This window comes from Aeromonas sp. MR7 (assembly GCF_963899385.1).
Taxonomy (GTDB): Bacteria; Pseudomonadota; Gammaproteobacteria; order Enterobacterales; family Aeromonadaceae; genus Aeromonas; species Aeromonas bestiarum.
This window is the reverse complement of sequence record NZ_CAWQXH010000011.1, coordinates 682,250-1,143,622: the sequence shown is the minus strand read 5'-3', so window position 1 is coordinate 1,143,622 and position 461,373 is coordinate 682,250. Positions and strand designations below refer to the sequence as shown.

Sequence of the window (461,373 nt, the reverse complement as noted above, 5' to 3'; positions counted from 1 at the left end):
AGCGATTCGCGCATGCCCTGCTTGATGGCCACCGGCTTGCCGCTGGCGTCCAGGGCCTCGGCCTGCTGCACCGGCAGCACTATGAGGCTGGCTGCCCCTTGCGGCGTCACGCTGGCGGGTCGGTAGATGAGACCCACGGTAATGGCATCTGTGCCTATGGGCTGACCATCCGGCGAGGCAATCCAGCGGTAGTGATCCGCCTCATCCGGCTGGGCGGCGTTGAGGGCTGCCACCAGGTTGGCGATGGCGGAGTTGTCGCCGTAGCCGTTGTTCTCTATCTCCATCAGCCCCACCACGTCGGCGTTGAGGCGGGTGATGGCGCTGACGATCTTGGTGCGCTGTTTCTCGAACTCCGCCACTGTCAGGGCGCCACGGTTGCTGCCGGTGGGGTTGGCATCCCCGCCCACCACAGTGGTGAAGAAGTTGAGCACGTTGAAGCTGGCGACCCGCAGATCCCCCGCCTCGGCGAGTTCTGGGGTCTCAACCCTGTCCCAGCCGCTGTGATCTATGTCGCCGCTGTCGATGCGGTTGTTCGCCACCAGCCGGAACAGGTTGTAGGAGTAGCCGAGCGCTCCCTCCAGCCCATTGAGCTTGTCGCCGATGCGCAGGTAGCCATCTTCGGCATTGAAGGCGGGATACCAGGGCAGCACCCCATCCGGCGTCTTGGCGTCCGTCTCCACCACCAGCTGATTTTGCTGGTTGCGCAGGGCCCACTGGCTCGCCTCCTCGCTCATGGCGGCAAACTTCTGGGTCGACTTGATGAGGGGCGAGCCATAAGCCAGCACCAGGTTGTTGCGCTTGCCGTCGTAATCGAAGCTGAAGTTGCGGGTCACCACCAGGCTGGACTCGGGCACCAGCCGCACCCGCATCCCCTCGTGGCGCTCCAGCAACTGGTTCAGGGTCTCGCCCGCCACCGGCACCAGATCCACCGCCGGCAACAGGGCCACCATGGGCTGGGTCACCACCAGCTGGTCGGCATTGAGCTGGGTCTGATTGAAGTACTCTTTCACCTTGCCCGAGACGCACACCTCGGCTCCCGGCACTATGGCGCCGTTGGCCTGGGTGCTGTAGACGAACAAACCGTCCGAACTGGCCGGATCCCCGTCCCCTTGCGGATCCTGGATGAAGAAGCCCTTGTAGAGACCGGTCACCACCTGGGTGACGATGCCACGGGTGGCATAGGCCTGCTCGGATTCAAACTTGCCGGCCGGCACCAGCGGGCTGCTGCTGCCGGGGCCCTGAATGGCGGGCACGGGCACCAGCTGATCGACCGGGCAGACGAAGGCCGGTGGCAGAGTGCCATCGCAGGGACCATCGCCACTGCAACCCAGGCCGCTGGCGTCATCCCTGGCGGCGGCCACGTATTCAAGCGCCGGATCGAAGGGACCGGTCGCATCAGTCCGGCCCGTGGTGACTGTGGCCTTGCGGCGCAGCGTCATGTCCAGGGTCGAGACGCTGCCGGACACCCAGGCAGTGCCCGGATCCACCCCCACCTGGCCGAAGCTGTCGACTATCTCACTGCCGCGATAGAGCACCAGAGCGTCGTCACCGTTGAACACCAGATTGCCGCTGGTCTGATTGGCCTTGGCCAGGATCTCGCCGTTCGCGGAGGGGTTGGCCAGCACCAGGCTGGCGCCCGGGGCCAGGGTGCCTTGCAGCGCCAGGCTGTTGGTGGGGGTATCGGTAAGAGGTTTGCCGTTGGCATAGAGCGCCAGCCGGTATTGGGAGAGATCGACGGGCGTCGCGCCCAGATTGCTCAGCTCCACCGCCTTGTTGTTGCTGGATCCTTCCAGGTATTCGCTGATCAGCAGTTGTGCCTGTGCCTGTCCTGACAGCGCCAACCCGACCGCGAGCGCCACCAGAGAGTGTCTTCCTGACATAGCCAATGTTCCTTTTCTTATTAGCAGATATGTTATTGGCGCCCCGCGTTAGGCGGGCCGCAGCACCTTGTTACAGCTATCAAAACCGTCGATACGGGCCCATGGCCAAATATCGCGCCTACTCTGCCCGTTTGGCCCCGGGGCCGCCGCGAGCTGGCTAACAATTACAGAAAATTGTTGCGAGCAGGTGACGAAAAATAATGTTTTTCAGCTGACATCTCTGCCACAAGATGAGCGGCGCACCACCATTGGCATTTGCTACCGCCAATATCCGGCAACGGCGCACAAGATGGCGACACAAGCTGACATAGGGAGAAAAAACAGCAGCTTGAGAAAGGATCCCGCCAGCGATAGCCAGGGTGAATCGCGAGTGGCCATTCACGGGACAATTAGCTGGAAATAGCAACGACGGCAGAGGATACCCGGCCATATGGCGTCACTGTGTCGCCGGGCGAAAATACCACTCACCCTCCCATGGATAAATATCACGCCATTAATATGAGATGACCAAAATAAGGTTTTCCAGGCCCCCGTCTGTTGTTTGCATGGCCGTCAGATGTCGCCTTGCCGGCAGCTATATCGGAAGCAGGCATGCCCCCACCATAGCCGCCCCGCACATGGCGTTAGGGGCGGCAGCCTCACCCTAGCCCTTGCAGCATTTTTTCACCGCCCGCACCACGTTCTGGTAGCCGGTGCAGCGGCAGAGATTGCCGGAGAGGCCACGGCGGATCTCCTCGTTTGTCAGCGGGCGGCGATCTGTCTTGTCGAGCAGGGCGGCGCTCGCCATCACCAGGCCCGGGGTACAAAAACCACACTGCACTGCCCCCTCGTCGATGAAGGCCTGCTGCACATCGGAGAGCTGATTCCCCTTACGCTCCCCCTCCACGGTGCGAATGGATTTGCCATCGGCCCATACCGCCAGATAGAGGCAGCTGTCGATGGCGGTGCCATCCACCCGCACGGTACAGGCGCCGCATTCGCCGACGCTGCACCCCTCTTTCACGCTGATCAGCCCCTGGCCGCGCAGGAAGTGGAGCAGCGACATATTGGGGGACACAGCGTAGCAGTAAGGCTTGCCGTTGATTTCGCACTGGATTTCCACGGCGGGACAGGTTTGCGGTTGCATCATAGAATTTTGCCTCCGGCACGTTCGACGGCGCAGGTGATCACCCGCTGCGCCAGGGTCTTGATCAGGTGCAGGCGAAAGGCTTTCTCCGCCCGCCAGGAGGAGCGCGGCGCCACATCGGCCACCACAGCCTCGGCAATGGCCGCGAGCGTCACCCGGGTCAGGGGTTGTCCCTCGGCCGCGGCTTCTGCGTGAGGGGTACGCACCGGCGTCGGCGCCGCCACCCCGTAGGCCAGACGCAGGCGCTTGAAGCGGCCATCTTCAATCTGGCAATAGGCGGCGCAGCCTATGGTGGCTATGTCCATGGCCCCGCGCATGGCGTATTTGAAGTAGTGGGAGCCCACCTGGGGATGGGGGTCGGGGGCAAAGTGAAACGCCACCAGGATCTCTGCCGGTTGCAACGCCACCTTGCCGGGGCCGGTGTGAAAACCGGCGATGGGGATGCGGCGCGTGCCGCCCGGGCCCGCAATTTCCAGTTCAGCCTCCAGCGCCACCGTCGGCGCCGCCGAGTCGGCACTGGTGGCACCATTGCAAATGTTGCCGCCATAGGTGGCGACGTTGCGGATCTGCGGACCGGCTATGGTGGCGGCCGCCTCGGCCAGCATCGGCAGGCGGCGCTGTACCAGTTCGTTTTCGATGATCTCGGTAAAGGTGGTGCCAGAGCCGATGCGAACTGACCCATCAGCCAACTCGCTCACCCCCTTCAATTCGGGCAAGTCGTGAATATCGACGATATGGCGATAGGCGGCGTTGAGATGATGCAGCTGGATCATCACATCGGTGCCACCGGCCAGCAGGCGCGCTTGCGGGTCGGCCTGACGCAGAGCGACCGCCTCGGCCACGCTGCGGGCCTTGTAATAACGGGCAATATCAAACATGGCGTTGCTCCTCGCTTGACCCCTCGGTGATAAGACCCGCCTGCACAAACTCCCGAAACAGGGTCTTGGGGGTGATGGGCAGCTCGTTGATGGCAACCCCGGTGGCCATGCGAATGGCGTTACGAATCGCCGGGCCGGGGGAGATGATGGGCGGTTCCCCCAGGGATTTGTGGCCATAGACAGACTGGGGCTCGTAGGTCTGCACGAAGTCGCATTCAAGCTCGGGCAGATCCAGCATGGTGGGGAACTTGTAGTCGAGCAGGTTGGGGTTGCGCACCACGCCGGTCTTGGGGTCTATGATCATCTCCTCGAACAGGGACCAGCCGATCCCCATCCCCATGCCGCCGTGCACCTGCCCCTCCGCCAACTGCGGATTGAGGATCTTACCCGCATCGTGCAGGTTCATGATGCGATTGATGGTCACCTTGCAGAGATCGATGTCGACGCTGAGATCGACAAAGGTGCAGCCGAAACTCGGCGGGTTGGTGGTGGTCTTGTGAGAAACCTCGGCGGTGATCTGGCCGCCTATGGTGAGGTGGTAGTAGGCGTTGATTGACACCTCGGCCACGCTGATCAGCACCTTGTCCGGCGCACCGGCCAGCACCACGTAACCGTCGATCAGGGTCAGCGACCCCACATCCTGATGGCAGAGCTGGGCCGCCAGCGACAGAATGCGCGCCCTCAGTTGCAGCGCCGCCTGATGGATGGCGGGGGCCGCCACATAGCTCTGGCGCGAGGCGAACGAGCCCGGATCATAGGCGGTGATGTCGGTATCCTGGGTCGAGATGACCCGGATCTGCTCAAACGGAATCCCCAGGGTCTGGGCCGCCATCTGGGCAAAGACGGTGTCCGACCCCTGCCCTATCTCGGTGGCGCCGATCTGCAGATTGACGGTGCCATCCTGATTGAGCAGCATGCGGGCCCCGGCGATTTCGACCCCCACCGGATAGGTGTTGGAGCCGTAGCTGAAGCAAGCTACGCCGATGCCACGCCGCATCCGGCTCGCCGGATCCTGCCCCAGACACTCGGCCTTGAGCCGTTCCCACTCGAACTGTTCGCCGCCCCGGCGCAGACACTCGGGCAAGCCGGCACTGTAGATGGTCTTCTGGTTGACCTGATTGACATCGCCTTCGCGGGCCACGTTGGCGATACGCACGGCGAGCGGATCCAGATCCAGCTCGGCGCAGGCGTCATCCAGCATGCACTCGAGGGCAAAAATCACCTGGGGCGCGCCGTAACCGCGCATGGCGCCAGCGGTGGGCAGGTTGCTGTAGAAGGTTTTGGCGTCATAACCGAAGGCACTGCGCGGATAGAGGTAGCTGATTTTGTTGCCACCGGCGCTGGCGATGGAGTGGCCGTGGGAGGCATAACCGCCGGTGTTCGAGAGCACGTCGAGCTGATAGCCCTTGAGGGTACCGTCACGGTTGAGCCCTATCTTGCCGTCGATGCCAAAGCCGTGGCGGGTGCGGGAGGCAAAGAAGCACTCCTCCCGGCTGAGCGTCACCTTGACCGGCACACCACCCAGCTGGTGGCTCAGAAACGCCGCCATCGGCTCTTCCAGCACATCCTGCTTGTTGCCAAAACCGCCGCCCATGTAGGGCTTGATCACCCGCACGCTGGACCAGGGCAGGCCGAGGGATTTGGCCACCCGGCTGCGCACTATCTGGGGGATCTGGGTGCTGGAGACCACTATGATGTGGTCCGGCTGATCCATGTAGGCGTAGCAGGTTACCGTCTCCAGATGGCAGTGCTGCACCACGGGGGTCTGGTAGTGGCCGGTGAATTGAAAGTCGGCCGCGGCGATGGCCTGCTCTGGGTCGCTGGCGCGGATCTGGCTTTGCCGCAGCAGGTTGCCGGTCGGGTGTATGGGATAGGCGCCCTCGGCCAGCGCACTCTGGGCATCCGTCATCACTGGCAGGGGCTCGTAGGTGACCTTGACCAGAGCGGCCGCCTTCTCGGCGACCAGGGGATCGCGGGCCACGACGATGGCGACGCCATCGCCGAAGTGGCGCACATGGTCGGTGAGCAGGCGCCGGTCTTTCACATCCCGTTTGGTCTCATCGAGGGACCAGGCGTGACCGGCGGTGCGAAAACAGGTGGTGGGCACATCCTCATGGGTGAACACGGCTTCGACCCCGTGCAGGGCCAGCGCCTCGCTGGCATCGATGGCGATCACCTTGCCGTGGGCAATATTGCTGCGCACGTACTTGGCGTGACGCATCCCGAGCATGATGTTGTCATCGGTATAGCGGGCGCTGCCGGTCACCTTGGCCTCGGCATCCACCCGCTTGAGCGGTAATCCTATGGACATATGCAAGTCCTTGCTTCAGGTAAGAAAATCCAGAACCAAGATAAAAAACAGCAAGATATGCGCCTGTTTCCCCTATGCCTGCCAGCGATGGGGATAAGTGTGAAGAAGATCCCATCCGGCACCCCGACCTGGCTCAGGGCGCAGCCGATTAGCCGATTTTTCATGCGCATCCAACCGCTGGTATGCGCCCCGTTATCAATCTGGTAATCCCCATTATCAAAATGGTACCTGCCACGCTGGAAACACATCGGGGGCCACTTGTTGGTGGCCCCCGATAAGACGCTCGCAATGACACAGGCCCCTGGACTAGATGGCCCAGCCACCGGCGTAAAAGAGCACCAGCGCCAGGGCAATGATGACGGTGCCCGGATTGAGCTTGCGCCACTCGTTGGAGCAGATGCGGCCGATCACCAGGGCGCTGAAACCCAGCATGATGCCGGTGACTATGTTGCAGGTGAGCACGATGAAGACGGCGCACAGCAGGCCGGACATGGCCCCGACGAAGTCATCGAAGTCGAGCCGGGCGACGTTGCTCAGCATCAGGAGTCCCACGTACATCAGGGCCGGCGCCGTGGCATAGGCCGGCACCAGGTAGGAGAGCGGCGAGAGGAACAGCATCAGCAGGAACAAGGCTCCCACCACGGTCGCCGTCAGTCCCGTCTTGCCGCCTGCTGCCGTGCCCGCCGCCGATTCGATATAGACGGCGGCAGGTGCGGCCCCCACCAGGCCGGAGAAGATGCTGCTGAGGGAGTCGGCACTGAGCGCCTTGCCGCTGTTGATGATGTGGCCATCCTTGTCCAGCAGGTTGGCCTGCCCCGCCACCGCCCGTATGGTGCCGGTGGCATCGAACACCGCCGTCATCACCAGCGCCAGCACGCTTGGCAGCACCAGCGGCGAGAGCGCCCCCATGATGTCCAGACTGAAGATGAGGGACTTGCCCTGTTCATCGGCCAGACTCGGCATGGCAAACAGCCCCTGGTATTTGACCGCCGGATCGAAGATGAGGCCGAAGAGGGAGATGGCGATGATCACCAATAAAATCCCGCCCGGCACTTTCAGCTTCTCCAGCCCGACGATCACCGCCAGGCCGATGAGGGACATGATGACCGGCATGGAGGTAAAGGCCCCCAGCGCCACCGGCAGCCCCTCCAGCGGGTTCTTGATGACCAGTCCCACCCCGTTGGCGGCGATCAGCAGCAAGAAGAGCCCTATGCCGATGCCGGTGCCGTGAGCTATCCCCATCGGCAGGTTGTCGAGGATCCAGCTGCGCACTCCGGTCACCGAGATGGCGGTAAACAGCACCCCCATCAGGAAGACGGCGCCGAGCGCCACCGGAATGGAGATGTGCTGCCCCAGCACCAGGCTGAAGGCGGTAAAGGCGGTGAGCGAAATGGCGCAGCCGATGGCCATCGGCAACTTGGCCCAGAGCCCCATCAGCAGCGAACCAAAGCCCGCCACCAGACAGGTGGCCACGAACACTGCGCCGGGGGGAAAGCCCGCCTTGCCGAGCATGCCGGGTACCACGATGACCGAGTAGACCATGGCGAGGAAGGTGGTGAGCCCGGCCAGCACCTCCTGGCGCACATTGCTGCCCCGCTCGCTGATCATGAAGTAGCGATCCAGCACACCGATTGAGGGCGACTGTCGCCCCGATGCCTCACCCTGGCCACTGGCCGCCTCTTTCACACTGTCTGTCCTGCTTGCCTGGGTCATAACCCACTCCTTCCAGCATCCCTGAATATGTGTGACGAAATGGCGGCCTGTGCCGTGGGTCTGTCATGCCACGGTCGCAGGCGATATGGGGTTCGCAAGATCAGCAAACGTTTGCCTCACTGATCACAAAACCGGGCCATTTCACCTTCTGTTGCGGGGAAACCTTCCCCGTTCTTGCTTGAGCGCCGGCCTCCCTGTGGGCTCGCCAGCAACCGCATCCTGCGGGGCTACGCCCAGGCAGCCCCGTCCATCCTTACCCCCGTTCATGTACCAGCTGGCCATCCACATAGGTGCGGTAGATGGACCTGTCATCCCCCAGGGTCAGCAGTACGAACAGCTTGTCCCGCAGGGTGGTGGAGTTGTCATAACGCAGCTGCTGCAGCGGGGTGGCGACCGGGTCGAGCACCACGAAATCCGCCTCCTTGCCCACCGCAAAGCTGCCGATCTTCTCGTCCAGCCCCAACGAATGGGCGCCGCCCAGCGTCGCCAGATAGAAGGCCTGATAGGCGGAGAGCCGCTCCCCTTGCAACTGCATCACCTTGTAGGCCTCGTTGAGGGTCTGCAGCATGTTGAAGGTGGTACCGGCGCCGATGTCGGTGCCTATCCCCACCTTCACTTGCTTGCGCCACGCTTTGTGCAGCTTGAAGAGACCACTGCCGAGATAGAGGTTGGAAGTGGGGCAGAAGGCGATGGTGGAGCCGGTCTCCTTCAGGCAATCCCACTCCTGCTCTTCCAGATGGACGCAGTGGGCAAAGACGCAGTTGTGGCCAGTCAGCCCGTGCTGATGATAGACATCGAGATAGCCCTGGTGCGCCGGGAAGAGGGATTTCACCCAGGCTATCTCCTCCTTGTTCTCGCACAGATGGGTGTGCAGATAGGTGGTCGGGTACTCTTCGCGCAGCCGTCTGGCCATGGCCAGCTGCTCGGGGGTCGAGGTGGGGGCAAAGCGCGGCGTGATGGCGTAAAGCAAACGGCCATTGCCGTGCCAGCGCTCGATAAGCGCCTTGCTCTGTTCATAACTGCTCTGCGCGGTATCGAGCAGATAATCTGGCGCGTTGCGATCCATCATCACTTTGCCCGCGATCATCCGCATGTTGATGCGGCTCGCCGCCTCGAACAGGGCATCCACCGACTCGGGGTGCACTGTGCCGAACACCAGCGCCGTTGTGGTGCCGTTTCGCAGCAGCTGCTTGATGAAGAAGGTGGACATCTCGCGGGCGTACTCGAGGTCGTTGTAGCGCCGCTCGGCCGGGAAGGTGTGGCGGTTGAGCCACTCCAGCAGCTGCTCGCCATAGGCCCCCACCATCTCGCTCTGGGGATAGTGGATGTGGGTATCGACGAAGCCCGGCACTATCATCTTGCCGCGATAGTCCCGCACCCGCACCTCGGCCGGAATGCGATCCTTGCCCTCCTCCCACTGACCGAACCAGTCGATGCAGCCGTTGCGAATGATCAGCAGGCCGTCTTCGATGAGGCGGGCATTGGGCTCAATCTCCTCGGGCTGGTCCACCACCCGGCTGATGTCGAAGAAACTGCCGCGCACCGCTTTGACGGAGTTGTCGTTTTTCATCTCTCAATTCCCTCTTGTTGTTCGTTAGCCGCGATCCACTTGCGGGGCGCGCACCTGTGCCTCGTCCGTCGCCAGCCCCTGTTGGCGGGCAGTGGCCGACGGGGCGGGCCGGGTAGCAAAACGGGTGTCGGCTTTGTCGCTCAGCTGGATCAGCTCCACCGCCTCGGCATCCCTGGCAGCCGCCTTGCGTTTGCGACTCCGGGGCAGCACCAGGTTCATGATGATGGCGGTGATGCCGCCGGCACAGATGGGGTTCTCCACCAGCATGTAGAGCCCGGCCGGCAGCACCTTGAAGACGTTCGGGTCGTAAGATACGCCGAGCCCCAAGCCGAGCGAGGTGGCGACTATCAGGGTCTCTCGCCGATCGAAGCCGTGGCTGATGATGATGCGCCCGCCGGCGATGGCAATCATGGAGAACATGATGACCATGGCGCCCCCCATCACCGGCGAAGGAATGGTGGTGAAGAAGCGACCCACCACGGGGAAGAGGCCCAGCAGCACCAGGATCACGGCGATGAATTTGCCCACGTGGCGCGACGCCACCCCCGTCATCTGGATGACGCCATTGTTCTGGGCGAAGGTGGTGAGCGGCAGGGAGCCGAGCGCCGAGGCGATCACCGACACCAGGCCGTCCGCCAGCACGCCGCCACTGAGGCGTTTTTGAAACTCGGGGCCCTGGATATCCCGGTGTGAAACCATGGCGGTGGCCGTGATGTCCCCCACCGCCTCCAGCACGCTCAACAGATAGATGGTGCCGGCCAGCACGAAGGCGTGAAAATCGAAGGCAAAGCCGTATTTGAACGGAATGGGAACCGTGATAAGCGGCAGGTTCTCCAGCGCGGAGAAGTCCACCATGCCGAGCATCAGGGCCACCACATAGCCCACCAGCAGACCGATGGCGATGCCGCTCATGCGAAGCAGCGGGCTCCTGCTGCAGTTGAAGGCGACGATGACGCAGAGCACCAAGAGCCCCAGCCCTATGTTCTCGTATTTGCCGAAGGTGCCGCTGCTCATGGCGGAGAAGCCGCCGCCAAAATCTATGATGCCGACCTTGATGAGGCTCAGGCCAATCATCAGCACCACGACCCCGCTCACGGTCGGGGTGATCACCCGCTTGAGGTAGGGCAGCACGAAGGAGGAGCCCACCACCAGGAAGGCCCCGACGAAGGAGACCCCCAGCAGGGTCGAGACGATCAGTTCCTCGTGCAGGCCATCCTTTTTCATGGCGCTGCCGAGCGCGATCATCACGGTGACGAAGGAGAAGTTGACCGACTGGATGGAGAGCAGGCCCGATCCTATGGGGCCGTAGCGGTTCACCTGCAGCCAGGTGCCGATGCCGGAAGCGATCATCGCCATGGAGACCAGATAGGCGGTGGTTTCGGTGGAGAGCCCGAGGGCCCCGCCAACGATCAGCGCCGGGGTCACCATGGGCACGAAGATGGCCAGCAGGTGGGTCACGGCGCCCATCAGGGTTTGATAGAAGGGGGGCTTGTCTTCCAGCGCGTAAATCAGATCCGAGTGCTTGCGTGTTGTTTTAGACATCATGTTTGTCCCATCACACAGAATGTGGGCGGAGTACTCATTCCGCCGTCAGGTGCTGGGGGCGAGCCTGTGCCCGCCCCTCACCTTTTCTTTTGTTATGCCGACTCTTTCTGCTCCAGCTTGCCCAGTTCGCGCAGGATCTGCTCCGGCGTGAAGTGCCACTTGCGCAGCCAGACACCGCAGGCGTCATGGATGGCGGTGGCGATGGCGGGCGCGGCCCCGTTCACCCCTATCTCCGAGATGGACTTGGCGCCGTAGGGGCCGACCTTGTCATCACTCGGCACCAGGAAGGCCCGAAAATCGCGCGGAATGTCGCCAATCTTGGGGGCGCCATAGCTTTTGAGATCCCGGGTGAGCGGAATGCCCCTGCCGTCGTAGCAGATCTCCTCCGTCATGGTGTGGCCGATTGCCCGCATGGTGGCGCCATAGATCTGGCCGAGTGCCAGTTCCGGGTTGATGGGGGTGCCGCAGTCGAGCAGGGCGTAGAACTTGTCGAGCCGGATCTGGCCCGTTCTGAGGTTGACCGCCACCTCGGCGAAGTTGGCCCCGTACGGGAAGGCGAGCTCGGAGGTGATGTAGCTGGCGGTGCCCACCAGAATGCCGAAGCCTGTTCCTGTCTCCGACTTGTGGGCAATCTTGGCAAAGGAGACCTCCCCCAGCTTGCCACGCACCAGGCCAGGGAACTCCAGCGCCACCTCCTCTACCGGTTCCCCCAGCATGGCGGCGCCGTGGTACAGGATCTTCGCTTTAAGGTTCTCGGCCGCCATCTTGGCCGCGTTGCCTGAGAAGCAGGTACCGGACGAGGCGTAGGCCCCCTTGTCGAACAGGGCGTGATCCGTGTCGCCGGAGATCACATGCACATCCCCGAGCGGGCAACCCAGCACCTCGGCGGTCAGCTTGGCCACCACGGTATCGAGCCCGGTGCCAATATCGGCGCCACCTGAGTGGACGATAAAGGTGCCGTCCGATTCCAGCTTGACCATGCAGTTGGCCTGATCGATATCGGGGATCCCCGATTTTTGCATGATGATGGCGACGCCACGACCGATGCGCCAATCCCCGTCGGCGGGTTTGGGGCTGTCCCAGGCGATAAGCTCCCGCCCCTGTTTGAGGATGGGTTCGAGGGCGCAGCTGGCCGCGTGGGGCACAGAGGTGGGCATCTTGCCCTCGCCGATGGCCCCCAGCACCTTGAGGATGTCCCCCTCATGGACCCGGTTGTGCTCCACCATGTCGAGCTGGTCAATCCCCAGTTTCTCAGCCAGTTCGGCGATGGCCATGGTCAGGGCGAAGTTGCCCTTGGGCGCACCGTAACCCTGATAGGCCCCGGTCGGGCAGATGTTGCTGTAGTAGGTGTTGACGGTAAAGCGCACGTTGTCGCACGGATAGAGCGGCAGGGAGAGCGCCGGGCCGTTGCTCGGCACCGTCAACGAGTGGTTGCCGTAAGGGCCGGTGTTGGCACGAAAATCCATGTCGATGGCGGTGATGGTGCCATCTTTTTTGGCCCCCACTTTCACCTTCACCTTGGCCACGTGGCGGGAGGTGTTGCTGATGAACTCCTCTTCACGGGTGTAGCGGAAAGTGACCGGACGACCGGTGACCCTGGTCGCCCAGGCGCACACCTCTTCCAGCAGGATATCCTGCTTGGAGCCAAAGCCGCCCCCTACCCGCTCCTTGATCACATGCACCTGGTGCTGCTTCATGCCGACAATGCGCGCCACCTGACGGCGCACGTGCCAGGGCACCTGGGTGGAGGCGTGGATCACCAGACGATCGCCATCCATGTAGGTGAAGCAGATGTGCGGCTCGGTCGGGCACTGCTGGGCCTGGGTCGATTCGTAGGTGCGCTCGACGATCTCGTCCGCCTCGGCAAAGCCCTTGGCCACGTCGCCAATCTGGCCATGGACGCTGGCTGCCAGGTTCTCGTGCGGGCGGGAACCTATGGGGAAATTGATGATCATGTGCTCGTCGCCGCGCCGCACCGAGCAGGCGTTCTGCTGCTCGAGATCCGCAGGTGCCCCGGCCATGTAGATGATGGGTTCGTCGTGCACCAGGGGTGCATTGGGGGCCATCGCCTGGTCTATGTTCATGACCGCAGGCAGCACCTGATACTCCACCTCGATGAGCTTCAGCGCAGCCAGCGCGACTGCTTCACTCTCGGCCACCACGGCGGCGACCCTGTCCCCTACGTGGCGCAGCTTGCGGCTGAACATGCGGCGATCCAGCGGTGACGGCTCGGGGGCACTCTGGCCACCCGGGGTGTAAAACACATCCGGGCAGTTGAGATGGGTAATGACGTGCACCACACCCGGCAGCGCTTGCGCGCGGCTCACATCGAGTCGGGTGATCACCGCATGGGGATGGGGGCTGCGCAGCATCTTGATGATCAGCGCATCCTCGGTGACCCGATCCTCCACGTAGCAGGGCTTGGCCTGCACCATCTTGGCGGCGTCCACTTTCGGGCAGCTCTTGCCGATATGGCGCAGATCACCCCGAAACTCCGGGGCTATCTGGCACAGGTAATCGGGATCCTTCATCCGCGAGCAGGCGAGATCTATGGCCTGATAGAACTGCTGGTAGCCGCCGTCCCGGTGAAACAGGCCCGAAAGCGCATCGTCGATTTGATCACGGCTGGGCTCGGGATGGCGATCAAGCAGGTCGGTGACAATCAGCGCGGCGGCCGGATCGTTGTAGCCCGACTGCACCACGCCCACGTCCACCATCGCCTGTTGCACCAGACTGAGCTGGTTCCAGCTGCCGAGCGACTCGGCGGTGCGCACCTGAGCCCCCTCCAGCTGCGCGGCGATCAGCAGGGAGGCGTTGATCACCTTGCCGTTGAACAAGATGGCGTCGGAGCCGGCAAAGCCGAAACCGTCGTCGCTGTTGCGCACCGAATGCATCCGGCACTGGTTGAACAGCACCCGCTGGGCATTCTCGCCAGCCGGGGCGATGACGGTGCGCAAGGCACCGTTCAGGGTGAAGTTGAGTTCCATCATGCTTGCATCTCCTGCTGCTGGCAGTCCACCAGCAGATCTGCCACCACCACGCCGCTGATATAGCGTTTGTAGGCCACGCTGCCCGTCAGATCGGCGCGCGGGATCAATATCTTGCTGACGGCCGCTTCCAGCGCCCCGTCATGGAGATCGTGGCGCTCCACATCCCGCAGTCGCATCGGCTGCGGCGTGACGCCGGCCAGGGCCACCCGCATCTCGCCAATGCTGTCGAGGGCCACGGCGGCCGTCATCACCGCCAAGCCATCGGCGTTGCGGCTGATGCGGCGGGTGGCGCAGCGCAGTTCAGGCTCCGGCAGCACAATCCCCAGAATGAGCGCATTGCGCTGCCCCGCCAGATAGGCGTCTATGGGTTGCAGCTGGTTGTTCTCCAGCACCACCACGGCTTCGAGCACCAGCAGCACCGCCAACACTGGGGAGTCCTGCTGCTGGCAGGCAATTTCGCCACCGACGGTGGCCTGATTGCGCAGATGGCGGGAGTAGACAAAGCCCAGCGCCTCGCACAGGGCGGCCGGAGTACGGGGGTCATCTTTCAAGGTCTGCAGGGTGACGGTGGCGCCGATATGGAGCTGACCGTGCTGCTGTTCAATCTGGTCAAGTCCCAGCCGGGCCAGCGAGATGGCGACCTTCTTGTCGGTGCGGGTCGGGGCGGCGTTGAGCTTGCTGCCGCCCCCCATGTAGACGGCGTCGCTGCCAAAGCGGGCCTTGAGTTCCAACGCCTGACCCAGTTGCTCGGGTCGGAAGAATTGCTCAATCATGTGTCGTCCTCACTCTTGCTGCCCGCCGCCGGGGCAATCCACTTGGCGGGCAATCCGGTCCAAAACCGTGGAAAGTGGCCTTAGGCCAGCTGATCCATCCGTTGCCACAGGCGGCTCGCCACCTTGCTGGCCTGCTCATAAAGGGGCGCGACATCGAACGGGAACTCGCGGTCCTGATAGACCATACGCCCCTCCACCATCACGCTGTTGACGCTGTTTGATCCCATGCCGAAAGCGAGATGGCCGCCGAGGTTGCGCGGGGCCAGCGGGGTCGGTGCGTCATAGTCAAAGAGGGTGAGGTCGGCCTTGTAGCCCGGCTCCAGGCGGCCAAACTTGGCGCCGAAGTTGCGCTCCAGCAAGGTGTTGCCGTTCCACAGGAAGCGGGCAAAGCTGTCTGGCCACAGTGCCCCGCCGGCATCCTTGTGCTTGAAGTAGGCAAACTTGAGCTCTTCGAGCATGTCGGAGCCGATACCGTCGGTGCCAAGCGCCAGATTGCGAAACTGTGGCAGGTGCATGTTGTAGCCCACATGGTTGTTCATGTTGGAGCGGGCGTTGTGCACCAGGAAGGCATCGCGGCTGTTGAGCAGCTCGATGTCGGCCGGGCTCAGGTAAATGCCGTGGGCGATCAGGGATTTGCTGTCGATAAGGCCAAACTCGTCCAGCCGGGCGATGGGCTCCTTGCCATGGTGGTGGTGGCCGTGGGCCATGTCGTATCTGTCTTCCGCCACATGGATATGCAGCCCGCGACCGGTGACCTGCACAGCTTCGCGCAGCATGGCCAGCCCCTCGTCGGGCACGGTGAAGGGGGCGTGGGCACCGATATGAGCCTCCACCAGATAGGGTTCGCTCCCCTTGGCCTTGGCGGCATCAATGGCTTGCGCGAACAGGATGTTCTCCTCCACCCCGGCCTGCAGTTCGGCGAGGCCGCCGTTGCGATCCGTGGTCTCGAAGCAGGTCATGCCACGCAGACCCGCCTCCACAAACCCTTTGCGCAGCACGTTGAGGGAACCCTTGATGTAGTTGGGCGACGCGTGGTGGTCGATCACAGCGCTGCAGCCGCTCTTGATCGCCTCCAGCGAGCAGATAAGGCCGCTGTAGTAGAGGGACTCCTCATCGAGCGCCCGATCGAGCCTCCACCAGAGGTTTTTCAGGGTAGAGATAAAATCCGGGCAGGGGGCTATGTTGGCCATGATCCCCCGCGACAGACCGGAGTAGAAGTGGTTGTGGGCACAGACGATGCCCGGCATCACCAGCTTGCCGCCCATCTCCCGATAATTCGCCTCCGGGTAGAGGGCCCGCAGATTGGGTCCCACCGCCTTGATAAGCGTGCCCTCGATGGCAATATCCACCCCTTCCAGCACCCTGGTCGGCTCCAGCTGGACGGCGGTGACGTTTTTCAGAATAAACATGGTTTGCTCCTTCGCTTATTCGTTATTCGCTCAGGCCGCGACGGCCCCCAGCAGGTAGTGGTGATGGGCGTGGACATGGCTGATGATGCGGCACATGTCGGCAAGGGCCGCTGGGGCATCCTGGATCCGGCTCTGGGCATCGATGGTCAGGCGATAGATCTCGCCACCCTGACGGATCCTCAGTTCACCACCATCCGCCAGATAGAAACCGGGGTTGCGGCTGTTGTCGAAATCCTCGGGCAGGCTGAAGATGGTGACCTTGTCCTGATAGGGCTTGCCCTGCCAGGGGCAAAACTGGACGCAGTTGCCGCACTCGTTGCAGTAGGCATCCAGGTGCAGGGTCTGGAACTGATCCTTGAAGCCCGGCACGGCGATGGCGACGTTGGCCCGGTTGGGGCAGACATCCACGCACTTGCTGCAGAGGTAGTTGCACTCGAGGCAGCGGTGCGCCTCCTGCGCCACGAAGGCCTCCCGCTCGCCCTTGTCGACCAGGGTGACGGCTATGTTCCCTTTGCGACGGTAGATCTCATCCTTGCCCGACGGCTGGATTGACACCTCGGTCTGGCTTCCGGCGATATACTCGCGGGCCAGCACCAGATCCGCGGCGCGGCGGGCACCACCGATGGCACCAACGATGGAGGATGGGCCGCTCTGCACGTCACCGATGAGGAAGACGTTGCGACGGCTGGTCTCGCCCTGGCTATCCACCTCGGGCCAGCCATCGCTGCCAAGGGGAATCCCCATCGCCTCGAGCACGTCACAATCGGGCTGCTCGCCGATGGCGGTGATCAGCGCATCCATCTGCATCACTTCGGTCTGATCTGTGGGCACAGGACGGCGGCGGCCCTGCTCGTCAGGTTCCCCCAGCGCCATCATCCGCACGACAAGCTTGCCATCTTTGTCAAAGCGCTCCGGATTGGTGAGGAAGCAAAAACGCACCCCATCCTCCACCGCTTCCAGAACCTCCTCGCGATAGGCGGGCATCTCTTTCTCGCTGCGGCGGTAGATCACGGTCACATCGCTGACACCGGGCACCTTGAGGACGGCGCGGGCGCAGTCCATGGCGGTGTTGCCCGCGCCGACCACAGCCACATGGCGGCCGAGCGGCAGCGGTTTGCCCTGATTGAAGCTGCGCAGGAAATGGAAGGATTTGTAGACCCGTTCATGGCCCCCTTCGAGGCGCATGCCGCCATTCTTGTCGGCACCTATGCCGACGAAGACATAGGCAAAGCCCTGGGCGTGCAGCTTGTCGACAGTCAGGGCCATATCGCAGCCAAACTCGAACTTGACCCCGTGGGCGGCGACAAAGTCGATGTCATGCGCGATAAGCTCGGCCGGGATGCGGAACTCGGGGATGATGTGTTTCACCACGCCACCGGCATCGGCTTCGCGCTCGAAGATGGTGACCGGATGGCCGGCACGGGCCAGGAAGTAACCGGCGGAGAGGCCGGCCGGGCCGGCGCCAATCACGGCCACCGGGTGCTTGTCACCGCTGCCTGCCGGTTTGTGCCAGCGCGCCTTGTACCCTTCCCAGCCGCGCTCCAGCGCGACCTTCTTGAGTTCGCGGATATTGAGCGGGCTGTCGTAATCCAGACGCGTGCAGTTGTACTGGCACTGGTGATCGCAGATATGGCCTGTGATGGCGGGCAGGGCGTTGCGCTGATAAATCAGCTCGAGGGCGGCCACATACTCCCCCTCGCCCATCAGGCGAATGTACTCGGGGATGTCCTGATGCACGGCGCAGGCGGTGACGCAGGGCGCCACGTAGCAGTCGGTCAGCGGCAGGCCGCCACCCACTTCGATGCGATCCGCGGACTTCCACTCCTTCTGGGTGTAATCCATGGTGAGCGCCTTGGCGGCAAGCCGCTCCAGCTTGGCCACATCCACCTGACTCATGCCCCAGCACTCTGAAGCGTCTATCTCTTTGAGGCACTCAATCTGGCGCAGGTAACCACCCGGTTTCAGCAGGTCAGTCGCCATTGTGATGGGACGAATGCCGGTCTCGAAGATCTCCGCGATGTTGAACTTGCTGGCGCCGCCCGAGTAGGAGATGGGCAGCTTGCCGTCAAAGGCGCGTGACAGCACGGCGGCCACGTTGATGGAGAGCGGGAACAGCGCCCGGCCGGACATGTACATCTCATCACCCGGCAGCGCCCCCTTGCGGTTGATGGTGCCGAGCGTGTTGGTGAGCTTGACCCCGAAGGTGAGCCCCTTCTCGGCACCCAGCGCCATCAATCGGGTCAGCATGGCCTTGGCCTGATCCAGCTTGAGGTCGTGCTCGAACGACGCTTCGCTCAGACCTATGTAATCAAAGCCGCAGGTATCGAGGATCTCGCGCACCCGCGGGTAGCCCAGCAGGGTCGGGTTCAATTTGACGAAGGTGTTGAGCCCCTTCTCCTCCAGCATGTAACGGCAGATGGCCTCAATCTCGTTGGGCGGGCAACCGTGCATGGTGGAGAGGGTGACCCCGTGCACCAGCTCGGCCGGGATGCAGTCCGCCAGCTGTTGCAGGCGGTCACGGCGGTCTCCCAGTCCCAGCTCGGCGATAAACTGCTCGTCGGCCACAAGGTCTCGCACCACCTGCTGGTATTCGGCAAATTTTGAATTGCTGCCGGCATCCATCAGGCTGTGGATGAACTGCTGCATCGGCGGCTGTTTGATGCCATCGAGGTTGTAGCCCACGCTCATGTTGAAGATGAAGGATTTGGCCTCCCCGTCGAGACGGGGGTCGAACACCTCTTCCAGCAGATAGAGGGCGAACCAGGCTTTGAGGTACTCGTCGAACGCCTTGGGCAGGGTGAACTCGGTGGACCACTCGGTATTGAAGCACTCATCCTCGGCATCGATGCAGGGCTTTGCCAGTTCGAGACGGTCCAGGATCTGCACCGTCTTGAGCTCGATAAAGCGCCCGCCGGTCAGCCAGGAGGTGATGATATTCTGGGCCAGCTGGGTATGGGGGCCGGCCGCCGGACCGATAGGGGTTTCGCAGGTTTCACCGAACACCTTGATCTTGCGCTCGTCCTGCTTGCTATAGAATTGCGCGGCGGGAATACCGAAAATGCTCTGACTCTCTTTATATTCCGCAAAAATGCGGGTCAGCAGGTTCTTGAACGGAAGGGGTCGCATAATATCGCCCATGATGATCTCCTTGCAGCGGCTCTGCTCATTGACTGGGTGAATAAATGGGGCACATTCACGAGACAGCCCCTTGAAACAGACAAGAGCAACAATCAGGCCAGTGCTGGAAAATTTAATTATGTGAGCGTAAAAGCGTGAGGCACCTCGAATTAATGAAATATCGACATACAATACCTGTTTCGGGGATGAGAGCGGCTATCAATAACGCACATTCATCACGTTGAAATAGCGATAGATGCTGAAAAAGTCTCACATTGGCGGGATCGAATATCAGTTTGATAATCTCGTTTCGCCTGCCTTTATCAGGCCACGCAGGGTGATAATGTCGGCCACCACAGCGGCCACAATGCCGTGTTCGACCTGGCTTTACCCTTCATAATTATGCACTGACATGCATTTGATAATAGCCAGGCTCAGCCAGCGTCGTCTGCCCGCAGCAGCGCCTGATAACGCTCAGGGGTGTCCACATCCAGCAGAATGGCGTCACTGTGCACCTCGACGAAGCGATGGGGATGCGCCATCAGCCAGCGGCGGATCGAGCCTTGTACCGGCGCCTCGGCCAGCGCTTTGCCAAGGGATGATGGCAGCAACACAGGATGCCCTGACTCGCCCAGATAACGGGGGAAAAGTGTGTGGGGGCCCCGTGCCTGCCAGAGCGTCTGGTAGACATCGGGGGGAATGCAGGGCAGATCGCCGTGGGAGATGAAGAGGTAGTCGCTGCTGCTGGCCGCCAGCGCCAGCCGGATGGAGCTGCCAAGCCCCTGTGCATAATCATGGTTTTCCACCAGCAGGATCTCGGGTCTGTCTGCATAGCGCGCCATCAGCTCGTCACCGCGATGTCCCACCACCAGAATAATCCGGTCACAGAAAGCGAGGGCATTTTTGAGACTCTCATCAAGAATCGTGCTCTGGCGATACGGTAGCATCAGTTTCCACGCGCCCATTCGCGACGAGAGGCCGGCCGCCGTTATTATGCAGTCGCATCTCGCTCTGGAATGACAGTGCTGTTCACTGTCTGCGCCCTTATTTGAATCGGTCGTTTCCATGCCCATCCCCTCACCTGTTCAGCGTGCCTTTCCCGATATTGAGACACTATTAAGCCCGCTCACCGAAAATATAGATAGCCGTACCACCTTAATTAGCCTCTGCGGCGCAGGCGGCAAAACCAGCACCCTGTTCTGGCTGGCGGAATATTTTTATCGGCAGGGCAAAAGGGTGCTGATTACCACCAGCACCCGGATGTTTCTGCCAGCCCAGTCACACTATCGGGAATTGATCCTGGAAGCCGATCCCGTCCGCCAGCTCACCCGCTGTCAGCACCTGCCCGATGGCCCCACCCTGGTCGCCCTGTTCAGCCATCTCGATCGGACCAGCGGCAAGGCGGTGGGGCCCACGCCCCAGCAGATCGATCTCATCAAGGGGCAGCAGCGCTTCGATCTCATCCTGGTGGAGGCGGACGGCGCCCATCACAAGTTATTGAAAGTGCCCGCTTTGCACGAACCTTGCATTCCACACCAGAGTGACTGGGTGATAGCCCTGGTGGGCGGCGCCATGGTGGGGGCCAAGGCCGACCCCCAGCAGATCCATCGCTGGGCCGAACTCCAGTCCCTGTGCGGGATAGAGGCCGGTGAGCCGCTGGATTGGGCGCTGTTTGACCGGCTGCTAGCCCACCCCCAGGGGGTGTTCAAGGGCACCCCGGCCAGGGCCCGCCGGATCTGGTTTATCAATGGCGATTATCAAAATGAGGCGTCATGGCAGCCGCAGTTGATAACGCTGCTGGCCCGTCACCCCGAGCTCCACGCCATCTGGCAGGGAGCGGTACGCGAGCCCATCGCCATTCGTCATGTGGTGAGCCAGGCCCTCTGGATGGCGAACCGGTGGCGTCACCGCGCGCATGACCCGTTAAGGATGAAATGAGGTACCTTATGAATCTTTTTTCACACGCAGCCCGACTGGAACAAGCCAACACCCCGTTCGCCATGGCCCAGATCATCGAGAGCCGCGGCTCTACCCCGCGCCATCAGGCCCAGATGCTGGTAATGGCCGATGGCCAGATCCTCGGCACCATAGGCGGCGGCATGATAGAGCGGCTGGTGATAGAGGAAGCCGTGGCGGCCATTGGTGAGCGCAAGCCGCGCATCTTCCACGGCCGCATGGCCCGCAACGGCGAGCATGCGGTGGGCTCGGATTGCGGCGGCGCCATGTCGGTCTATATCGATGTCTACGGCCTGCGCCCCCGTCTGGTATTGATCGGCGCCGGTCATGTCAACCGGGCGCTGGCCCATGCCGCTGCCCCCTTGGGCTTTGATATCCATGTCGGCGACTGTTTTGAAGGGAGCCTCAACCCCGAGCTCTTCCCCGCCGGTACCCATCTCAAGCAGGCCGAGACCATGAGCGCCGTGATCGAGGCGCTGGCCATAGAGCCCGCCAACTTCGTCATCATAGCCACCAACCACCAGGACAAGGAGGCGCTGGAGCGGCTCATCACCCGTCCCCTCACCTATCTGGGGCTGCTCGCCAGCAAGCGCAAGGTGCAGACCTTCACCCAGGCCCTGCGCCAGCAAGGCATCAGCCAGGAGCAGTTGCAGCGCTTGCATGCCCCCATCGGCTACAACATAGGCGCCGAGACCCCGGAGGAGATCGCCATCAGCATACTCGCCGAGCTGCTGCAGGTGAAAAACGGCAAAGCGGGCGGCCTGATGCAGGATGACGTGCGCCTCAAGCGGGATAGGCTGGTGGTGATGCGCGGCTCCGGCGACATCGCCACCGGGGTGGCGCTGCGGCTGCACAATGCAGGCTTCAAGGTGGTGATGCTGGATCTCGACAAGCCCACCGTGATCCGCCGCACCGTGGCCTTCGCCCAGGGGATGTTTGACGGCGAAACCAGCGTCGAAGGGGTGCGTGCCAAGCGGGTCGAGAGCGTCGAGCAGGCGTTCGAGCAGCTGGATCTTGGCATAATCCCGCTGCTGGTTGACCCCGACTGCGCCACCCTCACCGAACTCAAGCCCCGCTATCTGGTGGATGCCATCCTCGCCAAGCAAAACCTCGGCACCCACAAAGAGATGGCCCCCATCACGGTCGCCCTCGGCCCGGGCTTCGAGGCGGGGCGCGACTGCGATGCGGTGATCGAGACCAACCGCGGCCACCATCTGGGGCGGGTCATCTATCAGGGCCCCGCCCAGCCCAATACCGGCATTCCCGGGGTGATCGAGGGGCACTCCGCCCGCCGGGTGGTCCGCACCCCCGCCGCCGGGATGATGAAGAGCCTGATCAAGCTCGGCGATCTGGTGCAGGAGGGGGATGTGATCGCCCACGTGGGGGACGCCCCCATCATCGCGCCGCTCTCTGGCATGGTGCGGGGACTGCTGAGCGATGGCATCGAGGTGACCGTCGGCTTCAAGATCGGTGACATAGACCCGCGCGGCGAGCGCGCCGATCCCACTACCGTCTCTGACAAGGCCCGGGCGATCGGTGGCGCGGTATTGGAAGCCATGATGCATCTGGCTCGGCGCAGATAAGGGCAAACGCCATTGCCCTATCGGCAAGGCCCGCGTTATCGATTGGTGGCGCCGTGCTGGAGTCTATGATGCACCTGGCCCAGTGCAGATAAGCCAGCACAGAGGCAAAAAAGGGCCCGCCATGATGGCGGGCCCTTTTTATCTCTTTGCCGGCAATCGGCTTAGCCCTGCTTGACCCGGGTCTCCCCCGCCACAGTCACCACGGAACGCTTGCCCTTGCGGCTGATGACGACAAGCGCCAGCACGATAAGCAGGATGCCGCTTCCCTCCACCGGCCCCGGATCCTCGCCGAGCAGCCACCAGGATAGCAGCACGCCTGTGACCGGCACAGCCAGTGTGCTGAGCCCGGCGATCCCCGCCGGCAATTTTTTCAGCACGAACAGCCAGAGGCTCCAGGCCAGCGCGGTGGCGAAGATGGCGCTGTAGGCGAGTGCGCCAAACACATAGGGCTGCCAGTCGATGGGTCTCTCCGGCACCAGGGCCGCCACCAGTGCCATCACCAGGGTGGCGTAGATCATCTGCCAGGTGGTGAGGGACATGAGATCCACCCCGGGGTGGCGGGCATACATCCGCTTGGCGATGATGGCGCTGATCCCCCAGCAGATGCCGGAGGCTATGCCGAGCAGTGCGCTCTTTATGGAATCCAGGTGCAGCTGCCAGGGCTCTATCACCAGCAGCAGGCCGCAGGCGGCCACCCCGACCGCCAGATAGTGCAGCCTGCGCATCCGCTCACCGAGAAAGAGGGCCGCGAAGATCACCACCCAGAACGGCATGGTGTAACTCAGAATGGCCACCTTGCCCGCTCCGCCGCTGATAAGCGCCCACTGGGCCAGCCCCACCATGCCGCAGGTCTGAAACAGACCTATGGCCAGGGTGTAGCGAAACGGGGTGGGTGTGAGGTATTGGCGACCACGCAGGCACTGCACCAGCAGCAGCACCAGGGATCCACACAGGCAGCGCAGGGCGGTGAATTCGAAGGCCCCCGCGTAGAGCATCACCTGCTTCATCACTATCCAGCTGTAACTCCAGATGGCGGTGAGCAGGACCAAGCCCCCCAGCGCCGCCATATTGATCTTTGTGCTCATTGTCTGCCTTGTCGCCTCTGCTGCTGGCCCATCTTATGCCAAGGGGGGCCATCTTACGCCTCTCCTTTCGCCCTGCCCATCGTCGGGTAACGGGTCTGTCTGCCAACACAAAGGGGGCCTTGGGCCCCCTGTTTGCAACCATCAAAGGCGAGGCTACAGGCTGATCAGGGTGCCGGTTTTGCCGGCGATCCCCTCTGCGGCCTTCTCCAGCAAGGTGATCAGGGATTTGCGCCCCGGCAAGGATGTGGCGAACGAGAGCGCCGCCTCCACCTTGGGCAGCATGGAGCCCTTGGCAAACTGCCCCTGGGCGATAAAGCCGTTGGCATCGGCCACGCTCAGGGTATCGAGCCACTGCACCTCGGGCTTGCCGAAGTTGATGGCCACCTTCTCTACCGCGGTGAGGATGATCAGCATGTCGGCATCGATCAGCTCCGCCAGCTTGGCGCTGGCCCAATCCTTGTCGATCACCGCGCTGGCACCGCGCAGATGATTGCCTTCGCGCAGCACAGGGATGCCGCCACCACCGACGGTGATCACCACTTGCCCGGCGGCCAGCATGGCAGAGACTGTCTCCTTCTCTATGATGTCGACGGGTTTGGGGGATGCCACCACCCGGCGATAACCTCGGCCGGCATCCTCTTTGAGACGCTCGCCCTTGGCCATCAACGCCTCGGCCTCCTCCTTGCTGAAGAAGCCGCCGATGGGTTTGCTTGGGTCGAGAAAGGCGGGATCGTTTTTATCCACCTCAACTTGCGTCACCAGAGTGGCGACCGGCTTGTGAATGCCGCGCTCAAGCAGGGCCTCGCGCAGGGCGTTTTGCAGGTCATACCCGATGTAGCCCTGGCTCAGGGCCACGCAGACCGACATGGGCAGATGGGGCGCTTTTGCGTCGTGGCGGGCCGCCACCTCGAATGCCTGCTGGATCATCCCCACCTGGGGGCCGTTGCCGTGGGTCACCACCACTTCATGCCCCTGAGCAATCAGGTCGGCTATGGTGTGCGCCGTGCTCTGCACCGCCTTCATCTGCTCGGGCAGGTTGTTGCCAAGGGCATTGCCACCCAGAGCCAGTACGATTCGCTGTTTCATCTTGTTCTCTCCAATGAGGGGATGGGCCGATGTCATACCGACCCCTTGTCCTTGTTCGGGAAGGGCGCAAACCGCGCCGTCCGCTGGCGCTCGCCCTAGCGGGTTGCCAAATGAGTGGTTGAAGGGGGTGGCGCACTGACAGCCGCGCCGAGCAGCGGATCAAACGGCGCTCTGGCCAAAAACCGGCCATGGCCCCGTTGCCCGGTGAACTCGCCGTCGCGGGCCACTGTCTCGCCACGGCTCAGGGTCATCCTGATCCGGCCGGGGCAGCGCATCCCCTCGTAGGGGCTGTAGTCGCCGTTGTCGTGCAGCAGTGGGTGAGAAATCAGGGTGTCACCGCGGGGATCCATGATCACCAGATCGGCGTCAGACCCAAGTTGCAGGTTGCCCTTGCGCGGCCAGAGGCCAAAGAGGCGCGCCGGGTTGGCGCTGGTAAGCGCCACCAAGCGCGACGGCGAGATGCGCCCCCCCAGCACCCCGTGGGCAAACAGCAGCAACATCCTGTTCTCGACCCCGGGCAAGCCGTTGGGGCAGAGGCTGAAATCGCCGCCTGATAGGGTCATGCGCTGGGCGTGGGAGAAGTTGCAGTGATCGGTCGCCACCGTATCGATATCGCCGGCACTGATACCGACCCACAACTTGTCCTGCTCGCAGCGCCCGCGCAGTGGCGGGCTGAGCAGGTAGTCGACCCCGTTCTCCTTGTAGTAGCAGCTGTCATCGAGCAGCAGATATTGCGGGCAGGTCTCGACCCAGACCGGTTGCCCCTGGCGGCGCGCCAGTTTCAGGTACTCTAGCCCCAGCCCGTTGGAGAGGTGGACGATATAGAGCGGCGCATTGCCCGCCAGCGCCGCCAGATTGATCATCCGGGCCACCGCCTCCGCCTCGCACTCGAGCGGGCGGCTCTGGGGGTGATACCAGGGTTCATGGTGGCCCGCGGCCAGCAGGGCTTTGCGCCGCTCGGCTATGGCGGCATCGTTCTCGGGATGGACGGTGGCGAGCGCCCCCACCTCTTTCAGGCGGGCCAGGGCGCGCAGCACGTCGTGGTCCCCCAGTTTGTACTGGTAGGTGAGATAGAGCTTGAAGCTGCTGATCCCCTCCTCCTGCACCATGGCGGCCATCTCGTGGAGGATGGCGTCATCCACATGCTGAACAACGCCATGAAAGCTGTAATCGATCACAGCCTGCTCGGCGGCGTAATCGTGATAACGGGCCAGCTGGTGATGCAGCTTGCACCCCGCCGGGCCAAATCCCATGTGATCGACGATGGTGGTGGTGCCACCACAGGCGGCGGCACGGGTACCGCTGAAAAAGTCATCGCAACTGCGGGCAATCCCCACATCTATGTTGAAGTGGGTGTGAACGTCGATGCCGCCCGGCATCACGTAGCAGCCGTTGGCATTGATCACCTCGGTCTCGCCATCGGGCTGGATATCGGCTGCGCGCTCACGGATCACCCCGTTTTCGATCAGCAGATCCTGACGATATTCCCCTTGTGCATCGACCAGCACACCGTTTTTGATCAGCCGTTTCATCCCCACCACCTCGAACATCAGATCGCGTCAAACACCAAGGCCCCGCCTCAATGGAGACGGGGCACTGGCGACAGAGGGGCGGCGATAGCGCTCGCCGCCCGGCAGATCCCTCATTCGTCCAGCTCGGCCAGATAGAGCATGGGGATCACGGCATACATGGCGGCGCACTTGACCAGATGCTCCTTCCAGGTCTTCTCGTTCGGCGCGTGGGCTTCCGGCTCCTTGCCCGGGCCAAAGCCGATCACCGGAATGCCGTGGCGACCCATGATGGAGACGCCGTTGGTCGAGAAGGTCCACTTGTCGACCACAGGCGCCTTGTTGAACAGCTGGGTGTAAGCCTTGGAGAGGGTCCGGACCGTGATGTGATCCTCTTCCACCTTCCAGGTCGGGAAGTAGCACTCGGTCGGGTAGACCAGCCCTGTGTAAGCCGGGCGATCGTACTGGTACATGGAGACCTCGGCCCCGGCGGCTTGCACCGCAGGCAGGGCACGGATCTCGTCCAGCGCACCTTGCCAGCTCTCGCCCCAGGTCAGACGGCGGTCGATGGAGACGGCGCAGCTGTCCGCCACGGCGCAGCGGCTTGGGGAAGTGAAGAAGATCTCGGAGACGGTCAATGTGCCCTTGCCGAGGAAGTCGTCATGGCCGAGGTTGTGGCTCAGCTCCTGCAGCTCACCCAGGATGGGGCCCATCTTGAAGATGGCGTTGTCACCGCGCTCCGGCGCCGAGCCGTGGCAGCTCACCCCCTGCACCTCGACGCGGATCTCCATGCGGCCACGGTGGCCACGGTAGATCTGGCAGTCGGTCGGCTCGGTACTGACCACGAATTCGGGGCGGATCTTGCTCTGCTCTATGATGTACTGCCAGCAGAGACCGTCGCAGTCCTCCTCCTGCACTGTGCCGGTCACCAGCAGGGTATATTGATCTTCCAGCCCCATCTCCTTGATGAGCTTACCGGCATAGACCATGGAAGCCATGCCCCCTTCCTGATCGGAGGCGCCGCGACCACCTATGATCTCGTGATCCTCCATCCCTTCATAGGGATCGAAGGTCCAGTTGGCTCGGTTGCCGACCCCGACGGTATCTATGTGGGCATCCATGGCGATCAGATGCGGGCCCTGGCCGATATAGCCGAGAATGTTGCCCATGGGATCTATCTCGACCCTGTCGAAGCCGACCTTCTCCATCTCCTGCTTGATGCGCAGCACCACCCGCTTCTCGTCACAGCTTTCGCTCGGGATGGCTATCATGTCGCGCAGGAACTGACTCATCTCGGCCTTGTACTGATGGGCCTTCTCCAACACCATTTCAAATGGAATCTGCTTGCTCATTGTGATTTCTCCAAACATTCGAGAGTGTGCTGCCTGTTCGTCGGCAGCGCCCTGTGCCCGTTACCGTGCCCCGTTGGCGAGGCGCGATCTGTTCTTTAATTCGCAGTTCTTCAATTCGTGTTTCTTACTCGCAGGCGGGATGCTTGCCTTCCCACACCACTTCCCGGTAGTGGGCCACGTCGGTGTCCCCTTCGGTGTTGATCAGCAGCACCACAGAGTCGCTGTCCAGCCCGAGACGGGCCATCAGCGCCGCGCGATCCGGGTGGTGGCGCACCGCCGCCAGCACGCCGGTGCCGACCGAACCGGATTCGCCGGAGATGATGCGGGGATCGTCGCCAAGGGGGTTGCCGAGCACCCGCATGCCGAGCGCCGAAACCTTGTCGTGACAGGAGATGAACTGGGTGGTGCAGCCGCGCAGCACCGGCCAGCCGAGGGGGTTGGGTTCACCGCAGGCGAGACCGGCCATGATGGTGCGCATGTCGCCCCCCACGTTGACCATCTCCCCCGCCACACCGGAGCGGTAGATGCAGTCGGCCTGCTCCGGCTCGACCACTATGCTGTGCAGGTTTTTCGCCCCGAAGCAGTCCACCAGATAGCCGAGCACACCGCCCGCCAGCGCCCCGACCCCGGCCTGTAGCAGCACGTGGGTGGGCTGCCTGATGCCCATGGCCTGCATCTGCTCGACCGCTTCATCGGCCAGGGTGGCGTAGCCCTGCATGATCCAGGTCGGGATCTGGGTGTAACCCTCCCAGGCGGTGTCCTGGACTATGTGCCAGCCGCGCTCCTCGGCCATCTTCATGGTCAGGCGCACTGTATCGTCATAGTTCATGTCGGTGACTATGCACTCGGCCCCCAGCGCCAGAATGTGCTCCACCCGCTCCTGGGCCGAGCCCTTGGGCATGTAGACCACCGCATGCTGACCCACCTGCTTGGCGGCCCAGGCGACACCGCGACCATGGTTGCCATCTGTGGTGGTGGCGAAGGTCATCGGCTCCTTGATGGTGCGTTTGATGAGATCGAAGGTGAAATCCTCCACCGCCACCCCGTATTTTTCGCAGAGCAAATTGGCGATGGCGTAGACGCCCCCCAGCATCTTGAAGGCGTTGAGGCCAAAGCGCTTGGACTCGTCCTTGACCAATATTTTTTTCACCCCGACATAGGCGGCCAGCGCGTTCAGATCGCACAGGGGGGTGGGTTCATAACCGGCCAGTTTCTTGTGAAAGGCGCGGGCCTTTTGCGCCTCTGCCCGGGAAAACAGAGACAGGGATTCACCGGTAAAGAAACGGTTATCGGCAATATCCATCTTCAGGGAGAATTGGGACATGAATACCTCACAGAGAGTCATCTCGCCGGGAAACATTGATTAAAAAGCGCCCTGGGGAGAGAACCCGTGATAATGATTGCGCCATGATGGCCGGGCGGGAAATATTCCCGGCCCGGCCCAACCATTATTTGACGCGTTTTTGCGCCTCTTTGATTAACCCCTCGAGCGCGGCGCCCGGTGCCGAGAATTTACGGGCAACTATCATGGCGGCGATAATATAGGGCTTCCAGCTCGCCTCTTTATAAGTGGCGATGCGGTATTTCTCGAACACCCCTTCGCTCACCTCGCCCGCCTGACAGGAGACGCCGGTAATATCGGCAGGCAGGCAGTGCATATAGAGCGCCTCGCCCCCCTTGGTGAGGGCCATCATCTCCTCGGTGCAGTGCCAATCCTGGTGCTTGGCGTTCTGCGCCAGACACTGCTTCTCCAGCTCCTTGAGGCCGGCGTGATCGTTGGCCCGCAGCAGCTCGGTGCGCTGCTCCATCACCTGGTAGGGCGCCCAGGACTTGGGATAGACGATGTCGGCATCCTTGAACGCCTCCTCCATGGAGGTGACCTGACGGAAGCTGCCGCCGGAGGCCTTGGCGTTCTCATGGGCCACCGCGATCACGTCCGGGATCAGGTCATACCCTTCGGGGTGCGCCAGGGTCACCTCCATGCCGAAGCGGGTCATCAGCCCTATGATGCCCTGGGGCACGGAGAGCGGCTTGCCGTAGCTCGGGGAGTAAGCCCAGGTCATGGCGATCTTCTTGCCCTTGAGGCTCTCCAGGCTGCCGAAGTGCTCCTGCAGCCAGGCGAGATCAGCCATGGACTGGGTCGGGTGATCAATGTCGCACTGCAGGTTGACCAGGGCCGGGCGCTGGGGCAGCACCCCCTTCTCGAACCCTTCGTCCAGTGCCGCGCCCACTTCACGCATGTAGGCGTTGCCCGCCCCCAGATACATGTCGTCGCGAATACCGATGGCATCGGCGCAAAAGGAGATCATGTTGGCGGTTTCGCGCACCGTCTCGCCGTGAGCAATCTGGGACTTGCCCTCGTCCAGATCCTGCTGGGTGAGGCCGAGCAGGTTGAGAGCGGAGGCATAGGAGAAACGGGTGCGGGTGGAGTTGTCACGAAACACAGAGATGCCAAGGCCGGTATTGAACAGCCTGGTGGCTATGTTCTCGGCCCGCAGTCCCTTGAGTGCCTCGGCCAGCTTGAGGACCAGCGCCAGCTCCTGGGGGGTCTGCTCCCAGGTCAGCAGGAAGTCCTTTTCATGCAGGTTGGATTTGAGCTCATTGATCTCTTTGATTAACTGGTTCACTGCTTTCATCGTTAGCCCCAATCTGTTGATGAGATATGGATTGCTCCCCTTCCACTCACAAGGTCACCGAAAATAGGGCCATTGGGTGAGTTCATCGGTCAGCGTCAAACAAGAGCAATCAATAAGCGTGCCAATGCGGTATTTAAGGGGGAATAACGAGAAACAGGAAAATAGATGTGAGCCAGCGCACATGACAACGCCATTCAGGCATATGGCGTGGCACTTTCACGATAAATGCCGGCACGCCAAAGCCGTATTTAAAATAGTGCCAAGATGCGCACTGATAATTATCACCCTGGCTATCAGATGCGGGCCGTTAATTGATAGGCGATGCGGGGGAATTATCATAATGATAATGGCCTTGCCCCAGGCGCAGCCATTATCTGTGAACAGGTCGCCGCTTGCGGCGCGCGGCGAAGTGACGATCAGGCCTGCACGGCGATCTCGTACTTCTTTATCTTGCGATAGAGGGTCGCAATCCCAATCCCCAACGCCTGAGCGGCCAGCTTCTTGTTGCCAAGACGCTGCAAGGTTTCCTCTATCACCTGCTTCTCCATGCTCTCCAGCCCGTTTTCCCCGAGGGGCAGCTCCAGGCTTCGCTCGGCCTGGCCTGCTCCCCGCACCGCTGCGTGGCCTTGCAGGCTCCCCTCTCCCGGCAAGGGCCAGGGAACCCCGGCCGCACCCTGCGTACCAGGTGCAGGGCTGGCAACTGCATTATGGCCAAAGGAGGGATCGGAGGCCGCTGCATGGGCGTAGGGCTCGGGCGCGAGCGGCACCCGCGCGATGTGCGCCGCACTCCGAGGCTGCTCATCCGCCGCGCCGCGCTGGTTGCGCAGGATATTGGGGGGCAACAGTATGCTCTCGATCACCTCCCCCGCCTGCACCACGTTGACCAGGTATTCGATGAGGTTGCTGAGTTCGCGCACGTTGCCGGGCCAGCGATACCCCTCGAGCAGGCCCATCACCTCAGGGCTCAGTCCCGGATAGATGAGGCCGATGCGGCTGGTGTGCAGGTTGAGGAAGTAGTGGGTCAGCAGCGCCACGTCCCCTTCCCGCTCGCGCAGCGGCGGCAGGTGGATGGGGATGACGTTGAGGCGATAGAAGAGGTCTTCGCGAAACTTGCCCTCGGCAATGTACTGCTCCAGATGCTGGTGGGTCGCGGCTATGATGCGAATGTCCACCGGCACGGGCCGGCTGGCACCTATGGGCGTCACCTCCCGCAGCTCCAGCACCCGCAGCAGCTTGGCCTGCATGGTGAGCGGCATGTCTCCTATCTCGTCGAGAAACAGGGTGCCCTGATGGGCGGCCTGGATCAGCCCCTGCTTGCCGCCGCTGGAGGCGCCGGTGAAGGCCCCCTTCACGTAGCCAAACAGCTCGCTCTCCAGCAACTGCTCCGGAATGGCGGCGCAGTTGATGGCGATGAAGGGCTTGTCATGACGCGGGCTGAGGCGGTGAATGGCGCGGGCCACCACCTCCTTGCCGGTGCCGCTCTCGCCGCAGACCAGCACGCTGGAGGGGCTCAGGGCGATGCGATGGAGCAGTTTTTTCAGCGCCCGCATCGGCTTGCTTTCGCCGATCAGCAGCGCCATGCCCTCGTCCGGCTCCAGCGGCTGGCTCAGGGCCGAGTGGGACTGGTGAAATGCCATCAGAAACAGCTGCTGGCCCTGCACATGGTGCAGCTGGCCTATGATGAGCTCCTGGCGATCTGCCAGTGTGATGATGTGCTGCATGTGCCCGGTCAGCCCCTGCTGGGCGAAGGTGAGCGGACGCAGGCCAATCTCGCGCCCCAGCAACTGCTCCTGCTGGCAGTTGAGCTGCTTGAGCGCCACCTCGTTGGCATAGCGCACCTGGCTCTTCTCGTCGAGCAGCAGGCAGCCCTGATCCATGTGGCTCATCAGGTTCAGGAACACCTTGTTGACCCCGTCCGACAAGCCGCGGGAATCGAGCAGCTTGGCCACGAAGATGCTGGAGATGTGCTGCACATAGTCGCACACCTCCTGCAGATTGCTGTTGAGGCGCGCCTGCTGCTCGGCGTTGAAGGCCACCAGGCTGATGACCCCGATGCAGGTCTCCTCCACCATGATGGGCACCCCGAGGAAGGCGCGTTCCCGGCAGCTCTCCTTGCAGCTGCACCCCTCACAGACAGGATCCTCGCTGGTGTGGGTGACTATCTTCTCGCTCTGGTGTTCGATCACGTAGCGCAACAGGCGGGAGTCTCCCTCCAGCTGGCGGCCGAAAAACTTGCCGTAAGGCCCGGTTCCCGCCACCCGCACCATGTTGGCGTCGACGATTTCCACTTCCAGTTGCAGCACGCTGGCCAGCATCTTGGCAAAGCGCAAGATGGTGGGCTGGATCTGCATCAACAAACATTGGTTACTGACGGACATCATGTTGTTAATCCCTTGGCTCCCACCCTGGGTGGGATTCATGCTGGCCAGATACTATGCCAATTCGACGGCAGCGACTTCGCCGAGGATCACGAAAAGGGAACTTGTATCCACCCCGCTGCCGGGAGTGGGAGCTGGCGCAGACTGAGGAAGATAAGCGCGAAGGAGCAAGCCGTGGACGCCAGCAGGCGTCCACGAAAACTGCGGAAAAAGCCGGCTCAGCCGTTGATGTGCAGGGCCAGCCAGACCGCCAGCGGGATCACCAGGACCGAGAGCGCATTGCCGCCGAGCACGATACTGGCCACCTTCTCGGGCTGGCACTGGTACTGCTCGCACAGCATGTAGTTGAGCACAGCCGGGGGCAGCGCCACCGACAGCATCAGGAGCGGGATCCAGGCCGGCTGCAGCGGCAGCAGCCAGACCGCCAGACCAAGGGAGATCCCGCCCGCCAGCAGGTAGAGCAGGTTGCACTTGAGGGCGAGCCCCAGGTGATCCAGCTCCCCTTCCATCAGCCGGATGCCGAGGGCAAACAGCATCAAGGGCACCGAGATCTGGCCGAGCAGGGAGGCGCTGGTCACCAGGTATTCCGGCAGAGCAATGTGCAGGTTGGCCACCAGCAAGCCGGCGAAGGCGGCCCACAGCACAGGGCTGCGCAGCCAGAGCCAGCGGGAGGTGTTGGCCGAGAGGATTAACATGCCCACCGAGAAGTGGAGCAGGTTGGAGAGCACGAACAGTATGACGATGGCGCCCAGCTGCTGCTCGCCAAAGGCCAGCACCATCAGCGGAATGCCGAGGTTGCCCGTGTTGCGAAACATGGCGGGCAGGATCAGCGCAGGTCTGCTGATGCTTTTCAGCCTGAGCAGGGAGAGCAGCAATCCCGGCAACAGGATCACCAAGGCCCCCGCCGCGATGAGCGGTAAATGGGCCATCAGCGCCAGCGGATATTTGACCAGTGCCGAGAACACCAGCGCCGGGGTAAACAGCTCGATATTGGCCCGGTTGACATAGCCCAGCGCCCCGCCCGGCCGCAGCCGGCCATAGAGGGCACCCAGGCCCACCACGGCAAACACCGGGATGACGATATTGAGCAGTGCGCTGAACATGGGCGAGCCTCTTTACAGTTCGCGGGCGGGTGGCCCCATCAGCAAGACGGGATCCAGCGTCACTTCCAGCGTACCGTTGCTGACCCAGAGCTGACCGTCGGAGATGGTGCAGGTGAGGTGCATGGTGCGCGCCACCATGGCGGTCAGCGGCAGGGTCTGGCTGTCGGAGAGCTCGATCACCGTGAGGTTGTCGTGCTGGCTGAGCTTGCCCTGATTCTGCTTCCACCAGACGTTGGTACCACGGCCACCGTAGAGGTAGAGCACCACATGACGGGAGCGGTTGCACGCCTTCTTCAGACGGCGCTCGTCGGGCTGGCCCAGCTCGATCCAGAGCTCGATTTCATCGGAATAGTTCTTGCGCCACAGCTCGGGCTCGTCGTCGGCGGAGAGCCCCTTGGTGAACTCCAGCCGCTCGGCGGCGTGCCAGGCGAAGGCTGCCAGCCGGATCATCATGCGCTCATCGGTCTCGGAAGGGTGACGAGCCAGGGTCAGTGAGACGTCCTGATATTGGTGGCGGTCCATGTCGGACAGGCTGAGTTGAGCCTTGAATACGGTTGCCTTGAGAGCCATAGAAACCTTGAATACCTTGAGTGGTCAATCCGGGGTGGAAAAACTGCGCGCCAGTGTAATCAAAATCGGCGATCGGTTCGACCACCTTGGCCAAACATTTGCCCTGAGCGGCGCGGATAAGTGCCGAAAAAGGCTCAAAAAACAAATGCCAGTCCGAAGACTGGCATTTGGCGGTATGAACGAAAGAAGCGGATCACTTCTCGGCGGACTTGACCCCGAAGGCATTGAGCAGCAAGCAGCAGGTCACTGCCACCGCCACAAACCCACTCAGGAAGATAAAGGGCATGGCCCCGTATCCCAATACAGTCCAGATGGTTTGTTCAAGCAGACTCATTATGTGTCCTTCATCCAGTGAAATGGGTGTCCCTTTCGTGACGGGGTTATCCCCCCGTTCCTGATGATGCTATTTGACCCCAACCAGCGCCTGAGTCCTATGCCACCAAAGTAATAAATAGGGGGCTACTTTGCGCTGGATCAACAATTTAGCCCTTGGCCAGGACAAATATGGACGCAATTCAGCCAGTTGTCAGCCGACTGTGCCTGCCGCCCACGGCATGGATCGCACAAAACGAAGGAGGCGACCCCGGGGTCGCCTCCTTGACATCAGCCCTGCCGTCACCGGCAAGGTGCGATGCTTAGTAGAAGCTCAGCTGCTCCGCCGCCATCGCCTTGAGGCGCTCACAGGGTGCAAAGCGGTCGCCGTAGCGTTTCTGGTAGTGCTCGAGACGCCCCACCAGGTGCTCAATGCCGAGGCTGTCCATGTAGCGGAAGGGGCCCCCGAGGAAGGGCGGGAAGCCGATGCCGAAGATGGCGCCTATGTCGCCGTCACGGGCCGAGGCCACCACGCCGCTGTCCAGCGCCATGGCCGCTTCGTTGAGCATCATCAGCACGCAGCGTTCGGCAATCTCCATCCGGGATTGCTTGGGCACAGGCTTGACGCCCAGCACGGCGTAGACACTCTCGTCCACCTTCTTCTTGCCTTTGGCCGCCTTGCCATAGAGGTAGAAGCCCTTGCCGTTCTTGCGCCCCTTGCGATCGTTTTGCAGCAGCTTGTCAAACGCCGCCGGCGCCTGGAAGCGCTCACCACCCAGCTCTTTCTCCAGGATGGGCGAGATCTTGGCGCCCACGTCTATCCCCACCTCGTCGAGCAGGGTGATGGGACCGACCGGGAAGCCGAAATCGAGCAGGGCGCCGTCCAGCACCTCCACCGGCTCCCCTTCCAGTACCAGCCGCGCCGCCTCGTTCATGTAGGGCGCCAGGATGCGGTTGACGTAGAAACCGGCCTCGTCTTTCACCACGATCGGGGTCTTGCCCTGGGCACGGGCAAACGCCAGCGTGGTGGCCACCGTCTCGGCGCTGGTACCGGCGTGGGGAATGATCTCGGCCAGCGGCATCTTGTCCACCGGGCTGAAGTAGTGCAGCCCCACGATCCGCTCCGGGTGCGCCGCCCCGGCCGCTATCTGGTGGATGGGCAGGGAGGAGGTGTTGGAGGCAAACACTGTGTGCTCACCGCACTCGCGCTCCACCTCCTTCACCATCTGATGCTTGAGGGCGAGATCTTCAAACACCGCCTCCACCACCATGTCGACCCGGTGAAAACCCGAATAGTCCAGCGTGCCTGACAGCAGGCTCATCTGTTTCTCCAGCTCGCTGCGCAGAATGTGGCGACGCTTGAGCTTCTTGGCCAGGATCTCGTAGCTGTAGCGCATGGCATTGCCGATGCCGGCACTCGCCACGTCCTTGATCCGCACCGGCACCCCCGCCTTGGTGGCGGTGACGAAGGCGATGCCGCCCCCCATCAGGCCCCCGCCCAGCACGGCGGCGTGGGTGACCTTGCGCGGTTCAGCCCCCTGATAGGTGACCTCCTTCTTCATCTCTGTGGTGGCGAAGAAAATGGAGCGCAGGGCGGCGGATTCCGCCGTCATCACCAGCTCGCCGAAGTGGCGGGATTCGGCGGCGAGGCCGGCCTGCATCCCCTCTTCCACCCCGATGCGTACCACCTCGAGGATCCGCTCCGGCGCCGGGTAGTTGCCGCGGGTCTTGGCTTTGACCCCCTTGCGGGCCTGGTCGAACAGCACCTTGCGGCCCAGCGCATTGGTCTCCAGCAGCTTGCCCTGCAGATCCCGCTTCAGCTCGTGGCGGGGTTTGCCCTTCTTGGCCAGCTTGATAGCTGCTTCCAGCAGAATGGAGGGCGGCACCACATCGTCCACCAGCCCCAGTTTTTTGGCCTGCTTGGCCCGCACCTGCTTGCCGGTCAGCATCAGATCCAGCGCCTTGGCCACCCCGATGAGACGCGGCAGCCGCTGGGTCCCGCCGGAGCCCGGCAGCAAACCCAGTTGTACTTCCGGCAGCCCCAGCACCGTCTTACCGTGATCTGTCACCACCCGGCCATGACAGGCCAGCGCCAGCTCCAGCCCGCCGCCGAGGCAGGGGCCGTGAATGGCGGCGATCACCGGGATGGCCAGCGACTCGATCTCGGCAAAAATCACCTGCCCTTCCCGCGACAGCGTCTGGGCATCCTGGGCACTGGTGCAGGCCGCCAGCATGCTGATGTCGGCACCTGCGATGAAGGAGTCCTTCTTGCCGGAGGCCACCACCAGACCGATCAGCTCCTTGTTGGCCTTCACCTCGGCCAACACGGTGCGGATCTCGTCCACAAAGGCGGCCTTCAGGGTATTCATGCTCTCGCCCGGCACATCCATGGTGAGGATACCGATGCCATCCTGGCGCACCGCCAGGGAAAAAGTCTTCTCGCTCATCACTCTACCTCCAACACCATGGCCACACCGAGCCCACCCGCCGCACAGGCGGTGTTAAGCCCCAATCCCCCACCCCGACGACGCAGCTCGTGCAGCGTCTGGGTGATCATGCGCGCACCGGTCGCGGCAAAGGGGTGGCCATAGGCCAGGGAGCCACCGAGCACGTTGAACTTGTCCATGTCCACCTCGCCGATGGCTTGATCCCGGCCCAATTTGCTGCGGGCAAACTCCAGGCTTGAAAACATCTTGAGGTTGGCCAGGGTCTGGGCGGCAAAGGCCTCGTGCATGTCGATCAGGGTGAGATCGCTGAGCGTGATGCCGGCGCGGTCCAGCGCCAGCGGCGTGGCATAGGAGGGGCCCATCAGCATGTCCTGCCACACATCGATGGCAGAGAAGGCGAAGCTGCGGATATAGCCAAGCGGCTCGAGCCCCAGCTCTTTGGCCCGCCCTTCGCGCATCAGCAGCACGGCGGCGGCACCGTCGGTGAGCGGGGTGGCGTTGGCGGCGGTGACAGTGCCATGCACCCGGTCAAACACGGGTTTGAGCTTGGCGTAGCTCGCCAGATCGGACGCTTCGCGGATGTTGTTGTCCCGCTCCAGCGGCGACTTGTAGGGGGGCACGTGGGCGGTAAACACCTCGCTGCTCAGCTTGCCATCGGCCCAGGCTTGCGCCGCCAGGCTGTGGGAGCGGTGGGCCAGCGCATCTTGCGCCTCGCGGCTGATCTGGTGGCTCTTGGCCATCTGCTCGGCGGTCTGCCCCATGGAGAGACCGGTGGAATACTCGGCCACGGCGGGCGGCACCGGCATCAGATCCTTGATCCTCAATGCCCGCAGAATATTGAAACGCTGCTGCAGGTTGCGAGCCTTGTTGAGATCCACCAGGGCGCGGGCCAGCGTCTTGCTGACGCCGATGGGCAGCACGGAGGAGGAATCGGCCCCGCCGGCGATGGCGATGTCGACCGTGCCGGCCATGATGGATTCGGTGACGTTGGCCACCGCCTGGAAACTGGTGGCGCAGGCGCGCGACACGCTATAGGCATCCGTGGTGACGCTCATGCCGGTGCCGAGCACGATTTCACGGGCTATGTTGGGCGCTTCCGGCATCTGTACCACCTGGCCGAACACCAGCTGGTCGATGAGTGCGGGATCGAGATCGGTACGGGCGAGCAGTTCACTCACCACCAGCTTGCCGAGATCCACCGCGGGCACGCCGTGAAAGGCGGTGGCCTGCTTGGCAAAAGGGGTACGCAGACCCGCCACGACGGCAATCCGTTCGCCCTGGCGAGTCGTCAGTTTCAATGGCTGTTTCATCCTGGCTCCTTGGGTTAAAAGGCAGAGGTCTGACCTCATTGGGCCACATCTTAACAATCCACTCACAAATTTCATACGGCTGATTGAAACTAAATTGCCCCCATCTTTGCCCCCTCCCTCGCCCTCGGGGGCCAACTGGAGTATAAAAAGATCAACCTCCATAAAAACAACGGGTTCATCACATGGCAGCGGCCGAGTTCAGAGCGCTTGGGGACTATCTTGGCAGTCAGATTCTGGGACAGGGAGCACTGATAGAGGGGCTGCTTATCGCCCTGCTATGTGAAGGACATGTGTTAATCGAAGGGGCCCCCGGTCTTGCCAAGACCCGCGCCGTCAAGGCGCTGGCCGGTGCCGTGGAAGGGCGCTTCGCCCGCATCCAGTTTACCCCCGACCTCTTGCCTGCCGATCTCACCGGCAGCGAGGTGTTCCATCCCCAGGATGCGAGCTTCGTGTTTCAGCCCGGTCCATTGTTCAACCACCTGGTGCTGGCGGACGAGATCAACCGAGCCCCCGCCAAGGTGCAATCCGCGCTGCTGGAGGCCATGGCCGAGCACCAGATCACGGTGGGCAAGAAGAGCTGGCGCCTGCCACCGCTGTTTATGGTGGCGGCCACGCAAAATCCGATAGAACAGGAGGGGACCTACCCGCTGCCGGAGGCCCAACTCGACCGTTTCCTGCTCAAGCTGCTGGTGGATTACCCCAGCCCCGCCATGGAGCTGGCCATCTTGCAGCTCAACGCCCTGGGCGAGCAGCTGACGCCACCGCCGGTCACCCTGAGCCAGGCCGACCTGCTGGTGGCCCGCTCGGCGGTACAGGCAGTCCAGATGCAGGGGCGGCTCGAACACTATCTGGTGCAACTGGTGTGCGCCACCCGCCCGGGCAGCGGCCTGTGCCCCGAGCTTGAACCCCTCATCGCCGTGGGTGCCAGCCCCAGGGCCAGCATAGGCCTGGCCCGCGCCGCCCGTGCCCAGGCCTGGCTCGCCGGACGGGACTTCGTGCTGCCGGAGGACATACAACAGCTGGCGCCGGCCATACTGCGCCACCGACTCATTCCCAGCTATCAGGCGCTGGCAGACAACCTGGACAACGACACCCTGATCGCCCGGCTGCTGGACGCGATACCGTGCCCTTGACTCCCCAGCCGGATCCCCGCGCGCATCCCGCTATTGCCCTCACCCTGCCCCAGTTGCTGGCCATCCGGTTGTGGGCGAGACAGGGGCCGAGGGCGCGTATCCAACCGGCCCAGCAGGGCAGGCTTGGCCGCATGCCGGGGCTCACCTTTCGCGAGCTGCGCGCCTATCAGGCGGGGGATGAGGTGCGCCACATCGACTGGCGAGTCACAGCCCGGCTCGGTCGCCCCTACACCAGGCTCTACAGCGAGGAGCAGGATCAGGCCCACTGGCTGCTGCTCGATCTCTCCCCCGCCATGTACTTTGGCTCACAGGTGCAACTCAAAGCCCGCCTGGGCTGCGAGCTGGCAGCCGCCCTCTTGTGGCAGGGTGAGAAACAGGCCAACACCCTGATCTGCCACGGCGTTGAGTGCCATGTCCAGCCCCAGCGCGGCTCCCTGGTACCCTTGCTGGAGACCCTTTGCCACCACTACGACAAGGGGCTGGATCGCACGTCCCTGCCGCACTCGCTGGCGCGGACCCTGGCTCGGCTCACCCTGCCCCACGGCGCCAGATTGACGATCATCACGGATCACCAGCCCTGCGATGAGGCCCTCCGCCAGCAGTTGCAACTGCTCGGTCGCCGCCACGACATCCACTGCTGGCAGATCCGGGATCCGCTGGAGGCAGGCCTGCCCGCGCAGGGACAACTGGCGGTGCAGGCGGGCAGACAGCGCGGCTGGCTCGATGCCACTCAGCCCGGCTTTGCCCACCGCTACCAGCGGGCGGCCGAGCGGCTGGCCAGGCAGTGCCATCAGCAACTGCTGCCGCTGGTGCAGCGTCTCTACCGGCTCGACAACGGCCAGCCGCTGCAACGCCAGTGGCAGGAGGGTGCATGTCGCCAGTTCTGAGCCTGCTCGCCGCCGTCTCAAGCGCGCCACCCATGTCTGCGCTGGCGGCGCAGCTGCGCGACATCCATCCTGGCCCCATGTTGACCCAGGCAGCGGATCCCCGCCTTCAGGGCTGGTGGGCGCTGCTGATCATCCTGTTGCTGGGGGCGCTGATCGGCGCAGCCCTGCTCAGCCTGCTGCGCTATCGCCGCTGGCAGCGACAAATCGACTGGGAGGCGCCCGAGCTGGTGCCCAGATTGCAGGCAGTGCTGCGCGAGGCCGCCCTTGGCCGCTGGCCCGAGGCGCGCACCTTGCAAGGAGAAGCCTGGCTCGCGTTTCTGGACAGGCAGGGCGGCAGCCAGTTTCGTGAATTTGCGGCCCTCTGGCCACACTGGCTCTACGGCCAGGGGATACCGGATGCCCGCCAGTGCGAGGCGCTGCGCCGCGCCTACCTCAGCTGGGGGCGAGCCTGCTGCTGCCTGCCACCTGGGCTGATCGCATTCAGACGCCGCTGGCAACAGGGCCTGACGCGCCTGCGCATCAGGAGCTCGTCATGATCCTCGCCTGGCCCTGGTTTGCGCTGGCCCTGGCGCTGCCACTCCTGGTGCGCTTCGGCCTACCGCCACGTTCAACCGACCCGCACAGCGGCACTGCGCTGGCACACGACGGCTTTCCTCTGTTGCGTGCCCACGCCGGCCAGCCACTGTGGCGCATGGCCCTGTGCTGGTGCGCCCTGGTGCTGGCCCTCTGCCGCCCCCAATGGCAGGAGCCGCCCCTCGTCAGTTACCAGAGCAGCCGGGATCTGATCCTGGCGGTGGATCTCTCCGACAGCATGCGCACCCAGGACATGCTGGATGAGGGGGAGCAGCGGGACAGGCTCAGTGCGGTGCGCCAGCAGATAAGTCAGCTGATCCAGGCCCGCCCCGGCGATCGTATCGCCCTCATCGTCTTCGCCGATCACGCCTACCTGCTCTCGCCCCTGACTCAGGAGACCCAGGCCCTGCTCACTCTGGCCCGCGAGCTGGACTTCGATCTGGTGGGCCGCACCACGGCACTGGGGGAAGCCATACTGCTGGCCCGCCAGCACGCCGACCCCAAGCGTCCCACCGCCCTGCTGCTTGTCACCGACGGTCGCAACACCGCGGGCAGCGCCGATCCCCTGAGCGAGGCCAAACGGGCCGCCACCAGCGGCATGACCCTCTATACCCTGGGGGTGGGGGCCGATCCCGATACCTTTGCCGAGGCAATGGCCCCGGCACTGGCTCCGGCGCAGAGCGATCCCAGCGCCGAGCTGGACGAGGCCCTGCTGCAACAGCTGGCCAAGGTGGGCCATGGCCGCTATTTCCGCGCCCGCACCCAAAGCGATCTCGCTGCCATCAACCAGACCCTGGATACCCTGGAGCCCATCGCCACGCCCCACACCCGCTATCGGCCAAACGTGGAGCTCTACCCCTGGCCGCTGGCACTGGCCTGGCTGCTGCTGATCTGGCCCGCCCGGCTGCGCTGGCCCCGCTCCTTGCGTCTGCGCTTGCGACCGCCACGAGGCCGGGCTCATGATTAAGCCCCTCTGCCAGGCATGGCCGTCATGGAGCTGATCCTGTTGCGCCCGCTCTGGCTGCTGGCCCTGCTGCCCTGGCTGTGGCAGGGCTGGCGTCGCCGCCGCCAGCCACAGCTGCTCGCCCCCGCCATGCAGGCCTACCTGCTGCCGGGCCGGCGACGTACCCTGCCCTGGCTCTGGCTGGCGGGCCTGCCCGTCATACTGGCTCTCAGCGGCCCCGCCCTGCGCCAACAGAGCCAGGCCATACCAACACCGGCCCTCGACATCTGGTTGCTGGATCTCTCCCGCTCCATGCTGGCCACCGATCTGCTGCCGGACAGGGCCACCCGGGTGCGAGTGCTGCTGCAGGATATGCTGGCCGAGGCCCGTCCGAGCCAGGAGGGACGCCCCATCGCCCTCATACTGTTTGCCGGCGATGCCTACCTCGCCATGCCCGCCACCCGGGATCACCAGGCCATGGCGCTGCTGTTGCCCGACCTGCGCCCGGCCATCATGCCCAAACAAGGGAGTGCGCCCGAGCGCGCCGTGGCGCTGGCGCTCGGCCAGATCCCCCCGGGCCAGCAGGCACGCCTGCTGCTGGTCACCGATGGTATCTCGGCGAGGCAGGCGGACCGGATCCGAGCGCTCTGGCCCTGTCAGGGCAGCCTGTTTTGTCATGAACAGGCGGCACCTCGCCTCGACATATTGCTCGCCAACGGTGGCAAGAGCAGCAGGCTGCCGCCCGCCACCAGCGAGGTGCAAGGCGTTGGCACCCCCTTCGGCCGCGAGCTGCCCGCCCCCGATGTGGCGACCATGCAACAACTTGCCAACGAACTTGGCGGTCAGTTGCAATGGTTGCAGGCCGGGCTGCCACGCTTTGCGCCCCTGCCCATGAGCCAGACGCTGACCGCCCATCAGTCGCGGGATCTCGGCCCCTGGTTGCTGCTGCCCCTGCTGCCGCTGGCCCTGCTGGCCCGCGTCGGCACGCTCTGGCTGCTTCTGCTGGTCGCAGGCGCGGGTCTTTTCACCCCACCTCCCTCGCAGGCCAGCCCAGCCGCCGTGTTATCCGCACAGGAGAGCCAGGCCTGGCAAGCGTTCCAGCAGGGGCACTATCTGGCGGCGGCTCGCCACTTCCAGGACCCCGTCTGGCAGGGGAATGCCTGGTACAGAGCCGGTGACTACGCCCGGGCCGTCGCCGCCTACGCCAGTACGAGCAGTGCCACCGCCCACTACAACCGGGGCAATGCGCTGGTGCAGCTCGGGGATCTGGTCGCCGCCGAGCAAGCCTATCTGGCGGCGCTGGCGTTGGAGCCGGGCCACCAGGATGCGCTCTACAACCTCGCCCTGCTGCGGGCCCAGCCGCCCCAAGCCAGCCCGGCAGCGCAGGATCCCAAGCCCATCGACGCCCCCGAGCAGGCCGCCACCCCGGACGCGCCGCTGCCGCCAGCCCCCCCAGTGGTGCTGCTGGAGCAGCGGCTGCGCAAGGAGGCCCAGCGTCGCCAGCAGCTCAAGGAAGAGCTAAAAGGCGCCTGGCCTTCAGCGCTGAAAGGGGATGACACCTGGTGAAGAGCAATCCTCTGCTGCCTTGGCTGTCTTGCTGGCTGCTGCTCTGCCTGCTGTCAACCTCGGCCCTGGCCGCGCCGCCCAGGGCCGAGTTGTTGCCGGGGGCCGACAGCCGTGACTGGCTGCTGATCATAGAGGCGGACGGGGAGCGCCAGAGCAACGAACTCGCCATTGCCCCCCTGCTGCGCCAGTTCGCGGTGGGCAAGGTGACCATGAGCCGGGTCACCACTCCCGTGCACAGCCTGACCCGCTGGCAGATCCCGCTGCACACTCTGGATACGGGCCCCGGGGTCGTGCCCTCCCTGTCACTTGGGCCGGAGCAGACCCCGGCCTTGCCCCTGCCAAAGCGCAGCCAGGCGGGCACGCTGGCAGCGCAACCCCGCCAGCCCATCTCCCCCATAGAGCTGCAGGCCAGGGTGCTGCATCAGGGGCCGCTCTATCCGGGCCAGCCCTTCATCTATCAGCTCAGCCTCTGGCTGCCCGCCAACATGGAGGCCCCCAACCTCACAGAGCCGGCCAGCGACGCCTTCACCATTCGCCGCCTGGGAAACGATCAGTGGCAGGCTCCGGCGGGGGCGGGATTGCCGGGTCGGCTGACCCGCAACTGGCTGCTGCAGGCTAGGGAGCCCGGGCTGCATCCGCTGGTGTCGCCGCGCTTTCAGGGCCGTCTTCCCCAGGATAACGGCACCAGTGACCCCCTCTCGGCCAGAGCGGCCACCCTGTTTGTGAAAATCGATCAGGCGCCGCAGCAACCCGTGGCCAGCCAGCTGACTCTGAGCCAGCAGTTGAGCCCGGCCTCGGGCGCCAGGGAGGGCGAGCCTGTGATCCGCACCCTGACGCTGGTGATGGAGGGCGGCGATGGCAACCGGCTCACCCTGCCCGGGCTCACCGGGCCCGCGGCCCTGCCCGCCGGCATGCAGGCAAGACCGGATGGGGAACAGCAGCAGGAGCGCTTTCTCGCCAAGGGGGCGCTGCGCTTCGAGCGCCAGTGGCGCCAGGCCCTGACGGCCACGGCGCCAGGCGACTACCTGCTGCCGGCCATCACCCTGCCCTGGTTCAACGCCCGGAGTGGGCGCATCGAATACGCCCGCCTGCCCGCCACCCCGCTGCGCATAGAGGCGGGCGCACAGGCACAGGAAGCCTTCACCGACCCAAGCCATGAGAGCCTTCACTGGGCGATCTGGGCCCTGCTGCTGCGGGCCCTCTGGCAAGGGTGGCCACGCTGGCACGCCTTCTATCGCTTGCAGCGGGCACTGCGGCGCGAGGATGCGAACCACGCCAGAGCGGCCCTGCTGGCATGGGCCAGCCTGCGCTGGCCACGGCGCCATACGCACCTCAGCGGCTTGCCCTGTCGTCATGCCCCCGCGCTTGCCGCCGGGCTCGCCGCGCTGGATCGCGCCTGTTTTGCCACCCAGACCACCCCCGCCGACCGTCAGCGCCCATGGCAAGGCCTCGCCGGCCCGCTATGCGCGTATGAAACTTTTGCGATAGCCTATGGCCTCAGGCAACTGGCCCGCCTGGGTCACTGACCCTTGAGGACCCTCATATAAAAAGGAAGCCCAGCGATGGCGTTAGGTTTTTTCAGAAAGAAAGGTGCCACGGTCGGAAAGGATCCCACGGCTTCCCCGGTCTATGGAGACATGGCAGACAAACAGACCAAATACGAAGCCCTGGTGCATGCCCTGCACGGGGACATTTATCGCTACGCCTACTGGCTGTGCCGGGATCCGCAGGTGGCGGAAGATCTGGTGCAGGAGACCTTTCTGCGCGCCTGGAAGGGCATAGACTCGCTGCTCGATGACAAGGCCGCCAAGGCCTGGCTCATCACCATATTGAGACGGGAAAATGCCCGCAGGTTCGAGCGCAAGCAGTTCGCTCTCATCGATCTCGACGAGCATCCCCAAAGCGATCCGGATGCCTTGCACAACGAGCAGGAGATGGAGAACGAGTGGCTCAGACGCCACATAGCCCGCCTGCCCGCCGAATATCAGGAGCCCCTGCTGTTGCAGGTGCTGGGGGGCTTCAGCGGTGACGAGATAGCGGCGCAACTGGGATTGAACAAGAACACCGTCATGACTCGCCTGTTTCGGGCCCGCAACCAGATCAAAGAGGCCATGGAGTCAGCGACACAACAGAGAGGACACACCAATGGATGAGCTGGAATTTCGCCGTCGGGCCATCGCCCATCCGCTGGAGCATGACCCCGCCTTTGTCGACGCGGCGCAGGCCTCCCCCGCCAATCGCAAGCATCTGGACGAGATGAAGCAACTGGATCGTCGCCTGCATCAGGCGCTGGAGGTCGAGGTACCGGCCGGGCTGGCCGAGCGCATCCTGCTCAGACAGGCGCTGGAAGCCGAACAGGAAAGCCGGGTTCCCCTGCCGGTGCGCCCGCGCAGCCAATGGCGTCCGCTGGCCATGGCCGCTTCGGTCGCCTTCCTGCTCGGCATGAGCACCCGCTGGCTCAGCTGGCCGCAGACACCGCCCGCTGAACTCTCCCTCGCCCAGGTCGCCATGGCCCACGTCTACGGTGAGGAACCCTTCATCAAGGATGTGGATGAGAAGGTGAGCCTGCGCACCATCAACGCCAAGATGGAGAAATACGGCGCCACCCTGATGGGCATGCAGGGCCTGAAGGTCACCTACGTCAATCACTGTGCCTTCTACCAGGGACCGGCGCTGCACATGGTGTTCCAGGGCAAGATGGGGCCCGTGACCCTGTTCCTGGTGCCCAAGCATGTGCCGCTCACCCTGCAGCCCACTTTCGAAGATGGCCAGCTCAAAGGGGAGATAGTGCAACTCAAGGGGGCCAACATGGTGTTGATCGGCGACATGCAGGAGCCGCTGGATCCGGTGGCGCAGGCGCTGGAATCCCGTCTGCACTGGTCGATTTAACAGGGGTTAACCCAATCCTGACTCACACCGCATAGAGTCAACTGCACGGGCAGACAATCCGGTTGTCTGCCCGTTCCTCTCCATTCCCACCACAATCCTCACTCATTTGCCGCCCAATCACCGCAAATGGTCAAAATTATTTTTGTGACGCAGATCATCCTTAACGCTCAGATTTCACTCAATAAGTGGCAAAAGAGACTATTTAAACGCCAAGTTAAAACAAATGATTAACACAATAGACACTTTTATGTATTCTGCTGTCACTGGTCTGATTTCTTACCTCCTACCAGATCCATAGAATCACGCCAGAATTGAATGGGAAGAAGCTGAAATAACAACAGATCTTGTCGTATACGGTGGCAAAAAAGCCCTGATGCTGACAGAAAATCTGCCTACAAGAGAGAACACTATGACAACTGCCTTTTTCAAAAAGAGCCTGATCGCTGCCGCCGTCACCCTGGCCAGTACCCAAACCTTCGCCGCCGCGTTCCAGTTGAACGAACACTCAGCCTCCGGTCTGGGTCGCGCGTATGCAGGGGAAGCCGCCGTGGCGGACAACGCCTCCGTGTTGTCCCGCAACCCGGCAGCCATGACCCAGTTTGACAAGATGGCGTTCTCTGTCTCCGGGACCTATATCAAGCCGGACGTGGATGTAAATGGTGATATCTATGCCGGTTCCGTAAATAGAGGAAGTGCCAGTGAGAGCGGTATCGCGCCGAGCGCCTTCGTGCCTGCCACCTACTTCATCCAGCCGCTGAACGATCAATGGGCCTGGGGTATCGGCCTGTTCTCCAACTACGGTCTGGCCACCGAGTACACCGAGAATTTCAACGCTGGTTCCATTGCTGGCAACACAGAACTGCTGACCTTCAACATCAACCCGAACATCGCCTACCGCGTCAACCAGCACTTCAGCTTCGGTGCCGGTCTGAACCTAGTGTATGCCAAGGCTGAGTTGAACCGCCGCGCCGGCGTGCTGGTCTCCGTTCCACCGCTCAAAGATGTACCGGGTATCGGCAAGGACACCATCGTCAGCCACCTGAAAGGAGATGACTGGGGTTACGGCTGGAACGTGGGCACCATGTATGAGGTGAACGAGAACAACCGTTTCGCGCTGACCTATCGCTCCCAGGTAGATCTGAAGTTCAAGGGTGACTATCAAGGCACCTCCTCCGGCTTCAAGACCGTCAGTGGCGAACTGCCGCTGGATCTGCCAGCCCAGGCCGAGTTTGCCGGTTACCACCGTCTGAACCAGCAATTTGCCGTTCACTACTCCGTCAACTGGACCGACTGGAGCGCCTTCCAGGAGCTCAAGGCCACCAGCGACCAGTGCAAGAGCGCCGACGGTGCTGGCGTCTGCCTGTACAAGCCGGAGAAGTTCAAGGACTCCACCCGTTACTCCCTGGGCGGTACCTGGTACGTCAACCCATCATGGGAAGCGCGTATCGGCTTCGCCTACGACAAGACCCCGATCGAGCCGGAATATCGCAGCCTGAGCATCCCGGATTCCGACCGCGTATGGTACAGCGCCGGTGCCACCTACCACATCGACAAGGACATGAGCGTCGATTTCGGTATGGCCTATCTGGACGGCAAGAAAGTTGACGTCAACGAGAAGCTGGTCGAAAGCAATGAAGCGCTGCGCTGGAAGGGTACCTCCCACGGCAACGCCTTCCTCGCCTCCGCTCAGTTCAACATGAAATTCTGATCATCTGCCTATCGACAAGAGCGCCTGCGGGCGCTCTTTTTTTATGCAAAATTCCATTTTCAGCGTACATCTGTAGCAAACAACTGTACGCTTTTCCTTTTTTATCAAGCTATTAGCGCCCTATCTCTCAGCATTTAATCTTGTTTTTCTCCCCACGGCTCCCCTGCCGTTGCCTTACTGGTCATACCATATAAAATCCTGCACCCAACCATAAGACAGATTGAACGCCGAGTTCACTTTCAAGGACCATTCAATGCACTCCATCATGAAGCCGTCTCTCATCGCCCTGCTGGTGCTGTCAAGCCAGGCCCAGGCGGCAGGTTTCCAGCTGGCTGAACAATCCGCCACCGGCATGGGCCGCGCCTTCGCAGGCGAGGCCGCCATCGCCGACAATGCCAGCGTGCTCTCCCGCAACGCCGCCGCCATGACCCGTTTCGATCGCATGGCCTTCTCCGGCGGCTTCATCTATGTGCGCCCCGACGTCAACATCGAAGGGATCACCCGGGTGCCCACCGCCATGGGACCCGTCACGCTGGATGCGAGTGCCCACGACATTGCCGATGATGCCTGGGTACCGAATGCCTATCTGATAGTGCCGCTCAACGACCAGTGGCGACTGGGGCTGGCGGCAACCTCCTACTACGGCCTCGGCGTCGAGATGCCGGACAATTACAATGCCGGTCACTTCGGCAATGTCTCCGACATCAAGACCCTGGATCTGGGGGCCTCGCTGGCCTATCGTATCAACCGTGCCTGGTCCGTCGGTGCCGGCCTCTCCGCCATTCAGGGGGAAGGAGAAGTGGGCGGTACCTTCCCCTCCAACAACAAGATCGCCAAGCACCTGAAGGGAGATGGCTGGGCCATTGGCTGGAACCTGGGCACCCTGCTGGAGCTGTCTGATGCGACGCGTATCGGCCTCTCCTACCGCCACGACGTGACCCTGAAGCTTTCTGGCGATGCCATCGGCATCGATCAAAATGGTCAGCCCTTTACCGATACCGGCAGCCTGGAACTGCCCCTGCCCGCCACCGCCGAACTGGCGCTGTTTCACCAGCTGACACCCAGCCTGGCGCTGCATTCAAGCATCAACTGGACCAACTGGAGCAAGTTCGTTCAGCTCGAATCCGAGCTCGACCACCACGGCGTCATGCACATCAAGGACGAGCACTGGGAAGACAGCTGGCGCTACGCCCTGGGCCTGACCTATCAGCTGGCGCCGCAATGGCAACTGCGCTCCGGCCTGGCCTATGACCGCAGTCCGGTGCCGGCGGATCGCCGCACCATCTCCATCCCTGACTCTGATCGGGTCTGGTACAGCGCCGGAGTGGGTTACCAGATCGACCGCAACCTCTCGCTGGATCTGGGCCTGACCCTGATCGATGGCAAGAAGGTGGATGTGACCGAAACCATGCAGCTGAAACCCGGGATCCCGCAGACTACCTCCACCTTCCAGGGTACCTCGGAAGGGGATGCCTGGCTGGCCGGCCTGCAGTTGAATTACCTCTTCTAGTCCAAGCCGGGGCAGATCCTCCTCCCATACAAGCACTATGCCAGTTATTGACCGTTTCCGGCCCGGCAGCACTGGCATAGTGCGCATCTTCACAATAAAATCAATCCAGTACCCACACTGGAGAGATGCATGTATTCATACGTAGCAAGGCAGCCCATCCTGGATCGGGAGTTGAATACCCACGCCTATGAGCTGCTGTTTCGCGACAGTCTGAATAATGTCTTTCCGGTGATCTCCTCCCAACAAGCCACAGCCAGACTGGTGGTCGAGCAGTTCCTGCAACAGAACATAGATCAGCTGCTCGGTGGCCGTCCCTGCTTCATCAACTTCCCCCACTCCCTGTTGCTGGAGGGGCTGGCCGAGTGCCTGCCACAAGAAAAGGTGGTGATCGAGATCCTGGAGGATGCCGATCCCGATGACGCCCTGCTGGCCAAGGTGCAGCAGCTGCATGAGCTGGGTTATCAGCTGGCGCTGGACGATTTCACCATGTCGGACGAGTGGGAGCGCTTCCTGCCCTATATCCACATCATCAAGTTCGATCTGCGCGCCACCTCACTGTTGCGGATCAAGATGTTCATCCAGCAGCATAAACATCTGAAGCTCACCTATCTGGCGGAGAAGGTGGAAGACAAGGCGGAGTTCGAGCGGGCGAAACGGCTCGGTATCGATCTGTTCCAGGGCTTCTTCTTCAGCCGGCCCGAGATGGTGAAACAGGCCACCATGGAGCCCGCCCAGGTGGTGGTGATGCAACTGCTCAACGTGGTCAATCAGGAGGAACCCGACCTCAATCGCATCGAGCAACTGCTGAGTCAGGACATCTCCCTGTCGCTCAAGCTGCTGCGTTACGTCAACCACCTGAAGAGTCATGCCAATCCCATCTCCTCCTTTCGCCAGGCCGCCGTCTATCTTGGCCACGCCCAGCTCAAACGCTTCGTGACCCTGGTTGCCGCCACCAGTGCCGGCCATGGCAAGAGCGCCGAGCTCTATCAGATGTCCATGATCCGGGCCCGTTTCTGCGAGCTGCTGGCCCACGCCCATGCCCCTACCCAGCAGGCACAGCAAGCCTTCATCACGGGCTTGTTCTCGCTGCTGGATGTGCTGATGGAACAGCCGATGGACAAGCTGCTCGGCACCATTCCCCTGATCGAGGAGATCCGGGTCGCCCTGCTGGAACGCAAGGGCAACCTGGGGTTTTATCTCTCGTTCTGTGAGGATTATGAGAGTGCGAACTGGCAGCGCATCACCGCCAGAACGGCCCGGCTCGGGCTCAATGAAGAGAAGGTCAGCCAGCTCTATCTGGCCGCCACGGCCTGGGTCAACCAGCAACTCCAGGCCATGGCGGACACGGATTAGCCCAGCTCGAGGGCAACCGCCGTCGCCTCTCCCCCACCGATACACAGACTAGCCACTCCCCGCTTCAGGCCGCGCGCGCGCAACGCATGAATCAGGGTGACCAGGATCCGGGCGCCGCTCGCCCCCAGGGGATGACCCAGCGCGCAGGCCCCGCCGTTCACGTTCACCTTGTCATGGGGCAACTTGCAGCCCGCCATCGCCAGCAGGCTGACCATGGCAAACGCCTCATTGATCTCGAACAGGTCCACCTCTTCCACTCGCCAGCCCACCTTGGCCAGCAGGCTGTGGATGGCACCGACCGGGGCGCTGGTGAATTCGGCAGGCGCGGCGGCATGGCTCTGATAACCCACCAGATGGGCCAGCACCGGCAGGCCCAGTTGCGCCGCCGTCTCGGCCCGCATAAGGATCAACGCCGCCGCCCCATCCGAGATGGAGCTGGCGTTGGCCGCCGTGATGGTGCCGGTCTTGCTGAATGCCGGTTTCAGATGGGGGATCTTCTCGGGCCTGGCCTTTGCAGGCTGTTCATCCTCGGCGAGCAGCAGGGCATCCCCGGCCATCACAGCTGCCAGCTCGGCCTTGAAGGCACCGCTCTGTTGCGCCGCCAGGGCCCGCTCCAGCGAGGCGATGGCAAAGGCATCCATGTCGGCGCGGGTCAGCCCGGCGCGATCGGCGCTCAGCTGGGCATAGTGGCCCATCAGCTGGCCTTCATAGGCATCCTGCAAGCCATCGAGGAACATGTGATCCAGCACGCTCTGATGCCCCATCCGAAAACCGCTGCGCGCCTTGTCGAGCAGATAGGGCGCGCGACTCATGCTCTCCATTCCTCCGGCGATCACTATGTTAGTGTCACCGAGGCGCAAGCCGTCTGCCGCCAGCATCACCGCCTTCATGCCGGAGCCACACACCTTGTTGACCGTGGTGCAGGGCACGCTGTCCGGCAAGCCGGCCTTCAGAACGGCCTGACGGGCGGGCGCCTGCCCCACTCCGGCGCTGAGTACATTGCCCAGATAGGCTTCATCGATTTGATCGCCTCTGAGCCCGGCCTGCGCCATGGCGGCGGCGATGGCACAAGCCCCCAGCTCGGGGGCAGTCTGGTTGGCCAGGGCCCCCTGAAAGGCCCCCATGGGGGTACGTTTGGCCGCAACAATCACTATATCCATCAATTGCACTCTCCTTGTTACATAGACATAACATATGCTGCCACCGCAGCAGGAACAAGACTTGCGGGGCAGTTGACGTTTGGGTAAGGTGCCAGCCTGCATTGACAACCAAGATGGCAGCCAAGACAGCCGTATGACCAAATCCAAGGATGACACGCGGACCTACAGCATCAGCGAACTGGCCCGTGAATTTGATGTTACGACCCGAAGTATTCGTTTTTATGAAGATCAGGGACTTTTGAATCCGGCCCGTCAGGGACAGACCCGGATCTACAGTCGTCAGGACAGGGTGCGGCTCAAGCTGACCCTGCGCGGCAAGCGCCTCGGCTTCAGCCTGGCGGATATCCGTGATCTGTTCGATCTCTACGATGCGGACAAGAGCAGCCGAACCCAGCTGCAGACCATGCTGGGACTGGTGGCCGACAAGCGGGAGATGCTGGAGCAGCAGCTGGAAGACATCAAGATGGTGCTGCTGGAACTCGATGCCGCCGAGCAACGCTGCCAGCTGGCACTGACCCAACTGCGATGAGTCCCTCTCAGCCGTCGTGCCGTTATAAAGAGAGGGGCCCACAGGCCCCGCTGAAACTCGACGCCGCCGAGCAGCGCTGTCAGCAGGCACTGACCCAACTGCGATGAGTCCCTCTCAGCCGTCATAAAGAGAGGGGCCCGCAGGCCCCGCTGAAACTCGATGCCGCCGAGCAGCGTTGCCAGCAGGCACTGACCCAACTGTGATGAGTCCCTCTCAGCCGTCATAAAGAGAGGGGCCCGCAGGCCCCGCTGAAACTCGATGCCGCCGAGCAGCGCTGCCAGCTGGCGCTGGGCCAGCTGACTCCCTGAGTCGGTAAGAAAGGGGCGACAATCCCGGCCCGAGGAAAATAAAAAGAGGGAGGCTTGCGCCTCCCTCTTGTCATTCATGGCAGTGAGCCTGCTCTCAGGCTTCCTTGCTCCAGCGATCCGGATCGTAATCCGGGCTGTAGCGGTCGACGATAATGGCGCAGGCCGCATCCCCCGTGATGTTCAGGGCGGTGCGGATCATGTCGAACAGGCGATCCAGTGCAAACAGCAGCGGCAAGCCCTCGATGGGGATCCCGGCGGCCAGCAGCACGGCCACCACCAGGAAGCTCGGGCCCGGCACACCGGCCTGACCAATGGCTCCCAGGGTCGCGGTCACTATGATGGCGGCCCAGGCACCCATGGAGAGATCTATGTTGTAGACCTGGGCGAAGAAGATGGCGACCAGACCGTAATAGATGGCGTTGCCGCTCATGTTGATGGTGGCACCGAGCGGCAGCACGAAGGACGCCGTGGCGTTGGTCACCTTCAGATCCTGCTCGCAGGTTTCCATGTTGACCGGCAGGGTCGCCATGGAAGAGGCGGTGGAAAAGGCGACGATCTGCGGCTTCTTCATCGCCGACAGGTACTTGCGCACCGGGGTGTTGGAGAAGATCGCGATCAGCAGTGGATAGACCACGAAGGCGAAGATCAGGATGGCGGCCAGATAGACCAGGAACAGCTTGAGCACCAGGGTCAGCACGTCGAAGCCGTAGGTACCTATGGCCTCGGCCATCAGACCGAACACCCCGAGCGGTGCTATCAACATCACCTTGTTGATCATCCAGACGAAGGCATCCACCAGGGTGTTGAGCCCGTCCACCAGCGGCTTGGCGCGCTCACGAGGCTGCTTGGCCAGCGCGATGCCGAGGAACATGCAGAACACCAGGATCTGCAAAATGTTGGCCTCGTTCAGTGCCTGGAACACGTTGGTCGGGATCATGCCGAGCAGGGTCGACACCGCATCCGGCAAGGCGCCCTTGTCGGCGTAGTCACCGGAGAACATGGAGGCCATGGAGCCAAACTCGACCCCGACGCCCGGTTTGAAGATTTGCCCCATGACCAGCGCCAGCAGCACGGCCAGCGCAGAGGTACCGAGGAAGAAGATCAGGGTGGTGACCCCTATCTTGCCCGCCGCCGGGCTGGCGCCCAGGTTGGCCGCACCCGACAGTATGGCGACGGCCACCAGCGGGATCACCAGCATCTTGATCAGCTGGATAAAGAGGGTGCCGAGCGGCGCAAAGACGGTGGCTTGTTCACCCATGAACGCCCCCACCAGTGCTCCCAGCACCATGGCTACCACCACTTGGAAGCCAACGTTCTTGATGAGTCCTTTTGTTAACACAGAATGTTCCTTTAATTAGCAGATATTCACACTTTCCCAGTGCAATTAACCAAACAGGGGAAGAACCTCTGTTCATTCCCCTGAGCGCGCGCTTTATCTCATATTTATCTGCTGTTTTAAATCGCCGGATCGTTAACGGGAGTTATTGATAAGTTTGCAACAAAGTGTTGATTCAAAAGGGTCATGGCGATTTTTGCCGCTTTGTTCATGACAACTGACAAAACATTGTGCTACTTTTGCTGTGCAAACATGCATACAGGGATGAAAACATGCTGAAAGTTAACGAATATTTTGACGGAAATGTAAAATCCATCGCTTTCGAGCAAAAAGGCGACAAAGCCACAGTCGGTGTGATGGATGCGGGCGACTACCAGTTCAATACCGCCGCCCCCGAGCGAATGACTGTGGTCAAGGGAGCCCTCACCATACAGCTGGCCGATGAAGATGAATGGCACACCTACAGCCAGGGCCAATCCTTCGACGTGGCGGGCCACTCTTCCTTCAAGCTGGAGGTGAAAACCCCCACCGCCTATCTGTGCGAGTTCCTCGACTGAGCGACCGAACACAGATGAGTGGCTGAACAGTGCCGGGGAGCGAGCCCAAGTCTCGCTCCTTCTCTTTGATGTCCGCGCTCATTCCAACCTTTATTGCCCGCTGCCAGCCACTCATTTGTATGCCGCCATCACACGCCTCAGCTTCCCCGCTTTCCATCGACTACAAAAAAATTACAATGTTTAGACAAAACCCATAATCGGAGTGGTGTCATGATCAGTGTCTTCGACCTGTTTTCCATCGGGATCGGCCCTTCTTCTTCCCACACAGTGGGGCCGATGCGGGCCTCCTGCGCCTTTGTCAAAGAGCTCAAGCGGCAGGATCTGCTACCCAGGATCGAACGGGTAGAAGTGGAGTGCTACGGCTCCCTCGGTCAGACCGGCAAGGGCCACGGTACCGGCAAGGCCATCATTCTGGGGCTGGCCGGTTTTGAACCGGAATCGGTGGACATAGAGGCCATTCCCGCCTTCCTCGGCGAGGTGGATCGCAACCAGTCGCTGCTGCTGGCCGGCGAGCAGCCATGCCAGTTCGCCCGCAGCGGCGCCATCATCTTCAATCGCCGCAAGACACTGCCCGCCCACTCCAACGGCATGACGCTGCGGGCCTTCGCCAGCGGCGCCCTGCTGTTCGAGCAGACCTACTACTCGGTCGGCGGCGGCTTCATCATAGAAGAGAGCCATTTTGCCAACGCCAAGGAAGAGGCGGCCCGCTTCGATGCCGCCCACCCCATTCCCTACCCGTTCGAGAGCGGCGCCCAGCTGCTGGCCCACTGCCAGGAGAGCGGTCTCTCCATCTCGGGGCTGATGCTGGCCAACGAGAAGGTGTTTCGCAGTGAACAGGAGATAAAAGCGGGACTGCGCAAGATCTGGCAGGCGATGCAGGCCTGTGTCGAGCGCGGCTGTCGCAGTGAAGGTGTGCTGCCCGGCGGCCTCAAGGTGAAACGCCGGGCCCCGGCCCTCCACCGTCAGCTCAGTTGCGAGACCAACTTCAACAAGGATCCCCTGATGGTGATCGAGTGGGTGGACCTGTTTGCGCTGGCCGTCAACGAAGAGAACGCCGCCGGAGGCCGGGTGGTGACCGCCCCCACCAACGGCGCCGCCGGCATCATTCCCGCCGTGCTGCACTACTATGATCGCTTCGTGCGCAAGGTGGATGATGAGCTGCTGCTGAGCTACTTTCTCACCGCCGCCGCCATCGGCATCCTATATAAGAAGAACGCCTCGCTGTCGGGGGCCGAAGTGGGCTGCCAAGGGGAAGTGGGTGTCGCCTGCTCCATGGCCGCCGGCGCCCTGACCGAGATCCTGGGGGGCAGCCCCGCCATCGTCGAGAATGCCGCCGAGATAGGCATGGAGCACAACCTGGGCCTCACCTGCGATCCTGTGGGCGGGCTGGTGCAGGTGCCCTGCATAGAGCGCAACGCCATGGGCGCGGTCAAGGCCATCAATGCCGCCCGCCTGGCCCTGCGCGGCACGGGCGAGCACAAGGTATCCCTGGACAAGGTGATCAAGACCATGTGGGAAACCGGCAACGACATGAAGACCAAGTACAAGGAAACCGCCCGCGGCGGCCTGGCGGTTAACATTACAGAATGTTAAAAACAGCCAATTGACTCCACTTTGTCCCCCTATACCCGGCCTGGCCGGGTATTTTTATGGGCAAACGCTTAACAAAATGGATAAGCATCAAAATAAATTTTATACTCGCGCCTCTGATTCAACAAAAATAGATCTATTTCAACTTTTTTTAGGCTTTGAACCGTTACACTGCGGTTATCTGGTTCATTGACCTCGGCGACGACGCCCTCGTCCCATGGATCACCCCGTTTCTGCGAGTGGGCATGGCGCCCCCTTCTATCCTGAGGTAATTGTTACATGATCAGCGTTTTTGATATCTTCAAAATCGGTGTTGGCCCCTCCTCTTCCCACACTGTCGGCCCGATGAAGGCTGCCAAACAGTTCGTGGATGAACTGCGTGCAGGCGGCAAGATCCGTGACATCACCCGGATCCAGGTCGATGTCTATGGCTCACTCTCCTGGACCGGTAAAGGTCATCACACCGATACCGCTATCATCATGGGTCTGGCGGGTAACCTGCCGGAAAACGTCGATATCGACGCCATCCCTGAATTCATCTCCCGCGTAGAGCAGACCGGCCGCCTGCCGATCGGCCTGCACTGCCACACCGTCAGCTTCCCGCGCGATGCCATGGTATTCCATGACGAAGCCCTGCCGCTGCACGAGAACGGCATGAAGCTGACCGCGCTGGTCGAAGATCAGGCCGTCTACAGCAAGACCTACTACTCCATCGGTGGTGGCTTCATCGTCGACGAAGAGAACTTCGGCAAGGCCGACAGCGGCGACATGTCCGTCAGCTACCCGTTCAAGAGCGCGGCTGAGCTGATCGCCCACTGCAGCCAGACCGGCCTCTCCATCTCCACCCTGATGCTGGAGAACGAGAAGTGCTTCAACACCCCGGAAGAGATCTACAAGAAGCTCGGCAAGATCTGGAACACAATGCGCGAAGGGATCGAGCGTGGCTGCCGCACCGAAGGTGTGCTGGCCGGCCCGCTGCGTGTGCCCCGTCGTGCGGCGCCCCTCTACCGTCAGCTGACCACCAACGAGAACCTCTCCAACGATCCGATGAACATCATCGACTGGGTGAACATGTTTGCCCTGGCGGTGAGTGAAGAGAACGCCGCCGGTGGCCGCGTGGTAACCGCCCCGACCAACGGCGCCGCCGGCATCATCCCGGCCGTGCTGGCCTACTACGACAAGTTCATCCAGCCGGTGGGTCGCGACGAGTACACCCGTTTCTATCTGGCCGCCGGTGCCGTGGGCATGCTCTACAAGATGAATGCCTCCATCTCGGGTGCCGAAGTGGGTTGCCAGGGTGAAGTGGGTGTCTCCTGCTCCATGGCCGCCGCGGGTCTGACCGAGCTGATGGGCGGCAGCCCGGAGCACGTGTGTGAAGCCGCCGAGATCGGCATGGAGCACAACCTGGGTCTGACCTGTGACCCGGTTGCCGGTCAGGTGCAGGTGCCCTGCATCGAGCGCAATGCCATCGCGGCCATGAAGGCGGTCAACGCCTCCCGCATGGCCCTGCGTCGCACCTCCAAGCCGCGCGTCTCCCTGGACAAGGTCATCGAGACCATGTACATCACCGGCAAGGACATGGACTCCAAGTACCGTGAAACCTCCCGTGGTGGCCTGGCCATCAAGGTGATGCAGGTTGCCTGCGAATAAGCAGCATTTGCCAGAAATACAAAAAGGCGGGAATTCCCGCCTTTTTGTTGCCCGTTATTTCGATTGTCCCGCCTGACTCATCACCCCTGCTCATCCCATATTCCCGCGCCCCATGCGCCTCTCCAGATAAACACAGCGTTCAACGCGTCACCCGAGCCGCCCGGCGCTGCGCCGGTTATTCCACGATGCGATCGGCCAGGGTGCCCACCGCCACCACGAAATAGTGGGAGCGATTCCAGTGGCGCAATACCAGATAGTTGGGATAAGCCAGATAGGCACGCCCCTTGGCATCATCGGGGCGCACCAAGGAGGCCTGCATCTCGACCCTGGGCAAGGGTGAACCGTCGAGCTGACGTACGCCGAGAGCCTGCCACGCCGACAGCTGTCGGGTCTGCTCCAGCCCGAGCAGGGCGGGATCCAGCCCCTCGGGCACCTTGACCTGGCGCCCCCAGGTTTCATCCCCGTGCCAGCCATTCTGCTGCAGATAATTGGCTGCCGAACCAAACACATCCGCCAGATTGCCCCACAAGTCCTTCTTGCCATCCCCATCCTGATCGACCGCGTATTTGAGGAAGGAAGAGGGCATGAACTGCACCTGCCCCATGGCGCCGGCCCAGGAGCCCTTGAAGGCGGCGGGAGTCACATGCCCCTGCTCTATGATGCGCAGGGCATCCAGCAGCTGACCCTTGAAAAAGTCCTCCCGCCGACCATCCCAGGCCAGGGTCGCCAGCGAGGAGATCAGCGGATATGTGCCGGTCAATTTACCGAAATTGGTTTCTATGCCCCACAAGGCGACAATAAATCGGGGTTGCACGTCATATTCCGCCCCTATTTTTGTGAGCAGCGGCAAATGCTGACGATATAAGGCCTTGGCCTGATTGACTTTCCATTGCGGAACCGCGCGGGGAATATAGCTGTCCAGCGTCAGTTTAAATTCCGGCTGGTTTTTATCGTGCTTGATGGCGGGCTCTATGACCCTAATATCGGCAAAGGCGGCCGCCACGGTTTCGGGCTTGATCCCGGCGGCCAGGGCCTGCTGTTTGAGTCCAGTGACATAGGTGTCAAAATCGGGGCTGGCCTGCAAGGGGGCACTTAACAGCCCGCTCAATAATAACAGTGCCAGCCGACCCCTCATCAGCCCGAGGCCTTTAATTGTGCCTTGTGCTGCTCCAGCAGATTTTCCGGCGGCGGTGGCACCTGCAGATAGAAGCCCTGGCTTTTCAGCGCCTCCATCACCCGGCTGGTCGAGGCGATCCCCAAGGGCCTGGCTGGGTCCAGCTTGGTCATCAATACCAGCTCGGGGCGACCAAATGTACTCATCAGCACCTCGGGTACACGGGAAAAATCCTCTCTTCTTTCAACAAAAAGATAGGTCTCGGCTTTTTTGCGACTTTTATAGACTGCACATAACATGGAAATTGATATAATCCGACGGGTTTATTGCCTCTGATGGTGGCAAACTATAACATCAGGAATTGAATAACAATAACGGATTACCGTCTCTGTCTCGGGGAAGATTCATGGTTGAGCGCGATAACGAATTGAAAGGGACCACCTTCACTATTTCTGTGTTGCATATCAGCGATGGCAAGCCTGAGCGGATCCGCCAGTTGCTGGCGGCAAAGGTCGCCCAGGCACCCCAGTTTTTTAATTGTGCCCCCCTCGTCATCAATGTGGAACGACTGACGGATATTCCTGACTTCGAACAGCTCAAGGAGCTGGTGGAGTCGGAGGATTTCGTGCTGGTCGGGATCACGGGGACACAAAACGAGGCGATGAAGACGGCCGCCAAGGCGGCGGGTCTGGCGGTGATGGCGTCCGGTAAGAGCCGCAAGGCCGAGCTTCCGCCGGAAAAAGCGCCAATCCCGGCGCCCGTGGTCGAGGTCAAAGCCGCCCCGACGCCTCTGGTGCCGAGCAAGGTACACGTGGGCCCGGTGCGATCCGGTCAGCAGCTCTATGCCGCCGGCACCTCGCTGGTGATACTGGGCTCGGTGAGCCCGGGCGCCGAAGTCATCGCCGACGACAGCATTCATATCTATGGCACCCTGCGCGGCAGGGCCATAGCCGGTGCCAAGGGCAACACCCAGGCACGGATCTATTGCCAGCAATTACAGGCCGAGCTGCTATCCATCGCAGGCACGTTCCAACTGAGCGATGCGCTGCCGGCCGGCCTGATACAACAGCCGGTACATGTCCGGCTGGATAACGAACAACTCCGAATAGACCATATCAAATAGAGTTACAAGGAAGCGAGAATGGCGCGAATCATAGTCGTTACATCGGGTAAAGGTGGCGTTGGCAAGACCACAACCAGCGCGGCCCTGAGCACAGGTTTGGCTCAGCGTGGCCACAAGACTGTGGTCATCGATTTTGACATTGGCCTGAGGAATCTGGATCTCATCATGGGCTGCGAGCGGCGCGTGGTGTATGACTTCGTCAATGTGATCAACGGTGAGGCCAACCTCAATCAGGCCCTCATCAAGGACAAGCGCAGCGAGAATCTGTTCATCCTGCCGGCCTCCCAGACCCGGGACAAAGATGCTCTGACCCGTGAAGGGGTCGAGAAGATCCTGGATCAGCTGGCGGAGATGAAGTTCGACTACATCGTCTGCGACTCGCCGGCCGGGATCGAAGCGGGTGCCCTGATGGCGCTCTACTTTGCCGACGAGGCCATCGTCACCACCAACCCGGAAGTCTCTTCCGTGCGTGACTCGGATCGCATCCTCGGCATCCTGGCCTCCAAGTCCCGTCGTGCCGAGCGCGGCGAAGACCCGATCAAGGAGCACCTGCTGCTCACTCGCTACTGCCCGACCCGCGTCAGCCGTGGCGACATGCTGAGCGTGCAGGATGTGCAGGAGATCCTGGCCATCAAGCTGCTCGGGGTGATCCCGGAGTCCCAGGCTGTGCTGCGCGCCTCCAACTCGGGGGAGCCGGTCATTCTGGACAAGGAGTCCGATGCCGGTCAGGCCTATGAGGATGCCGTTGCCCGTCTGCTGGGCGACACCAAGGATTTTCGTTTTCTGGAAGAAGAAAAGAAGGGCTTCTTTAGCCGACTGTTCGGGAGTTAAACATGTCATTATTGGATTATTTTCGTTCCAACAAGAAACAAAACACCGCACAACTGGCCAAAGAGCGGTTGCAGATCATAGTCGCGCACGAGCGTTCATCCAGAGGGGGGCCGGATTACCTGCCCCAGCTCAAACAGGACCTGCTCGACGTGATCCGCAAATATGTGCAGATAGACCCTGACAAGATCACGGTCCAGCTGGACAAGAAGAGTGATGAGCTGTCGGTGCTGGAGCTCAATATCACCTTCGCCGACGACAAGAAGGGATGAGCTGACGCCCCATGCGTGACCCTTTCCCTCAATGAAGACCGGATCCTGTAGCAGGATCCGGTTTTTTATTGTCACAAACGGGGCCGACTCGCGGAGCCGGATCTCGCCAAGGGAGCGGGGGCCAGCTAGAATACCGCGCGCCACCGTCCGGCATCGCCGGCGGGGCTTCTCTTTTTATTATCTGGAACAGACCCATGTCTTTGAACGACGAAATGCACAGCGTCGAGGAACTGCTCGACACCGCCCTCGAACTCTTCATGGAGCTGGCCTCCGACAACCTGCCGGAGCAGGAGATAGCCCTGTTCAACCAGGCGTTCAACGATCGCGGTCTGCTGGCGGAAACCGATCCGGCCGATGACTGGGAAGCGGACGTGGGTTTTGCCGTGAGCGATGCCGAGTACGCCGAGATCTGGGTCGGGCTTGGCAATGCCGAGCAAGAGTATGAGCACCTGTTTGCCCGCATGTTGCTCTCCCGCCGTGTTGACGAGAAGTTCTGCCACATCGAATGGCTGCCCCAATAATTCCGGATCCCGATGATCCTGGCCAGTATGTCTGGGAACCCGAGCCCGACCCCGTGCGACCGGCCCTGAAACGCCGCCTGCTGGGCTGGCTCGGCAAGCTGCTGCTGGCAGCGCTGGTCAGCTCCATCGTCTCGGTGGCGCTGCTGCGCTTCATCGATCCTCCCATGTGGACCTGGCGCATCGAGCGGGCCCTGTTTCCGCCCGCCAAGGTGGCGGAGGTCAAGCACGACTGGGTGCCGCTCGAGCGCATTTCGCGGGAGCTGCAGTTGGCGGTGATCGCCGCCGAGGATCAGCGCTTCCCCGATCATAACGGCTTCGACATGAATGCCATCAGCTCGGCGCTCAAGCACAACCAGCAAAGCCGGCGGGTGCGGGGTGCCAGCACCCTCAGCCAGCAGACGGCCAAGAACCTCTTCATGTGGAGCGATCGCAGCTTCTTGCGCAAGGGGATCGAGGCCTGGTTCACCCTGCTGATGGAGCTGGGCTGGGACAAGTCCCGCATCCTCGAGGTCTATCTCAATATCGTGGAGTTCGGGCCCGGCATCTATGGCGCCGAAGCCGCCGCGAGGCACTACTTTGGCAAACCGGCCGCCCGCCTGACCCGCTACGAAGCCTCTCTGCTGGCCGCTGCCCTGCCCAATCCCTGGCGCTATCGGGTCAAGCCGCCCTCCCCTTATGTGCAGCAGCGCTCGGCCTGGATCCGCCGCCAGATGGGGCAGCTGGGTCAGGTCACCCTCAACAGGGTGCATCAGGCCGACTAAGGCATTCGGGCTCGGTGGGCGATGCTCGAGCCTGTGGGCTCGAGGCCCTCCCTCCCCCAGATCACAGCAGATCAATCAGAGTCCGGTGGAAAGGTTTCGGCCGGCGGGCCCGGAAGATCAATCAGAGTCCGGTGAAGAGGTCTCGGCCGGCGGGCCTAGATGACCGCCTACCGTGCCCTGGTGCAGCGGCAGATAGTGCCACCACCAGGTCTCCCGCCGTCGCTTGATCTGCTGTCGCCGCACCCGCCGCTTCATGGCCTCACTCCTGTGAACAGGGCCCGGGCTCAGCCAGCCCGGGTTAACCGCCTCTTCAACCATACCTCCTGCCCGCTTCGTTGGACAGGCAGCAAATGGCCATCCGCACTGGTCTGGCCGCCACCGTCAATACTTGCTACAGTAGCGAACCTCGATGTATCTGGAGTGATTTCATGGAACAGCGTACCCCGGATCAGCTGGTCGAATGGGCCTATGATCAGTTTCTTGAGCAGGCCGCAGACATGCTGGCCCCCGAACAAATCGTCGACATCACCCTGGAATTTGAACAGCGTGGCGCCGTCGAGGCGACCCTGCCCAACGGAGACTGGTCAACCGAACTCGGTGTGCCGGTCGACATGGAGCGCTGGGTCGAAGTGTGGGTCGGCTTGCTGAACCATCAGGATGAGTTTGAGGTGATCTATGCCACCTTCCTGCTGCCCCGTTATCTGAACGAGCACCATGTCCATGTGCGCTGGCACCGCCAGCAACAGGCATAAAAAAGGCGCCCTTGGCGCCTTTCTTGTTTTTGTTCTCTGCTAAGCCTGCGCCGCTATGGCCTTGGCCAGACAGCGACGACACCAGCAGGCGCTCGCCTCGCTCATGGGCAAGACGGGCAGCTGGCTGCACCAGCACTGATCTATGGTCTGACCGGCGGAGACGGCGCAAAACGCCGGCTCACCACAGCCCGGGCACGCATGGGTGCTTGTTGACCCATCCAGCTCGGCCATCACCGCCAGCTGGGCATCGCTCTCCATGGCCGACCAGTGCCCGATCTCGGTCAGGGTACGGCCACAGCCGAGGCAGAGCCCATCCCGGGCCTGACACAGGCCGATACAGGGACTCGGCACTTATTCGCCGTCCGGCGCGCTATCGGCAGCAACGAGCGTGATGCAGTTGTCTTCGATGACAATCTTGCCCTGCTTGTAGAGGCCGCCGATGGCCTTCTTGAAGGTGCCCTTGCTCATGTTGAACATCTTGTAGATGAGCTCGGGTTCGCTCTTGTCGCCCACCGCCAGACTGCCACCCTGCTTCATCAGCCGGGTCAGGATCCGGCCACCGGCGTCGTCCATCCGATCCATGCCCGGTTTTTGCAGGGTCAAGTCCAGCTTGCCGTCGTCACGTACCTGCTTGACCCAGGCGGTCAGCGGTCGACCCGTCATCACCCGGCCAAATACCTCGTTCTTGAACAGCATGCCGGAGTATTCACCGTTGACGATCGCCTTGATGCCAAGCGGCGTGTGTTCGCCCGGCAGCGCCGTCACCTCGTCACCGGCCTTGAAGGGAGGCTTGTCGGTGCGCAGGAAACGTTCCAGCCGGCTGGTGCCCACCATGCGACCCTCGTTGTCGAGCATCAGGTGCACCAGATAGACGTGGCCCACCTGCATGGGTTTGTTCTGCTCGCGGGTCGGCACGAACAGATCCTTTTTCATGCCCCAGTCGAGGAAGGCCCCGATCTTGTTGGCATTGACCACCTTGAGGCCGACTATGTCACCCACCATGGCGAACGGCTTGTCGGTGGTGATCACCGGCTCGCAGTCGGCATCCAGATAGAGAAAGACTTCCACACCGTCATCCTCGGCCACGCCTTCCGGCAGCTGGCGCTTGGGCAGCAACAGCTCGCCATATTCGTCGGCCGCAAGCCAGGCGCCCCTCTCTTCGAGCTCGATTACGGTGAGGGTGTTCATCTTGCCAATCTGTAACATGGTGATCTCTTCTTTCATTATCCGGATGGTCAATTTTTCATTGCCCGTATGGGCGCGCATGTTACCTCAAGAGCGGTAACCGGGCCTAGTCCCTTGCCCTTCTCTCACACGATTTTCGGGGCGGCCAGCCCGGTTGGTGGCGATATAATCGTCAGTCAGCCAGGGCTTTGCTGCAAATAACCCCACTTTTGGGTAGACTGCGCCGCTGTTCAAATCCAGAGGAACTGTCGATGAATCCATCCACTCGTACCCGTCATCTCAATCAATGGATCCAGACCCACAGTGGGCAGGACATGACCTACCCGGCGCTGCACGGTTTTCTGTGCGCCCGTCTGGTGGGACCGGATGCCCCTGACTGGCAGGCCCCGCTGGCCGGTCTGTTGCCACATGACGCCGAGCTGGATGAGAAGAGCGCAGAGGCGCTGCACCATCTGATCGCCGAACTGGAAACCCAGGCGGACGAGGCCCAGCTCGCCTTGCCAAGTCAGTGCCGTCTCTCCACCGAGACCCCGGAGCAGGTGTTCGCGCAGAGCCACCCCCTCGGCCAGTGGTGTTACGGCTTCAGCCAGGGGTTTGCCAGCTGGCCCAAGCCGAAGGATCTGAACGATCCCACCACCCAGTACCGCTTCAGTCTGGCCGCCGAGCTCAGCCTGTTTCGCGACAAGCCCATGGCCCAGATGCTGCACGCGGCCGCCGGCAGCGAGCTGCCCTTCATGGAATTTTGCAAACGCCAGCGTCAGAACATGAAGACGGCGCTCAACCAGCTGCTGCAGCTGGATGAGTATCAGGCGGTGCCCGGCGCTCAGGCGGCCCTCGATAGCGAGCAGGCCGAGCAGTGGCAGCAGTGGTTCGAACTGGCCGATGCCTGCCGCGATCCCCATGCTCGCCTCGGCTGGTTTGACAAGGTGATTGACGATGCCGAGCCTCTGTTCGATACCGCCTTCTGGCAGCAGATGGCCGGCCACGGCTGGAGTGCCCACGAGGCTCGCCCCCTGCTCGCCGCCAGGGCCGGCCGGGCCGACTGCCTGCTGCGCCTCGGTCAGCTGGAACAGGCGCGCAGCGAATATCTGGCCCTGCTCGAGCTGTGCATCGCCGATGAGCTGGGTTGCCGTTATCCCCTCTCCAGCCTCTATGCCCTGCAAGGGGATTGGGCCGCCCTGCGCGCCTTGCTGGTCCGCTTCGACGAGGCCTCCAGCTGGCTGCTCTACAACAGGGCACTGATGGCGTTTGTCTGTGACGGCCCCGAGGTGGCGCAGCCACGGCTGGAGGCGGCCATCAAGGCCAATGCCCATGTGCCGGCCTGTCTGCTGGGTCAGCGCAAGCTGCCCAAGCAGGAGCCACAGAGCTGGCAGGCGGGCAGTCGCGATGAGGCGGCGCTCTACACATTGCAGAGCCGCGAAGCCTGGCTCAAGCACAACGCCTTGATCTGGTTGCGTAAAGGCTGAGCAACCCGAGGCAAAAATCAGCGTCAAACAGACCCGGTTGCGGCGGATGACGTGCGCAACCGCACATTTCTCTGGTGCATGTTCAGACAAATGTCCTTGTGTTACGTATCATCAAGGTCAAAGTATCAAGAGAAACTGCACCCGATGCAGCCGTCACAGCAGGATGTCATATGTCAAAGATCATAGAGCTGCTTGCGCACTATCCCCCCTATCAGCTGGTTCACGCCGCCGAGATGGTGCGTGACACTTTTGAGCAGTTTTACCAGCAGCGCTATCAGCTGACGGTGCCCCAGTGGCGCCTGATGATGGTGCTCGGCCCCAACTACCCCATCAGCCAGAAAGAGCTGGTAGAGGCGAGCGGGATGGACAAGGTGCGGATCTCCCGCGAAATCCACCGCCTGGTGGAGAAGGGGATCCTGTTTACCGAGAGCAGCGAACAGGACAAGCGGGTCAGTCTGGTGTCACTCACCCAGGCCGGGCTCACCCTGTTCCAGCAACTCAAGAGCGAAGCGGGCAGCTGGCAGCATACCCTCACCGACTATCTGCCCAGCGAGGCGCGCCAGACCATTCGTCTGCACCTGCAAAGCGTCAGCGACGCCATCGAACAGCTCCATCTGCTGGATAACGAGCACACCTCATGAACCTGAACAACTTCGCCACCATGGACGTCAACATGCTGCTGAGCCTGATCAACATGCAGCTGCGTGATCGTTACGATGATCTGGATGATCTCTGCAAGGCGCAGGATCTCGACCAGGCGGCCCTGATCGCCAGGCTTGCCAGCGGCGACTTCCACTACCGACCGGATCAGAAACAGTTCAGATAGGGATCCGGATCACAACCCGACCCATGTCGCTGGCTCCGGCCGCAAAAACTGCTATGGTGATGGCTACCCCGGTCGACTGACCTTCGGCAAGAAGTATGGATACATCTTGCTGTCACAGACCGCGGTTAGCCTTTCACTCACCACCGCAGCCAAGGACGACCCATGATGATCCTGACCCGACAGACCAGCCTGATCACCCTCTGTGCCCTTCTCATGATCAGCCTGTTCTCCCCCCGCCTGCCCGACAGCGCCGAACAGTGGCTCAGCACCCTGTTGCTGGGCTCTCTGGTCGCCGTGTGCCTGATGGTGGGCAGCGGCTGTCGCCGCTTCATTCGGGATTGACTCGCCCCCTCTGCCCCTGTTAATCCCGTCTTCGCCCGCACAGAAACAACAACGCAGCCCTTGGGCTGCGTTGTTTCGTTTGGTACGACACGGCACTGCGTTATGCCGCACCCGCCATGGCCTGTCTCTTGATCAGATGATCAGAGTGCCAGGGTTTCCAGCTGGCCTTTGGCCTGCTCTATGCCCTTGGCCTGGGCGTCCGGGCCCATGCCCATGCCCTCGGCGTAGATGAAGTCCACGTCCTTGATGCCGATGAAGCCCAGCACGGTACGCATGTAGGGGGTCACCAGATCGGTGGCGCTGCCGACGTGCATGCCGCCGCGGGGGCTGATCACCAGGGCGCGGGTGTTCTCCACCAGACCGACCGGACCGGTTTCGGTGTAACGGAAGGTCACGCCGGCACGGGCCACCAGATCGATCCAGTTTTTCAGCTGGGTCGGGATGTTGAAGTTGTACATGGGGGCGGCAATCACCACCAGGTCGCTCGCCTTCAATTCGGCGACCAGCTCGTCGGACTGGGCCATGACGGTCAGCTGACGTTCATTGAGGTTGTCACCACCGCGCAAACCCGAGGCCAGCTCGCCATCCAGTACCGGCAGGTTGAGGGCCGCCAGATCACGCACTGTGACGGTATCGGACTGATGGTCGGCCAGGAAACCGTCGATCAGGGCGTTGGATTGGGAATACTGGCCCAGGATGCTGGACTTGAGAACGAGGATGTTAGCCATGGTGAAACTCCATTAGGTGGTCGGTTGAACAGCGGTGCTGTCGATGGAGGTCACTCTAAACGCTGAGCTTATATGCGGATAGCGAAAATAGATGCTCAACTTGTTCAAAAATTTTGACCTTAGTTCATTCTCTCGCCAACGGACCGCAGCCAGCCGCCCAAGGCTTGGCAGAACAAACGATTGCCGTTATGATCCGCCGCACTTTTTTCAGTGACCCGGATCCCATGGCACACTCGCGCAGGCACTCTCCTTTTGCCGGTGCAGTCTGGATGATGGTGGCAGGCCTCTGCTTCGCCGCCGTCAACAGCCTGAGCCAGTACGTCAGCTTCAAACTTGGCCTCCCCTCGACCCAGGTCGCCTTTCATCAATACCTGATCGCCCTGATCTGTCTGCTGCCCTGGCTGGTCCGCCACGGCTTGCGCCAGTCCCTGATGACCAACCAGCTGAGACTGCACCTGCTGCGGGTACTGCTGGCCGTGATCGGCATCCAATTCTGGCTGTGGGCACTGGCGGTGCCTGTGCCCATCTGGCAGGGGATAGCCCTGTTGATGACCTCCCCGCTGTTTGCCACTCTGGGATCGGCCCTGCTGCTCAAGGAGCAGGTAAGCCGGGCGCGCATCCTGGCGACCCTGGCGGGCTTTGTCGGCGCCATGGTGATCCTGGCCCCCTGGACCGATGATTTCAGCTGGGCCTCCCTGCTACCAGTGGCGGCCGCCCTGTTCTGGGCCGGTTACTCCCTGCTGGTGCGCTATCAGGCGGCGAGCGAATCGTCCCACACCATAGTGGTCTACCTGCTCATCTTCAGCACCCCGTTCAACGCCATGCTGGCCCTGCCTGAGTGGCAGTGGCCGAGCGAAACCCAGTGGCTGCTGGTAGCCGTGTCAGGGGTGCTGTCTGCGCTGGCCCAGATGTCCATCGCCCGCGCCTACAGCGTGGCCGAGGCTTCGTTCGTGCAACCCTTTGATTTTGCCAAGCTGCCCATGAACGTGCTGGCCGGCTGGCTGGTGTTTGGCTGGGCACCGCCCGGCCGATTGTGGCTCGGTGCTGCCATCATCATTGGCGCCATCACGCTGCTCACCCATCTGGAGCAGCGCGCCCACAAATCCGTTTCCTGAGGTACGCCATGCGTGCCTCTTTTTTTGCCCGCTATTCCCGCAATAGCGGCCATCAACTGTGACCAACGACATCAGGAGAGATCACATGTTTGGAACCGCCACCCGCCCCGGCGCCACCCGCGCCCTGCTGCTTGGCTCGGGGGAACTCGGCAAGGAAGTCGCCATCGAGTTGCAACGGCTCGGGATCGAGGTGATCGCCGCCGACCGCTACCCCAATGCTCCCGCCATGCAGGTGGCGCACAAAGCCCACGTGCTGGACATGCTCGACGGTAACGCCCTGCGTGCCCTGGTGGCCGAGGTCAAGCCGGACCTTATCATCCCCGAGATCGAGGCCATCGCCACCGATACCCTGGCCTTGCTTGAGCAGGAGGGGGTCAAGGTGGTGCCGAACGCCCGCGCCACCCAGCTCACCATGAACCGGGAGGGGATCCGCCGGCTCGCCGCCGAAGAGTTGGGCTTGCCCACCTCCCCCTATCGCTTCGCCCAGAGCAAGGAAGAGTTCATCGCCGCCATCGAGGCGATCGGCCTGCCCTGCGTGGTGAAACCCGTGATGAGCTCGTCCGGCAAGGGGCAGAGCGTGCTGCGCGATCTCGCCAAACTGGACGACAGCTGGACCTATGCCCAGGAGGGTGGCCGCGCCGGTCGCGGCAAGGTGATCGTCGAGGGCTTCGTGCCTTTTGAGTACGAGATCACCCTGCTCACGGTGCGCGCCGTGGATGGCATCCACTTCTGCGAGCCCATAGGCCATCGCCAGGAAGAGGGTGACTACCGCGAATCCTGGCAGCCGCAAGCGATGAGTGAGCTGGCACTGGCCCGCTCCAAAGCCGTGGCGGCCAAGGTGGTCGAGGCGCTGGGCGGTTACGGCCTGTTCGGGGTCGAGCTCTTCATCAAGGGCGACGAGGTGTGGTTCAGCGAAGTCTCGCCCCGCCCGCACGACACCGGCATGGTGACCCTGATCTCTCAGGATCTCTCCGAGTTTGCGCTGCACGTGCGCGCCATCCTGGGGCTGCCGGTCGGCACCATCACCCAGTACGGGCCGAGCGCCTCCGCCGTGGTGCTGCGCGAGGGGCACAGTCAGGACATCCGCTATCAGGGGATTGGCGAGGCGCTGGCCCTGGTGCCGGGTGCCCAGCTGCGGCTGTTTGGCAAGCCGGAGATAGCCGGTCGCCGCCGTCTCGGCGTGGCGCTGGCCCGCGCCCAGGATTGCCCGGATGCGGTGGAAAAGGCCAAGGCGGTCGCCGCCAAGGTAGAAGTGATTTTCTAACCCTCATTTTTTGCCACAGCAAAATAAACGTTTGCCGATGTGATCGGGCGCAAGGGGCATGGCAATGCCCCTTTTGCATTTGCCCGTCGGGCTTATAATCCCCCTTCAAATTTGTCAGGAGTACAAGATGTTAGCTGCCGTGATCTTCGATATGGATGGTGTTCTGATCGACTCGGAACCCTTTTGGCAACGGGCCCAGATGGCTGTCTTCTCCGAGCTGGGTCACCCCCACAGCGAGGAAGATTGCAACTCCACCATAGGCGTGCGCATCGATCAGCTGGTGGCGCACTGGTATCGGCTGCGCCCCTGGGTAGGCCCCAGTCAGGAAGAGGTGGTGCAGCGCATTCTGGATCGGGTCAACGCCCTCATCCTGAGCGAAGGCGAGGCCAAGGCCGGCGTGCTGGACGCGCTGACCCTGATGGAAGCACAGGGGCTTAAAGTAGGTCTGGCGACTTCCTCCCCCTTCGCCATGGTGGAGGCTGTGCTCGGCAAGCTCGGTATCCGCGATCGCTTCCTGGCGGTGCACTCCGCCGAGGTGGAGCGCTTCGGCAAGCCGCACCCGGATGTCTATATCCACGCCGCCGAGAAGCTCGGCACCCTGCCGGTGCATTGTCTGGCCATAGAGGACAGTTTCACCGGCCTGCTGGCGGCCAAGGCGGCCTCCATGAAAGCGCTCATAGTGCCGGATCCCGCTCTGGTAGGCGATCCGCGTCTGGCCATCGCCGATCACCAGCTGCGTTCGCTCGCCGAACTGGATGCCGACATGCTGGCCAGCTGGGTGGCGTGAACGCGCGCAGGAACCAGGGGCGCATAGGGCCAGAAAACCTGACACAGCGGCGCCCTTGATCTCTGTCATAAACGTGCGCTTGCTCGCGGTCAACCCCCTCCCGGCCGACTAGAATCAGGGAAGATAGGCGGCCCACGGGCCCGAGGAGGTCACCATGATCGAGTACACCAGCAAGCGTATCGTCTGCCCCCACTGTGGCCATCACACCCGTGTCGAGCTGGATGCCAGCCAGGGGGATCAGGAGTTCTACGAGGATTGCATGGCCTGCTGCAACCCCATCCACCTGCGGCTGCACCGGGACGAAGCCCGCGACTGCCTGCAACTCTTTGTGGATGCAGACGACGAGCAGATGTTTTGACTGCGAGTCACAAAAAGCCGAGCAGATGTTCTGACTGCGAGTCACAAAAAGCCGAGCAGATGTTTTAACTGCGAGTCACAAAAAGCCGAGCAGCTGTTCTGACTGCGAGTCACAGAAAGCCGAGCAGCTGTTTTGACTGCGAGTCACAGAAAGCCGAGCAACTGTTGTGGCGGCGAGCGAAAGCGATCAAGAGATCACAAAGGGCCTGCAGGATGCAGGCCCTTTTCTATGGCAAATCGCCAGGGGGGAGTTGAGCCAGGCAGATCACCCCGGCTGGCGCGCCGCCAGCACCCGCTCCACCGTGTCGACGATGGCCTGGGTCTGGGGATCTATCTCGATGTTGGTGTGCCAGCCGGCTTTGACCCAGCCGAGGTTGGTACGGGCCAGGGTCTCCGGGATCAGGTTGACGCAAAAGGTGTTCTCACGCACTTCCCCCACGGTCAGGCTGATGCCGTCGATGCCGATGTAACCCTTGGTCAGCACATATTTCATCAACTCGGGGGCGAGGCGATACCACACCTGGCGATTGTTGGGGGTGTCGATGACGGAGATCACCTCAGCCGTGCCCATGATGTGGCCGGACATGGCATGCCCGCCGATCTCGTCGCCAAAGCGGGCCGCCCGCTCCACGTTGACCTTGTCCCCCGGCTGCAACTGGCCGAGGTTGGTCAGACGCAGTGTCTCCTGCATCAGATCGAAGCTGACCAGATCCCCTTCCACCCGGGTGACGGTCAGGCAGCAGCCGTTGTGGGCCACGGAGGCGCCGAGCGCCAGACCCTGACCCCATGCCTGGCTGGGCATGCGGATCAGGTGGGTGCGAAAGTTGGGCTGCTCTTCGATGGCCACCAGTTCGGCGGTCCCCTGCACTATGCCGGTGAACATGTCTCGTCTCCTGCTACGAAAAAAGGCAGGTTAACCCCGCGTCGCGGCACTGACAAGCGCGCCAGCTGACAAGCCAGCCCTCGATCGCTATAGTGACGGCGTTCACATTCGGGTTAACGAGGAAAAAGAAATGCAGGTATATCAATGTTGTGAGGCCATTCGCATCGCCTATAACCAGATAGGCTCAGGTGATCAGGGCTATGTGCCGCAGGCCATAGCCGCGGCCATACGGGCGCTCAACGCCGTGGCCTCTGACGAGCGGGTGCCGGCCGATCTGCGCGAGCAGGCCGCCTATGCCGCCGCCAATCTGCTGATCAGCGATCACGAAGACGCCTGATCCCGCCACAAAGCCGCCCCTCAACCGTTTCACGATGGTTGATTTTCAGGCTAGAATGACACCCCCGCATGTTGTCTCCCCACAGTGGGGAGACAAAAGCCCATCCGTTATCCGTTCTTTCTCATTTATCTGATCCACTCGGAGGTGTCAGTGCAACGTTATTGGTCCGAGGCGAGGCAGCTCGTTCGTTTAGCCAGCCCCATTCTGGTGGCCCAGGTCGCCCAGGTCGCCATGAGCTTCGTCGATACCGTGATGGCGGGCCAGGTCAGCGCCGTGGATCTCGCGGCTGTGTCGGTCGCCTCCAGCTTCTGGCTGCCGATCATCTTGCTGACCCAGGGCATCATAATGGCGCTCACCCCCATAGTTTCCCAGCTCAATGGCGCCCGCAAACGGGATGAAGTACGCCCCGCCGTGCACCAGGGCTTCTGGCTGGCGCTGATGGTGATCCCCTTCGCCATGCTGGCGCTCTATTTCAGCCCGCTGGCACTGCATCTGATGGATGTGGATCCTGTCATGGCGGACAAGACCACCGGCTTCCTGCACGCCATCATGTGGGGCCTGCCCGCCTTCGTGCTGTTCCAGGTGCTGCGCAACTTCAGTGAGGGACTCTCCCATACCATGCCCACCATGGTGATAGGTTTCGTGGGGCTGGCGGTCAATATTCCCGCGAACTACGTCTTCATCCACGGTCACTTCGGCATGCCCAAGCTCGGCGGTGTCGGCTGTGGCGTCGCCACCGCCATAGTGCTCTGGGCCATGCTGCTGGCGATGATCCTCTACGTGAAGTTATCCTCCCACTTCAAGAAGATTGACCTGTTCGCTCAACTCGCCCGCCCCAATGGCAGCCGGATCTGGCGCCTGTTCCGGCTCGGCTTCCCCATCGCCATGGCCATCTTCTGCGAGGTGACCCTGTTTACCGTGGTGGCCCTGATGCTGGCCCCCTTCGGCGCCGAGACGGTGGCGAGTCACCAGATAGCCCTGAATTTCTCCAGCCTGGTGTTCATGCTGCCGCTCTCCATCGGGGTGGGCGTGACCATCCGGGTCGGCCACAGCATAGGCGAAGGCCAGCCTGCTCACGCCAGGGTCGCCGCCCGTACCGGCCTGATGCTGGGCATGGCGGTCGCCGCCGGCACCGCCGCCCTGACTGTGCTGCTGCGCGAGCATATCGCGGGGATCTACACCGACGACATGCAGGTGATCACGCTGGCGGCCACCTTGCTGTTCTTTGCCGCCATCTACCAGATCTCCGACTCGGTGCAGGTGGTGGCGGCCGCGGCGCTGCGCGGTTACAAGGACACCAAGGCTATCTTCTACGTCACCATAGTCGCCTACTGGGGTCTCGGGCTGCCCACCGGCATGATCCTGGGGCTGACCGACTGGCTGGTGCCACGCATGGGGCCGCAAGGCTTCTGGGTCGGCTTCATCGTCGGCCTGACCGGCGCCGCCCTGATGCTGGGCGCCCGCCTGCGCCTCATCTATGGCCGCTTCGCCAGTCCAGAGGCCTGTACCGCCCTCTCCCGGGCCCAGTAAATGTGTGCTCGGCGAGCCGCTCACGAGAGTGGCTCGCCTGCAAAATCAACAGGCTGCGCAAGAACTGGGCAAACAGTCTCCTTTGTGTGTGCGGCCTGTTGACAGCCTTGGGGGGCATGGGTAGTATGCCGACCACGCCAGCGACGTCGTGTTCGCTTGCGTGCTGAAAAGCGGGTTTATAGCTCAGTTGGTTAGAGCACTACCTTGACATGGTAGGGGTCGTTGGTTCGAATCCAATTAAACCCACCACTTTTCGTGATGCGTCCTTAGCTCAGCTGGTTAGAGCACCACCTTGACATGGTGGGGGTCGGTGGTTCGAATCCACTAGGACGCACCATCACGACACTGTTATGCGTCCTTAGCTCAGCTGGTTAGAGCATCACCTTGACATGGTGGGGGTCGGTGGTTCGAATCCACTAGGACGCACCATAACAGTTAATAGTTTGATGAAATTGCAGATGTGGGTTTATAGCTCAGTTGGTTAGAACAGTACTTTGACATGGCGTAGGCGATGTCGTTGGTTCGAATCCAATTGAATGCAGATGTGGGTTTATAGCTCAGTTGGTTAGAGCACTACCTTGACATGGTAGGGGTCGTTGGTTCGAATCCAATTAAACCCACCACTCCCCTGCAACACAAAGTCGCCTTGCGCACCCTGCGTCCTTAGCTCAGCTGGTTAGAGCATCACCTTGACATGGTGGGGGTCGGTGGTTCGAATCCACTAGGACGCACCAGATTAAAGAAGCCCGCTTAACAGCGGGCTTTTTGCATTTCGGCTCACAACCAATTGGGAGCAGAGGTCAGCTTGCCCCCGCCTGAGCTCGTCTCCCCGCGTCCTTTCCCTCCACGCCTTGCACGCCTTCGGGCTAGAAGAGATCCAGCTGCTGGCCGCAGATCCGGTCGAATGACTCCCCGATGAAGGGCAGTATGGCGTCGGCGATGGGCCTCAGCTGCTTATCGATGTAGTGCTCGTAATCGATGGCGCTGCGCCTGTATTCCAGCGGTTCCGGGCCGCCCAGCGTCATCAGATAGGCGATGGTACCCCTGTGCTGATAGCGCTGGGGTTGACCGCGGCGCAGATTCTCCTCGTCGGCCAGACGCGCCGCCCGCACGTGGGGTGGCACGTTCTTCTGGTACTCCTCCAGTTTCTGGCGCAGCCGCTTGCGGTAGATGAGCAAGTCATCGTGCAGGCCGGCCCGGGTCTCATCCACTATGGTGCGCACGTAGCCGCTGGGGTCCTGGTCGTGAAACACCAGCTCATAGAGCCGGGTCTGGAACTGCTTGGCCAGCATGGTCCAGTCGGTGCGCACCGATTCCAGCCCCTTGAACACCAGATATTCTTCCTCCCCTCGCCCCTCTTCCTGTTTTCCAACCAGGCCGGCGTAACGCTTCTTGCTGCCTTTCTCCAGCCCGCGGATGGTGGGCATCAGGAAACGGCGGTAATGGGTCTCGTACTGGATCTCCAGATGGCTCGGCAGGTCGAACTCGCGCCTGATCAGCGCACTCCAGTTGTCGTTGATCATCCGGGCCAGCTCATGGCCAATCTCGTCCGCCGCCTCGGGGCTGGTGTCCCGATTAAGGTGGACGAAGGTGGAGTCGGTGTCGCCGTAGATCACCTCGAACCCCTGCGCCTCGATCCACTCCCGGGTCTGCTGCATGATGCTGTGGCCGCGCAAGGTGATGGAAGAGGCAAGCCTGGGATCGTAGAAGCGACAGCCCCCCGAGCCCAGCACCCCGTAGAAGGAGTTCATGATGATCTTGATGGCCTGGGAAAGCGCCTTGTTGCTGGCCGCCTTGGCCCTGTCTCGCGCCGCCCACAGGGTGGCGATGAGATCCGGCAAAAAGTGGCGAGTACGGGAGAACAGGGCGCCGCGAAAGCCGGGAATCGCCTCGTCCGGGTGCTGCAACCCCTCCACCAGCCCCATGGGATCGATGCAGAAGGTGCGGATGATGCTGGGATAGAGGCTCTTGAAATCGAGCACCAGCACGTGGCGATAGAGGCCGGGTTTGGAGTCCATCACATAGCCGCCCGGGCTCGCCAGCCCGCCATCGGCAGGCAGATTGGGGGCAACATAGCCGCCGCGATGGAGCCGCGGCAGGTAGAGGTTGGTGAAGGCAGCCACCGAGCCCCCCACCCGATCGAGCTCGAGACCGGTGAGGGAGGCGCGCTCGATGGCAAAGGGAATGAGGTGGCAGTAGTCGAAGATCTCCCACACCAGCCTGCAATCTTCCAGGTTGTAGCGGGCGAGCGCCTCCTTGTCGGAGTGGAACAGTTCGGTGATCTTCTCTCCCCGGTTCGCCACATCCTCGATATCCTTGCCGCGACCGAGCAGCTCGCTTGCCACCGCATCCAGGCTGTAGCTGGCAAACTGCCAGGTGGCGCTTTTCAGGGTATCTATGCCGTCGAGCACCATGCGGCCCGGGATGATGACGTTGCCGGTCTGGGGATCGTTGCGTGACGAGCGCCAGAAGCAGAGTTCGCGCCCCCGCCCGAAGCGCAGCCGCCGCTTGTTGAGTTCGGCGCGGCGCAGCAGCAGGCGAAAATCGAAATTGACCACGTTCCAGCCGATCACCAGATCGGGATCGTGCTGGCTGAACCAGGTTTCCAGCGCGCTCAGCAGGGCATTTTCATCCGCCACCCACTCGATGCGGGTCTCCCACGCCTCGGCACCGGCTTCGGGGGCGCCTATCATGATGACCCGTGCATCCTCACGGCTGTAGAGCCCCACGGAGAAGAGGGCCCCGTCCATGGCACACTCCACGTCCAGCGACACCCAGGAGAGGCTCGGCGTCACCGCCTGCGGGGCGCAGCGCGCCTCGTTCACCTCCCAGTAGCCACGCTTGCCCCCCTTCTGCCGTGCATGGCCGCCGAAACGGACCCCGGCCGTGATGAAGCGTTCCATCAGAAAGCGCTCCGGCAGCCGGATATCCGCCTCGAAGTGCTCCAGCCCGCGGATCAGCAGCAGCTCGATGGCCCGGTGAAAGGCGCTCAGGGTGGAGAAATAGCAGCCCACCACGGCACGCCCGTCGAAGGTGTGCATGGGCAGACGGCGAAATCGCCCGCTCACGCCGGCCCCCTTGAACAGCTCGGCCGCCTCCTGCATGTGGCTTTGCGGCAGGAAGAACACGGGCTCCTGCCCCGGCACCACCAGCCGCACCGGCCCCTGCTCGCTCCAGAGCCACATCACTATCTCGGTGCGTCCCCCTTCCCCCGCCCGGCCACGCACGTCCCGGCCATGACGGGTCAGGATGAAACCGTCGCGAGGCGGCGTGGCAGGAGAAGTGGTCGTCACTGTGGGCTGGGTCGCAGTCATTCAGGATAAAGGGGTCGGCCTTGGGATGAGACTATTGTACGTTCATACAGTACCTGGCCGCAATTGCCACGCCAAGCTGCGCGGCAGAAGCCAAGCTGCTAAGCTCGACTCTCTGCCCATGCGCCGGGAGCCCAGTCATCGCCGCCCATTCCCTGCGCCTGTTCACCCAACACGAGGGGCCCTGGTGACACTCTATTCCCTGCTGGACCGGCTGGCCATTTCCTATCAGCGCATCGACCATGCCCCCGTCTTCACCTGTGAGGAGGCGAGCAAGCTGCTGCCCGACCTGCCCGCCGCCAGGACCAAGAACCTGTTTTTGCGCGACCCCAAAAGCGAGCGGCTGTTTCTGGTGGTGACACCTGAAGAAAGCCGGGTCGATCTCAAGGCGCTGGCCAGGGCGCTCGGGGTCAAGCGGCTGAGCTTTGGCTCCCCCGAACGGCTGGCTGCCGTGCTCGGCCTTACCCCGGGCGCCGTGACCCTGCTCGCCATGGTGCGCGACACAGAGCGGGCGGTGACCCTGGTGGTGGACCACACCATCTGGCAAGCCGAACGGGTGCAGTGCCACCCGCTGGTCAACACAGCCACCCTCATCATCACGCTGGACGATGTGCGCCGCCTGCTGGCCCATCTCGGCCGGGAGGCCACCGTCATGGCGCTGCCGGTGCAGCCAACCTGACACTCCCCAGACGGGTGGCGCGATCGACAAACCCCGTTTCGAACCCTTGATGAATCGCGTCAGCTGCCGCCATCGATCCGGTTATGGCCAGGATCGGGATCCAGCAGCTCAAGCCATTGATAATGGGTCGGATTCATGTTGTGATCCGGCACTGTCATGGCGACCCTCCGGGTCGAGACACAGTGACCGGCAGGACGAGCCCAGAGAGCCCCCTAGATGCAAAATCTGTTTTCCTCAGCGCAATTGTTGAGCCTGGTGCTGTTCGTCACGCTGTCGCACGTCGGGGTCGCGGCCATTTTCGCCTATGTATGGCATACCCAGCGCCACATCCGGGCCCTGCTCTACTGGTCGGCCAGCGAGCTGGCCATCGCCGCCGCCTTCGGCTGCCTGCTGATCCGCCCGCTCGCGGGGGAGACCTCCCTCGCCAATATTCTGCTGACCAACCTGCTGCTGATCGCCACCCCCTTGCTCTATGAGCGGGGCCTGCGTCATTTCTTTCGGCGCGAGGCGGACCGGCTGGGCTGGCTCTGTCCCGCCATCGCCCTCACCGGCTTCGCGCTGTTTGCCCTGACCGCCAGCCTGCGGCCGCTGTCCGATGTGCACAGCCGGATCATAGTGCTCTCCGCCGTGCTCTCGCTGCAGATGGCCGTGCTGATCTGGCAGCTCTGGCGTTATCAACGGCTGGCCCCCGGCTATCGGGTGCTGCGCTTTGCCGTCCTGCTGCTCGGCCTGCAGCTGCTGTTGCAACTGCTGCGGATCGCCAAGCACCTCTGGCTGCCCGAGTTCGCGGCCACGACTTTTACCGATCCCCTGCTCGGGCCCGTGATCCTGCTCAGCCTGCTCTTCACCATAGCCCGCAGCTATCTGTTGCTCAGCCTGGTGCACACCCGCCAGCAGCAGGCGCTGCTGGCAACCCAGCGCGAGCTGGAACGGCGCGCCAATCTGGACGCCCTGACCGGACTGGACAGCCGCCACCATTTCGAGCTGCAGCTGGCGGCGCGCGCATGCCGACACGCCCGTCCATGCCAGCTGCTGCTGATCGATCTGGACAACTTCAAGCTGATCAACGACCGGCACGGTCATCCCGCCGGTGATGCCATGCTGCGGGTGGTTGGCCGGGTGATCCGGGAGAACCTGCCCCCGGCGGGGCTGGCCGGGCGCCTCGGTGGCGACGAACTGGCCTTGCTGGTGATGGAGACGCCGCAGACGTTGCCCGGCTACTGCCACGCCCTGCAGCAAGAGGTCACGGAGGCGACCCGCTGGCTGGCGGGCGGCCCCATCAGCCTCAGCATGGGCCTCACCTCGCTGCAGCCGGGAGAGCGCTTCGAGCAGGCCTATCTGCGGGCGGATCAGGCGCTCTACGCCGCCAAGCAGACGGGACGGCAGCGGGCCTGCGTGCAGGAGCCCCACCACAGCGCGCCCCAGCCACTGCAGACGGCAGAGCAGCGCCCATGACGGCCGCCATAGAGTGCCGGGCCGCACAGCTTTGCGATGCGCCCGCCTATCGCCGTTATGTGGCCGAATGTGGCGCCGCCGGGTTGCCGCTCTATCAGGTGGCGCAATTTGACCCGGATCAGTGGCTGCAGGATCTGCTCGCCCATGCCGATGGACGGCATCTGCCGCCGGACTACCCGCCCACCACCACCTACTTTGCCCTTGAGAGGGGGGAGATCCTCGGAGCCTTGCGCCTGCGCCACGGCGACAATCCGGCCACCCTGGCCTGGCTTGGCCACATAGGCTACGAGACCCGCCCCTCCCGCCGGGGTGAAGGGGTGGCCCGTACCCTGCTGCGCTGGTTGCAGCAAGCTGTGCTGACCGAGCCCCTGCTCATCAGCTGCGACGAAGCCAACGGCGCCTCCCTCAGGGTCATAGCGGCCGCCAACGGACAATGTCTGGATCGCCGCTACCATGCAGGGGATGACTGCTGGGTGCGGTTTTACCGGCTCTCTCCCCCACTATGACCACCTGCCTGACTCGGCACGGGTGCAGGTCGCGGCCATAAAAAGAGCGCCGCTAGGGCGCTCATGGTGTGACTGATGAGGTGATGATGGCGGGGCTCAGTAGCTGTCTTCCTGCTCGGCCTTCATCCGCGCCTGACGGGCCAGCGCCTCCTCTTCGGCGCTCTCTATCTCGTGCAGCACGGCATCGATGTCGATGGCCTCGGTGCTCTCCTCGAACAGGCCGGTCAGCTCGCTCTCGGGAGTGAGCTTGCCATCTTCGAACAGCGCCCACATCTCCTTGGCGTAGCGGGTCTTGAGCAGCTCGGGGGCATACATGCCGTAGTAGTTGCGCATGTTGTTGACGTCCCGCTCCAGCATGGCCTTGGCCTGGTTGTTGGCGGCGGCATCCACCACCTGGGGCAGGTCTATGATGACGGGCCCCTGGGCATCCACCAGCACGTTGAATTCGGAAAGGTCGCCGTGGATGAGGCCGGCACAGAGCATGCGCACCACGTAGCGGATCACCTTGGCGTGATCGGCGATGGCCTGCTCGGGCGAGAGCGCCACGTCGTTGAGACGGGGGGCCACGTTGCCCTCCTCGTCGGTGATGAGCTCCATCAGCAGCACGCCGTCGAGGCAGACATAGGGCTGCGGCACCCGCACCCCGGCCGCCGCCAGCTTGAACAGGGCGTCGACTTCTGTGTTCTGCCACACCTCTTCGTGCTGCTTGCGACCGTACTTGGAGCCCTTCTCCATGGCGCGGGCGCTGCGGCTGTTGCGTACCTTGCGCCCTTCCTGATAGACCACGGCCTGCTTGAAGCTGCGCTTGGACGCCTCTTTATAGACCTTGGCGCAGCGGATCTCGTCACCGCAGCGCACCACATAGACGTCGGCCTCTTTGCCGCTCATCAGCCGGCTGATGACGTCATCGACCAGGCCGTCATCAACCAGAGGTTGGATTCGATTTGGAATTTTCATGGCCGCCCTTTTACCCTATTTGCGCATCAGAAGATAGCCCCTGCGGGGCCAGCTTGCATATCCCTGTTATCTGGCGCCCCGCGGCGCCCTGATTGCCGACTTTTTGCCCACCAAACTGCCTGAAGGACAAGCAGTTGTCACCCGCCTGTGCTCAACACGCCAGCCGGTGTATTTCCCTTCAGGGTTCGGGGGGCAGACCGCTGCGGATCCGCTTAATGCCCTCTTCGTAGAGACCATCCGGCCCCGCCTGATGCTCCTGGGTTTCGAAGATCTTGAGAAACCACATGTACTGCTCGGGATGACGGCGCAGCTGCCGCTCCACCATGCGGTTCATGGCGTTGACATCGGCATTCAGGTCCCCGCTGGGATAAGGATCGAACGGCGGTTCAATCTCCAGCCGGTAGCAGCCCTCCTCCTCGTCGTAGCAGGCGAGGATGGGCACGGCCCTGGCACCGGTCAGCTTCACCAGCTTGGGCAGCGCCGGCAGGGTCGCCTTGGGGTGGCCGAAGAAGGGGATGAACAGGCTGGCCTCGCGGCCATGATCCTGATCCGGCAGGTAGAAGAAGCTGGCGCCGCTGCGAATGGCCTTGATGGCCGGCTTGATGCCGACGCTGCGCTCGTACACCTTGCCCCCCTTGGCCCGCTCGCGGTTGATGTACCAGTCAAATACCTGATCTTTCGGGCTCTTCATCATGGTGCACAGCACAAGCCCCTCGTCGGTCAGGTAGCGGCCTATCATGTCCACCGCCCAGGTGTGGGGCACCACCAGTATCATGGGACGCCCGGCGGCCTGCTCCGCCGCTATATGTTCCCAGCCCCGCACCTTGATGCGGCGCTTGAGGTGGGCGGCGCTGCGCAGGGTCAGCTCGCCAAAGCCCATGAAGGTCTTGAGGCCGGTGCGGATCGCCTTGAGCAGCAGGGTGCGGCGCCCGGCCGCATCCAGCTCGGGAAAGCAGATCTTGAGGTTGGTCTCGGCGATATAGGCCTGTTTCCTGGAAAAGCGCAGCAAGGCAGGTGCCATGACATTGGCAAAACGATCGCGCAGCCCGTGGGGAACCAGCGCCAGCAGGCACAACAGACCGAGCGCCAGCCAGCTGCCCCACCAGCGCGGGTGAAGCAGGTGGGCATGAAATGAGGTGTCAAAAACCGGATCGTGTGAGGACATGGCCGCCATCAAGTCATAGAAAAGAAACGGTTATTTTAATTATCCTGATATTTTTTTCCACTTTGGGGTGCAAGGGAGTGCGCCATCCCGGGTGCGGCGCCCACAAAAATGGCCCCGAAGGGCCATGACAAACAGCGCTGACACCCCCTCAGGGGCGAGGGGGAAGATCTCCCCGGATCCGTTTAATGCCCTCCTCGTAGAGGCCATCCGGCCCCTCCTGATCCTCACGAGTATCAAAGATCTTGAGGAACCACATGTACTGGCCGGGATGACGGGTCAGCTGCTGCTGCACCATGTCATTCATGCGGCAGGTGTCCGCCATCAGATCGGCGCTGGGATAATCCGTAAACGGCGCCTCTATCTCCAGACGGTAGCAGTAGTGCGCCTCGTCATAGCAGGCCAGCAGGGGCACGGCCCGTGCACCGCTGACCTGCACCAGACGTGGCAGGGCCGGCAGGGTCGCCTTGGGGTAGCCGAAGAAGGGGGCAAAGATGCTCTTCTCGCGGCCATGATCCTGATCCGGCAGATAGAAGAAGCTGTGTCCCCCCTTGATGGTCCGGATCACCGCCTTGATGCCGGCGCTGCGCTCGTAGACGCGGCAACCATTCTTGGCCCGGGCCCGGTTGAGGTGCCAGTCAAAGACCGGATTGCGGGAGCTCTTCATCATGGTGCACATGGGCACACCACGCTGGGTGAAGTAGTAGCCGGCGGCATCGACCGGCCAGCTGTGGGGCACCACCAGGATCACGGGGCGGCCAGCGGCCTGTTCGGCCTCGATATGTTCCCAGCCGCTCACCTGGATGCGGCTCATCAGGTAGGCGGGGCTGCGCACCGTGAACTCACCGAAGCCGAGCAGGGTCTTGAGACCGATGCGAATGGAGGTCATCAGGATGGCATCGCGCTCGGCGTCGCTCTTGTCGGCAAAGCAGATATCCAGGTTGGTCCTGGCGATATAAATCTGCTTCTTGGACACCTTGACGATCAGCGGCGCCAGCCATTCTGCCAGCTTGTCACGCCAGCGGGGCGGCACGAAGGCGAGCAGACAAAGCGCACCGAGCGCCAGCCAGCTCGGCCAGTAACGCGGGCGCAGCAAACGGGTCTGAAAAGAGGAGTCAAACACAGGATCTTGGGCAGACATGAATGAGGTCAAACGAAGAAAATGGGGTTGCATTGTATTCGTCCTGACAGGTAATACCAGTGAAATTCATCGTGAGCCCCCCACGGTGAGCGCTGGTTCAAAAAATGGATCCGCCAGGGACTGACATCCCCGCGTTCGACCCGCAAGAAGAGACAAAAAAGCGCTCCCCCCATGGTGGAGCGCTGTCGCTGCTATCTGGTCAGCGGAGCATGTCATCACGCATGCCCTTCTCGTTGACTGACCCCTTATCCCCTTGCTCTCCAGCAGAGTCTTTGCCTAGCGGCGGGCACCGTGCCGGGCCATGCCGGGCGCCATGCCGCTATCACCCAGCGGCAGGAAGAACATCAGATAACGCAGGGCCACGTAGCCGACAATCAGGGTGGCGGCGCCCAGCTCGAAGTGGGCAAGCAGATTGATCTGCGCCACATAGTGGGCCGCTTGCGGCCACTGCTCCAGCAGGTGCCCCACCTTGAACAGGGCGGTGGCGCCTATCACCAGCGGGAAGGTAAAAGCGGCATAGCCCGGTGAGAACGGCAGACGCAGCAGCTTGATGAAGGCCAGGTAGATGATGCCGGTCATCAGGATGGCGATCCCCAGCAGCACGGCCACCAGCAGCAGGGAAGGATCCTCGGTCACCGTCAGGTAGCCGGCCAGTGACAGGCTGGCAGGGGCCGCCAGAATGGCGATGGTCGGCTTGGCAGCATCCGGCACCTCATGGCTGAAGATGAGACGGTAGAGCATCAGCGGCAGCATCAGAGCGTAGCAGAGCATGCCGAACCAGAGCAGACCGTCGGCCAGCGCGGCAAACTGGCCGCCGGGAAAGGCGACGTCAGCCACGATAATACCCACAGGCGGTACGAACCAGCTCGGCACCATGTGATGGATCTCGAACTGCCTGGCCCTGTGCCAGAGGAAGGTCGCCAGGAAGAGAAGGTGCAGCACCACGGCAAACAACCAGAGCCCCTCGCCAAGGCCCGGGCTCAGCATGCCGATCGCCTTGGAAACCACCATGGTGCCCATGGCATAGGTGGGGACCACGCTGCCCACCACGGGGTGAGCCAGATCCTGCCACAGCAGGCGCGGATGGAGCAGAAACTTGAAGGTGAGGATCACCAGCAGCACGGCGGCGACGGCGGCGCCCAGCAGCTGCAGGCGGCCATCGAACTGACCGGCATTTTCCCAGCACCAACCCAAACTGGCGATCCCGAGTGCCAGGCCCGCCATGGGGGTCGGGGCTTTGCCCAAGGATTGACGGGTTCTTGCGATCATGTCTGAAACCTCTTGTGAGAGACGATGTGCATAGGATAAAGAGCGGCTATCGTTTACGATATCTAAATGAATTGAATCAATCGTTCAGGTTAACCAAACATGAAATTGACCCTGCAACAACTCAAGGTCTTTGCCACCATAGCCCGCTACGGCAATCTGGGACTGGCCGCCAACGAGCTCTGCCTGAGCAAGGGCGCCGTCTCCCAGTCGTTGCAGGAGCTGGAGCGCCAGCTCGCCACCCCCTTGTTCGACCGCATCCACCCCAGATTGCAGCTCAACAACGAGGGGCGCCTGCTGCAACCGGCCGCCGAAGAGTTGCTGACCCGGATGCAGGATATCGAGACCCTGTTCAGCCCGGATGCGGAGCCGAGCGGCCAGCTGCGCCTCGGCGCCAGCCAGACCATAGGCAACTACCTGCTCCCTACCCTGCTGGCCAGCAGCAAGCAGGAGCTGGGCTTGCCCCCCAGGGTCACCATCACCAACACCCACAAGCTCTGCCATCTGCTGGCCAACTTCGAGCTGGATCTGGCATTGATAGAGGGGCAGAACCACCACCCGGATCTGGTCAGCGAACCCTGGCTCAATGACGAGATGCTGATCGTGGCGCACCCCGACCACCCCCTCGCCCGGCGCAATCGCCTGTCGCTCAGCCAGCTGAGCGATGAGACCTGGGTGCTGCGCGAACCCCAGTCGGGCAGTCGCGAGCAATTCGAGCTGCAGATCCAGCCCGAGTTGCCTCGCTGGCAGGCGGGGCTGGAGCTCAACACCCTGGAGGCCGTGATGCTGGCGGTTGAAAAAGGGCTGGGGATCTCCTTCATCTCCCGCCTGGCGGTGTCGGATCGGTTGCAGGCCGGTCGGCTGGTGGCCTTCTCCCTTGCCCGGCGCTTCCCCCGCCAGCTCTCCCTCATCTGGCATCGGCAGAAATACCACTCGGCCACCCTGCGCCGCTTTCTGCAGTTTTGCCGCGCGCAGGAGGGAGCCCTGCCTCAGCCCCAGCCGGGTCGCCAACGAGCAGATAGGGTGAGCGTCTGAGGCATGACGGCTCGCCGCTCAAGCAGGCAAGAGATCAGACAAACAGAGAGGGCGCCCCGGCGCCCTCTCTGCACATCATGATCACGAGCCGGCTTGCAAGCCGCGCTCGACCCACCCCAGCACTTGTCTGGTCAGGGCCTGCGGCACCCAGGGGGAATCGCTCAATCCCTGCCTGACACAGGCGGCGAAATGATCCGCCTCGTGCTGCATGCCACCACCCGCCACCGGCTCCGCTATGTCTCCCGGCCAGGCAGGCAAGGGATCGCCCGTGACCCAGCATACCTGCTGGGGGTTCCACCACTTGCCGACCAGTTGCAGGGCCCAGCCCTCGCCGCCAAGATACGCCGCCTTGTCGAGATCCTGGACGATGGAAACATCCAGCTCGGCCACGAGGGGGCCGGCAAAGCGGAAGCTGGCGGCCTCGTCCACCTCGCCAGCCTGGCGGGAAAGAGCGACCTGCGGCTCACCCGCAGCCAGCCCCAGCTGGTGACAGATGGCGGCGTAGAGCCAGAGCGGATAGACACCCACATCCCAGGCGGCGCCGCCGGCCAATGCGGGATCAAACAGCTTGCCATCTCGCTCCTGCACCGAGCCGAAGGCCGCCCGCAACCGGTTGGGGGCAGGCAGGGCGCCGAACCGCCGCATCAATTCGCGCATGGCGGGGAAGCACATCACCTTCATCGCCTCCATCAGCAGCAGGCCGCGCGTCCGGGCGAGCTGCACCAGTGCATCCCAATCTGCTACCTGAGTCACCGCCGGCTTTTCCACCAGCACGTGCTTGCCCGCCAGCAACATCTGCCTGATCAGGCCGGCGTGCTCAGGGTGGATCACCGCCACGTAGACGGCCTCCACCTCGGTGCTGGCCGCCAGCGCCTGATAGCTGTCATAGGCAAGGGACAGCCCCTGTTCATCGGCAAAGGCCCGGGCCCGCGTCTGATCACGAGCAGCGATCGCCACCACCCGGCTGCCACTGGCGTGATCATTCACGTCCCGGCAGAAACGATGGGCGATGGCCCCCGCCCCGGCAATGCCCCAGCGCAGTGGCGCCGCGCTCAGTTCCTCTGTTTGCATCCGTTCTTTCTCCTGCACGGGTTATGCCTTGGCCAGACTGCGCAGCCAGCGGATCTCGTCGCCCCAGATGGACTCGTCTATGGTCTCCAGGATCAGCGGAATGCCGTCGAAACGCTCATCATTCATGATGTGGTGGAATACCGCCTCCCCCAGATTGCCCTGCTGCAGGCTGTGGTGGCGATCGACCCGGCTGCCGAAGGTGCACTTGGCGCCGTTGATGTGCATCCCCTTGAGGTACTGGAAACCGACGATGCGGTCGAAGTCGGCGAACACCTGGGCACAGGACTCGGGCGTGCGCAGATCGTAACCGGCGGCGAAGGCGTGGCAGGTATCGAAACAGACGCCGACCCGGCTCTTGTCTTCCACCCCGTCGATGAGGGTGGCCAGGTGTTCAAACGACCAGCCGAGGTTGCTGCCCTGCCCGGCTGTGTTCTCGATCACCGCCGTCACCCCCTGGCTGCGCTCCAGCGCCCAGTTGATGGATTCACTCACCAGTTTCAGGCTGGCCGCTTCCGGGATCTGTTTCAAGTGGCTGCCGGGGTGGAAGTTGAGGTAGCAAAGCCCCAGCTGCTCGCAGCGCTTGAGCTCATCGAGGAAGGCATCGCGGGATTTGGCGAGGCCGTCGGGATCCGGATGCCCCAGATTGATGAGGTAGCTGTCGTGGGGCAGGATCTGCTCGGGGCGAAAACCGGCTTTCTCGCAGGCCTGCTTGAAGGCGCGGATGCTGGCCTCGGAGAGCGGCGCCGCCTGCCACTGGCGCTGATTCTTGGTAAACAGGGCGAAGGCGTTGGCGCCGATGGCTTCTGCGCGGGCTATGGTGTTCTCCACCCCGCCGGCGGCACTGACGTGGGCTCCGATATATTTCATGAGATCTCCTCTGCTCTGTGAGAGCGCCATTATGCCGATCTCCCCCGCCCACGCCAAACCGGGATCCTCGATGGCCGTCATAGAGGTTCTGATCACAGGCTCCCCGCATGACGAATGGAGGCCATCCGTTACCGACCCCGCATCAGGTGACGACCGCCGAGTCAGCAGCCAGCGCCTCATCCAGCACCTCGCTCAGCCAGTGGATAAAGGCCCGCACCCGGGGCGAGAGCTGGCGACGATGGGCATAAAGGGCATGGATCGGCAAGGGCGGCGCCTGCCACTGGGGCAGTATGGCCACCAGCTCGCCACTGGCGAGCAGCGGCTCGACCCCGACTCCTGGCAGCTGGATGATCCCCAGCCCCGCCTGCGCCGCCGCCAGATAGGCTTCGCTGTCGCTCACAGTGAGGGTCCCCGCCATCGCCAGCACGGTGCGAGTGCCATCGGCCTGCACATACTCGAAACCGGCCTCGCGACTCCCGGGCCCGGCCCCATAGTGCACCAGCCTGTGCTGTGCCAGATCCGCCAGCGTCTGCGGTGTGCCGTGGCGAGCCAGATAGGTGGCGCTGGCGCAGTTGATCTGGCGGTAGTGACCCAGGGGGCGCGCCACCAGGCTGGAGGACTCCAGCGCCCCCACCCGCACCACGCAGTCGAAGCCCTCACGCACCAGATCGACCCGTCGATCCGTGCTGCTCAGCATCAGCTGCAGATCTGGATGGGCCGCCAGAAAGGCGGGCAGCGCCGGGATGACCAGATGGCGCGCCATCCGGCTTGGCATGTCCACCCGCAGCTGGCCGCTGAGTTGCCCCCCCTGCCGGAACAGCCCGTTGAACTCCTCCATGTCGGCCAGCAGCTCCTGGCTGCGGGCATAGCAGAGCTGACCATCCGTGGTCAGCTGCACCCGCCTGGTGGTGCGATGGAGCAAGCGGGTGCCCAGCTGTTCTTCCAGCCGGCGGATGGCCGCGGAGAGCGTTGCCTTGGGCATGCCCAGCTGCTCGGCGCTGCGGGTGAAGCTCTCAAGTTCGGCCACCCGCATGAACATTCTCATCGCATCCAGTTGATCCATGGCATCATTGTCACTTTGAACGGAACAGTGCATCTATTATTACCATCTTTATCCATGGTGCACGCACCAATAGAGTGGCACTAGCGGCTCGTCCCGAGCCCGCCTCCACCCCATTGACAGGAGTCGTACCATGACCCGTTCCATCGCCCTCATCACAGGCGCCAGCCGCGGCCTCGGCAAACACTCGGCCCTGGCCCTCGCCGCCAAAGGCGTCGATCTCATCATCACCTATCGCAGCCAGGCCGAAGAGGCGGCCACAGTGGTGGCGCAGGCCAATGCGCTCGGCGTCAAGGCCCACGCCTTGCCACTCGATGTGGCCGACAGCGCCTCCTTCGCCACCTTCGCGGCCGAGGTGCGCCAGTTGCTGCAACGGGAGTGGCAACGCGAGCGGTTCGACTTTCTGGTCAACAATGCCGGCATCGGCATCCACGCCAGCTTCGAGCAGACCACTGAGCAGCAGTTCGATACCCTCATGAACATTCACCTCAAGGGGACCTTCTTCCTGACCCAGCAGTTGCTGCCCCTGATCCGCGATGGCGGGCGCATCATCAATCTCTCGACCGGCCTCACCCGTTTCGCGCTGCCCGGTTACGCTGCCTACGCCGCCATGAAGGGGGGAATAGAGGTGTTGACCCGCTATCTGGCCAAGGAGCTGGGCCCGCGCGGGATCGCCGTCAACGTGGTGGCACCCGGTGCCATCGAGACTGATTTTGGCGGGGGTGTGGTGCGGGACAACCAGGCCGTCAACGACTTCATCGCCAGCCAGACCGCGCTCGGGCGAGTCGGCCAGCCGGACGACATAGGCGGCGTGATAGCGGCTCTGCTCTCGGATGACAGTCGCTGGGTCAATGCCCAGCGCATCGAGGCCTCGGGCGGCATGTTTATCTAGCGCCCATCGCAGCATGCTCCTGCATCGCACAAGAGGTCGGCGGCAAAACGAAAGGCCTCCTCACACGAGGGGGCCTTTTCCGTAGCAGAGCCTGTTGTACCAACGCAATCCGAACCGAGTGATTTACAGCGTCTTGCCGCCGCTTGCGATCACCGATTGATACCAGTGGAAACTCTCTTTCTTGATGCGACGCAAGGTGCCGCCCTGCTCATCGCGATCCACATAGACGAAGCCGTAACGCTTCTGGTAGCCGTTGAGCCAGCTCAGGATATCGGTGAAGGACCAGGCGCAATAACCAATCAGCTCGACCCCGTCCTGCAGTGCCTGCTGACAGGCAACGAGATGACTCTTGAGGTAGGCGATGCGGTAATCATCGTGCACCTTGTCATCCGCCCCCAGCTGATCAAACTCGCCGAGACCGTTCTCGGTGATCATCAGCGGCAGACCGTAGCGGGAGGAGAGGCGGCGCAGGGCGATGCGCATCCCGGTCGGGTCTATGGCCCAGTCCCAGTTGCTGGTTTCCAGATGGGGGTTGGGCGCCGTCTTGTAGAGGCCCGGAATGCCGCTCGAGGGGGTGGTGCCCTTCTGCCCCGTGGTATTGATGCGCTGCAGGGTCTGGCCGCCGAGGGGGTTGTCGGTGAAGGTCAGGGTGTAGTAGTAGTTGACGCCTATGTAATCCGGCGTGCCTTCGCGCAGCAGCTCAAGATCTCCCGGCAGTATTTCCGGTGCCTCGCCATTTTCTTTCAGGTAGGCGAGCGCCGCCTGGGGGTAGCGGCCGAAGCAGTAAGCATCCAGCCACCAGTAGTTGGTGAACTCCTCGGCATTTTCGAACGCCAGCATGTCTTTGGGGTCACAGGAGGCCGGATAGGCGGGCGAATAGGCGAAGCTAGGGCCTATCAGGCCGTTCGGTACATGCTGGCGGAACGCCTTGATCACCCGGGCATTGGCCAGGAAGGCGATGTGGTTGGCGGCGAAGAAGCGCTTGCGGTCCTGCACTGCCGGGGGATGGGTGCCGAGCTGATAGGCGTTGGTCAGGTTGTAGTTCTGCTCATTGAGCGACACCCAGTACTTCACCTTGCCGGCGAAGCGCTGATACAGGGTCACGCAGTAGCGCTCGAAGTCGTCGATGATGCGTCTGTCTTCCCAGCCGCCGTACTCATCCTGCAGCGCCTGGGGCAAGTCCCAGTGATAGAGGGTCAGCACGGGTTCGATCTGATGGGCCAGCAGGGTGTCGATGAGTTTTTCGTAGAAGGCGAGACCCGCCTCGTTCACCTCGCCCCGGCCGGTCGGGTAGATGCGCGGCCAGCTCACCGAGAAGCGGTAGGCCTTGAGCCCCATCTCGGCCATCAACGCCACATCTTCTTCCATGCGGTGATAGTGATCGACCGCCACATCGCCGTTGCTGCCCTCAAAGGTCTTGCCCGGCAACTTGGTGAACAGATCCCACACCGAGGGGCCCTTGCCGTCGGCATTCCAGGCCCCTTCCACTTGATAGGCGGCGGAAGCGGCGCCCCACAGAAAATCTTTCGGGAAGTCGTTGAACATATGGTGATGCATCTGGTGTTGCTCCTTCTGCGCGGATGGTGTCAGCCATCTCTGATGAGTCGGCGCCCCATTCAAGGCGTCCCAAATAAATTGGCATAAGCATCGAACAGTTCTAAAATTCCGTCCAATGACAAATGTGGCCATTCAACATTCCCAACAGGAATGAAAGGAGCTGTGGTGGAGCTACGGGATCTGAAAGCCTTCGTGACCCTGGGGGAGGTGCTGCACTTCGGTCAGGCGGCGGTGCGTCAGCATGTCACCCAGTCGGCCCTGAGCAAGCAGATAAGGCGGCTGGAGGAAGAGTTCGGCGGTGAGCTGTTCGAGCGCAACGCCAGCAGCACCCGCCTGACCGTGCTGGGACGGGCGCTCTATGCGGATGCCAGCGCCCTGGTGGCCCAGAGCGAACAGCTAGGGCGCACCGCCCGCGATGTGCTGGCAGGCAACAGCGGCACTCTGCGCATCGGCTTCGGCGTAGCCACCAAGATACTGGTGCCCGCCGCCATCGCCCGCTTTCGCGCCGAGCGGCCGCAGGTGACCATAGAGCTCAACGACCTCTCCACCCATCACCAATTGCTGGCCCTGAGCGAAGGCAGGTTGGATCTCGGCTTTTGCCGCCTGCCCGCCCCCAAGGGGTGGCACTGCCTGCCTGTGGTGCAGGCGCACTTTGTCGCCGTACTGCCAGCCAGCTACAGCGGCATAAATGAACTCGCGGATCTGGTGGACAAGCCGCTGGCCATACTGCGCCGGGACAAGGCACCCTCGTTTTACGACAACCTGATGCACTACCTGGCCCAGAGCGGCGTGCGCTTTCGCGATATCCAGTACGTCAACGACTTCGCCGCCGGCGTTGCCACCGCGGCGGCGGATATCGCCTGGACCCTGGTGCCCTCCTCCACCACCATAGAGCACCCGGATGTGCTTACCCTGCCCCTGCGTGAAGCCGAGGCAAGCTGGACCATAGGCCTCCTTCGCCCGCCCCACAGCAAGGGCCCGCTCATCGATGCCTTCTGGCAGATTGTCGCTGCCATGACGCAGCCAGCGGGCGAGCCGGATTGACCTTTGCCGCGCGCACTCGCCACCTCACCCGCCCAGGAAGAGGTTCCTGTCAGGGATGACGGCCCCACGACTGCCTTTATTGCGTGATCCCTGCCTGCCAAGGATGGGGAATAGAGAAGATCATCTTTTCGATCAAGGCATTGAGATGGGTGGGCCAGGCCGGATAGTAGTAGCTTTTCGGCAGTTGGCTCCATTAGAATCAGCCGGCTCATTTCCACTACCGCACCTTGATACCGGACGCCTTCCTGCTCATGCTACTTCCTCGGTTCCTGAAAATTGACCTGCGCAGCCTCATACTCGCACTGGCCGTCATCAGCGTCATGGCGACCCTGAGCAACAGTTTTTATGCCACCTACGAGGCGCAGCGAGCACTGCTGATCAGCAACACCCTGGATGCCAATCGCGTCTACGCGGCCAAGCTGGCCGAGATGACCAACACCATGCTCCAGTCCAGTCAGAGCCAGCTGGCCTATAGCGCCACCCTGCTCGCCCCCGCCATGAAGGATGACAGCACCCTCTTGAGTGAAATGCAGCGACTGCAACAGCAGACGGCGACCTTCAACTCGGTGGCCGTCGTGAATGCCGATGCCGTGGTCGTGGCCGTCTATCCCGATACGCTGCAGGTAAAGGGGGCCAGACTCACCTCCCAGAGCGCCAAGCTATCCATCACGACCCGCCAGCCGGTGATCACGGATCCGTTCGTTTCGCTCTCGGGCAACTATCTCATCAGCATCTCCTACCCCATCTTCGACAAGGAGAAGCGCTATCTCGGCTATGTGGCGGGCACCATCTACCTCCAGTCACACAACATGCTCTCCGGCATACTGGGCCAGCACTACTATCAGGATGGCTCCTCCCTCTATGTGGTGGATCGCAACAGAACCCGCATCTATCACCCGGACAGTGCCAGGGTCGGTGAAAAAATCCGTGACAACGGGGTGGTCGACAAGGTGCTAAGCGGCGAAGAGGGGGCACTCGCACTGACTGACGAGACGGGCACAGAGATGCTGGCCGGCTTTGCCCCCATCCCGCAGACCCACTGGGGAGTGGTGGCGCAGCGTCCCCGCGCCGCCACCCTGGCCGGGCTGGATCAGCAGATGATGCACGTGCTGCTCAAGATCATTCCCATCAACCTGCTGATCCTGCTGTTCATCTGGATTTCCGCCATCTTCATCTCCAGGCCGCTGTGGCAGCTGGCCCACAAGGCCAAGCTGATGGATCAACAAGAGTCGCTGAAGAACATCGCCAGGATCCGGGTCTGGTACTTCGAGGCCGCCCAGCTCAAGCAGGCCATGCTCAAGGGGCTGGGGCTGCTCAATACCAGGATCACCCAGCTGCACAATGACAGCCATACCGATGCCATGACGGGCCTGTTCAACCGCCGGGGCATGCAGCAGGTGCTCGACAGCTATCAGGCGCTGGGCCAGCCACTCGCCGTGATAGCGCTGGATATAGATCACTTCAAGCAGATCAATGACGGCTTCGGCCATGATGTCGGGGACCAGGTGCTGGCCGCCCTCGCGGCCTTGATGCAGCAAGGCGCCAGACAGGCGGATGCCGTGTGTCGCAGCGGCGGTGAAGAGTTTCTGGTCTTGCTGCCCGGCCTGCCGCTCCCCCTCGCCTTCGAAATCGCCGAGCGGTTGCGCCAGCGGGTCGCCGCACATCCGATGCCCGGCGCCGGCCATATCACCATCTCGCTCGGGGTCGCCCATTGGCCCGGCAGCGATGGCGATCTCAACGCCGTGTTGAAACAGGCCGACAAGGCACTTTATGAAGCCAAGCGACGGGGCCGCAATCGCACCGTGCTGGCCAGTCGCGATCAGCAACCCGTCCATGACGATGGATCGCAACCCCTGTCACCGCCAGAGGATCCCCCAAAGCGCGGACATCCCGGCTAGGCCGGTGTCATCCGGGCCAGTCGTCTGGTTCCCCTGCTACCCAAACACATGAGGGCATGCACAGCCTGCTATCTATTACGGCAGCCGCACCTTGCCCACCGCCGGGGCATCAAGGATGTCATACCAGAATAGAGAAAACGGTGGGCCACCTTGCAGCAGGATCGGAAAACGTACGAAGAGGGTTATTGATTTACTTGAAAGAGGTCTTGGTCATCCACATAAAATGGATGACCAAGACGACGGAAAGAGTATTAGAGACTGATTAATTGGATTGGTCGCCTTTACCAGGCTGCCACATAGTGGGTTATAACAGTATATCCTTTTCCCAAGAATGGTGATGGAACAGTCAAGGTGTCGCACTCTATTAGTGATTCGCTATTTAGCGAGCATGTCTTCCAGTTTTAACTCAGCAGCCAATAAACAACGCAATCTTATTATTGAGCACCTCTGGACATGGTATCACCTAAAAAAGATGACCCGGAGGATTCGACAACGACATCTCATGCATCTCATATTCGAGTTTATGCCTTAGCTAGCCTGCTAGGTATTTTACTACGATCAGCCACATATTTTGATTAGGCATGATAAATCAGTTTAATACGCTCCTGGCCTGTGATGCCGGCATAACTATCCATTGTTCGATATCGAGTCAGATAGCATTGATGCCAATCATTGCAGTAGATATAGAAGCAAAGTGACGCAAGTATCCATTTGGCCAGTTCACTTTGATAGTGCAGCGTGCACGCAGCATTTCAACGCCTACATTCAACGGTATAGCGTGCGGATGGGATACAGGTTGAAGGATAGATGCTGGTTACAGCATGGTATTTTTCTACGATTTTACGCTAAGTCACTTCAGTGCTTTTTATGGAAATAGATGTTGAGTAAATACATCAACTATTCGAGGTTCGTAGCAAGCGCAATTAAACATTAAAAAATGCACTTGCCAAATGAATCCAAACCTGTCTATTGTCTACAAGCGCTTGCTACTCTCCTGCGGTAAATGGATTTGGCGCCATTATCTTGTTCAAGGAGAAAAGAACATGGATCCCTTTCTTGGTGAAATTCGCCTGTTCCCCTGGGGCTGGGCACCTGAAGGCTGGCTCCCGTGCGAGGGGCAGATTCTGCCATTCAACAGCAATGTCGCGCTGGCCTCCCTGCTGGGCAAAAACTTTGGCGGCAACGGCACCACCACCTTCGGCCTGCCGGATCTGCGCGGCCGGGTTGCCCTGGGGCAGAACTTTCAGGCTTCGACTCTCCCTCCGATCATGGATGTGCACGCACTGGGTAGCGTTGGCGGTAGCGAGACTGTAGCGCTGCCGCAAAGCTCGGTGGCCCTGCATAACCACGCCACACATGTCTCCACCGACCCAGGTAACGATGACCCGGGCGGCAACATTCCCGCCGTCAGCTCGAACTCCAAAGGCGTCGTGGCAAAACCAACCTACACACCGGCCACGGGCACCCTGACTGCCCTCAACAATGCGACCGTTACCCCAACGCCTGGCACACCCATGCCGAACATGCAGCCCTCCATTGTCGGCTGTTTCTGCATCGCTACGACGGGCATCTACCCGCCGCGCCAGTAATGGCTGTCTACAGACCCTCAAGCAAGGAAACTGACATGTCTGAAGCCTTCGTCGGAGAAATTCGCATGTTTGCCGGTAACTATGCGCCTGAAGGTTGGGCGTTGTGTGACGGTAGAACCCTGTCGATCAGCAATTACCAGGCCCTGTATTCATTACTGGGCACCCTGTATGGCGGCAACGGCAGCACCACATTCGGCCTGCCTGACTACCGGGGTCGCCTGCTGGTGGGCCAGGGCAGCGGAACGGGCCTGTCCCCGAGGACGCTGACCCAGACCTTTGGTACGGAAACCGTGACCATGCAGCCGGAAAACACAGCGCCCCATAGCCATGCCTTTTGGGTGAGCACCAACGATGCCGAATCGGCCAGTCCGTCCCCCAGCACAACACCGAACGGCATGACCTTCGGTAAATTCACGGGTGCGGGGATCATCACCGGGCTGTACAGCGCAGGAACCGGAACCTCCGCCACCGTCAGGATGAATCCGCAGTTTCTCGACTCGGCACTGATCCCGGCCGGTGGTGCTGCAACCCCCCATAGCAACCTGATGGGGTCATTGGCCGTCAACTACATCATTTGCTTGGTCGGCCTCTATCCGACCCGACACCAGTGACCCTCTCTACTCAATCTGGAATGAACGATCATGGATGCTTTTATCGGTGAAATCAGACTGTTCCCCTACAACTTCGTCCCGCAAAACTGGGCGTACTGCGATGGCTCGCTCATCACCGTCCAGCAGAATCCTGCGCTCTATTCGGTGATTGGCACGCTTTATGGCGGCACGCTAGGGCAGAACTTCAAACTGCCCAATCTCAACGGGCGCGTGGCCATGGGGGCCGGGGCCGGCCCCGGGCTGACCGACAGGCCCGTTGGCACGGCCATGGGAGCCGACCGGATAACCATGGTGGCCAGCAACTTCGCCCCGCATACCCATCAGGTGTTGGCCAAGGACGGCAGCGAATCGGCGGCTGCTCTGGATATTCCCAACAATACCGCCTACCTGGCGCAACCCCGCAACATACGCCTGTACAACAACACCGCACCGACGGCGGCAAACCAGACACTGGCTGCCACCACGGTGAGCAACGCCGGTAGTGGCGCAACGTCGACGGCCTTGCGTAACACCCTGCAACCCTTCCAAACGCTGTCCTACTGTATATGCTTGGATGGCGAGTACCCGATCAAATCCTCATGACTCACAGCACCCCTCTCCCTTTGCCAGCAGGCAACGTGGCCGTACTGCGCAAGCAGAACGGCCACGACCTGGGATTTCTTCAGAAGCTGTACGCCTCACGCCGCTGGGCCGAAGTCAGCGCGGTACCTGGCTGGAATGATGCCCAGCGCCGGGCGTTCCTGTATTCACAGGCCGAACTGCAACGCCAGCATTATGAAAATCACTTTCCCGCCGCGGACTTTTTGATCGTTGAGCAGGCCGGCAGCCCGATCGGGCGCCTGTGCGTGCAGTACGCGGCCGACGATGTGCGCATAGTCGATATTGCCCTGCTCCCCGCCTGGCACGGCCGGGGCATAGGTACTCAGTTGCTGCGCACCCTGCTCGCCGAGGCGGATGCCGATCGTCAGTCCTGCAGCCTGAGCGTCGAACAAGGCAGCCCGGCCCGCAGACTCTATGAACGACTTGGCTTCCAGCCCGGTGCCGATAGCGGCCTTTATACCCAGATGCAGCGACCTGCTAGGCCTGCTGTCAAACAGAACCTAAACAACCCTTGAACGCCATGCAATACCAGTGGATTGGACTAGCTGTAACCATGCCGTAACCGTAGGACCTTTATCAACATTCACGTTGGATACGACCCACGAACCGGTCGCAAGGCAGGAAGCCCTCATGAGAACACTACTTACCGCACCAGGTACCAGAGTAAAACGCCCGCTGATTTCACTGTTTATGTTGCTGGTCATGTTGGCACTGCCCACCCAGGCAATGGCCGCGGCTCCCGTGATCACCAGCCCTGCTTCGGGCAGTACCTTACCCAGCGTGGCGGTAGGTCAGTCCATGAGTATCCCCATCAGCTCGACCGGCGGCGCCTTGCCGCTGGACCAATGGGTAGAGTGCGATGCCAACGACCCGGACTACGATGGCGTGACGCCCTGCCTGCCCCCCGGCCTGATCCTAGACCCGTCGCCGGGCAGCCCGACCACCACGCTCCACGGCGCGCCAACTACGGCCGGCACCTACACATTCAGCATCACCCTGAATGACGGCCTGAATCAGGGCGGTGTCGCAACCTATACCCTGGTGGTCACCAGCTCCGCAGTACCGACCCTGACTTCCGCTGCACCGAACAGTGGTTCCACCGCTGGCGCCACCTCAGTCACCCTGACCGGCACCAATCTGACTGGCGCTACCGCCGTAAGCTTTGGCGGAACAGCGGCCACCGGCTACACAGTCAACAATGCCACCACCATCACCGCGACCACTCCGGCCCACGCCGCCGGCGCGGTGAACGTGGTAGTCACCACACCTGGTGGCAGCGCAACCCTGACCAACGGTTATACATACACAGTACCCGCACCGATCGCAGGCCCGGTCAGCGCTACGGTTGCCGCCAACAGCAGTGCCAACCCGATCACCCTGGCCCTCAGTGGCGGCGCTGCCACCAGCGTCGCCGTGGCCAGCGCCGCCAGCCATGGCACTGCCACCGCCAGCGGCACCAGCATCACCTACACCCCGACCGCCGGGTTCTCCGGTTCAGACAGCTTCACCTACACAGCCACCAACGCCAGCGGCACCTCCAGCCCGGCTACGGTGACCATCACCGTCAGCCCGCCGAGCATCAGCCTGAGCCCCACCACGTTGAGCAACGGCACTGTCGGCACCAGCTACAGTGCGACGCTCACCGCCTCCGGCGGCACCGCGCCCTACACCTATGCAATCACCGCCGGTAGTCTGCCGGCCGGCCTCAGCCTGAATACCGGCACAGGTGCCATCAGTGGCACGCCGAGCGCCAGCGGCGCAAGCAACCTGACCGTGACCGCCACCGATGCCAACAGCGCGACCGGCTCTCAGGCCTACACCCTCACCATCGATGCCCAGGCCCCAGTCGCCGGTGCCGTCAGCGCCACTGTCGCCGCCAACAGCAGTGCCAACCCGATCACCCTGGCCCTCAGTGGCGGCGCTGCCACCAGTGTCGCCGTGGCCAGCGCCGCCAGCCATGGCACTGCCACCGCCAGCGGCACCAGCATCACCTACACCCCGACCGCCGGGTTCTCCGGTTCAGACAGTTTCACCTACACCGCCACCAACGCCGGCGGCACCTCCAGCCCGGCTACGGTGACCATCACCGTCAGCCCGCCGAGCATCAGCCTGAGCCCCACCACGTTGAGCAACGGAACTGTCGGCACCAGCTATAGCGCGACGCTCACCGCCTCCGGCGGCACCGCGCCCTACACCTATGCGATCACCGCCGGTAGTCTGCCGGCCGGCCTCAGCCTGAATACCGGCACAGGTGCCATCAGTGGCACGCCAAGCGCCAGCGGCGCAAGCAACCTGACCGTGACCGCCACCGATGCCAACAGCGCGACCGGCTCCCAGGCCTACACTCTCACCATCGATGCTCAAGCCCCAGTCGCCGGTGCCGTCAGCGCCACTGTCGCCGCCAACAGCAGTGCCAACCCGATCACCCTGGCCCTCAGTGGCGGCGCTGCCACCAGTGTCGCCGTGGCCAGCGCCGCCAGCCATGGCACTGCCACCGCCAGCGGCACCAGCATCACCTACACCCCGACCGCCGGGTTCTCCGGTTCAGACAGCTTCACCTACACCGCCACCAACGCCAGCGGCACCTCCAGCCCGGCTACGGTGACCATCACCGTCAGCCCGCCGAGCATCAGCCTGAGCCCCACCACGTTGAGCAACGGCACTGTCGGCACCAGCTACAGTGCGACGCTCACCGCCTCCGGCGGCACCGCGCCCTACACCTATGCGATCACCGCCGGTAGTCTGCCGGCCGGCCTCAGCCTGAATACCGGCACAGGTGCCATCAGTGGCACGCCAAGCGCCAGCGGCGCAAGCAACCTGACCGTGACCGCCACCGATGCCAACAGCGCGACCGGCTCCCAGGCCTATACCCTCACCATCGATGCCCAGGCCCCAGTCGCCGGTGCCGTCAGCGCCACTGTCGCCGCCAACAGCAGTGCCAACCCGATCACCCTGGCCCTCAGTGGCGGCGCTGCCACCAGTGTCACCGTGGCCAGCGCCGCCAGTCATGGCACTGCCACCGCCAGCGGCACCAGCATCACCTACACCCCGACCGCCGGGTTCTCCGGTGCCGACAGCTTCACCTACACCGCCACCAACGCCAGCGGCACCTCCAGTCCGGCCACGGTGACCATCACCGTCAGTCCGCCGAGCATCAGCCTGAGCCCCACCACGTTGAGCAACGGCACTATCGGCACCAGCTATAGCGCGACGCTCACCGCCTCCGGCGGCACAGCGCCCTATACCTATGCGATCACCGCCGGTAGTCTGCCGGTCGGCCTGAGCCTGAATACCGGCACAGGTGCCATCAGTGGCACGCCGAGCGCCAGCGGCGCAAGCAACCTGACCGTGACCGCCACCGATGCCAACAGCGCGACCGGCTCCCAGGCCTACACCCTCACCATCGATGCCCAGGCCCCAGTCGCCGGTGCCGTCAGCGCCACTGTCGCCGCCAACAGCAGTGCCAACCCGATCACCCTGGCCCTCAGTGGCGGCGCTGCCACCAGCGTCGCCGTGGCCAGCGCCGCCAGCCATGGCACTGCCACCGCCAGCGGCACCAGCATCACCTACACCCCGACCGCCGGGTTCTCCGGTGCCGACAGCTTCACCTACACAGCCACCAACGCCAGCGGCACCTCCGGCCCGGCTACGGTGGCCATCACCGTCAGCCCGCCGAGCATCAGCCTGATCACCACAACGTTGAGCAACGGCACTGTCGGCACCAGCTACAGTGCGACGCTCACCGCCTCCGGCGGCACCGCGCCCTACACCTATGCGATCACCGACGGCGCCCTGCCTGAGGGCCTAAGCCTGAATGCCACCAGAGGCCTCATCAGCGGTACGCCAAGCACCGCCAGCACTACCGACCTGACCATCACAGTCACTGATGCCAAAGGTGCCAGCAGCTTGCAAAACTTCTCGATCACCATCTCTGCCATGGAGATCTCCGTGCCAGCATCCAGCCAGATCCTGGCCGTGGGGCAGTCTGCCACAGTCGACCTGACCCAAGGTGCCACCGGTGGTCCGTTCACCCAGGCAACTCTGGGTTCGGTCACCCCTGCCTCCGCCGGGCGAGTAACGATGATGGGCCGCTTCTCGATGCGTTTCGTACCGTCGGTCGCCTTCGCTGGGACGGCAATCGTCAGCTTCAGCCTGCGGAACGGTAGCGGTGCCAGCTCAGCCAGCACCGTCAGCTTCATCATTAAGGAACGTCCAGACCCGACCAAGGATGCCGAAGTTATCGGCCTGCTTAACGCTCAAACCCGAACAGCAGAGCGCTTCGCCGGCACTCAGATGGACAACTTCAACCGACGTCTTGAGCAGTTGCATCAAACAAATTGCGACCGTAATTCGTTCAATGCCAGTTTACGCAAGGATGACAGTGCCATGCCTCTGGGCGAGATCGCCAAAGCTATCCAGAGTCAGCAAGGAGATTCCGCCAACCAGGCACAACTGGAAAAAGGCAAGGCCGCAACCTCGGTGCAGAACGGCTGCAAACAGGACGCCTTGGCATTCTGGAGCGACGGCTTCGTCAACATCGGCTCTACCCATGCGCAGGGCGCGCAAGACAACAGCTTCACTACGCTGGGCCTGAGCGCCGGTGCAGACTATCGCCTATCACCAACTGCCATCGTCGGTGTCGGTATCGGCTACGGCAACGACCGCAGTGATATCGGCAAGAACAACACTCGCAGTGATGGGAAGGCCATCGGTATCGCCACTTATCTAAGCCTGAACCAGGCGCCGCAGGTATATGTCGACGGCCTGCTGGGCTACAACCGTATCAGTTTTGATTCACGCCGTTACATCACCGACAGCGCAGATGACTATGCCAGTGGCTCGCGGGATGCAGATCAATTGTTCGCATCCCTGACTGCCAGCTATGAATACCGCAAGGGGCCGTTGTCGCTGGCGCCTTACGGCCGCTTGAACGCCAGCACAACCCTCATGGAGGCTTACCGTGAAAGTGGTGGCGGCATTTACGGTCTGTCCTATGAAGAGCAACGCCAAGAGAATTTCACATCCTACCTCGGTGTGCGTACTAGCTATGACCTGATGGCTCCGCTTGGTGTGGTGACACCCAAGGTTGGCCTGGCTTGGGGCCACAACTTCAGTCGTAGTAGCGACTACAAGATGCGCTATACCGATCAGGGCGACGAAGGCATGCTTTACAGCCTCAAGCCCGATGCTCAGGACAGCGATTTAGCCGGCCTGGATATGGGTATCGACTTCAACCTGGGACACGCCTGGCAGCTAGGGGTTTCATACAAAATCAATCTTGGATCAAATGAACGCAACGACACTTTCCGAGTGGGCTTAAATGGCAGGTTCTGAACCCAGGTCTGGGAGATAGCAACAAAACAACACTCCGCCATACTCCGGCGGAGTGTTGAGCATTCACCGTGATGAAGTAACCGCTCTAGTTCTTCTGGTTGCTGAGCGCTTTTGGTGCCCAGGAAAGTGCCCTCTCTTTCAGGGTGCGCTCACTGAGTTCTGAGAGTACAGGGGATGAAATAGCAGAAGGAGCCATCAGGGCTGACTGAGGGGCAGGATTGGCCGCAGATTGCATCTGTTGTTGTGGCTGCTGAGGTTACGATAGGGAGTTTGACTGAGGTTCTGGCTGGGCAGCTACTTGAATCGCCCCTGATTTTCTAGACACTCTGTTGTTGAACATTGAATTGCCTTTCAAACTCTACCGGCGACAGCCCATCATTGGAACCATGGCGCCTGATTGGGTTGTAAAACATCTCGATATAATCAAATACGTCGCTGCGGGCTTCGTCTCTTGTCGCGTAAATCCTGCGCTTGATCCGCTCCCGTTTGAGCAACTGGAAGAAGCTCTCGGCGACAGCATTGTCGTGACAGTTGCCACGTCGGCTCATGCTGCAACTCAGGTTGTGAGCCTTCAGAAAGTCCTGCCATTCACCACCGGTAAACTGGCTGCCCTGATCCGAATGCACCAGTACCGGCTGCTTGGGCTTGCGCCGCCAGACGGCCATCAATAACGCATCAACCGCCAAGTCTGCCGTCATGCGTGATTTCATCGCCCAGCCGACGATCTGGCGAGAGAACAGGTCGAGCACCACCGCCAGGTACAGCCACCCTTCTTGAGTGCGGATGTAGGTAATGTCAGTCACCCAGGAGATGTTGGGGGCTGGCACCTTAAACTGACGTGCCAGCGTGTTTGGGGCTGCCTGTGGGCTCTTGCCCCCATAATGCCCTTGCGGCGTTGATAGCCCGTTTGCGAACACAGTCCTTCCCGCCTCATTAATTTGGCCACTCGGTGCTTGCCGCAGGCTTCCCCCAAGTCACGAAGGTCGCGATGGATCTTGCGATAACCGTATACAGCACCACTTTCCAGCCAGGATTGCTTGACCAGCCCCGTTAGTCGTTCGTCCTCCTGCTGTCGTGGCGATGTAGGCTGTTTCAGCCACACGTAGAAGCCACTTCGGTGAACCCCCTGGGGCTGGCACAGGGTAACGACACTGTACCGGTCGAGTCGGGAGGTTATGAACGCGTACCTTTCCTTGACTCGCTGGCAAAGTACGCGGCGGCCTCCTTTAGGATATTGCGCTCCTCGGTGACCTGGCGCAGTTCGGCTTTCAGGCAGCGGATCTCGGCTTGCAAGACAGACTCTTCGAGCTGCTGGTCAGCAGGCTTACCGTACTGCTTGAGCCAGGCATACAGACTGTGGCTGGATACCCCGAGGACTCGTGCAACGTCAGCCACCGGTCGCCCGCGCTCGGTGATTTGCTTAACCGCTTCGATTTTGAATGTTTCTGGATAACGCTGACGGGTCATAACACCTCCAATAGTTGCCTCATTTTAAGGCTGTGAGGTGCCTAGGAAAGTAGGGGCGATTCAGACGTCGTCAAGGGGATGTGAGTGCCTCGTCCATCTTACTCTCCACCTGAGGCAGGGGGCTCGCAACGGGATCAAAGATGGCATCCAGATGGCCACGCAATTCTTCAATAGCGCCTGCAACATCCGGCTGCTTCATCACATCGAAGCACGAGAAGGAGGGCAACACCTCTACGCCACAGAACCTGTAGTTGGCCGTGTTGCTGACGAAGACGTCATCCACCGTTTTGCCCTCGAACAACATCTGCCCAGCATCGCCAAATGCCGCCCTCGGTGCATTCCAAGTCAGCGACAGCATGTACTGCTTGCCATGCATCTTGCCGCCAGAGCCATATTGCTTGCGCGGATCCTCGCGCGTCCTGCCATCACCCGACAGAAAGCGCTGCTGGAACATGCCCGCGGTAAATACCTCATCGACATACTTCTTGTAGATCCACGGCATGCCGAACCAGAAGACCGGCGATTGCAGGATGATGATGTCTGCCCACAGATGCTTGTCGACCTCGCCCTGAACGTCGTAGCCCTGCTCTATGTATGTCTCCTTCACCGCATAGCCGTGCGCTGCCATCTCTTGCTTGATGACGCCTGCCAGGGTGCTGTTCAGTTTGCCGCCGGAGATGCCTTCAAAAAACTGATGTGCGTTGATGATCAATACGTTTTTCATCGTCTTCTTTTCCTCAATAATCAATGGTCTGATGAGCCTTCTCACTTGCCTGTTGGTTTCGGCGTCGTGGGGTCCATCACGCTGACCAGGACGTCACGACACCTGAGGGAAAGAGGCCCGAGGGCATGGCAATCTTGCGGATTGGTTTTCATGGGTTCCTCCTTCACGGTGAAGGCAACTATAGGCGCCGCATTAGCGCAGAAAAATAGCTTAATCCTGCACACCATATGAAGTTATGCTTCAAGATATGAAACTCAATCAACTCGACGGCCTGATGGCCTTTTGGAAAGTCGCGGAGCATCGCGGCTTCACTGCCGCGTCTGCCGAACTGGAGGTATCGCCTTCTGCGCTGAGCCAGGCGATCAGGCAGCTGGAAGCGCGTCTCGGCGTACGCCTGCTCAATCGCACTACACGCAGCGTGAGCCTGACGGAAGCTGGGGAGGACTACCTTGCCCGCATCGGCCCGGCACTCGGTCAGGTCATTGTGGCGGGTGAAGAGCTGAACGTCCTGCAAGGTGGGCCCACCGGCACATTACGCATCAATGCCGCACGCATTTCGACCTCAATGGTGTTGCAACCGCTGTTGGCAGGTTTCCTTCGTGAGCATCCGAACGTGAAACTTGAACTGACGAATGACGAAGGCTTCGTCGACATCGTCGAGCGGGGTTTCGATGCGGGCATTCGCATGGGAGAAGATCTGCACAAGGACATGGTCGCCCTTCCCCTTGGCGGCCCCATCACAGTCGCCATCGTCGCCTCTCCTGATTATCTCGCGCGCTTCCCCACGCCCAGCCATCCGGACGACCTCGTGCAGCACAACTGCATCCGCTTCCGCTTCGCCGGAACAGGCGCGATCCACAAATGGGAGTTCAAGGTGAATGAGGAAATCGTCGAGTACGAGGTCAAGGGCAACCTGACCATTACGGACACCCTGTTCAGTACGGAGGCGGCACTGGAAGGCGTCGGGATCGCCTACACCTTTGAGCAGCTGGCCCTGCCACACATCAAGGCAAAGCGCCTGACGCGAGTCCTTGCACCGTTCTCGCCGACCTTTCCAGGCTTCTCTCTGTACTACCCCAGCCGGCATGATCAACCGTCCAAGTTGAAGGCATTCATCGAGTACGCGCGGCGGGCTGTCATCTGAGCAAGCCTGCTTTCAGCTGTTGCTGAAGGTGCTCAACAGCGCTCGTTCGCCCTTGTTGCTCCTGCATAGTCGCTTGGGCCGGGATACGCATGTCACCGAACCGGCAGATACCAGAGAGGATCGGCCGCTTGCTCACAACAATCCAAACGCTCCCATCATAGGGGGCGGAGGCTGGAACCATGGCAGAGATGACGGCTGGGTTTTACGCGAGCACGCGCACAGACAAATAACTGGGCGAGCTTGTTTTGGACTGCCAGCCTATCCCGTGTGCCGAGCGGTTTATGGATGTCCGTCGGCAACGACAGCAGGGGTGCCGACCTTCCGAGAGTCGCAAATGTCTTAGGGACTGATGTATCGGGAACTGAGCCAGAAACGCATTGCAGATGCTATCAGTCATCCACACAAAGTGGATGACCAAGAGGTCTGAGGGGAATTGGAAGGTAACTTATTGAAGTTCAGAAACAGGTGGTGGCCCCACCAGCCACATAATGGAAACTTTATTCTTTAATATCAATTGCTTGAGTGACCAACCAGCAATCTTGCACACACCAAGTGGATGACCTTTATTGGGTCAATCTGATGAACTTATGGTTAAGCAAACACGGCATTTGGTACTTTCGCAAGGTGACTATCCTCCCCTGCGGGAGTCGTAAAGAAATCAAGAAGTCACTGGCAACAAGGGACAAGCGAGCAGCACAAGCCAAGGTAATTGACTTGTTGGCCTGCAAGGGTTCTCGGGCAGCGGCTATCAGGCTAGAGGTCTCGCCCAAGCCTAAGACCACACCAGCGACAACAAAGCCCATCAAAGCTGACCAGCAAGTAAAGCGGCTGTCTCTCCTGATTGATTCTTACCTTCGGGAAAAGGCCCTATCTTGGGCACCCAAAGAGGTCAAGAATCAGCGCTCCTATATCCAGCACTTTATAGAAAAGTCTGGTGATAAAGTCATCACAAGGTACACCAAGCAAGATGCTGTCGGGTTTAAGGATTATCTTCTCGGCTCAGGTAAAAGCCCTGCAACGATTAACAAGTATCTCGCCAAGCTGGCGCTCCTCTTCAAGTGGTTAGCCGGACACACCGAGAACCTATCAAACCCATTTGATGGCCTGAAACTGCAACGGGTGAGAGAGGTTAACTCTCGGAGCAGTTACACGGATTCGGAGTTGTCCAAATACATTGCCTGGGCAAACCAACAACAGGATTTCCGGAAATGGATTCTGTTGCTTGGTGCCTACTCAGGGGCAAGGGCAAATGAAATCTGCCAGCTATACGCCAGCGACATACGACAAGAGCAAGGGGTTTGGTGCTTGCATGTCAGGGCTACTCATGATGACCAAAAGCTGAAAACTGCTAGCAGTGAAAGATTGATCCCCATCCATTCAAAGTTAATCGAATCAGGTTTCCTCAAGTTCGCGGAGTCCCATAGTGGTGGGAGGCTGTTCCCTGAACTGAAGTTCAGACAGGACAGTTACAGCCATTTGTTTGGGCAATGGTTCAGCAGGCACAGACCGCTTGATAAGGACTTTCACAGCTTACGGCACACGGTAGCAAGCAAGCTCAAGGCTGTGGGAACTCCCCTTCAGTTTGCTGCTGCTATCTTGGGCCATACCAACGGAGCCATAAGCTATGACCGCTATGGTGGCGGCATCCCAGTTCAAGCATTGTTTGATGCAATAAATAACGCCCTGTAGGATAGCTTCAAATGAACAAGGAGATTATATGAGTAAACGTCAACGCAAATGGGTCTTTCTGTCTGTTCTTTGGTTGTTCTCTGTTGTCGTGTTTCTTCTAATGAGAAGCAGATACGATGAATACTGGTTTGGTGAGAACCTTGTTGAGCTGCTTGTAGTTGGTATAGCTCCCCTTCTGCTTGGGTGGGGTATTGCTTGGGTCAGGGGTGCAGAAGAGCCGACTTTAAAATAGTCCGGACTTCTCCGAGGTGTTCCGTCCCGTCCCGATTCGAGTTTCCCCCATAGGGCCTAGGTGGCTTGTAGATGCCTGACTCAAGTGAGAGGAACTGAGCAGATGCACTCGGAAAGAGCAGGCATCAGGAGGGCTATCAAGGTGCTAGGTGAGTGGGCTAGCTAGTGTCATCAAACATCCGTATGTTGATACCAGACGGCTAGCATCACTGACGGTATCAACTAAATAGCAATGCCGAGTTGTTGACACCAATCAAGTTAATGATACCATTAGATGACACTACATCTTTTGGAGCTTAACTATGTCCCGCATCTTTGCTTACTGTCGCGTATCTACTATCGAGCAGACTGTAGAGAACCAAATAATTGAGATTGCCAAGCGTGGCTACACTGTAGAACCTCACAGGATTTCCTCTGAGACCATATCAGGCTCAACCCAAGCCAGCACTCGCCCAGAGTTCAAGAAGCTGCTGGAGAAGATGGAGAAGGGTGACACCTTGGTTGTGCTGAAGCTAGACCGACTGGGCAGGGATAATATTGATGTCCAGACAACTATCAGCAACCTGACCGAGCAGGGGATAAAGGTTGTGTCCCTTGACTTGCCAGTGTCTGACCTGACATCCCCAGAGGGAAAGCTCATGCTGCAACTAATGGGCGCCTTTGCCGAGTTCGAGCGCAACCGCATCAGAGAGCGCACTCAGGAGGGCTTACAGCGAGCCAAGGCCGAGGGCAAGCAGCTAGGCCGCCCAGTTGCTACGGACACCACTGATGAAGTTCAGCGAGCCAAGGCGGATGGCCTGAGCCAGAGCAAAGCTGCCGAACGCTTGGGGCTATCCCTTGCAACCGTAAAGCGTCACTGGAACAAGTAAGCAGGAGATGCAGAGGGAAGCGCCGCCAGAGGTCGCTATCAGGCCATAGACAGCTTGAGGCGACCAGCCCCTTATCAGTGCATCAGGAACAGAAAAAGTGCAGAGAGGGCCGCAGGCTGCTCTTGAATGAGGCACATCATTGACGTGCAACACTGGGTATCTGTCTGCCTGTTTCCACTCCCTCCCCTATTCCAGAGCAACCCTATCGAGCCTCCCGCTACTCCCTGAGCCCTTCCGTTCTTCGGCTATGCAATGACATGCCCAGCCACCCAGGCGAACCCTGAGCGCTCCCTGTCTCCTCCAGTAGACCTCTCGATTAAACACAACCAATAGATAGAACCGCTAATGACCACCTGAATAATGAGCAATAAATATGCTTAATTGATGCATAAATGATTAAACACACACAATAGAAGGACACTAGAAATAGACTGCATGGGCGAGCGCCTGCTAGTCAGGTGGCCCCTTCAGCTGAAAGGCCTTCTGGACAACCAGATGAGCTACCGCAAGGTAGGCTTTCTCCATAAGCGCAATGGAGCAGCACAGAGACTTGAGCAAACCGTCTGTAACAAGATGGAGTGCTCAGGCTGCAAGGAGTAGATAGCAGACGGCATACCCAACTTGATTGGATTGCTTGAGAGGAATGAACCGCCTCTCGCTTGACTGAACTTGCAGCACCTGAAAGATGCTACCCATGCTACAGCAAACCGCTGTTAGTAAACTGGGTAACAGCTTGGATGAAGACTAGGACTTGAGGCCCCCTAGAACACTCTCCAAGACTGGGCACTTTCAGGAGGCTCTGATACAGAAATAATAAAGAAGAGTAAGTAGAATTAAACTCTTATACTCTTCTTCTTTATATTCCTTTTCTTTTCCCATCGTTAGATGGAAAGCTATAACAATCTTTAGTAACTACTATAAGTTTATATCGCACACCTGTCATGTGACATGGAATAGCTAACAGCTTACCATTCTCAAGAATGGTAACTCTCCATGCAAGCATGGGAAAAGAAAAGAGATATTACGATGCAAGAGAAAAGACCATAACATTAATTAGCCCTATCGACTGACTCTGGCTGGGAGGCTATATGACTTACACACTTACCGAACTACCATCGATATATGACTTGCTCGCCAGCATCGAGAAATTAGAGAAGGAGCTGGCAAATGTATCAAACAACTAAAATCCCCAGATACAGGGCAATCTGGAACAGCATCTGGATGAAAACAAATCCAATTACCAGCAATGCTGATACCTTTCATGGATTCACAGTATGTGATGAATGGAGGGAAGCTGATGGATTTAAAGCTTGGTATGATTTAAATAACGTAGATGATTATGAGCTGGCTTGTGACATTTACGATAAAGACAACAAGCACTATTCACCATCTACAGCTTTGTTTGTTCCACCGCAACTAGCCAACCTACTTAGGAATAGGGGCGCCGGATTCCCTGTTGGTGTTTGGAAACATGGGGATGATTACCATGCAACTTACTGGTTTGGGCAACTTCATTCCCTAGTTGACTGTGCGGATGAGCCAAGCGCATGGAAAGCCTATGGCCTGCACAAGCTTACACAATTTCGTGGGAAGATAGCTGATGAGCTATATGACCACATAGAGAGTCAAATTAAATTAGGTATTCGATAAGAATCCGCAACTTATAAGGAGCCCAATATGGCTATTAAAATCACATCCCCAGAAGCTGCTATTGCAGAGAAAACTGCCGCATCCAGCAAACCTGCAATTCCTGCCCGTATGACCAAGGATGTTTATCAAGAGATGATGACGCACCCTGCATATAAGGCCAATGCTAACTTTGCTGAAAAGATTGATGCCGTTCGCCGTAACTCCATCAGCATGGAACAGCGTGAATATCAAATTCAACTTCAGAACACTGCTCTCGGTCAACATAACCTGCGAGGTGGCAAGTAATGGGCGTCACGGGCGATAAAATTGGCAAGAGCGTCCAGCTCTATTCCGTTTCTGGTGCAGCTACTGCCCTCGTTACCGAGGCTAACCTCAAGAGTGCCACGCACCCTATCAATATCAAGCACCTGTCTGGCAAGTACCCTGGCTGTTATGTGGCTGTGAAGTTGGCCTCCGGCAAGATTTCAATGGCGGTAGCTCAGGGTGAAGCACCTACCGATGCATGGTCAATTCTCGACCTAGTAGCTACAGATGCCGTCCCAGTATGACAGAGTGCGCCAGTGGCTCTACAGGGTCAAGGAGTGGCTGGCCCGTGCCTTCGCATGGTCGAGGTTTCCAATGCTCGCATACACCCTCTGGTGGGCTATCCAGCGCATTGCTGACAGAGGCTGTTAGCCGCCCAACGATGGGAGCCAAACGCTATTAAATACACACAATAGAACAAGCATCAGAAAGTCCACCCGTGGCTGCTTTACCTCTGGCTGCTTGTTCACCTACAGACCCCGCAAGGTCTATCAACCTCAGCCTTCTTAAGTCGTGGCTTTCTCTGCTCCCCAGTTAACCGTTTCATAGTCGGTGGTTGAGGGCTGAGGGAGATGCGGCTTTGAAAGCTACTACTTAAGAGATGACTATGAATACCAATACAAAGATGAGCAAGACAGAGATGCTGGCAGCAATTAACCAGCAGCATGGCACATTGCTTGAGCTGGGCCTTGATGGCAAAGATGCCGTTATCAGTCTGGTGAAGATTGCAGAGATTACCGGTCGCCGTCATGACCACATGATGGAGCGTGCTCGTTCATTCATTGATGAACAGGAGTTAGGACATCTCCCAAAAAATTGGGAGATCTATTTCAGCTATGAACCTACCACTTACCTCGATGGGTATGGTAGGGAGATGCCAACCTATAACTTGAACAGAGCAGCATTCTTTGATTTCGTCCTGTCGATGACCGGAAAGAAAGTAGATGCAATCCGTAAGACTTATATCCAAGCCTTTGATGCATTTGAGCAACTTGCCTTGCATGAAGCTCACCATGAAGTTGCTGACCTTCGATTGAAATTGGCCCAGAAACTGGACACTGAGCAATTAAAAGCAATTGCTAGGGAGATGGTATGGCGCAAGGTAATTCCAAGTCGATGCTCTAGGGCGGATGCCTATCGTTGGCTCAAGGCTAACAGTGAAGACTTTCAGGGTTATTTCCGCACCATGAAAGAGTTTAATGAAGCTCTGCATCATGCTTGTTTTATCTACTCTGAAAAGGGAACTGCTTGGCATGAGACTTGTGGAGAAGATGCACTCAATAAAGGGTTAGTAATTGAATCATCATTAACTAAGCAAGGCCATAAAGGCTCACCTCACCTAACTGCGTATGGCATCTTGTATATACAAAAGAGAGCCAACCAGTTGCATTCTCACTATCTCAAGTATCGCCAATAATTTCTTAACTCATCTAGAGGATTCATAATGTTCAATAGTAAATATGTAGCCATTGTCAGTCTGCCATCAAAAGAAGAAGATGAAATTGATTATGACATCTTCGAGGCGGATAACTGTGACATTAGAATTGATGGCTCACTTATTATTACTCTGCACGGCAAGCAAACATGCTTGCTAGATTCTGGCTGCTGGTCTGATGTTTCCCTTGTTCCCGCATCTTCAATCAATTGCAATAAACCGCAAGGTGATTCCTTCCTAAGCAAAGACTTTCAGGAGGGCTGATGGATACCGGCAAGCTATTTCAGGCAGAAGAAGAATTTCCAGAAGACTTAGCCTTGCCAGTGTCTATAGTCAAGATGGCAGAAATACCCAGCACCCGATGGGGAGTCCGAGGCAAACAGCTTTTGCCAGATACCCGTTTGGGGCTGAGGAACCTATACCTTATTGCAGCACAACAATATCTTGAATACTGCAAGGCCCAGGCATAACAAAGCTAACCAATATCATTTCCCTGCAACTCAGGTGCTCTCATTGCGTCTGAGTTTCTTATCTTATTTATTCAAGGAGACCGCACATGTCCTTTATCAATCTCGACCACACTACCCAGACCCAAGTAATCATCAGCACCCTGAATGCTAACCGAGCAGATATTAAATCTGGCTGCCTTGGCACAGATTCTCTGTCTATCGCTACTTCTCTTTCTCCTATTGAGCATCGTCATGATGGCGTTAACTACGAGCGCAACAATGTAGTAGCAAAGCTGGATTTTGAAATCCGATGCCTGCAAGTGACTGGCAAGTACAGCCATGATTCTGGGTTCCTCCCGAGCACCGAGGGCAAGACCCCTACCCAGTGGCTGCTAGAGCTGGTGACCCTTCGCCGTAAGGTTGATGGCTTTGCCAAGCCTGCTCGCACAATTGAGGAATGCGACCAGCCAGCAGATAAGCGATTCGTTGAGCAGTTTGCTGGATGGCGAGCACCGTTGCTTGTCTCCCTGCATCCCACTTGGGCATCTTCCATCTACAAGTGGCTTGCTGATGGCTCAGAAGCTGACTATGCAAAGGTGCTCCGCTTCGATGTAGAGACTCCCAAGCAGGCGCTAGATGACCTGAAGAAAGCGGCGGAAGCCAAGAACCCTGTCGCCGCTCATCGTCTGGTGACTACTGCTATGCACTCTGTGCGCCTGAGCCCTGCTGAGATTGAGGTGAACTATGCGACCATCAAGGCAGCCAACATCACCCAGCCTGTCTACATGGAAGTTGAAAGCCAACTGTTCGGCATTGTAGGCACTCAGAATCTACAAGTGTCCCTTTCCAAATATCTGGGCATCGACACCGAGAGCAAGCTGGGCCATCTGAAAGAGACTGTCTTTGCACAGAACAAAGCAGACTTTGATGCGCTGATGCAGCGGGAGCTTGATGAGGAGCGTAAGGCAGCCGAGACAGCAGCACGACAATCCGAGATTGCACAGGCGCTAGCCCAAGCTGATGGCCTAGAGAAGGCCCGAGCCTCTGTCGCTGCTGGAACAGCAACCAAGGAAGAACTGGCCCTGTTCATGGCGAATGCCTGATTATGGTAGCTGTAACCCAAATCAAGGGGGCGCTGTCACTGGCGCCCCAGTTTGCTGACAGCGGTTCCGGCTTGGTCTGGCTAGTTGGCCCACGATGCGGACAGATGGCTGGAACAAGAATGAACCACGGTTACTATCAGGTTACGTTCAAGGGTGAGCGCCTATATGCTCATCAGCTGGTTGCCATGCTAGCTGACATCAAGGACTGGCGATTACCAAGACGGGAGCCACTGAGATTTTGCATTGACCACCTAAACGGTAAACGAGACGACAACCGACCCAACAATCTGAGGGTTGTTACATATCGTCAGAATGCAGCAAACCAGAAGTGCTACCGAGAGGGAAAGCTAATAGGTGCATGGTTCGAGAAACGAACTGGTAAATGGCGGTCACAGATAAGGGTGAAGGGTAGCCGGATTTGTTTAGGGACTTTCCCAACAGAGGAAGCTGCACACGGTGCTTATGTGAAGAAGTTAGGGGAACTTGGCATGACCTTAGCGAGCTGATAATCTTTGCAGGTCATCCACATAAGTTGGATCACCTAGCAGATATACATGCTAAGTAATTGATGCATAAAGAAAGGTGGTGACCCCACCAGCCACATCCCGGCACTCGAGTCCCCCGCCTTGGCTGCTACCTTCCGGTCCTGACCAGGTTGACGAGTTATCAATGCGAGAGGACCAATGGGACCACCGGCGAGGAGAATAGCAAAGTCCCGTTTCATTGCAATGGCTTTCTGCCGAGGGACGAACCGTTCGCCTTATTTTTCAACAATCTGCCGAATGAATCAGCTAAACAGCATGAACTTGGCCCCCACCAGCAGCATCAGCAGGGCGAACGCCTGCTTGAGCCGTTGCGGGGAAAGTTTATGGGCCAGCTTTGCCCCCACCCGGGCGAACTGGGTGCTGGTGAGCACTATGCCGAGCAGGGCGGGCAGGTAGATGAAGCCCAGGCTCCATTCTGGCAGGGAGGCATTGCCCCAGCCGGCGTAGAGGTAGCTCAGGCTGCCCGCCAGCGCGATGGGCATGCTGCAGGCGGCGGAGGCCGCCACGGCGTTGCGCATCGGCACGCTGTTCCAGCTGAGATAAGGCACAGTGAGCGAGCCGCCGCCTATGCCAAACAGCGCCGACATCCAGCCGATGACGGTGCCCGCGATGCCGGTGCCGACAGGTCCCGGCAGGTGCCGCTCCGCCTTGGGCTTGAGGTTGAGCCCCATCTGCAGCGCCATGGTCCAGGCGAAGCAGCCGATGATGATGTTGAGGGTGCTGGCGCTGAGCAGGTTGGCTGTCATGCCGCCAAGCCAGGCGCCGATCAGCATGCCGGCGCCGAGACGGCGGATCACCACCCAGTCGACCGCGCCGGCCTCCTGATGTGCCCGCAATGAGCTGAAACCGGTGAAGATCATGGTGGGCAACGAAGTACCAAGAGCCAGATGGGTAATGATATCGGGGGCCACCCCCTGAGCGTGGAAGCTGAGAACCAGCACGGGCACTATGATGAGACCGCCACCGATCCCAAACAGCCCCGCCAGCATGCCCGCAAAAGCACCCAGCAGTAGATAACCCATAAACAGCATAAAAATTCCTTCCGAGGCGGCGCCTGACCATCCAGGCCAGAGCGCGCATAAAAAAAGAGATGGCCCTTGGGCCATCTCTTCATTGTGCCGGTTAACTCAAGGGAATGGTACCGTCCATCACCTTGTAGAAGGCCAGCACGGCGCAACCGAGCAGGGCCGCCGTCATCCCCTGCTCCAGCCGGTTGAGGCCGCGCAGCCCGTGGTGCTGGCGCGCCTTCCAGTAGATGAAGATGCCGGGGCTGTAGAGCAGCGCCACCAGCAGCAGGTATTCCACCCCGGCGGCATAGACCAGCCAGCAGCCATAGAGGGTGGCCACCAGCGCCAGCAGCAGATCACGCTTGCGCTGATGAGGCTGACCCTCGTAGGTCTCCCCTTTCAGCGCCAGCTTGAGACCATAGGCACCGGAGAAGACATAGGGCACCAGCGCCGCCGAGGTGGCGATGTTGACCAGCGCCAGATAGGTGCTGCTCTGGAAGTAGATGATGATGAGGAAGATCTGCACCAGGCAGGTGGAGCACCAGAGCGACACCTTGGGCGAGCCGTTCTTGTTCTCCTTGGCAAACCAGCCCGGGAAGACCCCTGTCTTGCCCGCGATATAGGGCACTTCCGCCGCCAGCACTGTCCAGCTCAGCAGGGCCCCCATCACGGAGATCACCAGACCTATGTTGATGAGCCAGGCGCCCCAGGGGCCCACCACGGCTTCCAGGATCATGGCGGTGGACGGGTTCTTGAGGGCGGCCAGCTGCGGCTGACTCATGACGCCGAGGGAGAACAGGGTCACCATGACGTAGAGCGCCAGCGCACCGAGCAGCGCCAGCACGGTGGCACGCCCCACGTCCTTGCGATGACGGGCGCGGGCGGAGACCACCACGGCCCCTTCGATGCCGATGAAGACCCAGAGCGTCACCTTCATGGTGGACTTGACCTGATCCATCACGGAACCCAGCTCCACGTTGTCGTGGCCCCAGATATCCAGAGTGAAGGTCTGCATGTTGAAGGCAAGCAGTATGGCCACGCAGAACACGATGAGCGGCACCATCTTGGCGATGGTGGTAACTATGTTCACCAGGGCCGCGACCTGGATCCCGCGCAGCACCAGGGCGTGCACCGACCAGATGAGCAGGGAGGCGAGCGTGATGGCCACGGGCGTGTTGCCGTCGCCGAAGATGACATTGTCCGGCGTGTCGAAGAAGTAGCTCAGGGCGCTGAACACCACGATGGCGTAGGAGACGTTGGCCAGCAGCTGACAGAGCCAGTAACCCCAGGCGGCGTTGAAGCCGATGAAATCGCCGAAACCGGCCTTGGCATAACTGAAGATACCGCCATCGAGATCCGGGCGGCGCATGGAGAGATTCTGGTAAACCAGCGCGAGACAGATCATGCCAAGACCTGTGATGGCCCACCCCAGGGCGACGGCCCCGGCGCTGGCATGAGCGGCAATATTTTGTGGCAGACTGAAGACCCCGGCGCCGACCATGGAGCCGATCACCAGCGAGATGAGGGCGCCAAGCCCTAGTTTCTTGTCCATCTCAATCCTGTTTGATTAGGCGGCGGTAGAGCATCCGTATTCATACTGCGCGCAATATGGGAGGGGCGAAAAATCCGTACCCCGTGAAAAAGGCGGCAACTATATTGCATGACTATTCCGACCGCAATCCCTCGTACCGTCAATCATGCACCGTCTTGACCGCGCGCAATTCTACAGCACTGACCTCAAGCGCCTGTGAGCTGGCTCAAATTAAGAAAGACCCGTTGATATTTCACATTTTTCCATGACTTCGCCCCCGTTTTTCGGAGCAGACCTGCATGAGCATGCAGCTTGCAGCCTGGGTCGGCAGCATCGACTGCTGACAAACGTTTCAATAAAAATGCCCCTGTACCAGGGGCCAGGGGCATCTGCAAAAGGCAGCCGGAATTTAGAGTCGCAAGCCGCCGTCGAGCTCTATCATGCGCCCGGACAGATAGTCATTGGCGAGAATAAAATGCACGGTTTCGGCCAGCTGGTGCGCCTGCCCCAGGCTGCCGACCGGAATGGCCTGCTGCATGCGCGCCATCGCCTCCGGTTTCATCGCCGCCGTCATGTCGGTGGCAAACACCCCGGGGGCTATGCCCATGACCCGAATGCCGTGGCGGGCCAGCTCCCGCGCCCAGGTCACCACCAGGGAGGCCACCCCCGCCTTGCTGGCGGCATAGTTGCTCTGGCCGATATTGCCCGCACGGGCGATGGAGGAGATGTTGACGATGACGCCCCCCTGCCCGCCTTTGGCCATCAGGGCCGCCCCTTCGCGACCACAGAGGAAGGTGCCGGTGAGGTTGACGTCGATGACGGCCTGCCACTGGGCCAGACTCATCTTCTCCACCAGCTCGCCCTCTTTCACCTTGATGAGCATGCCGTCCCGCAGTATGCCGGCGCAGTTGACGAGGCCATGCAGGGCGCCACATTGCTCTTTAATCGCGGCAAAGGTCGCCTCCACCTCGGCTTCACTCGCCACGTTGCAGACGAACAGGACGCACTGGCCATCGCGACTGCGCAGCTCGGCTTCGGTCACCTCCAGATCGGTGCGATTGACATCGATCAACGCCAGCACGGCGCCTTGACTGGCCAGGCTCAGGGCGATGGCGCGACCGAGCCCCCTGCCCGCCCCCGTGATGGCGATGACTTTCTGCTTGATATCCATGGGTACTCCTTGTTGTTAACTGAGTTGCCGCCCGCTTGATGAGGTGATGAGCAAACTGCCGCAGACTAACCGGCCTGTGACGGGTCCCGCGTTTTATCCAGATAGAGCTCGACGATACTGGAAAAATCCTTGCTCTCCTGGCCCTGACTTGCGTGCAGGTTGAACAGGTTGCGGGCCAGGGCCCCCATGGGTACGGCGCTGTGGGCATGTTCGGCCAGGGCCATGGCCAGCCCCAAGTCTTTGACCATCAGCCGGGTCATAAAGCCCCCCTGATAGTGGCGGGAGGCCGGTACGTTCTCCATCACGCCAGGCCAGGGGTTGTAACGCTCCAGGCTCCAGTTGTTGCCCGAGCTCTTGCCCATGATGGTGGAGAGCACGCTCGGGTCCAGCCCCTCCTTCACCCCGAGCGCCAGCGCCTCGGCGGTGCCCGCCATGTGGATGGCGAGCAGCATGTTGTTGCACATCTTGGCGATCTGGCCCGCCCCGAGCGCCCCGGCATGAAACAGGTTCTGCCCCATGCAGGCGAGCACGGGTTTGGCTGCCTCGAAATCCGCCAGTTCGCCGCCGACGATAAAGGTGAGGGTCCCCGCCGCCGCCCCGGCGACGCCACCCGAGACGGGGGCATCGATAAAGCGGATCCCCCGGGCTCGTGCCGCTTCCCCCACCTGGCGGGCCGAAGCCACGTCTATGGTGGAGCAGTCGATCACCAGGGCTCCCGTTGGCAAGGCCGCCAGCAGATCCTGTCCGCCATTGCCTGCGAGCCAAAGTGCCCGTACATGCTCACCGGCGGGCAGCATGCTGATGACCACCTCGCAATCGGCCACCGCCTCGCGGGCATTCCCGGCGGCGATACAACCGGCGGCGATCGCCTTGGCGATACTCTCCGGCATCAAGTCAAATACCCGGACCCCGTGCCCCGCCCTGGCCAGATTGGCGGCCATGGGGCCCCCCATGTTGCCCAGCCCGATAAATCCAATCCTTGTCATCTCGTTTGCTCCTTGCCGTGCTGGCTCTCCAGCAACCTGTGTCCGTTCATCCGCTTTGATGCCTTCCCGTCGAAGGCTCAAGGCGCCAGGGGGTTTTTCCCTTCGGGCCAGCGATAGAAAGCATCCAGCCACTCAGTGCCGGCTTGAGGCGCCTGCCAACGGGGGGACTTGTCCTTGTCGATGAGCAGTGCCCGCACCCCTTCCACAAAATCCCCCCTCAGCACGCAGTTGACCGAGAGTGCCAGCTCATCGGCAAACACCTCGGCCAGCGACTGGCGGCGCGCCTGCCAGTACTGGCGCCACAGAATGGCGCGGCTGATGGGGCTGCCGCTGCGGCATGTGTCGCGAGCCGGCGCCAGGCTCCCTTCGCCAAGCTCGGGATCGAAGGCGGCATCGTATAGCCGATCCAGTACCCCTTGCAGGGTACGCCCGGCCAGCAGGGCATCGATCTTGACCTGATGGGGCAAGATCACAGGCGCTGGCAGCGGCTGGTCCGCCTCTGCCTGCAAGTCGCTCAGCAACCGTTCGATCTGCTCGCGCGGCGCGGCCTTTGCCCCCCACTCCAGCGCGGCCAGTCGCGGCAACAAGGCAGCACGCTCACTGCTGGCGATGGCGTGATCCGCCAGCCCCAGGCCAATGGCATCCGCGCCGTTGAAACGGGCGCCGGTCAGACCGAGCCAGAGCCCGAGTCGCCCCGGCATACGGCTCAAAAACCAGCTGGCCCCCACGTCCGGATAGAGACCGATAGTGACCTCCGGCATGGCGAACAGGCTCTTCTCGGTCACCACCCGAAAGTCGGCGCCGGCGAACAGGCCTATTCCACCCCCCATGCAGATGCCATCCGCCACACAGATGAGGGGCTTGCCGTAGCGGTGGATATGGTGATCAAGCCGATACTCCTGCTCAAAAAAATCCCGCGCATAGCCAAACAGCGCCTGCTCGCTCTCCTCCTGTTCGCGGTAATAGAAGGAGCGGATGTCACCGCCGGCGCAAAATGCCTTCTCGCCGGCCCCTTGCAACAGCACGCAGACCACGCCGGGATCCTGCTCCCAGCGCGTGAGCTCGCGCTGCAGAGCCTGGATCATCGGCAGGCTCAGGGCATTGAGAGACGCAGGGCTGTCTAGGGTCAAGACGCCGATATGATGGCCGTCCGCCGTGGGATGGGTCTCTATACGTACCGATTCACTCATTCATCACTCCATTGGATTTTTCATACTGCCAGCGGGGCGGGCGCTTCTCCAGAAAGGCCGCCACCCCTTCACGCTGGTTGGCGTCTGCAAACAGCTCGAGAAACAGGCTGCGCTCCAGCGGCAAGGCGGCATCACGAGGGCCGCTGCGCCCCTGATTGATAAGGGTCTTGCAGGCGCGCAGGGCGCTCGGGCTCTGACGCTCCACCAGCTGGGCCATCTGGTGTGCCGCGTCCCAGGCGTGCCCTTCTTTGACCACCTCCTCCACCAGCCCCATCTCGTAGGCCAGGGTGGCGTTGACCTTCTCGCCGCAGAGGATCATCCGCTTGGCCCAGCCAGGCCCCACCAGCTCTGTGAGCCGCTGGGTGCCACCGGCGCAGGGCAGCAAGCCCACGGACGCTTCCGGCAACCCAAGCTTGGCTTGCAGCTCGGCGATGCGGATGTCGCAGGCCAGCGCCACTTCCAGCCCGCCCCCCATGGCGTAACCATTGATGGCGGCTATGCTGACGCCATGAAAACGCGCCAGCGCCTCGAAGGCATGACCAAAGGCCTCGGCTACCTCGCGAGCATGGTCCAGATCGCCATCGGCAAACATCTTGAGATCGGCGCCGGCGCAGAAGAACTTGTCCCCCGCCCCGCGGATCACCAGGGCCACCACATCGGGGCGGCTGTCGAGCTCCACCATCATCCGCAAGAAGGCCTGCAGGCTGGCCAGGGTCCAGGTGTTGGCGGGCGGATGGTCGAGGGTGATATAGGCCACGTGACCGTGATATTCGAGCCTGATCCTTGTCATTGCATTGTCCTTGTGAATGAGACTGCCCCATGATGACAGGGTTGAATGGAGCCAACCTTCGGCTGGCTCACAAAGCCTGATGACGTCTCGGAGGCAGATAATATGTTACGCCAGCAAGCGGCAGACGATGTGCCATCCCCAGCCCTGACATCGTCCTGGCAATGGTGCCTGTCCCCTTACTCCAGCGACAGACCAGCGTCTGCCAGCAGGCGACGGGCGATGATCAGCCGCATCACCTGCCTTGGCGCTCTCCAGGAAAAGCGGCGCCCCCCTTACTCCAGTGACAGACAGGGATCCGCCAGCAGGCGGCGGGCGATGATCAACCGCATCACCTCGTTGGTGCCTTCCAGAATGCGATGTACCCGGGTATCGCGCAGGTAGCGCTCAAGCGGATACTCGCGGATATAACCATAGCCGCCAAAGAGTTGCAGAGCCTCGTCACAGACGCGATAACCCACGTCGGTGGCAAAACGCTTGGCCATGGCACACCAGGCGCTCTTGTCCGGGCTGCCTCTGTCCAGCTTGTCGGCGGCCTGGCGTACCATCAGGCGTGCTGCCGCCAGCTCGGTGGCCATGTCGGCGAGACGAAACTGCACGCTCTGAAATTCGCTGATGGGGTGGCCAAACTGCTGGCGCTGCTGCACATGGGCCAGCGCATCGTCCAGCGCCTGCTGGGCGGTACCCACAGAACAGGTGGCGATGTTGATACGCCCGCCATCCAGCGCCTGCATGGCGAACTTGAAGCCTTCCCCCTCCTGCCCCAGTCGATAGCTGGCGGGAATGCGCACCCCGTTGAAGGCCACCTCCCGGGTCGGCTGACTGTTCCAGCCCATCTTCTCCTCCGCCTTGCCGTAGACAATCCCCTCACTACCGGCGGGCACCATGAAGGCGGAGATCCCCTTGGCCCCGTCACCTCCGGTGCGAGCCATCACCACCAGCACATCCGTGCTGCCCGCCCCCGAGATGAACACCTTGCTGCCGTCGATGAGGTAGTCCTCGCCGTCACGCACCGCACGAGTCTTGAGGGCCGCCGCATCTGAGCCAGCACCCGGCTCGGTCAGGCAATAAGAGCCCAGCAGTTCGCCGCTGGCGAGCCTGGGCACCCACTCCTCGGCAACAGCGGCAGGCAGCCAGCTGCCCAGCATCCAGCTCACCATGTTGTGGATGGTCAGATAAGCCGTGGTGGAGGTGCAGCCCATGGCGAGACGCTCAAAAATCAGGCTGGCATCGAGCCGGGGCAGACCGAGCCCGCCGTACTGTTCCGGGGTATAGAGGCCGCAAAAGCCGAGCGCCGCCGCCTGCTTGATGGTAGGGATGGGAAACTCGTGATCTCTGTCCCAGCGGGCAGCATGGGGTTTGAGCGCCTCATTGGCAAAGGCGGTGGCCGCCTCGACATAAGCCTGTTGATCCTCGGTCAGGGTAAAATCCATCTTGTCCGCTTCCTTGTATCCTTTGTCTGTTGTCTCTGTAGCCCACGCTCAACGCAGGCTGATGGTCAGGTTCGCGCCGGTCGGCATTGCCAAGTCCTGTGTCTTTTCGCCCCCCTTAACGCAGGCTGATGGTCATATTGGGGCCTGTGGGGATATCCTCGTCGAACCAGCGCTCAGTCACCGTTTTGGTCTCGGTATAGAAGCGCACCGCCTGCTTGCCGTAGGCGTGCAGATCCCCGTAAAAAGAGCCACGCCAGCCGGTGAAGGAGAAAAATGGCAGCGGCACCGGAATGGGCACGTTGATCCCCACCTGACCCACGGCCACCTCGTGGCGAAACTTGCGGGCCGCAGCGCCGCAGCCAGTGAAGATGGCGGTACCGTTACCGTAGGGGTTGGTGTTGATGAGGGTCAGCGCTTCGTCCAGGCTTTCCACCTCCAGACAGGCGAGCACGGGGCCGAAGATCTCCTCTTTATAAATCCGCATCTCTGGGGTCACACCGCGAAACAGGGTCGGCCCCACCCAGTTGCCGACCGGATAGCCGGGCACATCGCAGAAGCGACCATCGAGCAGGCACTCGGCCCCCTCCTTGATCCCCGCCTCGATGAGGCCCTCTACCCTGACTTTCGCCTCCGGACTGATGAGGGGACCATAGGCTGCCTCGGGATCGTGCCAGACCCCGGGTTTCACCTTGGCAAACTCGGCGGCAAGCTCGGGGATCCAGTCGCGGGCGGAGCCCACAAACACAGCCACGCTGATGGCCATGCAGCGTTGCCCTGCCGCGCCGACGCCGGCCCCCACCAGGTTGCTCAGCACCTGCCCCTTGTTGGCGTCCGGCATGATCACCATGTGATTCTTGGCACCGACGAAACACTGGGCCCGCTTGAGGTGTTCGGTGGCGGTGCGATAGACGTGAGCCCCGACCCGGGCCGAGCCAACGAAGCTGACCGCCTTCACATCCGGATGACACAACAGCGCATCCACCTGCTCGGCGCCGCCGTGTACAACGGAGAGTATGCCCTTGGGGGCCCCCGCCTCGGTGAACAGCTCGGCCAGCCGCATGGGGGTGAGCGGATCCTGCTCGGAAGGCTTGAGCACGAAGCCGTTGCCGCAGGCCACCGCCAGCGGGAACATCCACAGGGGTATCATGGCGGGGAAGTTGAACGGCGTGATGCCGACACAGACCCCCAGCGGCTGCACCCAGGAGTGGCCATCGACCCGGCGCGCCACGTTGCCCATGGTCTCCCCCATGGTCTGGCTGGCGATGCCGCAGGCCTGCTCCACCACCTCGATGCCGCGCCACACATCCCCCCTGGCATCCGCCAGATTCTTGCCGGTCTCCCGGGCCAGCAGGGAGGCCAGCTCATCGTGATGGGCCTTGAGCAGATGCTGGTAGTTGAACATGACCCGTGCCCGCTCGGGGGCCGGCACATCCCGCCACAACAGATAGGCGTCGTGGGCGCTGCGCACCGCGCGCGCCACCTCGGCCGGGGTAGCTTTGGGCACGCGTGCCAGCAGGCTCTGATCCGCCGGGTTGGTCACCTCGATCCATGCCTCGCTCGTGGAAGCGCAGGCCTCGCCACCGATATAAAGCGGCACATCGCCGTACTGGGTCTGATGGTTGCTCATGCCCTGCTCTCCTTGCTGGCAGACTGCAATGGGTACTGGCTGGTCATGCCGCTCACTCCTTGAGTTCGGTTGGTGGGGGGAGACGAGCCACCTTGCAGCCGCCACCCGACAAATTTACCTTAGACTAACAATCAATTTACGTTTACGCTAACGTAAACTTAACGCACAGATGGACTGACCAGTTTGCCCCCCCTATTTCGGCTCGTCGGGGCAACCAGACAGGTGAGCACCCGTCATTCAAAGGAGAGCAAGGATGCACGCAGTGATGGATGAGACCCTCCGCGCCCTGACCGAGCAGGTCGAGGCCTTCTGCCAGAAAGTGATAGCGCCGCGCGCCGCCGAGATCGATCAGAGCAACGCCTTCCCGCGCGATCTCTGGCCGCAAATGGGCGAACTCGGGCTGCACGGCATTACGGTGGCGGAGGAGTATGACGGCGTGAGCCTCGGCTATCTGGCCCACGTGCTGGTGATGGAGCAGGTGAGCCGCGCCAGCGCCTCGGTCGGCCTCTCCTACGGTGCCCACTCCAACCTCTGCATCAACCAGATCCACCGCCACGGCACCCCTGATCAGAAGGCGCGCTATCTGCCCGCCCTCGTCAGCGGCAAACACGTGGGCGCCCTGGCCATGAGCGAGCCGGGCGCCGGGTCCGACGTGGTCAGCATGCGGCTGACCGCAGATAAAGAGGGCGATCACTTCGTGCTGAACGGCACCAAGATGTGGATCACCAATGGCCCTGACGCCGACACCTTCGTCATCTATGCCAAGACGGATGCCAAGGCCGGCGCTAGGGGGATATCGGCCTTTATCGTCGAGGCGGGCACCCCCGGTTTCAGCACGGCCCAGAAGCTCGACAAGCTCGGCATGCGCGGCTCCAGCACCTGCGAGCTGGTGTTTGACAACTGCCGCGTCCCGCAACAGAACCTGCTCGGCACCCTGCACGGCGGGGTCAAGGTGCTGATGAGCGGCCTGGATTACGAGCGGGTGGTGCTGGCGGCGGGGCCGCTCGGCATCATGCAGGCCTGTATGGACGTGGTGCTGCCCTATGTGCGCGAGCGCAAACAGTTCGGTCAGGCCATCGGCGAGTTCCAGCTGGTACAGGGCAAGCTGGCGGACATGTACACCCGTCTGGCCAGCAGCCGCGCCCTGGTCTACTCGGTGGCCGCGGCCTGCGATCAGGGTCATGACAGTCACCTAATTCGCAAGGATTGCGCCGCCGCCATCCTGTTTGCCGCCGAGAATGCCACCCAGATGGCGCTGGATGCCATTCAGCTGTTGGGGGGCAACGGCTACATCAACGAATACCCCACAGGCCGCCTGCTGCGGGACGCCAAGCTCTACGAGATAGGCGCCGGCACCTCGGAAATCCGTCGCTGGCTCATCGGCCGCGAGCTGATGGGAGAGAATGCATGAAGCCTCTCCTATTACTCCCTGATATCGGTAGCAGCGCACTGACGGGGGAAGACGCATGAGCCGGATCCACTCCCGCCTCGACACGGCGAGCCCCGAATTTGCCGAGAGCCGCTCGGCCATGCTGGCACTGGTCGAGGATCTCAATGCCCGTCTCGACGAGATAGCCCAGGGCGGCGGCGAGGCCAACAACGCCCGCCATCAGGCCCGTGGCAAGCTGCTGCCCCGCGAGCGCATCAACCAGCTGCTTGACCCGGGCTCCCCCTTTCTCGAACTCTCTGCACTGGCCGCCTGGCAGGTCTATGACGAGCCTGTGCCCGCCGCCGGCATCATCACTGGGCTCGGCCAGATTGCGGGCCGGCTCTGCCTGCTGGTGGTGAACGATGCCACCGTCAAGGGGGGCACCTACTACCCGCTCACGGTGAAAAAGCACCTGCGCGCCCAGGCCATCGCCGAGCGGCTGCGCCTGCCCTGCCTCTATCTGGTGGATTCCGGCGGCGCCTTCCTGCCCATGCAGGATGAGGTGTTTCCCGACCGGGAGCACTTCGGTCGCATCTTCTACAACCAGGCCCGCATGTCGGCCCGGAACATCCCCCAGCTGGCGGTGGTGATGGGGCTGTGCACCGCAGGCGGCGCCTATGTGCCCGCCATGGCGGACGAATCCATCATGGTCAAGAACCAGGCCACCATCTTTCTGGCGGGGCCGCCGCTGGTCAAGGCGGCCACGGGCGAGGAGATCAGCGCCGAGGCCCTCGGCGGCGGCGAGGTGCACTGCGCCCATTCAGGCGTGGCGGATCACCTGGCCAAGGACGATGCCCATGCACTGGCCATAGCCCGCACGTTAGTTGGCAACCTGGGAGACCACACCACTTCATCCACTTCAGCCTACGAAGCCCCCTGTTATCCGATAGAAGATCTCTATGGTCTGGTGGGCACCAGCCTCAAGCGCGCCTATGATGCCCGCGAGCTCATCGCCCGCCTGGTGGACGGCTCCGCGTTTGACGAATTCAAGGCACTGTTTGGCACCACGCTGGTCACCGGTTTCGCCCGGATCGAGGGCATGCAGGTGGGGATCCTCGCCAACAATGGTGTGCTGCACAGCGACAGCGCCCAGAAAGGCGCCCACTTCATCCAGCTCTGCAACAGGCGCGGGATCCCCCTGCTGTTCCTGCAAAACATCACCGGCTTTATGGTAGGCAGTGCCGCCGAGCGAGAAGGCATCGCCAAGCATGGCGCCAAGCTGGTCACCGCCGTGGCCTGCAGCCGGGTGCCCAAAATCACCCTCATCGTCGGCGGCAGCTTCGGTGCCGGCAACTACGGCATGTGCGGCCGCGCCTATGAGCCCGACTTTCTGTTCAGCTGGCCCAACAGCCGCATCTCTGTGATGGGGGGCGAGCAGGCGGCCGGCGTGCTGGTGCAGGTGCGCCGCGACAAGCTGGCCGCCGAGGGCAAGCCATTGAGCGAGCAGGAAGCCGACGCCATCCGAGCGCCCGTGATCGCCCAGTATGAACGGCAGGGTCATCCCTACTACGCCAGCGCCAGGCTGTGGGACGATGGCGTCATAGATCCAGCCCAGAGCCGCACCGTACTGGCGCTGGCACTGGCCGCTTGTCAGGGGGCCGAGACAGGCCCGGAACAGTACGGCATCTTCCGGATGTAAGGAGTTCGACATGTCCGATCCACTTTTCAGCGGCGCCCAGCAAGGATTTCGCCTGGAGCGTCACGGTCCGCTGGCCGAGCTGGTGCTCTCGCGCCCCGCCTGCCACAACGCCTTCGATGCCGACCTCATGCTGGGGCTGCTCGATTGCCTCGACGATCTGGCCCATCTCCACGGTCACTCCCTCGCCGAGCGGCCTCATGCCCTCTTGCTGCGGGCTGAGGGCAGGCACTTTTGCGCCGGCGCCGATCTCAACTGGATGCGCAACCTGGCCCACGCCGATTTCGAGCACAACCGGGAAGATGCCCGGGTGCTGGCGCGGCTGATGCAAACCCTGGACGAGCTGCCCTTCCCCACGGTGGCGCTGGTGCAGGGCGCGGCCTATGGCGGGGCGCTCGGCCTTGTCTGCGCCTGCGATCTGGTGCTGGCGAGCGAGGATGCCCGCTTCTGCCTCTCCGAGGTGAGTCTGGGGCTGGTGCCTGCGGTGATCAGCCCCTATGTGGTGCGTGCCATGGGCATGCGCCAGGCGCGCCGCTACATGCTGAGCGCCGAGCCCTTCGATGCCATCACCGCCTGTCGGCTCAATGTGGCGCACCAGCTGGCCAAGCCGGAGCAGTTGCTGGTCGAAGGGCGCGCGCTGGCCCTGCGCCTGTGTCGCAACGGCCCGGAGGCGATGAAGGAGACCAAGCGGCTGCTGGCCGCCATCGAGAGCCACACCGCCAGCCTGCACGAAGAGAAAACCGTCGAGACCATAGCCCGGGTGCGGGTCGGACTCGAGGCCCAGGAGGGCATGCAGGCCTTCTTCGATAAACGTCCCCCCGCCTGGCGCCCCCGTTTCAAGGATGAAGCATGACCCAAGATCACCCCATCAAGCACCGGCTGATCGCCCACAGTGGCGAGGATAGCCGCGGTGCGGATCAACACATCAGGCCCCTGTGTACCTTTATCAGCGAGGCGAAAAAATGACCCATCAGGCTCCCATCAAGCGCCTGCTGATTGCCAATAGAGGCGAAATCGCCGTGCGCATCATCAAGACGGCCCGGCGCCTCGGCATCCACACCATAGCCCTCTACTCGGACGCCGATGCCTGCGCCATGCATGTGCGGGAAGCCGACGAAGCCTGGCATCTGGGGCCGGCTCCCGCCCGGGAGAGCTACCTCGACGCCGCCAAGGTGCTGCGCATCGCCCAGCAGGCCAAGGCCGACGCCATCCACCCCGGTTACGGCTTCTTGTCGGAGAACAGCGACTTTGCCACCGCCTGCGAACAGCGTGGCCTGCGTTTCATAGGCCCGAGCGGCGCCGCCATTCTCGCCATGGGCGACAAGTCGGGGGCCAAGGCGTTGATGCTGGCGGCTGGCGTGCCCGTGCTGCCCGGCTATCACGACGCGGATCAGCGCCCCGAGTGGCTGCGCGAGCAGGCCTTGTTGACCGGCTTCCCGCTCCTTATCAAGGCCGCCAGCGGCGGCGGTGGCAAGGGGATGCGCCGGGTCGATCGGATAGATGAATTCGACGCGGCGCTGGCGGCGGTGAAACGCGAGGCGCAGGCCGCCTTCGGGGATGATCATGTGCTGCTCGAACGCTATCTGGCCCGCGCCCGCCACGTGGAGGTGCAGGTGTTTGCCGATAGCCTCGGCAACGCCATCTATCTGGGGGACAGGGACTGCTCCTTGCAGCGCCGCCACCAGAAGGTGATCGAAGAGGCCCCCGCGCCGAACATAGCGCCTGGCCTGCGCCGCGCCATGGGCGAGGCGGCCGTCGCGGCGGCCAGGGCCATAGACTATCGGGGGGCCGGCACCATAGAGTTTCTGCTGTGCGGGGATGAGTTCTTCTTCATGGAGATGAACACCCGTCTGCAGGTGGAGCACCCGGTCACCGAGGCCGTCACCGGCCAGGATCTGGTGGCCTGGCAGTTGGCGGTGGCCGAAGGCAAGCCGCTGCCGCTCACCCAGGATGAGGTGGTGCTGCGCGGCCACGCGGTGGAGGCGCGCCTCTACGCCGAGGACGTAGCGGCCGGTTTCCTGCCCGCCAGCGGCCCCATCGCCTGGCTCAGCTGGCCCAAGGGGGTGCGCGTCGATACCGGCGTCGCCACCGGCGACGACGTCAGTCCCTATTACGATCCCATGATCGCCAAGCTCATCGCCCACGGCCAGAGCCGCGCCGAGGCCTTTGCCAGCCTGGCCGATGCGCTGGCGGCGCTGGAGCTTGGCCCCCTGGTACACAACGGGGCGCTGCTGCTGCGCCTGTGTCAGGAGCCGGACGTGCTGGCCATGGACCATCACACCCAGTGGCCCATCCCCACCGAGCCGCAAGCCATCCCTGAGCTCGCCTGGCCGCTGGCCACCCTCTGGCTCGCCAGCCGCAGTGCCGACGCCTCCCCCTGGCAACAGGCGCGCGGCTTTCGCTTGGGGGCCGGCAGGCACTGGACGGCGGCGGTGCGCATCGGCGAGGAGGCCCGGGTGCTGACCCTGTCCGAGCGCGCCGGCACGCTGACGTGGCAGGGGGGATCACTCCCCTGTGAGCTGGGCGCCGATCATATCCGCCTGCAGCAGGCAGGGCGCTGGCAGCGCTACCCCGTCAAGACGCTGACCGCCACCGAGTGCGTGTTGCTGCTCGATGGCCAGCGCATCCGCTTCTGCGTCGATGATCAACACCATCAGCTGCATCATGATCAGGACACAGGCGCCGCACAGGGCGCAACGGCCCCCATGCACGGCATAGTCGTGGCGCTGCTGGTCGAGACCGGCCAGCGCGTCAGCAAGGGCCAACCCCTGCTGGTGCTGGAAGCGATGAAGATGGAGCACGTCTTGAAAGCCGACCGGGATGGGGTGATCGAGACCCTGCAATGCAAACAGGGGGAACAGGTAAGTCAGGGGGCCATACTGGTGCGCTTTGCCGATGCCGTGGATCAACAAGAGAGCGGGTCATGAAGAGAGAATCAGGAATGCAGGATGACAAGGTGAGCCTGGTGGAGATGGGCCCGCGCGACGGCCTGCAAAACGAGGCCAGTACCCTGCCGCTCGTCCAGCGGCTGGAGCTTGTTCAGCGCCTCGCCGAGAGCGGCCTGCAGCGCATCGAGGTGGGGGCCTTCGTCTCCCCCAAAAAAGTGCCGCAGATGGCGGACTCCGCCGAACTTTTCAAGGTCCTGCCGCGCAAGGGGCCAACCCGCTATGGCGCCCTGGTACCCAACCTGCAGGGCTTGCAGGCGGCCATTGCCGCCCGGGCCGACGAAATTGGCCTCTTCACCGCCTGCTCCGATGGCTTTACCCGCGCCAACATCGGCATCGGCGTGGAGGAGTCCCTGATACGCTTCGCCCCTTTGGTGCTGGAGGCGCGCCGCCTCGGCATCAAGGTGCGCGGTTATCTCTCCACCGTCATCGCCTGTCCGTTCGACGGCCCTACCCGCCCGAAACGGGTCGCGGCCATGGCCGAGCGCCTGCTGGATCTCGGCTGTCACGAGATCTCCCTGGGCGACACCATAGGGGTCGGCACCCCGGGCACGGTTGCGCCCATGCTGGATGCTGTGCTGCACGAGATCCCGGCGGGCCGGCTCGCGGTGCACTTTCACGACACCTATGGCCAGGGGCTGGCCAACCTGCTGCCGGCGCTGGAGCGCGGCATACGCACCATAGACTGCTCTGTGGCCGGACTGGGCGGTTGCCCCTATGCGCCGGGGGCCTCCGGCAACGTCGCCTCGGAAGAGGTGGTCTATCTGCTGCACGGCCTTGGCATGAGCACAGGAGTGAGTCTCGATAAATTGGCCGCCACCGGCCAGTGGGTGAGCGAGCAGCTCGGTCGCCCCAACGGCTCCCGGGTCGGCCAGGCCCTGCACGCCAACGCCATGCGGCTTCGCGCCGCGCTGTCAACGGAAGCACAGCATGATCTCTGATCCCCCGCCAGGCGGGCCCGGCCTCCCAGGGCCCAAGCGACTGCAGACCCGATTTGCCACAGGAGCGCACCATGATGCCTGATCCCCTGCCCGGCAAGGAGATCACCTACAGCATCTCCGAGCTGGCCCACGAGTTTGATATCACGCCGCGCACCATCCGCTACTACGAGGATGAAGGCTTGATCACCCCGACCCGGGAGGGCCAGACCCGCATCTACAGCCACAAGGACAAGATCCGGCTCAAGTTGACCCTGCGCGGCAAGCGGCTCGGCTTCAGCCTGGCGGAGATCCGCGAGCTGTTCGACATGTATGACACGGACAGATCGAGCAAGACCCAGCTTCACTCCATGATCCAGCTCATCGACGCCAAGCGCCAATCCCTGCGCCAGCAGCTGGAAGACATCCAGATGGTGATGGCGGAGCTGGAGGCCGCCGAGCAGCGCTGTGCAAATTCCCTCAACAGCTTGAAAACCAGCGCAGATTAACCGAATCTGGGATCATCTCACCGCCTGGTGCCCCCCATGAAACGCTGGTGCTGCTGGTTGTTATTGCTCTGCTCCACGGCATGGAGCCACCCCCTGATCAAGGTCGGGGGCTACCCTTATGCCCCCTTCGTGGTCAAGGAGGGTGACAACAGCTATCGCGGGCTGACCCTGGATCTCATCGCCGAACTCAACGAGATCCAACGGGACGTGCGCTTCGTGTTCGTGCCCACCTCGGCCTCCCATCGCTACCAGGCGCTGGCGTTCGGTCGCTTCTCCCTCATGCTGTTCGAGGACATCCGCTGGGACTGGAACGCGGATCAGGTGCGCATGACCCGGCCCCTGCTGCTGGGAGGCGAGATCTATGTTGCGCTCAAGGCACCGGGGCGGGATCAATCCTTCTTCGAGCACCTGGAGCAGCGTCGGCTGATCGGCGTCACCGGCTATCACTACGGGGTCGCCGATTTCAATGCCACCCCGGAGGATCTGAAGCAGCGTTTTGACATCACCCTGGTCAAGGACAACATCAGTGCACTGCAGGGGCTGTTCAAGGGGCGCGGCGAGGTGGCCATGCTCAACCTCTCCTACCTGAACCAGTTCAGCAAACAGTATCCGCAGCAGGCCGCCCGCCTGCTGCGATCGGACAAATGGGATCAGCAATACGAACTCAGGGCGCTGCTCAGTCCGACGGCCAGCGTCTCGGCCAGCCAGCTGGAAGCCTGGCTGGCCGCGTTGCAGAGCAGTGGAAGACTGACACGCCTTTGGACAAAGTACGGCGTACAGCATCAAGCGGCACCATGATCATCGCCTGAGATTTTGGTACCCTATGCGCATCAATTGGAGACCTTCATGCCCAAGCCCCTGCGTGCCCGCCTGCTGCGCTACGTCCTTTACTCTTGCGCCGTATTGCTCATCTCCCTGTTCATCCTGTTATGGCAAGCCCCCACCCTCACCCAGCGTCACCTGCCGGGCTGGCTGGCCCAGCATTATGGTCTGAACCTGACTCTGGGGGAGATAAGCGTCGGCCTGCGTCACCCCTCCCTCACCATAGGTCCCTCGGCACTGCTCGATGAAAAACAGCAACCCATCATCGCCTTCGAGCAGTTGCAGGTTATCCCCGCACTTGGCGAAAGCTGGCGCCAGAAGGCCATCATACTGAGCGACGCCAGCCTCACCCGGCCGGCGGTGCAGCTTGTTCGGCTCCCGGACGACAAGGGGGCCATCCGCTTCAACCTGACCGAGGCCCTGGCCCGTTTGCTGGCCCCCACGCAGACGCCCGAACCGGCCGGCGGCGAACCGCCCCTGGTACAGATAACCAGGCTGGCCGCCACCGGGGGCCATATCCGCTATCAGGACAGTCGCAAGAGCAGCAGCCCGGGCTGGGTGCCGCCGCTCACCCTGAGCGGGATCGAATTGCAGTTGCCGGATTTCACCACGGCGCCGACCCACACCAACCAGTTTCAGTTGAGCGCCAGCCTCAACCAGCGCAGCCCGCTCAAGGCCAGCGGCCAGCTCGACATCATGACGGGGGCAGGCAAGGGCCGGATCAGCCTGGGCAAACTGGCGCTCTCGCCCTTCGCACCGCTCTGGGCCCCCTATCTCAGGGTCAATCTGGTGAAGGGCGAGGCCAGTGCCGAACTGGATTACCGGCTCACGCCGGGCAAGCAGGGGCTGGATTGGCAGCTCGCCAAGGGCAAGCTGACCCTGAACGACTGGCAGCTCAGGCAGAGCAAGGGTGCCGAGTTTGCCCGCTTCAAGCAGCTGGCGCTGGCAGGCATTGCCATGGATGGCGGCAAGCAGTCGATCCAGATCGACAAGATAGCGCTCAAGGCCCCGGCCATCAGCGCTGTGCTCGATGCCAACCAGCAGCTGGATCTGGCGGCCCTGCTGATCCCCCAGCCACCGGTCAAAACGAGTAAGGGCGCAAAACCGGCCGCACCGGGCAAACCCTGGCGCTGGAGCCTCAAGCAGACACGCATCGAACAGGGCGAGCTCAAGCTGACCGAGTCGAGCAGCGGCAAGCCGCAACTGCGGGAACTCTCCGGGCTGAACCTCACCCTGGGCACCCTGAGCAGCCAGGCAGGCCAGCGCAGCCCGCTCACCCTCAATGCCACCCTCAACGCCCAGAGTACGCTGGGGTTTGACGGCGCCCTCACCCTCACCCCCTTCACCCTCGACGGGGATATCAAGCAGGCAGGGCTGCCCCTCAAGTGGGCCCAGCCTTACCTCCAGGATCTGCTGCGCATCAGCGTGCGCGATGGCCTGCTCGCCAGTCGCACCAAGCTGGCCATCGCCACCGATGCCAAGGGGACACTGAGCCGGCTCGACGTCACGGGCGGGCTCGACATCGAGCGTCTCAATGTGCTGGATCGGGCCGACAATCAGCGTCTGCTGCAGATAGAACACCTGCAATTGAGCGGACTGCAGTATGACGGCATCAGCCAGCAGGTGAAGATTGGCGACATCTTGCTGCGCAAGCCCTTTGCCCGCATCGAGATCGACGAGGACAGGGTGACCAACGTCCAGCAACTGCTGCTGCCGCAAGCCGCCACTACCAAGCCGGCCAGCGGGCCCGCCCCCCGCATCACCATAGATCAGGTCCGCACCGAGCAGGGCAACCTGCGCTTTGCCGATCGCAGCCTGAGCCCGGAGTTCGTGGTGGACATCGCCTCCCTCAGCGGCCAGAGCCGCCATATCAGCAACATTCCCGGCCAGCGTTCGGATCTCGCCTTCAACGGCAAGGTTGACCGCTATGCCCCCGTGACTATTCGCGGCGGTACCAACCTGCTGATCGAGCAGCCGGTGCTGGACGTGGCCGTCACCTTCAGCAACCTGGAGCTCACCACCTTCACCCCCTACTCCAGCACCTATGCGGGCTATGCCATCGACAAGGGCCAGCTCTCCATGAAGCTCAACTACAAGCTGCAGGGCAACCGGCTAGAGGGGGACAACGACATCACCATCAAGAAGCTGCAACTGGGGGAGAAGATCAAGAGCGAGCAGGCCAAGGATCTGCCGCTGGGGCTGGCCATCGCCCTGCTCAGCGACGCCAATGGCGTCATCCAGATGAACCTCAAGGTGAAGGGCAATCTGGATCAGCCGGACTTCAGCCTGGGCAACATCTTCTGGGATGTGCTGAGCAACACCCTGAGCAAGGCCATCACCTCCCCCTTCTCCCTGCTCGCCTCCCTGGCTGGCGGCACCGAAGATCTGGACGAACTGCCCTTCCTGCCCGGTGAGCCGGATCTCACCCCCACCCAGCAGGAGAAGCTGGCCAAGCTGGCGCAGGCCCTCAAGGAGAGGCCCAAGCTCAGCATGAACATTCGCGGCAAGGTCAACTTCAACGAGGAGCGCCCCATCCTGCAGCGCCAGAAGCTGGAACGGGCGCTGGCCAAGATCACGGGTGCACCGGTCGATCTCGCCCTGCTGGAGCAGGATCCCGCCCTGCAAGCGGCGCTGGCCGAAGCCTATGAGGCGCGCTTCAACGAGGATCTTGGGGATCTGGCCGATCGGCTGAAACTGGATGAGTCGAGCCCGGCCCTGCGCGCCCAGGCGGAGATCCTGCTGCGGGATCAGCAGCTGATCACCGCCAAGTCCCTGCGCAACCTCGCCATGCGCCGTGCCCAGAACACCAAGGAGTATCTGGTGGATACCCAGGGGATAGTGCCGGAGCGGCTGTTCGTGCTCGACAGCCAGGTCAAGGAAACAGACAAGGATGCCAAGGTCGTCCTGACCCTGGATGATTGACCAACAGCGGGGGGCCGAGAGGGTTCCCCCTTGCTCACCATGCCTGTTCCCGTTGTCTTTTTGCATCGCCCCGCCTTGTCCACGGCGACCATTTTCCCCATAGCACCGCCATATGGCGGTGCTATGGGGGGTCAGGCTGCTGGCGCCGGTACGACAATCCGTGCTCCCTTCCCCGGATGCCTCGCTCTCGTTAGCCCGTTAGCCCGTTAGCCCGTTAGCCCGTTAGCCCGTTAGCCCGTTAGCCCGTTAGCCCGTTAGCCATCATGCGCTCCCTTCTCCGCGGCCCTGCCAAACCGGCTTGCTCCCAACATAAGCCGAGATCTGTCCCAGCTTCATATGGCAGTGGCATATTCTTGTCTGATGGCATATGAGACTATTTTTCGAACTACATGGTACTGCTCAGGCAATAAAAAGAGGGACAAGGCGCGGCAGTCAAACATGCCCATGTCCTAATGTTGCTTACTTTCACAAAGCGCGTTTTTAATACAAAAAATCAACCTTGTCGGCGCGATTCATTCACTTGCCATCTACCTTAATGGCACGAATGGTCCATGGGGTAAAATTTCGTGTAGTTTTTTTACCATTTCTGCGGTTCCCCCTCTTGCTCGGGGCCAAGAGCCTGCCTAAAATCGCGCGTCTTTTATCAACCCCCACCTCTATTTTTGGAGAACGCCACGTGAGCGAAAAATTGGCCAACCCTGCCCCTCTGGGTCTGATGGGTTTCGGTATGACCACCATTCTGCTGAACATACATAACGCAGGTTTCTTCCCCATCAGCGCCATGATCCTGGCCATGGGCCTGTGCTATGGCGGTCTGGCCCAGATCATCGCCGGTATCATGGAGTTCAAGCGTGGCAACACCTTCGGTGTCACCGCCTTCATCTCCTACGGCACCTTCTGGTGGAGCCTGGTGTTCCTGCTGGTGATGCCGACCATGGGTCTGGCCGAAGCCACTCCCCACGCCTACATGGGCTGGTACCTGCTGATGTGGGGCATGTTCACCCTGTTCATGCTGGTTGGCACCGTCAACTACCCGCGCGTCAAGCAGTTCGTGTTCGCCTCCCTGACAGTGCTGTTCTTCCTGCTGGCCGCCCGTGACTTCACCGGCAGCACCCTGATCGGCACCATCGCCGGTTTCGAAGGCATCATCTGCGGCGCCAGCGCCATCTACCTGGCCATGGCCACCGTGATCAACGAGCAATTTGGCCGTACCGTGCTGCCGATTGGCGATCACAAGAAAGCCGCCGCCGTGCAGCTCAAGGCCGCCGCGTAAGCGCAGCCCCAGGCCCTCGCGCCCATGCAAAAGGCACCCTCAGGGGTGCCTTTTGTTTATCTGTCGTTGGCAAGCCTGGGCGCGTCAACCCTGCAGTTCAGGCTCCCCTGCCAGCAGCCGGGTGGCCGGGAAACGCGTCGCCGGCTGCTGGCCGAAGAAGAGCACGAACTGCTCATACACGGCGGGATAGGTGTCACGCAGGCGCAGCGGATCGGTAAAGAAACTCTCGCTGCACACCGCAAAGAACTCGGCCGGGTGCACGGCGGCATAAGGGTCGATGGCGGTCACCTCATGGCGGGCCAGCTGGGCATTCATGGCATCGAATGCCCCCTGCAACGCCTGGGTCCACTGGCGCGGATCCATGCCTGCCGGCAGTGGCGGCGCACCGTCGGCCTCCCCCCCCAGCATGTCGAGCTTGTGGGCCAGTTCGTGGATCACCAGGTTGAAGCCGTCCCAGTCCCCATCCTGCTGCAGCTCGCTCCAGGCCAGCACCAGCGGCCCCTGCGGCCAGGACTCCCCGGCGTTCTCCTCTTCCCACTCGCTCACCAGACCGAACTCATCCTGCACCTCCTGACGACGGGTCACCGGCTCGGGGATCAGGATGATTTCGTGAAAGCCGCGATACCAGTCGAGCCCCAGATGCAGGATGGGCAGCACGGCCTGCAGGGCCAGCACGGCCTGCTGGCGAGGGGTGAGCTCGACGCCAATCTGGGTGAGCGTCTTGCGAGCCAGGAACTGCTGCGCCAGCGCAACCAGCCGCAGCTGATCGCTGTGGGTAAATCCTTGCAAAATGGGCACGGCAGCCAGCGCCTGCTGCCACTCCAATGCACCCGGGGCATTCTCTTCCTGCCGGGATGCACCACCAAACAGACTCCATAACCTGGACCAGAACACATGGACTCCTCTTGCTGATCAGAATGATTTCACGAACCGTTTCGGGCGTTCAAGATAGCCCTGTGCCAGATAGAAGCGATGGGCCCCCTCCCGCTTGAGACTGCTGGAGAGCTCCAGCTGGCTGCAACCCTGCGCCAGGGCGCTGGCTTCTGCCGCCGCCAGCAAGGCGGCCCCCACACCCGCCCCCCTTGCACCTTCATCGACGACCAGCGCCGAGATCAGGCCCCAGTCTGGGGCAACATGCAAGGGCCGCAGGCGGTGCCACACCAGCACGCCTGCCACCTCATCCCCATCACAGGCAAGCAGCACCTCGCTAGCAGGATCCTGCCTGCCCCAGCGCTCGCCCACCTCGGCCGGGCTGGCCGGATAGCCGAGCTGCCCGAACAGCTGCGCCATGGCATCGGCATCCGCCTGCCCGGCGGGCCGGATCTGCCACCCGTCTCTTTCCATCTTCATCTTTGGCCTCCATTTTGCTCTGTCTCAGCCACCCCAATCCATCCAGGAGCAAATAGCGATGATAAAGGGGTTGCGCCGTATCGTGTCCAGTCAAATTGACCATTTGTTAATGTCAATTCACAAATTAACAAGCCGACAACATATTTCACTGGGAAGCCCATGAACAAATGGATATGTTAAAACCCGCGGACTTGGCAGTTGAACATTCCGCACACCATTGAGTGGCCCCCTTGGTCACTCACTATTTTAAGGGAGCGGGGCGCAGACCCCGCCAAGACAGCACGACAAAGGAGTTGTTGTACATGAATGAGATCGTCAATGCCATCAATGGGGTGATTTGGAGCCCAGCGCTCATCTTTCTGTGTCTGGGGGTAGGCCTCTACTTCTCCCTGCGCAGCCGCTTCCTGCAACTGCGTCACATCAAGGAGATGATCCGGCTGATGTTTGATGGCAAGAGCACGGATGCCGGTGTCTCCTCCTTCCAGGCGCTGGCCATGACCCTGGCCGGCCGGGTCGGTACCGGCAACATCGCCGGTGTCGCCACCGCCATCACCTTCGGTGGCCCGGGCGCCCTGTTCTGGATGTGGATGGTCGCCTTCCTCGGCGCCAGCTCCGCCTTCGTGGAGTCCACCCTGGGTCAGGTCTACAAGGAGAAGATCAACGGCGAATACCGCGGTGGCCCGGCCTTCTACATAGAGAAAGGGCTCGGCATGAAGTGGTATGCCTGGACCTTCGCCATCTCCACCATCTTCGCCTGCGGCGTGCTGATGCCGGGGGTGCAGGCCAACTCCATCGGCTCCAGCCTGCAGACCGCCTTTGATATCGATCCGAACGTCACCGCCGCCGGTCTGGCGCTGTTGCTCGGCTTCATCATCTTCGGCGGTGTGAAGCGGATCGCCAGCTTCGCCAGCACAGTGGTGCCCTTCATGGCGCTGGGCTACATCATAGTGGCCTGCGTCATCATAGCCCTCAACATCACGGCCCTGCCGGGCGTGATCCTGCTGATCTGGAAGAGTGCCTTCGGCTTTGATGCCGGCTTTGGCGCCATTTTGGGTCTGGCCATCATGTGGGGGGTCAAGCGCGGGGTTTACTCCAACGAAGCGGGTCAAGGTACCGGACCGCACGCCTCCTCCGCCGCCGCTGTGAGCCACCCGGCCAAGCAGGGTCTGGTACAGGCGTTCTCCGTCTATATCGATACCCTGTTCGTCTGCTCCGCCACCGGCTTCATGCTGCTCATTACCGGGCTTTATAACGTGCAGGGACCGGATGGTGCCGCCCTCTACACGGGGATCGCCGGCATAGCCGCAGGGCCTGGTTATGTGCAGACCGCCATGGAGAGCATGATGCCCGGCTTTGGCAGCATGTTCGTGGCCATAGCGCTGTTCTTCTTCGCGTTCACCACAATCGTCGCTTACTACTACATAGCCGAGACCAACATCGCCTACATCAATCGCAAGGTGAACCGTCCCTGGCTGACCTTCATGCTCAAGTTGACGCTGATGGCCTCCACCGTCTATGGCACCGTCAAGACCGCCGATCTGGCCTGGGGTCTGGGTGATATCGGGGTCGGCCTGATGGCCTGGCTCAACATCATCGCCATCCTGCTGCTGCAAAAGACCGCCTTCGCCTGCCTGCGGGATTATGAAGCCCAGCAGGCCAAGGGGCTGGATCCCGTGTTCCACCCGGAAAAACTCGGCATCAAGAACGCCGATTACTGGATGGGCCACCGCTCCGAAGACAACCTGGAACAGGAGAAGGCCGGCCACCCGTTCGAGCCGGATCGCAAGATCTCCTGAACGCAATGCCCAGTAAAAATGGCAGCCTCGGCTGCCATTTTCATTTGATCTGCATCAGTCAGGGGTACGGGCCGCTCAGAGCGCGTTGCGCCTGGGCCCGAATGGCAAGCGCCAGCGAAACAGGCTGTTGAGGGTGGCGCGCCACTGATTGGGCCGCCCCAGGATCTGTCTCTGCAGACGGGTCTCTTCCTTGAGCATCACCTCATCGCTGCGAGCCCAGGCCTGATGGTAGAGCTGCTTGATCCCCGCCAGCGCGTCCGGCGACTTGGTGATGAGGGTCTTCGCGAACTCCCTTGCCTGGGCCAACGGATCCTCGCAGACCCGGCTCACCAGCCCGAGGGATCTCGCCTCCAGCGCATCGCATTCACGCCCGCTCATGGCCAGCTCCATGGCCGTGTCCACCCCCATCAGGTTGCGCAGGGTGACGCTGCCGCTCATGTCGGGGATGATGCCCCACTTGATCTCCATCACCGAGAAGCGGCAATCCGGGGTACTGAACCTAAAATCGGCCCCCAGCGCAATTTGCAGGCCGCCACCGAAACAGACCCCCTGGGTCACGGCGATCACCGGCACCGGCAGCTGATGCCAGCCGTAAGCCACCCGCTGGGCCAGGTTGGTCGCCTCATCCGCCTCGCGCTTGAGGATGTCGAGCGCCGCCACCGGCTGCTTGAGCATGGATTTCACATCCAGTCCGGCGCAGAAGGCGCGCCCCTCACCGTGCAGGATCACGGCCCGCAACCCCTTGTGCTGCGCAAGCTGCGTCAGCGTCTCGTCGATGGCGCCGAACATGCTTCTATCCAGCGCATTGAGCTTGTCCCCCCGCGCCAGCATCACTTCGGCGATGCCGTCCCGGATCTCGCACTTGACCCTTGGTTTTTCCATCTCCCTTGTCCTCTCCTTGATCCCTGTTATTGACTCACTGGTCATACCACCACGTTATCAGAGTGTTATCACCAGGTACAGAGAGGGCATATGTTTCCCGTTGCAGATGCCGCGTGCGACTAAAGTCGGCTGGCTCAGACGCTACCGCTTTGTCAGACTGACCTGACGCCACCGGCCAAGGATTGCCATGACCACCCTGTTCAACTTTGCCCGCCCGCCGTTTGACAGCCTGAGCGCCGAGGCGCGCCAGCGGCTCGCGCAGAGCCTCTCCATCTGCTATTTCCGTGCGGGCCAGGTGGTGCTCAACGCCGGTGATGTCCCACCCGGCCTCTACCTCGTCATCAAGGGGGCTGTGGAAGAGTCGGCGCCTCACCACCACTTCGGTGACTACGGGGTCGATGATCTGTTCGACGTGCGTGCCCAGTTTGACGGCCGCTGTCGCCACAGCTTCACGGCACTGGAAGATACCCTCTGCCAGCTGATCCCCCGCCACACCTTTCTGGCCCTCTGCGAGCAGGCGCCGGCGCTGGCCAGCTACTTCACCGCCAATCTGGTCGAGCGGCAACAGCAGCAGGAGCAACGGGAACAGCTGGGCCAGAAGAATCTGGCGGAATTTATCCTGACCAGGATAGAACCCGGCCATCTGCAGGCGCCGCTCGTCGTCGAAAACCGCCTCAGCCTGCTGGCGGCCACCGAGGCCATGGTGGCCAAGGGCACGGATTGCCTGCTCTACCCGGCGCCGGATGGCAGCCTGACCCTGGCGACCCGCAAGACACTGCTGCACGCCCTCACCCTGAAGGGACTGCCGCTGACGGCACCACTCGCCGTGCTGACCCCGACACCGCTGATTGGCCTGCCGCTGGGCAGTTACCTGTTCGATGCCCTGTTATTGATGACCCGTCATCGCATCAAGCGGCTGGTCATCTGGCAACAAGGCGAGGTGGCGGGCATATTGCAGCTGACCCAGGTGCTGGGGCTCTTCTCCACCCACTCCCACGTGCTGACCCTGCGCATCGCCAGGGCAGACTCCCAGCCGGCGCTGGAAGCGGTGGCCCGCGAGCAGCAACAGCTGACCCGCTCGCTGTTCGGCCAGGGGATCCACACCGCCTTTTTGATGAAGCTCATCGCCACCATCAACGAACAGCTGATCGCCAAGGCCTTTGCACTGGTGATCCCGCCCGAGGTGCAGGAGCGGGTCTGCCTGCTGATGCTGGGCTCGGAGGGGCGCGGCGAGCAGATCCAGAAAACCGATCAGGACAATGCCCTGATCCTGCCCGCCGGCCTGCACTGGCCGAATCAGCAGGCCGACTTGGCCGCCTTCAGCGATCTGCTGGCCCGGCTCGGCTACCCGCCCTGCCCCGGCCGGGTGATGGTCAACAATCCGGCCTGGGTGAAAGAGGTCAACGAGTGGCAACAGGAGATTGAGCGGGCCTGCGTCAACGCGGGCGAGGCCGACCTGCTCTGGCTCGCCACCCTGGCCGATGCCCACCCCATCGCCGGGGATCGCGGTCTGCTGCCTCCCGTCGCCCGCAAGCTGCGGGAGCAACTGGCCGATCGGCAGGATCTGCTGGCGGAGATGGTGCGGCCAGCGGTGGCCTTTCATGCGCCGCTGACCCTGTTTGGCCGGCTGGAGCGGGCGCCGGACGGGCTGGATCTCAAGCGGGGTGGCCTCTTCCCGCTGGTGCACGGCATCCGCATGCTGGCGCTGGAGGCGACCATTCTGGAGACCTCGACCCTGGGACGCATCGAGGCGCTGGTGGCGTGCGATCGACTCAGCGCCAGCTATGGCGCCAACCTGGCGGAGGCGTTCCGGCTCTTTATCCGCTTGCGCTTGCGCAGCCAGCTCAAGGGGGGCGACAGCCGGGTGCTGGTAAGCGAGCTCAGCCACGGCGAGCGGGATCTGCTGCGCCAGGCGCTGCATCAGGTGAAGAAATTCCAGCAGTGGCTCACCTTGCACTTTCGTCTGAGACAATAGGCATGTGGAATCACTGGCGACGCCGTTGGCTTGGTCGTGCCTTCCGTGAGGGAGAGTTCGCCCCGCTCTTCGCCCCACCGCCGGGCGATGAGCGGATCGCCCTCGATTTCGAGACCACCAGCCTGGATCCCGAGCGGGCGGAGATAGTCTCCATCGGCGCCGTGCGCATCCAGGGCAACCGGCTGCTGACCGGTGAGGCGCTCACCCTCAAGGTGCAGCCACCCGCCAGTCTGAGCGCGCAATCCGTGGTGATCCACGGCCTGCGCCATCAGGATCTGCAACAGGGATTGACGCTGGAAGCCGCGCTGCGCCTGCTGCTCGACTTTATCGGTCCGCGCGAACTGGTGGGCTATCACATCGCCTACGACCTGCGCATTCTCAACCTGGCCTGCCAGAGACAGTGGGGGCTGACCCTGCCCCAGCGGGGCATAGAGGTGAGCCGCCTCTATCATGACAGCCTCTACCGGCGCTATCCCGACGCCGCCATCGACTTGCATCTGGCCGCCATCTGCCAGCACCTGGCATTGCCTCCCCTGCCCGTCCACGACGCCCTGAGTGACGCCATCACGGCCGCCCTCATCTACCTGCGCCTGACTCAAGGCGGGCCATTGGCTTATCCCAAAGTCTAATTGCCCACAAATAACATTTAATTCACATTTTACTTACATGAGCAGGTCTGCTGCTCGGTAGGGACCTCCCTTCATCCACCGCTGACACTCAATGTCATGGAGAACTGCAATGGAACAGCAACCTTATCTTCGGATCCAGCAAGATCCCAACTTCCAGGAGCTGATCGCCAAGCGTCAGCGCTTCGCCTGGACCCTCTCCATCCTGATGTTGGGGCTATACCTGGCCTTCATCATGCTCATCGCCTTTGCCCCCGGCTGGCTCGGCACCCCCTTGAGCCAGGGCTCCACCATTACCCGTGGCATCCCGGTCGGGGTGGGGCTGATCCTCGCCTCCTTCGTGCTGACCGGCATCTACGTGTTTCGGGCCAACGGCGAGTTTGACGAGTTGAACCAGAAGATCCTCAAGGGAGTGCAATCATGAAAGGCAAGTCTCTGCTGTTGCTGGCCTCGCTGGCCTCTTCCCCCCTGCTGGCGGCCGACGCGCTGACCGGTGAAGTCCATCGCCAACCCCTCAACATCTCGGCCATCGTCATGTTCGTGATCTTTGTGGCGGGCACCCTGTTCATCACCTACTGGGCCTCCAAGCGCAACCGTTCGGCCTCCGACTACTATGCCGCCGGCGGCCGCATCACCGGCTTCCAGAACGGGCTGGCCATCGCCGGCGACTACATGTCCGCCGCCTCCTTCCTCGGCATCTCGGCCCTGGTCTACACCTCGGGCTACGATGGCCTCATCTACTCCATCGGCTTCCTGGTGGGCTGGCCCATCATACTGTTCCTGATCGCGGAGCGGCTGCGCAACCTCGGCAAATATACCTTTGCCGACGTGGCCTCCTACCGTCTCAAGCAGACCGAGGTGCGCACCCTCTCCGCCAGCGGCTCCCTGGTGGTGGTGGCGCTCTACCTGATCGCCCAGATGGTGGGCGCAGGCAAGCTCATCGAGCTGCTGTTCGGCCTGCAATACCACGTCGCCGTGGTGCTGGTCGGCATACTGATGGTGCTCTACGTGCTGTTTGGCGGCATGCTCGCCACCACCTGGGTGCAGATCATCAAGGCGGTGATGCTGCTCTCCGGTGCCAGCTTCATGGCCATCATGGTGATGAAGTCCGTCAACTTCGACATAGGCGCCCTGTTCAGCGAAGCGGTCAAGGTGCATGAGAAGGGCATCGCCATCATGAGCCCCGGCGGTCTGGTGGCCGATCCCATCTCCGCCATCTCGCTCGGTCTGGCCCTGATGTTCGGCACCGCCGGCCTGCCCCACATACTGATGCGCTTCTTCACCGTGAGCGATGCCAAGGAAGCGCGCAAGAGCGTGTTCTACGCCACCGGCTTCATCGGTTACTTCTACATACTGACCTTCATCATCGGCTTTGGCGCCATCCTGCTGGTCAGCACCAACCCGGCCTTCAAGGATGCCACCGGCGCCCTGCTGGGCGGCACCAACATGGCGGCCATTCACCTGGCCGATGCGGTCGGCGGCAGCCTGTTCCTCGGCTTCATCTCGGCCGTCGCCTTCGCCACCATACTGGCGGTGGTCTCGGGCCTGACCCTGGCGGGCGCCTCGGCGGTCTCCCACGACCTCTACGCCAGCGTCATCAAGAAGGGCAAGGCCAACGAAACCGACGAGCTGCGCGTCTCCAAGTACACCACTGTGGTGCTGGGAGTGGTCGCCATCGGTCTGGGGATCCTGTTCGAGAAGCAGAACATCGCCTTCATGGTGGGTCTGGCCTTCTCCATCGCGGCCAGCTGCAACTTCCCGGTGCTCTTCCTCTCCATGTTCTGGTCCCGTCTGACCACCCGTGGCGCCGTCTACGGTGGCTGGCTCGGGCTGATCAGTGCAGTCAGCCTGATGATCCTGGGCCCGACCGTGTGGGTGAAGGTGCTGGGCCATGCCCAGGCTATCTTCCCCTACGAGTACCCAGCCCTCTTCTCCATGGCCGTAGCCTTCATCGGGATCTGGCTGTTCTCGGTCACCGACAAGTCGCAGAATGCGGCCGACGAGCACGCCAAGTTCCTGCCCCAGTTCGTCCGCTCACAAACCGGGCTGGGCGCCTCCAGCGCCACCGCCCACTAAGCGCGGATCCCCTTTTGCAAGCCGGCCTAGTGCCGGCTTTTTTCATGGGCGCCCATCATGAGCGACAAGCCATGCGCAATGGGGGCGGATCACAGTTCTTGCTAAAACTTTCGGGGGATCTGTGCCATAATGCGCGCCATTTGGCAGACAACCCGGGACACATCCTTTGTTAAGCAGCAACAATATCACCATGCAATTCGGCGCCAAGCCGCTGTTCGAGAACATCAACGTCAAGTTTGGCGGCGGCAACCGCTATGGCCTGATTGGCGCCAACGGCTGTGGCAAGTCCACCTTCATGAAGATCCTCGGTGGCGACCTTGAGCCCACTGGCGGTAATGTGAGCCTGGACGTCAATGAGCGCATCGGTAAGCTGCGCCAGGATCAGTTCGCCTACGAAGAGATGCGCGTGCTGGACGTGGTCATGATGGGCCACAACGAGCTGTGGGCTGCCATCGCCGAGCGCGATGCCATCTACGCCAACCTGGAAGCCACCGACGACGACTACATGAAGGCCGCCGAGCTGGAAGGCCTGGTCGCCGAGTATGACGGTTACACCGCCGAGGCCCGCGCAGGCGAGCTGCTGCTGGGTGCCGGCATTCCCATCGAGCTGCACAACGGCCCCATGAGCGAAGTGGCACCGGGCTGGAAGCTGCGGGTGCTGCTGGCACAGGCGCTATTCTCCAACCCCGACATCCTGCTGCTGGACGAACCGACCAACAACCTGGACATCAACACCATTCGCTGGCTGGAACAGGTGCTCAACGATCGTGAAAGTACCATGATCATCATCTCTCACGACCGTCACTTCCTGAACTCCGTCTGCACCCACATGGCGGATCTGGACTACGGCGAGCTGCGCGTCTACCCGGGCAACTACGACGACTACATGACGGCGGCCACCCAGGCCCGCGAGCGTCTGATCTCCGACAACGCCAAGAAGAAGGCCCAGATCGCCGATCTGCAATCCTTCGTCTCCCGTTTCAGCGCCAACGCCTCCAAGTCGAGCCAGGCTACCTCCCGCCTCAAGCAGATCGACAAGATCAAGATCGAGGAAGTGAAGGTCTCCAGCCGTCAGAACCCCTTCATCCGCTTCGAGCAGGAGAAGAAGCTCTACCGCAACATCCTGGAAGTGGAAGGCGTTGCCAAGGGCTATGGTGAGGCGCCCCTGTTCAAGGGCCTGAGCATGATGCTGGAAGTGGGCGAGAAGGTCGCCATTCTGGGTACCAACGGTATCGGTAAATCCACCCTGATCAAAACCCTCATGGGCGAGCTGGCACCGGACAGCGGCACCATCAAGTGGTCCGAGAACGCCCAGATCGGCTACTACGCTCAGGATCACGCCGAGGACTTCGACACCGATCTCAACGTGTTCGACTGGATGGCCCAGTGGAAACAGGCCAACGAAGACGAGCAGGCGGTACGCTCTGTGCTCGGTCGTCTGCTGTTCACCCAGGACGACATCAAGAAGCCGGTCAAGGTACTCTCCGGTGGCGAGCAGGGCCGCATGCTGTTCGGCAAGCTGATGATGCAGCGTCCCAACATCCTGATCATGGATGAGCCGACCAACCACCTGGACATGGAATCCATCGAATCCTTGAACCTGGCGCTGGAGATGTATCAGGGGACCCTGATCTTCGTCTCCCACGACCGTGAATTCGTGTCGTCCCTGGCGACCCGCATCATGGAGCTGACCGAGAACGGCATCCGCGACTTCGGCGGTACCTACGAGGATTACCTGCGCACTCAGGGCGTGGTATAAGCCTCGCCAGCCAAGGCGCTTGAATAGAAAAAACCGGCAAGCGATTGCCGGTTTTTTTATGGCCGGCGATAGTGGTGCTGAGGTCGTTATCCTGGCTGCGTTGGCTGCGTTGCAGTGCAGAGCAGAGCAGAGCAGAGCAAGGTTGATCGTCAGCAGGGTACTCCTGCAGATAAAAAAACGGCCCCATCACGGGGCCGTTTTCAATGGGTTGCAACCGGTCGGGTTTATTCGACTGTGGCTTCCACATCGGTGAAGTACTCGATCTTGGCGGCTTTGCGCAGCTCGTCGATCAGCGACTTGTAGCTCACCTGAGCCTTGCCCTGGCCAAGCTGGCCTTGCAGCAGGCTGACCATCTGGGATGGCTCCTTGGTCACGTTGACCTTGTCCAGGGCTACCACGACGCGATCACCATTGGCTTCGGTCACCAGCTCGACGCTCGGCTTGCCATCCTGCGGATGAGGCATGCGGAACGCCTGGGCCAACAGGTTCTGATCCATCTCCTGAGTGAAGCGGGCAACGCCCTTGTGCGTCTCCACCTTCAGACCCAATGCAGTCAGATCGGCCTGGATGTTCTCACCGGCTTTCAGCTTGTCCAGCAGACCCTGCGCCTTGCCACGGGCCACTTCACTGGCCTTGTCGTGCTTGATGGCAGCAATCACCTGCTCCTTGATCTCCGCCAGCGGTTTGGCCGCTTTCGGTTGATGGCCGGTGATGTGCATGACCAGGGCCTTGCCATCCGCCAGCTCGATCACGTCGGAGTTGGTGTTGTCATCGCGCAGCTGCTCGGAGAAGGCAGTGGACAGCGCCTTGGGATCATTGAGCGGTGCCGGCGCATCGGCCTGACTGAAGTAGTCAGAGGAGATGACCTTCAGGCCCATGGCATCGGCGGTCAAGTCCAGCGAATCCGGGTTCTCGAAGCTGCTGTCAGCCATCTTCTGCTGCTCGGCAAAGAACAGCTCCTTGGCCTTGTCAGCTTGCAGACGGCTGATGGTCTCCGCTTTCACATCGGCAAACGGCTTGGTCTGGGCCGGTTCAACCCCCAGCAGCTTGATGACGTGGAAGCCGAACGGGCTCTTCACCACGGTGGAGAGATCGCCCGCCTTGGCCAGCGCGAAGGCCGCCTTCTCGAACGCCGGATCCATCACCCCTTTCTCGAACCAGTCGAGCTCGCCGCCCTTCTTGGCGGAGAAGGTGTCGGAAGAGTTGGCCTTGGCCAGCGCGGCAAAATCATCGCCCCCCTTGGCCTGTGCCAGCAGGGCGTCAGCCTTCTGCTCGGCCGCCTTCTCGTCCTTGCCAAACGGGATCAGGATATGCGCTACGTGACGACGCTCGGCACGCTGGAACAGGTCCTGGTGCTGATCGTAGTAATCCTGGGCATCCTGCTCGGTGACCTTGATATCCTTGCCGAGGGTAGCGGCATCCAGCAGCAGGTAGTCGACCTTGACCTTCTCGTCGTTCATGAAACGGGCGCTGTTGGTTTTGTAGTACTGATCCACTTCCTCATCGGAGACTTGAACATCCCCCATGTAGGCGGCGGCAGCCAGGCGCACCAGGCGCAGATCCCGGGTCTGGTTGTAGATCCGGTCGAGCTGCTCGGCTTCACCCTTGAGTGCAAATTCGGAGCCCAGCAAGGCGCCCATCAGCTGCTGACGCACCATGTCCTGGCGCAGGGAGTCACGGAACATCTCGGGGGTCATGCCGGCACGACGAATGAGCTGCAGGTAGCGGTCATTGTTGAATTTGCCATCTTCGGCAAACTCCGGCATGGCGACGATGGCCTGCTTGATCTGCTCGTCGCTGACGCGCAGACCCAGCTCGCGGGCCTTGCTGTCAAACAGGGCCTGATCGATCAACCGGTCCAGCACTCCACGGCGGAACTGCTTCATGTAATCGGGATTGGCGGCCAACTGGCTGAAAGACTCCCCCATTTGGGATTCCATGCGGGCCCGCTCGTTGCGATAGGCATTTTCCAGCGCAGCCGAGCTGATCTCATTGCCGTTGACGGTGGCGGGGGCGGTACGTGCCGGGCCATTGAGGTAGCTACCTACACCGGCCAAGGCAAAGGAGAGGATGATCAGGCCCAAGATAACCTTGGCTACCTTGCCCTGCGCCCCTTCGCGTAGTTTATCCAACATCATGTTTGTACTTATGCTCCCGAACTCGATGGGCGTAAATAATGAAAAGGCGCACCGATTGCGATGCGCCTTGGTCAATCAGTATGAGGGAGAGCCCTCTCACTTGTCTGGTCTGCGACCAAGGACGGTGGCCGATGTGATATCAGCGCCCGGACTTAGTTGACAGCGTCTTTCAGGGCCTTACCGGCTTTGAAGGCAGGAACTTTACCAGCGGCGATTTCGATGGTCGCGCCAGTTTGCGGGTTACGGCCAGAACGGGCAGCACGCTCGCGCACGGCGAAAGTACCGAAACCCACCAGAGCAACCTGGTCACCCTCTTTCAGGGCTTCACCAACGGCGTCAATGAAAGCATCCAGCGCACGGCCAGCAGCGGCTTTGGAGATATCAGCACCGTCTGCAATCTTGTCAATCAGTTGAGATTTATTCACTCTTATATTCCCCTTTTATCGAACATCGCTGCGGCGCCGATTTCCCTGGCCACAACAAGTGGAGGTTTTATAGCAAGCCTCCTGATCAGTTGCAAGTGACAATCTAGCGCAAACCCGCGCCACATCACGCATTGCGACTCATCATGAGTACCCGATCGGTGGTCAAGGCTACTTCCGTTACCCGGCGCATGCAAGCCTTAACCACCCCCCGAATGCGCCAAATTTGCGGCACATCAACATTTACACGACAGAAACGCGCTCAAACCCCTGCGGATTGTCCTGCAACGCCAGTTCCAGCACCTCGTCAATCCAGCGAACCGGATAGATTTCAAGGTCTTGTTTGACGTTGTCCGGGATCTCCTCGAGGTCCCGCTCGTTCTCTTTCGGGATCAGCACACGCTTGATGCCACCGCGATGCGCCGCCAGCAGCTTCTCTTTGAGACCGCCGATGGGCAGCACTTCGCCGCGCAAGGTGATTTCCCCCGTCATGGCCACATCAGCACGGACCGGATTGCCGGTCAAGCTGGAGACCAGGGCGGTACACATGGCGATACCGGCACTCGGACCGTCTTTCGGGGTCGCCCCTTCCGGCACGTGCACGTGGATATCGCGCTTCTCGTAGAAGTCCGCATTGATGCGCAGCTTCTCGGCACGGGCCCGCACCACCGTCATGGCGGCCTGGATGGACTCCTGCATCACGTCACCGAGCGAACCGGTGTAGGTGAGCTTGCCCTTGCCCGGCATGTTGGTGGTCTCGATGGTGAGCAGATCGCCCCCCACTTCGGTCCACGCCAGACCACATACCTGACCCACCTGGTTCTGGTCGGTGGCCTTGCCGTAATCGAAACGCTGTACCCCGAGGAACTCCTTGAGGTTGGCCTGATTGACCTGAACATGCTTGATGCTCTTGTCCAGCAGGATGCGCTTGACCGCCTTGCGACAAATCTTGGAGATCTCGCGCTCCAGATTCCGCACCCCCGCCTCGCGGGTGTAGTAGCGGATCACCCCGACCAGGGCAGAATCTTCGATGGTGATCTCGGACTCTTTCAGGCCGTTGCGCTGGATCTGCTTGGCAACCAGATGCTGCTTGGCAATGTTGAGCTTCTCGTCTTCGGTGTAACCGGAGAGGCGGATCACTTCCATCCGGTCCAGCAACGGACCCGGAATGTTCATCGAGTTGGAGGTGGCCACGAACATCACGTCCGACAGGTCATAATCCACTTCCAGGTAGTGATCGTTGAAGCTGTTGTTCTGTTCCGGATCCAGCACTTCCAGCAAGGCGGAAGCGGGATCGCCGCGCATGTCCGAGCTCATCTTGTCGATTTCATCGAGCAGGAACAGCGGGTTCTTCACGCCAACCTTTGCCATCTTCTGGATCAGCTTGCCGGGCATGGAGCCGATGTAGGTGCGACGGTGACCGCGGATCTCCGCCTCGTCACGCACGCCGCCGAGCGCCATGCGCACGTACTTGCGACCGGTCGCCTTGGCGATGGACTGGCCCAGCGAGGTCTTGCCCACACCGGGAGGTCCGACCAGGCAGAGGATGGGGCCCTTGAGCTTGTTCACCCGCGCCTGCACCGCCAGGTACTCGAGGATGCGATCCTTGACCTTCTCCAGGCCAAAGTGATCAGCATCCAGCACCTCTTGCGCCTTGCCAAGGTCTTTCTTGACCTTGGAACGCGCCTTCCACGGCACCTGCACCATCCAGTCCACGTAGCTGCGCACGACTGTGGCTTCGGCAGACATGGGAGACATCATCTTCAGCTTGGAGAGCTCGGCCTGGGCCTTGTCACGGGCCTCCTCCGGCATCCCCGCCTCTTCAATCTTGCGATTGAGGGCTTCGAATTCATCCGGGCTGTCTTCCAGCTCACCCAGCTCTTTCTGGATGGCCTTCATCTGCTCGTTGAGGTAGTACTCACGCTGGCTCTTCTCCATCTGCTTCTTGACGCGAGTGCGGATGCGTTTCTCGACCTGCAGCAGGTCAATCTCCGACTCCATCATCGCCATCAGAAACTCGATGCGATCGGACACAGAGGCGATTTCCAGCACCTTCTGCTTGTCTTCGAGCTTGAGCGGCATGTGCGCGGCCATGGTATCGGCCAGACGCGCAGCGTCGTCGATCGCCGAAATCGAGGTCAGTACCTCGGGCGGGATCTTCTTGTTGAGCTTGATATAGCCTTCAAACTGACCGATGGCGGAGCGTACCAGCACATCCTGGTCCTTCTCGTCGATGGCGGTGGAGGCGATGTACTGCGCCTCACCGACGAAGAAGTCCTTGTCATCGATCATCCGCTCAAGACGGGCACGCTGGCCACCCTCCACCAGCACCTTGACGGTGCCATCCGGCAGCTTGAGCATCTGTAGAATATTGGCCACTGTCCCGACGGAGAAGATCTCCTCGACCGTCGGCTCATCGGTTGACGCATCCTTCTGGGCCACCAGCAGAACTTTCTTGTCCTGCTCCATGGCCGCTTCCAGACAGCGAATGGATTTTTCCCGCCCCACAAAGAGTGGAATGACCATGTGGGGGTAAACCACCACGTCACGAAGAGGCAGGACGGGAATCTCGATGCGTTCTGAACGCTCTAGGTTCATATATGTCCTCTCGGCTTGTTATACCGTTGGCAAAGCGCTTGGCTGAGTATATGGGGGCGCAGAGATGAGATTCAATCGCCGAAACCGTAAAAAGCATGAAAGGGGCAAAAAGCCCCTTTCATTTGATTAAAAATCAGACTGTTACTCTGATGCGGCGGCCTGGGTCTCGGGATTTTCGTAGATCATCAAGGGCGCGGAGTCCCCTTTGATCACCGTCTCGTCGATCACCACCTTGCTGACACCATCCAGGGAGGGCAGGTCATACATGGTATCGAGCAACACGGCTTCCACTATGGATCTCAGACCACGGGCACCGGTTTTCCGCTCCATCGCCTTGCGCGCAATGGCGTTCAGGGCGTCGTCACGGAACTCCAGCTCCACCCCTTCCAGATCGAACAACGCGGCATATTGCTTGGTCAGCGCGTTTTTCGGCTCTTTCAGGATCTGGATAAGGGCAGCCTCGTCCAGCTCGGTCAGGGTCGCCACTACTGGCAGACGACCGATGAACTCGGGGATCAGACCGTATTTGATCAGATCTTCCGGCTCCACCTTGGCGAAGTTCTCGCTCAGGGTCGCCCTGGCATTCTTGGATTTGACGTCAGCGCCAAACCCTATGCCGGTGCCCTTGACGGAACGCTGCTCGATGACCTTGTCCAGACCGGCAAAGGCGCCACCACAGATGAAGAGGATCTTGGAGGTATCGACCTGCAAGAACTCCTGCTGCGGGTGCTTGCGTCCACCTTGCGGCGGGACGGAAGCAATAGTGCCTTCGATCAGCTTGAGCAGGGCCTGCTGCACCCCTTCCCCGGACACGTCGCGGGTGATGGAGGGGTTGTCTGACTTGCGGGAGATCTTGTCGATCTCGTCGATGTAGACGATGCCACGCTGGGCCTTCTCTACGTCGTAGTCACACTTTTGCAGCAGCTTCTGGATGATGTTCTCCACGTCTTCGCCCACATAACCGGCTTCGGTCAGGGTGGTGGCGTCGGCCATGGTGAAAGGCACATCCAGCAGACGAGCGAGTGTCTCGGCCAGCAGCGTCTTGCCGCTACCGGTCGGGCCAATCAGCAGAATGTTGGACTTGCCCAGCTCCACACCACCGGCTTCGCTGCTGTTGCGCAGACGCTTGTAGTGGTTGTAGACGGCGACGGCCAACACCTTCTTGGCATACTCCTGGCCAATCACATAGTCATCCAGGTGCGCACGAATTTCATGAGGGGTCGGCAGCTCGCTACCATCGCGCTTGGGAGAGATCTCGCGGATCTCTTCGCGGATGATGTCGTTGCACAGCTCGACACACTCATCACATACGTAGACGGAAGGGCCAGCGATCAGCTTGCGCACTTCATGCTGGCTTTTGCCGCAAAAAGAGCAATAAAGCAGCTTGTCGCCCTCACCCTTGCGTTTTTCTGTCATTCAGCAACCTCGTTTTATCAATAGAGGATGGATCGTCCTGTTGAGTTTACAACAGTCCGGGACACCCTGCTCAGCCGCGCTGGCTCAGGATACCGTCTACCAGGCCATAGGCCACGGCTTGATCGGCCGACATGAAATTGTCACGGTCGGTATCACGCTCTATGGTGGCCATGTCCTGTCCGGTGTGGAAGGCCAGACGATCGTTCAGGGTATTCTTGATCTTCAGGATCTCCTGGGCATGGATCTGTATGTCAGATGCCTGGCCCTGGAAACCGCCCAACGGCTGATGGATCATCACGCGGGCATTGGGCAGGCAGAAGCGCTTGCCCTTGGCACCACCGGCCAGCAGGAAGGCGCCCATGGAGCAGGCCTGCCCCATGCAAACTGTGCTGACATCCGGCTTGATGAACTGCATGGTGTCATAAATGGACATGCCGGCCGTGACGGCACCACCCGGAGAGTTGATGTAGATGCTGATGTCCTGATCAGGGTTCTCTGACTCCAGGAACAGCAGCTGGGCTACCACCAGATTCGCCATGTGATCCTCGACCTGACCGGTCAGGAAGATCACCCGCTCTTTGAGCAGACGAGAATAGATGTCGTAGGAACGCTCCCCTTTTGCAGTCTGCTCTACCACCATGGGGATGAGCGCATTGCGTGGGGATTCAGTCACATCGTTATAGTTCTTGTACATAAGGCATTGTCCCTAAAATAAAATGGCCCGAGTGGAGATCACACGAGCCATTATACTTAACAGTCTTGACCTTAAGTCAAATGTTCTTAGGCAGCGGCACCGGACTTGTTGATCACTTCGTCAAAGGCAACTTCTTTCTCGCTCACTTGCGCCTTGGACAGGATCAGGTCGATGGCTTGATCTTCAACCGCCAGATTGCGCACGCCGTTCAGCATTTGCTCATTCTTCTGGTAGTACTCGATCACTTCCTTCGGATCTTCGTAGGCAGTGGCCATGGACTCGATGATGCTGGTCACGCGGGCATCGTCAGCCTTGATCTCGTTGGTGCGGATGACATCACCCAGCAGCAGGCCTACGCGAACACGACGCTCGGCCTGGGCCTGGAACAGCTCGGCCGGCAGCTCAGGTGCGTTGCCGCCCTGGAAACCACCGAAACGCTGCAGGGCCTGTTGACGCAGGGTGTCGATTTCCTGAGCAACGGCAGCCTTCGGCAGATCGATCTGGTTGGCTTCAACCAGGCCGTTCAGCACTTGCTCTTTCACGCTGTTTTTCAGGGCTTGAGCCAGTTCGCGCTCCATGTTCTTGCGCACTTCGGCTTTCAGCTCTTCAACGTTGCCGCTCTCGATGCCGAAACGCTTGACGAACTCTTCGGTCAGCTCAGGCAGGATCTGCTCTTCAACCTTGTTCAGCTTGGAAGCGAACTTGGCCGCCTTGCCTTTCAGGTTTTCGGCGTGGTAGTCAGCCGGGAAGGTCACGTCGATGGTGAACTCGTCGCCTGCTTTCTTGCCCATGATGGCGTCTTCGAAGCCAGGGATCATGCGGCCGGCACCCAGTACCAGGTTGAAGCCTTCGGCTTTGCCGCCGTCGAACTCTTCACCATCGATGGAACCGATGAAGTCCATGGTCACACGCATGCCATCGGCAGCGGCGGCATCAACATCAGCCCAGGTGGCGTGCTGCTTGCGCAGGGTGTCGATCATGTTGGCCAGATCTTCATCCTTGACGGTTGCAACCGGCTTCTCGACCTTGATGGTCTCGAGGCCAGCCACTTCAAACTCGGGGTACACTTCGAAAGTGGCGCTGAATACGAAGTCCTGACCTTCCTGGATCTCTTTCGGATCCATGGTCGGGGCACCGGCCGGGCTCAGTTTGTTTTCGATGATGGCCTTGATGAAGTTGCTCTGCATCATTTCATCAGCAACGCGAGCTTGAGCCATGGCACCGAACATCTTCTTGATGATGGTCACCGGAGCCTTGCCAGGACGGAAACCGTCGATGCGACGGGTTTTGGCCAGGCCATTCAATTCTTTACGCACGGCAGCGTCAACGGTAGCAGCCGGTACAGTGATGGTAAGACGGCGTTCCAGACCCTGGGTTGTCTCTACAGAAACTTGCATTCTTTTACCTCGTTCAACTCAGCACTGTGTGCTGACCCTTATTGCCCCTGGGCAAAGCCCGGAGTCTTCCTGTTTATAAAGACAACGACTGTCTTTGTGATGAGAAAATATGACGCGACATTATAGCGGCGCACTTTGGTCGAGTCGAGCCACACATCCCCCAACGGGGGTGCCGATGGCACAATTCGCGCAAATCTGACTCTTATATGGGGAAGCCCAGGCCCGACTTCAAGCGCGCAATGCACAAGAATTTGCACTTGCTCACCTTTTTTCGCGCAAAGGCCTACTTTTTCACCTCATTTCCCGCTAAAAAGCCACCCGGTTCGCAGGCTGCGACCCAAATTGTCCACCCCATCACATCAACCATTGCGTCCATGGCTGCTGCTCGCTATGGTGACAGCCAAATTTATGAGTCTGGAGTGACCAACATGGCCTTTTTCCGCTTCTTGTTTAACCTGCTCTGGTTTGTACTGGGGGGCGTCTTCATGGGGCTGGCCTGGTGGCTGGCCGGGCTGCTCTGCTTTGTCTCGCTGATCGGGATCCCCTGGGGGCGCGCCTGCTTCGTCATCGGCACCTTCACCTTCTTCCCGTTTGGCAAGCAGGCGGTGAGCCGCAAGAGCATGACGGGGCAGAGTGACATAGGCACAGGCACCCTGGGGCTGATTGGCAACATCCTCTGGTTCCTGGTGATCGGGATCTGGCTGGCCATCGGCCACATCGCCTCGGCACTGGCCTGCTTCGTGACCATCATAGGCATCCCGTTCGGCATCCAGCACCTCAAGCTGGCGCTGATTGCCCTGGCCCCCATAGGTCAGATGGTGGTGACCAACCACGAAGCCGAATCTGGTCGCTACATTCGCTGAACACCACGAAAATCGCACAGGCAAGCTGCCTGCGCCGCAAAAAAAGGGCAGACTAGGGTCTGCCCTTTTTCATTGCCACCGTCCGAGGCCAGCCATGCTTCCCAGCCACTTCTTCGCCAATCTCGCCCGCATGAAACTCATCTATCGCTGGCCGCTGATGCGCAACATACAACCCGAAAACATCGCCGAGCACAGCCTGCAGGTGGCCATGGTGGCCCACGCCCTCGGGCTCATCCACAATCGGCTGTTTGGGGGCAAGGTCGATGCGGATCGCGCCGCCGTGATGGCGCTCTATCACGACAGCAGCGAGGTGCTGACCGGCGATCTGCCGACCCCGGTCAAGTACTTCAATCCCGAAATTGCCCGGGAGTACAAGAAGATAGAGCTGGCCGCCGAGCAGCGCCTGCTGGCCATGCTGCCGCCGGAACTGGTGGAGGATTTTCGCCCCCTGCTGGACTCGGGCGCGCAGGATGCCGAGCTGGCACGGCTGGTGAAGGATGCCGATACCCTCTGCGCCTACACCAAGTGTCTGGAGGAGATCAATGCCGGCAACCGGGAGTTCGAACCGGCGCGCAAGCGCCTCGAAGCCATGCTGGAGGCAAGGATGAGCCCGCAGATGCGCTACTTCATCGACGTCTTCGTGGCCAGCTTCTCGCTGCCGCTGGATGAGCTCAACGCCCACTAAGCCAGTCCAAACGGCCTGAAAACAGAAGGGCCCGCCGGTTTGCACCGGTGGGCCCTTCGTTCTTTATCAGCAGATCAGATGCCGTGCATCAGTGTCCCAGCTCCCGGGACGGCACCAGACCGCTCGCCCGCCAGGCGGGGTAAAGCGTCGCCAGCAGGCTCATCAGCATGGCCGCGCCGGTCACGATCAGCAGATCCTGCAGATGCAACTCGGTCGGCAGGAAGTCGATGAAGTAGATGTCGGGGTTGAGGAACCTGTGGCCTATCAGCCCTTCGATGAAGCTCAGGATCTGGGTCAGCTTGCTGGAGAGCAGGCCGCCGAGCAGGGCCCCGAGCAAGGCACCGAGCACCCCGTTCACCATGCCCTGAATGACGAAAGTGAGCCGGATCTGGCCCGGGCTCGCTCCCATGGTCTTCAAGATGGCGATCTCGCTGCGCTTCTCGTTCACCGCCATCACCAGGGTGGAGACTATGTTGAAGCAGGCCACCGCCACCACCATCAGCATCACCACGTACATGACGGTACGCACCATCTGGATGTCCTGATAGAGATAGCCCTGGCGGCTCATCCAGCTGCTGATATAGACGTAGTGCGGGAATTTCTGGGCGGCGGCCACCGTGATGGACTGCGCCTTGAGCACGTCGTTCACCTTGAGGCTGAAGCCCTCCACCGCACTGCCCATGCCGGTGATGGCCTGGGCATCGGCCAGGTGCATGAAGCCCAACACGCCATCTAATTGGCCGCCGATCTCCAGCAGTCCCACCACCTTGAGGGATTCCCGTTTCGGGTTCTTGATGGCGGACGCATCGCCCGCCTGGGGCAGCAAGAGGGCGACCGTATCCCCGATGGTGACCCCCAGTTTGTCGGCTATGGTCTTGCCGAGAATGAGCCCGTGCTCACCGGCCTGCAGCTCGCGCAGACCGCGCCCCGTCATGTACTTGCCCGCATCGGACAGATTGGCTTCGAGCTCGGGCAGCACGGCGCGCACCTGCAATCCCTTGAGGGCATTGCCGTGCTCCAGCAGCCCATCGAGCCGGATGACGGGCGCGGCGGCTTCCACGCCGGGCTGGGCCAGCAGGTAGTCCCGCAACTTGGGCCAGTCGGGCAGCGGCGCCTCCATCCCCATCAGCTCACCGTGAGGCACCACTGAGAGCACCCTGTCTTTGAGCTCCCGCTCAAACCCGTTCATGGCAGACAAGCCCAGAATGAGCGCCATTACCCCGAGGGCGATACCGATGAGGGAGGAGGCGGAAATAAAGGCGATGAAGCCGTTGCGACGACGGGAGCGGCTGTAACGCAGGCCCAGAAAGAGGGGCAGCGGTTTGAACATCAGGCGACCTCCGCCATGATGCCGCTCACCAGGGTCACCCGCCGATGGAGCTTGGCAGCCAGGCTGAGATCATGGGTGACCACCACAAATGCCGTACCCAGCTCGCGGTTGAGCTCGCACAAGAGCTCGTAGACGGCGGTGGCGCTGGCGTGATCCAGGTTGCCGGTGGGCTCGTCCGCCAGCACCAGGCTCGGCTCATTGACCAGGGCACGGGCGATGGCCACCCGCTGGCGTTCGCCACCGGAGAGCTCGGAGGGTCTGTGATTCAGGCGATGGGAGAGCCCCACCCGCCCCAGCATGCGCGTCGCCTTGTCGGTGGCGCTGGCCACAGACTCGCCGGCGATCAGCAGCGGCATGGCGGTGTTCTCCAGCGCGGTGAACTCGGCGAGCAGGTGGTGAAACTGGTAAACAAAACCCAGCTCCTGATTGCGGAATCTGGCCTGGGTGCGGCTGTCCCAGTGATGGATGTCCTGCCCCTTGAACAGCACGGCGCCGCTCGACGGGTTGTCCAGCGCCCCCATCAGGTGCAGCAGCGTGGTCTTGCCCGAGCCCGAGCTGCCCACCACCGCCAGCATTTCGCCGGGGGCGACGGACAAGTCGATCCCCTTGAGCACCTGGGTCTCCAGCTCGCCCTCTTTATAGACATGATTCAGTGCCTGGCAACGCAGCAGAGGTTCACAGGAGAAGGGTTCATTCATAAACGGGGCTCCACTAACGCCGGATGTAACAAGAGAAGATGAATTATTCATAACGCAGCGCCTCGGCCGGTTTCACCCGCGCCGCACGGGCCGCCGGGTAAAGGGTGGCGCTGAAGCTGAGCAGCACGGCCCCCAGCAAGATGGTGATGACCTGAGCCGGCTCCACTATCACCGGCAGACCACTGCCACCGGCCGTCATGTAGAGGTTGAGCCCCACCGCATCGAGCAGGGGGTTGAGGCCGAGCGAGAGGCCGAGCCCGGCCAGACCGCCGAGCAGGGCGCCGATCACACCGCTGGAGGCGCCGAGCACCATGAAGATCTTGACTATCCCTGCCTCGCTCATGCCCATGGTGCGCAAGATGGCCACCTCCCCTTCCTTGTCGGTGACCACCATCACCAGCGCGGAGAGGATGTTGAAGGTGGCGACCGCGATGATCAGCACCAGCATCAGCCCCATCATGCGCTTCTCCATGGCGACGGCCTGGAACAGCTCGCCGCGCTCGCGGCGCCAGTCCTGCCACTCCAGTCCGTCCGGCAGCGCCGTCTTGATCACCTGGTCGGCGGCGAAGGGATCGTCCAGCCAGAGCCGAATGCCGCCGACGGTTTCTGTCGGCAGGCGCAGCAGACGCTGGGCATCCCCCAGCGCGATCAGCGCGACCTGGCTGTCCACGTCGGCACCGACCCCGAAGATCCCGGAGACGGTAAACAGCCGCTGGGCCGGCACCCGGCCAAAGGGGGTGAAACGGGTGCCTTCGGTCAGGATCAGACGAACCTGATCGCCCATGGAGACCTTGAGGCGATTGGCCACCCCCTGCCCCAGCACTATGTGGTATTCACCGCGCTGCAGGCTGTCGAGGCGCCCCATCTGCATCTGGGCGTGCAGTATGTCATCCTTTGGCCAGCGGGCCGGATCTATGCCCTGCACGCTGACGCCGGTGAGCTGACCCGGGCTCTGCAGCATGCCTTCGCTGTCGAGCATGGGGGCGCTGGCGATCACATGGGGCAATTTGGCCAGATCGGGCAAGCCTGCGGGCTGGGCGTCGATGCGGCCAGCCTGATTGGTCACCACCACATGGGGGATCACCCCCAGGATGCGGCCCTTGAGCTGCCCCTCGAAGCCGTTCATCACAGAGATGACCACCATCAGGGCCGCGACCCCGATGGCGATACCAAAGGTGGAGAACAGGGAGATGAATGAAACGAAGCGGTTACTGCGTCGTGAGCCTGCGTAGCGAAGGCCTATGGCCAGCGACAGCGGCTGAAAAAGTCCAGTCTTCAAGGATATCTACGTTGCCAACAAAATAAGATACCGGATAATAAAGGGAAACCGTCCATGACAACAAGGGATAGCCTCCATGCAGGAACAGTTCTTCAGCGTCACCCATGCCACCCCGGTCAATGTGATCCCCATGCCCGGTGACTTTCATCTGCCGACGCTGGAGGCACTGGAAGCCGAACTGCCCGAACCCTTTCGCATCGCCTCCTCCATCACCTCCATCGACATGGTGACCAGTCGCCTGATGCGCAACCAGAACGAGTCGATGCACGACCTGGTGGAGATAGTCAATCAGCAGTCCCGCAAGATCGACATGATCATGGGCTATGTGCTGTCGGTGCAGGATCACCCCGAACATCGCTTCCACACCCTGCGCTTTGGCGCCGGCCAGCTCACTTACCTGCATCCGCGCCAGGGCCATGGTGAACCGCCGCACCTGCACCAGATAGTGCGGCTCAAGATCTTCCTGCGGGAAGAGGCTTCCGCCATCTACTGCTACGGCCAGGTCAAGCAGCTGGAACCGAGCGAGCACGGCATGCACGTGGTGCTCGACTATGTGCGGATCCGCGAGGATGACCGCGAACTGCTGGTGCGTGCCAGCCTGCATGTGCAATCCAAGCAACTCAAACTTCGTGCGCAAGACCGCCAACGTTAAAAGAATCGAATGATGCCAATGAAGCTTCCCGCCTTGCCCGCCAAGGCGGGCCAAAAGTTAACGCTCGGCCAGTTGACAGGCAGCAGCCTCTCGCTGGTTGCCGCCCGCCTCACCCAGGAGGCCGACCGCCCCGTCCTGCTGGTGACCGCCGATACCCCGAGTGCCCTGCGCCTTGAGCAGGAGCTGCAGTTCCTGCTGGCAGATCAGGGCTTGCCTGTGCTGATGTTCCCGGACTGGGAAACCCTGCCCTACGATACCTTCTCTCCCCATCAGGACATCATCTCCCAGCGCCTCGAGACCCTCTACAAGCTGCCGCAGATGAGCGCCGGCGTGCTGATCGTGCCCATCTCCACCCTGATGCTGCGCTGCGCCCCCCGGGTCTATCTCGACAAGTACAGCCTGATGGTGAAGGCCGGCCAGCGTCTCAACCTGCAACAGTTGCGCGGGCGCCTGGCCGAAGCCGGCTACGTGGCGGTGGAACAGGTGCTGGAGCACGGGGAATTTGCCGCCCGTGGCTCACTGCTCGATCTCTTCCCCATGGGCAGCAACAGCCCCTATCGCATCGACTTCTTCGATGACGAGGTGGACTCCATCCGTCCGTTCGATCCCGAGACCCAGCGCTCCAGCGAACCGGTCAAGACGGTCAGCCTGCTGCCGGCCCGGGAGTTTCCCACCGACGAGGCCGCCATCGAGCTGTTTCGCGGCCAATTTCGCGAACAGTTCGAGCTGTCGCGCGCCGAGGGCTCCATCTATCAGGAGGTAAGCAAGGGGCGCTGGCCCGCCGGCATCGAATACTATCTGCCGCTCTTCTTCAGCCAGACCGCCAGCCTGTTCGATTACCTGCCGGACAACACCCTGCTGCTCACCGTGGGGGATATCTATCCCGCAGCCCAGCGGTTCTGGAACGACATAGGCCAGCGCTATGAGGACAGACGCTGGGACAACACCCGCCCGCTGCTGCCCCCTCAACAGATTTACCTGCCGGTGGAGCAGCTGTTTGCGGCGCTGGGCCACTATGGTGCCGTGCGGTTGCAAGAAGCCGCCACCGACGGCGGAGCCGGCCAGCATGATCTCCCCATAGCAGCGCTGCCGGAGCTGCAACTGGATCACAGCAAAGAGCAGCCCATGCTGGCGCTGAGCCAGTTCCTGAACAGCTTCACGGGCCGCACCCTGTTTGCGGTGGAATCCGAAGGGCGCCGGGAGGTGCTCGGCGATCTGCTGGCGCGCATATCCTTGCAACCCAAGGAGTTCCCCTCCCTCGAGGCCTTCATGGCGAGCAAGGCGCGCCACGGCCTGCTGGTGGCGCCGCTGGAGCGGGGTTTTCTGCTGCAAGAGGCCGGGCATGATGAGCTCGCCCTTATCACGGAGACAGAGCTGCTGGGCGGTAAAGTCCGCATCAAGCGAGCCCGGGAAAAGAGCAAGAACTTAAGCTCGGATGCGGTGATCCGCAACCTCGGCGAGCTAACCCAGGGCCAGCCGGTGGTGCACCTGGATCACGGGGTCGGCCGTTATCTTGGCCTCGAGACCATAGATGCCGGCGGCCTGCCCACCGAGTTCCTGACCCTGGAATATGCCGGTGGCGACAAGCTGTTCGTGCCGGTGACCAGCTTGCATCTCATCAGCCGCTACACGGGATCCGACAACCCGCCCAGCCACAAGCTCGGCGGCGAAGCCTGGGTCAAGGCGCGACGCAAGGCGGCGGAAAAGGTGCGCGACGTGGCGGCCGAGCTGCTGGATGTGTACGCCCTGCGGGCGGCGCGCCACGGTTTTGCCTTCCAGCACGACAGGGAGGCCTACCGCCAGTTTGCCGCCGGTTTCCCGTTCGAGGAGACAGAGGATCAGCTCAACGCCATCAACGCTGTGCTGGGGGACATGTGTCAGGCCAAGAGCATGGACCGGCTGGTGTGCGGCGACGTGGGCTTTGGCAAGACAGAAGTGGCAATGCGAGCCGCCTTCGTGGCGGTCCATGGCGGCAAACAGGTGGCGGTGCTGGTGCCCACCACCTTGCTGGCCCAGCAGCACTACGACAACTTCCGCGATCGCTTCGCCAACTGGCCGGTGCGGGTCGAGGTGTTGAGCCGCTTCCGCTCAGCCAAGGAGCAGAATGCCGTCATGAAAGAGCTGCGCGAGGGCAAGGTCGACATCATCATCGGCACCCACAAGCTCTTGGGCTCAGAGCTCACCTTCAAGGATCTGGGGCTGCTGGTCGTCGATGAGGAGCACAGATTCGGGGTACGCCAGAAGGAGAAAATCAAGGCGCTGCGGGCCGACGTGGATATCCTCACCCTCACGGCAACGCCGATCCCGCGCACCCTTAATATGGCAATGGCCGGCATGCGGGATCTCTCCATCATCGCCACCCCGCCCGCCAAACGGCTCGCCATCAAGACCTTCGTGCGCCAGCAGGAGCCCGCGGTCACCCGCGAGGCCGTGTTGCGTGAACTCAAGCGCGGCGGCCAGGTCTACTACCTGCACAACGACGTGGAGAGCATCGAAAAATGCGCCAGCGATCTCGCCGAGCTGGTGCCCGAAGCGCGTATCGGCATCGCCCATGGCCAGATGCGTGAGCGCGATCTCGAGCGAGTCATGTCGGACTTCTACCACCAGCGCTTCAGCCTGCTGGTCTGCACCACCATCATAGAGACCGGCATAGACGTGCCAAGTGCCAACACCATCATCATGGACCGCGCCGACCATCTGGGGCTGGCCCAGCTGCACCAGCTGCGGGGCCGGGTTGGCCGCTCCCACCACCAAGCCTATGCCTACCTGCTCACCCCCCATCCCAAGCTGATGAGCAAAGATGCGGTCAAGCGGCTCGAGGCCATCGCCTCGCTGGAAGATCTCGGCGCCGGCTTTGCGCTGGCTACCCACGATCTGGAGATCCGGGGTGCCGGCGAGCTGCTGGGTGACGATCAGAGTGGCCAGATCGAATCGGTCGGCTTCACCCTTTACATGGAGATGCTGGAGCAGGCGGTCGAGGCGCTGAAAAACGGCAAGGAGCCATCGCTGGAGCAGCTGATGAGCCAGCACACAGAGGTGGAGCTGCGCCTGCCCGCCCTGTTGCCGGAGGAGTACATACCGGACGTCAACATGCGTCTGTCCATGTACAAGCGCATCGCCAGCGCGGCGGACGAGCAGGAGCTGCGTGAGTTGAAGGTGGAGCTGATAGATCGCTTCGGCCTGCTGCCGGAGGCAACCAAAACCCTGATGGAGCTGGCCGCCTTCCGCCAGCGCGCCACGGCGCTGGGCATTCGCCGGGTGGAGATGAGCGAGCGCGGCGGTTACCTGGACTTCACCCAGGAGACCCGCGTCAACCCTGGCTATCTGGTCAAGCTGCTCTCCGAGCAGCCGCGCATCTACAAGATGGATGGGCCGACCCGCTTGCGCTTCCAGGTGCCGACCCCGGACCGCGCCATGCGCCTGAAACTGGTGGACGGCCTGCTGGCGGATCTAGCCAGCCATACCAGTCACTGAGGCAAGCAACCTCACCCAAACAAAACGGGAGCCATCATGGCTCCCGTTTTTTATCTGCTCATCGCAGGCACGACATCCGGGCATCAACCCTGATTGGCAGGATCCTCATGGGCGGAAAACTCCCGCATGAAGGCTTCGGCCCGCTCCACCATCTTGGTGGAACCGACGAAGTAAGGGGTGCGCTGGTGCAGTGCGGTGGGCTGGATATCCATGATCCGGCCAAAGCCGTCGGACGCCTTGCCACCGGCCTGCTCCACCAGAAACGCCATGGGATTGCACTCGTAGAGCAGGCGCAGCTTGCCGTTCGGGGAGTTGGTGCCGGACGGATAGATATAGATGCCGCCCTTGAGCAGGTTGCGATGGAAGTCCGATACCAGGGAGCCGATGTAACGGGAGGTGTAGGGCCTGTGAGTCGCCTCGTCCCGCTCCTGGCAATATTTGAGGTACTTCTTCACCCCGTCCGGGAACTTGATGTAGTTGCCCTCGTTGATGGAGTAGATCTTGCCCTCCTCCGGGATGCGGATGTTCTCGTGGGAGAGGCAGAAGCAACCGATGGAAGGATCGTAGGTGAAGCCGTTGACGCCAAAGCCGGTGGTGTAGACCAGCATGGTGGAGGAGCCGTAGACCACGTAACCGGCGGCGACCTGGCGGTTGCCCGGCTGCAGGAAATCTTCCAGAGTGACACCGGCACCGGGCGTGCTGACGCGGCGGTAGATGGAGAAGATGGTACCGACCGATACGTTGACATCTATGTTGGAGGAGCCGTCGAGGGGATCGATCAGCACCACGTATTTGGAGTGACGGGAGAGCTCGGAATCGAAGGAGACGAAATCCTCCTCCTCTTCGGAGGCCATGCCGCACACTTCGCCGCGCGCCTCCAGCGCCGCCTTGAAGCGCTCGTTGGCGTACACATCCAGCTTCTGCTGCACCTCGCCCTGCACGTTTTCAGCGCCCATGGAGCCGATGATGTCTGCCAGCCCCGCCTTGTTGATCTCCCGGTTCACCACCTTGGCGGCCAGGCGGATGGAACTGAGCAATGAGGTCAGCTCCCCGGTCGCGGTGGGATAATCCGCCTGCTTTTTGACGATGAACTCGCCCATGGTGATCATGTTTCGCATTATTGTTCCTTTAAGATCGTTTCCGTTGGCTTTGAAAACGTTTGCACACGTCAACAAAAAAAGTGCCGATCCTCGGCAGCCTTGTTTTGTAACCTAATGTAACGCCTGTTTTTTGTTTTTGCAGCGAATTAAGCCGCTGGATAAATGCGCACCCTGGCCGTCGAGCCCCTGTCAAAACCCCCTTTAATCGGTGCCAATCGGTGACTTTCACCATGTTAATTCGTGGTGAAAAGTCACGAACAGGCCGCCATGGTGGGTGCAACAGCCCACTTGGCCCCCTATCTGGGTAGCGGACGGCAAGGTCAGCGTCCCCCTCTTGAGATCTCCAGATCAATCCAGCACACTGGCCAGGCTTTGGAAGCAAAAAAACATAAGGATATTCAATGAAAAGGACACTCATTGCCGGCACGGTTGCCGCCCTGTTCGCGTTACCCGCCCTGGCCGCCCAGGTACCGCCCGGCACCAAGCTGCTAGCCGCCGATCAACAAACCTTCGTGCGCAACATAGGCACTGAACCCGCCTCCATCGATCCCCAGATGGTGGAAGAGAGCGCGGGCAGCGACATAGTCAACGATCTGTTCGAGGGGCTCTACACCCTGGATGGCGACGGCAAGCTGCAAGCCGCCGGCGCCCTTGGCTACGAGCTCGACAGCACGGGCACCGTCTACACCTTCAAGCTCAGACCCGAGGCCAAATGGTCCAACGGCGAGCCGGTCACGGCGGCAGATTATGTTTATGGCTGGCAGCGGGCGGCGGATCCCAGAAACGCCTCCAACTACGCCTGGTTCATCGAGCTGACCGGCGTCACCAACGCCAGTGATGTGGTGCAGGGCAAGAAGAGTCCGGATACCCTCGGCATCAAGGCACTCGATGCCCATACCCTGCAGATCACCTTAAAGAACCCTGTGCCCTTCTTCCTCAAAACCCTCTCTCACTACACCACCTTCCCGGCGCCGAAGGCGACCATAGAGAAGTTCGGTCATGAGTGGGTCAAGCCTGGCAACATAGTCTCCAACGGCGCCTTCGTGCTCAAGGAGTGGACCCCCAACGAGCGCCTCATCTCCGAGCGCAACCCCCATTACTGGGACAACCAGCATACAGTGCTGAACAAGGTGCTCTATCTGGAGATAGTCTCGGACACCGCCGCCTACAACCGCTATCGCGCCGGTGAGCTGCACTACACCACGTATCCGCTGGAGCAGTACAAGCAGCTCAAGAGCCAGAGCCCGGAGGAGCTGATCAATGCCCCGCTGCTCGCCACCTATTACTATGTGTTCAACACCCAGCGCAAACCGTTCGACAATCCCAAGGTGCGCAAGGCACTGTCGCTGGCCATCGACAGAGACACCATCACCGAGAAGATCCTGGGACAGGGTCAGATCTCCGCCTTCAGCCTGACCCCGCCGAGCGTCGACGGCTTCGAACTCAAGCGCCCTGCCAGCCAGTTGCTGAGCAAGGAAGAGAGGATCAAGCAGGCGAAAGCGTTGCTGAGCGAGGCGGGCTACGGCCCGGGCAAGCCGCTGGATGTGGACATCCTCTACAACACCAGCGAGGGGCACAAGAAGATAGCCCTGGCCATCTCCTCCATGTGGAAGCACAACCTGGGGGTCAGCGCCAAGCTCAACAACATGGAGTGGAAAACCATGGTGTCAGTGCTCAACGAGGGGGATTTCGGCGTCAGCCGCTACTCCTGGAACGGGGATTACAACGATGCGTCGACCTTCCTCGACATCATGACCTCCAGCAGCAGCGCCAACAGCGGCAAGTGGTTCAACAAGCAGTATGATGCCCTGCTGGCCAAGGCCCATGACTCCAAGGACCCGGCCGAGCGCAACCAGCTCTATCAGCAGGCCGAGGCACTGATCGATAACGAGGCCCCCATCGCCCCCGTCTATTTCTACGTCAAGTCGCGGCTGCTCAAACCCAACATCAAGGGCTATCCCTATCAGAATCCGCAAGACGTGGTCTACTCCAAAGACCTCTATCTCATCGCGCAGTGATGCCCTGACCCCCCTGAATAGAAAGACCGCCTCGAAGGCGGTCTTTTTTTCAATCTTCCCGGCAGGCGGCCAGCGCCACCCGGCGCCGGCGCAGCACCACAGGCTGCACCAGCAGTTGCGCCAGCAAGACCCCGAGCAGTGTCATGCCGCCCCCTATCAGGTGATAACTGGTCAGCTTTTCCCCGAGCCAGCTGATGGCCAGCGCCGCCGTCATCACAGGCAACAGGTTCATGAAAATGGCGGTGCGGCTCGCCCCCAGCAGGGCTATGCCCTGCATCCAGAGCCAGGGTGACAAGGCCGAGGTAGGGATACCGGCGTAGAGGATGAGCCAGAGCGCGCGGCCATCTGGCCACTGCCCGTCCACCAGCAGGTAGAACGGGGTGAGAAACAGCAGGCTGCACAACACCTGGCCATAGAGCATGGACCAGTTGTCCAGCCCCAGATCCCACTTCTTGAGCAGCACGCTGTAGAGCGCATAAGTGCCCGCCGACAACAGCATATAGACGGAGCCGATGTGAATGCCCTGGGTGATCAAGCGGGAGGGATCCCCCTGCCCCAGCAAGATGGCCAGCCCCAGAATGGAGATGACGCCGCCGAGCAGGGCGCCCCAGGTGGGGCGCTCGCGCAGCAGCCAGATGCTGAGCAACACAGTCATCAGCGGAGTCAGCCCCATCATCAGGCCGATTTCGGTCGCCCCCAGGGTTTGCGCCGCGTAGTAACCGAAGGTCTGGTTCAACACCATGCCGAGCAGGGCCAGCGCCGCCAGCTGGTAGAAGCCGGCCCGCAGCTTGGCGCGATCCCGCCAGGCGCGGTGCGCGAGGAAAGGCGTCAATATGATGGCGGCCACCATCCAGCGCGACCAGGCCAGCGCCGCGGGTGAGAGCACGCCCACCGCCAACTTGCTGACGATGGCGTTGCCGGCCCAGATGGCCATGCAGGAGAAGGGAAACAAGAAGGCAAGGGGCATCACTATATCCAGAAGAAAGCAGCGGGTATTTCCGGCGGGAAGTATAGAGAGGCAAACAGGATTAGCAAGTGCTTGCCGGCCTTGCCGATGCAGGCGGGTTTGAAACGGAATCGAACAGAGCCAACTTGGGCAGGTCAGGGCCAAAAACAATCATGCCCGCACGGTGGCGGGCATGAAGCGTCTGGATGGGATAGTGAAAGTATCACGCCGCATCCATGTGCAGTCTGGAGATCATGGCGTTGACCTCGACCACGGTCTGGCGGTGGGGAATGTCAGCTGGCGTTGGCATCATCAGCAAGCCTGACTGGAAATCAAAACGCCCCCTGCCGTGGATATATATCCGTCCCTTGAAGAAGGTTTTGACATGTTTTGCCACCATCAGCGGCAGGTACTTCTTGAACACTCTCATCGTTTGCAACCTCTTGCAGTTGTATCCGTATGACAGCAGCTTCTGCGAAATAATTCCGTAAATTCTATATAAAAATCCGGAAAAATCGCGACTCTCTTCCCCAAAAAACCAATTTATAACTTTTTATTAACTTTTAGCGTATTGTATGTGGTCCTTCCAGCCAGAGCAAGACCCCCTTGTCATCTTGCCACTCGATGCAGGCCAGACCCGAGGTGGCAAACATGGGCGCACCCGCCGCCGGACAGAGGCTCTGCACCAGATAACCCACCAGCGGCAGGTGGCTGACCATCAAAATATTGTCATGTGTTGCCGCCAACGCAGTGAGATAACTCGCGACAAACGCCGGGTCGCCATAGGGGGTGATCTCGCTGCTCTCCTCGACCCTGGCGGCCTTGGGTAATTCACTGCATATGCTCTGCCAGGTTTGTCTGGCACGCAGGTAATTGCTGTGAACCACCAAATCCAGTTCGCCATCCAGCTGAGGGGCCAGCCAACTGGCCATGTGAATGGACTCTTCGATGCCCTGCTCGGTCAGTGGACGCTGTTCATCTGTTTTCGCATTCATGCCAGCCTGGCCATGACGCATTATGTAGATTTTCATTACAACCTCGCCCAAGGGGCCTGTTTTGATAGCGGGGGGATCTTACCCCGCCATGCCGGGGGAAACAATTGCGCTACCTCTCAGAAAAGGGTTTGCCTCACTGGATAGCGGGGTCGATAATCATGTTTAAATTCAAATAAATCCAACATGAGTCACGCCCCAATGAGCCCATATGCCAGTCCTAATGACCATCGGCAGTACCACTATCTGGAGCTGGCAAACCGGCTCAGGGTCTTGTTGATCTGCGATCCCGATACCGACAAGTCTGCCGCGTCCCTGGCCGTCAACACCGGTCATTTCGACGATCCGGCCGATCGGCAGGGGATGGCTCATTTCCTTGAGCATATGCTGTTCCTTGGCACTCGTACTTATCCCAAGCCTGGTGAGTACCAGCAATTTATGAGCCGTCATGGCGGCAGCAACAATGCCTGGACCGGCACCGAGTTCACCAACTTCTTTTTCGAGATAGACAACGGCTTCTTCGAGGCCGGGCTCGACCGTTTTTCCCAGTTCTTCATCTGCCCCACCTTCACCCCCGAGTGGGTGGACAAGGAGCGCAACGCGGTCGACTCAGAGTACCGCCTCAAGCTGCAGGACGATGTGCGCCGCAGCTACCAGGTACATAAAGAGACGGTCAACCCGGCCCACCCCTTCTCCAAGTTCTCGGTCGGCAACCTGGATACCCTGGCGGATCTGCCCGGTCGGGATCTGCGCGCCGATCTCATCCGGTTCTACGAATCTCACTACAGCGCGGATCGCATGGCGCTGGTGATGATCTCGCCTGAATCCATAAAGACCCAGATGGCTTGGTGCGATCGCTTTTTCGCTCCCATTTTGAATCGCAATTTGGGAATACCGACCCTGACGACCCCCCTCTATCGCCTCGACGATCTCGGCATCCGCATCCGCATCAATCCGGTCAAGGAGACCCGCAAGCTGGCGCTGACCTTCCCGCTGCCCAACGTCGACGAGTTTTATGACAAAAAACCCCTCACCTTCCTGAGCCACCTCATCGGCTATGAAGGGGATGGCAGCCTGCTCTCCCTGCTGAAAGCGAAAGGCTGGGTCAACCAGCTCTCAGCCGGCGGCGGCATCAGCGGTGCCAACTTCAAGGATTTCGGGGTGAGTTTCGGCCTCACACCGCTCGGGCTCGAACACGTCAACGAGATAGTGGCCGCCCTGTTCGGCTATCTGAAGCTCATCGAGCGCGGCGGGGTGGAAAACTGGCGCTACGACGAGAAGCGCACAGTGCTCGAGTCGGCGTTCCGCTTCCAGGAGCGGGGCCGGGCCCTCGACACCGTCTCCGGGCTGGTGTTGAACCTGTTCAGCTACACGCCCGAGGATCTGCTGTACGGCGACTACATGATGCGCGAGTACGACGAGGCGCTGATCCGCCGCCTGCTCGCCAAGCTCACGCCACACAACCTGCGCATGACCATCACGGCGCCTGAGCTGGCCACGGATCGCCTGGCCCGCTGGTATCAGACGCCCTATGGCGTCGACGTCATCACGGAGGCGGAGAAGATCCACTGGCAGCAGAGCGAGCCTGAACCGGCCCTCGCCCTGCCCTTGCCGAACCCCTTTATCAGCAGCCGGCTCGATCCGCGCCAGCCGGCGCTGCAGGCCGACATGCCCGCCTGCCTCATCGACAGGCCAGGGTTTCGACTCTGGCATCTGCACGAGCATCAGTTCAGCGTGCCCAAGGGCAACCTCTACATCTCCATCGACAGCGAGCACGCGGTCAAAAGTCCGCGCCACATCGCCATGGCCAGGCTCGCGGTGGAGCTGCTTACCGATCACCTCAACGCCCTCACCTACCCGGCTGAGCTGGCGGGGCTCGGCTACCAGATCTATGCCCACCAGGGCGGTTTTACCATCAACCTGAGCGGTTTTGCCGACAAGCAGCCGCTGCTGCTCGACATGATCCTCGGCAACCGCACCCTGGGCTATCCGGATCCGGGCCGCTTCGCCGAGATAAAAGAGCAGCTCATCCGCAACTGGGACAACCAGTCCAAGGCACGCCCCATCTCCCAGCTGTTCAACCAGCTCACCAGCCTGTTGCAGCCGAACAACCCGCCGTTCGAGCAGTTGCTGCGCCATCTGCGCACAGTAGAACTTGGCGAGATGCCGGCGTTTGTCGCCCAGCTGTTTGGCGAGGTGCACATAGAAGCCCTGGTACACGGTGACTGGGACGCCGCCGAGGCGCTCGAACTGGCCGCCCTGCTGGAACGTCATCTCGGTGCCAACAGCCAGCCCAGTGCCGAGACCCGCCGCCCGCTCATCGCCATCCAGGACAGGGGGACGCTCATTCGCGAGCAGGGTTGTGAACACGAAGACTCGGCGCTGCTGGTCTACTACCAGTCCCGCACCACCCGGGCACGGGATCTCGCCTGCTTCACCCTGGCCAACCACATAATGTCATCCACCTTCTTTCACGAGCTGCGCACCCGCCAGCAGCTCGGCTACGTGGTGGGAGCCGGCAACCTGCCCCTCAACCGCCACCCCGGCCTCATCTTCTATATCCAGTCGCCGGTGGCAGGTCCCCAACACCTGCTGGATGCGGTGGAAGAGTTCATCGATCTCTTCCCGCTGGCCATGCTGGAGCTCACCGAGCAGCAATGGCAAGACAGCAAGGTAGGCCTGCAGGCCCAATTGAGCGAGCGGGATGCCAACCTGCGCAGTCGCGGCCAGCGGCTCTGGGTCAGCATAGGCAACAAGGACCTGGGCTTCGATCAGCGCGAAAGGGTGTGCGAGGAGGTGGGCATGCTGAGCCGCGCCGATCTGGTGCGCTTCATCATACAGTTGCGTTCACGCACCTCGGATCGGCTGATCCTCTGCAGTTATGGCCAGGGCCATGAACACGACGAGCGCATCACGGGCCAGTTTATCGATGACCCCAGGGCGTTTCGGCTCAACGCCAGCACCTTCGAGGCCTGAGCAGGCATGCTTGCCCATCAGCCAATCCCGCCCAATAAAAAGCCGACCCCTGGGGGTCGGCTGGAAAAACCATAATCAATTGCGACCTAAGCCGCCAAAAGTGAACATGAGCGTGAAAATCAGACACTGAGTTGATGATCGGCCATATGGTTCAAACCAGAGCTCATCTGCCGATGCCAACAGTGATTGAGAAACAGGCTCATCTTAGGGATTAGCCTCCCTTGCCACGTTGATCTATGTCAAAGGAGGTAGCAAAGAGTCGGTGACCTGCGGCTTTGTCGCGCGGGATCACACTTTCAGCCGCCCCTCAGCCCCGGCGGATCAGGCGATAGGCCACTTCATCGAAATAGGAGAGCTGACCGGAGAGCACCCTGGGGTGATCCACCTCTGCCGCCCTGCCCAGCACCTCCACCCGAAAATCGCGCTCAAACAGGGTGCGCACTTCCATCTCCCCCACCGAGAAGGGCGGCTGTTTCTGCTGCTCCGGCTGATATTCCAGGGTCACCAGCAGGATCTGGCCACCGGTTTCCATCAGACGGCTCATCAACTCCGCATACTGGCGGCGCATCTGCGTCGGCAAGGCGATCAGGGCGGCCCTGTCATAGGCCAGCCGATAGCGACGGCCCAAGTCGGGGGCGGCAAAAAAGTCCCCCTGATGGATGCGCAGGGAGCCGTGCTGATGACACTGATAGGGGCCCAGCTCGCTGAGAGTATCGGTGAGCTGGTTTTCACTGAAAAACTGCTCGATGGCGAGCGCCGAGAGCTCGAAGCCATTGATGGGGTGGCCCAGGCCATTGAGCCAGAGCATGTCGCGGGATTTGCCGCACAGGGGCACCAGCACGGGTTCATCCTGTTGCTGGGCAGACCACCAGGATTGCAGCCAGCGATTGAAGTCTGCCTGATGAAAGCCAATCCGGTTATCTTCCCAACGCTGATGCCAAAACGCAGCTTCCATCCTAATACCCCTGTTATCTGAAGATGCCTCAATATCACAACTTAACCCGGCGCACGCAAGCCTTGCACCGGGCCTATGGGTGATTTTTGCCAGAAAAACGATTGCAACATGAAAAGACGCGCCAAGGCGCCTTTTTGACATCTTTGTGTCATGAGGATGTGCTGCGTGCTGTGCAGCCCCTGCTCGCCGTCAGTCAGATGCCCGCTCATCGCGCAGGCTCAGGCACAAACGGGCTCGGCCGTCATCATGGCCGCCACCACCGCTATCCTGGCCGAGATCTGCGCGAACGAGGGACGCTGCGACACCTGCTCGCAGAGGCATGCCCGAGCCAACAGGGCCAGATCCTTCAGCACCTCGCTCTGCGGCTGGCAGCGCGCCAGCAACTCGTCCAGCAGGCACCCAAAGGCCCTCACCTCTATCCGCTCCAGCCCCTCGGCCAGCACGCATTCCGTGCGGTCGTAACAAGAGGCCGCGCCAAAATCGCCGAGCAGCACCCGGCCCTTCCCTTGCAAGGAGTGCAGTATGTTATGGCCATAGAGATCGCCGTGCATGATGCCCCGCTCATGCAGATGCCCCGCGGCAGCCGCTATGCCCTGCGCCATGGCGAGCACGGCGGTCGGGGTGAACGACAACCCTGCCGGATAGACGTCTCGGGTGCAGGAGTCCAGGCTCGGCGGCCCCGCCAGATTGGCAAACGTTGGGTCTATCAGCGCCATCACCAGCGCCGGCATGCCGGAGGGGTGATCAGCCACCCGCCCCAACACCCTGATGAGGTTGGGATGGGTGCCGGCCGCCAGCGACGCCGCCATCTCGCAGTGAGGCAAGCCATCGCTGGTCACGGCCCCCTTGAACAGCTTGACCGCCACCGAGCTCGGCCCGTCACCCTGCAGTCCGTCACAGGTGATGCGGGTAGCACTATGGATCACGCCAGAGGCCCCCTGCCCCAGCAACTCACCCAACTCAAGCGCCAGCCACGGCACTGTGGCGATATGAGCCACATGATCCGCATCGATGGCCCGCGCCTCCTCCCCCTCACTAAAGGGGTTGCCGGAATAGGCGAGCCAGGAAAGGCGTGGCAGCGTGAGCAGCCAGTCGGGGAAGCGTTCGATCCGGTTGGCGGCGACGCGCAGCAGTTCGAGTCGATGGCAATTGGCCAGTGTCTCTGGCAAGGCGGTCAAGCGGTTGCCCGCCAGCATCAGCTTTTGCAGGGCGGCGCACTGACCCAACTCATCGGGCAGTTGCTCGATGGCGTTGTCGGTCAGGATCAGCCAGCGCAACCCCACTGGCAGCGACGCGGCGGAAACCGTGGCAATCCGGTTGGCCTTGAAGCCCACCATGGTGAGTGCCGGGCAGCGCCCCAGCACCTCGGGCAACTCGGTGAAACGGTTCTCGGAGCAGAAGATGATGCGCAGTTTGGTGACCCCAGCCAACTCGTCCGGAAGGGCGCTTAGCTGGTTGCCGGTGAGATCCAACACCTCCAACGTCTCTTTAAGGCTGAGGATCTCGGGGGGGAACTCCGTCAGATGTTCACAAAGCTTCAGATGGCGGGCGCCACAGAGTTCACCCGCGCGCAGCTGTTCCAGAGTATGCATAACCGTTTCTCAATCCTGATGACCGCTCTGACGGCGCAACCAGCCATCAGCGCGCACCGAACCTGCGTCCGGCGGTTTTAAAGGGGGGGCATTATAAAGAATTCGGGGCGCAGATCGCCCCTTTTGTTGCCACGAAGGCCTGCATCGACTTGTAGCAAAGCGACATGGGGACAAAGAGAGCAAGATCCGGGTCGTGTCAGCGAGGGCCAGTTGCCATAGTAGGGTCAAACCAGAGTGGTTCGAACCCGTTGAGGTTCCAACCCACTGCCAACCCTGAGCGCCACTCAATCCGGCGCACAACACCCTCAGCGAGGGAACTGCCATGTCATTACTGTCCAACAAGGTCGCCATCATCACCGGAGCCAGCTCCGGCATCGGCCGCGCCAGCGCCATCCTGTTTGCCCGCGAAGGAGCCAGCGTCGTCGTTGGTGCCCGCCGCCAGCCAGAGCTGGATCTGCTGGTGGAGGAGATCCGCCATGAGGGTGGTCAGGCGGTAAGTCTGGCGGGAGATGTGAAAAGCGAGACTTACGCCCGCGATCTGGTGGATCTCGCGCTGACCCGTTTCGGCGGGCTCGATATCGCCTTCAACAACGCCGGCAGCACGGGAACGCCGGGCAACGTACAGGAGCTTGAGCTGGCGCAGTGGCAGGAGACCCTGGATACCAACCTCACCAGCGCCTTTGTGGGGGCCAAGTACCAGATCCCTGCCATGCAGGTGCGTGGCGGCGGCTCGCTTATCTTTACCTCCACCTTCGTCGGCCATACCCTGGGTCTGCCCGGCATGGCGGCCTATGCAGCAAGCAAGGCGGGCCTCATCGGCCTGACTCAGGTGCTGGCCGCCGAGTATGGGGCGCAAGGGGTGCGGGTCAACGCCCTGCTGCCGGGGGGCACCGACACCCCCATGGGGCGGGCCTTTACCAATACGCCACAGAGTCTCGCCTTTGTGCAGAATATGCATGCCCTCAAACGGCTGGCCCAACCGGAGGAGATCGCCCGCTCGGCACTCTATCTGGCGTCCGATGCATCGAGCTTTACCACCGGCATTGCCCTGCTGGCCGATGGTGGGGTATCTATTTGTCGCACATGACCTTGTCGCACCCAAGATCCTGCGGCTGCAAACTTATTGTGAGAGCGCCTTATGTCTGATTACGCCCGCATCGCCGATGCCATCCGTTTTATCGCAAGCCAGGTGGCGCGCCAGCCCACCCTGGACGAGATAGCGGCGCACGTGCACTTAAGTCCCTTTCACTTCCAGCGGCTGTTCAGCCGCTGGGCCGGGGTTACCCCGAAGCGCTATCTGCAGGTGCTGACCCTGGAGCGGGCCAAGGCGCTGCTGCAGGAGTCGCGCCCGCTGCTGGAGGTGGCCGATACCCTGGGCCTTAGCAGCGGCTCGCGGCTCTACGATCACTTCGTGCAGCTCGAAGCGGTGACGCCGGGCGAGTACAAACAGCGCGGGGCCGGGCTGGTTATCGAACACGGGGTGCACGACACCCCCTTCGGTCAGGCGTTCGTCGCCCTGACCCCGCGGGGTGTGTGCAACTTCTCGTTTCTCGATGACCAGGCCCCACAGGCGCCGCTGACCGCCCTCACCCAGAGCTGGCCTGCGGCAGAGCTGCGAGAATCGCCGTCACGCACCCAGGGAGTCATCAACACCATGTTCGATGGCAGCAAGACGGCGGATCGTCCCATCTCCTTGCACGTGAGCGGCACCAACTTTCAGATCAGCGTCTGGCGGGCGCTGCTGCAGATCCCGCCAGCCAAGGTGGTGAGCTATGCCCAGGTAGCGAGCGCCGTCGGCAATCCCAAGGCCGCCCGCGCAGTGGGGCTGGCTGTGGGCGCCAACCCCGTCGCCTTGATGATCCCCTGCCACCGGGTCATCCAGCAAAACGGCAAACTCGGCGGCTATCACTGGGGCGAAACCCGCAAACAGGCGATACATGTCTGGGAAGCTGCGAGGTATGAGTGAACGTGGCTTTTTTCTGCTCGCCCTGATGGGGGGAGAAACAGGACTGTTGGTTGTGAGTCAGCAGACAATCAGGTAGCGCCAGACAAGCGTGCGGCGATATAAAGCACACAAATAGCGGTGCAATTTCATTGCACCCTACGACACTCTAAATAGCGGAGGAATACCCCAGCCAGATTAACATTTCTCTGGTGAAGTAAGAGTTTCAATACGATCTTGATGTGATAGACAAACGTCAATTCCGTACTCAGTCAACTTGTAGCTAAAATATTCATTACCATTAAAATCAGAACTATTTAATTTTTCGATCATACCTGAACGGGTGAGTTTTATTATAGCTAAGTTGATTTTTGCCGAACTTAAATCATATTTAATAAAACAGTTATACAAATCCCAACTAACGCAACCTTCAACATCTGAGTTTACAGACTCAAGCAACACAGACAATGTGATCATATCTGTGTCGGTGAGCGTTGCTAATTGAGCATTTACATCAATGCGTGGTTTTTCCTGAACAGAATCAAGTTCAAGCAAACCTTGTGCTTTGAAAGCTCGTTTGATTTGTGTAGCGGAATAATTGAGAGATGACGCTAAGTCTTCGTCACTTCTGTTTGCATCAAAATCAGTTGGAGTAATACCTAGAAGATCACTTGGAAAATGTAAGTCAACGCCACGTGGTTTTACAATAAAACACCGGTTCTTTCCAATTGCACCAATAAACAAACCAAGTTCAAAAACAACGTTATCTCTTACAACATACTTTTCTCTAGATCTGATAATTGTCAGATCATCAGGAGAGAAAATAAAAATAGAGAAATCCACAGACTTAGCTTTTGAAATCAAGTCATCAAGAGCGTTACTCGAAATATTAAATGTACCATTCCGCCATATTGTAACTTCTGCATCAAACTCTAAGTTTTCAGCAATTGCATCTGCTATAGGTAGGCTTTCAACAGATGAACCGATAAATACTCTTGGCTTTCTCATTGTTTCTCCAATCTTTTGTTAAAATTATCCAGAAAAAGCTGGAACGAAGTGAATAATTTATTAAATGTTATTTATTGAAATATGTCTCTAATACATTACCTGATGCCTCATCAACTCTGCAGTTGAATCCCGCAAAATTTCCTACCCATAATGGAGATTCACTTGTAATGTAAGTGTAGGCATCAACAGTACCTTGACTAATATCTGATGCCCGCCAAATAAAACTCCCTGCACGAGCATAACAAAATAGGTTTCGAGCCGGGCTATTTCGCTCAAAGGCCATCCAGTCATATATGACCAAAACGTGTTCGTTAATCAGTGATGCACTGAGGACTGGATATTCGCCTTTAAAGCGAACACCATCACCTTCGATCCAATTTTCATGCACTGTAAGCTTCATGTGACCTCTAATGGCGATTAAATGGGAAGCGGTACAGGTCAGTTTACTGAGCTTGCCATATAACTCTGCGGCTACTCTAGCTTGACGCAAAAAGGCTGTTACCGAACCAGTATGCTAGCGAGCAAGGAAGATAAGAAAAAGTGTGAGATGACAGTTTCCTGAGCAAGATCAACAAATTAATTAACAAGTACAAATACCGACCTCATAGCAGCTCTACCGGACCGTAAATAAGAAAGACGCCCTAAGGCGTCTTTCTTATTTACAGGATTTAGAGCAAAAAGGTTAGAGGCTATTCCCCCTCTCAGCCTTGCCCCGCAACCAAATCAGATCGGGGTAATGGAGGTGATATGAGCAGAACCATCCAGAGGCTGGAAGATCTGCACCACGGCTTCCCCGTGGATCGGGTTGGGCAGCGGCACCGTGGTTTTGCATTTGAAACGGTAGTTGGTACCGGCGACGACCTGGGTGGATACTTCGAAGGGTTGGTACTGCACCCCGACAAATCCTTTCAATGCCAGGTCAAATACCGCCTGATCTTTTGCGCTCAGCTTGTGGTATGCGGTCCATCCACCCAACAACACTGCTTGTTCTGACATAACAAACCCTCCGTGATCTCTTGTCCCTACTCGTTTGGCTGTTCGGGTTCCGCCCCGTTTATTCAAGTGGTGTCCGGACTCCACCGGGGGCCATACCAGATATCGGTATGTCAGGTGCCGACAGTGCGCATGAAGACTTTGTTGTCGCCACCCTCCCCTGCTGCCACGGCCGCCGCCTCACAGCACCGGTCTCAATTGGCATGGCAGAGCCTAGTGCGAGATCCATAAAACACCTCCTGTCATATCTGACAGGGGCAAGGGGGCGAGAAAGCGGCTAGCGAGCGGAAAATTGAGGCGCAAACGATTGGAAAAAGAAAAGACGCCGCAAGGGCGTCTTTTTTGCATTTTTATGCTCGAAAGGCAGAAGGGCGTTAGCCACTTATTCCCATTCGATGGTTGCGGGCGGCTTGCCGGAGACGTCGTACACCACGCGGGAGATGCCATTGATCTCGTTGATGATGCGATTTGACACATGACCCAGGAAGTCGTAGGGCAGGTGGGCCCAGTGGGCGGTCATGAAGTCGATGGTCTCGACGGCGCGCAGGGCGATCACCCAGTCATATTTGCGACCATCGCCCATGACGCCGACGGAGCGCACCGGCAGGAAGACGGCGAACGCCTGGCTGACCTGGTTGTAGAGGTCGGCCTTGCGCAGCTCTTCGATAAAGACCGCATCGGCCTTGCGCAGCAGATCGCAGTACTCTTTCTTCACTTCGCCAAGCACGCGCACGCCCAAACCGGGGCCCGGGAAGGGGTGACGGTAGAGCATGTCGTAGGGCAGACCCAGCTCCAGACCGACACGACGTACTTCGTCCTTGAACAACTCGCGCAGCGGCTCGACCAGACCCATCTTCATCTCGGCCGGCAGGCCGCCGACGTTGTGGTGGGACTTGATGACGTGGGCCTTGCCGGTCTTGCTGGCGGCCGATTCGATCACGTCCGGATAGATGGTGCCTTGTGCCAACCAGCGGGCATTTTTCAGCTTCTTGGCTTCGTCGTCGAATACCTCAACGAAGACACGGCCGATGATCTTGCGCTTGGCTTCCGGCTCATCTTCGCCAGCCAGGGCGGAGAGGAAGCGCTCTTCGGCTTCGACCTTGATGATGTTGAGACCAAAGTGATCGCCAAACATCTCCATCACCTGCTCACCCTCGTTCAGGCGCAGCAGACCGTTGTCGACGAAGACGCAGGTCAGGCGCTCGCCGATGGCACGGTGTACCAGCATGGCGACCACGGAGGAGTCGACACCGCCGGAGAGGCCCAGGATCACCTCGTCGTCACCCACCTGCTCGCGGATGCGGGCAACGGCGTCGTCGATGATGGTGGCCGGGGTCCACAGGCATTCGCAGCCGCAGATGTCCTTGACGAAGTGCTCCAGCATGCGGGCACCCTGACGGGTGTGGGTCACTTCCGGGTGGAACTGCACGCCGTAGAAGCCCTTGGCCTCGCACGCCATGGCGGCATGGGGGCAGGTGGCGGTCTGGGCTATGGTGGTGAAGTCGGCCGGGATGGCGGTGACCTTGTCGCCGTGGCTCATCCAGACGTCCAGCAGCGCATTGCCGTTGGGGGCGATGGCATCTTCGATGCTGCGCAGCAGGGCATTGGTCTGGCCCAGCACTTCCACCTGGGCATAACCGAATTCACGTTCGGTGGAGGATTGCACCTTGCCACCCAGCTGCTCGGCCATGGTCTGCATGCCGTAGCAAATACCGAACACCGGCACACCGGCGTTGAACACATAGGCGGGGGCACGGGGACTGCCGGCCTCGGTCACGGATTCCGGGCCGCCGGAGAGTATGATGCCGTTGGGATTGAATTCGCGGATCTGCTCTTCGGTCACATCCCAGGCCCACAGTTCGCAGTAGACGCCGATTTCCCGGACACGACGGGCGATAAGCTGGGTGTACTGGGAACCGAAGTCCAGGATCAGGATACGGTGCTGGTGAATGTCTTTAGTCATTTTATTCCTGCATCAGGCTGGTGTGGGGATAAAAACTGGTGGAGAAACGGGGCCGCAGCCCCGTTTTATCAGCCCATCCGATAGTTGGGGGCTTCTTTGGTAATGGTCACATCGTGGACGTGGGACTCTTTCATCCCGGCACCCGAGATGCGCACGAACTCAGCCTTGGTGCGCATGTCGTCAATGGTGGCGCAGCCGGTCAATCCCATGGAGGAGCGCAGGCCGCCCATCTGCTGGTGAATGATCTCTTTGAGGCGGCCCTTGTAGGGTACGCGCCCTTCGATCCCTTCCGGCACCAGCTTGTCGGCGGCGTTGTCGGTCTGGAAGTAACGGTCGCTTGAGCCCTTGGACATGGCGCCCAGAGAACCCATGCCACGGTAGGACTTGAAGGAGCGGCCCTGATAGAGCTCGATGTCGCCCGGCGCCTCTTCGGTACCGGCAAACATGGAGCCCACCATGACGCAGCTGGCGCCAGCGGCGATGGCCTTGGCCACGTCGCCGGAGAAGCGGATGCCGCCATCGGCAATCACGGGCACGCCAGTGCCTTCCAGCGCGTCAACGGCGTCGGAGATGGCAGTGATCTGGGGGACGCCGACACCGGTCACGATGCGGGTCGTACAGATGGAGCCAGGGCCGATACCAACCTTGACGGCATTGACACCAGCGGCGACCAGCGCCAGGGCGCCAGCGGCGGTGGCCACGTTGCCACCTATGATTTGCAGGTCAGGATAGGCATCGCGGGTCGCCTTGATGCGATCCAGCACGCCCTGGGAGTGGCCGTGGGAGGAGTCAATCAGCAGCACGTCCACACCGGCTTCCACCAGGGCAGCGACGCGCTCTTCGTTGCCGGCACCGGCACCGACGGCAGCACCGACCCGCAGGCGGCCGCGCTCGTCTTTACAGGCGTTCGGCTTGCGCTCGGCTTTCTGGAAGTCTTTGACGGTGATCATGCCCTTGAGTTTGAAATCGGCGTTGACCACCAGCACCTTCTCGATACGGTGCTTCTGCATCAGGGCAACCACCTCTTCACGAGGGGCCCCTTCACGCACGGTCACCAGACGATCTTTCTGGGTCATGATCTGTTCGACTGTCTGGGAGAGATCGATCACGAAGCGCACGTCGCGGCCGGTGATGATACCAACCAGCAGGTTGCCCTCAGTCACGACAGGGTAGCCGGCGAAGCCATTCTTGTGGCTCAGCTCCTTGACCTGGGCAATGGTCATGTCAGGACGTACTGTGACGGGGTCGGTGACCACGCCGCTCTCGTACTTCTTGACCTTGCGCACTTCTGCAGCCTGCTGCTCGATGGACATGTTCTTGTGGATAAAGCCGATTCCGCCTTCCTGGGCCAGTGCGATAGCCAGACGGGCTTCGGTCACTGTGTCCATGGCAGCGGAAATCATTGGGATATTCAGGCTGATAGAGGAAGTCAGCTTGGTACGCAGATCGGCAGTATTGGGAAGAACATCGGAGTGGGCGGGAACCAACAGTACATCGTCGAAGGTTAACGCTTCTTTGGCAATCCTGAGCATGGCAATATCTCACCGTTGAGGAAGTGGGGGTGTAAAATATTGCCGACGAAGTTTACTCACCGATTGGTCACTGGTAAAGAAGTTTTTTGAATTTTTTATGGCGTAGCCCGTGTTTGACGTGCCAAAAGGCCAAAAAAACAAGATTATCAGTCCTAAACAGGCACTTTGGGGGTAGAAGAGTTGCCAGACTGCGATTTTATGCAAAGAGGCCCCCTGCTCAGTCGCCAACCCGGATCCCGAGGTTACCCCCTCGCTTGCCAAGACACTCGCCCAGGCACTCATGTTGACGCGACTCAGGCAGTTCTGACATGGCCGAGGCAACGCATGGCGGCATGCAGATCAGCCGGATCCGATGCCATGGGGAATATCGAGGTGTCCGACACTGTGTTCACTTTGACCAAACCTCGCGTATCATAATTAACATTATGAATTGAAATGGAATTTCATGATGAGCAACGGACATCATCAAGAACGCATGGCGATTACCCTGGCCGCACTGGGCGTCGTCTACGGCGACCTTGGCACCAGCCCGCTCTACGCCTTGAAGGAGAGCTTTGCCGGGCATATTGGCCTGCAGCCAACCCCTGACGATATCCTGTCGATCATCTCCCTCTTTTTTTGGACCATCATGATCGTGGTCTCATTTAAATATGTCTTGCTGGTATTGAGGGCTGATGACAAGGGTGAAGGGGGCATCTTGACCCTGGCTTCCCTGGCCTCACGCCGCCTGTCGCCCAAGGCTCGATCCCTGGCCATGTTGCTGGGGCTGATCGGGGTGGGCTTGTTCATCGGGGATGCGGTGATCACACCCGCGATTTCGGTGCTGTCTGCCGTCGAGGGCCTGCAGGTGGTTGCCCCCGAACTGGCCTCTTTCGTCTTGCCCATAACCCTCATAGTGCTGGTGATACTGTTTGGCATTCAGCATTACGGTACGGCAGGAATAGGCCGACTCTTCGGTCCCATCATGTTGCTCTGGTTTGGCGTGCTGGCAGGACTCGGGGCAAAGGAAATTGTGCAAAACCCGGCCATCCTGCAGGCCATCAATCCCCTCTATGCCCTTGATTTCATGTTCAACCGGCCAGGTGTGGCCTTCATCACCCTGGGCGCTGTCGTGCTCTGCGTCACCGGTACTGAGGCGCTTTACGCCGACATGGGCCATTTTGGCCGAGGTGCGATCCGGCTGGCATGGGGCTCGCTGGTGATGCCGTCCCTGCTGCTCAACTATTTTGGCCAGGGGGCGCTGCTGCTGCGCCGTCCTGACGCCATTGAAAACCCATTCTATCTGCTCGCCCCCACCTGGATGGCCATACCCTTATTGATCCTGGCGACCATGGCGACTGTCATCGCGTCCCAGGCCGTCATCTCCGGCACTTACTCAGTCGTACGCCAGGCGATCCTGCTCGGGTATCTGCCACGCCAGGAGATCCGCCATACCTCCGAGCATGAGATTGGCCAGATCTACCTGCCAGTGGTGAACTGGCTGCTGCTGGCCGGCATAGTACTGGTGATATTCTGGTTCAGAAGCTCCAGCAATCTGGCCGCCGCCTATGGCATAGCGGTGACAGGCACCATGGCGATCACCACCCTGCTGTTGATGGTGGTCGCCGCCCATCGCTGGAAATGGCCAACCTGGCTGATCGTGATCGCGGGAGCGCCACTCCTGCTGGTCGATGTCACCTTCTTTGCCGCCAATACCACCAAGTTCCTGGCCGGCGGCTGGTTGCCCATCCTGTTTGCGCTGTTGACCATAGTGGTGATGACCACCTGGAAACGGGGTCGCGAGCTGGTTCTCGACAAGCTTGAGCACAAGTCACTGGCGCTGAAAGGGTTTGTCGACAACATGCTGGCTCATCCACCACTGCAGGTACCGGGGACGGCCGTGTTCCTCTCCAAGTCGATGCAGGTTGTGCCCCATGCCATGCTGCACAACCTCAAACACAACAAAATCATGCACGAGCGGGTCATTTTTCTGACCATACAGATAAAGGATGAGCCCTGGTTGTCCTTCAAGGAGCGCATCCTTCTCACCCACCTCGGGGAGGGGTTCTGGCAGGTTGTGGCGCACTTTGGTTACAAGGAAGCCCCTTCCATCGAGGAGATCTTCCAAGCCTGTGCCCAGCAAGATCTGAAGGTCTCCATGCGCGATGCCTCCTTCTTCCTCTCTCACGAAAATCTGGTCAGTACCGACCTGCCCGGCATGGCGCGCTGGCGGGAAGGCTTGTTCGTCTGGATGAATCGCAACTCCCTCAAGGCGACCGACTTCTTCCATATCCCGGCCAACCGGGTGGTGGAGCTGGGAGTATTGCTGGAGCTGTGACTGATAGCCCGATGCCCGATGCACACCTCCAGATGGCACTCGACCCAGTTCACCCGGCCAGCGCAGACCGGATCCCGCGCGACAGGGAACAGCCCGGCCAGCATCTGGCGATTGTGTCACTCGATTAAAATGCGATTGATAATGGTTGTTGTTTGTGATTGGCATCATCAGGCATGCTAGTGCCCTGTACTGGCTCTACCACACTAGCCGTTTGAGTATGAACATGAAGATTTGGAATGGAGGGCTGTGATGGATGCCTGCAGCCCGAGGCCAACACTGCCCACCGCACACCCAGGATCCGCCCGCCTCGCTTGCCTTGCCATCACGGTCGTCCTGCATCTTGCCGCCTTCTGGTGGCTCTATGAACACCAGCCTGCGCCCATCACCCCGCCCCTGCCGCTGACCCTGTCGGCCCGCTGGGTCGGCGAGGCAAGCGCCAATGACGCACCGGCCAAGGCGCCAGCGGCCACCCCGGCGCCGCCCGTGGTCAAAAAGCCCGTGCCGGTTCAAAAGAAGATCGTTAAAAAACCGGTCAGGAAACACATTCCCAAACCGGTCCCCAGGGTACCGGCGCCGCCAACGCCCAAGGCCACCCAGGTGGCCAGGGCAGAACCGGTCGCGGCGCCCTCGGCCCCTGCCACGCCGGTGGCGGCCAATGCCCAGCAGGGCGACAGTGGCACAGCGCCGGCCAAGTCCCGGCAGAGCGGCAGCGGGGCTGGCAACAGCGCCCCCATCGCCCGCGATGCACGGCTGAACAACCCTGAGCCACCCTACCCCTATGAATCCAGAAGACGGGGTGAGGAGGGGCGCGTCATCCTGAATGTACTTGTGGCGGCCGATGGCACCGCCTCCTCGGTGGAGGTAGACAAGGGCAGCGGTTATCGGCGGCTGGACATGACGGCGCGCAAGACGGTCAGTCGCTGGCGCTTTATTCCCGCCAAACAGAACAATGCGGCCGTCGAGGCCTGGGCAAAGGTCACCATCATTTTTAAATTAAGGGCTTGAATATGGATCCGGAAATCGCAAACAACGGGATGGGCGTCGCCCATCTGCTCAGTCAAAATACCGGTGTGGGGCTGCTGCCATTCATTTTGCTGGTATTGATGTCCCTCGGCACCTGCTATTACACCCTGCTGAAAATCGTGCTGGGTCAGCGCGAGCGCCGCCTCAACGCACAATTCGTGACCCGCTTCTGGCAGCACGAGAGCGTGCAGGATATGGAACGCCAGCTGGCCCATCTCCCGCCGCAGGAGGCCTATGGTCGCGTGACCAGCACTGCGCTGGCGACGGTGGCGCAACTGAACCGGGCCGGGGAGCGGACCGTATCGCTCAAGCTGGGTTCACCGGACGAGTATCTGTTGCGGGCCCTGCGCCAGGCCATTACCCACGAGCGGGTAAGGCTGGAGCATGGCCTGGCCTTCCTCGCCTCCGTGGGCTCGGCGGCCCCCTTCATCGGGTTGTTTGGTACCGTCTGGGGCATCTATCATGCGCTGCTGGCCATAGGTGCCGCCGGCCAGAGCAGTCTGGACAAGGTGGCAGGCCCAGTGGGCGAGGCGCTGATCATGACCGGCTTTGGCCTCGCCGTCGCCCTGCCAGCTGTGCTTGTCTACAACTTCTTCGTGCGGCGCAATCGCCTCAAGCTGGCCGCGCTCGAGGCCTTTGCCTACGACCTGTTTGCCCTGCTGGTGACGGGATTTGAGCAGGCCCCCTCCAACGTAACCCAGCTGACCGAGCGGGAAGCCAAGAAGGGGCACGGGTAATGGCATTTGGCAAATTGTCGGACGACGGAGACGATCAGCCCCTCTCCGAGATCAACATGATCCCCATGATAGACGTCATGCTGGTGCTGCTCATCGTCTTCATGATCACGGCCCCCCTGCTCACCAATGCGGTCAAGCTCGAACTGCCGGAGGCCAGCAGCCAGCTCAATCAGCCGGAGAAGGAGGACATCACCCTCGCCATCGATGGCACAGGCAAGATCTACTGGAACGACAAGGAGGTCGATGAAGCCGCCCTGCTCGCCCAGATGGAGACTGCCGGCAAGGCCGATGGGGAGTTGCCCGAGATCCAGCTGCGCATCGACAAGCGGGTCGAGTACGGCATCATAGCCAGGGTGATGGCGCAGGCGTCCCAGCATGGATTGCACAAGATTGCCTTTGTCAGCCAGCCGGACGCAGGCTAACCCCGGCCTTGTGGCGCCCGCCACCTGGCAATGTGCAAAAGGCATCACCCAGGGTGATGCCTTTTGCACAAGGACGCCCCCCATACACGCAGTTGCCATCCCACGCCCGTACCCGGCATGATGCCGAGTCTGACCCGCATCAGGTTGGCCTGCGGCCATCATTTCAAGGAAGCAAGATGAGAACATCGGATTATGTGAGACTGCTGCTCCTGGCCGCGATCTGGGGCGCCAGTTTTCTGTTCATGCGCATTGCCGCGCCGGCCTTTGGTTCGGTCAACACCGCCTTCCTGCGGGTCTTCTTCGGCCTGGTGGGGCTTGGCGTCATACTGCTACTGCTGCGCTCCCCCATGCTCTTCCAGGGTAAGCTCAAGTCCGCCATGCTGCTCGGGATCATCAACTCAGGCATCCCGTTTCTGATGTACGCCATCGCCGCACTCTGGTTGCCGGCGGGTTACTCGGCCATCCTGAACGCGACGACGCCGCTGATGGGGGCTCTGATCGGCTTCTCCTGCTTCAACGAGCAACTGAGCGGGCGCAAATGGCTGGGGGTCATGCTGGGCATAGTCGGCATCACCCTCATCACCACCACCAGCGAGGTGAATGTGAGCGGCAACCTGATCACGGGAGTGCTGGCCTGTCTGATCGCCACCGCCTGCTACGGCTGCGCCGGGTTTCTGACCCGGCGCTGGATCTCGGAACGCGGCGGCCTCGATGCCAAACTGGTGGCCTTCGGCAGCCAGCTGGGGGCATGCGTGTTCCTGCTGCCCTTCTTCGGCTACTCGGTGACGGCGGGGCCTGCGGTGGACTGGACCATCCCAGAGGTGTGGGCCAGCGTGCTGGCGGTCGGCCTCATCTGTACCGCCCTCGCCTACCTCATCTACTTCAGGTTGATCGCCGATATCGGGCCGCTGCGCTCATTGACGGTCACCTTTCTCATTCCTCCCTTTGGCATCTTGTGGGGTTACCTGGTGCTCGGGGAGACCATCACTGAGGGCTTTGTGGTCGGTGGCGCCATCGTCTGTCTCGCAGTCTGGCTGGTGGTCAGCCCGACCAGATCCGCAGCCTGGCACGGATGAAGGACTCTTGAGCCGCCCGGGTGGGCCGCAACATGCCTGCCCACAGCGCGACTCCATGGCAGATGCCAGCAATCTTCCGTTGTGACACGGCACCGATCCTGACATGGGAAACAAACGTCATTCTGTGCCATGGGACTGACATCGACACAAGATGCCGGCGTCGTTTCTTGACCGTTTTATTTGAAATTGCAATCCAGTGTGGAGTCTTCATCAACCCGACTCTGAATACCATATTTCTTCCATATATCGTCAAGCAACCCCAGCCGAGCCAAGCTTGCCAGGTGCTCTTGAAAAACCATAATGGAAATATCGGATGTAGCGGCGAATATGGCTCGTAAATGATAATTTTGTGCCGGATGAATAGATATGATCAGTTGGCTCCGTAATTCAGGATCCTGCTTCAGCATGTCTTGCAGACGATAAAAACCCAGCCTGATAAAATCCCCCCGATCTCTCAACAGGGCATTGACTATCTGGCTATCATCTCTCAACAGCAAACTGGTCTTTTTCTCAAAATAATGAAAACCTCTTACCCCTATCATTGTCAGTTTATTTAACTCATTGAAAAAATTTTGATCCCGACCCGCTTTATAACGTGCGACATAGCATTCCGAGTAATCCAGCAGAGGGGTTGATATAATCACTTTATTGACATCCCATCCCCAGCTGACATCCTGAAACAGGAGCATGTCAAATCGTCCCATATACATTTCTGCATATACACGATAAGGGCTGGTAACAACGGGGCGATAGTGATAATCGGACTGGATAGCATTGAGTGCATCAATAATATCGAAGGTCACCCCATGCCACTCATTGTCACTGGTTTTTTCAACAAATGGACTGAATGGGTAGACTGCAACATCAATGTCGGTTGCCCCCCATGACAAAGAAGAGACAAGAACAAGCAATAGCGCTTCCCGGTGAAAGATACTCATGGTAATGCCTCCTGAATGAGGGGGCAGGTGCAGGCAAGCGTGCTTTATTTACGCTCACCTGAACCATCCCAACATATTCAATATCAGCGATGAGAAAACCGTTGATTTGGGTTGCTGCAGCACTGTCGATGCAGCCTGTCTCTGCTTGCTTGGCGCTTTGTCGCGACCGCCTTGCCATACCCCTTGTCCATGCTGACATCACCTGTTCCCTGCTCGCTCTGGCAGTCGGTCGAATGTTCAAGATACGATTGATGATAGTTGCTTACCCAATGGGTGCTCACCCCCGGCCGCAGCACCAGATCAAGCCGGGCCACGCCCGGGCTCGGCTCTTGCGCCGAACTGCGCTAAGATGGCGCCATTGTTTTCTCCCCTTGCCCGGGGCACAGCAGCAGGATCCCCCTTGAATCGCCTCAACCCATCCAGCCAGCAACAACAGGTCTTTACCGTCACCCGCCTCAATAGCGCAGTGCGCATGATCCTGGAGCAGGATCTCGGCCTGGTGTGGCTGACCGGCGAGCTCTCCAACCTGGCGATGCCAAGCTCGGGCCATTGGTACTTTTCGCTCAAAGATCTCGGTGCCCAGGTGCGCTGCGCCATGTTCAAGGGCAACAACCGGCGGGTAGCGTTTCGCCCGCAGGACGGCATGCAGGTACTGGTACAGGCACGGGTCTCCCTCTACGAGCCGCGCGGCGACTATCAGCTCATCATCGAATCCATGCAGCCCGCCGGCGATGGCGTGCTGGCCCTGCGCTTCGAAGAGCTCAAACGCCGCCTCGGCGCAGAAGGGCTGTTTGACGAGGGCCGCAAGCGCCCCCTGCCCCGCGAACCGCGCGCCGTGGGCCTGATTACCTCCGCCACCGGCGCCGCCCTGCACGACATGCTGACCGTGCTCAAACGCCGCGCCCCGGATCTCCCCGTCTTCATCTACCCGACCCAGGTGCAGGGCAGCGCCGCCATCGGCCAGATAGTGGCGGCCATTGCCCTGGCCAACCGCCGCACCGAGGTGGATGTGTTGATCGTCGGTCGCGGCGGCGGCTCGCTGGAAGACCTTTGGTGCTTCAACGAGGAGGCGGTGGCGCGCGCCATTGCCAACTCCAGCATCCCCGTCATCAGCGCGGTGGGCCACGAGGTGGACGTGACCATCAGCGACTTTGCCGCCGACTTGCGTGCCCCGACCCCGTCGGCCGCCGCCGAACTGGTGGCGCCGGACAACCAGGCCCGCATCCAGCGCCTCGCCCATCTGTGGCAACGGCTGGCACAGGGCATAGGCCGCCACCAGACTGCCGCCCGCCACGGCTTCGCGCTGCTGCAAAAACGGCTCGACCATCAGGATCCCAAACGGCGGCTGGAGCAGCAGTCCCAGCGCCTCGACGAGCTCTCCGCCCGCCTGCAGCAGCTGATGAATCAACGGCTGCATCAGGGGGAACGGCGTCTCGCCAACCTGGAATTGCGCCTGCAAGGCAAGAGCCCGGAGCGGCTGATGGCCGCTGGCAAGCGCCGCCATCAGCTGGCCGAAGAAAGGCTCTATGCGCTGATCGCCAAACGCCAGGATCTGGCCAGCCACCGCCTCGCCATGCTCACCGCCCGCCTCGACGGTGTGAGCCCGCTCGCCACCCTGGGTCGCGGTTACTCCATCACCCGCACCCAGAGCGGTGAGGTGATCAGCCGCGCCGCCCAGGTGAACGCCGGGCAAACCCTGGTCACCACGCTCGCCGAGGGGCATCTGCAGGTGCGGGTGGAAGAGGTGCACAACCGATAATTGAACACGGGGGCGCTTTGCAGCGCCCCCGTTTCATCCCCCTCCCTTTCGTTGTCGCCTGTCCGTCACACCAGCGAATGGCGCACCATGTCGGCCGGAGCCGGCGCCGCATCAGATCCCGCCAGCGGATTGAGTTGCAAGTACTCAAACATTCCTGCCTGCAGATTGACGTTCCAGAAACGCCCCGCCAGGGTCAGCTCAAGCCGCGCTTGCGTGAGCGTCGCCAGCCCATGCCGCTGCCAGGCCTCAAACAGCGGCAGCAGGTGGGCCCGCAGCGGTGCCGGCAGACGCACCAGCGTCAACCAACCGCTGTCGAGGGCGCCACGCAGCAGGCCGTCCATGAGGGCATTTGAGTTCTTCCCCATCACCATGCCGGGCGCCCGCACACCGCCTGCCAGCGCCTCGTGCCAGAGGGCAAGATCCCGGCCATACATGAGGCCATGGCCGTGCACGCTGCCTCCGGCCCCCGCCCCGAAGGGGAGGATCTCGGCGCCGCGCTTGGCCATCTGGTTGTAGCGGCTCTGCTCGGCATCGCCGCGCCGCCAGTGGCTGCAGGAGAGCCGCTGCCAGCCGCCCTGCTCCAGCGTCTGGGCGCCATAGGCATACATGGCGGCTCGCTGCTGACCATCGGCCGCCCAGCCCAGTTTGCCGCTCGCCTCGGCCCGTTCCAGATTGGTGCCCGCCATGGCGATCAGCTGATAGAGATCCACGCCGTGCACTCCGCTGGCCATCACATCCGCGATATCCTGGCGCCACACGGCATCATCCTGCCCCGGCAGGCCGAAGATGAGATCCGCCACTATCACGGCAGCATCATCCCGGGTCAGATCGCTCAACCGGGCCAGCAGGGTCTGCCTGTCATCGAAGCGGGCCGCCTGCTGGCGTACTTGTGTATCAAAGCTCTGCACCCCGAACGAGAAGCGGTTGAAGCCCCCCGCCAGCGCTGTCTGCCACTTGGCATCATCGAAGCCGTTGAGACGCCCCTCCAGGGTCACCTCGGCATCTGCGGTCAGTGGAAAACCCTGGATAGCCCTGGCCAATCGCGCCAGATCCTCGACCGCCATGTCAGTCGGTGTGCCGCCCCCCACATAGACGGCCGAGCAGGGCTTGCTCTGCCCAAAGGGGGTATCCGCCGCCTGCTGCAGGCTGGCGCACAGGGCCCCCATGTAACGGCTCATGCGCGCCGGATTGGCGCCATTTTCGAAGAAATTACAGAAGCTGCAGCGCTTGCGGCAAAACGGGATATGGATGTAGAGCGCCCGCTCCCCGGCCTCGCTCTCTTGCTGCCACCAGGCTTGCCAGCGCCCATGGTCGAGGGTGAAGGGGCGAATGCCACCCCGGCTGGCATGGGCCGAGGTTTTGGCGCCGAAGGCAAACTTGAGGGGATCCGGCGTGTCGAGTCCGGTCATGGTCGGGGTCAGTTGTAATGTCATCACTGGCTGGGTTACCGCATGGAAATAATGCAAATGATAACCACTATCAATTAATGCCGAGTTTGTGCTGGATCAAACCAGGCTCAGACAACCCAGCTTTGCTACCCATCCTTAACCTCCATCATGGATCCAGTTAACAGATAATTTACTCAAGATGGGGTAGGGTGTGCCGATAGAGAACCATCTCCCCCCCCCTGACGAGCGAGCGTGAGGAGAGTCGCCCGGCATTGACGCTCGCCCACTTGCGCACGGACCCTGCAAACGATGCAAAATCTGTCACTGAACTGGAAAATCTTCCTCCCCCTCACCCTGGTGATAGGCTGTACCTTCGCCCTCAGTTTCGAACTCTCCGCCTGGCTGCAACGGGATCTCGCCATCCGGCTGGCCGGTGAAAAGGTCGAGAGCGCCGCCAACACCTACATGGATCAGCTCAACGTCATGATGATGACGGGAGCCATCGCCAACCGGCAAATCGTGCAGACCAAGCTCAAGAGCGAGGCGGGGATCGTCGAGGCTCGCCTGATCCGCGCCCCCGCCGTGACCGACTTGTTCGGGCCGGGTCACCCGGATCAGCAGGCAGAAGACAGCTGGGATCAGCGCGCCATAACGCAAGGGGAGACCATACTCGAGCAGCAGGGCAACCGGCTCACCTTGGTCAAGCCCTTCAAGGCGTACAAGGAGTACCGCGGCACACAGTGCACCACCTGCCATCAGGTGCCGGAAGGCACAGTCATGGGGGCGGTGCGGATCAGTTACGACCTCAGCCACACCTTCGGCGAAATTCGCCACAACAACCTGATCCTGAGCGGCAGCCTGGTGGCGGTGTTCGGGCTCGGTTTCGGCCTGCTTGGCTGGGTGCTGCAGCGCTACATCAAGCGACCGGTACGCCACCTGCAACTGACCATGACCCGCATGGCTAAGGAGCGGGATCTCTCCCTCCCCCTGCTCAACCCGAGCCAGGATGAGCTGGGCCAGATGACCCGCGCCGTCAGCGACATGGTGCAGGGTTTTCGCCACAGCCTGCAGGAGGTGGAGCACGCGACTCGGCAGCTCTATCAGGAGTCGAACCAGATCCGGCAGGTCGCCACCCAGACCGAAGGCTCTGCCCGCCAGCAGGAGAGCATGACCACCCAGGTCGCCGCCGCCGTCAGCGAATTGGCCGCCAGCTCCCACGAGGTGCGCGAGCACGCCCGCCACAGCGCCGAACTCTCCGCCCTCACCAACCAGGATGCGGCCGACACCAGCCGCCTCGCCCAGCACTCCATCACCGACATGGGCGAGATGTCGGCCGAGATTGAACGGGTCGATAGGGTGATCCAGCAGCTCGACAACCGCTGTCTGGCCGTCGATGGCGTGCTGGAGGTGATCAAGGGCATTGCGGATCAGACCAACCTGCTGGCCCTCAACGCCGCCATAGAAGCGGCCCGTGCCGGCGAGCAGGGTCGCGGGTTTGCGGTGGTGGCCGACGAGGTACGCGCCCTCTCCAACCGCAGCCGCGCCGCCAGCGAGGAGATCTCCCAGATGATCGCCGCCCTGCAAAAAGAGGCCCAGAGCGCCGTGGCTGTGATCGGGGATGCAAAATCCAAGGCGGACGAGAGCATCCACAAGACGGAGGCGACCCTGGCCGCCATGCAGAACATCATAGGTCGCATCGCCAGCATCAATGATCTCAACGCCCAGATGGCACAATCCGCCGAGGAGCAGGACAGGGTCTGCAGCGAGGTGGACAGCTCGGTGAGCGACATTCGCAACACCTCCAACGATACCCTGGGCCAGGCGCACGCCGCCAACCTCGCCAGCATCCAGCTGGTGGAGCAGTGCCAGAAGCTGGAGCAGTTGCTCAAGACCTACCGCTGGTAAGGCGCAACGCCCCAACAAAAAAGCGCGACCCGAGGTCGCGCTTTTTATTGCCTTGCTACTGCCGCAGGCAGTCAGCCGGGACAGATCAGGATCAGCCCGCGTTGCGAGTGGCTACCGCATCGGCCAGTGTGCGCAGCAGCACTTCGGTATCGGCCCAGCCGATGCAGGCATCCGTGATGCTCTGACCGACGGTGAGCTCGCACCCTTCCACCAGATCCTGACGCCCTTCCACCAGGTGGCTCTCCACCATGACACCGAACACAGCCCGGCTGCCGGCACGCAGCTGACCGGCCACGTCCTCGGCCACCAGCATCTGGTTCTTGAACTGCTTGCTGCTGTTGGCATGGCTGAAATCTATCATCACCTTCTGCGGCAGACCGGCCTTGTCCAGCCCCTTCACCACCTCGTCAACGTGCGCGGCGCTGTAGTTCGGCTCGCGACCGCCACGCAGTATGATGTGACAGTCCGGGTTGCCCCGGGTGGCGACGATGGCGGAGTGGCCATACTTGGTGACCGACAGGAAGTGGTGCGGCGCGCTGGCGGCACCGATGGCATCGATGGCCACCTTGATGGTGCCATCCGTGCCGTTCTTGAAGCCAACCGGGCAGGAGAGACCGGAGGCCAGCTCACGGTGTACCTGGGATTCGGTGGTACGGGCACCGATGGCGCCCCAGCTCATCAGATCCGCCACGTATTGCGGGGTGATCATGTCGAGGAACTCGGAGGCGGTCGGCAGCCCCATGTCGTTGAGATCCAGCAGCAGCTTGCGACCGATGCGCAGGCCGTCGTTGATCTGGCAGGTATTGTCGAGGTAGGGGTCGTTGATCAGCCCCTTCCAGCCGACAGTGGTGCGCGGCTTCTCGAAGTAGACCCGCATCACGATCTCCAGCTGCCCCTTGAGCTCGTCACGCAAGGTCTTGAGGCGCTTGCCGTACTCCAGTGCGGCGGCGGGGTCGTGGATGGAGCAGGGACCGATCACCACCAGCAGGCGCTGATCTTCACCGGCCAGGATCTGATGAATGGCCTGGCGGGATTCGAAGACGGTATTTGATGCGGTCTCGGTGGCTGGAAACTTCTCAAGCACCGCAACCGGGGGTAATAACTCTTTGATTTCACTGATACGAACGTCGTCGGTTTGATGCTGCATGACAAGGCTTCCTGCTAGATGACTGCGATAAAGAAACTTCAATCTAGCCCGCACGGGCAGCGGTGTAAATAGAAAATTACATCTTCATGAAATGAATTTAGCAACGCAGTCTTGCAAGTTGCAATAATACTGCTAGCGAATTGTTGGCGGACTGAAAAACAAGGCCCGCACTGAGGCGGGCCTTGGAGCAATCGAAACTGGCTCAAACGGCCTGACTGACGCTGGCCAATTTGTCGAAGTAGTCCGGGAAGGTCTTGGAGGTACAACCCGGATCATTGATGGTGACGGCGGTATCCGACAGCGCCACCAGCGAGAAGCACATGGCGATGCGGTGATCGTTGTAGGTGTCGATGGCCGCGTGCTTGAGCTGGGCTGGCGGCGTCACAGTAATGAAGTCGTGCCCCTCCTCCACCTCCACACCCAGCTTGCGCAGCTCGGTGGCCATGGCGTGCAGACGATCCGTCTCTTTCACCCGCCAGTTGTAGATGTTGCGGATGGAGGTGGGGCCCTCGGCAAACAGCGCCGCAACCGCTATGGTCATGGCCGCATCGGGAATATGGTTCATGTCCATGTCGATGCCGTGCAGCGGGGCCTGCTCGGCCTCGATGAAGTCGTCACCCCAGGTGATGCGCGCACCCATCTTCTCTAGCACGTCGGCGAAGTGGATGTCGCCCTGGATGCTGTGCTTGCCGATGCCGGTCACGCGCACCTTGCCCTTGATGGCCCCGGCCGCGAGGAAGTAGGAGGCGCTGGAGGCATCCCCTTCCACCAGAAAGTCACCCGGGCTGACATAGCTCTGGTTGCCCTTGATGTAGAACAGCTTGTAGTTGTCGTGCTCGATGACCACCCCGAACTGCTTCATGATGTGCAGCGTGATGTCGATGTAGGGCTTGGAGACCAGCTCCCCCTTGATGTGGATACGGGTGTCGCCGGCCGCCATGGGCGCCGCCATCAAAAACGCCGTCAGGAACTGGCTGGAGACGGAGCCGTCCACGTGCACGTCACCGCCCCACAAGCCCTTGGCATCCACCACCAGCGGCGGGTAGCCGTCTTTTTTCAGGTACTGGATATGGGCACCCGCTTCGCGCAGGGCATCCACCAGATGGCCGATGGGACGCTCTTCCATGCGTGGTTCGCCGCCCAGGGTATATTCGCCTGAGCCCAGACACAGCGCGGCGCACAGCGGGCGCATGGCGGTACCGGCGTTGCCGAGGAACAGATTGACCGGTTCCTTCACCGCGAAGCTGCGGCCCAGACCGTGCACAGTGCACTCAGTCTTGTCGGCGGAGAGCTTGTACTTGACCCCGAGCTGGGTCAGTGCCGCCAGCATGTGACGTATGTCATCGCTGTCGAGCAGGTTGGTGAGCCGGGTGGTGCCACGGGCCAAGGCTGCCAACAGCAGGGCCCGGTTGGACACGCTCTTGGAGCCGGGCAGATTGACCTCACCGGCCACACGAGAAATGGGTTCCAAACGCAACGAATTCATAAACTTCCTGTACTGTCTCAAATAATTCACCTGACCGGACGTTAGCAGCCCGCGCCTTGCTCGGCAAGACCGCGCGTGGCACAAAAGCGGGCCAGACTCGCTGCCGATCAGGATCCACTGAAAAAACAGACGCCGGGGAGTCCCCGGCGTCGGCAATTGGGGAAAAACGCCTCAGCCGTGACGCTTGGCAAAACCATCCATAAAGCTCACCAGGGCCTTGACCCCTTCCAGCGGCATGGCGTTGTAGAGGCTGGCACGCATGCCACCGACGATGCGGTGCCCCTTGAGCGCCAGCAGACCGGCGGCTTCCGACTCGGCCAGGAAGAGCGCGTCCAGCTCGGCATTTTTCAGCTGGAACGGGATATTCATGCGGGAGCGGCAGCTGGCATCCACCTTGTTGCCATAGAAGCTCGACTGGTCGAGGTAGCCATAGAGGAAATCGGCCTTCTCCTTGTTGCGTGCCTCCATGGCGGCGAGCCCGCCCTGTTCTTTCAGCCATTCGAACACCAGACCGGCCAGATACCAGGCGTAGGTGGGCGGCGTGTTGAACATGGAGTCGTTCTTGGCGGTGAGCTGGTAGTCAAAAATCGAGGGCACGTCGGCGCGGGCCTGGTTCAGCAGGTCGTCACGTACGATGGCGATGGCCAGGCCCGACGGGCCTATGTTCTTCTGGGCACCAGCATAGATGATGCCGAAGCGGCTCACGTCGATGGGACGGGAGAGGATGGTGGAGGACAAATCCGCTACCAGGGGCACATCGCCGGTGGCCGGGATGTCGAACATCTCTATGCCGTCTATGGTTTCGTTCGGGCAGTAGTGCACAAAGGCCGCATCGGCGCGAAACGCCGGGGTCGGCAGCAGGTGGGAGATCCCCTGGGCGTTCTTGGCGACCCCGGGGAAGGTCTGGATGTCACCGTACTTGTGGGCTTCATCCACGGCGCTCTGGGCCCAGACCCCGGTCAGCAGATAATCGGCCTTCTTGTTGGCGCCGCCGAGCAGGTTCATGGGCACGGCGGAGAACTGGCCACGACCACCACCGTGCATGAAGAGCACCTTGTAGTTGTCCGGCACCGCCAGCAGTTCGCGCAGATCGGCTTCCGCCTTGGCGGCGACCGCCATATAGGGCTTGCCCCGGTGGGAGAGCTCCATGACCGAGGCTCCCAGCCCCTGGAAGTTACAAAATTCGCGCTGGGCGCGCTCCATGACTTCAACCGGCAACATGGCGGGGCCGGCGCAGAAGTTGTAAATCTGTTTGCTCATGACGCTTTCCGTGAGTGGATGAGAGTAATCGATGACTTGTCTGGTTTTACACAAGAGCCGCCCCAGGATCAAAGGCTTTTTGGGAGCTGGCTCAACCTTTTGTCGCCAGGCCCGGCTCAGGCCATGATGAAAAAAGCCCTGAACGGGTCAGGGCTTGCAGGGAACATGCATGGAAATGGGGAACAGGCCGCATCAATGACAGACAAGGCCCCTTTTCAACAAATTCACAGCTTGGCGGTGAGCTCGGGCAGCAGGGTGAAGAGATCCCCCACCAACCCGTAGTCCGCTACCTGAAAGATGGGGGCCTCGCCATCCTTGTTGATGGCAACGATCACCTTCGACTCCTTCATGCCCGCCAGATGCTGGATGGCACCCGAGATGCCGACTGCGATATAGAGCTCGGGGGCGACCACCTTGCCGGTCTGGCCTACCTGCAGATCGTTGGCCACATAACCCGCATCCACCGCCGCCCGCGACGCCCCGACCGCGCCGCCCAGCTTGTCGGCCAGCGCCTCGATCAGGGCAAACTGCGCCTTGGAGCCAAGCGCCCGTCCGCCGGAGACCACCACCCGCGCCGCCGCAAGCTCGGGTCTGGCAGATCGCACGGCGCGCCGCTCGACCAGCCGGGTGCGGCAGGCCACATCGGCCACCGGCAGCCGCTCGACAACCGCCTGCCCAGCCCCGAATTCGGCCTTGGCAAAGGCGGTCGGCCTGATGGTGAGCACCTTGATGGGAGCGCTGCTCGCCATCCGGGCAACGGCATTGCCCGCGTAGATGGGCCGCAGGAAGGTATCACCGCTCTCTATGCCGGTCACCTCGGAGAGCATCTCGACCCCGAGCCTGGCCGCAACCCGCGGCAGCAGATCCTTGCCCTGGGTGCTGGCCGCCATCAGGCAGTGCTGATAGTCGCGTGCTATGTGGGCGAGCAGGGGATCGACGCCGTCGTTCAGCCCTTCCGCCAGCATGGGATGCTCGGCCAGCAGCACCCTGTCCACCCCTTGCAGGCTGGCGGCCTGTTCACCCGCCTCGGTCAGCCCCTGGCCCAGCAGCAGGAGATGCACCTCGCCGCCAAGCTGGCCCGCCGCCGTGACCAGTTGGGCCACGTTGTCGGCAAGCTTGCCCTGATGATGTTCAGCAATAACCAGTACGCTCATGACAACACCCTATCGTTAGCAACGCGTTTCATCGTGCCACCCCTCATCCCAGCCAGGGGCAGGCACCCAATATGTTTCACCATCATAGGTGCGCTCATGGCAGTACCTTGGCTTCGTGCCTGAGTTTGTCCAGCAGCTCGTCCACCGAGCCAACCCTGACGCCGGCACGGCGCGCGGCTGGCGCCATCACCCCAAGCAGCCGGGTATGGCCGGCGGGTTCGACGCCTAGGGTCGCGAAGGGGGCACTCTCGAGCGGCTTGCGCTTGGCTTTCATTATGTTGGGGAGCGAGGCAAAGCGGGGTTCGTTCAGGCGCAGATCCACGGTCACCACGGCAGGCAGCGGCATGCCGAGGGTCTCCAGGCCGCCGTCGATCTCGCGGGTCACCTGCAGCTCGCCGTCCACCAGCTTGATGGCGGAGGCGAAAGTGGCCAGCGGCCAGTCGGTGAGGGCTGAGAGCATCTGGCCCGCCTGGTTGTTGTCAGAATCGATGGACTGCTTGCCGAGCAGCACCAGATCGGGCTGCTCCAGCTCGCACACCTGTTGCAGGGCGCGTGCCACGGTAAGCGGAGTGAGCGTCTCATCGGTCACATAATGGCGGGCCCGATCCGCCCCCAGCGCCAGGGCATGGCGCAACTGCTCGACCGCCGCCTCAGGCCCGAAGGTCACCACCACCAGCTCGGTCGCGATACCGGCTTCACGCAGCCTCACCCCCTCCTCCACCGCAATTTCACAAAACGGGTTGATCCCCATCTTCACATTGGCGAGCTCCACGTCGGAGCCATCGCTCTTGACCCGGATCTTGACGTTGTAATCCAGTACCCGCTTGATCGCGACCAGCAGCTTCATGACGCGCATCCCTCGCTTCGGTTGAGTGAATCCATTGACGAGCCCTCGCATTTTTTTGCTTACAATTGCTTTACGTTTACGTAAACTACCAGCACTACCCTAGGCCAAGTCAAGCGCAGAGGCAAGATGGAACGCGAAGCAATGGAATTTGATGTCGTCATCGTCGGTGGCGGCCCGGCAGGGCTCAGTGCCGCCATCGCCCTGAAGCAGCACAATGCCGATCTCTCGGTCTGTCTGCTGGAGAAGGGAGCGGAAATCGGCGCTCACCTGCTCTCCGGCGCCCTGTTCGACCCCAAAGCCCTCAAGGAGCTGTTGCCGGACTGCTGGCAGCAGGCGCCCCTTGGCATTCCCGTCAACGATGATCGGGTTCATTTGTTGCAAAACGACAGCCGCGCCCTGCAACTGCCCCACTGGGCCGTGCCGCCGCGCATGCACAACGATGGCAGTCATATCCTCAGCCTGGGCAACCTCTGCCGCTGGCTCGGTCAGCAGGCCGAGCAGCTGGGAGTCGAAATATACCCGGGTTTTACCGCAAGCGAGCTCATCATGGAAGCGGGGCGGGTACGGGGTGTGATCACCGGCGATCTCGGGCTGGACAGAGCCGGCAATCCCAAGGCGGATCACGTGCCCGGCATGACGCTCTATGGCCGCTACACCCTGTTTGCCGAAGGGGCCCGCGGCCATCTGGGCAAGCAGTTGATCGCCGAGTTCAATCTGGAAAGCAGCACCCAGCCACAACATTATGCCATCGGCTTCAAGGAGCTGTGGCAGGTGCCAGCGGATCAGGCCAAGCCGGGCCGGGTGCTCCATGGCAGCGGCTGGCCGCTGGTCGAGCGCCGAGCCAGCAAGAGCCAGGGCGGCTTCTACCTCTATCATATGGAGGGCAATCAGGTGGCGGTCGGGCTCATCGTCGATCTCAACTACAGCAACCCCTGGCTCAGCCCGTTCGACGAGTTCCAGCGCCTCAAGCACCATCCCCTCATCGCACAGACCCTGCAGGGAGGCGAGCGCATCAGCTACGGCGCCCGCGCCATCACCAAGGGCGGCTGGCACTCGCTGCCGCGCATGCACTTTCCCGGTGGTCTGCTGATCGGCTGCGATGCCGGCACACTCGACTTTTCCCGCATCAAGGGCATTCACACCGCCATGAAGTCCGGCATGCTGGCGGCGAAAACCGTCGCCATGACGCTGCGCGGTGGCGATGAGGGTGGCCGGGATCTGGCCGAGTACAGCGATGCGTTGCAACAGAGCTGGCTGGGGCAGGAGCTGAAGACCGCCCGCAACTTCGGCGCCGCCCTGCATCGCTGGGGCCCCTGGCTTGGCGGCGCCTTCAACTGGCTGGAGCAGCGGGGTTCCTCCTTACCCCTGATGGGCTCTTTTACCCTGCTGGACCGGGAGCCGGACTACCGCCAGCTGCGCATGGCCAGCCGCTGCGATCCCATCGATTATCCCAAGCCGGACGGCAGGCTCAGCTTTGACAAGCTCTCTTCTGTTTATCTCGCCAACACCAGTCACGATGAGGATCAGCCCTGCCACCTCAAGTTGCAGGACGCGAGTATCCCTGTGGCCGTCAACCTGCCCACCTGGGCCGAGCCCGCCCAGCGCTACTGTCCGGCCGGGGTGTTCGAGATAGTGGAAAGCGAGAACCAGCCGCGCTTGCAGATCAACGCGGCCAACTGCATTCACTGCAAGACCTGCGACATCAAGGATCCCAGCCAGAACATCATCTGGACGCCGCCGCAGGGAGGTTCGGGCCCCAACTATCCCAATATGTGATGGGACTGCCCATGCAGATCAGCGGCGACACCAAGGATGCGCAGCCCCAGAACATCGTCTGGACACCACCGCAGGGTGGCTCGGGTCCCAACTATCCCAATATGTGACGGGAGGCCCGCAGCGTTACGGAAACAGCAAAGATGAGCCGTCCCAGCACATCGTCTGAACGCCACCGCAGGGTGGCCTATCCCAATATGTGACGGGACTGCCCATGCAGATCAGCGGCGACACCAAGGAAGGAGCCCAGACAGACCACGGTCTGGGCGCCGCCGTTGGGGGCTAGGGGCCCCATTATCCCAATAGGTGAGGCCTATCCCCCCAGACGGGCACCCGGCACCATGCGGCAGTCAACAAGCTGTCACTTTCACGGCCGGATCCGCTGATCCGACCTCGCTGTTTTTTTGAGCGAACAGGCTGAACCTCGGATGAATAGGCCCTGACAAGCGCGCCCCGCCCCTGTATAGTTCGCCGCATTCAGGTTTTCCATCGGCCCGTTTTGCTTGTCCACGGGATCGCTTTCTATGCGATCTAGGCCGCATGACCTGTGCAACCATCCCTGATTACCCATGACTTCTTAAGGGGGGACAGATGATCACCGCCTACATTCTCAATAACAAGGTACTGGACATAGTCACGCTCGGGCCTGACGACATAGTGCCTGACAACACCGTCTGGCTGGATGCCTACAAGCCGGACACGGCGGAGCGAGAATGGTTGACGGGCCTGTTTCTGGAAGAGGTGCCCGACAAGGAAGAGCTGGACGATATCGAAGCATCCGCCCGTTTCTACTGGGATACCGATGGTCTGCACATTCACTCCCTGTTCCCCCAGCGGATCGGCCGTGACACCAAGGGTGTCCACGTCTCCTTTACCCTGCGCAACAACCTGCTGATCAGCATCCGCGAGGATGACATCGGCCTGGTGCGCCTGCTGCGCCACTACATGCGCCAGGACAGGCTGGAGGTGGAGGATGCCCTCGATATCCTGCTGGAGGTGCAGAACCTCAAGGTGGAGTACCTCTCGGATCTCATCGAAGACGGTTACAAGACGTTGGAGAACACTGCCGATCAGATCTTCGAGCCGGATCAGATCAATCCCATGCTCAAGGAGTTGATGGCACAGGAAGAGGCCAACGGCCAGATCCGTCTCTCCCTGCACGATACCCGTCGCGCCCTGCGGTTCCTCAAGCGCAGCCTGCGCCAGCGCATGAGCAACGAGCAGAACAAGTGGATCGACGAGATGCTGCACGATGTGGAGTCGCTGTTGCCCCACACCCAGTTCCTGTTCGACAAGATCAACTTCCAGCTGGAGGCCTCCATGGGGGTGACCAATCTGGAGCAGAACAAGGTGATCAAGATCTTCTCGGTGGCAGCTGTCATCTTCCTGCCGCCGACGCTTATCGCCAGCATCTACGGCATGAACTTCGGGCGCATGCCCGAGCTCGCCTGGGAGTATGGCTATCCGCTCTCGCTGGTGTTGATGGTGATGTCATCGCTCGGCACAGGCCTCTTCTTCAAGCGCAAAGGCTGGCTGTAAACGCCGCCAGAAAGTGCGATAGAAAGAGACGATGGATTGGGGGGCACTGGCCCCCCGATTAATTCGTATCCCCCTGCACGCCTTGCAAAGGGCGCCAGCCTGCCCCATATCCTCTTCATCATTTGCACAACCCAAGCGGATAACGGGCGACCATGACCCTCTACCCCGAACACAGATATGACGATCACGGCCAGTTGCGCCCTCCCCTCTGGTTTTGGCCCATCGCCCTCTTGCTGACCCGCTCGGTCTGGCTGTTTCTGATGGCCGGGGTCACCCGCGAGAGCGGCAGCGAGATCCTGACCCTCTTCTATCCGGACAAGATCAGCCTCTACATCAGCCTGCTGACCGACGTGCCCGCCATGCTGGCGCTGCTCGCCTTTGGCGGCACCTATCAGCAGACCAACAGCGTGCGCGCCTGGCTCAGACGCCACAGCCGCGGCCTCTTGCTCTGCTCCACCGTCAGCGGCCTGCTGATGCAGCTGCACAGCCTCAACCTGCAGAAATGGTCGTTCAGCTGGCCCACCGCCCTGGTGCTGATCGGCAGCCTCTGGGCGCTCTGGTATCTGCTGCGCAGCCGCCAGATCCGCGAATACGCGGCCGATCAACCTCACTGAGCAAACAGGGGTCACTCATTGACGCGTGACCCGGATCTGCAGGGTCTGGCGATCGCTCTGAGAACCGCGGCCTCCCTGCAACTGGGTACCCAGGCTGCTGCCTTGCTGGGCCGAACTGGTGGAAAGCTCCCCCACCGTCAGCCACTGCCCCGGGGCACCGCTCACCTCGGTGGCGTTCTGCCCCGTGCTGATGGTGCCCTGCTCCAGCCTGGCCTGTTCGCTGCTGAGCGCTATCTGCACCCTGTCCCCTATCAGGGTGGCGGTGGCGTAGAGGCCGTTGATGAGCGGCATCAAGCCCACCACCTGACCACCGCGCCACTGATAGAAGGTGACCGGCTGGTAGGAACCCATCTGCAGCAACACGGGCCGCCCCGACAGGCCGCGCACCTGCCAGCTGTCGTTCTGGCTGCGCTGGTATTGCCGGGCATTGCCCTCCAGCAGCCATTGCCGTTTGGCCGCATCACCACCGATACCAGCCTCTATCTGCTGACCGCTTGAGGCGCCATCCACCCGCCATTCGACGAGCAGACTCTGGGGCGGCTGGTTGAGTTTGGCCAGGGTCGCTTCGGCCTCCTGCAACTGGGCCGCACTGCCGCTCAGCACCAGCTGATTGCCCATGGCACTCACCCCGAGATCCGGGTAGATCTCCTTGAGGGTCTGCACCGCCGCCTGGGCCTCAAATACCGGGATCACCTTGACCTCGGCCCGCAGCGGCAGGCACCAGAGCCCGCACAACAACAAGATCCCGCTCCAACGCCACCTTTTCATCTCTCTCTCCTGTCCGGGAGCCCGGCTCACCGTCTCTGCCAGTCTGGCTATCACCATCATGATCCATCTGCCTCGCATTTCAATGACTTTGCACCCCAGGGGCAATGGCGACATGGGCCGGAGCACCCCCCTTGACGGCCTGCGAGCCGAAAGGACGGAGATAGATCAAATAATACAAATAAAAATGATTACCATTTGTTGTCACGAAAAAATCGCTCGGATACAATTCGGACTCATTTTTTCGAGCCAGCCGCTGATGAAGCCTGTTACCGCCACCACCACTCCTGCCATCATCCATCTGGCGATGCTGATCAACATGCTCTCCATGGGCAGCATGATGATGGTGATGCCGCTCGGGCCGGATCTGGTCATCAGCCTCGGCATGCAACCGGAACAGACAGGTTATTTCAGCGGCGGCGCCACCCTGGGCGCGGCCCTGATGGGGCTTATCGCCGCTCCCTGGCTCGATCGCGTCAACCGTAAACCCGCCCTGCTGGTGCTGCTGACCCTGCGTTTCCTGCTGCTGATGGCCTGCGCCCTGGTACAGAACAGCCAGCAACTGCTGATGCTGTTCATTCTGTCAGGCTGCGTGGCCGGGCCGCTGGCCGCCATCCTGATGGCCGCCGTGCTGGACCTGGTGCCGCCGGCCGAACGGGGCCGCCGCCTCGCCTACGTAGGCATGGCCTTCTCGCTGGCCGCCATTTTGGTGGTGCCCATCGCCCTGGTGCTGGCCCAGTGGCTCGGCTGGCAGAGCCCCTTCCTGCTGTTTGGCGCTGGCGGCCTGCTGCTGGCCCTGCTCTGCGCCCGGCTGCTGCCCTCCCTGCCGGTCAGCCGCGCCCCTCACGGCAGCGGCTTGCGCCAGCTGCTGGGCTCGCCGCTCTGCCAGGGCGCCCTGCTCATTCTCTGTTTGCAGATGTTCGGTCACTTCCTGCTGATCCCGCACTTTGCCAACTACTTCCAGTTCAACCTCGCCTTCCCGCGCGAGCAGATCGCCGCCCTCTATCTGTGTGGCGGCCTCGCCAGCATGGCGACCATGCGGCTGTGCGGCAGCTGGATCGATCAGGGCCGGGCGCTGGCAGCCATCCTGATCACCAGCCTGTTGCTGGCGCTGATCACCCTGCTCGGCTTCGCCGCCCCCGTCGGCGTGCCCGTCTACCTGCTGTTTACCCTCTTCATGGCGCTGAGCTCGGCCCGATCCAGCACCACGCTCGCCATCACGGCGGCCATTCCGGCCCCCCATCAGCGCGCCGCCTTCATGTCCTTCCAGGGCACGGTCACCAATGTGGCGGCGGGTCTCGGCAGCCTGCTCTCGGCCAGGTATCTCTTCTCGGACAACACTGGCGCCCTGCACGGCTTTGCGGGGCTCGCCTGGATCAATATCGGCTGTGGCCTGCTGGCCTGCGGCGGTGTCTGGCTCCTGCTCAAGGGGCTGGCGCAGACAAGGAATAACAATAACCCCGAGTCTGGCGCCGCCAGACAAGGAAGTCAGTGAGCTACCGGCCCCAGAGCCGGACCCCATAACCTCTGTTTTATTCATGGAGTTTTGACTATGCAGTTGCAGCCTGGCGTATTTCGCTTGAACCCGATTTTGCTCTCCCTCGGCCTGTTTGCCCTGCCGGGTCTGGCCCAGGCCGAATCGGTCAAGGCCAACGAGACCATGGTGGTCACCGCCACCCAGACCCAGCACACCGAGCTGTCCGCCCCGGCCAGCGTCTCTGTGGTGACCCGCGCCGATCTGGACAAGATGAACGCCAACAACATAGGCGATGCCCTCAAGCATGTGCCGGGTGTCAACATCATAGGTACCAACCCCACGGGCCGCAGCGAGATCAAGATCCGCGGCATGGGCGGCGACTACACACTGCTGCTGATCAACGGCAAACGCGTCAACGCCCGCGAGACCCTGGGCAGCTCCTTTGGCAATGACTTCGACTTGAGCTCCATCCCCATGGCGGCCATAGAGCGCATCGAAGTGATCCGTGGCCCCGTCTCCTCCCTGTACGGTGCCGACGCCCTCGGCGGCGTGGTCAACGTGATCTTGCGCCAGGCCAAGGAGAAGACGGAAGCGGCCTTCGGCTACACCCACACCATGCCCACCAAGGGCGACGGTGGCGATGCCAACCAGGGCAGCGCCTTTGTCTCAGGTGCCCTCATCGACAACAAGCTGCTGGGCAGCGTGGTGGTGGAAGGCTATCAGCGCGACCGCTGGCACAGCGATCAGTCCAACAACCCGGATGCCGATGCGCTGGAAAAACGGGAAGTGGTCAACATGCTCTCCAGCCTGAAGTGGCTGGTCAGCGACAACCAGGATATCGATTTCGATCTGGGCTACAACCAGAACGACATGGACAGCTACTTCAACAACGTGCCCCGTGCCCCGACCGCACCGGCCACCCCGCACAACGTGCAAAAGCTCGATCGCCTGAGCCTGGGGGTCACCCACAACGGCCGTTGGGAGCACTTCGACAGTCGCGCCCGCTACTACTTCGAGCAGACGGACCTGATGGATGACTCCCAGCTCAATGGCGGCGCCGCCGATGTCACCCAGACCAACCACACGGTCGATGGCCAGCTGAGCGGCTATCTGGGGGATCACCTGCTGACCTCGGGCGCCGAGATGCGCAAGACCGAGCTGGAGCACAGCCGCAGCATCACCAACGGCAGCGTGGATGCGAGCCAGAGCGCCCTCTATCTGCAGGACGAATTCAGCCTGGGGGATCTGGCGCTGACCCTCTCCGGCCGCCTCGACCACCACGAAACCTATGGCAACGAGTTCAGCCCGCGCGCCTATGCGCTCTACAAGCTGAGCGACGAGTGGGTGATCAAGGGGGGCGCCGGCAAGGCGTTCAAGGCACCGACCCTGGCCCAGTCCAGCGAAGGCTTCGCCACCACCGCCTGCCGTGGCGCCTGCAAGGTGGTCGGCAACCCGAACCTGAAACCGGAAACCGCCGTCAGCTATGAGCTGGGCACCGCCTACGAGAGCGCTCGCTTCGGCGCCGGTGTGACCGGCTTCCACAACGACATCGAAGATCTGATCCAGAGCGATCAGTGGGGCCCTGGCTACCGTCCGACCGTCATGACCTACCTCAACGTCAAGAAGGCGCGGGTGAAAGGGCTGGAGCTGAACGGCTGGGTTGACGTGCGAGACGACCTCAAGCTGACCGGCAACTGGAGCCTGCTGGATTCCGAAGACAAGAGCACGGGCGAGGATCTGGCCAAGACCCCGGATCACACCGGCAACCTCAGCCTGGATTGGCAAGCCACCGAGATCGTCAGCACCAACCTGGCCTGGCAATACGTGGGCAGCCAGTTCATCAAGGTGCCGATGCACAACTCCCAGGCGCTCAAGTCCAAGCACTACCAGACCCTGGACGTCAACACCAAGTGGAAGGTCACCCCGGCGCTCGACTTCAAACTCGGCATCACCAACCTGACCAACACCCAGCGTGACCAGGTCGCCACCGACGCCGACTTCATCCTGGAAGGTCGCACCGTCTATGCCGGCGTGGATTACAAGCTGTAATCCCCCGTTCGGGAGCCCGGTCCAGGGCTCCCTTTTTCCGTTTTATCGCCTCGACAATAAGGAGTAGCCGGGTGCTCAGACACCAAACACAGCTGTTCTGGCTGGGAGTTGTTCTCCTGTTCCTGCTGATCTGCCTGTCACTGGCCACGGGTGCCGGTGTCTATGGTGGCCGCGAGGTCGCCGGATTTCTGCTGGGCGATCCCGCCCTCATGGCCGATGAAAAGCTCGCCATGATCATTCATACCCTGCGTCTGCCCCGCACCCTGTGTGCCCTGGTGGTGGGCGTCTGTCTCGCGCTGGCGGCCTCCATGCTGCAAAGCGCCACCCGCAATCCGCTGGCCGAGCCCGGCCTGCTCGGCGTCAACGCCGGCGCCGTGTTCGCCCTGGTGATAGGGCTGACCTATTTCGGCGTCGAATCCGCCTACGGTTATCTGCTCTGGTCCGGCATGGGTGCCCTGCTTGGCAACCTCATAGTGCTGGGTCTCGGCCTCATGGTGGGGCGTTCCAATCCGCTCAAGCTCATCCTGGTGGGGGTCGCCCTCTCCGCCACCTTCGGCGGCCTCTCCAACTTCCTGTTGCTCTCCAACAAGGTGGTGCTGGAGCAGTTCCGCTTCTGGAACTTAGGATCACTGGCGGCCTCGGATCTCGACGCCGTGCTCACCGTGGTACCCTTCGCCCTGGCCGGTCTGCTGCTGACCCTGGCCCTGTGCCGCCAGCTCACCCTGATGCAGATGGGAGACAACCAGGCCCAGGCCCTCGGCATACGGCCGACCCGGGTGCGGATCGGTGTGCTGCTGGCCGCCACCCTGTTCACCGCCTGCGCCATCGCCATCGCCGGCCCCATCGGCTTCGTCGGCTTCCTGGCCGCCTACTGCGCCCGTCTGGTGGAGCCGGTACGCCTCGCCATCCAGGTGCGTTTCTCCGCCCTGTTTGGCGTGCTGTTCCTGCTGGGGGCCGACATACTGGCCCGCTGGCTGATCCAGCCGTTCGAGCTGCCCAACGGGGTGATCCTAGCGCTGATCGGTGCCCCCGTGCTCATCATGGTGGTGCGCAGCGGCGGCTTCCGTTCCCTGCTGGCCGTCAAATAAGGTCGCCTGCCTCATGAACAATCCAATGAATACACCGCTGAATGCTTCCCTCCCCTCCGGCACCCTCTGCCTGCGACTGGGTGACCGCACCCTGCTGCTGCACCGCCGTGCCTGGCTGATCACACTGGGGCTCCTGGTGGCTCTGGTGCTGCTCTCCCTGCTGGCGCTGACCCTGGGCTCAAGCAAGCTCACCATGCTGGGGGTAGTGCAGACCCTGCTTGGCGAGGGGAGCCGGCTCGATGAGGTGACTGTCTTCAAGATCCGGCTGCCGCGCATCGTCGCCGTGCTGGTGGCAGGCGCCGCCATGGGCCTCTCCGGCTGCCTGGTGCAGACCCTCATTCGCAACCGCCTCGCCACCCCGGACATGATAGGGGTCAACGAGGGGGCGTCGCTCGCCATCATCGCCTTCTCCCTCTATCTCACCCTGGGCAGCTGGCCCTGGTGGGCCGCGCCCCTCGGCGCCCTGTTTGCCGCCGCCGTGCTCTACGCCCTGTGCAACAAGCCGGGGGAGCAGGGTTATCTGTTCGTGGTGATCGGCATCGGCGTCTCCGAGCTGATGAACGCCATCGGCCAGTTCGTCATGTCCACCCAGTCGCTGGTGCACCTCACCAGCCTCTACCTGTGGAACATGGGCAACTTCGTCGGCCAGGGCTACGGCACAGTCGTGCCTGTGGGGATCCTGATCCTGCTGGTCTGCCCCTGGATCATTTATCTCTCCCGCGCCCTGGGCGTGCTGCGTCTGGGCCCCATCACGGCCCAGAGTCTGGGAGTGAACGTCAACCGGGTGCAGCTCGGCGTACTGGCCCAGGCCATAGTCGTGGCGGCCCTTGGCACCGCCATCGGCGGCCCAGTGGTGTTCATCGCCATGGCGGCCCCCATACTCGCCTCCTGGATGAGCCGGGATCGCATAGTGCCGCTGTGGATCGCCGCCCTCTGCGGCGCCCTGCTGCTGCTGGCGAGCGACACCCTGGTGCGGGTGCTGGCCAGCCCCCATGAGGTCGCCACCGGCATCATGACCCGTATTCTTGGCGGCATACTGCTGCTGTTTATTCTGATCAAAGACAGACAGAGAACCGACTGATGACCCTCACCCTAAATCGCCTCCACTTCGGCTATCAGCAAAAGCCCGTCTTCAACGACATCTCCTTCACCATTCCCAAGGGCAAGCTGGTCGGCATAGTCGGCCCCAATGGCGGTGGCAAATCCACCCTGCTCAAGCTGCTGGCGGGCCAGGAGCAACCCCAATCCGGTGAGATATTGCTCAAGGGCAAACCGCTGGAGAGTTACGGCATGAAGGCGCTGGCCCGGGAGCTCGCCTACCTGCCCCAGCGCCCCCTGGTGCCCGCCGGCATTCAGGTCGAACAGCTGGTGCAGTACGGCCGCCATCCCCATCAGGGCTGGTTCAATCAATGGAGCGAAGAGGATGCCCGCATGGTGCGCTGGGCCTGCGAGCGGATGCAGCTTGGCGACATCTTGGCGCAGAGCGCCAGCTCCCTCTCCGGCGGCCAGGCCCAGCGGGTGTGGCTGGCCATGGTGCTGGCCCAGGATGCAGACATCATATTGCTGGATGAACCCACCAGCGCGCTGGACATAGGCCACCAGACCGAGGTGATGGAGGCCATCCACCAGATCACCGCCGAAGGCAAGACGGTGCTCATCGTCATCCACGATCTCGCCACCGCCGCCCGCTACTGCGACGAGCTGATCGCCATCGGCGAGGGCAAGATCCAGGCCATGGGCCCGGCTCGCGAGGTGGTGACCAAGCCCCTCATCGACCGCCTCTACCAGACGGACGTGGACATACTGCACGCCCCCGGCGATGGCGCCCCCATCATAGTGCCGCGCCGCAGGCCGCACGCCTTTGCCATGCAGCAGCAGGCCTGAACGCAGGATCAAAAAAACCGCCTTGATGGCGGTTTTTTTCTCCCATGACACCGAGCGGCAGAGGCACGTTCAGAGCAGAAGCGTGGTCAGCACGCCTCCCGGCAAGCGTTGCCAGTGCAGGGTGCAGTGCCAGCCGACGGGCAGATCCGGAGTCAGCGCGCTTTTTAGTTCGAGGGTGAGGGTCTGCTCCGTCATGGCCAGCCAGCGGGCATCGAGAAAGTCAAAATAGCGCCCCACCCTGGGGTAGAGCGCCTTGAACAGACTCTCCTTGGCGGAGAACACCAGGGTCAATCCCTGGGCCGGGCCGAGCGGACAGCGTTGCAGCCGCGCCCACTCCTCATCATCCACGATACCGGGCCAGAGCTCGCTCGCCTGCCCATCCTCCAGCCAGGCTTCCAGATCCAGCCCCATACCAGCCTGGGCCGGACGTACCGCGCACAGGGCCATGCCGCGCCCCTGCAACAGACTGTGGCTGATGCTGCCCTCAAACCCCGCAGGCCAGCGTGGCTCGCGGGCCGATCCTATGGCCACCACATGATCACCCAGCCCAAAGCAGTGCAGGGCCTGGCGCGCCGCCAGCCGGCCGGCCAGAAACTCCCCCAGCCGCTTGGGAGCCGCACGCTGCAAGCTGGCGGGCAGCACCATGCCGACCGCGTCGTAACAGGCCGGGGTGAAAGCGGCGGGATCGAAGCAGACCCGCTGCAGCGCAAGTTCCGCAAAACCGGGCAGTGGCAGGCAGTCGGCCTGCAGGATAAAGCTGCCTCGGGATCCGGCAGCCAGGGGAGCGATTGGCATCGAAAAAGCCCTTGGTTCGAGAGCGGCCATGGTAGCAAATCACCCAGTCCAAACACCACAAACGCAAATGACAATTTTTATCATTTGAATTTGTGATAGCATAAGGCCGCCCGTTTGGGGCCCGGTTTTCCGCTGATTTCACCAAGAAGGATGTAACGATGAAGATCTCCTCCCCCCTGGCCGCCGCGCTCATGCTGGCCAGCCTGGTCGGTTTTCAGGCCCAGGCCGGCACCGAGACCCGTCAGGTGACCGATGCCGATGGCAAGACCCAGCTCGTGCCCGCCCAGCCCAAGCGGGTGGTGGTGCTGAGCGAAATCGATCTGGATACGGCCCTGACCCTGGGACTGCAGCCAGTCGGCACGGTCAACGGTCGCGGCCAGGGCACATTGCCCCGTTACCTGCTGACCAAGGCGGGCAAGGATATCGCCGTGGTCGGCGATCTGGACAACCCCAATCTGGAGCGGCTGATCGATCTGGAGCCGGATCTCATCCTCACCGGCCAGACCAAACCCGAGCTGCTGACCCTGCTGCAAGAGATAGCCCCCACAGTGGTCACCGGCAACTGGGGCGATTCCTGGAAGGAGATCTTCAATCGCAGCGCCCACGTGCTGAACCGGGATGCCGAGGGCAAGGCCTTCCTCGCCCAGTATGACGCCCGCCTGCAGGAGGCCCGCAGCAAGCTTGCCAAGCATCAGGGCGAGCGCCTGAGCATAGTGCGCTGGAACCCGAAGGGCCCGAGCTACATGCACGGCGGCACCTTCGCCAGCAGCGTGGTGGAAGAGATGGGGCTGGCCCGTCCGACCCACCAGATCGGCGACAAGACCCCCCACTCCCCGGCCCTGAGTCTGGAGTCCCTCAACCTGCTGGACGGTGACTGGCTGGTGATAGGCACCCTGAGCGCCAGCGGTGATGCGGTGGATGCCATGAAGCAGGCCGAGCAGACCCCGGCCTTCCAGCAACTGAACGCCATCAAGGGCAAGCGCTTTGGCGCCGTGGACGGCTCGCTGTGGACCTCCACCGGCGGCCCCCAGGCGGCCCTCAAGGTGATCGACGACGTCGAGCAGCTGCTCGCCAAACCGGACGCGGCCCCCATCACCCAATAAGCCCGCGCTCATAGGACAGCCAAAAAGAAGCCCGCATCATGCGGGCTTCTTTGTTTATCAAGGCACTCGGACAGAGAGCTTACTCGGGTAACGGCAGCGCCTTTCTATCCAATTTCCCGCTGCCTGTCTTGGGCAGGGCATCGAGCAGGAGGATCCGCGCCGGCACCATGTAGTGCGGCAGCGTGGCCTGCAACCCCTTGCGCAGGGCGAGGCGATTGAGGATCACCTCGGCCTTGGCCTCCACGTAGCCCACCAGCATGGCCTCGTCCCCCTCACCGACCAGGCGCACCGCAGCCTCCTGCACCCCGGGTTGACGGCGAAGGCCCGCCTCCACCTCCCCGAGCTCGATGCGAAAACCGCGCAGCTTGACCTGATCGTCGCGCCTTCCCAGATAGAGGAAGCGATCCGCCCCCAGTCGGCGCACCCGATCGCCGGTGCGATAGAGGCGATGGGCATCAACCCGCAGGAAGGCCGCCGCCGTCAGCCCGGGCTTGCGCCAGTAGCCTTCACACAGGGCCGGGCTCTCGATGCACAGCTCGCCGCACTCCCCCTCAGATACCGGCAACCCCGCCTCGTCCAGCACCCAGTGGCGGTAGCCGGGCAGGCTGTGGCTGATGGTGATCTGCCCCTCAGCCGGTGGCCAGCGCACCTCGCTCACCAGGGACCAGACGGTGGCCTCGGTCGGCCCGTAGCAGTTCCACAGCCGCTGGGTACGACTGCAAAGCTGCTCGGCCAATCCCGAGTCCAGCGCCTCGCCGCCACACAGGGCTGTGAGGCGCTCGCGCCCCTGCCAGCCCGCTTTGAGCAGCATGCGCCAGCAGGCCGGGGTGGCCTGCAGCCAGTTGATGGAAGGATCCGCCTCGAGCAGCGCCATCATTCCCAGCGGATCCTTGTTGTGCTCGCCGCCGGCCACCGTCAAGCGGCCCCCGCCCCAGAGCGGCCCCAGCATCTCCAGCAAGGAGATGTCGAAGGCCGGGGTGGTGATAAAGAGCCAATGGCAGTTAGGTGATAACCCGAGCCGCTCGCGGATCCCGTCGAGGAAGCAGAGCAGGGCCCGCCGGCTGATGACCACCCCCTTGGGCTCGCCGGTAGAGCCCGAGGTGAACATCATGTAGGCCGTCAGCGCATCGTCCACATTGGGCCACTGCACAGCCGCACTCCCCGCGTGACCGGGACAGGCGAGGGAGCGCAGCGGGCAGCCGAAGATCGGCACCTCCCGATCTCCATCGCAGATCACCGCCGAGAGCCGGGCCTGACGGGCGATACCCTGCAGCCGCTCCACCGGGAAATCCGGCTCGAGCGGCACAAAGGTGAGGCCGAGCCGCAGGCAGGCGAGCAGGCTGGCCACCAGATCCGGTCCTCGCGCCAGATAGAGGCCGACCCGCTCTCCCACCGCCAGCCCCTGCAGGCGGGCGGCGATCTGACCGACCCGCAGGCTGAGCTCGCCATAGTTGAGCCAGGCGCCGGGGCCGGCCTCGCCCGTGCCGTGCTCACTCATGCCTTGCTCACTCATACCGACCCCGTCCATGCCGATGGCGGGGGCCAGCGGGGTGGCGGCGAGGCAATAGGCCAGGCGCGAGCCCAGGGTCTGTTCGGTTGCCAGCCCGCCTTGCGGAGGGCTCAACTCCCGATGGGCTTTCGGTTTGGCGGGAGCCTGGCCAATCTGGGTCAGAACCGTCATAGCACCTCCTCGGGCAGTCGCACCAGCCAGTGCTGATAGAGCCGGCTGGGGGATGAATGGGCCTTGAGATCCCGCAGAGTGAGCGGCGCACGCTCGCCGGCGAAGGCGGCATTGAGGGCCGCCAGCAGGGCGAGCTGCTGCACCGAATCCACCCCGAGTTCACACAGGGTCTGTTGCCAGACGCCGGGCACGCCGCACTGGCGCTCCCACAGGGCCACCAGCGGACGGGCCGCGGGCGGGCAGGACTCAGCGACGGGCGCCGCGACGCGCGCGGCCATGGGGACAAGCAGGCTCATCTCATCGGGTCTGGCCGGCAGCGCAAGGCTCGCCCCCGCCAGCCAGCCGAGCTCGGCCAGCCAGGCAGCCAGCACGGCTTCGGCCTTCGCCATGGGGATCAGATCCCCGTCGAACTCGAGGCGCAGATTGAGCCGGCCGCCGCGGGCGTTCACCACCAGGGAGAGCGGCAGTTCCACCTTCTCCACCACGGCGCCAAAGCGCGGCACCAGCTGATGGGGCTCCGGCTCCTCCGGCAGCGCCGGCACAGGGTAGTTCTCGAACACGAACAGGCTCTGGAACAGGCGCGCCCTGCCTTGCGTCAGCGCCGCGAGCGACTGGGTGCCGTGCTCGTTGAGTGCCATCGAGTCCGACTGCAGCCTGCCTATATGCTCGGCCAGGGTCGCCTCGGTGCGCCAATCCAGGATGAGCGGCAGGCTGTTGATATAGAGGCCGACGCTCTGGGTGATCCCCTCGATGGGGAAATCCCGGCCCGGCGTCACGTTGCCCACCAAGGTGATGTCGTCGCCACAACGGCGGGCCAGCAACCGATGCCAGGCGTATTGGGCCAGCAAGCCCGTGGTCACCCCCAGCTCGCGGGCACGGGTCTCCAGTTGAGCCGACACCTGCGGCGCCAGGGTCTGGCCGCACACCGCAGGCCTGTGCTGCGTCAGCTGCGGCTCCAGCGCCACCCCGAACAGACGGGAGAGATCGTTGGGTCGGGCCAGCAACTCGGCGCGTCCCTGCCAGTAGGCCTCGCTGGCGCAGGTTTGGCTCGCGATATGGCGGCCAAATTCGAGCCAGGCCCCATCCGCTTCGGCTTGCGGCAGCAGGCCGTTCATCAGGGCTTGGTAGCAGCGATGCAGGGAGCCCAGCAGCACTGGGCCGCTCCAGCCATCCAGCACGCCATGGTGGGCGCTGAAGATGACCTTGTGGTGATCGGGCGCCAGTTTGAAGCAGGCGACCCGCAACAAGGGAGCCTGATCAAGCGGGATCGGGCGGGCCAGATCCTGCTGGCGATAGGTTGCGATGCGCGCCTCTGCCTGCTCATCCCCCACCAGATCCTGATGGTGGAACGGCAGCTCGGCATGGCGCAGTATGCGCTGCAGCGCCACCCCATCCGCCAGCACCAGCTCGCTGCGCAAGGCCGGCCAGCGGGCGATCTGCGCCTGCCAGGCCTGGCGATAGACGGCCAGGTCCAGTGGCTGGCGGTACTCCATCTCGGTCTGCAGGTGGTAAGCCGTGTCACGAGGCGCCAGCGCCCTGTGATAGAGCATGCTCTGCTGCAGCGAGGTCATGGGCAGCAGTGTCTCCACCTCGCACCCGCTCAGCACCTGGTCGAGCGCCGCTTGCGAGAGGCCAAGCCCCGGGAAGTCGCTCGGGGTGTGGCGCGGGGCGCTCACCCCACAGCAGTGATCCACCAGGGCACGCAGGTTGGCCGCCAATCTCACCATCAGGGCGTCGCTCCCTTGCTGGTTGAGGGCACCGACCTGGCGCAGGGTGAGGCATCCGTCATAGACGCCCCCGTGCAGGCTGATGAGCTCCCGCGGCAGGTTGTCCGGTGAGGAGGGCGCCCCCGGCGCCATGGGCAGGGGTTGCCAGGGCTGACCTGCAACGCCCTGATGGCTGACCCCCAGGTAGTTGAAGACAATGAGGGCTTCGGGCAGCTCCCAACCACGGGGATGGTGCAGACGCAGGGCGTTGAAGCCTACCCCCTTGTCCGGCACGGCCCGCAACCGCTCCTTGGTGGCACACACCAGCGCATCCCACTCTGGCTCATCGGCCAGCGCCAGCGGATAGGTGCTGGTGAACCAACCCAGGGTGCGGCTCACATCGAGTTCAGCATCGATGGCCTCACGGCCGTGCCCTTCCAGCATCACGCAGTGGCGTGCGCCATAACCCAGCTCGCTCAGGGTGCGGGTCAGGGCGGCCAGCAACAGATCGGGTACCCGGGTGAAGAAGGCCTGGTTGGCCGGGTCTATCAAGCGGGCCGTGGTCTCCTTGTCCAGTTGCAGCAGGCTGGCGGCGGCGCGGCCATCTTCGGCGCGTTCGGCCTCCAGCAGGCCTTGCTGGCTGCCCTCCCCCTGGGCCAGCCAGAACGCCAGTTGATCCTCTTCGCGCAGGGCGTAGGCGGCCAGCCCTTCGCCCCACTGGCGATAGCTGCTGCCCTTGGCGGGCAGGGGCTCGCCCCTGCTCACCCGGGCGAGATCCTCGGCCAGAATGCGCCAGGAGACGGCATCGATGACTAGATGGTGGAAGGCGAGGAAGAGCCCCTCCACAGGATCGGCCTCACCCTCTATGGCCAGGTTGCGCAGGCGGGCCCAGGCCAGGGTGTGGCCGCTGGCGGGATCGAGATCCCCCTGCAGCTCGGTCAGGCGGGCCTGCAGTTCAGCCCCGCCGAGTGTTCCTGCATCCAGGGTCGGCAGCGGCGGCAGCGCCAGCTCGGGCAGGTAGCGCTGACCGGTTGGGGTCACCGCCAGACGCAGGGCGTCGTGGTGCTGGCGCAGGGTAGTCAGCCAGCCATGCAAGGCAGCATCATCCACCCCGGCAGGCAGGCGCAGTATCACCCCCTGGTTCCAGTGGCCGGGCTTGGCGAAGCCCTGCTCGAAGAACCAGTGCTGGATGGGATGGAGCGGGAAGTCGCCGACCAGGTTGCCCTGTTCGGTCTGGTGACTGACCGCCTGCTGCTGGCCGAGCTGGCGGCAGAGACGGCGCACCGTCTTGGCCTCGAACACGTCCTTCACGCTGCAGTGCAGCCCCGCATCCCGCAACCGGGTGGTGAGCTGGATGCTGAGGATGGAATCGCCCCCCAAGCGGAAGAAGTCATCCTCCACCCCGAGGGACTGCTTGAGCACCCCCTGCCAGATGGCGAGCACGGTCTGCTCCAGCTCGCTCTGCGGCTCGCTCTTGCTCTCCTGCCAGTCAATGGCAGGCAGGCGGCGCAGGTCCAGCTTGCCGTTGGGGGTGAGCGGCATCTCGGAAAGCCAACAGAGCTTCACCGGCACCATGTATTCGGGCAGCTGTTCACCGGCCCGTTGCAGCAGGGCCTCGGCGTCCGGCTCGCTCGCCCCCGCTTGCAGGCAGGCGTACGCCAGCAGACGACCCTCCTGCACCACCACCTTGATCTGGCGGATGGCCGGGCACAGCGCGGCGACTTGCGTCTCTATCTCGCCGGGCTCGATGCGATAGCCCCGCAGCTTGATCTGCTCGTCAAGCCGGCCCAGATATTGGACCTTGCCGTCGCGGCGCAGCAGGGCCCGATCGCCTGTGCGATAGAGGCGATAGGTGCGGCCATCGGCGCTGTCATCAAACCTGAGCTCGACGAAGGCCTCCTGGGTGCGCTCAGGCAGATTGAGGTAGCCGCGGGCCAGGCCGAGGCCGGCCAGGCAGAGCTCACCGGGCACCCCCACGGGGCAGGGGTTGCCCCCTTCGTCCAGGATCAGCGCTTTTAAATTGCTGATGGGCTGGCCTATGGTGATGGGCGCGCCCGGCACCAGCCGCGCGCAGAGCGCAGTGACTGTGCTCTCGGTCGGGCCGTACATGTTGTAGAGCTCGACCCTGTCACCCCAGCGCTCCACCAGGCTGCTCGGGCACGCCTCGCCGCCGAAGCCGATGGCCTTGAGGGAGCCGAGATCCGCCGGTGGCAGCAGGTTCGCGAGCAGGGCGGTCGGCAAAATCATATGGCTGGCACCGCGCTCGATCGCGGCGCTGATCACCCCCTCCCCCGGCTCGCCGAAGTGCAGGGCCGCGCCGCAGTAGAGCGGCAGCAAGGTGGTCATGTTGCCCGCATCGAACGACAGAGACATGCAGTTGAACATGGCGCCGTCCTGATCAAGGGCGATGCGCTCTGCATGATCCGCCATCAGGTTGACCAGGCTGCCCTGCTCCACCATGACCCCCTTGGGCAAGCCGGTAGATCCCGAGGTGTAGATGATCTGGGCCAGCGTGGCGGCGTCCCGAGGCAGTGCCGGCGTGCTGGTTGGCATCTTGTCCAGCGCCAGCCGATGCAGATCGTGGTAACCGGCATCTGTGCCCATGATGGCCTCGGCGAGCCGCGCATCCGGCTCTCCCCCCAGCACCAGCCCAATGCTGGCGTCGCTCAGGATATGGGCCAGCCGCTCGGCGGGATAGGCGGGGTCGAGCGGCACATAGGCCGCCCCCGCCTTCCAGCAGGCGAGCAGGGCGATGACGAAGGCCACATCCCGTTTGGCCTGGATGCCGATGGCGGTGCCCGGCGTCACGCCGCGAGCCTGCAGCCAGTGGGCCAGCCGGTTGGCACGGGCCTCCAGCTCGCCATAAGACAGAGCGTTCGCACCGTCGCTGACCGCCAGCGCACCCGGGAACTGAACGGCGCGGCGCTCAATGTGGCAGAGCAGGGTGTCGCGGCTCGGGTAATCCAGAGGCAGGCTGGCAAGCTCGGCGGCGAGCGCCGTCTGGTCTGTGCCCGCCTCCAGCGGCAGTTGCCAGATCTCGGTCTCGGGGGCCGCTACCACGGCGCGCATCAGGTGCAGCAGCCTGTCCGCATAACTTTCAATCGTTTCCCGCTCGAACAGGGCGGTGGCGAACAGCCAGTCCACCCTGACGGAGTCCATCAGCTCGGTCACCTTGACCGAGATGTCGGTCTTGGCGGGCAGCACGGGGGAGGTCTCCTCCACCAGCTGGCAGCCGGGGATGAGATCGTTGAAATCCACCTTGGCCTGATAGACCAGCATGATCTGGAAGATGGGGTTGATGGCGGTGGTGCGATCGGCGCCTATGGCCTCGGCCAGCGCCTCGAAGCGGTAGAGCTGGTGATCGAAAGCCGCCAGATCCTCCTCCCGGCACTGCTGCAGATAGTCGACAAAGCTGGGGCGCCCTGCCAGCTGTGTTCTCAGCACCAGGGTATTGACGAAGAAGCCCACCAGGGACTCTATCTCGTGGCGCTCGCGATACGCCAGCGGCGTGCCTATGACGACTTCCTTCTCCCCGCTCTGGCGCACCATCAGCAGGGCGAACAGGGCGTGCAGGCCGATGAAATTGGAGGTGCTGTGGCGCTGACAGAGGCGCTTGAAACTCTCCCATAGCTCGTTGTCTATGGTAGAGAAGACCAGCTCGCCGCCGCTGTCCTGATGGGCCGGGCGCGGCTTGTCGAGCGGCAGACCGTGAACCTCGGGGCTGCCACCGAGGCGGTCGACCCAGAACGGTTTGAACTCGGCGTGATAATCCAGAAAACGCGGAGAGTTGAACCAGTGGGCGTAGTCGAGGTAGGTGAGCGGCAACTCGGGCACGCTCAAGGGCGCACGGTTCTGATGAGCCAGGAAGGCACGCTTCAAGTCGGCAAACATATTCTTGACCGACCAGCCGTCCGAGATGATGTGGTGCTGGGTGATCAGCAGCACGTGCTCATGGCTCCCCAACCGGATGAGGTGCACCCGGCTCAAGTCCCCTTGGGTCAGGGAGAAGGGGCGCCCTATCTCTTCGCGCACCCGCCGCGCCACATAGGCTTCACGCTCGGCTTCGGGCTCTGCACTCACATCCTCTATCTGCAGCTTGAAGGGCGCGTGGGGCAGGATCTCCTGGGCTCCCCTGCCCGCCTCGTCCTTGACGAAACGGGTGCGCATGCTGGGGTGGCGCGCAAACAGGTGATCGAAAGCAAACTCCAGGGCGGCTGTGTCCAGCTCGCCGCTCACCCGAAAATAGACCGGCATGTTGTAGAGGTGGGAGGCCTCCTCGTACTGCTCGATAAACCAGAGCCCGCTCTGGGACGACGAGAGCGGCCCCTGCAGGGCGCCCTGGGCGACGATAGGCGCCTCGAAGGCGGTGCGGGCCGCCAGACAGCGCACCAGCTCGTCCTTGTGCGCCTTGATGAGGGCGCCGATGGCGGGGGTCACCGCCTCCTTGCTCGACTGGGAGATGAGCTGGCCCTTGTCATTCAGGGCCAGCTTGACTCCCTGGCGCTCCAGCTGCTGGAGCAACGCAATCATGTTGTTCATAAGTTATCTCAGCCTCTTGGATCAGGCGCTCAGGGTGGCGCCGCCATCGACAACCAGATCCTGCAGCGTGATGTGGCTGGCCAGGCTCGAGGCCAGGAAGAGGACGGTATTGGCGATCTCGCAGGGGGTGGCGATCTTGTTCAGCGGGATGCCGAGTTTGAACTGATCCGGCAGCCCCGCTATGGTGCGGGCCATGGCCCCTTCATCGGGCAGCATGCCGCGCAGCATCTCGGTATCCGTCGAGCCCGGCGACACCAGGTTGACCCGCACGCCGAAGGGAGCCAGCTCCAGCCCCACCGTCTGGGTCAGGCTGGTGACCGCCGCCTTGGAGGCGCAGTAGGCCGCCATCTGCATGCGCGGCACATGGGCCGCGTTGGAACCTATGGTGACGATGGCGCCGCACCGCTGCGCCTTGAAGTGGGGCACCAGGGCCCGCAGCAGATAGAAGACGCCGCTGGCGTTGACCGCCAGGCAGTCGTGCCAGTCGTCATCGCTCAGGGCTTCGGTGGGGCCGAGGCGCAGCACCCCGGCCCCGTTCACCAGCACATCCAGCCCGCCATCCGCCAGCAGCCCCTCGCAGCAGGCATTGACCGCCCCTGAGTCGCGAATGTCGAGCAGCCGGGTGGCAAAGGGGTAGTCTGCTTCGGGGAAGGCCTGATCCAGCCCCACCACGGCGGCGCCGGCGGCCACGAACTGCTGCGCTACCTCGTACCCTATGCCACGTCCGGCCCCGGTTACCCAGACCCGTTGGCCACTGAAATCAAAGGTCATTGCTTGTTGCTCCTTGCTCATCACCACACCATCTCCACGCTCTCTTCGTCTTCAGTCAGCTTGCCGTCGAGGAAACGGCAGAAGTCATCCAAGCGGGGGTGATCGAACACGTCGGAGACCTTCACCTGCACCCCGAACTCGGCGCCGAGCCGGTTCACTATCTGTATGGTCTGCAGGGACTGGCCCCCCAGCTCGAAGAAGTTGTCCGCAGGCGCCATGGTGGCCAGCCCCAGGATCTGCTGCCAGATGGCGCCGACCCGGTTCTCGGTCTCGCTGCCGAGGCTCAGAACCTCGCCCCCCGCCTGGTACTGGGCCAGCAGGGCCTTGCGATCCAGCTTGTTGGAGCCGGTGCGGGGCAGTTGATCAAAGTGGCGATAGTCGGTAGGGATCATGGCGGCGGGCAACACCTTGGCGAGCTGCGCCTTGATGACCCGGCTATCGCGCTCCGGCCCCGCCACGAAGGCCACCAGCCGACGCACATTGCCGATGCTCACCCCCTGCACGCAGGCCTCATCCACCCCGGGCAGGGCCAGCAACTGGGCCTCCACCTCGCCGGGCTGGATCCGGTAGCCGCTGATCTTGAATTCGTTGTCGCGCCGGCCCAGATAGACCAGACGATCGGCCACCCAGCGCACTCTATCACCGGTGCGATAGACGGGCAGGAGCTCAGCACCGATACGCAGGGTGCCGAAACTCCCCTGCACGCCACCCACGTAGCCGTTGGCGAGCTGCGGGCCGAGCAGCACCAGTTCCCCCTCCTCGGCGGGTTGCTCCCCCGCCCCCAGGATCAGTGCCCGCATGCCGGGCAGCGGCAGGCCGATGGGCAACTGGGCCTGAATCGGGTCCTCCCCTTGCAGCTCCTGAGTCGTGACCACGACAGTGGTCTCGGTGGGGCCATAGGTGTTGAACAGACGCAGATCGGAGCGTCCCTGACGCTGCCACTGGGCGAGCTGCTCGGGGTAGACCGCCTCACCGCCGATGATGACGGTGGCCAGATTGGCAGGGATATGGGCCTGGCCGGCGCCGAGAGACACCACCCACTCGTTCCAGAACGCAGTGGGCAGGTCGAGGTGGGTGATCCCCATCTGCTCCACCCCGGCGACGAAAGCGGGGATGGATTCGAGCAGGGCGTCGGTGCGCAGCACCAGAGTCGCGCCGGCGCTCAGGGTGGCGAACACCTCCTCGATGCTGGCGTCGAAGTTGAAGGGGGCGAATTGCAGCATCCGCGCCTCCTCTCCTAAGTGATAACGGCAACGGGCGGCGGCGGCGAAGTGATCCAGGGCGCCGTGGCTGATGGCCACCCCCTTGGGCAGGCCGGTCGAGCCCGAGGTGAACATCAGGTAGGCGACGGCGCGACCGGCAGCCGGCTGGTTGAGCCGATCGTCGCTCACCAGATCCCCCGCCAGCAGGGTGTGGCCCTCAAACAGGCTGGCCAGCTTGTGGCGATACTCGGCCTGGGTGATCAGGGTCTTGACCTCCCCCAGCCGCAGTATATGGCCCTGGCGCTCCAGCGGCTGCTCGGGGTCGAGGGGCACATAGACGGCGCCCGCCAAGAGTACAGCCAGTTGGGCGAAGATGGCCTGGGGGGTGCGGGCCAGCATGACGCCGACCCTGTCCCCCGGCTGCACGCCGGACGCCTGCAGGGCCGCCGCCATCTGCTCGCAGCGGGTCAGCAGCGCCTCGTAGCTGACACTCACCTCCCCTTGTATCAGGGCAATCTTGTGCGGGGTCTGGGCCGCGAAGTGGCAGAGCGCATCCAGTACCGGGCGCACCTTGATCATTTCGTGGGCGGGCCCAGTGATCAGCGCAGCCAGCCGCTGCTCGGCCAGCCAGTCGGCCTTGAGGGTGCCCAGAGTCAGGGTGGGCTGGGCGAGCCAGCGGCCCAGCAGGGCGAACAGGGTATCGGCGATGGCCGCCAGATCGGCCTGCTGGTAGCAACCGGGATTGGCGTCCAGATCCAGTCTGGGCTGACCGTCGGCGCCGACTTGCACCTCTATGGTGAGATCCTCCACAGGGCCGGCGCTGATGTTGAGAATATGGGCCGATAGCGGCCCGAAGCGGCGAGCGTGATCGAACGGCATGATGTTGACCAGGGGGCCGAACAGGCGCTTGTCGCCGCCCACCAGGCCAAGGTCTCGGCGCAGCAGCTCGTAACGGTAGTGCTGGTGCTTGCGCACCCCGCGCTTGGCCTTGGCCACGGCGCCGGCCGCCCCCGCCAGATCCAGCGCGTCACCAAGCTCGAGAGCCAGGGGGGTGATGTTCATCTGCATGCAGGGCACGGTCAGGGAGGCCGAACCGATGCGGTTCATCATCATCAGGCCGAGCAGGGTCTGGCTCTGACCGCTCGCCAAGGAGAGCTGGGCCGAGAGGCAGGCCAGCAGCAGATCGGGCCAACCCAGCTTGTGCTCGTCGGCAAAGCCGGTCAGCGCCTGCCACAGTGCTGCCGGCAACGGGCGGCTCTCGCGAATGAACTCGGCGGCGATGGGGGCGCGGGCCTCGCCAAAGGATTTCACCTCGGGCCAGGCTTGCAATTGCTCCTGCCAGAAGCTGCGGGCGGCGGCGTTCTTGCCGCTATCCTCGCGGGTCAGCTCTTCTGCCAGCACCTCGTCCAGCAGGCCAAACGGCGATGGCGACGGCGCAGCCCCGGCCAGCCCTTCGCCATAGAGTTCGGCGATGCGCTGGAACAGCAAGGTGGTGCCGAAGCCATCCAGCGCGATGTGGTGCACGCAGCTGTAGAGGTAATCGCGGCCGGGGCCGCGCAGCAGGGCGAAGCGGCAGGGCGCCTCTTGGGTCAACTCGAACGGGCGGCGCAGATCGGCCCAGGCCCAGGCGCGGGCAGCGGCCTCGTCATCACTCGCCAGGTTCACCTCACCATAGGCGAGCTGTGCCTCGTCCGAGACGAAGCAGACCATCTCCCCATTCTCTTCGAAGTGGCCCTTGAGCGCCTCGCACTCACCCACAGCCCGGGTGAGCGCAGCCACCAGCACGGCCGCATCGACCTTGCCATCGAAGGCGATGCACTCGGCGGTGTTGAACATCGCCTTGTCGTCGTTGAGCAGATGACCGGACCAGAGCCCCTGCTGGGGTATGGTCAAGGGGAAGCGGCTCATTGCGCCACCTCCAGAGTTTTTTGCTCGGCCAGCTTCTTCTCGATCAGACGCCACCAGCCGTTGAGGGTCGGCAGCTTGGCAAGATCCACGAAGCCCAGCTCCACCCCGGCGGCGCGCCACTCGGTGAGCAGGGACATGATGCGCACCGAATCCAGACCGTAGTCGATGAGGTTCTCGTCCGGGTCAAACTCTTCTTCGTCCTCATCGATATGGCTCAGCAGCCGCGCCTTGAGCCCCTCATACGTCAGCAGCGGATTGGTGAGCAACGGATTGCTCTGGGCGGCAGACGCAGAAACCGGGGCGAGCGCCAGCACCTCCTCGCAAGGGATCACCTTGCCGCAACGGGTCGCCACGTAGTCCAGCGCCATCTGGTGATCGGCCAGGGAGAAGTCCGCCACCCCGTCCGCCAGGAAGAAGGGCTGGATGTCGCGCATGAAGGCATCGCAGGCGGTCATCATGCAGCCGATGTGGCCGTAGATGCCGCCTATGATGAGCTGATCCCGCCCCAGACCTTTAAGCATCTGTTCCAGCTCGGAGCGCTGGAAGGCGCTGTAGCGCCACTTGACTAGCACAACGTCATCGCTTTCGGGGCGCAGGGGGGCCACCACCTGCTGCAGCTCCGGGCTCTTGTTCAGACCCGGGCCCCACATGTCGTTGAGCAGGGCGCGATCTTCAGGGGATTGATCCTTGGGCTGGGCGGTGTAGAAGACCGGAATGCCGAGGGCCTTGCACTGCTTGCGCACGGCGGCGAGCCGCTCGGTCAAGGCCTGGATCAGCGGGCTGTTCTCGCCATAAAAGGCGGTGAAGTACTCCTGCATGTCGTGGATCAGCAGGGCGGCGCGCTTGGGATCCAGGGTCCAGTCGACCTTGTTGGCCTTCCACTGGCTGGGCATGGCGTAATTATTCAGGGTTGGGATAGCCATAACGTCATGATTCCTTTTTAGTTTTATGCTGTTGTCAGGGGGTTGCCGGCGATAAGGTGCGCAATGCGCGCCCGCAGCCCCTGCTTGTCAATCTTGCCCACGGCCGTCATGGGCAGGGCGTCCAGGGTTTCGAAACGGTCGGGCAGCTTGAAGTCCGCCACCCCGCGCTCGCGCAGAAACTTGCGCAAGGCCAGCGGCTTCAAGGCGGGATCCGTGCTGACGATGAAGGCACAGCTCTTCTCCCCCATGGCGCTGTCGGGCATGGAGACCAGGGCGGCATGGGTGATGGCCGGGTGGTGCAGCAGCTGGTTTTCCACCTCTTCCGCAGCTATCTTCTCGCCGCCTCTGTTGATCTGATCCTTCTGCCGGCCCACCACGGTCAGGTAGCCGTCCTGGTCTTGCACCACCAGATCCCCGGAGCAGTAGAAACCCTCGGCATCAAACACCCGGGCGTTGTGGGCCGGGCTCTGGTAGTAGCCACGGAAGGTGTAGGGGCCACGGGTGTGCAGGGCGCCGGGCTGGCCCGGGGCGACCGGCTTGTCCTCCTCGTCCAGGATCCGCACCTCGTCGTCCGGGCTCATGGGGCGGCCCTGGGTGTGGATTATCTTGTCGTCGGTGTCGTCTAGCCGGGTGTAGTTGACCAGGCCTTCTGCCATGCCAAACACCTGCTGCAGCCGGCAACCGAGCAGCGGGGTGATCTTGCGCGCCACCGCCTCGGCCAGCTTGGCGCCGCCCACTTGCAGCAAGTTGAGGCTCTCGATCTGACTGCGCACGGATGGATCAGATTCGGCCGCCTGCAGCCAGAGGGAGACCGCCGGCGGCACCAGGGAGCAGAGGTTGACCTGGTGGCGGGCAATCAGCGGGAAGCAGCTCATGGGGCCGGGATCCGGCGCCAGCACCACGGCGCCACCCGCCTCGAACACCCCCAGTGCCCCGGGGGAGCTCAAGGGGAAGTTGTGGGGTGCCGGCAGGGCACACAGATAGCGGGTGTGGGGCCCCAGGGCGCAGATCTCGTTGCTCCTGCGCACGCTGTAGAGGTAATCGTCATGAGTGCGGGGAATCAGCTTGGGAGTGCCTGTGCTGCCGCCGGAGAGCTGGAAGAAGGCCACCTCGTCCGCAGGACTCGGGCCATAGGCGGGGACGGCCAATCTTTCGGTCTTTGCCAGATCACTCAGCCAATGAGTCAGCCCCAGTTCCCCGCTCTCGCCATCGAGCAACACCAGCTCGGCACCTATGCCTCGCAGCAGGTCACTGTGGCGATCCCCGTTGGCAAACAGCGCATGGGCGAGCGAGCCGATAAAGAGGCGGGGGGTGATCTGCTCGGCGTAAGAGGCCAGCTCCAGCCGGTTATGGCTAAAGAGCGCATTGACCGGCGCTATGCCGGCTTTGAGCAGGGCGAAAAACACCAGATAGAATTCGGCCACATTGGGAAGCTGCACCAGGGCGGTATCCCCCACCCCCAGGCCATGGCGGGCGAGCCGCCCGGCCAATCGGCTCGAGGCGGCGTCCAGCTCGCGATAACTGAAGCTGCGCTCGCCGCAGAGGATGGCCTCGGCATCCGGCGCCAGTTCGCACTGACGCGCCAGCATGGTAGTCAAGGGTTCACCGCGCCAATAGCCCTTGGCTCGGTATTGATCCGCCAGCTCTGCGGGCCAGCGGGTATAGGACAGGAAGCGGCTGGGCTGAGTCATTGTGCCACCTCCGGACTCAGGCCCAGGGCTTTGAGCATGGTCCCCAGCTTGGTACCGGTCTCGGCCCACTCCATGGCGGGATCCGAGCCTGCCACTATGCCGGCGCCGGCAAACAGCTCCACCTGATGGCCATCGAGCACGCCACAGCGGATCACCACGGCCCACTCGCCATTGCCCTGACTGTCGCACCAGCCGACGATGCCGCTGAACAGGGCGCGCCTGAAGGGCTCCTGCTCGCGGATGAACTGGCGCGCCAGCTCTGTAGGGTAACCGCACAGGGCCGGGGTCGGATGCAGCTGGCAGGCCAGGGAAAGCACAGAAGCCTGACCCGGATGCAGCTGGCCGGCGATGGGCGTGCCCAGATGCCAGAGGGTATCCGTGCTCATCAGGGTGGGATTGGTGGGAATGGCCAGCTCGCGACAGTGCGGTGTCAGCACCCGGCGGATCTCGTCGATCACCAGACGGTGTTCATGCTGATCCTTGCGGGAGGCCAGCAGATCCCGGGCCACCTGCCGGTCCTGCGCCGGCTCGCCGCCGCGCTTGGCAGAGCCCGCCAGCGGGTGGGTGAAGACCTCGCCCCCGCTGACCCGCAACAGCAGCTCGGGGCTGGCACCGAGCAGACGGCGATCTTGCCCGAGCGGCAGAGAGAAGTGAAAGGCATGGGGATTCTGGCTCATCAGCCGGGCCAGCACCTGCTCGGGATCGGCGGGCTTGTGCAGCGTGAGGATCAGCTTGCGCGACAGCACTACCTTGGCGAGGTGACCCTGGGCGAAGGCATCCAGCGCCGAGCTGACCGAGGTCTTGAATTCGGCCGCCGCCGGCGTGCTCTGCACCGAGATGACCTGATTGGCCTCGGCGGCACGCTCCGCCGCGGGCGCTCGCTCTCCCCGCTCATAACGGCCGGGCACATAGAGGCAGGAGGCGTCGGCAGGGTCGAAGGCGAAGGCACCGATCAGCAGCGGATTGGCTTGCCCTGCGGCCTCGGCCGCCGCCAGCGCCCTGGCTATCTGTCGCTCCAGCAGGGGCCATTCGCAGGCGGGGGTGGTGATAGGCTGGCCCAGATCGTAGGCGCTGATCGTGCCCTGACCTGAGGTAAACAAGAAATCGGGCGGAGACGCAGCCTGGGCAGGTGCGCTATTTTCCATCACAAGAGTATCCACGTTACACCCTCAAATATGATTCAAAATGATAATGATTATCAATTTGTATTTGTGCGGCGGTAAAATACTCGCTTTGAAATCACCCGGTCAATGGGATTTTTATATCGATAAAACTGGAACTTATCTGTGGATATTGGGCAAGCCGCGCCACTGGCGGCCTGCCATGCCAGGTACCGAAGGGGTTACTCGTATGAAGATGCAGCCCACACCCCATATGAGGCTGCGACAAAAACGGCAGCTGTGTGCCCAGACTGGCAGCCAGGGGCATTTCCCCCTAAGATAGCGCCATCTTTCTGGTCACTTATCTCAACTCACGGAACTGTCGATGTTAAAGCACCTGCTTCTGCTCCCCCTCAGCCTGCTGCTGGCAGCCTGTTCGCTCACCCAGTACAACGTCAGCGAAGGCGAAATCAACCAATACCTCAAAGAGAGGGTCGCCTTCGAGAAACAGCTGGGGATCCCCGGCATCATGTCGAGCAAGATCCGCCTGGACGAGATGCAGAGCCGCATCGGCCGCGCCCGCGCCGATCGGGTCGAGCTGGATGCTGCCGGTGATCTGCAGGTCAGCAGCCCCCTTGGCAGCCAGCAGATGAAGATCCGCTTCTCCCTCAGCGCCCGCCCCGACTATGTGGCCGAGCAGGGCGCCATCTACCTGCGTGACCTCGAACTCATCTCGGTCAAGACGGAGCCAGCCGACGTGGGCGCCGCCCTCACACCCCTGCTGCCCACCTTCAACCAGTCGCTCTCGCTGTTCCTCTCCCAGACCCCCGTCTATCGGCTGGATGGCAGTCGCAAGAACGAAGCCAGGATCAAGGAGAAGGTCGAGGCGCTCAAGGTGGAACCGGGCCGACTGGTCATCCCCTTCAAGCTGTTGTGACCCTCAGGCCGCGCCCCTCTCGGAGCGCGGCTTTTCTCTTCTCAAGCCCCCCGCCTTGGTACATAATGCACACCATTCTCATTTAGATTCATGAGAAGCGTCATAATAAAATCAAACATATGGTGAGAAGGGACATGAGAAAAACCGTACTGGTACAGGCGATCGCCTGCGCACTGCTCAGTGGCGCCGTACAGGCTGCCGTCAAGGTGGAAGACAAGACATTCAACACCGCCGCCAACATGCTGGCCTATACCGAGTTCGAGCTCTCCGGCGAGCCGCTGGCCGAAGCGCTGGGGCTGGATCTGGATGTGCTGGATGCCAACCGCGCCGATGAGCCGACCCCGTTCGACTTCGCCGCCGGCATCGAATCCTATGAATATTCCGAAGAGGCCATGTACGCGCTGAACTATCAGTCCGGCATGGGCCCCCATCTGGTGAACGGGCCGCAAAACCTGGCCCGCGGCGGCACCCTGGCCGATCTCGGCAAGCGGGTGCTGGCCATGGCCGAGGCCGTCGGCTTCCCGGCCGATGAAGTGCCGCAAGGCATGTATCCCCTCTCCCTGCCCTACGCCTCCGCCAATCCGGAGTTTGCGCAAGCGGTGAACACCACCCCGGTCAACGGCGATCAGATCACCATCAAGACCGCCAAGGGCACAGAGAAAACCGTCAAAACCCAGGTACCGGCCTACTTCCGCGACTACACCACCCTGCGCTGGAGCGGTGCCGACAACCTGCTGAACCCGGCAGCCGTGGGCGGCATACTGCTCAAAGAGGTGATGTGGTCCCAGGACTTCCTCGGCGGCATGCACGTGGCCGAGAGCGATGAAGAAGTGGAAGCCGCATCGTCCACCATGGATCAGGACGGCAAGCACAAGCTGGGCGTCTCTGCCGCCGATGGCTTCAACGGCATGATGCTGACCGAACAGTCCATCGACAAGCTGGCCATCATGCAGGGCCAGCTCGGTTTCGATGGCAAGCAGCTGGGAGCCAAGATCACACCGCAATACGATCCGTCCAAGGGTATCGTCTACTTCCCCCATCAGGTGAAAGTGACCGAAACCAGCAAGAATGAGGTGGGCGCCATCGGCAAGCTCGAGGTGGTGGATGGCTCAGCCCAGCTGCGCGATGCCTGGATGATGCTGTGGCCGCTCTCCGAGTTCTACGCCTTCAGCGATCAACGTACGGCCAACACCAACCAGAACCCGGCCTTCCACGCCGTGTTTGACGGTGCCCCGTTTGCCGCCGCCCCGGCCGCCAACACCCAGGGTCAGAGCGCCAAGCAGGTGGTCGGCGACGACGCCTTCTCCCTGGCCCTGAACCTCTCTGGCCTGGTGTTCAAGAACCTCAACGCCCTGCACTTCGAGCCCAAGGCCGGCACTTTGGTCGACAGCTGGCAGGCAGGCAAACAAGGCAAGCACGTCACCACCTTCGACGCCGCTTACGCCCTGGTCGCCCTGCAGATCTTCCAGCGGGCCCAGGATGCACTGCCGGTCGGCTATGCCGCCGGTGACAACGGCGAACTGAACCTGAAAACCGCACAAGGCCAGCAGGCGCTGGTGCTCATTCGCCAGCAGGCCGACTTCATCCTCGGCAAGCTCAAGGGCAAGAACGGTCTGGTGCATGACGGCTTGACCCTGGGTGGCAAGCTGGATGCCGGTCAGTCCATCGACGCGCAATTTGCCGCCGTGCGGGGTCTGACGGCCGCCTTCCTGGCCACCTCGGATGCCAAGTACCGCACTGCCGCGCGCGAGCTCTTCATCGCCACCGACAAGGCCTACTTCAACCAGAAGGCCGGCACCTGGCTCGCGGCCAAGCAGGGCGAATACACCCCCTGGACCCAGGCCGCCATCTCGGGCGCCCTGCGCTCCGCCATGCTGAACCTGCGCAACGAGGGGACAGAGAAGGCCCCGGCGCTGGAACTGGCCCAGCTGACCCAGCGCTACGTGAGCTGGTTCCGTGGCACGGTCAACGGCGGCATGCAGATGGCCGAGTGGATCGGCGACTCCGGTGAGAACGTCATCGAAGGAGCTGGTGGCGACACGGACGAAGACGGCGTGCCGCAAGTCACCGCCGCCGGTGGCAAACATGGCACCGCCATGGTGATGGCCGCCAAGGCCATTGTCAGCGAGAAATGAGTCAGCGGATAAATCCAACGATCACACCATAAAGAAAGGGAGCCGATTCGGCTCCCTTTGCATTACAACGTCTGACACAGTTTCACGCTTCTCTCTCACGCCAGCTTGGCCAGCATCTCCTTGGTCACCAGCACGATCCCCTGCTCGGAGCGGTAGAAGCGGCGGCTATCCTCGTCCGCGTTCTCCCCCACCACCAGTCCATCGGGCAGCACGCAGCCCTTGTCCACCACCACCCGGCGCAGACGGCAGCCGGCACCTATCTCGACCCCGGGGAATATGATGGCCTGATCCAGGGTGCAGAAGGAGTGCACCCGCACATGGGTAAACAGCACAGAGTTGAGCACGAAGGAACCGCTGACGATGGATCCCCCCGCGAACATGGAGTTGATGGTCATGCCGTGCTGACCGTTTCTGTCCTGCACGAACTTGGCGGGCGGCGTCATGGTCTGGCTGGTCCAGATGGGCCAGTTCTCGTCATAGATGTCGAGCTCGGGCACCACGGAAGCGAGATCCATGTTGGCTTCCCAGAACGAATCCAGGGTCCCCACATCGCGCCAATAGGGTTTCTGCCCCTCCTTGGCCCCGACACAGGACATGGTGAAGGGATGGGCAAAGGCCTTGCCCTCTCCCACGATGCGCGGGATCACGTCCATGCCGAAGTCGTGCTTGGACTCCTGATTGTGGATGTCCTCTTCCAGCAGCTGATAGAGGTACTCCGCCTCGAAGATGTAGATGCCCATGGAGGCCAGGGATCTGTCCTCATGGCCCGGCATGGCCGGCGGGTTGGCCGGTTTTTCGACGAAGGCGCGGATCTTGCGCTGCTCGTCTATGTCCATGACCCCGAAGGCAGAGGCCTCCGCCCGTGGCACCTCGATACAGGCCACCGTCACCTTGGCACCGAGACGCACGTGATCGAGCAGCATGGCAGCGTAATCCATCTTGTAGATATGATCCCCCGCCAGCACCACTATGTATTTGGGGCCGTAGTCACGAATGATGTCGACGTTCTGATAGATGGCATCGGCGGTGCCGCGATACCAGTGCACCTCGTCCACCCTTTGCTGGGCGGGCAGCAGGTCGATGAATTCGTTCATCTGGTAGCGCAGGAAGGACCAGCCCGATTGCAGGTGGCGCAACAGACTGTGGGACTTGTACTGGGTCACCACCCCCACCCGGCGAATGCCCGAGTTGATGCAGTTGGAGAGCACGAAGTCGATGATGCGGAACTTGCCGCCGAAATGGACGGCAGGCTTGGCGCGGTTGTCCGTCAACTGCTTCAGGCGGCTGCCCCGTCCCCCCGCGAGCACCAAGGCCATACTCTGATTCAATAATTGCCGTGCTTTGGCAGTATTTACGGGTTCTAACAACATGATTTACCTCTGCCTTGTTTGATCTATTTTCAACCCATCTTCGCCTTTTTAAGTGCCCATGAAAGTGGTTTCACTCACATTTAACCGATTTCAATTGGCCCTTTTCCAGGAGTTGAGCGGGATCCCATGCTTTACACCCCGAGCTTGGTTAGAATTTCAACATCACACGCATCATCAAGGATGACAAGATGTTGAACAAGCTCGGGAGTAACCTGTTACTGATCGCAGCCGTCACCTGTGCTCCTCTGCTGTTGTTACAAGGCATCTGGCTCGCCGTACAGGCAACCCCCTTCACCCTGATCCTCATCGTCGGCACTACCCTGCTTGGCTTTGGCCTGCTGTTCATGCTGGCCCATCGCACCCGCAATGCCGAGCGTGAACAGCAGGAACAAGTCTGGCTCAAGGCACTGCGACTGCGCGATCCCGCCTGTCTGGAGAGCCCGGCAGCCCAGGAAGCATTGCAACAACTGCTGACCCGGTTCAATGAAGCCGAGCTCGACGCCCACCGTCAGATCAGCGAGCTGCACAATCAGGCCACCCAGGATGAGCTGACCCAGTTGCAGAACCGCCACGCGTTCCGGCGCGACATGACGGAGCTGCTGCAGCGGGATCAGGACACCCAGACCGCCACCCTGGTGCTGATCCGCGCCACCGAACTTGGCAAGCTCAACGCCCAGCGCGGCTTCCAGTCGGGGGACGCCTATATCAAGGATATCGCCAATCTCATCACCCGGGTGGTCAGCCGCTTCCCGGGCCATCAGGTCTATCGCATCTCGGGGGCCGACTTCGCCGTGCTGGTGCAGCCGGTGGCCAACATACCGCCGCCCCTGCTCGGCCGGGATCTGAAGATCGCCTTCGATCACTATCAGCAACAACACGAGCTGGAGAGCGCCGCCTACTCGGGGCTGACGCGCCTGAGCAGCGGGCAGAAGATAGAGGCCATACTGGCGCGGGCGGATCTGGCGCTGGCCCGTGCCCAGACAGAAACGGTCAACGGCTGGGCCATTCAACAGGACGATGACGTGGTGGAACTGCAGGGCCAGCACCACTGGAAGCTGGTGCTCAATGATCTGCTGGAGCAGGAGCGCATCAGCTTTACCTATCAGCCGATCCAGCCCATGCACCGCAGCATGCTGGCCTACAACGAGATCTACACCCGCTTCAGCGGCGCCGACGGCACAGTGCTGCCGACCGACACCCTGTTTGCCATGGCCCAGCGACTGGACATGGTGATGCGACTGGAGCAGATGCTGGTCATCAACGTCATGCGCCAGTACCGGGCATTTGGCTCCAACCAGAGTCGCTGGGGTATCAGCCTCTCCAGCAACCTGTTGCAAAACAGCGCCTTCCTGATCTGGCTCGACCGGCAATTGCTCAAGGATCCCAACACCAGCGCCAACCTGGTGTTCGAACTGGATGAGGAGCATCTGGAGCGCAACATGACGGGGGCCAAGCGGGTGTTCGAGCTGCTCAGGCGCAACGGCAGTCGCTCCGCCATCTGCAACTTCGGCAAGGGGATAGGATCGTTCAACCTGTTTCGCGAGCTCAAGCCCGACTACATCAAGCTGGATCCCGCCCTGATCACGGGGCTGGAGCAGGATCTGACCAATCAGCAGTTCGTGCGGATGATAGTGGACGTATCACATCGCATGGGCTGCCAGGTGATAGCGGAAGGGGTGGAGCAGCTTGGCCAGAAACAGCTGCTGCAGGGCATGTATGTGGACGGGTTGCAGGGCTATCTCATCGCCAAGCCCCAGCAGTTGCGGCCGGATATCAGCCAGCTTGGGCTGTTTACTGAGGACGCTTCAACTTCAGCAGAGTCAGAATGATGTCGTTGAGCTGGCGATAACGTTCCAGCTCCTTCTGATCGTAACGGGTCGCCAGTGTGGTGGGATTATGGCGATTCTTGAGGTAGCGGTTGATCTGCAGGCGGTTGAAACCTGCCACCTGATAGATCTGGCCCAGCAGGGCATTGAGCTCTTCGTGCTCGAAGCCGGCTCTGGCGAGGTAGTCGCTCTGGGCCGGGCTCTCCAGCTGGCTGCTCTGCTTGGCGATGCGGCCTGTCTCCTGCAGATAGGCGAGCCACTGTTCGAGATAAAGCGGCTTGCTGCCCGCCAGCAGATTGAAGAAACCCACCGCATCGCAGCGGCACTCGGTCAACAGCAGCACGGCCAGTTGATCGTCATCACAGCTGAAGGTGACTGGGCCTGTCTGCCCCCAGTCCAGCGCCTGGACCCGGATCTCGGCGCGCTCCCCTGCAATGCCGGTTACGTCGAATACAAACATGGCTCCTCCCGCTCGGCAAAAGGTTGATGATGGACCATACCCCCCGCAGGTGCAAAGCCAAATCGCCTTTTCATTCAGTATTCTGCAAGCTGGCCATAAAAAAACCGACATCCTCGCGGATATCGGTTCTTCAGGCATCCGATGGCCGTGGCCATCAATGCAGAACGGTTCAGGCGTCCAGTTCGACCAGTGCCTTGGCCAGCTCTATGGGTTCGAGCTCCTGGCCTTCCAGATCGGCATTCCAGTTCGGGCCGATCAGCACATCGTCCTCGTCCAGATCGTTGATCCAGATGTCGAGGAACTCTTCCAGCTCGATCACTTCCGGCTCGTAGTCGGCCCACTCGTCCACGCAATGCAGGCGGGCATCAACCTCGGCAGACCAGAGCGGCATCACATCGGCATCTTCAAATTCGGCAGAGCGGCAGACGACCCAGTCTTCACCGTAACGCAAGCCCCACACCTGACCCGACTCGCGGACTTCTTCGATGAACAGTTGGAAATTGGCGTCAAGATTGTCAGTTAACTTACTCATGGGGCTCTCTCTTTATCGGGTGCTGCGGCCACTGCAGTGCCGAGTGGCAATGCGGTGGCCAAATGGTGTCGCAAAAGTGACATGGACTCAAGCATCTTGGGGTTATTCGCACAAAAAACTGCCCAATGCCGTGTTTTGCCTGATAAAACGCCTCCCGAAGGAGGCGTTTGCCATGGCCGGGATCAACGCTCCCAGTAAACCTCTTCCAGGCTGTCTTCCTTCTCGGGCAGACCGCGGGAGAGACGCGGGCTGCTCTGGGCCAGCACCTCATAGCTGACCCGGTTGGCGTACTTGCACACCTGGGCCAGGGAGGAGTAGGTCAGGAACTCGGACATGTGCTTGGCGGAGTTCGGCACATTCATGCGGTGATAGGCATTGGCCACCATGTCGTGCAGCACGGCAGACAACGCGCCATCCCCTGCGCCGTTGGTGTTCTTGATCTTCTCCGGGCCACCCATGTAAGGGGAGATGTGGGAGTAGATGCGGGCAGGCTTGCGGCACTTGGCGCGGGCCATGGGGCGGCTGAACTCATACATGTTGAACTCGGGGATGACACCGGGCAGCAGGGTATGGGTGGTCTCGCGCTTGTAGTCTTCCTCGGTGTAGCTCGCCATGTAGAGGCCGATGGGGCCGGCGGTGCAGAGCACCATGTCGGCCCAGTCCAGCGCCTTGTCGGCAGCGCCGAGGGGATCGGCGATGCCGGTCAGGGCCTCGGCCTCATCTTCATTCATCGCCAGCACAGTCACGTTCTCGGCGATGAAGTCGCGCCACCACTGGGGATTGTCGGCAATGACGAAGCGGGTACCCAGGGTCAGCACCACGGGCACGCCGGCCTCGCGAGCGTAACGCACGGCGGCCATGGCGGCCTCTTTCATGGGATCGCCATCGTCACCGCGCACCAGATAGGCGGTGATCACCAGTGCGGAGGCCCCCTTGATCACCTCTTCCGGCACATGGTGCACATCCAGCTGGTTCATCTTGCCGGCGTTGATGCCAAAGCTGCGCTCGCCGCACTCTGTGATGAAGGTGAAGCAGCGACCGACCGGGCCGTCTACCGGCTGCAGGTAATCGAGGTTGACGCGGGAAGAGGTGTTGCACAGATAGCGGTAGGCGTAGCTGCCGATGCGGATGTCCTGGCTCATGACACCGAGCAGGATGGAGTGGGAGTCCGCCAGCACCGAATAGTTGTGCATGGTGTTGCCTATGGTGCCACCGGCAAACTCGCTCACCACCATGTTGTTGGTCTTGAGCTCTTCATAGACCCGTTCGGCCACGTCGTCACTGATCACCACAGAGTGGCCCTTGCTCAGGCCATAACGGTTCAGGAAGTCCTCATCCACATGGGCTTCGATGTCCACCAGGGTCTGATCGATTCCCACCACATAGGCTTTGCCAAGTTCGGTAAGCAGGGGATTTTGCGGGATCAGGGGATCGCGCCTGTCGACCGGGAAGTAGTGTTTGGACTTGCGCTGACCGGGAAATTTCATGGCAATGTTCTGTGCTCTGGGGGAAAGAGGGGCGGGATTTTAACACAATCCGCCGCGCCGAAAAGTCGCCTGATTAAAATATGGCGTCAGTATAGACAAGGGCTGCAGAGGAAAACGTTTATCCCGCTCCCATAAAAAAACCACCTCGCCGGGAGGTGGTTTTTCAGTCGGCCACGATGAGGAGATCAGCCGAACGAGAACCCCTGCACCAGGGCCAGCACCGAAAAGAGGCCGAGGGACAGCCAGAAGAACAGGGTGCCAAACAGCCTGGGCTTGTTCGGCGCCCTGGGGATCTGGATGCCGATGGCGTGCAGGATTCGCCCCACCAGCAGGAGCGCACCGCCGAGGTGCAGCCAGAGGGCACCGACCCCCGCCAGTTCACACAGGGCCATCAGCAGCAGGGTCAGCGGCACGTACTCGGCGAAGTTGCCGTGGGCGCGGATCGCAGAGCGCATCTCGGGCGCCTCCCCTTCCCCTATCATCACCTTGAACTGGGCACGGCGCTTGACCACCCAGAAGGAGAGCAGCAGGAACAAGAGCCCCAGCAGACCGGCGTAGATCAGCGTGATATGCATCATGAAGACAATCCTTATCGTTGAACGTTGAAACCCGGGGTGGTCACGCCAGCTCGCGGCAGATCAGCGACACCATCATGCGGATATGGGCCTGATCGCTGTTGAGCGCCGGGATGTAATGGAACTGCTCGCCACCCGCCTCGGTGAAGAGGTGGCGGTTCTCGACCTGGATCTCCTCCAGGGTCTCGAGGCAGTCGGCGGAAAACGCCGGGCAGATCACATCGAGTCGCTTGATCCCCTGCCCCGCCAGCGCCGTGATGGTGGCATCGGTATAAGGCTTGAGCCACTCCTGCTTGCCGAAGCGGGACTGGAAACTGGCGCTCCACTGCTCGGGCGCAAGACCCAGGGCCTCGGCCAGCAGGGTCGCGGTGCGGCGGCACTGGTGACCATAGGGATCACCCTCGTCCTCGCTGCGTTGGGGGATGCCGTGGAACGACATCAGCAGATGCTCACCCTGGCCCTGCTGCTCCCACTGGCGGCGCACGCTCATGGCCAGCGCCTGGATATATTCGGGATGATTGTGATAGTCGCGGATGAGCCGCATCACCGGCAGGTGGCGCTCGTTTTTCATCACCCGCGCCCAGCCGTCGAACACCGCGGCCGTGGTGCTGGCGGCATATTGGGGATAGAGCGGCAACAGTATCACCCGGTTGACCCCCTGCGCCTTGAGCGCCTGCCAACCGTCGGCCAGTGACGGCTTGCCATAGGTCATGGCGAGCACCACGGGCACATCCACCCCTTCGCGCTTGAGTTCCTGCTCGAGGGCATCGCGCTGACGCTGGCTGATGGCCATCAGCGGCGATCCCTGCTCGGTCCAGATCTGCTGGTAGAGCTTGGACACCCTGGGGGCACGCAGTGGCAATATGATGAAATTGAGCAGGGGGGACCACAACAGGCGAGGTATCTCGACCACCCGCGGATCCTGTAGGAACTGGCTGAGGAAGGCCTTGACGGCGGAGGTGGTCGGCGCCGCTGGCGTCCCCAGATTGACGAGCAAGATCCCGGTTTTGGTGGTCACGTTAGCTTCCTGTCATGCTGTTTTTGTCGTTCTTGTTATGATGCAAGAAAGGGCCCTGGATGGACCCTTGTCTCAGACTCGTTATCGACCGATTGCGGTTGGCAACGGCAGGCTTAGCCCAGAATGGCGGCCAGCTGCTTGCTGACCAGATCCACCGGCTGGGTGCCGTCGATCTTGACGTAACGGGTGTTGCCCGCTTCCGCTTCTTTACCGTAGAAACCGATCAGCGGCGCAGTCTGCTGATGGTACACGTCCAGACGCTTGCGCACCGTGGTCTCTTCGTCGTCGGCACGGATCACCAGATCCTCGCCGGTCACGTCATCCTTGCCTTCCACTTTCGGCGGGTTGAACACCACGTGGTAGGTACGGCCGGAGCCGGAGTGGACGCGACGACCGCTCATGCGCTTGACGATCTCTTCGTCCGGCACGTCGAACTCCAGCACGAAGTCGACCACGACACCGGCATCCTTCATGGCTTGCGCCTGGGGAATGGTGCGCGGGAAGCCATCCAGCAGGAAGCCGTTGGCGCAATCCGGTTGGGCGATACGCTCTTTGACCAGGCCTATGATGATGTCGTCAGAGACGAGCTGACCTGCGTCCATCACGGCTTTGGCCTTGAGGCCCAGCTCGGTGCCCGCCTTGATCGCCGCACGCAGCATGTCGCCGGTGGAGATCTGCGGAATACCGTGTTTTTCCATGATGAACTGAGCCTGAGTACCCTTGCCGGCACCCGGAGCCCCCAACAGAACAATGCGCATACACGCTCCTATTGATTGGTTATTCAATTCTTGAGAAGGCAAAAAACTACACGGTTTCGCTCATTTTCACAAGCTTGCCCCGTGTGAGTGGCTTATTTTTCACCATGTTCCCGCAGCGGCGAGGCGACTCAAGCCGCAACGCTACCCTGAAAAAATGAGTGAAAATGCAGCGCCCCCCCAATAACGAAGAGAGGCGCTTGCCCCTTGTCGGGCAAGCGCCACATAAAAAAGGCCCACTGCATGCAGTGGGCCCAAACATCATGCCTGGAGTAACAGACGGTTGATACGGGAGACGAAGCTCGCCGGATCATTCAGCCCGCCCTGCTCTGCCAGCTGGGCCTGTTCGTGCAGCAGGGTGACCCACTCGCCGAACAGCGCCTCGTCCTGGATGGTGTCGAGCTTCTTCACCAGCGCGTGATCCGGGTTGAGCTCCAGAATGTACTTCTGCTCAGGTACCGGCTGGCCGGCGGCGCGCATCAGCTTGATCATCTGGGTGCTCATGCCGTGGTCGTCGGTGACGATGCAGGAGGGTGAATCGGTCAGACGGTGGGTGACACGCACCTCTTTCACCGCGTCGGCCAGGCTCTGCTTGACCCGCTCCACCAGACCGGCGTTGGCTTTTTCAGCCTCCTCCTGCGCCTGCTTGGACGCTTCGTCCTCCAGATCCCCCAGATCCAGCTCGCCACGGGTCACGGAGACCAGCTGCTTGCCGTCGAACTCGGTCAGGTGGCTCATCAGCCACTCGTCGACGCGCTCCCACATCAGCAGCACTTCGACGCCCTTCTTGCGGAAGATCTCGAGGTGCGGGCTGTTCTTGGCGGCGGCGAAGCTGTCGGCGGTGATGTAGTAAATCTTCTGCTGGCCTTCCTTCATGCGGCCAACGTAATCCTCGAGAGAGACGGTCTGGGCTTCGCCCTCGCCCGCCGTGCTGGCAAAGCGCAGCAGCTTGGCGATCTCTTCGCGGTTGGCGTGATCCTCGGCCGGCCCCTCTTTGAGCACGTTGCCGAACTCGCTCCAGAACTTGGCGTACTTCTCGCTGTCATCCTTGGCCAGCTTGGCCAGCATGGTCAGCACCCGCTTGGAACAGGCCTTGCGCAGGGAGACGGTCACCTTGTTGTCTTGCAGAATTTCACGGCTGACGTTGAGCGGCAGATCGTTGGAATCCAGCACCCCTTTGACGAAGCGCAGGTAGGCCGGCATGAACTGCTCGGCGTCGTCCATGATGAAGACGCGCTGCACGTAGAGCTTGAGGCCGTGTTTCTGATCCCGGTTGTAGAGATCGAAGGGGGCACGGGCCGGCACGTAGAGCAGGCTGGTGTACTCCTGCGCCCCTTCCACCCGGTTGTGACCCCACAAGAGCGGATCTTCGAAATCGTGGGCGACGTGCTTGTAGAACTCCTGATACTCCTCGTCCTTGATCTCTTTCGGATTGCGGGTCCAGAGTGCGGTGGCGCGGTTGACCTGCTCCCACTCGCCCGGCGTGCCGACGACGGTCTCGCCATCTTCTTCACGGTCCGGGGTGCCCTCTTTGAACATCTCCACCGGCACGCTGATGTGGTCGGAATACTTGGCGACCACGGCGCGCAGACGCCAGTCGTCGAGGAACTCTTCCTCTTCGGCACGCAGGTGCAGGATGACGTCGGTACCACGGCCTTCCTTGGTCACATCGGCCACGGTGAAGGAGCCTTCCCCTTCCGATTCCCACTGCACCCCTTGATCAGGCTCGGTGCCGGCGGCGCGGGAAACCACAGTCACCTTGTCGGCAACGATGAAGGCGGAGTAGAAACCGACACCAAACTGACCGATCAGCTGGGAGTCGCGGCCCTGATCACCGGACAAGTTCTTGAAGAACTCGGCGGTGCCGGACTTGGCGATGGTGCCCAGATGCTCGATCACCTGATCCCGGCTCATACCTATGCCGTTATCAGAGATAGTCAGGGTCCGATTCTCTTTATCAACCACCAGGCGAACGCGCAACTGGCCGTCGTTTTCGAACAAAGAGGCATCGGAAAGCGCCTTGAAGCGCAGCTTGTCCGCCGCATCTGAGGCGTTGGAGATCAGCTCGCGCAGGAACACTTCTTTGTTGGAGTAGAGGCTGTGGGCCATCAGGCTCAGCAGTTGTTTGACTTCAGTCTGAAACCCGTGGGTTTCGGCATGAACGCTTTGGGTCATCGACACTATCCTCAGGCGATTCGGGTTGAACACATTCCTGATACAAGATGGGGCCTGGGATCCCCATTTCAAGGGGGACAAGTCTGCTGACGGTGCGAATGGCGATTTTTGCGCCAGCGCACTGCCAGGCGCCGCCCATCGCTCAAACAAAAACCCGCCGAGGCGGGTTTGGGAAGCAATAAGCCTGGCGCAGGCTCAGCTCAGTGGCTGATGCGGCCTCAATTAAGGGGCTGACGCGGGCTCAATTAAGAGGCTGACGCCCCATCAGCGAGTGAGAAAGCGTGGTGCCATCCACCAGCTCCAGCTCGCCCCCCACCGGCACGCCGTGGGCAATCCGGCTCACCTTGACGCCGGCGGCGCGGGCCATGTCGGCTATGTACCAGGCGGTGGCATCCCCTTCGATGGTGGGGTTGGTGGCCAGGATCAGCTCGCTGATGGACTCGGCCTTCAGGCGCCGCTCCAGGATCTCCAGCCCCAGCTCTTCCGGGCCTATGCCATCCAGCGGCGAGAGGTGCCCCATCAGCACGAAGTAACGGCCGGAGAACTGGCCCGTGTGCTCGATGGCGGCCACGTCCGCCGGGCTCTCCACCACGCACAGCAGACCGCTCTCTTCGCGCTTGGGATTGGCGCAGATCTCGCAGCGATCGTTCTCGGTGAAGGTGCGGCAATGGCTGCAGTGGCCTATCTCGGTCAGCGCCCGGTTGAGCAGCTGGGCCAGGCGCAAACCGCCGCTGCGCTCGCGCTCGAGCAGGGTGAACGCCATGCGCTGGGCCGACTTGGGACCGACCCCCGGCAGCACCTGCAGGGCCTTCATCATCTCATCCAGCAAGGGGCTGAATTTCATGGGCTAAGTATCCTTTGACGCTGTGTCGGCGGGCGGCGACCTCAAGCAACCCTTGCGGGTGCGGGTTGCGCTTCGCCCGGCCGAACCTATCTTGTTGGCGCAGGACTATACCCGAGCCGCCCCCCGTCCGCCAATGGCCTTGTGCCTGCCGGCGCTATGACGTCGCCGACCGGATGAGGCGGCAAGCAAGACCGCACTACCCCAGCAGGATGCGCTGACGACCGCTGTAGATCTCGGCGCGGCCCGGGCGGCAAAAGCCCACCAGGGTGAGCCCGGTCTGCTCGGCCCGCTCGACCGCGAGCTCAGTGGCGGCCGAGATGGCGAGCAGGATCTCCACACCGGCGCTGGCACACTTTTGCACCATCTCGAAGCTGGCGCGGCTGGTCACCAGAATGGCGCCATCGCGCCGGCCGGTGCGCTGCAGGTGCCCCACCAGCTTGTCGAGCGCTATGTGACGCCCCACGTCCTCGCGAATGGCCAGGATATTGCCCGCACCATCCACATGGACGGCGGCATGGGTGGCCCCCGTGCTCTGCCCCAGCTGTTGCAGGGGCCGCAGCGCGTCCAGCACCTTGTCGATCAGGGTCACCTCGAAGCGCTGGCTGTCCGGCAGCCGTGCCAGGGTGCGCACCACCTGCTCCAGGCTCTCGCTGCCACAGATGCCGCACCCAGTGCGCCCCGCCAGGGTACGCCGCTTCTCTTTCAGGCGATGGACGCAGCGATTGGCCAGGGTGATATGCAGCTCAATCCCCTGGCAGCCATCGACCTGCTCGATGTCGTGGATGTCTTGCAGGGCGTCGATGATCCCCTCGGAAAGCGAAAAGCCGATGGCAAAGTCCTCCAGATCGGCGGCCGAGCACATCATGACGCTGTGGGCGATGCCGTTGTAGACCAGCGCCACCGGAGTTTCGCAGGGCAGCTGCATGGCGCTGTCCGTGGTGACGCCGTCGCGCTGGTAATGGACCACCTCCCGGTGGGCGCTAAGCGCCAGCGGCGTATCGCTATCGAGTTCGAGCAACATCTTGGAGCCCTTAGTTGAGGGTCTGGGGGGCTTTCGCCGAGATACCGAGCCGCTTCATCTTCGACAGCAGGGTGGTGCGTTTCATGCCGAGCCGGTTGGCGGCGCCCCGCTCCCCCGCGACTATGCCGTTGCATTCGCGCAAGGTGTCTATGATGGTCTGGCGCTCGTCCTCCCCCCCCTCGCTCTGGCCGCTGCCGCCCTTGAACAAGGCCTGCTCGGGCTCGTCATAGACCAGGGTCTCTATCTTGTGATAGCCCTTGAGCGGCATCAGCTCGTCCGGGGAGAGGTTGAGCACATGGCCCCGGGTCATCACCACGGCGCGCTCTATGATGTTTTCCAGCTCGCGGATGTTGCCGTACCAGGGGAGCGACACCAGCATCTTCATGGCATCGGCCGGGATCGAGGTGATGTTGCGGCGCATCCGCTTGGCAATCTTCTTGATGAAGAAGTTGACCAAGAGCGGTATGTCTTCGCGCCGCTCGCGCAGGGGTGGCAACTCGATGGGAAAGACGTTGAGCCGGTAGTAGAGATCGCTTCTGAAGCGCTTGTTCTTGACCATGGAGAGCAGATCGCAGTTGGTGGCCGCCACCAGCCGCACGTCGATGGCGATGGGGTTGCTGTTGCCGACCCGCTCCAGCTCGTGCTCCTGCAATACCCGCAACAGCTTGGGCTGCAAGTCCAGCGGCATGTCCCCCACCTCGTCGAGAAACAATGTGCCCTTGTGGGCCCGCTCGAAGCGACCGATGCGCTGGGCCAGGGCGCCGGTGAAGGCCCCCTTCTCGTGGCCGAACAGATCGCTCTCGATGAGGCCGGTGGGAATGGCGGCGCAGTTTACCTTCACCATCTCCTGTTCGCGGCGATCGCTCAGCCGATGGATGGCCTGGGCGATCAGCTCCTTGCCGGTGCCTGTCTCCCCCAGGATCAGCACTGAGCAGTCGCTCTGGGCCACCAGCTTCACCTTCTCCAGCACGCTCTCCATGGCGGCGCTTTGATAGATGATGCTGGAGAAATCGGCGTTGGGCTCGAGCTCCGCCACCCGGATCGTCTTCTCGCGGGCACCCGTGGTGTTGGAGATCTCCTGCTGCGCCTGCACGTTGTTCATGGCAATGGCGGTGCGGGCCGCCACCTGCTCCAGCAATGAGATGTCGATGTCGGCAAAGAAGTCGGCATCCGGGTGGGAGAGGATCAAGACCCCCAGCAGATTGCCCCGATAGCGCAGCGGCAGTATGCAGGAGCTGTCTGCATCGGCCGGCAGTATCTGGGAGCTGAAGCGGCAGCTCGAGTCGCAGCCGTGGCCCTGCTCCCGATAGATGAAGAAGGGTTCGCTGTGGCCGAGCGCACCCTGCAGACAGTTTTTCTCGAAGCAGGAGTGGTTGATGATGCCGGGCTGATCGCTCTGCTGCTGATTGACCAGATAGCTCTTGAAGCTGTCGGAGGTGGCGTTGTACTCCGCCAGGCAGAGGCTGCTGATGGAGAAGTGGTGCTGCAGTATGGAGAAGAGGCTCCTCGGCAACTCGGCGATGCGCACCAGTTTGATCACCGCATTGGTGACATCCACCAGGATCTTGCAGCTGTCGCGCTCCAGACGCAGGGAGTTGGCCTGCTCCAGGGTGCGCTCCTTGTCGAGCACGTTCTCCAGCGCGATGGCGACGATGGCCGCCAGCTGGGTCAGCTTGGCCAGGGTCTCCATCGGGAAGGCATTGGCCGCCGGGCTGATGAACTCCACCCCGCCCAGGTGGCTGCGGGCCGTGGTGATGGGCAACTGGCAGTAAGAGTGCAACCCCTCATACACCCCGGCCGCCGCCAGTAACTCGCAGCGGTTGTGAAAGCGGGCCGCGGGCAGCACTATGGCCTGCTCCCTGGAGAAATGGAGATCGGCCTTGGCACAGACCAGGTGCTTGGGGCCCTTCTCCCCCATGAAGTAGAAGAGGGCCTCCTCCCCCGTCCCCAGATTGAGGATCAGGTTGACCCGGGTCACACCGGCGAAGCAGGCGTCGATCCGGTTCAGCTTCTTGATGAAATCATCCAGGGTGACGGCGGAGAGCAGGTTCTTGGAGAGAGAGAGAAAGCCGTCATCCCAGATGGGTGAGATGTCGGTTAACGGAATGGCACTCACATTCAGCATTCTGGCCTCACGTTACATCTATATGGGCAAAAGATTGCGGGCACATTGCGGTCAGCAACGACGGTAAACAACAGGTCAGCCAGATCCATCAGATGTTATAATTAATTTTTAAAAACTTAACGCTTAATTATAAAAACTAACATGCCTTGAAATAGCTTCTCACTGCCTGACGCATAATAAGGTAGCCCTACCCCCATTACAACCAGACAGGCCAGCGCCAATATCCCGCCATCACTACCAAATATGCTCACATTGGCTCACATATATTGCCGTGCTCCGCCAATTTCTGTCGGCTCGCGTCGTCGCATGGCGTCGCTTGATGGGTTGACTGGATAGCCGCCGCTTGCCCATGGCTGCACCCCGTCAGGAGGAGATGAGCTGGTAGTTGTAGAGCTTGAGGCCACCCAGGATGAAACCGGCCGACAGCAGCTGAAATGCAATCAATAACCCACTGATATTATCGGCTATTTCTGCAGACACCGCCTGATGGGTGAGCAGGATCACCAGCGCCAGCAAGCCCGTCAGCAGGCCGTTGACCAGGGTGGTGGAGAGAAAGGCTATCAGCCAGGCCGCCTGCACGCTCAGCGCCGCCAGCACGGCGCCCATGGCGATGCGCGCGGCGATAAAACAGCCGAAGAAACCGAACCCCAGCAGAAATATCAACTCGTCGTGCCACCAGAAGCAGACCAGCCCCAATAACATCACCAGAAAATAAGCGGAAACATAAAAGATCCCGAATGAGAGAGTTAATTCATTTTTCATGAAGGACACCTGCCAGCTGAAAAAAGGATGAGAGGATCCGGGCCCTGCGAACAGAGCCTGGATCCACTTTATTTAACGACGATTACCCTTTGGCGGCGCTACGCAATTTCGCCTTGAGCGCACTGTATTCAGTCTGGACGTACACTTCCGCCTCGGGCTGATCCTCAATGCGCTCAATCTTCACCGCGCAGTACTTGTACTCGGGGGTGTAGGAGACGGGATCAAGGTGCTCTATGGTGAGCTCATTGCACGCCCCGATCCACCACTGGTAGGTCATGTAGACCACACCGGCGTTGACCCGCTCGTTGTAGTTGGCGCGGGTGATCACCTTGCCGCGCCGTGACGAGATCCAGACCAGCGCCTGATCCTTCACGCCGAGCTTTTGCGCATCGCTCGGGTGGATCTGCACATAGCCCGGCTCATCGGCCAGGGTCTGCAGCGCAGAGCAGTTGCCTGTCATGGAGCGGCAGGAGTAGTGACCCACCTCCCGCACAGTGGAGAGCACCAGCGGATACTCGGCACAAGGCTGCTCCAGCGGCGCCCGCCACTCGGAGGCGATCAGCTGACCCTTGCCGCTCGGGGTGGTGAACACATTCCCCTCGAACAATGTGCTGGTGCCCGGGTGATCCTCGGTCGGACAGGGCCACTGCACGCTCTTGAGATCGGCCATCTTGTCGTAGCTGACCCCGGTATAGAGCGGGCAAAGGGCGCGCATCTCGTCCCAGATCTGGTTGGTATCCCGGTACTCCATGGGATACCCCATGGCGCTGGCCATCAGGGAGAAGATGGCCCAGTCCGGCTTCACGTTGTCCGGCGGCGTCACCGCCTTGTAGAAGCGCTGGAAGCCGCGATCCGCCGAGCTGTAAACCCCCTCGTGCTCGCCCCAACTGGTGGCGGGCAGGATCACATCCGCCATCTCGGCGGTCTGGGTCATGAAGATGTCCTGCACTATCACCAGATCCATGCCGCCCAGGGTGCGCCTGAACTGGGCCAGGTCGGCCTCGGTCTGGGCCGGATCTTCGCCGAAGATGTAGAAGGCCTTGCACTTGCCCTCCTCCACCTTGTGGCTGAGCTCGGTCAGACGGTAGCCGGGCTTCTGGGAGAGGGACGGTACGCCCCACGCCTTGGCAAACTTGGCGCTGATGGCGGGATCGCTCACGGACTGATAGCCCGGGAACTGGTGCGGCAGCATCCCCATGTCGCAGGTGCCCTGCACGTTGTTCTGCCCGCGCACCGGACCGCAGCCGGTGCCACGGCGACCGAAGTTGCCGGTCAGCAGCGCAATTCCGGCCAGCCCCTTGACCACATCCACCGCCTGACCGTACTGGGTCACCCCCATGCCCCACAGGATCATGGAGGCGGGCGAGGCCGCATAGGTGCGGATGGCGGCGCGGATATCGGCGGCCTTGAGGCCGGTGATCCCCTCCACGTATTCCGGGGTGTACCTGGCCACCAGCGCCTTGTAGGTCTCAAACCCCTCGGTGTAGTTGGCGACGAACGCCTTGTCATAGAGGTTCTCGGCGATCAGCACGTTGCCGAAGGCATTGACCAGCGCCATGTTGGAACCGTTTTTGAGCGGCAGCCACTGATCGGCGATGCGGGCGGTTTCCACCATGCGGGGATCACACACAATCACCTTGGCCCCGTTCGCCTTCGCCTTGAGAATATGGCGGGCGACTATGGGGTGAGAGTCAGCAGCGTTGTAACCAAACACCAGCAGGCACTTGGTCTCTTGAATTTCGGGAATGGCGTTGCTCATGGCGCCGTTGCCTACAGTTGTCTCCAGACCGGAGACTGAGGGTGCGTGTCACACTCTCGCGCAGTGGTCGACGTTGTTCGTCCCAAGCACGGCGCGGGCAAATTTCTGCATCACATAGTTGGCTTCATTGCCGGGGCCACGGGCCGAGCCTGTGGTCATGATGGCGTCGGCGCCGTATTTGGCCTTGATGGCAGACAAACGGCTGCTGGCAAAGTCGATCGCTTCGTCCCAGGAGACGGCTTCGAGCTTGCCACCGCGCTCGCGGCGGATCATAGGGCTCTTGAGACGGGGGGTCAGCAGGTTGGTGTCGTTGAGGAAATCCCAACCGTAATAACCCTTGAGGCAGAGCTGCCCCTCGTTGGTCCGGCCGTTGGCGCCTTCGGCCCCCACCACCTTGTCGTTTTCAACCAGCAGGTTGATCTTGCAACCGGTGCCGCAATAGGGGCAGACGGTAATGACTTTTTTCATGACTCACACTCTTGTTTGTTAACGGTAAAAGGCTGTTAACGATAAAAGGCCTTTAACGAAAATGGCTTGTCAGGGGTAGAGAGCACAGAGGCGCAAGCGGCGCCCAGCAAGGGGCTGCGCACGCCATCCAATGCATTACCCTTGTGCCAAGACCGGCTGGCGCTGGCAGGCCGCCATCGCCTCGGCACTGGCCAACTGCTTCTGGCGGTTCAGCTCGCCGAGCGACTCCGGCGTCACCAAGCGCAGCGCCTGGGTCGGGCACACCTCGACACAGGCCGGGCCTGCCTCACGGTGACGGCAGAGATCGCACTTCAAGGCTTGCGCCTTGGTCTGCGGGCGCTTGAACAGCGCATCGGCTGCGGGGGCCACCTCTTTCACCACCACCGCCATGGCACCGTAAGGACAGGCCACCACGCAGGATTTGCAGCCGATGCAACGCGCCTGCAGCACCTTGACGCAGCCATCTTCGGTCACGATGGCATTGTTGGGGCAGGCCAGGGCGCACGGCTTGTCTTCACACTGGCGGCACAGCACGGGCGTAGTCACCTTGCTGCCGACGATCACCTTGAGGCGCGGCTGGAAATAGCTGTCCTTGGAGACCAGATGTCCATCCTCGATGGCAAGACGCAGGCCGCCCTCCCGCTCAACGGTACCCGCGCAGGACGTTGACTGGTGTGACACGGCGCAGGCCACCTCACAGGTACGGCACCCAATACAAAGACTGGGATCTGCAATCACGAAGCTGTTCATAGAGAGGGATCCTAAATGTTTCGTTACTGCCGCACTGGCATCGCCCGGCGTGCCCAAGTGTCATCGCCCAGGGGGCGCACACTCGCACACCGACGACGCAGCCGGCTCACCCACAAAGCATTTATCAGACCAAAAGCGGGGACGGGCCAAATAAAGTTCGCAACCAGCTGAAAATAAAGGGGTAATCAGAAACATGGACGACGATTTTCAGGCCGGTGACGATGACGACAGCTCCGCTGAACTGTGATCGACACGACAAAAGTGACGAGCTCGACACCGGCTGGTAGCCTCCAGCCCCAACCGCGTTACGAAGCAGTTCAAAGGGGTTTGGAGCAAGGAGCGGGCACCATGTTCCAAACAAGCGGAGGGAGGGAATTCTGGGGTAACAAGCCATGCTAAGGGCCAAGAATGGCATATGCAGCACGCAGAAACGGCCTGGTAAGGTAGCAAGTTGTTTGGTTTTTTATCTAGCTAGCAAGCTACCATCAATCAAAACAGAACAATAATGGGCCACTTATTGGCTGATTTGTTGAGCCAGAGCCGGTTTTCGGCCCCTGCCCCTTTAGTTTTCTATCCCTCTGATTAATATGTGCCACTTGGCAACCAGCTCTATGGGGGGGACGTTTCCATGTATATAGGAAATAAAATAGGGCAGATTAAAGATCTGCTTAGATAATAATAGCTAAAGAGTTTATAGGTGATATATGTATAAGGTAGGCATTGTCTTATTTGATGATTTTACAGATGTAGATTTCTTCTTGATGTACGATTTACTTGGTAGGACAACTGATAGTTGGACCGTAAAAATTTTAGGGACAAAACCTTTTCACCAATCTCACCTTGGCATTTCGGTGAAAACTGACGGTGCGATTTATGAGGTTATTGAACAAGATGTCATACTCATCACCAGCGGTAAACATGGCATTCCTGCAGCGATTAAGAATCATGACTTTATGTCCTCGTTAATACTGGACCCCAGCAAACAGCTTATAGGCTCAATATGTGCAGGCTCCTTCATTTTGCATGAGTTGGGGTTACTTAAAAATAAAAAAATAACAACTAATCCTGATGCAAAAGCTGCTTTAGAAGCACTTGGCGGTGATGTGCAAGATTTACCTCTAGTTGTTAATGGTAATATTGCAACTGCAGGAGGCTGCCTTTCGCTGATGTATTTAATTGGTTGGCTCGCAGAAAGATTGTTTGATGTTGAAAAGCGAAGAGTGATTCAAAATCAGTTACTCCCTGCGGGCCAACGAGATATCTTCGAACAGTTGATATCATCAACTATTAAATCCGCAGAAATGAGTAATATTCATGACAATGTAGCCTTGGAGAAAACATGAAATTTTATAGTGCAGAACAATACCAGCAGTCTTGCGAGCTGCTGTTTTCCAGATACAAACTTGATATACAAAAACTTATCCCTGATGCAAGAGTTGAACATGTTGGTTCATCCTCAATCCCTAATGCCATTTCCAAAGGAGATTTGGATATATTCGTCGGTGTCGAGGCTAGCCGGCTTGATTTTTCAGTGAAATTATTACTATCCACAATGAAGCTCCAAGAAAAAATAGACACATTGAGAACTCCAGAGCTATGCATGTTAGAATCCACTAGTGATGATAATGTTGCATTGCAAGTTGTGGCTAATGGTTCCACATTTGAACTTTTTTTGACTTTTCGTGATAAATTACAAGCAAATAATCAATTGACTCAGCAATACAATGAATTAAAGAAGTCGTGCGAAGGGTTATCTCAAGACGAGTACCGCAAAAAGAAATCAGCATTTATAGAATACGTTTTATCATTGGCATAAAAATTAGTTTTCCAATGAAAAATTGTACTGCCTAACATTATTATTTATTTCTGGTGCAATTTACTTCGCGAATGAACTATATGACTACAATTGATTTTATTTCAATGGAATAAGGCCTGATGAATATAGAAATTTACAACCAACATCAAGATGAGATTTTCAATGTACTTGTTGATAATCTGAGAAAATTCAACTTTAAGATGATGGGTGAGGAGAGATCCCAACCCTTGATAATTGTCATACGTGATGATAGCGGCGAGATTGTCGGTGGCATTGCCGGACGAACCATTTATCATCAACTTTTGATAGAGGTGCTTTGGGTACATGACGACAAGCGAGGTCAGGGACTTGGCATTCAATTGATGGAGGCCGCTGAGCGTGAAGCGCAGGCACGAGGCTGTATTGCAGCTCAAGTAGATACTCTGTCGTTCCAAGCACCCAAGTTTTATGAAAAAATGGGATTTCGGATTGTCGGTAAAGTGACTGAAGTTAAAAATAGTCCTGACCGTTACTTTTTATTGAAAAACTATCATAAAACATGATCCGAACCGTAGGGTGTAATAAGCGCAGCGCATTACACCTCTTACGTATGTTCAATTAGTGGTACAATTCACTTCGTTCATTGCACCCTACGTATATATCCTCTCTCTTGCTTTGCTTGATGATGGCTGATGTTGTGGTGGCCATATCCTTTTTCCTTCCATCCCTGCCCCCAGACCAAATAAAGACTCTATCGCCACCCAACTCTGCTCTCTTTGCAACGCGCACCAGTAATTTATTGGTCAGCATTTTATAGTCTATTTTTCAACCAGCCTGATTGAAAACTCTGGCCAAAATGGATACTCAGATAAAACAAGCGCTTGTACGCATCCCGACGGGTTATTTCAATCAATGGATAATTAATGATTTCGTTCAAAAGCCCCTTTTGATTATTTATACCAGAGCATGATCCCACAGAGTGTGTGTCATCATACGCTTAACGGCAGATGAACAGACTGTGTCCCATAATGAGCCCCTTTATATCCAGTTAACTCCCTTTCCCATCGCAATTTCTTAATACTATCCCGATTGAATATCAGGATTTTTCCTGATCGCTCGGGCCCTTGTGCTTTGGCAAACGTGTAACAAGATAACCTCATGAGTTGTGATAACAAACAAGCCCTGTCCGGCGTCACGCTGGCGGCGATTGGCGTGGTCTATGGTGATATCGGCACCAGCCCCCTCTATACCCTGCGAGAGTGCCTGTCGGGTCAATTCGGGATCGGGGCCGAACCCGCCGCCATCCTGGGATTTCTCTCCCTCATCTTCTGGCTGCTGATCCTGGTGGTCTCGGTCAAGTACCTCTCCTTCGTGATGCGGGCCGACAACGCCGGTGAAGGGGGCATTCTCACCCTGATGTCGCTGGCCACCCGCAACGCCTCTCCCCGCTGGACGCCTGTGCTGATTATCCTGGGGCTGATTGGCGGCAGCTTCTTCTATGGCGAGGTGGTGATCACCCCGGCCATGTCGGTGATGTCGGCCATCGAGGGCTTGAGCCTGATGGCCCCCTCCCTTGACCCCTATATAGTGCCGCTCTCGGTGCTGGTGCTGACCCTGCTGTTTGCCATTCAAAAACATGGCACCGCCATGGTGGGCAAGCTGTTTGCCCCCATCATGCTCACCTGGTTTCTGACCCTGGCCGTGCTGGGACTGCGCAGCATCATCCAGAATCCCGAGGTGCTGGGGGCGCTCAACCCCATCTGGGCGCTGCGCTTCTTCGCCGAGTACCAGACCACTTCCTTCTTTGCCCTCGGCGCCGTGGTGCTGGCCATCACAGGGGTGGAGGCGCTCTACGCCGACATGGGCCACTTTGGCAAGAACCCGATCCGGCTCGCCTGGTTTGTGGTGGTGCTGCCGTCGCTTGTGCTCAACTACTTCGGCCAGGGCGCCCTGCTGCTGGGCAACCCGGCGGCCATCGCCAACCCCTTCTTCCTGCTTGCCCCCAAATGGGCGCTGCTGCCGCTGCTGGTGCTGGCGACCATGGCGACCGTGATCGCCTCCCAGGCGGTGATCTCCGGGGTCTTCTCCCTCACCCGGCAGGCGGTGCGGCTCGGTTATCTCTCACCCATCCGTATCGTCCACACCTCAGAGCAGGAGTCCGGCCAGATCTATATTCCCGTCATCAACTGGATGCTCTACATCTCTGTGGTGATCGTCATCATGAGCTTCGAGCACTCCAGCAATCTGGCGGCAGCCTACGGCATCGCCGTGACCGGCACCATGGTACTCACCTCCATCCTCTTCTGCTCCGTGGCCAAGAACAGCTGGCGCTGGCCCACCTATCTGGTGGCTGCCCTGTTCGCCCTGCTGCTGGCCATCGACGTGCCGCTGTTTGCCGCCAACCTGGGCAAGATCTTCTCCGGTGGCTGGCTGCCGCTCACCCTGGGCGCCGTCATGTTCACCCTGATGACCAGCTGGAAGAGCGAACGCTTCCAGCTCATTCGCCGCCTGAACGAGCACGGCAATTCGCTCGAGCCCATGATAGCCTCGCTGGAAAAATCCCCGCCGACCCGGGTGGCGGGCACAGCCGTCTATATGTCGCGGGTGGTCAATGTGATCCCCCATGCGCTGCTCCACAACCTCAAGCACAACAAGGTGCTGCACGAGCGGATCATCCTGCTCACCCTGCGGGTGGAGGATGTGCCCTACGTCCACAACGTGCGCCGGGTCTGCATCGAGCAGCTCTCCCCCACCTTCTGGCGGGTGGTGGCCAGCTACGGCTGGCGCGAGACCCCCAACATGGAGGAGATCTTCCACCGCTGCAACGCGGAGGGCTTGAGCTGCCGCATGATGGAGACCTCGTTCTTTATGGCCCACGAGTCGCTGATCATGAAGGAGCGCCCCTGGTACCTCTACCTGCGCGGCAAGCTGTTTATGCTGCTGCAGCGCAACGCCCTGCGCGCGCCGGATCAGTTCGAGATCCCGCCCAACCGGGTGATAGAGCTGGGCTCGCAGGTGGATATTTGATGGCATTTTTGATGGCATAAAGAACGCCAGCAAGAGAGAGGGAGGCTTTGGCCTCCCTCTCTTTTTGCCGTTAACCACGGGGGCATTTTCCCCCTCATCCCCAACCCTTCTCCCGCGAGGGGAGAAGGGAGCAAGCCACGACGACCATATGGCTGCAAACGGTGCAATTCACTTCGTTCTTTGCACCCCATTCCCTACCGCAGACGAATAACCCTTCCGCCCTTCATTACGACCCCGCATTGCTCCCTGTCGGCACTGTTTTTCCGGGGTGACGAAGCTTCTCCCCCCCCCCCTTCGTCACAAGTGACGAACGTCACACTTCGACACTGTGCCGTGTCCTGGTCACGGCTCGACACAAAATTTAAAGTCATTTAAAAACAGCAAGTTGAAATCAATTTTACGCTAATAGTCAATCTGGCCCGCATTTTGCCATCCTGCCCCTATTCTCTCCGTTCGCGACACGACAAGGTAGGCTATGAACCGCTTCGTTATCGCTGACCCCAAGCTGTGTATCGGCTGTGGCACCTGTATGGCGGCCTGCAGCACGGTTCACAAGGCGCAAGGTTTGCAGCAAGCCCCCCGATTAACCGTTATGCGACACGAGCAGGCGACCATGCCGGTTCAGTGCCGTCACTGTGAAGACGCCCCCTGCATCAAGGTGTGTCCGGTCGAGGCGATTACCCAGACGGGCGATTGCGTGCAGCTCAACGAGTCGCTCTGCATCGGCTGCAACCTGTGCGCCGTGGCCTGCCCGTTCGGCGCCATCCAGAGCGGTGGCAGCCGTCCGGTGGCCATGGCCAACAGCTACGACACCTATATCCCCTGCTCCATCCGCTCCAGCAACCCCTCCACCTCCGCCGGTCTGCGCTGCTTTGGCGAGGATCTGCTGAGCTGGGAGCCCGGCGTGCGCAGCATAGCGGTCAAGTGCGACCTGTGTGAATTTCGCGCAGAAGGCCCCGCCTGCATCGAGGCCTGCCCCTCCCAGTCACTGAGCATGGTCAACGACAGTGCCTGTGCCAGCGCCGCCCGCGACCGTCGCCTGCAAGCCGCCAACGCTCACCCGGAAGGTGCGCCCGCATTCTCGGCCTCTGCATGCACGGCCACTGCGACCACGCCCCCTTCACCCGACGCTTCAATCACAGAGGGAGTTCGCTGATGTTGTCCCCGCTTGTTATGGGCACGCTCGTGCTCTTTCTATTGGGTGCGGCCGCCGGTCTGCTGCTGCAAAGGCAGCCCTGGCTTGCCAACCGTCTCAATAGCGGCTTTGCCCTGCTGGGTTCGCTGGCCGGTGTGGTTGCCGCCATCAAGGCCCTGGCCCAAGGCGCCCCCATCGACGGCCAGCTCTGGCTGCTGGGTTCGGTGCATCTGGACATGCTTGCCGCGCTCATGCTGCTGGTAATCACGCTCGTGGGCGTCGCCGCCTCCCTCTACTCCTTTGCCTATATCCGCGAGTACCAGGGCAAGGGTGATGTGGCCATTGGCGTGCTGATGAACCTCTTCCTCTTTGCCATGGTGGGCATGGTGCTGGCCGACAACGCATTGGGCTTTTTGCTCTGCTACGAGCTGGTGACCCTCACTACCTACTGGCTGGTCAAGACCAACCCGGACGCCGCCAAGCAGAGCCGTCTCTATCTGGTGATGAACCATATCGGCATGGCGCTGGTGCTGATCGCCTTCTGGCTGCTCTGCCGCGAAAGCGGCTCGCTGGAGTTCGCCGCCCTGCGCGAGCACCATCTGGCGGGCGGCTTGGCCTCTCTGGTGTTCCTGCTCAGCTTCTGCGGCTTTGGCCTGCGCGCCGGTTTCGTGCCGCTGCACGGCTGGTTGCCGGTGGCCGAGCCCGTCGCCCCCTCCCATATCTCGGCGCTGATGTCCGGGGTCATGGTGAAACTCGGTCTGTTTGGCATTTTGCGGGTCAGCATCGATTTTCTCGGCGCCAGCCAGCTCTGGTGGGGCTACATGGTGCTGATCTTCGGTGCCTGCTCGGCTGTACTCGGGGTGCTGTTTGCGCTGGCCGAGCACGATCTCAAGCGGCTGCTCGCCTACCACACGGTGGAGAACATCGGCATCATATTGATGGGGATGGGCATTGGCATGATAGGCATCGCCAACCAGCAACCGGTGCTGGTGGTGCTGGGGCTGCTCGGCGCGCTTTATCACCTGCTCAACCACGCCATCTTCAAGAGCCTGCTCTTTATGGGCACAGGCTCCGTCATGTTCCGCCTGCACACCCGCGACATGGACAAGATGGGTGGCCTCGCCAAGCTGATGCCCTGGACCGCGCTGGCGTTCCTCATCGGCGCCATGGCCATCTCGGCGCTGCCGCCCCTCAACGGCTTTGTCAGCGAGTGGTTTATCTATCAGGCACTGCTTTCCATGACCAAGCTCGGCACCTCGGTCGTCGCCCCGTTGGCGGTGGTGATGCTGGCGGTGACCGGCGCCATGGCGGTGATGTGTTTCGTCAAGGTGTATGGCATCTGCTTCTGCGGTGCCCCGCGCAGCGAGAAAGCGAGTCAGGCCCGCGAAGTACCCAATGCCATGGTGGCAGGCACCCTGCTGCTGGCCGCCGTCTGTCTGGTGCTGGGTCTGGGCGCCCCCTGGATTGCCCCCCACATAGCGGGTTACGGTCAGGCCCTTGTGGCCAGCCAGATGAGCGTCGCCACCGGCGCCACCCTGCTGCCGCTGGATAGCGCTCAGGCGATCCTCTCCCCGCCGGTCATTGCCATCACATTGCTGGGGCTGTTCCTCATCCCGCTGCTGGTCGTGGCCATCTTCAAGGGGCCCAAGCTGGGTCGTCGTCACGCCGGTACTCCCTGGGCCTGCGGTTACGCCTATGAGGAGCGCATGAGCCTCACCTCCGGCGGCGTCACCCACACATTGCGCCAGCTCTGCGCGCCGCTTTATCGCAAACAGCCGCAGCTCGATCTGGCCAGCGCCCTGCACGGGGTGAGTGACGCCCCCGGCAACACTGGCTGGATCCTCCATGGCGTTGTGCTGGCGCTCTTTATCCTGATGGCTGTAGGAGTCTGATATGCCTGTTCTTGAAATGCCGAGCTGGGGCATGGTTGCCCTCGCCCTGACCCAGGCCATCGCCATGCTGGCGCTGGCGCCGCTGGCCACAGGTTTCAACCGGGTGCTGCGGGCAAAAATGCACTCCCGTCAGGGGCCGGGCCTGCTGCAGGACTACCGGGATATCGGGAAGCTCCTGCGCCGCCAGGAGGTGACCCCTGAGCCTGCCGGCATCATCTTCAACCTGATGCCTTCGCTGCTGATCTCAGCCCTCTTGCTGGTAGCCATGGCGCTGCCGACCCTGACCCAGGAATCCCCCTTTCCCATCGCCGGGGATCTCATCACCGACATCTATCTGTTCGCCATCTTCCGCTTCTTCTTTTCGCTGGCGGGGCTGGACAGCGGCAGCATGTTTGCCGGGATCGGTGCCCGCCGCGAGCTGACGCTGGGCATTCTGGTGGAGCCCATTCTGGTGCTGGCCTGCTTCATCATGGCGATGATGGTGGGCAGCTCGGATCTGGGCAACATCAGCAGCTATGTGGCCAACCAACCGCTGGCCGCGCCCATCGCCACCCTGCTGGCGGGGGCCGCCTGCGCCTTCGCCGTGTTTGTGGAGATGGGCAAGCTGCCCTTTGACTGCGCCGAGGCAGAACAGGAGTTGCAGGAAGGGCCGCTCACCGAGTACTCGGGCGCGGGGCTCGCCCTGCTCAAGCTCAGCATGGGCCTCAAGCAACTGGTGGTGGTGCAGCTTTTTCTGGTTATTTTCCTGCCCTTCGGCAAGGCGGCGAACTGGAGTCTGCCCGCGCTCGCCATGGCCGCGCTTATCTTGCTGTGCAAGTTGCTGGTGGCCTTTCTTCTTGCTGGCATCATCGAAAACGCCATGGCCCGCACCCAGTTCGTGCGCACCCACAGGCTGACCCGCTATGGCCTGGGGCTGGCCCTGCTGGCACTGCTCGCCTATCTGGTCGGGGTATAAACCATGTCCGCCTTCGCCCCCGCTGTTTCCAATTTCATTTTTCCCGATTTTAACGAGATAACTGCATGACCATCGCCATCTCAGATCGCATCGGCTGCGACTACATCCAGCAACTGCGACAGCAACTGCCCCATGCCATCACGGACGAGCAGTGGCAGACCGCCGATCAGGCCACCCTGACCGTCAAGCCCACCAGCCTGGTGGCCCTCACCAGCCTGCTGTTCCACAAGCAGGGAGGCTGGCTCTCGGTTTCGTTTGCCAATGACGAGCGCAGCCTCAACGGCCACTTCGCCGTCTATCACGTCTTCTCCATGGAGGGCGACACCAAGAGCTGGATCACGGTCAAGGTGCTGGTCAACGCCATAGAGCAGGAGTACCCCTCCATCACCCCGACCATACCCGCGGCGGTCTGGGGGGAGCGGGAGATCCGCGACATGTACGGCCTGCGCGCCGTCGGCCTGCCGGACGAACGCCGGCTGGTGCTGCCGGACGACTGGCCGGAAGATATCCACCCGCTTCGCAAGGACGCCATGGATTACCGCCAGCGCCCCATGCCCACCACGGACACAGAGACCTACCCCTTCGTCAACGAGCTGGGCAATGAGGCCAACCGCATAGTGCCGGTCGGCCCGCTGCACATCACCTCGGACGAGCCGGGTCACTTTCGCCTGTTCGTGGATGGGGAAGACATCATAGATGCCGATTACCGGCTGTTCTATGTCCACCGCGGCATGGAGAAGCTCGCCGAGACCCGCATGGGCTACAACGAGGTGGCGTTTCTGACCGACCGGGTCTGCGGCATCTGCGGCTTCACCCACAGCGTCGCCTACACCACCTCGGTGGAGAACGCCATGGGCATCCAGGTACCGGAGCGGGCCAAGATGATCCGCGCCGTGCTGCTGGAGGTCGAACGCCTGCACAGCCACATCCTCAACATAGGCCTGTCGAGCCACTTCACCGGCTTCGACACCGGCTTCATGCAGTTCTTCCGGGTGCGGGAAAAATCCATGACCCTGGCCGAGCTGCTCACCGGCGCCCGCAAGACCTACGGCCTCAACCTGATCGGCGGGGTGCGCCGGGACATCTTCAAGGAAGATCGCATCAAGGGCGCCCAGCTGGTGCGGGAGCTGCGTGACGAGCTCAAACCCCTGGTGGCCATGCTGCTCGACACCGCCAACATCTCCTCCCGTCTGGTAGGGATAGGTCGGCTGGATCCGCAAATCGCCCGCGATTTCAGCTGCGTCGGCCCCATGGTGCGGGCCAGCGGCTTCAAGCGCGATGTGCGCCGGGTCCACGACTTTGCCGCCTATCGCGAACTGCCGATGGAGATCCAGACCCTGGCGGGCTGCGACGTGCAGTCCCGGGTGCTGGTGCGCATCCACGAGCTCTACGACTCCCTCGACATGATTGAGTTCGGCCTTGAGCACCTGCCGGAAGGGCCCCTGCTCACCGAAGGGTTCACCTATCAGCCGGGCAAGTTTGCGCTGGGCTTCACCGAAGCGCCCCGCGGCGAGAACGTCCACTGGAGCATGACGGGGGACAACCAGAAGCTGTTCCGCTGGCGCTGCCGCGCCGCCACCTACGCCAACTGGCCAGCCCTGCGCTACATGCTGCGTGGCAATACCATTGCCGATGCGCCGCTGATCATCGGCAGTCTGGATCCCTGCTACTCCTGTACCGATCGGGTCACCCTGGTCGACCCCAGGAAGGGCAAGTCCACCGTGGTCTCCTACAAGGAGATCGAGCGTTACGGCATCGACCGCAAAAACTCTCCGCTCAAGTAAGGGGTCATCATGATCAAGCTGTTCAAGACCATACTCCAGGCGGGCACGCCGACCGCCAAGTACCCCTTCGCCCCCTACGAGGTGAACCGGGATTTTCGCGGCAAACCCAAATATCAGGCGGATCAGTGCATCGCCTGCGCCGCCTGCACCAAGGCCTGCCCGGCCAACGCGCTGGTGATGGAGGTCGATATGGAGACTGGCGAGCGGCGCTGGGAGATCTCCATGGCGCGCTGCATCTTCTGCGGCCGCTGCGAAGAGGTCTGCCCGACCCATGCCATCGCTCTCTCCCCCGAGTTCGAGCTGGCGGTGACCAACAAGGCCGATCTCTATGAGGAGGCCCGCTTCGCGCTGGCCCCCTGCACCCTGTGCGGCACCTACTTTGCCCCAAGCAAGCTGGTGGCGCTGGTGGAGGACACCCTGGTACAAGCGGCCACCCCGCTGGCACATCCCGAGCGTCTGCACCACTGCCCCGACTGCAAACGCAAACAGAGCATGCTGAGCCAGCCTGACTCGGCCATAACCACAACACCGATTGCCACACCGATCGCCACACAACAGGAGTGGATGTGATGAGCAAGATCAAAGGCATAGAACCGGTTGTCGGCCATGCCCATACCCGTGCCGTGCCGCTGGCACAGGATCCCGAGATCACCAAACTCAAGAAGACACTGCTGAAAGACATTCGCCGCTCGGCCTATGTCTACCGGGTCGATTGCGGCGGCTGCAACGCCTGCGAAATCGAGATCTTCGCCACCATAACACCGCTGTTCGATGCCGAACGCTTCGGCATCAAGGTGGTCGCCTCTCCCCGCCACGCCGATATCCTGCTCTTTACCGGCGCGGTAACCCGGGCGATGCGGGTGCCTGCCCTGCGCGCCTATGAAGCGGCTCCCGATCCCAAGATCTGCATCGCCTACGGCGCCTGCGGCTGTGACGGCGGCATCTTCCACGACCTCTACTGCGTCTGGGGCGGCACCGACAAGATAGTGCCGGTGGATGTCTATATTCCGGGCTGCCCGCCCACGCCGGCCGCCACCATCTACGGTTTCGCGGTGGCGCTGGGGCTGCTTGAGCAAAAACTCAAAGCCACCAGCCACCAGGTGCAACAGGGTGAGCGGGTCGAGCTGCGCCACACCGGCATCCCCAACGAAATCCGGGTGATGATAGAGCGCGAGGCGCGCCGCATGGCCGGTTACCGGCAGGGGCGGATCATAGCCGACGAATTTATGGCCCTGCTCGAAGGGGCGACCCAGCAGGATGTGGATCTGCGCATCCGGAGCTACCTCGCTCAACATGACGATCCGCGCCTGTCGGAGATCGTCAACAACCTGGCCAACGCCTGCCTCAACCGGACTGTTGGCAAGGGAGAGGCGGTGCATGGCTGATCAGGTTTTCTTCTACCGCCTCTCGCGCAAGTTCGTGGACGAGCAGTTCGACGTGCCCGAGGAGGCCAAAGAGGTGATGTACTACAGCCTCGCCATCGGCCACCACCTCGGCATCGTCGACTGTCTGAGCGCCGACCTGGTCTGCCCGCTGACGGGCTATCGCGACTGGGTGGCCAAACTGCCCGCCGGCAGCGAGGCACGCCGCAAGATGGAGGGGTTTCTCACCTTTGGCGAGATCACCGTCTATCGGGAGCACTGCCATATGCTGGCCTGTGCCTTCGACCGGCTGCGCAAGGCCGAAGGCGTGCTCGATGAGCAGCAGCTGGGCTGGACCGACACCTTTATGGATCAGCTCACCGCCCTCTATAACGACCCCCATATGTACCTGATGGTAAGGAGCCGCTGATGAGCTGCAATCTCGTGTTGACCGTGGGCAATGCCATGATGGGGGACGACGGTGCCGGCCCCTATCTGGCGGACAAGCTGCAAGCCGCCCCCCTGCCCGGCTGGCTCCATATCGACGGCGGCATAGCGCCGGAAAATGTGGTCCACAAGGTGCGGGAGCTGCAACCGGCGCGGGTGGTGCTGGTGGATGCCGCCGAGATCGGCGAGAAGGCGGGCACCCTGCAGGTGATCCCCCCCGAGACCATAGCCGAGATGTTTATCTTCTCGACCCACAACATGCCGCTCAATTTCCTGATCGACGAACTCAAGACCTTTGTCCCCGAGGTAATCTTTGTCGGGGTGCAACCGGCCATAGTCGCCTTCTCCTTCCCGATGACAGAGATGGTGAGCGGGGCCATGGATTATCTCTACGATCATCTGGAAGAGGCTAAAGATAGCGAGTTGTTAATAAATAGGCTGGCCCATTGGAATATCACCAACGCGGCCACCGATTATTTGCCGGCTTGTTAACGGCGGCAGTTATCGATCCCTCAAAAGGCATATATAAACGCCCGGTGTTAAATTAAAAACATCGGGCTAATTGCCATGAAATTGATATAAATCAACACACAGATATTTTTCAGAAAACCGGCCAACCAGCTATTTTTAAACATAAAAAAAGCGTTGCCAGTCACAGAAAATTGCCACAAAATGGTGGCCATTGCGGAAGCTGATGGGGTCTGGTGGCCTTCTCGGTCTTCAAAACCGATGAGAGCCGAGAAGGCTTTGGCAGGTTCGATTCCTGCCTCTTCCGCCAAATTTCATATATTGGAGAGAAACCGTCAATTATGTTTCAGGCTGGTTGACGACTGTTTCACATATTGTTCTAACAAGGCGCCTGTCGCATTGCCAATATAATCTGAATGCGCTCCAACACTCTTATTTTTCTGCTCGAACATTAATTTATCCATTCGCCTTTTTTATTAATTCATGAATGGCGAAAAGCAGCAATAAGCAGCGTTGAAGCGGCCTTCCTCCGGCAAGGCGGCGTGCATGTCACTCCCACGCACAGCCCGGGTCATCCCATGCCAACTCCGTCTGACGTATCCCCCCTCGCCCCCAGCGCCTCTTATGCCGCGACTCCAGCAAACCAGCGCCGTTTGCCACAAGTGGAACAGCTGCTGCAGCAACCTTTTCTCGCAGGGTTTATCGAGACGCTGAGCCGGCCGCTGGTGACCCAGGCAGTGCGCGAGACCCTGAGCGAACTGCGCCAGAGCGAGGCGTTTCGCCAGCACGGGGTCACCGCTGAACGCCTTGAGGCGCTGATTGCCAGACGCTGCCGGCAGCAGTTGCGCCAGCGCCAGACCCGGGTCATCAACGCCACCGGCACCCTGGTGCACACCAATCTGGGGCGCTCGCCGTTAAGTAGCGAGCTGTGGGACGAGGTGCGTGACCTCAACACCGGCTACAACAATCTGGAGCTGGATCTCGCCACCGGCAAGCGCGGCGGGCGCAAGGGGCTGATCGCCCCCCTGCTCGGTTGCCTCACCCAGGCCGAAGACTCGCTGGTGGTCAACAACAACGCCGCCTCCCTCTTCCTACTGCTGCAAGAGATAGCAAAGGGGCGCGAGGTGATCGTCTCGCGGGGCGAGCAGATCCAGATTGGCGGCGGTTTTCGCATCCCCGACATTCTGGCGCTCTCCGGCGCCAAACTGGTGGAGGTGGGCACCACCAATATCACTACCGCCAAAGATTACCTGGATGCCATCACGGATCAGACCGCGCTGGTGCTGATGGTGCACAGATCCAATTTCGCCATTCGCGGCTTTACCGAATCCCCCGACATCGGCGAGCTGGCCCGCGCCCTGCCAGAGCGCGTGGTGCTGGCGGTGGATCAGGGCTCGGGATTGACCACAGAAGAGTTTGCGCCGGACGAAACCTCGGTGCGCCAGTACATCAAGGCGGGGGCGGATCTGGTCTGCTACTCAGGCGACAAGCTGCTGGGCGGCCCGCAATCGGGCATCATCAGCGGCCGCAGCGATCTTATCAAGCGGCTGGAAAAACACCCCATGATGCGCACCTTCCGCCCGAGCCGCATCGTCTACTCCCTGCTGGAACGCCTGCTCATCCACAAGCTCAACAAGTCCCCCATCGGCGAAGGGATTGCCCAGCGCACCCTGAGCAACCCCGCCGCCATGCAGGCCAGAGCCGATCAGCTGATGGCCGCCCTGCCCGGCTGCTTTGCCGAGGTGCCCGCCCAGCTGGTGGTGGGCGGCGGCACCCTGCCGGACGAATTCTACCCGGCGCTGGCGCTTGAATGCACAGATCCGCGCCCGGCCCAGCAACTGCTCGACGCCCTGCGGGAATTGCCGGTGCCTGTCATTGCCACGGTGCGCCAGCAGAAGGTGCTGCTCAATATGGCTACCCTGCTGCCGGCTGAGATGGCGCTGTTGATCGCCCAACTCAAGGAATTGCTGTTGCCCGCCCAGATCAATACGACAGAGGAGCCCTGATCCCATGACCCCCTATCGCGCCGTTATCGGCCTTGCTGGCCACGTGGATCACGGCAAGACCCTGCTTATCAAGGCCCTCACCGGCATCACCACAGCCCGCGCCCACGAGCAGGCCATCGGCATGACTCAGGATCTCGGCTTTGCCCACTTCGACGACGGTCAGGGCAACACCATAGGCGTCATCGACGTGCCCGGCCACGAGCGCTATATCCGCAACATGGTGGCGGGGCTCTGGAGTCTGGATCTGGTGCTGCTGGTGATCGCCGCCGACGAAGGGTGGATGCCGATGACAGGGGATCACCTGCGCCTGCTCAAGGCCATGGGAGTGCCGCGCCTGCTGGTCTGCATCAACAAGTGCGATCTGGTCAGCGCCGACGAGCTGGCCCTGCTGGAAGAGAGCCTGCTGGAGCGGGTGATGGACGAGAGCGGCATGGTGCCCGATATCGTCAGCGTCAGCGCCAAAACCGGCGCCAACATGGCCGCCCTGCACGCAGCTATCGTGGGCCAACTTGCCGATCTGCCAGCATCGCAAGCTGCCCGCGAGCAGGGTGCGCCGCGCCTCTATCGTGAAGAGGCGCCACCGCGCCTTTATGTGGACAGGGTCTTTACTGCCAATGGCACAGGCACAGTGCTCACCGGCACCCTGCAGCAGGGCAGCCTCAAGGTGGGGGACAAGCTGCGCCTCTACCCCGCCGATCGGGAGGTGCAGGTGCGATCCCTGCAGGCCTATCACCAGAGCGTCGATGAAATTGGCGCCGCCTGCCGGGTGGCGGTGGGCCTGAAAAAAGTGCCCCACAAGGAGGTGGCCCGCGGTCACTGCCTCACCAGTGCCGCCGGCCGGTGCGAGGCGGCGACCCACCTTATCGTGCGACTGAACGAGGTCGGCGGCAGCATCCGGGAGCAACGCAACCGCGAGGTTGAAATCGCCCTCGGCAGCTGGCACGGCCGGGCCCGTTTCGTGCCTATCAAGGACACCCGGCTGGCGCGACTGATCTTTGCCAACCCCATCCCCTGCTTCTTCGGCCAGCCGCTCGCCATCATTCGCCACGGCAGCAGCGAACTGTTGCACGGCGCCCGCATCGTCTGGTGCGGCGATATTCACCCCGCCAGACGCAAGGCGCTGCACGCCCTGCTGGGCGAGCTGCCCGATGAACTCGCCAACTACAACCCCGCCACCCTGCAACTGGGGCTCAACGGCTATGTGCTGGCCAGCCGCTTTGACGAGCAGCCCGATCAGGTCACCCCGCTCGGTGACTGGCTGCTGGACAACCACTGGCTGGCGCAGAGCCGCGAGCAGCTGCTCGCCACACTGAAATGCGAGCCCCTGAGCGCCGCCGAGCTGGCGACCCAATTTGGCATCGCCCTGCCGGTCATTCAAGCCCTGCTCCAGCAGCTCAAAAGTGAGCAGCTGGTTCGTCTGCACCATGACAAGTGGCAGCCGGGCAGTGGCGAGTCGGAAGATGATTTGGGGGAAGAGGCACAGCTGGTGCTCAAAGTGGTGCGAGATCAAGGCAAGGAGGGGTACGAGCCCGGTAAACTGGGCCCCGGCGGCGTGGAGCTGGATCCCTTTATCACCCGCAAGCTGCCCACCGCCCTGCAGCAGGGCTTGCAGCGCAACGGTTTACAAAAAAACTGCGCGTTGCAAAAGCAGCTGCGCAACCTGGCGCGACTCAAGTATCTGGTGCAGCTCGATGGCCCCATCTACTACGACGCCGTGCTTTACAACCAGATGGTCGCCGCCGTGCTGGCGGGCCAGCAGGTGGGAGATCTGATCGACATGGCATCCCTCAAGGAGATCACCGGTTTGTCGCGTAAATACGCCATTCCGTTTTGCCTGCGCATGGAGATGGATGGCTGGGTGCGGCGCGAGGAGAACGAGCGCCGGGTGTTGCGCCTGCCAGAAACATCCCATGCCCTGCAGCAGGAGCCGGCATGACGGCCACGCTAGCAGCCCATTCTGCAGCAACCCGACTGCGCCGCGAATTTCATATCGACGGCATAGTGCAGGGGGTCGGCTTTCGCCCCTTCGTCTATGGGCTGGCGCTGCGCCACGCGCTTACCGGCTATGTGCTGAACGATGCCAACGGCGTCACCATAGGTGCCGAAGGCTCCCCCGAGCAGCTGGCCGCCTTTGCCCGCGAACTGCGGGAATTGGCGCCGCCGCTCAGCCGCATCGATCATTTCAGCGAGCGGGAGCTTCTCCGAGAAGATAATCCCGACTATGACGGCCAGTTTCATATCAAGGCCAGCCAGCAGCAGAGCACCGCCACGGTCGCCATCTCGCCGGATCAGGGAATGTGCGAGGCGTGCGCCACGGATGTGGCCAACCCCGTTGATCGCCACCACCACTACCCCTTTACCAACTGCACCCACTGCGGCCCGCGCTACACCATCATCCGCCGCCTCCCCTACGACAGACCCCACACCGCCATGGCAGGTTTTGCCATGTGCCCGCGCTGCGCGGCGGCGTATGAGGATCCGCTGGACAGGCGCTACCACGCTCAGCCGGTGAGCTGCCCCGAGTGCGGGCCCCATCTCAGCTGGCGCAGCGGCCGCGGCGATACCCTGGCTGAGCTCGAGGATGCCCTGCAAATGGCTGCCCGCGCCCTGCAAACGGGGGCACTGATCGCGGTCAAGGGGATGGGGGGTTATCACCTGATATGTGATGCGCGAAGCGAACAGAGTGTTGCCAGATTGCGAACGCTCAAGCGGCGCGCGCGCAAGCCACTGGCGGTGATGATGGGCTCCCTTGCCGAGGCCAGGCTGCATGCCACCGGCAGCGAGGCAGAGTGGAAGCTGCTCGCCTCTCAGGCCAGGCCCATCACCTTGCTGCGCAAACGCACCAAGGATGATCGGCCGTCAGATCTCATGCAACAACAAGCGGCGCCGCTGGCCGAAGGGATAGCCCCCGGCATTCCCTATCTCGGCGTCATGCTTCCCTACACCCCGCTCCATCAACTGCTGCTGGACGCCTGTGCCCTACCGCTGGTGGCCACCAGCGCCAATGGTCGCGGCAGCCCAATCCTCATCGAATGCGAGGCTGTGGTCAGGGAACTCGGGGGTGAAATCGACGGCATCCTGGATCACAACCGCCCCATACTGCACCCGTGCGACGACAGTCTGGTGCAGTGGGCAGGTGGACGGCGCCAAACTTTGCGCCTCGCCCGGGGCTATGCCCCCTGCACCCCCAGTCTGAAACAGGCTGTCAGGGTGCCGCTCTTGGCAGTCGGGGCGCAGCAGAAGAACCAGCTGGCGCTGGCCTTCGGTCGCCAACGCATCTACAGCCCCTATATCGGCGATCTGCACAGTCTGCCGATGCAGGGCCACTTCGAGCAGACCCTCGCCACCTTTCGCGAACTCTACGATCTCAAGCCGGAGATGTTGGTCTCGGATCGCCACCCCGGCTATCTCAGCCACCAGTGGGCCAAAAGCTATTGCCGCGAGCAGGGAGCGACCCATCTCGAGGTGCAGCATCATCACGCCCACCTGCTGGCTGTGATGGCCGAGCACGACATCAGGGGCCCTGTGCTGGGGGTTGCCTTCGATGGCACCGGCCTTGGGGATGACGGCACCCTGTGGGGAGGCGAGCTGCTGCTGGCCGATGTGAAGGGCTTTACACGGGTTGCCCACCTCCAGCCCTTCAAGCTGATCGGCGGCGAGGCGGCCATCCGCGAGCCGGTGCGCCAGCTGCTGGGGCTGCTGTTTGAATCGCACAGTCCTGAGGAGATCGGCGCCCTCGATATTCCGGCGATCAAGCAACTGCCAGTTGAGCGGATCAGCAACCTGCACCAGCTCTGGCATCTCGGTCGCAACGCCCCTTTCACCAGCTCCATCGGTCGGCTGTTCGATGCCGTTGCGGCGCTGCTGGGGGTGATCGATACCCCGGATTACGAGGGTGAAGCGGGACTCCTGCTGGAAGCGGCCGCCTTGCAGCTTGCCCCCAATGAACAGCCCTTCCCCCTCGCCTTTGACCTCAGCCAATCAGCAGAGGGGCCGCTTAAAATCGAGTGGGCAGAGTTGCTCAATACCCTTGTCAGCGAGCGGCGCAAAGGCACCTCAACCGCCAACCTGGCCGCCGGTTTTATCTGCGCCATCAGCAATCTGGTGGTTGCCCTGGCCGGGCGCTTCCCCGGCTATCCGGTGGCGCTCGGGGGCGGCGTGTTTCAAAACCGGGTGCTGATGGACGAGCTTGTGCCCAGCCTCGAAGCAGCCGGCCGCCAGGTATTAACCTCTGAAACCCTGCCACTCAATGACGGTGGCATAGCCGCCGGTCAGCTCTGGTTTGCCATCCACCATATTGCCACGCACCAGCCTGCCACAGCCGGTTGTGCCACCTTGTCGGAGTCCTGAAATCCATGTGTCTATCCATCCCTTCTCAGGTGGTGCAGCTGCACCCAGAAGATAACTGCGTCACCGTCGATACCCTGGGGGTGCAGCGTCGCGTCAGCTGCATGCTGCTCGAAGAGCCCCTCAACCTTGGCGACTATGTGCTGCTCCATATCGGCTTTGTGATGAGCAAGATTGATGAAGAGGAGGCGCAGGCCAGCCTCGAGAGCTTCCGCCAGATGGTGGCCCTTATCCCTGCGCAGGATATCTTGCCATGCTGACCTTGAATGACTTGTTTCAGGGCTTTCGCCAGCCCGAGGTGATCCGCGCCCTCGCCGCGCAAATCCACGCGCTAGCCGAGCAACTGCCCGAGCCGCTGCGGGTGATGGAGGTGTGCGGCGGCCATACCCACACCATCATGAAATACGGACTGCCCCAGCTGCTGCCGGCCAGCATAGAGTTCGTCCACGGCCCCGGCTGCCCGGTCTGCATCATGCCGAAAGAACGCATCGATCAGGCCATCGAACTGGCTAGAGAGCCCAACGTCATTCTGGTCACCCTGGGGGACATGATCCGGGTGCCGGGCTCCAAGGACACGCTGGCCCAGCAGCGGGCCAAGGGGAGCGATATCCGCCCCGTCTATGACCCCCTCGATGCGCTGCGCATCGCCAAGGAGAACCCGGACAAAACCGTGGTCTTCTTCGCCATCGGTTTCGAGACCTCCACCCCCATGACAGCCGCGCTGCTGGCAGCAGCCGACGCTGCGGGGGTGGAGAACCTGCTGTTTCATATCAACCATGTGCTGGTGCCGCCCGCCATCCACGCCGTGATGGCCGACGGGGTGGCCAAGGTGAACGCCTTTATCGGCCCCTCCCACGTCAGCGTCATCACAGGTGCCGATATCTACCTGCCCATCGTTGATCGCTATCAGGTGCCTGTGGTGGTAAGTGGCTTCGAGCCGGTGGATGTGATGGAGGCGCTGCTGATGATGGTGCGCCAGAAGGTGGAGGGTCGCTACGCCCTGGAGGTGCAATACAGCCGGGCGGTCACCGCCAGCGGCAACCGCGCCGCCCAGCGGCTGGTCGACCAATATTTTGAGACCCGCGAGCACTTTCGCTGGCGTGGCCTTGGGGACATCAACGCCTCCGCCCTGCGCCTGCGCGATGCCTTTGCCAGGCGCGATGCGGAGCGCCACTTTCAACTCAGTGAGACCCCCATCGATGACCACAAGGCGTGCCAGTGCGCCGATATCCTGCGCGGGCTGGCCAAGCCAAACCAGTGCAAGGTCTTTGGCCGGGGCTGCACCCCGACCCAGCCCATGGGCAGCTGCATGGTCAGCTCGGAGGGGGCCTGCAATGCCTACTACCGCTATATGGGGATCCAGCAGCAATGAGAGAAATTCAACTTAGCCACAGCGGTCGGGTGATGGGTGGAGATGAACCAGCCTGTTTCGGCAATCTTGTGGAGAACCAGACCCGATGAGAGAAATTCAGTTAAGCCATGGGGGCGGCGGCGTCGAGATGAACCAGCTGATCAACCAGCTCTTCTTCCACCATTTCGGCAACGAGATCCTGCTGCGCGGTGAAGACGCCGCCCTGCTGCAGGTAGAGGGCCCCGTCGCCTTCACCACCGACAGTTTTACCGTCTCGCCGCTGTTCTTCGAGGGGGGCGATATCGGCAAGCTGGCCATCGCCGGCACGGTCAACGATCTCGCCATGATGGGGGCCAAACCGGAATACCTCAGCTGCAGCTTCATTATCGAAGAGGGCTTCCCCTACGCGGATCTCGTCCGCATCGTCGAGTCGATGGCAGCTGAACTTGCCAACAGCGGCGCCCGCATCGTCTGCGGCGACACCAAGGTGGTGCCGAGGGGAGCGGCCGACAAGATCTTTATCAACACCAGCGGGGTCGGCACCTTCCCGCTGCCTGAGCAGAGCCGAGGTATCTCGGTGCGGAGCCTCAAGGCCGGTGACGCCATTCTGGTGTCGCGTGATATCGGCAGCCACGGCGCCTGCATCCTGATGGCCCGCGATGCCCTGCAACTGGGATCCGATCTCAAGAGCGACTGCACCACCCTCTGGCCGCAGGTAGAAGCGCTGCTGCAAGCGGGGCTTACCCCCCACGCCCTGCGCGATGCCACCCGCGGTGGCCTCGCCGCCGTGCTTAACGAATGGAGCACCGCCTCCCAAGTAGGTATCGAGCTGGAGGAGTCCGCCATTCCGGTCTGCGATCCGGTGCGCGGCCTGTGCGAACTCTACGGCTTCGAGCCCCATGATCTCGCCAACGAGGGCACCATGGTGCTGGCCCTGCCTGCCGAACAAGCACAGGACGCGCTGGGCATATTGCGGCAGTTCAACCCCTCCGCCAGCCAGATCGGCGTGGTGCAGGCGAGCGATCGCCACAAGGTGGTGCTCAACAACCCCTGGGGCAGCCGCCGTTATCTGGAGCTGCCGCAAGGGGAACTGCTCCCGCGGATCTGTTGATCGGCATTGCCGTTCACCCAATCACAGGGAGGAGTCACTCCTCCTCCCCATATCGGTTAAGGAGCACCCATGCACGAAATGTCTCTGGCCATGGCCGCCATCGATCTGGCGGCCGAACAGGCTGCACAGCGGGGCTTTAACAAGGTGACAGCCCTCTGGCTCGAGGTCGGCAGCTTCTCCTGCGTTGACCCGGACACCATTGCCTTCTGTTTCGAAGCCGCCGCCAAGGGCACCGCCGTCGAAGGGGCCCAACTGCACTTTCAGCACCAGGCGGCAGAAGCCTGGTGTTACGACTGCAACCAGACGGTCACCCTCACCGAGCGCGGGCAGGCCTGTCCCGAGTGTGGCGGATACAAATTACGAGTCGCGCAAGGGAACAGCCTGCGCATCACCGACATCGAGGTAAGTTGATATGTGTAGCGTATGCGGATGCGGCCAGGCGCGGATTGCCGGCCATGAAGAGGATCACGACCATGCACACCCCCACGCTCACGATCATGAGCACCATCATCACCATGACCATGAGCACGGCCACCCTCATGCCCATGACGCTCATCACGAACATGAGCAGAGCGCACCGTGCACCCTGATCGTTCACCACCACTATCACCATCAGGGGGATGTCCATCACCACTACCACGGGGTACGGGCGCCAGTGGGAGCAGAGGGTCATGAGCACCATCACGATTACGGTCACCCTCACGACCATCATCATGATCATGCCCACCCGCACCACCATAGTCATGCTCATGACCACGAGCATCCCCATGACCACAGCCATTCTCATGACCACGACCACGACCACGACCACGACCACGACCATCAGCAGGGTGATCTGCACTATGGCAAAGGGGAAGCGGGATTGTCGGTTCCGGGCATGGGACAGCGCCAGCTGATCGCCATCGAGATGGATGTGCTGGCCAAGAACAACAAACTGGCCGCCCACAACCGCGAGCACTTCGACGAGGCGGCCCAGCTGGTGCTCAATCTGGTGTCGAGCCCGGGGTCAGGCAAAACCACCCTGCTGTGCGAAACCCTGCGCCAGCTGGCCAACAAGCGCCCTTGCGCCGTGATTGAGGGAGATCAGCAGACCAGCGCCGATGCGGATCGCATCCGTGCCACCGGCGTCCCTGCCGTGCAGATCAACACAGGCAAGGGCTGCCATCTGGACGCCAAGATGGTCCACGACGCCTGCCACCAGCTGCCCGCCAATGAAGGGGGCATCCTCTTTATCGAGAACGTCGGCAATCTGGTCTGCCCCGCCAGCTTCGATCTCGGCGAGAAGTACAAGGTGGCGATCCTCTCCGTCACCGAGGGGGAAGAGAAGCCCCTCAAATACCCGGACATGTTTGCCGCCGCTCAGCTGATGGTGATCAACAAGATTGACCTGCTGCCCTATGTCAGCTTTGACGTGGCCCGCTGCATCGAGAACGCCAAACGGGTCAACCCCTATATTCAGGTGATCCAGGTCAGCGCCACCACGGGTGAAGGGATGGATGCCTGGCTCAACTGGCTGGCCACTGCCTGAAGATGAACCGATTAAACGCCGTTGCTAACGGTGGATAACAAAAGAGGGAGGCTGATGCCTCCCTCTCTTTATCTGCGAACCTTGCCAGCCGTACGATCTGTCCAGAATGGCCAGCGCCTCACACTCGCGTCCCCTCACCCTGGCCCTCTCCCCAGGGAGAGGGAACCGATGAGTGGACACCGATAATGCCCTGCCAGTATCCAGATACGCCGAGGTACATCTTGCTGGTGAACCGCATATTTGCTCCCTTCTCCCCTTGCGGGAGAAGGGTTGGGGATGAGGGGGAACCAACTATCAAGCTGCACTTTCGGTCAGCTCCCCAGATTCGGTCTGCGCCTCACCAAAGCGCAGCACCCGGTGGCAGATCTGGCGCAGCAGCGCCTGCTGGTGACTGAAGACAAGCATGCCGAGCCCGCGCGACTCGCACTCACGCATCAGCTCCTGCCAGAGCTGGCGTTGAATTTGCGGATCCAGCTGGGCGGTCACCTCGTCGGCGACAAGCAACCGGGTGCGGGGATCGAGGGCGCGCAGCAGCGCGATGCGGGCCAACTCGCCACCGGAGAGCTGACCCGGCTTGCGCTCAAGCCACTCGGGCTTGACCATAAAGCGGGCCAGCATGGCGTCATAGGGGCGCCATACATCCCACAGCGCCTGCCCTGTGGTGCGATAGGGATTGAAGGTGAGTTCCGGGTGCTGGGGCACCAGCTGGATGGGGTTGTAGCCTTTTACCTGCTCCGGCAAAGGCTGACCATCCAGCAGGATCTGCCCACCTGCCCGAACCGGTTGCCAGCCCGCCAATACCCGCCCCAGCGTGGTCTTGCCATAACCGCTCGGGGCAGACATCCCCAGCCGCTCGCCCGCCTTCACCGCCAGTGACAGCCCCTGCCAGAGAGGGCGTTCCCCCTGGGCAATGGTGAGATCCCGTACTTCAAACATCAGCAGACCTCCGGGGTAACAAAGGGTGAACGGCGTTATTGCGAGCCCTGAGATTGAATCCCCGCCATTGCATATTTGCCGCGCAGCAAGCTGCCTGTTTAAGAGACGCGAACATCAGGAGACCTCCGGCGCAGAGAAGAGCGCGTTGAACTCCGGCAGCGCCTGCCAGTGGGCACGGAGCATCTCGCTTCCCTGCCCCTGCCGCAGGTGGTGGCTGCTCAGGGTATCGCTCACCTTGCCCTGATGCAGCGCGACTATGCGATCGGCAAAGCGGGCCGCCAGCGCCAAATCGTGGGTCACCCAGAGGATGCCGCTGCCCTGATTGGCCAATTCGCGCAATTGGCTGAGCAGCAGACAGGCCAGCCCCTCGTCGAGCCAGGCGGTGATCTCGTCCGCCAGAATATAGCGGGCACCGCCGAGCGCCGCGGTGCAGGCCAGAATGCGCTTGGCCATGCCGCCGGAGAGCTGGCGCGGATAGCTGTCCAGGGTGGTGGCGGGCAATTGGTAGCGCAACAGCTGCTCGCCGAGTCGCTCGCGGGAACCGTTCTGGCCGCAGAGGCGCGCCGCCCGGCCCAGCTGGCGCTCCACCGTCAGCAGCGGATTGAGGGCGCTTACCCCCTGCGGCACATAGCAGAGGGTGTGGCCGCGCAGACGGGCCCGGCTGGCGTCGCACAGGGGCGTGCCATCGAGGGAAATGGCACCGCGCATCCGCAGGTTGTCCGGCAGCAGGGTCAAGGCGCTTTGCAGCAGCAGGCTCTTGCCCTCGCCGCTCCCCCCCACCAGCGCCACTATCTCCCCCGGCGCCAGTTGCAGGCTGATATCGGTCAGCAAAGGCTGCCAGCTACGCCGCCCCAGCCAGGAGTAGTGGGCCGCCTCTATGGTCACATGGTCAAAACTCAGCATGCTTCACTCCTGTGCCACAGCAGCTGTTGCAGGGCGCGCGAGTAACCTGATCGAATAGCAGCGCCAGCGACAACATAATGAAACTGAAGAAGAGCGCCAGCCAGACTGTGCTGACGCCAGATGGCGGTTTCAAATATCAGCATGGCTCACCCCCAAACCAGAGCTGCTGCAGGGCGCGGGTAGCCTGATCAAACAGCAACACCAGCAGCAGCAACATCAGGCCGGGGAAGAGGGCCAGCCACCAGCCGCCACCGGCCAGATAACGCAAGGCATCGGCCAGCAGCAGGCCAAGGGAGGCCTCATGGGCCGCCAGACCAAAGCCGAGAAAGCTCAAGGCGGCGCTGTGCAGCACCGCATGGGGAAACATCAGCAAGGTGCCGATAAACCACTGGGGCAAGAGCCCAGGCAGCAGGTGGGTGCGCCAGCGCCGCAGCGCCCCCATCCCCTGACAGCGGGCCAGCACCACGTAGTCGCTGCAGGCGATCCGCCGCGCCTCCGCGCAGAGAATGAGCGCCAGCTTGGGCCAGTGGGTGAGCGCCACCGCCAGGATCACCCCGCGCATGCCACCCCCCACGGTAAAGCAGATCAGGATCAGCAGCAGCATATGGGGTAGCGCCAGCATGGCGTCGATCACGAGCCGCACCGCCACATCGCATCTGGTGTGGATGAGCGAGACACTGGCCGCCACCATGGCCAGCAGGCCGCTGCACAGGGCCGTGCTGATACCCAGCTCCAGACTGGTGAGGGTGCCTTGAAATGCCCGCAACCAGAGATCCCGCCCCATCTGGTCGGTACCGAACCAGTGTGCCAGCGAGGGCGGCTGCTGGCGCGCCAGCAGATCCATGGGCACATCCTGATGAGAGAGGCTCCAGCCGTAGACGGCCAGCAGCGCCAATCCGATCAGGGCAAAGCCCAGACGCAACATTGAGGGGAGCGGATTAAACAGCATGCTCACCCTCCCAACCCCGGTTGATGCGGGCCAGCAGCAAACTGGCCACAGTGTTGCCAATAAAGACCAGCAGGGTGCAGAAGAGCACTATGCCCATCAGCAGGGGGATATCCCCCCTCAGCCCCGCATCCACGGTCGCCTGCCCGAGCCCCGGATAGGAGAAGACCTTCTCTGCCAAAAGCGATCCGCCAATCAGCTCGCCAAGGGAGGCAAACTGCAGACAGAGCGCCGGGGTCATGGCGTGGCGCAGCACGTGAAAACGCAGCATGGGCCAGCCGCCATCCCCCTGGGCGCGGGCGTAGCGGATAAAGTCGCTCGCCAGCACCTCGGCCACCCGCCCCCGGGTATGCAGGGCGATGTTGCCCACCCCGAGCAGTGCCAGCGTGGTCACCGGCAGCAGCAGATGGCGCAATCGCATCAGCCAGTCCACCTCATCGGCAGAGAGGCCCGGCGTCCAGGCGCAGCAGACCGGCAGCAGCGGCCAGTGCACCGCAAACAGGGCGAGCAGCAAGAGGCCGACCCAGAAGGTGGGCAGGGAGGCGAGCAAGTAAGCAAGGCGGCAGATAAGGCGATCGGGCCAGCGGTTGAGATAGCGACCGGCGCAGAGCCCAAGCAGGATGCCGAAAGAGCCGGAGAGCAGCCAGGCGCCAGCCAGCAGCAGGAAGGAGGCGGCAAAGCGGCTGCCTATCACCTGAGCCACAGGCGCGTTGTAGAGCATGGAGTAGCCGAGATCCCCCTGCAGCACCTGGCCGAACCAGTGCCAGTAGCGCAGCCACAGCGGCTGATCCAGCCCCCAGCGGGCGGCAATGCGGGCGTACTGCTCCGGGGGAACATGGAGCAGATCGTTGCCGATATAGGCCTTGATGGGATCTATGGGGGAGTAGCTGAGCAGCACAAAGGTGGCGACGGAGACCAGACACAAGAGCCCTGCCAGACGCAGCAGGGCTTTTAGCAAGATGTAACCTGACGTGCTCAAGGGCGAACTTAGCGGCACGTCCACCGCCAGTCAGAGAGGTTGTTGAGCAAAGACCAGCTACCGTGGATCTCCGGCGCCCCCTTGCCAAGATCGATGCAGCGGTTGGCGAGATAGGTGTGCTGCACATTGAGCAGCCAAGCCCAGGCGGCATCCCCCTGCACTCCGGCGCCTGTCTTGCCATCCCACTCCACCTGCTGCCAGAAGGGCACGGCCGCCTGCCAGTTCGGGGCATCCAGCGCCTGCTTGAGATGGCCATCCACCACAGGGTTGCTGTAGTAGCCGGGGTTGTAGAACTCAACGCCACCGGCGCCGCTCTGGTAGTGGTGATAGAGCTCCATGGGATCCAGACTCCCCCACCCCATCAGCACCGGATTGGCGTGCATCTCACGCTCCACCTGCTCCCAGCTGCCGGACTTGAGGCTCACCTCCAGACCTATGGGTTTGAGCATGGCCCGCACCGCTTCCGCCAGATCCCGGCGGGTGCTGTCGCCACTGGTGTACCAGAGGGTGAAGGCCGCGCGCAGGGAGCCCTTGTGGCGAATGCCGTCACTGCCCCTCTTCCAGCCGGCCTTGTCGAGCAGATCGTTGGCATGGGCGGCATCGCCATCCTTGAAGGCGGTAGATTTGCTTTGCCAGGGCAAGCCTTCCACCGCGCTGTAAGCGGGGATGGCGTGTCCTTCCAGCAGTTGATCGGCCAGCAGCTTGCGATCGATGGCGTAGTTGATGGCGCGGCGCACCGCTACGTCCGAGGTCACGTCGTTGCCGATGGCATAACCCTTGGCATCCTTGCCGCCCGCTGGCGGAATGGGGAAGACGATGCCGCGGTTCTCCACGCTCGGCCGCACCCAGAGCTTGAGGGAGGCAGGGACTGTGGGCGCCAGCGACGGGGGGATGCGCACCAGATCGAGCTGGCTGCTCTGGGCGGCGGCATAGGCGCTCTCTTCGTCGATAAAGACAAACACCAGCCGTTTGAAGTCATTGTTGCCGCCGGCGTAATGGGGGTTCGCCTCTACCACCAGCTGTTGACCGGGCAGGAAGCTCACCAACCGGTAAGGGCCGGCACCGACCGGCTTTTGGGCATATGCTTTTGCGTCGTAATCCTTCTTCGACACTATCCCCAAAGATCCCAGCACGTTGACGAAGGTGCTCTGGGGGGCACTCAGGGTGATGGCCACCTCGGTGGGCGAGAGCACCTTGGCCGAGACAAAGTTGCCCATGTCGATCTTGCCGCCACCCCTGGCTGCGCTCTTGTAGGTAAAGGCCACATCCTCGGCGGTAAGCGGTGCGCCGTTGGAGAATTTCAAATCCGGCTTGAGGCGGATGAGCCACCCCTTGCCATCCTTGTTCGGGGTCACAGATTGGGTGAGCACATTCTGCCAACTGAGGTCTGCGTTCTGCTTGAGCAGCGGGCTGTGCAGCAGTAGGTAGCTGCCGTGACTCCAGCCAAGCAGGGGGTCAAACCCTTCGGTAGGCTCGGCGCCGATGGCGAGCTTGAGTTCGGCAGGAACCGGCTGGGCTGCCAGTGCCGAATGAGAGAGTCCGCCCGAGAGCAGGGCCAGCAGGGTGGCCGCGACGACAGGCACACCCTTGCGGCGGCCATGGCATTGAATGGTCATAAGATTCCTTGTTCGTTTGTACCACTCACCTCGAAGAAAAACGCCAGACGAAGAAGCGAGTGAGGGGCCAAAACGGGCCCCTATTCTAAACTTGATTTCGCGTGAAACCTAGCGGCTATGCCGGTTGGCCACGACGGGCACCAAACAGCCGTCTGCGCCCCAGATCCACACCGGCGGCGCCTTGCTGCACCGGCAAGGAGTGCAGCATCTTGAGGGTGCTGCTCACCAGTGAGCGCCCCTCATCGGCCCCGAGATGGGGATCGAGCGGCGACATCAGGGAGCAGGCCAGCAACTGCCCCGTCTCGGGCAGTTCACCCACCATGAAGGTCATGTTGCCGCAGGGGAGCTGCAGGGCGAGCCGATCACTGCTGCTGCGCACGGGCCACAGTTGATCCGGCCCCGGCAGCACCACCAGGCTCAGCATCCAGGGGGTGAGCACGCAGCCGAGCCACTGCTCTTCAAACAACACGCACTCGGCCACTATGGGCATGGTGGCGTGATAGAAGGGCAACCCCTGCATCTGCTCCCGGGCGATCCGTTCATACTGGGCCACCAGCAGGGGTGCGGGATTGGTGGCAAAACCGATGAACTCCTGCACGCTTTCCTGGACGGCATCAGCCTCGCTCAAATGGGACTGCGCCATAGGCCCTCCTGCTCCTGTTTTGCCTTTTCCTGTTCGGAAAGCGCAATGGCGGGGGCGCCGACGCTGGCCAGCAGGGTCAAGATCCTATCCTTCGCCTCCCCCATGGCCGCCGCCACTCGCGGGGTGAGGCCGATGCGGGGTTCCAGCGACTCGGGCTCCACCCCTATCAGGGTGAGCCGCTTTGGCGACTCCCCCGTCATGTGCAGCGCCGAGAGCACGTCCGCCAGCCCCAGCTGGTGCGGGGAGATCTTGCGGCCAAACAGGGTCGGGATCTCCTCGCCCTGCAGGGTCACCACAGTGCCCGGCGGATTGCCGCTGCGCACCGCATCCGCCAGTATGATGTGGTCACGGCTGGCCATGGCTTCGAGCAGCTCCATGCCGGCGGTACCGCCGTCCAGCAGCTCGATGCCGGGGGCGAAACGGTATTCGCGCCCCAGCGCCTCGACGAGACGCACCCCGACCGCCTCGTCACTCAGCAAGAGGTTGCCGACCCCCAGGATCAAGGTGTTCATCACAGCACCTTAACCTGGGTCACTTCACCATTCTGGGTATCCACCACGTGCACCGCGCAGGACATGCAGGGATCGAACGAGTGGATGGTGCGCACCACCTCCAGCGGTTTGGCGGGATCCGCCACCGGCGTGCCCACCAGCGCCTGCTCGTAGGGGCCGGGTTCGTCGTTGAAGTTGCGCGGACCCGAGTTCCAGGTCGACGGCACCACCGCCTGATAGTTGGCGATCTTGCCCTCCTTGATGACGATCCAGTGGGAGAGCATGCCGCGCGGCGCCTCCTCGAAGCCCACCCCGCGAAACTCCTTGTCCGCCGGGATCTCGGCCTTGATGTAGGCGCTGAAATCCCCCTTGCCGATGTTGTCGACCAGCGCCTTCCACTGGTGCGCCAGGGTGTCTTTGAGCACACAGCAGCGCACCGCGCGGCCTATGATGCGGCCCATGGTGGAGTGCAGCTGTTCGGTCTTGATGGCAGAGCCGGTCAGCGCCTTGTAGATGCCGTTCAGCTGATCAAAATGGGTCACCGTCTCCGGGTGCTTGGCGGCGAGCTTCACCAGCAAGTCTGCGAGCGGCCCCACCTCCACCACCTTGCCGTAGAAGGTGGGGGATTTGACCCAGGAGTATTTGCCGTCATCCTGCCAGCCGGTGTAGTCGGGCTCTGTCTTGCCCTCCCAGGGCTTGAGAGGCTCGTCATCCTTGTACCAGGCGTGCTTGTTGCTCTCGGCTATGCCATCCATCAGCCAGGCATCCTGATGGCTCTCGATGGGGCGATAACCCGCCAGATCGCCGTTTTCGATGTAGCCGCCCGGCATCAGGAAGCTGCCACCCTTGGCATCGGTGGGCAGTTCGGGCACGCTCAGGTAATGCTTGGCCCCCTGCCCCAGCGTCAGCCACTCGGGATAGTGAGCGGCTATGATGGCGGCATCCACCTTGTAGACCTGCTCGATGAACTCGCCGAGCCGGTCGATGAAGCTCTTCACATAGAGCAGCCGCTCCAGGTTGAGCACGCTAGGGGCATCCAGGTTGATGGGGTTGGCTACCCCACCCACCGCCAGGTTCTGGATGTGGGGCGTCTTGCCACCCAGGATGGCGACGATGCGGTTGGCATCGCGCTGGCACTCCAGTGCCTGCAGGTAGTGGGCCACAGCGATGAGGTTCACCTCCGGGCTCAGCTTCATGGCCTTGTGACCCCAGTAGCCGTTGGCAAAGATGCCGAGCTGGCCGCTCGCCACCAGGGCGCGGATCTTGTCCTGCACCTTGGTCAGCTCTTCGGCGCTGTTGAGGGACCAAGTGGACACCCCTTTGAGGATGTCCGCCGCCTTTTGCGGATTGGCCTCAAGCGCCGCCGTAATGTCCACCCAGTCCAGCGCGGAGAGCTGGTAGAAGTGGACTATGTGATCGTGGATATTGTGGGCCGCGATGATGAGGTTGCGGATGTACTGGGCATTGACCGGCACCTGGGCGCCGATGGCGTTCTCCACCGCCCGCACCGAGGCGATGGCGTGAATGGAGGTACATACCCCGCAGATGCGCTGCACTATCATCCAGGCATCGCGCGGGTCGTTGCCCTTGACGATCTCCTCCATTCCGCGCCACATGGTGCCGGACGACCAGGCCTTGGTGACTATGCCGCCTTCGATCTCGCAGTCGATACGCAGGTGCCCCTCAATACGGGTGATGGGGTCTATGGTGATACGTTGGCTCATACGTTGGCTTTCCCTCGGGCCTGATAATCTTGGTGAACACGTTCAAGTGATGGCAGTACCGGCAAGAGCCGGATCAGCAGCAAATAGGCACAGACCTCAATGGCGACGAAGCCCAAGGAGATCAGCACTTCCGCCGCGGAGGGGAAGTAGTGATAGCCATTGCCGGGGTTGAAGGCGAGCAGGGAGTAATCCAGTCGCCAGAGGGCTGCGCCCAGCAGCATGCTGAGGGCCCCCAGGAACAACATGCGCGAATCGCGGCGGCTCTTGTCCCAGTGGAACACCAGCAGCGGGAATATCATCAGCGCAATCTCGCTCCAGAACATGACGGCGTAGCGGTTGAACTCGGAGAGATAGGCCGACTTGTCGTTGATGACGATCTCGGCAAAGCGCAGCGCCACAAACAGGATCAGGAAGATGTCGATCACCTGGGTCAGCTTGTAGAACAGCGACTTCTCGTTGGGGCCCCGCCCCGCCAGCCCCGCCTGCACCAAAGAACCTTCAAACACTACGATGGAGAAGCCCATGATGAAGGCGGTCAACAAGGAGAAGACCGGCAGCAGCTCGTAGCTTTGCCAGAGCGGATGTATCTTCTCCCCCGCCACTATCATCAGGGATCCCATGGAGGACTGGTGCATGGTGGGCAGCAGGGCCCCCAGCGCCAGGATGAAGAACATGATCTTGTTGAGCCGCGCCATGGAAGTCTTCCAGCCGAACTTCTCCAAGAGCACGGGGGCGAACTCCAGCGCCATCACCCCGATATAGATGGTCATGCAGACCGCCGTCTCGAACAGCACAGAGGAGGTGTTGAAGAAACCCGGAATGTAGAAGTAAGGCAGGTTCCAATAACGGCCTACATCGATTGTGATGGAGAGGCCGCCCAGCGAATAGCCGAACAGGCTCGCCAGCAGAGCCGGTCGCACCAGGGGGTGATACTCGCCCCGGTTGAACACGTAGACGGCCCAGGCCAGTGCCCAGCCGCCGCAGGCGAACCCTGTGCCGATCAGCAGATCAAACGAGATCCACAGACCCCAGGGGTAGCCGCCGTTCAAATCAGTGACCGAGCCCAGCCCGAAGATGAGGCGTTTGAGGATCAGCATGCCGCACAGGATGACGAAGGGCGCCAGCACTATGACGGGCCAGCTGACCAGCTTGCCACCGAGCGGATGTGCCTTGTGGTTACTCATGATCCTTGCCTCCCTTGTCAGAACCCGGCTCTTTGCCCTGCCCAGGCGCATGGTCCTCGTCATGAGGGTGCGCCTGATCGTGCTTCTTGGCGTTGCGGCGAATGAGCACAGAGAGGCCGGTCAGCACCACCATGGGCAGCACCATCCCCTTGTAGAGGGTGTGCTGGATATGCTCCGAGCGCGCCCCTGAGGAGAGCTCCGGCAAGTCGGGCATGTCGAGCTTGGTGTAAGGCACCCCGGCCAGCACCAGAACCTGGGTGCCACCGCCCTCTTTCTCGCCATAGACGTAGGGCTGGTAGTTCGGCACTTCATGCAGATAAGGGTCGTTGGCGTTAAGGGTCTGGCGCGGATAGGCGTACTCGCTGCCCGGGCTCGCCAGCAGGCGGCGCCTGGCCTCGGCCATCAGATCCTCGCGGCTGCCGAAGATGACGGCGCCGGTCGGGCACACCTCGACACAACCGGGCAGCTTGCCCTGATCAATCCGCTCAAGCCCCTGCTGGTTGCAGAGCTCGCACTTGTGAATGGCCCCGAACGGGTTGTCGTAGTCATATTTGGGCACATCGAACGGGCAGCCCACCATGCAGTAACGGCAGCCGGTGCAGACGCTCGGGTCGTAGTGGACTATGCCGGTCTTGGGATCTTTTTTAAGGGCCTGCACCGGACAGACGGAGACGCAGTTGGGATCGACGCAGTGCATGCACTGCTTCTTGATGTAGGCATAGCCATCCACCAGCTGATCCTTGTGCTCACCCGTGCCGCTCTTCCACACCTGAATGATGTTGTTGGTGTAGGGGGTCAGCTTGTCGTTGTTGGACCAGGTCTGCTCTCCCGCCGGGTTGGCCGGGTTGCCGTTGAGGCGCTGGCACTCCGCCACGCAGGCCTGACAGCCGACGCAGAGGGTGGAGTCGTACAACATGCCGAGCGATCCGGGAATGGGCGGCTTGTTCTTGGCCGCCGCCATGGCGCTGCCGGGCACGGCGGCCCCTGCCGCCAGCGCGCTGGCGGAGGCAAACTTGAGGAAATTGCGTCTGTTCACGGTCACTCCTCCCGTGATGGGTGCTGCCCGGCTTCGTGGCGCTTCTGCTGGCGACCGAGTTCACGCACCGTCATCAGGCTCACCCCGACCAGCACCCCGAGGGCACCGCCGATGAGGCCGGTGGCGGTGGGCGACATGTGTCCCCCCTCCTGAATGGCCACGTCGGGTTTATCCACCCGCGGGGTCGGATTTTCGACCTTGGCGAGCTGGAAGATCCCCTTGCTGAAACCCACCCCCTGTTCGTTGCAGCCGTAGCAGGGATGGCCTATGCCCACCGGCCAGATGCCGCCACCCACGTCGCAGAACTCCAGGGTCGAGCAGTTGCCGTAGGTCTCGGGTCCCTTGCAGCCAAGATGGTAGAGACACCAGCCCTGACGGTGGCCCTCGTCGCCGAACTCCTTGGCAAAGCGTCCCGCATCGAAGTGCGGGCGGCGCTCGCAGTTCTCGTGGATGAGGCGCTCATAGGCAAACAGCGGGCGCTTCTTGCTATCCAGCGCCGGCAACTTGCCGTAGGTGATGTAGTAGGCGACCGTGGTGAGGAAGTTGTGGGGGTTGGGCGGGCAACCTGGAATATTGATGATGGGGGTGCCGATATTGCCGAGGGCCTCCTCCAGGCTGACGGCGCCGGTCGGGTTGCCACCGCTGGCGGGCACACCGCCCCAGGCAGAGCAGGAACCGATGGCGATGACGGCAGCCGCATCGGCAGCCGCACGGCGGATATGATCGACTATGGGTTCACCGGCCACCATGCAGTAGACGCCACCATCTTTCAATGGAATGGAGCCGTCCACCACCAGCACATACTTGCCCTTGTAGCGCTCGATGGCGTTGCGCTTGTTCTCTTCCGCCTGATGGCCAAAGGCCGCCGAGAGCACCTCGTGGTACTCCAGCGAAATGGTGTTGAGGATCAGGTTTTCTATGGTGGGGTGGGTTGAGCGCAGCAGTGACTCGGTGCAACCCGTGCACTCCTGCGCGCCAATCCAGATCACCGGTGGCCGCTCGGGGCTGATGAGCGCCATGGCCATCTTGGCCACGGCATTCTGGCTTAATCCCAGGGTTGCGGCCATCCCGGCGCACAATTTCATAAAGTCACGGCGATTAATTCCATGAGCCGATAAAAAATTATCCTCGACCATTCTTCTTATTCCCGTTAGTGAGCACTTGTTTGATAAATGCTTAATAGCGGAAATGCTAAGGACTCCCCTCTCCTCCCGTGTTGATCTCCATCAAGCTGCGGGACATTATCCAGATATATAACTCATCATTATTAATTTAAAAAAACCATATGCAGCATGTAGTTAGCCAACACTGCAACGAACCAACAAAATACCCACAAAGGGTTATTTTTGTAACTTTATGAATTAACAACATAAAAATCATTCGTTAATTCGCGATGTTAAATAATCAGAATGAAAGCGTTGTCACACTATTTTCCAGGCCACTGATGTTATCAGCCATGAGTGATCGCCAGAAAAGAAAGAGGCCGATAAAATATACCTTTATTATTTGTTATCATATATGTAAACAACAAGAATAGACTTGCCAATGATATTTATTATCAGCTGTTGTTCCGTCAATATCGTGCTCATGGCAGCGCTCATTCAACTGCCTTTTATTCGGGCAAAACCGTACCACGGCCAGGAGCCTTTTCCTCGTTTCCATCCCTAGCCTCACACCTAGCCCCCATAGGAGGTTGCACAATCAGTGCCAAGTGTCTCCCAGGTCTGGTTGCAATATAAAAAATCTCTCCAACATCAGACTCTTGAACAACAATTATCACTGAGGCCCAGAGCTGGCCTCGCCCCTGCGCTGGGGCCCACTCCTGATGTAGCGTCGAGAGGATGACTTATGGGCAAGACCATACTGGTGGTGGATGATTCCGTCGGGATCAGGGCGGCCATCACCATGACGCTCAGCAGCGCCGGTTTTGACGTGATAGAAGCAGAAGATGGCGAAGCCGCCCTCATCCAGCTGGACAACCAACGCGTACACCTCATTATTTCAGACCTCAACATGCCCGGCATGGATGGCATGACGCTGCTCAGACGGGTCAAGGCGCAGCAAACGACCCGCTACCTCCCCTTCATCATGCTGACCACGGAAGACTCCGACCAGATCAAGCGAGAGGGATTCGAGGCCGGCGCCCGGGTCTGGCTGACCAAGCCGTTCGAGCCGCTCAAGCTGCTCGATGATGTCTACAAGGTGGTGCAACCATGATCCGGGAGCGACTGTCATGAGCCTGGAACTCGATACCCGGCACACTCCCCCCACCGCCACCCTGAGCGGTGAACTGAGCATAATGACGCTGGGGGATCTGCAGGACGATCTGTTCGGCCTGCTCAACTTTGCCGACCTGAACCTGGACTTGAACCCGCTGGAGGTGCTCGACGGCTGTGGCGCCCAGCTCATCGCCATCTTGCAGCAGGAAGCAAGCCAGCAGGGCAAGCGGCTGCGGCTGCTGGCGAGCGATGAGTGTGTCGCCCACGAGGTGTTGACCGAGCTGGGGTTGTGGGCAGACGTTGGCTCGGAGGGGGCGGTTCATGGACATCAATAAGGCCCGCGCCCTCTTTTTCGAAGAGGCCTATGAGCAATGCGACAACCTGGAACATGCCCTGCTGGATCGTGAGAGCTATCCGGCCCACCCCGACACCTACAACCTGATGTTTCGCACCGCCCACACCATCAAGGGTTCGGCGGGCATGCTGGGGCTGACCATGCTGGTGCGCTTCGCCCACGCCATGGAGAACATGCTGGAGCGGCTGCGCAGCGGCGAGATAGCGCTGGATGAACACCTGATCAACCTGTTGCTGGCCTGCAACGATCAACTGCGCGATCTGTTGCAGGGCGCCGAACACAATCCCGAACTGCAGCAGACCGAGACCCAGCAGATCCTGGCCCTGCTCTCCCAGTTGCAGGGTCACCAGACCCTGCCCAGCGAGCCGCTGGCCATGCCCTCGCCGGCCCCCGTTGCCTCGCAGGATCTGCGCCCCTGGCACCTCTCCTTGCGCTTCTATCCGGCCCTGTATCAGGATGGCTTCGACCTGCTAGCCTTCATCCGCTACCTGGCCAATCTGGGACGGATCCACTTCATCCAGCCGATCTGGCACGAGTGGCCACCGCTGCAACTGCTCGATCCCACAGAATGTTTTCTCGGCTACGAGATAGGCCTGCTCAGTGCCGAGCCCAGAGAGCGGATCCTGGGCACCTTCGATTTTGTCACCCACGCCAGCCTCATCAGCGTGCTCACGCCGCATCAGGATCTGGCGCTGTTTGCCGAGCAGGGCCAACGGCTGGCGGCATGGCGGGATGAACCACTCTCGGCCCAACTGCAACGCTGGGTGGCCGCCCAGGCACTGACCGAAGCGGAAGCCGCCCGCATCGCGAGCGGTGACTTGTCGAGTGCCACCACGACGCCGGCACCAACGGAGCCCGAGCCGGCCCCCATCCCCGCCCCCCTGGTTCAGGCCAAGCCGCAGCTGCGCGCCGAAGGGCACTATATCCGGATCGAGGCAGCCAAGCTGGATCGCCTGATCAACCGGGTCGGCGAGCTGGTGATCGCCACCTCGGCCACCACACTGCAGGCCAGACTCAGGGGGGATGCGGAGCTCATCGAATCAGTCGCCACCGTCAACACCCTGGTGGAGGGGATACGTGACGATGCCCTGACCCTGCGCATGGTGCCCATCAACGAGATCTTCAACCGTTTCCCGCGACTGGTGCACGAACTCTCCCAGCAGACGGGCAAGGAGATCCAGCTGCAGATCCGCAACGCCGACACCGACATCGACAAATCCATGGTCGAGAAACTGACCGATCCCCTGATGCACCTGGTGCGCAATGCCGCCGATCACGGCCTCGAAGATCAGGCACTGCGGCTGGCGGCCGGCAAGCCGGCGCAAGGGGTGATCACCCTGAACGCCTACCACGACGCCGGTGCCGTTGTGGTGGAGGTGAGCGATGACGGCCGGGGCATAGATCGCGACAAGATCCTCGCCAAGGCCCACGCCCAGGGCATGGTGCCGGAGGGCAAGGTGTTCGGTGAGCAGGAGATCTTCCAGCTGCTGTTCCTGCCGGGGTTCTCGACCGCCGCCGATGTCAGCGATCTCTCGGGGCGCGGGGTCGGGCTGGATGTGGTCAAGCGCAATCTGGACTTTCTGCGCGGTGAAACCACCATAGAGAGTCGGCTGGGTGCAGGCACCACCTTCCGGCTCAGGCTGCCCCTGACCCTGGCCATCATAGACGGCTTCCGGATTGAGGTGGATCACGCCTCCCTGGTGATCCCCCTCGACATGATGGTCGAGTGCATCGACCTGCCGCCGGATGCCCTGCACAGCCAGAGTCGCCAGATCAACGTGCGCGGAGAGTGGGTTCCCTTCATCGCCCTGCGCGAACTGTTTGCCCTGCCAGCGGCGACCGAACCCGAGTTCGTGGTGATGGTCGATTACGCCGACAACCGCGCCGGTATCGTGGTGGATCGCCTGATAGGGGAAGTGCAGGCGGTGATCAAACCGCTGGGAGACTTGTTCAAATCCCTGCGTTACGTCAGCGGCTCCACCATTCTGGGCAATGGCCAGCCGGCGCTGATCCTCGACGTGCCCCAACTCATCCAGCTGGCGTGGCGGCGGGAGCAACACTTGCTCCATCAGCAGGCCGACGCCCTGTACACCATCAGGCATTGACCACAGACCATACTGTCACTAACAGGATTCACGGAGTAGAGCCATGGACTGGTTTCACAACTTGCAAGTCAGAACAAAGCTGGTGTTCTCGTTTTCCATTCTCATGTTGTTGCTGGGCGTGCTGACGCTCACCAGCTACTCCTCCACCAAGGAGATGGCAACGCTGGTCGAGAACATGCATGCCAATCAGCTCGTCCCCATCAAGGATCTGGCCAACGCCAATATGCAGGCCATATACACGAGTCGGGCCCTCTATCGCTATGTGCTTGAAAACAACGAAAAAACAAGAAAAGAAAATGAAAACAACATGTTGCGCTATGAAAGCAATATGAATGAACTGATCGACAAGTACCGCAAGACCTCCCTCACCCAGCCAGAAATAGATCTGTTGGCTCGCTTTGACCAGGCATGGGCAATTTACAAACCCATAGCCGACAGCATCATACGGACTGTGCAATCCGATGCGGGGGACAATCTCAATAACCAGAAAGCCGCCATCATGCTGGCCGAACAGGGGCGACCGGCGTTCAATGTTGCTGACGATCTTCTCACCGACCTGGTCAACCTGAATGACAAACTCGCCACTCAGTCATTAGCCGACAGCAAAATCGTTTATGGGGACAATCTGCAGATCCTGATCGCCATCGCCTGCAGCGCCTTTCTTATCTGCTTCATTCTGTCCCTGCTGGTGACCCGCAGCATATTGCGCCAGCTGGGAGGAGATCCTTCCTATACGGTGCAGGTGGTAGCCCGCGTCGCCGACGGCGATCTCTCCACCCCTGTGCTGCTCAGAGCCGACGACACCAGCAGCCTGCTTTACGCTATCAAGAGCATGGCCCACCGCCTCTCCGATACCCTCAACGAGGTGGGTGCCATGTCGGAGGCGATAGGCTCGGCCTCCGAGCAGGTGGCCGCCACCGCCAATGCCCTCTCCCAGACGTCGTCCGAACTCGCCTCCAGCGTCGAGCAGACCAGCGCCTCGGTCGAGGAGATGACGGCAACAGTGAGCCAGAATGCCGACAACGCCAGGGTGACCGAGAACATCTCCACCAAGGCCGCCAGCAGCGCCACCGACAGTGGCAAGGCAGTTGGCGAGATGGTCCACGCCATGAAGGAGATAGCCTCGCGCATCACAGTCATCAATGACATCGCCAACAAGACGGATCTGCTGGCCATCAATGCCGCCATCGAGGCGGCCAGGGCCGGTGAGCACGGCAAGGGCTTTGCCACCGTCGCCGCCGAGGTGAGAAAGCTGGCGGAGCGGTCACAAACCGCCGCCAAGGAGATAGGCGAGCTGGCGGGTCGCTCCGTCAGCGTGGCCGAGCAGGCGGGTTCATTGCTGCGCGAGATGCTGCCCGGCATCGATCAGACCGCCACCCTGGTGCAGGAGATAGCCTCCGCCTCCCGCGAGCAGCGGGCCAGCGTCTCCCAGATCAACATAGCCGTGACCCAGATAAGCGATGGCATGCAGGCCTCGGCCGCCTCGGCGGAAGAGCTCAGTTCCACCTCGGAAGAGCTCAGCTCCACCGCCCTGCAACTGCAGGAGCTGATGCAGCAGTTCACGCTCAGGGGGGGCAACAACCGCCAACCCCACCCCTTGCACAGTGCCACCTACTCCGCCGCCAGACGCATCAAGCCGAAGAAGGGACCAGCTCGTCAGCAGCCCTTCCATGAAGAGGATCTGGAGCGGGAAATCGACGATGGCAAGTTCACCAACTATTAGGAGCAGGCCGATGAGAGATACCTTTGCTCCTGCTGCCACGGCTTCCCATTTTCACTGCGTCACCTTCATGCTGGGGGGGGAGCTGTATGGGGTCGACATAGGCTGCATCCGTGAAATCATCGAGTTCGAAGGCATGACCCCGGTCCCCATGATGCCGCGCTTCGTGCGGGGCATCATCAACCTGCGCGGCGCAGTGGTACCGGTGATCGATCTCTCCATCCGCTTTGGCAGAGATCAGACCCCGCTGCTGCCCACCACCTGTGTCGCGATCCTCTCCCTGCCCAACAGCAATGGGGAGGAGCAGGAGATCGGCATGCTGCTGGATGCGGTGTGCGAGGTGCTGGAGATCCGAACCGACACCATAGAGCCTGCCCCGACCTTCGGCACCCACATCCGGGGCGACTTCATTCAGGGGGTGGTCACCATAGATCAGCGGTTCGCCATCCTGCTCGACATGCATAAGGCACTCTCCATCACAGAGCTGAGCGCCATGGCCGAGGCCGCCACCGGCCAGCTGTTCTCACAAGAGCAAGGCGGATGAACATGGCGGCGCCGCTGTTCACGCCAGAGCTGGTCCCGACCCTCAGTCAGAGCGAATTTGATCTGTTTCGACGCTTCATCCTCAACACGGCGGGCATAGATCTCGCCCCCTGCAAGCGGGCGCTGGTGCAATCCAGGCTCGCCAAGCGGCTGCGGGCGTTGCAGCTCACCAGCTATCAAGCCTATTGGGAGCGGATAAACCAGCCCCTCGATCCCCTGGAACGCCAGCTCGCCATCAATCTGCTGTCGACCAACGAGACCTATTTCTTTCGCGAGGCCCAGCACTTCAGCTGGCTGAAACACCATGCCGAGCAGCTGCTCGCCAGTCGCAGCCAGCCGCTTCGCGTCTGGTCAGCGGCCTGCTCCACCGGCGAGGAGGCTTACTCCGCCGCCATGGTGCTGGCCGAGCAGCTCGGCATCAACGAACGCTGGAGCATTCATGGCACCGACATCAATACCCGCGTCATTCCCTTTGCCCGGCGCGCCATCTATTCGGTCGAGCGGGCCCGCCATGTGCCACCCCATCTGTGGCTGCGCTACTTTCAGCGCGGTCACGACGAATACGCGGGCAAGATCCGGGTCAAGCCGGCGCTCGCCAGAAAAGTCGCCTTCGCCAACCTCAACCTGCTGTCGTGCGGCGATTATCAGGAGCGCAATTTCGATGTGATTTTGCTCAGGAATGTCCTCATCTACTTCAACGACACCACCAAGGCCCGCGTCCTGACCCAGCTCTGCCAATTGCTGAGACCCGGTGGCTATCTGCTGGTCGGGCACTCAGAGGTCATTCGCCAACAGGACCTTCCCCTGGTGCAGGAGGCCCCTTCCCGCTATCACCATCTGCCAGCCAAGGATGCGCCATGACAATACGGGTATTGATCGTCGACGACTCGGCCCTGGTGCGGGAAGTGCTGACCCAGATGCTGAGCAAGGCTGCGGACATAGAGGTCATTGGCGCCGCCTTCGACCCCATCTTCGCCATGCAGCAGATGAAGAAGTGCTGGCCCGATGTCATCATCCTCGACATAGAGATGCCGCGCATGGACGGGCTGACTTTCCTCAAGAAGATCATGGCCGAGCGCCCGACCCCCGTCATCATCTGCTCCTCCCTGACCGAGGAGGGCGCCATGATCACCCTGGAGGCCCTCTCGGCGGGGGCCATCTCCATCGTCACCAAGCCCAGCGTGGGCATCAAGAGCTTCCTGCAGCAGTCGACCAACGACTTCATCCAGGAGATACGAGGTGCCGTCAGCGCCAAGCTGCGCAATCTGCTGCCCGCGACCAATCAGATTGCGGTCGTCCCGCGCCACAATGCCGATGAGATGCTCTCCCCCCCGGCCGGTCGGATCTCGTTTCGCACCACGGAGAAGATCATCGCGCTCGGCACCTCCACTGGCGGCACCCAGGCGCTGGAGTACCTGCTCTCCCGCCTGCCGGCCAGTTGCCCTGGGCTGGCCATAGTGCAGCACATGCCGGCCCGCTTTACCGCCTCCTTCGCCGAGCGGCTCAACAGCCTCTCCCAGCTGGAGGTAAAGGAAGCCGCCACCGGCGATCGCCTGCTGCCGGGCGTCGCCATCATAGCCCCGGGCGGCAAGCACCTGCTGATCCAGCGCAGCGGCACCCAGTATCTGGCCGAGGTGAAAGAGGGCCCGCCGGTCTCCCGCCACTGCCCGTCGGTGGACGTGCTGTTTCGCTCGGTGGCCGTGAGCGCGGGCAGCAATGCGCTCGGCATCATCATGACCGGCATGGGGGACGACGGTGCCCGGGGCATGAAAGAGCTGCACGACACAGGGGCCCGCACCATAGCGCAGGATGAAGGCAGTTGCGTGGTGTTTGGCATGCCCAAGGAGGCCATAGCCCATGGCGGCGTGGACGAAGTCATGTCACTCACCCACATCACCCAGACGCTCAGCCGTCCGGATCAGCGAGGCGTGTAATTATGTCGTTGGAAAAATGGCAAGGACGCAGTGCCATGGTGGTCGATGACTCCCGCACCCAGCAGTATGAGGTGACCTGCCTGTTGCAGGAGCTGGGGTTTGGCCACGTTCATGTGGCTCAGGATGGTCAGGATGCACTGGACAAGTTGCAGCAGCTGGAGCGCATAGACGAGCGCATCGACCTGCTGCTGACCGACCTCAACATGCCGGGCATGGACGGGGTGGAGCTCATCAGCAACCTGGAGAAAAATACCCACTACCGGATGTTTGTGGCCGTGATGAGCGGGGTGGAGCGGGATGTGCTGGACGTGATCCACGCCATTGCCGATGCGGGTACCCTGGAGGTGATAGGCGTGCTGTCCAAGCCGCTCAAACAGAGCGACCTGCGCAACATGCTGCAGCATTGCGATCCCCTGGTGCACAGGGAGAACAAGAAGTGGATGCAGCTCACCTTCACCGCCGACGATGTGCAACAGGCGCTGGACAACCGGCAACTGGTGCCCTTTCTGCAACCCAAGATCACGATGGCGGATTCGCGCCTCTATGGCTTTGAGGCCCTGGTGCGCTGGCTCCATCCCGAACACGGCGTGATCCCGCCCGTCTGTTTCGTCCACCATCTGGAAGAGGGGCAATTGGCGCTGGATTTCTTTTATCACTTCCTGCACGCCACCTGTGATGCGCTCACGACACTGGCCAGCCTGCCCGGCCCCATCAGCTGCTCGATCAATTTGCCGGTGAGCCTGCTGCTCACGGATAAATTGGTCGAGAACATGATTGCCGTCGTGCAGGAGCATCAACTGCCCTGCAACGCCATCATTATTGAAGTCACAGAAACCACCTTCATGTCCAATCTCTCCATGTCATTGGGCACCCTGGCCCGTTTGCGGCTCAGGGGGTTTGGCGTCGCAATGGATGATTATGGCACCGGCTACTCCTCCATGAAGCAGTTATCCCGCTGCCCCTTCACCGAGATCAAGATAGATAAAGAATTTGTCCATGACGCCCATAGCAGCCCGAAGAAGCTGCCTATATTGACCTCAGCCATCGTCATGAGCCAGAAGCTCGGGCTCAAGACGGTGGCCGAAGGGGTTGAGAGCGAAGAGGACTGGCGGCAACTGGCCCTGCTGGGCTGTGAACTGGCCCAGGGCTATTACGTCAGTCGTCCCTTGCCTGTGGCACAGATAGCGGCCTGGTTTGCCGAATGGCAAGCCAGGGTGACATGAAGGGTGAAATAACAAGGATGCAGAAACGATATTGTGGTGCTCACCCGGCCAGGGGTGAGATGACAAGAGAGCAGTCGTAATCTCGCTGCAGGGAACGCAAATAAAACAAGCATGAGGCTACCATGAACAACCTACTTCGTCAGATCTCCATCAAGACGCGGCTTATCGTCTCTTTTCTGTTGCTGAACCTCATCCTGATCGGGGTGGGGCTCTACGGCAAACAGAATACCGCCACCGTCAACGACATGCTCAATGACATGTATCTCAACATTCTGACCCCCATCACAGATGTCTCCAACGCCAATATGCAGGCCATCTACCATAACCGTTCGCTGTTTGACTATGTCATCGAGCCCACTCCTGCGGGGATGGACAAGATCGCCAGCCAGATGGATGGCTACGAACAGAAGATGAATGCCCTGCTGAATAAATACCGGGCAACCCAAACCTCCGATCAGGAAAAATCCGTGTTGACGGAGGTGGACAGAGCCTGGCCGATTTACAAGGAAGCGGCGAAAAAAACCATGACGGCAAGCGCAGCCAATGACAACGACACCGCCATCAAGCTGATGAAGGGGGAAGCCGCCGCCAGCTTCCAGGTGGTCGACGACCTGCTCAGCAAGCTGGTGGACATCAATCAGGGGCTCGGCAAGAAGGCTTATGATGACAGCGACGTGATCGTCACCGATATCACCACCGCCACCTACACCATACTCGCCGGATCCGTCATGCTCTCCCTGTTGCTGGGCTGGCTGCTCAGCAGCAGCATCAATCTGCCCTTGCTCGCCATCATGAGCGAGCTGAAGCAGCTGGCGCAAGGGCATCTCACGGCGCAGGACAGTGCGGAAGGCAACGACGAGCTGACCCAGATGCAGCAAGCCATGAGCAGCACCCGCCACAGCCTGCGCGACATCGTCTCGACCATGCAGCGCGCCGCCGAAGGGTTGACCGCCAGCTCCTCCCAGCTGGTCGCCGCCGCCCAGCAGGTCAACACCAGCTCCCAGCAACAGTCGCTGGCGACCGCCAACACAGCCGCATCGGTAGAAGAGCTGACCACCTCGGTCTCCCAGCTCTCCTCCTTCGCCAACCAGGCCAACAGCGTGGTGATGCAGTCGGGGGAGATTGCCCATTCGGGCGAAGAGCAGGTCAAGCACGCCTCACAAGAGGTGCTCAAGGTCACCACGGCCGTCAACGACTCGGCCAAACAGGTGCAGGGGCTGTTCGATGACATCACCCGCATCAGCCAGATCTCGGTGATGATCCAGGGGGTGGCGGATCAGACCAACCTGCTGGCACTCAACGCCGCCATCGAGGCCGCCCGGGCCGGTGACATGGGCCGTGGCTTTGCCGTGGTGGCCGACGAGGTGCGCACCCTGGCGGCGCGGACGACCCAGGCGACGCAAGAGATCAACGAGATGCTCAAGTCGATCCAGCAGGGGGCCACAGGCGCGGTCAAGGGAATGAATGCCTGTGCCGACAGCATGAGCAGGGTGCGAGAAACCACCGACAGCTCCAGCGATACCATGGCCCAGGTGGATCAGAGTTCCCGCAAGGTGGTGGGCCTCATCCAGGAGATCAGCTCCATGCTCCATGAGCAGGCCGCCGCCAGCCAGCTGATCGCCCAGTCGGTCGAGGAGATCACCCAGATGTCGCTGGAGAACGTATCCGCCGCCGAGAGCGTCAACCACGATGCCTCCCAGCTGACCGACATCATCCACCAGCTCAACCAGGGCATAGGTTTCTTCAAGGTGTAACAGGCCAGCAAGGGCTGCCATCCCGGCAGCCCTGCTTTTCCCCTCCCCCACACCTTCATCCGGCCGGTCTCGGCTCCCAATCCGTGTCAAACCCCATCAACCCGAGCCGGGTCCTGCCGCCAACTCACTGAAAAATCCACATTAACCCCTGCCTTTTGGCGGGTCATAACCAGTGATAAATATCGCGTGATAGGGAGCAAGACAAAGCGTTGGGAAGCACATTTATACAGAGGAATATCCCGTATTCAGGCCATTAATGCGCTCCCATTCGCCACGTAATTTACCAAACAAAAAACAACTGATAACATAATCGTACATTTTAAAGCATATAAATAAACATCCGCTGCGTACTCCGGCGACCCGACACAGGGCGCCCAAGCCAGCGGGTCAAGGTTGAGACGAACAGCCAACCCAGATCCTCATCGAGCAGACACCCAAACCCATGATGAACACAGTTACGGCCAGCATCGATGTCGATGCGCTCCATCACAATTTTGCCGTCGTGCGGCGTCACGCCCCCCACAGCAAGATCATCGCGGTCCTCAAGGCCAACGCCTATGGTCATGGCCTGCTGCAGGTCGCCAACACCCTGGTCCAGGCGGATGCCTATGCGGTGGCGCGACTCGAAGAGGCGCTGGTGCTGCGTGCCAATGCCATCACCAAACCCATTCTGGTGCTGGGTGGCTTCTTCTCAGCCGAGGCACTGCCGCTGCTGGCGGAGCACAATCTACAGACCACACTGCACACCTGGGATCAGCTGGCACTGCTCGAACAGGCCAAGCTGCCCGCTCCCATCAAGGTCTGGCTCAAGCTCGATACCGGGATGAACCGGCTGGGGGTGAGAGCGCAGGATCTGCCCGCCTTCATCGAACGACTGAGCCATTGCAGGAGCGTGGTACAACCCTTCCATCTGATGACCCATTTCGGCCAGTCCGACGAGCAGGAGAACCAAGCCACCCAGCAGCAGATCGAGGCGTTCAACCTGCTCACCGCCCACCTGCCGGGCGAGCGGGCCATGGCCAACTCGGCGGGGATCCTGGCCTGGCCGGGTTCACGCAGCGACTGGATAAGACCTGGCATCATGCTCTATGGCGCCTCCCCCTTCGGGGGTCAGCTGGCCACCGATCATGGGCTGCGCCCCGTCATGACCCTCAAGAGCCAGCTCATCGCCATCAGAGAGTGCAAGCGGGGAGAATCGGTAGGATATGGCGCCCATTGGGTGGCCCAGCGCGACACCACCCTGGGGGTGGTCGCGGTCGGCTATGGCGACGGTTATCCGCGCATGGCTCCCGAGGGGACGCCCATGCTGGTCAATGGTCGCCGGGTGCCCATTGTCGGCCGGGTCTCCATGGACATGATCACGGTCGATCTCGGGCCACACGCCAGCGACCAGTGCGGGGATGAGGTGATCCTGTGGGGAGAGGGTCTGCCGGTGGAACAGGTGGCGGAGAAGATAGGGACTATCCCCTATGAACTGCTGACCCGCCTCACCTCCCGGGTGTTCGTCACGCTTGCCCAGCCCTGCGCCAATGCACAGTCGCTGGCAGACGCCGATATGCCCTCATATGCAGGCCACGCCCGGCGAGTCATGGCCTAGCACAAGCTCCCCCATCTCAACTCGGGAGAGATGAGGCATGGCGGCATCTAAAAAACACCCGGCGCAGCCGGACTGCGCCGAGTGTGACTGATCCTGTGATGGCTGAGGCAGGCTCACGCTGGCCGGCCACTCCGAGCCAGGTGAGTTGCTCGACATAGACCCCAGAATCTTGTCCTGGCTAGTCGATATCAAACCCGACCAGCATCTGCGTGATCAAGGCGCCGGGCATCATGAGTTGCAGCCCCTCCGTCAGCCGGGCCCCCGTTTGCGCAGGGCATCTGCCGGGCAAGGTGTCCGTTGGGGCTTGGCCCCGAACTCTTTGAACACACAGACCCAGGCCGAGAGATGCGCCTAGACCCACACGGCATGGTCGCCGGTCACCCCCTGGCAGGCTAGCGCCAACGCGGCATCGGCAATGGCCGGGTTGACTATCTCGCCCGCCACCCGTGTGATGCTCAAGGCCCTGAAGCCAGGGGTCAGCGCGGCGATCCCGCGCTCGGCGAAGGTGCGTCCCCCGGCAGGCAGTGAAAGATGACCTGCCTGACAGCAAAAAACCGACCATAGGGTCGGTTTTGGTGGCATTCGGCCGGGATGCGCTCACCGTCAGCAGGCTCTCGCCCAAGGGGCACTCTTGGCAGCCCGGCATGGCTGGGCCTGTCCGCTTGCCGAGCCAGGATACGGGTTGTACCAGCAAGCACTGAAAAACAAAAGGGCCTGTCTTTCGACAGGCCCTTTTGTTTTATTTGGCGGTGAGGGAGGGATTCGAACCCTCGATACGTTGCCGTATACACACTTTCCAGGCGTGCTCCTTCAGCCACTCGGACACCTCACCAATTTGTTTTAGTCATGTGCCGTTGCTTGCCAATACCATCGACTGGCAGCCACTTGGGCACATCACCAAATTTTGGTCTGTTGTTTAACGTGTTCAGCCAACACTGTGTTCACGGCGCTGTTGCGCTGGAACGGGGCGTAATTTAGGGGAAAGCCCCGCCGGCGTCAACGGCTTTTTTTGCCTGACGAATCGTTCGCACATTTAACGCACAAATCAGTGCACGCATTCCGGCGCGACCAGGATCTCGGGCAGGTTCAGGAAGCCAAGGCGCTCGCATTCGGACACCACTTCATGGGTCGCGGCCGTGGTGCTTTCGACGAACAGCAGGAACTGTTCCACGGAAAGACCCGCCTTGGTGAACACTGTGTGGCCCACGATGAGGCGCGGCAGGTTGTCATCGATAATGTCGAGGAACACCTTGAGCGACGGGTACTGCATGTTGAGGCGACCCAGTTCGGCCATCAGCGGCAGCAGAGAGGAGGGACGCACTTCCAGCTCGGATGAAAACAACAGCCCTTCCTCTTCGACAAAGATCCGGCTCTCCTGGATGCCGTCGACGGACTGCAGGGAGACAATGTGGATGCCATGACACTGATCGCAGACATAGTGCTCGATACGAGCCTGCTGCAACCAACGCATTATCATTTCAGAGCTGGGGATATTCATCATTTCCACGACACGATAAGGATCAAGGGGCGCAGTCTAAACCAATTTTCCGGCAACCAAAAGTGCAGTGGCCGGATAAGCAGGGAGCCAGCTTCTTTTTGGCAAACACTATGCATATACTCAGCCATTCTCGCCCCACCTTCACCCCACAGAAGGCCTGATGACCATCCAAGAAAAGTACCGCCTGCATCTGAAATCCCTGTCGGATGAACTGCTGGCCCTGCAAAAGCCCATTCGCATTCTGGATGCCATCAAGTGGCCCCGTCACCTCCAGGCCGATTTTCTGGCCAACGGGGGACGAACGCTGCCCGCCATCGACCAGCACTTCTACGATGCCCTGCCCCTCGGCTTCGATCCCCGCAACAAGTATCTTGAACTCAAGGAGTTGCGGGACAGGATCCGGCGTCGGCTGGGCCCTCAGGACGATCTGGGCCGGATCCTGCAAGAGACGGTCGATCAGTACATGGTGGTGATCGAGATGCTGCGCCAACGCGGGCAGCCTGATTTCCTGCGCTACAGCCAGCTGCTGTACGGCTCGGCCAGCGATCACCTGCGCGGGGATCGCAAGACCCTCAAGGAGCTGGGAGCCCGCTTGTGCGACATCTTCTCTCTGCCCGGTGCCCGTCATCTGGTGCGCCCCTACCCCAAGGAGTTTGAAGGGGAAGCGGCGGTCGCCAAGCTGCAGGGCAAGCTGTCGAGCTATTTCAGCGACGGCACTGTACAGGTCAAGCTGAGCGATGGCATCGTCTCGGACGCCGCCGCCGGCGGCGATTACATCAAGCTCAACTCCCACGCCCGCTTCTCCGAGCTGGATCTGCAGGTGCTGGAGGTACACGAGGGCTGGGTGCACGTGGGCACCACCCTCAACGGCCGCCAGCAACCCTACGCCACCTGGCTCAGCGCCGGCTCGCCGCGCATCACCGCCTGTCAGGAGGGGCTGGCGGTCCTGATCGAGACGCTCACCTTCAGCTCCTTTCCGGATCGGGCCAAGCGCATCTCGGATCGGGTGATGGCCATCGACATGGCGGAGCGAGGTGCCAATTTTGTCGAGGTGTTCCAGCATTTTGTGGCACAGGGCACCAGCGAGCACGACGCCTACAAGATCACCCAGCGGGTGTTTCGTGGCGGCATGGTGGGCGGCGGCGCCTGCTTTACCAAGGATCTCTCCTACGTGCGCGGCTACGTGGAGACGGTCAACTTCATCCGCAGCGCCGTGCTGGAAGGGGTCCCCGAGATCCTGCCCATGCTGTTCGTCGGCAAGGTGACCCTGGACGACATCCCCGTGCTCTATCAGCACTATCTGGAAGGGCTGATCGATGCCCCCCGCTATCTGCCGCCCATGTTTCGCGATCTCACCGGGCTCTACGTCTGGTTCGGCTTCGCCTCCGGCATGTCGCTGGTGGACATAGGCCGGGTTCAGCAACATTTTCGCCAGCTGTTCCATCGCCTGCCGGTGGCCGATCCCATCATTGCCCCCGTGGATATCGAGATCGACTGAGTCGCAAACAAGAAGGGCGCCAGATTGGCGCCCTTCTCTCTTATCCCGGCCGGATCACTTGTAGGCCCGTCCTTCCAGATAGTGCTTGCGGCACAGCGACACATAGCGATCGTTGCCACCTATCTCCACCTGCTCGCCATCGCGCATCACCTGGCCTGCTTCATTGACCCGGGAATTCATGTGCGCCTTGTTGCCGCACCAGCAGATGCTTTTCAGCTCTTCGAACTTGTCGGCGAGACAGAGCAGATGGTAGGAGCCGGGGAACAGTTCACCGCGAAAGTCGGTCTTGAGACCGTAGGCCATCACGGGAATATCCTGCTCATCGACGATGCGCGCCAGCTGGTAGACCTGCTCGCGGGTCAGAAACTGGGCCTCGTCGACGATGAACACATCGATGCGCTTCTCGGCATGGCGCGCCTTCACCATCTCGAACAGATCGCAGCCGTCACTGAACACATCCACCTTCAGCTCCAATCCCACCCGGGCACTGATCACCCCGGCGCCGAAGCGGTCATCGATGGCCGGTGTCATGGCCAGGGGCTGCATGCCCCGCTCCAGATAATTGAAGTGGGCCTGGATGAGCTGGGTGGATTTGCCTGAATTCATGGTGGCAAATTTGTAGTGCAGTGAAGCCATGGTGTTGTTCCGAAACTGAATTTATGGGGCGCATGCTAACCAAAGCCCCTGCCAAAACCAAGGGGCCCGTGGGCCCCTTGTTCTATTTATGCGATAGCCAGCTCTCGATGGAGCCGAGCCTTGCGCAGATGGTAACCGGAGAAGATCACAAACCAGAGCCCGCTGACCGTAAAGCCCGCCAGCACGGAATGCATCAACCCCATGACCAAGTAACCGAGCGCGGCACCGAAGGCGATGGCCAGCGCATAGGGCAGCTGGGTCATCACGTGATCGATGTGATGGCACCCTGCGCCCGTGGCCGACAGTATACTGGTGCTCGAGATGGGCGAGCTGTGGTCACCAAATACCGAGCCTGCCAACACGGCGGCCAGCATGGGCAGCATCAGGCTGATGTCGCTGGCTGCCGCCATGTCACCGGCCAGCGGCAGCATGATGCCGAAGGTGCCCCAGCTGGTGCCAGTGGCAAACGCCATGGCGCAGGAGAGGATGAACACCACAGCCGGCAACACCTCGATCGGCAGGTTGCCGTTGGCCATGGAGGCCAGGTACTTGCCGGTCTCCACGTCGCGCACCACGGCGCCTATGGTCCAGGCAAACAGCAAGATATTGATGGCAGGCAGCATGGCCATGATCCCTTGCGGGGCGGCCTTCATCCAGTTCTTGGCGCCGAGCTTGAGGCGCATGGCCAGACCGATGGACACCACCAGGCTGCACAGGGCGCCATAGACCAGGGAAGAACCGACATTGGTGTTCTCGAACGAGCCGAGCACGCTGAACGGCAGCCCCTTCTCGCTCAGCACGGCGGCACCGGAGTGGATCATGAAGTAGACGGTGGCGGCGGTCAGGGTCAGGATCGGCAACACCATGTCGATCATGCCGCCATTGCTCTCTTCCGGGCTCTCCATGTCCAGACCTATGGGACGGCCCTTGGACTCATCCCACAGCTTGCCTTCCAGCGCCCATTGCTCATGCTGACGCATGGAGCCTATGTCGAGCTGGAATGCGATCACCACCAGCACCATGATCAGGGTGAACACTGCGTAGAGGTTCATCGGGATCATTTCGACGAAGGCGGAGATGGGGCTCTGATCGGTCAGACCGTGCGCCGCCATGATGCCACCTACCAGGGCGATGATGTAGGCACCCCAGGAGGAGATGGGCATCAGCACGCAGACGGGCGCCGCGGTGGAGTCCAGCAGATAGGCCAGCTTGGCACGGGAGATCTGGAAGCGGTCGGTGACCGGACGGCAGATGGCCCCCACCGACAGGCTGTGGAAGAAATCATCGATGAAGAAGGCAAACACCATCATGCCGGTGAGCGCCTTGGCCCCCTTGCGGGTCTTGGCACGACGCTCTGCCCACTCGGCGAAGGCGCGAGTCGCACCGGAGACGCTCATCAGGCTGATGAGGCCGCCCAGCAGCAGCATGAACAGCAGCATGTTGACGTTGTCACGGTTGAGTGCACCCTCGACCCAGAAGATCTTGAGCACGGTATTCAACATGTAATGCAGGGAATCGAGCGGGGAAAACTGATTGAGCAGCAGGCTGCCGGCAACAATACCTACCCCCAGCGACACCAGGACGCGGCGGGTGATGATCGCCAGAGCGACGGCCAGTAAAGGGGGAATGATAGACCAACCGGAGTCGGCGTAATGAATGATGTCCATGATCTCTTTGCACCTAAAGACAGCAGGTGGAGATCTACCGAGAGGATAAAGAAACAAAACCCATGGGGAGGTTATACTCCTCAGCCCCTTCAGGTAGCGCTCCATAGTGGATGACTATGGCAGTCCTGCACCTGTTCGATGCAGAACCAGCAGCCCGGTATGATGGCCTGGCCACTTCGGCGCTGACTCCTTTCCTCATGCATCACAGGCATCACCCTCCGCACGAGTAGTCATAGGCAGCGCGCCTCTACTTAAAGGTATTCGAGGCACATTTTATCGTGCCGGCACGTTATAGCAAGTTTTTTGATTAAATCCCCACATGGGGCGTTTTAAAATGGCAAAATGGTAGTCAAATGGTGCAAATATATTGGTTTTGTCGCTATTTTCATCTATCCAGAACTCAGTCGAGTATGATGACGGCCAATATTGCTGAATCCAGCCTGAATTCAAAATAGTTCACTTAATTTGCACTCTGAATTTATTAATTCGCTTATCTTGACTTAATAGCAAGCTGCCGTATAAATTACCCAAAATTACTCTTTTTTATTTAATTCACTCCTTTGCTCGCGTGGTGGACACTATGAACGAATTTTTGAAAGTACTGCTGAATATCCGTAGCTTGCGCGCAGCTTGCCGTGAGCTGACCCTGGAGCAATTGGAAGAGGGGCTGGAAAAGCTCTCTGCTATTGTTGCCGAACGTCAGCAAGATGAATCCGCCGATCGTCAGGCCCGTGAAGAGCATCAGCGCAAGATTAACGAATATGCTGAAATGCTGAAAGCCGCCGGCATTGATCCGGCCGAACTGGTGGGCACGGTTGCCACTGAACCGGCCAAAGCTGCCAAAGGCAAGCGCGCCCCTCGCCCGGCCAAATATCGCTATCTGGATAACGGCATTGAAAAAACCTGGACCGGTCAGGGTCGCATGCCGTCCGTGATTGCCAAGGCCGTTGCCGACGGTAAATCCGTCGAAGAATTTGCCATCTGATCAGGCAAACGACCTCCAATAAAAAACCTCGCACTGCGAGGTTTTTTATTGCCTGATATCCGCTCATCAACTCCGTTCTGCCGCCTTGACCCAGAGCACTTCCGGCGTCGCGGTACAGGCCAGCAGGTAGCGGGCTATGGTGAAGAACCAGTCACTCAGCCGGTTCATATAAGGCAGTATGGCCGGATTGATCTGCTCCGTACGGCTCAGACTCAGCAGCAGGCGCTCACAGCGACGGGTCAGGGTGCGCACCACATGGGCTTGCGCCGCCGCCCGGGAACCACTGGGCAAAATGAAATTGCGCAGCATGGGCAAATTGGCGCTGTAGCCATCAATTTGCCGCTCCAGGCGCAACGTCCATGCATTATTCACCTGCCAGATGGCCTCCTGCTGACCAGCGCTGGAAAATGCCAGTTCACCGCCCAAATCGAACAACTCTTGTTGCAATAATAACAAGTCGGCTAATAAGCCGGTTTCAGCAGCAGGCACCTCGGCAATGAGTAGACCTATATGAGAATTTAATTCATCGATATAGCCATAGGTTTCCACCCGCATATCGTCCTTGGCCAATTGCACACCATCGGCCAGCCGGGTCATGCCTTTATCACCCTGCCTCGTATATATTCTCATACCGACATCCTGTTAATAATGGGAACAATCATGGATTCGAGCCCGTTGAGCTTGATCTCATAGGCAAGGGCCAGGGTCTGGCCCAACGCGCCAGCAGGAAAACCGGTGCGCGCCATCCACACCAGATAGGGCTCTGGAATATCTATGATGCGCCGCCCCTGATATTTGCCGTAAGGCATCTTGTGGGCCAGGGTCAGCAACACCCGCTCGTCAGAGAGCCACTCCATATTAATCGATGTCCAGATATTTATGGGTCTGGATGGAGAGCCGCCAATTACGGGCGATGCAGGTGGCCATCGCCAGCTGGGTGGCCCTGGGCTTCTGGCTGATGGGTTGCAGCGCAATCACCACGTCAGGGCGCAAGGTGGCGGTCGCCAGCAGGGCATCCAGCTCCTCGATATGGCGCTCGGTCGCTACCGGATGCTTGATCTCGTTGGCACGCTCGAGGGCCGAGACCAGCACGGGCAGGCCCCCTTTCATGCCAATCTTGGGCGACACTGTGACCCAGGTATTGGCATGGGTCTGGATCTCGCTGGTACCGCTGGTTTCGATCTGCACCTGGTAACCCGCCTCAATCAGGGCGGTAGAGAGACCCTGCAGATCATACAGGCAGGGTTCCCCACCCGTGATCACCACATGGCGCGCCTGATAACCGAGCTGCTGGAAACTGGCCAGGATCTGCTCAATGTTCATCTTGCTCCAACCATCGGATTCATTGGAACAGTCGAGCACCGCCTGAACCCCCACTTCACGAGCGGGATCGACAATCCAGGTATGGCGGGTATCGCACCAGGGACAGCCCACGGGGCAGCCTTGCAGGCGAACGAAGATGGCGGGCAGGCCGGTGAAGATGCCCTCCCCCTGGATGGTCTGGAAAATCTCGTTGATTGGGTAGTACATCTCGGTCACGGCTTGTTGCAAAAGTCGCGGATTATACCCCAAGCGAAGGCAAGACGCAGGCTCACAGTCCGCTTTTCTCGCCCAGCCCGGTTTTCCCGTACAGCCGGGCCATGATGCCCGCCTTGTCGGCCAGATACAGATTCAGCCCCCGGCTACGCAGTTCGCAGGCGGGACAGGTACCACAACCATCACCGGCGATGCCGTTGTAGCAGGTCAGCGTCTGCTGGCGCACCGTCTCCAGGTGACCATAGTGATCCGCCAGCGCCCAGGTCTCGGCCTTGTCGAGCCACATCAGCGGGGTATCGAAGCGGATGCCGCGACCCAGCCCCAGGGAGACCGCCTGATTGAGCGCCTTGACGAACTCGTCGCGACAATCCGGGTAGCCGGAGAAATCGGTCTCGCACACACCGGTGATCACCGATTCGGCGCCCACCTGGTAGGCATAGATGGAGGCCAGGGTCAGAAACAGTATGTTGCGGCCCGGTACGAAGGTATTGGGCAAACCGTTGTCCTGCAGCTCGCAGCTGACCGGAATGTCGTCCCGGGTCAGGGCCGAGACCGCCAGTTCATTGAGCAGGGTCACGTCCATCACCTTGTGGGCGGCAATGCCAAGCGCGCCGGCCAGTCGGCGAGCCGTCTCTATCTCCTCCCGATGGCGCTGGCCATAGTCAAAGGTAATGGCGTGCACCTCGTCATACTGGGCCAGAGCCTGCACCAGACAGGTGGTGCTGTCCTGCCCACCACTGAATACCACGACGGCTTTTTTCACGTTTATCACTCCTTCAGGCAGTTCAAGTACGGCGACCTTGTGCAAAGTCATGCCACTGCCGGTTTAAATGGGTAAAGAGGTTCATCAGCGGGGCGAAGCGCGCGGGCTCGCCCTCCCACTGGGATAACAGATGATAACCCGCTTCCAGGGTCGACAACGCCTCGGGAAACGGCTTCTTGCGAATGGAGTACTGGCCCGGTATGGCGCCGAGTTTGATCCTGGGCAGCCTTAGCAGCGCTGGATTGCTGTGCAAGATGCGATACGCCTTGCGCCAGGTGCCATCGAGCAGCAAAAAGCAGACCTGACGGCGATCCCCTGCCTGATGCCGTTGATCGCGCACCTGATCCAGCGCCAGCGCATGCTCGTCAGGCCAGAGCAGATAGCAGTGCACCTCGGGATCCGCCAGCAAGTCATTGAGCCAATGCGCCTCGGCAAAATCCTCCCCCACATGAATACTGGCCTGGGTGAGAGAGGCGGCGAGCAGAGCGGCTGTGCCCTTGGGGTGCCCCGCTTCGCTCGGGTGCTGCAAAATATGGAGGGGAGCGAGATGCGGCACCTGCCGAATATAATCACACAGACAGGCTTTGAGGGCTCTGGTGCAACGTGTACAGTATCGGCTGTTCTTGTCGTTGGGCTGTTTCATGTTGTCAGAAAAATCAGGATTGCTCTGGGTCATCACGCTTTCACTCGCCAGCTTGTTGCTTTTCTTCACAGTACCGAATCATTTGCTCTCCTTCGATCGCACCCTGATCGCCCAAGGCGAAGGGTGGCGCATCATAACAGGCAATCTGGCCCACACCAATTTATGGCACCTGCTGCTCAACCTGAGCGGCCTGTGCGTGCTCTACAGCCTGTTTCGTGAATACCTGACGGGTTGCCGCCTGCCGGTATTGCTGCTGTTGCTGGGGGGTGCCGTTGGTCTTGGCATCTGGTGGTTATGCCCGCAGACCCAGTGGTACATGGGGCTGTCGGGCGCCTTGCACGGCCTGTTCGTATGGGGAGCCTTGCAGGACATCCGCTATCGCCGCTATTCGGGCTGGCTGATGCTGCTGGGGGTGGCCATCAAGCTTGGAGTGGACTTCTACAGCGCGGGCGAGAGCCCGGTTTCTGTACTGATTGGCGCCCGGGTTCACATCGAATCACATCTGATTGGCTCGGTGGCGGGCCTGCTGCTCGGCCTGTTGCCGGTCAGTCTCAGCAACCAGCCCATCAAGGAGTGATGGCGCTCAACGCCTGCTTGCCTTGACCAAAAAACAGGCCGGGGCTCACCCGGCCTTCAAACCTTAACGCCCGGCCAGCTCCGCATTGATGCCTGCCAACATGGCGGCAGGATCCTCTGCCTGGGTGATGGGGCGACCTATGACCAGATAGTCGGCGCCGGCTTGCATCGCAGCCAGCGGTGTCATCACCCGGCGTTGATCCCCGGCCGCAGACCCGGTGGGGCGAATACCCGGGGTCACCAGCTTGAAGTCGGCACCGAGCAGGGCCTTGAGTTCACTCGCCTCATTGGCGGAGCAGACCACCCCATCCAGCCCTGCGGCCCTGGTCAATGTCGCCAGCCGGATCACCTGCTCGGCCGGGCTCACATCCAGGCCAAGGGGCGCCATGTCGGCTTGCTCCATGCTGGTCAGCACTGTCACCCCGATCAGCAGCGGTGCCTTGTCGCCATAGGGCAGCAAGGCCTCTCTGGCGGCACGCATCATGCGCTCACCACCGCTGGCATGGACGTTGACCATCCAGACACCCAGCTCGGCACTGGCGGCCACGGCCTTGGCCACGGTATTGGGAATGTCGTGAAACTTCAGATCCAGAAACACATCGAATCCCTTGGCGACCAGCTGACGCACAAACTGGGGGCCAAACAGGGTAAACATCTCCTTGCCCACCTTGAGGCGGCACTGGGCCGGAGAGATACGTTCAATGAACGCGAAGGCATCGGCCTCGTGCTGATAATCCAGCGCTACCAGTACTTTGGGATCTAGCATCTCACTTCCTATTGATTGTTGTTCACCATCTGGGCACGGCTTCACCATCCAGGCCCAGGTTCAACCTGATGACACCGCGGCGGCACTTGCAGCTCCCGGCATCTCACTTTCAATTGATCTGGCTCTTACTCGCCGTCCAGGCCGCGGATCGGCTTGATGGATCCCCACTGACGGCAGGATGGGCACTGCCAGAACAGCGAGTGGGTGGCAAAACCACACTGCCGACACTTGTGGGTGGATTTGATCTTGATCTGTTCGCCAACCAGTTGCTGCAGCAACTCCAGGCTCTCCTTGGCGGGCCCCTCCTCCGCGCTGGCAAGCTGGAAGCCCACCAACTGGTAGAAGCCCTTCATGGAGGGGTGACGGCGCAGCTGGCGCAGCACCAGCGCGCGGGCCTGACTCAAGCCATCGCGCTCCTCCACCAGTTTGGCAAGGGCCAGGGTCACGCTGACGCCGGCGTGATCCTCCACCGCCTGCTCCAGCAAGGGAATGAGCTCGAGAGAGCGGCCCTGGCGCTGGTAGCATTCGGTGAGCCGGGGGATGGCTTCGGAGGCAAAATCGATGTCCTGCTCGAACACCCGCAGCAGATCCTTGCCGGCCTGCTCATACTCCCCCGCCTCCATCGCCAGTTCGGCCAGCCGCAGGCTGGCGCGGGCACAGGCAGGGTTGACCCCCAGCGCCCGCTTGAGCTTGGCAAGCCCAGCTGGCTTGTCGCCGTCGCGCAAGGCACTGTCTGCCTGCTCGCAATAGAAATGGGAGATGGGATCGGCCAGCTTCTTGCCCTGATATTTTTGCAACCGCACCGCGACCTCGATGGCCTTGTCCCAGTCACGCAACTGCTGATGGATGATCAGCAACTGGGCCAGTGCCGTCTCCTCATAGTCACCGTCTTCGCACAGCTCGTTCCAGAGCGCCTCGGCCCTGTCCAGCAAGCCTGCGGCCAGAAAGTCGCGCGCCAGCTCCTGCAGCGCGAGCTGGCGCTGTTCACGGGTCAGCTCACGGGTCACCAGGTTCTGGTGGATCTTGATGGCACGGTCGACTTCGCCGCGCTGGCGAAACAGGTTGCCAAGGGAGAGGTGGGTTTCGATGGTTTCGCTGTCCACTTCCAGCAGCTGGATGAAGAGATCCACCGCCTTGTCAGATTCATCGGACAGCAAATAGTTGAGGCCCGCCACGTACTGGCGGGAAAATTGGTTACTCTGTTTCTGGGTGTCCTGGCGAACACTCCTGCGCCCCATGTACCAGCCATAACCAGCGGCAATCGGCAACAGCAGGAAAAGCAGTTCAAGCATCGAGGGACATTATTCCTTGACTGCCGACCGAGCCAGCTCCAACTCGCGGGATTGACGACGCATGGTGCGGTTGAGGGTACGGTTTTGCATCTTGAGGCGCAAAAACAGTAGACCGAACACCAGCCAGCCGAGCAGGAAGCCACCGCCAAAGAAGAAACCCAGCAGCATGGAGAGCGAGAACTCCCCTTGGGCAATCAGATAGTTGAACTGCACCAGCTGACCATTTTGCGAACCGATGGCCAAGGTCAGAATAAACACCAGCACCAGCGGAATGAGGGCCAAGATACGCTTCATAGGAGCTCCCTGTCAGTATCTAATGAAAGGCTGATTATCCTTAAAATCACGGGCAGACTCTAGAGCGAATGGGAAAAGACTTGGAGAAACCGGACGATTGGCACAATAGCGGCCATAAAAACAAAAAAGGCATACCCAAGTATGCCGTTTTCTGCATTATTCAATAATGTTCACGCGCTCGCGCAACTCTTTGCCAGGCTTGAAGTGAGGGACATATTTCCCGGTCAGTTCAACCTTGTCCCCGGTCTTGGGATTACGACCCACACGGGGGGCACGATAGTGCAGTGAAAAACTTCCAAATCCACGGATTTCAATCCGATCGCCGTTTTGCAAAGTCGATGCCATCTGCTCAAGGATCTCCTTGATGGCAGCTTCGACATCTTTGGCCGGCATATGCATGCGGCTCGCAGCCAATTGTTCGATGAGATCTGATTTGGTCATAACGTTAAATCTCCTTCCCCGATCACATGCAATATTCATTACGCCAATATAAAAAAGGGCGGCGTGAAGCCGCCCTTTTCTTGCATCAAGGATTATTCACCCTTGGCAGCTTTGAACGCTTCAGCCATAGCATTGCTGAACACAACTTCTTCTTGTTGGTTCAGGCTATCGATAGCAACACGCTCGTCAGCCTCGTCCTTAGCACGGACAGACAGGCTTACGGTGCGGTTCTTACGATCAACGCCCATGAACTTGGCTTCAACTTCATCACCAACAGACAGTACCAGAGTCGCGTCTTCAACACGGTCACGAGCAGCGTCGGAGGCACGCAGGTAGCCTTCTACGCCGTCAGCCAGTTCGATCACGGCACCCTTGGCATCAACCTCGGTAACCTTACCCTTCACAATAGCACCTTTCTTGTTATCAGACAGGTACTTATTGAACGGGTCTTCTTCGATCTGCTTGACACCCAGGGAGATGCGCTCACGCTCCGGGTCCACTTGCAGAACAACGGCTTCGATCTCGTCGCCTTTCTTGAATTCACGAACTGCTTCTTCGCCCTGGTTGTTCCAGGAGATGTCAGACAGGTGAACCAGGCCGTCGATGCCGCCGTCCAGACCGATGAAGATACCAAAGTCAGTGATAGACTTGATTTTACCGGAAACACGATCGCCCTTGGCGTGAGTTTCGGCAAACAGCTGCCACGGGTTGGATTTGCACTGCTTCAGACCCAGGGAGATACGACGACGTTCTTCGTCGATATCCAGAACCATCACGTCAACCACGTCGCCAACGTTAACAACTTTGGACGGGTGGATGTTCTTGTTGGTCCAATCCATCTCGGATACGTGTACCAGGCCTTCAACGCCTTCTTCGATTTCAACGAAGCAGCCGTAGTCGGTCAGGTTGGTCACGCGGCCAGACAGACGGGTGGTCTCCGGGTAACGCTTGGCGATAGCAACCCAGGGATCTTCGCCCAGCTGCTTCAGACCCAGAGATACACGGGTACGCTCGCGGTCGAACTTCAGAACCTTGACTGCGATCTCGTCGCCAACGTTGACGATTTCGGAAGGATGCTTAACGCGCTTCCACGCCATGTCGGTGATGTGCAACAGGCCGTCAACACCGCCCAGATCTACGAATGCACCGTAGTCGGTCAGGTTCTTGACGATACCCTTAACTTCTTGACCTTCTTGCAGGTTAGCCAGCAGGCTCTCGCGCTCGGAGGTGTTCTCGGTCTCGATCACGGCACGACGGGAAACAACAACGTTGTTGCGCTTCTGGTCCAGCTTGATGACTTTGAACTCGAGTTCTTTGTTTTCCAGGTGAGCGGTGTCACGGATCGGACGCACGTCAACCAGAGAACCCGGCAGGAAGGCACGGATGCCATTCAGTTCAACGGTGAAACCACCCTTGACCTTGCCGTTGATGATACCGATAACGGTAGCTTGCTCTTCGTAAGCTTTTTCAAGCTGCAGCCAGGCTTCGTGGCGCTTGGCTTTTTCACGGGACAGCTTGGTTTCGCCGAAACCATCTTCGATAGAGTCCAGAGCTACGTCAACAGTGTCACCCACACTGATTTCCAGCTCGCCCAGGGCGTTCTTGAATTCTTCAGCCGGGATGGCGGACTCAGATTTCAGACCGGCGTCAACCAGTACGAAACCGTTCTCGATAGCAACGACAGTACCCTTGACGATGGAACCTTGACGGGTTTCAACCGAGTTCAGGGACTCTTCAAAGAGTTGAGCAAAAGATTCGATCATTGTTTATGTCACAAATGAAACATCCACTTGCAATCCGGCACAAGCGGGGCTGTTTTAAATAATCTGCGCCATCCTTGGTGCAGACGACCGGATGTCAGCTTGCGCTGGCATCACCAAGTTGTTGCTCTGCATAGGCGAGTACCGTTGCCAGCACTTCATCTATGGTCATGGCGGTAGAATCCACCACGAGAGCATCTTCTGCCGGTTTAAGGGGCGCTACGGCGCGATTTCTGTCGCGATCGTCACGTTCCCGAATCTCGGTTAAAAGACGCTCAAAGTTAACATCAAAGCCCTTATCTTGCAACTGCTTATAGCGGCGCTGGGCGCGTTCTTCCGCACTGGCGTCGAGGAAAATCTTCACCTCGGCCTCCTGGAAAACCACGGTTCCCATGTCACGTCCGTCGGCGATCAGACCCGGTGCCTGACGAAATGCACGCTGGCGGCGCAGCAGGGCTTCGCGTACCCGCGGGAAGGCGGCGATTTTGCTCGCGGCATTGCCCACCTCTTCGGTACGTATGGTACGGGAGACATCCTCCCCTTCCAGCACCACCTTGACCTGCTCACTGTCCACCTGGAATTGCACATCCAGGTTGGCAGCCAGTGGGACCAATGCGGCTTCAGAATCGAGCTCTACATCGTGATGCAAGGCAGCCAGGGCCAACACCCGGTAGATGGCGCCGGAATCGAGCAGGTGCCAACCCAGTTTCTCAGCCAGCAACTGGCACAGAGTGCCTTTACCGGCACCACTCGGGCCATCGATTGTCATCACGGGGGCCATCTGAGGCATAACTTCTCTCCTGCACACTTGTTGCACACATCCCGGAAGGGATGGGGTAATGGGCGCCGATTATACCCAAATGTGCCGAGCCTGGCAGTCGTCAAGGCGCACATTTGCGCAGAAGCCGTCGCGATCGCGTGGTTTGCGTACAGCGACTCAAGTCATTAAACAGTGCAAGGTTTTGTTCTTATGGTTGTTCTGGACAAGGCGCGCTAAACTGGCCGCCCTTTTTAAGCAGCTGTAGTAAGGAGCAACCTATGAGCAGCGTTACCCTCGTGGCCAAATCCAAGTTGCCGACCCCATGGGGCACCTTCACGCTGGTAGGCTTTCAGGAAACCGGTACCGGCAAGGATCATGCTGCGCTGGTGATGGGCGATGTCACGGGTGATGAGCCTGTGCTGGGCCGCATTCACTCTGAGTGCCTGACCGGAGACGCCCTGTTCAGCCTACGCTGCGACTGCGGTTTCCAATTGCAGGCCGCCATGGAAAACATCGCCAAGGCCGGTCGTGGCGTCTTGCTGTACGTGCGCCAGGAAGGGCGCGGCATAGGCCTGCTCAACAAGATCCGGGCCTACCACCTGCAGGATCAGGGCGCCGATACCGTTGAGGCCAATGTGGCGCTGGGCTTTGCCGCCGACATGCGCGACTACACCATCTGCGCCGACATGCTCAAGGCGTTGCACGTCACCAGTTTGCGCCTGATGACCAACAACCCGCGCAAGATGAAGGCGATGGAGAGCTTTGGCATTCCGGTGGCTGAACGGGTTCCCCTGCAGGAAGGGCGCAATCCCCACAACGAGTTTTATCTCTCGACCAAGGCGAGCAAGCTGGATCACCTGTTCAAAAAGTGATCCTGGCTCTCCACACGCCGGTATGAAAAACGCCTCCCATCGGGAGGCGTTTTTGTTGGCAGACACTCAGGCTGGCCGCGCTAGCGGATGGGCAGCTCGATATCGGCGAACATAGCATCCACATCGTCACTGGAGCGCAGCGCAATGGCGCGCTCCACCACATCCCGGGTCAGGTGCGGGGCAAAACGGGTCATGAAATCATACATGTAGGTGCGCAGGAAGGAGCCCTTGCGAAACCCTATCTTGGTGGTGCTGTGGGCGAACAGGTGGCTGGCATCGAGCGCCACCAGATCGGTATCGACCTGGGGATCCAGCGCCATGGTCGCCATCACGCCGATCCCCACCCCCAATCGGACATAGGTCTTGATCACGTCGGCATCGGTGGCGGTGAAGACGATATTGGGTTCGAACCCGGCCCGGTTGAAGGCGGTATCCAGCTCGGAGCGGCCGGTGAAGCCGAACACATAGGTCACCAGCGGGAAGCGGGCAATATCGGCAATGGAGAGCTTGCCAACCTGGGTCAGCGGGTGGCCCTTGGGCACGATCACGCTGCGATTCCAGTGGTAGCAAGGCAGCATGATGAGATCTTCGTACAAGTGCAGCGCCTCGGTGGCAATGGCAAAGTCGGCCTGGCCCTTGACCACGGCTTCGCTGATCTGGGTCGGGGTGCCCTGATGCATGTGCAGGGAGACCTTGGGAAAGCGCTTGATGAACCCCTTGATCACATCGGGCAGCGCATAGCGGGCCTGGGTATGGGTGGTCGCGATATGCAGCGTGCCCTGCTCGGGATGAGTATGCTGGCTCGCCACCGCCTTGATGCTCTCCACCTTGCCCAGGATCTCGTTGGCTATCTTGATCACATCCCGTCCTGCCGGGGTGATCTGGGTCAGATGCTTGCCACTGCGCTCGAAAATCTGGATCCCCAGCTCATCTTCCAGCATGCGCACCTGCTTGCTGATCCCTGGCTGAGAGGTGTAGAGGCTCTCTGCCGTTGCCGACACGTTCAATCTGTGGTTGGCAACCTCAACGATATAACGCAACTGTTGGAGTTTCATGGTGTTAGGCTCTAAAGGCGACTTGAACTAATACTAACAAACTTTTGCCTGATAGCCTTTCCTTCTTGGCCATTTATGGCCGGGCCTGTGCCAGCAAAAAATCCCGCAAGGCGCGGTTCGCCATGGAGAGCGGATCCCCCCGCCGCCACGCCACGCAGAGATCGAGGAAAATGGGCGGAGCAAACGGCACGCCGGTCAAGGCAGTCTCCTCGTCCAGCACCATCCGCAGGAAGGTGGTCACCGCAAACCCCTGCTTTACCACCGCCTTGAGCAGCGGGATGAGGTTGCTCTCGAAGGCGATATTGGGCTCACAGCCCAAGCCCTGCGCCAATGCTTCCATGTGCTCGCGGTGGTAGAAACCGCGCCGGAACATGGCCAGCTCCTGGCCGAAAAACTGGGTCAGGGAGACGGCCGGGGCCTGCCGTAGCGGGTGCTCCTCCCCCACCACCATCAACATCTCTTCACGCAGCAGTTGGGCCCCTTCCAGCGCTGGGGGCAGATCGCTGGTGATCAGGATGGCGAGATCCAGGGTGCCATCCATCATGCGGCTCAGCAGCTCACGCGAGCCCGCCTCCTCCACCCGGATCTTGAGGCCGGGATAGCGATGCTTGAAGGCCATCAGGATCGGTGGAAAATAGTAAGAGCCCATCATGTAGGGAATGCCGATACGCACCTCGCCACGCTCCAGCCCTTTCAGTTCGGCCATCTCGGCTTCCGCCTGGTGCATCTGCAACAACAGTCGCTCGGCATGACGGCAGAGTACCTCCCCCTCCGGGGTGAGCCGCACTGTGCGATCCTGCCGGTCAAACAGCCGCAACTCGAGCTGCTGCTCCAGCTTGGCGATGGCCATGCTGATGGCGGGCTGGGCAATATGGAGGCCATTGGCCGCTTTAGTGAAGGAACCGACATCCCGCACCGCCAGCAAATAGGTGAGCTGTTTCAAATCCATATCAATTAATCTTATTAGTTGGATAACTTAAATATATTATATTTATGCACTGCGGCGCACTACTCTGCACAAAAGCCGTCAGGACAACCGCATATGATCGAAGTAGGCAGCCGCGAATGGATACGCGCCACCCTGGCCCTGAGCCTGGGTTCCTTCCTGGTGTTTCTCAATCTCTACCAGACCCACCCCCTGCTGCCACTGCTGGCGGATGTCTTCTCCGTCAGCTCGCTGGCGGCGGGCTGGACACTGGCTGGCTGCACCGCAGGTCTGGCCGCCTCGCTGCTGCTCTGCGCCCGCCTCGCGGACAGGTTCGGTCGGCGACGGATCATGCTGTGGAGCCTGGCCGGCGCCATACTGCTCTCCCTGCTCATCAGCCTAGTGAACCAGTTTGAATCGCTGTTGCTGCTGAGGATACTGCAAGGGGTGTTGCTGGCCGGGCTGCCCGCCACCGCCATCGCCTACATGGGAGAAGAGTTCAGCAAGCGCGCCCTGCTCTCCGCCGTCGGTGTCTATATCGCCGCCAACTCGCTCGGCGGGATCGCCGGCCGGGTCGTCGGCGGTCTGCTGGCCGGCTGGTTTGGCGACTGGCAGCACACCTTTCTCGGCATAGGCCTGATAAGCCTTGCCCTGCTGCCACTCGTCATCTGGCTGCTGCCGGCCCAGACCCGTTTCGTGCCCGTCATCGCCGAGCAGGGCCAGTTCCGGCAGGCCATCAGCAGCCACCTCGGCAACCCGCTGCTGGTCGGTGCCTATCTCATTGGTGGGCTCAACTTCATGGTGTTTTTGAACCAATACAGCTACCTCACCTTCCTGCTGGCCAAGGCCCCTTTCTCCCTGCCCACCCAATGGCTCGGCATGCTGTTCCTGACCTATCTGTCGGGCACGGTCGCCTCCTCCCTGAGTGGTCGCTGCGCCCACCGCTGGGGGGCACAGCGCCTGCTGCTGGCGGGGATCTCGCTGATGGCGCTGGGCAGTGCGCTGCTGTTGCACGGCTCGCTGGCGGCCATATTGACGGGGCTGCTCATCTCGAGCTTCGGGTTCTTTCTCGCCCACGCCTGTGCCAGTGCCTGGGTCGGTCAGCACGTGGAACACAACCGGGCGCTCGCCTCGTCACTCTATCTGGTGGGGTATTATCTGGGGGCCAGCCTGGGAGGCCTCTACTTGCACCCCTTCTGGGAGCGTGGTGGCTTGGGGGGATTGGTGCTCGGCATCGAGCTGGTGCTGGTGATCACCGCGGGCTTGAGCCTCTGGCTCGGTCACTTGAAGAGGCGTAACACCCGCCCCCTCTCCTGCCATACGCCATCGTAGTCACGGGTAGCGGCTCCCACGCCTACACAGCGTCATCATCAAGGGGCACCCGTGCCCGCACTCGCATCAATCAGAGGTTGTCGTAATAATCGGCGGGTACAGGCACCACGGCGCCAGTGTGCAGTTCTTCCTCGATCACCTCGGCCAAAGAGCGCAGGTGAAACTTGATCTGGCCAGACGCCAGCATCAAGCCCACGTCAGGGTTGCGGAGATCATCCATATTGCCAGTCTTGAACGGTACATCGGGATGCGCGGCCACCAGCGCCGGCAGTGACGGCACCACCAGCTCTATGTGCTCCAGCCCCGCCTGATGGCTGCGGCCCGGTTTGGGCGCCGCCAGTTCGATGCAGGGCACGCTGACGTCGCCGCAGTCCACGGGATGATGCAGCTGGTAGGTGGCAATGGGGCGCCCCCCTATCATGCCTTCCACCAGCAGAGCACCGTGCGCCGCCAGAGTCTGTTTCAGGGCCTGATATTCGACCAGCGTGGCCGCACGGTAACAGAGGTGGTCAACGTCGATGGCATCGACATGGACGGCCCGTTGCGCCAGTTCAGCCAGCAGCTGGCAAACAAATGGGGCCATGGGCCCCAGTGTGGTATCGAGTGGGTGGGACATGATCACCATTTCTTCTTGGGTTGGAACAGGACGTCCAGCTCGTCCGCCTCTTTATCCTTGATGTTCTGCAGCTCCTTCTCGCTGTGCTGCTGCAGGTGGGCATCCAGTCCGGCCAGCCCCTGGCGCATGTCTTCTTCACGGGCCATCAGATAGGGATCCTTGTCAGACACCCCGGCCAATGCAGAGAGCCCCTTGGTATAGAGCTGACGACAGGTACCGTATTGCCCCTGGATCTGGGCATCCATGGCCCGCTTGACCAGATTGGAGATATTAATCTTGAGCTGCATCAGCTCGAGCCGACGCTCCTCCTGGGCAAAACCGTGGGGATCTATCTTGCCCTTGTTGTGTTCGACCCGCAGCACGGCCCGCATCTTCTTGACCAGTTGCAGCATCTGAATGGCCTGGCGGTCGGATTCGGGCGTCTTGAAGTGCCCCTCATCCTGGCTGCTGTAATTCTCCTGCACATTCTTGATCTGGGTCTGCACGTCTGCGATGCGCTGCTTGATCTGGCCATTGGGCATCACCAGGGCGATCGCCCGGTACGCATCCAGAATACGGTGTTGCAGCAACAGCACTATGTTCTTGGAGAAGGGCACCAAGTTGACATTCAGCAGCACCTCTTCGGTTTCATCCGCCACTGCCTTATGACGAGCGATGGCATGGCGCTTGTCGGCCTCTGCCTTCTGCTTATATTGCTGCATCACGTTATAGGCGATCACCAGAAACAGGAGTGCGCCAATAGACAGCAATACCAAGGTTAAAATCATAGGATGTTCAAACTCCTGTCCCAATCCAATTGCGTGATCCTACAACAGCTTACCCACTTAAGGTAGTCCGCACCGCCGCGCTTACCCACGATTTATTGCGCTTTGGAGCCACAAATCGGCAGCGGAGATCAGGATCACGCAGCGATGGCAACACTGCCATTACCTCATAGTATCGCCCATCGGGCCCATTACTTGAGGTTGAACCCTTTCGATTGCAGGAATTCCTGCATGAAGGGGCGCGCCTCCTTGCCGAGGATGCCCCGGATCTGGCTGCTCCAGGTCTGCTGCTTGTTATTGCTGCTGCGTGCCTGATAGTAGGCCTCGATCTGCTGATCGTATTGCGCCAGCAAGGGGCGATCCAGCTCGGTCTGGTAGTGGTTTTCGTGCACCACCAACGCCCGGGGCAAGCGGGGTTTCTGCTCGGGGGCCTGCGCCGGATGGCCCAGACAGAGCCCAAACAGGGGGATCACCTGATGGGGCAGCCCCAGCGCCTCGCTCACGGCGACCGGATTGTTGCGAATGCCGCCGATGTAGACGCCACCCAATCCCAGCGATTGGGCGGCCAGCAGGGCATTCTGGGCCATCAGGGCGCCATCGATAGCCCCGATCAGCAGCTGCTCGACAAAACCTGTCTGGGCATCCGGCACGATTTGGCCGTGGCGATGATAATCGGCGCAGAACATCAGAAACTCGGCGGCCTCGGCTACATAGGCCTGATGCCCCGCCAGCTCGGCGAGCCGGGCGCGCAGGGCCATGTCGGTCACCCGTATGATGCTGTTCGCCTGCAGGAAACTGGAGCTGGAGGCAGACTGGGCCGCACTCAGGATCTGGTCGAGCTGGCTCGCCGTGATGGGTTCCGGGGTAAATTGACGAATGGATCTATGGGCGAGAATAAGGTCTATGGTCGGGTTCATGATGCCTCCAGGAAGAAGCACACACTCTACCCAAAAAAACGGAGGGGCCCAAGGCCCCTCGCAGCTGACGATGACGGAGGCACTTCCTTGGCCCTATCCCGCCAGCGGATAGTCGCCCGCCTTGCAGTGCACCAGAAAAGTGCTGGCCTCCACCTGCTCCACCGTCATCGGCTTGCTGAACAAAAAGCCCTGGAACACGTGACAACCCTGGGCACGCAGCGCGGCGAGCTCATGCTCATCCTCCACCCCTTCGGCCATGATGCCAAGCCCCAGGCTGGTCGCCATGGCGACGGTGGCGCGGATCACCGGCAGGTTCAGCCCCACCACGAACGAGCGATCCAGCTTGATGGTGTCGATCGGCAGTCGGTTCAGGTAGGCCAGCGACGAATAGCCGGTACCAAAATCGTCGATGGCGATCTTGATCCCCTGCTCGCTCAGGGCATCGAGGATCTCGATGCAGCCTTTCATGTCCAGCATAAGGACTGTCTCGGTCAGCTCCAGGGTCAGCAGGCTGGCATCCACGCCATACGCCTTGAGTTGCTGGGCCACCAGCTCCGGCAAGGAGGAGGAGAGCTGGAAGCCGGACAGATTGACCGAAACTGGCACCCGTACCCGCCACTGCTGCTGCCAATGGGCCATCTGGGCCAAGGCCGTCGAGAGCACCCAGCTGCCGATCTCCCGGATCAGCCCCATCTCCTCGGCCAGCGGAATGAACTCCACCGGCGAGACATGACCGAGCACAGGGTTGTGCCAGCGCAGCAGGGCCTCGTAACCGAGCAACTTGCCCTTTGCCACATCCACCTGGGGCTGGTAGCAGAGGCTCAGCTCCTGCCGACCTATGGCCTTGGCCAGAAACTGCTTCAGGGTCAGCTTGCGGTGCAGGGTCTGCTGCATGCTGGGGGTGAAACGCTGCCAGCGCAGGCGTCCCATCTGCTTGGCCTGATACATGGCCATGTCGGCGCGGGTGATCAGGTTGTCGCCGTCATCCGCATCATCCGGGTAGATGGCGATGCCTATGCTGCCGCCTATGGTTACCTCGGGCACCCCGCTCAGCTGCAGCGGCTTGGTCATCTGGGAGAGCATGAGATCGGCCACTTCCTGCGCCCGATCGCTGGAGTGCGTCAGCGGCACCAGGGCGGTGAACTCGTCTCCGCCGAGGCGCGCCAGCTCCACATCCCGCGGACAAACCTGCTTGAGCCGACCGGCCACCCGCTCCAGCAGCCGATCCCCGGCCTTGTGGCCATAGTTGTCGTTGACCAACTTGAAGTTGTCCAGATCCATGAACACCAGCGCGAAACGCCCACCCAGACCGCAATATGCCTCGAGGGATTTCATCAGACCGTAGCGGTTGAGCAACCCGGTCAGCGAGTCGTGCCAGGCTAGATGGCGGTGTTCCAGCTCCTCCAGCTTGCGGTCCGTGATGTCGCGCATGGTGAGCAGGATCTGCGCCCCCTGCTGGATATGACGGAACTGGTACTGGAACCAGCGCATCCCCTTGAGCGTGCGGCACTCCCCCTCGGCCACCACTTCGTCGAGTCGGGAGAGCTTCTGGTAGAAGGCTTCGTCGTTGCCGGAAAACACCTGGGAGAGCTGGCTGACCTGGCCACCGAAACACATGTCGAAATGGTGGTTGCCACTCTCCAGCCGCCCCTGATTGTCAAACAGGCAGGCCAGGGTGTCGCCGGTAGCGAGGGAGGACTCCTGATAGAGGGTATCGGCGTCGATCACCGCCTCCGTCATCATCATCAGGCGGCCAGCCAGCTGGATGCCGGACAGCCGCAGGTAGATCTGCTTCTTGACGCCCTTGGGCGAGAGGGTCCACCACTCGCTGTAGCTGCGCCCCTGTTGAAAATCACCGAGATAGCGTTGCAGCAACAAGTCGATGGCATCGGCCATGTCGGCCGAGAAGTCACGCGATTGCAGTTCGGCAAGCGAGCTGGCTTCCCACACCCCCAATGCGGTGCGGTTGGCCCAGTAGATATGATGGTGCCGGATGTCATAAACCCAGATCGGGGTATGCAGCACATCCATCCCGTTCAATAACCGTTCGTCTAGCGTATTCATCTAATATGGTGATTCATGATGTGTGATCACAGGGAAACCCTGCAACAAGACGCCCTCTCGGGACGCCCGGTGCTGGTACAAAATCGGATCCAGCCCATAATCTGGAAATAAGCATGCGCACAAGGGCTGACTTCATATGAAAACGCTACATGTGAAACCCATGGTCAGGAAAAACGGACTCACCTTGATATTGTTGGGCATCATAGTAACCATTACTATGATTTTTATACTTTTTTTATTCCGTGAACAACCACTAATCCCCTTCGTCTCCGGCCTGCTGGCGGGTCTGATGATGATATTTATCGGCTCATTGAAGCTGGTTGAACCCCATTTCAGCCTCTCGCTCTGTCACGATTGTTTGCAATATCACCATAAATACGGCGGTTGGATCCTGAAATGGAGAAATATTCAACGTATTGACCAACCACGCATTCATCTGGGCTGGGATCTGGTCGCCCTGCCCTACATAGGTTTGAAGATAAAAGATTACGACGATTTTTTGACATTGATCACACCGAGATTGGCCGTGCGCCTGCTGACCGAACAGCGGGCCGTGCTGTTGCAAGCCCTGCGCAGTGAACGGCAAGATTGTGCCAGCGGCGGCTGCGGTGATGCCTTTCAGGGAGAGGGATTGCTGGAAGAGAGCCACTTTCGCTCCCCGTCTGGTCAGCGCTACGAGGGGGTGATCGCCATGCTGGCCAATCGCATGACCCGCTTGCGTGACCTGCTCGGTTACGATCTGCTGGTACCGGACAACAGTCTGGACCGGGATCCGGCCGAATTTGTCCGCCTGTTGCACCAATACCAGCGGGAGTCGAATCTAATCCAGATCAATTAAACGCCGGATTGCACTTGCCAAGGCGGGCAGCTCTTTTTAAGGTCACTCCCTTGTTACACCCAGAACACCGCTTATGAAGTACATCGAAGAGTTCTATCTGTTCGTCAAGGTGGTGCAAGAGGGAGGCTTCTCCCACGCGGCTGCCGCACTGGGCATGCCTACCGGCACCATCAGTCGACGTATTTCTCAGCTGGAAGAGCAGCTCGGCTGCTCCTTGCTACACAGATCCACCCGCAAACTCCGCCTCACCGACGACGGGCTCAGATATTACGAGCGTCTGTGTACCCCGCTGGCCGAGATTGAGCAGGCCACGGGTGAAATCCAGGGCCGGGAAGCCGATATCAACGGGGTGATCCGCCTCGCCGCGCCCATCGCGCTCTCCAACACCATACTGGTCGACATGCTGGCGGATTTTGGCCTGCACTACCCGGCGGTGCGGTTTGACATCGCCCAGACCAACGACCATCAGCACCTGCTCGACAACGATCGGGATCTGGTGTTTTTCAACGGTGAACTGCCCCAATCCATGACCAATGCCCAGTGTCTCGGTCACATCGAATACGGCCTGTTCGCCTCCAGACTCTATCTGGAGAAGATGGGCACACCGGCGCACCCGGCCCAGCTGGAGGAGCACTCCCTGATCTACTGCTGGCCCCATCAGCACTGGCAACTGACCGGCCGGGACGAGCAGACGGTGCAGATCAAGCGCGCCGCCAAGCTCACCGTCAACCAGACCCAGGCCGCTGTCAGGGCCGCCAGACGGCATCTGGGGATAGTCAATGCACCGCGCCACTACGTGCACCCCTTCCTGCAGGATGAGCAACTGGTCGCCGTGCTGCCGGACTGGAAAACCGGCAATCGCCCCTTCTATATGTTGCGCTGCCAGCCTCAGTTCGCCCCGCTGCGTGTTAAGATGTTCGCTGAATTCGTTGAAAAATACTCAGCGCGCTACCGGAACCATCAATGGGACAACCAATTTTCACCGGCAACCAGTTTGTCCCATTGCATCTGACCGTCAGCGGGCCACACTTATAGCAATCCTCGTTGACCAGGCCAGCCTAACACTATGAATGTATTGATATGTGATGACTCAGGATTCGCTCGTAAGCAGCTGGCCCGCGCCCTTCCTTCCGACTGGGATGTGACGCTGCATTACGCCGCAAACGGGCTCGAAGGGGTGGAACAGGTGCTGATGGGGCATGGCGATCTGATCTTTCTGGATCTGACCATGCCGGAGATGGACGGCTACGGGGTGCTGGAGACACTGCAACAGGAAGGGCTGCGCAACAAGGTGTTCGTCGTCTCTGGCGACATACAGCCCGAGGCGCATCAAAGGGTCATGAGCCTGGGCGCCCTCGATTTCATCAAGAAACCCGCCGCCCCCGAGACCCTGAGCGCCCTGCTCAGACAACACGGTTTGTGGCAACCCAATGGCGTCACCACTGCGCCTGCCTTGCTGGAAAGCCTGACGGCAGGTGAACCTGATGCCGATGTCGGCGTCAAGATCACCCCCGAGATCCGCGACGTTTACCAGGAGCTTGCCAACGTCTCCATGGGCCAGGCTGCCGACCTGCTTGCCCGTCTGCTCAACGCCTTCGTGGTGCTGCCCATCCCCAACGTCAACGTGCTGGAAGTCTCCGAGCTGCACATGGCCCTCTCGGCCGCAGCCGATTCGGATACCCTCTCCGCCGTCTGCCAGGGCTTCATCGGGGCGGGGATCGCCGGCGAAGCGTTGATCCTGTTTCACGACTCCAGCTTCAAGGATCTGGCCCGGCTGATGAACCACCAGGGCGCGCTGGATCGCAATGCCGAGCTGGAACTCTTGATGGACACGGCCAACGTGCTGATCGGCGCCTTCCTGCGCGGTTACGCCAGCCAGCTCGATACCCCCTTCAGCCAAGGTCACCCTGTGGTGCTCGGCCAGCACAGGCCCATCAAGGATCTCATCAACACCAACAAGAGCCGCTGGCGCCGCACCCTGGCCATCGAGATCAACTACCGGGTTCAGGATTACGCGGTGCAGTGTGACCTGCTGCTGCTGTTTACCGAAGATTCCATCGCCACCATGAACAACAAAATCATGCACATGCTCTAGGGAGTGACCATGGAAATTCGTGAATTTCATTGGCTGATGAACATAGTCCAGAACCTGGACGTGGGGCTGGTGGTGCTCGACAAGGAGTACAGGGTGCAGGTATGGAACGGCTTCATGGAGAGCCACAGCGGCCGGCTGGCCGGTGAGGTGCGCGATGGCGTGCTGTTCGATCTCTTCCCCGACGTGGACAGGGCCTGGTTCGAACGCAAGGCCAACATGGTGTTCAAGCTCAACAATCGCGCCTTCAGCACCTGGGAGCAGAAACCCTATCTGCTGCGTTTCTCCAACTATCGCCCCATCACGGGCTCGGCCCCCCACATGTTCCAGAATCTGACCCTGGTGCCGCTGGCCGATTTTGGCGGTCAGGTGACCCATATCGCCGTGATGATCTACGATGCCACCGACGAGGCCATGCTGATGACAGGCCAGCGACAGGCGTAACGAACAACATCATTCAAAAATGAAACAGGGCGCCGCAGCGCCCTGTGTTTTTCTGTAGTAAACAATCCGTATCAATGCGCTCCGAGGTACTCGGTAAAGGCGTCGATCACCTCTTCGATGTCATCATCGTGGATCTGCAGATGGGTCACCAGCCGCAACTCGCCATAGCCGGAGAAGAGGATCCCCCGCTCCTTCATAAAGGCCAGCAAGGGTGCACTCTCGCCACTCGTCAGTTGCAGGAACACCATGTTGGTCTGCACCTGCGCCAGATCCAGCCTGATGCCGGGCAGCGCCGCCAGCCCCTCGGCCAGCCGTCTGGCACGGCGATGATCGTCTGCGAGGCGTACCACATGCTGCTGCAGGGCAAACAGGCCAGCCTGGGCCAGGATCCCCGCCTGACGCATGCCGCCACCCAGCATCTTGCGCAGCCTTCTGGCACGGGCGATGAAGACATGAGAACCCACCAGCAACGATCCCACCGGCGCCCCCAGCCCCTTGGAGAGGCAGATGGAGACACTGTCAAACGGCGCGACCAGCTCGCGCACCGTATGGCCACTCGCCACCACTGCGTTGAACAGACGCGCGCCGTCCAGGTGCAACTGCAAGCCATGCTCGTCGACAAACTCGCGCATCTCGCGCAGATAAGGCAGGGGCAGCACCTTGCCGTTATGGGTATTTTCGAGGCAGACGAGGCGGGTCTGGACAAAATGGGCATCGTCAGGGGCTATGGCCGCCCGCACATCCGCCAGTGCCAGCGAGCCATCGGCCTGCATGGGCACGGGTTGCAGAGCCACAGACCCCAGCACGGCAGAACCCTGCGCCTCGTAGCGATAGATGTGGGCTGCCGAGCCCAGCACGGCCCCTTCCCCTCGCTGGCAATGGCTCATCACCGCCAGCAGGTTGGACATGGTGCCGGACGGCACGAACAGCGCGGCCTCCTTGCCAAGCAGGTCGGCGCCATAGGCTTCCAGCGCATTGACGCCCGGATCCTCCCCATAGACATCGTCCCCGACCTCGGCATGCAGCATGCTCTGGCGCATGGCATCCGTGGGCTGGGTGACTGTATCACTTCGTAAATCGATGTAGCGCATGACATCCCTCCTGGTGCAGGAGGACGACGTTAGCCAGCCCGGGCGGGCTTGGCAAGCAGGGCGTCGCCGGAATGTGAACCCGGTGACGGCTTACCAGGGCAGCGGCTGCCCCTGCAGATCCACAAATGCGCCGGATTGTGCCAACGACAAACCGGCGATCAGATCCAGCAAACGAGGGGCGACCCAGGCCGGATCCTGCAGGCTGTCGGGAACCAGCTCATGGAGAAAGGGCTGGTTCATGGGGGTATTCATGGGACCCGGGTGCACAGTGATCACCCCGGCGCCGGGGAAGCGGTCCCGCCATTCGAGCGCCAGCGTCCTGGCCCCCATGTTGAGGGCCGCCTTGCTCATCCGGTAGCTGTAGCGGCTGCCCGTCTCATTGGCGGTCAGGCTGCCGGCCAGATCGGAGAGAGAACAGAGCCACAAGCTGGCATCCGGGGCCATGCGGCGGCTCAGGCAGGCGCCGAGGGCCAGATGTGGCCAGGCATTGGCCAGCAGGCTGTCGCACAGCCACTTGGGATTGACCTCCTCCACCCGCCGCTCCGGCATGAAGTTGATGTCGTGCAGCAGACCTATGGTGTTGATCACCACGCTCGGCAGGGTGGTCGTGTCATAGAGGGTGAACAGCGCATCGAAGGAGAGTGGGTCCACCTCCTGCAACGGGAAGTAGCAGGCCGGATCCAGCCCTTTTGGCAGTTGCCTGCCCGCCAGCACCAGCTCCTCGCCCCGGTCCGACAGCTCCCTGGCCAGCGCCGTGCCCAATCCACCACTGCCCAAGATCAGATAGCCCATCACCCTCTCCCCGGATCTGCCGTCTGTTTAGAGGTTATCAGAATAATAACCGGCTGCCGCCAAGAGTTGGCCGGCTATGCCCATCCGGGTTTATGCCTCATTGAGGTGCTTGCCAAATTCGCGCGCCAGCGCCAGATCCAGGAAGCCGTCGGCCTTCTTGTGGCTGCGCAGGAACTGGTAGTAGGCGAGCAGGGTGACCAGTTGCCTTTCATCAGGCAGGGGTGGCGCCGGCTGCAGCTCCTGCAGCAGGGCGCCTGCGGCGGCCAGCACCTCCCGATCCACCACTTCTGCCTGTCGGTAAAGATAACCGCAGCCGGTGGCAAGCCACTCCAGCGAGCAGTTGGCCCCCATGGCGATCTGGTTTGCCTTGCCAAGGCCGGGCTCGGCCCCCTTCAGATATTTGCGGATCAGGGCTTCGCTCAAGCCGACTTTACGCGCAAACGCACTGATGCTGCCCGCCCCGATCAGACTCCGCAACCGCTCGGCAAATCCTTCCATATGTATCCCGTCAGAACCAAAGTTCGAGTGAACAAAAACCGCATTATTGCCTTGCCAGGCAGAAGAGACCAAGATGCTGGCAGCATTAATTTCCCAAGGAGTCACTCATGTCTGTATCTCGCGCCGCCCTGCACGATCAGGGCCCGACCTTCTCCCGCCTCATCATGGGCTACTGGCGTCTGATGGAGTGGCAACTCTCCCCGGCCGCGCTGCTCGACCTGATGAAGTACCACCTGGATCTGGGAGTGACCACCCTGGATCACGCCGACATCTACGGCGGTTACCAGTGCGAGGAGGCGTTCGGCAAGGCCCTGCGCCTTGAGCCCTCCCTGCGCGAGCGGATGGAGATCGTCAGCAAGTGCGGCATCGCCCTCACCGCCAGGCCTGAACATGCCCTCAACCACTACAACACCGGCAAGGCACATATCGTCGCCAGCGCCGAGGCCTCCTTGCAAAAGCTCGGCACCGACCATCTGGATCTGCTGCTGATCCACCGCCCGGATCCCCTGATGGATGCCGACGAGGTGGCCGATGCCTTCATCACCCTCAGGCAGGCAGGCAAGATCAAACACGCCGGGGTATCCAACTTCACCCCTCGCCAGTTCGAGCTGCTGCAGTCGCGCCTGCCCTTCCCGCTGGTCACCAACCAGCTGGAGATCTCGCCGCTGAACCAGAGCACCACCCTGGATGGCACCCTGGATCAATGCCAGCAACTGCGCATCAAGCCCATGGCCTGGTCCTGCCTCGGTGGCGGACGCCTGTTCAACGGCCAGGAGTATGCGCCGCTGCGCGCCGAGCTCGAGCAGATCCGCCATGAAGTGGGCGCTCAGCACATAGAGCAGCTGGTCTACGCCTGGGTGATGATGCTGCCAAGCCAGCCGTTGCCGCTGATAGGATCAGGCAAGCGGGAGCGGATCGCCGCCGCCGTGGCCGCCGAGTCCATTGTGCTCACTCGCCAGCAGTGGTTCCGCATTCGCAAGGCGGCGCTCGGGTATGACGTGCCCTGACCCTGAGTGATAGCGGCATGGCGCCGCACCAACAAAAACGGCATGGGGGATACCCATGCCGTTTTGCATTATCGAGGCAACTCAACGATGACGCTGGGGGCGACCACGTGGTGCATCTGTCTTCGGTTTGGCTTGGTTGACTGTGATGGTGCGGCCACCGATTTCGGTGCCATGCAAACCGGCGATGGCCTTCTCGGCATCGCCATTGACAGGCATTTCAATAAAGCCAAACCCCTTGGACTGACCGGTATCGCGATCGATGATGATATCGACCTTTTCTACCTGCCCAAATTGGCTGAACACGGTTGTCAGTTCGTCGGCCGTCATCCGGTACGACAGATTACCTACGTAAATCTTCATGCCATCCACTCTCGATTCAAGGTGCCTTCTCTATCCAATCACCAACACAGAAGTAAGGGCACAACCTCCATGCCGGACCTGCCAGGGCATCATGCCGAGGCACTCCCCGTCCTGTTCACTCAAGTCATTGATCTCTTGGGCGAACAGAACAGGCAAGATCAATTCGAGTCACTGGCAGTATCTGAGCTTTGGGGTGGATTGTCGAGAAAATAGTCAGCTCAAATGGGGAGCAGCGCCTTGAGCATCTCCTTGAGTGCACGGCGACCGTGCCAGGCCCGTTTAAAGCCAAAGCGATAAATGCCGGGCGCGACCTCGTGGGTTCCCTCACGGCCTAGCCCCATCAGTTTGGTCGCCGCCGCGAGCTGCTCGCCATCGAGCCTGAGATCCAGGCTGAACTCCAGCCACTGGCCGTCGTGGCCCACCTTGCGATCCCGCTCTATGCCGACCAGGGCCGCTCTTGGCAGTGCCAGCGCCCTGTCATCGCTGCCATTGAGCAGATAGAGGCGCTCATCGTCCCAGGCGAGCTCGGCCAGTCGCCAGCGCTGCCAGTTGCGAGGCAGCACCATCATCAGCAGCACTATGCCGCCAAACACCAGACCCACCCAGGGCAGCAGCCCCATCGTCGGATAACCCAGGCCGACGGCGGCCAGCACGGTTACCAGACTCGCCAGCAGCAAGACCCCCATCACAGGATAAAAACGTCGGGCGGGAGGCATCAGGCAACAGAGCCCCGCCTTCTCCACCAGCTCACTCACCTTCATCTCCTTCTCCTCATGCTCTCGTGCGCTCACCTGGCTGTGGCGCGCATTGTGCGGGAGCCGGACGCCAAGATGCAACCCGACCGGCAAGTCGGGTGACGACCTTGCCAGACTCTTGATATGATTGGGGTTATCTGAGCCCACCTCTTAGCGTGATTGTCGGGAGTCTCATGCTTGCTACCACCCTGCTCTTCATGGCCAGTGCCCTGCATACCGGGACCACCCGCCCGATCGATCCCGAAGCCATTGGCGGCTATTCGGCCGGCTGCCTCAAAAATGGCGTGGCCCTGCCGCTGACAGGGCCCGGCTATCAGGTGATCCGCAGCAAACGGCTGCGCTACTACGGTCACCCCGACCTTATTCACTACCTCACGACCCTGGCAAACCAGACCCGGATGGCCGGCATGCCGGATCTCTATATCGCCGATCTGGCCATGGCCCACGGCGGCCCGTTCAGCTCGGGCCATCGCAGCCACCAGACCGGGCTCGATGCCGACATCTGGTTTCGGATGGCCAACCAGCCTATCAGCAAATGGGAGCAGGATGCCCCCAGGGAGTGGGCGCTGATCGACGAGCCCAGTTACCGGGTCTTGCCGGGACGCTTCGGCCCCCAGCAACTGGAACTGCTGCGCCTTGCGGCCAGCAAGCCCGAGGTGGCCCGCATCTTTATCAACCCTGTGCTCAAGGGCGAGGTGTGCAAACGGGCCGCCGACGAACCCTGGGTCGCCAAGCTGCGTCCCTGGGTCGGCCACTTCAGCCACTTCCATGTGCGTCTGCGCTGTCCGGCTGGCAGTCCGGATTGCCAGCCCCAGGCCCCGATCCCGCCCGGCAATGGCTGCGGCGCCGAGCTGGCCTCCTGGCTCAAGGACAAGCCGCAATTGCCCAAGGTCTCGATGGCGTACAGCAAACCCAGGCTGCCCGCCCGTTGTGGCAGTTGACCACAAGCTGTTATGGTGCACCTATATCCGCTAGAAATTTCAATGGAGAACAACAAGATGGCCACTTCACTCTGGCGCAGGACAACGCAGAGCCTGTTGACCCTGACCCTGCTGCTGGGACTGACGGGTTGCGGCATGAACAACATTCCGACCCTGGATGAACAGGTCAAGGCGAGCTGGGGCCAGGTTGAGAACCAGTACCAGCGCCGGGCCGATCTCATTCCCAATCTGGTGGCCACCGTCAAGGGCTACGCCAGCCATGAGCAGGAGACCCTGAAAGCTGTCACCGACGCCCGTGCCCGGGTCGGCAGCGTGCAGGTGAGCGATCCCGCCCAGCTCAAGGAGTTTGAAGCTGCCCAGAACCAGCTCTCCAGCGCCCTATCCCGGCTGATGGTGGTGGTCGAACGCTATCCGGATCTGAAGGCGGATCAGCAGTTCCTCACCCTGCAGGCCCAGCTGGAAGGCACCGAGAACCGTATCTCTGTGGCCCGCCGCGACTACATAGAGGCGGTGCGCCAGTTCAATACCGAGATCCGCACCTTCCCCGGCGTCATCTGGTCCAAGTTGCTCTATTCGGATCTGGAGGCCAAACCTAGCTTCAGTGCCAAGCCAGGTGCCGATGAGGCGCCCAAGGTCAGCTTCCAATGAGCAGGCTTGTTCGCTGGCTGTTGCCCTGTCTGCTGCTGTGGACGGCGGCGCTGCAAGCCGCCCCCACCTTTCCGGCCCTCAGCGGCCGGGTGGTGGACGAGGCGAACCTGATGTCCCGCAAGCAGGCCCATCAGCTGACCCAGCAACTGGCCGCGTTTGAAAAACGCAGCGGCATCCAGCTGGTGGTGGTCTCCATCGACACGCTGGATGGCGACACCATAGAGGAGTACGGCTACCAGCTCGGCCGCCACTGGGGCATAGGTCAGAAGGGCAAGAACAACGGCGTCCTGCTGCTGATCGCCCAGGATGAACGCAAGGTGCGCATCGAGGTGGGTTATGGGCTGGAAAGTGCCCTGCCCGACGCCATTGCGGCCAACATCATCCAGACCCGGATCCTGCCCGCCTTCAAGCGTGGCGACATGGTCGCCGGCGTGGTCGCCGGCAGCCGGAGCATCATGCAGGCGCTGGCGGGTGAGTATACGCCGGTGGACACCGACAAACAGGAGGGCAAGCTGGGCGGCCCCTGGCTGTTCATCCTGATGGTGATTGTGATGCTAGTGCTGCACAACCTGCGCGGCGGTGGCGGAGGGGGCGGCAGCGGTGGCCGACGCCGCGCGGCCTTGCTGACCGGAGGCTTCGGGGCCGGCAGCTTCGGTGGCCGTGGCGGCAGCGGTGGCGGTTTCAGTGGGGGCGGCGGCAGTTTTGGCGGCGGCGGAGCCTCCGGTGGTTGGTAACAGGAATACAGGAATGAAGAGACGACACCATGATTTCTAAACAGTTCTTCCACACACTGCAGGCCAAGGTTCGCGAGGCTGAGCTGGAAACGGATGCTGAACTGGTCACAGTGCTGGCGCCAGCCAGCGACGGCTATCGCTATATTCCCACCCTGTGGGCAGCGCTGATTGCCATGCTCACGCCCCTGCTGGTGTTTGAGCTCGGCTTCTGGCTCGGCTGGTACGAGATCCTGCTGGCACAGTGGTCGGTCTGGCTGCTGCTGAGCCTGTTGTTCCACTGGACCCCCATCAAGATGTACCTGATCCCGAAGAAGGTACGCCGGCACAGGGCGGCGCTGATGGCTCGCCTGCAGTTTGTCGAACAGGGGCTGCACCGCACCCGGGACCGGCTGGGGGTGCTGATCTTCGTCTCGGTGGCCGAGCACTACGTGGAGATACTGGTGGACGACGGCATAGCCCAGCACATCGACAATGCCCAGTGGCAGGCGATCATCGACGACTTCACCCAACGGGTGCGCAACCGGGAAGTGGAGCAGGGATTCATCGAGTGCGTGGAGCGCACCAGCGCCATCCTCACCGATGCCTTCCCGGCGACCCGGGATCAGAATGAGCTGCCCGACAGCCTGATCATCCTGGACAAGCCCTGATCGGGTTTAAAAAACCGGCATTCTGTTCAAGGGATAGGCATCCGATAAAGATTATGAAAAATAAGGGGAAAAGTGGTTGACCCCGGCAGCCCTTTCCCCTAAATTACGCCCCGTTCCAGCGCAACGGCGCGGCGAACGCAGTGTTGGCCAAACACGTTAAACTCTGGTCGAAAATTTGGTGAGGTGTCCGAGTGGCTGAAGGAGCACGCCTGGAAAGTGTGTATACGGCAACGTATCGAGGGTTCGAATCCCTCCCTCACCGCCAAATTGCAAAGCCCGACCCACTGGTCGGGCTTTTTGCTTTCTGGCCTGCGCCATCGGCTCTCGAGCGGCTAATGCTCTCACCACCCGCTCGAAAAACACCGGCATGACCCTGGGGGCATTCTTCATATCAGGCGTCCTTGCCCCTCGGTATCACAATGCCTGGTTTCTCGCCCTGTCCAGACAGGTGTGCCACCCTGCGCTGTCAAATATTTTCCCGCCGGACCCGGCTCTGATTTATTGCACACCGATTGGATATCATTTTGAAAAACTGATACTTAAATAGCTACACTAGCCATTATCAATATTCAGGGACGTACAAAGAATGAGCTTGATTGGCCTGATTTTTGCAATAATCTGTATCCTTGGCGGTAACATCATCGAGGGGGGCCATCCCAGCGCCCTGCTCGATCTGCCAGCCTTCCTCATAGTGATCGGTGGTACTGTCGGTGCCGCACTGACCCAGTTTCCCTTCTCCGTCGTCGGTAAAACCTTCAAGCGCTTCAAGTGGCTGCTTGCCCCCCCCAAACTCGACATGCTGGAGCAGGCGCAGTTGCTGGAAACCCTGGCCGGCAACGCCAGACGCAGCGGCATGCTGGCCCTGGAAGGCATGATCGACGAGATCAAGGATCCCTTCCTGCAAAAAGGGGTACAGATGATGGTCGATGGCTACGAGAAGACCAAGATCCACGAGGTGTTGGAGAACGAGATCGAGTTCGAGCATGAGGATCTCGAGCAGACTGTCAAATTCTACGAGGCCATGGGCGGCTACTGCCCGACCATGGGGATAGTGGGCGCGGTATTTGGCCTGATCCACGCCATGGGCCTGCTGGATGCCCCTGACAAACTGGGTGGTGCCATCGCGGTGGCCTTCATCGCCACCATCTACGGGGTGGGTGCCGCCAACCTGATCTTTCTTCCCTTCGGTAACCGCTACAAGGGGTTTGCCCATGATATCCGCCACTACAAGGAGATGACCTTGACCGGCATCCTCTGTATCGTGGATGGCGAGTCGCAAGCCCGGTTACAAGTTACCCTCGAACCTTATCTGGGAGGCCATGGTGGCCAAAAAGAAAAAGCCTGAAGCGCCGGAGAACCACGAACGCTGGCTGGTTTCCTATGCCGACTTCATGACCCTGTTGTTCGCCCTGTTCGTGGTGCTTTACTCCTTTGCCATGGCCAAACAGTCCGAGACCCGGGTGCTGATCCAGGGCTTCATCGAGTCGCTGGGTAAAATCGGCCTCATCTCTCCACCCGCGGGTTCCCCTGTGATGCAGGGCGGCACCGGGATCCTGGAGCCGGAATCCAGAACGGCCCCCAGCAGCCCGGATAAAGAAACCGTGCTGGAAAAAGAGGCGCCGACCGCGGCGGCAGATCCCTTCAACGAAACCATAGGGGCCTCGGAGAAGCCGAGTGCCACCGAAGCCTGGCCGCACAAGACCAAGGAACAGGAGTGGGTACAGGTCACCAAGAAGAAACTCGAGCAGCAGCTCAAGGCACAGATTGAATCCAAAGATCTGGAGGTGGAGCAGCTCGGCAGCCAGCTGGTGATCCGCATCGGCGAGAAGGCGCTGTTCCCGGCCGATTCGGCCTTCCTGCAGCCCCAGTTCATTCCGCTGGTCAGCAAGATCTCCGGCATACTGGCCGACATCCCGGGCAAGGTGGTGGTGACAGGCCACACAGACAACTCACAGGCGCCGATAGAGCTCTATCGCAGCAACTGGGAGCTGTCGGTGCTGCGCTCGGCCTCCATCGTCCACACCCTGCTCACCAACCCCAAGCTGGACGCAACCAGGGTCATAGCTCAGGGGGTGGCCGATGCCCAGCCGCGCTATGCCAACGACACGCCTGAGCATCGACAGGCCAACCGCCGGGTCGAGATCACCCTCTCCCAAGGCAAGGCTGCCGAAGAGGCGCTCCCCATCCTCAAACCCTGATCAGCAAACCCCGCCCAGCGGGGTTTTCTTTGCATCTCATCCAGCCGTTATCGCCCAAGTCATCCGACCAGCATCCCCTATTTTCCCCGCATGCCACGCTGTACAGACCCCTGCGGCGCGCCGTTTTCCGGGTCTATTCGCGCCATTGAAAATGATTCTCAAATGAGAAAATTGACCTTGCTAGCAAAAACCGATTTTTCCCCCCATGATTAATAATTAATCCTTTGAAATGACATGTAAATCAGTATGGAAGTGGCATAATGCGTAACACCCTTGTTAAGTCACATGATTAATTCGGTTAGGGAAAACCTATATGTTTGCTGATATTGCTGTCCAGCATTGGGCTTTTGCTATCTATGTCGTTGCAGCCATTTGCCTGTGCCTGATCATGATAGGTCTGGCCGCCTTGCTGGGAGGCCGTGCCTACGGTCGAGCCAAAAACAAGCCCTTCGAATCGGGCATAGATTCGGTTGGCAATGCCCGTCTGCGTTTCTCCGCCAAGTTCTACCTGGTCGCCATGTTCTTCGTCATCTTCGACGTCGAGGCACTCTATCTGTTCGCCTGGTCCGTCTCCGTTCGGGAGAGTGGCTGGGTCGGCTTTATTGAAGCCGCCATCTTTATCACCCTGCTGCTGGTAGGTCTTATCTACCTGTGGCGCATCGGCGCCCTCGACTGGGCACCAAAGAAACGCGTTCTGACTGACAAGAAGCCAGACTGAATTACCGATATTCCCTTTGAGGTTGCACCATGAAGTACACCCTGACCCGGATTGACCCGGATGCGCCGGTTGAGCGCTACCCCCAGGAACAGCGCCAGACAGTCGATGATCCGCTGGCGCAACAGGCTGAACGCGGCATCATGATGGGGCGTCTCGAGGAGGTGTTGCAAGACACCGTCAACTGGGGTCGCAAAAATTCCCTCTGGCCCTACAACTTCGGCATCTCCTGCTGCTACGTGGAGATGTGTACCGCCTTCACCTCCCCCCATGACGTGGCCCGCTTCGGCGCCGAGGTTATTCGAGCCTCGCCGCGTCAGGCCGATTTCATGGTGATAGCAGGGACGCCCTTCATCAAGATGGCACCCGTCATCCAGCGCCTGTACGAACAGTTGCTCGAACCCAAGTGGGTCATCTCCATGGGTGCCTGCGCCAACTCGGGCGGCATGTATGACATCTACTCAGTGGTACAGGGCGTGGACAAGTTCCTGCCGGTCGACGTCTACATTCCAGGCTGCCCGCCCCGTCCCGAGGCCTTCCTGCAGGCCCTGATGCTGCTGCAGGATTCCATCGGCAAGGAACGCCGCCCCCTCTCCTGGGTGGTGGGCGATCAGGGGATCTACCGTCCCCAGATGCAGGCCGAGAAGGAACGCAAGCGCGGCGAGCGGATCAACGTTACCAACCTGCGCACGCCGGATGAGATCTGATCATGAAGCTGACTCGAGAATTCCCCAGTAACTACACCATGGCCCAGTGGCAACCGAGCGATCACCAGGATGCCCAGGTGGTCGGCGAGCTGTTTGCCCACTTTGGCGCCGAGCGCTTCACCGTTCAGACCACCCGCACCGGCGTGCCCGTGGTCTGGCTCTCCCGCGAGCTGCTGCTGGACGTGATCGGCTTCTTGCGCAAGCTCCCCTCCCCGTTCGTGATGCTGTTTGATCTCAGCGCCACCGACGAGCGGATGCGCAGCCATCGCGACGGCCTGCCCGAGAGCGACTTCACCGTCTTCTATCACCTCATCTCCATCGACCGCAACGCCGATGTGATGCTGAAGGTGCCGCTCAAAGAGAGCGATCTGAGCCTGCCAACCATCAGCCGCCACTTCCCCAACGCCAACTGGTACGAGCGGGAAGTGTGGGATCTGATGGGCATCAACTTCGATGGTCACCCCCATCTGACCCGCATCATGATGCCCAAGAGCTGGCAGGGTCACCCGCTGCGCAAAGACTATCCGGCGCGCGCCACCGAGTTCGATCCCTTCATGCTCGATGCGGTCAAACAGGATCAGGAACAGGACAACCTGCTGTTCAAACCCGAAGAGTGGGGCATGAACCGGGGCAACGAGAACGAGGACTACATGTTCTTGAACTTGGGCCCGAACCACCCCTCCGCCCACGGCGCCTTCCGGCTGGTGCTGCAGCTCGATGGCGAGGAGATCCGCGACTGCGTGCCCGACATCGGCTATCACCACCGCGGTGCCGAGAAGATGGGTGAGCGTCAGTCCTGGCACAGCTACATCCCCTATACCGACCGGGTCGAGTACCTGGGCGGCGTCATGAACAACCTGCCTTATGTGCTGGCGGTCGAGAAGCTGGCGGGCATCAAGGTGCCAAACCGGGTCGACGTGATCCGGGTGATGCTGGCGGAGCTGTTCCGCATCCAGAGCCACCTGCTGTTCCTCGGGACCTATATCCAGGACGTGGGCGCCATGACCCCCGTCTTCTTCACCTTCACCGACAGGCAGAAGATCTACACCATCATCGAAGCCATCACGGGCGCACGCATGCACCCGGCCTGGTTCCGTATCGGCGGCGTGGCGCACGATCTGCCGGTGGGCTGGGCTCGTCTCATCCAGGATAACCTGCTGAACTGGCTGCCCAAGCGGCTGATGGATTATGAGAAGGCGGCCATGCGCAACAGCATATTGCGCGGCCGCACCATAGGCGTCGCCCCCTATACCACAGAACAGGCATTGGCGTGGGGCATCACGGGGGGCGGTCTGCGCGCCACCGGCCTCAACTTTGACGTGCGCAAATGGCGCCCTTACTCCGGCTACGATCAGTTCGAGTTCGAGGTGCCGGTCGGTGCCAACGGTGATGTTTACGACCGCGGCATGATACGCCTCGAAGAGATGCGCCAGAGCCTGCGCATCATAGAGCAGTGTGTGAAGAACATGCCGGAGGGGCCATTCAAGGCGGATCACCCGCTCACCACGCCGCCGCCCAAAGATCGCACCCTGCAAGACATAGAGACCCTGATCACCCACTTCCTGCAAGTGTCCTGGGGCCCGGTGATGCCGGCCGCCGAATCCTTCCAGATGATAGAGGCGACCAAGGGGATCAACAGTTATTACCTGACCAGCGATGGCTCCACCATGAGCTACCGGACCCGGATCCGCACCCCGAGCTTTGCTCACCTGCAACAGATCCCCTCGGTGATCCGGGGCAGCATGGTGTCGGATCTCATCGCCTACCTGGGCAGTATCGATTTCGTTATGTCGGATGTGGATCGTTGAGTAACCGCTGTTACTAAACAACCGTTACGCGACAAAAAGGACAAGCCACAAAAGGTTAAGCCATGAGCCAGCAATGTCAGTGCCAAAACAATCAGACCCCGCAGGGGCAAAGTGAGTGCCAGGGCAAGGGGGACGGCTTCGTCCTGAGCCAGGCCGAACGCGATGCCATCCGGCATGAGATACACCACTACGAAGATCCCCGCGCCGCCAGCATAGAAGCGCTCAAGATAGTGCAGCAGGCCCGCGGCTGGGTACCGGACGGTGCCATCCATGCCATCGCTGCCGAACTCGGCATTCCCGCCAGCGACGTGGAAGGGGTTGCGACTTTCTACAGCCAGATCTTCCGCCAGCCGGTCGGACGCCACATCATCCGGGTCTGTGACAGCATGGTCTGTTACATCAACGGCCACGAAGGGCTGCTGGCCGGCCTCAAGGAAGTGATGGATCTGGCCCCCGGCCAGACCAGCGCCGACGGCCGCTTCACCCTGCTGCCCGTCTGCTGCCTCGGCAACTGCGACAAGGGGCCGGCGCTGATGATCGACGACGACACCTATGGCGGACTCGATGCCATCAGCCTGCTCAAGACCCTGGAGGCCTACCCATGAGTCTTCACGAGGGCAATCTGCCCATGCGCCTTGAACGCAACCAGACCCCGGAGGCCAACCTATGTCCATGAGCCCACGGCCGACCACGCCTCTCGCCTCCATCGGCACGGCCAACCTGATCGCGCGCGCCCCCGAGACCCATCCGCTCACCTGGCGGCTGCGTGACGACGGCCAGCCGGTCTGGCTGGATGAATACCAGAGCAAGCAGGGCTATGACGCTGCCCGCAAAGCCCTCGGCCAGATGAGCCCGGACGAGATAGTCGGCACCGTCAAGGATGCCGGCCTCAAGGGTCGCGGTGGCGCCGGCTTCTCCACCGGGGTGAAGTGGGGCCTGATGCCCAAAGACGAGAGCATGAACATACGCTACCTGCTCTGCAACGCCGACGAGATGGAGCCGAATACCTACAAGGATCGGCTGCTGATGGAGCAACTGCCCCACCTGCTGATCGAGGGAATGATCATCTCCGCCAAGGCCCTCAAGGCCTATCGCGGCTACATCTTCCTGCGTGGCGAGTACGTGGATGCCGCCATCAACCTGCGCCGCGCGGTGGAAGAGGCCAAGGCCGCCGGCCTGCTCGGCAAGAACATCCTGGGCTCGGGCTTTGACTTCGAGCTGTTCGTCCACACCGGCGCCGGTCGTTACATCTGCGGCGAAGAGACGGCGCTCATCAACTCGCTGGAAGGGCGCCGCGCCAACCCGCGCGCCAAGCCCCCCTTCCCCGCCGTCTCCGGCGTCTGGGGCAAGCCGACCTGCGTCAACAACGTCGAGACCCTGTGCAACGTGCCCGCCATCATAGGCAACGGGGTTGCCTGGTATCAGGGGCTGGCGCTGCCGGGCTCCGAAGATCACGGCACCAAGCTGATGGGCTTCTCCGGCAAGGTGAACAACCCTGGGGTCTGGGAGCTGCCGTTTGGCATCACGGCCCGCGAGCTGTTTGAAAACTACGCCGGTGGCATGAAGCCCGGCTACCGCCTCAAGGCCTGGCAACCGGGCGGGGCCGGTACCGGCTTCCTGCTGCCCGAGCACCTGGATGCCCAGATGTATGCCGGCGGCATCGGCAAGGTCGGTACCCGCATGGGGACGGGCCTCGCCATGGCGGTGGATGACAGCATCAACATGGTGGGGCTCTTGCGCAATATGGAAGAGTTCTTCGCCCGTGAATCCTGTGGCTGGTGCACTCCCTGTCGCGACGGCCTGCCCTGGAGCGTCAAGCTGCTGCGGGCGCTGGAGCGGGGCGAGGGTCAGCAAGGAGATCTGGCAACGCTGGAACAGCTGGTCAGTTTCCTCGGCCCGGGCAAGACCTTCTGTGCCCACGCCCCTGGCGCCGTCGAGCCGCTTGGCAGCGCTCTCAAGTATTTCCGCGCCGAGTTCGAGGCCGGGATCAAGGGACCGCAAGATAATCACAAGCTGCTCAAAGGGATCCAGCCCAATCTGCTGGGTGAACGCTGGTAAGACGAGGACGCAGGGCCGATGGGCGAAGCCTGATCGGCCGTTTCATGCAACACAGGTGCAAACCAGAATTCACGAATGTTTGATGACGCCATTGTCTGATTACGCCTGCCGGCTAATCCAATCTGCGCGTTTTATCTAATTGATGTCAGGGAAGTTGTATGGCCACCATTTTTGTAGACGGTAAAGAGTACGAGGTAGACGGGGCAGACAACCTGCTGCAAGCCTGTCTCTCCTTAGGGCTGGACGTCCCCTATTTTTGCTGGCACCCGGCGCTGGGTAGCGTCGGCGCCTGCCGCCAGTGTGCGGTCAAGCAGTATCAGAATGCCGACGACAAGCGCGGCCGCCTGGTCATGTCCTGCATGACCCCCTCTACCGATGGCACCTATATCTCCATCGAAGACGAAGAGGCGAAAGAGTTTCGCAAGACGGTGGTGGAGTGGCAGATGACCAACCACCCCCACGACTGCCCGGTATGTGAAGAGGGTGGCGCCTGCCACCTGCAGGACATGACGGTGATGACGGGCCACAACAACCGTCGCTACCGCTTCACCAAGCGCACCCACCAGAATCAGGAACTGGGGCCCTTCATCAACCACGAGATGAACCGCTGCATCGCCTGTTATCGCTGCGTGCGTTACTACAAGGATTACGCCGGCGGCGAGGATCTGGGTGTCTATGGCGCCCACGACAACGTCTATTTCGGCCGGGTCGAAGATGGCACCCTGGAGAGCGAGTTCTCCGGCAACCTGGTGGAGGTCTGCCCCACCGGCGTGTTCACCGACAAGACCCACTCCGAGCGTTACAACCGCAAGTGGGACATGCAGTTTGCCCCCAGCATCTGCCAGCAGTGCTCGGTCGGTTGCAACATCAGCCCGGGCGAGCGCTACGGCGAGCTGCGCCGCATCGAGAACCGCTTCCACGGTGGCCTCAACCACTACTTCCTGTGCGATCGCGGCCGCTTTGGCTATGGCTACGTCAATCTGGCGGATCGCCCGCGTCAGCCATTGCTGCGTGACGGCAACGACAAGCTGGCCATCACGGTGGACGGCGCCCTGAACCGTGCCGCCGACGCCCTGCGCACTGCGGCCGGCGTCATCGGCATCGGCTCTCCCCGCGCGTCGCTGGAGAGCAACTTCGCCCTGCGCGAGCTGGTAGGTGCCGACAACTTCTATTGCGGCGTCGAGCAGAGCGAATGGGAGTGCCTGCAAAAGATGTTGCACATACTGCAACACGGCGGCATTCGCACGCCGAGCCTGCGGGACATGGAAGAGGCCGACGCCATTCTGGTGCTGGGTGAAGATGTCACCATGAGCGCCGCCCGCATCGCCCTGGCCCTGCGCCAGTCGGTCAAGGGCAAGGCGCGCGAGATCGCCCGCAAGATGAAGGTGGACTTGTGGCAGGTCGCTGCGGTGCAGACCCTGGGCCAGAATGAGCGCTACCCGCTGCTCATCACCAGCCTGGACAGCACCCGCCTCGACGACGTGGCGGCAGAAAAACTGCACGCCCCCCACGCGGATCAGGCCCGCCTCGGCTTCGCCATCGCCCATCTGCTCGACAGCTCGGCACCGACCCTGGCCGATCTCGGCCAAGAACAGCAGGCGCAAGCCGCTCGCTGGGCCGACCTGCTTGGCAACGCCAAAAAGCCGCTCATCATCGCAGGCTCCGGCGCCCGCACTCCGGCACTGATCGAGGCTGCCAGCAACATAGCCCGTGCCCTCAAGGGCCGTGGTCAGGACGTCAGCCTGGCACTGGTGGCGCAAGAGGCCAACAGTCTGGGTCTGGCCATGCTGGATGCAGGCAAGTCGTCAGGCAAATCGCTGGAAGCGGCCCTTGAGCGCATCGAAGCCCAGGATAACCTGGCGCTGGTGACCCTGGAGAACGATCTCTATCGCCGCGCCCCGCGCAATCGGGTCGATGCAGCCATAGCCCGCCTGCAACACCTGCTGGTGGTCGATCATCAGGATACCCAGACCGCCCAGAAGGCCGATCTGGTGCTGCCTGCCGCCAGCTTTGCCGAGGCCGATGGTACCCTCGTCAATATGGAGGGCCGTGCCCAGCGCTACTTCCAGGTCTATGCACCGGCCTTCTACAACGCCGACATCCAGATCCGGGAAGGGTGGCGCTGGCTGGCCGCGCTGCAGGGGGCTCTCGATCACAAGCCCCTGCGCTGGCAGAACCTTGACGAGATCAGCAGTGCCTGCGCCGCCTCGACGCCGCTGCTCGCTCCCATGCTGGAAGCCTCGCCCAACGCCGGGCTGCGGATCCGTGGCATGAAACTGGCTCGTGAGCCGCACCGCTACAGCGGTCGCACCTCCATGCTGGCGGATCAGAACGTCAGCGAGCCGAGAGTGGCCCAGGATCCGGACTCCCCCTTCAACTTCTCCATGGAAGGCTATGCCGGTGCCCGCCAGCCGATGCAACAGGTGCCGTTTGCCTGGGCGCCGGGCTGGAACTCGCCATCGGCCTGGAACAAGTTCCAGGACGAGGTGGGCGGCAAGCTGCGCGCCGGTGATCCCGGTCGCCGCCTGCTGGAGCCGGGTGAAGACAATCTTGGCTGGTTTGATGCCATACCTGCCCCCTTCGTGGCTCAGGAAGCCCTGCAGGTGGTCAACTATGACCAGCTGTTTGGCGGCGAGGAGCTCTCCGCTCGCAGCCCGGTGATCCAGGCCCGCATGAACGAGCCCGAGCTGGTGCTGAACCCGGCCGATGCGGCTCGCCTTGCCCTCAACGCGGGCAACCAGGTGAGCTTCTCCTGGGGTGGCAACCACTGGCGCCTCAAGCTGCGGCTGAGCCATGCTCTGGCACAGGGTCTGCTGGGTCTGCCGCTCGGCGTGAACGGTCTTCCGACCGCGCTGCAACAGGCCTACATCAACAACCTGCAGGAGGCGATCGCATGAGTGATTCCCTGATGGAGCTGCTGATTGAAGTCGGCAAGGCGCTGATCGTGCTGGTGGGGATAGTGGGGGCAGGCGCCTTCATGAGCTTCATCGAACGTCGCCTGCTGGCGCTGTGGCAGGATCGCTACGGCCCCAACCGGGTGGGCCCGTTCGGCCTGCTGCAGCTGGCGGCCGACATGGTCAAGATGTTCTTCAAGGAGGACTGGATCCCGCCGTTCGCGGATCGCCGGATCTTCATCCTGGCCCCCATCATCGCCTTTACCGCCTTTATTCTGGCGTTTGCCGTGGTGCCGCTCACCCCCACCTGGGGCGTGGCGGATCTCAACGTGGGCCTGCTCTACATACTGGCCATCGCGGGACTGGCGGTCTATGCCGTGCTGTTCGCCGGCTGGTCGAGCAACAACAAGTACTCATTGCTCGGCAGCCTGCGCGCCTCGGCCCAGACCCTCTCCTACGAGGTGTTCCTGGGGCTCTCCCTGATGGGGATAGTGATCCAGACCGGCAGCTTCAACCTGAGAGACATAGTCGAGGCCCAGGCGGGCTTGTGGAACGTGGTGCCCCAGATCCTGGGCTTCATCACCTTCCTGTTTGCCGGCGTCGCCGTCACCCACCGCCACCCGTTTGACCAGCCGGAGGCCGAGCAGGAGCTCGCCGACGGCTATCACATCGAGTATGCGGGCATGAAATGGGGTCTGTTCTTCGTGGGCGAGTACATCGGCATAGTGCTGATCTCCTCCCTCATAGTGACCCTGTTCTTCGGTGGCTGGCACGGCCCCTGGTTGCCGCCCTTCATCTGGTTTGCCCTGAAGACCGCCTGCTTCATGGTGCTCTTCATTCTGCTGCGGGCCTCCCTGCCCCGTCCGCGTTTTGACCAGGTGATGTCCTTTGGCTGGAAAGTCTGCCTGCCGCTGACCCTGATCAACATGCTGATCACGGGTGCCGTGGTGCTGATGAGTGCGCAGTGAGGCCGGAATGGATATGAACATTGTGATGCCGTTTGGCTGGAACGTCTGCTTGCCTCGCGCCTTGCACCCCGCTCGGGATGCAAGGCTCAGGGGCTGTGGTGCTGATGAATGTGCAGTGAGGCACGACTATGAAAATTGTTAGCATAATCAAGGGTGTCGGTACCCAACTTCGCAGTCTGGGCATGGTGTTTTCCCATGCCTGGCGCCCGCGCGAAACCCTGAGTTACCCGGAAGAGGCTGTCTATGCCGCCCCCCGTTTCCGTGGCCGCATCGTGCTGACCCGCGACCCGGACGGCGACGAGCGCTGCGTGGCCTGCAACCTCTGCGCCGTGGCCTGCCCGGTCGGCTGCATCTCGCTGCAGAAAGCGGAGCGGGACGATGGTCGCTGGTATCCTGAGTTCTTTCGCATCAACTTCTCCCGCTGCATCTTCTGCGGCCTGTGCGAAGAGGCCTGCCCCACCACCGCCATCCAGCTGACGCCGGATTTCGAGATGGGCGAATACCGCCGCCAGGATCTGGTGTACGAGAAGGAAGACTTGCTGATCAGCGGGCCCGGCAAATACCCGGATTACAACTTCTATCGCATGAGCGGTATGGCCATCGACGGCAAGCCGAAAGGGGATGCCGAGCACGAAGCCAAACCTATCGATGTCAAGAGCCTGCTGCCCTGAGGAGTCAATCATGGAACTGGCATTTTATGCCGCGGCCCTGGTAGCCGTTTACAGCACGCTGCGGGTGATCAGCACCAGCAATCCCATGCATGCGCTGCTCAATCTCATTATTTCGCTCATCGCCGTGGCCATGATCTTCTTCTGCCTGGGTGCCTCCTTCGCGGGTGCCCTGCAGGTGATCGTCTACGCGGGCGCCATCATGGTGTTGTTCGTGTTCGTGGTGATGATGCTGAACCTGGGATCGTCCCAGGATCAGGAGAAGAACTGGCTCACCCCCACCACCTGGGTGGGTCCGAGCCTGCTCTCTCTCGTCCTGCTGGGCTTTCTGGCCTACGGCATCCTCGGCGTGACAGGGGGTCAGCTTGGTCTGACCGACGTCAGCGCGAAAGAGGTCGGCATCGCCCTGTTCGGCCCTTACGTGCTGGCGGTGGAGCTCGCCTCCATCCTGCTGCTGGCGGGTCTGGTGACCGCCTACCACCTGGGCCGTGAAGACAAGAGCGGGGAAGTGCTTTCCGTTCCCAAAACTGCCGTGCGCTCAGCACCAAGTCCATCTCAAGAAGGAGGTCAGCAATGAGTGGCATCCCCATGGAACACGGTCTGCTGCTGGCCGCCGTGCTGTTTTGCATCGGTTTGTGCGGTCTGCTGATCCGCCGTAACTTGCTGTTTATCCTCATGAGTATCGAGATCATGATGAATGCGTCCGCGCTGGCGTTCGTGGTGGCTGGCAGCCGCTGGGCCCAGGCCGATGGCCAGATCATGTACATACTGGTGATTTCTCTGGCGGCAGCGGAGGCCAGTATAGGCCTGGCCCTGTTACTGCTGCTCTATCGTCGTTACCACACCCTCAACGTGGACACTGTGAGCGAGATGCGCGGATGAGCCTCTTATACCTGACTTTTCTATTCCCGCTGCTGGGATGGCTGGTGCTGGCCTTCTCCCTCGGCCGTTTCGGCGAGCGCAGCTCGGCACTGATCGGCGTCGGCAGCATAGGGTTGTCGGCCCTCACCACCCTGTGGGTCGGCATCGATTTCCTCAATACCATGCCGGTCGGCGGTGTCTACACCCAGACCCTGTGGCAATGGATGTCGGTGGGCAGCTTCAATCCCACCTTCCGCCTGGCACTGGACGGCCTGTCGCTGACCATGCTGGGGGTGGTGACCGGGGTGGGTTTCTTCATCCACCTGTTCGCCTCCTGGTACATGCGCGGAGAAGAGGGCTATTCCCGCTTCTTCACCTATACCAACCTGTTCATCGCCAGCATGGTGTTCCTGGTGCTGGCCGATGACCTGCTGTTCGTCTACCTCGGCTGGGAAGGGGTGGGGCTGTGCAGTTACCTGCTGATCGGCTTCTACTACCGCAACCCGGCCAACGGGGCAGCCGCCCTCAAGGCGTTCGTGGTAACCCGGGTCGGCGACGTCTTCCTCGCTATCGGCCTGTTCGTCCTCTACCGGGAGCTGGGCACCCTCAACATCCATGAGCTGCTGGTGCGCGCCCCCGCGATGTTCGCCGAGGGATCCCCTGCCCTGTCGTTCGCCTGCCTGATGCTGCTCGGCGGCGCCGTCGGTAAATCGGCCCAGCTGCCGCTGCAAACCTGGCTGGCGGATGCCATGGCGGGCCCGACGCCTGTCTCTGCCCTGATCCACGCCGCGACCATGGTGACCGCCGGTGTCTATCTCATCGCCCGTACCCACGGCCTCTTCCTGCTGGCCCCCGAGATCCTGCATCTGGTGGCGCTGGTCGGTGCCATTACCCTGGTGCTGGCGGGTTTTGCGGCCCTGGTACAGACCGACATCAAGCGGATCCTGGCCTACTCCACCATGAGCCAGATAGGCTACATGTTCCTGGCCCTCGGGGTCGGCGCCTGGGAAGGGGCCATCTTCCACCTGATGACCCACGCCTTCTTCAAGGCGCTCTTGTTCCTCTCAGCCGGTGCCGTCATAGTCGCGACCCACCACGAGCAGAACATCTTCAAGATGGGAGGCCTGCGCAAGAGTCTGCCGCTGGTCTATGCCTGCTTCCTGGTGGGGGGCTCGGCGCTGGCCGCGCTGCCGCTGGTCACGGCCGGTTTCTACAGTAAAGACGCCATCCTGTGGCAGGTGCAGGCATCCGGCCAGACCACACTGTTGTGGGCCGGTCTGGTGGGGGCCTTCCTGACCTCCCTCTACACCTTCCGCCTCATCTTCATCGCCTTCCACGGCAAGGTGCAGACCGAGGCCCACGCCGGCCACGGCCTGGCCCACCAGCTGCCGCTGCTGGTGCTGCTGGTGCTCTCCACCGGGATCGGGGCCCTGATAGTACCGCCGCTGGCCGGAGTACTGCCGGCCGGTCCGGGAGATCACATAGAAGCGGGTCGTCATGCGCTGGAAATAGCCTCTGGCATAATCGCCATCGCGGGCATAGCCCTGGCCGCCTTCCTGTTCCTGGGTGAGCGTCGACTGGCCACCAGCGTGGCGAACAGCGCGCCGGGCCGTCTGCTCAGCACCCTCTGGTTCAATGCCTGGGGCTTTGACTGGTTGTACGATCAGCTGTGGGTCAAACCCTACCTGCTCAGCACCCGCCTGCTCGGCAAGGATCCGCTGGACTGGATGATGAACCTGCCGGCCTGGCTGGCACAGAGTGGCCACCAGCTGTTGGCCTGGACCGTTTCCGGCAAGTTGCGCTGGTATGCAGCCTCCATGGGGATGGGCGCCGCCCTGATCCTGGCCCTGCTGCTGCTCGGCTGATCCCGTGATGCAGCCCCTGAACTCGCAGCAAGCCCACGGGCCTGCACAGTGACTAGAACATAGACGAGAGCTGATATCGTGACCTTACTCTGGATCTTGTTAATACCCTTCATCGGCGGTCTGCTCTGTTGGCAGACGGAGCGCTTCGGTGAATACTTCGTGCGCTGGGTCGCCCTGCTGTCCATGAGCGCCTGCCTGCTGCTCTCCGGCGCCATCTGGTGGAGCGGTGACTTTTCCCTTGCAACCCAGACGGGCGTGTCCGCCTGGGCCGCCGAACTGCAATTGCCCTGGATCCCTCGCTTCGGCATCTCATTGCATCTGGCGGTGGATGGCTTGTCGCTCTTGATGGTGATGCTCACCTGCTTCATCGGCGTGCTGGCCATCCTCTGTTCCTGGAAGGAAATCGTGCAGCGCATCGGCTTCTTCCACCTGAACCTGCTCTGGATCCTGGGGGGCGTGCTCGGCGTCTTCATGGCGCTGGATCTGTTCCTGTTCTTCTTCTTCTGGGAGATGATGCTGGTCCCCATGTACTTCCTGATCGCGCTGTGGGGCCACTCGGTCACCGATGGCAAGTCCAGGATCAACGCGGCCACCAAGTTCTTCATCTACACCCAGGTCAGCGGCCTCATCATGCTGGTCGCCATCCTGGGTCTGGTGCTGACCCACCACGCAGCCACCGGCGTGTTCACCTTTGACTATCAGGACTTGCTCAACACCCCGATGAGCAAGGGCGTCCAGTGGCTGCTGATGCTGGGCTTCTTCATCGCCTTCGCGGTCAAGATGCCGCTGGTACCGCTGCACGGCTGGCTGCCGGATGCCCACAGTCAGGCGCCGACCGCGGGTTCCGTGGACCTGGCCGGCATCTTGCTGAAAACCGCCGCCTACGGTCTGCTGCGCTTCGCCCTGCCGCTGTTCCCGGAGGCCTCCGCCGAGTTTGCCCCCTACGCCATGCTGCTGGGCCTGGTCGGCATCGTTTACGGCGCCATAGTGGCGTTCGCCCAGACCGACATCAAGCGGCTGGTGGCCTACACCAGCATCTCCCACATGGGCTTCGTGATGATCGCCATCTACTCGGGTAGCGAGCTGGCGCTGCAAGGCGCCGTGGTGCAGATGATAGCCCACGGTCTCTCCGCCGCCGGTTTGTTTATCCTGTGCGGCCAGCTCTACGAGCGGCTGCACACCCGTGATCTGCGCCTGATGGGCGGCCTGTGGGGCCGGTTGCGCTACCTGCCCGGCGTCATGCTGTTCTTCTCGGTGGCCTCCCTTGGCATGCCGGGTACCGGCAACTTCGTCGGCGAGTTCCTGATCCTCATCGGCAGCTTCCAGGTCGCGCCCATCATCACAATCATCGCCACCTTCGGTCTGGTGCTGGCATCCGTCTACTCCCTCATCATGCTGCAACGGGCCTGCTTCGGCGCTCCCAAAGACGACAAGATCCTCAAGGGACTGGACAGCCGCGAGCTGGCCATGATGCTGACAATCGCCGGTCTGCTGGTGCTGCTCGGTGTCTATCCCCAGCCGGTGCTCGATACCGCAGGCAGCAGCCTGATGAGCGTGCTGCACTGGTACGCACTGCCGTCCGCTGGAGCATTGCAATGAACCTGACTGTTTCCCGACCGCTGGCCCTGTTGCCTTACTTGTCCATTACAGGAGCACTGCAATGACATTCACAGCTTCTCAACTGCTGGCCCTGTTGCCCCTGCTGCTGACCACGGGGGCCATGCTGGCCCTGATGCTGGCCATCGCTTGGCGGCGCTGTGACGACACCGCCTTCGTCGTCACCATAGCGGGCCTCAACCTAGCGCTCTTCTCCCTGCCCATAGTCATGGCGCAGGGTGATCAGGGGGTCACTCCGCTGCTGCAGATAGACGGCTACGCCGTCTTCTACATGGGGCTGGTGCTCATCGGCGCCCTGGCCACCTGCACCTTCGGTCGCTCCTGGCTCAAGGGCTATCCGGACAACCGGGAAGAGTTCTACCTGCTGCTGCTGATCGCCACCGCCGGCGGCCTGGTGCTGGCGGGTTCCCGTCATCTCGCGTCGCTGTTCATCGGGATCGAGATGCTGACCCTGCCCATGTTCGGTCTGGTGGGCTACGCCTACCGCGAGCGCCATTCGCTGGAGGCCAGCATCAAGTACATGGTGCTCTCCGCCGCCGCCACCGCCTTCCTGCTGTTTGGCATGGCGCTGCTCTATGCCCAGGCGGGCAGCCTGAGCTTCAGCGATCTCGGCCTGACCCTGGCCACCACCCCGGCTCACCACCCGCTGCTGATGGGCGGTCTGGGACTGATGCTGGTGGGGTTTGCCTTCAAGCTCTCCCTGGCCCCCTTCCACCTCTGGACACCTGACGTGTACGAAGGCGCCCCGGCACCTGTGGCCACCTTCCTGGCCACCGTCAGCAAGATAGCCGTGTTCTGCGTGCTGCTGCGCTTCTACCTGGCGGTGCCTGCGGCGGGGGATCCCATGATCCACTGGCTGCTGGCCGCCATGGCGGTCGTCTCCATCGTCATCGGCAACCTGCTGGCCCTGCTGCAGACCAACATCAAGCGGATGATGGGTTACTCCTCCATCTCCCACTTCGGTTATCTGCTGGCGGTGATCGTCGCCAGCCGCCTCGGCCAGATGCCAGTGGAAGCGGCCGGCGTCTACCTGCTGATGTACCTGTTCACCAGCCTGGGGGCCTTCGGCGTCATCAGCATGATGTCCAGCCCCTATCGCGGCAAGGATGCGGACTCCCTGCACAGCTACCGTGGTCTGTTCTGGCACCGCCCCTACCTGACCGCCGTCATGACGGTGATGATGTTGTCGCTCGCGGGTATCCCCATGACGCTGGGCTTCATCGGCAAGTTCTATCTCATCGGGGTAACGGTCGATGCCAAGCTGTGGTGGCTCTCCGGCGCCATAGTGCTGGGCAGCGCCCTGGGTCTCTATTACTACCTGCGCGTCATGGTCACCCTCTATCTGCGGGAACCCGGCATGCAGCTGCGCGATGCCAAGGCCGACTGGGCCGTCTCCTCGGGCGGCATGGTGGTCCTGCTCTCCGCCATCATAGTGGTGGCGCTGGGCATCTACCCCCAACCCGTCATCAGCCTGGTGCAGGGCTTCCAGAACGTGGTGCTGCGCTAAGTAGCGCCTCTGCCAGAAACACAAAACCGGCCCAGGTGGCCGGTTTTTTTATTGCTGGATAATGGGCATACCATGCATGCTCATGGCGTCCTCCCTTGTGGTCAATCCGGCGGTCAGGCCCCGTCAGACAAGCGGAGACAAGAAGCAGAGCCCACCGTCTGCAAGTCATCCCCCGCCCTTGGCTACCCGTTACTTTCGCCCCGCAAGAGACTATGCATCCCTCATAAAAAAACCGGCCTGCTGGCCGGTTTTTTATTGTTGCAGGTTGTGCTGCGGGATTAACCCAGTTGCACCCGGGCGTTGCGGAACATCCGCATCCAGGCACCGTCCTCGCCCCAGTTGTCCGGGTGCCAGGAGTTAGCCACGGTGCGGAACACCCGCTCCGGGTGCGGCATCATGATAGTGGCGCGACCGTCTGTGGTGGTCACGGCACTGATGCCGTCCGGCGAGCCGTTCGGGTTGGCCGGGTACTGCTCGGTGACCTTGCCGCGGTTGTCCACGAAGCGCAGTCCCACCAGACCGCTGGCTTGCAGCGCGCTCAGGTGAGCGGCGTCACGCACCTCCACTCGTCCTTCCCCGTGGGAGACGGCAATCGGCATCACTGAACCCGCCATGCCCGCGAAGAAGGCAGACGGTGACTCCTGCACCTCCACCAGGCTGAAGCGCGCCTCGAAGCGCTCGGAGCGGTTACGCACGAAGCGCGGCCACAGATCGGCTCCCGGGATCAGGGTGCGCAGGTTGGACATCATCTGGCAGCCGTTGCACACGCCCAAGGAGAGGGTGTCGCCACGCTCGAAGAAGCGCTGGAACTGCTCGCGGGCGTTGTCGTTGAACAGGATGGACTTGGCCCAGCCCTCACCGGCCCCCAGCACGTCGCCGTAGGAGAAGCCGCCGCAGGCCACCAGGCTCTGGAACTCTTCCAGCTTGATCCGGCCGCTGAGGATGTCGCTCATATGCACATCCACCGCCGCGAACCCGGCCCGATCAAACGCCGCCGCCATCTCCACATGGGAGTTGACCCCCTGCTCGCGCAGCACCGCCAGACGGGGGGATACCCCGCGGGCGATATAGGGCGCAGCCACGTCGTCGGACGGGTTGTAGCTCAGTTTGGCCTGCAGACCCGGATCCGTGGCGTCCTGACGGGCGGCATGTTCCTGATCGGCGCACGCCGGGTTGTCGCGCAAGCGCTGCATCTGCCAGCTGGTCTCGCCCCAGAGGGTGCGAAGTGCAGTGCGGCTGGCGCGATACACTTCCTGGCCCGCACGCTGCAGGGTGATGAGATCACCTTCGCGCGCCGTGCCCAGCACGTGGGAGCAGGCGGCCAGGCCGTGACCGGCCAGCAGTGTCATCACGGCTTCCTTGTCGTCGCGACGTACCTGGATGACGGCACCCAGCTCCTCGTTGAACAGCGCCGGCAGCAGCTCGCCACCGATGCGATCCAACTGGATGTCGAGGCCGCAGTGACCGGCGAAGGCCATCTCGGTCAGGGTAACGAAGAGACCGCCGTCGGATCTGTCGTGATAGGCGATCAGTTTGCGATCGGCCACCAGCGCCTGAATGGCGTTGAAGAAGCCTTTCAACTGGACCGGATTGTCGAGATCCGGCGCCTTGTCCCCCAGCTGGCGGTAGACCTGGGCCAGGGCGGAGGCACCGAGACGCTGCTTGCCGTTGCCAAGATCGATGAGGATAAGGTCTGTCTCACCAAGATCGGTACGCAGTTGCGGAGTGACTGTATTGCGCACGTCCTCGACCCGGGCAAAGGCGGTGATGAGCAGGGAGAGCGGCGAGGTGACGCTCTGTTCCTTGCCATCCTGCTGCCAGCGGGTCTTCATGGACATGGAGTCCTTGCCGACCGGGATCGTGATGCCAAGGGCCGGGCAGAGCTCCTCGCCCACCGCCTTGACCGCCTCATAGAGGCCGGCATCCTCACCCGGATGGCCGGCTGCGGACATCCAGTTGGCCGAGAGCTTGACCCGCTTGAGCGATCCGATGTGAGCCGGTGCCAGGTTGGTGAGCGCTTCGGCCACCGCCATGCGGGCCGACGCGGCATGGGAGAGCAGCGCCACCGGGGTGCGCTCGCCCATGGACATGGCCTCGCCGTGATAGCCGTCATAGGTAGCAGCGGTGACGGCGCAATCGGCTACCGGGATCTGCCAGGGGCCGACCATCTGGTCACGGTTGACCAGACCGGTCACGCTGCGATCACCTATGGTGATGAGGAAGGATTTCTCCGCCACGGTCGGCAGACGCAGTACCCGCTCGGCTGCCTCGGAGAGGGTGGTGCCGTCGAGCTGCAGCGGCTTGCCCTGGGCAGGCAGGGTGACAACGTCACGGTGCATCTTGGGCGCCTTGCCCAGCAGCACGTCCAGCGGCAAGTCGATGGGCTGGTTGTCAAAGTGGCTGTCAGAGAGGGTGAGGTGCTTCTCTTCGGTGGCGGTGCCGATGACGGCATAGGGCGCGCGCTCACGCTCGCACAGCGCCTTGAACAGCGGCAGCTTGTCCTGCGCCACCGCCAGCACGTAACGCTCCTGGGACTCGTTGCACCAGATCTCCAGCGGGCTCATGCCAGGCTCGTCGCTCTGGATGGCGCGCAAATCGAAACGACCGCCGCGCTCACCGTCGTTGACCAGCTCCGGCATGGCGTTGGAGAGGCCACCGGCCCCCACGTCATGGATGAAGACGATGGGGTTATCGTCCCCCAGCTGCCAGCAGCGATCGATCACCTCCTGGCAACGGCGCTCCATCTCGGGGTTGTCACGCTGGACCGAGGCAAAGTCGAGATCTTCGGCCGACTGACCGGAGGCCATGGAAGAGGCTGCGCCGCCGCCCAGGCCTATGTTCATGGCCGGGCCACCCAGCACTATGAGGGCGGCCCCGACCGGGATCTCTCCCTTCTGGACGTGTTCGGTGCGGATGTTGCCTATCCCGCCCGCCAGCATGATGGGCTTGTGATAGCCGCGCACCTCGACGCCGTTGTGGCTCGGCACCTCCTCTTCGAAGGTGCGGAAGTAGCCGAGAATGGCCGGACGACCGAATTCGTTGTTGAAGGCGGCGCCGCCGAGCGGCCCCTCCTGCATGATGTCAAAGGCGCTGACGATGCGGCTCGGTTTGCCGAAGTCCTGTTCCCAGGGCTGCTCGAAACCGGGGATCCGCAGGTTGGAGACGGTGAAGCCCACCAGACCCGCCTTGGGCTTGGCACCACGGCCGGTTGCGCCCTCGTCGCGGATCTCGCCGCCGGAGCCGGTGGCCGCCCCCGGGAAGGGGGAGATGGCGGTCGGGTGGTTGTGGGTCTCCACCTTCATCAGGATGTCGACGCGCTCCTGATGATACTGGTACTCGCCGCTGGCCGGGCTCGGGAAGAAGCGGCCACCCTGGCTGCCTTCCATCACGGCGGCGTTGTCTTTATAGGCAGACAGGACATGATCCGGCGTCTGCTCGAAGGTGTTCTTGATCATCTTGAACAGCGACTTGGGCTGCTGTTCACCGTCTATGGTCCAGTCGGCGTTGAAGATCTTGTGACGACAGTGCTCCGAGTTTGCCTGGGCAAACATGTAGAGCTCAATGTCGTTGGGGTTGCGACCAAGCTTGGTGAAGTTCTCCACCAGATAGTCGATTTCGTCATCGGCCAGCGCCAGACCGAGCGCCACGTTGGCGTCGGCCAGCGCGACGCGACCACCGCCCAGCACATCCACCTGGGTGAAGGGGCGCGGCGCCTGATGGGCAAACAGGGCGGCTGCCTCGTTCATCTCGCCAAACACCACTTCCATCATGCGATCGTGCAGCACGGCGGCAACGTCAGCACACTGGGTCTGGGTCAATTCGCCCTTGGCCTGCACGTAATAGGCGATACCGCGCTCCAGCCGCTTGACCTGGGTCAGGCCGCAGTTGTGGGCTATGTCGGTTGCTTTGGAAGACCAGGGGGAGATAGTGCCGGGGCGGGGGGTAACGAGAAACAGCTGACCGCTGGGGGTGTGTTCGGGGATGGTCGGGCCGTAGCGCAGAAGCTGGCCCAATGTCGCTCGCTCGGGCGGTGACAGCGGGCTCGAGAGCTCGGCGAAGTGCACATATTCGGCATAGACATCCTCTATCTCTACTCCGCTCTCTACTCCACTCTCCTTTCTCATCTGTGCGAAGCGTTGCAGCAGTTTTTGGACACGAAAATCAGACAGTGCTGGGGCACCACGCAAGATATCCATATGACCTTTCTCACCAAGTGTTAAAGTGGGGGGGGAATTGAGACGCGCGTATTATAGGGATCAGGCCGACGCCGGACAAACGTTTTTCTTGATTTGCCAAGTGTGACTCGGTGCACACTCTCTGGTATAAAGGTCCCTCTTTTTTGACAAATGCCGATTTTTTCAACAAGGGTACTCACCTACTTGCGCTGCATTTTTCGACTGTTTATCGGGCTGATGTTGCTGCTGACCCTGGTCGGTTGTGACTTCTACACCCCCTCCAGCCAGCTGGAACAGATCCGCCAACGGGGCGAGATCCGGGTTGGCACCATCTATGGCCCCACCTCCTATTACCAGCGTGACGAGACCGCCCAGGGCTTCGATTACGAGCTGGCGAAAAGCTATGCCGACTGGTTGGGCGTCAAGCTCACCATAGTCCCCGTCTACTCCACCGCCGAACTGGTCGAGCTGCTCAAGAAGGGCAAGCTGGATCTCGCCGCCGCCGCCATCGTGGTCACCCCGGAGCGACGTGCCCTGTTTCGCTTCGGCCCCGGCTTTTATCAGGTCTCCCCCAAGCTGGTCTATCGCAACGGCTCCCCCAAGCCCAAGGGGATTGGTGATCTCAAGGGCTCCATAGTGGTGCCTGCCGGCTCCACCGGGGAAGATCTGCTCAAGGAGCTCGGCAAGCAGCACCCCAACCTGAAATGGAGCACCAACCGGGACGCGGACGTGGAAGAGCTGCTCAAGCAGGTGGCCGACGGCAAGATTGATTACACTGTGGTGCAGGATACTGTGCTGGCCCGTACCCAGCGCTACTACCCCGAGCTCACAGAGGGGCTGACCCTCTCCAAGAACCAGACGGTGGCCTGGGCCATGACCAAGCTGCCCGATGACAGCCTCTACGCCAGCATCATCGACTTCTTCGGCCAGCGCTTCATGGATGGCGCCATCGCCAAGCTGGACGAGAAGTACTTCGGCCACGTGCAGAACTTCGACTTCGTCGACACCCGCACCTTCCTGCAACGGGCCAAGAGTCTGCTGCCCAAGTATCAGGATCTGTTCAAGACCCACGCCAGCGTGGTGGATTGGCGCCTGCTGGCCGCCATCAGCTATCAGGAATCCCACTGGGATCCGGAGGCGCGCTCCTATACTGGCGTGCGCGGCATGATGATGCTGACCGAACCCACCGCCAAGGCGATGGGGGTCAACAACCGGCTGCACCCGGAGGAGAGCATCAAGGGCGGTGCCCGTTATCTGCAACAGATGATGGAGAAGGTGCCCGCCTCCGTACCCGATGACGAGAAGGTGTGGTTTGCCCTCACCGCCTACAACATCGGCTACGGCCACATGATGGATGCCCGCCGCCTGACCAAGGAGCTCGGCAAGAATCCCGACGCCTGGAGCGACGTGAAAGAGGTGCTGCCCCTGCTGCAGCAGGCGCGCTGGCACCGCAAGGCGCGCTACGGCTATGCCCGGGGCGGCGAGGCGCGCAACTACGTCAACAACGTGCGCCAGTATTACCAGAGCCTGCTCTGGCTCGACAACGAGCAGCAGAAGGCCCACCGCCGCGAAGAGCTGGATGACGACAGCAGCGAGCCGACCAGTGCCGAACGCCCCACCGTCATCGCCGAAGTGGTCAAGCAGATCACCCTGCGTTGAACCCTTGTTGACAAGTTTGTTTTACCGGTAGGTTCTCTGTTACCATCCGGATGTGCCGGGGCCTGTCCGAAACTGTTTTTATCGCCTGATTTCAGCAGCTTGACAGCTGGATGACAGCATTTTCAGATAGGCTCCATTCATCGAGGCCGGGATGGCCATCCAATGGGAGGAGACCAAGATGCGAGCTCGTAGAAGAACCACTCTGGTCAGAAAAGCAAAGTGCGCCTGGAGCCCCAGACGCAAACTCAAGCTCAATGACACCAAACGCAAGATATGGCGCAGAAACCGCTCCTACACCTTGCTGATAGCAGAACACACAGCATAAACCCGGCATTTGCCGGGTTTTTTATTGCCTCACGCCTGCCCTGCCGGGCTCGCCTCGAAGCGCACCGCGCGCTTCGACACCAGGCTGTTACAGTGGTTGCAGAAGTAATCCACGGCGCCGCAGGCCTTGAGCCGCTCCAGCTCCTGCTGGCAGGTCGGACACAGGGCGCGGATGCGATAACGGACCTGGCACTGGCCACAGCAGACCTCGGGACTGCGGCTATCCAGCTCGGCGCCGCAGGCCGGGCATATCAGGGTACTCATACTCGACGCCTCTCAAAGTGGATCTGCTGTGGGTCGCCCCACAGCAGATCCCCCTCGCCTCTCCCCAAGAAAAAACGGCTGCCGGTGAGGGCAGCCGCTGGGCCTTACTTCTTGGTTTTGGCCTTGAGCAGGCGCTTGCGTTGACGCTCCTGGCTCAGGGTCATGGTGTTCTTCCGACCCTCGAACGGGTTGGCCGACTCCTGGAACTCGACCCGGATCGGGGAGCCCATGATCTTGAGCGACTTGCGGAAGTAGTTGATGAGATACCGCTTGTACGAATCCGGCAGGTCGTTCAACTGGTTGCCGTGGATCACGATACGGGGCGGGTTGTAACCACCGGCGTGGGCATACTTCAGCTTGACGCGGCGACCGTTCACCATGGGCGGCTGGTGATCTTCCTGCGCCATCTGCATGATGCGGGTCAGCATGGCAGTGCTGGTTCTGCGGGTGGCGGACTGGTACGCCTCCTGAATGGATTCAAACAGGTGACCGACACCGCTGCCGTGCAGGGCGGAGATGAAGTGGACACGGGCGAAATCGATGAAGCCCAGGCGTCTGTCCAGCTCGTTCTTGACGTCCTCTTTCACCTTCTGATCCAGGCCGTCCCACTTGTTCACCACCAGTACCACGGAGCGGCCTGAGTGGAGCACGAAGCCGAGGATGCTCAAGTCCTGATCCGTGATGGTCTCCTGGGCATCGATCACCAGCAGGCAGACGTTGGCATCTTCAATGGCCTTGAGGGTCTTGATGACGGAGAACTTCTCCACCGTCTCATGCACCTTGCCACGACGACGCACACCGGCGGTGTCGATGATGACGTACTTCTGCTCGTCACGCTCCATCGGCACATAGACGGAGTCGCGGGTGGTGCCCGGCATGTCATAGACGATGACGCGGTCTTCACCCAGCATGCGGTTGGTCAGGGTCGATTTGCCGACGTTGGGGCGACCGACGATGGCGAACTTGATGGGCAAGTCGGCGAACGGGGTCTCCTTGGTATCTTCCCGGGTATCGAGATCACCGGCGGCTACCATGCGCAGCAGGGCTTCTTCGTCGAAGTCCTCCTCTTCTTCATCCTGCGCATCTTCTTCGGCAGCGGCTTCGACCAGGGTTTCCAGATGGGGTGCCAGCGCCAGTTCAAGCAGGCTCAGCACGCCACGGCCGTGGGCGGCAGCGATCTGGTAGACCTCCCCCAGCGCCAGACCGTAGAACTCGGACACGGCGGAGTCACCGTCGATGCCATCTGTCTTGTTGGCCACCAGAAACACCGTCTTGTGGGTCTTGCGCAGGTGCTCGGCGATGGCCTGATCCGCGGCGGTCAGACCGGCACGGGCATCCACCATGAACAGCACCACATCGGCTTCTTCGATGGCCAGCAGGGACTGCTCGGCCATCTTCAGCTCGATCCCCTCTTCGGTGCCATCGATACCACCGGTATCCACCACGATAAATTCCAGCTCGCCCAACTTCGCCTGACCGTATTTACGGTCCCGGGTCAAACCGGGGAAGTCGGCCACCAGGGCATCCCGGGTACGGGTCAAGCGGTTAAACAGGGTGGATTTCCCCACGTTGGGGCGGCCCACCAGGGCTACTACAGGAGTCATAAAAGCCTCATTCTCAAGACGACAAAGGCTCCGGGTCCGAAGACCAGGAGCCGGATATTCACATTATCGGACGATCAGGGACGCTTGATAGCGTACAACTTGCCGCCACGGCTCTGCACATACAGGGTGTCACCGTCCACCAGAGGGGCGGCGTAGAGACCACTGCTGTCGAGCTGCTGCATGGCCTTGATGGACCCGTCGGTACGATCCAGCCAATACAGGTAACCTTCCACATCGCCGACCACCACATAGTCACCCAGGATGACGGGGGCAGTCACTGTGCGGTTTTCCAGCTGGGTATTGGACCACAGCTCAAGCCCGTTGCGTCTGTCAACGGCAAACAGATGGCTGCGGCTGTCGGTCAGCACTATGGCATTGCCGGTCACCGCCATGTCGCGGTAGCCGGAATACTTGCGCTTCCACACCTCGTCACCCGTCATCAGCTTGCGTGCCATCAGCTGACCATTGTAGGCGATAGCATAGAGCTCATCACCGGCGATCAGCGGCGTCGCATCCACGTCCACCATGCGATCCAGCTCGGTCGCACCGCGCGGATCGGCTACCTTGGACTGACGCACCGGCTGGCCGTTGCTCAGCAGGGCAATGCCCACCTTGCCATCGGCACGGCCATAGAGCACGGCGCCGTTGGTAATGATGGGGGCACCGGCACTGCGCAGGGTCAGCGGCGGCTGCTCTTCCGCCAGGGTCCACTGCAACTTGCCTTCATCGGTATCGAGCGCCACCAGGCGACCCGAAGTGGTCAGCACCACCACACGACCGTCTTCGACGGCGGGGCTTGCCACCACTTCACCCGGCACAGTGGTCTGCCACAGCACTTCCCCGTTCTCTTCGTTCAGGGCGTAGACAACCCCGTTCTCGGAGCCGAGGAACAACTTGCCGTAGCGAGAGACCAGACCGCCGGAGAGACGGGCGCTGCGCTTGTCGGCGTTGATGGGCAGATCAGCCAGATCCACGCTCCACAGCTCCTTGCCGCTGGCACGATCGAAGGCGGTTACATCGCCATCGCGGGCCGCGGCATAGATGCGCTCCTCTTCCACCGCCGGCTTGAGCTGGGAGTAGAAGTCGCCTATGCCATCCCCGACGGAAGAGGACCAGGCCGTGTCGGCGGTGAAGGCAGACTCAACCACGGGCAAAGGCGCCATGGGGTTGAGATCTTCTTCCGAGCTGAACAGGGAGCACCCCTGCAGGGCGAAGGAGACTGCCGCCCCCAACGCCACCATCTTGAACAGATTACGCATCCGGAGCTCCACCCGTGGTCACGGCTGGCAACGCCAGATCGTCCATCTTCAGCTTGAGCTCGGCGCTGCCCTGCAGGCCGCCGGCATCAGCCGCCGCCTGATAGGCATCGCGCGCCTCTTCGGCCTTGCCCTGTTTGAGCAGGATGTCGCCACGCACTTCCGCCACCTGGGCCTTGAAGGCGTCATTGCTGATCTTGCCAAGCTGGGCCAGGGCCTCGTCGGCCTTGCCCTGATCGTTGAGCACGCGAGCCAGACGCAGGGCGGCGATGGGACGAATGCTCTCATCACCATTGTTTGCCACCTGGGTCAGCTGCTCGGCAGCCAAGTCCAGCTTGTTTGCCTTGACGGCAGCGGCAGCCAGTTGCAGGGCGGCCAGCTCGGCATAAGAGTCACCCTGGTGGGCACTGATGAAACCTTGCACCTGTTCGAAGGCGGCGGCATCACCCTTGGCCAGCTGGGCCGAGATCTCGTTGTAAGCCTGGGAAGCGGCTTCCTGATTGGTCTGCTGACGCTCGTTGTAATAACGCCAGCCAAAGAGTCCAACCAGACCGATAACAGTTCCTGCGAGCACCGAGGTTCCGTTCTCTTTCCACCAGCTCTTGATGACCTCAACCTGTTGTTCTTCGGTGGTATAAACTTCCACTGCTTACTCTCCTTTGGCTGCCAGCAGGGCAATGGCGGCGTCGACCTTGACGGTCTGTTGCTCGGCCTGGCCACGCAGATATTTGATGGTGATCTCCCCGTTTTGCACCTCGGTTTCACCGAGGATCAGGGCAATGGCCGCGCCGCACTTGTCGGCACGCTTGAGTTGTTTCTTGAAGTTGCCGCCACCGCAGTGGCTCATCAGGCGCAGGTCAGGCAGGGCATCGCGCAGACGCTCGGCCAACTGGAAGCCCGCTTGCTCAGTCCCCTCGCCCACCATGCACAGATAGGCATCCACCGCAGGACGAATGTCGGCATTGAGCTCGAGGGTCTCCAGCATCAGCACCAGACGTTCCATGCCCATGGCAAAGCCCACCGCCGGGGTCGCTTGACCGCCAAGCTGCTCCACCAGGCCGTCGTAACGGCCACCGGCACAGACGGTGCCCTGGGCACCCAGGCTGTTGGTGACCCACTCGAACACGGTGAGGTTGTAATAGTCAAGGCCGCGCACCAGACGCTCGTTCACCTCGAACTGGATACCGGCGGAGGTGAGCAGGCGCTTGAGCCCCTCGAAGTGAGCCAGGCTCTCTTCGCCCAGGTGATCGAACAGACGCGGGGCATCCACCAGAATGGCCTGAACCTTGGCATCCTTGGAGTCGAGCACCCGCAGCGGATTGCTGTACATGCGGCGCTGGCTCTCTTCGTCCAGCTGATCCTTGTACTGCTCAAGGTAGGCCACCAGCGCATCGCGATAGGCGGCGCGCTCGGCACTCTGACCGAGCGTGTTGAGCTGCAGGGTGACATGATCGCTGATGCCGAACAGCCGCCACAGACGGTGGGTCAGCATGATGAGTTCGGCGTCAATATCCGGCCCGTTGATGCCAAACAGCTCGACCCCGAACTGATGGAACTGGCGGTAACGGCCCTTCTGGGGACGCTCGTGGCGGAACATGGGGCCCATGTACCACATCCGGCGTTCCTGGTTGTAGAGCAGACCGTGCTCGATACCGGCACGGACGCAGCTGGCGGTCCCTTCCGGACGCAGGCTCAGGCTGTCGCCGTTGCGGTCTTCGAAGCTGTACATCTCTTTTTCGACCACGTCGGTCACTTCACCGATGGCACGCTTGAACAGATGAGTCTGCTCGACGATCGGCATGCGCACTTCGCTGTAGCCATAGCTGGCGACCACTTGGCGCAGTATCTGTTCTACTTTCTGCCATACCGGGCTCTGCTCCGGCAGGCAATCGTTCATACCGCGAATAGCTTGGATCTGTTTTGCCACGTTGATACTCGAGAAAAAGACGTGAAATTTGGCCGCATTATAGGGATTTTCGACCCCGAGGTAAAATCAGGGCGTTCCAATGCGGGATTTAAAATCAGCAACCTAAAGACGGGGCCACCCTAGGTGGCCCCGCACTGGCTCAACCCTCGTCCACCTGGATCTGGTTGGCCGGATCCAGCATGGCCGCCCGGGCGCGAATGCGGCGCTCCAGGATCGGGATGAGATCCTTGTTGTCCAGCCGGTCGACCCGCTGACCGCCCTCGTAGAAGGCGCTCTTGTTGGCGGCACCCGCCAGCCCCAGATCGGAGACCAGCGCCTCGCCCGGCCCGTTCACCACACAGCCGATGATGGAGACATCCATGGGGGTGATGATGTCTTCCAGCCGCGCTTCCAGGGCATTGACGGTACCGATCACGTCGAACTCCTGACGTGAGCAGGAGGGGCAGGCGATGAAGTTGATGCCACGGGAACGGATGCGCAGGGATTTGAGGATATCAAAGCCTACCTTGATCTCTTCCACCGGATCGGCCGCCAGCGAGATGCGGATGGTATCGCCTATGCCATCGGCCAGCAGCATGCCGAGCCCGACGGCGGATTTCACCGCGCCGGCGCGAAAACCGCCCGCCTCCGTGATGCCAAGGTGCAGCGGCTGCTCGATCTGCTTGGCCAGCAGGCGATAGGCCCCGATGGCCAGGAAGACGTCAGACGCCTTCACGCTCACCTTGAAGTTGTCGAAGTTGAGGCGATCCAGATAATCCACGTGGCGCATGGCCGACTCGAGCAGCGCCTCCGGGGTCGGCTCGCCGTACTTCTCCTGAATGTCTTTCTCAAGAGAGCCGCCGTTGACGCCGATGCGGATCGGGATGTTGTAGTGGCGCGCGCAGTCGACCACGGCACGCACCCGCTCTTCGTTGCCTATGTTGCCCGGGTTGATGCGCAGGCAGTCGGCACCGTACTCGGCCACTTTCAGGGCGATACGGTAGTCGAAGTGGATGTCGGCAACGATGGGGATACGGGTCTGCTGCTTGATGAGCTTGAAGGCTTCCGCCGCTTCCATGGTGGGTACCGAGACCCGGACTATGTCGGCGCCAACCCGCTCGATCCGCCGGATCTGCTCGACAGTGGCGGCCACGTCCGTGGTCTTGGTGTTGGTCATGGTCTGCACCGTGATGGGGGCGTCGCCCCCAACCGGTACGTTACCGACCATGATCTGCCTGGATTTACGACGAATGATGGGAGATTCGTGAGCGGACATGGCGGACAGATTACTCCTGCGGCAGTGAGAGGCGAGCAGTCCGGCCGTTGTTGTAACGGCTCATGTCGATGGACTTGCCCTGATATTCGATATTGACCGCCATGGGCGCGCCAATGATGAACTTGAGCGGCTCGGGTCCTTCCAATACCAGTTGATCATTTGCCTTCTTCAGGCCGCTGAACAGTGTCTTGCCCTTGGCGTCCTTGACGTCCAGCCAGCAGTCGGCGGTGAAACTCATCTTGAGCTGAGGTGCCTTGGCGGGATCCGCGGCCGCATCATCAGCGACCGGCAGCGTCGCCACACTCGCAGAGGTCACAGTCGCCACGGCTGCACTGCTGGCCTCAACCTGCGGCGCAGTGGCCGCAGCGCCGCTCACGGTCGGCTCTGCTGCCGTAGCCATCGCATCGGAGGCAACAGGCATGAGCACAGGGTCGACCACATCCGCCGCAGAAGACAGGGTTGCCCCCTGCGGGTTGGCGGTCGCACTCATTTCAGTGGCCGCCAGAGCTTCGTCACCGGCGGAGCGGCGCGCCGTGCTCTGCCACCACCAGGCGACGGAGAGCGCGATCAACACCAGGATCACCAGCCAGGTCACCACCTTGAGCCGGCTGTCGTTGGCCTGCTGGCGCGAGCGACGGGAGAAGCTCTGCATGTCGATGTTGTCGGGTGGCGTCAGCCCCAGCTTGTCGTAGGCGGCCAGTATGGTCTCATCCGGGATGCCAACCAGCTTGGCGTAGGTACGCAGGTAGCCCCGGATAAAGGTATGGGAAGTGTGCTTGTCATACGTATCTGATTCGATCGCAGCAATCAGGGTCAGACGAAGGTGAATGCGGGACGCAACCTGTTCTCGTGTCCAGCCAAGCTGTTCACGGGCATTGCGCAGCAGCTGGCCTGGGCCTGCTGCCTGAGAGTCGTCTTGAAAATCGTGTGGCTGTTCAGTAGTCATTGGCTAAGTAACGCTTGGCTTGTTGCGAAGAGGGATATTGCCTTACCAGCTCAGTCCCGAATTGGTGAAGGAGTGCCGGTTTGTCCATGGCCTGAGCCAGCCGCAATCTCAACCAGAGACTGCTCTCGTTCTCGTCTGACGCATCGGCAAAACGAGCGAGATAGGCCTGCACATCAGGCAGCTTGCCATCTTTCATGGAAAGCTCAGCCATGTCCAGCAATAACCTTGGATTGCGGGGATTATACCCCAAGGCCAAGCGATAGTACTCGCTTGCTTTATCATTTCTGCGATTTTGCGCGGCGCAAAGTGCCGCATTTTCATAGGTATCGGCAATCTTGATGTAATTGGGTTGGCTGATCGCCTGCAGGAATGCCTTCTCCGCCTCGTCGAAGCGACCACGGTTGCACAGGAAGGCACCATAGTTGTTCATTGCGTCAGCATTGGACGGATCCATGGCGAGGGCTTTCTTGTAGCTCTCCTCGGCCGCCTTGTAATCCTCTACCTGCTGGTAGAAGTAAGCGAAGCCGATGTAGACCTGAGGGTTGTCGGGGTCGTACTGGAGGGCGCGATCAAGGTTGAACTTGGCCTGTTCGGCATTGCCCTGTCGCAAATATTGAATGCCTAAGTCCAGACGGGTCTGGGCAGCCGCCTTGAGGTCGGGACCCACTTCACGCTGGGTCGAATTCTGGCCCGCGTAAGTGGTCTCGGTAACACAGCCTGGCAGCGCGCAGAGCGCTGCCACTACGATCAATGTACGTGTATCCATTCCCTGACTATACAATGGCTTAGCAATTTAAACCATTTTGACGGAAATCCCATCCTGTTGCATCCGATTTTTCATGGTGCGTTTGGTGCGATCTATCACCTCTCCCACCAGCTGACCGCAGGCGGCGTCTATGTCGTCACCACGGGTCTTGCGGACTATGACGGTGAAGCCATATTCCATCAGTACCTTGGAGAAACGGTCGATGCGACTGTTGCTCGGCTTGCCATAGGGGTTGCCCGGGAAGGGGTTGAACGGGATCAGGTTGATCTTGCTCGGGGTATCTTTGAGCACCTTGGCCAGCTCGTGGGCATGCTGCATGTCGTCATTGATATGATCGAGCAGCACATACTCCACCGTCACGCGACCACCGTTGGCATTGGACTTGGCCAGATAACGGCGCACACCGGCGAGGAAGTCCTCGATGTTGTACTTGTCGTTGATCGGCATGATCTCGGAACGCAGCTTGTCGTTCGGCGCATGCAGTGAGATGGCCAGGGCCACGTCAATTTGATCGCCGAGGATATCCAGCGCCGGCACCACACCCGAGGTGGAGATGGTCACCCGGCGCTTGGAGATGCCGTAGCCGAAGTCATCCATCATCAGACGCATGGCCGGCACCACGTTGGCGAGGTTGAGCAGCGGCTCGCCCATGCCCATCATCACCACGTTGGTGATGGGGCGCTTGCCACCGACTATCTTGGCGGCGCGCCATACCTGGCCGATGATCTCGGACACTTTCAGGTTGCGGTTAAAACCCTGCTGGGCCGTGGAGCAGAACTTGCACGCCAGCGCACAGCCTACCTGGGAGGAGACGCACAGGGTGGCCCTGTCCTCTTCCGGGATGTAGACGGTTTCCACTTCCTGATCGCCGACCTGCAGCGCCCACTTGATGGTGCCGTCCGCGGAACGCTGTTCACGGCTCACTTGTGGCGCACGGATCTCGGCGATCGCCTTCAGGCGCTCGCGCAGTACCTTGTTGACGTTGTTCATCTGATCGAAATCATCACAACCGAAGTGATAGATCCACTTCATGATCTGATCTGCCCGGAATGGCTTCTCGCCCAGTTCGACGAAGAAGGCACGCATGGCATCCCGATCAAGATCCAGCAGGTTGGTTTTTATTTCGCTCATCAAAGGCCTCAGTCCACAAACTACATAAATTATTGGCTGACGATGTCAGGGGGCGGCATTGTACAAATAATGGGTCCGGCTTTCCAGCTGGAGAATAAGAGGATATTGATCAAAAGGCCAAAAAACAAAAGGGAGCCGAGGCTCCCTTGATCATCTCAGGGCAAGATCAGCCGCGCGGGCAGATCTCGTCGTCGGAGAAGAAGTAGGCAATTTCACGGGCGGCAGAGGCCGGGGCGTCGGAGCCGTGCACCGCGTTGCGGTCGATGCTCTCGGCGTAGCAGGCACGCAGGGTGCCGGCCAGGGCCTCTTTCGGGTTGGTCGCCCCCATGATTTCACGATGACGGCGGATGGCCTCTTCCCCTTCCAGCACCTGTACCATCACAGGGCCAGAGGTCATGAAGCTGACCAGCGCATCATAGAAAGGCTTGCCCTGGTGTTCTGCGTAGAAACCGGCGGCTTGCTCGCTGCTCAGGTGCAGCATCTTGGCGGCGATGACCTTCAGGCCAGCGCTCTCGAAGCGGTTGTAGATGGCACCGATCAGGTTTTTGCTGACAGCATCCGGTTTCACGATAGAGAAGGTACGTTCGATGGCCATTGAGATCTTTCCTTAACTACAGAGTTTTATTGTTAGAATCCATGTTCGGCGGCGATTATACGTAAACAAAAACCGAAATAACACACAAAAAAGCAACTTTTTATTAAACAAACACGTCCTTAAAACAACATCACCACTCATCTTGGCCAAGTGCAGCAGGAAAAAATTTGCGCTTGTGCACGATAGCCATGTTAAGCCTCTGAAACCCTGCCTATTGCTCACTCATCCAGCACGGTTGAAAAGGGCACCCTCAGGTGCCCTTCCTTGACCATTGTCTCTCTGCTCAGCGCGCTTCCGCCAGCAGGGTATGCGCTATTGTGCGCATGCCCAGGGTATTGGCCCCCGGCGCCCACAGGCTGTCGCCGTTGTCGCTGAAACAGGCGGCCAGATCGATATGCAACCAGCCCTGCCCCTCGCTCGCGACGAAACGGGAGAGGAAGCCCGCCGCATTGGAAGCACCACCCGGACCGCCGCCCTTGACCGGACGACTGTTGGCCGTGTCGGCATAGTGGGACGGACACTGCTGGCGATGCCAGGGCTCCAGCGGCAACGGCCAGGCCGGCTCCTGCTCCGCATCGGCGTAGACCATGGCCCGGCTCAGCAGCCCCTTGTCCAGGCCAAACAGGGCGTTGTAGCGTCCCCCCAGCGCCATCACGGCGGCGCCGGTCAAGGTGGCGGCATCTATGATGAGTGGCGCCCCGCTGTCGCTCGCCAGTTGCAGCCCATCGGCCAGCACCAGGCGCCCTTCGGCGTCGGTGTTGACGATCTCCACCGTGGTGCCGTTCTTGTAGGTGAGGATGTCACCCAGCTTGTAGGCGTGACCCGAGACCAGGTTCTCGGCGCAGCAGAGGATGAGCTTCACCCGCTTGTCGAGTCCGCGCAAAATGGCCAGCGCCAGCGCGCCCGTGACGATGGCGGCCCCGCCCATGTCGCACTTCATGGTGAGCATGCCTTCCGAGCTCTTCATGGAGTAGCCACCCGAGTCGAAGGTGATGCCCTTGCCCACCAGGGCAGCCGCCACCGGCGCCTTGGGATCGCGCCCCGGGTTGAAGTCCAGCTCCAGCAGCACGGGTTCGCGCTCGCTGCCACGGCCAACCTGATAGAGGCCGACCCAGCCAGCCTGTTGCAAGGCTTCACCTTTCAAAATGCGGTGGCTCACCTTGTCCGGCGCCAGCTCTGTGATGAAGGCCGCCGCCTCCACCGCCAGCTCCAGCGGCCCCAGCTGCTCCGGGGTAGCATTGGTCATCTCGCGCACCCAGCGCCCGCACAGCCAGCGCGCCTCCAGCTCTTCCCTGTCCTCTTCCGACGAGGTGGCCCACTGCAATTCGACCTCGGCCTTGGGCGTTTGCAGCCCCTGGGCGAAGGCCCACTGCTGTTCGCGCTCCCAATGACCGGCCAGCGCCACCTTCTGGATCCCCTGGCTGCACAGGCGACGCGCCGCCTGCTGGATATCCAGCAATGGCGTGGCGGTGACCAGATGGATCACCATGCCATCGGCGCGGTGAGAGAGCAGCGCTCCCTCCCCCCACTCGGCCGGTGCGAACTCACGGCTTAACCAGACGTTCATGCTGTCTCCTCCTGCAGCCTGCGGGCTACCGATAATGCGCAGGCCGTGGCTCTTTGCGCCGGTTGTCCCAAACCATCACCCAATTCTTGATTCAGCCAGACACTCATTGTGTCACCTCCTGCAGCCAGCGAGCGATAGTGCGCAGGCCATGGCCCTTGGCACCGGTCGCCCACAGATCGTTGCCAGATTTTTGATAGGAAGCTGCCAGATCCAGGTGCACCCAGCCCCGCCCCTCGTCACGCACGAAACGTGACAGGAAGGCGGCCGCCGTGGTGGCTCCGGCCGTACCCTCGGCGGAGGCCACGTTACCCAACTCGGCAAAGGCGGAGGTGAGCTGGCTGGCATGCCAGGGTTCCAGCGGCAGGGCCCAGGCCTTCTCCTGTTCGGCTTTGGCGGCGGCCAGGGCGCGTTGCTGCTCGGTCTCATCGAGGGCAAACACGGCGTTGTAGTCGCGACCCAGCGCCGTCTTGGCGGCGCCGGTCAGGGTGGCGGCATCGAGAATATAGGCGGCGCCACTGTCGGATGCGGCCATCAGGCCGTCGGCCAGTACCAGACGCCCTTCGGCATCTGTGTTCTGGATCTCGACCGAGATACCGTTCTTGTAGGTGAGGATGTCACCCAGCTTGAAGGCGTGGCCGGAGACCAGGTTCTCGGCGCAGCAGAGGATGAGCTTCACCCGTTTATTCAGACCGCGACTGATGGCCAGCGCCAGGGCGCCGGTCACCATGGCGGCGCCGCCCATATCGGACTTCATCGGCAGCATGTTGTCAGAGGACTTCATGGAGTAGCCACCGGAGTCGAAGGTGATGCCCTTGCCCACCAGGGCCGCCACCACGGGGGCGTTGCGATCCCCGGTCGGGTTGTAGTCCAGCTCCAGCAGCACGGGTTCGCGCTCGCTGCCACGGCCCACCGACCAGATCCCGATATGGCCGGCTTCACGCAGCGCCTCGCCAGCCGTGATACGGGCAGTCACCTGATCCCCGGCCAGACCGCGAATGAGCAACAGGGCTGATTCCGCCAGGCTCATGGGATAAATATCTTCCGGGCAACCGTTGGTCACCTCACGCACCCAGCGGCTCGCCTTGATCAGCGCATCCAGCTCGCGGGCATCAGCAACACTCTGCTCACCGAGGTCCAGCTCACGCACGCCCTTGGCGGCATAGAAGCCTTGGGCGAACGCGTAGCGGCGCTCCAGATCCCAGGCGTCACCGGCCAGCTTGACCCGCTTGATGCCGGTCGACTCGAGTCGACGGCCAGCACGCTGGATGGCACGCTGTGCATCCGGCTCCTGGCGGGCAAGGTCCAGATGGATCAGCACCTGGTCATCGTTGAAACTGAGCAGGGCGCCTTCGCCCCAATGGGCGGCGGCGGCCTGGGTGGACAACAGAACCTTCATCATGTCAGCCATCTTCGCTTGCTTCCTTTTTATTGGCACTTTCATTCATGAACAGGGAAATAACGAGCACAAAAAAGGCCGTTCCCCTCGAGGGTCACGGCCTTCACCATATCATTACTGCACCATGGGATGCTGCACGCTCAATTCACTCATGTGTAATTAAGGCGTCATCAATGGCGTTCTGAGGCGAGGTTGATGGTGTACTTGGGCAGTTCCACCACCAGATCCTCGTCCGCCAGACGGGCCTGGCAACTGAGGCGGGATTCCGGCTCCAGTCCCCATGCCTTGTCCAGCATGTCATCTTCCAGCTCATCGCTCGGCTCGAGGGAGTCGAACCCCTCCCGCACCACGCAGTGACAGGTGGTGCAGGCGCAGGACTTCTCGCAGGCGTGCTCGATCTCGATGCCGTTGCGCAGCGCCACGTCCAGAATGGTCTCGCCACTCTTGCCTTCGAGGGCGGCACCGTCCGGACAGAGCTCGGGATGGGGCAGAATAATCAGTTTTGGCATATTACACCTTGTTGACGTTTTGTCCGGTCAGCACCTTGCGGATGGAGGCATCCATCCGGCGGGCTGCAAATTCGCCACTGGCGGCGTCCGCCGCCTCGATGGCATCTTTGATTTGATTGGTTGTCCCTGTGGCGCGCATGGCCAGCAGATGGGTGATCGCACCGTCGATGGCGGCGCGCTCGGCGGCGCTCAGCAGCGCATCGCCGTCGGCGGCCAGCGCGGCGTTGAGGCTTTCGACCACACGATCGGCCTCCACCTGCTGCTCTGCCAGCATGCGGGCATCCATGTCTTGCTGGGCATTGGCGATGGAGGCGCTCAGCATGGTGAGTATGTCCTCCTCCCCCAGCCCGTAGGAGGGCTTGACCTGGATCTCGGCTTGCACGCCGGAGGATTTCTCCATGGCGCTGACCGACAGCAGACCATCCGCATCCACCTGGAAGGTGACGCGAATGTGGGCGGCGCCCGCCGCCATCGGCGGAATGCCGGTCAGGGTGAAACGGGCCAGGGAGCGGCAATCGGCCACCAGCTCGCGTTCGCCCTGCACCACGTGGATCGCCATCGCGGTCTGGCCATCTTTGAAGGTGGTGAACTCCTGGGCGCGGGCCACCGGTATGGTGGTGTTGCGCGGGATCACCTTCTCGGCCAGACCACCCATGGTCTCGAGCCCCAGGGAGAGCGGGATCACGTCCAGCAGCAGCATCTCGGCATCTGGCTTGTTGCCCACCAGGATGTCGGCCTGGATGGCGGCGCCGATGGCCACCACCTTGTCCGGGTCGATACTGGTCAGCGGCGGACGCTGGAAGAAATCGCCCACCAGCTCGCGCACCAGCGGAACACGGGTGGAACCACCGACCATCACCACTTCCAGCACTTCCACCTGCTCCAGGCCCGCATCGCGCAGGGCGCGGCGGCAAGCCAGCAGGGTGCGCTTGACCAGCGGCATGATGAGCTCATCAAACTGGCTGCGGCTCACCTCTCCCTGCCAGCCGGCAAAGGCACAGGGCACCCGATCGGCATCGGTCAGGCCGTGTTTGACGGCGGCGGCCACGTCCAGCAGCTCGCGCTGGGTACGGGCGTCGAGCTGGCCTTCAAGGCCAGCTTGCGCCTTGATCCAGTCCGCCAGCAGGTGATCGAAATCATCGCCGCCGAGGGCGGAGTCGCCACCGGTGGCCATCACCTCGAACACGCCGCGGTGCAACCGCAGGATGGAGATGTCGAAGGTACCGCCACCGAGGTCATAAACCGCTATCACCCCTTCCTGACCGGAGTCTAGGCCGTAGGCAATGGCGGCCGCGGTCGGCTCGTTGAGCAGGCGCAGCACGTGCAGACCGGCCAGACGGGCCGCGTCCTTGGTGCCCTGACGCTGGGCGTCATCGAAATAGGCGGGCACGGTAATGACAACGCCATCCAGCTCGCCGCCCAGTGCGGCGGCGCCCCGCTCGGCCAGTTTCTTCAAGATTTCGGCTGAGACCTGCACCGGGTTGACCAGCCCCTGACGGGTCTGCAACTGGGGCATGCCGTTGTCGGCGGCCACGAACTCATAAGGCTGCTGGCGGGTATCGATATCGGCCAGCGCCTTGCCCATCATCCGCTTGGCGGAGACGATGGTGTTGTGCGGATCGAGGGCCGCCTCGCGCTTGGCGTCGAAGCCGACCCGGATCGCATCAGCCTGACCATTGTCGAACTGATAGTGCACCACGGACGGCAGCAGATCGCGTCCCTGCTCGTCGCAGAGAGTATCGGCGTGGCCGCTGCGAACCGCAGCAACGAGAGAGTTGGTGGTGCCAAGATCGATGCCAACGGCACGTTTATGCTGATGAGGTGCGGCGCTCTGGCCGGGCTCGGCGATTTGCAGTAATGCCATGGGTAATCAAAATTCCAGCGTTAAAGGATCAAGACTCGAACAGCGAGTCTTCGAATCGTTCCAGCTCTTCGAGGAGCTTGTCGACAAACTTGAGTTTGCGAACGCAATCAGCCGCGCTCACATCATCGCCAGCGGCGAGATCCTGCGTCAGACGTTGCATCAACAACTGGTGATCATGCCTGATTTCGTGGCGAAAATCCTTGATGGCGCGCTCAGGCTCGGGCTCCCCTTTCAGGTCGGCCAGCCGCTCGCGCCACTCCAGTTGCTGCATCAGGAAGGTAGTGTCTTGCAGGGTTTGCTGCTCGCCACGAAGTTCGGTGCCGCGCAGGGAGAGCAGATACTCGGCTCGGCGCAGGGGCGCCTTGAGGGTCGTGAAGGCATCGTTGATCTGGGCGGCACGTTGCACCGCAACCAGCTGCTCCCGCTCGGGAGCCGTGGCAAAACGATCGGGGTGGAACTGGGTTTGCAACTGACGGTAGGTGTCCGCCAGCTGACGGGTATCGAGCTCGAAGCCTTCAACCAGCCCAAACAGCTCGAAATGATTCATGCAAGCCTCTTAGACACGTTCGCCATCACCACACTCGCCCTTGGCGCTGGCGATGTTGAACTGGCCGTTTCCGGCCAGTTCAAGCGGCAAGACATGCCGTGCGTCAAATCGGTTAGACACTGAAACTTTCGCCACAACCACACTCGCCCTTGGCGTTGGGGTTGTTGAACTGGAAGCCCTCGTTGAGCCCCTCCTTGACGAAGTCCAGCTCGGTGCCATCCAGATGGATCAGGCTCTTGGCATCGACGATGACTTTGACACCGTTTTGCTCAAACACCTGATCTTCATCCGCCAGCTCATCGACAAACTCGAGCACATAGGCAAGACCCGAACAGCCGGTGGTCTTGACGCCGAGGCGCAGGCCAATGCCCTTGCCCCGGTTGGTCAGAAAAGAGGAAACCCGTGCCGCTGCGGCATCTGTCATGGTAATGGCCATACTGCGCTCCTGACCTTAGAGACCTTTCTTCTGCTTGTAATCGGCGATGGCGGCCTTGATGGCGTCCTCAGCCAGAATGGAGCAGTGGATCTTCACCGGCGGCAGGGCCAGCTCTTCGGCGATGTCGGTGTTCTTGATGCCGGCGGCTTCGTCCAGGGTCTTGCCCTTGACCCACTCGGTCACCAGGGAGCTGGAGGCAATGGCGGAACCACAGCCATAGGTCTTGAACTTGGCATCTTCGATGATGCCGTCGTCGCTGATCTTCAACTGCAGCTTCATCACGTCGCCACAAGCCGGAGCGCCAACCATGCCGGTCGCAATGTTGGGATCGTTCTTGTCAAAGCCACCTACGTTGCGGGGATTCTCGTAGTGGTCGATTACTTTTTCACTGTAAGCCATATCTAACTCCTGCTAATTCCGTTGATCACTGATCCTGTGGATCAGTGATGAGCCCATTCGACCGTGTTCAGATCGACGCCGTCTTTGTACATCTCCCACAGGGGAGACATCTCGCGCAGACGACCGATGGAGTCACGGATAAGCTTGATTGCGTAATCAATCTCTTCTTCTGTGGTGAAGCGACCCAGACTGAAACGGATGGAGCTGTGCGCCAGCTCGTCGTTCAGACCCAGTGCACGCAGCACATAGGAGGGCTCCAGGCTGGCCGAGGTACAGGCAGAGCCGGAAGAGACCGCCAGATCCTTCAGCGCCATGATGAGGGATTCCCCTTCCACATAGGCGAAGCTGACGTTCAGGTTGCCCGGCACACGCTGTTCAAGGTCACCGTTGATGTAAACGGCTTCGATGTCCTTGATGCCATCCCACAGACGCTGACGCAGGGCCATGATGCGTTGACCTTCACTCACCATCTCTTCCCTGGCGATGCGGAAGGCTTCGCCCATGCCGACGATCTGGTGGGTCGGCAGGGTGCCGGAACGCATGCCGCGCTCATGACCGCCACCGTGCATCTGGGCTTCCAGACGAACGCGGGGCTTGCGGCGCACGTAGAGGGCACCTATGCCTTTGGGGCCGTATACCTTGTGGGCGGACATGGAGAGCAGATCCACTTTCAGGGCTTCCACATCCACCGGGATCTTGCCCACGCTCTGGACAGCGTCCACGTGCAGCAGGATCTTGCGGGAGCGGCACAGATCGCCGATGGCGGCAATGTTCTGCACCACGCCGATCTCGTTGTTCACATGCATGATGCTGACCAGAATGGTGTCATCACGCAGGGCACCTTCGATCTGCTCCAGAGTGAACAGGCCGTTCGGCATCGGCTCGAGGTAGGTCACCTCATAGCCTTCACGCTCCAGCTGGCGGCAAGTATCGAGTACTGCCTTGTGCTCTGTCTTGGAGGTGATGATGTGTTTGCCCTTGCCAGCATAGAAATGGGCAACGCCCTTGATGGCCAGGTTGTTGGATTCTGTCGCGCCGGAGGTGAAGACGATCTCGCGCGGGTCGGCACCGATCAGCTCTGCCACTTGATTACGGGCCAGGTCTACCGCCTCTTCGGCTTGCCAGCCAAAGCGGTGGGAACGGGATGCTGGATTGCCGAACAGGCCATCCATGGTGAGACACTGCATCATTTTTTCTGCGACACGCGGGTCCACCGGACAGGTTGCCGAATAATCAAGGTAAATAGGCAGTTTCATGTTTTTCTCCGTTACAGCCAGGGTCACACATCGACCGACTGTGGAAAGCACGTTTGTTTATAGTTGGACTTTCAAGCTCACATCGCCGCGTTCTGCCCGATCAACCAGGGACAACACGGTTTTCATTTGTTCGTCTTGCTTGCCGGCGATCCGGCGCACATCCGCCTGACCCACCAGCTCTGCCAGGGTGATATCTCCCAGGAAACTGGAAATGCGCTCGCTGAGATCACGCCACAGGGAGTGAGTGAGGCACTGGGTGCCGCCGTGGCAGCCGCCTTTGCCGAGGCACTTGGTGGCATCCACCGATTCGTCGACCGCGGTGATCACCTGACCGACCGAGATGGCGTCAGGGGCCAGACCGAGGCGATAACCGCCACCCGGGCCACGTACGCTGCTCACCAGACCATGCTTGCGCAGGCGAGCAAACAGTTGCTCCAGATAGGACAAGGAGATGCCCTGGCGTTCTGAAATATCAGCCAGGGGCACGGGCCCCTGCTCTGCATGCAACGCCACGTCGAGCATGGCAGTCACAGCGTAACGTCCTTTTGAGGTCAGTCTCATATGCCTTACCGTCTTGCGAACCAATCAATATGGGCATATGGTCACATACCCGACTAAAACAGTCAAGTATATGGTTGAGTAAACCAGTCAGGTTTAATCCTGCGGTTTTGGCTTCTGTACCGAGGTCAAAATGCCGCGCAGAATGTTGAGTTCCACCGTTTCAGGACGGGCTCGATTGAACAGGCGACGTAGCTTGCTCATCACCTGCCCCGGATGATCATCGGCGATGAAACCCGTCTTGAGCAGGGTCTGCTCCAAGTGCTGATAGAAACCTTCCAGCTGATCGGCACTGGGATAATCCGCCTCGCTCTCCACCTCGGGAGCCTGATCCTGCAACCAGTGCATCCGCACTTCGTAACAGATGGTCTGCACCGCCATGGCCAGATTGAGGGAGCTGTATTCGGGGTTGGCCGCAATGGCCACGTGGTAGTGGCACTTCTGCAGCTCGTCGTTGGTGAGGCCGGTGCGTTCACGACCAAACACCAGAGCCACCGGATGCTTCACGCCCTCCACCACCGCCTTCTCCCCCGCTTCGCGAGGATCCAGCATGGGCCAGCTCAGGGTCCGGGAACGGGCGCTGGTGCCTATGACCAGACCACAATCGGCAATGGCTTCATCCAGCGTCGAGACGATACGGGCATTGGCCAGGACATCGCTGGCCCCTGCCGCCAGGGCCATGGCGTTGTCATCTGGCAGGGTCTGCGGATCAACCAACACCAGTTGAGTCAGTCCCATGGTCTTCATGGCGCGCGCCGCAGAGCCCATGTTGCCGGTGTGAGAAGTGTTTACCAACACGATACGAATCTGATCCAACATGCCCAGTCAATCTTCAGTCAAAAATGGCGCGCAATTGTAACATAGCCAATCGCTATTTTGGCACCGTAAAAGGCGCGCCATTTCACAACAAAACCATCATTGTGTAGAACAAAGCATCATGAGCGGAGGCTGACCGCAGGCTAAACTTGGAGGATGAGTGGATCTAGGAGCGGAGGCAACATGTGCCCACGCTGGCTTTATGAGAGGTTACCAGTCTGCTATCTGCTGACCGCGGTCGGCACGCTCACGCTTACCCAGACCCCCTTGCTCTGGCTGGCGGGCAGCCTGTTGTTTGTCGCAGGCGCCGTCATCTGGATGATGCGCTCCAGCTATCGGCGCACCGATCTGGTCATCTTTCCGACCAAACGCTGGTTTCAGCCGGAGTGGCTGTACGAGGCGCAGCCCTTCGTCTGGCTGGCGCTGGGCCTGTTGCTCTCCCGCCTCCCCAACGCCACTGCCCTGCTGGCCTTGCTCCCTTGCGTCTGGGCCTGCCGCTGCCTGTGGGCGCGCAGTCACTACCGCCACCATGCCGGTGGCCTGGCATCACACCTGAGACGGGACCCCGCCCGTCGGCGCAGAGTGCGGCTCCTGCGCTGACGCGGTCCGTGCCCGTTCGATGAAGGTGGCAAGATCCATCAGCGGGTAGCGCATCAGGCTCGGCAAGCCAGCCAGATCCAGGCTGTCCATCAGGTTCTTCACCTCCAGTCCCAGCTCGGTATCCCCTTCAATCTTCAGCTTGCGCTGAAAGAAGAGGGAATCGGGATCTTCCTTACGACCGGCGATCAGTATGAGGTCGTTGGTGGTGCCACTGAAGCAGACATCCGCCCGCTCACAATCGCGGGCCACCACCAGTTTTCCATCCTGTTCGCTGATGAACCAGCACAGCTCGAGATCCGATACCTCGACCTTGAGCCATTTGCCGGCCAAAAATTCGAAGTCACCATCCTGGATGGCTTCCTTGAACACCCGCGCCAGCAGGCGCTCCATCAGGTTCTGCTGCAGCGCAAACGGCACCAGCTTGAGGGGGCGGCGCAGAAAGCGGGGAGCCTGTTCGACCAGGCGACATTGCAGTTGTTGAAACACGATAAACTCCCAGTTTTTTGCGCATTCAAACACAGGGCCACGCTCTGGATCCTGTTGGAAATCAAACTTGTGCCGACTTACCTCAAGAAGGGTAAAGCCACACAAAGCTGCCTCAGGTCAAAAAGTGGGAAGGCATCGATGAATACAATCGGGCCACTTTTGCATTTTTTGCCCTCTCGGAGCGTACCCGATGGAATTACTCTGTCCGGCAGGCAGTTTGCCGGCACTGAAAACAGCCGTGGATAACGGGGCCGATGCGGTTTACATCGGTTTCAAGGATGACACCAATGCCCGCCACTTTGCCGGTCTCAACTTCACCGACAGCAAGCTGGAAAAGGCGGTGGACTACGTGCACCAGCATGGCCGCAAGCTGCACATCGCCATCAATACCTTCGCCCACCCGGGCTCGGATGCCAGATGGAAGCAGGCTGTGGACAGGGGTGTGGCGCTCGGTGCCGACGCCCTGATCATCGCCGATCTCGCCGTGCTCGATTACGCCAGTCGCCATCATCCGGACATGGAGCTGCACGTCTCGGTGCAGGCCAGCGCCACCAATGCCGCCGCCATCCGCTTCTATCAGCAGCATTTCAACGTCGGCCGGGTGGTGTTGCCACGGGTGCTCTCCATGCATCAGGTCAGACAGCTGGCCCGCGAGACCGATGTCGGTCTCGAGGTGTTCGCCTTTGGCAGCCTCTGCATCATGGCCGAGGGGCGCTGCTATCTCTCCTCCTACATGACAGGCGAGAGTCCCAATACCGTGGGTGCCTGCTCACCAGCCAAGTTTGTGCGCTGGGAGGAGACGCCGACTGGCCTCGAGTCCCGCCTCAACGAAGTGCTGATAGACCGCTACGGCCCGGGTGAAAACGCCGGTTACCCAACCCTGTGCAAGGGCCGCTTCGAGGTGGATGGCCAGACCTACCACGCCCTGGAGGAGCCGACCAGCCTCAACACGCTCGGCCTCTTGCCCGAGCTGTTCCAGACCGGGATCCAGTCGGTCAAGATCGAGGGGCGCCAGCGCAGTCCCGCCTACGTGGAGCAGGTCACCCGGGTCTGGCGCGCGGCCATCGATGCCTACCAGGCCAATCCCGAAGGCTATAGCGTCAAGGCCGAGTGGGATGCCCAGCTCGCCCGCGTCTCCGAGGGGAGTCAGACTACCCTGGGTGCCTATCATCGTCAGTGGCAATAAAGGAGCTCAACCACATGCAATTCTCTCTCGGGCCTCTGCTCTTCTACTGGCCCAAGGCCGACACCCAGGCCTTCTACGACGCCGCAGCGCAGAGCCAGGCGGACATCATCTATCTGGGGGAAACCGTCTGCAGCAAGCGCCGCGAACTGAAAGTAGATGACTGGATTACCCTCGCCCGCCAGGTGGCGACCTCGGGCAAGCAGGTGGTGCTCTCCACCCTGGCGCTGATCTCGGCCCCCTCGGAGCTCAAGGAGGTGAAGCGGCTGGTCGACAATGGCGATCTCATGGTCGAAGCCAACGATCTCGGCACGGTGCAACTTGCCAGGGAGGCGGGGCTCCCGTTTGTCTGCGGCCCGGCCATCAACGCCTACAACGCCGATGTGCTGCGCATGCTGCTCAAGCAGGGGATGACACGCTGGGTGATGCCGGTGGAGCTGTCGCGCGACTGGCTGGTGCTGCTCAATCAGGATCTGGGCAGCGCTCGCCAGCAGTTCGAGGTGGAGGTGTTTGCCTACGGTCACCTGCCGCTCGCCTACTCGGCGCGCTGCTTCACCGCCCGCTCCCTCGACAAGCCCAAGGACAACTGCGAACTCGCCTGCATCCACTACCCCACAGGCCGGCTGGCCAGCAGCCGCGAGGGGCAGAAGGTGTTCAACCTCAACGGTATCCAGACCCAGTCCGGCTACTGCTACAACCTGGGCAACGAGCTCAAAACGATGGAGGGTCTGGTGGACGTGGTGCGCCTCTCTCCCGAAGGGATGGAGGCACTGGATATGCTGGCCAGCTTCAAGGCCAATGTGCAGGGTCAGGCTCCTCTCCCCCTGCAGCAGGAGCGGGACTGCAACGGTTACTGGCGCCAGATCCCCGGCATGAGCCTAGTGGAGTAACACCACACCCATGCCAGAGCGCAGACAGGCCTGGGCGCGGTTGCCCCGGTTACTATTACCAAATATCCCCGGCATAAGCCTGGTGGAATAACGCGGCAATGCAGACAACAATCGGGCCTGGTCGCGGCAGCTACGGCGGCTGTTGCCAGATATCCCCGGCATGAGCCTGGTGGAATAACACCACTCCCATGCCAGAGCGCAGACAGCAAAAAGGCCTCATTGTGAGGCCTTTTTTACATCGCGAGAGCCTGCAATCAGGAGGCCTGCTTGCTGCTCTTGCCCTGTGCGCTCTGGGCACCCGGCGGCAAGGGTTTGCGCGCCATCAGCTCCAGCTCGAGCAGGGCATATCTGTGCTCGATGAAGTCGTACACGTTGTTGGCGAGTGCCAGCTTGAAGTAGCTGATGGCTTCCTTGCGGTTGCCCTTGGCCAGTTCAAACTTGCCGAGGTAGAAGTAGGTTTCACACAGGCGCTCGGCAAGCTCCCGGTTGTCCTTCACCCCTTTCACCACGTTGCCCATCAACTGGGTCGCATTGAGCTCGCCTGTGTAGAGGCGAACCAGATCCCAGTTCCAGGCGTCATCGTCATATTTGTTGAGACGCTCGCGCATCCGGCCCATGGCGGCCGGCGCATTGAGCTTCTGCTCAGCCAGGTAGAGCCAGATCACCCGATAGGGATCTTCCGGCTGCGCTTCATAGAAGCGTTTCATATCGGCTGCGGCCAGCTCGGGACGATTGCCGTAATAGAGCGCTATGCCACGGTTGAGATAGGCATAGTCATAATCGGGAGCCAGCTCGAGGGCGGAATCAAATGCCTCGTAGGCTTCGTCATAATTCTGCTGCTGCACCAGATAGACGCCGATGAAGTTGTAGGCCTCGGCAAAATCCGGTTTCTCCCGCAAGGCCCGGTTGAAATCCAGCCTCGCCAGGGAGCGCAAGCCGACCCGGTCAAACACCACGGCACGCTCATAAAACAGTTCAGCCCGCTGCTCTGTGGTCAATTCCATCTCACCGAGCATCTGCCCGAGTCGCGCCAACGCCAACTCGCTCTGGTAAGAGACCTGCAGGGGGGTCGCCAATACCAGTGAAGCGGGTTGCGGCTTGGGAACTTGAGGCGCTTCAACCTGACTGCTACTGCTGCAACCCCACATGGGGAGCAGCAACAGGATACCAAGGAGGTATCCAATCCCTTTCCTGACGTTCAATGAACACTCCGACGCTTACGCTTGACCCCGCATATGGTAAAGGTCAACCGACACTTTGTCATGTGGCTGATCCTCTCTCCCTCAAATAAATCAGGATTCGACAGGGTATCCGGCATCACACCAGCCCCGAAAGCCACCATCTACGCTGACAACCTGGCTATAACCCATCTTCTGCAGGTTATCCGCCACCAGGATGGAGCGAAATCCCCCACCACAATAGAGGTAGAGCTCGGTGGCCGGATCCGGATAGCGAGTCTCTATGTCGCGCTCGATCACGCCACGGCCGAGATAGCTCGCCCCCGGCAGATGACCCCTTGCCCACTCGCTCTCTTCGCGCACGTCGATCAGATGAAAGGCGCGCCCCTCATCCTGCCAGCGTTTGATCTGATGCACATCTGTCTCTTGCACCTGGGGGCGAACGGCCTCTACCAGAGCCAGAAAACGGGGATTGTGTTGCATGGCTTGCTCCTTGCCTTGGATGATAGGAGATGGGTAACGGGGAGCATAATGACTCACCCGGGCCATAAGAGAAAGGGCGCCTCGCGGCGCCCTTGTCGTTTACGGCAGGATCTCTTGCTGATCCGCGCCCTCTTTTTCCACCTGGGTCGGCAGCATGTGCTCCCGCTTGACCCCGAAGAACATGGCTGAGGCACTCGCCACATAGATGGAGGAGTAAGTCCCGAAGGCCACCCCGATCACCATGGCGATGGCAAAACCGTGGATCAGCGGACCGCCCTTCAGCAGCAGCGCCACCACCACCACGAAGGTCAACCCCGAGGTGATGATGGTCCGGCTCAGGGTCTCGGTCATGGAAAGATCCATGATTTCGCTGGTATTTCCCTTGCGCACCTTGCGAAAGTTCTCCCGCAGCCGGTCGAACACCACTATGGTATCGTTCAGGGAGTAACCCACCAGCGTCATCAAGGCCGCCAGCACGGTCAAGTCAAACTCGTACTGGAAGTAGGCGAAGATGCCGAGGGTGATGATGACATCGTGCGCCAGGGAAAGTATGCCCCCCATGGCCAGACGCCATTCGAAGCGCACCGCCACGTAGATCAGGATACAGATGATGGAGGCCAGCATGGCCAGGGCACCGTCGGTCGCCAGCTCGTCACCCACCGAGGGGCCGACGAATTCGACGCGCTTGAGCACGGCGCTCTGATCGATCAACTTGGCTGCAGCCAGCACTTCATTACCCTGCTGCTCCACCTTGACCCCCTCTTTCGGGGTCATGCGCACCAGCACGTCACGGCTGGAGCCGAAGAATTGCAGGGTCGCCCCTTCAATCTTCTGCTGATCCAGCGCCTCGTGCATCTTGTCCAGGCTCACCGATTGCTGGAATCCCACCTCTATGGTGGTACCACCGGTGAAGTCCAGACCCCAGTTCAGACCCCGATCGAACAGGCAGAACAGGGCGAGTATCGTCAGCAGGGCAGAGAACACCATTCCCGACTTGGCGAAGCGCATGAAGGGAATGGGCTTTTCAAAATGTAGAATCTGAAACATGTCTCTTCCTTAGATCGGCAGCTTGTCGATGCGCCGTCCACCCCAGGCCAGGTTGATGATGGCGCGGGATACAGTAATGGCCGTAAACATGGAGGCACTCAGACCAATGCCCAGCGTCAGGGCGAAGCCCTTGATGGCGCCGGTGCCGATACCGAACAGGATCACGCAGGTGATGAGCGAGGTGACGTTGGAGTCGGCGATGGTCGAGAAGGCGCGGTCGAAGCCCAGATGGATGGCTTGCTGCACCCCGCGACCGTTGCGGATCTCTTCACGAATACGCTCGTAGATCAGCACGTTGGCATCCACCGCCATCCCTAAGGTCAGGACGATACCGGCGATGCCCGGCAGTGTCATGGTGGCCCCGGGGATCATAGACATGATGCCGACGATCAGCACCAGGTTCATGGTGAGCGCCAGGTTGGCCACCCAGCCGAATGCACGGTAATAGATCCCCATGAACAGCACGATCACCAGCATGGCCCAGCCGATGGCTTCCATACCGCTGTCGATGTTCTGCTGACCCAGGCTCGGGCCTATGGTGCGTTCTTCGACGATCTGGATCGGGGCTATCAGGGCACCGGCACGCAACAGCAGCGCCAGGTTGTGGGCTTCGTTGGCGTTGTCGATACCCGTGATGCGGAACTGGCTGCCAAGACGCGACTGGATGGTGGCGACGTTGATCACCTCCTCCTGCTTGCGGAACTTGCGCTTGCCATCCGGACCCGGCTGACCGACCGGCTTGTATTCGATGAAGACGGTGGCCATGCCCTTACCAACGTTGTCCTTGGTAAAGTTGGCCATCTTGTTGCCACCCTGGCCATCGAGCTTGATGTTGACCTGGGGACGGCTGTATTCGTCGAAACCGGACTGGGCACCCACTATGTGGTCACCGGTCAGTATGATGCGCTTTTGCAGCACCACCGGGCGACCGTTGCGATCGTTGTACACCTTGGAGCTCGGTGGCACCCGGCCATCGGCGGCAGCCTGGATGTCGGCAGTCTCATCGACCATGTGGAATTCCAGGGTCGCGGTCGCGCCCAGGATCTCCTTGGCACGGGCCGTGTCCTGAATACCGGGCAGCTCCACCACGATGCGCTCGGCACCCTGCTGTTGTACCAGCGGCTCGGCCACACCCAGCTCGTTCACCCGGTTGCGGATGATGGTGATGTTCTGCTCGAGGGCGTATTTCTTCACTTCCTTGATCTTGGCTTCACTCAGACCCGCCAGCAGGATGAACTCATCCCCCTTCTGTTCTGTGGTGAAGGTCAGATCAGGGTTCTGACGACGCAGGTGAGAGACCGCCTTGGCCTGATCCGCTTCATCGCGGAACAGCACCTGTACCTGATCACCGGCCCGACGCACGCCGGAATAACGGATCTTCTGGGTACGCAGCTCGGCGCGGAAATCCTGCACCATCTGCTCTTGCTGCTTGGTCAGCGCCTCGGCCATGTCCACTTCCATCAGGAAGTGCACACCGCCGCGCAGGTCAAGACCCAGCTTGAGCGGGTTGGCACCGATGGCTTCGAGCCAGGCAGGCGTGGAGGGTGCCAGGTTGAGAGCGGTAATGAAGTTGTCGCCCAGCTTGTTGGCGACGACGTCGCGCGCCTTGAGCTGTTCTTCGGTGTTCTTGAAACGGATCAGAATGAAACCGTGCTCGAACGCAGCATGCTTGACCGGGATCTGAGCCGCATCCAGCGTCTCTTTCACCAGATCAAGCGTCTCTAGCTTGACTTCGGCACCCCGGCTGGCAGAGATCTGCAAGGCCGGGTCTTCGCCGTAAAGATTGGGGGCTGCATATAGAAAACCGATGGCGATCACGAAGACCACCATCAGGTATTTCCACAGCGGATAGCGATTTAACACGCTGTGCTCCTCGGGAGATTAAAGGGACTGAATAGAACCCTTGGGCAGAACGGCAGAGACGAAATCACGTTTGATGGTGACTTGAGTCTGATCATTCAGGGCCAGCACAATGTATTCGCTATCAGCGGACACCTTGGCAATCTTGCCGACCAGGCCACCGGAAGTGAGCACTTCATCACCCTTGGAGAGGGAGCTCATCAGATCACGATGAGTCTTGGCGCGCTTGGCCTGGGGACGATAGATCATGAAGTAGAAAATAAGGCCGAACACGGCCAGCATGATGATCATTTCCATACCACCACCCTGTGCACCCGGAACTGCGCCTTCTGCATACGCCTTGGAGATAATGCTCATTTAACAACCTCTTATTGATGTAGATTTGAGAACTGTCTTATATATCGTTGTTATTTCACGTCATTTTCAGCTAACGGAGGCACAGGCTTCCCTTGCCGACGGTAAAACTCAGCTACAAAGTCGTCTAATTTACCCTGCTCGATCGCGTCCCGCAAACCCTGCATCACACGCTGGTAATAACGCAGGTTGTGAATGGTGTTCAGACGGGCACCGAGGATCTCGTTGCACTTGTCCAGATGGTACAAATAGCTGCGGGTGTAGTTCTTGCAGGTGTAGCAATCGCAGTCCGCATCCAGGGTACTGGTGTCCTCGCGATACTTGGCGTTGCGGATCTTGACCACACCATCTGTGGTGAACAGATGGCCGTTGCGGGCATTGCGGGTCGGCATCACGCAGTCGAACATGTCGACCCCGCGGCGCACCCCTTCCACCAAGTCTTCCGGCTTGCCCACGCCCATCAGGTAACGCGGCTTGTCGGCCGGAATTTTCGGGCAGACGTGCTCGAGGATCCTGTGCATGTCTTCCTTGGGCTCACCCACCGCCAGACCGCCGACCGCATAACCGTCGAAGCCGATCTCCAGCAGACCGTTGAGGGAGACATCCCGCAGCTCTTCATACACGGAGCCCTGAATGATGCCGAACAGGGCATTCTTGTTGCCCAGGGCATCAAACTTGTCGCGCGAGCGCTTGCCCCAGCGCAGGGACATCTCCATGGACTTGCGCGCCTCTTCGTACGTGGCCGGATACGGGGTGCACTCGTCGAAGATCATCACGATGTCGGAGCCCAGATCGTACTGGATCTCCATGGATTTCTCGGGGTCGAGGAAGATCTTCTCGCCGTTGATGGGGTGACGGAAGTGCACGCCCGCCTCGGTGATCTTGCGAATGTGCCCCAGGCTGAACACCTGGAAACCACCCGAGTCGGTCAGGATCGGGCCCTGCCAGTTCATGAAGTCATGCAGATCGCCGTGGGCGCGCATCACTTCCTGCCCCGGCCGCAGCCAGAGGTGGAAGGTGTTGCCAAGCAGGATCTGGGCACCTGTCTCACGTACCTCTTCCGGGGTCATCCCCTTGACGGTGCCATAGGTACCGACCGGCATAAAGGCTGGGGTCTGCACTGTGCCGCGCTCGAATACCAACTGGCCGCGACGGGCACGGCCGTCGGTGGTTTTCAGTTCAAATTTCATTGCTACCTCGTTGCGTCAGAGAAACAGTCTGACAATAGAGAGCCCGAAGGCCCGGTATAAAGGGCGAGGCTTATGCCACCGCCCGGCGACGGGTGACGAACATGGCGTCCCCGTAGCTGAAGAAACGGTACTGCTCGGTCACGGCCGCCTGATAGGCCGCCATCACGTGATCGTACCCGGCGAAGGCGCTGACCAGCATGATCAGGGTCGACTCCGGCAGATGGAAGTTGGTCACCATGGCATCGACCACCTGGAACTGGTAGCCGGGGAAGATGAAGATGTCGGTGTCGCTGAAAAACGGCGCCAGCGGCTTGCCCTGAGCCAGGCTCACCTTGGCGGCGCTCTCGAGCGAGCGTACCGAGGTGGTGCCCACCGCAATCACCCGGCCACCGCGGGCGCGCGTTGCGGCTATGGCCTCCACCACCTCCTGCGGCACTTCGGCATATTCCGAGTGCATGTGGTGATCTTCAATCTTGTCCACCCGCACCGGCTGGAAGGTCCCCGCTCCTACATGCAGGGTGACGAAGGCCGTTTCAACCCCCTTGGCACGGATCTTTGCCAGCAGCGGTTCATCGAAGTGCAGGCCGGCGGTCGGCGCCGCCACGGCGCCCGGCTTCTGGTTGTAAACGGTCTGGTAGCGCTCCTTGTCGGCATCCTCATCGGGCCTGTCGATATAGGGCGGCAGCGGCATGTGGCCTATGGCTTCCAAAATCTCCAGCACGGGGCGGGGGTCCTGGAAATGGATCTCGAACAGGGCATCGTGGCGGGCCCGCATCTCGGCTTCGACTTTCTCACCGTCGGGCCCACCATCCAGAATGAGACGGGTGCCGGGCTTGGGCGATTTGGAAGAGCGCACGTGGGCCAGCACGCTGTGTTCGTCCAGGATGCGCTCCACCAGCACCTCCAGCTTGCCGCCGCTGGCCTTCTGGCCAAACATGCGCGCCGGAATGACACGGGTGTTGTTGAATACCAGCAGATCGCCGGGGTTGAGCTGGTCCAGCACGTCCACAAATTGACCATGGCGCAGGGCGCCGCTTTGACCATCGAGCTGCAACAGGCGGCTGGCGGTACGCTCTGCCATCGGATAGCGGGCAATCAGCTCGTCTGGCAGATCAAAATGAAAATCGGATACTTGCATCTTTCACCTCGGGGGAATCGGCGGCTAGTCTAGTTATCCCCCTCTTCCAAGGCAACCCAAAAGACCAAAAACCCAAGAGAGACAAGGGATAGCGAGCAATTATGTGAAGCAGGGCCAGTTAAAAAACCTTTAAGGTTTTGTATTGACCCTGATCATGTTTTGCCTGTGGGGGCTGGGCTAGGGTGAAAGCAGATACACAAGGAGGCCCACCATGATGACCTTATCCGAGATCATGACAGAACATCCCTTCACACTGGGTCCGGAAAACAGCGTCAAACAGGCGATGGACCTGATGCAGCAGGAGCGGATCCGCCACATCCCCATCGTCGACGAGCACCATCACCTGCTGGGTCTGGTCACCCTCACCGACATCCTGGCCACCCGCGAGTCCAAGCTGCTGCTCATCAACCCTGAGCGGGAAGCGGAATTCACCGACAGCGTCCAGCTCGACGAGATCATGACCCGCCAGGTGGCAAGCGTGGATCCCCACGCCGGCATCAAGGAGGCGGCGCTCTACCTGCAGCGCCACAGATATGGCTGCCTGCCGGTGCTCAAGGGACGCAAGCTGGTGGGCATAGTCACGGAGTCGGATTTCATTGCGGTTGCCATCAACCTGCTCGAACTGATGGAAGAACAGGAGCCGCCCGGCGATTTCTGATCTTTACAACCTGTAATAAAATTACAATAAAAGCGTTTTCAGCACATGAAATCGGCAATAATGCTGAAAGACTTTCATTTTGATTGAAAATTTACATCACAACCTTGCTTTGTGATCTGCATCACACTATTATTTCCCCCATGCAATAGTTGCCGAGGGGGAGACGAGGGATTGTGCACCCAGCCTCTTCCTCTCATATGTCTGCAAGTTTGCACACCCCGTAGTTAGTCTTTGCTGTAAAGCTTTTGTTTATATAGCCATTCCTTGTTTGATGACCCGGCCTTGTCCTTACGACAGCGCCGGGATTTTTTTTATCTGCACCCTCCTGCCCTGCCCCGGGCCCCCCTCTTTTTGCGTGTTTCGCCCAGTACGTCACTGCCACGCCCCGTCACCCCCGAGAAAGCTGCCCATTCGCCCCTTGAAAAAACCAAGAGCCGCACAGATGTTGAATCTCGACAAGGGGTTACCTCTGCATGTCAGAAATATTCATGTTAGGTACAGCAGCGGTAGGTTATCTAATAGATAGATTGAAGTGATTCAAAATTGCGGCTTTAACCGATTAGGAGAAGCCACTATGATGAATCCATCGAACGTTAAACGCCTGGTCCGGACAGACTCTTCAACACCAGACAGGCATATGTACATCACCAAGGAGCTAATACATGTCTACCTACATCAACACTGAAATCAAGCCGTTCAACGCCACCGCCTACCACAATGGCAAATTCGTTCAGGTGTCTGACGCAGACCTGAAAGGCAAGTGGTCCGTGGTGTTCTTCTACCCGGCTGACTTCACCTTCGTTTGCCCGACCGAGCTGGGTGACCTGGCTGACAACTACGCCGAATTCAAGAAGCTGGGCGTCGAGATCTACTCCGTCTCCACCGACACCCACTTCACCCACAAGGCGTGGCACGACACCTCCGACACCATCCAGAAGATCCAGTATCCGATGATTGGTGACCCGACTGGCGCCATCACCCGCAACTTCGGCGTCATGATCGAAGAAGCCGGTCTGGCTGACCGCGGCACCTTCGTCATCGACCCGCAGGGCATCATCCAGATCGTTGAAATCAACGCTGGCGGCATCGGCCGTGACGCCCTGGAACTGCTGCGCAAAGTCAAAGCGGCCCAGTACGTTGCTTCCCACCCGGGTGAAGTGTGCCCAGCCAAGTGGAAAGAAGGCGACGCCACCCTGGCCCCGTCCCTGGATCTGGTAGGCAAAATCTAAGCCTCCGCTTCCAAGACCGGCCCATTCAAGGGCCGGTCTGCTTTCTGGCCTGACAAAACGCCGACCCGCAATCAAAAGAAGGAATTCGAAGATGTTGGATACCAACCTCAAACAACAGCTGAACACCTATCTGCAGTACATCGTCAATCCCATCGAGATCAGCGTGTCCGGCAATGACAGTGACAAATCCGCAGAGCTGCTGGCATTGGCCACAGAGATCAGCGAGATGTCCCCCAAGATTACCCAGACCTCTGGCACCAATACCCGCAAGCCTTCCATGAGCGTCGCGCCCAAGGGCCAAGCCCCGCGTGTTCATTTTGCCGGTATCCCCATGGGTCATGAATTTACCTCCCTGGTGCTCGCCCTGCTGCAAAGCGGTGGTCACCCCTCCAAGGCCGATCCGGCCGTGCTGGAGCAGGTCAAGAACCTGAAGGGCGAGTTCCACTTCGAGACTTACATTTCGCTCTCCTGCCACAACTGCCCGGACGTGGTGCAGGCGCTGAACCTGATGGCGACCCTGAACCCCGGCATCACCCACACCATGATCGACGGCGCCCTGTTCCAGGATGAAGTGAACGAACGCCAGATAATGGCGGTGCCGAACGTCTATATGAACGGTCAACCGTTCAGCCAGGGTCGCATCTCGCTGGAAGAGATAGTGGCCAAGCTCGACACTGGCGCCGCAGAACGCAAGGCTGAAGAGCTCAATGAAAAAGCGCCTTACGACGTGCTGGTGGTGGGCGGTGGCCCGGCTGGCGCCGCGGCTGCCATCTATGCCGCTCGCAAAGGCATTCGCACCGCCATCGTCGCCGAGCGTTTCGGTGGTCAGGTGATGGACACGGTCGGTATCGAGAACTTCATCTCGGTGACCTACACCGAAGGCCCCAAGCTGGCTGCCAGTCTGGAGCAGCACGTCAAGCAGTACGGCGTGGAAGTGATCACAGAGCAGCGCGCAGCCGCCATCAGCAAGGATGGCTACGTCAACGTGGAGCTGGCCTCCGGCGCCACCTTGAAGAGCCGCGCCGTGATCCTGGCGACCGGTGCCCGCTGGCGTGATCTGAACGTGCCGGGCGAACTTGAATACCGCACCAAGGGCGTGGCCTACTGCCCGCACTGTGACGGTCCCTTCTTCAAGGGCAAGCGGGTGGCGGTGATCGGTGGCGGTAACTCAGGCATAGAAGCGGCCATCGATCTCGCCGGCATCGTCGAGCACGTCACCGTGGTGGAGTTCGCCGACACCCTGCGCGCCGACGAGGTGCTGCAGAAGAAGGCGCGCTCCATGGGCAACATCGACATCATCATGAGCGCCCGCACCACGGAAGTGATCGGTGACGGCAGCAAGGTGGTCGGCATGGATTACGAAGATCGCACCACCGGCGAGATCAAGCACCTGGCGGTGGCCGGTATCTTCGTCCAGATAGGCCTGGTGCCGAACACCGAGTTCCTCAAGGGGGGTGAAGTGGCACTGACCCGCTTCGGCGAGATCGAGATCGATGCCAAGGGCGCGACCTCCCTGCCCGGCGTCTATGCCGCAGGCGACGCCACGACTGTGCCGTTCAAGCAGATCATCATCTCCATGGGCGCAGGAGCGACCGCTGCGCTGGGGGCATTTGATTACCTCATCCGCAATGCGGCGCCGGACGCCACCGAGACATCCGCCAAGGCCGATGCCGTGACCGCCTGATAGGCCCGTTGCAAATAGTCCCCGTTGCCAATAAAAAGCCGACTCCCTGGAGCCGGCTTTTTTTTTATCCGCGTGATTCAGCGACCGCTAGCCGGCCTTCATATCCTGCGGTCCGGGCGACTCAGGTGTGGCATAGCTGGCAGGGACAGCCTCTCCCGCCAGATCCGTTCTCGGCTCCAGCTCGGCCGTCATGGGGGTATTGGGCGGCACCGGCATGAACACCTGGTGCTCGGCCAGGGGGATGGGCGCCCGCTGCCGCCTGCGCCAGCCCAGATAGCCCGCCAGCAGGGCGCCGCACAGGGCGAAGTAGACGAACAAGCCCTCTGACCCGAACTGCAGCATGACGAAGGGGGCCAGCAGCGGCCCTATCATGGCCCCCAGGCTGTAGGCGAGCAGCAGCCCCTGATTGGCCCCCAGCACCTGATCCGGGCGCAGCTCGTCGCAGGCGTGACTGAGGCTCAAGGGATAGATGGAAAACGCCATCCCTCCCAGCAGGAACACCAGGGCCCCCGCGATCGGCTCGCGCCAGCCCTCGGGCAGCAGCACCATCAGCAGGGCGAGCAGGGTCAGCGCTGCGCACAGCAGCAGGATCACCAGCCGCCTGTCATAGCGGTCAGACATCCGCCCTATGGGGTATTGCAGGCACATGCCCCCCAGGATCACCAGCGCCATCATGTCCGCCACCCGCGAGAGCGAGGCGCCGCTGTCGGTAAAGTAGAGCGGCAGCAGGCCGTAGATGGCCCCGAGAATGAGGCCCGAGGTGAAGCTGCTACCCATCCCCGCCGGAGTGAGCCGAACAAGCTCCAGCACCCCCACCGGCTGGGGCGCCACCATGGCAGGGGTGGCCACCCGGGAGAGGGCGAGCGGCACCACAGACAGGGTGGCGGCCATGGCGCACAGGGCAAAGGGGGTCAACACCATGGGATCCACCCACTTGAGCAGCAACTGGCCCATGGCCAGGGATCCGTAGAGCAGTATCATGTAGAGGGACATCAGCCGTCCCCGGTTGGCCGGGGTGCTGGAGACCAGCATCCAGGACTCCAGCACCACGAAGAGGCCGCCGGTGGCAAAGCCCCCCACCAGCCGCAGCGCCGCCCAAGCGATGGGCTCCACCACCATGCCGTGCAGCAGGAACAGGAAACAGAGCAGGGAGGCGTAGGCCGCATAGGCCCGGATATGGCCCACCCGTATGATGAGGCGGGCGTTGATGAAGGCCCCCAGCACCAGGCCCCCGAAATAGGCCGCCGACACCAGGCCGATGGCCTGCACCGACACCTGCTCGGCCGAGAGTCGCACCGTCAGCAGGGTATTGAACATGCCGTGGCCCAGAATGAATATCACCAGACTGGCCAAGGGTGACAACAACCTTGTGAGTGTCATGGGGTCTCCCTGTAGGGCTAAACAGCCATGGTACCGTTTGCTTCCCGCCCACTTCAACCCAACCGGCCCCGCCACGGCCGGACTATCCTTGATGAGACCCACCATTGAGGTAACCAAGATGAAACCTGTCCTGTTATTGATTGGCCTGCTCTTTGCCGGCAGTGCCCTCGCGTTTCACTGCCCTGCAGACATGAAGAAGATCGATGATGCCCTCGCCGCAGGCCCCGCCCTCAGCGCCGAGCAGCTGGCCGAGGTGAAGCAGCTGCGCGCCGAAGGCGAGGCACTGCACAAGGCGGGCAAGCATCAGGAATCCGTCGATACCCTGGCCAAAGCCCTAGCCCTGCTCGCACCGGCCAAATCCTGACGCAGCCAGAGGCTGAGGTTGCCCGATACGGGGCAACGGCATGTGACTCACAAAGAAAAAGCCCCCGCCAACTGGCGGGGGCTTTTTACTGGCAACAATCCGGGCTGTGCTGCACGTCCCGGCACATCGGCCTTCGGCTGGCATCATGAACGGCGGCTATCCCCCTCCCCTTCATAGCGGCAGCGGCCGCTCTTGCACCACGCTCTTCATGACGAGGGTCGAGGTGAGGCGCTGAACACTGGGCAGGGCCGACAGTTGCTCATCATACAAGCGCTGGAAGGCGGGAAGATCCCGGGTAATGACATTCAACAGGTAATCGGGATCACCAAACAGCCGCTGCGCCTGGATGACCTGAGGGATCGCCATGACGGCCTGCTCGAATGCGGCAACGGCCTGACGATCCCCCTCTCTCAGGGTAACAAACACGATGGCGGAAAAGTTCAGACCCAGGTTGGCGGGGTCGAGCTGCGCACGATATCCCCTGATCACCCCCGTCTCTTCGAGGGCACGCACCCGCCGGTGACAGGGCGAGACGCTAAGCCCGATCCGCTCGGCCAGCTCGGTGACGGAAAGACGCCCGTCTGACTGGAGCTCGGCAAGGATACTGCGATCAACCTTATCCATTTGGAAGATATTCCCTTTATATCGGTATTTAACGCAAATATTAGACAGCACATTCTAATCACTCGAGGATATTCTTTTCAATCGAATGGTGATGGGGGCAATTTCAACCGCACCTATGCAATCGGAACAGGAGAGACAGAAGATGGAAAGATCGCAACGTTGCAGCTCCCTTGATGGCGCTGCCATGACGGGAAATCAGGGGGCATGCCGGCAACCGCAGAACAGGCACAACGCGCCAGGGCACCCACCGGCCGAGCCGGCCAAGGGCACAGGTGCAGGCGGCCCTCGCATGACAGCCGTTTCAGCTTGGCAAGAGGCTAGATCCTCATGACAGCAGCAATCTTTGCCGCCTTCTGGGCTGTCTCCATCCTGTTCGTGATAACGCCCGGGATGGATTGGGCCTATGCGATCTCGGCCGGCATGCGCGGCCGGGTCGTGATCCCCGCCGTGACCGGATTGCTGCTCGGCCACCTGATCGCCATCCTGATCGTGGCCGCCGGGGTGGGCGCCCTGGTGGCCAGCCATCCGGTGGCACTCACTCTGCTCACCCTGATGGGGGCGGCCTACCTGCTCTGGCTGGGCATTCAGCTGCTCATTCACCCCGCCATGCCGGGTGGCAGCCAGGATCCGGGGCCGGGGGCATGGCATAGCTGGACCCTCAAGGGCATCTGCGTGAGCAGCCTCAATCCCAAGGTCTTCCTGCTGTTCCTGGCCCTGCTGCCCCAGTTCACCGATCCCGCCGCTCCCTGGTCGCTGCCGATGCAGATGATGGCGCTGGGCCTGGTACATATCGCCAGCTGCGCCATCGTCTACCTGCTGGTAGGCTATGGCGCCCAGGCCATACTGACCACCCGCCCGCGGGCGGCACTCAGGGTGAGCCAGTTGTCCGGCGCGGCCATGATCGCCATTGCGACGCTCCTGTTCGCAGACAGGGTGATCGCCTGAATGTCATCCCAACCCTGTGAGAACCCTCATGATGAGTGAACAAGCTTCCCCTTACGGTCAAGGCGCTACCCCCGGCCAGGCCATCTCCCGCATCCGAGTCCCACATCTTCAGCAGATGAAGGTGCTTGGTCAGAAGTGGGCCATGCTGACCGCGTACGACATGTATACCGCCGCCATTTTTGAAGAGGCAGGGATCCCGGTATTGCTGGTTGGCGATTCCGCCGCCAACAACGTCTACGGCCACGAAACCTCGCTTCCGGTCACGGTGGACGAACTGATCCCGCTGGTACGGGCCGTGACCCGTTCCACCCGCCGCCCCCTGGTGATCGCGGATCTCCCCTTTGGTTCCTATCAGGGCTCGGCCGAACAATGTTTCCATACGGCGGTTCGATTCATGAAGGAAGGCGGGGCCCATGCCGTGAAGCTCGAAGGCGACAAGCAGATGCTGCCCCAGGTGGAAAAACTGGTGAGCGCAGGGATCCCCGTCATGGCCCACATCGGCTTCACCCCGCAAGCTGAGCATCAGCTCGGTGGCTACCGGGTCCAGGGACGAGGCGAGGATGCCCAGCGGCTGATCGATACCGCCCTCGCCTTCGAAGCCGCCGGTGCCTTTGCCCTGCTCATCGAGATGGTGCCGGCCGAGGTTGCCGAGAAAATCACGGCGGCGGTCGCCATCCCCACAGTGGGCATAGGCGCCGGTGTCCACTGCGATGCCCAGGTGCTGGTCTGGCAAGACATGGCGGGATTGCGCACCGGACGCCTGCCACGCTTCGTCAAGCAGTACGCCGACATGCGCACCCTGCTGCACCGGGCGGCATGTGACTACGCCGCCGATGTTGAAACCGGCTCCTTCCCTGGCCCCAAACACAGCTTCTGAGGCAAAAAACTGGCTGAAAACCAATTATCACTGAAACCAGTTCCAGACCAAGTTTGAAAAAGCGGTGATTTTGCGCGGGGCTTATAACTTCTTCACCTTCCTAGGTCGAGACTGCTTTTCTGTCAGTAGCCTCGGCCTGAGATCCAGCACGTGTATGGTCAATGAAACTGCACCTCCCATTTCCCGCTCTACACGTCTGGCTTCATCATCCAACAGCTCCTTGAGCTCTTCTAAACCGATTCTTTCCCCGCTATCAGGATGATCCCAGTCCCGCACCTTGGACAAGGTGATAAGTAATGCGCCGGATCGGCGAGTTTCAAGCGACAAGTATTTTCTTACCAATTGAGATTCGATCGTGTCACGCAGGTCTCGAGCCGAGCGATTATCGCCAAGTTTCAACTCAATTACTGTCTCATATGCAGAAGCCGTCGAACGAAGGCGAATATCGGTCTCCTTTTCATCGGCGGTCACTGACTCTTGATCCACCTTATATATGCCATTGGCTGCATGCTGTAACTCGCGCGCGATCTCGCGGCGCATGATTCGTTCTTGATCAATTTTCGCCCATGCCTCCTGTGGCGAAACATCACTTTTTAGCAGTTCATCAAGGTCGACCAAACGGTCACGTAGCAAAGCAAACATGGCTGAGTTTGTTGTGAGTGGTGCTTCACCTTTTTTGTCAAGCTCAACACATTCCTGCTCATTTAATAAGACTGAGTCAGCTTCCTGAGCTAATGCCTCTTGAGCCACCGCCAAAATACGATCCTTGATATGGCTGAAGAGTGGGTCGCTTGCCATTGCCAACTTTGCTTTCCATCCTTCCTCGCCTTTTGCATCGAACAGAGCGCTTACGACAGCATTACGGGCATGTTCAGCATCATCCCGTACATCTGGCGTAAAACTACCTTCATGTTCGGCATCATCTTCTGGCCTGACATGCTGATAAGCCAAACGTAAAAGCCGGAGCAATTGTTGTGACGTGAAGGATTCATGTCTTAGACTTAATCCATCACGGCGCTCATTAAAAAGAGCACTAAACCATGTAACAGCCTTGCTTCTAGCTGCTGGCTCAACGTCCTTTAGTTGATTTTCAAGCGCATCAAGGCCTAACTCAGGATTTAGCTGGATTAAGGTCGGTAACCAAACCAACATCAGTGGTTCAGCAAGCTCTTTATTTAACATTTTCTGGGCAACAACACGTAACTGCGTTCTCTGTTCATCATCTCCATATTTCGAAATCAGTTCAATTACCTGAGACAGACGCAGTATCAATCCCGATAGACCTGATTCATCCCCCACCTTAACATCAATCTCAATCAACCATGTGACAAGACGCGGAAGAAATAATCTAGCCACAGGTTCAGACGTATAGCGGATTCGCTGCAATATCATGGAATGAATACTTTCATTTGGTGTTGTATCGAGTACCCCAGCAAGCTCTTTGCCCAATACTCCTTCAACAGCTAATGGGTGATGCGCAGCTAACCCCTCTATCCATTTTGGCAATCCATTAAGCTCAACCAGAGAATATCGAGCAGCCAGCATCGCCTCTTCAGGTGTCAACCTATTCACCCAGTCGGGATCTTCTGCCTCTGCATACACGCCAGCCAAACCTAGTCGCCATATCTCCAGATATGTATTTCGCTGGTCTTCTGGCCTTTCACAGGTCAGTGTGGGGTGATGTTTACGCCAACACGTCATCAATACACTACGCAAGCGATCTGCTGCATCTTTACCAAATGTGGACTCAATGAATTGACGATTCCAACCAGACGAATCACTATCATCGTAGGCATTACACATCACTCTGAATAGATTCCATGCCGTATTTTCACAGCGCTCCGCTGAAAATACGCTATCTGGATGATCTATAATCTCACGCCATAACATTATCCAACCAGCTCGATTCTTCGCCTCTTTTCTCTCTCTTTTTTGACGCTGCTCGGCCTCTTGGGCTGCCCACTTTGCCTGCTCTTTTACAAAATCAGAAGGTTTCATTTTATCTTCAATAAAAGCAAGCAGGCTCGGTTGATCTGTAATCAGTGGTTTCAGGCTCACTACTGGCTCTTGCAAGTAATAAAATGCGACTTGCAGTAGCATTTGGCGTTCAATTAAAGAGTTATATTTATCCTCTAGACCACTAATAACCCAAGCACGATCCCGTTCAACCGTGAGCTTAATGGGAGAATCATATGGAATAGTCTCAACCAATCGTTTCCATGAGTCTTCGAACAAATGAAGGGATTGTATCAAGGTATCCATTGCCCAAAAAATGAGCTTGTTACTCTGAGCATCAAACTCACTTAATTTCTCAGTCAAGGCGTTATGACTCTTACCATCATCGTATTCCTGCTGATGCAAGCGTAGAGCAAGTACACTGGCGTGGAACCACTGGTTATCTCGGTTGAGATCGAGCCCGCGAACACAGATTGCAGCCAGAGCACTGCTCAGATGTTGGTGAGAAGAGACCATATGTGGCCACTTATCTTGTCGCCATTTCAGTCCATTTGAAATGAGCACAACCAGTCCATCCCGCAACACCTCCAACTGTGGCAACTCAAGTCGCTCATTATTAATAAGTGACGGCAATCGCCAGCTAAGGCTACTGACTGTCCGTTTTTTCCACTGCAACCAACCAAGTATCTGACAAAGCTGTGATGCGGATAGATGATCTGGAAACAGATCTATGACAACTTCACGTACCACTTTGTCGGGCCACTGTGGATGCTGGTAAACCATGGCAGTCGCAATCTCTGGCAATCTGGGATCATTAATCGCAACCAGTGCTTGAATGGCAACAATTCGCTCAATATCCCGAGCTGTAGGTTTACAGGCAATACAGTACGCAATATCAGCACATCCACTGATAGAGCCTTGTTCAATTAAACCCAGTAGAGTACGGCGAACTTCAGGGTTTTCGACTCCTTGCTCCCAAAGCTGACTGATTTCATCAGCCAATTCCGGGTCGGCGAAACGCTCAATTTGAATATAAGGGGTCTGCAAACCGCGCCAGCCACCTTTCCCATAACGCTCAACATAAGCCCTGAGCGCCTGTTTACGCTGGTTGAGGGTAAGTGATGCGGGGTCGCCTTCATCAAGTAGAAGTTCCGGTTCATTTTCACGAACCGCCTGAAAAATATCGTCATTAAAGAGAGCAAGCCAACCAGAAATAGCCCTCTTCGAGGGAAAGACGATAGTTTTCCCCTTAGTTTCAGTAAACAGCAGTCGCTTGAGAGCCCGCAATGACATCCCACGATCTCTCATAGCTTGCAACCTCTTGGCAGCAAGAAACTCTGAAACCGATCGATGGTGGAAACGCACGCGACCATATGAGGCAAAACCAAATAGCGGTCGCTCCAGCAATGTTTTCCGCTCATCTTGCGTCCAATCTGACAAGATAATTGCTGGATCCAGCGCGGCTTCATCCTGCTGAACATTATCCGCTTTGGCACTGTGGCGAATTGTCAAACGGCGGGTCAGCCACATCGCCAATGCAAGCCTGCTCGCCCCCTCGATTGCCTTATCTATTGAGAGTTCGGTAAGCTCACTTCTATCTTCCCTATCCCGAGGTTTGAGCTTGATGCGGATATTGGCTTCAACTTGTTCGCAGTGGGTACGAATATGCTGTTGTGCATGCCAATCGGCACAAAGCTCGATGAGATCCTGAGGACGTCTGGCAAACTCATGAGCGTGGCGCCTCTTTATATCCCTCAGCAAATCATCAGCATTTTTGACCCCTTGCATGCCTGCAAACTCGACAATCTGCAGATCGGATAGTGGCATCAGAGCCACGGTTCGCCAATCAGGAGCAGTATCCTTATCCGATTTGCTGGTTGGCGCTGTGAGATGTTTACGCAATGCCACTCTGGCGAACTCTTCTTCCTGTGCTTCTTTCGATTGAGACTTGGTCTGTAGTGGAATGGGCAGCTTGCTGTGAACGAGCTGTGCATCAAATGGGATTGGACGAGTAGTTACTACCACTCGCACTCTCCCCAATTGATTGTAAATACCTTTTACAAAACGATTTAGCGCTTGTTCGAAAGAACCTCGGGTAAGTTGAAGCTCATCATAAGAATCCAAAAAGAAAGTAGCGACTCCAGACTGCGATGCTAACCACATATCCAGACGTGTTTCATCTTCATAGCCCAGCAGATCCCGAAGATCATTTGATGCCAAACTGGCTAGCTCAACAAAAAATGCGGCTTCACCAGCAGCAACCAGGCGGCAAGCCTGATCACGGCACTCGTAGGTCTTACCAGCCCCCGCCTCCGAGATAAGCACTACACGCTTTGAACGCAGTAGCTCTTTCCAAGTTGAGCCACCCGACCAACCCATCTGGACGAGAAATTGCTGCTTGTCAGCATTAAAAAGTTGGTCTTCAGGTATGTCTTGAAAAGTACGTTCGATCATGGCGATTAATTAGATCTTGTTTAATTAAGGAATAAATGGCCGATGCCGATACGCGACCAAAACCTATTGTGATAGACGATATCTTACGAGAATTGAGTGCGATAAATCGCACTTTTCCTACCTCCATAGACACAAAGGTTTGATTCTTTGTACCAGCGCAAACTTCACGACCACCTCTACAAACAACAAGGCCACCCGCTGGGGTGGCCTTGGTTTTATCGGGCAACTGGCCCGCGTTCACTCTGCGCCGCTATTACTTGGCGTAATCCTCGGTGGGGATGCAGGAGCAGAACAGGTTGCGATCGCCGTAGACGTCGTCGATGCGGTTGACCGACGGCCACAACTTGGCGGCGCGCACGGCGTCGGACGGGAAGACCGCCTCGGCGCGGCTGTAACCACGGTTCCACTGCTCGTCCATCACGTCATCCTGGGTATGGGGCGCGTTGACCAGGGGGTTGTCGGCCAGGCTCCAGTGGCCGTCCTGCACCTTGGCTATCTCGGCACGGATGGCGGTCATGGCCTCAACGAAGCGATCCAGCTCGCGCTTGGATTCAGATTCGGTCGGCTCGACCATCAAGGTCCCCGCTACCGGGAAGCTCATGGTCGGCGCATGGAAGCCGTAGTCCATCAACCGCTTGGCCACGTCCATCTCGCTGATGCCGGACGCCTCTTTGAGCGGGCGTATATCCAGGATGCACTCGTGGGCCACCCGGCCGTTGCGTCCGGAATAGAGCACGGGGAAGGATTCACCCAGCTTCTTGGCCAGATAGTTGGCGTTGAGGATGGCCACCTGGGTGGATTTTTTGAGCCCCTCGTCGCCCAGCATGGCGATATACATCCAGCTGATGGGCAGGATACTGGCCGAACCGAACGGGGCTGCCGACACGGCGCCGTTGTTGCGGCTCTCCTTGTCGGTCTTGACCACGGCGTGACCGGCCACGAAGGGTGCCAGGTGTTTCTTCACGCCTATGGGACCCATGCCCGGACCGCCACCGCCGTGAGGGATGGCGAAGGTCTTGTGCAGGTTGAGGTGGGAGACGTCCGCGCCGATAAAGCCCGGTGCCGTCAGCCCAACTTGCGCGTTCATGTTGGCGCCGTCGAGGTAGACCTGACCACCGTGCTGGTGAACGATGTCGCACACCTCCTTGATGGTCTCCTCGTACACCCCATGGGTGGAAGGATAGGTCACCATCAGACAGCTAAGCTTCTCCCCCGCCTCGGCGGCCTTGGCGCGCAGGTCGTCGAGATCCACGTTGCCCGATTTGTCACAGGCCGTGACTATGACTCGCAGCCCCGCCATCTGGGCGGAAGCCGGGTTGGTGCCGTGAGCGGAAGCCGGTATGAGGCAGATGTCGCGATGACCGTCGCCACGGGACTCGTGGTACTTCTTGATGGCCAGAAGGCCCGCGTATTCACCCTGAGCGCCAGAGTTCGGCTGCATGCAGACCGCATCGTAACCTGTCACCTTCACCAGCCAGTCTTCGAGGTCGGCCAGCAGCAGCTGGTAGCCCTTGGCCTGGGCCAGCGGCGCAAACGGGTGCAGCTTGCCGAACTCGGGCCAGGTCACCGGGATCATCTCGGCGGTGGCGTTGAGCTTCATGGTGCAGGAACCGAGCGAAATCATGGCGTAGTTGAGCGCCAGATCTTTCGCCTCGAGACGGTGGATGTAACGCAGCATCTCGGTCTCGGAGTGGTACTTGTTGAACACCTCGTGGGTCAGCACGGCATCGGTGCGCAGCAGATCCTGCGGTATGCCGTGATGGGTCTGGGCCGCCTTGTCGAGCGCCTCCACATCCAGGCCGTGGCCCTTGCCGAGGAAGAGATCGAACAGCTCGGCCACATCGGCGCGGGTGGTGGTTTCAGAAAGCGACACGCCCACGGCACCATCGAGATCGGCGCGCAGGTTGATGCCGAGCCCTTCGGCTTTGGCGATCAGCGCTGATTTGCCCGTGGTCAGCACTGTGAGCGTATCGAACCAGCTGGCGTGTTTGAGGGCCAGGCCCTTGGTTTTAAGCCCCAGCGCCAGGATGCTGGTGAGACGGTGAACGCGGGAGGCGATGGTTTTCAGCCCCACAGGACCGTGGTAGACGGCGTAGAAGCTCGCCATGTTGGCCAGCAGCACCTGGGCGGTACAGATGTTGGAGTTCGCCTTCTCGCGGCGGATATGTTGCTCGCGGGTCTGCATCGCCATGCGCAGGGCGGCCTTGCCGCGGGCATCCTTGGAGACGCCTATGATGCGGCCCGGCATGGAGCGCTTGTAGGCATCGCGGGTGGCGAAGAAGGCGGCGTGGGGGCCACCGTAACCCATGGGCACGCCGAAGCGCTGGGCTGAGCCGAACACCACGTCGGCCCCCAGTTCACCCGGGGATTTGAGCAGCAGCAGGGAGAGCAGGTCGGCACTGACGCAGGCCAGCCCTTTCTGGGCTTGCACGGCGGCGATCAGGGCACGCAGATCTTTCACCTCACCCGTGGTGGTGGGGTACTGGAACAGGGCACCGAACACCTCTTCACTCACCGCCTCGCTGGCGGGGCCGACGGCCACGTCGAAGCCAAAGTGCACGGCGCGCTCCTTGACCACGTCGATCACCTGGGGGTGCACGTCATCGGCCACGAAGAAGAGATGGGACTTGGACTTGGCCATGCGCTTGGCCAGCGCCATGGCTTCGGCGGCGGCGGTGGCTTCATCCAGCAGGGAGGCACTCGCCAGATCCATGCCGGTCAAGTCCAGCGTCAGCTGCTGGAAGTTGAGCAGGGCTTCGAGACGGCCCTGGGCCAGCTCAGGCTGATACGGAGTGTAGGCGGTATACCAGCCCGGGTTCTCCAGCACGTTGCGCAGGATGACGTGGGGCACATGGGTGTCGTGATAGCCCATGCCGATGTAGCTCTTGGCGATCTTGTTCTGGGCGGCGTAGCCCTTGAGCTTGGCCAGTGCCTCCACTTCCGTCATGGGGGCGCCGATGCCGAGCGGGCCCGGCCGGCGAATGGCGGCGGGGACCGTCTGCTCAATCAGATCGTCCAGGCTCTCTGCGCCCACTATGGCCAGCAGGGCGCGCACTTCTTCCTCACCCGGGCCTATGTGGCGACGGATGAAATCGGTTTTTTGCTCGAGTTCAAACAGTGACTGGGTCATTTCCCTATTCCTGGTATTAAGTCCTGATAACCAAGACCTGATGTTCCTGATGGCCGGCTGATACCGACTCCACTCATGTTCTGGGTCCCGCAGGCTGGGTGCGGCACCGGATGCTGCCCCAGCATCGACAGGGGATCGCCTTGTTGCGTACCGGCCCGCTTGCCCCCTGGCAAGGCCAGGCTGGCAAACGGCAGGCGCGGGCGACTTCACCCTTCCACCGGCCGGCGTGTGCCCGGCTGGCGGTCATACAAAGGGGCCCTGCTGTGTTGGCAGGGCCCGGGGGCATTACTCTTCGTCCACCAGGTTCTGGTAGCCTTCGTCATCCAGCAGGTTGGCGAGCTCGCCCGCGTCGTCCAGCTTGATGCGGAACAGCCAGCCGGCGCCGTAGGGGTCTGAGTTGACCAGTTCCGGGCTGCCTTCCAGCTCTTCGTTGATGGCGATGATTTCACCGCTCACCGGGCTGTAGATGTCGGAGGCGGCCTTGACCGACTCGGCCACGGCGCAGTCATCACCGGCGCCAATTTGCTTGCCCACTTCCGGCAGGTCGATAAACACCATGTCTCCCAGCAGATCCTGGGCGTGCTCGGTGATACCGACCACGGCCTCGCCGTTGGCTTCAACACGGATCCACTCGTGGGAGGTGGCATATTTCAGTTCGCTCGGGATATGGCTCATTTGTGCTTCCTTCTTATTCACTTGGATCACTTGTACCTGGACCGCGTACAAGGGGTACTGGCGAAGGGCAGCCCCTTCGCCGCAATGGGGTTGTTACACCAGCTTCTGGCCGTTGCGCACGAAAGCGGGCTTGGTGACTTTGACGGTGACCAGCTTCTTGCGGATCTCCACCTCGGCCTGTTCACCGATGTCGCGGGGCACCCGCGCCAGGGCAATACTGTAGCCCAGGGTCGGCGAGAAAGAACCCGAGGTGATCACACCTTCCCGCTTCTCGCCGCTGGCGGTGGTGAAGGTGACCGGCATGCCGGCACGCAGCACCCCCTTCTCTTCCATCACCAGACCGACCTGCTTGGGCTGAGTGCCCGCCGCCTTCTGTGCTTCCAGCGCGGCGCGACCGATGAATTGGCGGGAGGCAGGCTCGAAGGCCAGGGTCCAGGCCATGTTGGCGGCGAGCGGACTGATGCTCTCGTCCATGTCCTGGCTGTAGAGGTTCATGCCGGCTTCGAGGCGCAGGGTATCCCGCGCGCCCAGCCCGCAGGGGGCCACGCCGTTGTCCAGCAGCGCCTGCCACAGGTCGCACGCCTTCTCTTGCGGCACCACGATTTCATAGCCGTCTTCACCGGTATAGCCTGTGGTGGCGATGAAGAGATCCCCCGCCTGCACGCCAAAGAAGGGCTTCATCCCCTCCACTGCCGCATTTTGCTCAGGAGTGAACACCTTGGCCGTCTTGGCCTTGGCGTTGGGGCCCTGCACCGCGATCATGGCGAGCTCGGGACGTTCGGTCACGCTCACGGCAAAATCGATGGCATGGTGGCGGATCCAGGCCAGATCCTTCTCGCGGGTGGCGGAGTTCACCACCAGGCGGTAAAACGTATCGCCAAGATAATAGGTAATGAGGTCGTCGATGACGCCGCCTTCCGGATTGAGCATGCCGCTGTAGAGGGCCTTACCCGGGACTGTGAGTTTGGCCACGTCGTTGGCCAGCAGGTGTTGCAGGAAGGCTTTGACCCGTTCGCCGGTCAAGTCGACTATGGTCATGTGGGAGACGTCGAACATGCCGGCATCGGTGCGCACCGCGTGGTGCTCTTCCAGCTGGGAGCCGTAGTTGATGGGCATTTCCCAACCGTGGAAGTCCACCATTTTGGCGCCGGCTTCCAGGTGCTTGGGATGCAGTACTGTAGTCTGGATCATCGCTGTGTTTCCTTAAGCGTTCGCGACAACACTCGCAATCCGCCCTCCCCTGACAGCCAACAGGACATGCAATCGCCTGTGCAACAGAAAGAGAAGAGACGGCTGGAGTCTGTGCTCGTTCCAGCCCCGCGGGGCAAGAGTGATTCCTTGAACGCAGCGGATTATATGACAAGCGGGCGAGCCTGCCGCTCAAAAAAAACTAATCCACCGCCAGTAAACAGACCCCAGACACTAAGGTAAAAACAGTGATAAAAACAGTCGAACAGCGACTCACACGAGATTAAATTTCGATTTTTACCGTTTCGTCACAATTTGAAGAAAAACGTTTCGCCTGCCACCCAGATTAAAGGCTGATGCCCAAAATAGGTCATCAGCCTCGTCAGATTAGTTTTGTTGTAAAAAAACCTGAGTAGTATTAGATTTTTTCACCCTTGGCCAGGGCGGGCAGTTCGCCATCGAGCCCCATGGCAGCCCGGATAACCCCCTGCTTGAGCGGCGCCAGCGCGTCGAAGGCGCACAATCCCACCCCGCGCACCAGCTTCTTGAGGGGATTGGCCCCGCTGAACAGCCGCTTGAGCCCTTCCATGGCCGCCAGCATGCGGGCCGCCTCGCTCTTGCGCCAGCGCTCGTAGCTGCGCAGGTTGGCCAGCAGACCTATGTCCCCACCGGCACGATGCGTTTGCACAATCTGCTCCGCCAGCGCCGCCGCATCCAGCAGGCCCAGGTTGACTCCCTGCCCCGCCAGCGGATGTATGGTGTGAGCCGCATCCCCCACCAACACCAGCCGCTCGCGAGCGAAGTCGCGGGCATAGCGGGCGGTGAGCGGGATGGCGCTGCGCGCCCCTTCCACCTTGCACAACCCCAGCCGGCCATCGAAGGCGGTGGTGAGCTGGCGGTTGAACTGTTCGTCATCGCAGGCGCACAGTGCCTCGGCCCGGCTGGCGGGCACGGACCAGACGATGGAGCAGAGATCCGGTTGCCACAGGGGCAGGAAGGCGAGCGGGCCATCGGGGGTGAAGATCTGGCGGGCCACCGCCTCGTGGGGCTCGGCACAGCGCACCGTCGCCACCAGGGCGTGATGGCCGTAATCCCAGCTGGTGAGCGGAATGTCCGCCTGGCGGCGCACCCAGGAGTGGGCGCCATCGGCGGCCACCACCAGCTTGGCCGACAACGCGCGGCCATCGTCCAGCAGCAGGAGCGACCCCGCCTCGCCACTTTGCAGGCTGGCGGCCCGGGCCGGGCTCAGCAGCTGTATGTTGTCTGCATCCCCTGCATTGCCAACAAGAATCGCCTCCAGCAGTGCCAGCTGGATGACCCGGTTCTCGACTATGTGACCGAGCGCCCCCTGGCGCAGGCTGGCGGCATCAAAGCCAATCTGGCCGAAGCTGTCCTGCTCCCACACCAGCATCTTCTCGTAGGGCTGCAGGCGCCGCGCCTCTATCCCGGCCCAGGCGCCGACCTGCTGCAAGATGCGCTGGCTGGCCAGACTCAGGGCACTGACCCGGTTGTCCGGCGCGTCGCCGAGCTGGGGTTCGGGCAACTGCCCCTCCACGATGGCAATCTTGAGGCCACTCTCCTTGAGCGCGGCGGCGAGCCCCAGGCCCACCATGCCGCCCCCCACAATCACCACATCCACATTTTGCATCTGCATCATCTGTTCCTTTCGTGGCTGACCGCCGGGTCAGCAGGGGACGCCCGTTGGCATAGCCCCTTTCAATTCGCGATTGACCGCCGCGGGTGGGCGGCGCCCCTCATTTACGGCACAGGTCGGCCACAAACCCCAGGGTACGGGAGGCCAGCGGCGCCTTGAGGCAAGTCAGCCGTCCCATCAGGGAGAGCGCCAGGTTGCGGCCCGCCACCAGCGGATCGTGGCCATTGGAGAAGAGCTGGGCCAGCGAGGAGGTGAGCCAGATGGTCCGGGCCTGATCCTCCTTGCGCAGCTGCCAGTAACCGTTCAGCACCGCAAAGCTGCCTATGTCCTCCCCCGCCGCGAGCGCGCCGGCAACCGCCTGGGTGAGCAGGTCCAGATCGCGCATACCGAGGTTGAAGCCCTGCCCGGCGATGGGGTGCAGCAGGTGGGCGGCATTGCCCACCAGCACGGTGCGCTGGGCCAGCGGGTAGTCGGTGGCCGTCTGTACCAGCGGATAGACGTGGCGCTGGCCGCATCGCTCGAAACGGCCCAGCCGCCAGCCAAACGCCTGCTGCAACCGGGCGAGAAAGGCGGCCTCATCCAGCCCCATCAGTTCATCCGCCTGCTCCCGCCCGACGCTCCACACCAGGGAGGAGAGCCCATCCTGCATCGGCAGCAAGGCCAGCGGCCCCCCCTGGGTGAAGCGCTCGAACGCCCGCCCGGCGGGATCCTCGGCGGTCTTGACCGTGGCTATGATGGCACTTTGCTCAAAGTCGTGACGAGTGACGGCCATCTTGAAGTGCTGGCGCACGAAGGAGTGGCCGCCATCGGCCGCCACCAGCAGCCGGGTCTGGTAACGCTCGCCACCGGCCAGCGTCAGGGTCACGCCCTCCTCAAGCGGCTCAATGGTCGAGAGCTGGGCCGGGCACAGCATATGGATGTGGGGGCAGGCCGCCATCCCCTGCTGCAGTGTTATGCCAGCCGCCGACAGCTCGATCACCTGGCCGAGCGCGGGCAGACCATATTCCGCCGCCGACAAGCTGGCCTGGCCGAAATGGCCCCGATCCGAGACATGGATTTGGGTGATGGGGGAGCAGTGAGGGGCGAAGCGAGGCCAGAGCCCGTGACGGACCAGCGCCTCGCAAGTGCCAGCAGAGAGCGCGATGGCGCGGGCATCGAAGCCCGGATGGGCATTGAGCTCGGGGGCGCTCGCCTCCAGCAGCAGGATCTGCAGGGGCTCGCCGTCGGCACCTCGCAACGCGGCAAGAGAGAGCGCCAGCACGGCACCGCTCATTCCACCGCCGACGATAGCCACGTCGACGTGAACCAGATCAGATTGAGACATGAGATGAGAGGAAGAAGCTGGGAACGTGACCTCATGCTATCACAAAGCGGGGGGCCGGGATGCGAGGCCACGGGCAAAAAACGGCGTCACGACCATGATCTGGTTGAAAAAATGCTGAGCTGGCTCCCCCATACGGCCGGATAAAAGCAGAGCGCCACCGGGGCGCTCTGCTTTGTTTTTTGCTGTTTCTGTCGCAGGGGCGATCAGTGCAGGGTCGGCGGCGCGATCGGGGTATCGGGACGCTTGCCAAACTCCTCGAAGGTCATCATGACCCCCAGGCGTACATGCTCGTAGAGCACCAGGAAGGAGGCTTCGTTCTCGTCGTCTTCCTGATCGAACTCGGCAGAGACCTGGGTGATGCTGGCGATGTCCTGGATCATCTCCTGCAACTCTTCGGACGCCCTGGAAAGCTCCTGTTGCACCACGCCAAACCCGGCCAGAAATGCCTGTGACCAGTCCACCAGCGAATCGATGCGCTCATCGAGCGGCGCCTCATCGCTTGGCAGCAGCAGCTCGACGCCCTTCTGGGCCATCAGGCTCTCGACTATCTCGTGATAGAGATCTGTCATCACCTGGCGCACCGGGGCCGGCAAGCCGAAACCGTCGTTGACCAGATCGTTGAAGGGCGGCAGCCAGCTCTTGTCATCCAGTGCCACGCCACCGCAGACGAGACCGCAGATCACGCCATGGGCCTCCACCGCCGTTGCCATCAGCTCATGCTGTTCCATCAGGTCGGCCACGGCCGTGTATTTCAGGGGGTTCGTTTTGCTCATCGAAGATCCGCTCAAAGTTCAGGCAAATATGCAAAATTAATGGTCAGGATCCTAGCATTCTCCCCCTTCCAGAGCCAGCAAGGCCTTGAAACTTCTGCATCTGCGCTATATAGTCCCGCCCAGTTGTCCACGTGGATAAAGGCGGAAATCAGCACCGCCGTATTGAGGAAGGCATGAGCACAGAGGCCGTAGAAATCGTCATTTTGGGACGTCCCTACAAGGTATCCTGTCCCTTGGGACAGCAGGATGCCCTGCGCCAGGCCGCCGACCAGCTGACTGACAAACTCATCGAGCTGCGTCAACGTTCCAAGGTCTCCAGCAACGAGCAATTGGCGATCATGGCAGCGCTCAATTTTTGCCATGAGCTCTGCCTTGAAAAAGAGAAGAATCACCAATACTCTGAGACCATGGACAAGCGGATCAAGATGCTGCAACGCACCATAGAAGCGGCCTTGATCGAGCACGGACAGTATGGCGAATCCAGCGGCGAGGGCCTGCAGCCCTAATCGCGCACCGTTTTAAAATTCCCTGGGATGTGCGTCAGCCGGTTCAAGTCCCCGAGCCGATAATCATACCCACCAGGGGATCGGCCTTCTGGCTATTGCGCATGCTCGGCACGACCGAGAAGCCTGCGGTCAGATTCGATTCCCGCCTTGAACCTACGGTTCAAGGGCCCAAACCGGCAACGGCATCTCCGGGGTACCAACAGCAAAAAGCCCGTCATCACGATGACGGGCTTTTTCTTTGCCTCCCGTTTACAGATGCCAAGCGCGACAGCTCATCCTTGTCTGCTCAGGTTCATCCCCTACTTCTCCCCCAGCCCAGGCCCCCACGACACCCAGCATCGAGCCAATAAAAAGCCCGCCGGCGAGGGCGGGCTTGTCACTGTCACGAGGCGATCAGACAGCCATCTGCTCGTGCGGCGAGCCGTGGTGGCGCAGCCAGGCAAAGCTCAGGGCCACCAGCAGGACCATGAGCGTCATGATGGCCCCTAGGGTCACCTGGCCTTCCATCGGGAAGCAGGCCGCCAGCAGGGTGACTATCCCCGCCCCCAGGTTCTGCATGCCACCCAGGATGGCGCCGGCGGTGCCCGCCTGCCCCGGGAAGGGCTCGATGGCGCAGGAGGTGGCGGTCGGATAGAGGATGCCGCTACCGATGAAGTAGACGGCCGCACCGCCCACCAGCGAGGCCGCACTCACCACGCCGAACAAGCCAGGCAACAGTATGATCAGTGACCCCAGCGCTAGGAAGACGATACCAAGGCGCATCAGCTTGCCCTGACTCAGCCGGAAGCTCAGCTTGGCGGAGAGCCAGGCGCCGAACAGGTAGCCGGGCAGCGGCAACACGAACAGCACGCTCACGGTGCGGGCGCTCAGCTTGAGCACATCGCCGAGCAGCACGCCGGCCGCCGCTTCAAACACCGCCAGACCGGCGAAGGTCGCCATCAGGCAGAGCAGATTGCCCTGAAAGCGCGGATTGCCCAGCACGTGGCGGTAGGCGGCGCCGACCCGCAGCGGCTGTTGACGAGCCGCCTGCGGCAGGGTTTCACCAAACCAGGCCAGCAGGGCCAGGGTGGTCACGGCACCAAAGCCGAACAGGAACCAGTAACCGGCGCGCCAGTTGAACAGCTCGGTCAACCAGCCACCCAGTACGGGGGCCAGCAGCGGGGAGAAGATCACCCCCATGCTCACCAGGCTGTTGGCCCGGTTCAGTTCGGCGCCGCTGTAACGATCGCGCATCACGGTCCGGCTCATGGCACCGCCAGCACCCGTGCCCATCCCCTGGATCAGGCTGCCCACCAGCAGCGCGGTGAAGCTCGGGATCAGCTGAATGGTCAGGGTCCCCACCAGAAACACCATCATGCCGATGAGCAGCACAGGACGACGACCGATGCGATCCGACAGCGGGCCATAGACAAACTGGGAGAGCCCGTACGGAATGAGGTAACAGGCCATCACCGCCTGCAACTGGCCGGAGGCCACGTTGAAGTCCCCCGCCATCATGGGAATGGAGGGCACATACAGGGTCTGGGTCATCTGGCCCACGGCGACCATCAGGATGGTCAGAAAAAACAGAGGGTAAAAACTGTGCCGATACATATCTCAGTCCCGCAAATCATCAAAAAGCTGCCGCACCCCTGGCAGAAACCTGCAGAGGGGATCCAAAAAAACAGAGTCAATCAAAGGTGAAAATACAAGGCGGAGAACCCGCACCGGCCGGGAGCAGGACACTCCCTTGGCTTGGCGTGATCTTAGTGATTCAGATCACGAAAAACGAACGAATCTTTGTAATCAGCTTTCCCTAGTTTTTCTAATGTAACGGGGCAATTTGCCCCGTCAGCAATAAAAATCAACGCGTTACCATCTGCTGGGCCTGCTTGACCAGATCCTCCGGTGTCTCGTTGCGTGGCGGTATGGTGATCCCCTTCTGGCAGGCGGGTTTCTCTGCCATGCGCGCCATCCAGGCTTGCAGATGCGGCAGACCCTCGATGGAGATGCCACTCCAGTCATGAATGCGCACCCAGGGCCAGGTGGCGATGTCGGCGATGCTGTACTCGTCGGCCAGGTATTCGTGCTGTGCCAGGTGGCTGTCGAGCACCTCGAACAGGCGGCGCCCCTCCTTCTGATAGCGCTCGATGGCGGCCGGGATCTTCTCCGGGAAGTAGCGATAGAAGACGTTGGCCTGCCCCATCATGGGGCCGACCCCGCCCATCTGGAACATCAGCCACTGGATGGCCTGGGAACGACGCTTGGGATCCTGCGGCAACAGCCTGCCCGCCTTCTCTGCCAGATAGAGCAGGATGGCGCCGGACTCGAACACGGCGAAGTCACCGTTATCCCGATCGACGATGGCCGGGATGCGTCCGTTGGGGTTGATGGCCAGAAACGCGGGGGTTTTCTGATCCAGCGCCGACAAATCCAGCGGGATCACCCGATAGGGCAGTCCCAGCTCTTCGAGGGCGATCGCCACCTTGAAACCATTGGGGGTGGCTGCGGTATAAAAATCGATCATCATGAACTCCTTGTGATCCACACATTGGCACAGACACGATCACTGCTGTGCTTATGCCAGACAGGTAAAGACAACGGGATAGACGCCATGCGGACATTTTCCCGGCTCCGGCATGGCAAAGCGGCGCAATACGGGTCAGTTATGACAAATATTGCGCCGCTTGAACAGCCCGGAAGCAGGAAGAGAAACGCTAGTTGCACAGCCCCACGGGTTGGCGCTGGCGCAGTAAAATGAGGCGGGACAACAGCGGGAAGTAGGACTCAAGCTTGCTCAACAGCACTCTGCTGCAGGCGGGATCGGCCAGCTCGGATTCGTCCAGTACTATGCCGTTGGAGACAAAATAGAAGCGCGGATCCCGCACATCCGGCCCCTGAATGGTGAGGGTCTCATCCCCGCCGCGCATCAGCAGCGGCAATACCGGCAAGCCGAACGTCTCGCCGCTGCGCTGCCAGGCAAACTCGGGCCAGGGGGTATCGCCATCGAGCAGCAGTATGGCCGCCTCTTCTTTGCCCGGCTGCCACTGTGATGGCTGGGCAATGCTCACCTCGTTGAAGTAGTCGCCATATCCGGTTGATGCTCTCAAGGCAGCCAGCAGCCCTTGAGTGCTCGCTGCCGACGGTTTTTGACTGACTAATGACAGATTCATGATCCACGTCCCTATGCTCAATGCAGCCTGTTATTCGGCTGCTGCCATAAGACTAGACCAAAAGAAGCCTATATTGGAGCCGTCAGATCTGGCAGTCGCCAAGGTCAGGGAGAAGGCGTATAACGGTTGCCATTATCGAAAAGACTGGTATTATACCGCGTCCTTTTATCCCCCGTTCTTTAACATCCAGTGGTGAACCTATGCATCCGATGCTGAATATCGCCGTGCGCGCTGCGCGCAACGCCGGTCAAGTAGTAGTAAAAGCCTTCTCCCAGCCCGAGAACATCGAGGCCATCCAGAAAGGCAGCAATGACTTCGTGACCAACGTTGACCGTGACGCCGAAGCGGCCATCATTCACACCATCAAAAAATCTTACCCGGAACACAGCATCATAGCTGAAGAGTCTGGTGAGATTGCCGGTACCAATCCGGACTACCAATGGATCATTGACCCACTGGATGGCACGACCAACCTCGTCAAGGGCATTCCGCACTTTGCCGTCTCCATCGCCCTGCGCGTCAAGGGCAAGACCGAACAGGCCGTCGTTTACGATCCCATCCGTGACGAGCTGTTTACCGCGACCCGTGGTAACGGCGCCCAGCTGAACGGCTACCGCATCCGTGTCGGCAAGGCCAAAGAGCTGGCTGGCACAGTACTGGCCACCGGTTTCCCGTTCAAGCAGAAGCACCACATAGAGCCGTACCTGAAGATGTTCCAGAGCATGTTCATCGAATGTGCCGACATCCGTCGCTCCGGCTCTGCCGCACTGGATCTGGCCTATGTGGCCGCCGGTCGCGTCGACGGTTTCTGGGAAATCGGCCTCAAGCCTTGGGATACCGCTGCCGGTGAGCTGCTGGCCAAAGAGTCCGGTGCCATCGTCACCGACTTCGTGGGTGGTCACAACTACGAAAACTCCGGCAACATAGTGGTTGCCAACCCGCGCGTCCTGAAAGAGATGCTCGGCAAGATCCGCGAAAACCTGCCGGAGTCCCTGGCCAAATAAGCCAGCCTCTCGCAGCGCACGCACAAAAAACCCGGCCTTGGCCGGGTTTTTTTATTGCTACAGCAACGAGGCAGGCCCTTCCATGGCAGTCCTGAGCCTCCCTTGCAGCCCGGCAGGCATGAGCGTTATCAACGCAAATCCTCATACCCCTTTCCCGCCAACCGGGTTTCACCATGCTTAACTGCCGACATCAATCCTTTGCCCGCGGCCATCCGCCCGCAGTCGCAGGCCCGGCATGAAGACGTGAAGATCAGGATTCATTCGCCGGGTATCCGCCTCCCCTGGCGCCCTGTAAAACAACAAAACCCGGCAAGCGCCGGGTTTTGTTGTGTGTCCAGCGGGCATGGGCCGGCTCAGCCTAGACCAAGCCGGCATTGCCCTCATCAGGCCAGGCGGAAGCGACCTATGGTCTGCTTCAGACCGGCAGCCAGCTGGCTCAGCTCCAGACAGGCGCGGGCGGTGTGATCGGCACCGATGGCAACCTCGTTGGAGGATTCATTGATCCGCTCCACGTTGCGACCCAGCTCATCGGAGACAGCATCCTGCTCGCCACAGGCACTGGCAATCTGAATGGCCATGTCGGCAATCTGGGCGACCGCCTCTTCGATCTGCTGGATGCCGTTGCTGGTCTGCTCGCTCTGTACCACGCACTGGCGGATCATGTCACAGCTTTGACCTGTCACCTCTTTCGCCTGGTTGGCGCGCGCCTGCAGGGTTTCTATGATGGCCACTATCTCGCCGGTGGAGGCCTGGGTACGACCCGCCAGGGTACGCACCTCATCGGCAACCACGGCAAAGCCGCGGCCCTGCTCGCCAGCACGGGCCGCCTCGATAGCGGCGTTGAGCGCCAGCAGGTTGGTCTGATCGGCGATGCCACGGATCACGTCCACCACCACATTGATCTGGGCAGATTCACGCTCCAGCTCGGCGACCAGGGTCCCCGCCTGTTCAATCTCCTCGGCGACCCGGGTAATGGCCACCAGCGAGCTCTGCACATCCTGATTGCCGCGACGGGCCAGGGCGTTGGCGGAGCTGGCGGACTCGGAGGCGGTCTCAGTGTTGCCGGCCACGTCGGCCACGGTGGCCTTCATCTGGGTCATGGCGGTTGCCACCAGGGAGATCTCCTGCTGCTGGCTCTGGATCCCTTGCGCCGACTGTTCGGAAACGGCGCTCACCTCTTCGATGGCGGCGCCAAGCTGGGTCACCGCGGCTACTACCTCTTCAATCAGGCCACGCAGGTTGTCCTGCATCTTGAGAGATGCCTTGGCCAGCATGCCCAGCTCATCGCGACCTATGTGCTGTCGATCCAGCTGATGGGTCAGATCACCGGCGGCGATGGCGTTGGCCTGCGCCACCACGGCTTGCAGTGGCAGGCAGATCTGGCGAGTCAGGAACCAGGTCATGGCCATCATGAACAGCAGCAGGCCACCTATGCTCACCATGGCAAAGCTGGTCACCATGTTGACGCTGTCGAGCAGGCTGCCCCGATTCTCCTTCACGAAGCCGAGGTTCACCTCCACCAGGCTGTTGACCGACTGTTCCAGCGCACCATAGGCAGCGTTGGACTGGAACAGCTGCGCCTTGGCCTGGGCCAGCTGGCCTTGTACCAGCAGCTGATCCACCGCATTGACCGAGTTCAGGTACTGCTGCCAGTCCTGCTTGGCACGGTTGAACACCTGGCGCTCATGATCGGCACCGACCGTGGACTCGTAAGCACGAAAGGCACGCTCGACCTTCTGGACATTGTCCTGAATGCGGCCACGGCGAGCCTGCAGATCGGCGGCATCGTCAACCATCAGCAGGGCGAACTGGGCCCGACGCACGTAAGAGACGTCGTAGAGCAGCGTTTCCACCGAGAGCACGCTCGGCAGGGTGGAGTCGGTAAAGTTCAGCACGCGGTCGCGCACGCCGCGCAGCTCGCTGGAGAGAAAAATACCGAATATCACGTTGACGGCGGCAATGACCGCAAAGACCACGGCAATCTTCTTGCCGATAGACAGATTTTTGTAAAACATGGTGGCTGGTGATCCTCAACTGCTGACAAGCAGGTGCACTGTGGCGATCACATCCGTATGAGCTGATACCCGGACATTCCTGACGGGAGATGGGACGTTGCGAAAAACCAAGGGAAGGGCTGGTTTCGCGAGGGCGGCACTTTACCACAGATCTGCCTACTCCTTCACCGGATTTCGCGGCGTGAAAGCAAGTTGTTTTTCCGCACAACCGGACTTTCATCACAAACTTTTTATAGCGACCAAAACATATCAAATAGTTAGCCGATGAAGGCAATCGGTCAGCGGGCATGGACAAAGCAGGCCCGCCTCGGTGTAATGCAAGACCATGGTGATGAGCCCCCTCATCCGCTGCCAATCGAGGTCATGCTTATGGATAACGCGTCGGCGCTGCCGGTTTCCTCCTGGTCAATTCAGCTGCGCGAGCAGATGCAGGCTCGCCCGCTGACCGCGATCGGCCTGCTCATCGCCCTGGCAGCCGTGTTGTTGCTGCTGTTGCAGAGCCTCATCATGCTGGCGGCTGGTGACATCAGTCCGGGAGCCCGTTATGGCCTCATCGGTGGACTGGCCGGTTTTGCCGCCACTGCCCTCGGGGCCCTGCCGGCCCTCTTCCTGCGCGCCGTGCCACAACGGGTGGAAGACAGCATGCTGGGCTTTGCCGCCGGCATGATGCTGGCCGCCAGTGCCTTCTCCCTGCTGCTGCCGGGACTCGAGGCAGCGGAAGGGATCACCGGGGATGGCTTCCTCGCCGCCGCCGTGGTGGTAGCCGGTATGACGCTGGGGGTACTGCTGATGCTGGGACTGGATCAGTTCACTCCCCATGAACACGACAAGACGGGCCCCTGCGGCCCGGGCCATGAGAGTTGCTCCCGGGTCTGGTTGTTCGTGTTTGCCATCGCCCTGCACAACCTGCCGGAGGGCATGGCCATCGGGGTCAGCTTCTCCCAGGGAGACATGTCGGTGGGATTGCCGCTCACCACCGCCATCGCACTGCAGGACATTCCGGAAGGGCTGGCGGTGGCGCTGGCCATGTGCGCCGCCGGTTTTCATCCAGGCAAAGCCGTACTGGTCGCCATCGGCAGCGGTCTGCTGGAACCGCTCGGCGCCCTGCTCGGAGTGGGCCTCTCCAGCGGCATGGCCATCGCCTATCCCATAGGGCTGGGGCTGGCCGCCGGCGCCATGCTGTTTGTGGTATCCCACGAGGTGATCCCCGAGACTCATCGCAATGGTCACCAGACCCACGCCACCCTGGGGCTGATGGCCGGCTTTGCCCTCATGATGACGCTCGACACCGCATTGGGTTGATAAGATGCTGATAAATAGCCCAATGTCCCATTCGTTGACGATACTGACATAGCTGGCATCGGGATCTCCCCGAGCCTTCATCAAGGGCCTGCATGAGATGAGATCCTGGGTGGCCTCACTGCTTTTCCTGCTTGCCCCTGCGCTCTGGGCAGCCAGTACCATAGAGGTCTATCACACGGCGGCGCAGCCGGAGTCGGCCCCAAAATACATTGAAAACCCGGATGGACACGTCGGCGGGATCTGCGTCGACCTGTTTCGACTCATGGAGCAGCGAGAACCCGCCCTGCGCATCCAGGGCGATCAGATCTTCCTGCCGCTGAAACGGCTGGAGAAGAGCGTGCTGCACGGCCAGCTCGATTTTATCTGCGGCGTCGGCGACAACCCGGTCCGCCGCAACCACTTCATCTATCTGCAACCGCCCATCTTCACGGTGCGCTACCACCTGGCGGTGCGCAGCGACGACCCCATCCATATTCGTCACTGGGACGATGTCAGGGCCCTTGGCAAGGAGGGCATCATCCTCATCAACCATGGCAGCGGAGCCATAGAGCGGCTGCAAGCCATCGGCGGGCTCCTCATCGACAGCGGCGGGATCAACAGCACAGCCAACTACGACAAGCTGCGGATGAAACGGGGGCGCTTCATCTATTACCGCTCACCCGGCTTCGAATTCGATATTCGCCAGCACAGGCTCACCGGCCAGGTGCGCATACTCCCCACCGTCATGGAAGAGACCCCTTTCTACATACTGTTTCATCAACACACCTCGCCCGCGCGGCTGGCCCTGTTTGCCAGCACGCTGCAGCAACTGGCCGACAGCGGCGCGCTGACCAGGCTGGTGGAACAATACCGCTGAGCGGGGACACGTCACTTCCGCCTCTTTCCCCTTTTATCTTCCTCCTGGCGACCATCTCGGAATGCTCGGCGCCATCGCCAACTTTTGTTATGATCCACAACAACTTATTCGGCCACGCGGCCATCGAGACGAGGTGAGTGATGAAAGTAGGTATTATCGGCGCCATGGAACAGGAAGTGGCCCTGCTGCGCAGCCAGATGAGCGAGCCAACCACCCTGCAACTGGGCGGTTGCGAGTTCTATCAGGGGATGCTGGCGGGCAAAGAGGTGATCCTGACTCGCTCCGGCATCGGTAAGGTCGCCGCCAGCGTCGCCACCAGCCTGCTGCTGGAAAAATTTGCCCCGGATTGCGTGATCAACACAGGCTCCGCCGGCGGCTTTGCCCAGGATCTGCATATAGGTGACGTGGTCATCGCCAGCGAAATGCGCTTCCACGACGTGGATGTGACCGCCTTCGGCTACGAGATGGGCCAGATGGCGCAACAACCCGCCGCCTTCCCCTGCGACGAGAAGCTGATCGCGGTGGCCCAGGATTGCATCGCCGAGCAAGGCAAGCATCAGACCAAAGTTGGCCTCATCTGCACCGGCGATCAGTTTATGTGCAAGCCCGAGGCGATTGCGAAAGCCCGTGCCGATTTCCCGCAGATGCTGGCAGTTGAGATGGAAGGAGCCGCCATCGGCCAGGTGTGCCACATGTTCAAGGTCCCCTATCTGGTGGTCCGCGCCATGTCGGATATCGCCGGCAAGGAACAGGTTGAATCCTTCGACGCCTTCATCGAGGTGGCGGGCCAGCATTCGGCCGAGATGATCATCAAGATGCTCGGCAAGCTGTGATCGACCTCGCCACGCTGGAACACATGGCCGCCACTCCGGCGGCCATTTTGCTCGGGGCCACGCTGCTGGAAGCCATACTGCCCTGGCCTGCCCAGTTCAGGCTCTCCGCCTTGGTGCCCCTGCTGACCCGCCTCGGCCACAAGGTACACAGGCCAGATGGCGCGCCCAGGCAGCAATTCCAGGCCGGTCTGCTGGCCTTGCTGGTTGTCTGGCTGCCGTGCGCCGCCGGACTCTGGGCGGTGCGCAACCTTTCCCTCTCGGAGCCGTTGTTTGATCTGCTGTTTCTGCTGCTGATGATAGAGTCGCGCCCGCTGCGAGAGCTGGCCAAGGCCACCCGTTCGCTGGCAAGTCAGGAGACGCTGGTGGTTGCCCGGCTGCAGGCGGCCCCCTGGCTCAGGCGCGATACCGGCAAACTCTCCGTGATGGGGGTTGCCAAAGCGGTCAGCGAGACCTGTGCGCTGCGACTGACAGGCCAGTGGGCCGGTCCCCTGCTCGGGTTTGCACTGGCCGGCGTTCAGGGTGCCCTGCTGTGGCGACTCGCTCAGTTGATGAACCAGGGCTGGAGCCCCAAGCAAGAGGCATTCAGCCACTTCGGCCGCGCCGCTGCCGTGCTTTACCAGGGACTCTGTACCCCCGCCATCCTGCTGCTGGCATTGCCCCTGTGCCTGACCCAGCTGCGCCAACTGGGGGCTCGCCTGCGCACGGCCATACGGTGGCCCTACCCTGCCATGGGTGCCTTGCTGACGCTGCTTTCCCACTCGCTGGGGATCCGGCTGGGCGGCCCACGCTATTACCAGGACACCCTGTTTCGCTTCCCTGTGTTCGATGCGGTGAGCGACCCTGATGCCAGCAGTGCACTGCGCTTGCTCAACCGGTTGCAACAAATTGGCTGGGGCTGGCTGGCACTGGCCGTCCTCTTCACCGCGGTGGAGCAACTGCATGGCTAGGCATGTCGCCCTGATCTGCCTGCTCTGCTGGCCACTGATGCTGCAGGCGGCTGCGCCGATGCGCATCGTCAGCCTCACCCCCCATCTGACCGAGCTGCTGTTTGCCATCGGTGCTGGCGATCGCATCGTCGCCACCGATGATGCCTCCGACTTTCCACCCGAGGTGACGACACGGCCACACGTGGCCAACTACCGCAGCATCAACCTGGAAGCCCTGCTGGCCCAGAAACCGGATCTGGTGGTGGCCTGGCGCTCGGCCCAATCCCGCATGCTGGCCCCCATAGAGCAGCTGGGTATTCCGGTGTTCTACTCCGAGCCCACGGATTTCGCCTCCCTGGCCTCGGAAATACGCGCGCTGGGAACACGGCTGGAGCTGGAGCAAGCGGCCAATGCCCAGGCTGATGCCTATCTCGCCAGGTTGGCCGACCTCAAGCAACGCTACGGCCAGCCCAAGCATATCAAGGTGTTTTATCAGCTCTGGGATCCCCCCCTGACCAGCGTCAGCGGTTCCGCCTGGCCGGCTCAGGCCATCGAACTGTGCGGCGGAGAGAATGTGATGGCGGAAGCTCGCACTCCCTACCCCCAGGTCAGCCTGGAGCAGATCATCAAGGCCAACCCGGCACTGATCCTGGCGGGGAGTCAAGATCCCGGCGTCCTGCGTCGCTGGCAGCAGTGGCCCATGATCGATGCGGTCAAGCATCAGCGTCTGCAACTCATCAACTCGGACGAACTGCATCGCTTCACCCCGAGGGCACTCAATGCCGTACAGCAGGTGTGTGATGCCATCGCCACAAGCTACGAAACATTAATATTACCTTTTGACAAGCCCAGTCCAGACTGAACACAGTGTGGCGGCATGCTTGATGCTCTTTTTATTAGCCGATTACACTCTTTGCATAAAATGCTGGTACTTTATTTGCTAGCATATGATTCATCTACTGTTTTCATAACGAGATGTTCGCAATGTTCAATGATAAAACGTTACTCATCACTGGCGGCACTGGCTCGTTTGGCAAGATGCTGGTCAAGACAGTGTTGGAACGCCACAAGCCGAAACGGCTCATCATCTACTCCCGCGATGAACTGAAACAGTTCGAGATGCAGCAGGAGTTCAACGAACCCTGCATGCGTTATTTCATCGGCGATGTGCGGGATGCCAACCGCCTGAACATGGCGATGCGCGGCGTCGATTACGTCGTGCACGCGGCCGCGCTCAAGCAGGTGCCTGCCGCCGAATACAACCCCATGGAGTGCATCAAGACCAACATCCATGGGGCAGAGAACGTCATCCAGGCCGCCCTGCTCAATCAGGTCAAGAAGGTGATCGCCCTCTCCACCGACAAGGCCGCCAACCCCATCAATCTGTATGGCGCCACCAAACTGGCTTCCGACAAGCTGTTTGTGGCGGCCAACAACATCGCAGGTCAGGATCCGACCCGCTTCGCGGTCGTGCGCTACGGCAATGTGGTGGGTTCACGTGGGTCAGTCGTTCCCTTCTTCCAGAAACGGATCGACCAGGGCGCCGGCACGCTTCCCATCACCCATGCCGAGATGACCCGCTTCTGGATCACCCTGCAGCAGGGGGTGGATTTTGTGATGAACAACTTCCCGCGCATGAAAGGGGGAGAGATCTTCGTACCCAAGCTGCCTTCGGTGCGGATCACCGACCTAGCTACCGCCATGGCACCCCAGCTGACCCAGGAAATTATCGGTATTCGTCCGGGCGAGAAGCTACATGAGGTGATGTGCCCCAGTGACGACTCCTATCATACCTTCGAGTTCGACGACTTCTTCATCATCGGTCCCACCATCAACTTCAACAATCGCAACAATGACTTCTCGGTCACGGCGACAGGCGAGAAGGGATGCATGGTCGAACAGGGATTCGAGTATAACTCACGCAACAACGGCGACTTCCTGACGGTGGCACAATTGAAAGAGTTGAATGACAAGGTGGTAATGGAATGATCCCGTACGGCAGGCAGTCGATCAGCGAAGCGGATATCGAGGCGGTAGTCGAGGTGTTGAGGTCAGACTTTCTGACGCAGGGCCCGGTCGTCCCCCGTTTCGAGCAAGCCGTGGCAGATTACTGCGGTGCCCGCTTCGGGGTAGCGGTCAATTCGGGCACGGCCGCCTTGCACATCGCCTGCCTGGCGCTGGGTGTTGGCCAGGGAGACTGGGTATGGACCTCCCCCATCAGCTTCGTCGCCTCGGCCAACTGTGCTCTCTATTGCGGAGCCCAGGTCGACTTCGTCGACATAGAGCCGGATACCGGCAACATGTGCGCACTGGAGCTGGAGCGCAAACTGATTGTCGCCAAGGCGCAAGGACGCCTGCCCAAGGTGGTCATTCCGGTACACTTCGCCGGCTTGCCCTGCGATATGAAAGAGATCCACCGTCTGGGCCAGGAGTACGGTTTTCGCATCATAGAAGATGCCTGCCACGCCCTCGGCGCCCGCTATCACGGCGAACCGACCGGCAATGGTCGCTACAGCGACATTACCGTCTTCAGCTTCCACCCGGTGAAGATTATCACCACGGGTGAAGGCGGCATGGCCATGACCAATGATCCCGCTCTCGCCAAGACCATGAGCATGCTGCGCAGCCACGGCATCACCCGTGAACCGGAAGACTTCATCAACGAACCGGACGGTCCCTGGTACTACGAACAGCAGATGCTGGGTTTCAACTACCGGATGACAGATATCCAGGCGGCGCTGGGGTTGAGCCAGATGAAACGTCTAGAGGAGTTTCTTTTCAAGCGCATAGCGCTCTCTGAACATTACAAGAGAGAGCTTCGTGCAAGCGGCCTGTATTTTCTTTTCCCTCGTACAGATAGAGTAAGTGCTTGGCATTTATTTGTGATAAAAGTTGATGCCAACATTCGGGGAAAACTAGTCAAATTTTTACGAGAAATGAATATCTTTACCAACGTCCACTATATTCCAATCTATAATCAACCTTACCATATAGGTTGTACAATACCTTCTCTACTCAAAAGCAACAAATTCAGTTCAAGCATTATATCGATCCCACTGTACCCATATTTGACAACACCGGACCAAAACACTGTAATCCAATTATTTAAATCATATCTTGCCAACATTGAACCAAATAAATAATATGAAAAAAATCCTAGTAACTGATGTAGTATTTCCGACCCAGCTTTCCTTATGGAGAATATGTGAAACTGCCTCTTTCATAAAAGAGAAGGGGGCAGATATTATGGTCTTTAAAATTGATGGTTTTGCTGGGGTAAAGTACACAGTCGATTATGAGGAGATGAGAGATATATTGGGTTATGGTGAGTACAATATAATCATATTTGACCCTAGGTATAATCATCTAAATAAATTCAACAAAAGGATCGATGGTACTCAATGGAATGGTTTGTTTCCAGCGAGCTATATTTTCACAAAAAAAACAACCTTTAACATACATGGGTATGATGTTATCTATCATATTTTCCTTCATTGTTATCGGGAGTTTAATAAGCTCATTGAATATCCTAAAAACAAACAGGTGATTCACCTTTATCCTGGTGGCGGTTTCTCCGGCCAACAATCTATATATGACCTTCACCATGAAGTTAAATTAATATCAACAAACCCGAAAACCAGTCTAGTATTAAGCAAGTTAGGAATCACAAACTATCTTGAATGCCTAGGTGGGACCTTCTTCACAAGAGAAGGTATACACCCACATAAAGTATCAATAAAACATAAGGGTAGATTAATTGTTGCTTTTGCAAGCTTGGGACACTCGGTCGAAAAAGGGGCTAGCACTTACCTTGAAATAACAAAAAACTTTAAAGATAAATATCCATTATCGAATGTAAACTTCATTGCCATTGGCAATTATCCATTTGAACAACAAGGGGTTGAAATATATTCGCCAATGCCCATGATGAAATTGATTGATTTTTATAAAAGCAATGTAGATATATTAATTAGCATTGATACTGGCATTGCATTCAATGGATGGCCATTAGGTATTGAAGCCGCATTGACAGGTGCCCTTCTTGCTACAACAGATCCAAACAATCTGCAGCAGCACTATGATATTCCTGACAACTCTCTAGCAATATTTGATATATCAAACACTATAGGGATAGTAGATTTAATACACAGCATGGATGAGGACAGAATTGAGTTATTTAAACGGGGGAATAAATGCAGAGAATTTTTTTCAACAATGTGTAGCTATGAAAATCAACAGAGTAAAATATTTTCATATCTTTCTATTTAGATAAAAGATGGCATTTAGCGGACAGTTTCCCACAAAAGAGAATGGTCATATGGCTTCAAACCGGATAACAAAACGGTAGCCTTAGCGTGTTATCAGGAATCACCCTATGACCACAATGTAGTGGTCAACTAAATCCGGACACTTGGTTAGGCTGATTTTCGGCTTCTGCTGGCGGTATCCCATCATTGTGTTGATGTGGGCGCTGCCAGTTGTAGTAATCCATCTGGTAGTAACTGATATCTCGTTTCGCTTCTCGCAGGTTCATATAGCCCGTTGCCGGGAGCGACTCTGACTTCAGGCTCCTGAACAACCGCTCCATCGGCGCGTTATCCCAGCAGTTACCACGCCGACTCATGCTCTGGGTCCTGCGGTAGCTCCACAGCCATTGCCGAAATGCCCGGCTGCCGTATTGGCTGCCTTGGTAGGACGCCAGATGGACAACCTCGTTGCTGATACGCAATCTCGAGCGCTTTCACTGCTAGCTCGGCATCTGGTTTATCAGACATCATCCACCCCACAACTCACTGGGTATGAAAGTCGAGCACCGCGACCAAGTAATACCAACGGCCACAGTCTCAGACCTAGGTGATATTGCCACACCACGCCTGATTGGGTTGCTGAACATCAAATTCACGCGACAACAGATTGGGAATATCCTGTCGTTCAGACTAGGCAACCTGATAACGATGAGCGCCCGGTTGTTTGGATACCAGCCCGCGGCTACGCACCTTGAATCGTCCAATCCGGTACCCCAACTCCCGCATCATCTACATCAAGGCGCGACTGCCCGCTTGAGCCCCGGCTCTCTTTGAACAAACGGCGTAATGCGCTGCGTTGTTGCATCCGCTCACGGTTAATCGTCCGCTTGCGGGCTATATAGTCGTAAAAACAGGAAGTGGGGACATCGAAAGCGCAGCAGACCAGGGTGATGGGGGCTTGCTCCTTTAATCGGTCTATCAGCGCGTACGTGTGAGTTCGTCCGCCATCAAGAGAGCAGTAGCTTTTTTAGAATGTCTTTCTCGCGTTCAAGCCGGTTGATGCGAGCTTCCAGCTCCTGAATTTTCTGCAGCTCTGGGGTCAACGCCTTGCCGATAGGGGTTGTGCCAGTACGTTCGGATTGAAGCTGCTGAACCCATCGGCAAAGAACGGTTTCACCGACATCTAATGGACGGCTAGCTTCAGGGAGAGAATATCCCTGGTTGAGCACCAGGGATGCAGCTTCCAGTTTGAACTCGGCAGTAAATGAGCGACGTAATCTTGTCATTGATTACCGCATAAGCGGACCCCAACTCGCGAGTCACGCCAGGTGCTCGATGGCATTCTCTGGATACTCCACACCGACGCACCTTGGCAAGATCTGCCAGAACGTTTCAGCCCATGGAGTTCGGCCTATAACATCTTTCGACGTTGGCAGAGTACAGACTGCATCGATACCATCCTTGAAGCGCTGCAACTGCATCTCAATGAAGAGCCTTATTGACTTCGGCCTGTGGTGTCTTGACGGCTCCAATGTCAGGGCGTCCAAAGATACAGCCGGATAACTAAAAACCAAATATTAATCAATCACTTAACCACCAGCATGGCGGTTTTGGCAGCAAAGTCCACTTGGTCACTGATGGTAATGGTTTGCCGCTGAGGTTCTGCCTTTCGCCGGGGTAATCAGCGGAAATCAGATATGCGACAAGTGCATTGGCCATAGCCAGGATACCGACCTCATCAGACCATTATCGCATGCGTCCAGCTCATCTTGCCGCAGACAAGGCCTATAGCAGTAAGGCTTTCCAGGCCAAACTCTGGCGCAGGAGAGTAAAAGCGGTCATCCCGCAGCGCCGCGATCAGCAGCGGCACCATAATATTGGACAAAGTACGTTATCGCAGACGCAATGTGGTAGAGGGGTGTTTCGGATGATTGAAGAAGTTTCGCCGATTTTCAACAAGATATGAAAAGCTGGCGGGAAGTTTTGCAGCTTTTATCAAGCTAGCTTTTTGCCTTCGTTATTCACGGGAATTATTGGTGGACAGAAAACTAACATTTTGAGAGCACAGCCTAGGCTGAGGCCTGTGTCAGATAATAACGAGATCTGTGCATATGTTGCGGTGAAACAAATCACCGCAATTAGAACGTCCATCACTTATATAAGCATTCTAATTATATCAACTGAAAATGAAGGAATTCCTAATTTATCATTCACATTTTTTCGCTCTTTGAATGAATCATCAATAAATATAGCGGGAAAACTATTAATATAGTCATATTTATTGCTACATTTATCTATATGAATAATCTCATCGAAGACACCATGACAAATTTTTAATTCATCAAGTGACTTAAATATATCACCACCATGTTTGGTAATAAGGTGGATTTTTTTATATTCAGCTCTCATTTTATATATAAATGCTATCATTTCATAATTTACGTCTCCATTGACATGCAACGTATCATCAAAGTCGACATATATATGAGAAAAATCATACTTTAATTTTATTTTAGAAGACAATGAACGATCAACTTCGACATCAAGATTATTAGAGTAGAAGTTAACATCAACTCCCATTCTATCATATAGAGACAGCTCAATAAGATTGACACCATTAACACTTGTAATTGCACTAGTACCTGCGATTCTTGGGGCGATCTCAAGTAATGTAAGAATTCCTTCAGCATTTTCCTTTACTTGATAGAACCATGCTCCACGTAAATTAATAGCTCCATTTATAATACTGGCGATAGAATCAAAATCTGAATGATGGACAATTTTAGTGTTGACAGATATTCCGTTTGCAATGCGTCCTCGCTCACGTGCAGAGCAGAATCTCAGCCTTCCATATTGGTCAGTAAAACAATCAACAGTGAACTCTTTACCAGGTAGATATTCGAGCATCAATAGATTCGGCTCTCTATCTCTATAGAATGCCATTTCTTTAGAGTCATTGATAATTTTTATTCCCTTGGAACCCTGACCAACATCAGGTTTCATAAATACAGGGAACCTTTCTGGTATATCATTCAAATAAATATGAGGTGTTTTTATTAATGATGAAAACACATTATATGTCGCACTTTTAGACCTACATATGACACATGCATCAGCAGGAGAAGTCACGATTTCCGCATCAATTACCTCCCGATTAATAGCCAAGAATGTAATCACCTCATCATGAGCAGGAATAATGTATTCTATTTTCTCATTTTTTATAATTTCATTCAATTTTTCGATAAAATAAAAATCGGTGACATAAGGTATGTTACCAATATAATTGGCATATGAATATTGGCCATGGTCTTGACAACTACTTCCACCAATCAATTCAAAATGTATTGATTGTGCTAAAGCACGTTGCACTTCCAAGCCAATTTCAGAACCACATGGAAATACAAGAACCCTTTTCATATTACACTCACTTTATTGCTACAGTAGTATACTGATATGGCATAAGGAACCTTTCTTCATCCTCAATAGCAATAATTTCTACCGATGTAAAATCTTTTAGAAGGGCCTTTATACCATGCTCAGTGAATCTCCAGCAATCAGGTAGAGGGCCGTGTATCCTAAAATTGAATGGCGTAGTTAATAACAATATTCCATCTTTTTTCAGTATTCTATATATTTCTGTAATTGCAGAAAATGGATTCAAAGTATGTTCTAGGACTTCCGTACAGACAACAATATCAAATTTATTGTCAGAGATGACTTCCTTGTTATTTTCAGTAATGTCGATTACATATGTTGGTTCTGCATCTGGATTTATATCTGCAGTCATTATTCTTGCCTTCACAAAATGTTCTGCCGCGCCTAGATGAACTTGGGGTGCAATATCTAAGATCATCATATCTATAGCGTCTAGCTTTTCTGCCTGGCTCTTTAAGAAAATACTAACACTTTCTCTTATAACATGATAAACATGTATATCAAAATCAGATACTGTTTTCATTAAAAGCTCCTAGTCAATTCTTAATCAACATTATTACCCTATCAAGATCATTTTCATCAAGGCCAGGATATAATGGTAAACATATTACTTTATTGGAGAGGTCATTTGCATGTGTGAGATTAAGAGGAGATGCAGATGGGATACTTTTATACATTGGCATATTGCTGATTAATGGATAGAAGTATCTTCTTGCATAGATTCCACCAATTTTCAATTTTTCATAAAGCATGTCTCTATTCATACCATAAGCATCATCAACAATGATTGGGAAATATGAATAGTTAATATTATCTCTCTGAGCCTGCAAAGGCAAAATGATACCATCGATTTCTGATAGCTCATTGCAATAAATATCAAACGCTTGTTTTCTCTGTAAAATTGCATCATTAACATGCTTTAATTGCAATAGGCCGAATGCGGCATTAACCTCACTCATTTTTGCGTTAATACCAGGCGCAACGATAGTCACTTCGTCAGAAAAACCAAAGTTCTTTAAATAATCAATTCTTTTCTTCATTTTTGCAGATGAAGATATTATCGCACCGCCCTCAAAAGTATTAAAAACCTTTGTTGCATGAAAACTAAGTACAGACATATCACCATGCTTCAAGATACTTTCATCTTTATAATGAGTACCGAAGGCATGCGCAGCATCATAGATAACATGTAGGCCATAGTTATCTGCTATTCGTTGAATTTCTTCTATTTCACAAGGTGTCGAATAACAATGGACAGGTAAGATAGCAGTCGTATTTGGGGTAATAGCTTCTTCAATTTTTGAAGGATCAATGTTAAACGTCCCCGGTTTAACATCAACAAATACAGGGGTGAGATTGTTCCATATTAGTGCATGGCTAGTAGCAACAAAAGAATATGGAGTTGTAATCACTTCTCCTGTGACTCTCAATGCCTGTAAAGCTGTCACTAAGGCCAATGTACCATTGGTGAAAAGAGATAAGTACTCAACCCCAAGAAATTCACAGAGAGCTTTTTCTAGCTGCTTATGAAATGGGCCATTATTTGTCAACTGATGGTTTTCCCATATTTCCTCTAAATATGGAATGAACTCTCCCAAAGGAGGTAAATATGGTTTTGTAACTGGAATATCTTTCATATATAACATTTCCTAAATTAACACATCAATAAATGGGAAATATTCTTAATTTGATGCTGAGCGCATAGATACTCCTTCACAGATGAAAAAATACTATTATTTACAAAATCGATAGAAAGAAGGTCATCAAGTACAATGTAGTGACCATATGGTGCCCATTTCGATATGAGTTCATCACGAATAGATACTCCTCTAAACAGAGGCGTAATGACGATGATATCGTCAGTTGGGAATACATAGGTCTCAATAGCGGTTTTAGAAATAACTACCCCATTTTCCATCATCATGACAACCCCCTTATCAATCACTATATGGCGATCAGTATTTCTTACTATTGACTTATATATACTACCTGCACCGTAATATATTACATTACTAGGAGCTAAAGCACTTATTTCATTTTCTAAATTTGTTTTCAACCCAGAATAAAAACTATCTGCAAGATATTTTTCTGAAGTTCCCTGTAACAATGTATGTAGTTCCAGTGTATATTTTTGAAGGTGCCGAAAACCAAGATTTAAATATTTGCCATCATGCAACTCCATAATATATTTAGATACAGCAAGCATTTTAATACAGTGCGACATCTGCAGGGGGATATTTTTTTCTCTGGTACTACTCCAAGATCCAGACACAAATTCTCGGTATACAGACATACAATCGTTTAAATAAACTGCTCCAGAAAATAGCCCCATCAACTTTATAAAATAATCGCCAACATCAAGCCATGGATGCTTAGAAAAAAAATCATAAAATGTAGAAAATGCATACTTGCTGATAACCACAGAAGATATGTGAATAGTACTTGTGATAAATAGCTCACCCAATACTGAAAATGGAATAAATTCAGATTCTCCAGGCTCAACGGAAACTAGATGCTTACCATAAATACCATTAAATCCCCCTGTTTTTGCATTGAGCCTTCTTGTCGGATGAAATGATATATCTCCTCGCCTAGCAACTAATGCTGATACCTGCTTTTGTAATTTTTCTTTAGAGCACCAATAGTCATCCCCTTCACAAAAAGCAAAAAAACATCCGTTTGCATTTTCTGCAAAAAATTTCCATATAGAAAGTAAATCCCCTTTGGTGTACACATTATCACTTCGCTTCAGACTTTTAATGAGCAATGGATACTTTTTCTCATACTCGGTGATAATATTATACGATTGATCCGTAGAAGCATCATCATGCACCAGAATCTCAAATCTGAAATTGGTTTCTTGCATAATCATAGAATCAAGCGCACGTCGTAGGTATCTCTCATGATTGAATGAAAGACACAAAATGGAAACCATCACCTCACACCCTGACAACATAATGTCTGGTAAGCCTTTATTCATAATTAAACACCGAGATGGCAATCTAAATTGTTATTTAAATAATTAAATTACTTCGAACTCCGGTCGAACAGAAAGCAAATACTCATATATCTCGTTGTAATAAGCATCAGATGCGATAATAATTGCATTGACGTCAATTTCAGAAATACTCTCAGATGACAAAATAGAGGCTTCATAAACGCCATAATACTTTGATGGATTTTTATCAATTATATACTTTGGCCTGATACCAGCCGCTGATAACAAGCTATTAATTCTTAGTCCAATTTCGCCAGCACCGTATATGGCAAAATTATTATTAAATTTACTACCAAAATATAATATATTACGTATACGCTGATCAGAAAACCTATATCCCATACCCAATAAACACATTCGATAATCAAGCATCTCTTGTATTTTTATAGATGGTGAGACACTGGCCAATTTAACAACTGACTTTATATATTGGGAGATTAACTGCAACTCATGGTGCTTATCTATCAGGCCAAGTAAGAGTTGTAACTCCCCAAAGTTAAATCTATGCCTTATATTGTACAAATGTTTTATCAACTCAGCATTCAAGTCATCTATTACCTGTATAGAGTCACATGGTTTTTTATCTAAACGCCGTGATAAACCAACTAACATAGGAATTAAATATTCTGGACGCATAATTTTATTATTCTTTATAATAATCAATATATTATACATCCACACATTAAATATGGCACTCTTCATCTTATCTAGATTGGAAGACATTGTTCCATCACGTCGATGATATACTGCACCTATTTTATGTATAGTTATAAAGCTATTACCATTTAATGCCATTCTAAAAACAAGATCATAGTCCTCACATCCATATTCTGTTCTTGTTGTAGTATCAAAACCAGCAACATCAAGCAAATCACACTTGTGAAAAAGAAATGAATGAACTGGTGCCAAATTATCTATCATAAGAGCAGGAATCACATCACCGAAAGCAGGAAAAACCTCTCTGGAGAGGTCATTATCCTCATTAATCTCACTAAAACCAATGATGCTTATGGTCCCAGGTAATAATCTGATACTGGCCGTTTGAGCAGCTAGACAGCCTGGCAGCAATGTATCATCGGCGTCCAAAAACTTTATTAGTTTACCATTAGCATGCTTTATCCCGGTATTTCTGGCGGCCGAAAGACCTTGATTAGATTGCCTGAGCAATTTTATCTGGAATGAATAATTTTTTACAGGAAGCACAACAGGTTTGGTTGAACCATCATCAACGATAATGACCTCTAATGATCTGCAATCCTGGATCATAACAGAATCAAGGGCTCTTTCTAAATACATTTCCTGTTGGTAGCAAGGAATAACTATAGATATCAACATGAGCAGCTCCATTCAATAGGACATTACCTTTTTATAAGAATAACATCAGCCACACCATCAGAAGAGATGCTTTCAATGTCTATCATATCCTTGAACATCTTAGTGACATTGAATTCCTCGTCTTTATTCCATATAAAAAGATCCGCATCCTTTACACAAAAATTCCATTGATGCATTCCAATATAATTTTCATGTTCAGCTTCATTTTGGGAGTGCTGTAGGTATATATAACCACCGACCTTAGTTACCGATATCATATTGGATATACAAACCAGTGGATTGTAACTATGGTCGAGCGTATTTCGTGCATAGGATATATCAAATGTATTAACATCAAACTTCTCTAGTAATCGCTCGGTTTCACAAAACTCGGTCAATATTGGAGGAGGTGATGGAAACACAAGCTTCTGGTACTCATCAGCCAGCGCATCTATCGCCGAGATCCTTACTTGCTTGGTTGGATGCTGCTTACCGATTATGGTCAATGGTCCGGCACCACAGTCCAATATATTGATAACATTCCCCTGCAATTTATCACATAGTTCAACAAATATACTCTGCAGCGGAAGAAACGGATTTAATCTATCCGCAAAATCACAAGGCCATTCCCCTCCCTGGCTATCCGTCCATGATGTCCAGAATCTAATTTCTGAACGAATACCAGTCTCCCATTTCTCTTTGATCATGTAGATCTTTTATCCTAAATAACAATTATACCAGCAGCAGCTGAATTTTCGATTTCAGCCACTATCTCATTACGATATGGGATAGATGCGACAATGATTGCATCTACTTTTTCATCTAGTTGAACTGAATTATATATTTTCATTCCCAAAAATTTTCCGTGGATATTTTTGTCAATGAAATATACCAAAATATAGTCTGGATGATTGCTTTGCAGATAATGACACAGGCGTCGTCCACGCTGACCACAGCCCCAAATTGCAAGTTTACCCCCCATAGGAAATATTGCTAACAATTGACTAAGTAAACGATAGTCATCGTTATCAAGAAAACACTCTAGGGCTTCATTGCTATATAATGTTTTTGCACGACAAATGCGATAATGTTCAGTATAAGGGTGTATTGATGAAATATGCCATGGCTTTTCCTGTCCACAAAAATGAACCAGGACAGGTTCAAGGGAATCTACCCTGTTAATATGATTTGGTTGAGCATTCCATTTACAGTCAAGATAGAACGTTCTATTTTCCAGCACAATATTCAATGCATCCTGATCATTGTGTTCAAAACCATTATTCTCAATAAGTAAGTCCAATGCCTTCTGGCTAATATTATTAGCTCGCCATTTAACAAGATCCATCAACATGAATCCAGCATTAAAATATCTTCCTATGGAGATTCCTCTTTCCTGTTGCTTGTCCTTATCGAACCCTAATATGTGATCGAGAACCACAGCAACAACGGCATCACCCATGTCTATCGACCAGAGCGAACTGATATTCCCCACCGCAATCATATCTGCATCAATGAACAAGACCTTTTCAATATTGTGCAATGCTTCAGGTATGGCGAAACGATAATAAGTAACCTCATTTAATCTATTATTATAAAGGTCACTGATTGGAATGTTTTTATAGTCTGGGAATTTATCATAAAACTGAATGTTTGTATTTTTGGAAACCAACGCCGACAGCTTGAATATGTTTTGTTCATTTAGCCTACCCAAAATATGACACATTAATTGGAAGTCATGATTGAGATGCTTACCAAGACTATATATCAAGGCTGCCAGATGAATTGCAAAGGCATCATCAATACAGAAGGCAACATGGATGGTTTTTCTCATGTGATTCCCCGGTAAACGCTGTAAATCAACCAAATATCCTTCGACGTACCAGTTCAGGTTCATTTTTATGTTGCCAAGCAAACTCATGGCGCTCATCAAAGAACCACCGATACTGAACGGAATAAGTAATAAAGGTATTAAACAACGCCCAGTTTTTGGCGCGCAAAAAATACAGCGCTGTAGAAAACCACAAGTGACTTTTCCCTCTATTGACTATCTGTTCATCAATTCCTGCCTGGAGCGCCAAATCACACGCGGCCAGCATATCTTGCAAAGCAAGCTTGCGATGGGCTTCAGAAGTGCGAATAGATCCACAGATACTGTCACCATGGACTCGATAACGCCCATATACCTGCAGAATACGGTCTATATTTCCGCCCAGATAAGATGAATTAAGAATATGCCAAGAGTAATCATTCACTATGTGGCAGCCCAGATTCACTGCATCCAGCATTCTTGCATGCCGGCGAAAAGCACAGGAACTGGTATTGAAAAAGAGTCCATATTGCACCAGATGCTCCGGACCTGCTCGATCAGGGATGTATTTGGCATTGTAATAATCCCTGCTAAACAGCGAGGTTGTCCGGCTCGTATCACTATCAAATACTTCCGCTTCGTGATAAACGAAACCACAATCTGGATGCCTATCCAGATGGTCGGCCAGCACCTGCAGCTTACCGGGCAGGGCCAAGTCATCACCATCGACATACACCATATATGTGCCCCGAGCCTGTCCCAATAAAGCGCGGATAGTCAGACACACCCCCATATTCTGTGAATTCTGTGACACACGTAACAAAGGCCACTGCCGCGCCAGCCGCTGCAAGATGGCCCAGGAGTCATCACTCGAGCCGTCATCGATGGCGATCACCTCGAACTCGAAATCAGTTTGCTGCTCGAGCAGGCTGAGCAGGCAGGGTTCGATGAAGCGCGCCAGATTGTAGACAGGCACCAATACGCTGACTTTCATAGGGAAATCCAAGAGAAGATGAGTAGAAAAGAAGCGGATGGGAGAAAATGGGCAAGGCTACCGCACGGTCCCTGTCAACCCTTCCCCCCCTCTCTGTCAGGTTTTACTGCAAGAGATATGCCTGACCAAGCTAATCCATTGAAGCTGCGGGATTTATGTGAGCCACACCCGATTATTCATGCTGGACAAGGCCACGGCCGCAAACGTGCAGCATGTCTATCCCATCCCAGTGCCACTCGAATGCCAGCGCCTGTCCCGGCGCCACCACCCTGTCTATGCGGCAGGTGGGCGCATTCGGCAAGGCATCCTCAAGCTGCGCCTTGTGTGCACCGACCCAGACACAGGTCTGCATATCCCACGGCTGCAACAGCAGCTCATTCAGGGTATCGGCCACAAACTCGGCGACTGTACCTCCTCCGACGTGTGCGAGCCGCAGGGAGGCGGCTGGAGTCAATAAGGTGACACCCGGGAATGTGCTCAGCTGCATCTCACCGTCCAGGGCGGCATTTTGTTGACTGTGGATGAGCCGCTCCATCACCAGAGCGGGATCGTCGGCAAAGGGCGCAAACAGGGCCTCCAGCAGACGGCGGCGCAACGCTTCGTCGGGCTCGCCCAGCCAGCAGAGGGTGGTCGGCGAGGCACAGGCCTGCTGATTGAAACGGGTGCAATCCTGTTGCAGGGCACCCAGGGTCTGTTGCCAGCCCACAGCATCCAGCCCGGCCAGCCAGTGGCTGTCGAGCACCGCCATGGAGCGGCGATCCGGAAATACCACTTCCTGTGCACTTGGAGAGAGAGGAATGGCCCGCACCTGGCGGATGGTCTCGTCGCCGCCCCAGATGATGCGCAGCCGGCAGCGGGCCGACAACCAGCCGGTGGTGCCTTCGTCGTGGCCATAGCGAATGAAGCGGGTGCGCATGGCGATCCCCTGCCACTCAACCTGGCTGAAGAGGTCGTTCAGTATGGCCAGCATGGCATCCTGTACCGGATCGCGGCGCGACGACAGCCGCACCACGCAGGGGTTGCCCATCAACAGGGCCATCAGCCAGGAGTAGAAGGCCACTGTCGGTACGTTGGAGGGCACCAGGTGAAACGCGACCCCCACCGGCCCCCGCCCCTGCAGCCGTTGCCGCTCTCTGGCCAGCTGGCGCGGCCGCAGCCAGAAGCCGAACGCGGCCAGATCGGGATGACGCCGCCCCTCCTGCTGCAGGCGGGTCGACAGGGCCGCCACGAAGTCGCAGATGACGGGGGCGAAGCAGGGCAGCGGCTGCGGGCAGAAGGTCTGCCAGCTGGCAGCCGGTGCCACGAAGCTGACGTCGGGCCCCGTCAACCAAAGCCCCTCTGCCGCCGCAGGCGGCGTCACTGGAAGGTGTCGCTGCATCCCCTCACCTCGGCGCCTTGCTGGCGTCCTGATACCTGAAAATAACGGCCATGGCGGCCACAGGGGCAGTCATCCTCCCCCAGCAGCACGCCAAGATCCTCGGTCAGCAGGCTGTGGCCTGGATAACTGCCGGGAATGGCGGAGATCACCTGCAACAAACCGGGCTGACCGACCCCGAGTGGCTGATGGGTAAGCGGATCCCGCACCTGCAGATCGGCAAACACGGGGGCATGCAGGTGCCCCTGCTCGCACTCGACGAAGATGGAGCCCACCTGCTCCACCATGCCGTAGAAGTTGTGTACCCGGCCCAGCCCCAGCAGATCGCGGCAACGCGCCTTGAAGGCGGGATTGTCCACCGCCAGATGCTGCAGCTTCTTCCAGCCGCCGCTGTGAAACAAAATGCCCTGCTCAAAGGGCAGGTGCAGTCCGCGCTCGCGCAGGGGCTCCAGCAGGCATTGCCAGACCATGAAGGTAAAGCCGAACAGCAGCACAGGCTGACCTGCGTATTTGTCGCAAAATGCCTCTATCACCGGCCAGTTGGGCCGCATCTGCTCGTCGAGGGCATAGGTGTGGTCCCGGCCGAGAAAGGAGAGCCCCAGGGCACCTGCACCACGCGCCGAAAAGCCGTTGCGGTTCTGGATGAGGGCGGGCTGCTCCACCAGCAGCATGGGCAGCCGCTGCTTGCCGACAAACTCCTGCAGTATCTTCACCAGCACCTTGCTCTGCAACGCTGCGGTCTCCCGGTCCAGCACTATCCGTGACGGCGCTCCCGTGGTGCCCGACGAGGTGAGCACCTTGAACACCTCAGCCTCGGGCACGCTCTGCCACTGGGCCAGCTTGAACAGCCGGGCCGCCAGATAGGGCAGAGCGCCATAATCGGCAGCGTCAGTCGTCCAGCCGAAGGCATGCAGCACATTGGCATAAGGGGGACAGTGCTCGACATGGTGACGGGTCAGGGCATTGAGCCGCGCCAGCAACAGCGCCTGTTTGGCGGCCTGGGGCAGGTCGAAGATGGGGGCGGCGAGCAAGCTTTCCATCACGCCTCCTCCGCCAGTCTGGTCAGGGCGGCATAGTCAATCTTGTGGTTGGCGGTGCGCGGCAGCTGTGCCACCTGTATCACCCGCACCGCCCGTGGCGGTGCCTGTAACCACTGCGCCAGCTCACGCTGCAAGCCGTCGGCCGTCAGTTCGTCATGGGGTTCGACGACCACCAGCAGGCTGTCATCACGCCCGCCACAAGCCCCCGACCAGCCCCAGCGATGGAGCTGGCTCTCGACCTCTGCCAGGCTGATCCGCTTGCCGAACAACTTGAGAAAACGACTGAGACGGCCGCAGATGTAGTAGCGGCCCGCCTCGTCACTGCGAGCCAGATCGCCGGTGGCCAGTTCCTGCAGCAGGGCGCCCTGCACCAGATCTTCGACGGTAGTGGCATAGCCCAGCATGACGTTGTCGCCGCGATAGACCAGTTCCCCCTCCCCGGGCTTGCCCCCCTCCAGCTCGCGCAGGGAGAAGTGGCCGCCGGGAATGGCGCGGCCGATGGCATCCGGATGGGTGACCACCTCGTGCGCCGCCAGCCAGGCCATGCGCGCCGTCGCCTCTGTCTGGCCATACATGACGAAGAAACGGCGCCCCAGCCGCAGCGCCTGTTCGGCAAACTGCTGCGCCAGCGCGGGTTCGAGTCGCCCCCCCGCCTGGGTCAGGGTCTGCAGGGAGGGATACCGGGCCCAGTCAAAGCGCAGCCGGGCCAGCATCTGATAGGTAAAGGGCACCCCGGCAAAACTGCTCACGCCGTGCTGCTCGATCTGCTGCCAGAAGTCGCGCTCCAGCACGCTCCCCTCGCTCTGCACCAGGGAGGCACCCACCAGCAGATGGCTGTTGAGCACCGAGAGGCCATAGGAGTAGAACAGCGGCAGGCTGGTGATGGCTCGCTCGGCCGTCGTCAGCGCCAGATAGTCGGCGATGGAGGCAGCGTTGGCGGCCAGATTGCGGCCCGAGAGGCGCACCCACTTGGCACTGCCCGTGCTGCCCGAGGTAGGCAACAGCACCGCCAGCTCGGGGTGCAACAGTGGGCTGCTCTCCCTGAGACGGATCAACTCCCCTGCTTCATTTACCCGGCAGGTCACGGCGAACTGCTGGCAGCTGGCCTGATGCTGGGCCAATGGCAGGGCGGGATCCGCCAGCATCACCGCATGTCCCAGCCTGAGAGCGGCCAGATAATGCAGCAGATGGGAAGTGCGGGTGAAGAAGGGCAGATAGACGAGGCTGCGCTCCCTCGGGTAAGTCGCCGCCACTTGCATTACCCGCCGCGCCAGCTCGCCGTAGGAGAGCCAGCCATCCAGCGGATCCCGCCAGGCCGGCGCCGGGTTATCCTCATGCAGATGGGCGAGTAGAGGATGGCGTTGCTTCATCAAACCAACATGCCTCCATCCACGCCTATGACCTGACCGGTCACGTAACTCGACAGGTCGGAGGCGAGGAACAGCGCTACCCTGGCCACCTCGTCCGGCGTGCCGATCCGCCCCATGGCGATGCTGGCGAGACGCTCGGCGAACTTCTGGTCCGGGATGGCACGCGCCATCTCGGTATCGATAAAGCCGGGGGCTATGGCGTTGACCCGGATCTGGCTGACGGCCAGCTCCTTGGCCAGCGACTGGGTGATACCGATCACCGCCGCCTTGCTGCCGGCATAGCTGCTGAGCCCGGCGGCGCCCACCCGCCCCATCAGGGAGGCGAGATTGATGATGCTGCCGCCACCGCTGCGCTGCATCAGGCGGGCGGCATACTGGCTGCAATAGACAACGCTGAAGGTGTTGTGGCTGAAGGTCTGCTCCAGCTGGGCCTGATTGACCATGCCGAGCAGCCCCTCTTCCAGTATCCCGGCATTGTTGACCAGCACGTCCAGCTGGCGCGTCCGGGCAAACAACTGCTGAAAGGCCTGCTTGACCGCCTGCGGCTCGGCCACGTCGAAACAGAGCGGCTGGCAGGGGACGCCGAACTCGGCGCCGAGGGCGGCCGCCAACTGGCTCATGGCCGCTTCATCGCGGCCCCCCAGCCAGAGCTCGGCCCCCTGCGCGGCAAACTGGCGGGCGATGGCGAGGCCAATGCCGCGCCCGGCACCCGTGATCAGCGCCCGCTTGCCCTGCAGCAGCCCCAGCATCAGAGGGCGACCCCGTATTTGGCGAGGATCTCCCGCGCCTTGGCGACCGAGCTCATGTCGATGATGTCATCGGTATCGAGCAGGACGCCGTAGCAATCCTCCAGCTGGGCGATCAGGCCCATGTGGGCGACGGAGTCCCACTGGGGAATGCTGTTGTAAGCCAGCCCGTCGCTGACGGTGCTGACGTCTATGCCGAGGGCATCGGCGAAAACCTGTTCCAACGCTGTAGTCATCTGAAAAATCTCCGTAGCCGTTCACGGGCGGCATAATAATCGGCGGGTTGCAGTTCAAGGGCGAGAAAGTCGCCCTCCTGCCCATGTTGGCGATAACCCAGCTGTTCGTTCAGGCGAAGGGCGGCGCCGTTGCCCGCGCGCACCAGAGTGCGGATGCAGCCGAGCTCGAAGGTATCGAAACCCTGATCGAGCTGGGACAGGGCGGCGGCAACGGCCAGCATGGGATGACGAACGGTGGAGGTGCCCAGATAGAGGCCGGCGTCAGCCACCGGCTGCCCCTGCAACGGCTGCCGCGTCTCCCCTTTAAGATTGACGTAGCCTGCCCGCTGACCCCGGCACCAGAGCACCCAGTGCAGCTGATCCGGCCGCTCACGGCTGCTGGCAAACCACTGCCGCTGCTGGCGGGGGGAGATGAGCGCCTGTTCGACCATCTGCAGCCGTACCTCATCCTGATTGCGCCAGCGCCTCAGCGTGGGCAAGTCCCACTGCTGAACCGGGCGCAGCTCGACACCATAACTCATGCTCAATACCACCCACTTCCCATCACTTGCCCATGTTATCGACCACCAAGGAACAATTCCGTAGTAAAAAGCGATAATATAAGAGAGGAAATCAGTATAATATCAAAAATAATCAAAGAGTTGTCATCAATTATCATACCGGCCGTTACGCCGGGTCCCTCAGGGAGAGAGCACCATGGCCATCGCCATCATTCCGGCCCGGGGCGGCAGCAAGCGCATTCCCCGCAAGAATATCCGCCCCTTCTGCGGCCAGCCCATGCTCGCCTACGCCATTCAGGCAGCCAGGGCGGCAGGCTGCTTCAGCCGCATTGTGGTCTCCACCGATGATGAGGAGGTCGCCGACGTTGCCCGCCAACTCGGCGCCGAGGTGCCCTTCCTGCGCCCCGCCAGCCTGGCCGACGACCATACCGGCACCACCCCGGTGGTGATCGATACCATCCGGCGACTCGACCAGCTCGGCATCCAGGCAGAACACTACTGCTGCATCTATGCCACTGTGCCTCTCATTCAGGCCAGCGATCTCAGCGCCGCCCACGATCACCTGCTCGCCAGCCAGGCGCCCTTCGTCTACACGGTGGCCGAATTCGGCTTCCCCATCCAGCGGGCGGTGCGCATGGACACGCAGGGCAGAGTCAGCCCCTTCTGGCCGGAGCAGATGGCGAAACGATCCCAGGATCTGGAGCCCGCCTACCAGGATGCCGGCCAGTTCTACTGGGGCAGCCGCGCGGCCTGGCTGGGGGGCATAAGCCCGGTAGGCGGGGAAGGGATCGGCCATATTCTGCCAAGGCACAGGGTGGTCGACATAGATACGCCGGAAGACTGGCACTTGGCCGAACTGCTCTATCGGGTGCTGAGCCAGGATGGCGTTTAACGTCGCCTTCCGGCTCGATGCCGGCGCCGAAATAGGGCTGGGCCACCTGATGCGCTGCCTGGCCATCGCCGATCGGCTGCGGGCGGCGGGGGCCGAGTGCCACTTTCTCTGCCACGACTTGCCCGCACATCTGCTGCCGCTGCTGCAGCCCCATCACCATCATTCCCTGAGCGCGCTGGACGACGCCGGCCCGCTGCCTGGCTTGCGGCCCGATTGGCTGGTGTTCGATCACTACCAAATTGACCACATGGTCGAACAAAAACTGGCGATCCACTGTGGCCGCTTGCTGGTGATCGACGATCTGGCCGATCGCCCGCACCACTGCCAGTTGCAGCTGGATCAGGGACCACTGCGCACAGCCGCCGATTACCAACCGCTGATTCCGGCCGATTGCCGACTATTGCTTGGCACCGACTATGCCCTGCTGAGGCCCGCCTATCGCCAGCTGGCACGTCAACAAACCAGCCAGTGGCAGCAAGGGCTTATCTGCTTCGGCGGCGCCGACCCGGCCGGTGCCTGCCTCACTACCCTCAACAGTCTGGCCCGCTTGCCCTGGGCGCGAACCATCCGGTGGACCCTGGTGGCAGGCGGCGCCAACCCCTTCTGGCCCGAGCTGGAGCAGAGGGTGGCCGAGCTGTCCGAGCTCAAGATAGTGCTGCTGCGCCAGAGCGATCAGATGGCGCAGTTGATGAATCAGCATGACTTCACCATCGGCGCCGCCGGCGGCATGACCTGGGAGCGAGCCTGCCTCGGCCTGCCGACCCTGGCGGTGCCCATAGTCGACAACCAGCAGTTCAACGATCAAGTGATAGCCCGCTTCCAGCTGGCCGAGCGGCTGACGCTGAGCGAGCTGGCCGAGCCGGCGCAGCTCCTGCAGGCCCTGCAGCGGCTGGAGCGACAGGCCGATGACTATCGCCAGCGCGGCCAGCAACAGGTAGATGGCCTGGGGTTGGATCGCCTCGCCGCCTGGCTGCTGCCCCAAGCCGATTACCAGCTGGAGCCTGACGGCCAGCAGTGGCAGTTCCACCAGGATGACAAACATCTGCTCACCCTGACGCTGAGCGGCCAGCGGCTGACATGGCAGGCCACCCGGCCACTTCAGCCCACAGAGTGGCAAGAGCTGGCACATCGCTTGCAGACAATTTTCTCCCAATTTCCCCTCTATCTTGCCGAGCCACCGCAGATAGCGCCCCCTGCCCCCTGGCAGCCGGCGCCGCAAGGCTGGCAACTTGGCACAGGAGCCTAACCACAGATGCAGATCGCCCATCAATCCATAGGCCCGGCGCAGGCGCCCTACGTGATCGCCGAGCTCTCGGCCAACCACAACGGCAACCTGGAACGCGCGCTGGCCATCATGACCGCCGCCAAGGCGGCCGGAGCCAGTGCAGTCAAACTGCAGACCTACAGACCCGATACCATCACCCTCAGAAGCGACAGGCCCGAGTTCCAGATCCACGGCGGCCTGTGGGATGGTCACAGTCTGTACGACCTCTACGAGTGGGCGCACACGCCGTGGGAATGGCATCAGGCCCTGTTTGCCAAGGGACGCGAGCTGGGGCTGACGGTGTTCAGCAGCCCGTTCGATTTCAGCGCCGTGGATCTGCTGGAATCCCTCGACTGCCCGGCCTACAAGATTGCCTCCTTCGAGCTGGTGGACCTGCCCCTGATCCGCTACGCCGCCCAGACCGGCAAGCCGCTCATCATGTCCACCGGCATGGCCAACGAAGCCGAGATCGCCGCCGCCGTCGAGATGGCGCTCAAGCATGGCAGCGGCCAGCTGGCGCTGCTGCACTGCGTCAGCGGCTATCCGGCGCCCGCGGCCGAATACAACCTGCGCACCATCCCCATGCTGCGCCAGCGCTTTGGCGTAGAGGTGGGGCTCTCGGATCACACCCTGGGTGCGGCGACCGCCATCGCCGCCACAGCGCTCGGGGCGACCCTCATCGAGAAGCACTTCACCCTGGCCCGCGCCGATGGCGGACCGGATTGCGCCTTCTCCATGGAACCGGCCGAGCTCACCGAGCTCATTGCCTCGGTCAACACCGCCCATGCGGCGCTCGGGGTGGCCGACTACCAGCTCACCCAGAGCGAGCAGGGCAACCGCGCCTTTCGTCGCTCCCTCTATCTGGTCAAAGATATTGCGGCCGGAGAGGCGCTCACCGCCGCCCACATCAAGTCGGTGCGCCCCGCCCTCGGCCTGCCCCCTGCCGATTACGATCGACTCATCGGCAAGCTGGTCAGCCGCGACATGACAGCCAATCAGCCGCTGAGCTGGGAGTGGATTGAACAAGATGAATGAAGAGCGGCTACGCCACCACCTAGCGCTAATTGAACAGCGCTGGCCAGCCTTGGCGGCGATCCTTACCGAGGTGCAATTGGGCGACCTACAGGTGGAGTTGTGCGAGGGAGCTGGCAGTACCTTGCTGGTTAACGGCATACAACTCACCAGCCGTCATGACCGTGTAGCGGAGGCCAACTTACAGGCAACGAGCCTTCCCGAAGTGCAAACATTGCACATATACGGTACTGGACTCGGGGACTTACAGCGTGTCCTACTCACCCGTCCACATCTGAAAACGCTACATGTACATATTATGCATCGCTCTCTTTTTGCTCTGGTACTTGCTCTGCTTGAGCACGATGACTGGCTGCAAGATCCTAGAGTACATTTGAAGCTGGCAGGGGATGAATCAGAGATATCCCTCCCCTTTTTTGCCCTACCCAGCGAGCTGGAGCTAGCCGAAGATGCCGCATATCGCATCCGTGGCCGTCTAGTGAGCGAAGTGATGGCCGGGTATGTTCGTCAACGCTTTAATCCGGACTCACCTCGGGTCAAGGAACGGTTGGAACAGAACCTACCTTATATTCACCATGATGGGGATGTCGCCAGCCTGTTTAACACACAGGTAGGCTCTACCGCTCTGGTCATTGCCAGTGGCCCAACTCTGGCGCAACACCTGCCAACCCTGGCTGAGCAACTCGCTCGCCATCCGGATTGGTTTGTACTCAGTGTCGACACTGCGCTCGCGCCCCTTCGACGACATGGTATCACTCCCCATGTCGTAGTCTGTATTGACGATACTCTAACCCCGGACAAGATGGCCAGCCAGGAAATAGGTAATGTGCCTCTCGTTTATGCTCCCATGGTACCCAGTGACACTCTATCCAGCTGGCCTGGCCCTCGCCTTGTGACCTATTCTCCTAGCCCTATATATACCAAGTTACGACAATCCCACCCCAGAGGGGTACTACACCAGGGAGGGAGCGTCATCCATCCAACTGTTGATTTGGCAGTGAAGATGGGTAGCTTGGAGGTCATCTTGCTTGGCTGTGATTTCGCTTTCCCCGGTGACCAAACCCACACTGGTTGGCAGGATGGAGCCCTTGGCCCTATTGCCAGTCAAGCCCTAAGTTGGGTGCTAGATGGACATGGCAAACGAGTCAGCACCAATCCCAATTTTACTACCTACCAGATCGAACTTGAGCGTTATATAGCAGCGCATCCAGGTGTGCGGTTCTGGAACTGCAGCCGAGACGGTGCAGCACTGCTGCATTGCAGCTATCACCCTGAGTTCGTAGCATGAAAATTAGAAAAGAGTGTATAGCGCTTGCCCAGAACTTTCGCCTTGGTCATCACGTTGAGAGCGCCCTGCTCCTGCCAACTTTAATTGAAAAGGTGCTGCAAGCCATCCCCTCGGAGCATCATAATGAGGCGGTCACCATAATCAGCGCCTTGCTGGCCTGTCAGGAACGCCACGACTGGTTAGGGCTAGCCGACTGGCTGGAGGGAGAGCTCACTGCATTGCTTCAGTCCCCAGCTTCGTAGATACTTATAATGAAGGAAAAACACCTTATAACATATTCAGGAAGAGTCTAATTTTGATGTCGAAGGGTATACATTTAAAATGTGCCATAAACAAGACTCTTGTTTAAAACCTATGTCAGGTGGATAGTCTGGTGGGAAATATATTTATAGCGAAGTTATAACAATGCAATATAACAGACAAGTATAAATAAACTAAGTAGAGGCATACGTTATACCTCTACTTATAACTTTAATTTACTTTAAAAACATCAAGCCCGACAAAATATAGTTCGTCATGGCGTTCAAGTGCGTCAGCATAGATATTTTTTGCGTCAATGAAAAACTGTTCAAGAATAGTCACAGCCGACTCTATTTTTTGTTCAAATTCATTTTCACGTCCAATAGAGGACAACATTACACTTATTATATTAGCATAAAAATAGTTAATGGAACCAATAAAAACACGATAGAGATGACGTTCATGACTCATAAAAATATAAAGAAGATAATCATGGTGCTTCTGCATTAGTGCCAACACATCGTTATGTGTTTTCGGTACAGACATCCAGTCATTATGTAGTTTGTCGAGTAACTCATGACATAGAGGTACATTGATGGCAGCCTTGAAGTCGATGCTAGAGACATTGAAGGGCTGGAAGCATTGCACCATGATCTCATCAATTACACTACGCTTATCCAACTCAGGCCAATCAGAGACAATAGCCTCTATGGGACTAGGCACCGCACCTTCGATATAAGATCCATCACTGGTATTGGTACAATGCACATCTGGATAGACCTGCAAGAGACGCTCCATATTGTGTATGGACAGTCCAAATAGATGGTTAATTCTAACCTCACCACCAAAATTACCACGGCCAGGAAAAGTCTCCGTCAGATCTTGCTGGTATTTTGCTTCCTGCTTGTCATTATAGTAAAGGCTTAACTTGGAGTGATGTTGATCAGCAGACTTATAACCATTGTCGATGCCAAAAAGGTACATTTCTTTGAGCCCCAACAGAGCTGCGTAGTTCAGCCCTGTATTTCCCACAAATGGATTCGAGAACTCGATGGAATCATATTCGAATGCACGACCAAAATGAGTTCCGAGCAACTGATACATAGGTTCATTAGGCTTAAATGCTATTCCAGTCTTACGAAAAAAGCCTTTGCACTCAGGATGAATAACATCGACACTAAGAAAAACTGCCTCCTTGAGAAACTCATTGGCATTAAGAATACGCAAAAAATCCGCAGAACTCTTAGTTCGTTCGACGGCAACATATATATCTGGCCTGATATTAGCCTTGTACAAGGCGCTCACTGCGGTGCCACAAGCGATAATCAAAGCCTGATTTTGATGCTCGCGGATAAACTCGATACTCTGATCCAATGACGGCCCATTTCCAACAATGAATACCGGAGTAGAGGAAAATCTAGCTGTGTCGCGATGTTTTTTAAGAAAAGGCGTACCATCTTGTAAATGAGTATGGCTGTGAGCCAGTGCAAATATATTGTCGTCGAAAAAGCCCCAACCAGTTCTGAGTAGATAAAACTCGCGCTCGACTTGTTCGATAAGGGCATGAACCTTGGGAGAGTGATAATGGCAAAAGGAAAAATAGGCGGCAGACCAAAATGCCCCTTTACGATGTAAGGCCTCCATCATATCGGAAACCAGCAGTTTTTCATCTACGCCGACAAAAAGGTGCAGACTAAGTGATTCCTGATCCATGTAAGCGAGTAGAGAATGCCAATCGAAACAAAATAGAGATGCATAGAAGAGATCGACGTCAGGTTCGAATGCAAATAAGTTTCGTACAGTGCAGCGCTCATAAAGATAACCAAGCTGGTATCCTAATCCCACCCCATACATGAGTGAGAGAGGTATATCTACCGTAAGCAAATCTCTCAGAGGTAGCCCCTCCAGATTAGATGATACCTTCAGCTGGGAAATGGCATTATTATATTTTATATGGATCTGATCATCGAAATACCACTGAGGGGTAAAATCGATACATTGCAGCATACTCTGTTCAATCACCTCAGTTATCTGTGCTTGAACCTCGACAAGTGGGTCTTCACCATAGAGTGAAACTTGTTCATCAAGCCACAAGACGTTGGGAATGCCATTCTCATTGCAGAAGAAGCGAAACGGCCTGACAGGCTGGTAATCTTTGAAAAATTCATGAATGCCAGGCATGTATTTTTCGAAGGCCGCCATATTGAGTTCATAACGAGCAGGCAGCACATCCAGCATGGCGGCCTCCTGCTTTTTTTGCAGTTCGAGGCGGGATAATTCATTCTCGACCTGAGTAATATTTTTATTAAAATCCATTCTATATGCCTAACCTGCATTCAATTTGTAAAGATCAGAGGCTCGACCAGCCTTGGAAAACTGCAGTAACTCTTGTTCTGTCAGATGCTTCGCTTTTTCTACCCAGTCGTGGATGGTTTGAAACTGCAGCAATGCTTGTTGCTGTTCCACATTCAATGCACTTCCAAGTTCAATGTGCTGAAACACACCATCAAGCACGCTCAAGTAATGAGCCGTCAGCTTGTCTGCCGCAAGCATGTCGCCCTGCTCCAGCAGGGCCAACAGCTGGTTACCATGCTCAATCAGCTCGGATAACGGAACATTGCTCATTCCGGCCGACCCACTTTTTGCTGAGCTAGCGCCTTGTCACGCTCTTCAACAGGAATCGCATCCCACCCGCTTTTCACGGTCAACATCAGGGCCATCACCTCGTCAACGACGGCGATATCCATGTCGCGGCTGGCATCCATCATCCGTACCTTCATATAGTCATAAAGCGCAAAGAGATCTTCTGGCACCTTGCCATAGGAGAGATCCAGCGAGTCCTGCAACCCGTTGATGATGGCCATGGTTTTGGAAATGGATTGGGACTTGCTCTCAAAATCACGGCGCTCAATCGCACCACGCGCCTGAGCAAGACGTTCGAGACACCCCTGCATCAGCAGCTGGATGACGCGATAAGGGTCTGCGACTGCCAGCTCGGATTGCAGACTCTGGGTGGTATAGGCTTTGATATTTTTCCGATACATATGAGACACCGATCCTGACTACAAATTAGCTGCTCTTGGTGTTGAGCAGATTCAAATATGAGGCCGACTTGTTCATCTTGGCCAGCATGCTATCCAGACTCCCGTAGCGGGCACGCAGGGTCTCTTCATACTTGGTCAGCTGGGCCGCGACATCCGACTGCTTGCGATTGACATCGCGCAGATCCGAATTGAGGCTCTCTTCACGTTTGGCAAGCAACCCGCCCGTTTTTGAGTAACTTTCAAGCTGCCCGGCCAACTTGCCCGCCACACCGTCCTTGCCACCAAATACGGCAACTACCTGGTCGAAGTTCTTGTCGATAGCCTCATCAAATTTTTCACTATCGAGGGAGAGTACTCCCTTGTTGTCCATCTTGACACCCAACTGGAAGATGGTCGAAAACGTGGACGAGTTATTGGAAGGCTCTGTGATCGCACTGCTCATCATATTGGCCACGGCGCGAGTCGTGGCGTCACCGGCCAAGGCACCGCCATCATTTTGACTGACCCCTGCCACAATCGAGTTGCGTTTGCCAAGGTCACTGCTCTTCTTCACCAAGGCGTTATAGCCATCGATGAAGCTTTTGACCATGTCCTTGATGCCGCCCTTGTCGGTGGTCACGTCAACCTTGTTCGACTTGTAAGTAGTCGTGGTCCCGACCGTGGTACTGTCCGATTCCCTCAACACAGTGAGCTTGAGTCCTGCAATGGTGCCATCGAATGTGTTGGTCGCACTGGTCAGCGTGCTGCCATCCACTTTGATCTGGGCATCTTGAGCAGCTTGTTTTTGGCTCAGCTTGGAGACAAGGTTGTCAGTCAGCTCAGTGGTATTGCCGGTAATCTGCAGATCCTTGCCTGTACCACTGATGCCAGAGTCGATGACAAGTTTGGACTTGCCATCGGATGTGTTCATAATGTTGACGCTCAGGCCGAAGTTGTCACCGTCATTATTGATGCGCTTGCGAATGGATTGCAGCGTATCCCCCGCCTTGACATCCACGTCAAAGGTCTTGTCACCGGCCTTGAAGGTCAGGACACCATCCTGGGTAATAAGAGGGTCGGTGGATTTGTCGAACACACCTTCAAACCTGCTGGTCTTTGCCAATTTTTCGACGGTAATGTCATACTGCCCGTTGGAAGCTCCCGCTTTACTCTCGATTTTGAGGACAGGATTATCCTTGTCCTGGGTGATAGAGATGGCCCGCTTGTTGAAGGCATCATCCTTGGACATCGCCTTGAGCGTGGTCACGAAAGAGGCAATTGCGGATTTCAGCTGCCCAACCCCTGAGAGAGTGATCTGAGTGTTGGTCTTCTTAGTGGTGATAGGCTGCAGCAGCTGTGCCTTCTTGGCATCGACACTGGCAGCAATCACTGACTCCAGGTCGAGTCCCGAACCCGCACCTGCAGAAGTAATCGTGGTCATACTCACTCTCCTCGTAACGCTTGCGTATTAGATCTCTTTATCGAGCAACAACCCGACGCGCGAGCCTCCACCGGCCACATCGCCTTCGCGCAAATCCTTGATCCGTTTGCTGATGGCCAGCAACTCTTCACTGGGTATCTGGCGAATCATAGATTTGGTTTCAGCATCCATCACCTTGATGACGACCTGCTCGAGATCCTTCTCAACACTGAAATTGACTGTCCATCCTTGCAACTTACTGAACTCTTGCAAGTTTTGAACCTCTTTTTCAACATCAATCTCAGAGGTGTCCTGCTTGCTGCTTTTTTCTTCAGCTTTGACCTCTTGCTGTTTTTTCACATCCTGTGCCGTCACCCGCTGCTCTTCTGTCGTGCCAGATAGCACTTGAGCGGCCGATTGGCCGCTCTTGCTACTTGACTGAAGAGAAGAAGGAGTGACCGATGACGGGATTCCAATTTCATTGGCCATATCGTCGCTCCTCTTTCTATCTCATCACAGCCTGTCTGTTAACCCAGCAGGGACAGGGCAGATTGTGGTCTTTGGTTGGCTTGCGCCAGGATGCTGGAAGCAGCCTGTTGCAGGATGTTTTGCTTGGTCAGGTTGGCCGTCTCAGTCGCAAAGTCTGCATCACGGATACGAGAGCGTGCTGCACTCAGGTTCTCGGAGACGTTGGACTGGTTGCGAATGGTCGAGTCAAAACGGTTCTGCACCGCACCCAACTCTGCCCGCTTGCTGTCAACCGCCTTGATCATGAAATCAAGGTTGGCCATGGCCAACTGAGCTGAACTAGCTGCTTTGATACTGCTGACACTGGTGGAAGTCACCGCAGTGGTGCCCTTGGTTACCGTGTAGGGTTCACCGGTGGCACTGGTTGCAACGGTAGCGCTGCCCTTGGTCGATGACGCAATACCGCTGATCGTGAAGGCAGATGTCATCTTGAAGGTGATGGTCTGACCGGCATCGGCACCAACCTGGAAGGAACCTTTGTAGTTGCCATCCAGCAGTTTTTGACCACCAAAGGAAGTATCGGTGGAGATACGGTCGATCTCTGTGGTCAGCTGGTCGAATTCCTGCTGCAACGCAGTACGGTCGTCAGTGTTGTTGGAACCGTTGGCCGATTGCTGGGCCAGGGTACGCATACGCTGCAGCATGGAAGTGACTTCATCCATGGCGCCTTCAGCGGTCTGAGCAACAGAGATGCCATCGTTGGCGTTGCGGTTACCTTGATCCAGGCCATTCACTTGTGAAGTCAAACGGTTGGAGATCTGCAGACCAGCGGCGTCATCCTTGGCAGTGTTGATACGCAGACCGGAGGCCAGTCTGGTATAGGACGTATCCAGGGACTTGTTGGTGTTCATCAGGTTACGCTGGGCGTTCAGTGATGAAGTATTCGTGTTGATGTACATGGCCATAAAATATTCTCCCGAAGAACATGCGACTGCGGGTTGCGCCGCCAAAGCGACGTCCCACCGTTAGAAGAACAGGTTGAACAATCCTGTGTCTTCTGGCGGGTGTCTGTTTGAACGAACAGGCCACCCGCAGTAGTGCAAACGTTGGATTCCGAACACCCCTCGATTGCTTCACTTTATTTAACGGCCGCATGGACACAAGCTTTAGGAAAATAATTGCCGAAGGCGGCAAGTTTTATCCGGTAAGCGGCAAATCGCAGGCATCAGAAGACTCGCTAGGTGACGTCAGACACCATGACGACATGCACACAGGAGAGGTTGGTTTTGGCACGGTTTGTGCTTTGCTATGATGGAGTGGCGTCAATTTGACGGCACAATAAAAAGAGGCCGGAAAATCCGGCCTAAAATGAGCATATGCTCAGGAGAATACGACCAAGGGTGACAGAACTGAACAACTGGACAACACTTGGCATTACTAATAGAGAATTGATTCTCTCCCGATAGAACAGAGTGCAAACCCGAACACCCCTTTGTTCCATCTCTTGACCAGGGCGGCCTGAACAACCGCCCTGTTTTCTTTTGTTAGCCCTGCAGCAGCGAGAGGGCAGACTGAGGACGCTGGTTTGCCTGTGACAGTATGGTCGATGCCGCCTGTTGCAGAATGTTCTGCTTGGTCAGATTGGCAGTTTCAATTGCAAAGTCTGCATCACGGATCCGTGAGCGGGCGGCGCTGACGTTCTCGGACACGTTCGCCTGGTTGCGAATGGTCGAGTCAAACCGGTTCTGCACCGCACCCAGCTCCGCACGCTTGCCGTCCACCACCTTGATCATGTAATCCAGGTTGGCCATGGCAGACTGAGCTGAACTCGCCGCTGCGATGGACGACATGCTGGTGGAGCTGACCGGAGTACCTGCCGTCTTGGTGACGAGGTAGGGCTCACCCGATGTTGTGGTCGTCACAGCAGCACTGCCACTGGTGGCTGATGCCATGCCGGAGATGGTAAAGGCAGTGGTCATCCGGAAGGTGATGGTCTGACCCGCATCGGCGCCAACCTGGAAGGAACCCACATATCCGCCTTGGAGCAAATTCTGGCCGCCAAATGTAGTATCGCCGGCGACACGATCTATCTCTGTCATCAATTGGTCGTACTCTTGCTGCAACGCGGTACGGTCATCGGTGTTGTTTGAGCCGTTGGCGGATTGCTGAGCCAGGGTACGCATCCGTTGCAGCATGGAGGTCACTTCATCCATGGCGCCTTCAGCGGTCTGGGCAACGGAAATACCATCGTTGGCGTTGCGGTTACCTTGATCCAGACCATTGATCTGGGAGGTCAAACGGTTGGATATTTGCAGACCGGCGGCATCATCTTTTGCGCTGTTGATGCGCAGACCAGATGCCAGGCGGGTGTAGGAAGTATCCAGAGATTTGTTGGTGTTCATCAGGTTACGCTGAGCGTTGAGCGATGAAACGTTCGTATTGATATAAAGACCCATGACCATTCTCCTAAGCTATTAAATTTACTATCTAATTTGCTCGAACTTTATTGTCTTTCATGTCCGATGCGTCTTATTTAACGGCCTCTTTTTCGATGTCTTTAGCATTATTTTTAACGCTTCATCGCATTAACGCCGCTTACCCTATTTATCGGCACATTCTCGCAGGACTTAAGGGAAAAAATTCAAAAAGTGCCCCTTATCAGCAGGATGCAAGCACAGGCGGAGGACAATGAGAAGCACAGCCCCCTTGCCAGATGCGGCTCCCGCCTCAAGCCAGCAGCCACGTCCCCTCTGCCTCCCCCCCATCCCGCCTGCAAAAACTTGGTCTGGCTCCCACTTTTGCAGGCAGCCATTGGTCAGATGCTGGCCCAGCCCCTAAAATCGCGGCCCCATCAACAATTGGACGTGAGTTGTTCTCCATGCAGACACTGGTTGAGCAGATTGTTTACATCAGCGACATGTTTGGTACTGCGGTATTCGCGTTTTCGGGCGTGCTGGTTGCGGGGCGGCTCAGGATGGATGGCTTCGGCGTCATGGTGCTGGCAGCCGTCACCGCCATTGGTGGCGGTACCATACGTGACATGATCCTGGGGGCCACCCCTGTGTTCTGGGTTCGCGACCCTCTCTATATCTGGGTCGTCATCGCCACGGCGCTGATCGGCATGTGGATGGTCAAGCTGCCCCGTCGCATGCCCTGGTATGTGTTGCCGGTGGCGGATGCCTTCGGGCTGGCCCTCTTCACCGTGATCGGCACCCAGAAGGCCCTCAACTTTGGTTCCCCCGGCCTGATTGCCGTGATCATGGGAACCATGACAGGGGTGGCTGGCGGCATGATCCGCGATGTGCTGGCCCGGGAGGTGCCCATGGTGCTGCAAAAGGAGATCTATGCCACCGCCTGCATCCTGGGCGGCATCCTCTACACCCTTGCGCTTGAGGTCAATATGGACAGGGTCACCGCCATGCTCATCTGCATGACGGCCGTGTTCGGTTTGCGGGTTGCCGCCATCTACTGGCACCTGTCACTGCCCACCTTCTCGCTGCAACGCCATTGATATCCAGGCCGGGGGCGCCATGTCGCACTCCCGGCCTCGTTACGTTGAACCAAGCAGGCTTTTCTGTTGTCATAGGATCCAGTCGTTGTAAGCCGGAATCCCTCATGCAAAAACTTGGGCTCATCACTTCCCTGTTACTGATGAATGTGGCAACGGCGCAAGCCGATGCGCAGGTACTGTTCGGACGACTGGCTTCTACCCCGGTACAGCAGTTCAACCAGCAGATCCGCCAGGCAAGCACTGCCCAGCAAACCTGGGTCAATGATTATCGTGAAGTGGCGCTGCGTTTTGTCGGCCACAGCGACATACCCAGTCGTATCCAGGCACAACAGCTGGACAACGATCTGGTGCTCTCGGTAGCCCTCGATGGCAACAAGAGCGACATGATCTACATCCTGACCCTGTTTCGCAGCAACAACCTGTGGCAGATGCGGCAAGCCGAAATGGGCTGGCGCTGTCAGGGGCAATCGACCTTTACACCCGTCCCCTGCCCCTGAGCCGCGCACTACGTCAGGATGCAATCAGCGTGAAATAAAAAAATCCGGCACATTGGCCGGATTTTTTATGGAAAGCGCATGCCGTTACGGGCGGTACACCTTCACATTGTCAAAGCCCTTCTCTTTCAGATAGAGCGCCTGCAGCTTGCTCATCACACCGCGATCGCAGTAGAGCAGGTAGGTCTTCTCTTTTGGCAGATCGCCAAAGGCGGTGGCCAGCTTGAAGAAGGGAAGGTGCTGCACCTCGCGTCCTTCCACCACCAGCGGCTTCTCGTCGTGCTCATCACTGGAGCGGATATCCAGGATCACCTCATCGGCGGCCAGCACTTGCGTGGTCTCCACCTCCTGTACCTCGGCGGCAGTCTCTTCACCGATGCGGCGGATGTCGAGGTAACGGGCCTCGGAGACCACCTTGTCCAGGATGGCGAAGTCAAAGTTGGCCTCTTCCGCCTCTATGTTGGACAGCACAGCCTTGATGGTCGGCTTCTTGGAGATGACGCCGCAATACTCCGGCATGGTCTCGGCAAACTCCAGAGTGCCGATGCGGCGGGCTTCGCTGATGATGTCCGGCTTGTCCCAGGTGATGAGCGGGCGCAGGATCACCTTGTCGGTCACCCGGTCGATGACGTTGAGGTTGGTGAGGGTCTGGCTGGAGACCTGACCCACGCACTCCCCCGTCACCAGCGCCGGGATCTGGAAGTAGTCGGCAACCTGACCGGCGGCACGCATCATCATCCGCTTGAGCACCACGCCCATCTGACCGTTGTCGATCTTCTCGAGGATCTCGGCCACCACGGGTTCAAAATCGATGGCGGTGAAACGCACCTTGTGGGAGGCACCAAACTTGTTCCACAGGTAATAGGCCACCTGCTTGACACCGATCTCGTGGGCGGCGCCGCCGAGATTGAAGAAGCAGTAGTGCACCCGGCAACCGCGCTTGATGAACTGGTAGGAGGCCACGCCCGAGTCAAAGCCGCCGGAGAGCAGGCTCAGCACATCTTCCTGAGTCGCCATAGGGAAGCCCCCCATGCCGTGGTGAACGGCGCTGATGATGTAGAGCTCGTCATTTTCCACTTCCAGGTTGACCTGGATATCTGGCTTCTTCAGACGCACACCGGCGGTTTCGCAGTGCTGGTTGAGGCCACCGCCCACATAACGCTCCAGCTCCAGCGAGCTGAAGTCGTGCTTGCCGACGCGGCGGGCACGCACGCAGAAGGTCTTGCCTTTCAGGCGATCGCCCCAGACGGCGCGGGTCTGCTCGAAGATGTCGTGCAGGTCGGTGAAGTTGCTCAGCTTCACTTCGAGGAAATACTGGATGCCTGGGATGCAGGCCAGCGTCTCCAGATACTGGGCGTGGAACTGATCGTTGCGGGAGCTCACTACCAGCTTGTCCCAATCCATCCGTACGCGGGCGTCTTCGTCGAAACGGCGCAACACGTTGCGAATGTTGCCCTGCAACATCTTGGTGAAGCGCTGGCGAACTGACTTGCTCTTGATGGTGATTTCCGGGAACAGCTTGATAATGAACTTCATGGTTTTGACTCGGGTGGCCTTGATTTAAGGGCGCGAATTATATCAGAACTTTCTGGCCGGCGCCTACTGGATGCGCGTTTGCTCACATTCCCCCACGCAACGTTTGCGACGCGGCGGCAATCTTGCGTATATTCCCAAGCCTGCGCCCTGGCAACCCCCTGACAACAGACTGATCCGATGAAGACCTATATCTACTACCCCGGCATGGAGGTACGCGACGAGCTCTGGCTCAAGTTTGCCCTGCTCTATCTGGAGCGACTCGCCTTCGTCTTTACCGTCAGTGAAAAGAGCGGCCTCACCGCCCTGCTCCATACCCTGGAAGAGCAGACCGATCTGCTGGCAGAGCGACCTGAGCCTGGCTTCTTTGCAGACATCACCCCGCAGTTGGAGAGCCAGCTCGGCGGTCTCATAGCCCCGGATTTCAGTCGCCACAAGGTGTTCGGCAACAAGGAGCTGATTACTCGCTGGCGCCAAGGCGCCAACCACGACTGCTTCTGCCCGACCCAGGCCGGTCTCGAGCGGCTGCACGGCTTTTGCCTGACTCACGGCTTTGCTACGCAAGATGAGGGGGGGATCAGGATGGCGCGGCGCTTTGCCAATCTGCTCTCCATGCGCCTCGCCCGTGAGTGGGCACTCGCCAATGAGGGTGCCCTCATCACGGATCACGACTATCTGGACCGGCTGCTGCACCTGCTCGAATCCCGCTACCACAATCGGGGCGGCCAGGACTGCTTCCACCTCGAGATACCATTGCAAGTGCCCACTCACCTGAGCGAGATCCCGTTTGCCGAGCTGATTGCCCTGCGCGCCCGCAGTGGCTTTCGCCAGCAGCTGGCCGAGTTTCATCAGGCCCTCGATGCCCTGCTCACCATGTTGGGCAGCGGCTATGCCGAGCCGACGGCCCTGACCCGTTTCGAGCTGGCGCAGCAAGGGCTCAATCAGCTGCTGGGGCCAGAGACCCACAGCCTGCCGCTCACCACGCTGGTCAGCACAGGCCTGCCCGCCATGGCGATGATCCACCAGCTCAAGGCGAGCCACCCAAAGAGCCGCCTCATCTTCCATCCCATCAAGAAGAGTCATTTCCACCAGCGCAAGAGCCAGCACTTCTTCACCCGGCTGGGGCAAGTCAAACCCTGAGCCCGCCGGCCGCCAACAGGGTCCAACGGGATCGGCTCATAGCCTGATCCCGTCTTGGTAAGATGAGGCGCCGTCAATATTCTGGCGCCCGGTCGGTGCGAACCAGAAGTCCCCTCAGGAGGGGTTTTCCAGCCGAAATTCGACTCTGTCGCTGTTGCCCGCCTCATCCACCACCACCAGCTGGTAGCGTCCCGCCTCGCTCAATACCTGATCCCCGTCCCAACGCAGCCGCTGGCCGTTGAGAAACCAGAACGGCTTGCCCACGCCACCCAGCACCCTGGGTTGCAGGCGATAGCGCTGGCTGCGGATAAGGTTGCCCTCCCCCAGCGCCACAATACGAATGGGTGCCTGCAGCTCGGCACTCTGCCCCTCCCCCGCGCAATGGCTTGCCAGCAGCGCCGTGCGCCGTTCCCCCTGCGCCCGCCAGGGTTCCAGCGAGAGCGGCCAGAGCGCTCGCCAACTTGAGTGGGTCGCATCACTGCAGCGCGCCAGGGTGGGAGTTCCCTGCTCGGTCAGCGCAACCTGGCGCAGCGGTGAGGGCCAATCCATGGGATCAGGCAAGGTGGGGGGATCCCGCTCATCCAGCAGCCAGGCGCTCTGTTGCTGCAGGCAGGCCTCTGGCAGGGTGGCACTCACCCGCCGCCCGAGCGGCCAGCAGATGTCGGCCTCGCTCACCGTATTGGGCTGCGCCGGCAAGGGGCTGTTGTCACCCAGCCGCGAATAGACGGAGAGCAGCAGCGGCACGGCCGCACTCTGGCCGTAAAAACCGGGCAAGGGGGTGCCGTCCGGGCGCCCCAGCCAGACACCAATGGTCCAGCGACCGGAGACTCCCAACGCCCAGCTGTCCCGGTAGCCATAGCTGGTGCCCGTCTTCCAGGCCAACCGGTTGACCCGGCCGGTCGCCTCGCTAGCAAAAGGCTGATCCGCCCGCCCCTGCGCACTCAAGATCTGCCAGATGACCCAGGCGGCTCCCGGGCTCAGCAAGGGTCGCGAGACCGCCTTTTGTCCCGCCAGCCAGACCGGCATCGCCACCTGTCCCTGCCGGGTGAGCGCACTGTAGAGGGCCACCAGCTGCTCCAGCCGAATGCCCGCCGCCCCCAGCGCAATGGCGGGATTGGGCTTGTCGGAAAGGGCCAGCCTGACCCCGGCGTTGTCCAGTCGATTGACCAGGGTAGCGGGCCCCAGCGCCTCCAGTACCTGCACGGCCGGCACGTTGAGGGATTGCTGCAGCGCCCGGGTCAGGGTCACGGGTCCCTGAAAGGCCCCGGTAAAGTTGGCGGGTCTATAGTCGGATCCCAATCTGGGGGCATCGGAGAGCAGGGAGGCGGAGTGAACCAGCCCGGCATCGAGCGCCAGACCGTAGATGAACGGCTTGAGGGTGGAGCCGGGGGAGCGGATCGCCAGCACCATGTCGAGGTAGCCGTGGCGCCTCAAGTTGCCATACTCGGCGCTGCCCACGTAGGCGCGTACCGCCATGGTTCTGTTGTCCACCAGCAGCAGGGCGGCGGAGGTCTGCTCCGGGAAACGGCGGATATAGCTCTCCACCCGCGCCTCAAGCCAGCGCTGCAGATCCCCGTCTATGGTGGTGTGCACCAGGGCACCCGGCTGGCTGTCGGCGGCGAGGCGGGCAAACAGCGGCGCCTCCATGGGGGTGAAGTGGCCGCGCGCCAGCACGGGTTCGATGCGCCCCTCCATCCAGACTGCCTCCGACCAGGCCCCCTGCCTGACCAGTCGCTGCATCACCTTGTCACGGGCGGCGCGGGCGCGATCCGGGTGCCTGTCCGGCCGGTAACGGCTGGGGGCCTGCGGCAGCACCGCCAGCAGGGCGGCCTCCGCATGGGTGAGTTTGGCCGCACTCTTGCCCAAATAGGCAAAGCTGGCCGCCTGCACCCCTTCGAGGTTGCCGCCAAACGGCGCCCGATTGAGGTAAACGGTAAGCAGGGTGCGCTTGTCGTAGTGCCACTCCAGCTGCAGCGCCCGCGCCATCTGGCGCAGCTTGCCGGGCACGCTCCTGTGATAGGGTTCGATGAGGCGGGCCACCTGCATGGTGAGAGTCGAGCCCCCCGAGACGGCACGACCATAGCGCAGCCACTGCCAGACGCCGCGCACCATGGCCACAGGGTTGACCCCGGGATGGCGCCAGAAATAGCGATCCTCGTAGCCCAGCAGCGCCTCTATATAGCGGGGGGAGACCTGCTCCAGGGTCACGGGATAGCGCCACACCCCGCTGGTATCGGCGAAGGCCCGCAGCGGCCGCCCCTTGATGTCGAGCACCACCCGCGCAAAGGCGGGATCCAGCGGTGGCGGCGGAAAGGCGCGATCCAGCACCAGCAACAACAAGATCACGCCAGCCAATAACAGCCCAGTCAGGCGCAGCCAGCGGGGCAGATGCCGCAGCACAAGCCAAGTCTGGCGCAACCACAAACGGCCACGTTGCCAGAAGGTGGCCGGGAGAAGCGTCTCCAGCAAGGGGGCGTTACTCAGAGATGATCACCTCGTGAATATCCTGCCCGACCGCCCGCAGCTCCGGCCGGTACATATCCTCCACCTGGGTCGGCGGCACCTGATAACGGCCCGGGGTCACGGCCCGCATCAGGTAGACCAGTTGCTGATTGCCTCCTTCGCTCAGATCCAGCGCCGCCGTGTAGCGGTCGTCACGAAACTCCTGATGCTTGAGGTAGTCGTTCCACTCGCTCTGCCACGCAGGTTTGCCCTCTATGCTGAGCTCCTCGAGCTTGATGCTGGTGCCAAGGGCCGGGTTTTCCAGCTCGAAGCCCGCCGGCAGCATCTCCACCAGCAGGGCGTCGGGCACCGTCTGCTCGCTGCTCACATTGAGCCGCACCACCACTAGATCGCCGACCCGCACCTTGGCGGGATCGAGCGGCTTACTATCGGCATTGAACCAGCTGCGGGTCACGCTCATGCCCTGGCTGATGCGTACGGGCGCCTGCTCCGGGTAGCCTACCAGGGTGCGTTGCACATACAGGGAGCCCTTGCCCTCGTTGGTGACGGCACTCGCCGCCAGGGCCTCGGGTGCACCGATCTGCAGGCTGTTTTTACCGGCAACGGGATGATCGCCATTGATTGACACTAGCCTTGCCTGCCAGTCGGCGGCGGGATCAACTTGCGCCAGCCGCAGCAGGGCGAGGCGCTCCTGGGTGCTAAGCCACTGACGATGAGCCAGGGTATCGGCCACCCTGGCGCTCAGCGCAGGCCAGCGGTCCTCGGCCAGCTTGTGCTGGCGCAGCAACGAAAGCTCAAGGGCCTGGTCGCGCAACGGTGAACCGTAATCCCCCAGATAATCCTCACCGCGCTCGCTCGCCAATGCCCGAGCCAGGGCCTTGGCGGCGCTCTGCTCATCCCCCATGGCCGAGAGGGCCAGCGAGAGGTGCAAGAGCGGCAGGCCTGAGCGGGCGTGATCCGCCTGCTGCTCCCAGATGAGGCGCAGGGTGGCGAGCGGCGCCTTGCCCACCCGCGCCAGCACATAGGCGCTGTAGGCCTGATAGGCCAAGCGGCTGTGCTCTGGGGCACTGCTCCAGCGCTCGCCGTACTGACTGTCGGTGAGGTAGCTCTGCAGGCGATTGAGGGCCTGACTCAACATGGCCTCGGGCACTGCGTCGCCGGCCTCCTTGCGGGTCAGCAGGTAGTCGGCCGCATAGGCGGTGAGCCACTGCTCCTCGTCGGAGCGACCGTCCCACAGGCCAAAGCCGCCGCTCGGCAGTTGCAACCGTTGCAGCCGCTGCAGCAGGGCGCGCTGCAGATCCGCCTCGCTCACCGGCTTGCTCCCCTGCGCAGGTTTGGACCAGGCCGCACGCTCATCCGCCGTGGTCAGCAAGTAAGGCCAGGCGCGGGACAGGGTCTGCTCCAGACAGGCGTAGGGGTAATCGGCCAGCGCCTGCCACTGGGCCACCGGATCCCAGGGTGGCGTACCTGAGAGGCTGAGCAGCCCCTGCAGGTTGGCGGGATCTAGCCCGGCCAGTTCGCTCTGGGCAAAGCTCATCTGCTGACCTGGAGTCAGCATCTGGTAGCGCTGGCGCGTCTGGGCAGGCCAGGGGGAGCGCAGCGGCAGCGACCAGTCGCGGCTTATCGCAAAGCCCTTGCCGCTCGCCGCCAGTTGCAGGCGGGCCACCCCGCTCGCCCCGGTCACTGTGAGCGGCAGGGTCAGCCACTGCTCCTCGCCGTTTTTAAGCGTCAGCGTCTCGGGCAGTTCGCCGCCCGCCTGCAAGCCGCCGGTCAGGGTCCAGACCAGCGACAGGCTCTGATCCTCGCCGCTCATGTTGCGCAGTTGCATCAGGGCGCGGGTCTGATCCCCTCTGGCCCCAAAGCGCGGCCAGCCGATCTCGGCCACCAGCGGTGCCACCACCTTGACGGCGCGCTCGGCCTCCCCCACCTGCTGCGCGTTCCAGGCCAGCGCCATCAGCGCCAGCTCACCGTTGAAGTTGGGCAGATCGAGCGGGATCACCGCCTTGCCACTCTCGTCAAAACTCACCTCACCGCTCCAGAGCGCGGCGATCTCGACCCGGCTCTCCAGCGCACCGCCCTTCTTCAGCGCCGGGGCATCGCCGCCGTAGTTGAGGCGGGCCAGCTTGCCATCCTGCGGCGGTATCACCTGACCGTAGTTGTCGAACAAGTCTTGCGCGAAGCGCTTGCGGCCAAAGAAGACCTCAAACGGGGAGAGGGGCTGGTAATCGCTGATATTGAGCACGCCCCGATCCACCGCCGCCAATACCACTCGCCCCTGACTATTGGGAGTGGAGGTGGCGGTTACCTCGAAACGGGTGAGCGGCACCGCCTTGTCCGGCGCACTCAGGCTGAGCGGCAGGCGGCGGGCTTCTCTGTCCAGGGTGAGCGGCACCAGCCCGACCGAACGTAGACTCTGCACGCTCTTTTGGCTCACCGGCTTTGATTCGCTGTCGGGAGCGGCGATCTGGGCTGAGATATGCAGATCATGACGCTGCCACTCTGGGCTCACGGGGATCTCGAACTCGCCGCGCGCCTCTGCCGATCCGCCGCCTTCGGCTCGCAGCTCGATACGCTGCCACCAGCGCAGGCCGTCGCCATCTTCCACCAGCAGCAGTCCCTTGCCGGCACGGGGGGCAACCAGGGTCACCTTCGCCTTGTCGCCGGCCTGATAGGCGCGCTTGTCGAGGCTGATGGCAATCTTGTCAGGCCGCGCCTGCTCACCACCGCCGCCCCAGGCGTAACTGCCGATCTCGACCCTCAGGCTGGATTGATGGCCCTGACTGTTCTCCACCTCCACTCGATACCAGCCCGCCGCCAGTTGCAAACTGAGGGCGGTCGGCCCCTTGCCATCGAGTTGCAAGATCTGCTCCTGTTCCAGATAGGGCTGGCTGTTGAACTCGTACTTCCACCCCTCGCCGTCGGCGTAGTGCCAGTAGTAGTCGCGGTATTCGTTGACCAGTCGCACCTTCACCTCGCCCGCCACCGGCTGGCCCTTGTCATCCAGGTTGAGGATCTGGAAGGGCAGCGGCTTGCCCCCTTCCACCCTGTCCGCCACGAAATCGGCCCTGAGGGCCGGCCACTGGCTGCCCGCCGGCCAACCGTACTGGGTGCGACTGCGATTGACGGCGCGACCGCCTGGCTCGGAGAGCGACACCCGATAGGCTACCTCCAGCGGTCCGAGGGCGCGCACGCCATCCAGCTCATCTGCCAGCGAGAAGGTCCCCTGCCCCTGTTCATTCAGGGTGAGGTTGAGGGGTTCCAGCTCCTTGGTTTGCTCGGCGAGCAGCACGTCCCCCAGGGTGAACTCCTGCCACTGGGTGAAAGGCATGGCCGCGCGGCTTATTTTCACGTCGGCCTTCGCCTTGGTGTTGCTGGCGGGGGCGCCGTAGAGATAATCCCCCTGCAACGGTAGGGTGAGCGCCTCTTGCGGGGTCAGCAATTCGCCATCCGGCCCCTTGCCAAGTTGCAGCTTGAGCCGCTCCGGCAGGAACTCCTCCACCAGGAAGGGCCACTCGAAGCGGCTGCCAGCGGCGGTTTTCAGGCTGATGGTCCAGCGCCCGAGCGGCGCGTCATCCGGCAGGCGCAGACCGTAGTGGGCGGCCCCCAGGCTGTCCGGCAGCAGCCGTTTCTGTTCGAGCAGCTGGCCGTCCGGCTGTTTCACCTCCAGCTCCACCGCCATTCCCGGCAGCAGCTGGCCATCCTGCCCCTTGAGCAGGATCTCGCTGTCCAGCCGCTCGCCGGGACGATAGAGATCCCGCCCGCTGAACAGATACAACTGCTGGGCCTGCCAGGGCTGGGTGCCGAGATCGAAGGCGGCGAGATCCAGCGCGGCGCCATCGAGGCGCAGCACAGCCAGATGGCTGCCCTGCTCGGCCAGCAGCAGGCGGGCGCCCTGCACCTGGTCGAAGCGGCGATGGCCCTGATTGTCACTGGTCTGCACCTGCAGCCGGTTGCCCTTCTCATCGAGCAGGGAGAGCTGTACCTCCTTGAGGGGATCCGCACTCGCCAGCGAGCTGACAAACACCTCCAGCTGATCCCGGTAACGGCGGGCACTGAGCCCCATGTCGCTCACCGCGAAATAGGTGGTCTCCTTGCGCCAGTCGTAGTTGCCAAGGGGGGACATGACGGCGAAGTAAACACCGGCCTCGGCCAGCTGCGGCTCCTTGACGTTGATGAGGCGGGTCTCGCGGCGGTTGGCATCCAGCGCCAGCGCGTAGCGGCCGCTGAATACCCGCTTGGCGCGGCTGGTGATCTGATCCAGCTCCCAGTTGCCCATGCCGGCGCCGGGTCTGTACTCGGCCAAGAAGCGCGGCAGATAGCCGGCATCGACCCGGAAGAAGTCGATATTGACCTCATCCACGTTGACCGCGCTGATGGGCAGGCGCAGCTCCTGGCGCAGCGGCAACACCATGCCGCTGGCGGTAAACGAGGCCCCCGCCTCCAGCGGCCGGGTCTTGAGGGTCCAGCGCTGGGGCTCAGGACCCAGGCCCGATTTGAGGGTCACCTCGTAGCTTTGGTCGGGTGCGACCTGCGGGAAGTAGAGGGTGCGGCCATCCTCGGCCAGGATCCACTCCCCCTGCACCTGCTTGCCCCCCTGGCTCACCGCCAGCCAGCTCTGCCAGTTCGCCCTGGGCGCCAGCGGGCCGGAGAAGACCAGCGCCAACGCCGGTGCGTCTCTATATTGGCGGGCATTGGCCTGCACCACTGAGCCAGGTGCTCCTGCCTCCTGCTGCGCGCCGGTTTGCGTAGTCGGCGCACTGGCTGTGGCATGAGTGGCGGGCTTGTCAGGGCCGCAGCCGGCCAGGAGCAGACCGGCCAGTCCGCTCAACAACAAGGCAGACCAGCGACGCCGGCGCGGCGCAAGCCGCAGGGGAGCAAGGTGGTGGGCAGCAGGGCGAGGGTCAAAGGGGCGCATAGGTTCCATCCCGGATTGGATCGCTGCCACAGCAGCGCGATAGGCAACAGGATAAGACATCCGACTCGCTTGACACAAAACTCATTTCCTGGAGGCCAAGCGCCTCGCTGTTCAGCAGTGATTCCAGACGGCCATAGCGTTGTCGTTCGAATAACAAGCCGGCAGACATGTCATTGGGCACCTCTTACGAAACCCATGCTTGGTGTGACGCTACCCACATGCTTTCTATCAACCCCGGCTAAACTGAATGTCACTGCCATCTTTACTGAAGTTAACGATGGTTCACGCTCAGACAGCAACTGTTTTTAGAACATGTCGAAATGGAAATTACAAAGAGAATCCATCTTTAAGAAGCTTGATAAACATCTAATTTATTCAATGCATTGCGACAAACATCATCCGAGATGATGTGCAGCCATGAATATAGCGACATGAAAGATCCAATTATATTTATGTGATTGCCGGCTTGGACGTTAGCCACACCGAATAGTATGCCCCCTTTGTTAATCATGAGGTTTCGTCAAAATGGAAAATAATGACCAGTCTCTTTTTGAAAAACGACTAGTTGCCAGATTCCTAGATATGTTCATCAAGTTTGGTCTGATCATGGGGTTGGGTTCTTTCTGCTTTACCGTCTTTTCACCCTTCATGAACATGATGCTATGGGCCCTTATCCTGGCCGTGACCCTCTATCCGCTGCACCAGCGCTTTGCCGCACGGCTGGGGGGAAAGCAAGGGCGGGCATCGACCCTGTTGGTGCTGCTTGGCGTGCTGCTGATCGTGGCCCCCACCGTGGCCATGCTCAGCTCGCTGGGCGACAGCGTCAGCGCCCTGGTCGACAAGATGGACAACAATACTCTGGTGATCCCGGCACCTTCTGCTGACATCGCCAGCATTCCGCTGGTGGGCGCCAAGCTGCATGGCATCTGGTCAAAAGCCTCGCAGGATCTGCCCAGCCTGGTGAACAGCTACCGGCCGCAGTTGGGAGATCTGGCCAAGCAAGTCGTCGGCATGCTGGCCAGCATGGGGGGCGGCTTGCTTGGCTTCGTTGTCTCCTTCATCGTCGCCGGCATCATGATGGCCTGGGGCACGGCAGGTGCCGTCAGTGCCGACCGCATCGCCATGCGCATCACGGATGAGCGCAAGGGCCTCGCCCTGACCAAGCTGTGCACCAGCACCATACGGGCCGTCGCTCAAGGGGTCATCGGGGTCGCCTTCATTCAGGCCCTGCTGGCAGGCATCGTCATGTCCTTGGCAGGGATCCCGGCGGTCGGCATCTTCTTTATCCTGGCCCTCATCCTGGGCATAGCCCAGGTCCCCGTTATTCTGGTGACAGGCCCCGCCATCGCTTACATGTGGGCGGCGGGCGATCACGGCACAGTAGTGAACATCATTTACTCTGTACTGCTGATAGTAGCGGGCATGGCAG

General features: G+C 60.5%; 394 protein-coding genes, 8 tRNA genes, 2 other RNA genes, 3 pseudogenes and 1 riboswitch (2 of these 408 only partly in view). Of the genes and pseudogenes, 196 read left to right on the top strand and 211 right to left on the bottom strand.

The features are described 5' to 3' along the window. From AACW87_RS10150 to mocA, 12 genes are all read right to left on the bottom strand, one after another. Positions 1 to 1,880, bottom strand: partial view of an ExeM/NucH family extracellular endonuclease gene (locus AACW87_RS10150; protein ID WP_241324906.1) — the 5' portion only. The gene continues 1,339 nt to the left of window position 1, outside the view; only the first 1,880 of its 3,219 coding nucleotides appear in the window; it begins with the start codon at positions 1,878 to 1,880; the stop codon falls past the left edge of the window. 643 nt (positions 1,881 to 2,523) lie between these two features. Further along, positions 2,524 to 3,009 carry a xanthine dehydrogenase iron sulfur-binding subunit XdhC gene (gene xdhC / locus AACW87_RS10145; protein WP_043555629.1) on the bottom strand — a complete coding sequence of 162 codons (486 nt, stop codon included), beginning with the start codon at positions 3,007 to 3,009 and terminating at the stop codon, positions 2,524 to 2,526. Beyond that, positions 3,006 to 3,884, bottom strand: coding sequence for a xanthine dehydrogenase FAD-binding subunit XdhB (gene xdhB, locus AACW87_RS10140; protein ID WP_241324905.1), 879 nt, complete (start codon positions 3,882 to 3,884; stop codon positions 3,006 to 3,008). The genes xdhC and xdhB overlap by 4 nt, the downstream gene beginning before the upstream one ends. Next, positions 3,877 to 6,195: a xanthine dehydrogenase molybdenum-binding subunit XdhA gene (xdhA, locus tag AACW87_RS10135; RefSeq protein WP_241324904.1), complete on the bottom strand. Its 2,319-nt coding sequence runs from the start codon at positions 6,193 to 6,195 to the stop codon at positions 3,877 to 3,879. The genes xdhB and xdhA overlap by 8 nt, the downstream gene beginning before the upstream one ends. 306 nt (positions 6,196 to 6,501) lie before the next feature. Continuing rightward, positions 6,502 to 7,803: an NCS2 family permease gene (locus tag AACW87_RS10130; RefSeq protein ID WP_241325030.1), complete on the bottom strand. Its 1,302-nt coding sequence runs from the start codon at positions 7,801 to 7,803 to the stop codon at positions 6,502 to 6,504. Between the two features lie 358 nt (positions 7,804 to 8,161). Continuing rightward, on the bottom strand, positions 8,162 to 9,478 hold the full coding sequence (gene guaD / locus AACW87_RS10125; protein WP_241324903.1) for a guanine deaminase: 1,317 nt from the start codon (positions 9,476 to 9,478) through the stop codon (positions 8,162 to 8,164). 24 nt (positions 9,479 to 9,502) lie between these two features. Beyond that, the gene (locus AACW87_RS10120) at positions 9,503 to 11,020 is read right to left on the bottom strand and encodes a nucleobase:cation symporter-2 family protein (RefSeq protein WP_241324902.1); all 1,518 of its coding nucleotides are present in this window, start codon (positions 11,018 to 11,020) and stop codon (positions 9,503 to 9,505) included. 95 nt (positions 11,021 to 11,115) lie between these two features. Further along, complete coding sequence (locus AACW87_RS10115; RefSeq protein ID WP_241324901.1) at positions 11,116 to 14,013, bottom strand: molybdopterin-dependent oxidoreductase Mo/Fe-S-binding subunit; 2,898 nt, start codon at positions 14,011 to 14,013, stop codon at positions 11,116 to 11,118. After that, the gene (gene ygfM / locus AACW87_RS10110; protein ID WP_241324900.1) at positions 14,010 to 14,786 is read right to left on the bottom strand and encodes a molybdopterin-dependent oxidoreductase FAD-binding subunit; all 777 of its coding nucleotides are present in this window, start codon (positions 14,784 to 14,786) and stop codon (positions 14,010 to 14,012) included. The genes AACW87_RS10115 and ygfM overlap by 4 nt, the downstream gene beginning before the upstream one ends. Positions 14,787 to 14,866: 80 nt before the next feature. Further along, positions 14,867 to 16,195: a putative aminohydrolase SsnA gene (gene ssnA / locus AACW87_RS10105; RefSeq protein ID WP_241324899.1), complete on the bottom strand. Its 1,329-nt coding sequence runs from the start codon at positions 16,193 to 16,195 to the stop codon at positions 14,867 to 14,869. Positions 16,196 to 16,225: 30 nt separating this feature from the next. After that, positions 16,226 to 19,333: a putative selenate reductase subunit YgfK gene (gene ygfK / locus AACW87_RS10100; protein ID WP_241324898.1), complete on the bottom strand. Its 3,108-nt coding sequence runs from the start codon at positions 19,331 to 19,333 to the stop codon at positions 16,226 to 16,228. Positions 19,334 to 19,746: 413 nt separating this feature from the next. Then, positions 19,747 to 20,379 (bottom strand): molybdenum cofactor cytidylyltransferase, encoded by a 633-nt coding sequence (mocA, locus tag AACW87_RS10095; RefSeq protein WP_277606753.1) that lies wholly within the window; start codon positions 20,377 to 20,379, stop codon positions 19,747 to 19,749. Between mocA and yqeC the strand changes: the two genes are divergently transcribed. Both yqeC and yqeB read left to right on the top strand, forming a co-directional pair. Then, positions 20,378 to 21,250 carry a selenium cofactor biosynthesis protein YqeC gene (yqeC, locus tag AACW87_RS10090; RefSeq protein WP_241324896.1) on the top strand — a complete coding sequence of 291 codons (873 nt, stop codon included), beginning with the start codon at positions 20,378 to 20,380 and terminating at the stop codon, positions 21,248 to 21,250. The genes mocA and yqeC overlap by 2 nt on opposite strands. Positions 21,251 to 21,258: 8 nt before the next feature. Beyond that, positions 21,259 to 22,851 (top strand): selenium-dependent molybdenum cofactor biosynthesis protein YqeB, encoded by a 1,593-nt coding sequence (yqeB, locus tag AACW87_RS10085; protein WP_241324895.1) that lies wholly within the window; start codon positions 21,259 to 21,261, stop codon positions 22,849 to 22,851. A gap of 161 nt (positions 22,852 to 23,012) precedes the next feature. Here the strand turns inward: yqeB and AACW87_RS10080 are convergent, their stop codons facing one another. The 12 genes from AACW87_RS10080 to fadI form a co-directional block, all read right to left on the bottom strand. Beyond that, on the bottom strand, positions 23,013 to 23,936 hold the full coding sequence (locus AACW87_RS10080) for a DMT family transporter (RefSeq protein ID WP_241324894.1): 924 nt from the start codon (positions 23,934 to 23,936) through the stop codon (positions 23,013 to 23,015). Positions 23,937 to 24,089: 153 nt separating this feature from the next. Then, positions 24,090 to 25,022 (bottom strand): carbamate kinase, encoded by a 933-nt coding sequence (gene arcC, locus AACW87_RS10075; RefSeq protein WP_241324893.1) that lies wholly within the window; start codon positions 25,020 to 25,022, stop codon positions 24,090 to 24,092. Positions 25,023 to 25,117: 95 nt separating this feature from the next. Continuing rightward, the gene (hydA, locus tag AACW87_RS10070) at positions 25,118 to 26,554 is read right to left on the bottom strand and encodes a dihydropyrimidinase (RefSeq protein ID WP_241324892.1); all 1,437 of its coding nucleotides are present in this window, start codon (positions 26,552 to 26,554) and stop codon (positions 25,118 to 25,120) included. A gap of 110 nt (positions 26,555 to 26,664) precedes the next feature. Continuing rightward, positions 26,665 to 27,882 carry a YgeY family selenium metabolism-linked hydrolase gene (locus tag AACW87_RS10065; protein ID WP_043555614.1) on the bottom strand — a complete coding sequence of 406 codons (1,218 nt, stop codon included), beginning with the start codon at positions 27,880 to 27,882 and terminating at the stop codon, positions 26,665 to 26,667. Positions 27,883 to 28,006: 124 nt separating this feature from the next. Beyond that, the gene (dpaL, locus tag AACW87_RS10060; protein WP_241324891.1) at positions 28,007 to 29,206 is read right to left on the bottom strand and encodes a diaminopropionate ammonia-lyase; all 1,200 of its coding nucleotides are present in this window, start codon (positions 29,204 to 29,206) and stop codon (positions 28,007 to 28,009) included. 124 nt (positions 29,207 to 29,330) lie between these two features. Further along, entirely contained in the window at positions 29,331 to 30,518 is a 1,188-nt protein-coding gene (gene ygeW, locus AACW87_RS10055; RefSeq protein WP_098984120.1) for a knotted carbamoyltransferase YgeW, read from the bottom strand. 416 nt (positions 30,519 to 30,934) lie between these two features. After that, positions 30,935 to 32,899 carry a sigma 54-interacting transcriptional regulator gene (locus AACW87_RS10050; protein WP_241324890.1) on the bottom strand — a complete coding sequence of 655 codons (1,965 nt, stop codon included), beginning with the start codon at positions 32,897 to 32,899 and terminating at the stop codon, positions 30,935 to 30,937. A 215-nt stretch (positions 32,900 to 33,114) separates the two neighbouring features. Next, on the bottom strand, positions 33,115 to 33,999 hold the full coding sequence (locus tag AACW87_RS10045) for an AEC family transporter (RefSeq protein WP_241324889.1): 885 nt from the start codon (positions 33,997 to 33,999) through the stop codon (positions 33,115 to 33,117). Positions 34,000 to 34,011: 12 nt separating this feature from the next. Then, positions 34,012 to 34,569 (bottom strand): YaeQ family protein, encoded by a 558-nt coding sequence (locus AACW87_RS10040; RefSeq protein ID WP_043137693.1) that lies wholly within the window; start codon positions 34,567 to 34,569, stop codon positions 34,012 to 34,014. A gap of 193 nt (positions 34,570 to 34,762) precedes the next feature. Next, positions 34,763 to 34,903 carry a TIGR02808 family protein gene (locus tag AACW87_RS10035; RefSeq protein ID WP_005301193.1) on the bottom strand — a complete coding sequence of 47 codons (141 nt, stop codon included), beginning with the start codon at positions 34,901 to 34,903 and terminating at the stop codon, positions 34,763 to 34,765. A gap of 301 nt (positions 34,904 to 35,204) precedes the next feature. Then, positions 35,205 to 37,328 carry a fatty acid oxidation complex subunit alpha FadJ gene (gene fadJ / locus AACW87_RS10030; protein WP_241324888.1) on the bottom strand — a complete coding sequence of 708 codons (2,124 nt, stop codon included), beginning with the start codon at positions 37,326 to 37,328 and terminating at the stop codon, positions 35,205 to 35,207. Next, positions 37,328 to 38,638, bottom strand: a complete 1,311-nt coding sequence (gene fadI, locus AACW87_RS10025; RefSeq protein WP_241324887.1) for an acetyl-CoA C-acyltransferase FadI — start codon at positions 38,636 to 38,638, stop codon at positions 37,328 to 37,330. The genes fadJ and fadI overlap by 1 nt, the downstream gene beginning before the upstream one ends. 182 nt (positions 38,639 to 38,820) lie before the next feature. Here fadI and AACW87_RS10020 point away from each other — a divergent pair, with 182 nt between their 5' ends. From AACW87_RS10020 to AACW87_RS09970, 11 genes are all read left to right on the top strand, one after another. Further along, positions 38,821 to 39,771, top strand: a complete 951-nt coding sequence (locus AACW87_RS10020) for an AAA family ATPase (RefSeq protein WP_241324886.1) — start codon at positions 38,821 to 38,823, stop codon at positions 39,769 to 39,771. Next, complete coding sequence (locus AACW87_RS10015; RefSeq protein ID WP_241325029.1) at positions 39,768 to 40,658, top strand: DUF58 domain-containing protein; 891 nt, start codon at positions 39,768 to 39,770, stop codon at positions 40,656 to 40,658. Before AACW87_RS10020 ends, AACW87_RS10015 begins: the two co-directional genes overlap by 4 nt. Beyond that, positions 40,643 to 41,194, top strand: coding sequence for a DUF4381 family protein (locus tag AACW87_RS10010; protein WP_241324885.1), 552 nt, complete (start codon positions 40,643 to 40,645; stop codon positions 41,192 to 41,194). The genes AACW87_RS10015 and AACW87_RS10010 overlap by 16 nt, the downstream gene beginning before the upstream one ends. Continuing rightward, entirely contained in the window at positions 41,191 to 42,198 is a 1,008-nt protein-coding gene (locus tag AACW87_RS10005; RefSeq protein WP_241324884.1) for a VWA domain-containing protein, read from the top strand. The genes AACW87_RS10010 and AACW87_RS10005 overlap by 4 nt, the downstream gene beginning before the upstream one ends. A 24-nt stretch (positions 42,199 to 42,222) precedes the next feature. Next, entirely contained in the window at positions 42,223 to 43,740 is a 1,518-nt protein-coding gene (locus AACW87_RS10000; RefSeq protein ID WP_241324883.1) for a VWA domain-containing protein, read from the top strand. Continuing rightward, positions 43,737 to 45,266 carry a BatD family protein gene (locus AACW87_RS09995; protein ID WP_445206850.1) on the top strand — a complete coding sequence of 510 codons (1,530 nt, stop codon included), beginning with the start codon at positions 43,737 to 43,739 and terminating at the stop codon, positions 45,264 to 45,266. The genes AACW87_RS10000 and AACW87_RS09995 overlap by 4 nt, the downstream gene beginning before the upstream one ends. Positions 45,267 to 45,302: 36 nt before the next feature. Further along, positions 45,303 to 45,893 carry a sigma-70 family RNA polymerase sigma factor gene (locus tag AACW87_RS09990; RefSeq protein WP_241324882.1) on the top strand — a complete coding sequence of 197 codons (591 nt, stop codon included), beginning with the start codon at positions 45,303 to 45,305 and terminating at the stop codon, positions 45,891 to 45,893. Continuing rightward, positions 45,886 to 46,629 carry a DUF3379 domain-containing protein gene (locus AACW87_RS09985; RefSeq protein WP_241324881.1) on the top strand — a complete coding sequence of 248 codons (744 nt, stop codon included), beginning with the start codon at positions 45,886 to 45,888 and terminating at the stop codon, positions 46,627 to 46,629. The genes AACW87_RS09990 and AACW87_RS09985 overlap by 8 nt, the downstream gene beginning before the upstream one ends. 409 nt (positions 46,630 to 47,038) lie before the next feature. Further along, a complete protein-coding gene (locus AACW87_RS09980; protein ID WP_103470840.1) occupies positions 47,039 to 48,337 on the top strand; it encodes an outer membrane protein transport protein in 1,299 nt (432 codons plus the stop codon). Between the two features lie 253 nt (positions 48,338 to 48,590). Then, positions 48,591 to 49,847: an outer membrane protein transport protein gene (locus tag AACW87_RS09975; RefSeq protein ID WP_241324880.1), complete on the top strand. Its 1,257-nt coding sequence runs from the start codon at positions 48,591 to 48,593 to the stop codon at positions 49,845 to 49,847. 129 nt (positions 49,848 to 49,976) lie between these two features. Further along, positions 49,977 to 51,200 carry an EAL and HDOD domain-containing protein gene (locus AACW87_RS09970; RefSeq protein WP_098984130.1) on the top strand — a complete coding sequence of 408 codons (1,224 nt, stop codon included), beginning with the start codon at positions 49,977 to 49,979 and terminating at the stop codon, positions 51,198 to 51,200. On the opposite strand, the gene AACW87_RS09965 is transcribed toward AACW87_RS09970, so the two are convergent. Then, a complete protein-coding gene (locus AACW87_RS09965; protein ID WP_241324879.1) occupies positions 51,197 to 52,360 on the bottom strand; it encodes a thiolase family protein in 1,164 nt (387 codons plus the stop codon). The two genes, AACW87_RS09970 and AACW87_RS09965, sit on opposite strands and share 4 nt — an antisense overlap. Positions 52,361 to 52,493: 133 nt before the next feature. Here AACW87_RS09965 and AACW87_RS09960 point away from each other — a divergent pair, with 133 nt between their 5' ends. After that, positions 52,494 to 52,889, top strand: a complete 396-nt coding sequence (locus AACW87_RS09960; RefSeq protein ID WP_042871898.1) for a MerR family transcriptional regulator — start codon at positions 52,494 to 52,496, stop codon at positions 52,887 to 52,889. A gap of 402 nt (positions 52,890 to 53,291) precedes the next feature. Here the strand turns inward: AACW87_RS09960 and AACW87_RS09955 are convergent, their stop codons facing one another. Continuing rightward, complete coding sequence (locus AACW87_RS09955) at positions 53,292 to 54,536, bottom strand: dicarboxylate/amino acid:cation symporter (protein ID WP_098984132.1); 1,245 nt, start codon at positions 54,534 to 54,536, stop codon at positions 53,292 to 53,294. Positions 54,537 to 54,805: 269 nt separating this feature from the next. Between AACW87_RS09955 and ppnP the strand changes: the two genes are divergently transcribed. The 3 genes from ppnP (at position 54,806) to AACW87_RS09940 (ending at position 58,330) form a co-directional block, all read left to right on the top strand. Then, a complete protein-coding gene (gene ppnP, locus AACW87_RS09950; protein WP_181003535.1) occupies positions 54,806 to 55,090 on the top strand; it encodes a pyrimidine/purine nucleoside phosphorylase in 285 nt (94 codons plus the stop codon). Positions 55,091 to 55,300: 210 nt separating this feature from the next. Continuing rightward, the gene (locus tag AACW87_RS09945; RefSeq protein WP_065402345.1) at positions 55,301 to 56,683 is read left to right on the top strand and encodes an L-serine ammonia-lyase; all 1,383 of its coding nucleotides are present in this window, start codon (positions 55,301 to 55,303) and stop codon (positions 56,681 to 56,683) included. Between the two features lie 276 nt (positions 56,684 to 56,959). Next, on the top strand, positions 56,960 to 58,330 hold the full coding sequence (locus AACW87_RS09940) for an L-serine ammonia-lyase (RefSeq protein ID WP_043138795.1): 1,371 nt from the start codon (positions 56,960 to 56,962) through the stop codon (positions 58,328 to 58,330). Between the two features lie 175 nt (positions 58,331 to 58,505). Here the strand turns inward: AACW87_RS09940 and AACW87_RS09935 are convergent, their stop codons facing one another. Together AACW87_RS09935 and AACW87_RS09930 are read right to left on the bottom strand one after the other, a co-directional pair. Continuing rightward, on the bottom strand, positions 58,506 to 59,465 hold the full coding sequence (locus AACW87_RS09935; protein ID WP_241324878.1) for a lytic murein transglycosylase: 960 nt from the start codon (positions 59,463 to 59,465) through the stop codon (positions 58,506 to 58,508). Then, positions 59,465 to 59,743, bottom strand: coding sequence for a YcgL domain-containing protein (locus tag AACW87_RS09930; protein ID WP_043138797.1), 279 nt, complete (start codon positions 59,741 to 59,743; stop codon positions 59,465 to 59,467). The genes AACW87_RS09935 and AACW87_RS09930 overlap by 1 nt, the downstream gene beginning before the upstream one ends. A 107-nt stretch (positions 59,744 to 59,850) precedes the next feature. Here AACW87_RS09930 and minC point away from each other — a divergent pair, with 107 nt between their 5' ends. The 5 genes from minC (at position 59,851) to mtgA (ending at position 62,949) form a co-directional block, all read left to right on the top strand. Then, positions 59,851 to 60,567 (top strand): septum site-determining protein MinC, encoded by a 717-nt coding sequence (gene minC, locus AACW87_RS09925; RefSeq protein WP_241324877.1) that lies wholly within the window; start codon positions 59,851 to 59,853, stop codon positions 60,565 to 60,567. A gap of 18 nt (positions 60,568 to 60,585) precedes the next feature. Beyond that, positions 60,586 to 61,398: a septum site-determining protein MinD gene (gene minD, locus AACW87_RS09920; protein ID WP_098984135.1), complete on the top strand. Its 813-nt coding sequence runs from the start codon at positions 60,586 to 60,588 to the stop codon at positions 61,396 to 61,398. A 2-nt stretch (positions 61,399 to 61,400) separates the two neighbouring features. Then, the gene (minE, locus tag AACW87_RS09915; protein ID WP_005311265.1) at positions 61,401 to 61,667 is read left to right on the top strand and encodes a cell division topological specificity factor MinE; all 267 of its coding nucleotides are present in this window, start codon (positions 61,401 to 61,403) and stop codon (positions 61,665 to 61,667) included. Positions 61,668 to 61,861: 194 nt separating this feature from the next. After that, positions 61,862 to 62,188: an HI1450 family dsDNA-mimic protein gene (locus tag AACW87_RS09910; RefSeq protein WP_041205707.1), complete on the top strand. Its 327-nt coding sequence runs from the start codon at positions 61,862 to 61,864 to the stop codon at positions 62,186 to 62,188. 53 nt (positions 62,189 to 62,241) lie between these two features. Next, positions 62,242 to 62,949 (top strand): monofunctional biosynthetic peptidoglycan transglycosylase, encoded by a 708-nt coding sequence (gene mtgA, locus AACW87_RS09905; protein WP_241325027.1) that lies wholly within the window; start codon positions 62,242 to 62,244, stop codon positions 62,947 to 62,949. A 117-nt stretch (positions 62,950 to 63,066) separates the two neighbouring features. Here mtgA and AACW87_RS09900 read toward each other — a convergent pair whose 3' ends face one another. Next, complete coding sequence (locus AACW87_RS09900; protein ID WP_241278821.1) at positions 63,067 to 63,204, bottom strand: hypothetical protein; 138 nt, start codon at positions 63,202 to 63,204, stop codon at positions 63,067 to 63,069. A gap of 173 nt (positions 63,205 to 63,377) precedes the next feature. Here AACW87_RS09900 and AACW87_RS09895 point away from each other — a divergent pair, with 173 nt between their 5' ends. After that, on the top strand, positions 63,378 to 63,701 hold the full coding sequence (locus tag AACW87_RS09895; protein WP_241324876.1) for an HI1450 family dsDNA-mimic protein: 324 nt from the start codon (positions 63,378 to 63,380) through the stop codon (positions 63,699 to 63,701). 39 nt (positions 63,702 to 63,740) lie between these two features. On the opposite strand, the gene AACW87_RS09890 is transcribed toward AACW87_RS09895, so the two are convergent. Both AACW87_RS09890 and AACW87_RS09885 read right to left on the bottom strand, forming a co-directional pair. Further along, positions 63,741 to 64,052, bottom strand: a complete 312-nt coding sequence (locus tag AACW87_RS09890) for a DUF1289 domain-containing protein (RefSeq protein WP_043555578.1) — start codon at positions 64,050 to 64,052, stop codon at positions 63,741 to 63,743. Next, the gene (locus tag AACW87_RS09885) at positions 64,053 to 64,925 is read right to left on the bottom strand and encodes a CvfB family protein (protein ID WP_043555577.1); all 873 of its coding nucleotides are present in this window, start codon (positions 64,923 to 64,925) and stop codon (positions 64,053 to 64,055) included. Between the two features lie 212 nt (positions 64,926 to 65,137). On the opposite strand from AACW87_RS09885, the gene AACW87_RS09880 reads away from it, so the two are divergent. From AACW87_RS09880 to AACW87_RS09865, 4 genes are all read left to right on the top strand, one after another. Further along, on the top strand, positions 65,138 to 66,352 hold the full coding sequence (locus AACW87_RS09880) for a UPF0149 family protein (protein ID WP_241324875.1): 1,215 nt from the start codon (positions 65,138 to 65,140) through the stop codon (positions 66,350 to 66,352). A gap of 170 nt (positions 66,353 to 66,522) precedes the next feature. Then, positions 66,523 to 66,993, top strand: coding sequence for a MarR family winged helix-turn-helix transcriptional regulator (locus tag AACW87_RS09875; RefSeq protein ID WP_043138813.1), 471 nt, complete (start codon positions 66,523 to 66,525; stop codon positions 66,991 to 66,993). Beyond that, on the top strand, positions 66,990 to 67,178 hold the full coding sequence (locus AACW87_RS09870) for a DUF4250 domain-containing protein (RefSeq protein ID WP_043138815.1): 189 nt from the start codon (positions 66,990 to 66,992) through the stop codon (positions 67,176 to 67,178). The genes AACW87_RS09875 and AACW87_RS09870 overlap by 4 nt, the downstream gene beginning before the upstream one ends. A gap of 162 nt (positions 67,179 to 67,340) precedes the next feature. Further along, the gene (locus tag AACW87_RS09865) at positions 67,341 to 67,520 is read left to right on the top strand and encodes a hypothetical protein (protein WP_241324874.1); all 180 of its coding nucleotides are present in this window, start codon (positions 67,341 to 67,343) and stop codon (positions 67,518 to 67,520) included. Positions 67,521 to 67,660: 140 nt separating this feature from the next. On the opposite strand, the gene AACW87_RS09860 is transcribed toward AACW87_RS09865, so the two are convergent. Next, entirely contained in the window at positions 67,661 to 68,248 is a 588-nt protein-coding gene (locus tag AACW87_RS09860; protein ID WP_241324873.1) for an FMN-dependent NADH-azoreductase, read from the bottom strand. Between the two features lie 224 nt (positions 68,249 to 68,472). On the opposite strand from AACW87_RS09860, the gene AACW87_RS09855 reads away from it, so the two are divergent. The 4 genes from AACW87_RS09855 to AACW87_RS09840 all read left to right on the top strand — a co-directional run bounded on the left by AACW87_RS09855 (position 68,473) and on the right by AACW87_RS09840 (position 71,772). Next, positions 68,473 to 69,363 carry a DMT family transporter gene (locus AACW87_RS09855; protein ID WP_241325026.1) on the top strand — a complete coding sequence of 297 codons (891 nt, stop codon included), beginning with the start codon at positions 68,473 to 68,475 and terminating at the stop codon, positions 69,361 to 69,363. Positions 69,364 to 69,448: 85 nt separating this feature from the next. Then, entirely contained in the window at positions 69,449 to 70,627 is a 1,179-nt protein-coding gene (gene purT / locus AACW87_RS09850) for a formate-dependent phosphoribosylglycinamide formyltransferase (protein ID WP_241324872.1), read from the top strand. Positions 70,628 to 70,754: 127 nt separating this feature from the next. Continuing rightward, entirely contained in the window at positions 70,755 to 71,414 is a 660-nt protein-coding gene (gene hxpB, locus AACW87_RS09845; RefSeq protein WP_241324871.1) for a hexitol phosphatase HxpB, read from the top strand. Between the two features lie 154 nt (positions 71,415 to 71,568). Then, complete coding sequence (locus AACW87_RS09840) at positions 71,569 to 71,772, top strand: CPXCG motif-containing cysteine-rich protein (protein ID WP_005301298.1); 204 nt, start codon at positions 71,569 to 71,571, stop codon at positions 71,770 to 71,772. A gap of 264 nt (positions 71,773 to 72,036) precedes the next feature. On the opposite strand, the gene AACW87_RS09835 is transcribed toward AACW87_RS09840, so the two are convergent. Then, a complete protein-coding gene (locus AACW87_RS09835) occupies positions 72,037 to 72,654 on the bottom strand; it encodes a riboflavin synthase subunit alpha (protein ID WP_241324870.1) in 618 nt (205 codons plus the stop codon). 130 nt (positions 72,655 to 72,784) lie between these two features. Between AACW87_RS09835 and AACW87_RS09830 the strand changes: the two genes are divergently transcribed. The 7 genes from AACW87_RS09830 (at position 72,785) to AACW87_RS09800 (ending at position 75,255) form a co-directional block, all read left to right on the top strand. Then, on the top strand, positions 72,785 to 72,991 hold the full coding sequence (locus tag AACW87_RS09830; protein ID WP_043138843.1) for a YaeP family protein: 207 nt from the start codon (positions 72,785 to 72,787) through the stop codon (positions 72,989 to 72,991). Positions 72,992 to 73,141: 150 nt separating this feature from the next. Then, the gene (locus AACW87_RS09825; RefSeq protein WP_043555856.1) at positions 73,142 to 74,521 is read left to right on the top strand and encodes an MATE family efflux transporter; all 1,380 of its coding nucleotides are present in this window, start codon (positions 73,142 to 73,144) and stop codon (positions 74,519 to 74,521) included. A gap of 172 nt (positions 74,522 to 74,693) precedes the next feature. Then, positions 74,694 to 74,770, top strand: a tRNA-Val gene (locus tag AACW87_RS09820). A gap of 11 nt (positions 74,771 to 74,781) precedes the next feature. Next, positions 74,782 to 74,858, top strand: a tRNA-Val gene (locus AACW87_RS09815). A gap of 15 nt (positions 74,859 to 74,873) precedes the next feature. Beyond that, a tRNA-Val gene (locus AACW87_RS09810) sits at positions 74,874 to 74,950 on the top strand. Positions 74,951 to 75,067: 117 nt separating this feature from the next. Then, a tRNA-Val gene (locus AACW87_RS09805) sits at positions 75,068 to 75,144 on the top strand. 34 nt (positions 75,145 to 75,178) lie between these two features. Then, positions 75,179 to 75,255 (top strand) — tRNA-Val (locus AACW87_RS09800). A 132-nt stretch (positions 75,256 to 75,387) separates the two neighbouring features. On the opposite strand, the gene AACW87_RS09795 is transcribed toward AACW87_RS09800, so the two are convergent. Further along, positions 75,388 to 77,835, bottom strand: a complete 2,448-nt coding sequence (locus tag AACW87_RS09795) for a DNA polymerase II (protein WP_241324869.1) — start codon at positions 77,833 to 77,835, stop codon at positions 75,388 to 75,390. 184 nt (positions 77,836 to 78,019) lie between these two features. Here AACW87_RS09795 and AACW87_RS09790 point away from each other — a divergent pair, with 184 nt between their 5' ends. The 3 genes from AACW87_RS09790 to AACW87_RS09780 all read left to right on the top strand — a co-directional run bounded on the left by AACW87_RS09790 (position 78,020) and on the right by AACW87_RS09780 (position 80,472). Next, complete coding sequence (locus tag AACW87_RS09790) at positions 78,020 to 78,511, top strand: prolyl-tRNA synthetase associated domain-containing protein (RefSeq protein ID WP_098984147.1); 492 nt, start codon at positions 78,020 to 78,022, stop codon at positions 78,509 to 78,511. A 216-nt stretch (positions 78,512 to 78,727) separates the two neighbouring features. After that, positions 78,728 to 79,966 (top strand): GGDEF domain-containing protein, encoded by a 1,239-nt coding sequence (locus AACW87_RS09785; protein ID WP_241324868.1) that lies wholly within the window; start codon positions 78,728 to 78,730, stop codon positions 79,964 to 79,966. Next, complete coding sequence (locus AACW87_RS09780; protein WP_241324867.1) at positions 79,963 to 80,472, top strand: GNAT family N-acetyltransferase; 510 nt, start codon at positions 79,963 to 79,965, stop codon at positions 80,470 to 80,472. The genes AACW87_RS09785 and AACW87_RS09780 overlap by 4 nt, the downstream gene beginning before the upstream one ends. Positions 80,473 to 80,568: 96 nt before the next feature. Here the strand turns inward: AACW87_RS09780 and AACW87_RS09775 are convergent, their stop codons facing one another. From AACW87_RS09775 to AACW87_RS09760, 4 genes are all read right to left on the bottom strand, one after another. Then, the gene (locus AACW87_RS09775; protein ID WP_042871742.1) at positions 80,569 to 81,429 is read right to left on the bottom strand and encodes a PA4780 family RIO1-like protein kinase; all 861 of its coding nucleotides are present in this window, start codon (positions 81,427 to 81,429) and stop codon (positions 80,569 to 80,571) included. A gap of 178 nt (positions 81,430 to 81,607) precedes the next feature. Continuing rightward, positions 81,608 to 82,603 (bottom strand): LpxL/LpxP family acyltransferase, encoded by a 996-nt coding sequence (locus AACW87_RS09770; protein ID WP_181003536.1) that lies wholly within the window; start codon positions 82,601 to 82,603, stop codon positions 81,608 to 81,610. Positions 82,604 to 82,742: 139 nt separating this feature from the next. Next, positions 82,743 to 83,732: a lauroyl-Kdo(2)-lipid IV(A) myristoyltransferase gene (lpxM, locus tag AACW87_RS09765; RefSeq protein ID WP_098984151.1), complete on the bottom strand. Its 990-nt coding sequence runs from the start codon at positions 83,730 to 83,732 to the stop codon at positions 82,743 to 82,745. A 276-nt stretch (positions 83,733 to 84,008) separates the two neighbouring features. Continuing rightward, positions 84,009 to 85,001, bottom strand: coding sequence for a TDT family transporter (locus tag AACW87_RS09760; protein ID WP_241324866.1), 993 nt, complete (start codon positions 84,999 to 85,001; stop codon positions 84,009 to 84,011). Positions 85,002 to 85,100: 99 nt separating this feature from the next. Here AACW87_RS09760 and AACW87_RS09755 point away from each other — a divergent pair, with 99 nt between their 5' ends. Then, positions 85,101 to 86,033, top strand: coding sequence for a LysR substrate-binding domain-containing protein (locus AACW87_RS09755; protein WP_241324865.1), 933 nt, complete (start codon positions 85,101 to 85,103; stop codon positions 86,031 to 86,033). 81 nt (positions 86,034 to 86,114) lie between these two features. On the opposite strand, the gene AACW87_RS09750 is transcribed toward AACW87_RS09755, so the two are convergent. The 3 genes from AACW87_RS09750 to AACW87_RS09740 all read right to left on the bottom strand — a co-directional run bounded on the left by AACW87_RS09750 (position 86,115) and on the right by AACW87_RS09740 (position 89,034). Further along, positions 86,115 to 87,104: a Gfo/Idh/MocA family protein gene (locus AACW87_RS09750; protein ID WP_241324864.1), complete on the bottom strand. Its 990-nt coding sequence runs from the start codon at positions 87,102 to 87,104 to the stop codon at positions 86,115 to 86,117. Positions 87,105 to 87,125: 21 nt separating this feature from the next. Next, the gene (nfo, locus tag AACW87_RS09745) at positions 87,126 to 87,971 is read right to left on the bottom strand and encodes a deoxyribonuclease IV (RefSeq protein WP_043555548.1); all 846 of its coding nucleotides are present in this window, start codon (positions 87,969 to 87,971) and stop codon (positions 87,126 to 87,128) included. Positions 87,972 to 88,113: 142 nt separating this feature from the next. Then, positions 88,114 to 89,034 (bottom strand): LysR substrate-binding domain-containing protein, encoded by a 921-nt coding sequence (locus AACW87_RS09740; protein WP_043555546.1) that lies wholly within the window; start codon positions 89,032 to 89,034, stop codon positions 88,114 to 88,116. A gap of 130 nt (positions 89,035 to 89,164) precedes the next feature. Between AACW87_RS09740 and AACW87_RS09735 the strand changes: the two genes are divergently transcribed. Beyond that, the gene (locus AACW87_RS09735; protein ID WP_241324862.1) at positions 89,165 to 89,923 is read left to right on the top strand and encodes an SDR family NAD(P)-dependent oxidoreductase; all 759 of its coding nucleotides are present in this window, start codon (positions 89,165 to 89,167) and stop codon (positions 89,921 to 89,923) included. A gap of 123 nt (positions 89,924 to 90,046) precedes the next feature. On the opposite strand, the gene AACW87_RS09730 is transcribed toward AACW87_RS09735, so the two are convergent. After that, complete coding sequence (locus AACW87_RS09730; protein WP_241324861.1) at positions 90,047 to 91,480, bottom strand: glycoside hydrolase family 1 protein; 1,434 nt, start codon at positions 91,478 to 91,480, stop codon at positions 90,047 to 90,049. 165 nt (positions 91,481 to 91,645) lie between these two features. Between AACW87_RS09730 and AACW87_RS09725 the strand changes: the two genes are divergently transcribed. From AACW87_RS09725 to AACW87_RS09695, 7 genes are all read left to right on the top strand, one after another. Then, complete coding sequence (locus AACW87_RS09725; RefSeq protein WP_098984160.1) at positions 91,646 to 92,524, top strand: LysR family transcriptional regulator; 879 nt, start codon at positions 91,646 to 91,648, stop codon at positions 92,522 to 92,524. A 251-nt stretch (positions 92,525 to 92,775) separates the two neighbouring features. Then, positions 92,776 to 94,422: a sensor domain-containing diguanylate cyclase gene (locus AACW87_RS09720; RefSeq protein WP_241324860.1), complete on the top strand. Its 1,647-nt coding sequence runs from the start codon at positions 92,776 to 92,778 to the stop codon at positions 94,420 to 94,422. A 950-nt stretch (positions 94,423 to 95,372) separates the two neighbouring features. Beyond that, on the top strand, positions 95,373 to 96,011 hold the full coding sequence (locus AACW87_RS09715; protein WP_216640159.1) for a phage tail protein: 639 nt from the start codon (positions 95,373 to 95,375) through the stop codon (positions 96,009 to 96,011). 35 nt (positions 96,012 to 96,046) lie between these two features. Further along, entirely contained in the window at positions 96,047 to 96,622 is a 576-nt protein-coding gene (locus AACW87_RS09710; protein ID WP_098984162.1) for a phage tail protein, read from the top strand. A 30-nt stretch (positions 96,623 to 96,652) separates the two neighbouring features. Continuing rightward, positions 96,653 to 97,204: a phage tail protein gene (locus AACW87_RS09705; protein ID WP_098984163.1), complete on the top strand. Its 552-nt coding sequence runs from the start codon at positions 96,653 to 96,655 to the stop codon at positions 97,202 to 97,204. 35 nt (positions 97,205 to 97,239) lie between these two features. Beyond that, on the top strand, positions 97,240 to 97,737 hold the full coding sequence (locus tag AACW87_RS09700; RefSeq protein WP_216640160.1) for a GNAT family N-acetyltransferase: 498 nt from the start codon (positions 97,240 to 97,242) through the stop codon (positions 97,735 to 97,737). 115 nt (positions 97,738 to 97,852) lie between these two features. Beyond that, on the top strand, positions 97,853 to 102,556 hold the full coding sequence (locus AACW87_RS09695) for a putative Ig domain-containing protein (protein WP_241324859.1): 4,704 nt from the start codon (positions 97,853 to 97,855) through the stop codon (positions 102,554 to 102,556). A gap of 317 nt (positions 102,557 to 102,873) precedes the next feature. On the opposite strand, the pseudogene AACW87_RS09690 reads toward AACW87_RS09695, so the two are convergent. Both AACW87_RS09690 and AACW87_RS09685 read right to left on the bottom strand, forming a co-directional pair. Then, positions 102,874 to 104,023: pseudogene (locus AACW87_RS09690) on the bottom strand (IS3 family transposase). A 70-nt stretch (positions 104,024 to 104,093) separates the two neighbouring features. Beyond that, on the bottom strand, positions 104,094 to 104,747 hold the full coding sequence (locus tag AACW87_RS09685) for an NAD(P)H-dependent oxidoreductase (RefSeq protein ID WP_241324858.1): 654 nt from the start codon (positions 104,745 to 104,747) through the stop codon (positions 104,094 to 104,096). Positions 104,748 to 104,994: 247 nt separating this feature from the next. On the opposite strand from AACW87_RS09685, the gene AACW87_RS09680 reads away from it, so the two are divergent. The 12 genes from AACW87_RS09680 to AACW87_RS22615 all read left to right on the top strand — a co-directional run bounded on the left by AACW87_RS09680 (position 104,995) and on the right by AACW87_RS22615 (position 114,126). Continuing rightward, on the top strand, positions 104,995 to 105,891 hold the full coding sequence (locus AACW87_RS09680; RefSeq protein ID WP_241324857.1) for a LysR family transcriptional regulator: 897 nt from the start codon (positions 104,995 to 104,997) through the stop codon (positions 105,889 to 105,891). Positions 105,892 to 106,470: 579 nt separating this feature from the next. Further along, complete coding sequence (locus AACW87_RS09675; RefSeq protein ID WP_241324856.1) at positions 106,471 to 107,580, top strand: site-specific integrase; 1,110 nt, start codon at positions 106,471 to 106,473, stop codon at positions 107,578 to 107,580. 28 nt (positions 107,581 to 107,608) lie between these two features. Continuing rightward, a complete protein-coding gene (locus AACW87_RS09670; protein WP_241324855.1) occupies positions 107,609 to 107,812 on the top strand; it encodes a hypothetical protein in 204 nt (67 codons plus the stop codon). 301 nt (positions 107,813 to 108,113) lie between these two features. Then, complete coding sequence (locus AACW87_RS09665; protein ID WP_241324854.1) at positions 108,114 to 108,680, top strand: recombinase family protein; 567 nt, start codon at positions 108,114 to 108,116, stop codon at positions 108,678 to 108,680. A 1,167-nt stretch (positions 108,681 to 109,847) separates the two neighbouring features. Further along, entirely contained in the window at positions 109,848 to 110,330 is a 483-nt protein-coding gene (locus tag AACW87_RS09660; RefSeq protein ID WP_241324853.1) for a hypothetical protein, read from the top strand. Positions 110,331 to 110,357: 27 nt separating this feature from the next. Next, the gene (locus AACW87_RS09655) at positions 110,358 to 110,615 is read left to right on the top strand and encodes a hypothetical protein (RefSeq protein ID WP_241324852.1); all 258 of its coding nucleotides are present in this window, start codon (positions 110,358 to 110,360) and stop codon (positions 110,613 to 110,615) included. Next, positions 110,615 to 110,878 (top strand): hypothetical protein, encoded by a 264-nt coding sequence (locus tag AACW87_RS09650; RefSeq protein WP_241324851.1) that lies wholly within the window; start codon positions 110,615 to 110,617, stop codon positions 110,876 to 110,878. Before AACW87_RS09655 ends, AACW87_RS09650 begins: the two co-directional genes overlap by 1 nt. Before the next feature lie 362 nt (positions 110,879 to 111,240). Further along, positions 111,241 to 112,050, top strand: a complete 810-nt coding sequence (locus tag AACW87_RS09645; protein ID WP_241324850.1) for a Rha family transcriptional regulator — start codon at positions 111,241 to 111,243, stop codon at positions 112,048 to 112,050. Positions 112,051 to 112,077: 27 nt separating this feature from the next. Then, entirely contained in the window at positions 112,078 to 112,332 is a 255-nt protein-coding gene (locus tag AACW87_RS09640) for a hypothetical protein (RefSeq protein ID WP_241324849.1), read from the top strand. Beyond that, positions 112,332 to 112,538 carry a hypothetical protein gene (locus tag AACW87_RS09635; protein ID WP_241324848.1) on the top strand — a complete coding sequence of 69 codons (207 nt, stop codon included), beginning with the start codon at positions 112,332 to 112,334 and terminating at the stop codon, positions 112,536 to 112,538. The genes AACW87_RS09640 and AACW87_RS09635 overlap by 1 nt, the downstream gene beginning before the upstream one ends. An 86-nt stretch (positions 112,539 to 112,624) precedes the next feature. After that, entirely contained in the window at positions 112,625 to 113,620 is a 996-nt protein-coding gene (locus AACW87_RS09630; protein WP_241324847.1) for a hypothetical protein, read from the top strand. A 2-nt stretch (positions 113,621 to 113,622) separates the two neighbouring features. Continuing rightward, on the top strand, positions 113,623 to 114,126 hold the full coding sequence (locus AACW87_RS22615; RefSeq protein ID WP_445206849.1) for an HNH endonuclease: 504 nt from the start codon (positions 113,623 to 113,625) through the stop codon (positions 114,124 to 114,126). Positions 114,127 to 114,209: 83 nt separating this feature from the next. Here AACW87_RS22615 and ffs read toward each other — a convergent pair. The 9 genes from ffs to AACW87_RS09585 form a co-directional block, all read right to left on the bottom strand. Then, an RNA gene (gene ffs / locus AACW87_RS09625) (signal recognition particle sRNA small type) lies at positions 114,210 to 114,306 on the bottom strand. A 101-nt stretch (positions 114,307 to 114,407) separates the two neighbouring features. Then, entirely contained in the window at positions 114,408 to 115,196 is a 789-nt protein-coding gene (locus AACW87_RS09620; protein ID WP_043136249.1) for a sulfite exporter TauE/SafE family protein, read from the bottom strand. Between the two features lie 91 nt (positions 115,197 to 115,287). Beyond that, the gene (arcD, locus tag AACW87_RS09615; protein WP_042871706.1) at positions 115,288 to 116,724 is read right to left on the bottom strand and encodes an arginine-ornithine antiporter; all 1,437 of its coding nucleotides are present in this window, start codon (positions 116,722 to 116,724) and stop codon (positions 115,288 to 115,290) included. Between the two features lie 388 nt (positions 116,725 to 117,112). Then, positions 117,113 to 117,874: an SDR family oxidoreductase gene (locus AACW87_RS09610; protein ID WP_241324846.1), complete on the bottom strand. Its 762-nt coding sequence runs from the start codon at positions 117,872 to 117,874 to the stop codon at positions 117,113 to 117,115. A gap of 65 nt (positions 117,875 to 117,939) precedes the next feature. Next, positions 117,940 to 118,860, bottom strand: coding sequence for a 3-hydroxyisobutyrate dehydrogenase (mmsB, locus tag AACW87_RS09605; protein ID WP_241324845.1), 921 nt, complete (start codon positions 118,858 to 118,860; stop codon positions 117,940 to 117,942). 77 nt (positions 118,861 to 118,937) lie between these two features. Then, entirely contained in the window at positions 118,938 to 120,050 is a 1,113-nt protein-coding gene (locus AACW87_RS09600) for an enoyl-CoA hydratase/isomerase family protein (protein WP_241324844.1), read from the bottom strand. Beyond that, on the bottom strand, positions 120,043 to 120,840 hold the full coding sequence (locus tag AACW87_RS09595) for an enoyl-CoA hydratase (protein WP_241324843.1): 798 nt from the start codon (positions 120,838 to 120,840) through the stop codon (positions 120,043 to 120,045). The genes AACW87_RS09600 and AACW87_RS09595 overlap by 8 nt, the downstream gene beginning before the upstream one ends. A gap of 272 nt (positions 120,841 to 121,112) precedes the next feature. Continuing rightward, positions 121,113 to 122,270: an acyl-CoA dehydrogenase family protein gene (locus AACW87_RS09590; RefSeq protein ID WP_241324842.1), complete on the bottom strand. Its 1,158-nt coding sequence runs from the start codon at positions 122,268 to 122,270 to the stop codon at positions 121,113 to 121,115. A 115-nt stretch (positions 122,271 to 122,385) separates the two neighbouring features. After that, positions 122,386 to 123,897: a CoA-acylating methylmalonate-semialdehyde dehydrogenase gene (locus AACW87_RS09585; protein WP_241324841.1), complete on the bottom strand. Its 1,512-nt coding sequence runs from the start codon at positions 123,895 to 123,897 to the stop codon at positions 122,386 to 122,388. Positions 123,898 to 124,150: 253 nt separating this feature from the next. Here AACW87_RS09585 and AACW87_RS09580 point away from each other — a divergent pair, with 253 nt between their 5' ends. From AACW87_RS09580 to AACW87_RS09540, 9 genes are all read left to right on the top strand, one after another. Beyond that, complete coding sequence (locus AACW87_RS09580; protein WP_241324840.1) at positions 124,151 to 125,308, top strand: isovaleryl-CoA dehydrogenase; 1,158 nt, start codon at positions 124,151 to 124,153, stop codon at positions 125,306 to 125,308. Positions 125,309 to 125,363: 55 nt separating this feature from the next. After that, entirely contained in the window at positions 125,364 to 126,965 is a 1,602-nt protein-coding gene (locus tag AACW87_RS09575; protein ID WP_241324839.1) for a carboxyl transferase domain-containing protein, read from the top strand. A gap of 10 nt (positions 126,966 to 126,975) precedes the next feature. Then, the gene (locus AACW87_RS09570) at positions 126,976 to 127,815 is read left to right on the top strand and encodes an enoyl-CoA hydratase-related protein (protein WP_241324838.1); all 840 of its coding nucleotides are present in this window, start codon (positions 126,976 to 126,978) and stop codon (positions 127,813 to 127,815) included. A 109-nt stretch (positions 127,816 to 127,924) separates the two neighbouring features. Continuing rightward, positions 127,925 to 129,889, top strand: a complete 1,965-nt coding sequence (locus AACW87_RS09565; RefSeq protein ID WP_241324837.1) for an acetyl/propionyl/methylcrotonyl-CoA carboxylase subunit alpha — start codon at positions 127,925 to 127,927, stop codon at positions 129,887 to 129,889. Between the two features lie 14 nt (positions 129,890 to 129,903). Next, the gene (locus tag AACW87_RS09560; protein WP_241325025.1) at positions 129,904 to 130,848 is read left to right on the top strand and encodes a hydroxymethylglutaryl-CoA lyase; all 945 of its coding nucleotides are present in this window, start codon (positions 129,904 to 129,906) and stop codon (positions 130,846 to 130,848) included. Positions 130,849 to 130,922: 74 nt separating this feature from the next. Then, positions 130,923 to 131,333 carry a MerR family transcriptional regulator gene (locus AACW87_RS09555; RefSeq protein WP_043555852.1) on the top strand — a complete coding sequence of 137 codons (411 nt, stop codon included), beginning with the start codon at positions 130,923 to 130,925 and terminating at the stop codon, positions 131,331 to 131,333. Positions 131,334 to 131,369: 36 nt separating this feature from the next. Then, positions 131,370 to 132,131, top strand: a complete 762-nt coding sequence (locus AACW87_RS09550) for a substrate-binding periplasmic protein (RefSeq protein WP_241324836.1) — start codon at positions 131,370 to 131,372, stop codon at positions 132,129 to 132,131. Between the two features lie 48 nt (positions 132,132 to 132,179). Next, positions 132,180 to 135,077: a DUF748 domain-containing protein gene (locus AACW87_RS09545; protein WP_241324835.1), complete on the top strand. Its 2,898-nt coding sequence runs from the start codon at positions 132,180 to 132,182 to the stop codon at positions 135,075 to 135,077. A gap of 676 nt (positions 135,078 to 135,753) precedes the next feature. Then, complete coding sequence (locus AACW87_RS09540; protein WP_043136288.1) at positions 135,754 to 136,350, top strand: acetate uptake transporter; 597 nt, start codon at positions 135,754 to 135,756, stop codon at positions 136,348 to 136,350. 84 nt (positions 136,351 to 136,434) lie between these two features. Here the strand turns inward: AACW87_RS09540 and AACW87_RS09535 are convergent, their stop codons facing one another. Continuing rightward, on the bottom strand, positions 136,435 to 137,244 hold the full coding sequence (locus tag AACW87_RS09535; RefSeq protein WP_241324834.1) for a M90 family metallopeptidase: 810 nt from the start codon (positions 137,242 to 137,244) through the stop codon (positions 136,435 to 136,437). 18 nt (positions 137,245 to 137,262) lie between these two features. After that, positions 137,263 to 137,700: a GNAT family N-acetyltransferase gene (locus tag AACW87_RS09530; RefSeq protein ID WP_241324833.1), complete on the bottom strand. Its 438-nt coding sequence runs from the start codon at positions 137,698 to 137,700 to the stop codon at positions 137,263 to 137,265. 302 nt (positions 137,701 to 138,002) lie between these two features. Here AACW87_RS09530 and AACW87_RS09525 point away from each other — a divergent pair, with 302 nt between their 5' ends. Continuing rightward, positions 138,003 to 139,496: an alanine/glycine:cation symporter family protein gene (locus AACW87_RS09525; RefSeq protein WP_098984197.1), complete on the top strand. Its 1,494-nt coding sequence runs from the start codon at positions 138,003 to 138,005 to the stop codon at positions 139,494 to 139,496. Between the two features lie 75 nt (positions 139,497 to 139,571). On the opposite strand, the gene AACW87_RS09520 is transcribed toward AACW87_RS09525, so the two are convergent. Further along, positions 139,572 to 140,378 carry a crotonase/enoyl-CoA hydratase family protein gene (locus AACW87_RS09520; RefSeq protein WP_098984198.1) on the bottom strand — a complete coding sequence of 269 codons (807 nt, stop codon included), beginning with the start codon at positions 140,376 to 140,378 and terminating at the stop codon, positions 139,572 to 139,574. A 187-nt stretch (positions 140,379 to 140,565) separates the two neighbouring features. Here AACW87_RS09520 and AACW87_RS09515 point away from each other — a divergent pair, with 187 nt between their 5' ends. From AACW87_RS09515 to AACW87_RS09495, 5 genes are all read left to right on the top strand, one after another. Further along, a complete protein-coding gene (locus tag AACW87_RS09515) occupies positions 140,566 to 142,353 on the top strand; it encodes a putative nucleotidyltransferase substrate binding domain-containing protein (RefSeq protein WP_241324832.1) in 1,788 nt (595 codons plus the stop codon). A 2-nt stretch (positions 142,354 to 142,355) separates the two neighbouring features. Next, positions 142,356 to 142,982: a 3'-5' exonuclease gene (locus AACW87_RS09510; protein ID WP_241324831.1), complete on the top strand. Its 627-nt coding sequence runs from the start codon at positions 142,356 to 142,358 to the stop codon at positions 142,980 to 142,982. Positions 142,983 to 143,091: 109 nt separating this feature from the next. Then, positions 143,092 to 143,403 carry a DUF485 domain-containing protein gene (locus AACW87_RS09505; protein WP_043136310.1) on the top strand — a complete coding sequence of 104 codons (312 nt, stop codon included), beginning with the start codon at positions 143,092 to 143,094 and terminating at the stop codon, positions 143,401 to 143,403. Then, positions 143,400 to 145,055, top strand: a complete 1,656-nt coding sequence (locus tag AACW87_RS09500) for a cation acetate symporter (RefSeq protein WP_241324830.1) — start codon at positions 143,400 to 143,402, stop codon at positions 145,053 to 145,055. Before AACW87_RS09505 ends, AACW87_RS09500 begins: the two co-directional genes overlap by 4 nt. A 166-nt stretch (positions 145,056 to 145,221) precedes the next feature. Continuing rightward, positions 145,222 to 146,814, top strand: coding sequence for an ABC-F family ATPase (locus AACW87_RS09495; RefSeq protein ID WP_043555498.1), 1,593 nt, complete (start codon positions 145,222 to 145,224; stop codon positions 146,812 to 146,814). Positions 146,815 to 147,038: 224 nt separating this feature from the next. Here AACW87_RS09495 and ppiD read toward each other — a convergent pair whose 3' ends face one another. The 6 genes from ppiD to tig form a co-directional block, all read right to left on the bottom strand. After that, positions 147,039 to 148,952, bottom strand: coding sequence for a peptidylprolyl isomerase (gene ppiD, locus AACW87_RS09490; RefSeq protein ID WP_043555497.1), 1,914 nt, complete (start codon positions 148,950 to 148,952; stop codon positions 147,039 to 147,041). Between the two features lie 152 nt (positions 148,953 to 149,104). Next, on the bottom strand, positions 149,105 to 149,377 hold the full coding sequence (gene hupB, locus AACW87_RS09485) for a nucleoid-associated protein HU-beta (protein WP_005315375.1): 273 nt from the start codon (positions 149,375 to 149,377) through the stop codon (positions 149,105 to 149,107). Positions 149,378 to 149,617: 240 nt separating this feature from the next. Beyond that, positions 149,618 to 151,972, bottom strand: a complete 2,355-nt coding sequence (gene lon / locus AACW87_RS09480) for an endopeptidase La (RefSeq protein WP_241324829.1) — start codon at positions 151,970 to 151,972, stop codon at positions 149,618 to 149,620. A 141-nt stretch (positions 151,973 to 152,113) separates the two neighbouring features. Then, the gene (gene clpX / locus AACW87_RS09475; protein ID WP_098984202.1) at positions 152,114 to 153,388 is read right to left on the bottom strand and encodes an ATP-dependent protease ATP-binding subunit ClpX; all 1,275 of its coding nucleotides are present in this window, start codon (positions 153,386 to 153,388) and stop codon (positions 152,114 to 152,116) included. Positions 153,389 to 153,458: 70 nt separating this feature from the next. After that, a complete protein-coding gene (gene clpP, locus AACW87_RS09470) occupies positions 153,459 to 154,082 on the bottom strand; it encodes an ATP-dependent Clp endopeptidase proteolytic subunit ClpP (protein ID WP_042871569.1) in 624 nt (207 codons plus the stop codon). Between the two features lie 86 nt (positions 154,083 to 154,168). Further along, positions 154,169 to 155,479, bottom strand: a complete 1,311-nt coding sequence (tig, locus tag AACW87_RS09465) for a trigger factor (protein ID WP_241324828.1) — start codon at positions 155,477 to 155,479, stop codon at positions 154,169 to 154,171. Between the two features lie 428 nt (positions 155,480 to 155,907). Here tig and AACW87_RS09460 point away from each other — a divergent pair, with 428 nt between their 5' ends. Both AACW87_RS09460 and yfbR read left to right on the top strand, forming a co-directional pair. Further along, entirely contained in the window at positions 155,908 to 156,342 is a 435-nt protein-coding gene (locus tag AACW87_RS09460) for a YccF domain-containing protein (protein ID WP_011898663.1), read from the top strand. Between the two features lie 94 nt (positions 156,343 to 156,436). Beyond that, positions 156,437 to 157,027 (top strand): 5'-deoxynucleotidase, encoded by a 591-nt coding sequence (yfbR, locus tag AACW87_RS09455; RefSeq protein ID WP_098984203.1) that lies wholly within the window; start codon positions 156,437 to 156,439, stop codon positions 157,025 to 157,027. 88 nt (positions 157,028 to 157,115) lie between these two features. On the opposite strand, the gene lolE is transcribed toward yfbR, so the two are convergent. Genes lolE through AACW87_RS09440 form a run of 3 tightly spaced genes read right to left on the bottom strand, consistent with a single transcriptional unit; the run spans position 157,116 to position 160,334 of the window. After that, a complete protein-coding gene (gene lolE / locus AACW87_RS09450; RefSeq protein ID WP_241324827.1) occupies positions 157,116 to 158,357 on the bottom strand; it encodes a lipoprotein-releasing ABC transporter permease subunit LolE in 1,242 nt (413 codons plus the stop codon). Beyond that, the gene (lolD, locus tag AACW87_RS09445) at positions 158,357 to 159,055 is read right to left on the bottom strand and encodes a lipoprotein-releasing ABC transporter ATP-binding protein LolD (RefSeq protein WP_043555492.1); all 699 of its coding nucleotides are present in this window, start codon (positions 159,053 to 159,055) and stop codon (positions 158,357 to 158,359) included. The genes lolE and lolD overlap by 1 nt, the downstream gene beginning before the upstream one ends. Positions 159,056 to 159,098: 43 nt before the next feature. Then, positions 159,099 to 160,334 carry a lipoprotein-releasing ABC transporter permease subunit gene (locus AACW87_RS09440; RefSeq protein ID WP_098984206.1) on the bottom strand — a complete coding sequence of 412 codons (1,236 nt, stop codon included), beginning with the start codon at positions 160,332 to 160,334 and terminating at the stop codon, positions 159,099 to 159,101. A 76-nt stretch (positions 160,335 to 160,410) separates the two neighbouring features. Between AACW87_RS09440 and AACW87_RS09435 the strand changes: the two genes are divergently transcribed. Together AACW87_RS09435 and mfd are read left to right on the top strand one after the other, a co-directional pair. After that, positions 160,411 to 160,986: a PilZ domain-containing protein gene (locus AACW87_RS09435; protein ID WP_042871557.1), complete on the top strand. Its 576-nt coding sequence runs from the start codon at positions 160,411 to 160,413 to the stop codon at positions 160,984 to 160,986. Between the two features lie 9 nt (positions 160,987 to 160,995). Further along, entirely contained in the window at positions 160,996 to 164,460 is a 3,465-nt protein-coding gene (mfd, locus tag AACW87_RS09430) for a transcription-repair coupling factor (RefSeq protein ID WP_241324826.1), read from the top strand. 83 nt (positions 164,461 to 164,543) lie between these two features. Here mfd and fbp read toward each other — a convergent pair whose 3' ends face one another. After that, positions 164,544 to 165,578, bottom strand: a complete 1,035-nt coding sequence (fbp, locus tag AACW87_RS09425; protein WP_065403254.1) for a class 1 fructose-bisphosphatase — start codon at positions 165,576 to 165,578, stop codon at positions 164,544 to 164,546. Between the two features lie 383 nt (positions 165,579 to 165,961). Between fbp and AACW87_RS09420 the strand changes: the two genes are divergently transcribed. After that, positions 165,962 to 167,578, top strand: coding sequence for a peptide ABC transporter substrate-binding protein (locus AACW87_RS09420; RefSeq protein WP_241324825.1), 1,617 nt, complete (start codon positions 165,962 to 165,964; stop codon positions 167,576 to 167,578). Positions 167,579 to 167,627: 49 nt separating this feature from the next. Here the strand turns inward: AACW87_RS09420 and AACW87_RS09415 are convergent, their stop codons facing one another. The 3 genes from AACW87_RS09415 to sixA all read right to left on the bottom strand — a co-directional run bounded on the left by AACW87_RS09415 (position 167,628) and on the right by sixA (position 169,555). Further along, positions 167,628 to 168,545 carry a DMT family transporter gene (locus AACW87_RS09415; protein WP_241324824.1) on the bottom strand — a complete coding sequence of 306 codons (918 nt, stop codon included), beginning with the start codon at positions 168,543 to 168,545 and terminating at the stop codon, positions 167,628 to 167,630. 202 nt (positions 168,546 to 168,747) lie between these two features. Beyond that, complete coding sequence (locus AACW87_RS09410) at positions 168,748 to 168,954, bottom strand: DUF1107 domain-containing protein (RefSeq protein WP_042037401.1); 207 nt, start codon at positions 168,952 to 168,954, stop codon at positions 168,748 to 168,750. A gap of 133 nt (positions 168,955 to 169,087) precedes the next feature. Beyond that, positions 169,088 to 169,555 carry a phosphohistidine phosphatase SixA gene (sixA, locus tag AACW87_RS09405; RefSeq protein WP_043136349.1) on the bottom strand — a complete coding sequence of 156 codons (468 nt, stop codon included), beginning with the start codon at positions 169,553 to 169,555 and terminating at the stop codon, positions 169,088 to 169,090. A 162-nt stretch (positions 169,556 to 169,717) separates the two neighbouring features. On the opposite strand from sixA, the gene AACW87_RS09400 reads away from it, so the two are divergent. Then, positions 169,718 to 172,492 carry an insulinase family protein gene (locus tag AACW87_RS09400; protein ID WP_241324823.1) on the top strand — a complete coding sequence of 925 codons (2,775 nt, stop codon included), beginning with the start codon at positions 169,718 to 169,720 and terminating at the stop codon, positions 172,490 to 172,492. A gap of 307 nt (positions 172,493 to 172,799) precedes the next feature. Here AACW87_RS09400 and AACW87_RS09395 read toward each other — a convergent pair whose 3' ends face one another. Further along, positions 172,800 to 173,447, bottom strand: coding sequence for a thiopurine S-methyltransferase (locus AACW87_RS09395; protein WP_241324822.1), 648 nt, complete (start codon positions 173,445 to 173,447; stop codon positions 172,800 to 172,802). Positions 173,448 to 173,665: 218 nt separating this feature from the next. Beyond that, on the bottom strand, positions 173,666 to 175,039 hold the full coding sequence (locus AACW87_RS09390) for a leucine-rich repeat-containing protein kinase family protein (protein ID WP_241324821.1): 1,374 nt from the start codon (positions 175,037 to 175,039) through the stop codon (positions 173,666 to 173,668). Between the two features lie 322 nt (positions 175,040 to 175,361). Here AACW87_RS09390 and AACW87_RS09385 point away from each other — a divergent pair, with 322 nt between their 5' ends. Together AACW87_RS09385 and AACW87_RS09380 are read left to right on the top strand one after the other, a co-directional pair. After that, positions 175,362 to 176,126, top strand: coding sequence for an SDR family oxidoreductase (locus AACW87_RS09385; protein WP_241324820.1), 765 nt, complete (start codon positions 175,362 to 175,364; stop codon positions 176,124 to 176,126). Positions 176,127 to 176,177: 51 nt separating this feature from the next. Beyond that, entirely contained in the window at positions 176,178 to 177,005 is an 828-nt protein-coding gene (locus AACW87_RS09380) for a bifunctional transcriptional activator/DNA repair enzyme AdaA (RefSeq protein ID WP_241324819.1), read from the top strand. 174 nt (positions 177,006 to 177,179) lie between these two features. Here the strand turns inward: AACW87_RS09380 and AACW87_RS09375 are convergent, their stop codons facing one another. From AACW87_RS09375 to guaB, 5 genes are all read right to left on the bottom strand, one after another. Continuing rightward, on the bottom strand, positions 177,180 to 177,989 hold the full coding sequence (locus tag AACW87_RS09375; RefSeq protein ID WP_241324818.1) for a TIR domain-containing protein: 810 nt from the start codon (positions 177,987 to 177,989) through the stop codon (positions 177,180 to 177,182). 67 nt (positions 177,990 to 178,056) lie between these two features. Then, a complete protein-coding gene (locus AACW87_RS09370) occupies positions 178,057 to 178,389 on the bottom strand; it encodes a hypothetical protein (protein WP_241324817.1) in 333 nt (110 codons plus the stop codon). Between the two features lie 323 nt (positions 178,390 to 178,712). Further along, on the bottom strand, positions 178,713 to 178,985 hold the full coding sequence (locus AACW87_RS09365) for a hypothetical protein (RefSeq protein WP_241324816.1): 273 nt from the start codon (positions 178,983 to 178,985) through the stop codon (positions 178,713 to 178,715). Between the two features lie 379 nt (positions 178,986 to 179,364). Then, complete coding sequence (guaA, locus tag AACW87_RS09360) at positions 179,365 to 180,945, bottom strand: glutamine-hydrolyzing GMP synthase (RefSeq protein WP_241324815.1); 1,581 nt, start codon at positions 180,943 to 180,945, stop codon at positions 179,365 to 179,367. 68 nt (positions 180,946 to 181,013) lie between these two features. Continuing rightward, entirely contained in the window at positions 181,014 to 182,477 is a 1,464-nt protein-coding gene (gene guaB, locus AACW87_RS09355; protein WP_241324814.1) for an IMP dehydrogenase, read from the bottom strand. Between the two features lie 430 nt (positions 182,478 to 182,907). Between guaB and AACW87_RS09350 the strand changes: the two genes are divergently transcribed. From AACW87_RS09350 to AACW87_RS09330, 5 genes are all read left to right on the top strand, one after another. Continuing rightward, positions 182,908 to 184,794 carry a potassium transporter Kup gene (locus AACW87_RS09350; RefSeq protein ID WP_445206848.1) on the top strand — a complete coding sequence of 629 codons (1,887 nt, stop codon included), beginning with the start codon at positions 182,908 to 182,910 and terminating at the stop codon, positions 184,792 to 184,794. Between the two features lie 249 nt (positions 184,795 to 185,043). Next, positions 185,044 to 185,799 carry an energy transducer TonB gene (locus AACW87_RS09345; protein WP_241324812.1) on the top strand — a complete coding sequence of 252 codons (756 nt, stop codon included), beginning with the start codon at positions 185,044 to 185,046 and terminating at the stop codon, positions 185,797 to 185,799. Positions 185,800 to 185,801: 2 nt separating this feature from the next. Next, positions 185,802 to 186,554, top strand: coding sequence for a MotA/TolQ/ExbB proton channel family protein (locus AACW87_RS09340; RefSeq protein WP_042871531.1), 753 nt, complete (start codon positions 185,802 to 185,804; stop codon positions 186,552 to 186,554). After that, entirely contained in the window at positions 186,554 to 186,976 is a 423-nt protein-coding gene (locus AACW87_RS09335; RefSeq protein ID WP_103472428.1) for an ExbD/TolR family protein, read from the top strand. The genes AACW87_RS09340 and AACW87_RS09335 overlap by 1 nt, the downstream gene beginning before the upstream one ends. Positions 186,977 to 187,152: 176 nt before the next feature. Next, complete coding sequence (locus tag AACW87_RS09330) at positions 187,153 to 188,052, top strand: DMT family transporter (protein ID WP_241324811.1); 900 nt, start codon at positions 187,153 to 187,155, stop codon at positions 188,050 to 188,052. Positions 188,053 to 188,228: 176 nt separating this feature from the next. On the opposite strand, the gene AACW87_RS09325 is transcribed toward AACW87_RS09330, so the two are convergent. Further along, complete coding sequence (locus tag AACW87_RS09325) at positions 188,229 to 188,990, bottom strand: ABC transporter substrate-binding protein (protein ID WP_241324810.1); 762 nt, start codon at positions 188,988 to 188,990, stop codon at positions 188,229 to 188,231. Positions 188,991 to 189,390: 400 nt separating this feature from the next. Between AACW87_RS09325 and xseA the strand changes: the two genes are divergently transcribed. Then, complete coding sequence (gene xseA, locus AACW87_RS09320; protein ID WP_241324809.1) at positions 189,391 to 190,749, top strand: exodeoxyribonuclease VII large subunit; 1,359 nt, start codon at positions 189,391 to 189,393, stop codon at positions 190,747 to 190,749. A 65-nt stretch (positions 190,750 to 190,814) separates the two neighbouring features. On the opposite strand, the gene hutW is transcribed toward xseA, so the two are convergent. Further along, positions 190,815 to 192,182 carry a heme anaerobic degradation radical SAM methyltransferase ChuW/HutW gene (gene hutW / locus AACW87_RS09315; RefSeq protein WP_241324808.1) on the bottom strand — a complete coding sequence of 456 codons (1,368 nt, stop codon included), beginning with the start codon at positions 192,180 to 192,182 and terminating at the stop codon, positions 190,815 to 190,817. A 264-nt stretch (positions 192,183 to 192,446) separates the two neighbouring features. On the opposite strand from hutW, the gene AACW87_RS09310 reads away from it, so the two are divergent. Continuing rightward, on the top strand, positions 192,447 to 194,042 hold the full coding sequence (locus tag AACW87_RS09310; protein WP_241324807.1) for a methyl-accepting chemotaxis protein: 1,596 nt from the start codon (positions 192,447 to 192,449) through the stop codon (positions 194,040 to 194,042). 91 nt (positions 194,043 to 194,133) lie between these two features. Here AACW87_RS09310 and aroG read toward each other — a convergent pair whose 3' ends face one another. From aroG to AACW87_RS09285, 5 genes are all read right to left on the bottom strand, one after another. Continuing rightward, positions 194,134 to 195,189: a 3-deoxy-7-phosphoheptulonate synthase AroG gene (gene aroG / locus AACW87_RS09305; protein ID WP_098984225.1), complete on the bottom strand. Its 1,056-nt coding sequence runs from the start codon at positions 195,187 to 195,189 to the stop codon at positions 194,134 to 194,136. A 202-nt stretch (positions 195,190 to 195,391) separates the two neighbouring features. Continuing rightward, a complete protein-coding gene (aroA, locus tag AACW87_RS09300; protein ID WP_043555461.1) occupies positions 195,392 to 196,675 on the bottom strand; it encodes a 3-phosphoshikimate 1-carboxyvinyltransferase in 1,284 nt (427 codons plus the stop codon). A gap of 171 nt (positions 196,676 to 196,846) precedes the next feature. Next, positions 196,847 to 197,935, bottom strand: coding sequence for a 3-phosphoserine/phosphohydroxythreonine transaminase (gene serC / locus AACW87_RS09295; protein WP_043555460.1), 1,089 nt, complete (start codon positions 197,933 to 197,935; stop codon positions 196,847 to 196,849). A gap of 224 nt (positions 197,936 to 198,159) precedes the next feature. Further along, complete coding sequence (locus AACW87_RS09290) at positions 198,160 to 199,089, bottom strand: electron transfer flavoprotein subunit alpha/FixB family protein (protein WP_241324806.1); 930 nt, start codon at positions 199,087 to 199,089, stop codon at positions 198,160 to 198,162. Positions 199,090 to 199,183: 94 nt separating this feature from the next. Beyond that, positions 199,184 to 199,936 carry an electron transfer flavoprotein subunit beta/FixA family protein gene (locus AACW87_RS09285; RefSeq protein ID WP_241324805.1) on the bottom strand — a complete coding sequence of 251 codons (753 nt, stop codon included), beginning with the start codon at positions 199,934 to 199,936 and terminating at the stop codon, positions 199,184 to 199,186. Between the two features lie 126 nt (positions 199,937 to 200,062). On the opposite strand from AACW87_RS09285, the gene AACW87_RS09280 reads away from it, so the two are divergent. The 3 genes from AACW87_RS09280 to AACW87_RS09270 all read left to right on the top strand — a co-directional run bounded on the left by AACW87_RS09280 (position 200,063) and on the right by AACW87_RS09270 (position 203,862). After that, positions 200,063 to 201,712 (top strand): electron transfer flavoprotein-ubiquinone oxidoreductase, encoded by a 1,650-nt coding sequence (locus tag AACW87_RS09280; protein ID WP_241324804.1) that lies wholly within the window; start codon positions 200,063 to 200,065, stop codon positions 201,710 to 201,712. A 588-nt stretch (positions 201,713 to 202,300) separates the two neighbouring features. Next, complete coding sequence (corA, locus tag AACW87_RS09275) at positions 202,301 to 203,248, top strand: magnesium/cobalt transporter CorA (RefSeq protein WP_011705843.1); 948 nt, start codon at positions 202,301 to 202,303, stop codon at positions 203,246 to 203,248. Between the two features lie 152 nt (positions 203,249 to 203,400). Then, entirely contained in the window at positions 203,401 to 203,862 is a 462-nt protein-coding gene (locus tag AACW87_RS09270; protein ID WP_042871506.1) for a DUF2919 domain-containing protein, read from the top strand. A gap of 15 nt (positions 203,863 to 203,877) precedes the next feature. Here AACW87_RS09270 and AACW87_RS09265 read toward each other — a convergent pair whose 3' ends face one another. Further along, positions 203,878 to 204,630 carry a hypothetical protein gene (locus tag AACW87_RS09265; RefSeq protein ID WP_043555455.1) on the bottom strand — a complete coding sequence of 251 codons (753 nt, stop codon included), beginning with the start codon at positions 204,628 to 204,630 and terminating at the stop codon, positions 203,878 to 203,880. A gap of 256 nt (positions 204,631 to 204,886) precedes the next feature. On the opposite strand from AACW87_RS09265, the gene AACW87_RS09260 reads away from it, so the two are divergent. The 5 genes from AACW87_RS09260 (at position 204,887) to AACW87_RS09240 (ending at position 211,125) form a co-directional block, all read left to right on the top strand. Then, positions 204,887 to 206,122, top strand: coding sequence for a siderophore amonabactin export MFS transporter (locus AACW87_RS09260; protein WP_241324803.1), 1,236 nt, complete (start codon positions 204,887 to 204,889; stop codon positions 206,120 to 206,122). A 57-nt stretch (positions 206,123 to 206,179) separates the two neighbouring features. Then, positions 206,180 to 208,153, top strand: coding sequence for a siderophore amonabactin TonB-dependent receptor (locus AACW87_RS09255; protein ID WP_098984231.1), 1,974 nt, complete (start codon positions 206,180 to 206,182; stop codon positions 208,151 to 208,153). A 71-nt stretch (positions 208,154 to 208,224) separates the two neighbouring features. Further along, positions 208,225 to 209,241, top strand: a complete 1,017-nt coding sequence (locus AACW87_RS09250; protein ID WP_043137052.1) for an amonabactin ABC transporter permease subunit 2 — start codon at positions 208,225 to 208,227, stop codon at positions 209,239 to 209,241. 13 nt (positions 209,242 to 209,254) lie between these two features. Beyond that, positions 209,255 to 210,322: an amonabactin ABC transporter permease subunit 1 gene (locus tag AACW87_RS09245; RefSeq protein WP_241324802.1), complete on the top strand. Its 1,068-nt coding sequence runs from the start codon at positions 209,255 to 209,257 to the stop codon at positions 210,320 to 210,322. After that, positions 210,322 to 211,125 carry an amonabactin ABC transporter ATP-binding protein gene (locus AACW87_RS09240; RefSeq protein ID WP_043137045.1) on the top strand — a complete coding sequence of 268 codons (804 nt, stop codon included), beginning with the start codon at positions 210,322 to 210,324 and terminating at the stop codon, positions 211,123 to 211,125. Before AACW87_RS09245 ends, AACW87_RS09240 begins: the two co-directional genes overlap by 1 nt. A 69-nt stretch (positions 211,126 to 211,194) precedes the next feature. On the opposite strand, the gene amoD is transcribed toward AACW87_RS09240, so the two are convergent. Then, a complete protein-coding gene (gene amoD, locus AACW87_RS09235) occupies positions 211,195 to 211,920 on the bottom strand; it encodes an amonabactin biosynthesis phosphopantetheinyl transferase AmoD (protein WP_241324801.1) in 726 nt (241 codons plus the stop codon). A 158-nt stretch (positions 211,921 to 212,078) separates the two neighbouring features. On the opposite strand from amoD, the gene AACW87_RS09230 reads away from it, so the two are divergent. Then, complete coding sequence (locus AACW87_RS09230; RefSeq protein WP_098984234.1) at positions 212,079 to 213,023, top strand: amonabactin ABC transporter substrate-binding protein; 945 nt, start codon at positions 212,079 to 212,081, stop codon at positions 213,021 to 213,023. A gap of 79 nt (positions 213,024 to 213,102) precedes the next feature. Here AACW87_RS09230 and AACW87_RS09225 read toward each other — a convergent pair whose 3' ends face one another. From AACW87_RS09225 to AACW87_RS09195, 7 genes are read right to left on the bottom strand one after another with little or no spacing between them, the layout of a single operon-like run. Further along, positions 213,103 to 214,704, bottom strand: a complete 1,602-nt coding sequence (locus AACW87_RS09225; protein WP_241324800.1) for an amino acid adenylation domain-containing protein — start codon at positions 214,702 to 214,704, stop codon at positions 213,103 to 213,105. After that, a complete protein-coding gene (gene amoG / locus AACW87_RS09220) occupies positions 214,701 to 220,949 on the bottom strand; it encodes an amonabactin biosynthesis non-ribosomal peptide synthetase AmoG (RefSeq protein ID WP_241324799.1) in 6,249 nt (2,082 codons plus the stop codon). The genes AACW87_RS09225 and amoG overlap by 4 nt, the downstream gene beginning before the upstream one ends. A 21-nt stretch (positions 220,950 to 220,970) precedes the next feature. Continuing rightward, positions 220,971 to 221,720, bottom strand: coding sequence for a 2,3-dihydro-2,3-dihydroxybenzoate dehydrogenase (gene dhbA, locus AACW87_RS09215; protein WP_241324798.1), 750 nt, complete (start codon positions 221,718 to 221,720; stop codon positions 220,971 to 220,973). A gap of 20 nt (positions 221,721 to 221,740) precedes the next feature. Next, positions 221,741 to 224,830 carry an amonabactin biosynthesis non-ribosomal peptide synthetase AmoF gene (gene amoF / locus AACW87_RS09210; RefSeq protein ID WP_241324797.1) on the bottom strand — a complete coding sequence of 1,030 codons (3,090 nt, stop codon included), beginning with the start codon at positions 224,828 to 224,830 and terminating at the stop codon, positions 221,741 to 221,743. Next, positions 224,827 to 225,753, bottom strand: coding sequence for an amonabactin biosynthesis bifunctional protein AmoB (gene amoB, locus AACW87_RS09205; protein ID WP_241324796.1), 927 nt, complete (start codon positions 225,751 to 225,753; stop codon positions 224,827 to 224,829). The genes amoF and amoB overlap by 4 nt, the downstream gene beginning before the upstream one ends. Before the next feature lie 23 nt (positions 225,754 to 225,776). Continuing rightward, positions 225,777 to 227,444 (bottom strand): (2,3-dihydroxybenzoyl)adenylate synthase, encoded by a 1,668-nt coding sequence (locus AACW87_RS09200; protein ID WP_241324795.1) that lies wholly within the window; start codon positions 227,442 to 227,444, stop codon positions 225,777 to 225,779. Continuing rightward, positions 227,441 to 228,604 carry an isochorismate synthase gene (locus AACW87_RS09195; RefSeq protein ID WP_241324794.1) on the bottom strand — a complete coding sequence of 388 codons (1,164 nt, stop codon included), beginning with the start codon at positions 228,602 to 228,604 and terminating at the stop codon, positions 227,441 to 227,443. Before AACW87_RS09195 ends, AACW87_RS09200 begins: the two co-directional genes overlap by 4 nt. 325 nt (positions 228,605 to 228,929) lie before the next feature. On the opposite strand from AACW87_RS09195, the gene AACW87_RS09190 reads away from it, so the two are divergent. Together AACW87_RS09190 and AACW87_RS09185 are read left to right on the top strand one after the other, a co-directional pair. Next, positions 228,930 to 229,481 carry a lipoprotein gene (locus AACW87_RS09190; protein ID WP_043138398.1) on the top strand — a complete coding sequence of 184 codons (552 nt, stop codon included), beginning with the start codon at positions 228,930 to 228,932 and terminating at the stop codon, positions 229,479 to 229,481. 134 nt (positions 229,482 to 229,615) lie between these two features. Next, positions 229,616 to 231,616 carry a hypothetical protein gene (locus AACW87_RS09185; RefSeq protein WP_241324793.1) on the top strand — a complete coding sequence of 667 codons (2,001 nt, stop codon included), beginning with the start codon at positions 229,616 to 229,618 and terminating at the stop codon, positions 231,614 to 231,616. A gap of 95 nt (positions 231,617 to 231,711) precedes the next feature. Here the strand turns inward: AACW87_RS09185 and glgC are convergent, their stop codons facing one another. Beyond that, positions 231,712 to 232,986, bottom strand: a complete 1,275-nt coding sequence (gene glgC, locus AACW87_RS09180; RefSeq protein ID WP_043555434.1) for a glucose-1-phosphate adenylyltransferase — start codon at positions 232,984 to 232,986, stop codon at positions 231,712 to 231,714. A 188-nt stretch (positions 232,987 to 233,174) separates the two neighbouring features. Here glgC and AACW87_RS09175 point away from each other — a divergent pair, with 188 nt between their 5' ends. After that, positions 233,175 to 234,815 carry an EAL domain-containing protein gene (locus AACW87_RS09175; RefSeq protein WP_098984244.1) on the top strand — a complete coding sequence of 547 codons (1,641 nt, stop codon included), beginning with the start codon at positions 233,175 to 233,177 and terminating at the stop codon, positions 234,813 to 234,815. Here the strand turns inward: AACW87_RS09175 and AACW87_RS09170 are convergent. The 13 genes from AACW87_RS09170 to AACW87_RS09110 form a co-directional block, all read right to left on the bottom strand. Then, complete coding sequence (locus AACW87_RS09170; protein ID WP_043138390.1) at positions 234,778 to 235,272, bottom strand: hypothetical protein; 495 nt, start codon at positions 235,270 to 235,272, stop codon at positions 234,778 to 234,780. The two genes, AACW87_RS09175 and AACW87_RS09170, sit on opposite strands and share 38 nt — an antisense overlap. 169 nt (positions 235,273 to 235,441) lie before the next feature. Then, positions 235,442 to 235,804, bottom strand: a complete 363-nt coding sequence (locus AACW87_RS09165) for a DUF2750 domain-containing protein (RefSeq protein WP_042034251.1) — start codon at positions 235,802 to 235,804, stop codon at positions 235,442 to 235,444. 182 nt (positions 235,805 to 235,986) lie between these two features. After that, positions 235,987 to 237,291: an inosine/guanosine kinase gene (locus AACW87_RS09160; RefSeq protein ID WP_043138387.1), complete on the bottom strand. Its 1,305-nt coding sequence runs from the start codon at positions 237,289 to 237,291 to the stop codon at positions 235,987 to 235,989. Positions 237,292 to 237,476: 185 nt separating this feature from the next. Continuing rightward, positions 237,477 to 237,869: an MAPEG family protein gene (locus AACW87_RS09155; protein WP_241324792.1), complete on the bottom strand. Its 393-nt coding sequence runs from the start codon at positions 237,867 to 237,869 to the stop codon at positions 237,477 to 237,479. Between the two features lie 40 nt (positions 237,870 to 237,909). Beyond that, complete coding sequence (hemH, locus tag AACW87_RS09150) at positions 237,910 to 238,884, bottom strand: ferrochelatase (protein WP_103472402.1); 975 nt, start codon at positions 238,882 to 238,884, stop codon at positions 237,910 to 237,912. A 113-nt stretch (positions 238,885 to 238,997) separates the two neighbouring features. After that, on the bottom strand, positions 238,998 to 239,642 hold the full coding sequence (gene adk / locus AACW87_RS09145; protein WP_043138383.1) for an adenylate kinase: 645 nt from the start codon (positions 239,640 to 239,642) through the stop codon (positions 238,998 to 239,000). Positions 239,643 to 239,900: 258 nt separating this feature from the next. After that, a complete protein-coding gene (gene htpG / locus AACW87_RS09140; RefSeq protein WP_098984246.1) occupies positions 239,901 to 241,814 on the bottom strand; it encodes a molecular chaperone HtpG in 1,914 nt (637 codons plus the stop codon). A gap of 241 nt (positions 241,815 to 242,055) precedes the next feature. Continuing rightward, complete coding sequence (recR, locus tag AACW87_RS09135; protein WP_043138375.1) at positions 242,056 to 242,658, bottom strand: recombination mediator RecR; 603 nt, start codon at positions 242,656 to 242,658, stop codon at positions 242,056 to 242,058. 196 nt (positions 242,659 to 242,854) lie between these two features. After that, positions 242,855 to 243,679, bottom strand: a complete 825-nt coding sequence (fdhD, locus tag AACW87_RS09130) for a formate dehydrogenase accessory sulfurtransferase FdhD (RefSeq protein WP_241324791.1) — start codon at positions 243,677 to 243,679, stop codon at positions 242,855 to 242,857. A gap of 10 nt (positions 243,680 to 243,689) precedes the next feature. Further along, on the bottom strand, positions 243,690 to 245,804 hold the full coding sequence (locus tag AACW87_RS09125; RefSeq protein WP_241324790.1) for a sigma 54-interacting transcriptional regulator: 2,115 nt from the start codon (positions 245,802 to 245,804) through the stop codon (positions 243,690 to 243,692). 363 nt (positions 245,805 to 246,167) lie between these two features. After that, entirely contained in the window at positions 246,168 to 246,566 is a 399-nt protein-coding gene (locus AACW87_RS09120) for a hypothetical protein (RefSeq protein ID WP_065403213.1), read from the bottom strand. Between the two features lie 82 nt (positions 246,567 to 246,648). Beyond that, positions 246,649 to 248,793, bottom strand: coding sequence for a formate dehydrogenase subunit alpha (gene fdhF / locus AACW87_RS09115; RefSeq protein WP_241324789.1), 2,145 nt, complete (start codon positions 248,791 to 248,793; stop codon positions 246,649 to 246,651). A gap of 135 nt (positions 248,794 to 248,928) precedes the next feature. Continuing rightward, positions 248,929 to 249,543: a 4Fe-4S binding protein gene (locus AACW87_RS09110; RefSeq protein WP_241324788.1), complete on the bottom strand. Its 615-nt coding sequence runs from the start codon at positions 249,541 to 249,543 to the stop codon at positions 248,929 to 248,931. 704 nt (positions 249,544 to 250,247) lie between these two features. Here AACW87_RS09110 and AACW87_RS09105 point away from each other — a divergent pair. The 20 genes from AACW87_RS09105 to hypA all read left to right on the top strand — a co-directional run bounded on the left by AACW87_RS09105 (position 250,248) and on the right by hypA (position 271,633). After that, positions 250,248 to 250,886, top strand: coding sequence for a DJ-1/PfpI family protein (locus tag AACW87_RS09105; RefSeq protein ID WP_241324787.1), 639 nt, complete (start codon positions 250,248 to 250,250; stop codon positions 250,884 to 250,886). Further along, a complete protein-coding gene (locus AACW87_RS09100; protein ID WP_241324786.1) occupies positions 250,883 to 251,359 on the top strand; it encodes a GrpB family protein in 477 nt (158 codons plus the stop codon). Before AACW87_RS09105 ends, AACW87_RS09100 begins: the two co-directional genes overlap by 4 nt. A gap of 119 nt (positions 251,360 to 251,478) precedes the next feature. Then, entirely contained in the window at positions 251,479 to 251,901 is a 423-nt protein-coding gene (locus AACW87_RS09095; protein ID WP_241324785.1) for a GNAT family N-acetyltransferase, read from the top strand. A gap of 595 nt (positions 251,902 to 252,496) precedes the next feature. Beyond that, entirely contained in the window at positions 252,497 to 254,365 is a 1,869-nt protein-coding gene (kup, locus tag AACW87_RS09090; RefSeq protein ID WP_098984253.1) for a low affinity potassium transporter Kup, read from the top strand. A gap of 475 nt (positions 254,366 to 254,840) precedes the next feature. Further along, positions 254,841 to 255,521 (top strand): 4Fe-4S dicluster domain-containing protein, encoded by a 681-nt coding sequence (locus tag AACW87_RS09085; RefSeq protein ID WP_241324784.1) that lies wholly within the window; start codon positions 254,841 to 254,843, stop codon positions 255,519 to 255,521. Next, on the top strand, positions 255,521 to 257,392 hold the full coding sequence (gene hyfB, locus AACW87_RS09080) for a hydrogenase 4 subunit B (protein ID WP_241324783.1): 1,872 nt from the start codon (positions 255,521 to 255,523) through the stop codon (positions 257,390 to 257,392). The genes AACW87_RS09085 and hyfB overlap by 1 nt, the downstream gene beginning before the upstream one ends. A gap of 1 nt (position 257,393) precedes the next feature. Further along, positions 257,394 to 258,347: a respiratory chain complex I subunit 1 family protein gene (locus tag AACW87_RS09075; protein ID WP_241324782.1), complete on the top strand. Its 954-nt coding sequence runs from the start codon at positions 257,394 to 257,396 to the stop codon at positions 258,345 to 258,347. A gap of 65 nt (positions 258,348 to 258,412) precedes the next feature. Further along, positions 258,413 to 260,131 (top strand): hydrogenase large subunit, encoded by a 1,719-nt coding sequence (locus AACW87_RS09070; protein ID WP_241324781.1) that lies wholly within the window; start codon positions 258,413 to 258,415, stop codon positions 260,129 to 260,131. A 9-nt stretch (positions 260,132 to 260,140) separates the two neighbouring features. After that, the gene (locus AACW87_RS09065) at positions 260,141 to 260,701 is read left to right on the top strand and encodes a formate hydrogenlyase complex iron-sulfur subunit (protein ID WP_241278119.1); all 561 of its coding nucleotides are present in this window, start codon (positions 260,141 to 260,143) and stop codon (positions 260,699 to 260,701) included. Then, positions 260,701 to 261,516, top strand: a complete 816-nt coding sequence (locus AACW87_RS09060) for an NADH-quinone oxidoreductase subunit B family protein (RefSeq protein WP_241324780.1) — start codon at positions 260,701 to 260,703, stop codon at positions 261,514 to 261,516. Before AACW87_RS09065 ends, AACW87_RS09060 begins: the two co-directional genes overlap by 1 nt. Continuing rightward, entirely contained in the window at positions 261,509 to 261,922 is a 414-nt protein-coding gene (locus tag AACW87_RS09055) for a formate hydrogenlyase maturation HycH family protein (RefSeq protein WP_241278121.1), read from the top strand. The genes AACW87_RS09060 and AACW87_RS09055 overlap by 8 nt, the downstream gene beginning before the upstream one ends. Then, positions 261,922 to 262,431, top strand: coding sequence for a hydrogenase maturation peptidase HycI (gene hycI, locus AACW87_RS09050; protein ID WP_241324779.1), 510 nt, complete (start codon positions 261,922 to 261,924; stop codon positions 262,429 to 262,431). The genes AACW87_RS09055 and hycI overlap by 1 nt, the downstream gene beginning before the upstream one ends. A 194-nt stretch (positions 262,432 to 262,625) precedes the next feature. Next, positions 262,626 to 262,717, top strand: a tRNA-Sec gene (locus AACW87_RS09045). Positions 262,718 to 262,985: 268 nt separating this feature from the next. Then, positions 262,986 to 264,413, top strand: a complete 1,428-nt coding sequence (gene selA / locus AACW87_RS09040) for an L-seryl-tRNA(Sec) selenium transferase (RefSeq protein WP_241324778.1) — start codon at positions 262,986 to 262,988, stop codon at positions 264,411 to 264,413. 4 nt (positions 264,414 to 264,417) lie between these two features. Further along, positions 264,418 to 266,349, top strand: coding sequence for a selenocysteine-specific translation elongation factor (gene selB / locus AACW87_RS09035; protein WP_241324777.1), 1,932 nt, complete (start codon positions 264,418 to 264,420; stop codon positions 266,347 to 266,349). Beyond that, positions 266,346 to 268,763, top strand: a complete 2,418-nt coding sequence (gene hypF, locus AACW87_RS09030; RefSeq protein ID WP_241324776.1) for a carbamoyltransferase HypF — start codon at positions 266,346 to 266,348, stop codon at positions 268,761 to 268,763. The genes selB and hypF overlap by 4 nt, the downstream gene beginning before the upstream one ends. A 5-nt stretch (positions 268,764 to 268,768) precedes the next feature. Further along, positions 268,769 to 269,020, top strand: a complete 252-nt coding sequence (locus AACW87_RS09025; protein WP_241324775.1) for a HypC/HybG/HupF family hydrogenase formation chaperone — start codon at positions 268,769 to 268,771, stop codon at positions 269,018 to 269,020. Further along, entirely contained in the window at positions 269,014 to 270,132 is a 1,119-nt protein-coding gene (hypD, locus tag AACW87_RS09020) for a hydrogenase formation protein HypD (RefSeq protein ID WP_241324774.1), read from the top strand. The genes AACW87_RS09025 and hypD overlap by 7 nt, the downstream gene beginning before the upstream one ends. 85 nt (positions 270,133 to 270,217) lie before the next feature. After that, complete coding sequence (gene hypE / locus AACW87_RS09015) at positions 270,218 to 271,222, top strand: hydrogenase expression/formation protein HypE (RefSeq protein WP_241324773.1); 1,005 nt, start codon at positions 270,218 to 270,220, stop codon at positions 271,220 to 271,222. Positions 271,223 to 271,291: 69 nt separating this feature from the next. Continuing rightward, complete coding sequence (hypA, locus tag AACW87_RS09010) at positions 271,292 to 271,633, top strand: hydrogenase maturation nickel metallochaperone HypA (protein ID WP_241324772.1); 342 nt, start codon at positions 271,292 to 271,294, stop codon at positions 271,631 to 271,633. On the opposite strand, the gene AACW87_RS09005 is transcribed toward hypA, so the two are convergent. Next, complete coding sequence (locus AACW87_RS09005) at positions 271,611 to 271,991, bottom strand: hypothetical protein (RefSeq protein ID WP_241324771.1); 381 nt, start codon at positions 271,989 to 271,991, stop codon at positions 271,611 to 271,613. The two genes, hypA and AACW87_RS09005, sit on opposite strands and share 23 nt — an antisense overlap. On the opposite strand from AACW87_RS09005, the gene hypB reads away from it, so the two are divergent. After that, positions 271,878 to 272,750 (top strand): hydrogenase nickel incorporation protein HypB, encoded by an 873-nt coding sequence (gene hypB, locus AACW87_RS09000; protein ID WP_241324770.1) that lies wholly within the window; start codon positions 271,878 to 271,880, stop codon positions 272,748 to 272,750. The two genes, AACW87_RS09005 and hypB, sit on opposite strands and share 114 nt — an antisense overlap. Before the next feature lie 294 nt (positions 272,751 to 273,044). Here the strand turns inward: hypB and AACW87_RS08995 are convergent, their stop codons facing one another. The 11 genes from AACW87_RS08995 to hybO form a co-directional block, all read right to left on the bottom strand. Next, positions 273,045 to 273,686: an ATP-binding cassette domain-containing protein gene (locus AACW87_RS08995; RefSeq protein WP_241324769.1), complete on the bottom strand. Its 642-nt coding sequence runs from the start codon at positions 273,684 to 273,686 to the stop codon at positions 273,045 to 273,047. A gap of 114 nt (positions 273,687 to 273,800) precedes the next feature. Then, the gene (locus tag AACW87_RS08990; protein WP_241324768.1) at positions 273,801 to 274,589 is read right to left on the bottom strand and encodes an ATP-binding cassette domain-containing protein; all 789 of its coding nucleotides are present in this window, start codon (positions 274,587 to 274,589) and stop codon (positions 273,801 to 273,803) included. A 136-nt stretch (positions 274,590 to 274,725) separates the two neighbouring features. Next, on the bottom strand, positions 274,726 to 275,538 hold the full coding sequence (locus AACW87_RS08985; RefSeq protein WP_241324767.1) for an ABC transporter permease: 813 nt from the start codon (positions 275,536 to 275,538) through the stop codon (positions 274,726 to 274,728). After that, positions 275,528 to 276,538 carry an ABC transporter permease gene (locus AACW87_RS08980; RefSeq protein WP_241324766.1) on the bottom strand — a complete coding sequence of 337 codons (1,011 nt, stop codon included), beginning with the start codon at positions 276,536 to 276,538 and terminating at the stop codon, positions 275,528 to 275,530. Before AACW87_RS08980 ends, AACW87_RS08985 begins: the two co-directional genes overlap by 11 nt. After that, on the bottom strand, positions 276,523 to 278,130 hold the full coding sequence (locus AACW87_RS08975; protein WP_241324765.1) for an ABC transporter substrate-binding protein: 1,608 nt from the start codon (positions 278,128 to 278,130) through the stop codon (positions 276,523 to 276,525). The genes AACW87_RS08980 and AACW87_RS08975 overlap by 16 nt, the downstream gene beginning before the upstream one ends. A gap of 115 nt (positions 278,131 to 278,245) precedes the next feature. Further along, a complete protein-coding gene (gene hybE / locus AACW87_RS08970) occupies positions 278,246 to 278,773 on the bottom strand; it encodes a hydrogenase-2 assembly chaperone (protein WP_241324764.1) in 528 nt (175 codons plus the stop codon). After that, positions 278,755 to 279,285 (bottom strand): HyaD/HybD family hydrogenase maturation endopeptidase, encoded by a 531-nt coding sequence (locus AACW87_RS08965; RefSeq protein ID WP_098984275.1) that lies wholly within the window; start codon positions 279,283 to 279,285, stop codon positions 278,755 to 278,757. Before AACW87_RS08965 ends, hybE begins: the two co-directional genes overlap by 19 nt. Next, positions 279,285 to 280,988 (bottom strand): hydrogenase 2 large subunit, encoded by a 1,704-nt coding sequence (gene hybC / locus AACW87_RS08960; RefSeq protein WP_241324763.1) that lies wholly within the window; start codon positions 280,986 to 280,988, stop codon positions 279,285 to 279,287. The genes AACW87_RS08965 and hybC overlap by 1 nt, the downstream gene beginning before the upstream one ends. Then, positions 280,985 to 282,172 carry a Ni/Fe-hydrogenase cytochrome b subunit gene (gene hybB, locus AACW87_RS08955; protein ID WP_042871392.1) on the bottom strand — a complete coding sequence of 396 codons (1,188 nt, stop codon included), beginning with the start codon at positions 282,170 to 282,172 and terminating at the stop codon, positions 280,985 to 280,987. Before hybB ends, hybC begins: the two co-directional genes overlap by 4 nt. Next, positions 282,165 to 283,208, bottom strand: a complete 1,044-nt coding sequence (gene hybA, locus AACW87_RS08950) for a hydrogenase 2 operon protein HybA (RefSeq protein ID WP_241324762.1) — start codon at positions 283,206 to 283,208, stop codon at positions 282,165 to 282,167. The genes hybB and hybA overlap by 8 nt, the downstream gene beginning before the upstream one ends. 2 nt (positions 283,209 to 283,210) lie before the next feature. Continuing rightward, the gene (gene hybO, locus AACW87_RS08945; protein ID WP_241324761.1) at positions 283,211 to 284,344 is read right to left on the bottom strand and encodes a hydrogenase 2 small subunit; all 1,134 of its coding nucleotides are present in this window, start codon (positions 284,342 to 284,344) and stop codon (positions 283,211 to 283,213) included. Positions 284,345 to 285,056: 712 nt separating this feature from the next. Here hybO and AACW87_RS08940 point away from each other — a divergent pair. The 10 genes from AACW87_RS08940 (at position 285,057) to alr (ending at position 296,658) form a co-directional block, all read left to right on the top strand. Further along, the gene (locus tag AACW87_RS08940; protein WP_043136600.1) at positions 285,057 to 285,425 is read left to right on the top strand and encodes a response regulator; all 369 of its coding nucleotides are present in this window, start codon (positions 285,057 to 285,059) and stop codon (positions 285,423 to 285,425) included. 16 nt (positions 285,426 to 285,441) lie between these two features. Then, a complete protein-coding gene (locus AACW87_RS08935) occupies positions 285,442 to 285,762 on the top strand; it encodes an STAS domain-containing protein (RefSeq protein ID WP_103472369.1) in 321 nt (106 codons plus the stop codon). Beyond that, on the top strand, positions 285,749 to 287,887 hold the full coding sequence (locus tag AACW87_RS08930) for a chemotaxis protein CheA (RefSeq protein WP_241324760.1): 2,139 nt from the start codon (positions 285,749 to 285,751) through the stop codon (positions 287,885 to 287,887). The genes AACW87_RS08935 and AACW87_RS08930 overlap by 14 nt, the downstream gene beginning before the upstream one ends. A 43-nt stretch (positions 287,888 to 287,930) precedes the next feature. After that, positions 287,931 to 289,610: a methyl-accepting chemotaxis protein gene (locus AACW87_RS08925; protein WP_241324759.1), complete on the top strand. Its 1,680-nt coding sequence runs from the start codon at positions 287,931 to 287,933 to the stop codon at positions 289,608 to 289,610. A gap of 10 nt (positions 289,611 to 289,620) precedes the next feature. Next, positions 289,621 to 290,151, top strand: a complete 531-nt coding sequence (locus tag AACW87_RS08920; protein WP_098984283.1) for a chemotaxis protein CheW — start codon at positions 289,621 to 289,623, stop codon at positions 290,149 to 290,151. Then, positions 290,148 to 291,011 (top strand): CheR family methyltransferase, encoded by an 864-nt coding sequence (locus tag AACW87_RS08915; protein WP_241324758.1) that lies wholly within the window; start codon positions 290,148 to 290,150, stop codon positions 291,009 to 291,011. Before AACW87_RS08920 ends, AACW87_RS08915 begins: the two co-directional genes overlap by 4 nt. Next, positions 291,008 to 292,084, top strand: coding sequence for a protein-glutamate methylesterase/protein-glutamine glutaminase (locus tag AACW87_RS08910; RefSeq protein WP_241324757.1), 1,077 nt, complete (start codon positions 291,008 to 291,010; stop codon positions 292,082 to 292,084). The genes AACW87_RS08915 and AACW87_RS08910 overlap by 4 nt, the downstream gene beginning before the upstream one ends. Before the next feature lie 2 nt (positions 292,085 to 292,086). Next, positions 292,087 to 293,307 (top strand): EAL domain-containing response regulator, encoded by a 1,221-nt coding sequence (locus tag AACW87_RS08905; protein ID WP_241324756.1) that lies wholly within the window; start codon positions 292,087 to 292,089, stop codon positions 293,305 to 293,307. 122 nt (positions 293,308 to 293,429) lie between these two features. Beyond that, a complete protein-coding gene (locus tag AACW87_RS08900) occupies positions 293,430 to 295,061 on the top strand; it encodes a methyl-accepting chemotaxis protein (protein ID WP_241324755.1) in 1,632 nt (543 codons plus the stop codon). A gap of 442 nt (positions 295,062 to 295,503) precedes the next feature. Beyond that, positions 295,504 to 296,658, top strand: a complete 1,155-nt coding sequence (gene alr, locus AACW87_RS08895) for an alanine racemase (RefSeq protein WP_241324754.1) — start codon at positions 295,504 to 295,506, stop codon at positions 296,656 to 296,658. A gap of 744 nt (positions 296,659 to 297,402) precedes the next feature. On the opposite strand, the gene AACW87_RS08890 is transcribed toward alr, so the two are convergent. Together AACW87_RS08890 and AACW87_RS08885 are read right to left on the bottom strand one after the other, a co-directional pair. Next, positions 297,403 to 297,490 (bottom strand) — tRNA-Ser (locus AACW87_RS08890). 213 nt (positions 297,491 to 297,703) lie between these two features. Further along, the gene (locus tag AACW87_RS08885) at positions 297,704 to 298,159 is read right to left on the bottom strand and encodes a YbjN domain-containing protein (RefSeq protein ID WP_084214039.1); all 456 of its coding nucleotides are present in this window, start codon (positions 298,157 to 298,159) and stop codon (positions 297,704 to 297,706) included. 157 nt (positions 298,160 to 298,316) lie between these two features. On the opposite strand from AACW87_RS08885, the gene AACW87_RS08880 reads away from it, so the two are divergent. Continuing rightward, complete coding sequence (locus AACW87_RS08880; RefSeq protein ID WP_103472946.1) at positions 298,317 to 299,654, top strand: flavohemoglobin expression-modulating QEGLA motif protein; 1,338 nt, start codon at positions 298,317 to 298,319, stop codon at positions 299,652 to 299,654. 54 nt (positions 299,655 to 299,708) lie between these two features. Here AACW87_RS08880 and AACW87_RS08875 read toward each other — a convergent pair whose 3' ends face one another. Both AACW87_RS08875 and AACW87_RS08870 read right to left on the bottom strand, forming a co-directional pair. Next, entirely contained in the window at positions 299,709 to 300,290 is a 582-nt protein-coding gene (locus AACW87_RS08875; protein WP_043136617.1) for a thymidine kinase, read from the bottom strand. A gap of 86 nt (positions 300,291 to 300,376) precedes the next feature. Then, positions 300,377 to 301,957 carry a Na+/H+ antiporter NhaC family protein gene (locus tag AACW87_RS08870; protein ID WP_241324753.1) on the bottom strand — a complete coding sequence of 527 codons (1,581 nt, stop codon included), beginning with the start codon at positions 301,955 to 301,957 and terminating at the stop codon, positions 300,377 to 300,379. A gap of 86 nt (positions 301,958 to 302,043) precedes the next feature. Continuing rightward, positions 302,044 to 302,215, bottom strand: a riboswitch (Lysine riboswitch). Between the two features lie 322 nt (positions 302,216 to 302,537). Here AACW87_RS08870 and AACW87_RS08865 point away from each other — a divergent pair. After that, a complete protein-coding gene (locus AACW87_RS08865) occupies positions 302,538 to 302,942 on the top strand; it encodes an H-NS family histone-like protein (RefSeq protein ID WP_042871358.1) in 405 nt (134 codons plus the stop codon). 66 nt (positions 302,943 to 303,008) lie between these two features. Here AACW87_RS08865 and AACW87_RS08860 read toward each other — a convergent pair whose 3' ends face one another. The 5 genes from AACW87_RS08860 to AACW87_RS08840 all read right to left on the bottom strand — a co-directional run bounded on the left by AACW87_RS08860 (position 303,009) and on the right by AACW87_RS08840 (position 305,953). Beyond that, on the bottom strand, positions 303,009 to 303,572 hold the full coding sequence (locus AACW87_RS08860; RefSeq protein ID WP_241324752.1) for a cob(I)yrinic acid a,c-diamide adenosyltransferase: 564 nt from the start codon (positions 303,570 to 303,572) through the stop codon (positions 303,009 to 303,011). Continuing rightward, complete coding sequence (locus AACW87_RS08855) at positions 303,569 to 303,799, bottom strand: DUF3820 family protein (RefSeq protein WP_042871355.1); 231 nt, start codon at positions 303,797 to 303,799, stop codon at positions 303,569 to 303,571. The genes AACW87_RS08860 and AACW87_RS08855 overlap by 4 nt, the downstream gene beginning before the upstream one ends. A 1-nt stretch (position 303,800) precedes the next feature. Next, positions 303,801 to 304,472: a 7-carboxy-7-deazaguanine synthase QueE gene (gene queE, locus AACW87_RS08850; protein ID WP_241324751.1), complete on the bottom strand. Its 672-nt coding sequence runs from the start codon at positions 304,470 to 304,472 to the stop codon at positions 303,801 to 303,803. A gap of 61 nt (positions 304,473 to 304,533) precedes the next feature. After that, positions 304,534 to 305,241: a 7-cyano-7-deazaguanine synthase QueC gene (queC, locus tag AACW87_RS08845; RefSeq protein ID WP_241324750.1), complete on the bottom strand. Its 708-nt coding sequence runs from the start codon at positions 305,239 to 305,241 to the stop codon at positions 304,534 to 304,536. A 22-nt stretch (positions 305,242 to 305,263) separates the two neighbouring features. Continuing rightward, positions 305,264 to 305,953 carry a tRNA-uridine aminocarboxypropyltransferase gene (locus tag AACW87_RS08840; RefSeq protein ID WP_122974233.1) on the bottom strand — a complete coding sequence of 230 codons (690 nt, stop codon included), beginning with the start codon at positions 305,951 to 305,953 and terminating at the stop codon, positions 305,264 to 305,266. Here AACW87_RS08840 and rrtA point away from each other — a divergent pair. Next, positions 305,883 to 306,461, top strand: a complete 579-nt coding sequence (gene rrtA / locus AACW87_RS08835; protein WP_241324749.1) for a rhombosortase — start codon at positions 305,883 to 305,885, stop codon at positions 306,459 to 306,461. The genes AACW87_RS08840 and rrtA overlap by 71 nt on opposite strands. Before the next feature lie 63 nt (positions 306,462 to 306,524). Here the strand turns inward: rrtA and pyrF are convergent, their stop codons facing one another. From pyrF to cmk, 6 genes are all read right to left on the bottom strand, one after another. Continuing rightward, positions 306,525 to 307,226 carry an orotidine-5'-phosphate decarboxylase gene (gene pyrF, locus AACW87_RS08830; protein ID WP_043136626.1) on the bottom strand — a complete coding sequence of 234 codons (702 nt, stop codon included), beginning with the start codon at positions 307,224 to 307,226 and terminating at the stop codon, positions 306,525 to 306,527. A 125-nt stretch (positions 307,227 to 307,351) separates the two neighbouring features. Then, on the bottom strand, positions 307,352 to 308,518 hold the full coding sequence (lapB, locus tag AACW87_RS08825) for a lipopolysaccharide assembly protein LapB (protein ID WP_098984332.1): 1,167 nt from the start codon (positions 308,516 to 308,518) through the stop codon (positions 307,352 to 307,354). 9 nt (positions 308,519 to 308,527) lie between these two features. After that, positions 308,528 to 308,812 (bottom strand): LapA family protein, encoded by a 285-nt coding sequence (locus tag AACW87_RS08820; RefSeq protein ID WP_042034338.1) that lies wholly within the window; start codon positions 308,810 to 308,812, stop codon positions 308,528 to 308,530. A 156-nt stretch (positions 308,813 to 308,968) separates the two neighbouring features. Continuing rightward, positions 308,969 to 309,253 carry an integration host factor subunit beta gene (gene ihfB / locus AACW87_RS08815; RefSeq protein WP_005299934.1) on the bottom strand — a complete coding sequence of 95 codons (285 nt, stop codon included), beginning with the start codon at positions 309,251 to 309,253 and terminating at the stop codon, positions 308,969 to 308,971. A gap of 92 nt (positions 309,254 to 309,345) precedes the next feature. Beyond that, the gene (rpsA, locus tag AACW87_RS08810) at positions 309,346 to 311,016 is read right to left on the bottom strand and encodes a 30S ribosomal protein S1 (protein WP_042034339.1); all 1,671 of its coding nucleotides are present in this window, start codon (positions 311,014 to 311,016) and stop codon (positions 309,346 to 309,348) included. 94 nt (positions 311,017 to 311,110) lie between these two features. Continuing rightward, positions 311,111 to 311,803: a (d)CMP kinase gene (cmk, locus tag AACW87_RS08805; RefSeq protein ID WP_042871343.1), complete on the bottom strand. Its 693-nt coding sequence runs from the start codon at positions 311,801 to 311,803 to the stop codon at positions 311,111 to 311,113. 248 nt (positions 311,804 to 312,051) lie between these two features. Here cmk and ribA point away from each other — a divergent pair, with 248 nt between their 5' ends. Further along, entirely contained in the window at positions 312,052 to 312,645 is a 594-nt protein-coding gene (gene ribA, locus AACW87_RS08800; protein WP_043555348.1) for a GTP cyclohydrolase II, read from the top strand. A gap of 80 nt (positions 312,646 to 312,725) precedes the next feature. On the opposite strand, the gene cysB is transcribed toward ribA, so the two are convergent. Next, a complete protein-coding gene (gene cysB / locus AACW87_RS08795; protein WP_043136635.1) occupies positions 312,726 to 313,700 on the bottom strand; it encodes an HTH-type transcriptional regulator CysB in 975 nt (324 codons plus the stop codon). 73 nt (positions 313,701 to 313,773) lie between these two features. Beyond that, the gene (locus tag AACW87_RS08790) at positions 313,774 to 314,649 is read right to left on the bottom strand and encodes a LysR family transcriptional regulator (protein ID WP_241324748.1); all 876 of its coding nucleotides are present in this window, start codon (positions 314,647 to 314,649) and stop codon (positions 313,774 to 313,776) included. A gap of 93 nt (positions 314,650 to 314,742) precedes the next feature. On the opposite strand from AACW87_RS08790, the gene AACW87_RS08785 reads away from it, so the two are divergent. Continuing rightward, positions 314,743 to 315,957 (top strand): MFS transporter, encoded by a 1,215-nt coding sequence (locus AACW87_RS08785; protein ID WP_241324747.1) that lies wholly within the window; start codon positions 314,743 to 314,745, stop codon positions 315,955 to 315,957. Between the two features lie 70 nt (positions 315,958 to 316,027). Here AACW87_RS08785 and AACW87_RS08780 read toward each other — a convergent pair whose 3' ends face one another. The 4 genes from AACW87_RS08780 to AACW87_RS08765 form a co-directional block, all read right to left on the bottom strand. Beyond that, the gene (locus tag AACW87_RS08780; RefSeq protein WP_241324746.1) at positions 316,028 to 316,582 is read right to left on the bottom strand and encodes a VOC family protein; all 555 of its coding nucleotides are present in this window, start codon (positions 316,580 to 316,582) and stop codon (positions 316,028 to 316,030) included. Further along, a complete protein-coding gene (locus AACW87_RS08775) occupies positions 316,576 to 317,340 on the bottom strand; it encodes a hypothetical protein (protein ID WP_043136644.1) in 765 nt (254 codons plus the stop codon). The genes AACW87_RS08780 and AACW87_RS08775 overlap by 7 nt, the downstream gene beginning before the upstream one ends. A gap of 188 nt (positions 317,341 to 317,528) precedes the next feature. Continuing rightward, the gene (gene nfsA / locus AACW87_RS08770; RefSeq protein WP_241324745.1) at positions 317,529 to 318,254 is read right to left on the bottom strand and encodes an oxygen-insensitive NADPH nitroreductase; all 726 of its coding nucleotides are present in this window, start codon (positions 318,252 to 318,254) and stop codon (positions 317,529 to 317,531) included. 93 nt (positions 318,255 to 318,347) lie between these two features. Next, positions 318,348 to 320,285, bottom strand: coding sequence for a putative bifunctional diguanylate cyclase/phosphodiesterase (locus AACW87_RS08765; protein WP_241325024.1), 1,938 nt, complete (start codon positions 320,283 to 320,285; stop codon positions 318,348 to 318,350). A gap of 169 nt (positions 320,286 to 320,454) precedes the next feature. Here AACW87_RS08765 and AACW87_RS08760 point away from each other — a divergent pair, with 169 nt between their 5' ends. From AACW87_RS08760 to AACW87_RS08745, 4 genes are all read left to right on the top strand, one after another. Beyond that, positions 320,455 to 321,156 (top strand): DUF2982 domain-containing protein, encoded by a 702-nt coding sequence (locus AACW87_RS08760; RefSeq protein ID WP_043555338.1) that lies wholly within the window; start codon positions 320,455 to 320,457, stop codon positions 321,154 to 321,156. Positions 321,157 to 321,229: 73 nt separating this feature from the next. Beyond that, entirely contained in the window at positions 321,230 to 322,168 is a 939-nt protein-coding gene (locus AACW87_RS08755; protein ID WP_043136656.1) for a LysR family transcriptional regulator, read from the top strand. Positions 322,169 to 322,222: 54 nt separating this feature from the next. Then, on the top strand, positions 322,223 to 323,251 hold the full coding sequence (locus AACW87_RS08750; RefSeq protein ID WP_241324743.1) for a response regulator: 1,029 nt from the start codon (positions 322,223 to 322,225) through the stop codon (positions 323,249 to 323,251). Positions 323,252 to 323,260: 9 nt separating this feature from the next. Continuing rightward, entirely contained in the window at positions 323,261 to 323,692 is a 432-nt protein-coding gene (locus tag AACW87_RS08745) for a PAS domain-containing protein (protein ID WP_042871318.1), read from the top strand. 71 nt (positions 323,693 to 323,763) lie between these two features. Here AACW87_RS08745 and ltaE read toward each other — a convergent pair whose 3' ends face one another. From ltaE to AACW87_RS08730, 3 genes are all read right to left on the bottom strand, one after another. After that, complete coding sequence (ltaE, locus tag AACW87_RS08740; RefSeq protein ID WP_241324742.1) at positions 323,764 to 324,783, bottom strand: low-specificity L-threonine aldolase; 1,020 nt, start codon at positions 324,781 to 324,783, stop codon at positions 323,764 to 323,766. Positions 324,784 to 324,873: 90 nt separating this feature from the next. Continuing rightward, positions 324,874 to 325,575: a short-chain dehydrogenase gene (locus tag AACW87_RS08735; protein ID WP_241324741.1), complete on the bottom strand. Its 702-nt coding sequence runs from the start codon at positions 325,573 to 325,575 to the stop codon at positions 324,874 to 324,876. A gap of 90 nt (positions 325,576 to 325,665) precedes the next feature. Continuing rightward, on the bottom strand, positions 325,666 to 326,073 hold the full coding sequence (locus AACW87_RS08730; RefSeq protein ID WP_241324740.1) for a helix-turn-helix domain-containing protein: 408 nt from the start codon (positions 326,071 to 326,073) through the stop codon (positions 325,666 to 325,668). Positions 326,074 to 326,180: 107 nt separating this feature from the next. On the opposite strand from AACW87_RS08730, the gene AACW87_RS08725 reads away from it, so the two are divergent. Continuing rightward, a complete protein-coding gene (locus tag AACW87_RS08725) occupies positions 326,181 to 327,080 on the top strand; it encodes an aldo/keto reductase (RefSeq protein WP_241324739.1) in 900 nt (299 codons plus the stop codon). 81 nt (positions 327,081 to 327,161) lie between these two features. Here the strand turns inward: AACW87_RS08725 and AACW87_RS08720 are convergent, their stop codons facing one another. Continuing rightward, positions 327,162 to 327,440 (bottom strand): RNA recognition motif domain-containing protein, encoded by a 279-nt coding sequence (locus tag AACW87_RS08720; protein ID WP_080741091.1) that lies wholly within the window; start codon positions 327,438 to 327,440, stop codon positions 327,162 to 327,164. Positions 327,441 to 327,658: 218 nt separating this feature from the next. After that, positions 327,659 to 328,201, bottom strand: a complete 543-nt coding sequence (locus tag AACW87_RS08715; RefSeq protein ID WP_241324738.1) for a hypothetical protein — start codon at positions 328,199 to 328,201, stop codon at positions 327,659 to 327,661. A 167-nt stretch (positions 328,202 to 328,368) separates the two neighbouring features. Here AACW87_RS08715 and mepA point away from each other — a divergent pair, with 167 nt between their 5' ends. The 20 genes from mepA (at position 328,369) to nuoN (ending at position 349,031) form a co-directional block, all read left to right on the top strand. Next, positions 328,369 to 329,136 (top strand): penicillin-insensitive murein endopeptidase, encoded by a 768-nt coding sequence (mepA, locus tag AACW87_RS08710; RefSeq protein ID WP_241324737.1) that lies wholly within the window; start codon positions 328,369 to 328,371, stop codon positions 329,134 to 329,136. 42 nt (positions 329,137 to 329,178) lie between these two features. Then, on the top strand, positions 329,179 to 329,784 hold the full coding sequence (locus AACW87_RS08705; RefSeq protein ID WP_172955367.1) for a LemA family protein: 606 nt from the start codon (positions 329,179 to 329,181) through the stop codon (positions 329,782 to 329,784). Further along, positions 329,781 to 330,518 carry a TPM domain-containing protein gene (locus AACW87_RS08700; protein WP_241324736.1) on the top strand — a complete coding sequence of 246 codons (738 nt, stop codon included), beginning with the start codon at positions 329,781 to 329,783 and terminating at the stop codon, positions 330,516 to 330,518. The genes AACW87_RS08705 and AACW87_RS08700 overlap by 4 nt, the downstream gene beginning before the upstream one ends. Positions 330,519 to 330,547: 29 nt before the next feature. Beyond that, complete coding sequence (locus AACW87_RS08695) at positions 330,548 to 331,165, top strand: TPM domain-containing protein (protein ID WP_098984343.1); 618 nt, start codon at positions 330,548 to 330,550, stop codon at positions 331,163 to 331,165. A gap of 177 nt (positions 331,166 to 331,342) precedes the next feature. Further along, positions 331,343 to 331,430, top strand: a tRNA-Ser gene (locus AACW87_RS08690). A 321-nt stretch (positions 331,431 to 331,751) separates the two neighbouring features. Continuing rightward, positions 331,752 to 332,510 carry a flagellar motor protein gene (locus AACW87_RS08685; RefSeq protein WP_043555316.1) on the top strand — a complete coding sequence of 253 codons (759 nt, stop codon included), beginning with the start codon at positions 331,752 to 331,754 and terminating at the stop codon, positions 332,508 to 332,510. Continuing rightward, entirely contained in the window at positions 332,485 to 333,363 is an 879-nt protein-coding gene (locus AACW87_RS08680) for a flagellar motor protein MotB (protein ID WP_043555315.1), read from the top strand. The genes AACW87_RS08685 and AACW87_RS08680 overlap by 26 nt, the downstream gene beginning before the upstream one ends. Before the next feature lie 313 nt (positions 333,364 to 333,676). Continuing rightward, the gene (locus tag AACW87_RS08675; protein WP_042865893.1) at positions 333,677 to 334,081 is read left to right on the top strand and encodes an NADH-quinone oxidoreductase subunit A; all 405 of its coding nucleotides are present in this window, start codon (positions 333,677 to 333,679) and stop codon (positions 334,079 to 334,081) included. 29 nt (positions 334,082 to 334,110) lie between these two features. Further along, positions 334,111 to 334,785 carry a NuoB/complex I 20 kDa subunit family protein gene (locus AACW87_RS08670; RefSeq protein WP_042034369.1) on the top strand — a complete coding sequence of 225 codons (675 nt, stop codon included), beginning with the start codon at positions 334,111 to 334,113 and terminating at the stop codon, positions 334,783 to 334,785. A 2-nt stretch (positions 334,786 to 334,787) separates the two neighbouring features. After that, a complete protein-coding gene (gene nuoC, locus AACW87_RS08665; protein WP_043555314.1) occupies positions 334,788 to 336,593 on the top strand; it encodes an NADH-quinone oxidoreductase subunit C/D in 1,806 nt (601 codons plus the stop codon). A gap of 62 nt (positions 336,594 to 336,655) precedes the next feature. Beyond that, on the top strand, positions 336,656 to 337,198 hold the full coding sequence (gene nuoE, locus AACW87_RS08660; RefSeq protein WP_043136692.1) for an NADH-quinone oxidoreductase subunit NuoE: 543 nt from the start codon (positions 336,656 to 336,658) through the stop codon (positions 337,196 to 337,198). 67 nt (positions 337,199 to 337,265) lie between these two features. Further along, on the top strand, positions 337,266 to 338,651 hold the full coding sequence (gene nuoF / locus AACW87_RS08655) for an NADH-quinone oxidoreductase subunit NuoF (RefSeq protein WP_043136999.1): 1,386 nt from the start codon (positions 337,266 to 337,268) through the stop codon (positions 338,649 to 338,651). 158 nt (positions 338,652 to 338,809) lie between these two features. Continuing rightward, positions 338,810 to 341,548: an NADH-quinone oxidoreductase subunit NuoG gene (nuoG, locus tag AACW87_RS08650; protein WP_241324735.1), complete on the top strand. Its 2,739-nt coding sequence runs from the start codon at positions 338,810 to 338,812 to the stop codon at positions 341,546 to 341,548. After that, positions 341,545 to 342,513: an NADH-quinone oxidoreductase subunit NuoH gene (gene nuoH, locus AACW87_RS08645; protein WP_043136698.1), complete on the top strand. Its 969-nt coding sequence runs from the start codon at positions 341,545 to 341,547 to the stop codon at positions 342,511 to 342,513. Before nuoG ends, nuoH begins: the two co-directional genes overlap by 4 nt. A 128-nt stretch (positions 342,514 to 342,641) precedes the next feature. Further along, on the top strand, positions 342,642 to 343,184 hold the full coding sequence (nuoI, locus tag AACW87_RS08640; protein WP_043136700.1) for an NADH-quinone oxidoreductase subunit NuoI: 543 nt from the start codon (positions 342,642 to 342,644) through the stop codon (positions 343,182 to 343,184). A gap of 10 nt (positions 343,185 to 343,194) precedes the next feature. Beyond that, entirely contained in the window at positions 343,195 to 343,758 is a 564-nt protein-coding gene (gene nuoJ, locus AACW87_RS08635) for an NADH-quinone oxidoreductase subunit J (RefSeq protein ID WP_241324734.1), read from the top strand. Next, positions 343,755 to 344,063, top strand: a complete 309-nt coding sequence (gene nuoK / locus AACW87_RS08630) for an NADH-quinone oxidoreductase subunit NuoK (protein WP_042034381.1) — start codon at positions 343,755 to 343,757, stop codon at positions 344,061 to 344,063. Before nuoJ ends, nuoK begins: the two co-directional genes overlap by 4 nt. Beyond that, positions 344,060 to 345,907, top strand: coding sequence for an NADH-quinone oxidoreductase subunit L (gene nuoL, locus AACW87_RS08625; RefSeq protein ID WP_241324733.1), 1,848 nt, complete (start codon positions 344,060 to 344,062; stop codon positions 345,905 to 345,907). Before nuoK ends, nuoL begins: the two co-directional genes overlap by 4 nt. A 78-nt stretch (positions 345,908 to 345,985) precedes the next feature. Next, positions 345,986 to 347,506, top strand: coding sequence for an NADH-quinone oxidoreductase subunit M (gene nuoM, locus AACW87_RS08620; protein WP_103472933.1), 1,521 nt, complete (start codon positions 345,986 to 345,988; stop codon positions 347,504 to 347,506). Between the two features lie 61 nt (positions 347,507 to 347,567). Further along, positions 347,568 to 349,031 (top strand): NADH-quinone oxidoreductase subunit NuoN, encoded by a 1,464-nt coding sequence (gene nuoN, locus AACW87_RS08615; protein WP_043136710.1) that lies wholly within the window; start codon positions 347,568 to 347,570, stop codon positions 349,029 to 349,031. A gap of 278 nt (positions 349,032 to 349,309) precedes the next feature. Here the strand turns inward: nuoN and purL are convergent, their stop codons facing one another. Further along, entirely contained in the window at positions 349,310 to 353,227 is a 3,918-nt protein-coding gene (purL, locus tag AACW87_RS08610) for a phosphoribosylformylglycinamidine synthase (protein ID WP_241324732.1), read from the bottom strand. Between the two features lie 150 nt (positions 353,228 to 353,377). On the opposite strand from purL, the gene mltF reads away from it, so the two are divergent. Further along, on the top strand, positions 353,378 to 354,865 hold the full coding sequence (gene mltF / locus AACW87_RS08605) for a membrane-bound lytic murein transglycosylase MltF (RefSeq protein WP_241324731.1): 1,488 nt from the start codon (positions 353,378 to 353,380) through the stop codon (positions 354,863 to 354,865). A gap of 354 nt (positions 354,866 to 355,219) precedes the next feature. On the opposite strand, the gene AACW87_RS08600 is transcribed toward mltF, so the two are convergent. The 20 genes from AACW87_RS08600 to trmJ form a co-directional block, all read right to left on the bottom strand. Further along, a complete protein-coding gene (locus AACW87_RS08600; RefSeq protein ID WP_241324730.1) occupies positions 355,220 to 355,453 on the bottom strand; it encodes a zinc ribbon domain-containing protein in 234 nt (77 codons plus the stop codon). Between the two features lie 104 nt (positions 355,454 to 355,557). Then, positions 355,558 to 357,057 (bottom strand): ribosome biogenesis GTPase Der, encoded by a 1,500-nt coding sequence (gene der / locus AACW87_RS08595; protein ID WP_042865880.1) that lies wholly within the window; start codon positions 357,055 to 357,057, stop codon positions 355,558 to 355,560. Positions 357,058 to 357,131: 74 nt separating this feature from the next. Beyond that, positions 357,132 to 358,316, bottom strand: coding sequence for an outer membrane protein assembly factor BamB (gene bamB / locus AACW87_RS08590; protein ID WP_043136735.1), 1,185 nt, complete (start codon positions 358,314 to 358,316; stop codon positions 357,132 to 357,134). Then, positions 358,309 to 358,959 (bottom strand): YfgM family protein, encoded by a 651-nt coding sequence (locus AACW87_RS08585; RefSeq protein WP_042865878.1) that lies wholly within the window; start codon positions 358,957 to 358,959, stop codon positions 358,309 to 358,311. The genes bamB and AACW87_RS08585 overlap by 8 nt, the downstream gene beginning before the upstream one ends. A gap of 3 nt (positions 358,960 to 358,962) precedes the next feature. Continuing rightward, the gene (hisS, locus tag AACW87_RS08580) at positions 358,963 to 360,240 is read right to left on the bottom strand and encodes a histidine--tRNA ligase (protein ID WP_241278175.1); all 1,278 of its coding nucleotides are present in this window, start codon (positions 360,238 to 360,240) and stop codon (positions 358,963 to 358,965) included. Between the two features lie 139 nt (positions 360,241 to 360,379). Further along, positions 360,380 to 361,495, bottom strand: a complete 1,116-nt coding sequence (gene ispG / locus AACW87_RS08575; protein ID WP_043136741.1) for a flavodoxin-dependent (E)-4-hydroxy-3-methylbut-2-enyl-diphosphate synthase — start codon at positions 361,493 to 361,495, stop codon at positions 360,380 to 360,382. Positions 361,496 to 361,505: 10 nt separating this feature from the next. After that, positions 361,506 to 362,441, bottom strand: coding sequence for a RodZ domain-containing protein (locus tag AACW87_RS08570; RefSeq protein WP_241324729.1), 936 nt, complete (start codon positions 362,439 to 362,441; stop codon positions 361,506 to 361,508). Further along, entirely contained in the window at positions 362,431 to 363,222 is a 792-nt protein-coding gene (gene tapF, locus AACW87_RS08565; protein ID WP_098984355.1) for a PilW family type IVa pilus biogenesis/stability lipoprotein TapF, read from the bottom strand. The genes AACW87_RS08570 and tapF overlap by 11 nt, the downstream gene beginning before the upstream one ends. Positions 363,223 to 363,234: 12 nt before the next feature. Beyond that, on the bottom strand, positions 363,235 to 364,338 hold the full coding sequence (locus AACW87_RS08560; RefSeq protein WP_098984356.1) for a bifunctional tRNA (adenosine(37)-C2)-methyltransferase TrmG/ribosomal RNA large subunit methyltransferase RlmN: 1,104 nt from the start codon (positions 364,336 to 364,338) through the stop codon (positions 363,235 to 363,237). Between the two features lie 166 nt (positions 364,339 to 364,504). Further along, entirely contained in the window at positions 364,505 to 364,933 is a 429-nt protein-coding gene (ndk, locus tag AACW87_RS08555) for a nucleoside-diphosphate kinase (RefSeq protein WP_043136750.1), read from the bottom strand. A 283-nt stretch (positions 364,934 to 365,216) separates the two neighbouring features. Continuing rightward, entirely contained in the window at positions 365,217 to 366,500 is a 1,284-nt protein-coding gene (gene pepB / locus AACW87_RS08550; RefSeq protein ID WP_043136753.1) for an aminopeptidase PepB, read from the bottom strand. Positions 366,501 to 366,603: 103 nt separating this feature from the next. Further along, positions 366,604 to 367,908: an aminopeptidase PepB gene (gene pepB / locus AACW87_RS08545; RefSeq protein WP_241324728.1), complete on the bottom strand. Its 1,305-nt coding sequence runs from the start codon at positions 367,906 to 367,908 to the stop codon at positions 366,604 to 366,606. Positions 367,909 to 368,066: 158 nt separating this feature from the next. Next, positions 368,067 to 368,405: an ISC system 2Fe-2S type ferredoxin gene (gene fdx / locus AACW87_RS08540; protein WP_005310414.1), complete on the bottom strand. Its 339-nt coding sequence runs from the start codon at positions 368,403 to 368,405 to the stop codon at positions 368,067 to 368,069. A gap of 1 nt (position 368,406) precedes the next feature. After that, positions 368,407 to 370,269 carry a Fe-S protein assembly chaperone HscA gene (hscA, locus tag AACW87_RS08535; protein ID WP_241278177.1) on the bottom strand — a complete coding sequence of 621 codons (1,863 nt, stop codon included), beginning with the start codon at positions 370,267 to 370,269 and terminating at the stop codon, positions 368,407 to 368,409. 28 nt (positions 370,270 to 370,297) lie between these two features. Then, entirely contained in the window at positions 370,298 to 370,816 is a 519-nt protein-coding gene (gene hscB / locus AACW87_RS08530) for a co-chaperone HscB (RefSeq protein WP_043136762.1), read from the bottom strand. 112 nt (positions 370,817 to 370,928) lie between these two features. Continuing rightward, positions 370,929 to 371,252, bottom strand: a complete 324-nt coding sequence (iscA, locus tag AACW87_RS08525) for an iron-sulfur cluster assembly protein IscA (RefSeq protein WP_042865868.1) — start codon at positions 371,250 to 371,252, stop codon at positions 370,929 to 370,931. Between the two features lie 15 nt (positions 371,253 to 371,267). Further along, the gene (iscU, locus tag AACW87_RS08520) at positions 371,268 to 371,651 is read right to left on the bottom strand and encodes a Fe-S cluster assembly scaffold IscU (protein WP_005310405.1); all 384 of its coding nucleotides are present in this window, start codon (positions 371,649 to 371,651) and stop codon (positions 371,268 to 371,270) included. A 41-nt stretch (positions 371,652 to 371,692) separates the two neighbouring features. After that, positions 371,693 to 372,907, bottom strand: coding sequence for an IscS subfamily cysteine desulfurase (locus AACW87_RS08515; protein WP_043136767.1), 1,215 nt, complete (start codon positions 372,905 to 372,907; stop codon positions 371,693 to 371,695). A gap of 57 nt (positions 372,908 to 372,964) precedes the next feature. After that, positions 372,965 to 373,468 carry a Fe-S cluster assembly transcriptional regulator IscR gene (gene iscR, locus AACW87_RS08510; protein WP_042865866.1) on the bottom strand — a complete coding sequence of 168 codons (504 nt, stop codon included), beginning with the start codon at positions 373,466 to 373,468 and terminating at the stop codon, positions 372,965 to 372,967. 93 nt (positions 373,469 to 373,561) lie between these two features. Further along, a complete protein-coding gene (gene trmJ / locus AACW87_RS08505) occupies positions 373,562 to 374,284 on the bottom strand; it encodes a tRNA (cytosine(32)/uridine(32)-2'-O)-methyltransferase TrmJ (RefSeq protein ID WP_043136770.1) in 723 nt (240 codons plus the stop codon). A 180-nt stretch (positions 374,285 to 374,464) separates the two neighbouring features. Here trmJ and AACW87_RS08500 point away from each other — a divergent pair, with 180 nt between their 5' ends. After that, on the top strand, positions 374,465 to 374,881 hold the full coding sequence (locus AACW87_RS08500; RefSeq protein WP_043136773.1) for a hypothetical protein: 417 nt from the start codon (positions 374,465 to 374,467) through the stop codon (positions 374,879 to 374,881). On the opposite strand, the gene ubiT is transcribed toward AACW87_RS08500, so the two are convergent. Continuing rightward, complete coding sequence (gene ubiT / locus AACW87_RS08495) at positions 374,828 to 375,367, bottom strand: ubiquinone anaerobic biosynthesis accessory factor UbiT (RefSeq protein ID WP_043137002.1); 540 nt, start codon at positions 375,365 to 375,367, stop codon at positions 374,828 to 374,830. The two genes, AACW87_RS08500 and ubiT, sit on opposite strands and share 54 nt — an antisense overlap. Positions 375,368 to 375,557: 190 nt before the next feature. Here ubiT and ubiU point away from each other — a divergent pair, with 190 nt between their 5' ends. Together ubiU and AACW87_RS08485 are read left to right on the top strand one after the other, a co-directional pair. Further along, positions 375,558 to 376,553, top strand: coding sequence for a ubiquinone anaerobic biosynthesis protein UbiU (gene ubiU / locus AACW87_RS08490; RefSeq protein ID WP_241278179.1), 996 nt, complete (start codon positions 375,558 to 375,560; stop codon positions 376,551 to 376,553). Between the two features lie 14 nt (positions 376,554 to 376,567). Then, on the top strand, positions 376,568 to 377,440 hold the full coding sequence (locus AACW87_RS08485; RefSeq protein ID WP_241324727.1) for a U32 family peptidase: 873 nt from the start codon (positions 376,568 to 376,570) through the stop codon (positions 377,438 to 377,440). 254 nt (positions 377,441 to 377,694) lie between these two features. On the opposite strand, the gene nlpI is transcribed toward AACW87_RS08485, so the two are convergent. The 7 genes from nlpI to queA all read right to left on the bottom strand — a co-directional run bounded on the left by nlpI (position 377,695) and on the right by queA (position 384,690). Beyond that, the gene (gene nlpI, locus AACW87_RS08480; protein ID WP_339385732.1) at positions 377,695 to 378,642 is read right to left on the bottom strand and encodes a lipoprotein NlpI; all 948 of its coding nucleotides are present in this window, start codon (positions 378,640 to 378,642) and stop codon (positions 377,695 to 377,697) included. Positions 378,643 to 378,732: 90 nt separating this feature from the next. Continuing rightward, on the bottom strand, positions 378,733 to 379,101 hold the full coding sequence (locus tag AACW87_RS08475) for a rhodanese-like domain-containing protein (protein WP_241324726.1): 369 nt from the start codon (positions 379,099 to 379,101) through the stop codon (positions 378,733 to 378,735). Positions 379,102 to 379,200: 99 nt separating this feature from the next. Continuing rightward, positions 379,201 to 380,148: a protein translocase subunit SecF gene (gene secF, locus AACW87_RS08470; RefSeq protein ID WP_043136784.1), complete on the bottom strand. Its 948-nt coding sequence runs from the start codon at positions 380,146 to 380,148 to the stop codon at positions 379,201 to 379,203. A 9-nt stretch (positions 380,149 to 380,157) separates the two neighbouring features. Then, positions 380,158 to 382,011 (bottom strand): protein translocase subunit SecD, encoded by a 1,854-nt coding sequence (gene secD / locus AACW87_RS08465; protein WP_043555278.1) that lies wholly within the window; start codon positions 382,009 to 382,011, stop codon positions 380,158 to 380,160. A gap of 18 nt (positions 382,012 to 382,029) precedes the next feature. Continuing rightward, on the bottom strand, positions 382,030 to 382,365 hold the full coding sequence (gene yajC, locus AACW87_RS08460) for a preprotein translocase subunit YajC (RefSeq protein ID WP_098984364.1): 336 nt from the start codon (positions 382,363 to 382,365) through the stop codon (positions 382,030 to 382,032). Positions 382,366 to 382,415: 50 nt separating this feature from the next. Beyond that, on the bottom strand, positions 382,416 to 383,552 hold the full coding sequence (gene tgt / locus AACW87_RS08455; protein WP_241324725.1) for a tRNA guanosine(34) transglycosylase Tgt: 1,137 nt from the start codon (positions 383,550 to 383,552) through the stop codon (positions 382,416 to 382,418). Between the two features lie 70 nt (positions 383,553 to 383,622). Beyond that, a complete protein-coding gene (queA, locus tag AACW87_RS08450; RefSeq protein ID WP_241324724.1) occupies positions 383,623 to 384,690 on the bottom strand; it encodes a tRNA preQ1(34) S-adenosylmethionine ribosyltransferase-isomerase QueA in 1,068 nt (355 codons plus the stop codon). 211 nt (positions 384,691 to 384,901) lie between these two features. Here queA and AACW87_RS08445 point away from each other — a divergent pair, with 211 nt between their 5' ends. From AACW87_RS08445 to ahpF, 3 genes are all read left to right on the top strand, one after another. After that, positions 384,902 to 385,348, top strand: a complete 447-nt coding sequence (locus tag AACW87_RS08445; protein WP_043136795.1) for a CBS domain-containing protein — start codon at positions 384,902 to 384,904, stop codon at positions 385,346 to 385,348. A 662-nt stretch (positions 385,349 to 386,010) separates the two neighbouring features. Continuing rightward, complete coding sequence (gene ahpC / locus AACW87_RS08440) at positions 386,011 to 386,577, top strand: alkyl hydroperoxide reductase subunit C (RefSeq protein WP_017411392.1); 567 nt, start codon at positions 386,011 to 386,013, stop codon at positions 386,575 to 386,577. Positions 386,578 to 386,668: 91 nt separating this feature from the next. Then, the gene (ahpF, locus tag AACW87_RS08435; RefSeq protein WP_241324723.1) at positions 386,669 to 388,261 is read left to right on the top strand and encodes an alkyl hydroperoxide reductase subunit F; all 1,593 of its coding nucleotides are present in this window, start codon (positions 386,669 to 386,671) and stop codon (positions 388,259 to 388,261) included. A gap of 87 nt (positions 388,262 to 388,348) precedes the next feature. Here the strand turns inward: ahpF and AACW87_RS08430 are convergent, their stop codons facing one another. Next, positions 388,349 to 389,641, bottom strand: coding sequence for an MFS transporter (locus AACW87_RS08430; RefSeq protein ID WP_241324722.1), 1,293 nt, complete (start codon positions 389,639 to 389,641; stop codon positions 388,349 to 388,351). A 118-nt stretch (positions 389,642 to 389,759) separates the two neighbouring features. On the opposite strand from AACW87_RS08430, the gene AACW87_RS08425 reads away from it, so the two are divergent. Then, a complete protein-coding gene (locus AACW87_RS08425; RefSeq protein ID WP_043136802.1) occupies positions 389,760 to 390,005 on the top strand; it encodes a hypothetical protein in 246 nt (81 codons plus the stop codon). Positions 390,006 to 390,176: 171 nt separating this feature from the next. On the opposite strand, the gene AACW87_RS08420 is transcribed toward AACW87_RS08425, so the two are convergent. Further along, positions 390,177 to 390,629 carry an Lrp/AsnC family transcriptional regulator gene (locus AACW87_RS08420; RefSeq protein WP_241324721.1) on the bottom strand — a complete coding sequence of 151 codons (453 nt, stop codon included), beginning with the start codon at positions 390,627 to 390,629 and terminating at the stop codon, positions 390,177 to 390,179. 327 nt (positions 390,630 to 390,956) lie between these two features. Here AACW87_RS08420 and AACW87_RS08415 point away from each other — a divergent pair, with 327 nt between their 5' ends. Together AACW87_RS08415 and panB are read left to right on the top strand one after the other, a co-directional pair. Continuing rightward, positions 390,957 to 391,574 carry a LysE family translocator gene (locus tag AACW87_RS08415; protein ID WP_241324720.1) on the top strand — a complete coding sequence of 206 codons (618 nt, stop codon included), beginning with the start codon at positions 390,957 to 390,959 and terminating at the stop codon, positions 391,572 to 391,574. Between the two features lie 28 nt (positions 391,575 to 391,602). After that, positions 391,603 to 392,451 (top strand): 3-methyl-2-oxobutanoate hydroxymethyltransferase, encoded by an 849-nt coding sequence (gene panB / locus AACW87_RS08410; protein ID WP_241324719.1) that lies wholly within the window; start codon positions 391,603 to 391,605, stop codon positions 392,449 to 392,451. Between the two features lie 81 nt (positions 392,452 to 392,532). Here panB and AACW87_RS08405 read toward each other — a convergent pair whose 3' ends face one another. The 7 genes from AACW87_RS08405 to AACW87_RS08375 form a co-directional block, all read right to left on the bottom strand. Next, positions 392,533 to 396,861, bottom strand: coding sequence for an ATP-binding protein (locus tag AACW87_RS08405; RefSeq protein WP_241324718.1), 4,329 nt, complete (start codon positions 396,859 to 396,861; stop codon positions 392,533 to 392,535). A 253-nt stretch (positions 396,862 to 397,114) separates the two neighbouring features. Next, entirely contained in the window at positions 397,115 to 399,991 is a 2,877-nt protein-coding gene (gene gcvP, locus AACW87_RS08400; RefSeq protein WP_241324717.1) for an aminomethyl-transferring glycine dehydrogenase, read from the bottom strand. A gap of 285 nt (positions 399,992 to 400,276) precedes the next feature. Next, positions 400,277 to 400,666: a glycine cleavage system protein GcvH gene (gcvH, locus tag AACW87_RS08395; RefSeq protein WP_241324716.1), complete on the bottom strand. Its 390-nt coding sequence runs from the start codon at positions 400,664 to 400,666 to the stop codon at positions 400,277 to 400,279. A gap of 93 nt (positions 400,667 to 400,759) precedes the next feature. Then, positions 400,760 to 401,857, bottom strand: a complete 1,098-nt coding sequence (gene gcvT / locus AACW87_RS08390) for a glycine cleavage system aminomethyltransferase GcvT (protein WP_241278187.1) — start codon at positions 401,855 to 401,857, stop codon at positions 400,760 to 400,762. Positions 401,858 to 402,272: 415 nt separating this feature from the next. After that, positions 402,273 to 403,508, bottom strand: a complete 1,236-nt coding sequence (locus AACW87_RS08385; RefSeq protein ID WP_241324715.1) for an FAD-dependent 2-octaprenylphenol hydroxylase — start codon at positions 403,506 to 403,508, stop codon at positions 402,273 to 402,275. 100 nt (positions 403,509 to 403,608) lie between these two features. Beyond that, complete coding sequence (gene ubiH, locus AACW87_RS08380) at positions 403,609 to 404,832, bottom strand: 2-octaprenyl-6-methoxyphenyl hydroxylase (protein WP_241324714.1); 1,224 nt, start codon at positions 404,830 to 404,832, stop codon at positions 403,609 to 403,611. Positions 404,833 to 405,035: 203 nt separating this feature from the next. After that, positions 405,036 to 405,605, bottom strand: coding sequence for a UPF0149 family protein (locus AACW87_RS08375; protein WP_042034443.1), 570 nt, complete (start codon positions 405,603 to 405,605; stop codon positions 405,036 to 405,038). Between the two features lie 173 nt (positions 405,606 to 405,778). On the opposite strand from AACW87_RS08375, the gene zapA reads away from it, so the two are divergent. Both zapA and ssrS read left to right on the top strand, forming a co-directional pair. Then, positions 405,779 to 406,111, top strand: a complete 333-nt coding sequence (gene zapA, locus AACW87_RS08370) for a cell division protein ZapA (RefSeq protein ID WP_042865847.1) — start codon at positions 405,779 to 405,781, stop codon at positions 406,109 to 406,111. Between the two features lie 16 nt (positions 406,112 to 406,127). After that, positions 406,128 to 406,310: non-coding RNA, 6S RNA (ssrS, locus tag AACW87_RS08365), on the top strand. A gap of 194 nt (positions 406,311 to 406,504) precedes the next feature. Here the strand turns inward: ssrS and emrD are convergent. From emrD to AACW87_RS08350, 3 genes are all read right to left on the bottom strand, one after another. Then, the gene (gene emrD / locus AACW87_RS08360) at positions 406,505 to 407,704 is read right to left on the bottom strand and encodes a multidrug efflux MFS transporter EmrD (RefSeq protein ID WP_043136815.1); all 1,200 of its coding nucleotides are present in this window, start codon (positions 407,702 to 407,704) and stop codon (positions 406,505 to 406,507) included. Between the two features lie 250 nt (positions 407,705 to 407,954). Then, the gene (locus tag AACW87_RS08355; RefSeq protein ID WP_098984373.1) at positions 407,955 to 408,617 is read right to left on the bottom strand and encodes a glutathione S-transferase family protein; all 663 of its coding nucleotides are present in this window, start codon (positions 408,615 to 408,617) and stop codon (positions 407,955 to 407,957) included. A 190-nt stretch (positions 408,618 to 408,807) separates the two neighbouring features. Beyond that, positions 408,808 to 409,263, bottom strand: a complete 456-nt coding sequence (locus tag AACW87_RS08350) for a hypothetical protein (RefSeq protein ID WP_043136820.1) — start codon at positions 409,261 to 409,263, stop codon at positions 408,808 to 408,810. Positions 409,264 to 409,463: 200 nt separating this feature from the next. On the opposite strand from AACW87_RS08350, the gene suhB reads away from it, so the two are divergent. Beyond that, positions 409,464 to 410,267: an inositol-1-monophosphatase gene (gene suhB / locus AACW87_RS08345; RefSeq protein WP_005310327.1), complete on the top strand. Its 804-nt coding sequence runs from the start codon at positions 409,464 to 409,466 to the stop codon at positions 410,265 to 410,267. 383 nt (positions 410,268 to 410,650) lie between these two features. Here the strand turns inward: suhB and AACW87_RS08340 are convergent, their stop codons facing one another. Further along, positions 410,651 to 412,282 carry a methyl-accepting chemotaxis protein gene (locus AACW87_RS08340; protein ID WP_043136824.1) on the bottom strand — a complete coding sequence of 544 codons (1,632 nt, stop codon included), beginning with the start codon at positions 412,280 to 412,282 and terminating at the stop codon, positions 410,651 to 410,653. A gap of 369 nt (positions 412,283 to 412,651) precedes the next feature. Between AACW87_RS08340 and AACW87_RS08335 the strand changes: the two genes are divergently transcribed. The 8 genes from AACW87_RS08335 (at position 412,652) to AACW87_RS08300 (ending at position 420,468) form a co-directional block, all read left to right on the top strand. Beyond that, a complete protein-coding gene (locus AACW87_RS08335; RefSeq protein WP_043137005.1) occupies positions 412,652 to 413,584 on the top strand; it encodes a ZIP family metal transporter in 933 nt (310 codons plus the stop codon). Positions 413,585 to 413,681: 97 nt separating this feature from the next. Next, a complete protein-coding gene (locus AACW87_RS08330) occupies positions 413,682 to 414,440 on the top strand; it encodes a substrate-binding periplasmic protein (protein WP_241324713.1) in 759 nt (252 codons plus the stop codon). Positions 414,441 to 414,580: 140 nt separating this feature from the next. Continuing rightward, positions 414,581 to 415,273 (top strand): 5'-methylthioadenosine/S-adenosylhomocysteine nucleosidase, encoded by a 693-nt coding sequence (gene mtnN, locus AACW87_RS08325; protein WP_043136828.1) that lies wholly within the window; start codon positions 414,581 to 414,583, stop codon positions 415,271 to 415,273. Further along, entirely contained in the window at positions 415,270 to 416,220 is a 951-nt protein-coding gene (locus AACW87_RS08320) for a cobalamin biosynthesis protein CobD/CbiB (RefSeq protein WP_241324712.1), read from the top strand. Before mtnN ends, AACW87_RS08320 begins: the two co-directional genes overlap by 4 nt. Continuing rightward, positions 416,213 to 417,061, top strand: a complete 849-nt coding sequence (locus AACW87_RS08315) for a cobalamin-binding protein (RefSeq protein ID WP_241324711.1) — start codon at positions 416,213 to 416,215, stop codon at positions 417,059 to 417,061. Before AACW87_RS08320 ends, AACW87_RS08315 begins: the two co-directional genes overlap by 8 nt. A 122-nt stretch (positions 417,062 to 417,183) precedes the next feature. After that, positions 417,184 to 418,188, top strand: a complete 1,005-nt coding sequence (pseB, locus tag AACW87_RS08310; RefSeq protein WP_241324710.1) for a UDP-N-acetylglucosamine 4,6-dehydratase (inverting) — start codon at positions 417,184 to 417,186, stop codon at positions 418,186 to 418,188. After that, on the top strand, positions 418,185 to 419,342 hold the full coding sequence (pseC, locus tag AACW87_RS08305) for a UDP-4-amino-4,6-dideoxy-N-acetyl-beta-L-altrosamine transaminase (protein WP_241324709.1): 1,158 nt from the start codon (positions 418,185 to 418,187) through the stop codon (positions 419,340 to 419,342). The genes pseB and pseC overlap by 4 nt, the downstream gene beginning before the upstream one ends. 1 nt (position 419,343) lies before the next feature. Further along, entirely contained in the window at positions 419,344 to 420,468 is a 1,125-nt protein-coding gene (locus tag AACW87_RS08300; protein WP_241324708.1) for a hypothetical protein, read from the top strand. 124 nt (positions 420,469 to 420,592) lie between these two features. Here the strand turns inward: AACW87_RS08300 and AACW87_RS08295 are convergent. Continuing rightward, positions 420,593 to 421,732, bottom strand: a pseudogene (locus AACW87_RS08295) (IS3 family transposase). Between the two features lie 21 nt (positions 421,733 to 421,753). On the opposite strand from AACW87_RS08295, the pseudogene AACW87_RS08290 reads away from it, so the two are divergent. Continuing rightward, a pseudogene (locus AACW87_RS08290) lies at positions 421,754 to 422,506 on the top strand (IS5 family transposase); the annotation flags it as partial. 94 nt (positions 422,507 to 422,600) lie between these two features. Here AACW87_RS08290 and AACW87_RS08285 read toward each other — a convergent pair. The 14 genes from AACW87_RS08285 to AACW87_RS08220 form a co-directional block, all read right to left on the bottom strand. Further along, positions 422,601 to 423,863: an ATP-grasp domain-containing protein gene (locus AACW87_RS08285; RefSeq protein WP_241324707.1), complete on the bottom strand. Its 1,263-nt coding sequence runs from the start codon at positions 423,861 to 423,863 to the stop codon at positions 422,601 to 422,603. Between the two features lie 7 nt (positions 423,864 to 423,870). Further along, complete coding sequence (locus AACW87_RS08280; protein WP_241324706.1) at positions 423,871 to 424,404, bottom strand: class I SAM-dependent methyltransferase; 534 nt, start codon at positions 424,402 to 424,404, stop codon at positions 423,871 to 423,873. Positions 424,405 to 424,417: 13 nt separating this feature from the next. After that, the gene (locus AACW87_RS08275; RefSeq protein WP_277606746.1) at positions 424,418 to 425,518 is read right to left on the bottom strand and encodes a DegT/DnrJ/EryC1/StrS family aminotransferase; all 1,101 of its coding nucleotides are present in this window, start codon (positions 425,516 to 425,518) and stop codon (positions 424,418 to 424,420) included. Positions 425,519 to 425,535: 17 nt separating this feature from the next. Further along, on the bottom strand, positions 425,536 to 426,861 hold the full coding sequence (locus AACW87_RS08270) for a glycosyltransferase family 2 protein (RefSeq protein ID WP_241324704.1): 1,326 nt from the start codon (positions 426,859 to 426,861) through the stop codon (positions 425,536 to 425,538). A gap of 42 nt (positions 426,862 to 426,903) precedes the next feature. Then, positions 426,904 to 428,214: a glycosyltransferase family 2 protein gene (locus tag AACW87_RS08265; protein WP_241324703.1), complete on the bottom strand. Its 1,311-nt coding sequence runs from the start codon at positions 428,212 to 428,214 to the stop codon at positions 426,904 to 426,906. Positions 428,215 to 428,237: 23 nt separating this feature from the next. Further along, positions 428,238 to 428,900 carry a class I SAM-dependent methyltransferase gene (locus AACW87_RS08260; protein WP_241324702.1) on the bottom strand — a complete coding sequence of 221 codons (663 nt, stop codon included), beginning with the start codon at positions 428,898 to 428,900 and terminating at the stop codon, positions 428,238 to 428,240. A gap of 14 nt (positions 428,901 to 428,914) precedes the next feature. Then, positions 428,915 to 430,120 carry a glycosyltransferase family 8 protein gene (locus AACW87_RS08255; protein WP_339385731.1) on the bottom strand — a complete coding sequence of 402 codons (1,206 nt, stop codon included), beginning with the start codon at positions 430,118 to 430,120 and terminating at the stop codon, positions 428,915 to 428,917. Next, positions 430,050 to 430,994, bottom strand: coding sequence for a glycosyltransferase family 2 protein (locus tag AACW87_RS08250; RefSeq protein WP_241324700.1), 945 nt, complete (start codon positions 430,992 to 430,994; stop codon positions 430,050 to 430,052). Before AACW87_RS08250 ends, AACW87_RS08255 begins: the two co-directional genes overlap by 71 nt. 172 nt (positions 430,995 to 431,166) lie before the next feature. Beyond that, the gene (locus AACW87_RS08245; protein WP_241324699.1) at positions 431,167 to 432,372 is read right to left on the bottom strand and encodes an acyl-CoA reductase; all 1,206 of its coding nucleotides are present in this window, start codon (positions 432,370 to 432,372) and stop codon (positions 431,167 to 431,169) included. Further along, positions 432,351 to 433,409, bottom strand: a complete 1,059-nt coding sequence (locus tag AACW87_RS08240) for a LuxE/PaaK family acyltransferase (RefSeq protein ID WP_241324698.1) — start codon at positions 433,407 to 433,409, stop codon at positions 432,351 to 432,353. Before AACW87_RS08240 ends, AACW87_RS08245 begins: the two co-directional genes overlap by 22 nt. Next, a complete protein-coding gene (locus AACW87_RS08235) occupies positions 433,409 to 434,779 on the bottom strand; it encodes an AMP-binding protein (protein ID WP_241325021.1) in 1,371 nt (456 codons plus the stop codon). Before AACW87_RS08235 ends, AACW87_RS08240 begins: the two co-directional genes overlap by 1 nt. After that, positions 434,779 to 435,528, bottom strand: a complete 750-nt coding sequence (locus tag AACW87_RS08230; protein WP_241324697.1) for an SDR family NAD(P)-dependent oxidoreductase — start codon at positions 435,526 to 435,528, stop codon at positions 434,779 to 434,781. The genes AACW87_RS08235 and AACW87_RS08230 overlap by 1 nt, the downstream gene beginning before the upstream one ends. Beyond that, on the bottom strand, positions 435,528 to 435,761 hold the full coding sequence (locus AACW87_RS08225) for an acyl carrier protein (protein WP_098981500.1): 234 nt from the start codon (positions 435,759 to 435,761) through the stop codon (positions 435,528 to 435,530). The genes AACW87_RS08230 and AACW87_RS08225 overlap by 1 nt, the downstream gene beginning before the upstream one ends. After that, positions 435,758 to 436,294, bottom strand: a complete 537-nt coding sequence (locus tag AACW87_RS08220; RefSeq protein ID WP_241324696.1) for a GNAT family N-acetyltransferase — start codon at positions 436,292 to 436,294, stop codon at positions 435,758 to 435,760. The genes AACW87_RS08225 and AACW87_RS08220 overlap by 4 nt, the downstream gene beginning before the upstream one ends. 163 nt (positions 436,295 to 436,457) lie before the next feature. Between AACW87_RS08220 and pseF the strand changes: the two genes are divergently transcribed. Genes pseF through AACW87_RS08195 form a run of 5 tightly spaced genes read left to right on the top strand, consistent with a single transcriptional unit; the run spans position 436,458 to position 440,979 of the window. Continuing rightward, on the top strand, positions 436,458 to 437,153 hold the full coding sequence (pseF, locus tag AACW87_RS08215) for a pseudaminic acid cytidylyltransferase (protein ID WP_241324695.1): 696 nt from the start codon (positions 436,458 to 436,460) through the stop codon (positions 437,151 to 437,153). Next, positions 437,143 to 438,399 (top strand): UDP-2,4-diacetamido-2,4,6-trideoxy-beta-L-altropyranose hydrolase, encoded by a 1,257-nt coding sequence (pseG, locus tag AACW87_RS08210; RefSeq protein WP_241324694.1) that lies wholly within the window; start codon positions 437,143 to 437,145, stop codon positions 438,397 to 438,399. The genes pseF and pseG overlap by 11 nt, the downstream gene beginning before the upstream one ends. Before the next feature lie 6 nt (positions 438,400 to 438,405). After that, complete coding sequence (pseI, locus tag AACW87_RS08205) at positions 438,406 to 439,452, top strand: pseudaminic acid synthase (protein WP_241324693.1); 1,047 nt, start codon at positions 438,406 to 438,408, stop codon at positions 439,450 to 439,452. After that, on the top strand, positions 439,445 to 440,737 hold the full coding sequence (locus AACW87_RS08200; RefSeq protein WP_241325020.1) for a motility associated factor glycosyltransferase family protein: 1,293 nt from the start codon (positions 439,445 to 439,447) through the stop codon (positions 440,735 to 440,737). The genes pseI and AACW87_RS08200 overlap by 8 nt, the downstream gene beginning before the upstream one ends. Beyond that, complete coding sequence (locus AACW87_RS08195) at positions 440,734 to 440,979, top strand: hypothetical protein (protein WP_241324692.1); 246 nt, start codon at positions 440,734 to 440,736, stop codon at positions 440,977 to 440,979. The genes AACW87_RS08200 and AACW87_RS08195 overlap by 4 nt, the downstream gene beginning before the upstream one ends. Before the next feature lie 229 nt (positions 440,980 to 441,208). On the opposite strand, the gene AACW87_RS08190 is transcribed toward AACW87_RS08195, so the two are convergent. The 7 genes from AACW87_RS08190 to flaA all read right to left on the bottom strand — a co-directional run bounded on the left by AACW87_RS08190 (position 441,209) and on the right by flaA (position 448,344). Continuing rightward, positions 441,209 to 443,293 (bottom strand): motility associated factor glycosyltransferase family protein, encoded by a 2,085-nt coding sequence (locus AACW87_RS08190; RefSeq protein WP_241324691.1) that lies wholly within the window; start codon positions 443,291 to 443,293, stop codon positions 441,209 to 441,211. A gap of 9 nt (positions 443,294 to 443,302) precedes the next feature. After that, positions 443,303 to 443,602: a hypothetical protein gene (locus AACW87_RS08185; RefSeq protein ID WP_241324690.1), complete on the bottom strand. Its 300-nt coding sequence runs from the start codon at positions 443,600 to 443,602 to the stop codon at positions 443,303 to 443,305. Then, positions 443,599 to 444,021: a flagellar export chaperone FliS gene (gene fliS, locus AACW87_RS08180; protein ID WP_043136836.1), complete on the bottom strand. Its 423-nt coding sequence runs from the start codon at positions 444,019 to 444,021 to the stop codon at positions 443,599 to 443,601. Before fliS ends, AACW87_RS08185 begins: the two co-directional genes overlap by 4 nt. Positions 444,022 to 444,046: 25 nt before the next feature. Beyond that, a complete protein-coding gene (gene fliD / locus AACW87_RS08175) occupies positions 444,047 to 445,441 on the bottom strand; it encodes a flagellar filament capping protein FliD (RefSeq protein ID WP_241324689.1) in 1,395 nt (464 codons plus the stop codon). 27 nt (positions 445,442 to 445,468) lie between these two features. Further along, positions 445,469 to 445,909, bottom strand: coding sequence for a flagellar protein FlaG (locus AACW87_RS08170; protein ID WP_098984379.1), 441 nt, complete (start codon positions 445,907 to 445,909; stop codon positions 445,469 to 445,471). Positions 445,910 to 445,947: 38 nt separating this feature from the next. Continuing rightward, entirely contained in the window at positions 445,948 to 446,853 is a 906-nt protein-coding gene (gene flaB / locus AACW87_RS08165) for a flagellin N-terminal helical domain-containing protein (protein WP_241324688.1), read from the bottom strand. A 579-nt stretch (positions 446,854 to 447,432) separates the two neighbouring features. Beyond that, a complete protein-coding gene (gene flaA, locus AACW87_RS08160; protein ID WP_241324687.1) occupies positions 447,433 to 448,344 on the bottom strand; it encodes a flagellin N-terminal helical domain-containing protein in 912 nt (303 codons plus the stop codon). 422 nt (positions 448,345 to 448,766) lie between these two features. Here flaA and AACW87_RS08155 point away from each other — a divergent pair, with 422 nt between their 5' ends. Beyond that, positions 448,767 to 449,399 (top strand): trimeric intracellular cation channel family protein, encoded by a 633-nt coding sequence (locus tag AACW87_RS08155; RefSeq protein WP_042865810.1) that lies wholly within the window; start codon positions 448,767 to 448,769, stop codon positions 449,397 to 449,399. A gap of 104 nt (positions 449,400 to 449,503) precedes the next feature. Then, positions 449,504 to 449,896, top strand: a complete 393-nt coding sequence (locus AACW87_RS08150; RefSeq protein ID WP_042865809.1) for a hypothetical protein — start codon at positions 449,504 to 449,506, stop codon at positions 449,894 to 449,896. An 84-nt stretch (positions 449,897 to 449,980) separates the two neighbouring features. Here the strand turns inward: AACW87_RS08150 and thiI are convergent, their stop codons facing one another. Beyond that, a complete protein-coding gene (gene thiI, locus AACW87_RS08145; RefSeq protein WP_043136846.1) occupies positions 449,981 to 451,429 on the bottom strand; it encodes a tRNA uracil 4-sulfurtransferase ThiI in 1,449 nt (482 codons plus the stop codon). 177 nt (positions 451,430 to 451,606) lie between these two features. Between thiI and AACW87_RS08140 the strand changes: the two genes are divergently transcribed. Continuing rightward, on the top strand, positions 451,607 to 452,566 hold the full coding sequence (locus tag AACW87_RS08140; protein ID WP_241324686.1) for a hypothetical protein: 960 nt from the start codon (positions 451,607 to 451,609) through the stop codon (positions 452,564 to 452,566). A 114-nt stretch (positions 452,567 to 452,680) separates the two neighbouring features. Here AACW87_RS08140 and pbpC read toward each other — a convergent pair whose 3' ends face one another. Further along, on the bottom strand, positions 452,681 to 454,990 hold the full coding sequence (pbpC, locus tag AACW87_RS08135; RefSeq protein ID WP_241325019.1) for a penicillin-binding protein 1C: 2,310 nt from the start codon (positions 454,988 to 454,990) through the stop codon (positions 452,681 to 452,683). 52 nt (positions 454,991 to 455,042) lie between these two features. Next, complete coding sequence (locus tag AACW87_RS08130) at positions 455,043 to 459,944, bottom strand: alpha-2-macroglobulin family protein (RefSeq protein ID WP_241324685.1); 4,902 nt, start codon at positions 459,942 to 459,944, stop codon at positions 455,043 to 455,045. A 582-nt stretch (positions 459,945 to 460,526) separates the two neighbouring features. Here AACW87_RS08130 and AACW87_RS08125 point away from each other — a divergent pair. Then, positions 460,527 to 461,373, top strand: partial view of an AI-2E family transporter gene (locus AACW87_RS08125; RefSeq protein ID WP_241278201.1) — the 5' portion only. It continues 191 nt past the right edge of the window; 847 of the gene's 1,038 nt are visible here — the first part of the coding sequence; the start codon lies at positions 460,527 to 460,529; its stop codon lies beyond the right edge, outside the window.

What these genes read in the sequence shown, in the direction of transcription:
- AACW87_RS08140 (WP_241324686.1), top strand. Translation starts at nt 451,607, where the DNA reads ATGAAGACCTATATCTACTACCCCGGCATGGAGGTACGCGACGAGCTC.
- ppiD (WP_043555497.1), bottom strand. Translation starts at nt 148,952, where the DNA reads ATGATGTTGGATAAACTACGCGAAGGGGCGCAGGGCAAGGTAGCCAAG.
- AACW87_RS09055 (WP_241278121.1), top strand. Translation starts at nt 261,509, where the DNA reads ATGGCTGATCAGGTTTTCTTCTACCGCCTCTCGCGCAAGTTCGTGGAC.
- AACW87_RS09120 (WP_065403213.1), bottom strand. Translation starts at nt 246,566, where the DNA reads ATGAAAAATGAATTAACTCTCTCATTCGGGATCTTTTATGTTTCCGCT.
- AACW87_RS09695 (WP_241324859.1), top strand. Translation starts at nt 97,853, where the DNA reads ATGAGAACACTACTTACCGCACCAGGTACCAGAGTAAAACGCCCGCTG.
- AACW87_RS08270 (WP_241324704.1), bottom strand. Translation starts at nt 426,861, where the DNA reads ATGAATAAAGGCTTACCAGACATTATGTTGTCAGGGTGTGAGGTGATG.
- AACW87_RS09750 (WP_241324864.1), bottom strand. Translation starts at nt 87,104, where the DNA reads ATGCAAACAGAGGAACTGAGCGCGGCGCCACTGCGCTGGGGCATTGCC.
- pseC (WP_241324709.1), top strand. Translation starts at nt 418,185, where the DNA reads ATGATCCCGTACGGCAGGCAGTCGATCAGCGAAGCGGATATCGAGGCG.
- AACW87_RS08600 (WP_241324730.1), bottom strand. Translation starts at nt 355,453, where the DNA reads ATGAGTACCCTGATATGCCCGGCCTGCGGCGCCGAGCTGGATAGCCGC.
- glgC (WP_043555434.1), bottom strand. Translation starts at nt 232,986, where the DNA reads ATGTTGTTAGAACCCGTAAATACTGCCAAAGCACGGCAATTATTGAAT.
- AACW87_RS10045 (WP_241324889.1), bottom strand. Translation starts at nt 33,999, where the DNA reads ATGTTCAGCGCACTGCTCAATATCGTCATCCCGGTGTTTGCCGTGGTG.
- AACW87_RS08760 (WP_043555338.1), top strand. Translation starts at nt 320,455, where the DNA reads ATGAAAACGCTACATGTGAAACCCATGGTCAGGAAAAACGGACTCACC.
- hutW (WP_241324808.1), bottom strand. Translation starts at nt 192,182, where the DNA reads ATGACATTACAACTGACCCCGACCATGACCGGACTCGACACGCCGGAT.
- AACW87_RS09005 (WP_241324771.1), bottom strand. Translation starts at nt 271,991, where the DNA reads ATGGGGATGCTCGTGGTCATGAGCATGACTATGGTGGTGCGGGTGGGC.
- ygeW (WP_098984120.1), bottom strand. Translation starts at nt 30,518, where the DNA reads ATGAAAGCAGTGAACCAGTTAATCAAAGAGATCAATGAGCTCAAATCC.
- AACW87_RS09665 (WP_241324854.1), top strand. Translation starts at nt 108,114, where the DNA reads ATGTCCCGCATCTTTGCTTACTGTCGCGTATCTACTATCGAGCAGACT.
- AACW87_RS09230 (WP_098984234.1), top strand. Translation starts at nt 212,079, where the DNA reads ATGAAGATCTCCTCCCCCCTGGCCGCCGCGCTCATGCTGGCCAGCCTG.
- AACW87_RS09970 (WP_098984130.1), top strand. Translation starts at nt 49,977, where the DNA reads ATGTATTCATACGTAGCAAGGCAGCCCATCCTGGATCGGGAGTTGAAT.
- nfo (WP_043555548.1), bottom strand. Translation starts at nt 87,971, where the DNA reads ATGAAATATATCGGAGCCCACGTCAGTGCCGCCGGCGGGGTGGAGAAC.
- AACW87_RS08940 (WP_043136600.1), top strand. Translation starts at nt 285,057, where the DNA reads ATGGGCAAGACCATACTGGTGGTGGATGATTCCGTCGGGATCAGGGCG.
- hypA (WP_241324772.1), top strand. Translation starts at nt 271,292, where the DNA reads ATGCACGAAATGTCTCTGGCCATGGCCGCCATCGATCTGGCGGCCGAA.
- mtnN (WP_043136828.1), top strand. Translation starts at nt 414,581, where the DNA reads ATGAAAGTAGGTATTATCGGCGCCATGGAACAGGAAGTGGCCCTGCTG.
- AACW87_RS09580 (WP_241324840.1), top strand. Translation starts at nt 124,151, where the DNA reads ATGCACGCAGTGATGGATGAGACCCTCCGCGCCCTGACCGAGCAGGTC.
- AACW87_RS09980 (WP_103470840.1), top strand. Translation starts at nt 47,039, where the DNA reads ATGACAACTGCCTTTTTCAAAAAGAGCCTGATCGCTGCCGCCGTCACC.
- AACW87_RS09510 (WP_241324831.1), top strand. Translation starts at nt 142,356, where the DNA reads ATGTGGAATCACTGGCGACGCCGTTGGCTTGGTCGTGCCTTCCGTGAG.
- pyrF (WP_043136626.1), bottom strand. Translation starts at nt 307,226, where the DNA reads ATGCTAGATCCCAAAGTACTGGTAGCGCTGGATTATCAGCACGAGGCC.
- AACW87_RS09410 (WP_042037401.1), bottom strand. Translation starts at nt 168,954, where the DNA reads ATGAGAGTGTTCAAGAAGTACCTGCCGCTGATGGTGGCAAAACATGTC.
- AACW87_RS09260 (WP_241324803.1), top strand. Translation starts at nt 204,887, where the DNA reads ATGAAGCCTGTTACCGCCACCACCACTCCTGCCATCATCCATCTGGCG.
- AACW87_RS08925 (WP_241324759.1), top strand. Translation starts at nt 287,931, where the DNA reads ATGGACTGGTTTCACAACTTGCAAGTCAGAACAAAGCTGGTGTTCTCG.
- AACW87_RS08570 (WP_241324729.1), bottom strand. Translation starts at nt 362,441, where the DNA reads ATGACTACTGAACAGCCACACGATTTTCAAGACGACTCTCAGGCAGCA.
- ispG (WP_043136741.1), bottom strand. Translation starts at nt 361,495, where the DNA reads ATGTCCGCTCACGAATCTCCCATCATTCGTCGTAAATCCAGGCAGATC.
- AACW87_RS10065 (WP_043555614.1), bottom strand. Translation starts at nt 27,882, where the DNA reads ATGAGCAAGCAGATTCCATTTGAAATGGTGTTGGAGAAGGCCCATCAG.
- pepB (WP_043136753.1), bottom strand. Translation starts at nt 366,500, where the DNA reads ATGAACGTCTGGTTAAGCCGTGAGTTCGCACCGGCCGAGTGGGGGGAG.
- amoG (WP_241324799.1), bottom strand. Translation starts at nt 220,949, where the DNA reads ATGAACAACATGATTGCGTTGCTCCAGCAGCTGGAGCGCCAGGGAGTC.
- amoB (WP_241324796.1), bottom strand. Translation starts at nt 225,753, where the DNA reads ATGGCTATCCCAACCCTGAATAATTACGCCATGCCCAGCCAGTGGAAG.
- AACW87_RS09325 (WP_241324810.1), bottom strand. Translation starts at nt 188,990, where the DNA reads ATGAGTATCTTTCACCGGGAAGCGCTATTGCTTGTTCTTGTCTCTTCT.
- nuoC (WP_043555314.1), top strand. Translation starts at nt 334,788, where the DNA reads ATGAAGCTGACTCGAGAATTCCCCAGTAACTACACCATGGCCCAGTGG.
- AACW87_RS09160 (WP_043138387.1), bottom strand. Translation starts at nt 237,291, where the DNA reads ATGAAATTTCCCGGTCAGCGCAAGTCCAAACACTACTTCCCGGTCGAC.
- AACW87_RS09795 (WP_241324869.1), bottom strand. Translation starts at nt 77,835, where the DNA reads ATGACTGCGACCCAGCCCACAGTGACGACCACTTCTCCTGCCACGCCG.
- gcvP (WP_241324717.1), bottom strand. Translation starts at nt 399,991, where the DNA reads ATGACCCAGTCACTGTTTGAACTCGAGCAAAAAACCGATTTCATCCGT.
- hybE (WP_241324764.1), bottom strand. Translation starts at nt 278,773, where the DNA reads ATGGCGCAGTCCCATTTGAGCGAGGCTGATGCCGTCCAGGAAAGCGTG.
- purT (WP_241324872.1), top strand. Translation starts at nt 69,449, where the DNA reads ATGTTTGGAACCGCCACCCGCCCCGGCGCCACCCGCGCCCTGCTGCTT.
- htpG (WP_098984246.1), bottom strand. Translation starts at nt 241,814, where the DNA reads ATGACCCAAAGCGTTCATGCCGAAACCCACGGGTTTCAGACTGAAGTC.
- AACW87_RS08885 (WP_084214039.1), bottom strand. Translation starts at nt 298,159, where the DNA reads ATGATGAATATCCCCAGCTCTGAAATGATAATGCGTTGGTTGCAGCAG.
- AACW87_RS10120 (WP_241324902.1), bottom strand. Translation starts at nt 11,020, where the DNA reads ATGTCTAAAACAACACGCAAGCACTCGGATCTGATTTACGCGCTGGAA.
- AACW87_RS08745 (WP_042871318.1), top strand. Translation starts at nt 323,261, where the DNA reads ATGGAAATTCGTGAATTTCATTGGCTGATGAACATAGTCCAGAACCTG.
- AACW87_RS10035 (WP_005301193.1), bottom strand. Translation starts at nt 34,903, where the DNA reads ATGAGTCTGCTTGAACAAACCATCTGGACTGTATTGGGATACGGGGCC.
- nuoN (WP_043136710.1), top strand. Translation starts at nt 347,568, where the DNA reads ATGACATTCACAGCTTCTCAACTGCTGGCCCTGTTGCCCCTGCTGCTG.
- AACW87_RS08515 (WP_043136767.1), bottom strand. Translation starts at nt 372,907, where the DNA reads ATGAAACTGCCTATTTACCTTGATTATTCGGCAACCTGTCCGGTGGAC.
- AACW87_RS09875 (WP_043138813.1), top strand. Translation starts at nt 66,523, where the DNA reads ATGTCAAAGATCATAGAGCTGCTTGCGCACTATCCCCCCTATCAGCTG.
- clpX (WP_098984202.1), bottom strand. Translation starts at nt 153,388, where the DNA reads ATGACAGAAAAACGCAAGGGTGAGGGCGACAAGCTGCTTTATTGCTCT.
- arcC (WP_241324893.1), bottom strand. Translation starts at nt 25,022, where the DNA reads ATGAAACAGCGAATCGTACTGGCTCTGGGTGGCAATGCCCTTGGCAAC.
- AACW87_RS09680 (WP_241324857.1), top strand. Translation starts at nt 104,995, where the DNA reads ATGAAACTCAATCAACTCGACGGCCTGATGGCCTTTTGGAAAGTCGCG.
- selB (WP_241324777.1), top strand. Translation starts at nt 264,418, where the DNA reads ATGACCCCCTATCGCGCCGTTATCGGCCTTGCTGGCCACGTGGATCAC.
- AACW87_RS08790 (WP_241324748.1), bottom strand. Translation starts at nt 314,649, where the DNA reads ATGGATTTGAAACAGCTCACCTATTTGCTGGCGGTGCGGGATGTCGGT.
- pseI (WP_241324693.1), top strand. Translation starts at nt 438,406, where the DNA reads ATGCAGATCGCCCATCAATCCATAGGCCCGGCGCAGGCGCCCTACGTG.
- AACW87_RS08170 (WP_098984379.1), bottom strand. Translation starts at nt 445,909, where the DNA reads ATGGCCAATGAAATTGGAATCCCGTCATCGGTCACTCCTTCTTCTCTT.
- AACW87_RS09060 (WP_241324780.1), top strand. Translation starts at nt 260,701, where the DNA reads ATGAGCAAGATCAAAGGCATAGAACCGGTTGTCGGCCATGCCCATACC.
- AACW87_RS09935 (WP_241324878.1), bottom strand. Translation starts at nt 59,465, where the DNA reads ATGAGGGGTCGGCTGGCACTGTTATTATTGAGCGGGCTGTTAAGTGCC.
- hybO (WP_241324761.1), bottom strand. Translation starts at nt 284,344, where the DNA reads ATGGTCGAGGATAATTTTTTATCGGCTCATGGAATTAATCGCCGTGAC.
- AACW87_RS09420 (WP_241324825.1), top strand. Translation starts at nt 165,962, where the DNA reads ATGAAAAGGACACTCATTGCCGGCACGGTTGCCGCCCTGTTCGCGTTA.
- ubiH (WP_241324714.1), bottom strand. Translation starts at nt 404,832, where the DNA reads ATGTCTCAATCTGATCTGGTTCACGTCGACGTGGCTATCGTCGGCGGT.
- corA (WP_011705843.1), top strand. Translation starts at nt 202,301, where the DNA reads ATGATCACCGCCTACATTCTCAATAACAAGGTACTGGACATAGTCACG.
- AACW87_RS08130 (WP_241324685.1), bottom strand. Translation starts at nt 459,944, where the DNA reads ATGCGCCCCTTTGACCCTCGCCCTGCTGCCCACCACCTTGCTCCCCTG.
- pseB (WP_241324710.1), top strand. Translation starts at nt 417,184, where the DNA reads ATGTTCAATGATAAAACGTTACTCATCACTGGCGGCACTGGCTCGTTT.
- thiI (WP_043136846.1), bottom strand. Translation starts at nt 451,429, where the DNA reads ATGAAGTTCATTATCAAGCTGTTCCCGGAAATCACCATCAAGAGCAAG.
- ygfK (WP_241324898.1), bottom strand. Translation starts at nt 19,333, where the DNA reads ATGGGCGATATTATGCGACCCCTTCCGTTCAAGAACCTGCTGACCCGC.
- alr (WP_241324754.1), top strand. Translation starts at nt 295,504, where the DNA reads ATGATGAACACAGTTACGGCCAGCATCGATGTCGATGCGCTCCATCAC.
- AACW87_RS09620 (WP_043136249.1), bottom strand. Translation starts at nt 115,196, where the DNA reads ATGCTGTTTATGGGTTATCTACTGCTGGGTGCTTTTGCGGGCATGCTG.
- AACW87_RS22615 (WP_445206849.1), top strand. Translation starts at nt 113,623, where the DNA reads ATGGTAGCTGTAACCCAAATCAAGGGGGCGCTGTCACTGGCGCCCCAG.
- AACW87_RS09500 (WP_241324830.1), top strand. Translation starts at nt 143,400, where the DNA reads ATGAAAGGCAAGTCTCTGCTGTTGCTGGCCTCGCTGGCCTCTTCCCCC.
- AACW87_RS08245 (WP_241324699.1), bottom strand. Translation starts at nt 432,372, where the DNA reads ATGCAGCGACACCTTCCAGTGACGCCGCCTGCGGCGGCAGAGGGGCTT.
- AACW87_RS08725 (WP_241324739.1), top strand. Translation starts at nt 326,181, where the DNA reads ATGTCTGTATCTCGCGCCGCCCTGCACGATCAGGGCCCGACCTTCTCC.
- AACW87_RS09670 (WP_241324855.1), top strand. Translation starts at nt 107,609, where the DNA reads ATGAGTAAACGTCAACGCAAATGGGTCTTTCTGTCTGTTCTTTGGTTG.
- dpaL (WP_241324891.1), bottom strand. Translation starts at nt 29,206, where the DNA reads ATGTCCCAATTCTCCCTGAAGATGGATATTGCCGATAACCGTTTCTTT.
- AACW87_RS09025 (WP_241324775.1), top strand. Translation starts at nt 268,769, where the DNA reads ATGTGTCTATCCATCCCTTCTCAGGTGGTGCAGCTGCACCCAGAAGAT.
- AACW87_RS08155 (WP_042865810.1), top strand. Translation starts at nt 448,767, where the DNA reads ATGCAGACACTGGTTGAGCAGATTGTTTACATCAGCGACATGTTTGGT.
- AACW87_RS09565 (WP_241324837.1), top strand. Translation starts at nt 127,925, where the DNA reads ATGACCCATCAGGCTCCCATCAAGCGCCTGCTGATTGCCAATAGAGGC.
- bamB (WP_043136735.1), bottom strand. Translation starts at nt 358,316, where the DNA reads ATGCGTAATCTGTTCAAGATGGTGGCGTTGGGGGCGGCAGTCTCCTTC.
- pseF (WP_241324695.1), top strand. Translation starts at nt 436,458, where the DNA reads ATGGCCATCGCCATCATTCCGGCCCGGGGCGGCAGCAAGCGCATTCCC.
- AACW87_RS08780 (WP_241324746.1), bottom strand. Translation starts at nt 316,582, where the DNA reads ATGGTGATCATGTCCCACCCACTCGATACCACACTGGGGCCCATGGCC.
- AACW87_RS09185 (WP_241324793.1), top strand. Translation starts at nt 229,616, where the DNA reads ATGAGAAAAACCGTACTGGTACAGGCGATCGCCTGCGCACTGCTCAGT.
- AACW87_RS08425 (WP_043136802.1), top strand. Translation starts at nt 389,760, where the DNA reads ATGAAACCTGTCCTGTTATTGATTGGCCTGCTCTTTGCCGGCAGTGCC.
- AACW87_RS09770 (WP_181003536.1), bottom strand. Translation starts at nt 82,603, where the DNA reads ATGGCGGCCATGTCCTCACACGATCCGGTTTTTGACACCTCATTTCAT.
- AACW87_RS08700 (WP_241324736.1), top strand. Translation starts at nt 329,781, where the DNA reads ATGAGCAGGCTTGTTCGCTGGCTGTTGCCCTGTCTGCTGCTGTGGACG.
- mepA (WP_241324737.1), top strand. Translation starts at nt 328,369, where the DNA reads ATGCTTGCTACCACCCTGCTCTTCATGGCCAGTGCCCTGCATACCGGG.
- AACW87_RS08240 (WP_241324698.1), bottom strand. Translation starts at nt 433,409, where the DNA reads ATGGAAAGCTTGCTCGCCGCCCCCATCTTCGACCTGCCCCAGGCCGCC.
- AACW87_RS08685 (WP_043555316.1), top strand. Translation starts at nt 331,752, where the DNA reads ATGAGCTTGATTGGCCTGATTTTTGCAATAATCTGTATCCTTGGCGGT.
- AACW87_RS09910 (WP_041205707.1), top strand. Translation starts at nt 61,862, where the DNA reads ATGTCTTTGAACGACGAAATGCACAGCGTCGAGGAACTGCTCGACACC.
- AACW87_RS09940 (WP_043138795.1), top strand. Translation starts at nt 56,960, where the DNA reads ATGATCAGCGTTTTTGATATCTTCAAAATCGGTGTTGGCCCCTCCTCT.
- secF (WP_043136784.1), bottom strand. Translation starts at nt 380,148, where the DNA reads ATGTTTCAGATTCTACATTTTGAAAAGCCCATTCCCTTCATGCGCTTC.
- ihfB (WP_005299934.1), bottom strand. Translation starts at nt 309,253, where the DNA reads ATGACCAAATCAGATCTCATCGAACAATTGGCTGCGAGCCGCATGCAT.
- AACW87_RS08765 (WP_241325024.1), bottom strand. Translation starts at nt 320,285, where the DNA reads ATGGATGTGCTGCATACCCCGATCTGGGTTTATGACATCCGGCACCAT.
- AACW87_RS09975 (WP_241324880.1), top strand. Translation starts at nt 48,591, where the DNA reads ATGCACTCCATCATGAAGCCGTCTCTCATCGCCCTGCTGGTGCTGTCA.
- AACW87_RS08255 (WP_339385731.1), bottom strand. Translation starts at nt 430,120, where the DNA reads ATGAGCGCCATGAGTTTGCTTGGCAACATAAAAATGAACCTGAACTGG.
- lpxM (WP_098984151.1), bottom strand. Translation starts at nt 83,732, where the DNA reads ATGTCTGCCCAAGATCCTGTGTTTGACTCCTCTTTTCAGACCCGTTTG.
- AACW87_RS08350 (WP_043136820.1), bottom strand. Translation starts at nt 409,263, where the DNA reads ATGAATCTGTCATTAGTCAGTCAAAAACCGTCGGCAGCGAGCACTCAA.
- AACW87_RS08900 (WP_241324755.1), top strand. Translation starts at nt 293,430, where the DNA reads ATGAACAACCTACTTCGTCAGATCTCCATCAAGACGCGGCTTATCGTC.
- AACW87_RS10040 (WP_043137693.1), bottom strand. Translation starts at nt 34,569, where the DNA reads ATGGCTCTCAAGGCAACCGTATTCAAGGCTCAACTCAGCCTGTCCGAC.
- AACW87_RS09070 (WP_241324781.1), top strand. Translation starts at nt 258,413, where the DNA reads ATGACCATCGCCATCTCAGATCGCATCGGCTGCGACTACATCCAGCAA.
- fdhD (WP_241324791.1), bottom strand. Translation starts at nt 243,679, where the DNA reads ATGTTGCTCGAACTCGATAGCGATACGCCGCTGGCGCTTAGCGCCCAC.
- minE (WP_005311265.1), top strand. Translation starts at nt 61,401, where the DNA reads ATGTCATTATTGGATTATTTTCGTTCCAACAAGAAACAAAACACCGCA.
- AACW87_RS08150 (WP_042865809.1), top strand. Translation starts at nt 449,504, where the DNA reads ATGCAAAAACTTGGGCTCATCACTTCCCTGTTACTGATGAATGTGGCA.
- iscA (WP_042865868.1), bottom strand. Translation starts at nt 371,252, where the DNA reads ATGGCCATTACCATGACAGATGCCGCAGCGGCACGGGTTTCCTCTTTT.
- yqeB (WP_241324895.1), top strand. Translation starts at nt 21,259, where the DNA reads ATGAATCTTTTTTCACACGCAGCCCGACTGGAACAAGCCAACACCCCG.
- amoD (WP_241324801.1), bottom strand. Translation starts at nt 211,920, where the DNA reads ATGCCAATCGCTCCCCTGGCTGCCGGATCCCGAGGCAGCTTTATCCTG.
- nuoH (WP_043136698.1), top strand. Translation starts at nt 341,545, where the DNA reads ATGAGTGATTCCCTGATGGAGCTGCTGATTGAAGTCGGCAAGGCGCTG.
- AACW87_RS08185 (WP_241324690.1), bottom strand. Translation starts at nt 443,602, where the DNA reads ATGAGCAATGTTCCGTTATCCGAGCTGATTGAGCATGGTAACCAGCTG.
- mocA (WP_277606753.1), bottom strand. Translation starts at nt 20,379, where the DNA reads ATGGAAACGACCGATTCAAATAAGGGCGCAGACAGTGAACAGCACTGT.
- AACW87_RS09570 (WP_241324838.1), top strand. Translation starts at nt 126,976, where the DNA reads ATGTCCGATCCACTTTTCAGCGGCGCCCAGCAAGGATTTCGCCTGGAG.
- guaD (WP_241324903.1), bottom strand. Translation starts at nt 9,478, where the DNA reads ATGAAAAACGACAACTCCGTCAAAGCGGTGCGCGGCAGTTTCTTCGAC.
- AACW87_RS09520 (WP_098984198.1), bottom strand. Translation starts at nt 140,378, where the DNA reads ATGGAAAAACCAAGGGTCAAGTGCGAGATCCGGGACGGCATCGCCGAA.
- AACW87_RS09515 (WP_241324832.1), top strand. Translation starts at nt 140,566, where the DNA reads ATGACCACCCTGTTCAACTTTGCCCGCCCGCCGTTTGACAGCCTGAGC.
- iscR (WP_042865866.1), bottom strand. Translation starts at nt 373,468, where the DNA reads ATGAGACTGACCTCAAAAGGACGTTACGCTGTGACTGCCATGCTCGAC.
- AACW87_RS09365 (WP_241324816.1), bottom strand. Translation starts at nt 178,985, where the DNA reads ATGTCAGAACAAGCAGTGTTGTTGGGTGGATGGACCGCATACCACAAG.
- AACW87_RS09945 (WP_065402345.1), top strand. Translation starts at nt 55,301, where the DNA reads ATGATCAGTGTCTTCGACCTGTTTTCCATCGGGATCGGCCCTTCTTCT.
- AACW87_RS09595 (WP_241324843.1), bottom strand. Translation starts at nt 120,840, where the DNA reads ATGACAAGGATCAGGCTCGAATATCACGGTCACGTGGCCTATATCACC.
- AACW87_RS09200 (WP_241324795.1), bottom strand. Translation starts at nt 227,444, where the DNA reads ATGACTCAGCCCAGCCGCTTCCTGTCCTATACCCGCTGGCCCGCAGAG.
- ubiU (WP_241278179.1), top strand. Translation starts at nt 375,558, where the DNA reads ATGGAATTACTCTGTCCGGCAGGCAGTTTGCCGGCACTGAAAACAGCC.
- lolE (WP_241324827.1), bottom strand. Translation starts at nt 158,357, where the DNA reads ATGTTCAAACCGCTGCCCCTCTTTCTGGGCCTGCGTTACAGCCGCTCC.
- trmJ (WP_043136770.1), bottom strand. Translation starts at nt 374,284, where the DNA reads ATGTTGGATCAGATTCGTATCGTGTTGGTAAACACTTCTCACACCGGC.
- dhbA (WP_241324798.1), bottom strand. Translation starts at nt 221,720, where the DNA reads ATGACCTTTGATTTCAGTGGCCAACGGGTCTGGGTAACCGGGGCCGGA.
- AACW87_RS08475 (WP_241324726.1), bottom strand. Translation starts at nt 379,101, where the DNA reads ATGCAACACAATCCCCGTTTTCTGGCTCTGGTAGAGGCCGTTCGCCCC.
- yfbR (WP_098984203.1), top strand. Translation starts at nt 156,437, where the DNA reads ATGCTTCCCAGCCACTTCTTCGCCAATCTCGCCCGCATGAAACTCATC.
- AACW87_RS09715 (WP_216640159.1), top strand. Translation starts at nt 95,373, where the DNA reads ATGAATCCAAACCTGTCTATTGTCTACAAGCGCTTGCTACTCTCCTGC.
- AACW87_RS09170 (WP_043138390.1), bottom strand. Translation starts at nt 235,272, where the DNA reads ATGTTTGTATTCGACGTAACCGGCATTGCAGGGGAGCGCGCCGAGATC.
- AACW87_RS09240 (WP_043137045.1), top strand. Translation starts at nt 210,322, where the DNA reads ATGACCCTCACCCTAAATCGCCTCCACTTCGGCTATCAGCAAAAGCCC.
- AACW87_RS09835 (WP_241324870.1), bottom strand. Translation starts at nt 72,654, where the DNA reads ATGTTCACCGGCATAGTGCAGGGGACCGCCGAACTGGTGGCCATCGAA.
- nfsA (WP_241324745.1), bottom strand. Translation starts at nt 318,254, where the DNA reads ATGAACCCGACCATAGACCTTATTCTCGCCCATAGATCCATTCGTCAA.
- cmk (WP_042871343.1), bottom strand. Translation starts at nt 311,803, where the DNA reads ATGCCTCAGATGGCCCCCGTGATGACAATCGATGGCCCGAGTGGTGCC.
- iscU (WP_005310405.1), bottom strand. Translation starts at nt 371,651, where the DNA reads ATGGCTTACAGTGAAAAAGTAATCGACCACTACGAGAATCCCCGCAAC.
- ltaE (WP_241324742.1), bottom strand. Translation starts at nt 324,783, where the DNA reads ATGCGCTACATCGATTTACGAAGTGATACAGTCACCCAGCCCACGGAT.
- arcD (WP_042871706.1), bottom strand. Translation starts at nt 116,724, where the DNA reads ATGGACAAGAAACTAGGGCTTGGCGCCCTCATCTCGCTGGTGATCGGC.
- AACW87_RS08965 (WP_098984275.1), bottom strand. Translation starts at nt 279,285, where the DNA reads ATGAACACCTTGATCCTGGGGGTCGGCAACCTCTTGCTGAGTGACGAG.
- guaB (WP_241324814.1), bottom strand. Translation starts at nt 182,477, where the DNA reads ATGCTCAGGATTGCCAAAGAAGCGTTAACCTTCGACGATGTACTGTTG.
- AACW87_RS08975 (WP_241324765.1), bottom strand. Translation starts at nt 278,130, where the DNA reads ATGACCATTCAATGCCATGGCCGCCGCAAGGGTGTGCCTGTCGTCGCG.
- AACW87_RS09585 (WP_241324841.1), bottom strand. Translation starts at nt 123,897, where the DNA reads ATGAGCAACCATCAGACCCAGTACGGCGATGTGCCGCTTTATATCGGT.
- kup (WP_098984253.1), top strand. Translation starts at nt 252,497, where the DNA reads ATGAGTTGTGATAACAAACAAGCCCTGTCCGGCGTCACGCTGGCGGCG.
- AACW87_RS09785 (WP_241324868.1), top strand. Translation starts at nt 78,728, where the DNA reads ATGCAAAATCTGTTTTCCTCAGCGCAATTGTTGAGCCTGGTGCTGTTC.
- AACW87_RS09380 (WP_241324819.1), top strand. Translation starts at nt 176,178, where the DNA reads ATGTCTGATTACGCCCGCATCGCCGATGCCATCCGTTTTATCGCAAGC.
- hscB (WP_043136762.1), bottom strand. Translation starts at nt 370,816, where the DNA reads ATGAATCATTTCGAGCTGTTTGGGCTGGTTGAAGGCTTCGAGCTCGAT.
- AACW87_RS09640 (WP_241324849.1), top strand. Translation starts at nt 112,078, where the DNA reads ATGTTCAATAGTAAATATGTAGCCATTGTCAGTCTGCCATCAAAAGAA.
- flaA (WP_241324687.1), bottom strand. Translation starts at nt 448,344, where the DNA reads ATGGGTCTTTATATCAATACGAACGTTTCATCGCTCAACGCTCAGCGT.
- xdhB (WP_241324905.1), bottom strand. Translation starts at nt 3,884, where the DNA reads ATGTTTGATATTGCCCGTTATTACAAGGCCCGCAGCGTGGCCGAGGCG.
- AACW87_RS09720 (WP_241324860.1), top strand. Translation starts at nt 92,776, where the DNA reads ATGCTACTTCCTCGGTTCCTGAAAATTGACCTGCGCAGCCTCATACTC.
- AACW87_RS08375 (WP_042034443.1), bottom strand. Translation starts at nt 405,605, where the DNA reads ATGAGCAAAACGAACCCCCTGAAATACACGGCCGTGGCCGACCTGATG.
- AACW87_RS08300 (WP_241324708.1), top strand. Translation starts at nt 419,344, where the DNA reads ATGAAAAAAATCCTAGTAACTGATGTAGTATTTCCGACCCAGCTTTCC.
- AACW87_RS09705 (WP_098984163.1), top strand. Translation starts at nt 96,653, where the DNA reads ATGGATGCTTTTATCGGTGAAATCAGACTGTTCCCCTACAACTTCGTC.
- AACW87_RS08720 (WP_080741091.1), bottom strand. Translation starts at nt 327,440, where the DNA reads ATGAAGATTTACGTAGGTAATCTGTCGTACCGGATGACGGCCGACGAA.
- AACW87_RS09165 (WP_042034251.1), bottom strand. Translation starts at nt 235,804, where the DNA reads ATGAGTAAGTTAACTGACAATCTTGACGCCAATTTCCAACTGTTCATC.
- purL (WP_241324732.1), bottom strand. Translation starts at nt 353,227, where the DNA reads ATGGATATCTTGCGTGGTGCCCCAGCACTGTCTGATTTTCGTGTCCAA.
- AACW87_RS09675 (WP_241324856.1), top strand. Translation starts at nt 106,471, where the DNA reads ATGAACTTATGGTTAAGCAAACACGGCATTTGGTACTTTCGCAAGGTG.
- pseG (WP_241324694.1), top strand. Translation starts at nt 437,143, where the DNA reads ATGGCGTTTAACGTCGCCTTCCGGCTCGATGCCGGCGCCGAAATAGGG.
- AACW87_RS09655 (WP_241324852.1), top strand. Translation starts at nt 110,358, where the DNA reads ATGGCTATTAAAATCACATCCCCAGAAGCTGCTATTGCAGAGAAAACT.
- AACW87_RS09880 (WP_241324875.1), top strand. Translation starts at nt 65,138, where the DNA reads ATGAATCCATCCACTCGTACCCGTCATCTCAATCAATGGATCCAGACC.
- AACW87_RS09340 (WP_042871531.1), top strand. Translation starts at nt 185,802, where the DNA reads ATGGATCCGGAAATCGCAAACAACGGGATGGGCGTCGCCCATCTGCTC.
- queE (WP_241324751.1), bottom strand. Translation starts at nt 304,472, where the DNA reads ATGTACTACCCAATCAACGAGATTTTCCAGACCATCCAGGGGGAGGGC.
- AACW87_RS09870 (WP_043138815.1), top strand. Translation starts at nt 66,990, where the DNA reads ATGAACCTGAACAACTTCGCCACCATGGACGTCAACATGCTGCTGAGC.
- AACW87_RS09525 (WP_098984197.1), top strand. Translation starts at nt 138,003, where the DNA reads ATGAATGAGATCGTCAATGCCATCAATGGGGTGATTTGGAGCCCAGCG.
- minC (WP_241324877.1), top strand. Translation starts at nt 59,851, where the DNA reads ATGGTTGAGCGCGATAACGAATTGAAAGGGACCACCTTCACTATTTCT.
- AACW87_RS08680 (WP_043555315.1), top strand. Translation starts at nt 332,485, where the DNA reads ATGGTGGCCAAAAAGAAAAAGCCTGAAGCGCCGGAGAACCACGAACGC.
- suhB (WP_005310327.1), top strand. Translation starts at nt 409,464, where the DNA reads ATGCATCCGATGCTGAATATCGCCGTGCGCGCTGCGCGCAACGCCGGT.
- panB (WP_241324719.1), top strand. Translation starts at nt 391,603, where the DNA reads ATGATGAGTGAACAAGCTTCCCCTTACGGTCAAGGCGCTACCCCCGGC.
- AACW87_RS09460 (WP_011898663.1), top strand. Translation starts at nt 155,908, where the DNA reads ATGGCCTTTTTCCGCTTCTTGTTTAACCTGCTCTGGTTTGTACTGGGG.
- AACW87_RS08405 (WP_241324718.1), bottom strand. Translation starts at nt 396,861, where the DNA reads ATGATCGAACGTACTTTTCAAGACATACCTGAAGACCAACTTTTTAAT.
- AACW87_RS09270 (WP_042871506.1), top strand. Translation starts at nt 203,401, where the DNA reads ATGACCCTCTACCCCGAACACAGATATGACGATCACGGCCAGTTGCGC.
- AACW87_RS09375 (WP_241324818.1), bottom strand. Translation starts at nt 177,989, where the DNA reads ATGAGAAAGCCAAGAGTATTTATCGGTTCATCTGTTGAAAGCCTACCT.
- AACW87_RS09600 (WP_241324844.1), bottom strand. Translation starts at nt 120,050, where the DNA reads ATGAGTGAATCGGTACGTATAGAGACCCATCCCACGGCGGACGGCCAT.
- mltF (WP_241324731.1), top strand. Translation starts at nt 353,378, where the DNA reads ATGCCGATTTTTTCAACAAGGGTACTCACCTACTTGCGCTGCATTTTT.
- AACW87_RS09645 (WP_241324850.1), top strand. Translation starts at nt 111,241, where the DNA reads ATGAATACCAATACAAAGATGAGCAAGACAGAGATGCTGGCAGCAATT.
- AACW87_RS09635 (WP_241324848.1), top strand. Translation starts at nt 112,332, where the DNA reads ATGGATACCGGCAAGCTATTTCAGGCAGAAGAAGAATTTCCAGAAGAC.
- mmsB (WP_241324845.1), bottom strand. Translation starts at nt 118,860, where the DNA reads ATGACAAGGATTGGATTTATCGGGCTGGGCAACATGGGGGGCCCCATG.
- aroG (WP_098984225.1), bottom strand. Translation starts at nt 195,189, where the DNA reads ATGCAGCATCAAACCGACGACGTTCGTATCAGTGAAATCAAAGAGTTA.
- AACW87_RS08340 (WP_043136824.1), bottom strand. Translation starts at nt 412,282, where the DNA reads ATGTTTTACAAAAATCTGTCTATCGGCAAGAAGATTGCCGTGGTCTTT.
- AACW87_RS08785 (WP_241324747.1), top strand. Translation starts at nt 314,743, where the DNA reads ATGATCGAAGTAGGCAGCCGCGAATGGATACGCGCCACCCTGGCCCTG.
- AACW87_RS09095 (WP_241324785.1), top strand. Translation starts at nt 251,479, where the DNA reads ATGAATATAGAAATTTACAACCAACATCAAGATGAGATTTTCAATGTA.
- AACW87_RS08730 (WP_241324740.1), bottom strand. Translation starts at nt 326,073, where the DNA reads ATGGAAGGATTTGCCGAGCGGTTGCGGAGTCTGATCGGGGCGGGCAGC.
- AACW87_RS08500 (WP_043136773.1), top strand. Translation starts at nt 374,465, where the DNA reads ATGTGCCCACGCTGGCTTTATGAGAGGTTACCAGTCTGCTATCTGCTG.
- AACW87_RS09550 (WP_241324836.1), top strand. Translation starts at nt 131,370, where the DNA reads ATGAAACGCTGGTGCTGCTGGTTGTTATTGCTCTGCTCCACGGCATGG.
- AACW87_RS09830 (WP_043138843.1), top strand. Translation starts at nt 72,785, where the DNA reads ATGCAGGTATATCAATGTTGTGAGGCCATTCGCATCGCCTATAACCAG.
- hscA (WP_241278177.1), bottom strand. Translation starts at nt 370,269, where the DNA reads ATGGCATTACTGCAAATCGCCGAGCCCGGCCAGAGCGCCGCACCTCAT.
- ahpC (WP_017411392.1), top strand. Translation starts at nt 386,011, where the DNA reads ATGTCTACCTACATCAACACTGAAATCAAGCCGTTCAACGCCACCGCC.
- fbp (WP_065403254.1), bottom strand. Translation starts at nt 165,578, where the DNA reads ATGCGAAACATGATCACCATGGGCGAGTTCATCGTCAAAAAGCAGGCG.
- AACW87_RS09555 (WP_043555852.1), top strand. Translation starts at nt 130,923, where the DNA reads ATGCCTGATCCCCTGCCCGGCAAGGAGATCACCTACAGCATCTCCGAG.
- AACW87_RS09685 (WP_241324858.1), bottom strand. Translation starts at nt 104,747, where the DNA reads ATGAAAAACGTATTGATCATCAACGCACATCAGTTTTTTGAAGGCATC.
- ppnP (WP_181003535.1), top strand. Translation starts at nt 54,806, where the DNA reads ATGCTGAAAGTTAACGAATATTTTGACGGAAATGTAAAATCCATCGCT.
- ndk (WP_043136750.1), bottom strand. Translation starts at nt 364,933, where the DNA reads ATGGCCATCGAACGTACCTTCTCTATCGTGAAACCGGATGCTGTCAGC.
- AACW87_RS09610 (WP_241324846.1), bottom strand. Translation starts at nt 117,874, where the DNA reads ATGGATATCAAGCAGAAAGTCATCGCCATCACGGGGGCGGGCAGGGGG.
- AACW87_RS08190 (WP_241324691.1), bottom strand. Translation starts at nt 443,293, where the DNA reads ATGGATTTTAATAAAAATATTACTCAGGTCGAGAATGAATTATCCCGC.
- rrtA (WP_241324749.1), top strand. Translation starts at nt 305,883, where the DNA reads ATGTTGTCAGAAAAATCAGGATTGCTCTGGGTCATCACGCTTTCACTC.
- AACW87_RS08735 (WP_241324741.1), bottom strand. Translation starts at nt 325,575, where the DNA reads ATGGGCTATCTGATCTTGGGCAGTGGTGGATTGGGCACGGCGCTGGCC.
- ahpF (WP_241324723.1), top strand. Translation starts at nt 386,669, where the DNA reads ATGTTGGATACCAACCTCAAACAACAGCTGAACACCTATCTGCAGTAC.
- ygfM (WP_241324900.1), bottom strand. Translation starts at nt 14,786, where the DNA reads ATGATTGAGCAATTCTTCCGACCCGAGCAACTGGGTCAGGCGTTGGAA.
- gcvT (WP_241278187.1), bottom strand. Translation starts at nt 401,857, where the DNA reads ATGATCCAGACTACAGTACTGCATCCCAAGCACCTGGAAGCCGGCGCC.
- AACW87_RS10000 (WP_241324883.1), top strand. Translation starts at nt 42,223, where the DNA reads ATGGAGCTGATCCTGTTGCGCCCGCTCTGGCTGCTGGCCCTGCTGCCC.
- AACW87_RS09985 (WP_241324881.1), top strand. Translation starts at nt 45,886, where the DNA reads ATGGATGAGCTGGAATTTCGCCGTCGGGCCATCGCCCATCCGCTGGAG.
- AACW87_RS10050 (WP_241324890.1), bottom strand. Translation starts at nt 32,899, where the DNA reads ATGATGTCCGTCAGTAACCAATGTTTGTTGATGCAGATCCAGCCCACC.
- pepB (WP_241324728.1), bottom strand. Translation starts at nt 367,908, where the DNA reads ATGGCTGACATGATGAAGGTTCTGTTGTCCACCCAGGCCGCCGCCGCC.
- AACW87_RS08355 (WP_098984373.1), bottom strand. Translation starts at nt 408,617, where the DNA reads ATGATCGATTTTTATACCGCAGCCACCCCCAATGGTTTCAAGGTGGCG.
- AACW87_RS08750 (WP_241324743.1), top strand. Translation starts at nt 322,223, where the DNA reads ATGAATGTATTGATATGTGATGACTCAGGATTCGCTCGTAAGCAGCTG.
- der (WP_042865880.1), bottom strand. Translation starts at nt 357,057, where the DNA reads ATGACTCCTGTAGTAGCCCTGGTGGGCCGCCCCAACGTGGGGAAATCC.
- fliS (WP_043136836.1), bottom strand. Translation starts at nt 444,021, where the DNA reads ATGTATCGGAAAAATATCAAAGCCTATACCACCCAGAGTCTGCAATCC.
- AACW87_RS09190 (WP_043138398.1), top strand. Translation starts at nt 228,930, where the DNA reads ATGTTAAAGCACCTGCTTCTGCTCCCCCTCAGCCTGCTGCTGGCAGCC.
- aroA (WP_043555461.1), bottom strand. Translation starts at nt 196,675, where the DNA reads ATGAATTCGTTGCGTTTGGAACCCATTTCTCGTGTGGCCGGTGAGGTC.
- AACW87_RS09855 (WP_241325026.1), top strand. Translation starts at nt 68,473, where the DNA reads ATGGCACACTCGCGCAGGCACTCTCCTTTTGCCGGTGCAGTCTGGATG.
- AACW87_RS08915 (WP_241324758.1), top strand. Translation starts at nt 290,148, where the DNA reads ATGAACATGGCGGCGCCGCTGTTCACGCCAGAGCTGGTCCCGACCCTC.
- AACW87_RS09730 (WP_241324861.1), bottom strand. Translation starts at nt 91,480, where the DNA reads ATGCATCACCATATGTTCAACGACTTCCCGAAAGATTTTCTGTGGGGC.
- AACW87_RS09865 (WP_241324874.1), top strand. Translation starts at nt 67,341, where the DNA reads ATGATGATCCTGACCCGACAGACCAGCCTGATCACCCTCTGTGCCCTT.
- AACW87_RS09755 (WP_241324865.1), top strand. Translation starts at nt 85,101, where the DNA reads ATGAAATTGACCCTGCAACAACTCAAGGTCTTTGCCACCATAGCCCGC.
- hydA (WP_241324892.1), bottom strand. Translation starts at nt 26,554, where the DNA reads ATGAAACGGCTGATCAAAAACGGTGTGCTGGTCGATGCACAAGGGGAA.
- AACW87_RS08775 (WP_043136644.1), bottom strand. Translation starts at nt 317,340, where the DNA reads ATGATTTTAACCTTGGTATTGCTGTCTATTGGCGCACTCCTGTTTCTG.
- AACW87_RS08855 (WP_042871355.1), bottom strand. Translation starts at nt 303,799, where the DNA reads ATGGAGTGGCTCTCTGACGAGCGGGTGTTGCTGACCCTGGCCCACAAG.
- AACW87_RS09860 (WP_241324873.1), bottom strand. Translation starts at nt 68,248, where the DNA reads ATGGCTAACATCCTCGTTCTCAAGTCCAGCATCCTGGGCCAGTATTCC.
- AACW87_RS09990 (WP_241324882.1), top strand. Translation starts at nt 45,303, where the DNA reads ATGGCGTTAGGTTTTTTCAGAAAGAAAGGTGCCACGGTCGGAAAGGAT.
- AACW87_RS08285 (WP_241324707.1), bottom strand. Translation starts at nt 423,863, where the DNA reads ATGAAAAGGGTTCTTGTATTTCCATGTGGTTCTGAAATTGGCTTGGAA.
- AACW87_RS10010 (WP_241324885.1), top strand. Translation starts at nt 40,643, where the DNA reads ATGTCGCCAGTTCTGAGCCTGCTCGCCGCCGTCTCAAGCGCGCCACCC.
- fliD (WP_241324689.1), bottom strand. Translation starts at nt 445,441, where the DNA reads ATGACCACGATTACTTCTGCAGGTGCGGGTTCGGGACTCGACCTGGAG.
- AACW87_RS08415 (WP_241324720.1), top strand. Translation starts at nt 390,957, where the DNA reads ATGACAGCAGCAATCTTTGCCGCCTTCTGGGCTGTCTCCATCCTGTTC.
- AACW87_RS08865 (WP_042871358.1), top strand. Translation starts at nt 302,538, where the DNA reads ATGAACGAATTTTTGAAAGTACTGCTGAATATCCGTAGCTTGCGCGCA.
- AACW87_RS09740 (WP_043555546.1), bottom strand. Translation starts at nt 89,034, where the DNA reads ATGGATCAACTGGATGCGATGAGAATGTTCATGCGGGTGGCCGAACTT.
- AACW87_RS09100 (WP_241324786.1), top strand. Translation starts at nt 250,883, where the DNA reads ATGAAATTTTATAGTGCAGAACAATACCAGCAGTCTTGCGAGCTGCTG.
- AACW87_RS08820 (WP_042034338.1), bottom strand. Translation starts at nt 308,812, where the DNA reads ATGAAGCGTATCTTGGCCCTCATTCCGCTGGTGCTGGTGTTTATTCTG.
- AACW87_RS08755 (WP_043136656.1), top strand. Translation starts at nt 321,230, where the DNA reads ATGAAGTACATCGAAGAGTTCTATCTGTTCGTCAAGGTGGTGCAAGAG.
- AACW87_RS09775 (WP_042871742.1), bottom strand. Translation starts at nt 81,429, where the DNA reads ATGAAAATTCCAAATCGAATCCAACCTCTGGTTGATGACGGCCTGGTC.
- nuoJ (WP_241324734.1), top strand. Translation starts at nt 343,195, where the DNA reads ATGGAACTGGCATTTTATGCCGCGGCCCTGGTAGCCGTTTACAGCACG.
- fadJ (WP_241324888.1), bottom strand. Translation starts at nt 37,328, where the DNA reads ATGAGCGAGAAGACTTTTTCCCTGGCGGTGCGCCAGGATGGCATCGGT.
- gcvH (WP_241324716.1), bottom strand. Translation starts at nt 400,666, where the DNA reads ATGAGCCATATCCCGAGCGAACTGAAATATGCCACCTCCCACGAGTGG.
- AACW87_RS09760 (WP_241324866.1), bottom strand. Translation starts at nt 85,001, where the DNA reads ATGATCGCAAGAACCCGTCAATCCTTGGGCAAAGCCCCGACCCCCATG.
- selA (WP_241324778.1), top strand. Translation starts at nt 262,986, where the DNA reads ATGCCAACTCCGTCTGACGTATCCCCCCTCGCCCCCAGCGCCTCTTAT.
- AACW87_RS09285 (WP_241324805.1), bottom strand. Translation starts at nt 199,936, where the DNA reads ATGAAGCTGCTGGTCGCGATCAAGCGGGTACTGGATTACAACGTCAAG.
- AACW87_RS09735 (WP_241324862.1), top strand. Translation starts at nt 89,165, where the DNA reads ATGACCCGTTCCATCGCCCTCATCACAGGCGCCAGCCGCGGCCTCGGC.
- AACW87_RS08860 (WP_241324752.1), bottom strand. Translation starts at nt 303,572, where the DNA reads ATGAGAATATATACGAGGCAGGGTGATAAAGGCATGACCCGGCTGGCC.
- serC (WP_043555460.1), bottom strand. Translation starts at nt 197,935, where the DNA reads ATGAGCAAACAGATTTACAACTTCTGCGCCGGCCCCGCCATGTTGCCG.
- AACW87_RS09895 (WP_241324876.1), top strand. Translation starts at nt 63,378, where the DNA reads ATGGAACAGCGTACCCCGGATCAGCTGGTCGAATGGGCCTATGATCAG.
- AACW87_RS09255 (WP_098984231.1), top strand. Translation starts at nt 206,180, where the DNA reads ATGCAGTTGCAGCCTGGCGTATTTCGCTTGAACCCGATTTTGCTCTCC.
- AACW87_RS09415 (WP_241324824.1), bottom strand. Translation starts at nt 168,545, where the DNA reads ATGCCCCTTGCCTTCTTGTTTCCCTTCTCCTGCATGGCCATCTGGGCC.
- AACW87_RS08335 (WP_043137005.1), top strand. Translation starts at nt 412,652, where the DNA reads ATGGATAACGCGTCGGCGCTGCCGGTTTCCTCCTGGTCAATTCAGCTG.
- hybB (WP_042871392.1), bottom strand. Translation starts at nt 282,172, where the DNA reads ATGAGTAACCACAAGGCACATCCGCTCGGTGGCAAGCTGGTCAGCTGG.
- AACW87_RS08430 (WP_241324722.1), bottom strand. Translation starts at nt 389,641, where the DNA reads ATGACACTCACAAGGTTGTTGTCACCCTTGGCCAGTCTGGTGATATTC.
- AACW87_RS08195 (WP_241324692.1), top strand. Translation starts at nt 440,734, where the DNA reads ATGAAAATTAGAAAAGAGTGTATAGCGCTTGCCCAGAACTTTCGCCTT.
- AACW87_RS09385 (WP_241324820.1), top strand. Translation starts at nt 175,362, where the DNA reads ATGTCATTACTGTCCAACAAGGTCGCCATCATCACCGGAGCCAGCTCC.
- AACW87_RS08920 (WP_098984283.1), top strand. Translation starts at nt 289,621, where the DNA reads ATGAGAGATACCTTTGCTCCTGCTGCCACGGCTTCCCATTTTCACTGC.
- AACW87_RS08235 (WP_241325021.1), bottom strand. Translation starts at nt 434,779, where the DNA reads ATGAAGCAACGCCATCCTCTACTCGCCCATCTGCATGAGGATAACCCG.
- AACW87_RS09110 (WP_241324788.1), bottom strand. Translation starts at nt 249,543, where the DNA reads ATGAACAGCTTCGTGATTGCAGATCCCAGTCTTTGTATTGGGTGCCGT.
- AACW87_RS10130 (WP_241325030.1), bottom strand. Translation starts at nt 7,803, where the DNA reads ATGATCAGCGAGCGGGGCAGCAATGTGCGCCAGGAGGTGCTGGCCGGG.
- AACW87_RS09965 (WP_241324879.1), bottom strand. Translation starts at nt 52,360, where the DNA reads ATGGATATAGTGATTGTTGCGGCCAAACGTACCCCCATGGGGGCCTTT.
- hxpB (WP_241324871.1), top strand. Translation starts at nt 70,755, where the DNA reads ATGTTAGCTGCCGTGATCTTCGATATGGATGGTGTTCTGATCGACTCG.
- AACW87_RS08280 (WP_241324706.1), bottom strand. Translation starts at nt 424,404, where the DNA reads ATGAAAACAGTATCTGATTTTGATATACATGTTTATCATGTTATAAGA.
- AACW87_RS09545 (WP_241324835.1), top strand. Translation starts at nt 132,180, where the DNA reads ATGCCCAAGCCCCTGCGTGCCCGCCTGCTGCGCTACGTCCTTTACTCT.
- AACW87_RS08880 (WP_103472946.1), top strand. Translation starts at nt 298,317, where the DNA reads ATGACCATCCAAGAAAAGTACCGCCTGCATCTGAAATCCCTGTCGGAT.
- queA (WP_241324724.1), bottom strand. Translation starts at nt 384,690, where the DNA reads ATGCAAGTATCCGATTTTCATTTTGATCTGCCAGACGAGCTGATTGCC.
- AACW87_RS09395 (WP_241324822.1), bottom strand. Translation starts at nt 173,447, where the DNA reads ATGGAAGCTGCGTTTTGGCATCAGCGTTGGGAAGATAACCGGATTGGC.
- xdhC (WP_043555629.1), bottom strand. Translation starts at nt 3,009, where the DNA reads ATGATGCAACCGCAAACCTGTCCCGCCGTGGAAATCCAGTGCGAAATC.
- clpP (WP_042871569.1), bottom strand. Translation starts at nt 154,082, where the DNA reads ATGTACAAGAACTATAACGATGTGACTGAATCCCCACGCAATGCGCTC.
- AACW87_RS08715 (WP_241324738.1), bottom strand. Translation starts at nt 328,201, where the DNA reads ATGAAGGTGAGTGAGCTGGTGGAGAAGGCGGGGCTCTGTTGCCTGATG.
- fadI (WP_241324887.1), bottom strand. Translation starts at nt 38,638, where the DNA reads ATGAAACAGCCATTGAAACTGACGACTCGCCAGGGCGAACGGATTGCC.
- rpsA (WP_042034339.1), bottom strand. Translation starts at nt 311,016, where the DNA reads ATGATCGAATCTTTTGCTCAACTCTTTGAAGAGTCCCTGAACTCGGTT.
- xdhA (WP_241324904.1), bottom strand. Translation starts at nt 6,195, where the DNA reads ATGTCCATAGGATTACCGCTCAAGCGGGTGGATGCCGAGGCCAAGGTG.
- mfd (WP_241324826.1), top strand. Translation starts at nt 160,996, where the DNA reads ATGATGCCAATGAAGCTTCCCGCCTTGCCCGCCAAGGCGGGCCAAAAG.
- yajC (WP_098984364.1), bottom strand. Translation starts at nt 382,365, where the DNA reads ATGAGCATTATCTCCAAGGCGTATGCAGAAGGCGCAGTTCCGGGTGCA.
- AACW87_RS09245 (WP_241324802.1), top strand. Translation starts at nt 209,255, where the DNA reads ATGAACAATCCAATGAATACACCGCTGAATGCTTCCCTCCCCTCCGGC.
- AACW87_RS09155 (WP_241324792.1), bottom strand. Translation starts at nt 237,869, where the DNA reads ATGATGCATATCACGCTGATCTACGCCGGTCTGCTGGGGCTCTTGTTC.
- AACW87_RS09435 (WP_042871557.1), top strand. Translation starts at nt 160,411, where the DNA reads ATGCAGGAACAGTTCTTCAGCGTCACCCATGCCACCCCGGTCAATGTG.
- AACW87_RS08995 (WP_241324769.1), bottom strand. Translation starts at nt 273,686, where the DNA reads ATGTTTGAAGTACGGGATCTCACCATTGCCCAGGGGGAACGCCCTCTC.
- AACW87_RS08445 (WP_043136795.1), top strand. Translation starts at nt 384,902, where the DNA reads ATGATGACCTTATCCGAGATCATGACAGAACATCCCTTCACACTGGGT.
- AACW87_RS09780 (WP_241324867.1), top strand. Translation starts at nt 79,963, where the DNA reads ATGACGGCCGCCATAGAGTGCCGGGCCGCACAGCTTTGCGATGCGCCC.
- AACW87_RS09265 (WP_043555455.1), bottom strand. Translation starts at nt 204,630, where the DNA reads ATGAAAAGGTGGCGTTGGAGCGGGATCTTGTTGTTGTGCGGGCTCTGG.
- AACW87_RS08330 (WP_241324713.1), top strand. Translation starts at nt 413,682, where the DNA reads ATGAGATCCTGGGTGGCCTCACTGCTTTTCCTGCTTGCCCCTGCGCTC.
- AACW87_RS09225 (WP_241324800.1), bottom strand. Translation starts at nt 214,704, where the DNA reads ATGACGGTTCTGACCCAGATTGGCCAGGCTCCCGCCAAACCGAAAGCC.
- AACW87_RS08225 (WP_098981500.1), bottom strand. Translation starts at nt 435,761, where the DNA reads ATGACTACAGCGTTGGAACAGGTTTTCGCCGATGCCCTCGGCATAGAC.
- AACW87_RS08875 (WP_043136617.1), bottom strand. Translation starts at nt 300,290, where the DNA reads ATGGCTTCACTGCACTACAAATTTGCCACCATGAATTCAGGCAAATCC.
- AACW87_RS08675 (WP_042865893.1), top strand. Translation starts at nt 333,677, where the DNA reads ATGTTTGCTGATATTGCTGTCCAGCATTGGGCTTTTGCTATCTATGTC.
- AACW87_RS09710 (WP_098984162.1), top strand. Translation starts at nt 96,047, where the DNA reads ATGTCTGAAGCCTTCGTCGGAGAAATTCGCATGTTTGCCGGTAACTAT.
- tig (WP_241324828.1), bottom strand. Translation starts at nt 155,479, where the DNA reads ATGCAAGTTTCTGTAGAGACAACCCAGGGTCTGGAACGCCGTCTTACC.
- AACW87_RS09930 (WP_043138797.1), bottom strand. Translation starts at nt 59,743, where the DNA reads ATGTTATGTGCAGTCTATAAAAGTCGCAAAAAAGCCGAGACCTATCTT.
- AACW87_RS08265 (WP_241324703.1), bottom strand. Translation starts at nt 428,214, where the DNA reads ATGTTGATATCTATAGTTATTCCTTGCTACCAACAGGAAATGTATTTA.
- AACW87_RS09280 (WP_241324804.1), top strand. Translation starts at nt 200,063, where the DNA reads ATGGAACGCGAAGCAATGGAATTTGATGTCGTCATCGTCGGTGGCGGC.
- AACW87_RS09590 (WP_241324842.1), bottom strand. Translation starts at nt 122,270, where the DNA reads ATGGATTTTACCCTGACCGAGGATCAACAGGCTTATGTCGAGGCGGCC.
- AACW87_RS09390 (WP_241324821.1), bottom strand. Translation starts at nt 175,039, where the DNA reads ATGCATACTCTGGAACAGCTGCGCGCGGGTGAACTCTGTGGCGCCCGC.
- AACW87_RS10115 (WP_241324901.1), bottom strand. Translation starts at nt 14,013, where the DNA reads ATGATGGAACTCAACTTCACCCTGAACGGTGCCTTGCGCACCGTCATC.
- AACW87_RS08990 (WP_241324768.1), bottom strand. Translation starts at nt 274,589, where the DNA reads ATGCTGAGTTTTGACCATGTGACCATAGAGGCGGCCCACTACTCCTGG.
- nuoI (WP_043136700.1), top strand. Translation starts at nt 342,642, where the DNA reads ATGAAAATTGTTAGCATAATCAAGGGTGTCGGTACCCAACTTCGCAGT.
- ribA (WP_043555348.1), top strand. Translation starts at nt 312,052, where the DNA reads ATGAGCAGCGTTACCCTCGTGGCCAAATCCAAGTTGCCGACCCCATGG.
- AACW87_RS08315 (WP_241324711.1), top strand. Translation starts at nt 416,213, where the DNA reads ATGGCTAGGCATGTCGCCCTGATCTGCCTGCTCTGCTGGCCACTGATG.
- yqeC (WP_241324896.1), top strand. Translation starts at nt 20,378, where the DNA reads ATGCCCATCCCCTCACCTGTTCAGCGTGCCTTTCCCGATATTGAGACA.
- lolD (WP_043555492.1), bottom strand. Translation starts at nt 159,055, where the DNA reads ATGAATGAACCCTTCTCCTGTGAACCTCTGCTGCGTTGCCAGGCACTG.
- AACW87_RS08695 (WP_098984343.1), top strand. Translation starts at nt 330,548, where the DNA reads ATGATTTCTAAACAGTTCTTCCACACACTGCAGGCCAAGGTTCGCGAG.
- AACW87_RS09290 (WP_241324806.1), bottom strand. Translation starts at nt 199,089, where the DNA reads ATGAGCGTACTGGTTATTGCTGAACATCATCAGGGCAAGCTTGCCGAC.
- AACW87_RS09900 (WP_241278821.1), bottom strand. Translation starts at nt 63,204, where the DNA reads ATGAAGCGGCGGGTGCGGCGACAGCAGATCAAGCGACGGCGGGAGACC.
- AACW87_RS09630 (WP_241324847.1), top strand. Translation starts at nt 112,625, where the DNA reads ATGTCCTTTATCAATCTCGACCACACTACCCAGACCCAAGTAATCATC.
- AACW87_RS09335 (WP_103472428.1), top strand. Translation starts at nt 186,554, where the DNA reads ATGGCATTTGGCAAATTGTCGGACGACGGAGACGATCAGCCCCTCTCC.
- amoF (WP_241324797.1), bottom strand. Translation starts at nt 224,830, where the DNA reads ATGAGCCGCTTCCCCTTGACCATACCCCAGCAGGGGCTCTGGTCCGGT.
- hybC (WP_241324763.1), bottom strand. Translation starts at nt 280,988, where the DNA reads ATGAGCCAACGTATCACCATAGACCCCATCACCCGTATTGAGGGGCAC.
- sixA (WP_043136349.1), bottom strand. Translation starts at nt 169,555, where the DNA reads ATGAAAATCTACATAATGCGTCATGGCCAGGCTGGCATGAATGCGAAA.
- adk (WP_043138383.1), bottom strand. Translation starts at nt 239,642, where the DNA reads ATGCGCATTGTTCTGTTGGGGGCTCCGGGTGCCGGCAAGGGTACTCAG.
- AACW87_RS09310 (WP_241324807.1), top strand. Translation starts at nt 192,447, where the DNA reads ATGCAAAATCTGTCACTGAACTGGAAAATCTTCCTCCCCCTCACCCTG.
- AACW87_RS09370 (WP_241324817.1), bottom strand. Translation starts at nt 178,389, where the DNA reads ATGAAGCTTACAGTGCATGAAAATTGGATCGAAGGTGATGGTGTTCGC.
- AACW87_RS08230 (WP_241324697.1), bottom strand. Translation starts at nt 435,528, where the DNA reads ATGCTGGGGCTGCTGCAGGGCAAGCGGGCGCTGATCACGGGTGCCGGG.
- AACW87_RS09400 (WP_241324823.1), top strand. Translation starts at nt 169,718, where the DNA reads ATGAGCCCATATGCCAGTCCTAATGACCATCGGCAGTACCACTATCTG.
- hycI (WP_241324779.1), top strand. Translation starts at nt 261,922, where the DNA reads ATGAGCTGCAATCTCGTGTTGACCGTGGGCAATGCCATGATGGGGGAC.
- AACW87_RS09885 (WP_043555577.1), bottom strand. Translation starts at nt 64,925, where the DNA reads ATGAAAGAAGAGATCACCATGTTACAGATTGGCAAGATGAACACCCTC.
- nuoG (WP_241324735.1), top strand. Translation starts at nt 338,810, where the DNA reads ATGGCCACCATTTTTGTAGACGGTAAAGAGTACGAGGTAGACGGGGCA.
- ssnA (WP_241324899.1), bottom strand. Translation starts at nt 16,195, where the DNA reads ATGTTTATTCTGAAAAACGTCACCGCCGTCCAGCTGGAGCCGACCAGG.
- AACW87_RS09530 (WP_241324833.1), bottom strand. Translation starts at nt 137,700, where the DNA reads ATGAAGATGGAAAGAGACGGGTGGCAGATCCGGCCCGCCGGGCAGGCG.
- tgt (WP_241324725.1), bottom strand. Translation starts at nt 383,552, where the DNA reads ATGAAATTTGAACTGAAAACCACCGACGGCCGTGCCCGTCGCGGCCAG.
- AACW87_RS10005 (WP_241324884.1), top strand. Translation starts at nt 41,191, where the DNA reads ATGATCCTCGCCTGGCCCTGGTTTGCGCTGGCCCTGGCGCTGCCACTC.
- AACW87_RS09660 (WP_241324853.1), top strand. Translation starts at nt 109,848, where the DNA reads ATGTATCAAACAACTAAAATCCCCAGATACAGGGCAATCTGGAACAGC.
- AACW87_RS09960 (WP_042871898.1), top strand. Translation starts at nt 52,494, where the DNA reads ATGACCAAATCCAAGGATGACACGCGGACCTACAGCATCAGCGAACTG.
- emrD (WP_043136815.1), bottom strand. Translation starts at nt 407,704, where the DNA reads ATGTATCGGCACAGTTTTTACCCTCTGTTTTTTCTGACCATCCTGATG.
- zapA (WP_042865847.1), top strand. Translation starts at nt 405,779, where the DNA reads ATGAGCACAGAGGCCGTAGAAATCGTCATTTTGGGACGTCCCTACAAG.
- AACW87_RS08385 (WP_241324715.1), bottom strand. Translation starts at nt 403,508, where the DNA reads ATGCAGATGCAAAATGTGGATGTGGTGATTGTGGGGGGCGGCATGGTG.
- AACW87_RS08275 (WP_277606746.1), bottom strand. Translation starts at nt 425,518, where the DNA reads ATGAAAGATATTCCAGTTACAAAACCATATTTACCTCCTTTGGGAGAG.
- AACW87_RS08420 (WP_241324721.1), bottom strand. Translation starts at nt 390,629, where the DNA reads ATGGATAAGGTTGATCGCAGTATCCTTGCCGAGCTCCAGTCAGACGGG.
- AACW87_RS08260 (WP_241324702.1), bottom strand. Translation starts at nt 428,900, where the DNA reads ATGATCAAAGAGAAATGGGAGACTGGTATTCGTTCAGAAATTAGATTC.
- AACW87_RS09840 (WP_005301298.1), top strand. Translation starts at nt 71,569, where the DNA reads ATGATCGAGTACACCAGCAAGCGTATCGTCTGCCCCCACTGTGGCCAT.
- AACW87_RS08985 (WP_241324767.1), bottom strand. Translation starts at nt 275,538, where the DNA reads ATGCTGTTTAATCCGCTCCCCTCAATGTTGCGTCTGGGCTTTGCCCTG.
- AACW87_RS09075 (WP_241324782.1), top strand. Translation starts at nt 257,394, where the DNA reads ATGCCTGTTCTTGAAATGCCGAGCTGGGGCATGGTTGCCCTCGCCCTG.
- fdx (WP_005310414.1), bottom strand. Translation starts at nt 368,405, where the DNA reads ATGCCAAAACTGATTATTCTGCCCCATCCCGAGCTCTGTCCGGACGGT.
- nuoK (WP_042034381.1), top strand. Translation starts at nt 343,755, where the DNA reads ATGAGTGGCATCCCCATGGAACACGGTCTGCTGCTGGCCGCCGTGCTG.
- nuoE (WP_043136692.1), top strand. Translation starts at nt 336,656, where the DNA reads ATGAGCCAGCAATGTCAGTGCCAAAACAATCAGACCCCGCAGGGGCAA.
- AACW87_RS09345 (WP_241324812.1), top strand. Translation starts at nt 185,044, where the DNA reads ATGGATGCCTGCAGCCCGAGGCCAACACTGCCCACCGCACACCCAGGA.
- hypF (WP_241324776.1), top strand. Translation starts at nt 266,346, where the DNA reads ATGACGGCCACGCTAGCAGCCCATTCTGCAGCAACCCGACTGCGCCGC.
- AACW87_RS08560 (WP_098984356.1), bottom strand. Translation starts at nt 364,338, where the DNA reads ATGAGCGAAATAAAAACCAACCTGCTGGATCTTGATCGGGATGCCATG.
- AACW87_RS08485 (WP_241324727.1), top strand. Translation starts at nt 376,568, where the DNA reads ATGCAATTCTCTCTCGGGCCTCTGCTCTTCTACTGGCCCAAGGCCGAC.
- AACW87_RS08935 (WP_103472369.1), top strand. Translation starts at nt 285,442, where the DNA reads ATGAGCCTGGAACTCGATACCCGGCACACTCCCCCCACCGCCACCCTG.
- nuoF (WP_043136999.1), top strand. Translation starts at nt 337,266, where the DNA reads ATGAGCCCACGGCCGACCACGCCTCTCGCCTCCATCGGCACGGCCAAC.
- AACW87_RS09065 (WP_241278119.1), top strand. Translation starts at nt 260,141, where the DNA reads ATGATCAAGCTGTTCAAGACCATACTCCAGGCGGGCACGCCGACCGCC.
- cysB (WP_043136635.1), bottom strand. Translation starts at nt 313,700, where the DNA reads ATGAAACTCCAACAGTTGCGTTATATCGTTGAGGTTGCCAACCACAGA.
- flaB (WP_241324688.1), bottom strand. Translation starts at nt 446,853, where the DNA reads ATGGCCATGTACATCAACACGAATACTTCATCACTGAACGCCCAGCGT.
- AACW87_RS10080 (WP_241324894.1), bottom strand. Translation starts at nt 23,936, where the DNA reads ATGAGCACAAAGATCAATATGGCGGCGCTGGGGGGCTTGGTCCTGCTC.
- recR (WP_043138375.1), bottom strand. Translation starts at nt 242,658, where the DNA reads ATGAAATTCAGCCCCTTGCTGGATGAGATGATGAAGGCCCTGCAGGTG.
- AACW87_RS09505 (WP_043136310.1), top strand. Translation starts at nt 143,092, where the DNA reads ATGGAACAGCAACCTTATCTTCGGATCCAGCAAGATCCCAACTTCCAG.
- AACW87_RS09125 (WP_241324790.1), bottom strand. Translation starts at nt 245,804, where the DNA reads ATGCTGAATGTGAGTGCCATTCCGTTAACCGACATCTCACCCATCTGG.
- AACW87_RS08200 (WP_241325020.1), top strand. Translation starts at nt 439,445, where the DNA reads ATGAATGAAGAGCGGCTACGCCACCACCTAGCGCTAATTGAACAGCGC.
- AACW87_RS08250 (WP_241324700.1), bottom strand. Translation starts at nt 430,994, where the DNA reads ATGAAAGTCAGCGTATTGGTGCCTGTCTACAATCTGGCGCGCTTCATC.
- AACW87_RS10020 (WP_241324886.1), top strand. Translation starts at nt 38,821, where the DNA reads ATGGCAGCGGCCGAGTTCAGAGCGCTTGGGGACTATCTTGGCAGTCAG.
- AACW87_RS08705 (WP_172955367.1), top strand. Translation starts at nt 329,179, where the DNA reads ATGGAGAACAACAAGATGGCCACTTCACTCTGGCGCAGGACAACGCAG.
- AACW87_RS09085 (WP_241324784.1), top strand. Translation starts at nt 254,841, where the DNA reads ATGAACCGCTTCGTTATCGCTGACCCCAAGCTGTGTATCGGCTGTGGC.
- AACW87_RS08905 (WP_241324756.1), top strand. Translation starts at nt 292,087, where the DNA reads ATGTCGTTGGAAAAATGGCAAGGACGCAGTGCCATGGTGGTCGATGAC.
- minD (WP_098984135.1), top strand. Translation starts at nt 60,586, where the DNA reads ATGGCGCGAATCATAGTCGTTACATCGGGTAAAGGTGGCGTTGGCAAG.
- guaA (WP_241324815.1), bottom strand. Translation starts at nt 180,945, where the DNA reads ATGACTAAAGACATTCACCAGCACCGTATCCTGATCCTGGACTTCGGT.
- AACW87_RS09330 (WP_241324811.1), top strand. Translation starts at nt 187,153, where the DNA reads ATGAGAACATCGGATTATGTGAGACTGCTGCTCCTGGCCGCGATCTGG.
- AACW87_RS09575 (WP_241324839.1), top strand. Translation starts at nt 125,364, where the DNA reads ATGAGCCGGATCCACTCCCGCCTCGACACGGCGAGCCCCGAATTTGCC.
- nuoL (WP_241324733.1), top strand. Translation starts at nt 344,060, where the DNA reads ATGAGCCTCTTATACCTGACTTTTCTATTCCCGCTGCTGGGATGGCTG.
- hypD (WP_241324774.1), top strand. Translation starts at nt 269,014, where the DNA reads ATGCTGACCTTGAATGACTTGTTTCAGGGCTTTCGCCAGCCCGAGGTG.
- AACW87_RS08870 (WP_241324753.1), bottom strand. Translation starts at nt 301,957, where the DNA reads ATGGACATCATTCATTACGCCGACTCCGGTTGGTCTATCATTCCCCCT.
- AACW87_RS09560 (WP_241325025.1), top strand. Translation starts at nt 129,904, where the DNA reads ATGCAGGATGACAAGGTGAGCCTGGTGGAGATGGGCCCGCGCGACGGC.
- AACW87_RS09650 (WP_241324851.1), top strand. Translation starts at nt 110,615, where the DNA reads ATGGGCGTCACGGGCGATAAAATTGGCAAGAGCGTCCAGCTCTATTCC.
- hypE (WP_241324773.1), top strand. Translation starts at nt 270,218, where the DNA reads ATGAGAGAAATTCAGTTAAGCCATGGGGGCGGCGGCGTCGAGATGAAC.
- AACW87_RS09105 (WP_241324787.1), top strand. Translation starts at nt 250,248, where the DNA reads ATGTATAAGGTAGGCATTGTCTTATTTGATGATTTTACAGATGTAGAT.
- AACW87_RS08930 (WP_241324760.1), top strand. Translation starts at nt 285,749, where the DNA reads ATGGACATCAATAAGGCCCGCGCCCTCTTTTTCGAAGAGGCCTATGAG.
- lon (WP_241324829.1), bottom strand. Translation starts at nt 151,972, where the DNA reads ATGAACCTAGAGCGTTCAGAACGCATCGAGATTCCCGTCCTGCCTCTT.
- AACW87_RS08910 (WP_241324757.1), top strand. Translation starts at nt 291,008, where the DNA reads ATGACAATACGGGTATTGATCGTCGACGACTCGGCCCTGGTGCGGGAA.
- AACW87_RS08670 (WP_042034369.1), top strand. Translation starts at nt 334,111, where the DNA reads ATGAAGTACACCCTGACCCGGATTGACCCGGATGCGCCGGTTGAGCGC.
- AACW87_RS09175 (WP_098984244.1), top strand. Translation starts at nt 233,175, where the DNA reads ATGTTGAACAAGCTCGGGAGTAACCTGTTACTGATCGCAGCCGTCACC.
- lapB (WP_098984332.1), bottom strand. Translation starts at nt 308,518, where the DNA reads ATGCTTGAACTGCTTTTCCTGCTGTTGCCGATTGCCGCTGGTTATGGC.
- hyfB (WP_241324783.1), top strand. Translation starts at nt 255,521, where the DNA reads ATGTTGTCCCCGCTTGTTATGGGCACGCTCGTGCTCTTTCTATTGGGT.